Source organism: Deferrisoma camini S3R1, from assembly GCF_000526155.1.
In the GTDB taxonomy this organism is placed as follows: domain Bacteria; phylum Desulfobacterota; class Deferrisomatia; order Deferrisomatales; family Deferrisomataceae; genus Deferrisoma; species Deferrisoma camini.
In genome coordinates, this window is the sequence record NZ_JAFN01000001.1 from 55,704 (window position 1) to 517,076 (window position 461,373).

Genomic DNA, 461,373 nt, shown 5'->3' on the forward strand with positions numbered 1-461,373 from the left:
CGTCAGATCGGCATCCTTCCCCCTTCCACGACCCCGTGATGGCTCCCCTGCGAAGACTTCTGGTGATCGCTCCAGACGGGCCCTGGGTCCCGGCCCGGGAGGCCGGGGTGGGGGCGTTTCGTCTCGAGGTCAGCCGCGTGGATTCGCCGGAGCTCGCCCCGCCGGGGCCGTGGGACGTGGTGGCCTTCCGCACCGACGCGTTCGGGAAGGCCGGCCCCGAGGAGATCCTGGCGTGGCTTCGGCGGGCGGCGCCCGAGGCCACGGTCCTGCCGGTGGCCGTGCGGCCCGACCCACGTCAGGCCTTGATCTACCTGAAGAACGGCGCCTACGAGTACCTGGAGGAGCCGCTCGATCCCCCCGAGTTCCTGCGGGCCCTGGCCGAGGCCGTGGAGAACCGGGAGGCGTTCCGCGAGATCCTGGAGATGAACCGGACCCTGGAGGCCCAGGCCAGCCAGCTGCGCCGGGAGAAGGAGGAGCTGGAGCGGCGCAACCGGGAGCTGCAGGCAGTGAGCCGGCTGGCCCAGGACCTGGCCGCCTCGTTGGAGCCCCAAGAGGTGGTGGACCGGTTGGGGGCGCGGCTTCGTGAGGTGTTCGGGGACCGCTCGGTGCGCATCGGCCTGTGGGGCCGGGTCCCTGGCGGGCTGGCCTTGGTGGGCGGAGCCTCGGGCCCCGGCGTGGAGGACGCGCCCGGGCCGTGGGCCACCAGGGTCCTCCGGGGCGAGGAGGTGCGTCAGCCGGCCCGGGACGGGGGGGCGGAGCTGGTGGTCGTGCCGATGAGGGCCCGGGACCGGGTGGTGGGGTTCCTGGCGTTGGAAGGGAACTCGCAGCCGGTGCCCGAACACGAGATGGAGATCCTGCGAATCTTCGCCGACACCGCGGCCATCGCCCTGGAGAACGCCCGGCTGTACCAGGCCATGCGGGACCTGTCGGTGCGCGACGAGCTCACGGGCCTGTTCAACCGGCGGTACTTCCAGGAGCGGCTCCGGGCCGAGTGGAACCACGCCACCCGCCACGAGATCCCCCTGGCCCTCCTGATCATCGACATCGACCACTTCAAGCGGCTGAACGACGGCAACGACCACCTGACCGGTGACGCGGCCCTGCGCAAGCTGGCCGAGCTCCTCACCCGCAACACCCGGGGCATCGATACGGTGGCCCGGTACGGCGGAGAGGAGTTCGTCGTGATCCTGCCCCGCACCGGCCGGGAGGGGGCCCTGGCCGCGGCCGAGAAGCTCCGGCGGGCGGTGGCCCGGACCCGCTTCCCCGGCGAGGACGCGGTGCCGGGGGGCAAGCTGACCGTGAGCATCGGCGCGGCGTGGTACCCGGGGGCGTCCGGTTCGGCGGAGGAGCTGCTGGCCCGGGCCGACCACGCCCTGTACGAGGCCAAGGAGTCGGGCCGAAACCGAACCCGCCTGTGGGGCGCCCCCGACGAGTCCCGGGCCAGCGCCTGATCGGGGCCTTCGGCCCGCTGGGCGGCCGGGCTAAGCAGCTAGGCGCCGGAGCCGTCACCGTCACCGGTCACCCATCACGCTCCTTCCCCTTGCCCGGCCCCCCGGGGGCCGAGGGGACGCTCCGTTCCACGGAGCCGCTCCCCTGCCGCGTAAGGCGGCGCCTGCCTCCCCGACCCATCGTCGTCTCGAACGACCGGCACCAAACAAAACGATGAGGCGGCGCCAATCATGGGACATTCCGGTGTGGGAACGGCGAGCGTGCTCGTGCTCGCGGCGTGGGTGGGGACGGGCGTGGCGGGGGGCGGCGGCGCAGCAGGGGAGACGGTGCGGGTCTACTCGGTGGCGCGGGGCGGGTTCGCGGAGGTCGAGCCGCTGGAACTTACGGACGCCGAGTGGCAGAGGCGGCTCACGCCCGAACAGTACCGGGTGCTTCGGCGGCAGGGCACCGAGCGGGCGTTCTCGGGGGCCCACTGGGACCGCCACGACAAAGGCCTGTACCGGTGCGCCGGGTGCGGCACGGACCTGTTCCTGTCGGAGCACAAGTTCGACTCCGGCACGGGGTGGCCGAGCTTCTGGCGGCCCGTGGCCGAGGCCGTGGACGCCCTGGGCCTGCCGGCCCCGGTGCGGCGGGTGGCCCTCGAGGCCCTGGGGCTGCCTCCTCTGGGCTGAGCCCCGGAGCCCCACGGGCCGACAGAAAAGAAGGGGAGAGGGGGGCCTTGTCATCCTCCGGGGGGCCGGGTAAGTTGATCCGGCAGGGTCCTGGGAGGTGCGGCATGAGCGTGGAAGAAGTGATCAAGAAGGCGATGCAGGAGTGGGTGGTCCCCCAGTTCGAGGCCCTTCAGCGAAGCGTGGCCGAGGTGAAGGGGGCGCTGGATGTCACGAACCAGCGGTTGGGCGACATGCAGGCTCAGCTCACGGACATGAGCCGCCGCATCGACGGCACCAACAAGCGGATCGATGACACCAACAAGCGGATCGACGAGGTCCGTACGGATCTCTCGGCGCGGATCGAGAACGTCCGCGCGGAGCTTACGGAACGGATCGAGAACGTCCGCACGGAGCTTACCGCGCGGATCGAGAACGTGTGTGCGGAACTGTCGGGGCGAATCGAGGGCGTCAGCACGGAGCTCACGGAACGGATCGAGAATGTCCGTACGGAGCTCACGGAACGGATCGAGAACGTGCGTACGGAACTGTCGGGGCGAATCGAGGGCGTCAGCACGGAGCTCACGGAACGGATCGAGAATGTCCGTACGGAGCTCACGGAACGGATCGAGAACGTGCGTACGGAACTGTCGGGGCGAATCGAGGGCGTCGGCACGGAGCTCACGGACAGGATCGAGAACGTCCGTACGGAGCTCACGGACCGGATCGACGAAACAAACCGTCGGATCGACGAGGTCCGAACAGAACTCGCGGAGCGGATCGAAAACGTCCGTTCCGATTTCATCGATCGGTACGACCGGTTGGGGATGCGCATGGACGAACTGGGCCGGGCCATCGTGCGCCGCGACGAGTACGACCGGGTGCTCCGGCAGATGGAGCACCGGATCACCTCCATCGAAGGAAGCGTCGAAGAGCTCAAACGCCGCGTGGCCTGACCCCTTCACCCCTCACCCCGCGTCACGGAAGCCAGCCACAGATTCACACGGATGGGCACAGAATCCACGCTCCCAACAGGGAATCCGTGTCGATCTGTGTTCATCGTGTGACCAAAAAGCCACCCGCCACGGGAATACCGCCGCTGGTCGTTCGTTGTTGGTCGTTGGAAACTTCCGTGAATCGTTGGAATGCTAGCCCGCCTCGCAGGCCGCAGGAAAGCTAGAAAACCGGTCTAGAAAGCCTTCTGGCCTCCTAGCGTTCCGGCCTTCCAGCCGACGCGAAGCGTCAAACCCGTCGCTTGTCACTCGTCACCGGCCACCCCTCACGGAGGTCGCCCCCGCGTCTTTTCACCCATCATGTGAGCGAAAACACATGTTGTCGGACTGGGGCCTTGAGCGTATCATCGTGCGGTCGATACGGTGGGGAGATTCCACCCTCGTGGCCTGGCGTGGAGAGCAGTGGTGGCGGTAGGGGAGGCGGTGAGGCAGGGAGCAGGAATCAACTGGGCAGCAGCGTCCCCCTCCTCCCCCCCATTGGAGGTATGACGTGAACCGAAAGTTTTTGGGAGTGGTGTGGTTTGTTGCGCGGATCGGTCTAGCCCTGACCTGCTGCCTGGTGCCGGTGCCAGGTGGGGCAGGGACGCACGGTGCCTATGACGTGAGGCCGAGATCCCCGTTGCTTGATGCTTCGGCCTCGGGGGCGCTTGGTGAGGTGGCGCGGCTTTTGGGGGAGGGGATTTCCGCAGACACGCGGGGGTGGAACGGTGAAACGCCCTTAATGCTCGCGTCGCGATCGGGGGCAATCGACGTGGTTCGGGTTTTGTTGGCCGCCGGTGCGGACCCCAATGCCAGAGATTCCGGCGGACGGACTCCACTCATGTATGCGGCCTTCGCGGGGCACGAAGGCGCAGCCGCCCTGTTGCTCGATGCGGGCGCTGACGTGGACGTCACCGACTCCCTGGGAATGACCGCCTTGATGAAGGCTGCGTTCGGTGGGCACCCTGCGGTTGTCCAGTTGCTACTTAAAAAGGGGGCTGATGCGAACGCCAGAGACGACGACGGATTGAGTGCTCGCGAGCATGCGGCGCTCTCGCCCGATCGGGCGGCTGGGAAGGAGGTGATCCGGGTGTTGGACGCGCTGGCCGGGCCATGAGTGTAATGCCGCTGCGCTGAGGCAAAGCACACACCTTCCGGCGCGATGGCGGTCGTGCCGGTGGGAGGTCGCGTGGCATTGTGGGCAGAGGCACAACGGGTTTCGGGAGGCGAGGCAAAGGAGACGAGATGATGGCACAGTTTCTGCAGAAACCACCGTGTGGGGGCCTGGGGCGTGTGGCGGCCTGCTGGCGTCGGGGGGTGACGGACAGTGTGATGCGGGGTGAGAGGCCAATGACGGGAGGAAGCAAAGGCATGCTGAGAAGATTTTTTTTGGGGTTCGGTGTGTTTCTTTTGGCGATGTCGGTTGCGTGGGCAGGGTTGCCGGCACCGACTTTGATGCCGGGATTCCCGATGGTGGTCGGCCCCAACGTTATGGTGATGTGGCAGCCGGTGCCAGGAGCCGTGAAGTACAACGTGTACGTCAATGGCAAGAAGGTCGGTGAGACCCCGGCGGTGAACCACATGATCCCGGCGCCTCAGGACGGCGGCACCTACACGATCGAGGTGGAGCCGGTTGACGCCACCGGGGCTGCAGGAGAGAGGGCATCGGGCAAGGTGGTGATCGTGAAACTGGAGCCACCGGAGGGGTTGGTGGCACGCCCGACAACGACCCGGGTGACCCTGCGTTGGGACGTGGCAAAGGGAGCCATACTCTACAACGTGTATCGGGCCGACTCCCCGGATGCCCCCCCAAACCTGCTCGGGTCGGTGCAGAATACGAAGTATGTGGACGGCAAGGTGGAGCCTGGCAAGACGTACTACTATCGGGTGACAGCCCGCGATGCGTCGGGAGTGGAGTCGAAGCCAGGGGACGTTGTGGAAGTGAAGGTGCCCGAGAAGCAGGCCGAGGGCCTTGCGGGGGAGGTCGAAGAAATTTTCCTGCCCGTGTCCGAGTACAAGTGCAACGACCAGGGCTTCGGGTTTCCGGGCGACATGGCTCTTAGCCCCGACGGCGATACGCTCTACGTCGTGGACGAACGGATGGCCAAGGTACATCTGATCGATCCGGACACGCTGGAGGTCCGCGCCACGTGGCCGCCCGAGGGCGCGCCGTACCGGCTGAACGGCGTGCTGGGCTTGGGCGTGGATCCGTCGGGAGACCCGATCTACCTGAGTGCGGGGAACCGGTTGCTGGCAGTGAGCCCCTCGGGGGCCCTGGTGTGGGAGCGCGACCTCCTGCCGATGGCGGACGCCGCGGCCAAAGCGGGCATCCTGCCGCGTCCGATGAAGGCCGGCGCCTCCGACATCGCCGTGGACCCCGAAACCGGGGAGCTCTATCTCGCCAACTCGGCCGCGAAGATGATCGTAATCACCTCCCCTGACGCCACGGAGGTGCTGCGCGGGATCGACCTGTCCGACCGCATGGGCGTGGTGGCGTCGGTGTCGTTCACCCCGAAGGGCACGCTGGTGTGCACCGATTCCCTGGCGGCGAAGGTCTTCGAGTTGGACAAGAAAGGCAACACGGTGGCCTCGTTCGGAAAGTTCGGGGTGATTCCTGGCAGCATCGGCCGGGCCAATGGGGTGGTGATGTACGCGCCGGACAAGGTCGTCGTGACCGACACCATGGCGACCAAACTCCACGTTTTTCAGATGGACGGCACCTACCTGGGCAACTTCGCCAAAGACGGCAAGCCCGTGCCGAACATCTCGTCGTATTACGTGGCATTCGATCCGTCGGGGCAAAGATTCTTCTGGTCCGGCAAGCTGCAGCATGAGGTGTGCGTGGTCCGGGTGGAAACTCTCCCCTGAGATGTGCGGGCGCGCGAAAGGAGGTGAGGAAACGTAGGTAGGCGCCCCGCTCGGGCTGACCGGCCGGGCCGGCACACCGAGCCCAACCACAAACTTTCGTGGAGAAGCTTCACCGTGAGAGGAGGAAAGCCATGAGAGGCAGGATCGTAATGGCCCTTGCGGCCTCGCTGGCCTTCGCGGCCGGCGCCTGGGCCGGCGTAACCGGGTCCAAGCACGACATGGACGCCCTCGGTCTGTCGCCCGCTGGCGTCACGGGCCGGGGGGTGTGCTCCTATTGCCACGTGCCCCACGGGGCGAAAGGCGATCGGCTGTGGGCCGGGGCGCCCTCGAGCGGGTACGGCGTGGTCGCGAACCTGTGCGGCACGTGCCACCTGGACTCGACCCTCATGCAGGGTCGAAACTCGGGGACCAAGATGTTCAACCAGGTCGGTCTCGATGACAACCTTGCCGACACCACCCACATGTACACCGAGAGCTCGCTCGACACGGGCCGGTTTGCGGACGGGAACAACCTGAGCGGTAGTGGCATGGACTACGCGGGGGACGGCGGCGACATCGAGTGCACGTCGTGCCACAACCCCCACAACAACGCCGACGGAGAGCGGCCGTTTCTGGCCTCGGGCAACACGATTTTTACCCTCTGCAGCAAGTGCCACAGCGGCCGGGTGAACCAGAGCCTGAGCGGGAGCGGCACCGGCCTCATGTGGGACAACTCGAACGGGGATGGTGGCTCGACCCACCCCGTGAACATCGCGGCGGACTCCGGGAGCGCGGATCGCCCGGTCACGTTGCCGGCGGTGCTCAGCTTCGTGTACGACGACACCGCGACGAACTCGGGGTCGTTGGCTACCGCTCCTTCCTGGGTGCTTGGTGGGCACGTGGACGGTTCGAACAACATCAGCTGCGTCACCTGCCACGTGGTGCACGGCTGGGATCCGGATGCGAACCAGATCACGCCGACCGGACTGGCGGATTCCGTTCCCGCGACCGACGCCCTCGCCGACGAGGTGATCGACACCGACAACGCCGGGCTTTTGGGAGTGACGGGGGCGGTTGACCTTTGCACCGCGTGTCATTCCATGAACCCCGGGGGCACCGACCCGAGCCACCCGGTGTACACCGACGCCACCTATCGGGGCAGCGTCACCGGCAACGATCTCGAGATCGACTCGGCCAGCTGGCTGAACAACGAAACCACCGGGACGACGTCCGCGGTGTACGGTGCCGGCGCGAGCGGGAACGTTGTGGGATGTGCGTCCTGCCACGACACCCACTACGGCCAAGAGGGAACCCCGATCCTGGCCCAGACCGACGCGGCCAATGCGGGGATGGACTCCGGGTTCTGCCAGGGCTGCCACACCGGCACCATCCTTACGAACCGGGTCCACCACCCGGCGGATCCCACGAGCACGAACGCCAATAACTACGACACGACCTCGTGGTCTAACTACGCCACGGCCACGGACAACATGCCCACCGCCATCCAGTGCTACACCTGCCACAAGGCGCACAACGCGGTAGACCAGGGGATCACCCTCCTGGACGGCGCCGTGGACACGACGGGTGGCGGCTCGCCCTACGACTTCATCCTGCGGGCCTTGAACTGGGATAGCGCGAACGCGAACGAGCCCACGTCCGGCATGTGCGTGGCGTGCCACAGCGCCAACCCGGCGTCGTACAAGTTCGCTCTCGCGAGCGACACCGGCCTCGGTTCCCACTGGGTGAGCCAGGCGGCGAGCTTGGCCTCCCCCAGCACGGACGCGACGGTGGATCTTGCCAACATGGACACCACGTCCGTGCCCGGGATCCAGACGAACGGGCCCGGAACGAACGGCGTGCCGATCCGAGCCGCTGAATGGCCCACGGACACCGGTGATTATGCGGGGTCGAATCGTATCGAGTCGTTCTCGAAGGTGGGCGGCCAGGTGTTCGAGTTCGCGAACGGGCCGGCCAGCACCGACGGCGGCGTGCTCTGCGAAAGCTGCCACTCCGTCACGAACCCCCGCGACGAGGACTATCTGCTCCTGGGCGAGTTCGACGATACCATGGCGCGGGTGCAGACCGACCGCGGGACCGCTGACACCACCAGCACCTCGGACCCGAACGACTACGTGGCTGGAAGCTCTACCACGGCTGCCGGGGGTGACGGCCTGTGCCTCGGCTGCCACGGCATCCCGGTGGGTACCCACCCGACCACCGGGGCGACGGTGTCGCGTACGGGCGCGGCGCTCGACACGGACACCTCGGCATACGCCGTTGCTGATCCCGGGACGGTGGCCGGTACGAAGACAGAAGCCGTGTATCAGGGTACGGACGACATGACCTGCGGCGCCTGCCACGACGTCCATTCCGGGAACACAGGCGCGTCGATCTACATTCTGAAGGACGGCTTCAACGCCGACCAGATGGGAACCGCGTCGGGCGTCGGTGGGGCCGTCAGCCAGTACACCGGCTGGGCGTCGGGCAGCCCGGGAACGGGCGACCCGAGCATCAACTTCACGGACCTCTGCGCGGCTTGTCACACACAGTACCGGTAGCCCGCAGGTCGGAGGGAGTGCGTGGCCCCTCACACGGGGCCACGCTGCCCCTTGTCGGGGGGGGCGAGACGGATGTCCGTTTTGTGTAGCATAAAGGAGCGTTTCGATGATCAAACGGATTGGAACGATTTTGCTCGTTGGGGTGCTGGGGGCCGGGATCGCGGTTGGCGCGGCGTCGGCTGCTGAGGAGACTCAGGCCCAGAAGCCTGCTCCGAAGCCGGCGAAGGTGGAGAACGTCGGCGATCCGGTCGTGGACGTGTCGCTTCCCGCGCACGACGGGAAGAGCGCACGCCTTGCTCAGTTGGTCGGGAAAAAGGGAAAGTCCGTCGTGATCTGGGCCCAGTCGGCGTGCGGCTCCTGCCGGAACGAGCTGGGTCGGCTGAGGGAACTCAAGAAGAAGTTCCCCGACGTGAACTTCGTGGTGGTGATGGTGGACGTGGGCGGGCGCGAGATCGCCGGAAAGCTCATTAAGAAGTATGGGATCACCGACATTGCGACGGTACTCTACGACACCGAGTTCAAAACCTCGGAACTGTTCAACGTGTTCGTGACCCCGGCCGTTTTGATTTTCAAGGACGGGAAGCTGGCCGTGCGGCTCGTGAATCTGAACCCGCGGAAGGATTTCGTGGGGAACGCGCTGGCGACACTGTAGGGGGGCTGCCGCGTTTTCGCTAGGGCCAGTCCCGAAAACAAGGCCGTCAGCAGGGTCCCCGGTGGGACGGGAAGTCCTTCCGGGGACCCTTTTTTGCGGCATCGAGGGACGGGGCCTCGCTTGGAGCAGGCCTCCGGTTTTTTTTGGGCTGAGGTGCCCCTGGGGGCGTCGGAGAGGGGCGGATGATGGCGGTAGCCGGGCAGTTGTGGCCGGTGCGGTCGGTGAAGGGCCGCGTGGGCGAGAGACTCGCCCGTGCGGACCGGAAAATTGTCGAGTCGTCGCGACCCCGTCCGGTGGGGTGACAGTCCGAGCGGCGCGCCGGGCGTGTCAATCTCGAGGGATGCGCACTCGTCGCGGGTGCCGAAAGGCTGGTGCTATTTGGCGTGGCACTGCTGACAGACGCCCGTGAAGTTGCCGAGGCGGTCCCGCGGGGTCACGTGCGTGCCCGGTGACCCGTCGGCCTGCAGGTACGCCGTGCTGCCCGCACGCAGTTCGGCCAGCACGGCGGGGTAGAGCCCCCCGGTTTCGACGCCGGGGCCCTTCCACTCGCCTCCGTCGAGGAAGTCCGGGACGTCGAGACAGTATGTGTAGGAGTTGGGGTTCGCGTCGTGGGGCTGGTGGCACGAGTCGCAGGAGAGCGCGTTGCGGGCCCGGTCGAGGGTGGCGTGGCCTAGGATCTCCCGGCGAAGCCAGGGGGCCGAGGCGTTCAAGGGCTCGTCCGTGCGGGACACGATCATCCCGGTCATGGGGTGGGTGCCCTCGGGGATGCCGTGGCAGGCCTCGCACAAAATGTCGTGCCCGTCCGAGTCCCCCGCGTACTCGTCCATCCCGTTTCGCCCCTCCTCGTAAGGCGCGAGCAGCAGGTGCTTGAAGCCGCCGTTTTTGTCCGGTTCGAGCTCGTGGCAGCTCTCGCACACGAGCACCCGTGAGCCGTCCCGGTCCTCGCCACCGAATCGCGACCACCCCGGCGCGAGCCCCGCGGTGTACGAACCATCGGGGCTCTGGTCTTTCCAGGTGCGGGCGGTGTCCAGCATGTCGATCAAGGGATCTTTCTGCCAGTCGCCCCCCTCGTGGATGAGCCCGATGTAGTGGGTGCCCATGCTGCGGTCGGGGGTCTGGTAGTGGACGTACTCCTCGTCAGCCGGGTCGATCACGGTCTGCTGGGAACCCAGGGTGGGGCTTACGCTGGCGCCGTCGCCGTCCATGAAGTAGTGGCAGTCCATGCACGTTTTGGACATATCGGGGTCGTACATGTCGTCGGCCTGATCGGTCGAGCGGCCGTTGTCGAAGGGGAGCCAGTTGGGGTCGAGGCCGGCCCAGCCCGGCTGGGTCCAGTCGTGGGCCGAGGTGTGGCACACCGAGCAGGTGAGCATGTCCCCCTGGCCGGCGGTGGCGTTCTGGAGGTAGGGAACGCCGCGGCTGTCGAAGGCTTTCTGTACGGGGTGGTGGTCCGGCACGGTCCGGGTGTGGCACAGGTCGCACAGTGGTTCGCCCTGGTCCAGGGTGCGGGCGGCCCGGAGGAGGTACGGGCCCGCTCCGGGCTTCACGTCGCCCCGCCCCGCGTCGGCCGCCGCGGCCGGGTGGGGGGCGTGGCAGGTTTCGCAGATGGGCACGGGCCCCACGTTGGCCCCCGCGAGTGCGGGGTCGCCGGCGGGCCAACCCTCGGGGAACCGTTCCACGCCCGCGTCGGTGCCCGAAGGGAACGTATCAACCGGGTGGCCGTAACGTCCGGCCGGGCCGGGGTTCACGTTGTGCCCCCCGTCGGACCAGGGGCCGCCAGCGGGGCCGCGGCTGGGGTTGTTGCCCACGCCGTGGCAGGCCTCGCACAGTGCGCTGGTTTCGCCGTTGCCGTTCGGAACCGGGCGCTTCGATCCGGGTACCTTGGCCTCGGCCTGGGCTTTCACCAGCATGCTGGCCGCGGGGGGCACCACCTCGCCGGACACGGTCACGTCGTCGGGGTCCGGTGCCGTGCCGTGCACGGCGTGGCAGGTGAGGCAGGTGACCCCACCCTGGCCTCCTCGGCTTAAATGCCCCCCCAGGGACCATTGCCCCGGTGCGGGAGAGAAAGGGGTGCGAAAGATCCGGGGAATCTGGACGACGGGCCCGTCGGACCGGGGCACCACGTCATCCCCCACCGGGTGGGAGCCGGGGTTGCGGTCGCCCCGGTATGAGCCCCACAGCCCCTCCTGGGCCCCCATGCCGCTTCGCTCGGCGCCGGAGACGTAGTGGCGCAGCCGGTGGCACCGGGCGCACAGGGCGTTGGGCGTGTCGCGCAGGAACGGGCGGTAGGTGTCGTCGTGCACGCTGTGGCAGGTGGTGCACTCGAAGTAGCCGTGCTCGGTGTCGATGTCGGGCAGGCCGGACGCCGAGACGTCCGTGGCCGGCGGAGGGTCGGCCAGGAACATCTTTTGGCCGTGGCTCCCCGGGGCGTATACGGTGTCGTCGGCGTGGGCCCGGGTCATCAGGGCTCCGTAACCCTCGCCGGAGTGATGGCACGAGGCGCACAGCGCGCTCATGGTGCCCACCTTGCCCTCGTACACCGGTTGCTGGGCCCAGAACTTCTCCCCGGCTGCCTGATGGGGAATGTGGCAGGCAGCGCACGGGCCGCCCTCGCCGCCCAGTTCGGTCTCGTGGGCCGTGCCCTCGATGCCTGCCCGGGCGGCTGCGGCCGTGAGCAGGAGCACGAGCGTGAAACCGAATCGCCGTCTGATCATGGGGACCCCCTTCGTTTGGTCTTTGCGGCCGGCCGTCGTGTGAGTCCGGGGTTGGGGTTCTCACGCCACGATCGCAACGTGATCGAGACAGTGACGAGTGATCCGTGACGGGTGACGGGGGCCGCGCGACGAACGACCAACGACCCGCGACTTACGACCTACGCGCCCCTCTACTCGCTCCCCAGGGCCGGGGTTACCGGCCCCGCCTGTTCCAGGCACACCAGCGTACGGGTGGCCGCATCGTACACCCAGAATCGCCCCCTGCCGTTGGTGACGGCCATGTTCGGCTTGCGGATCGGCAAGTCGGCCCGTTCCCGGTACTGCGGGTCCGGCCGGGGTTCCTCGCCGGATACATGGTATAGGTAGTTGCCGGTGGACACGTCGAAGACCTGAAGCGTGCCCACGGCCGGATCGGTGAACAGGATCCGGTGGTCCCCGAAGGGCTGGACCCCGTGGATGCCGACGAACCCCCCGATGTATCCCTTAACGCCGGTGCCGAACTCGGCCACCACGTTCCCCTCCGGGTCGAGAACGGCCGCGTAGTGGGACAAGGGGAACGTCAACACAACGTTGCCCCCACCCAGGGCGGCCACCTCGCCCACTGCCGGAAGACGAAAGGTCTCTTTGCCCCGCTTCGCATGGGCGAGGTACCCCAGCAGATCTCCGTTGGGCGCGAAGCGATACAAGAGCTGGAACCTTTGATCGGTCACCCATATCTCGTCCCCCACCACCGCGACGGACGACGGGGTGGGAGGGAGGCTCTTCACCCGGTCTGGAAAATCCTCCCAAACCTCTTCGTCCTGGGGGGGCGGAGTGATGAGCCCCCGGGCCCACGTCATCTCCCCTTCGGGCGTGAGCCTGGCGAGAACGCCGTTCCAGGCATCGGTCACGTAGAGTCCCCCGCCTGGGGCGAAAGCGAGCTTGTGGGGGCGCAGGATGAAGCCGGTGCGGTCCGAGGTGAACGGGCCGAAGACGCGTTCTTCGTTTCCCGCCGGGTCCAGGCGGTGGATCCGGCCCGTCCGAGGAGTCACCACCCACACGCCGCCCTCCGGGTCGAGGCCCAGGAACGACACCTCGGTTAGGGGATCATCTCCGACACGATCGAGGCGATAGAGCTCGCGTGTGGGCAGCGCTCGGAATACCTTGGGTTTCTTGCCCCGTTTGGGGGGGCGCCGGGCTTCGGCTTCGGCTACGGGGCTGGGGTCGCTCTCGGTGCCGGTGGCGTCGCGGGCGGTGACGCGGTAGCGGTACCGGGTGCCGGGGCGTACCTCCCCGTCCACGTAGGTCACATCCTGCACGCTGGCCAGCAGCTCAAACGGTTCTCCCGCGGCAGAGCGGTACACGTTATAGATGACCGCACCCTCCACCTGGTCCCAAAGCAGCCCGAGGGTGCCTGTGGCAGGATCGGGCCGCACCACGACCCGCTTGGGAGCCTCCAGATGGCGGACCTTGACGAGCCCTGGCTCGCTCCGCTCGCCTTCGACCCCCTCGGGCCCGACCGCGGCGATTTGGTAGCGGTATTCACCCGAGCGCTTCGGCACCGGCTCCAGATGCTGGTTCGTCGTAACCCGGGCGACGGCCTTACCGTTGCGATAAACGATGTATCCCGTTGCCCCGGGCACCGGGTTCCACATCATGAGCACCTGGTTGCCCACGAGCATGGGCTGGCCAGGAAGAAACCGGGGAGCGGGCAGACCCCCAAAGGCCCAAGAGGCCAAGCCGACGAAAAGCAAAAGAGGTGGAAGGAAACGGCACCGAAGCATGAAGACCCCTTTTCCCTGTTCCAGATCGTTTCGGCACGAGCGTAACTTTACCTTCTTGTGACGGTGTACACAATGAGCGCGAGCGTGTGTTCCACGCCGACGGGCCCCACGCCACGCGGTTTGTGGCCGTTTGTCGTGTGTAACCCCGGGCCGGCCACGGTCCATGACGAACGACCAACGACCGGCGACCTGTGACGAACGACCTACGGAAGTCAAGCGTCGTCGCGCGAGCCCGAAGTTTCCGCCATGGCCGGAGGGGGCGTCAGGGATGGGGGGTTCACGCCACGCTCGCAACGCCCGCCACGGGTTTTGCGCTCCGTTGCGTCGTTGCGTGAGACGGAAGTTTGCGTCTAGTGTTCTTTCTGATAGCCTGCTGCCGGGGGAATGGGGGTAGCGGGTGGCTGGGGCGGTGGTATGGACGAGGCGGTCCGGTACTGGGTGGACCTCGCAGAGTACGACCTGGGCACAGCGGATGCGATGCTGCGCACGGGGCGTTACCTCTACGTGGGGTTCATGTGTCATCAGACGGTGGAGAAGGACCTCAAGGCGTGGTACCAAGCGGCCCGGGGGGAACTCCCCCCGCGAACGCACAATTTGCGACTCCTGCTGCAAGCCATCGGAGCGGAGAAGGAGGTTCGCGCGGAAGACCGGAGGCTGATCGCGGAGTTGGAGCCGCTGAACGTGGAGACGCGGTATCCGGAGAACCGTGCCCGCCTCGAGAAGGCCTTGACCCGGCGCAAATGCGATGAGCTGGTGAGACGCACCGCGGGGTTCCATACATGGATCAAGAGCAAGCTGTAAGGGTGGCTCAGGAGTTTGCGCTCAGGGCCAGGCGTCGCCTTTGGTTCGAGCGTGCCGTTTTGTTCGGGTCGTATGCTCAGGGGAGAGCGCACGAAACGAGCGATGTCGACGTGGGGTTGATCCTCGAACGCCTGGATGCCCGAGTGGATTACCTGAACCTCCTCACCGATCTCTACGAGATCGCGGGTGCTGTGGACCCGCGGATCGAGCCCCACCTGTTGGTCCGCTCGGAAGACCGGTCCGGGTTCGGCGCGTGGGTGGAAAGGACGGGGATCCCCCTTTCAACGGGGCCGTAGGCCGTTGCGCGAGCCCGAAGTTTCCGCCATGGCTGGAGGGGGCGTCAGGGATGGGGGGTTCACGCCACGCTCGCAACGCCCGCCACGGGTTTTGCTCTCTGTTGCGCCGTGGCGTCGTTGCGTGAAACCTGAAGTTTTGGCCGCAGTGTGGAACGTCGTCAGGGATGGGGGACTCGCGCCACGCTCGCTACGGCCCAACGGATCATCCCTCTCCCTTTGTGTCGTTGCGCCGTCGCGTGAGCCCGTCGTCGGCGTGGGGGTGGTGGGGCTCCACGGCGGGCTCCAGGCCGAAGGCGAACCGGAGCAGCACGGGGGTGGCCAGGAGGCTCAGGGCCATGTTGAGAAGCGCCACGCCGGTCATGAGGTCGGCGTGGGGCCCCGCGAAGATGCCCTGGCGCACCGCCACGGCCACCACCACCAGCGACACCTCCATCCGCGGCAGCATGCCGATGCCCACCTGAAGGGCCCGCACGGGCCGGAGCCGCCCCGCCAAGGCGCCCGCAGCCGATCCCAGGAACTTGCCCACGAAGCTGGCGGCCAGGAGCACCGGGCCCACCCGGCCGAGCCCTCTGAGGCCGCCCAGGTCGAGGTCGGCCCCGAGCCCCACGAAGAACAGGGGGATGAACACCCCGTAGGCCACGGCGTGCACCCGGTCCATGAGCTTCTCCTCGCCCATGGTCTCGCGCACGGCCAGCCCCGCCACGAAGGCGCCCGTGATGCCGGCGAGGCCGGCGGTCTCGGCCAGGGCGGCCAGCCCCAGGGCCACGATCACCACGAAGGTCAGGGGGGCCTCGGGCAGGTGGATCCGTCGGAACGACCGGTACACCAGGGGCAGGGCCTTCCACACGAAGGCACCGGTCAGGGCGAAGTACACGACCGCGCCGAACAGGACCCGCTGGGGGCTGCCGGTGCCGAGCACCACGGCCAGCAGGGACAGGGCGATCACGTCGTCGAGGATGGCGGCCCCCACCAGGGTGGCTCCCACCTGGGTCCGGATCCGACCGGCCTCCAGCAGGGTGACCGCGGTGATACCGATGCTGGTGGGGGTGAACAGCGCTCCCGTGGCCAGGGCCTGGGCCAGGTCGAACCCGGCCCATCGGGCCGCGACCAGCCCCAGGAAGAACGGGACCGTCACCCCGCCCAGGGCCACCAGGACCGAGGGGCCGCCGGCACGGCGGATGTCCCGGAGGCTCGACTCGGTGCCGGTGATCAGAAGGAGGAAGATGAGCCCCAGGTCGCTCAGCGCTCCGAACCCCTCGCTGTGGAGGACCGGCCGCATGAAGCCGGGCAAGGACGCGAGGAGCACCCCGGCCAGGATCTGGCCGAGGATGGGGGGGAGCTTGAGCCGGTCGAAGGCCTGGCCGAGCACCTTTGCCGCGGCCAGGGCCAGGGCGAGGGTGCCGAGGAACGCGGCCGGGTTCACCGGCCCGCCCCCGAGCGGAGCCGGTGCAGGGCCCGGATCACCTGGAGCGAGCCGATCTCACCCACCAGCTCGTCCCCTTCGATCACCGGCAGCCACAGGGCGCCCTTGGACTCCATGAGGTGCACCACGTCCCGGCAGGGGGTGTCGGGCCCCACCCGATGGAGAACCCGGCCCTCGACGAGGCAGCAGGTGCAGTCGGCCGCTCCGTGGGCCAGGCTGCGGAACCGCAGGCGCAGGAACTTGGAGTAGGACTCGTGGGTGGGTTCCATGGCCCGGAGCAGGTCCCTCCGGAGCAGGATGCTCTGCACGCCGAACCGGCGGGCCGGGTCGGGCACGATCCAGGCGTGGTCCACCGACTGGAACACCTCCACGGCGTCCAGAACCGGCATGTGGGGCGGCAGAAAGGCCGCGGCCCGGAACGTCGGGTCCATGACGTCCCGGGCCGGCAGGGCGTAGAACGCCTCGAACAGGCGGCGGATGTCTTCGGGATCGTGTGAGGGCATGGCGGCCTAAAAGCTGTACCGCACCCGGGCATAGACGTTGGTGTTGTCCTCGAACTGGCCGAAGAACGTGTCGTCGTGGGCGCCCAGGAACACGTTGCCCCCGAGGGTCACGAGGACCTCGTCCGACACCTTGTAGCTCGCCTTGGGCCGCAGGTAGGCGTCGTCCTCGGTGGGCGAGTAGAAGGCGAAGAGCGACAGGGTCAGGTTCTGCTGGAGGAACAGCCCCGTGTACCGGGCCGTGAGCCACCATCGGTTCTGGTCGGTGAATCCCACGTCCGGGAACTGCACCGCCCTCTCCAGGTAGGCCTGAAGACCCAGGGTCTGGTCCCGGGCGATCTCGTGGGAGAAGCTGCCGAGCCACCGCAGTTGCGAGTTGGGGATCGTGGGGTCGTTTCCGCCCTTGTCGTCCAGGCTCCGGTACCAGGCGAACTCGGTCGCAGCGATCCCGCCCAGCACGGCGCCCCGGGCGCTCGCGCCCCACGCCTCGAGCCGGGGGAAGTAGGCCCGGTTGGCCGCTGGGTCGAACCCCTTGGGCTGGCCCCAGTGGCCGCGGTAGGCGTACAGGGCGGTCTCCCACCCGCCGAGCGTGCCGTAGAGCCGGGCCGCCACCGACCCGTTCCCCAGGCTCCGGTCCGGCTCGTCCGGATCGATCGTGGGGTCGTCCGGGCCGAACCGGCGGTCGGCCAGGGGGTTCCAGTAGCTGATCCGCTCGCCCGAGATGAACCCGTCGGCCTCGAACACCGGCATCCAGGCCACGTCCAGGTTCAACACCTCGCCGTACCACGAGGCCCGCACCGCGTCCGAGGGCTTTTTCAGGTACTCGTCGTCCCGGCCGATGAAGAAGCTCTGCCAGTCCTTGGGAAACAGGTCGTTCAGGAAGATCAGGTCGCCGGTGCCCCAGGTGAGCACCTGGCGGCCGATCTTGAGGTCCAGGCTCTCGAGGGGGGTCAGCACGATGTTGGCCTCGCGCACGTCCAACTGGCTCTCTCCGGCCACCCCGTCGTGGAGGAAGTCGGCCCGGAACTCCATGGTTGCCGCATCCACCTCGTGGATCAGATCCACCTGGAACCGGGCCTCCTCCAAGAGCATGTCGTCGGCCGTGGTGTCGTCGTTCGCCACCCGGGAGGCGGCGGCCGCCTCCACGAACCCATGGAACGGCAGATCCTGGGCCGCGGTCGGCCCGGCGGCCAGGGCTGCCAGCAGTGCGATCCAGATCCCCTTGCGCATGGAACGGCTCCTGTGGTCGGTCGTTGGGAACGGCCGTAAATCGTAAGTCGTAGGTCGTGAATCGTAAATCGTGAGTCGTGAGTCGTTGGTCGTGGCGGCTGGGCGGCGAGCCTCCCAGCCGCCTAACGTCCCAGCGTCCTAACGTCCCCGCCTCCCCGCCTACCTCCTCCGGATGTACCTCCGGGGCGGTTTGCGCAGGTAGCGCTCGGTGAAGATGCTGTCGGGGATGCCCTTGTTGTACTCGATCTTCTTGAAGGTCATCTCGGTGTACCCGCCCGTGTTGAGGTCGCTCATTTTGGCTTTGGTCACCGTGGGAATGCCCTGGATCTCCTTGACCTCCAGCACCTCCATCCGACGGTACACCTTGCCCTGGCCGTCGTAGTACTCGGCCTTCATGGGCAGGAAGGTGGTCTTGTCGATCCACACCAGGTAGTGGGCGAACTCCACGGTGGAGGGGTCTTTGGGCACGTTGTCCAGCACGTAGTACCGGTCGGTCTCCTCCTTGAGGGTGTGGGTGTCGTCGGCCGGGCTGCGGCCCGACACGTCCTCGTAGAAGAAGTGGGACCCCACGAAGCTGGTGCGCTTGTCCGAGGCGGCGATCCGCTTCACCAGATCGAGCGCCGGCAGATAGAGCCACCGGTCGTCGTCCCGATCCAGGTACTTGTGCACCAGGAACACGGTCTTGCGCACGTCGCCCGGCCGGTGGAAGTACACGTAGTAGAACTGCTCGCCCCCGTCCTCCTTGTCCTTGCGCAGGATCGTGAACTCCCGCTCCCGGGTCCGGCCCTGCTTGTCGTAGATGATCATCTCGGCCCGGGCCATGCCGTCGTCGCCCGCGTAGTAGCTGGCCAGGTTGGCCTTCTGGACGATCTCGTCCACGGAAAGGGCCTGGGCCCCGATCGCGGGGAACACGAGCAGGCTGAGCGCGGCTGCCACTGCGAAACGCTTCATGATGAACCTCCTTTTTATGTCGGTCTTGTTATATCGGTCTCCGGTCGTCGGTCGCGTTCACGCCGCGGTCTTCTGCTCGAGCTCCCGCCGTTCCTTGCGGAACAGGGGGCCCCGCAGCACCTGGATCATGGCGGGCAGGATCACCAGGGTGGCCACGCCCGACACGCCCATGATGGTGGCCAGGAAAAAGCCCACGGTCTTGTAGGGCACCAGGGGCGCCAGGAGGAGCGGCAGGAAGCCTACCGCGATCACGATGGCGTTGCGGGTGATGGCCCGCGCCGGCGCCATGGACATGAGCGCGGCGGTCTTGGCCCAGGACCCGGTCTCGCGGAACAGCTCCCGAGCCCGCTCGATGAAGTGGATGGCGAAGTCCACGCTCATGCCCAGGGTCAGGCTGGAGAGCACCGCCACCGGCATGTCGTAGTCCTTGCCCACGAGGCCGATCAGGCCGTAGATGAGCGCGATCGTGACCGACAGGGGGATCATCGACAGCAGCCCCCACAGCACCGACCGGAACAGGAACACCATCATCACGAACACGATGGCGAAGCTTCCCAGCAGGCTCGAAAGCATGCCCTTGACCATCTTGTCCTGCCACACCACGTTCAGGTAGGTGAGCCCGGCCCAGGCGTGGGAGAGCTCCACCGGCGGCGGGTTCTCCTGGAAGTACCGCTCCACCTCTCGGACCACCGCCTCCATGTCCTTGTTGTCGCCGCTCTTGAGCTGGAACCAGATGTTGAGCTTCCGGAAGTCCGGGGTCACCAGGTGCCACACGTCCTCGGGGTCGTGGCTCCCCTGGAACGACAGGATGGTCTGGGCCACGGCCTGGGGCGTGTCCGGGATGCGCAGGGCCTCGGGCTTGCCCCCCAGCAGCTCCATGTAGACCTTCTTGACCACGTCGGTGAGCGCGTTGGTCTTGCCCACGATCTGGTGGCTGGACAGGTACTTCTGGAACCCCTCCACCCACCGGAGCACTTCGGGGCTCTTGAAGGTGTGCAGGGCCGTGCGCTGGTCCTCAAGCCCATCGGCCAGGGTGTCGAGGGTGTCGAGCACGGCGGCCTGGTCCTCGGGCACGGTGTCGTAGAGCCGGTTCAGCTCGTTGGCCAGGGCCTCGACCACCCGCACGGGGTTCGGCTCGTCGGCCTGGGCCTCCTTGGCCTCGAGCTCGGCCAGCTTCGCCTGGAGCTCGCCCACCACCTGACGCACCTGGGGCTCCGCGGCTGCGTCGGCCTCCTTGGACAGAAACGTGCGCACGGGCTCCAGGGCGGCCCGCAGGGCCTCGGGCGAGGCCGGGGGCTGGAGCACCAGGTAGGCCTCGTAGGTGCCGCCGAAGTGGGCGTTGAGCACCCGGTCGGCCACCCGGATGGGGTGGTTCTTGGTGAACCATTTCACCGGGTTGTCGTTAATCTGGATCCGGGTGATGCCGTAGGCCGAGATGGCGAGCACCACGCCCGTGAGCCCCAGCCACAGCTTGGCATGCTCCCGGGTGATGCGGCCGCCCCACACCAGGATCCGGGCCAGGGGAGAGTGGCCCTCGTCCTCCTCGCCGTGGGCCGTGGCCCCGAAGTTCTCGAGCTTGCGCTCCGGGATGAACAGCAGGATGTAGGCCGGCACCACGGTCACGGTGAAGATCCAGGCGATGCCCACTCCCAGCGCCACGAACAGCCCGAACACCTGCACCGGCGGGATGGGGGTGAGGGCCAAGCTCGCGAACCCGGCCGCCGTGGTGAGGCTGGTGTAGAGCATGGGCATGAACAGCTCACCCATCACCACGTGCAGGGTCTTCTTCCGGTTCTTGTACTGCTGATATCGGTCGAAGAACACGGACAGGATGTGAACCGAGTCCACCACCGAGATCGGCATCAGGAAGATCGGGATCATGGAGCTCATGATGTGTACGGTGTGGCCGGTGCTGATCAGCGCGCCCATGGTGAAGATCACCGTGAGCATGGCCACCACCATGGGCGAGATCACCAGGGTGAGCTTCCGGAAGAAGAAGAGCATGAGCAGGAAGATGATCAGCCCCGCCAGCGGCGCCGAGATGGCCATCTGCTTGAACATCTCGACCCCGAAGGTGTCCTCGGCCACGGGCAGACCGGTGATGTGGTACTGCTCGGAGCCCGGAGGCTCGGCCGCGATCAGCTCCCGGATCTGCTGGCTCACCCGGTGGGCGATGCTCTTCTTCTCGATGGGCACGTAGATCGCCAGGGCCTTGCCGTCCTCGCTCACCAACGTGCCCTTGAGGAGGGGGTTGGCCATGGCCCGGTCCCGGATGTGCAACGCCTCGGCGCGGTCCTTGGGCGGCCGCTCCATTAGGTACTGGAACCGTACCGAGCCCAGCCCGGCCTGGAGGATGTCGTCCACCGTGCTCGGGGCCATGAGGTCCGCCGTGACCACGCCCTGGATCTTCTTGATGCCGTCGGTGATCCGGTAGATCTTGCCCAGGGTCTCGGGGTTGAACACCCCGTCCGGGTCCTTCTCGTTCACCACGCCCAGCACGATCATGTCCGACAGGGCGAACTCGCGCTTGGTCTGGTTGTGGAACACCCTCACCGCTTCCTGCTCGCTCAGCATGTTCTCGGGGTCGGTGTCCACCCGGATCGTGTGAACCCGCACCAGCGAGATCGCGGTCACGAGCACTGCCAGGAAAACGACCCATTTGGGGTGGTTCACGGCAAACTGGGTGATCTTGCGGCCCATGGGACCTCCTCCCTGTGCGATGTCGATCGGTCTGCCCTTGCCTGCGCCGGGTTGGATGCTCGCCCGGCCGAAAGGATACAGACCGGGAATGTAGGGCAGATCGGAAAAAGCGCAAGGCCCGGTCGACCGCTCAAGTCCGGGGTCCGTCCGGTCGATCCGCACAAGGGTCGGGTTGGGTGGAACGCAGGGGAGGGGTCGCATGGAGGCGGGAAGGGTGGCGAGGATTCTCTGGGTTTCGCGGGAGGCCCGGCCGGGTGCGTTCCCGGCGGGGGCGTACCGGGTGGACACCGAGGCGCGGCCCCGCGCCGCCCTGGACCGGATCGAGGTGGCCCGGGCCGAGGACGACCCCTACGCGGTGTGTTTTGCGGCCTGGGGCCACGGATGGGGCCGGGACGAGGTGGACGACCTGTTCCGCACCGCCCCGGACCTGTTCCTGGTGCTGGAGGGCCCGGCCGACACCCTGCCGGGCCACGACGACCTCGGGGCATGGGCCCGCCCCGACCACTGCCTCACCCTGCCGCTTCCCGCTACCGGCGCCCTCCGCCGTTCCCTGGCCGAGCACCTGTCGGCCCGCTGGCTCCAGGAGGAAGCCGACCGCCGTCGGGTGGCGCTGCTGGAGGCCGAGGCCCGCAAGGACCGGGCCCAGCGTCGAAGCCACGAGAGACGCCTCCAGATTCTCTACGGCATCGTGGAGAAGCTCCACGGCTCCGAGAGCTTGGAGCAGGCCCTCCACGTGGCCCTGGGCGAGATGAGCCGGTTCCTGGGGGCCACCACCGGGTCGCTCCTGCTCCTGGACGGGCCGGACCGGCTGCGGGTGGTGGAGGCCGTGGGCCCGCGACGCGAGCGGATCCGGGGGCTCGAGTTCCCCCTGGAGGACAGCCGGGTGGCCCGGCACGCCCTGGCCGAGCGGCGGCCGATCTTGGTGTCCGACATCCAGGAGAACGGCCGGTTCGCGGAGGCGGAAGAGGTGGTGCGGTACCGGCCCCGGTCGATCCTGAGCGTGCCGCTGTTCGGCCAGGACGAGCCCCTGGGGGTGCTGAACTTCGGGGGGGACGACCCGGCCGGTCGGTTCGGGCCCCACGACGAACGGCTCGTGGTCACCCTGGGCCGGCAGGTGGCGGTGGCGCTGGAGAAGGCCGGGCTTCTGGAGGGGCTGCGGCGCACGGTCAACGAGTCGATCCGGGCCTTGGCGGGGGCGATCGAGGCCAAGGACCCCTACACCCGGGGCCATTCGGATCGGGTGACCCACTACAGCCGGCTGATCGCCCAGGCCCTCGGCCTTCCGCCGGCCGAGGTGGACGTGGTGGTGCGGGCCGCCGTGCTCCACGACGTGGGAAAGATCGGGGTGCCCAGCGCCGTGCTGAACAAGCCCGCCCGCCTGGACGACCACGAGTTCCGCCTGATCCAGCGGCACCCCGAGGTGGGCACCGAGATCGTGCGGGAGATCCGGGCCATGGGGGAGACCCTGGCCATCATCCGGCACCACCACGAACGGATCGACGGCCGGGGCTACCCCGACGGGCTCAGGGGCGACTCCCTGCCCCTGGGGGCCCGGATCCTGGCCGTGGCCGACACCTTCGACGCCATGACCTCGGATCGGCCCTACCGCCAGGGGTTGCCCAACGAGGTGGCCTACGAGGAGATCGAGCGGTGCGCGGGCACCCAGTTCGACCCCGAGGTGGCCCGGGTGTTCCTGGACAACGCCCCCCGCTGGCCCGACCTGGAGCCCGAGGCGCCCGAGGCCCGGGCCGCCAGCGGCTGAAGGGGGAGCGCGCCCGGCCGGAGGCAGGTCCCTCGCCCCCCCCAGGAAGCGCGCCTGCCTTGTCACCGGGTCAAGAAGCTCTCCGCAACACTACGGCAGCCCACTCCCCCTCCACCTCCCGGGTCTCGGGCCGGAGCCCGAGCGCCCCGTACACCGTTTCGGCCGATGCCGCCTCCTGGGTGAGGAGCCCCGACAGGATCAGGGTGCCGCCCGGCTCGACCCGGGCGGAGAGCTCGGGCGCGAGCCCCAGGAGCACCTGGTACAGGATGTTGGCCACCACGAGGGGGTAGGTCCCGCCCACGGCCCGTAGGTCCCCGGCCACCACCCGCAGGCGGTCGGCCACGCCGTTGCGGCGGGCGTTCTCCCGGGCCGCCTGGGCCGCCAGGGGGTCGATGTCGAGGGCGACGGCCCTGCCGGCGCCCAGCAGGAGGGCGCCGATCGACAGGATGCCCGAGCCGCACCCCACGTCCAGGACCTGGGCGTCGGGCCGGGCCGAGAGCGCCCGGTCCAGGAGCCCCAGGCACAGCCGGGTGGTCTCGTGGGTGCCGGTGCCGAAGGCCCGGCCCGGGTCGAGCCGGATCACCCGCACCCTCGGATCCTTCCCGGGCCACTCCTCCCAGGTGGGGCAGACCCCGAGGCGCTCCGAGACCCGGGCGGGGCGGTAGAACGCCTTCCACCGGTCCCGCCAACCGTCCTCGGGTTCGTCGTCCCACCGCCACCCCACGGGCGCCCCCAGGTCCAGGGCGTAGCGCTCCAGCCGGGCCTGGACCCCCGGCCGGTCGGCCGGGCGGAACCAGGCGGACAGGGCCCCGGTTTCCTCGGCCGTGCCGGCCGCACCCCAGTCCACCAGCAGGGCGGCCAGGGCCTCGCGCACCTCAGGGGGGGCCGATACGGTCAGCCTCTGCCAGGTCGTCGGTTCCATCTGGGTCCCTCGCGATGCGTTCCCACGCCCACCGGCCCAGGAGCACGGCCTCGGCCGCGTCGGGCCGCAGCGGGGTGGCCCGGGGCGCGCCCGATGCCCTCACGACCCGCTCGGCCAGCGAAAGGGCCGAGCGCTTCGCGCCGGCTCCGGTTCGCTGCTCCCGGGGCAACAGCACGTCCCTGCGCCACACCTCGGCCTGGGTGATCCGAACCCGCAAACCCCGGCGCCGGGCCTCGCGGTGCCACAGCTCGGCCAGCGGCCCCCCGCCCTCCAGGACCACCCACCGAAGGTCGGGCAGCCGGGCCAGCAGCCCCCGGATCGCCCGGCGGAGCCTCGTGCGGTCCGGCAGATGCCGGGTCCGGCACCACAGCAGCCGGCCGTCTCGGGAGAACAGGGCGAGCCCGGTTCGGAGCCCCACGTCCACGGCCAGCAGCCAGCCGGTCGGTTCGGGGCTCACGCCGGCACCGGCAGCCCCTCGAAACCGGCCACGGCCGTGCGCAGGGCATCGGGCACCCGCCGTACCGACCGGGAGGCATAGTGGAACACCACGAGCGGGGTCTCCCCCTCGGCCGCGACCTCTCCCTCCCGCTCGATCCGATACTCCATGGTCAGGCTCGAGCGTCGGATCTCCCGCACCCGCACCCCGATCTCCAGGGGGTCGCCCAGGAACATCTCGGCCCGGTACCGCACGTGCACCTCGGGGATGATGAGGGCGCACCCCTCGCCCACGTCGGTCTCGGAGAACGGACCGAGCCGGGCCAGGTACGCGATCCGGGCGTCCTGGAAGTAGTACAGCACCGCCGCATACGACACGTGCCCGCCGTAGTTGATGTCCTGGATTCGGGGCGAGTAGGGCAGGGTGAAGCGGAATCCGTCCATGTGACTTCGGTCGTTGGTCGTTGGTCGTTGGTCGTCGGTCGTCGGTCGGGGGCCTTCGGCCCGCTGGGCGGCCAGGCGACTCCTGAGCGCCGACGCCAAGACCTCGGGGGGCATGGGGTCTGCTGGAGAGCCGCGTGCGGCCCAAAATCTAGTTTCTAGTCTCTAGCCCGCAGGGGCCTGACGAGGCTTCCCCGCACTCACGCGGCTGCCGGCGCCTCGTTCCGGCCCCGCAGGATCTGGGAGGTCACGGCCGCGGCCAGCAGCAGGTACCCCACCGCGTCGGTCCACAGCGACGGCCAGAAGCAGGCGAGCGCCGCACCGGCCAGCAGGGCCGTCTCGACCCAGGTGGCCGCCCGCAACAGGTACCGGTCCAGCGCCGCGGCGAACGCGGCCAGCCCGGCGGCGGTGGCCACCATGGTGGCGGCCACCTCCATAGGGGGGCCGTTCATGAGCAGGGGCCGGTAGGCCATGACGATGGGGATGATGTAGAGCCCCTTGGCCAGCTTCCACGACACGAACGCGGTCTGCATGGGCGGCGCGCCCGCGATGCCCGCGCCGGCAAAGCTGGCCAGGCTGACGGGGGGGGTCACGTTGGCGTCCTGGGAGTACCAGAACACGATCATGTGGGCCACCATGAGCGGCACCCCCAGCTCCACCAGGGCCGGGCCGGCCAGGATCACCAGCACGATGTACGACGCCGTGACCGGAAGCCCCATGCCGAGCACCAGGGATGCCAGCCCGATCAGAAGGATGGCCAGGATCTCGTGACCGAACGAGAACTCCAGCACGAGCCCGCTGAACTTCAGCCCGATGCCCGTCAGGGACACCATGCCCACGATGATGCCGGCCGCCGCACACGCCACCGACACCACCACCGCGCCCCGGGCGCCCTTCTCCAGGGCCTCCAGGAGCTTCCGGGGCCCCATGCGGCTCTTCGACCGGATCAGGCTCGCCGCCCACACGCTCACCACGGCCAGGAACCCGGCCTTCATGGGCGAGACGTGGGCAAGCAGCGCGGCCACCAGCACGGCCACCGGGATCAGGAAGTGAAGGTTCTCGGCCAACACCTTCGAGGCCCTGGGCAGGTTCTCCTTGGCCTGGCCGTGGAGGCCGGTCTTCTTGGCCTCGAAGTGCACGAACAGCAGCACGGTGAAGTAGTACAGCAGGGCCGGTACGAACGCGACCTTGATGATCTCGAGGTAGCTGGTGTTCGTGAACTCGGCCATCAGGAACGCGCCCGCCCCCATGATGGGCGGCATGAGCTGGCCGCCGGTGCTGGCGGCCGCCTCGATGGCTCCGGCCACGTGGGGTTTGAAGCCCACCCGCTTCATCATGGGGATCGTGAACGAGCCGGTGGCCACCACGTTGCCCACGGCCGACCCGGACACCGAGCCCATGAACCCGCTGGCGATCACGGCGGTCTTGGCCGGGCCTCCGCTGAACCGCCCCGTGAGGGCGTGGGCCAGGTCGATGAAGAAGTTCCCCCCGCCGCTCACCTCGAGGAACGCCCCGAACAGGACGAAAATGAACACGAAGGTGGCGGCCACCCCGATGGGAATGCCGAAGATGCCCTCGGTGGTGAGCCACAGGGTGGTGGCCATGCGCTCCACGCTGTAGCCCTTGTGGATGATCACGTCGGGCATGTAGGGCCCGAAGTACGCGTAGAGGAGCGACAGGGCGCAGATTCCGGCCATGACCCACCCGATCACCCGGCGGCAGGCCTCGAGCACCAGGAGCGTCCCGATCACCCCCACCCACACGTCCTGGGGCAGCCAGTCGCCCTGGCGCTCGAAGATCGCGAGCAGGTTGAAGTCCAGGTACAGCACGCAGTACAGGGTGAGCCCGATCAGGCCGAGGTCGAGGACCCACCAGAGGTTGAGCCGGTCCTTGCGCACCCTCCGGAACGGGGGGTAGATGAGGAACACCAGGCACAGGATGGCGCCCAGGTGCACCGACCGCTGGATCAGCGCCGTGAGCGCCGTGAGCCCGGCCGTGTAGAGCTGGAACAGGCTCAGGGCCACCGCCAGCACGGTGACCACCCGGCCGACGGTACGGGAAAACGGCGTGGCTTGGTCCATCTCAGGCATCCTTCCGTGTAACTTCGGTCTACGGTCCACGGTCGTCGGTCTGGGGCCTTCGGCCCGCTGGGCGGCTAGGCAGCTAAGACATTCGTGATTCCAGCTTGGTAGCGCGCACCAACCCCTGGAAGAGGCCCCCGATGGCACCGCCGTCGGCCCGCGGGCGTGGGGCCTGCTAGGGCGCCGGGGCCAGCCCCCTCCCTATCTTGTCGCCGGGTTGGCAACAAGGGGGTCGGCCGCGGGCCGCAGCAGGGTTCGGACCCAACGGGTGAGGCGCGGCACCGGCCGGGTGGTGAACCGGACCGGCTGCCCCGGCACCCGCTCCGAGAGGTTCACCGCGGTGCCCCTCCACTCGATGGTGTGGTCCACGCCGGGGCTCCCCACCCGCAGCACGAACTCGCCCACGGGGTAGTGCATGCCCTCGATCGCCTGCAGCCCCCCCGACCCGGTCCACCGCCCCCGGCCGGGCAGGTCGCCCATGCCGGCGCCCACCATCACGAACCGCTCGTCCTCCACGTAGATGCGGCCCGCCGCGTCCACCGAGTGGACCTCCCAGATCGGCTCCCGGTCCACCGAGTGCACATAGTGGAGCGTGAACCGCTCCCCCGGGTCAAGCAGGCCCACCCACAGGGGCGGCCCCCCCCGCACCGGGACCACGGCCAGCTCGACCCCGCCCGGGCCGGCGGACCAGACCCACAGGATCACAGCAAACAGCCCGGCCAGCGCGGTGAGCGCCGGCCGGGCCAGGGGGCGTCTCATCCCTCGTGCCGGGTCAGGGCCGCAGCTTGGCGGGCACCTTGATCCCCTTCTCCTCGATCGCCCGGATGGCGCCGGGGTGGAAGGGGATGGGGGACTTGCCCACCGCGTTCTCGGGGGTGGTGTACTTGGCGAACGGGTGGATCTGCTCCAGGTAGTCCGTGTGCTCGAACAGGGTCTTGGTCAGCTGGTACACTAGGTCCTCGGGTAGATCCCTCTGACAGATGATAACGTTCCACACGCTCAGGGTGGGCACGGGCTGGTCCACGCCCCGGTACACCCCTCCCTCCAGGGTCCAGGCCGAGTAGTAGTCGTAGGCCTGCTCGACCTTCTTCTGCTGCTCGGGGGTGAAGCCCACGATCTCGATGTCGTGGGTGGTGGCCAGGTCCATGATGGAGCTGGTGCCCGGCGCCACGACCCAGAACCCGGCGTCGATGGTGCCGTCCCGCAGGGCGTTGGCGGTCTCGTTGAACGACAGCCGGAAGACGTTAAAGCTATCCAGGGGCACGCCCAGGGTCTTCAGGACCAGTTCCGCCATGAACGCCGTGCCGCTGCCGGGTGCGCCGATGCTCACCCGCTTGCCCTTGAAGTCGGTCACGTTCTGGATCCCCGACCCCTTCAGCGTCACGATCTGGAGCACGTTGGGGTACATGCAAGCCATGGCCAGGATCTTCTGGGGCTTGCCCTGGAACTTGCCGATGCCCCGGTATGCCTGGTATGCCACGTCGCCCATGACCTCGCCGATCACGGTCTCGCCCTTGTGGGCCAGCTTCACGTTCTCCACGCTGGCGCCCGTGACCTCGGCCACGGCCTTCACGCCGGGCACGTACTTGGACCAGATCTCGGCCAGGCCGCCCCCGTAAGGGTAGTACACCCCGCCGGTGCCGCCGGTGCCGATCGAGATGAACGTGGTCCGGGCCGCGGCCGGGCCGGCCAGGGCCACCGCCGCGCACAACGCCCACAACGCCGCCTTCTTCCGCATGGGAGTTCCTCCTTTTTTGTCCGGATCGTGGCGATCAGTCGCCCAGGGTCTTCACGAGCACGGTGAGGCTGGCCGGGGGCCGGGTGAGGCCCTTGACCGGGTAGGTGAAACTGGCCTCCTCGCCGGGTTTCACCACCGGCGGCTTGCCTTTCCGTGGAATCAGACCGCCCACCGCCTTGCCGTCGTCCAGGAACAGGTTCACCCGGTACCGGTGGGGTTGGGACGACACGTTCTTGATCCTCACCTTGAAGTGGAGCGACGGGGTCTTCTTGTAGTCCTTGATGAAGCAGGTGAGCTCCTCCAAGCTCACCTCGGGCGCGATCTGCTTCTCGATCTTGCCCTCGGGCGCGCAGGGCACCGGTCCTTCCTTCACCACCTGCTGCCCGGCGCACCCGGTCGTCCAGAGAAGCCCTGCTCCGGCGGCCAGCGCGACTGCGGTCGTTCCCCACCTTCTCATCGCGATCCTCCTTTCCCCTTGGGTGGACGTTCCGTAAGGTCTTGCCACACCAAATGCCGTTTTGAACAGGAGAAACGCGGTCAGAGTGCCATTCGTTGCAGGGGGTGTCAACCCTTCCCAGTCACTTCGGTCGACGGTCTGCGGTCAACGGTCGTCGGTCTGGGGCCTTCGGCCCGCTTCCATGTAACGTCCGTTAGGACGCTGGGAGGCTAGGACGCTAGGACGCATGAAAACCTACATGAGTTCAGAGCGTTTCAAGTGTGACCCCGGCTCTTTGGCGCCACCTCACGGTCTCGGGGGCATGGGGTCTGCTGGAGAGCCGTGCGCGGCTCCTTGGCTCGCCGCGCAGTGCTTCCAACGCCCGCACCGTGAGTTCGTTCGTGCCCCGCCGAACGGTTATGAAGCCACCGCCGGTGCCCCGTGCCTGCGCGGCGAATCTCAGTGCCCGGCTTCGCGCGCGGCCGGAAGCAGGCCCCATGCCCGCCGCCAGCCACGGCCCCGGACCAACGCACGTGACCCTTCTCCGTTGTAGGGTCCCGCAGCGGCCGAAGGGGGCTTCCAGGTCACTTCGGTCGTCGGGCTTGGGCCCTCGGCCGATCGGAAGGCTAGAGGAGCTAAAGGGCGGGAGGGTGTGGACTCCTGCTACCCTCCGGCCTCAAGGCCCGACTCCCTTGGGCCGATGAGCAGCACGCGGGTGAAAAAGCGCGGGAGGACGCCATGCCGAGACTCGACGCCTATTTCCGGGCCATGGTCCAGCAGGGGGCCTCGGACCTGCACCTGGTCGCGGGCAACCTGCCGGCCATGCGGATCCACGGGGAGCTCAAAAAACTGAAGGCCGAGCCCCTGACCGACCAGGGGCTCCGGGAGTTGCTCAGGGAGATCGCCCCGGACGAGGTGTGGGCCCGGTTCGAGGAGACCGGCGACGTGGATTTCGCCTACGAGCTGGAGGGGGTGGCCCGGTTCCGGGCCAACTACTTCGTGCAGAAGTTCGGGGCGGCGGCGGTGTTCCGTACCATTCCCTCCCAGGTCCTCACCTGCGAGGACCTCGGGCTGCCCGACGCGGTGCGCCGGCTGGCCTACCTTCGGAAGGGCCTGGTGCTGGTCACCGGCCCCACGGGCTCGGGCAAGTCCACCACGCTCGCGGCCATCATCGACGAGGCCAACCGGAACCGGCGGGACAACATCATCACCATCGAAGACCCGATCGAGTTCGTACACCAGAGCCAGGGGTGCCTGGTGAGCCACCGGGAGGTGGGCACCCACACCCGCAGCTTCGCCGTGGCCCTCCGGGCCGCCCTGCGGGAGGACCCGGACATCATCCTGGTGGGCGAGATGCGCGACAAGGAGACCATCGCGCTCGCCATCGAGGCGGCGGCCACCGGCCACCTGGTGTTCGGGACCCTGCACACTCAGAACGCGGCCAAGACCGTGGACCGGGTGATCGAGGTGTTCAGCGCGGAGGAGCAGCCCCAGATCCGCTCCACCCTGGCCGACAGCCTCAAGGCCGTGGTGGCCCAGAACCTGTTTCGTCGGGTGGACAAGCCCGGCCGGGTCGCGGCCCTCGAGGTGCTCGTCGTCACCCCGGCGATCTCGAACCTGATCCGGGAGGGCAAGACCTACCAGATCCCCTCGGCGATCCAGACCGGCAAGAAGCACGGCATGCAGTCGCTGGAGACCGCGATCCTGGCCCTGCTCGAGCAGAAGATCATCGCGCCGCGGGAGGCCTACGAGAAAGCCGTGGTGAAGGAGCCGTTCGTCCGGTTCCTCTCGGAGGAGGAGCGGGAGGGGCTCACATGAGCCGGCTGCGGGTGGAGAAGACCCCCCTGCGGGTCCGGCTGTACCTGGCGGACGGCACCCGGGCCGAGGGGGACCTGTTCGTGTCGCCCGTGTCTCCGGCCGGCGCCGGCCCCCAGCCCGTGTGGCAGCTGCTGGAGGAGGCCGGCCCGGTGGTGCCGTTCCGGGACGTCGAGGGCCGGTTCTGCCTGGTGGGAACCGGCCAGGTGGCCGCGGTGGAGATCCGGGACCCCGGCTCCCAGCCGGCTCCTTGGGCTCGGGCCGTGCCCGTGGAGGTGCGCCTGGCCGGGGGGCACGAGCTCGCCGGCGATCTGCTCCTGGAGGCCCAGGGCCGGCCGGTCGACGCCCTGCGTACCCCGGGCGAGTGGGTGTTCGTGCGCCGCTCGGATCACGGGGTATGGGTGCGTAAGGCCCTCCTGGTCGTTCTGAAGTTAGGGGAGTGAGGCCGGCCGCGAGCGCAGCATCCGATCGCCGCGCCTTCGTGTGCCGTTGTCTGATACCAAGTTGCCATCCGTCGGATACGCATCCGGGGGCGGGGCAATCCAAGGAGCGGCGTCCAGCGCTCCACCAGGCCCCAGGCCCCCGAGCTTCGGCGCGGCTGTTCGAGAGCCGCCCGGCCGCTTAGCTGCCCAGCGGCCCGAAGTTTCCGGAAGGATCCGCCCCACCCTCTGGCCCCATAGCGCAGGCCCCCCTCGACTGTCGACTACTCCCCACCCTGCAGGACTCTGTGCACCTCCGGGCCGGGAGGGCCCCGGCCGCCGGCGCCCGCTCCCCGGAACGGTGCTTGCTTCTTGGAGAGGGGCGAGTACTCTAGCCGCATCATTCGAGGAGCCTTCTGCCGCAACCGCCGCTTCCCCGCCCTCTCGTGGCGTGCTCGCGCCTCGGGGCTCGACGTGTCGACGGTACGCCCGCGCTCCGGGTGCGCTCGTGCTTGCCCCGATCTGACGCGCGCTCCACGGTTTCGCGACGAACGCTCATGAACAATGCGGGCTAAGGCCCAACGGTGCTGCCCCGGCCCGAGCGGGCCGGCGTGCCGCCCTGGCGGGAGGGTGCCCCGCCCAGGCCCGCGGGAGTGATAATGATGCCCAACGACACGATCTACGACGCCATCGTGGTCGGGCTCGGCCCCGGTGGATCCTCCACGGCGAGGGCGCTGGCCGCGAAGGGCCTGCGTGTCCTGGGACTGGACCGCGCCCGGTTCCCCCGCTACAAACCCTGCGGCGGCTGCCTGTCCCCCAAGGTGGAAGAGTTGCTGGGCGGCGAGCTTCCGCCCCTGGTGGAACGCGAGATCCATGGCGCCACCCTTTGTTTTCGGGGCGGCGAGGCCGCCCACGCCCGGAGCCCCCGGCCCGTGGCCTACATGGTCTCCCGGCTTCGTTTCGACGCCCGCCTCCTGGCCCTGGCCCGGGAGGCCGGTGCCGAGATCCGGGAGGGCGAGGCGTTCCTGTCCCTCGCCCAGGAGGGGGATGGGGTGACCGTGACCACGGACCGGAGCCGGTACCGGGCCCGGGTCGTGGTGGGGGCGGACGGGGTCAACAGCGCGGTGGCCCGCGCGGTGGGACTGCGCCACCGGGGCTGGAAGGCCGTTCTGATCGAGGCCGAGGTGGGCGTGGACGCCGGGGCGCTGGGAGATCTGGCCGACGAGGTGATCCTGGAGTTCGGCACGGTTCCCTTCGGGTACGGATGGATCTTCCCCAAGGCAGACCACCTGTCCATCGGGGTGGGGGGCATGGTGGGGAAGGTCGGTGACCTGAACGGCCTCTACCGGGACTTCCTGTCCCGGCACCGAATCCTGGGAGGGATCCGGTCCGAGGCCCGCCACGGGTACACCCTGCCCGTCTACACCCAGCGGCGGCCCCTGGTCCGGGGCCGTGTCCTGCTGGTGGGGGATGCCGCGGGGCTGGTGGACCCGTTCATCGGCGAGGGCATCTACTACGCGATCCGCTGCGGCGGGATCGCGGCCGAGGTGATCGAGGCCGCCCTGGCCGGCGGCACGGCGGACCTCTCGCCCTACGAGCACGCCGTCGACCGGGAGATGGGGCGCGAGTTTCGCACGGCCCACCGGTTGGCCCGGTTCGTGTACACCTTTCCTGATGCGTTCAACCGGATCGCGGCCGGCGCGCCGAGCGTGCTCGAGGGATACTTCGACGTGCTCCGGGGCGAGCGAAGCCACGCGTGGTTCCTGGGGGAGATCGGGAAGAAGGTCCTCTCGGACCTGTTCGCCTACACCGCCCTCCTTCGCCCCCGGCCGGTGGCGGACGCGCGGCACGCCTACGACCGCGTGGCGCCCCGTTACGACGCGTACGAGCGGGTGTGGCGGTCGGTCTCCACCGCGGTGCGGGAGGAGCTCCAGGCCCAGGTCGCGGAGCTGCTGCCCCCGAACGCCCTGGTCCTGGACGCCGGCGGAGGCACGGGGGCGACCACCGCCCTGCTCCTGTCCAGCGACCGGGTCCGTAGGGCGGACCTGCTCGACCTCTCCCCTGGCATGATCCGGGTGGCAGGCCGAAAGCTCCGGGACCCGAGGGTTCGCCTGATCCGGGGGGACATGGCGCGGCTCCCCTACCCGGACCGCACGTTCGACCTGGTGGTGTCCACATGGGCCATCGAGACCACCCCGGACCCGAAGAAGGCGGTCACCGAGTTCCTGAGGGTCATCAAGGACGACGGCGTCGTGATCTACACCTTCTGCAGCCTTCCGGAGGGGGGGATCGGCCGGCTCGGCGCCCGCCTGGTGGAGGCGGCCATGGGACGCAGGTTCGCCTTCCGGTTCCTCCCCCGCCGGGAGCGCCCCTACCACTCCTGCTCCCGGTCGCGTCTGGTGACCTTTTTCGGGGGCCTCATGACCCTGGTGGTTCTGCGCAAGTGCTGCACCGTAACCGACGAGGCCGCCCCGTGCGCCCTGCCGGCGTCGTGGGAGGCGCTCCTCGCCCAGGCCCCGGTGCCCCCGGCTGCCCCGCCGTGGTCGGGCCGGCCCGCTCAGGAGCGAGGAGAAACCCGATGACGACCGGTCCACCGATCGGAGGAACCTGGGGGCTCACCGCGGTCATGGTCGTGATCGTCTCGTGGGTCCTGTACCGCTACCTGGCGCCGGCGAGCTGGAAGGAGTGGAGCCGGGCCGGGCTGATCCAGGCGTTCATCATCGCGCTCTACGCCGAGATGTACGGCTTCCCCCTCACCATCTACCTGCTTACCGGGTGGCTCGGTATCAAAGTGCCGTGGCTCCATCAGAGCGGGCACCTGTGGGCCACGCTGTTCGGGTGGGGCGATGCAGGGGCCATGATCGAGATGCTCGTGGGGTACACCGTGGTGTTCCTGGGCATCTCGCTCCTGGTGGAGGGGTGGCGCGAGGTGTACCGGGCCACCCAGAAGGGCGAGCTGGCCACCAAGGGGCTCTATGCCATCGTGCGCCACCCCCAGTACACGGGGATCTTCCTGGCCATCTTCGGGCAGCTCATCCACTGGCCCACCATTCCGACCCTGGTGCTGTTCCCGGTCATCGTGTGGGCCTACTACCGGCTCGCCCGGAAGGAGGAGCGGGCCATGCTCGAGAAGCACGGGACCGCCTACGCCGAGTACCGCCGCACCGTGCCCATGTTCCTCCCCAAGTGGGGCGACTGGAAGCGTCTGCTCACCCCTGGGTCGGCCGAGGACCGCGACGCCTGACCCCTCCCCGACGGGCCGTGCGGCCCGACCCGCACGGCAGGAGACGAGATCATGAGAGAGTTCCTGACGACCAACTGGCTGTGGATCGCACTGATCGTGGGCGTTCTGTTCTGGATGCGAAGTTCGCGCCGAAGGCGATCCGGACACGGGGGGATGCACCGGACAGGGGGCGGAGGGGGCGGATGCGGCGGCGGGAGCCGTCGGGAGCCCGAGGGCGGGGAGCCCAAGATCGAGGAACCCAAGATCGAGGAACCCAAGGAGGCCCCGGCCGGAAAGCGCCGCCGAGGGTGCTGATCTCTCGCCCGGCCGGGGCCAGGCCCCCTCCCGGCACCACGGCCGCCCCTCCCTCCCTCGGCCCTCCATTAGGAGAAGCGCCATGCTCAACATCCGCGTCGTGACCTGGTCCCTCAGCTCGTTCACCCTGTTCAGCTACCTCGTCTGCATCCTCTACGGGCTGATCGTGCCCGAGAGCCTGCACATGACGACGTTCCTCGAGTCCGTCCTGCCCGGGTTTCGATGGCTCACCCCGGTGGGGTTTGCGATCGGGTTCGTCGAGAGCTTTCTGTGGGGCGCCTACATCGGGCTCGTGTTCACCCCGCTCTACAACTTCTTCCAGCGCAGGCTGGGCCCGTGAGGGCAGGAGGAAGGGGGGCCGCCCTCCGGGAAAACCGAGCCTATCTTGTCTGATTCGCCGGATCTGCGGGTTGGCGCAGGAATGCGTCGAGGCACTCCCGCGAGCAGAAGTAGAACCGTCGGCCGTCGCGGACGGTGGTGAGGGGGTTCCCCTCGGCGTGGACCGCCATGCCGCACACCGGGTCCACCCACTCGGCTCCCCGGGGGGCGACGACGCCCGGCCCCGGGGGGCTCCCCGGCCGGCCCAGCAGCTCGAGCACCTCGTCGGGCGTCTCGGCTTGGAGGCACTGCCGGGCCAGCCGGCGGCAGTCCCGCGGCCGCAGGGTGGCCAGGCGCGCCCTGACCGCCTGTGCCCGGTTGACGGGGACGCTCAGGTCCGTGATGCCCAGCCCGATCAGGGCGGGCAGCAGGGCGAGGTCGCTGCCGGCCTTCCCGCAGATCGACAGGGGCTTGCCGGCCTCTTTCGCGTCCCGGGCCAGCGCAGCCAGCACCTGGAGCACCACGGGGTGCTCCGGCCCGTAGGTTCGCAGCACGTTGGGGTTGGAGCGGTCCACCGCGAACAGGTACTGGATCAGGTCGTTGGTGCCGATGCTCGCGAAGTCCGCCGCCTCGAGCAGGCGCCGGAACGACCACGCGGCCGACGGGGTCTCCACCAGCACCCCTCGCTCGAACCTCTCCTGGAACGCGGTCCCCTCGGCCGCCAACGAGTCCACGGCCTGGTCCACCAGGCCCTGGACGAACCGCCACTCCTCGACGCACTCGATCATGGGGAACAGCAGGCGCAACCCGGGAAACCCGGCCGCGGCCCGGAGGATCGCCCGGACCTGGGTGAGCAGGATCTCCGGGTGAAAGCGGTAGATCCGGTGGGCCCGGAGCCCCAGGGCGGGGTTGTCCTGGGGGCCGAGGGAGAAGTAGGGGAGGGCCTTGTCTCCGCCGATGTCCAGCGTGCGCACGGTGGCCCGGCCCGGGGCGCACCGCTCGAACAGGCGTCGGTACGCCTCGGTCTGCTCCTCCTCGCCGGGCATTCCTCCACGTCGGCCCAGGAACAGCATCTCGGTGCGGTAGAGCCCCACGCCTTCGACCCCTGTCCAGTCCACCCCCACGAGCTGCCCGGGATCCATGACGTTGAGCCACACCCGGGCCAGGGACGAAGGCGCGGGGCCGGGCACCGGCACGGGGGGGGCCTCGGCAAGGCGCGGCTCCAGGTCCGCGGCCGCCGGCTCCACCAGGAGCTCCCCGCGGTCGGCGTCCAGGAGGACCCGGGAACCGTCCAGGGACCACAGGGCCTCTAGCCGAGGCACCCTCAGCACCGGCAGATCGAACGACTGGGCGAGGATCGCCCCGTGGGACAGGGGAGTCCCCCTGTCCACCACGAAGCCCCGCACCCCACGGGCGTGGGCCTCCAACACCAGGGAAGGCAGCAGCTCCCTGGTGGCCAGGATGCACTCCGACGGGTCCTGGGGAAGCCCCGCGAGGAGCGACGCCTGCTGGCCGGCCAGCCGCTGGCGGAGCTGGATGGCCAGGTCCCGCAGATCGGGCGCCCGCTCGACCAGGACCGGGTTGCCCGACCCCTCGAACACGCGGACGATCTCCTCGATGGCGTGCTCGACCGCCGCCTCGGCCGCAAGGTTGGTGCTTCGGATCGTCTCCTCGATCCGGGAGCGCAACGAGGAGCCCTCCAGCAAAAGGATGTGGCTGCGCAGGATGTCCGCCCCGGGCGAGGCAGAGTCCTCCCCCAGCCGGGCGACCATCTCGCGAAGGTCTTCGATCAACGAGCCCACGTGCTGGGCGAACCGTTCGATCTCCGTCTCGGGTTCTCCCGGGACCACGGGGTCCCGCCGCGCCTGTGGCGCGGGCACAAAAAAGCGCAGGATCCCCTGCGCGACCCCGGGCGCAATGCCCGAGCCGGTCACCATGCGGTCCTCCTGTTCTCTCGTCTCGGTCGTCATGTCTCCACCTGGGCTCCGGGGTCACTCCCCGTCCAGGAGCCGGCGCTCGCCCTCCAGGGTTCGGATGTCGGTCACGTCCTGGCTCACCTCCAGGGTGCCCTGGTAGCGGCCCGCCGCGTCGCGGACGGCGAAGTAGCGGATGTGGATGAACCGCCCTCCCAACTGGAGCCAGAACTCCGCACTGTCGCGCTCGCCGGCCTTGAAGGCGTCGAGGATCATGTTGACCCGGTGCACGCTCTTGGGCGGATGGCAGTTGCGCACCTCACGGCCGATGATGCCGGGGCTCCGGGGGAAGATCCGGTGGGGCCCCTCGGAATAGTAGGCCACCCGGTCGTCCGCGTCCACGAAGGTGACGTCCACGGGCAGGTGGGTGAGGAGCAGGTTGATCTGCTCGGGGGTGAGCCGGCCGGTGTCGAGACGGACCGCGGCCCCGGTGAGGTCCTCCGGGGGTGCGGCGGGCCCGGGACCGGGGGGAGCCTCCGAAGGGGACGGGGCCTCCGCATCGGGCCAGCCCGGGGCGGGCTCGACCCAGGCGAACCCGATCTCGGCCTCGCCCCGGGCCATGCGGGCCCACTCGTCGCGGGAGAGCAGGTCGAGGCTCGCGGGGAACAGGATGTGCTCCTCCTTGTAGATCATGTCGCGGATGGCCTTGAGGGCGTCGAGCAGGTTCGTGCGGAACGCCTGGGGGTCCAGTCGGTCCAGGGCTTGGCGGGCCGCCTTGATCATGCCCCGGATGTCGTCGTGGATGGACCACATGACCTGGGTGGGGCCGGTGAAGTGGTGGGCCTCGAGGGCCGGGAAGAGCTGGTTCTCCTTGCGGGTGTAGTGCACGTCCACCCGGGCCAGGCGGTCCAGCAGGGCCCCGAACTCCGGCGCGGCCGCCCGCAGCGCCTCGGCCGCGCCGGGCTCCCCGGGCCGGGGCAGCCGGCCCAGGGCCAGGCTCAGCCGGGAGACGATCTCCTCCAGGGCCCGGTTCTCCTTCATGTAGGTGTGCACCGGGTGCCCGGGCGGAACCTCGGGCCGGTCCCGCTCCTCCAGGGCCTCCTTGAAGAGCTCCACGTGCACGTCGCACAGGCGCCGGATCTCCTCGGCCGGCAGCCCCTCGTCGATCAAGGCCTGCTCCACGGCCGCGATCTCGGAGGCGTCCACCCCGCCCAGCACCCGGCGGAACCGCTCCTTCACCTCTTCCACGGGAGCGCCGTCGTGTAGTTCGCGCAGGATCTCCTTGAGGGCCTCCTTGCGGTCCTCCGGCCCCTGGGGCGGGCCGGACACCGCCTGCCGCAGGGTGCGCACCAGGTCGTCCACCGGGATGCCGGCGATGGCGGCCGCGTTCTCCAAGGTGGCCACCTTGCCCATGGTCTTCCGCAGCAGCGGGTTCCGCAGCTTGGCGAACGCGGGGGACCGGGCCACCAGCACCTCGAGCAGGTGGGGGTGCTCCCGAAGCAGGTCGTGGATCCGGGTCTTGGGGCCGATCTCGACGGGCATGATCACCTCCTGGCCGTGGGGTTGGATCTCGCCGCAGTGTACCTCGGCGGGCGGATCGCTCAAGGGGACTTCCGGGCACCGCCACGGGCCGGGACGCATCCGTGAACCCGGGGGCAAGGTATGGTAGATTCGGCGCTCCAGCAGATCCCATGCCCCGCTGAGCAGGGGGCGCTAGCGTCTGTTTGTCCGCCGGGTTAACAAAAGACTCAGTGATCGAAGAGGTTCTCAGGCTTTCTGGCTTCCCAGCCTTCCAGCTTTCCAGCGGAAAGTCCCCGAGGTTTCCCATGACCGACTGCGTGTGGATCTACATGACCGTGCCGTCCCGGGAGGAGGGGCTGCGGATCGGCCGGGCCCTGGTGGAGGAGCGTCTGGCCGCCTGCGCCAACGTGCTCGGCGGGCTCACGTCGGTGTACTGGTGGGACGGGGCGGTCCAGGAGGACTCCGAGGCCGCCCTGGTCCTGAAGTCCCGGGCGGATCGGGTGGACCGGATCACCGCCCGGGTCAAGGAGCTCCACTCCTACTCGTGCCCCTGCGTGGTGGCGCTGCCCATCGCGGGCGGCAACCCCGAGTTCCTCGACTGGATCCGGACCGAGACCCGCTGATACCAAGTTGCGTTCAAAGCTGTTGCCCCCCTGAACAGAGGGGCAAGGGACCTGCCGGAGAGCCGGGTGCGGCTCCTTCGCTCGCCGCGCAGCGCCTGTGACGTTCGGACTGTGAAATGGTACGTATTCCACTGACTTGCAAGGAAGTCAGCTCTCCTGTCCTGTGCCTGCGCGGCGAACCTCAATGCTCGGCTTCGCGCCCGGCCGGAGGCAGGTCCCTTGCCCCGCCCCCCGAGGGATCCGGGCTTGGACGCAGCTCAGCATGAGCCATCGCCCCATGGAGTTTCTGGCCGACCTGCACATCCACTCCCGGTTCTCCCGGGCCACCAGCCGGAGCCTGAATCTGCCGGAGCTCCACGCCTGGGCCCAGCGCAAGGGGCTGTTCCTGTTGGGCACGGGGGACGTGACCCACCCGGCCTGGTACGCCGAGCTCGCCGACCAGCTCGTGGAGGCCGAGCCGGGGCTCTACCGGCTGCGGGACGACCTGGCCCGGGAGGCCGACGCCGCCGTGCCGGCCGCCTGCCGGGGGCCGGTGCGGTTCGTGCTGCAGGGGGAGGTGAGCTGCATCTACAAGCACGACGGCGCGGTGCGCAAGGTGCACCACGTGGTGTTCCTGCCCCACCTCGAGGCCGCGGGCCGGTTCCTCTCGGCCCTGGACCGGCTCGGGAACGTGCGCTCGGACGGACGGCCGATCCTGGGCCTCACCAGCCGCCAGGTGCTGGAGATCCTCCTCGATACCGCGCCGGGGGCGTTCCTGGTGCCGGCCCATGTGTGGACCCCCTGGTTCTCCATCCTCGGCTCCCGCTCGGGGTACGACTCGGTGGAGGCGTGCTTCGGCGACCTGGCCGGGGAGATCTTCGCCCTGGAGACCGGCCTGTCGTCGGACCCGGCCATGAACTGGCGGGTATCGGCCCTGGACCGGTTCGCCCTGATCTCCTGCTCCGACGCCCACTCGGCCGCGAACCTGGGCCGGGAGGCCTGCCGGTTCGACCTGGCCGACCCCTCCTTCGAGGCTCTGCGCCGCAGCCTGGAGGACCCCGGCCGGCCGGGTCTGTGGGGCACCCTGGAGTTCTTCCCGGAGGAGGGGAAGTACCATCTGGACGGCCACCGCAAGTGCGGGGTGCGGCTCACCCCGGCCGAGACCCGGGAGACGGGGGGCCGCTGCCCCGAGTGCGGCGGCAAGGTCACGGTGGGGGTGCTGCACCGGGTGGAGGAGCTGGCCGACCGGCCGCCGGGGGAGCGGCCCGAGGGTGCCCGGCCGTACCAGACCCTGGTGCCCCTGGCCGAGGTGGTGGCCGAGGCCCTGGGGGTGGGGCCGCGCACCAAGCGGGTGGCCGGGGTGCTGGACCGGCTGGCCCGGAAGGTGGGGCCCGAGCTGACCGTGCTGCTCCGGGCCGACCCCTCCGAGGTGGACCGGTGCGCCGGGCCGGTGGTGGCCGAGGCCGTGGTGCGGGTGCGGGAAGGAAGGGTGCACGTCGAAGGGGGGTACGACGGCGAGTTCGGGGTGGTGCGGATCTTCGAGCCGGACGAGCGCCGGGAGATCGAGCGCCAGGGGAGCCTGTTCACCGGGCTCGCCGAGCTCCCTCGCACCGGTCGGCGGAGGAAACGGGCCGCCCCGCCCCGGCCCGAACCCGAGCCGGAAGCCCGGCCGGACACCCCTGCGGGGGGGCTGGACCCGGACCAGGCCCGGGCCGTGGAGGCCCCGGCCGGCCCCGTGCGGATCGTGGCCGGGCCCGGCACGGGCAAGACCCGTACCTTGGTGGCCCGGATCGCCCACCGCATCCGGAGCACCGGGGTGTCCCCGCACCAGGTGCTGGCCGTCACCTTCACCAACCGGGCCGCGGCCGAGCTGGCCGAGCGTCTCGGCCGGGAGTTGGCGGAGGGGGCGCAGGGGGTCACGGTGGGCACGCTCCACCGGCTCGGGCTCGAGATCCTCCGCCGGGAGCACCGGGCCGCCGGCCTGCCCGAGGGGTTCTCCGTGGTGGACCGGGACGAGGCCGTCTCGCTGGTGGCCAAGATCGCCGGGGTGAGTGGGCGGGAGGCCCGGGCCCTGGCCGAGGAGATCTCCCGGGCCCGAAGGGTCGGCCTGGACGGCGCCCCCGAGGTGGTCCGGCGCTACGAGGAGGCCCTGCTCGCGAGGGGGGCCGTGGACCTGGACGGGCTCGTGTGCCGGGCCGCCCAGCTTCTGGAGGATCTGCCCGCGGTGCGGCAGGAGTGGCAGCGCCGGTGGGCGTTCGTGGCCGTGGACGAGTTCCAGGACCTGGACCCGGCCCAGTATCAGCTGCTGCGGCTGCTGGCGCCCCCCGGCGGGGATCTCACGGTGATCGGCGACCCGGACCAGTCCATCTACGGGTTCCGGGGAGCCGACCCAGGCCTGTTCGACCGGTTCGGCCGGGAGGAGCCGGCCCTCCACACCGTGCGCCTGGGTCGCACCTACCGGTGCGTGGAGCCGGTGGTCCGGGCCGCCCGGGCCGTGCTGGGACCCGGCGCGCCCGACCTGGCCGCCGTGCGGGGCCCGGGGCCGGAGGTGCGGTTGGTGGAGGCGGCCACGGACCGGGACGAGGCCGAGTGGATCGCGCGGGAGGTCGAGCGGCTGGTGGGGGGGACGTCGCACCGGGCGGGGGACGGCGCCCTCCGGCGGGTCGGGGGCTACGGGTTCGGGGAGGTGGCCGTGCTGGTGCGCACCCGGGCCCAGGCGCCCCTGATCGCCGAGGCGTTGGGCCGGGCGGGGTTCCCGGTGCAACGGGCCCTGGGCGACGGGTTCCTGGCCGGGCCGGGCCGCCGCCTGCGGGAGCGGCTCCGCAGGGCGGCCCCGGCCGCGGATCCCCTCGAGGCGTTGAGCGCGGCCCTGGAGGCAGAGGCCCTGGAGCCGGAGGACCCGGCGGCCGCGGCCTGGACCGCGGCTGCCGCAGGCGCCGGAACCGTGGCCGAGCTCCTGGACCGGGTGGCACTGGCCGAGGCGGGGGACGAGTACCGGCCCGGGGAGCGGGTGACGGTGCTCACCCTGCACGCGGCCAAGGGGCTTGAGTTCCCGGTGGTGTTCGTGGCGGGGTGCGAGGACGGGCTCCTACCCTACCGGGCGCCGGGCCGGGGGTCCGACCCGGGCGAGGAGCGGCGGCTCCTGTACGTGGGCATGACCCGGGCCCGGGACGTGCTCGTGCTCACCCGGGCCCGCCGGCGCAGGCTCTACGGCGAGACCCGTCGGCCCGGGGAGAGCCCCTTCCTGGCCGGCGTGGACCTGGAGCGCACCACCCTCCAGCCGTTCACGGCCCCGACCCGGCAGTTGACGCTGTTTTAGGCTGGGACGTTGGGACGTTAGGACGTTGGGACGCGCTGTGGCTTCCTTGGCTTCCCAGCCTTCCAGCCTTCTAGCTTTCTACCCTTCCCCGGGTTCGAGCTCCACGGGGTGGGGTTCGCCGTCCGCGGGCATCACACCCCGGGCCGAGGCGCCCGGGCCGGCGTGGCGCCACCACACCTTGGGGTCCTGGCCGGTGGCGGCCTTGCCGCCGGCCCGGTGGCCGAACCCGTCAGGAAGCACCACGGCCCGGGGGTGCAGCCCCCGGAGCACGCGCACCGGGAACCGGGCGTGACGTTCCCCGGAGCGCACCACGGCGGTGTCGCCGGTGCGCAGGCCCAGCCGTTCCGCCGCTCCGGCCGCCACCTGCACCTCGCCCACGGGCACGATCTCCCGGTTGCGGCGGGTGTTGGCGTAGGTGCGGGGAAGCACGTTGGGCGCGGTCACCCGGCCGAGCAGCCCCTCCTCCGCGGCCGGCGCCTCCAGCCGCCGCCCCAGGCTCGGGGGCTGGACGGGGTTGGGGGCCTTGGGCTCCTCGGCCACCCAGATCCCCCGCCGCCTCAGGGCTTGGAAGCTGCCGGGTCCCCAGGACTTGCGGAGCCGCTCGTCGAGAACGGCGGGCACGGTGGGCGGCAGGCCCCGCTCCCCCGCGCGCCGGGCGAGCTCCAGGATCAGGTCCGGGATGCCCCGGGCCTCGCCCAGTGGCCGGGGCCAGGGCTCGAACAGGGCCAGGTGCTCGGTGGTGGGGTCCCGGAGCTTGTCGGGCTCCGACGCGGGGCGGGTCACCGGCTGCTGCAGCGCCAGGTAGGGCCGGCCGTCCGGCAGCGCCCCCTCCACCAGGTCCCAGCACTCGTAGGCCGTGGCCAGGGGCAGGACCAGGTCCGCCATCGAGGCCGTCTCGGTGAGGTGGGTGTCCACGGCCACCACGAGCTTCACCCGTTCCGGGTCGGCCAGGGCCCGGGACACCGCGTTCGGGTCCGGGCCGTCGTAGGCCGGGTTGGCCTCCGCGGCCAGGTACAGGTCCAGGGGGGCGTCAGCGCCCTCCAGGAAGGACCGCCACCATTCCTCCGGGGTGCGGGTGGGCCGGGCCGGGGTGGAGAAGTAGGGTCCCCGGGCGGTCTGGATGCCCCCGGGCCGGTTCACATTGCCCACCAGATGGTTCAGGACCGCGGCGGCCGCGGCCTCGGGGGTGCCCGGCTGGGCCACGGCCACCGACGGCCGGCGGCCGGCAAAGGTCATCGCGAGTCGCCGGAGCCGCTCGGGCGTGATGCCGGTTCGCTCGGCCACCCGTCCGGCGTCGTAAGGGGCGAGCGCCTCGTCCAGGGCGTCGGCCACGGTCGGGGCCGATTTCCGCAACGCCTCCCGGTCCACTCCGCCCTCGTCCCACAGCAGCTTGGCCATGCCGAGAGCCGCCCAGGCGGACGCCCCCGGCGGCACCGGCACCCACTCGCACACCGAACCGGTCGCCCCCACGGCCTCGGCCAGCAGCACCACCCGGGCGCCCCGAGCCCGGGCCTCCACCAGGCTGCGCACCTCGGGCACCCGGAACCGGCCGTCCATGAGCGGGGCGCCCACCAGGTAGATGGTCTCGGCCCGGCGCAGGTCGGGGCCGAGCACGGGCGCGCCGTAGAGGTCGGCGTCGGACCGGGGCCCGGGGCGGCCGGGCAGGTCCCGGTCCAGCAGCACGTCGGTCCAGCCCAGCGTCTCCTGTAGGTCGCCCACCAGGAACCGGTCCATGGAGAGGTGGAGCACCGACCGCCCTCCCACGGCCTGGGCGATTCGACCCAGGGCCTCGTCCCACGACACCGGCTCCCACCGACCCGACCCCCTGGGTCCGACCCGGCGCAGGGGCCGGAGCACCCGCTCCGGGTCGTACAGCCGCTCCAGCTCGGCAAAGGCCCGGGCGCACAGCCCGCCCTCGTTGGTGGGCGAGCCGGGGTTGCCCTCGATCTGCACCACCCGGTCCCCGTCGCGGAACGCGATGAGGCCGCACCGGGCGGGGCACATGCCGCAGAGCGACGGTTTGGGGTTGCGGAACTTGCGCAGAGTGCGGTGAGGGGCCTCGACCGGCCGCAGGCCGGCCCCGGCCGGTAGAGCCGCGCCGGCCGCGCCGGCAACGCCCAGCTTCAGAAACGACCTTCGGTCCCAGCGGTTCACGGGGCCCTCCTCGGTGGGAAGCGTCGCAGGAGATATCCGGTCGAGCTTGTGGAATTTGGCACGTAGGGTACGGGCGATCGGCGGGGCGTGTCAATCTCGGCCCGGGCGGGCCTTCAGGATTCGAGGGGCAGGAAGAACGAGAAGGTGCTGCCGGTGCCCGGCCGGCTGCGCACCCAGATGCGGCCGCCGTGGAGCTCCACCAGGTTCTTGGCGATGGTAAGCCCCAGGCCCGAGCCTGCCTCGGTCTTGCGGGTGGGCGGCTCGGCCTGGTGAAACTTCTGGAACACCCGCTCCATGTCCTCGGCCCGGATCCCCCGGCCCTGGTCGGCCACTTCCACCACCGCCGCGGTGATCGTCGCGGTGCCTGGGCCGGGTTCGGCCTGGGGGTTTTCCGGGTCCAGCTGGGCCGTGCGGGTGCGCACCCGGATCGCGCCGCGATCGCTGAACTTCACGGCGTTGTCCAGGAGGTTGTAGAGGATGCGGAGCAGGAGGGTGGGGTCGGCCGTCACCGGCGGCACATCCATGGGCTCGAACGCCAGATCCAGGCCCTTCTCGACCGCCCGGGGCCGCACCGACCGCACCGCCGATGAGACCAGCTCGTTCAGGTCCACGGCCTGGCGCTCGGGCTCCAGGCTGCCGGCCTCGATGTCCTTGAGGCAGAAGATGTTCTCCAGGATGGACTGGAGGTGCTTGCCGTTGGACTCGATCAGCTGCAGGTCGGTGCGGTGCTCGTCGTCGAGCCGTGGCCCCAGTTCCTGGAGGAGCAGCCCGGCGTACCCGATGATCGCGTTGAGCGGGGTCTTCAGCTCGTGGTTGACGTTGTTGAGGAACTCGTCCTTGACCCGGTTGGCCTCCTCGAGCCGCAGGTTCTGGACCTGCAGCTCTTCGAGGGCGGCCTGGAGCTCCCGGGTTCGTTCCTCCACCCGGTCGTGGAGCACCTCGTTCTGGGCCTCCAGCTCCCTTCGGGCCCGACTGAGCTCCCGGTTGAGCTGCTCCAGGCGGCGGGTGCGCTCGCGCACCTGCACCTCGAGTCGGCGGTTGGCCTCGCGAACCCGGTCGAACAGCAGGGCGTGGGACACGGCCACGCCGAGGTGGCTGGCCAGGATCGCCCATGCCTTCGCGTTGTGGAGATCGAGCCCCCCTGCGTCGGGGTGGCTCAGGTTCAGCACGCCCACGCAGCGGCCCTGGACCACCAGGGGGAAGCACGCCAGGGATCCCACCGCCACCCCGTCGGACCGCGGCGCGAACCGCGGATCCTCGGCCGCCCGGTCCAGCAGGGCCGGCTGCCCGGCCGCGGCGCACCAGCCGGCCACCCCCTCGCCCACGGTGAACATGGCTCGGGGATATCCCCGGAACCCGTAGTAGGCCGGGGCCCGATCCGTGCGGGACCCGGCCACGGCCAGCACCAGCTCCCCCTCGGCCTCGGACAGGAGCAGCACCGAGGCGTTCTGGGCCTTGGACAGCCGGAACACCAGGGTCAGCGCGTAGGAGATCAGGCGCTCCAAATCGGCCGAGCGCTCGAACAGGGCCCCGAGGTCCCGGAGCACGGCCAGCTCTTCGATCCGGGCCTCCAGTTCCCGGGTGGTGGACCGGAGGGCCCGCGCGTAGAGCTCCTGCTTGCGTTCGGCCGAGGGCATGGCGTCGGACATGGGCGGATCTCCCGGTGTTTCAGACGAGGGCGTCCACGAACGCCTCGGCAGCGCCCCGCCGCGCTTCCAGGTGGTCGGCCAGGTCCTCCATCAGGGCCTGGGGGACCTCGGTGTCGGCCGGGGTGCCGCCGGCCGCAGCGTTGGCCGCTGCCAACAGGGCTTGGGCCTGCCGCAGGTCGGCGCGCAGGGTCGGGCCGTGATGGAACCCGACCAGGGCCGTCGTGGAAGGAGGAAACCCCCAGGCCGAAAGCAGGGTCTCGCCGGCCGTGCCGTGGTGCTCCCCGAACCGTCCCGCCTCCTCCCCCCGGAGCTCGGGGCCCTTGGCGCGGGCCAGCAGCTCGGAGTACTCCTCCGGGACCTGGGCCAGGAACCAGATCTTTCCCACGTCATGGAGGAGCCCGGCCAGGAACAGGGCGTCGGGGTGGAGCCCGACGTCGTCGGGCCGGCGCCGGGCCAGGTATCGGGAGCCTTCGGCGGTGAGGTACGCGTGGATCCACAGGCCCCGCACCGACTCGGGAGGGGCGTCGCGCCACAGGTCCAGCACGCCGGTGGCCAGGGCCAGGGCCTGCACCGTGACCCCTCCCAGCAGCACCACCGCCTGCTCCAGCCGGTCCACCCGGCGGGCGAACCCGTAGTAGGCCGAGTTGGCGAGCTTGAGAACGCGCGAAGTGACCGGAGGGTCGTGTTCCAGGGCCTGGACCACGTCCGCGATGCGGTAGTCGGGCGAGGCGAACAGGGTGACGATGCGGGCCGCCACCGCGGGCAGGGTGGGCAGGGACGAGGGGGGCTCGGCGAGGCGGCGGGCCGTCCCCATCAGGCGCAGGCCCCTTCTCGGGCGGGCGGAAAGTGGAGCCGGAAGGTGGTGCCTTGGCCGAGCAGGGTGCGCACCTCCACCCGCCCGCCCAGGTCGTCCACGATCTGTTTCACGATGTAGAGCCCGAGCCCGGTGCCCTGGCCCTTGGGCTTGGTGGTGAAGAACGGCGTGAACAGCCGGTCCCGGAACTCCGGCGGGATCCCGATGCCGGTGTCGGTGACCGACACCACGATCCGGTCCCCCTCGAGGGCCACCTTCACCAGGACCTGGGCCTCGGCGTCGGGGTCGCGCGCCAGCTTGGCCCGCACGGCCTGGGCCGCGTTGCGAAGCAGGTTCACCAGGGCGTGCTGCAGGTGGTCGGGGCTCGCCTCCAAGGGGGGCAGGCCGGGCTGGATCTCCACCACCAACGAGATGTGGCTTTTGCGGAACTCGTGCTGGGTGACCAGCACCGCCTCCTCCACCGCCTCCTTCACCGACAGGATCACCCGGTCGCCGTCCGAGGGTCGGGCGAACGAGGTCAGGCCCGAGGCCAGGCGCTGGAGCCGGGCCGCGTTCCGGTAGATGATCTCCAGGTGCCGGCGCAGGGGGCTGTCCTCCGGGGTCCGGGCCAGCAGGAGCTCCACCGACGCCGAGATGCTGGCCAGGGGGTTGTTCAGCTCGTGGGCGAACCCGGCCGCCATCTCGCCGATCGTGGCCAGCTTGTCGCCGTGGCGCATCCGCTCGTGGGTGACCTGCAGCTCGGTCAGGCTCGACTCCAGCCGGTCCACCAGCCGGCGGGCGTGCTCCCGCAGGTACACCCGCTCGTCGGCCGGCTGGATCCGGTCCCTTCGGCCGCGGATGTACGAGCGGATCTGGTCGGGGAAGTTCTCGGGGGAGATGGGCTTGGGGATGTAGCCGTCGCACCCGGCGGCGAGGGACCGCTTCCGGTCGTGGGCCATGGAGTTGACCGTGACGGCCACCACGGGGATGCGGTCGAAGCCGGGCAGCGCCTTGAGCTTGGTGGCGGTCTCGTACCCGTCCATCCCCGGAAGGTTGATGTCGAGCAGGATCAGATCGAGGCGCTCCCGCTCCTCCATGGCCCGCCGCACCCCCTCGAAGCCGTCGCGGGCGTGGAGCACCTCGTATCCTTGATCCCGCAGCATCCGTTCCACGAGCCTGTAGTTTGCGGGGTTGTCTTCCACGTACAGGATACGGTGAGCAACGGACACGTTCTCTCTCCGCGGTGACCCCCCGCGGTGAACGGAACGGCCGCATTGTAACGGCGGCTCAAAGAACTGTAAAGAAAGAATGTGGCCTACGTGCAGCCGGACGAAAAAAGCCCCGCCCACCGGCCGTTCGCGCGAAGGAACGGCGTCGCGGGCGGGGGCGCCGACGTTCCGAAACCCCGCGGCATGTTTCGCGTTTTCAAAGAAACTTTACCTTTGACTCCGACCCCGGCGGCGTGTACAAGTACGGGCTTTCCCATGACGATCACGGACCAAACGGAGGACACATGGCAGAGCGGAAGTACGACATCGCGGTGATTCCGGGGGACGGCACGGGACCCGAGGTGATCGCCCAGGCCCTGCGGGCCCTGGACGCGTGCGCGAAGCGGTTCGGGTTCGCCTACGAGACGGTCACCTATCCGTTCGGCGGGGACCACTACTTGAAGACCGGCGAGACGCTCCCCGACGGCGCCATCGACGAACTGCGCCGGGCCGACGCGATCCTGCTGGGCGCGATCGGACACCCGGACGTGAAGCCCGGCATCCTGGAGCAGGGCATCCTGCTCAAGCTCCGGTTCGCCCTGGACCAGTACGTGAACCTGCGTCCCGTCAAGCTCTACCCCGGGGTGTACACCCCCATCAAGGACAAGGGGCCCGACGACATCGACTTCGTGGTGGTCCGGGAGAACACCGAGGGCCTGTACGTGGGGGCGGGCGGGTTCCTCAGGAAGGGCACTCCCGACGAGGTGGCGATTCAGGAGTCGATCAACACCCGCAAGGGCGTGGAACGGTGCATCCGGTTCGCGTTCGAGTACTGCCGCCGCCGGAACCGCCGGAAAAAGCTGACCCTGGTGGGCAAGACCAACGTGCTCACCTACGCCTTCGACCTGTGGGAGCGAACCTTCAACGAGGTGGGCGCCGAGTACCCGGACGTGGAGCGCGACTACGCCCATGTGGACGCCGCCTGCATGTGGATGGTAAAGAACCCGGAGTGGTTCGACGTGGTGGTGACCGACAACATGTTCGGCGACATCATCACGGATCTGGGCGCCATGGTGCAGGGCGGAATGGGCATCGCGGCCGGCGGGAACATCAACCCGGAGGGGGTGAGCATGTTCGAGCCCATCGGAGGGTCCGCGCCCAAGTACACGGGCAAGAACGTGATCAACCCCCTGGCGGCCGTGTGCGCGGCCGGCATGATGCTCGACACCCTGGGCGAGGTCGAGGCCGCCCGGGCGGTGGAGGAGGCCGTCCAGTGGGTCACCTCCACCAAGCTCGAGAGCCTGGCGGCCGGCCGGATGGGATACACCACGACCGAGGTGGGCGATCTGGTGGTGGGACGGATCCTGGGTGGCGGGAACGAATAGGACGACGACTCCGTATCCGAGCCGGAAAGCGCGACCGGTGCCGCCGTGGGCGGGGCCGGCCGTGGCGCTGTTGATCCTCGGGGCGGCGGGGTGCACGGGACGGTCGATCCGGCCGACCGACGCGGACCCGCCCCTCCGGCGGGTGACCGCCAGGGTGGTGCGGCCGGCGCCGGTGGACCTGTACGACCGGCGGCTGGAGACCGTGGCCGTGGTGGCCTTCGAGGGGCCGGGGGGGCGGGATCTGGCGCGGGACCTGGCCCGGAGGCTGGCCCGGACCGGGGCCTTCCAGGTGGTGGTGCCGGACGACATGGAGGAGCGTCTGATGCGCGCCGGGTTGACCGTCCGGTGGGACGAGTCTCCCTCGGCCCTGCGGTGGGTCCACGAGCGCACCGGCGTGGACGCGGTCGTGGGCGGCCGGGTCGTGGAGTTCCGGGTGGAGGGGTTCGAGCAGGAGAAGCAGACCCTGGCTCCGGAGCCCACCGGCGAGTTCGTGTTCGTGCGGACCGAGGAGGGGAAGCTGGCCTACCGGGAGAAGCTGGCCTACCGGCCGGTGCCGCTGTTCTGCCGGACCGACACCGGCACGGTGGGTGCCCGGTACCGGGTCTGGGATCTGCGCCGGGGCGAGGTGGTGGCCACGTTGCCCCGGAAGCTCACGACCCAGGTGCCGTCGTTTTGCTACCGGGGCGACGTGTCGGCCGACCTGATCCGCGAGGCCCAGGGCCGGCTGCTCAAGCGGCTGTTCGGCCAATTGAACCGGCAGGTGCTCGAGTCGCTGGTGCCGGAGCACGAGCGCCGGGACCTGTTCTTCGAGGTGGTGGGCCCGGGGGTGAAGACCTCCCTGGTCCACGCCAACGAGCTGGGAATCCTCCACGCGAGCCAGGGCCGCTGGCGCCAGGCCATCGAGACGTGGGAGGAGTGCGTGCGCCTCGCCCCTGACGCGGCGTGGGCCCGGTACAACCTGGGAGTGGCCCTGGCCGCGGTGGGGCGGCGGACCGAGGCCCGCAAGCAGTTCCAGGAGGCCTGGATCCGAAAGCGGCGGCCGGTGTACCGCCGGACGGCCCGGGAGCTGGGGAGGGGAAGCCTGGAGACCAGTAACCCGGCGACAAATTAGGCGCGTCACCTCGGAGGGCGGGGCAAGGGACCTGCCTCCGGCCGGGCGCGAAGCCGGGCATGAGATTCGCCGCGCAGGCACGGGACTGAAGAGCTGGTTTCATGGCAACTATGTGGGATCCGAACCATTTCGCGGTCCAAGCGTCAGAGGCACTGCGCGGCGAGCTAAGGGGCCGCGCCCGGCTCTCCGACAGGTCCCTTGCCCCTCCGACCAGGGAGCGATAGCGCCTGTTTATCCGCCGGGTTAATAACATTCCAGCCTTCAAGCCTTTGAGCCTTCCAGCGGGCCGGGGGCCCAAAGTTGATGAGGAGTCATGCCATGAAGCGATCGTACAACGTGGCGGTGGTGGGAGCGACCGGGGCGGTGGGCACGGAGATGATCCGGGTGCTGGAGGAGCGGGAGTTCCCGGTGGCGGAGCTGCGGCCCCTGGCCTCGGCCCGGAGCGCCGGCACCGAGGTGCGGTTCCGGGGGGACGAGGTCCGGGTCCAAGAGCTCACCGACCAGAGCTTCGAGGGGATCGACATCGCCCTGTTCTCGGCCGGGGGCTCGGTGAGCGCCCGGTTCGCCCCGGCGGCCGCCGCGGCCGGCGCGGTGGTGGTGGACAACACGAGCCACTTCCGGATGGAGCCGGATGTGCCGCTGGTGGTGCCCGAGGTCAACCCCCACGCCATCGCCGGCTACAAGGCCCGGGGGATCATCGCCAACCCCAACTGCTCCACCATCCAGATGGTGGTAGCGCTCAAGCCCCTGCACGACCGGGCCCGGATCCGGCGGGTGGTGGTCAGCACCTACCAGGCCGTGTCGGGCACGGGCAAACGGGCCATCGAGGAGCTGGAGCGCCAGAGCCGGGAGCTGCTGAACTTCCGCGAGCCCACCCGCCAGGTGTACCCGCACCAGATCGCGTTCAACTGCTTGCCCCACATCGACGTCTTCCTGCCCAACGGGTACACCAAGGAAGAGATGAAGATGGTCAACGAGACCAGGAAGATCTTCGAGGACGACTCGGTGCGGGTGACCGCCACCACCGTGCGGGTGCCGGTGTTCTACGGGCACTCCGAAGCGGTGAACGTGGAGTTCGAGAAGAGGATCACGGCCCAGGAGGCCCGGGAGCTTCTGGAGGCCGCCCCCGGGGTGGTGGTGGTGGACGACCCGGCCGAGAACCTCTACCCCCTGGCCGTGGACGCGGCCGGCAAGGATCCGGTGTACGTGGGCCGGATCCGCGAGGACGAGAGCGTGGAGAACGGCCTGAACCTGTGGGTGGTGGCGGACAACGTGCGCAAGGGGGCGGCCCTGAACGCCGTGCAGATCGCCGAGATCCTGATCCGGGAGTATCTGTGAGGTTGGGAGGCTAGGAGGCTAGGAAGCGGCAAGTAACCCGGCGGCAAAATAGACTCGCTCTTTCTGGGGGGGAGGCATGGGTTTCAGGAACCAGATTTCAGCGGACAGAAGACAGGAAATCCCGAGAAGCAGATCGGTGTCCCGGGGGATTCTCTCGACGCACCGAAGAGCCTTCTCCCTGTCCACCGACTCCTGAATTCTGTCCCCTGATACGGCCGCGCGCGGCTCTCCAGCAGACCCCATGCCCCCCGAGCTTTGGCGCGGTTCGAGAGCCGCCTAGCAGGCCGAAGGCCCCAAACGGTCAGAAACGGAACTTGGCCCGGGTCTTGGCCCGGTGCCGGGACGAGGCGTACAGGTACCCCAGGATCCATCCCCCCAGCAGCACCAGGGCCCCCGAGAAGAACCAGTAGAACCGCTCCCGGGTTTCGAGCCGTGCCGCATAGGTCCGCAGGCGGTCCAGCTCCTGCCGGGCCGCCGCGTTCTCCTGCTCGAGCGCGTCGGCCCGGGCCTTGAGCTGGGCCGCGTTCTTGTGGGCCTCCTTCCACTCGGCGAATTCCTTCTGGACCGCTTCGAGCTTGCGCTCCAGGCTCTGGGCCTGGGAGCCCGAGCGCTCGGCCTTTTGCTTCCACTCGGCCGCCCGTGCCTTCAGGTCTGCCAGCTCCTTGCGCAGACTTCGCAGCTCGGCCTCGGCCGCCTCGAGGCGTGGCCCCTTGGGGGGATCGCCGGAGAGGTACCGGGCCACCACCCAGCCCTCCTGGCCGTCGGGGGTGCGCACCTGGGCCCAGCCCTCCTGCTCGCCCAGCTTTTCCAGCGCCGTGCCCGTGGTCAGCATGGCGAGGATCTTGTACCCCAGGCCCGGGCCCGACCGCAGGGTGATCTCCAGCTGGTCGGTGACATAGAAGGTCTGACCGGCCGAGGCCACGGCCGCGGTGAGCAGCAGGGTCAAGAGCAAAAAAAAGCGTAAGTGGCGCATGGAAGCCCCCTTCGGCCCCTGCGGGGCGGTCTAGAGACGAGTGTGTCGTTTCCGAAATTTCGTGGTTTTCCAAGGGTGGGGCTGGGGGCCCCGCCTCCGCTGAACGGCCTCGCAGGGGCCGCCTCGGTGCGGTCCGCTGCGGCGCGTGAGAGCACGCGCCGCGGCCGCACCGCTCGCGCCGGGCGGCCCGGGCTGCTCGGCCGTCGCGCTTCGCCGGAGCCCCCAGCCCCACCCACGCAATCCGCATACGTTTTTGCGAAACGGAACACTAGAACGTGCTGGAATCGGGGAGGCTTTCAAATTTCTAGCCTCCTAGCCTTTCAGCTTTCTAGCCCTTGAGCCGCCCAGCAGGCCAAAGGCCCCCGACCGAAGACCGTCGGCCGTCGACCGACGACCGAAGTCACATGGATGCGCTTCCTCGGGTCGGGGGCGGCCAGCGGGAACCCCGGTGATTAGCACCCGCGTCGTTTCCCGTCAACACCTCCCGGGGGCGGTGCCGGGCAGCCCAGTCCTTTCCTTGGCGGCCGGGGTTTTGTTACCTTGAGGCGTTTCAGACGGCTGCGGGGAGGGCGGCGGCGACCCCAACGGTTTCGGAGGACGAACGATGGCTGGCCACAGCAAATGGGCGAACATCAAGCACAAGAAGGCCCGCGAGGACGCGAAGCGCGGCAAGATCTTCTCGAAGCTGGCCAAGGAGATCACCGTGGCGGCCAAGCTGGGCGGCGGGGACCCCGAGGGCAACCCCCGGCTCCGGCACGCGATCGACAAGGCCCGTTCCTTCAACATGCCCAAAGACAACATCGAGCGGGCGATCAAGAAGGGGACCGGCGAGTCCGGTGGGGCGGACTACGAGCAGGTGACCTACGAGGGGTACGGTCCCGGAGGGGTGGCCGTGCTGGTGGAGGTGCTCACCGACAACCGCAACCGCACCGTGGGCGAGATCCGGCACGCCTTCAGCAAGAACAAGGGCAACCTGGGCGAGAACGGGTGCGTGGCCTGGCTGTTCGAGTCCAAGGGGTACCTGACCGTGCCCAAGTCGGCCGTGTCGGAGGAGCAGCTCCTGGAGCTCGCCCTGGAGGCCGGGGCCGAGGACGTGCGCGACGGGGAAGGGGTGTGGGAAGTGCTGACCGAACCCGACCAGTACGACGCGGTGCGCTCCGGTTTGGAGCAGGCCGGGGTGCCCATCGAGTCGGCCGAGGTCACCATGCTGCCCAAGAACACCGTGAAGCTCCAGGGCGCCGATGCGGAGCGGATGCTCCGGCTGATGGAGATGCTCGAGGACAACGACGACGTGCAGAACGTGTACGCCAACTTCGACATCGAAGACGCCGAGATGGAGCGGATCGCCGGTTCATGAGGCTGCGGGCCGCGGGCATCGATCCCGGCACGGGGCGCACCGGGTACGGGGTGGTGGAGATCGAGGGAAACCGGCTGCGCCACGTGGCCCACGGGGTCATCGTGACCCGGGCGGCGGACGGCCTGCCGGAACGCCTGGGCCGGATCTACGCGGGCCTGCTGGAGGTGTTCGAGGCGTACGCCCCGGCCGAGGTGGGGGTGGAGGGCATCTTCCACGCCCGCAACGCCCGGTCGGCTCTGACTCTGGGACACGCCCGGGGGGCCGCGCTGCTGGCGGCCCACCAGGCGGGGCTGCGGGTGGTGGAGTACTCGCCCATGCAGGTGAAGCTGGCCGTGGTGGGGTACGGCGCGGCGGACAAGCGCCAGGTGCAGGAGATGGTGCGGCGGCTCCTGGGCCTCGGCCGGGCCGCCCCTGTGGACGCCTCCGACGCCCTGGCCGTGGCGATCTGCCACCTGCAGACGGCCCGGACCCAGCGCGCCTTGGGAGGGCGGGGGTAGAGGTGCGAGGGGCAACGCGGGCGCGCCTTTCCAGCGCCTGTGGCGTGGGGCCCGCGATTCAGGAGTCAGAAGACAGAATTCAGCTCCAGTAGACCGCGAGGCGACCTGTTTGCGAAGAAATAACTCGAACCGATCCCCGCACAGTTTCGGCGGCGGGGCATGGGGTCCGCTTCCGGCCGCGCGCGAAGCCGGGTATTGAGATTCGCCGCGCAGGCACGGGGCACCAACGGTGGTTTCATGGCAGTCCGGCCGGGGATCGAACGGTTTCGCGGTGCGAGCGTTGGAGGCGCTGCGCGGCGAGCTAAGGAGCCGCACGCGGCTCTCCAGCAGACCCCATGCCCCCCGAGACCGTGAGGTGGCGCCAAAGAGGCGGGGCCATGCTTGGAACACTCTGGAATCAAGCAGGTTTTCATGCGTCCTAGCATCCTAGCCTCCCAGCGTCCTAACATCCTAGCTGGCCGAAGGCCAACGACCAACGACCGAAGTTACACGAAAGGCCTCGCATGATCGCTCGGTTGGCGGGTAAGGTGGAGCTGGTGGCCCCGGGGGAGGTGGTGGTCGAGACCGGAGGGGTGGGCTACCGGGTGTGGGTCCCCTTGGGAACCTACCAGGCCCTGTCGCGCCGGCCCGAGGGGTGCCGGCTGCGGGTGGTCACCCTGATCCGGGACGAGGAGATCCACCTCTACGGGTTCCGGACCGCCGAGGAGGAGGAGCTGTTTCGGGCCCTGCAGGGGGTCACGGGCGTGGGGCCGAAGCTGGCGCTGCGGATCCTGTCGGGGTTGGTGGCCGCCGACCTTCGCTCGGCCCTGGCCCGGGCCGACCACGCAGCCCTGACCGCGATCCCCGGGGTGGGTAAGAAGCTGGCCCAGCGCCTGGTTCTGGAGCTGAAGGACAAAATGGTCCCCTCCGAGCCGATTCCTGCGGGAGCGAGCCCGGCCGGCCGGCCCGATCCCTCGTCCGAGGCGGCGGCCGCGTTGGAGGCGCTGGGCTACCCGGCCCGCACGGCGTCCGATGCCGTGCGCCGGGCCCGGGACGAGGGGGCCGAGGGGGTGGAGGAAACCGTGAAGGCGGCGCTGCGCATGCTGGCGGCCCGCCGGTGAGGAGCCCAGGTCCATGACCGAGCCGGACCGGATCTTGACCCCCGAGCCGCTGGCCGAGGACGCGCCCGCCGCGCCCAGCCTGCGGCCCTCGCGCCTGGAGGAGTACATCGGCCAGGAGCGGCTCCGGGCGAACCTCCGGGTGTTCATCGAGGCGGCCCGCCGCAGGGGCGAACCCCTGGACCACGTGCTGTTCGCCGGCCCCCCGGGGCTGGGCAAGACCACCCTGGCCCACATCATCGCCCAGGAGATGGGGGTGGGCATCGAGTGCACCGCCGGGCCGATCCTGGAGCGCGCCGGCGACCTCGCCGCGATCCTCACCAACCTGAAAGAGGGCGACGTCCTGTTCATCGACGAGATCCATCGCCTGAGCCCGGTGGTGGAGGAGATCCTGTACCCCGCGATGGAGGACTTCCAGCTCGACATCCTGATCGGCCAGGGCCCCAGCGCCCGGTCCATCAAGATCGACCTGCCCCGGTTCACCCTGGTGGGGGCGACCACCCGGTCGGGCCTGCTCACGGCGCCCCTGCGGGACCGGTTCGGGGTGGTGGGACGGATGGAGTTCTACACCCCGGAGGAGCTGTGCCGGATCGTCACCCGGTCGGCCGGGGTGCTGGGCATCCCCATTACCGAGGACGGGGCCTGGGAGATCGCCCGGCGTAGCCGGGGCGCGCCCCGGATCGCCAACCGGCTGCTCCGGAGGGTGCGGGACTTCGCCGAGATCCACCACAGCGGCACCGTGACCCGGGAGGTGGCGGACCACGCCCTGGCCGCGTTGGAGGTGGACGCGGCCGGGCTCGACCGGATGGACCGGCGGCTCCTGGCCGCGGTGATCGACCGGTTCAAGGGGGGGCCCGTGGGCATCGACAGCCTGGCGGCCGCGGTGGGCGAGCAGAAGGACACCCTGGAGGACGTGTACGAGCCGTACCTGATCCAGCAGGGGTACCTGGCCCGCACCGCCCGGGGCCGGGTGGCCCTCGAGAAGGCCTACGAGCACCTGGGCCGGCCGCTCCCCGCCCAGGGGAGGCTGTTCTGATGGGCCGCCGTTGGGGGTGGGGGCTGGCGGCGGTGTGGATCGCGGCCGCGGCCGCCTGGGCGGCCCCGCCCCCGGACCACAAGCAGCTCTTCTCGGGCACCTGGTTCCACGCCCCGGTGGCCGACGACGACTGCACGGTGTGTCACACCATCCACCGGGACCCGGTGGGGCCCAACCTCCAGGCGCCGGTGCCGGACCTGTGCTACGGCTGCCACGAAAACATGGCGGCCCGGGACGAGGTGCACGAGCCGGTGGGGGAGGGCCGGTGTACCGACTGCCACCGGGTGCACACGAGCGACCAGCGAAAGCTCCTGGTCAAGCGGGTGCCGGACCTGTGCTACCGCTGCCACCCGGTGGACAAGGAGCACGTGGCCCGCAACACCCTGTGCACCTCGTGCCACGAGGTGCACTCCTCCGACACCGCCCGGTTCCTCAAGGGCGAGCGCACCCGCAACTGCGGCCGGTGTCACGCCGACAAGCGCCGGGGGGAGACCGTGCACCGCCCGGCCCGGGAGGGGAAGTGCCTGATGTGTCACTTCACCCACCCCGACCCCAGGTTCCAGAACCGGGGGCTGCGGGCCGGGTTCCCGCGCACGGCGTACGCGCGGTACGAGAAGGGGGCCTACGCCCTGTGCGACCGGTGCCACCCTCCGGAGCTCCACGCCGACCCCGGCTTTCTGGGCACCCGGTTCCGGACCCGCACCGACAACCTCCACGCCCGCCACGTGCAGGGCGAGCGCGGGGTGACCTGCTCCGAGTGCCACGACGTGCACGCCTCGGACCGGCCCGCCTTGGTGGTGCCGTGGGTTCGGCTGCCCGAAAAGGAACCGGTGCCCATGGGGTTCATCCGGTTCAGCACGGGGGGCACCTGCGGCCCGTCGTGCCACGACACGGCCACCTATGTCCGGGAGGCCCCGGAGGAGGAGCTGCGGTGAGGCGGGCGGCGGTCTGGGCGATCTGGGCGATCCTGGCCGGCGCCCTTGCGGCCGGCGCGGCCGACCGGGTGGACTCGGGACCGGTGTTCCGGTACCTGGGGGCCAAGTGGTGCAAGCCCTGCCACAACCGCAACAGCCCCAACCCCAAGCTGCGGGTGTTCCACGGGTGGGAGGGCTCGGCCCACGCCAAGGCCTGGGAGGTGCTGCCGGACGAGGACAAGGACAACCCCGTGTGCCTGCGGTGCCACACCACGGGGTACGGTCTGCCCCGCCGGGCCGACACCCGCCCCGAGGACCTGCGGGGCGTGCAGTGCGAGGCCTGCCACGGCCCGGGGAGCCACTACTTCCCCTGGCGGATCATGAAGGACCCCGTGGTCTCCCGGGAGCGGGGCCTGGTGATCCCGGACCGGGACGTGTGCATGCGGTGCCACTGGTGAGGAGGCCATGATAGAGCCCAACGGGCCTGGCCCGACAGCCCCTCTCCGGCCTCCCCGGCGGCCCACCCGGCCGGTGCGGGTCGGCCCGGTGACGGTGGGGGGCGGTGCGCCCGTGTCGGTGCAGTCCATGACCAACACCGACACCCGGGACGTGGACGCCACCGTGGCCCAGATCGAGCGGCTGCGTGCGGCCGGGTGCGAGATCGTCCGGTGCGCCGTGCCCGACCAGGAGGCGGCCCGGGCGCTGGGGGAGATCCGTCGGCGGGTGCAGGTTCCGCTCATCGCGGACATCCACTTCGATCACCGGCTGGCCCTGGCCGCCCTGGAGGCCGGGGTGGACGGGCTCCGGCTCAACCCGGGCAACATCGGTGCCCGGTGGAAGGTCGAGGAGGTGGTGCGGGCGGCCCGGGAGCGGGCGGTGCCGATCCGGATCGGCGTGAACGCGGGCAGCCTGTCCAAGGAGTTGCTGGCCCGCCACGGAGGCCCCACCCCCCAGGCCCTGGTGGAGAGCGCGCTGGGGCACGTCCGGATCCTGGAGGACCTGGGGTATCGGGAGATCAAGGTGAGCCTCAAGGGCTCCCGGGTGCCCCACACGGTGGCGGCGTACCGGCTCCTGGCCGACCGGTGCGACTACCCGTTCCACGTGGGCATCACCGAGGCGGGCACGCCGCTGCGCGGAGCGGTCAAGAGCGGCGCGGGCCTGGGGATCCTGTTCTGGCTGGGCCTCGGCGACACCGTGCGGGTGAGCCTCACCGGGGACCCGGTGGAGGAGGTGCGGGTCGCCTGGTGGATCCTGGGCGCGCTGGAGCTGCGGCAGCGGGGCATCAACCTGATCTCGTGCCCCACCTGCGGCCGCACCCGGGTGGCCCTGGTCCGGCTCGCCACCGAGGTGGAGCGCCGGCTGGCCCACGTGCAGGCCCCCCTCACCGTGGCCGTGATGGGCTGCGAGGTGAACGGTCCCGGCGAGGCCCGGGAGGCCGACGTGGGGGTGGCCTGCGGCAAGGGAGTGGGGCTGCTGTTCCGCCGGGGCGAGGTGGTGAGGAAGGTCCCCGAGGCCGAGATCGTGGACGCCCTCGTGGCCCTGGTAGAGGAGGATGCAGGGCGGCGCGGTGGTTAGAGGCGGCCAAGTCTCTTCCGTCCCTGAGGGCTCTTTCGTCCCTACAGCCCCAACGACGAGCGACCAAAGACTGACGACCAACAACCGAAGTTACACGGAGTGCACCCATGGACCGGTATTCGACGTTGTTCTTGCCGACGCTTCGGGAGGACCCGGCCGAGGCCGAGGTGGTGAGCCACCGGCTAATGTTCCGGGCCGGCATGATCCGAAAGCTGGCGGCCGGCATCTACTCCTACCTTCCCATGGGCCTGCGGGTGCTGAGGAAGGTGGAGCGGATCGTCCGTGAGGAGATGAACCGCGCCGGGGCCCAGGAGGTGCTGCTGCCCGCGGTGCAGCCGGCCGACCTGTGGAAGGAGTCGGGCCGGTGGAGCTACTACGGGCCGGAGCTCCTGCGGTTCGAGGACCGTAACGGCCGGGAGTGCTGCCTGGGGCCCACCCACGAGGAGGTGATCACCGACCTGGTGCGGGGACAGATCCAGTCCTACCGCCAGCTCCCCGTGAACCTGTACCAGATCCAGACCAAGTTCCGGGACGAGATCCGGCCCCGGTTCGGCGTGATGCGGGCCCGGGAGTTCATCATGAAGGACGCCTACTCCTTCGACGCCGACGACGCCGGCGCCGAGGAGAGCTACCGGAAGATGTACGAGGCCTACCGCCGCATCTTCGCCCGGTGCGGCCTGGAGTTCGTGGCCGTGGAGGCCGACACCGGCGCGATCGGCGGCAGCTTCTCCCACGAGTTCATGGTGCTGGCCGACTCCGGCGAGGACTCGGTGGCCGCCTGCCGGGCCTGCGGGTACGGCGCCAACGTGGAGAAGGCCGAGGTGAGGCCGCCGGAGCGGCCCGGGGCCGGCTCCGAGCCCGGCGCCATGGAGCTGGTGGAGACCCCCGGGTGCCGCACCATCGAGGAGGTGTGCGCGTTCCTCGGGGTGGAGCCCCGGCACACGATCAAGACCCTGCTGTTCGACACCGACAAGGGCACGGTGGCCGTGTGCGTGCGGGGGGACCACCAGGTCAACCCGATCAAGGTGAAGAACCTGGTCGACGCGAACACGGCCGAGCTGGCCTCGGAGGAGGTGGTCCAGCGGGTCACGGGCGCGGCCGTGGGGTACGCGGGGCCGGTGGGGCTGTCGGTGCCGGTGTACCTGGACCACGCCCTCCAGGAGGGGGTTGGGTACGTGGTGGGCGCCAACCGCTCCGACCACCACTACCGCAACGCGGTGGCCGGCCGGGACTTTCGGGTGGCCGGCTGGGCCGACCTGCGGGAGATCGAGGAGGGCGACCCCTGCCCCCGGTGCGGCGAGCCGGTCACGGTGCGCCGCGGCATCGAGGTGGGCCACATCTTCAAGCTGGGCACCAAGTACTCCGAGACCATGGGCGCCACGTTCCTGGACCGGGAGGGCAGGGAGCGGCCGTTCGTGATGGGGTGCTACGGCATCGGTGTGGGGCGCACCGTGGCCGCGGCCATCGAGCAGAACCACGACGAGAACGGCATCGTGTGGCCGGTGCCCATCGCGCCCTGGGAGGTGCTGATCCTGCCGATCCGGCCCGGGGACGAGGCCACCGCCCGGGCGGTGGACCAGATCGCCGCCGGCCTGGAGGAGCGGGGGGTGGAGGTTTTGGTGGACGACCGGGACGAGCGGCCCGGCGTGCGGTTCAAGGACGCGGACCTGATCGGCGTGCCCCTGCGCATCACCCTGGGGCCCCGCGGCCTCAAGGAAGGGGTGGCCGAGGTCAAGGAGCGGGCCACGGGCGCCGAGCACCGGGTGCCGCTGGCCGAGGTGGCGGCCTGGGCTGCCGAGTGGGTCGAGGCCCGGAGGACCCCGGCGTGACCGCCCGGGACCGGATCTGGTTCGCCCTTGACACCCCCACGGCCGACGAGGCCCGGCACTGGGCTCGGCGGCTGCGGGGCGAGGTGGGCGGCCTCAAGGTGGGGCTGGAGCTGTTCGTGGCGGCCGGCCCCGGGCTGGTGCAGGACCTGGTGGCGGACGGCTGGCCGGTGTTCCTGGACCTCAAGTTCCACGACATCCCCAACACCATGGCCGGCGCGGCCCGGGCGGCGGGCCGCCTGGGGGTGCGGCTGGTGAACGTGCACGCCCTGGCGGGTCGGGCGGGGATGGCCCGGGCGGCCGAGGCCGCCCGGGAGGGGGCCCGGGAGGCCGGCGTGCCCGCGCCGCGGGTCCTGGCCGTCACCGTCTTGACCAGCCACGGCCCGGACGACCTGGAGGCCGTGGGCCTGGAGGGCCCTCCGGAGGAGGCCGTGCTGCGGCTGGCCGGGCTGGCCCGGCTGGCCGGGTGTGACGGGGTGGTGGCCTCGGCCCGGGAGGCCCCGGCGATCCGGGCGTCGTGGAGCGAGGCGGTCATCGTGACCCCGGGCATCCGACCCGCCGGGGCCCGACGGGGCGACCAGGCCCGGGTGACCACCCCGGCCGGGGCGATGGCGGCCGGGGCCGATCACATCGTGGTGGGCCGGCCCATCCGGGAGGCGGCCGACCCCGTGGCAGCGGCCCGGGCCCTGGTGGCCGAGGTGGCCGAGGCCCTGGGGCGGGGGGCATGAGCGACTGGGTGCTCGGACGGCGGGGGGTGCGCGAGCACCTCGTCCACGCCCCCGACACGGCCCGGGCCCTGTGGGTGGCCCGGGGGAGCCGGGTGCCCCGGAACGTGATCGCGGCCGCCGAGGGGCTGGGGCTGCCGGTGCGGCAGTGCGCCCGCCACGAGCTCACCGCCCGGGTGGGGTCCGAGCGCCATCAGGGCGTGGCCCTGGAGGTGGGGGGGTGGTCGTACGCCGACCCGGAAGACCTCTTGGCCCGGGTGGGGCAGGCTCCGGTGCCCCTGGTGGTGGCCCTGGACTGCGTCCAGGACCCCAGGAACCTGGGGGCGGTGCTCCGGGTCGTGGACGGGGTCGGAGCGGCCGGGGTGGTGATCCCCAAGGACCGGGCGGCCGGCCTGGGGCCGCTGGCGGCGCGGGCCGCGGCCGGTGCGGTGGCCACGGTGCCCGTGGCCCGGGTGGTCAACCTGGCCCGCACCCTGGACCGGTTTCGGGACGAGGGGCTCTGGGTGTACGGCGCGGCGGCCGAGGGCGACGACGTGTACTCCGTGGACCTGGACACCCCGGCGGTGTTGGTGCTGGGGGGCGAGCACGAGGGCATCCGGCCCAACGTACGCCGCCGGTGCGACCGCATGGTGTCGCTGCCCATGGGGGGAAAGGTGAGCTCCCTCAACGTGGCCGTGGCCTGCGGCGTGCTCTGCTACGAGTTCCTCCGTCGGCGGCGCAGGCGGGACTGATACCGAGTTGCGTTCGAACAGAGATCCCTCTGGGGGGCTGGCTAGAGACTCGTGTCGCGTTTCCGAAATCTCGTGGTTTTCCCAGGGGGTGGGGCTGGGGGCCCCGCCTTCGCTGAACGGCCTCGCAGGGGCCGCCTCGGCGCGGTCCGCTGCGGCGCGTCAGCGCTCGCGCCGCGGCCGCTCCCCTGGCGCCGGGCGGCCCGGGCTGCTCGGCCGTCGCGCTTCGTCGGAGCCCCCAGCCCCACCCACGCAATCCGCAAGCGTTTTTGCGGAACGGAACACTAGAGACTAGACCATGCTTCCCGGGCCGTGAGGTGAAGGCGAAGAGGTGTGGTGGTTCCTAGAACGTGTGGGAATCCGGGAGGTTTTCAAGCCTTCTAGCCTTCCAGCCTCCCAGCCTTCTAGCGGAAGTCACATGGAGGCGGAGGTCGAGTGGGCGCACGCCGTAGGGTCTGGACCATCGCTCTGGTGCTCGTGGGGGTGGGGCTGTTCGCCGCAGGGTGCGGGGGCGGGGAACGCCGGCCCCGCCCCGGCCAGGCCCCGGGGTTTGCGATTTCCACCCTCGACGGAGACACGGTGCGGCTGGCCGACTACCCGGGCGCGGTGGTGCTCCTGGACTTCTGGGCCACCTACTGTGCACCGTGCAAACGGGTGCTGCGCCACGAGGTGGAGCTCCAGAAGAGGTACGGGCCGAAAGGGCTCCAGGTGATCTCGGTGGCCCTCGATCGCGACCCCGAGGCGGTGCGGGCCTACCTCCAGGAGAACCCCGTGAACTTCCCCGTGGCGCTCGCCAACGCGGAGATCCGGAAGGCCTACGGCGGGATCACCACCATCCCTTATATCGTGTTCATCGACCGGACCGGCCGCATCCGCTACCGGAAGATCGGGTTCGTGCCCGGCGACGAGGCGGAGATCGAGCGGTGGGTGGCCCGGCTGGTGGACGAGGGCACCGCACCTCTCGTGGGGCCGTGACCGGCGCTTTTCGATGGGCCGGCGGGCCCGGATCGGAATCTCCGATTTGACCCGATCGGCCGAACAGGCGCAGAACGTCCAACAGATCCCGAGGTTGGAGAAAGGAGGTGGAGAAATGGGTGATCGGTTGGACCGCGCAGCGCCCTTGGACCTCGGCCCGACTCCGGAAGAGTCTGGAACCACGCCGGCGTTCCTCGTCCTCTCCGACGCGATCGGCGCCGAGCCCGAGCTGGGGCCGATCCTCATGCGCTCGTTCCTGTCTGCCGTGGCCCAGGCCGAGGCGAAGCCCGCACGGATCCTGTTCCTGAACCGGGGCGTGCACCTCACCACCGAGGGGTCGCCGGTGCTGGACGTGCTCTCCGAGATCGAGCGGGCCGGGGTGGAACTGCTGTCCTGCGGGACCTGCTTGAAGTTCTTCGGCAAGCAGGAGGCCCTCCGGGTGGGTCGGGTCGGTACCATGCACGACACGGTGGAGACCCTGACCGGGCCCTACCGGGTCACCACCGTGACCTGACCCGGCATCTCGCGAGCCGCCCGCCAAGGAAGAGGTCTTTATGCCCGAGCAGCTCAAGATCGGTCTGGCGCTGGGGAGCGGGTCGGCCCGGGGATGGGCGCACCTGGGGGTGATCCGCGAGCTGGAGCGCCGGGGCATCCGGCCCCAGGTGGTGGCCGGCACCTCCATCGGGGCCCTGGTGGGGGCGGCCTACGCCCTGGGCAAGACCCGGGACCTGGAGGCCTGGGTCCGGCGTCTGACCCGGTGGGACGTGATCCGGTTCCTGGACATCCGGCTGACGGGCGGCGGGCTGATCGAGGGGGAGCGGCTTCGGGATTTCTTCTTGCAGCACGTGGCCGACGCGCCGATCGAGTCGCTGCCCGTGGCGTTCGCGGCCGTGGCCACCGACCTGCGCACCGGACGGGAGGTGTGGTTCCGCACCGGGTCGGTGGTGGAGGCGGTGCGGGCCTCGGTGGCCGTGCCCGGGCTGTTCACCCCGGCCCACGTGGACGGGGCGTGGTACGTGGACGGGGGCCTCACCAACCCGGTGCCGGTGGCCGTGTGCCGAGCCCTGGGCGCCGACGCGGTGATCGCGGTGGACCTGAACGCCGACATCGTGAGCCGCCACGTCCGCCCCGACCGGGAGGAGGGGCTGCTGAGCCGGGGGCCGGTCACGGAGTGGGTGCGGCAGGCGGCCGCCCGGCTGCCCGAGGGCTTTCGGGACCGGGCGGGCCAGGTGCTCACCTCGGTTCTGGGCCCCAAGGATCGGCCCGGGATCGTGGAGACCGTGGTGGCCTCGGTGAACATCATGCAGGCCCGGATCACCCGAAGCCGCATGGCCGGGGACCCCCCCGAGGTGCTGATCACCCCCCGGCTGGCCCACATCGGGCTCATGGAGTTCGAGCGGGGGGGCGAGGCGGTCAAGGAGGGCCGCGCGGCCGTCATCCGCGCGGCCGAGGCCCTGGAGGCCCTCATGGGGTGACGCCGCCGAGGCGGGCTGCCGCCCAGGCGCACTGGCCGTACGAGATGGCCCCGTCGTTGGGGGGGAGGAGCCGGGGGAGGCGGGGGGCGAGTCCCCGGCGCTCCAGTTCTCCGCACAAGAGCTCGAGGAACACCGCGTTCTGGAGGCAGCCCCCGGCCAGGAACACCTCCCCGACCTCCTCGGTCCCGGCGGCGGCCTCGGCCCCCCGGGCGAACAGGCGGGCGAGGGCCCGGTGGAACCCCAGGGCGGCCCGGGGCACGTCGCCCCCCGCGGCGGCCTCGTCGGCCAGGGCCCGCACGAGGGGCGCCGGGTCCAGGACCCAGGCCTCCCCCTCTCTCCGGACCTCCCCGTCGGGGTAGGCCGGGGCCGGGCCGGCGGCCCGGGCCGCTAAGGCCTCGAGCTCCATGGGGGCCTGGGCCGAGTAGCTCATGGCGCCCCGGAACCCCAGGATGGCGGCGGCCGCGTCGAACAGCCGGCCGCACGAGGAGGTGGCCGGTGCGTTCACCCCCCGTTCCATCATGCGTTCGAGCCCGTCGCGAAGCACCGGCGAGAGGTCTGCGAAGCAGGGAAGGTCCAGGCGGACCCAGGCAGCCCCCATCGCCCGTCGCAGGTGGCTCGCCGCCATCCGCCAGGGCTCACGGGCCGCCCGGTCCCCCCCCGGCTGGGGCACCCGGGCCAGGTGGCCCACCCTGCGGTAGGCCCCGGGCCGGCCCGCAAGGATCTCTCCCCCCCACAGGGTCCCGTCGGTGCCGTAGCCGAGCCCGTCCAGGGTGAGCACCAGGGCGTCCCGGTCCCAGGCGGCGTGCTCGGCCATCACGGCCGCGGCGTGGGCCTCGTGGTGCTGTACCTCCACCACGGCCGCCCCCCGGGCCGCCCAGGTCTGAGCGTATCGGCTCGATCGGTACCCCGGGTGGAGGTCCCGCGCCACCACCTGCGGCTCCACCCGTAGGAGGTCCAGCAGGTGCCGGATCCCCCGGCGGTACCCCTGCTCCACCTCGATGTTCTTGAGGTCCCCCACGTGGGGCCCCGGGTAGGCGAAGTCGCCCCGCACCACGCAGAAGGTGTTGGCCAGTTCCGCGCCCAGGCCCAGGAGGACCCGGCCCGATGGGTTGGCCAGGGGGATCGGGGCAGGGGCGTAGCCCCGGGCACGGCGGATCAGGATCGGGCCCCGGGCCGTGGTCTTGGTCACGCTGTCGTCCACCCGGTGAAGGATCGGGCGGTCGTGGACCAGGTGCCGGTCCGCCACCCCGGCCAGCCGGTCCCTGGCCTCGTCCCACGAGGCCAGGATCGGCTCGTCGCTGCGGTTGCCGCTGGTCATCACCAGGGCCCGGAACCCTCCTCGCCGGAACAGCAGGTGGTGCAGGGGGGTGTAGGGCAGGAACAGGCCGACCCGGTCTTGACCCGGCGCCACCGACGGAGCCAAACCCGCCTCCGGCCGCGCAGGCACGAGAACGATGGGAGCCTCGGGCCCGGTGAGCAGGGCCTCGGCCTCCGGGGGCACCCGGGCCAGATCCCGTGCCGCGGCCAGGTCCGGCACCATCAGGGCGAACGGCTTCGCGGGCCGGTGCTTGCGCCGCCGCAGCTCGGCCACCGCGGCCTCGCAGAAGGGGTCGCACACCAGATGGAACCCTCCCAGCCCCAGCACGGCCAGGACTCCCGCCCGGCGGATCGTCTCCACGGCTCCGTCCAGGGGGTCGCCTGCCAGGACCGAACCCTGGTCGTCCAGGAGCGACAGGCTCGGCCCGCACTCGGGGCAGGCGTTGGGCTGGGCGTGGAACCGGCGTGAGTCGGGGTCCTCGTACTCGGCCCGGCACCGGTCGCACATGGCGAACCCGGCCATGGAGGTGCGGGTTCGGTCATAGGGCAGCGCCGCGATGATCGTGTACCGCGGGCCGCAGTCCGTGCAGTTCAGGAAGGGGTAGCCGTGCCGGCGGTCGGCCGGATCGAACAGCTCTTGCAGACAGGCGGGGCAGGTGGCGATGTCGGGGGGTACCACGGCCGCGGCCACGGGGTCCTCCCGGCTGGCCCGGATCTCGAAGCCCGCCTCGGGGCGAGCCGGGCGAGGCTCCTCGTGCACGGCCAGGATCCGGGCCATGGGCGGGGGGCGCTCCAGGAGCGTCCGGCGGAACGCCTCGACCTGCCGGGCCGAACCCTGGACCTCCACCTCCACGCCCCGGGTCGTGTTCTCCACGTGGCCGACGAGGCCCAGGCCCCGGGCGGTGCGGGCCACGAAGGGCCGAAACCCCACCCCCTGGACGATCCCCTGAACCCGGAAGAACCGGCGGACGACGTCGTGCTCGCTCATGGGCCCGAACGAAAAAGCCGGGGTCACAGGGGACCCCGGCTCTTTCTCCGGCGACGGGGATCGGGCTTAGGCCTCGTCCTCGGGCACCGGGGCGTCCACCGGGCAGACCTCGGCGCAGGTGCCGCAGTCCACGCACACGTCGGGGTCGATCACGTACTTGTCCTCGCCCTCGGTGATCGCCTCGACCGGGCACTCGTCCACGCAGTCGCCGCACTTTTCGCACTTGTCCAGAATCACATACGCCATTTTTGTCCTCCTTCCGCTTTGGTTTCTGGGCCTGGGGCCCGGACACGGGCGGCAGGATGGCGCACCGGTCCCGGGTCTGTCAAGCCCCTTCTCGGTGTTCCGAGGGGCCCTCGGGCTTCTTCCGCCTCTGGTCGTGGCGCAGCATCTCCTCGGTGCGGGCGCGGGCCTCGGCCTCGCGGGCGGCCAGGGCCTGCTTGGCCTGGAGGAACGCCTGAAACGCGGCCGTGGCCCGCTCGAACAGCTCCGGGTCGCGCTCCTGCACCGTGTAGAGGCGGTTGGTGTCGAACACCCGGTCCTCGCCCCGATACTCGGAGAACAGGGTCTTGAACAGCTCGCGGACCTCGGGCTGGGACTCGGGAACCTGATCCAGCAGCAGCCTCAGGTCCTCGCGCCGGGCCTTGCGGGCTTCGGACAGCTCGATGGCCTTCACGGCGTCGGGGCCCACGCACGAGGCGGCCGAGGGGCACCACTTGGCGCAGCCCAGGTCCATGCGGTCGTTGAACACCACCTCGCCGCAGCTCTTGCACCGGCGCCGGACCTCGTCCTTGAAGAACTCGATCAGGTTGTGGCACTTGGGGCACTCCACGTCGAAGATGGCGTCGTGGCCCCACATCTGGGTGTCTTGGCCGGGGCACTTGCTCATGGCGATCTCCTTGGGGGCTGTCGGCCCGGCCCGGGGGCCGGTGCCGCGTTCTCGCCTCCCATTGTACCCCGTGTTCCGGCTCCTGCTTTGATCCGGGTCAACGAAGGCCGTTTTCCCCGCCCTCGGCCACCGCCTCCAGGGCCCCCCGGTCCAGGATCTTCACGAACCGGCCCCGGACCTCGATCCACCCGGCCTCCCGGAACTTCCTCAGGGTGCGCGACAGGGTCTCGCCCGCGGTGCCCAGCTGGCTGGCCAGCTCGGCCTTGGTGATGTCCAGGTCCCAGAAGTCGCGGCCCTTCTCCCTCGAGGTCGAGAGGAACCACCGGGCCAGGCGCGCGGGCACGTCCTTGAGGGACAGATCCTCGATCCGGTCCACGAACTGGCGCAGGTAGCGGCTGAGGGCCGCGATCATGGCCAGGCTGATGGCGGGGTCGTCGCGCAGCAACCCCATGAACGCCGCCTTCGGCAGCAGCAGCGCCCGGGACTTCTCCAGGGCCTCGGCGAACGCGGGGTAGCCGCCGGGCATGAACACGGCCGCCTCGGCAAAGGTCTGACCCGGCCGGACCACGTGGAGGATGTGCTCCCGGCCGTCCGCGCCGAGCCGGTAGAGCTTCACCCGGCCCCGGAGCAGGATGAAGATCCCCTCCACCGGGTCCCCCTCCCGGAAGATCACGTCCCGGCGCTTGGCCTCCACCACCCGGGCGATCGCCCGCACCCGCTCGAGCTGGGCCCCGTCGAGGCCTGCAAAAAGGGGGATTCCGCGCAGTTCCTCAGGGGTGACCTCCATCGGCGCCTCCCAGTGGTCTTGGTCGACGGTCGCCCGTCGACGGTCATCGGTCGAGAATTCGTGGACCATCGGCACTTCCGGGCCGTTGTCGGGCTGCCCGGCAGGCTCCATGGCCCCCCGGGGTCTCGGCGCCGGGCCGGGATCTCCGGGGTTCATCGGTTTCGACCGGCGACCAGGTTGCCGGAAAACCTGACCGAAGTAGACGTTGTTCCCCATAACCCCCTCCCGTGTCAAGGGCGTCCGGCTTTCCCCCCGGGGGAAAACGATTTATGATTTCGGTCGTCGGTGGGAGCCGTACCGGAGCGTTCCACCCGCGGAGCCTGGGGGAGGGAAGGCCCTCGAACCCACCCCGGCAGGCCGGACCCATGACGGGCGATCAAGAACCAGCGACCGACGACCGGAGACCCAACAAACCCATGTCCTCCCTTTGGATTCCCGAGACCCTGGACTACGTGGGGCCGATCTACCGGCCGCCGAGCGAGGCCCGCTCGATCATCCTGCAGGCCACGGTGGGGTGCGCCCACAATCGGTGCACCTTCTGCGTGAGCTACAAGACCAAGGGCCGGTTCCGGATCAAGGACCGCGCCGTGATCGAGGCCGACCTGGACAAGGCGGCCCGCCTGTACCCGGGGGTGAAGCGGCTGTTCGTGGCCGACGGCGACGCCCTGATCATGCCCATGCGGGAGTGGCGGTGGCTGCTGCCGGCGATCCGCGAGAATCTGCCCTGGGTGGAGCGGGTGGGCGCCTACACCACGGCCCGGGCCGTGCGGAAGAAGACCGACGAGGACCTGCGCTGGCTCCGGGAGAACGGCCTGGGCATCCTGTACCTGGGCCTGGAGAGCGGGGACGACGAGACCCTGCGGTACGTCAAGAAGGACTCCGACTCGGCCCAGATGATCGAGGCGGCCCGCCGGATCCGGCGGGCCGGCATCCTCTTGTCGGTCACGGTGCTCCTGGGGATCGCGCCGCCGGGCCGGAGCCTGGAGCACGCCCGGGAGACCGGACGGGTGCTCACCGCCATGGACCCGGAGTACGTGGGCGCGCTGTCGGTGATCGTGTGCGAGGGCACCGAGCTGGCCGGGCAGGTGGCCCGGGGCGAGCACCACGTGCCCTCGCCCCCCGAGCTCCTCGAGGAGCTAAGGGAGATGCTGGCCGCCACCCACATGACCCACGGGCTGTTCATGGCCAACCACGCCTCCAACTACCTGCCCTTGAAGGTGCGCATGCCCGGCGAGAAGGAAGAGGCCCTGGCGCTGCTGGATGCCGCCCGGTCCGGCCTGGTGCCCCTGCGGCCCGAGGAGCACCGGGCCCTGTGATCCGTTTGGGCCCCGCCGGCCCTCCTTCCCCTGATCCCTGGAGAGATCGATGAGCGAACCCGCCTACCAACCCTTGTCCGACGCCGAGTTCCGGCGGTTCCGGGGCACCGACGGCTACGTGGCCTCCCGGGCCCTGCAGGACGCCGTGAACGTGGCCCTGGCCCTGGAGCGGCCGCTGCTGCTCAAGGGCGAGCCCGGAACGGGCAAGACCCTGCTGGCCCACCACATCGCCCGGGCCCTGGGGCTCGAGCTGATCGTGTGGAACGTGAAGTCCACCACCAAGGCCCGAGACGGCCTGTACGTGTACGACACCGTCCAGCGCCTCAACGACGCCCGGTTCGGCGACGGCGACGTGCGCGACATCCGCCGCTACATCAAGCTGGGCCCCCTGGGCCGGGCGTTCGCGAGCCCCCAGAGGGTGGTGCTGCTGATCGACGAGATCGACAAGGCCGACATCGAGTTCCCCAACGACCTGCTCCAGGAGCTCGACGAGATGCGCTTCGTCGTGCTGGAGACCGGCGACGAGGTGAAGGCCCGGGAGCGGCCCGTGGTGGTGGTGACCTCCAACGCGGAGAAGGAGCTGCCCGACGCGTTCCTGCGGCGGTGCGTGTTCCACTACATCGACTTCCCCGACGAGGCCCAGATGCGGGCCATCGTGGACGTGCACTTCCCCGGGCTTCCCGAGGCGCTGCTGGCCCGAGCCCTGCAGGTCTTCTTCGCCCTGCGCGAGGTCCCGGGCCTGCGGAAGCGGCCCTCCACCTCGGAGCTCCTGGACTGGATCCGGGTGCTCCTGGCCAGCGGCGCCCGCCTGCCCGACGAGGCCACCGTGGCCCCGGACCGGGTGCCGTTCCTGGGCACCTTGATCAAGCTCCAGGAGGACGTGGACACCCTGGCCCGCCGGTCGTCCCGGCCGGCGGACGTGCGCACGGCCGGCCGGCGCTACTTCCGGTGAGGCCGCGGGCGCCGGCCATGTTCCTGCCCCTCTTCTACACCCTCAAGGCCCTGGGGGTGCCGGTGAGCCCCACCGAGTGGCTCGCCCTGACCGAGGCCCTGGCCAAGGGGCTGCACCGGGACAGCCTGACCGACTTCTACTACCTGGCCCGCAGCCTCCTGGTGAAGGACGTGGCCCACTACGACGCCTTCGACCAGGCGTTCGCCCACTGCTTCCGGGGGGGCGGCCTGCCCGACGACCTGGCCACCAAGGAGCAGATCCTGGAGTGGCTGTCCGATCCCCGGTCGCCCCTGCGGCTCCCGCCCGAGGAGCTGGAGCGGATGCGGCGCCTCAGCCTGGAGGAGCTGCTGCGGGAGCTGGAGGACCGGCTCCGCACCCAGAAGGAGGCCCACCACGGGGGCCACCACTGGATCGGCACGGGCGGCACCAGCCCGTTCGGCAGCCGGGGCAGCCACCCCAGCGGCATCTCGTTCGACCCGGAGGGCGGGGGAGGGGGGGGCGCCGTGCTCCAGGCGTTCCAGCGCAGGTACCGAAACCTGCGCAACGACCTCACGCTCGACGTGCGCCAGATCGGGGTGGCCCTGAAGAAGCTCCGGGACCTCCGGCACACGGGCAGCGAGGAGGTCTTGGACGTGGAGGCCACCATCGACCGCACCTGCCGCAACGCCGGCGAGATCGAGCTGGTGTTCACCCGCGAGAGGGAGAATCAAGTGCGGCTGCTCCTGGCCATGGACACGGGCGGGTCCATGGAGCCGTACCGGGAGCTGTCGGAGCGGCTGTTCTCCGCGGCCCACGGCATCAACCACTTCAAGGACTTCCGAGCCTTCTACTTCCACAACTGCATCTACGAGAACCTGTACGTGGACCTGGAGGCCGACGAGTTCGTGCCCACCGACGATGTGATCCGGGAGTACGGCCGGCGCTACCGGCTGATCATCGTGGGCGATGCGGCCATGGCCCCCTATGAACTGCTGATCCCCAACGGTACGCTGGAGCGGATGCGTCGCTCCAACGTCAAGGGCATCGACCGCCTGCGGGCCCTGGCCGAGGCGTTCCCCAAGCGGGCCTGGCTCAACCCGATCCCGGAGGACTCGTGGGGGTACTACGACACCATCGCCACGGTGGCGGGCCTGTTCCCCATGTTCCCCCTGACCCTGGAGGGGTTGGACCGGGCGGTGAAAGCCCTCCTGTAGGGGGGCCGAGGCCCCGGGATCTTTTCGCAACATGCCCAAGCGTCTGTTCCTGAAAGTCGGCGACCTGGTGTACCACCGCGACTGCCGCGCCTGGGGGGTGGGCCGGGTGGTGGAGGTGCGCACCTCCACCCTCGACGGGGGGCCGTCCCTGGTGCGCATCCGGTTCCAGGACGGCCAGGAGCGCACCTTCTTCAACGACCTGTCCGAGCCCAACTGCTGCTACTACCGGGGGATCCGGTTCTACCGGGGGTGAGCGGCGGTGGCACCGCCGCCGGGGGGCTCAATCCACGCCCTGGGCGGGTGGTAGGTGGGCCGTTCTCAAGCGGACCCGGGCTCCGGCAGGATCTGGTTTTGGAACTCGGCCACCACCTGCTCGCCGCGCCGCAGGAACGCCGCGGGGCATCCCCACACGTTGCACAGGGCCAGAACGTCGCTCCATCGGGGCGACGGCGTCAGGAACAGGGCCACGTACGACGCACCGGCACGGCAGTCGTGGGGGGCGAGCACCGGAAGCTCGGCCCGACACTCCGGGCAGCAGATCCCGAGCACCGCTCCGGACCGAAACGGCGCCTCCACGACCTTCCGCTTGTCCCCGCCGAAGGGGCTGAGGAACACCCGGCCCTCGGTCCGGCCGTCCCGGCACAGCAGGCCGATGCCCGGCCGGCCCCGGAACCTGGGGTGGTCGGGGCGGATCAAAGGGTGGCCGGCGGGGCAGTAGGCCCGCGTCACGAGGAGCTCCGGGCTGGCGTACGAAGCGTCCGAGGACGGGGAAGGGAGCGGTTCCGGAAACCGGAGTCGACCGGCTGTGTCGTAGATCCACATGGGACACCAAACGCGGGTTGGAGGAGTGGTGGGGGTGGGGCCCTTTCTTTTCGGCTACTCCAGCCTATCACAAAGGCACAAAAAAGGAAGTGTTTGTGTCACATGGGCACATGCAAATACTGTTTGGTATGGTTTTCGCCCAAAAAACGACCCCGGCCGCAGCCGGGGTCGTTCCGTATGCTCCGAAGAGGATCAGGCCGCCTGCTGGGTTTTCAGGGCCTGGACCTGCCGGGTCAGCCGCGAGATGTGGCGTGCGGCCTTGTTCCGATGGATCACACCCTTGATCACGGCCCGGTGGAGATAGGGCGCGGCCTTCTGGAGAGCGGCCTCGGCCTGCTCCACGTCACCGGCGGCCACGGCCATGCGCACCGCCTTGATCAGGTTTCGGTAGCGGGTGCGAACCGCCTTGTTGCGGAGGCGGCGCTTCTCGTCCTGTTTGATCTTCTTGAGGGCAGACTTGTGATTCGCCACGGGGTCCTCCTCCCGTTTCTGTGCTGGTTTTCCAGGTCTTCGGGAAAACGGACTTCTACCACCCGGGGCCCGCACGAGTCAAGGGAGAAAGGGCGCAAAAGGGGTGGAGCAGGGGGGGCCGGGGGCGAACCAGAACCCTGCGAGCCGGCGATCCGGGGCCAGGTGGATCACGCTGGCCGAGGAGGTGCCGAACCGGGAGCCCGGCTCGGGGTGGATGCACAGGGGGGTGGCTTCGGGGCTGTCCCGGTCGTGATCCGCGAGGAACCGGAACATTCGGTCCGGACCGGGGTCGCCCTCCCGGGCCACCTCCTCCATCCGCCGCAGGCACCGCCGGGCCTTGGGATCGTCGGGGACCCGGAACCGGGCGTTGGTGATCACGTGACAGCCGGGGAGCAGCCGGTAGGTCTGGGTGCTCCCCGGCGCGTGGTCCACCACGTAGGCCCGCTCCGGGTCGGCGATGAGCAAGGTGTAGGCCTTGCACGCCGGGGCCACCCATTCGGCGAACCGCCGGGCCTCGTCCGCCGAGGCGTGGCGAAGGGTCTCCAGCACGACGGTGCCCCGGCTGCAGGCGCTGGGCCCCTTGGCCAGGGTGCCCTCGTGGTTGGCCAGGGTGACCAGCAGGCCCGCGTCCTGGTTCACCCCCAGCCAGGTGCCGCCGGCCACGCGGTCCCGGGGGCCCAGGATGCGGGGCGTGTCCACCAGCCGGGTAGGCGGGTCCCATGCCCGGTCCAGGTTCTCGTCGCGGTTTCCCGCGAACACCACCGGTTTGCCGTGAAACACCTGGTACCAAAGGTGAAGGGTGCACATGAAGCGACTCCGTGAAGGTTCGGTTGCTCGGGCTCCCCCCGCTTCAGCCGCTGCGAGCCGCCGGCGCGAGCCGGAGCCCCGAGCGCGAGAGCACCATTCCGGCCAAGAGCGTCACGCCGGCCGACACCCCGGCCGTGGCCCAGATGCCTCCCCAGGCCCAGACGGGCGCGCCGATCAGGGCCCCCACCATGCGGCCGAGCCCGAGCACCGCGAAGTACAGGCTCAGGAACGTCGCCCGGGCCCCCGGCGCCACCTCGGTGCAGACCGAGAACGAGGTGACCACCGTGAACTCGAAGCACACGAACACGCCGTACAGGGCCCCCAGGGCCAGCGGCAGGGCCCGGACCGAGAGGGGGAGGGCCAGGTAGGCCGCGGCCGTGAGCGCGGTGCCCCAGCCCAGGGCCCGGGTGAGCCCGATGCGGTCCGACACGGCCGCGGTCAGCCCCTCGCCCGAGAGCTCGGCCAGCCCCACCACGGCCGTGGACGCGCCCAGCGCCGCCAACCCCAGGCCGAACCGGCTCTCCAGCAGGGCACCGTACACCACGAACAGGTTGTCGTTGGCCAGGCTCACGAGAAAGCCGAAGGCCAGGGCCGCCCGGGCACGGGGTTCACGCAGAACTCCCGCGGGGTTCCCCCGGCGGCCCGCACGGGAGGGGTCGGCGGCCGGCGGGAACGCCCAGGCGACCCCTGCGATGCCCAGCACCCCCAGCCCGGCCAGGAACCCGAACGCCTCGGGCCAGCCGGCCCGGTCCGCCACCCAGCCCACGACCGGGATCCCCACCAGGGTGCTGCCGGCCCAGGCCGTCTCCACCAGCCCCACGGCCCGGCCCCTCGCCGGCAATGCCACCCGGGCCCCCACGTGGGCCTGCACGGCCGGGTCGAACACCGCCTTGCCCACGGACGCCATCAACACCCCCGCGAACACGGCCGTGTAGGTGTCGAGGACCCCCGCTGCCATGCCGGCCGCGGTCAACGCCATGCCCGCCAGGAGCAGCACCCGCGGGCCCCTGCGGTCTGCCAACGGTCCGGCAACCGGCCCCAGCAGGGCCGCGAGCTGGGACGCCGCGATCATGGCGGTGATCCCGGCCAGGGGCACGCCCAGGTGCCGGGCCAGGTCCGGGGCGAACGGGTAGGGCAGCCGCCGGGCCGTGTTGATCACGGTGCGGGCGGCCACGGCCGTGGCCAGCGATAGGACGAGGGAAGGGGGGCGCCGCTCGGTCTCCATGGCGCCGCATTCTGCCTGGATCGCGAGGCCGACGCCAGGGGGCAGGGGCAGGGCCGTGGGCCGTCACGGGGCCCAGCGGGTGAACACGAAGTCGTGGCCTTGGACGTTCGACTGGTGGCAGGGGAAGCAGGTGACGTAGAGCTTCATGTCGTTCACCGGCGTGCCGTCGGGGCGGAACCGGGCGAACCCCCAACCGCCGGTGTCGGCGAAGCGCTTCGAGTCCTTCTCCATGATCTCGATGCTCACCGGCCCCCCGGGCACGGTGGCGCCCTCCCACTCGACGCTCTGGACCGCCTTGTACACGAGCTTCACAATCTTCGAGCCGTCGGGAAAGGGGAGGGTACCGCTGCCGTACGCCTCAAGCATCACAGGGTTGGCGAGCATCATCCGGATGTGGCCCTTGTCCGTGCGCAGGCTGGGGGCCACCGCCGTCCAGGTGCGGTAGTCCGGAGGCAGGCTCACTCCGGTCACGGCGGTGGGGGTGCCGGTGTCGGAGCCCCGAACGACATCCGGCCCCACGACCAACGACACAATCAGAGCGACGGTCCGGATCCATCCCATGGTTTTGTCTCCTGAAAACGCGACCGGGGGCGACCGCCCGCAGTCCCGTGTTGTGGAGAGGGCAACGCAGGAAACGCTATGGCCGTGAGCGTACTCGCGGAAGACGCCGCGTCAATGGTGAGCCACGGCGACTCTCCCCCGGCCTTCTTCGGTCCGGGGAGGGGGATCGGGCCCCTTCACGCCTTTGGCTGTTCCAATCGGGAGGCGTTGGCAAGCGGCATCCCGTGGTTCCTCTGCCGGGGAGAAAAGGGGCTTGATCCCGCCGGGCCATACGCCGTTGGAGATCGTCCGGGCCTTCGGGGGGCGTGGGAGGTCACATGTTGCACAGCTCTTTTGCGTAGACGTCTCCATCCAGCACGATTTCGGTGATCTCGCCCGTGGGTTGCTGCACGTAGACCTGTGCCGTGCCCTGGTACCCGTCCGAGGTCTGGTAGTAGATCGTTTGGCCTTGCACGGAGTAGGTGCCCGAGTCCTGGGCCCCTCCGCCGTAAAACGTGCCGGCGGACCCGGACGAGTACGTCTCCCCGCCCAGGCTCCACCGGCCCTGGCCGTCGAAAGAGATGGACGTCATCTGGCCATACGTGCCCCCGATGCTCGATCCGGAAAAGTGGCAGAACGTGCCGTAGAGGAGGGCCGTGTCCGCTCCGCCAGGTTGCACACCGGTACCCCCCGAGGATTGCCCGGACCCGCCTTCGTTCCGCTGACACGAAAAGGTCGATCCGTCCGAATAACGGAACACGAGGGTGGTGTCCGTAAGGGTGTCCACCTGGTACGTGCCTTGCCCACCGCTGCCGCTCACGACCAACTGCCCGCCCCCGGTCAACTGATAGTTCCACGTGCCCTGCGCGGTCTGGAACAGCCCGTCCGCCGTGAAGGTGAGGCTCCCCTGCCCGGCAGGCGTTCCGTCGTAGGCGGTCATCTGGCACGTCCACGTGCCCACGATGGAGGCCGGGCCGCCGCCCCCTCCCCCTGACGTCCCGCCGCTTCCGGTTTCGGTGCTTCCCCCATCCCCCCCGGATTGATCGCCCGAGGCCAGCGCCCCGCCGGAACCGCTTCCGCCGGTGTCCCCCGCGCCGCCCCCCCCACCCCCTCCACCGCCGCAGGCTGCGCCCCCCAGGACCAGCAGCCCGCCCACAGCACAGATCGTCAGAAGAGAGATCAGCCTCCCGTTCATCTCGCACCTCCTCTTGTTGATCATCGTGGGGTGAAGCGGAACATGAGATCTCCCTTGCTCTGTTGGAGAATGCCGTAGAGCGGCCCCAGGGCCCGGGTGATGGAGACGAAGTTGCCCGCGCCGTCCGAGATGCCCGAACCGCGGTCCTCGATGCCGGTTCCGTCAAGGCGGACGTAGATGAACGCGATGGTTCCATCGGGGTAGAGGCGGGCACCGAACGTGTTGAAGTCGCTGTCCGCTCCCTCCTGGGCCTTGGTCTCCACGTCCACCCACCACACCGCCACGTAGGCGTTCGAGCCTTCCTGGTGCACGCGCACCTCCCCGGCGTTGTACGCGGAGAAGTCCCCGTTCTCCACCGCGATGGCCGGCCCGGTGCTTTCGAGGTCGAACCCCGGCCCCGGCGGGCTGCTCCGGTCGCCGAGCCAGATGTTCCCGTTGTCGTCCACGGTGATCCGGGTGTACCCCGTTCCGAAGAACGGAAACGTCCAGGGCAGATCGTAGGTCACGGTGCATTCGTCGCAGGACGAAAGGCTCTCAACCACGGGAGCGGACTCGTCCCCCGCAGGGGCGGTGCTGCCGGTCACCGAGTAGGCCGGTTGGGCCGAGTCGTCCATGGCGGTGCCGGCCATGGTCTCTTCCCAGTCCCCCACTCCGTCCCGGTCGGTGTCGTCCCGGTAGGAGTTGGTGCCCGTGTCCCCATGGTGCCGGTACGCTCCCGTGCCGGTCTCGCGGAGGTCTGCCAATCCGTCTCCGTCGTAATCCGTGTCGTGGTCCGGGTAGATCCACAGGCCCGAGCGGCTGGATCCGGCCTCGGGCCCCACCACGGCGAGTTCGCCCCCGGCGCCGGGCAGGACGTGGCGGGGGGTGAGGCCCGTGCCGAGCCCGGACCAGGTCTGGCCCGAGTCGGTGCTCGTGAACACGTCGGACCCGCCGGCCAGGTAGAGATCCCCGGACTCGGTCACGGCCAAGTCGTGTACGTACTCCTCGGCCGAAACGTCGGTCCACGTGCCCCCGCCGTCCTCGGTGTAGAACACCTGCCAGCACCCGCTCGCATACACCCGGTCCGCGTCCAGGCCCACCACGTGGAAGGTGGACGTCTGGGCGCACGAATCCCTTCCGGGCGGGCTCACGTCCTGCCACGTGTCGCCGCCGTCGGCGCTCTTGAGGACTTTCCAGTTGCCCCCACCCGCCTCGATGGCGTAGACCGCGGACCCGGATCCCCACAGGTCGTAGATCCGGGTGCTGGTGCTCCCCTGGTAGACCACCGCCCAGGTCTGGCCGCCGTCGGCGCTCCGGGCGATCATGGCGGGGTAGTACCACGAGTACCAGTTATAACGCCCCCCCACGAACACCGTGGTTCCGTCGGGGGTCCACACGCACTCGAGCAGCCCGTTGTTCACCGAAACCGGAAGCTGGGCCCAACTTGCGCCCCCGTCCGTGGTTTTCTCGACCTGCCCCGCGTAAACGGCCACGTACACGGTCTGGCCCGCGCCCCACACGTCCATGGCGTGGCCGTCGATCTCGTGGGCGCTCCACGTCATCCCCCGGTCGGTGGTGTGGAGCGCGGCCGTGGGCCAATCGTACGTGGCCGGGCCCCACCCGCCGACCAGGTAGAGGTCGTCCAGGCCGGTGCCCCACACGGCCCAAGCCTTGTGGCCGGGCGACAGCGGTCGGTACCCGAAGCCGGGGCTTGGCGGCGAGACGGCGATCGGGACGGCCACCTGCACCGTGGAATCGGCGTTGCTCGTGGCGACGAGATTCACGACGCAGTCCTGCCCCGGGCTGCCGGCCGTGTACGTGCCCGTGGCCTCGTCGAACGCCCCGATCTCTCCCCCGCAGTCGCCGTCCGCGTCGGTCAACTCCCAGGTGACCGAGGTGTCCAAGGTCCCGGCAACCTCGGCGGTGAACACCTGCTCGGTGCCTCCCGGCCGGGCGGCCGCATCCGGAGTGATGGAAACCCTCACGGGAACGTCGATCAGGATCGTAACGCTCCTCGAAACGGTGGGGTCGGCGTTGCTCGTGGCGGTGAGCACCACGTCGCAGTCTAAGTCGGGCTCCCCGGCCGTATACGCGCCCGTGGCCTCGTCGAACGCCCCGATCTCCCCCCCGCAGTCGCCGTCCGCGTCGGTCAACTCCCAGGTCACCGAACGGTCCAACGCGTTCCACACCGTGGCGGAAAACGCCCGTTGCTCACCGGGAGAGAGGGTGAGCGGGGTAGCACCGGGGATCAGCCGCATGGAAACGGGCAGTCCCGCGCGCTCCAAGGCCGCGGCCCGCACCTCTTCGTCCCCCCGGTCCGCCCCGAACACGTACGGGCCGAGCACGGCCAGGCCGTCGCCGTCGTTGGAACCCAGGCTCGCCGCGGCGGTCCATTCGGCGGTGTCCGGATCCAGCAGGAACACCTCCTGGCCGGTGGCGGCCGCGATCTTTCCGGATGCGGCATCCCAGCCGAGGCCTCCGAACGAGGGGTCGTACGCGGCATAGTCCAGGGTCTGGGTCACCTGCCCCGTCTGGGGATCGATCCGGAAGATCGCGTCCTGCCCCGGGTCGGAGACCCACACGTGGCTTCCGTCCCAGGCCAGGCCGTCGGCCCACTGCACCCCCTGGGCCGTCAGGTCCAGCGCTTCCAACTGCTGGCCCGTTGTGGTCAGGCGGTACAACCATCCGGATGCCGTTCCCACCCACAGGTAGGGGCCGCCCGCGGTGTCCGGGTCGTACGCCAACCCCCTCGGTATCCCGTCCAGCCCGCTCAGCCGGAAGCACTCCTGCACGTTGCCGTGCACGTCCACCCGGAACACGGTGCCGTCGTCGTCCAGAATCCACAGATCGGACACACCATCGCTGGCCATGCCCACGGGGTCACGCGCGTCCGCGTCGGTGCACAGGTCCGGGTTCGAGACCGAGGGAAAGTTGTTCGTGTCGAACCACCCGTCGAACAGCACGATCTGGGCCGTGGCGGACACGGACGGGTCGGTTGCCAGGCGCGCAGTCAGGCTGGCCTGGTCTCCGTCCCACGGGACGCTGTCCGGCGCCGTGTACAGGCCGGATCCGTCCACCGCGCCCGGATCCCCTTCGCCCAGGAGCCACTCCACCGCGCCCGAAGGGTCTCCCTGAACGGTTGCCGAAAACTGCCTGGACGTGCCCTCGAGCACCACTGCCAGCTCCGGCTCCACCGTGATCCCGGCGGGAACGTCCACCGTCACCACGGCCTCGGCCCAGGCCGCCCCGTCCGCCTGGCTCGTGGCCCGCACCTCCACGTCGCAGTCCTCCGCCGGGTTGCCCGCCGTGTACGCGCCGTCGGCCGACACCGTCCCGGTCTCCCCCCCGCAGTCGCCGTCCGCGTCCAACACGCTCCAGCTCACCGCCCGGTTCTCGTCCCCCGTGACCGCGGCCTCAAACGCCTGGGTGCCTCCGGCCGGCACGGTGGCCTGGGCAGGCGTTACGCTCACCTGCACCGGGGCGGCAGCCCCGGAGGGCTGCACCGTGACCACCGCTTCCCCCCGCACGGACGGGTCGACCGCGCTTGTCGCAACGACCCGCACCTGGCACTCCTCTGAAGGGTTTCCGGGGGTGTAGGTTCCGTCCGCCGACACCGATCCCGCCTCCGGCCCGCAGCTCACGTCCTCCAGGGCCCAGGTCACCGCGGAGTCCGGCAGGGCCTCCACCTCGGCCGTGAACGAAGCCGTGCCCCCGGCCTCCACGGTGGGCACCGGGGGGGCCACCGTGACCGAGGCCAGATCCTCCAGGGGAATGCGCACCGAGACCCTGGAACCTGCATACAGGTACTCCACCACCGTTGTCCCCCGCATCCGGAGGATCTCACCGGCGAACACCTCGGCCGAGAAGGTCCGGTCCGGTCCGGCCTGGACCGTGAGCACCACCGGCGTGCCGTCCAGGGGCACCTCGGCCGACACGGGGTCCATCCCTTCGGCCGCGCAGGTCACGGTGATCCGGGTGATGCCCGCCGGGAGCCCGGCAACCGCCCCGGCGGCCCGCGGTGCGCTGCGGGCGTGCAGGGAAACCACCACCCGCGCGGTGCCGTCGCCCGGGCCTGCGCCGCACCCGGCCAGGCCCAGCAACCCCGCTGCTGCGGCTGCGAGTCGGCGCCAGCGCCTCATGGTCCACCTCCGGAACTCGTCACTGGATGGGGTTTTTCTTCCCGCCTCCCGGCCCGGGGACCGGCAGCGGTCCGGGAGGCGCCCCGGTCGCGCCGGGAGGCAGCGGTTCGACCGACGGGCCCGTCGCCGGCAACCGGAGACCGGTGCCGGTTTCCATGGTCTCGCCTTCCCGGGAACGCCCCGGCGAAGGGAGTCTCTCGATCCTCCCCACCCACACCGGCCCCGCGCGCGCCGGCCCCACCACGAACGAGAACCAGGCCCCGTCCACCGGGTCGGCGCCCGGGATCTCGGGAAACCGGAACCGGATCCGCCCGTCGGAGTGCTCCTCGAATTCGGTCACCTCGAACTCCCGGCCGTCCTCCAACTCCACCTGCACCCGCCCCGCGCACCCAAACCCCTCTCCCTCCAGCACGATCCGCTCCCCGCCGCGGAACCCTTGGGCCAAGCCTATCGGGTCTGTTGCGCGAATCTCGGGGTTGGCCCGGTCCACCTGGAGGAAGGACACCACCCGGCCCTGCTCCACCGTGACGTCCCAATAGGCCGGGACGTACCCGGCCGGCGATCCGCACGGCGCGATCCGCCAAGCCCCTTCGGGCAGGACCACCCGGTACCGGCCCGCCTTGTCGGCCTGAACCTCGCGGTACCCGCCCCCGCCGGCCGGCCGGCCCGGGCGCCAGACCCGCACGGTGACCCCGGCGGCAGGGCTACCGTCCGCCTGCCGAACCGTGCCCGAAACCCACACCCCGCTCTCCTGTGCGCCGCCCGATCCGTTCCCCCCGATCCCGATGGCCCGTAGCCCCGGAACCGCGGCCTGGGCGCTCCAGACCGCTAACACGAACATTCCCGTCAGCACCGAACCGCACCGGCGGATCATGGCTTTCCTCCATCGGGCCGGGGGGACCAGGCCACCGGCCCGGAGGGGTCGGACAGGATCCCCCTCCGGTACAGCGCCCTCACCCGGTACCAGCACGTCCCCGTCGGGGGTGCTTGCCGATCCTCGAAACGGGGCTCTTCCAGCACTCCCGAGATCTTCACGAACCCCCCGTCCCGGGACCATGCCCGGTACACCACGTATCCCCTGAGGTCCGGGGAGTCCACGGCGCGCCACGTGAGCGCGGGCCCCTCCGTTCCCTTCCGAACCGAAAGCCCCTGGGGAGGTCTGGGCTCGACGCGGGCCCAGGCCCGGGCCGAGCGGGGCCGGGAACGGGCGCTCTCGTTCCCCGACCGGTCCACCGCGCTCACGGCGTACCGGTACAGGCGGCCGCCCAGGACCGAGGTGTCGTCGTAGGCCCGCGCCCGCAGGGGCTGCCCGGTGAGCCGGGCGAACTCTTCCGACGGGCTTTCCGCCCGGTACACGTGGAAGCCGGCCACGTCCGGGTCGGCCGGGGGGCTCCACTGAACCCGGATCCGCCCCTCCAGCACAGAGAGCCCGGTGATCACCGGCCGGGCCGGCGGCCGGTGATCCGGGGGTTCGTACCCCACGGGCTTCGAAAGGGCGCCCGCGGCGCCCCCCGGCCCCAGGGCCGCCACCCAGTAGCGGTACGTGTACCCCGCGGCCAATGGCACCCGGTCCACGTACCGCTGCCGGGCCCGGTCCGAAGGGGGAACCCGGGCCACCAGGGCCGGCGGGTTTCCGGCCACGGCCCGGTACACCCGGTACTCCAGCACCGGCCCGGCCACCGACTGCCAGGTCACAGACACCCGGCCGTCGTCGAGCCGCTCCACCCGGAGGTCCTCAGGGGGAGCCGGTTTGGGTTCTGCCCCCCAGACGGTGGCCGCCCACACGGCCGCAACCAGCACGGTCCACCGAACCATGGGTCACTCCATCTGGATGCCGCAGGTGAGATCCTGCCGGCACAGTTCGCCAAAGGGGTCCTCCTCGGCCCAGCCTCCCCACTCGCCCACCTCTGCAACCTCGACGCCCCCAATGGTACCGTCTTCTCGGAACCACAGTTTGGTGGCCGGATCTCCGGGGAGGGGGTACGGAGGCGGCTCCTCCTGGCCGGGGGACGGGGTCAGCACGCCTATGTACACCTCGCGGGGCGCAAAGTAGACCCAGAACGTGTTCTGAACGACCGGCGCGTCTACAAGATACCGGGCCTTGATCCCCGGCCCTCCTGGCCCGTTGTACACCTGGACGCCGGCCAGCATGTCGTTGCGGACGGTGAGATCCCCGAATGTGCCCTCCACGTAAGGCCGGGCGCACATTCCCCCCGACCGGCTCGAGAGGGCTGCGCCCAGGGTGGCACCGATGTTCATCTCGATCCGGACCGGCCACTCCACGGCAATGGGCACCACCTGGGCGTTGACCGCGAGCCCGAAGCCCATGTTGCTCCCCCACCGCCACAGCCGGCCCTCGCCGCCGATGTTGACTCCTCCGGGGAAGGGCAGCAGACCGGCTCCCGGCGGGAAGAAGGGCACTCCCGCCGTGAGCGCGGAGCACAGTTCCCCGTTCAGGTACTCTCCGCTGTCCTCGTTCAGGTTCACCCGGCCCCGGAGCACGAACTTCCCCAACTCGAAGCCGAAGTACTTCGTCAGGCTGGTGAGCAGGAACTCGTTGTCCTGGGGGCCGAGCTTGGCGTCCACGCGGCTTGCGTGCCGGAAGACCTGGGCCCCTGCGTTCACCCACCACTCGCCGGTGTCGCCGAAGTAGCGGCTGAGGGTTTCGGTTTCGGGCACGCCGGAGCCCATGCGGATGGTCAGGTAGGTGTCCGACGGCTCGAACGGGCTGTCCGGCCAGAAGGTGTCCGCCTTGTACAGGATCTGGGCCGCAGTCGCGCCCAGCACGGGAAACTCCAGGTTCCCCACCAGACTCAGGTAGTTGTCCAGGCTTCCGTCCGGGCGCAGCGCGCCGACCCAGCCGCCCGCCACCCCGCTGAACCCGGTACCGCCCAGGGACCGGTCGCCCAGGGGGCTTTGGGTCAGGACCGTCTCCCCGGGGTTCTCGAACTCCGGCACGCTCTCGGCCAGGGCGGCCAGCCGGCCGGTCACCCACCGGGCCACGTCGATCCCGGCCACGATCTGCCGGAAGTAACCTTTCGGGACCGAGATCCAGTCGGTCCGCTCCATCTTTTCCCGATCGAACACGAGCCACCCGCCCTCGGCCTCTTCGAACGGCGCGGTCTGGAGCCAGCCCCATTCCCACTCGGGGTTCGCGGCGTTTTCGATATGGTTGCTGCGGGACTCCTGGAAGTCCTGCCGCTCGCCGGCCGCCACCTCGGCCGCGAACACCGCTCCGATGCGCAGTTCCTCCAGCACCGCCAGGATCACGTTGGTCAACCCGTCCCAGCAGCGGTCCGGAGCGAGCACCAGGAGCCCGCCGGGCCCGGCCGGGGTGCCCGGCGGGCAGGCCCCGGCCAGCAGGTCCAAAAGGCGGGAAAGAAACGGATCGTTCAGCGCCTCCACCTTGCGCACCACGGCGTCGAACACGGCCTTGGCCGTGCGGGGCGCGGTCATGCCCACCTCCAGGAGATCGGCATCCCCCCGGATGAGGTGCTTGAGACCGGTGTTCCCCGCACGAACCGGCCCGTTGCCGTAGTCCACGGTCTCCGGGCCCTCCCACACAACCTCGAGGGCGTTGGCCAGGTCCGGCTCCTGGCCGGCCAACTCCTCGGCCGCCCGAACCGCGTTCACCAGCATCTGGGCCGCGAACTCCAGATCGCTTTGCATCTCCTGCACATTCCCGAGGCCGCGCACGAACGCCCCCACGGCCGTGTCATCCTCCGGAAGGCCCTCGGGTTCGGGGCACGAGGCGGTCAATGCCCCCGAAAAGATCACGTTGAACAGGCCTGCGGCCACGTTCAGCCCGGCCTGGGGCAGGGTCTCCTGGCTCTCGAGCAAGTCCGGAGCACGGGCCAGCTCGATCCCGGCCGCCAGGGGCAGGAGCGAAAGCCCCGGCGGGACGTCCCCGCCGGCATGCCGGTTCAGTATGCAGGTGAGCTCGGGTGCCCCCTCGGCCCGGGCGAGCTGTTCCAGCAGGGGGAGGGCCGCCTCCGCACCGGCGCCCTGCCCGGCACCGGATGCGGTCTCGACCAGGGCCGGGGCCTGGGCCACGGCCCATCGGTAGAGGTCTCCCTCCAGGGTGCCCTCCTCGAACACCGTGGCCCCCAGGCCGGCGAGGATCACGGCCCAGGCCGGCGCATCGGGCTGGCTCGATGCCATCGCCTGTCCCAAGGCGACGGCCAATTCGTCGCTCCACCGGGCCAGCCAGCCCATGACCCTGCCCGCCTCTTCCGGAACCCCGGCCCGGTTGCGAAGCTCCTCCAGCGCGTCACCGAGGAGCCGGGCCAACTCCGCCACGAGCGCGGCGGTTTCGGGTTGGCTCGCCTGCTCGTACAGCACCGCGGCCACCACCAGGGCGGCCTGCGCTGCCTTCTGAGCCGCCCGGGCCGCGGGGGTGTCGGGCTCGCCCAGGGCCTCGAGGATCTCGCCCAGCGCCCGGGCCGCCTCTGCCGGGGTCATGGGCTCCCCGCGCAGGTCCCCCCGCAGGAACGCCCGCACCGCAGCCCGGACCCGCTCCCGCTCGGGCTCCTCCAGCCGCTTGCCCGTGAAGGCGTAGGAGGCCGAACTGGCCGCCTGGGCCACGAGTCCGGGCAGGTGGGTCCGGGCCGCGCCCACCGGGTCGGCCAGGACCTGCAGGGCACCCCGCACCGCCTCCCGGACCGGCTCGCCGGCCCGGTCGCCCCACTCCTCCGTCAGGGCCTGGGCCACGTTCCCGGCGGCGGCCAGGCCCAGCTCGTGGCGTTGGGCGTTCACCACCCCCTCCGGCGGAACCTTCAGCACCGCCTCGGCCACCAGCTCGAGGCCCCGGGGGCGGGACGGGCCCGTCCCGCCCAGGGCCTGGCGGACCCTCAGGAGCGCCATCGCCACCAGGTCGGCCGGGCTCGCGTGCGGGGCCTCGCCGGCCAGTTCCTCGGCCAGGAACCGCTGCCACTGGCGCGATTGCGAGAGCGATCCGGCCTCCCCGGCCAGCGCGAACCGCCGATCCAGTTCCTCGGCGCCGGAGGCGGGCTCGCGCACCAGGGCTCCCACCCCTGAGGCTGCGGCCCGCCGGAGCCGTTCGGCCACGTCCGGCGCCTCCAGCCGTTCGGCCAGGTCCGCCAGGGCCACGGCCTCGCGCACGGTGTCGTAGTCCGGATCATCCCCGAGCCGGCCGGCCAGAAGATCCGCGGCCCGGGCCAGGAACCGCTTGCGCGGCTCGCGAGCGATGCGGCCGAGCAGGACATCGTGCTCCAGAAGGACCCATCCGCGCTCGCCCCGGCCGGGCTCGCCCCGGCGGTTCATGCGGTCGGACTCGGACAGCATGTCCAGGGCCAGTCCGATAAACGCGTCGAAGCTCTGGCCATCCACCTCATGACCCGGGGCGAGCACGGCCCGCGCCTGGGGATTGGCCGGGGCGAGCTCGGCCACCACATCCAGTGCCCAGCCCAGCTCACGGGGGGTTGCCTGGCCCGGCAGGGACGGATCGTCCACGGACACGGCCACCCGGCCGGCCATGAGGTCGAAGTTGGAGGCCGCATTCTGGAAGTCGGGGTCCTGCCAGGCCAGAAATCCCATGGTGCGGTGATAGGCCCGGGCCGCCCGGAGCACCGCCACCAGGTTGGCGAGGGTGTTATGCTGCGTCAGGTCGTTGATCCGGTTGAGGAGCACCCGGCTCAGGGCCGCCTGGCGCGCCGTCAACTCGCCCGTACCGAACGCCTCGGGAACCTCCATGCCGGCGCTGCGGAGCTGCTCCACCACCTGGGCGAACTCCTCCACCAGCGACTGGATCTCCTCGTCCTCGGGCGCGCCGGCCAGGTCCTGGAGCAGGGCCTGCCACAGGTGCTCCAGCAAGTCCCGGGCCTCGTCCGGCGAGATCACCTCGCCCACAGGCCGGCCCGTGCGGGCGGCGAACCGGAGGAGCCGCAGCAGCTCCCGGGCCTGCTGCCGGCTGAGGCCGCCCCCGCCGCTGTGGCAGGTCAGGCACCCGGGCGCGGGCCCGGTGGTCTGGGCTGCGGACCGCATGGCATCGCCCACGGCCTGGGCCGGGGAGCGCCCTCCCACGCCCGCGGCGGCCAGCTTTTCGTGCACGTCGGAGAGGGCCCGGAACCAGACCGTGGTTTCCCGGTCCCCACCGCGCACCGCCTCCACCAGGGCGTCCACCTCCTCGTCCAGGCAGTCCCTGAAATTCGCGAGCCCAGCATCGATCGCCCCCCCGCTCACGCCCGCCACCTCCAGGTTGCGCAGGGTGTCTCTCACCCGCAGGGCCTCCTCGAGCGCGGCGAGCAGGCTGCGGCGAGTCCCGGGGTTCCCCAGGGCCTCCCGGCCCAACTTCGCACACTCCAGGGGTTGGAGAACCCTTTGTTGTGCAAGGTTGGCCGCATCCAAGACGATCCCGAGCCATTCCTCCTGGCTCGGGCCCCCTTGGATCTGCCGGCGGGAGTTGTCGGCCGCTTGCTGGGCCACCCTGAGGAGGGTGCGCAGGGACAAAGGATGGTCCGGATTCTCCCCGGCCCAGTCCTTTGCTTTGACAATGCGGTCGTACAGGCGCTTGGCCTCCTCGGCGGTCTCCGGCTGGACCGCGGGAACCCAGTACCCGACGAGCGAGGCGTCGGCGAACTCGGCAAGGTCGTCCTGTTGCTCGCGGAACAACTCGATCGCTTGCTCCGCCGCCAACTGGCACCCGGTGTCCTCCCCCCCCCAGGTGCGCCAACCCATGAGCTCGATGCGCTCGCAGTACTTGAGCAGCGACCCCAGTGTCTCCTTGCGCTGCTCGTGCGTCATGGTTTGCGCTTGACCCTGGTAGCGCTCCACCATCCGCCGCACCAACAGGTCCTGGCGATGAAGCAAGGCCCGGAGCCGCGCCGAGGCGTCTCGGGAAAGCCTTCCGTAGAGCAGCGAGCCGCCCTCCCCGAACTCAGGCAGGCGCTCCCGAGCTTCGTCCATGGCCACGGCCCAGCGCAGCCACTCGGGCTCCCGTTCCTGGATGCACCTCCACTGATCCTCGATGGTGCCCGAGTCCAGGCACGCTTCGGCCGTCTCGAGCCACCTGCGGGTCGCCTCGGCCCCGGCTTCATCGAGGGTGCGCTTTATCTCCCACTTTTGGCGCTCCGTTAATTTTTTCCCTTCTGCCACCTCCTGTTCCACCAAGTCGCCCACGAAGGGCATCACCCTTTTCTCGATGACATCCCCGAAGTCCTGGGGGGTGAGCGCCTCGCGGATCTGGCGGCGCAGTTCCTGCGCCCGACGCATCGTGTCGGCCTCGGTCGCCTGCGCCGGGTCGCCGTCGGCCACCGGCTCGGGCGCCGGAGGCGGCGGATCGTACACCGGCTTCTGCTCGTCGTACTCGACGTCCAATCTCTGGCCCGTATCGGGGTGCTGCACCTGAACCCGGGTGCGGCCCGAGGGCGTCCGCCTCACGGTGCCGGTGGGGGTGATCTCCTCCACGGTTCCGTCCGCCTCTCTGCGGGTCTGGAACTCGGGCTCCGGTTCCCCGGCCCGCGAGATTTGGGGTGCGGGGCCTGGGGGAAGAAGCAGGGGGCCGGCCCGCTCCTCGAACCCGTAGGCGCGCACGCGCACATCCCACCGGTCGGAGTCGGGGTCGGGCCGCCACGCCTCGAACCGGTACTCTCCCCCCTTCCACCGGACTTGCAGCATCCGGCCCTTGGGCGGGGAGTCCTGTTGCACGGCCAGGACCTCGGCCGCCCCCACCCGCGCGGAGCGGCGTACCCCCTGGACGAGGATCTGCCCGTCCCCGGCCTCGAGCAGCCAACGCCCCTGCTCCTGTTCGCGGGCCTGCCCGCCCTCCCACCGGCCGTCCTGCGGGTACCACGTGAGCTCTGGGGTCGGATCGGACACGATCCCGCGCCCCAGGAATTCGGCCGGCCGCACCTCGAACCGGCCCGGGTACAGCCGCACGCTCACGCCGGCGTCCCGGTGGGCCGCCAGGGCGTAGCCGCCCGCGTCGGTTTCCAGGTCGAACACCAGGTCGCCGGGCGTCCACTCGGCCCGGGCCAGGTCCCCGTCGGGCTGCACCTCCACCGGGTCCCCCGCCTCGTAGATCCGCGTCCACCCGTCGCCCTTCACCTTGACGTACCCCGTGCCCTCGTAGGCAAGCCAGACGGTCTCGCCCCGGAACGGCACGCGCACCCTGGCACCGGAGAGCGCCCCGGTGATGTCGATGGCACCGGTATCGGGATCGCGGAGCGGGTCTTTGGGCTCGCGCCGGATCCACTGGCCCCGGGGGCCGTGGAGCCACACGAATCCCCGCTCGTACCGAACCGTCCAGCCCTGCAGGTCCGCGCCGGGCGGGCCGGGCGGTTTCGGCTCCTCTGCCTCCACCACCTCCTGCCCCGGATCGGGCCTGGGCGGTTCGTTGGGCCGATCGGGCTCCCGGCCCAGGCGTTTTTTCAGGTAGTCCCAGAAGCCCGTGGCCGCATCCCACGCGGCCTCGCCAGCCTTCCACACGAGGATCCCCGGCGCGGCCAGGGGGGCCAGCACATACTCCCACCGCACGAGACCCGTGAGCTTGTCCCAGGTGAGCACCCCGGTCACGTCTTCCAGGTCGACGGGGATCTCCACCCGGAACAGCTTCTCCGGCTCGGGCCGGTCCGGATCGGCCCCGGGCGCGGTGTAGCGCTCGAACGCCTCCGGATCCACGTTCTCGTACTCCTCCACCCGGCCGTCGGGCCGTTCGATCCGGTACCGCCTGGTGCTGGCGTTGTACGTGTAGATCGTGCCGTCCTCGGCCAGCCGGCGGGCCGCCTTCACGTTCCCCTGCTCGTCCCTCAGTTCGTAGGGGGCCTTGGGATCGTCCAGCACCCGCTCCAGGTACCGAACGGCCGCCTCCAGGTGCTCCCGGGCCGGTTCGGGCAGCCCTTCGTCCCCCAGGGCCCGCTCCAACACGTCCACGGCCGGCCCGGCCTGAAGGGCGAACCCCGCGAGATAGGGGTCGGTGGCGATCCGGGACACCGCCACCACCGAGCCCTCCACCAGGCCCGCCGCGGTGCCGGCCTCGCCCAGCAGGGGAGCCAGGTCCTGGAGCAGGCCCCGGGCCGCCGCCAGCACAGCGTCGGGATCGGAGGGGTCCGCCAGGAGCAGGGCGGTCCCCATGCGGCGGGCCACGTACAGGGCCACCCGAACGGCCCGCCGGGCGTTCTCGTCGCGGGCCATGTCCTCCAGGGTCTCCAGGGCCTCCTCCGCGAACCGCAGGACCCGGCGACCGTCGGGCGGGGCCGGGCCCTGCCACACGTTCATCTCGGCCGCGAGTTCCATCGTCCGCGCCAGGAGCGTGAGGCCCAGGCGGACGTCCCGGTCCAGGGGCATCTGGGCGGCTGCGCCGGCGATGCGGGCCGCCCCCCGGAGCACCGGGCCCGGCTCGGGCGGTTCGGACGCCTCGGCCGCCCGGGCCAGGAGTATGGCCTCGGCCAGCACGGCCCGGACCAACTCCACCGTCTGGGGGGTGTAGTCCAGTTGGGAAAGGTCGGGGTCCTGGCCCACCTCGTACACGGCCTTGTCGGCGGCCCGCAGGAGCTTCACCGAGGCGGGGTCCTCGCTTTCGGCGGTCACCACCTCCCAGGCCCGTTCCAGGGCGTCGAACAGGGTGAAGGCCAGCCCGGGGATCGGCGGATCCCGGCCCGCCGCCTCGGCCACGGTGTTCACGGCCCGGGCTATGGTCCGCTGGGTCTCCACGACCCAGAAGAACCGCTGCCTGGCCCGATCGGCCGGGTCCTCGATGGCCTCCACCTCGGCCACCCGGAGCACCTGGGCCAGCACGTTCAGCACGGCGATGACCTGGGCGTCGTAGGGATCGTAACCGGGCCGGGCCACGCAAAACTCGGGCCTGTCCGCGTTGGCCCGCCTGAGGTCGTCGACCAGGGGGATCACGAGCTCGCGCACCACCCGGCCCGCGTCCGGCGAGTCGCCCGAAAGGGCGGGGTGCTCCACCCATCCCAGCACTCTCCGGGAAAGGGCCAGCCCGTTTCGGATGTCCCGCTCCCCGACCCCGGTGGTTTGACTGATCGCCGTCACGATGGCATCGGCTGCGTCGGGGTTCTGATCGGCCAGGGCGCACGCCGCGTCCGGGATCGATGCGATCACCTCGAGCACCTGGTTCAGGTCGACCTGGGGCGGAGCACCCGGTCGGGGGTTCCGGAGATCCTCGATTACGTCCAGCATCAGCTCCGCCAGCCGGACCATGAGGGGAAGCAGGGGCTGCTCGCTCTTCACCGGCTCCATCTCGGCAAGACTCCGCGCGAACTCGGCCGCCTCCCTCAGGGTTCTCCACACGTCCTCCGCATCGAGCCCGCCCTGCTCCAAGAACTTCCGGGCCGGCAGCACCGGCAGGTGGACGCCCAGGGTCACGGTCCGGGCCGGATCGCTCTCGTCGTCCAGGCTCAGGAGGATGCCGGTGAGCAGGTTGTCCAGGGTGCGGACCACGGCGAGCGCCAGTTCCTCGGGGGGAATCTTCTCCAGGTTGACCAGGTTGCCTACGTCCCGCACCAGATCCTTGATCATGTCGGGCCCGAATTCCTTCCACTTCTCGGCGTCGTCCGGAAGCTCGATCTCGATGTCCAGGCCTGCCTCTTCGGCCAGTTTGGCAAGGAGGATCTCGATCACCTCCGCGGCGCTCACCAGAAGGTTGGCGCCGTCGGTCACGAGCATCCGGTTGAACTCCTCCATCAGGGGCGCGCACGCGGCCGCGAGCCCAGCGGCGGCGCCTCCTGTGGCGCCGGTCGCTGCCGCACCGGCCTCGGCGCACACGTCGGCCGTCAACGCCAGGGCGAGGGTCGTGCTGAACGCCACGGTGTCCCCCACGAACCGACCGAAGGACTCGGCCTCCTCTGGCATGTCCAGCAGCGCCTCGGCGGAGGCGGTTCCCAGCTTGGCCCCGGTGCGGCCGATGTTCATGCCGGCCAGGAGCGCGCGGAAGGTGTGCACCCCCGCGCCCAGGGACACCCGCTCCACCAGGGTGCCGTCGTCGGTGCGCACCACATCCGCAACACCCACCAGTTTGAGCACCCCCAGCACCGAGAACTCCCCCTGGCCAAGGAAGCCCTTGAACTCCTCGGCCTGTACCGACTCGCCTTCTTCGTCCGGGAACCACACGCCCGAAGCCGTGGAGGCGATGCTCTCGGCCACCGCGTCCCTGCCGAAGGCGTTCACGTACCGCAGGTTGACCCGGCCCACCACGTACCCGCGGGAGTCGCCGCAGATGGTGTTGCGCGAGGCATCTTCGGGCCTCTCCCCGATCCGCTTCACCAGATCGTCCGCCGCCTGTTGTAACTCCGGAAAGCCCCAGGGGATCTCGTCGACGCCGTTTTCCTTCAGCAGATCCGCGCAGCTTTGCTCCGGGCCCGAAAGGAACGGAACCCGGGCGCCTGATGCCGTGTGCTGGATCCGCACCCTGCGGCTGCCGAAGAACGGAAAGTGCAGGGTCCCCTCGAACGTGACCAGGGGAACCGCGGCCGCCACGGCCGCGCGAGCCTCGCGGTCGGTCCGCAGGCCCAGGGCCGACGAGGGCGCGGCCTCGGTCTGAGGCTGGCTTCCGCCGGCGCGAGCAGCGGCAGTGGGCGCGTACCGGGCGAACCGGATCTCGCCCGAAGGGGTGAAGGGGATGCCCAGGAACCCCACGGAGCCCACGGGTTCCACCCGGGGGCTGGCACGCGGGTCGCCGTCGTAGCCGATGTTGCCGTCCGGAAAAATGTCCAGGGTGATCTTGAAATCGCCGGTGCCCGACGCTCCCCCCGGGGGGATCTGCCACCGGGACCCCCCGGCGCCGGTGGCCGCGCCGAGCACCTCGGCCCGCGGGCTCGCCACGCCGAACTCCGGGCCGCCCAGTTCGGGGGGCACGTCAAAGGTGATGCCGGCGTCCCGGATCTCGATGCGGTCGGTGTCGAACACCACCCCCCGGGCCGGGCCGTAGTCTGCCGTGCGGGCCGGGTCGGGCCGGTCCATGTACAGCCAGAACCCCCTGAGTCCCCCCTCTTCCAGCGGTCCGTCGATCACGAACGCGCCGTCCGACAGGACGCCCCAGCGCCACGGCTGCCCCTCCATTGGCACGTAGTCCATGGGCGAAACCGAGCCCCCGCGCTCGGCCTCGGTTACGGCCGCGTCCTTCATCTCGGCCTGATAGCCCGGGCCCCTAGGGGGGGCGGGTTCCGCGTCGGCAGTCGGCCCGGCCATGTCCACCCCGTATCCCGCCGTGCCCCGTTCACCGGGTCGGTCGCCCGGGCCGGCCATGTCCACCCCATATCCCGCCGTTCCGGAGGCTCCGCCCCTGCGGGCCCAGTCGCCCGGGGGGGGTGCCAGCCGGGCACCCTGCCCGATGGCCTGGCCCCCGCCTCCGGGATCCCGCGCCCACCCGGACGGCCCCGTTCCCCAGCCTCCGGACCCGGCGCCCTGGCCCACGTCCTCGTCCGCGTCCACGATGTTGCCCAGGGGGCGTGCCACGTCCGGGTCCACGGCCTCGTCGCCCCCGGTCCGGTCCGTGCGGCCGCCCGAGCCGGGGCGGGCCCCAGAACCCGGTCTCCGGCCAGGGGGACCCGTGGGATTGCCCAGGGGGTCGCGGGGGACTTCGACCTCCAGGTCGCCGGTCTCTACCCAGTGCCCGGGACGGGGCGTGGAGAGGACGGGTCCTTTGCCGCCCTCACGGGCAGGGGATGGGAAGGGCCCTGGCACGCCTTTCGTCCCCCCTGGGCGGGGCAGGGGGCCCTGCGGCGGCACGTAGTACCGGCCCGGGTACAGGGTGACGCGCCAGTAGGCCAAGGGCCATCCCCCCTCGGCCGGAGGGGCCAGCAGGCCGTCTTCGGGCACCAGGATCGAGCCGTCCGCAGCCACCGAACCCTCGAAGGCCAGGGTCAGGCCCGCAGGAGGCGGCACGCGGATCACGCCCCGCGCCCGGTTCTCCACCAGGGCGCTCTCCTCCACCCGGAGCAACAGGTTCTCCACCCGGCCGTCGAACGCTCCCACCTTGCGGCTCCACGCACCGGCGCCCACGAACGAGCCGCCTTCCAGGTGGAGCCCCGGCCCCCGGGCGTAGGCATCCCTCAGGAGCTCGGTTTGCTCCCGGAACGCCTCCTCGTCGGTCGGCCAGGTGAACAGGGACGGGTTCTGGGACTCGGCCACCGCGGTTCGGGTGGTGGCCGCCCCCCCGGCCAGCACCAGCCGGGCCCGGTCCGGCCGGTACGTGAACCCGTCGATGGTCACGGCCGGAAGATCGCGGGTCATGACCTCGGTGTGGAAGCCCCGAAGCGTCGTGCCCTCCGGGTCGCCCCGGCGCAGGTGGCGGAACGCGAGGGTTCCCCCGCCCAGGTCCTGGGGCAGCCGGATCCAGCCGGCCAGGTCCAGGCCCCCGACCCCGCCGTCCACCAGGTCGAACGTTCCGCCCGAGAACCCGATGCGGAACCCCGAGGGGGACAAGGGCTCCATCTCGCCCCTGGGATCGCCCTTCAGAACGTCCGGGGGCACCTCCGAGGCGCGGACCACTTCCACCCCCTCGGCCGACACGGAGCCGGCGGGTGAGATCCGAAGGAACGGGGCCCGCCCGTAGAGCCAGGCCGGCTCCCTCGTGTCGAAAACCCCCAGGAGGGCTTCGTCAAAGCTGGTGAAGGAAACGTCGTCCAGCGCTCGCACCGGCACGCGCACCAGGGCCGAGACCAGGGCCAGCCCGGTCCACTCCGGGTCGTCGGCCGCGGCGCCGTAGCCCAGGTGGGGCGAAAAGTCCATCAGCAGGCGGCTCCCCCCGGCGAACACGTCCACCGGCAGATAGGTGCTCTCCACCCCGGGGGGCGGGACGTTCCCCGGAAGCACGGTGCCCGGCGGCACCGCGGCCTCGGCCACGAACTCCCCGCCGTTCAGGACCGGCACGTCCCGGGCCCCCACCCACACCGGCGCCCGGGGGGACCAGGGTGTGGTGGCCGTGATCACCACGGCCACGTCCGCCCGGGCCCGCTCCGGCTCCAGCCTCAGGGCCTGGATCCGAACCGTGTGGCCGAAGAGCTGCAGCGTGACCGGATCGCCCGCCAGTTCCGCGAGCCCCCGCGTGGCCCTCCACGCCAGCGGTTCGCCCGATGGATCACCCCTCACCCCCTCGAACGCCACCTCCACCGGCGTGCGGTTCCCGTCGCCCCTCCACCGCACCACGCCGCGGCCGTAAAGGCCCCAGCGGGTGGAGCTGCTGGCATCGTACTCGGTCACCTCGATCCGGAAGCCCGCCATGTCCAGGTACGAGGGAAGCCCGCCCGGAAACCGCCCCTCCACCGGCTTGCGCGCCACGGGCACGTACTCGGAAAAATCAAAGGCGCCGGCCCCCTGGGCGGGCACGGCCCGCCAGACGAGCCGCGCCGTGTCCAGGACCACGGCCCCCTCCTTGAGGCGGAAGACCAGCTCACCCTGCTCCCGGGTCAGGGGGACGTCCCAAGCCACGGGCAGCTCGGCAAAGCTCCCCCGGCATTCCAGGCGGGCCCGGGCCCGGTCCACGCCCTCCTGGAATGCCTGGGGCGACTCGACCAGGGTGAGGTATCCGGACTGCTCCACCCATGGATTCCCAGCCCCTGAGGCCACCGGCGAGCCGCAAGCGGGAAGCGGGGGAAGCCCCGTTACGGACACGAGCCCCGAGGCGACCTCGTGGACCTCGATCTGGAGGGCCTGTCTTTCCTGGAACGAGCTGTTCTCCACCCGAACGCGCAAGGTCACCCGGCGGCCGGCCTCCACCTCGGCCCGCTCCAGCCGGTTCAGGCTCTGGAGCAGCCGCTCCAGCGGAGGCTGCACCTCGCCTGTGCGCTCCTCCACCGAGGCCGGGGCCACCTCCACGGACCGGAAGAACACCCCCCCGGGGGGTGGCGGCCGGGCGAGGCGGAACGAACCCTCCTCGCTGCGCACCGGGGGGCTTCCGTCGGCCGGGAAACCGATCACCCGCCAGCGGTACCCCCCGGCGCCCAGGGCCACCACCCGCCCCAGGTCGGGTATCCACCAGGGCTTCCGAACCTCGGCCGCGAGCACCGGTCCGGTTTTGCCCTCCGCACGCCCCTTTCCGGACGCCCCCTTGGGCGAGACGGGCGCCTCACGGTTCATCTCCACGCGGAACCGGTCGAAGAACCCCGGGGGCGCGTCCACGGGCCGCCAGGCGAAGGACAGGAGCCGGGGGGCCAACCGCTGGCCCTCGGCCGGCGCGGTCAGCCGGATTCCGGGCCGCCGCGAGGGGGGGACCCGTTCGGCCACGAAGTAGGTGATCTCGGGCACCGCCAGGGCCGAGGGCTGCCCCGAGCCGTTGTCAAAGGTGAGGGTCACGGTGTGGGGGCCCGGCTCGAACGTGGGCAGGGCCACCCCGGTCTTGTCGGACCGGGTCACCAGGTCGGTCCCGAAGGTAAGGGTCTCCACGGTCTCCACCAGGATCCGGCCGTCCACGATCCACTGGATCCGCAGCGTTCCGTTCCCCTGGTAGCGGAACAACGCCTCGGCGTAGAACCCGGGCTCGTCCTTGGCCACGGTCTGGCGGCCCGTGCCGTTGGGGAACCGCAGCTCCACGTGCTCCACCACGACCACCGGCGACGCCGTGGAGGCCCCCACTCCCTCGACCGCGATCTCCAGTTCCGCGGCCCTAACCCCCCCCGGGGCCTTCGCCAGGAGGAACGCAATGCCGGCGAGCGACCCGAACCGAAGCACCCGTCGGACCATACCGCCTCTCCTTCGGTTGGCCTCACTCCATCGCCACGAGGTACCGCACCACCGGCGGATCGAACCCGGGCCTCGGCTCGCGAATCCTCAACGTCACGGTGTGGGGCCCGGGCTCGAAGGTGGGAAGCGCGCCCGCCGGGGTGGTCAGCTCGAAGGTCCTTCCGTAGGTCACGGTGCGCGTGACCGTCTCCACCACCCGGCCGTCCACCACCCAGTCGGCCCGGAACGCCCCGTTGCCCGAGCACCGGATCACCGCCCGGGCCACGAGCCGGGCCCCCTTGGGCACGGTGATCGAGCCGAACCCGTTGGGAAAGGTGATCTCCAGCCGCTCGATCCGGAGGGGGCCGGTGGTGGCCCCGCCCTGGACCGGCGGAAGCGTGGGCGGGCCGGGCGGGGCTTGGAGTGCGCCCGCACACCCAGCGAGCAGCACGGCCAGGGCCCCGGCCAGGATCGTGCGCACCCGATGTCCCGCGCACATGTCACCACTCTGTCTCCGCCCGGAACCGGTACGGCACTCCCAGGTTGAACGTCAGGAACACCACGGACTCCCTCCGGTCGCGGGAAGGGTCGTTGTGGTCGTCGTGGCGGTTGTAGTCGGCCGACACCGCCAACTGCACGTTGGCCCAGCCCAGGCCGACCCGCTTGAGCAGGGCCTGCACGTTCCACGACAGCCGCACGCTCCCGTTCAGGGTGGCCGTGTTGACCGAGCCGTCCGACGTGTCGGCCCTCTGGTAGGAGCCCTGGCCCGAGAGATCCACGACCTCGGGCCACAGGGGCAGGGTCAGGCTCAGGGTGGCCAAGCGCGTGCGGTACACCGGGCCGTCCGAGTCGGACTCGTTGTACGAAAGGCTGGGGGTGATGGAGAGCCGCTCGCCGTTCCACCCTCCGGAAAGGGTGATGCTGCGGGTGCGCGCGTCCGACCCGCCCGAAAGGCGGTTCTGGAGGAACCCCATGCTGGCGCTGAGGCCGGCGTTCCAGTGGTCCCGGCCGTATGAAAGCCCCGCTTTCACGGTGTGGTTCACGTTGTCCACGGCCTGGCCGCCCGGGGGCTCGGAGCGGCTCTTCTGACGGGATACGCCGTAGCCCAGATTGAGCGCGGGCCAGCCCGGCACCGCCACCCCCACCGAGGCGTTCCCCGCCAGGCTCGACACGATGGGCCGGTCGTCGTCCCGGTCCACATTGTCCTCGCTGTAAGCGCCTGAAAGATTGAGAGAGATGGGGCCGAGCCCGGAGGAGAAGCCCGCTTGCACGGCCTGGCGGTCGCCCGTGAAGTTGGGGTTGGCGATGGTGGCGTAGTCCGATCCGTAGCGCAGCAGCCCCAGCGAGAGCGAGCCCACGCCCAGATCTCGGCTGGCGTTGACCTGCCACGCGGTGTCGGCCTGCATGCCCGGGCCCTGGGTGGTGTCCGGATCGAACCGGCTCCACGCGAACTCGCCGCCCAGGTTCGTTCCGAACAGGGTGCCCCGGAACCCCAGGCCCACGGTCCGGCCCCGGGAGGGGCCCAGGCTCGTTCCCGTGTTGAACCCGGCCCGGCTCTCGTTGCGGCCCGTGACCGCGCTCAGGTGGATGGAGAACCGGTCGTCCGGGAGCAGGGGGGCCTCCACGGCCAGGCCGTACACCTGGCTTCCCGGGTCGTCCAGCGACACCCCCGCCTCGAACCCCTCCACCGTGTCGGCCCGCACGTTGTAAAGGCGTGCCTTGATCCCGCGAACCTCCAGGTTCAGCCGGGCCCCCCGGCGGGCGAACCCCGAGGCGGTGAGCGGGGTCTCGTCGATGGACAGGTCTCCGAACTCGAACGACTGGGTGCCGTAGGCCAGGGTGAGCAGGTACCCCGAGGAGATCGTGAACTCGTCGGGGGCGTCCTTGACGTACTGGAGGTTCACACCGGAGAACCGGGCCGCGAACTCGCCCTTCTGGGCCGAGAACTCCAGGTTCAGGTTGCCCGAGACCCGGTCGGACGAGGCGGTGTCTCGGCTGCTGACGTTGCGGCCGTAATTGAACGACACGCTTCCGTCCACGGCCAGTACGCCCTTGGGCCCGCCGACCGGGCCTTCCGCCACGAACGGCACCTCGACTCGGTGGCCCCCCGGGACCTCCGCGACCAGCACGTGCCGGCCGGGCTCCAGCGGGGCCGGGGGCACGTAGCGGACCTGGGACCCGTGCCTCTCCACCGCGGACGTGACATCCGCCCCGTCCAGGAAGAAGCGGACCCCGGCTGAGGCCCCGTCCAGACCCATCACCAGGGGGCCCTGGGCCGGAACGCGGCCGTTCGGGGCCCCCACCAGGGCCGCCCCCCGGAGCCCGGTGGCCGCCACCTCGATCCGGTAGGGGTGGTAGGTCGGGTAGACCGCCGGATCGGTGACCACCCGGCCGTCGGCCGTGGTCACCTCCAGGTAGTACTCCACGCCCGGCGGCACCACGGCGGAAGCGGGAATCTCCACCGAGACCCGTCCGTCCCGGACCGGAAGCTCCGCCCGCTGGTACGGCCGGGTGCCCGCCACCCGGTAGTAGAGCACGGCCCGGACGGGCTGGACGTCCACCGTGCGGGAGAAGACCGCAGCCTCCCCCGCCGAGTAGCGCGGCGGAACGGCCGCCACCGACCGGGCCGAGCCAGGCCACACCGCCGCGGCGGCGAGCAAGGCCAGGAACCGCAGGTGAGGTTTACTGCGACATCCGGGGGCATCGGCTCGGCGTTCCATGCATACCCCTCCACTGTGGTGGGATGCGGCATCGAGGAACGCAGATGGGTTTGATCGGGAAAAGTACCGCGGCGGGGATTCAGCCAGGTAACGACTTTGGTAACTAAAAAGAAAAAAAGAGAGAAGAATCGCTTCAGCCGATCAGTCGCTGCCGCCTTTCGCTTTGTTCGCGAGCAGTCGGAGGGCCGGGCCGGGAGGTATGCCGAGGGTGTCGCGGAAGAACGCCTCCGCCTGCCGGAAGGTCCGGAGAGCCTCCACCGGGTACCCCCGGCGGATGAGCTCCTTCATTTTCAGCGCATACAGCCGCTCGGACATCGGGTTGACAGCCACGGCTTGGGAGAGGAGGTCATTGAGGTCTCCCCGGAACCCGTCTCGGTCGGCCCGATCCGCCACCCCTTCCACCAGGCGCACGTGGAGGTGCCGGAGGGCTTCCCTCCGGCTCTCGATCACGCCGTGGGAGCCGTCCCCCGACAGGAAGTCTCCTTGGTACAGCTCCAGGGCCCGGACCATCTCCCGGGCGGAGCGGTTGCGAAGTGCGGCACGGGCGGCCGTTTCGAACACGAGGCAGTCGGCGAACACGACGGAGCGGGAGAGGGAGAGCCGGCCGTGCTTCCAGTGGAGCCACCTCAAGGCCTCGGCTCCGGGGGGCAGGCCCACGACCCGTAGCCGGGCCAGAGCGGTTTTGAGGTTCGCGCGGGCCTGGTCGCCGAGGGCATCGGGCCACAGGAGCTCGGTCAGCCGGTCCACGGGCACCTTCTCTCCCCCCAGGGCGAGCAGGAGCTTCAGCAGTTGCTGGGTCCGGGAGGAGCGCCATCTCCGGTCGTACACGGTGTGGCCGAGTATGGTCAGGGAGAAGCCGCCCAGGCTGCGGATCTGCACCGGACGGTCCGGGTCGGGGATCGTCCACCTCGCCCCCGCCGGCCCGGTGCGGATCTCCAATCGGTCCAGCAGGCGCTGCGTGAACTCCGGAGGCCGGAAGGCCGACAGGAGGGGGCGCCCCCGAGGCAGTAGCTTTCGGACCCCATCCAGCAGTTTCCGGGCCTCATCCGTCTCGCCGCGGTCGGCCAGGATGGCCGCCCGGTCCAGAGCCGCCCCCTCGGCGAACAACACCCATCCCTGATCCTGGCAGGTCGCCATCGCCTCGTCCAATCGGGCCGCTGCTTCCTCCTTCTCGTTGAGGTCGGCCAAGGCCAGGGCCTGGAGCACCCGGATCATGGTTTGGGTCGGCAGGCTTTCGGCCCGGGCCGCCGCCCGCTCCCCCCGCTCGGCATGGACCAAGGCCCGGTACGGCCGGCCCGCCCCCAGGTAGAACAGGCCCACCGAAAACTGCATGAGTGCGGCGAAGAAGTGGACCTGTTCGCCCACCGCAAGCTGCCGGACGCTGGCCTCGAGCAGGGGGACCTCGTCCTCGTGGCGGGCCAGGGAAGCGGCCAGTAGCCGGGCCCCCTGGAGCAGGAGCCGGACGGAGACCCGCCAGTCCTCGGGGGCCAGATCCACCCCGACGTTCCGAAGAGTCTCGCACGCCTTCCCCGGCCGGCCAGCCGTGCTCAACACGATCCCGAGCATGATCCTGTGGTACAGGCGGGCGTACGAGGTGCGTGGCGCCCGGTCCAGGAAAGGGGCGGTTTCCTCCAGAACGACCCCTGCGCGCTCCGTACGGCCCTGGTATGCCAGGGCCAGCGCCTGGAGGGTGGCGCCGTACAGGGTCATGGCGGCCGAGCGGGCCTCCTCCGCGGCCTGGCGCTGGAGTTCCAAGGCGGCCAGCGTCTGGTCCAGGTTCCCCTGGTGGAACAGGAGCATGAGCGCCCGGAAGGCGAGCGCGGAAGAGCGGGCCAGGGGGGAGAGATCCTTCCGCTCGGCGAGCCGGTCGATCCGATCGGCCCACGGGCGGGATCGGGACCAGTCCACCCCGAAGTCCCACAGGGCCGCTATCGCCAGCCCGCAGGCCGCGGCCGCCCCCTCGGCGTCCCGGTTCACCCGGAACATCCGGTACAGCAGGGTGACGTCCCGCAGCACCTGCCGCAGGTCGCGGTCTGCGGGTAGGGGAGACGCGGCTCCTTCCAGGAGCAGGAGCCGCGGGGACAGGCCCGGGCTGCGCCGGGGACGAAGAGCAGCCATGTGCCGACGGATGGCGGGCACGTCCATCTCGAACCACCATACCAGCCCTCGCCGGGCGAGTTGGGCCGCGAACTCGTCCCACCTCTCCTCTTGGGCCAGGTCCCCAAACTCGGGGAGGAGATCCCGAGCTTCCAACTCCAGCCTCCTGAGAACTTCCGGAAAACAAACTTTATTTTACATCGAAGCGGATCGGCGGCAAGTATGAGGGGCGTCTGGGCCTGGGCGAAAAAGAGCCCCGGGGGGAGGAGGAGCCCGCCCGGGGCGTAGGGGGAACGTGACCCTGGGGTCAGGGTCGGGACAGGGTCTGGAGGAAGCAGCCGGTGGAGCCGCTGGTGTCCCCGCTTTCCGGGGTGGGGGCCGGCTCCTCCGCGGTCACGGGCTCCTCCCCGGGCTCCACCGGGGTCAGGCCGGCCAGCTTGGCGAACGCCCGGGCAGCCTCCTCGGTGTGCTCCAGGATCTCGGCCTGGGTGGCGCCGATCAGGTCGGCCGGGGTCACCATGCCGGTGGTCTCCACCGTGGAGAAGTCGGGCGCCACGTCGTCGGTGTCGCCGTCGCGGTTCACGTCCACGGGGTGGATGTAGCCCACCTCGGGCTCGACCCAGATCTTGCCCTTGGCCACGAGCCCTTCGAAGTTCTCGATGGTCCAGGGCAGGAAGGTAACCGTGCGGTTCGACAGCCGGGCGTTCAGGACCACGTCCGGGTCGCCGCCGTAGACCGGCTCGGTGCCCTGGGCGTGGCAGTCCACGCACTGGCGGGTTGTGCCGGCCTCCACCACCCCCGGCGGGGGGACCATTTTCCCGGTGGTCGGGTCCACCCCGCCCAGCTTGTCGTAGTCCTTGGCCGCGCCCAACGCCTGAGATGCGGGAAGCACGTTGTGGGTTACGGTGAAATAGTGGGCCACGATGGCGAGCCGCAGGTTCGCGTCGTAGTTGGGTGAGGGCCGGCCGGCGTACTGGTCCTCCTTCTCCAGCACCGTCTTCAGGGCCGCCTTCACCAGGTCCAGCTCGGTCTCGTTGGAGATCTCGGGCCGCAGGTCGAAGTTGTCGTCCCACACGATCGTGGCCGGGTCGTACGCGGTGATCGCGCCGGACTCGTCCCGGGTGACGGAGCTCGAGATCAGCACCATGCCGATCTGGTGGCGGCCGGGCATGACCTCCCGGGACACCGCGCCGGCCAGGATCGAGTTGAGCTCCCGGGGGGCCAGCACCCGCATGCTGGCCGGATCGTCGGGGTCGTAGACCACCCAGGTCACGGCCGCCACGGGGTTGCCCGGGTAGATCTTGATCTTCCCGTCCCGGTCGGGCTTCTTGTAGAGCACCGGCGTGAACTCGAAGTAGCTCTTCCCGTTGGCCGTGCGGAAGAACTCCGCCATGTCCGCCGGGTCGAAGTTCCCCTCGTCGTCGGGCACGGGGATCGTGGCCGAGCCGTCCGGGTCGGTCATCATGGTGTAGAACATGGCGTAGGGGTCCAGGGCCCGGTCCGAGCCGAACCCGGGCTCCTTGTCCTCCAAGCGCAGCTTCTGGGCCACCAGCGGGTCGGGCCCGTTGGGGTCGAAGTAGGCGATGGAGGTCACCACGTCCATCCCGAAGATCGGGTTCGACTGGCCGACCCACTGGAGCCCCCCGATCCCGTAGAACGGGGCCGCCGCGTAGTAGCCCGGCTGGGGGTCCTGGATGCCGAACGCGGCGAAGAACGAGAACGGCACCATCTGGGAGATGTCTCCCGGGTCGGCCGGGTTGGGCATGAACCGGGAGTCGAAGTTGTAGGAGAACCCCATGGAGTAGTCGAAGGCCCGGAACGGCCAGTACCTCTTGTAGGGGATGTGGCAGGTCTCGCAGGCCACGTTCTCGAAGTGGTCCGCCACGATCTCCTCGGACCCGAAGTTGTCCCGGTGGGCCAGGGTCATCTGGTCCAGGTTGTGGCAGTCGGTGCACACCTTGACCTTCTGGAAGTCCAGGTCGTTTCGCACCGTGCCGCCGGTGTCGATGCCCTTGCCGAAGTTGTGGTCGGGCGCGGTCGGCCCCTGGTCCTTGGACGCGTGGCAGTCCACGCACTCCACGCCCCGGGCCGCATGCACGTCGTAGCCGGCCAGGTCTCCCCGGCTCTTCCTCCCGGCCTCCACCTCCTCCAGGGCCTTGTCGTAGTTCTCCTCGCCGTCGTACTCCATCTTCCAGAAGGTGCCCCGCTTGGGGATGTCGGCCTTCATGCCCATCACGTCGGGCCGGATGTACAGCCCCTGGTTCACGGGGTCGCGGAAGCCCACGTGGCACCGGCCGCAGATCAGGTCCCACTTGTGGCCGCCCGTGTCGTCGCTGGCGAGCAGGGGGGCTTTGGTGCCGGACTGGGCGGCGAAGAGCTCGAGATCGTCCGGGTCGTAGTAGGTCTGCACCGTGAAGTAGTTCTGCACCTCGTCCGGGACCTGGGAGAGGCTCACCCCGTCCTTCTTCACCAGCTTCACGTAGGCCAGGGGCACCCCGTCCCCGTCCAGGTCGAGCCCCATGAGCCCGCCCGTGGCCGCGTACTTGAAGTAGTAGCCCAGGAACTTGCGGCTGCCCCACACCTTGTCGCCGTTCGCGGCGGTCACGGCGTTCACGGCCGGGCTGTAGGCGTTGTGCATCTTGAACCCGCTCGTGCCGCCGGCCTCGTCGGGCTTGCCGCCCTCGACCATGGGGATCTTGACCGAGTCCCGGGTGCTCGCCACGGGCGAGTTGGGCGCCGCGTAGAACCGGCCGGGCTCGAAGGTGCCAGAGAGGGGGCTCGAGTACCGGTCGATCGAGAACACCTCGTACCCTTCGGGGATCTCGCCCGGGGTCGGGTACCGGCCCACCGAGATGGCCCAGATGTCGGCGTAGTCGTCCCGGGCCTCGTTCATCCTGGCGATCAGGAAGATCTTGAGCCGGGGCGCGTAGTTCTGGGCGTCCACCCCGTTGGCGGTGTGGAGGCGGTTCGCGTAGGGATCGAGGTGGCAGGTCAGGCACTCGGCCTCCAGCACCCCGCTCTCGCCCCAGTCGTGCAGGTGGGGGGCCGACAGGGCCGGGGAGGGCCCGCCGCCCATGAGGTCCCGGGCCATGTAGAACGGCGCCGCTCCGATGTCCTCCACGTCGTACCGGTAGTAGTCCCCGTTCCAGGCGCCGAACTCACCGGCCTCGATCCGGTCGCGGTTGGCCTGGAAGAACTCGTCGTACCGGTTGCCGAACCGGTCCACCTCGTAGGGGCCGCCGCCCATGTGGCACGAGGTGCAGGTGGCGATCTCGTCGGCCGTGCCGATGTCGAACCGGGTGGGGTCCGGATTGTTCTGTGCCGCCAACTGGCGGTACGAGGGCGGTCACCAGGCCCCGAACTGGCCGGGCGCCGTGATGTTGTACAGCGTGGGCAGGGTGGCCAGGAGCCCGTCCGGCCCGGCCAGCACCTTGCCCAGGTCGTCGGCGAAGCCGTCACCGTCCGAGTCCACCCGCTCGTCCAGCCCGAGCTGGAAGTGGTAGGCCGAGGTGATCTTCTCGTACGAGTGGCACAGCCCGCAGGTCTGCTTGGGGCTCATCGGCGGGCCGGAGACGAGGGCCCCTTCCTGGCCGTTGGCGGCCAGGGTGTCGCTTGCGTCCAGGTTGGTCCGCACCGGATCGCCCACGCCGTCGTGGTCGGCGTCCGAAAAGGTGCGGATCTCGATGGCCGGATGGGCCAGCGCCGGCGCGGCCGAGGCCAGCAGGCCGGGCAGCGCCAACGAGGTGAGGAGGGTCGGGATCTTTCTCATGGTTCCTCTCCGTGGGATTGGGTTTTGCAAGGCCCGGTTTCAATACCCTTGGGGGTGGCACGCCAGGCACGAGGGGTCGGTGCGCCCGTGGCAGACCCGGCACGACTCCGTGTCCGCGGCCCCCTGGATCCGATGCCCCGAGGCGAGCCAGCCGTTCCGGGGGGCGTGGCTGCGGGGGGCCTCCCGGTGGCAGTCGGAGCAGAACGTGGCCGTGTGGCAGGCGCGGCAGGTGTCGCGGTCGTGGCGGGCCTCGAGGCCGTGGCTGCGGTCCTTCCAGCCCACGGTGTGGCTCCGGGGCTTCTCCGTTCGGTGGCAGGTGCGGCACGCGTCCGGCCCGGGGTGGCAGGTCCGGCACACGGCCTCGGGCAGGTCCGTGCGCCGGCCGTGGCGCTGCTCCCACAGCCCGTCGTGGGAGGGGGGGCGTTCGCCCCGGCGGATGCGGGCGTGGCAGGTGGAGCAGTCGGTCGGCGCCTCGTCCCCGTCGTGGCACCCCAGGCACGTCTCCATCGTGGGAAACTCCACCGAGGCCAGGTTCTCGGCCCGCGGGGTGGGTCCGTGGCACCGGACGCAGTCCACGTCGGCGTGGGGCTCGTGGGCGAACGTCACGTCGGCGTAGGTGCGGCCCCGTGGGGCCTTGGACACGGTGTAGTCCTCGTCGCCGGAGCGGGTGTGGCACGTGAGGCACGCCTCGGAGGGGTTCGCCTCGTCGATGTCGTGGCACTCCTTGCAGGGCTCCATGCCGGTTCGAAGCCCCTCGTCACCCCCGTGGCAGTCGGTGCATGCTGCCTCCTCCGCATGGAGGGCGTGGGAGAACCGAAGGCCGGTCTCCTCCCGGCACCCGGCCAGCAGCGCTAGCGCCGCGCCAGCCGCCAACACTGCGATGCGAGCCCGTCTTATTCCCCCAGCGCCGAAACCGGCGAGCCAGGGGGCCGCGCCCGGCTCTCCGCCAGGTCCCTTGCCCCCCCGCTCGGGGAGGTGAGTGCGCCCATTCGATTGCCGGCTGAGTAGCTTCATGGTCATCCCCTAGAAACGGACCGTGACGCGGGTCTCCACCGCGTGGATCTCCTCGACCCCGTAGAGCTCCTCGATCAGGTCGTCGGTGTCCCGGCGGTAGGTCAGATCCGCCGACCACCGCGAGCCGGGCCGGTAGGCGAGCCCCAGCTCCAGGCTTTGGGCCACCAGGTTCTCCAGGTCGTTGTTGATGTCCTCGTCCTTGCGGTAGTACGCGGCCGAGGCCACGAACCCGCGGGGCAGCCGCTGCTCGGCGTCCAGCGAGTAGGAGAGGCTTCGGGCCTCGGGGCCGTCCAGCCGGTCCTCGAGCCACCACGACAGGCCGGCCCGGAGAGAGAACCCCGGAATGCCCGGATCGAACACCCCGAAGCCCGCCTGCACCACGTCGAAGCTGGTGTTCGAGGCGCTCTCGTAGTGGTCCTCGTCGATCAGATCCCGCTTGGTGTAGGCGCCGCTCAGGGTCAGGTGGTCCCCCAGCCGCTGCTCCACGGCCAGCCGGTACTGGTTGTAGGGGGCCTGGCGCTCCAGGCTGAGGCGCTCCAGTCGGTACCGGCCGGGGTCGGCGTCCGCGGTGAAGTCCAGGAGGAAGTCGTCGTCCTCCTCGTTGCCCACCTTTTTGTACACGCTGGCCGTGATCTCGGTGCTGGTGGGGTCCCACCAGAGGGTGGCCGACACCAGGGCCTCGCGCAGGTCGCCGTTCACCCACTCGGCGCTGGCTTTGGCCCAGGCGAGGTCGCGGAGCGTCTGCCGTACGGTCAGCCGCAGCAGGTCGTCGAAGTAGTCCAGGTAGTCGGCCCGAAGCCGGCCGCCCCAGGGAAGCCGGGCCTCGGCCGCCCCGCCCCAGGCGGCGTCCCGCTCCAGATCCTCGTAGTACTGCACCAAGCGGCCGCCGAAGGCCTCCACCGACGCCTCCACCGGCAGGGGCAGGCGCACGCGGGCCCCGGCCCCGTCCAGGTGCACGGGCTCGGCGCTCTCCCACGAGAACCGGCCGGCGGTGAGCTCCACCGCGCGCAGGGGCCGGGACACGAGCCCCAGGTCGTACACGAACAGGTGACTGCCGCCGGGAAACCGGTCCACCGAGCTGTAGAACACCGAGTCCGGCTCCTCCTGGCCCAGGTCCCACCGGAACGCGCCCGAGAAGAAGGCCCGGCTGTTCACGGGCAGGCCTTGCGCCTCCAGGACCAAGAGCTGGGAGCCGTACGCCCCCCGGTCGTCCTGGTCGGGGGCGGCGTCGGCCCACGACGCCCGCAGGGTGGTGCGGGACGTGCCGGAGAGGGTCCACGCTCCGGCTCCGCCGGCGCCCAGGCAGGCGGTCAGCCCAATGCCCAACGCGATCACGACTGGTTTCATGGCGTCCTCAGGACCGGAAAATGTGAGAAAAGGAACATGCCGGTTCCGCATACTTGCATGGCTCGTGCCACAGGGAACGGCACGGGGAGGATATCGAAAATACACACGGATATAAACGGCTTGCGACCAAGATCCGTCGCCGCCCCGGCTTGGGGAGGCGCGGTTTTGTTTCAAAGGTTTCGGGTGTTTGAAACAAGGTGAAACACTGCCGTGAAAAATGACCGGGCGGCCCCCATGCCTCCAGCCGGGGTGTTGGGACGCAGGTCTACCTGAAATTCAGGTTCCCGGCGTCTCAGCTTCCGATCGTCCTATCGGAAATCCCCCATCGGCCCTGGGGGGCCCTGCAACGGGGAGAGTAACTTTCCCTGAACCGGGTAGCTGCGGCGGGGCATGGGTTTCAGGAACCGGAATTCAGCGGACAGGATACAGGGAAGGAACGACAGGCTTGATCCGGCGTCCGACGGCGTGCGGTCACAACCTGTCCACTGGAATCTGTCTTCTGCCCCCTGATTCGCAGGCCCCATGCCCCCCCGAGACCGTGAGGTAGTGTCAAAGAGGCGGGCCATACTTGGAACACTCTGAAATCAAGTAGGTTTTCATGCGTCCTAGCGTCCCAGCCTCCCAGCGTCCTAGCGGAAGTTACATAGAATCCCCCCTTCGGCCCTGGAGGCCTCTACGATGGAGAAGGGGAACGTGCGTTGGTCCGGCGCCGTTTCCGGCGGCAGGGCAAGGCCGGCCGGCGCCCGGGCTAAAGCCGCGGGGGGGCCACGCCGATCCGTAGCCCGAGTGTACAGAGCCGTTTGCGCGCGAGGATGGTCATGCCGTTGGAAGGCACACTGAGCTACCGGGACCTGGCGCATCTCCTCCAGGTGGTCGGCGCCTCGAGGAAGTCGGGCGTGCTGGAGATCCGGTACGAGGACCGGCTCGCCCGCCTGGTGTTCCGGGACGGCCGGCTGATCCGGGCCGAGTCGAACCAGCGGCATCCGGAGCTGGGGGAGCTCCTGGTGCAGGCCGGCGCCCTGACGAGCCGGGATCTCCAGCGGGCGCTGGGACGCCAGAGCGCGGAGGGGGAGGAGCGCCGGATCGGGACCCTCCTGTGCGAGGAGTTCGGGGTGGCACCGGAGACGATCCAGGAGGTGCTTTCCCGCCAGTTCCGGGACATCGTGTTCGAGGTGCTCCGGTGGCCGGGCGGGACGTTCCGGTTCGAGTTCGGCGAGCCCGACGAGGTGATGGACCGGTTCTCCCTAAACCCCTCGGCCTTCATCCTGGACGTCGGGATCCAGGCGGGGTTCCTGGCGGAGGAGGGGCTGGCCCGGGAGGACGCCACCCTCGACTCTCCGCGGGTCGTGGTGGAGCTCGGCGATCCCCGGTTGCGGGACGCGTGCGCCCAGATGTGGAGGCGCAAGCGCAAGAAGGTGGTGGTCGTCCCGGACCCCGGCCGGCTCGCCACCGTGTTGGGGGACTGGCCCACCGAGGCCCCGTCCCCCTGGGTGATCACCGGCATCGGCCCGGAGCCGGGTGAGGAGGCCTGGAGCCGGATCGAGGCGATCCGCGCCCTGCAGCCCGCCTGCGTGCTGGTGGTGGTGGGGGCCTGTCGGGACGCCGGGGTGCGGGTGCGGGCCGCCGACGCGGGGGCCGACGCCTACGTGCCGGCCCCGTGTCCGGCCGATCTGGACGGCCCCCATGCCGAGGCCCACCTGGACGTGTTCCTGCTGCAGCTGCAGCGGGCGGTGGAGCACGCAGCCGGGGTCGAGGAGCCTCGGGCCGGAGAGGCCGGGGCATGAACTGCGTGCCGGACGAGAACGTCCAGGAGTTCCTGGCCGAGGCCGAGGAGATCCTGGACCGGCTCGCCGACGACCTGGCCGAGCTGGAGCAGACCCCCGAGGGAGACGAACCCGACCCCGAGGTGGTCAACAGCATCTTCCGGGCCGCCCACAGCCTGAAGGGCATCTCGGCCATGTGCGGCTTCGGCCAGATCACCGAGGTGGCCCACAAGACCGAGACCCTGTTGGACGGTGTGCGCATGGGCCGGGTCGGGTGCACCCGGCCGGTGATGGACCTGCTCTACGAGAGCCTCGACCTCCTTCGGAATCTGTGCTCCCGCCTGGCCCAGGGCCAGGCCCCGGAGGACCCCGGAGTGCCGGCGTTTGTGGAGCGGCTGATCCGGGCGGCCGAGGGGGGGGCGGGGAGCGACGAGGACGGCCTGGCCGCTTTGGGGCTCGGAGACGAGGTCCTGGCCGTGCTCACCGAGTACGAGCGCCACCGCCTCGAGGCCACCCTGAAGAACCCCAACCGGACCCTGGTCCGGGTGAAGGTTGGGTTCCCCTTCGAGACCTTCGACACGGACCTGGAGGCCCTGAACGCCACGCTGAAGGGCCTGGGGGAGATCATCTCCACCCTGCCGGGCACCGGCGAGGGCGCCCCGGATCGCATGGAGTTCGAGCTCCTGGTGGGCCTCAAGGCCGATCTGGAGGAGGCGCGGGCCGCGGTGGCCGCGCACGGGGCCCAGGTGGAGGAGCTGGCGCCGCCGGCGCGGCCGACTCCCCCCCCGGCCCCACCCCCTGCCTCGTGCCCGGCCGAGCCGCCCTGCACCGGGGCCCCGGCCGCACCCGAGGCGTGCCGGCCCCCGGCAGAGGGGGTGCGGAGCTTCAGCCAGTCGATCCGGGTGGACCTGACCAAGCTCGATGCGCTGATGAACCTGGTGGGCGAGCTGGTCGTGGCCCGCAGCCACATCCACCTGGTGATCGACCGGCTGCGGCGGGAGCAGGGGCTCACCGGAGCGGTGATCGAGCTGGCCAAGGCCCAAAAGGACCTGGACCGGCGGCTCACCGATCTTCGGGAGGCGGTGATGGACGTGCGCATGGTGCCCCTGGGCCAGCTGTTCTCCAAGCTCCAGCGCACCCTTCACAAGATCCTGCGCACCACCGGCAAGGAGGTGGACCTGGAGATCCGGGGGGCCGACACCGAGATCGACAAGCTGATCGCCGAGGAGCTGGGCGACCCCCTGATCCACGTGATCCGAAACGCGGTGGACCACGGCATCGAGCCCCCGGACGAACGGGAGGCGAAGGGCAAGCCCCGGCGGGGCCGGATCGACCTGGTGGCCCACCAGCGGGGGAACCACGTGGTGATCGAGGTGGCGGACGACGGGGCGGGCATCTCGCGGGAGCGGGTGCTCCGGAAGGCCGTGGACCGGGGAATGGTGGACCCGGACGCCCACCTCACCGACAAGGAGGTGCTCGACCTGGTGTTCGAGCCCGGTTTCTCCACCAAGGACCAGGCCACGGAGATCTCCGGCCGGGGGGTGGGCATGGACGTCCTGCGGAAGAACATCGCCCGGCTGTCGGGCATGATCGAGCTCAGCAGCGAGGAGGGCCGGGGGACGCGGGTGACCATCGTGCTGCCGATCACCATGGCCATCATTCAGGCCCTGCTCGTCCGAGCGGGCACCATGCGGCTGGCCGTGCCGCTGAACAGCGTGCTCGAGACCCTGTCCCTGGCGGAGCAGGAGGTCGACCGGATCGAGGGCCGTCCGGTGCTGCGGCTCCGGTCCGACACGATCCCCCTGGTGCGGCTGGACCGGGCCCTGGGGGTGGATCCGGGCTCGGAGAACGGGGCGGGCTACGCCGTGGTGGTGGGGGTGGCGGAGAAGCGGCTGGCCCTGATGGTGGACGAGCTGCTCATCCAGCAGGACGTGGTCATCAAGAGCCTGGGGTCCCGGCTCAAGGGGGTACCGGGCATCGCCGGCGCCACGGACCTGGGGGACCAGCGCCCGATCCTGGTGGTGGACGTGGCGTCGTTGGTCAAGGAGGCGGAGGCCCATGCCTGACCGGACCGAGGCCTTGGCCGCGTGGCGGGCCCGGCTCCGGCAGGTGCTGGACGCCGAGGCCCTGGTCGAGCCCGAAGAGGAGGCCCCCGAAACGCCCGCGGTTCGGACGGAGCTGCTGGAGGTCGAGGTTTCGGGCGAGCGCTACGGGTTGCCGGTGGAGTGCGTCGCCGAGATCCTCCGGCCCCGGCCGATCACCCCCGTGCCCCGCACCCCCCCCTGGGTGCTCGGCATCGCCGGGCTTCGGGGCGTGGTCCTGCCGGTGGTGGACCTGGCCCTGCGCCTGGGGCTGGAGCCGGGCCCGGAGTCGCGCCACCAGAGGATCGTGGTGGTGCGGGACGGCGAGGAGCTCCTGGGGTTCCGGGTGGACCGGGTGGTGGGGGTGGTTCGGCTCGGTCCGTCCGAGGCGGCCGAGGAGGGGACGAACCGATTCCTGCGGGGGATGGGCAGAGATCGGGAGGGCCGCACGCTGGGGCTGCTGGATCCGGAGGCTCTGTGCGAGTTCCGGGTGGGTCAGGAGTGGAACGCCGCATGAGCGAGGGGAGGCTGGAGTTCCTGTGCTTCGACGTGGGGCGGCGGCGTTTCGCCGTCGACATCCGGGTCGTGCGCGAAATCCTCCGGCCCCGGCCGCTGACCCGGGTGCCGGGGGCCCCGCCCACGCTCCGGGGGGTGTTCAACCTGCGGGGCGAGCTGATCCCGGTGGCCGACGTCCACCGGATCCTGGGCGAGGTCCCGCCGCCCAGGGCGGGCGAGGAGGCCAAGCTGCTCGTGGTGCACCCCGGCGGACGGCCGTTCGGGATCGAGGTGGACCGGCTGGCGGAGGTGGAGTCGGTTCCCCTGGATGCCCTGGCCCCGGTGCCCGGGTCGGAGGAGCCGGGCGCCAGCCTGGTGGTGGCCATGTTCCGACGCACCGACGCGGCCGAGGACGTGGTGCTGGTCCTCCGGGCCGGCGCGCTCCTTCCGGAACCGGTGGTCAAGGAGGTGACCCATGAAGGGGTCTGACGTTCGGTGGTGGGCCGCGGGGGGCGTGTTGGGGGCGGTGTGCGCCGGGGCCGGGGCCGTGGTCGGGCCGTGGGCCGCCGTGGGGGCGCTGGTGGTGGGGGCCGGGATGGCCGCGCGGTGGAACCGTATCACCCGCGACGCGGTGGAGGAACGGGAGCGGGAGCTGGCCCGGGCCGCGGCCGATCCGGCGGCGGAGCGGCCGGCGTGGCTGGAGGACCTGGTGACCGAGCTGAACCGGACCCGGCAGGAGAAGGTCCGGGTCGAGACCGTGGCCGCGGCAGCCCAGGCCGAGGCGGCCGCGGCCCGCGAGGCGGGTGCGGCCGAGGCGGCCCGGCTCCGCAAGGCCGTGGCCGAGGTGCTCGGGCAGTTGGAGGAGTCCCTGGGCAACGGCGGGGAGGAGAACCCCTGCCACGCGCTCGACCCCATCCTGTCGGACCTGACGGCCCACGCGGAGGAGCAGCGGGCCAACGTGGAGCGGTCCGTGCAGACCCTGCAGGAGGTGCTGGCCGGCCTGGGGGACGCGGCCCGGCAGTGGGCCGACACGGCCCGGGCCCTGGAGACCTTTGCCTCGTGGTACCGGGAGGCGGGCCACGCCTTGCCCACCCTCGCCGCGGTGGCCGAGGTGCCGGCCGAGGCGCCCGCCCTGGAGGAGCTGGCCGAGTCCGTGGGGCCGGCCGTGGCGGGGCTGGAGGCCTGCGTGCAGCGGTTCGACCGGCTGCGGCAGAGGTGGGACGAGGCCCTGGCCGCGATCGGCGCCCTGGGGGAGCAGGTCCAGTCCGTCGGGTCGATCCTGAACGTGATCGAGGACGTGACGGAACAGACCAACCTCCTGGCCCTGAACGCGGCGATCCTGGCGGCCCAGGCCGGGGAGCATGGCCGCGGGTTCGCGGTGGTGGCCGACGAGATCCGAGACCTGGCCGAGCGCACGGCCGAGTCCACCAAGGAGATCGGAAGCCTGATCGAGGCCATCCAGACCGGCTCGGCCCGGGCCGTGGCCCTGCTCGACGACGAGCGGGGAGCCCTCCACGAGGGGGTGGGGGCCCTGGAACGGGCGGTCGCCAGGACCCAAGGGTGGGCCGAGGCCGCGGCCGCGGCCCGGGACGAGGTTCGGGGGCTGTTGGAAAAGGCCCGGGCGCCCCTGGAGCGGGCGAAGGAGGCGGTGCGTGCCTGGGGTGAGGCGCCGCCCCTGCCCCGGCCGCCGGCGGTGCCCGAGGTGCCCCGGGACGAGGAGGGAACGGGGCTCAACCGGGTCCAAGAGCTGTGTGAGGAGGGGGCGTTCCTGGTGGGACAGCTGCGGGACTCGGTGGCCGAGGCGGCCGACGAGATGGGCCGCCGGCTGGGCGGGGCGGCCCGGGCCGCGGCCGCCCTGCGGGCGCTGGCGGACCAGGGGGAGGCGCAGGGATGAGGAGCCTCCGGGTACGCATAACCGCGGCCGTGGCCGCCGTTCTCCTGCTGGGCAGCGGCACGGCCTTCGTGTGGTACGCCGTCCACCGATATCAGGGGGTGGAGGCCGAGTCGGTCCACTACGGCCGGTCCCTGGCCGACGGGCTGGCCGGCGCGGTGGAGGCGAGCCTGCTTCGGATGGACACGGACCGGTTGGAGGAGACGCTGTCCGCCATGGCCCAGACCGGGCTGTACGACGCCGCGGCCGTGGTGGGCCGGACCGGCCGGATCCTGGCGGCCTTCCCGCCGCTTCCCGACCGGGTGGATCCCATGGCCGAGCCCCGCTGCGCGGGATGCCACGGCCGCCGGCCCCCCCTGCCCTACGAGGAGCTGGACCGGTCGGTGGCCGACCGGCCGGTGGTGCGGGTGTTCCGCGCCATCGCCAACGGTCCCGCGTGCCAGGGCTGCCACCCCGCGTCGGACCGGGTCCTGGGGTATCTGTTCCTGGACGCATCGGTGGCGAGCCCGTACTCCCGGCTGCTCCGGGAGGCCTGGACCGTGCTGGCGGCCGGTGCCGGGACCATCGCGGTGGTGGTGCTGGGGGTGTACGGGGTGTTGCGCTTCCTCCTCACCAAGAGGATGGAGCGGCTCGAGGAGATGGTGGACCGGTTCGAGGCCGGCCTGCCGTTGGAGGACCCGGAGGAGGAGCCCTCGGACGAGCTCGGCCGCATCGGTGCGGCCCTTTGCCGGGCCGCCCAGCGCAGGCGGGCGGTCCTGGCCGAGGTCTCGTCCCTGGCGGCCACCCTGCGGGAGCGGGGGGTGGAGGTTCAGCTGGCCCTGAGCCGTCTGCGCGAGGGGGTGGAGCGGGGCAAAGGGGTGGCCGGGGCGGTGCTCGCCGCGGTTCAGGGCCTGGACGAGGCGCTGGAGGAGACCCGCTCCCACCTGGACGCGATCGCCTCGTCCACCAGCGACAACTCCACGAGCCTGGTGGAGATGTCCGCCAGCATCGACGAGGTGGCCGGCAGCGCCGACGAGCTGGCCCAGCAGGTCTCGGCAACGGCCGCGAGCGTGCTCCAGATGGTCCAGTCCATCGGCGAGGTGGCCGAGAACGTGGAGGGCCTGGCCCGGGAGACCGAGGCCACGGTCTCGTCGATGAGCCAGATCGAGGCCTCCACCCGCCAGATCGAACGCAGCGCCCGGGACGCGGCAGGGTTGGGGGTGCGGGTGTCCGAGGCGGCCGAGGAAGGGGTGCGGGCCGTGGAGGCCACCCTCGAGGGGATCCACGACTCCTACCAGGTCATCCAGGACACGGCCCGGATCACCGGGGACCTGGCCGAGGCCAGCCGGAGCATCCAGAGGGTGGTGAAGATCATCAACGAGATCAACGACAAGACCAAGCTCCTGGCCCTGAACGCCGCCATCATCGCCGCCCAGGCCGGGGAGCACGGCCGCAGCTTCGCCGTGGTGGCCCACGAGATCCAGGGGCTGTCCGACCGCACGGCCGCGAGCACCGGCGAGATCTTCCGGATCGTGCGGGGCATCCAGGAGCAGGCCGAGGCGGCCAACGAGGCCGTGGCCCGAGGCCAGTCCGCCACCGCCCGCAGCGTGGAGCTGGCCGAGAGGGCCGGCCAGGCCCTCCGGCACATCCTGGACACGGCCCGCACCGCGAGCCGGATGAACCAGCAGATCCTCGAGGCCACCGAGGAGCAGGCCCGGGGCAGCCAGAACGTGGTGGGCTCGATGCAGCAGGTGGCGGCCATGGTGGAGCACATCCGCCAGGCCGCACGGGAGCACCGAGAGAGCGGGGACCTGGTGGGCCAGTCCACCGAGATCATGCGCAACCTCACCGAGCAGGTGAAGCTGGCCACGGCCGAGCAGGCCGAGGTGAGCCGGTACATCTCGGACGCCATCTCCGCCATCGACCGGAACCTGCAGGACCTGCTGGGGGCCGTGGCCAGGGAGCGGGAGGAGACCGAGCGGATCCTCGGCCACATGCATGAGCTGCGGGCCCGCAGCGGGGAACAGGAGTCCGGGGTGGAGGAGGTGGAGACGGTCATCCGCGAGCTCCAGACCCAAATCGACGGCCTGGAGCGCAGGGCCCAGGCCCTCCTGGGCGGACGGGGGGCGACGGCGTGAGGAAGGCCCGGATCCTGGTGGTGGACGACAGCCCCTACGTGCGGCGGTTCTTGCGGGAAGCGCTGGAGCCCGAGCCGTGGGTGGCGGCAGTCGAGGGAGCCACCAACGGCCAGACCGCCCTGGCCAAGGCCCTGCACGCGCCCCCGGACCTGGTGACCCTCGACCTCCACATGCCGGTCATGGATGGATTCACCTTCCTGCGGCTGTTCCGGGCCCGGTTTCGGGCGCCGGTGCTGGTGGTCAGCTCCCACGCCGACCTGGAGAACGTGGAGCGGGCCATGGAGCTGGGAGCCAACGGCTTCATCTCGAAGCCCGAGGATCCCTACCGGAACCTGGACGCCATCGTCGAGGAGGTGAGGGCCAAGGCCCGCAACGCCTTGGAGCTGCGGGTCCCCCGGGCCGAGGACGGGGGGGCGGGCCGAGGCCGGCACCCGCCCCCCCGGGACTTCCCGGTGATCGCGATCGGCGCCTCGTCCGGGGGCCCCCCGGGGCTCCAGTACCTGCTCTCGGCGCTGCCCCCCACCCCCCTTGCCGCGGTGCTGATCGCCCAGCACATGCCCGCGGGGTTCACCGAGGCGTTCGCCAAGCGGCTGGACCGGGTGCTGCCGTTTCCGGTGCGGGAGGGCAGGGAAGGGGCGGCGGTGGGCCCCGGAGAGGTGTGGATCGCGCCGGGGGGGCGGCACCTGACCGTGGACCCCGGGGGGCGGCTGCGGCTGGAGGACGGGGCCCAGAGCCTGTACAGCCCCAGCGTGGACCGGCTGTTCGAGACCGCGGCCGCGGCGTTCGGGGCCCGCCTCACCGCGGTGGTGCTCACGGGAATGGGCCGGGACGGGGCGGCCGGGGTGGAGGCGGTGAAGGCGGCGGGGGGGGCGGTGATCGCCGAGTCGGAGAACACCGCGGTGATCCACGGTATGCCCCGTCAGGCCGCCGCCACGGGGTGTGTGGACGAGGTGCTGTCCCTGCCCGAGATCTCGTTGCGGCTGCTGGAGCTCGCCCGGGGGGAACCCCTCACCGGATCCACAGCCCTCGGGTGAACCGGGGGTCGGGAACCTCGTCCGGGGCCAGGTGGCCGAACTCCTCCTCCAGCAGCCCGAAGCACTCCAACACGAACTCCCGCAGGAACATCCGGTCGGTCCCCGACAGGGGCAGCAGCAGCTCCACCCACTCCACCGAGGCGTCGGCCAGGCTGGGCTTCACCCGGCGGGGCGGCCGGTCCTCCTCCCACACCTTTGCCAGACCCTCCCGGGCCCGTCGGCGGGGAATCGGGGCGAACCGGAACCCCCGGTCGAGGGCCGCGTTCACGAGCGAGGTGAGGAACACGGTCGAGGTCTTCAGGTGCTCCGGCTCCAGGTCCCGCAGGGCCTCCTTGCAGTCGTCGAGCCGCAGATCCACCACCGACAGCAGGAACCGCCCCAGGAACTCCGCCTTGTCCACGGCCCGGCTCGCCCGGTCCACCTCCGACACGGCGCGAAACTCGCGGTAGACCGGGGCGGCCTCGTCCCCGGCGTACCACAGGGGGTGGGGCCGCAGCAGGCCGTCCAGGATCTCGCCCAGGGGCGGGTCGAGGAACAGCAGCCGCTCCTTGTGCCCCTCGGGCCAGCCCCGGCGGAACACGTGGCGGGCCCGGTTCCGGGCGGCCGCGATCCGGGTCCAACCCACCCGGAACAGGTGCTGGAGCCAGTGGCGCTCCAGCAGCCGGGCCGCGGCCTCCTCGTCGGGGCCGGCCAGGGCCTCGAGCCCGATCGCCAGGTACCCCGCCACCTTGGCCAGGGCCCGGCCGTAGCTCTCCATCCTGTCCAGGTCCAGGCGGTCCGCCACCATCACCCGGTTCGTCAAGGTGGCCAGCTCCAGCTGGATCGACTCGGCCGCGGCCGGGTCCCGCACCCGGCCCAGGGCCCTCACCACCAGGTCGGGCGCCACCGAAGGGGCCGCGATGGGATAGCGGGGGGCGGCCTCGGGCTCGCCGTCGGGGTCCGGCGTGGGCGGCCCCCCCCGCACCGGCAGCTCCCGGGCGGAGGTCACCTCCATGGGCACGTACACCTCCATGGCCTCGTCCCACTCCGGAAACCCCCGCATGGCCAGCCGCCGCACCCGCTCCTGGTACACGTGCTCCTCGAGCTCCGAGTCCACCTCGCCCAGCAGGGCCTCCATGAGTCGGAGGTACCGGTCCGGATCGGCCTGCCGGAGCACCCCGAGGACGGTCTTGACCAGGTCCTCGTGCTCGGCCGCGCAACGCACGTAGTAGAACCCGTCCACCGTGATCGGGGCCCGGCCGGGCAGATCCTGGAACGGATCCTCGTCCGGTTCGTGGGGCCGGACCACCCGCACCACCCGGCCCAGGTAGAGGGTGAGGTCCGCCAGGTCCAGCTGCCGGAGCCACCGGGCCAGGGGGGCCTCGCCGCACGAGGCCAGGAGCCGGAGCCAGGGCACGACCCGGCCCGGCCGCACCCGGTCGCCCTTCCACAGCTCCAGGTCCAGGAAGAACTCCACCTGGTCGGCCCGAGCGTGGGCCAGCACCAGGGGCACGTTGTCCGGGTCCATCTCCTTGAGCGTGAAGTACAGCTCCTCCGGGGGCAGCAGGGCCACCACGGCCGCCAGCCGCGGGGTGGCCAGCAGACGCTCCTCGCGGGCCTCGCCCCGGAGGCTCAAGATCTCGTCGATCTCCCGGCGAAGCGGGGTGGCGATCACCTGCCCCCGCCGGGCAGGGGTCTGGACTTCCGACATGCAATCCTCTTGACGGCAGGGCGGCGGAAGGGGGCCGCCGCCCGGTTCGTGTTCTTGGGGCCGGGCGGAAGCGTAACACGGGGCCGCAACGGCCGACCAGAGCCGGTTGCCGGCCCGCGGCGAACCCGGTACGATCGCGGCCCCAAACCTTCACCGGCCCGGGACGAGACCGGGCCCAGGAGGGCGTGCGACGTGATGGGAACGGCGAGGAGATTGCGGACTCTTTCGTTGCCCCGGCGGGCCGCGTGGGCCCTGGCGATCTGCCTGGTGGCCGCCGCCACGGCCGCGGCCAACCCCGGGGGCTCCCTCGAGGGCCGGGTGCAGGAGCACCGCCTGGCGAACGGGCTCACCGTGCTGGCCCTGCGGCGGGGGGTGGCACCGGTGGTGAGCCTGCAGATGACCTTCCGGGTCGGCGGGGTGGACGAGCCGTCGGGCTACACCGGCATGGCCCACCTGCTGGAGCACCTCCTGTTCAAGGGAACCCGGACCCTGGGAACCCGGGACTGGCAGAGGGAGGAGCCCCTGCTGCGGCAGATCGAGCGGGTGGGGCGGGCCCTGGACCGGGAACGGCGCAAGGGGGACCGGGCCGACCCCCAGGAGGTCGAGCGCCTGCGGGCGGAGCTCCGGCGGCTGCAGGAGGAGCACCGGTCGCTGGTGCTCAAGGACGAGATCGACGCCATCTACACCCGCAACGGGGCCGTGGGGTTCAACGCGTTCACCAGCTCGGACCTCACCAGCTACATCGTGAGCCTGCCTTCGAACCGGCTGGAGCTGTGGGCCCGGATCGAGTCGGAGCGGATGCGCGACCCGGTGCTGCGGGAGTACTACGTGGAGCGCGACGTGGTGGTGGAGGAGCGGCGCCAGCGCTACGGGTCGGACCCGGACGGCCGGCTCTACGAGACCCTGCTGTCCACGGCGTTCCGGGCCCACCCCTACCGGGACCCCGTGATCGGCTGGCCGGCCGACCTGGAGACCCTGGACCTGGAGGCCACCCGGCGGTTCTTCCGGGACTACTACGGGCCCGACAACGCCGTGATCGTGGCGGTGGGCGACGTGGACCCCCCCGCCTTCTTCCGGTTGGTGGAGCGGTACTTCGGCGACCTGCCGGCCCGGGGGGTGTCGCGCCGGCCGATCACCCGGGAGCCCCCCCAGCAGGGGCCCCGGCGGGCCGAGGTGTGGTTCGACGCCGAGCCCCGGCTGGTGGTGGCGTTCCATAAGCCCACCCTGCCCCACCGGGACGACTACGTGTTCGACGTGATCGAGGCCGTGCTGACCGACGGCCGAAGCTCGCGGCTGGTGCGCGAGCTGGTGGACCGGCAGCGGGTGGCCGCCTCGGTGAGCGCGGCCAACGGGCTGCCGGGCGCCCGGTACCCCAATCTGTTCGCGGTGTTCCTGACCCCGCTGCAGGGGGTGGGCGTGGACGAGGCCGAGCGGGCGCTCCTGGCCGAGCTGGACCGGCTGGGCCGGGAGCCGCCCACCCCCGAGGAGCTGGAGCGGGTGCTTCGCCGGCTCGAGGCCTCGCGGGTGCGTAGCCTGCTGTCCAACTCGGGGCTGGCACGGCGGCTCGCCTACTTCCAGGCTCTGACCGGCGACTGGCGCTACATCGAGGAGCACCCCCGGGTCCTCCGGACCATCACCCCCGACGAGGTGGCCGCGGTGGCCCGCCGGTACCTGACCCCCCAGAACCGCACCGTGGTGGTGCTGCGGCCCCGCCCGGAGGAGGACCGATGAGCACGAAGGGGTGTTTCCGGAAAGCCGTCCTCGTCCTCGCCGCGCTCGGGCTCGCGGCCTGTGCCGGCCGGCGGCCCCTGGATCCCCGGACCGCCGAGTTCCCCCCGCCCCGGCTGCCCGAGATCCGGGTGGGCCAGGGCTCGTTGGGGCAGGGGCCGGCGTGGTTCTGGGTGGAGGACCACGACGTGCCCCTGGTGCGGCTGTACCTGGCCGTGCGGGCCGGCGAGGTGTACGACCCCCCCGACAAGGCCGGCCTGGCCCGGGTGGCGAGCCTGGCCTGGCGCACCGGCGGTGCCGGGGACCTCTCCCCCGAGGCCTTCGACCAGGCCCTGGAGAGCCGGGGCATGGAGCTCGAGCTCCGGTTGGGCCGGGACAAGGGCTGGATCTCCCTGACCGTGCTGCCCGACGACCTGGACCGGGGCCTGGATCTCCTGGCCCGGCTCCTGTGGGACCCGGCGTTCCGGCCCGACCGGGTGGACTGGGCCAGGGCCCAGGTGGCCGAGGGGCTCCGGCGGGAGGAGGACGACCCCCAGAGCCTGGCGTTCCGGGAGATGCGGCGGGCGCTGTTTCGGGGCCATCCCCGTGGCCAGACCCCCACCGAGGGGTCGGTGGCTCGGATCTCCCGGGAGGACGTGGTGGCCCTGCACCGGCGGCTCGTGGGCGCCGGCGCCTGGACCGTGGGTGCGGTGGGGGACTTCGACCCCGACCGGTTGGGCCGCCGGCTGGCCGAGCTGCTGGGCGGTCTGCCCCGGGACGGCGGCGCATTCCCCCGGCTTCCCCCGCCCGAGGAGCCTGCCCCCGTCGCGGTGGTGGTTCCCCGGCCCCTGCCCCAGGCTACGGTGGTGTGGGCCTGGCTCGGGCCGGAACGCACCGCCCCGGACTTCGGGCCCATGGAGGTGTGCGATCATCTGCTCGGAGCCGGAGGGTTCGGATCCCGGCTGGTGCGGGAGATCCGGTCCAACCGGGGGCTCGCGTACAGCGTGGGGAGCTTCTACCAGGCCCTGCCGTCCTTCGGGGTGCTGGGCGCCTACGGCCTGACCAAGACCGAGACCGTGGGCCAGGTGGTGGAGCTGATGGCGGCCGAGGTGCGGCGCCTGGCCGACACCCTGAGCCCGGCCGAGGTGGCCCAGGCGCGCCGGAGCCTCGTGACCCGGTACGTGTTCCGGTACGACGATCCGGCCAACCTGGTGCGCGACCGCATGGGGAACCTGCTGGACGGCCTGCCCCTGGACCTGGGGGATCGGTACCCCGAGGCCGTGGCCGCCGTGACCGTGGAGTCGGCCCGCCGCGCGGCCCGGACCCACCTGGACCCGAGCCGGGGCGTGTGGGTGCTGGTGGGCGATCTGGACCCGGCCGACCCTCGGTGGACCCGCCTGGGCACGGTGGAGGTGGTGCGGGTGGAGAAATGACTGCCAACCGGAGGACGACGATGCCGGAACCCGACCTCTCGGTCGAGAAACGCCTGCAGGGGCTGGAGGAGCACGAGCTTCAGATCCTGGAGCTGATCGCCGTGGTGCCGGCGCCCAAGGGACTGGGGGAGTTGGTCGACGTGGCGTCCCTGGCGGAGATCTGCTCGTCGAAACGGGCCCGGGCAGCCCTCAACCGCCTGGCCGCGGACGGCCTGATCCAAAAGAAAGGCCGACGGTTCTCCTGCGCCCCCGAGCTGGAGCACCACCTCGTCCGCAGGCTGGTGCGGCAGGGGCACTACGAGATCGCCCAGATCGCCGCAGTGGCGTTTGAGCCGCGGGGCTTTCCCCTGCACTCCTGGCTCTGGGACCGGGATCAGTTGGAGCGCGAACTGCGAGTCGCCCTTCTGGGGGGCGTGCTGTCCGAGGCCAGCGAGCTTGCCCAGGCGGCGATGGACCGGTTCCCCAAGGACGCGGCCCGGCTCCACCCCTACCGCTGGGTGCTGGATCGTCTGTTCGACCCGGAGGATCTGCTCCGACTTCCGGACCAGCTCCTCCACGAGGTGCTCTCGGAGGTGGTTTGGGACGGGTTCTGCCGGTTCCGGAACGAGGCCGAGTACCTGGGCGTGATGGAGGAGATGCTCCGCCAAGGAAGGGCTTCCCCCTGGATGGCCTGCTTCCTCGCCACCCACTACCTGTGGATCGGCCTTCCGGAACTGGCAGAGGAGGTGATCTCCGCCCTGGAACCGAGCTTGGACACCCTGAGCATCCTCGGGATGGTGGCCTGTATGAGGGGCCGGCCGGCCGAGGCCTTGGAGCGGTTCGCCGAGGCGGAGCGGTTGCTGGAGAAGGGCGCAAGGGGGAGGAAAAAACCGGCCCTGCGCGAGATCCCGGGCCTGTTCCAGGTGGCAGCCCTGCTTAGCACCGGACGCCGGGAGGATGCGGAAGCGGCGGAGGAGCGGCTACTCCTGCTCAAGCAAGGAAAGGGGGCTTTCCGGCCGACGCTCCAGCGGCTCCATCGCATTGTTCTCCAACGGCTGGGTCGGCGGGGCGAGGCCGAGGCCGTCGATGTGGACGCCGGGGGCGTGGCGGGGGACCATCCCTACGACCTGTTCGAGTGCATCGCACGCCGTTGGGACCGCGGCAAGGGGGAGCGGTTCCCGTGGAAGGCGCTCGAACGGATCCGGACCCGGGCGGCCGAAGGGGGGTTGCTGTGGATCGCGGCCGAGGCGTCGTACCTGCAGAGCCTGCGAACGAACGCCCCTCCGGAGGTGGGCAAGGCGGCGGAGGAGTTCTTCCGGGAGGCCGGACTCCGGCCCCTGGCGGAGCTGCTTCAGCCCACCGAGCCGTGGGAGACCGCGCTGGAGGCCCTGGGCGGGGTGGCCGATGCCACGGACTCCGGCCGCCCCGAAGCCGCGCCGGACACCCGGGTCGTGTGGTGCCTGGAACTGGTCGGATCCGGGGTGCGCCTGGAGGTGCGGGAGCAGAAGCGGACCCGCCGGGGCAAGGGATGGACGAAGGGGCGGAGGATCGATCCGTACCGGCACCTCGACCGTCTGGTGTGCGCCGAGGCCCTGCCCCCCGAGGACGAGAGGGTTCTGTTCGCCCTGCTGCGCAAGGGACGCCGGTACGGCGATCCCCTGAGCTACTGGAGCGGTGCGGATGCCGGCCTGCTCCTCAAGGCCCTGGTGGGCCATCCGAGGGTCGTATGGGCCCACGATCCCCACACCCCCATCGAGGTGGTGGTGGAGGAGCCGGTGCTCGAGGTGACCCGGACGCGGGGCGGGTACCGGGTGCGGCTCGTGCCCCACATTCCCCACCTCATGGGCTCGGTGGTGGAAGCGGACGGCCCCCGTCGGATCCGGCTGGTGGAGGCCGGGCCGGTGCACCGCCGGATCGCGGCCGTGATCGGATCGGGGCTCACGGTGCCGACATCGGGGCTGGAGCGCCTCCGTGAGGCGATCGGCGGGGTGGCGCCGTTCCTCACGGTCCGTTCCGAGGTGGAGGGCGTGGGAACCGGCGTGGAGGTGGAGGAGGCGGACGACCGGGTGCGGCTGCGCCTGAGGCCCCAAGGGAAGGGGCTGACGGTCGAGGCCGGGTTCCGGCCGTTCGGGACGGAGGGCCCGTTCGTTCGGCCGGGGGAGGGCGATGCCACCCTGGTGGCCGCCGTGGCCGGCAGACGGCGGGCGGTCCGCCGGGATCTGGCGGCCGAGAAGCGCCGGGTGGCCGAGGTGCTGAGCGGCTGCCCCGGGCTCGGCGATCTGAGGGGCGACCGGTGGGACTGGGAGGTCCCCACGACCCACGAGGCCCTCGACCTGCTCCTGTTCCTCCACGACCTGGGCGACCGGATCGGGGTCGAGTGGCCCGAGGGCGAGGAGATCCGGGTGTCGAAGCCGCTCACCCCCGACGCCCTGCGGGTCTCGGTTCGGGGCGGGGAGCACTGGTTCGCGGTGTCGGGGGAGATCGATGTCGACGAGGACCAGGTGGTGGCCATGCGGGAGGTCCTGGAACACCTGCGGGAGGCTCCGGGCCGGTTCGTGCCCCTGGGGGAGGGGCGGTTCCTGGCGCTGACCGAGGCGTTTCGCCGGAGGCTGGAGGACCTCGACGCGCTCCTGGAGCGGCACGGCCGGGGGTTGCGGATGCCGTCGCTGGCCGCGCCCATGCTCGAAGAGGTGGCCGGGGAGGCGGGAGGGTTCCGTACCGACCGGACGTGGAAGGAGCACCTGCAGCGCATCCGGGAGGCCGCCCGGCTGGAGCCGGAGCTCCCCGACGGGTTCCGGGGTGAGCTCCGGCCGTACCAGCTCGAGGCGTTTCGCTGGCTGTGCCGGTTGGCCCACTGGGGGGCCGGCGCCTGCCTGGCCGACGACATGGGGTTGGGCAAGACCGTGGAGGCCCTGGCCGTGATCGCCCGCAGGGCTTCGAACGGCCCGACCCTGGTGGTGGCCCCGACCTCGGTGGGGCCCAACTGGGCCGAGGAGGCCCGCCGGTTCACCCCGGAGCTGCGGGTTCACGTGTTCTCCGAGGCGGACGACCGGCAGCGGCTCCTGGAAGGCCTGGGGCCCCACGATCTGGTGATCGTGAGCTACGGCCTCCTACGGCGGGAGGCGGACGCACTGGCCGGGGTGGAGTGGGAGACCGTGGTCCTGGACGAAGCCCAGGCCATCAAGAACCCGGCGGCGCTCCAGACCCGGGCGGCCCTGCGGCTGCAAGGCCGGTTCCGGATGGTCCTGACCGGCACGCCCATCGAGAACCATCTGGGCGACCTCTGGTCCCTGTTCCGGTTCCTGAACCCGGGGCTCCTCGGCTCCCAGAAACGCTTCCGGGAGCGGTTCGTGCTGCCCATCGAACGCAGCGGCGACGACCGGGCGCGGGAGCGGCTGCGAAGGCTCGTGGGGCCGTTCCTGCTTCGCCGGACCAAGGACCAGGTTCTGAAGGAGTTGCCGCCCCGCACCGAGACGGTGCTGCGGGTGGACCTGACCGAGAAGGAAAAGGCCCTGTACGAGGCCCTTCGGATCCGGGCCCTGGAGCACCTGGAGCGCGCGGACGACGGCCCCGAGGCCCAGAAGCGCGTGGCCGTGCTGGCCGAGCTGATGCGCCTGCGCCGGGCCTGCTGCCACCACAGGCTGGTGGTCCCCGACGCGGACCTGGCCGGATCGAAGCTGGAGGCGTTCGGGGAACTGGTGGAGGAGCTGCGGGAGAACCGCCACCGGGCCCTGGTGTTCAGCCAGTTCGTGGATCACCTCACGGTGGTCCGGGAGTACCTGGACGCCCGGGGCGTTCCCTACCAGTACCTGGACGGCTCCACCCCCTCGCGCCAGCGCCAGCGGTGGATCGACGCGTTCCAGGCGGGGGAGGGGGATCTGTTCCTGATCAGCCTCAAGGCTGGGGGCACCGGCATCAATCTGACCGCCGCCGACTACGTGATCCACCTGGATCCGTGGTGGAACCCCGCGGTGGAGAACCAGGCCTCGGACCGGGCCCACCGCATCGGCCAGACCAAACCGGTCACCATTTACCGGCTGGTGGCCCGGGGGACCATCGAGGACAAAATCGTGGATCTCCATGCCCGCAAGAAGGAGCTGGCCGAGGGGATCCTCGCGGGCTCCGACTCCCCCCGGTTCTCCTTGGAGGAGCTCATGGAGCTGCTGCGTGGAGGGTAGGGGGCTGACGGGTCAGACCAAGTTGCGTTCAAACCAAGATCTATCCGGAGGGGCCGGGACAAGGGGCCGCGCTCGGCTCTCCACAGGCCCCTCGCCCCGAGACCGTGAGGTGACGCCAAGGAGGCGTGATCACTCTTGGAATGCTGGGAGATCGCGGCGGGTTTCGAGCTTTCCAGCCGTTCCAGCCTTACATCGGGCCGCAGGCCCATCACGGATCGCTTGCAACGGGGCGGCGAACATGGCACTTTTGTGGCATGAATGAAAATTATTCAAAATCAGAATGGAAATACAAAAAACGCTGGCTGGGCGGCCCGATCCGGGACGCGGTGGCGGCGTTCCCCGTGGTGGTGCTCACCGGCGCTCGGCAGGTGGGCAAGAGCACGCTGCTTCGCCACGAGTTCGGCGAGTTCGCCTACCGCTCCCTGGACGACCCAGCCATCCGGGTCCAGGCGCGGGAGGACCCCGCCTCGATCTGGAAGGGGCTCGACCGGGTCGTGATCGACGAGGCCCAGTTGGAGCCGGCGGTATTCTCGGCGGTCAAGTTGGCGGTGGACACTTCGGAGCGGGCGCGGCGGTTCATTCTGTCGGGTTCCTCCAACATCCTGCTGATGGAGAAGGTCAGCGAGTCGCTGGCGGGCCGTGCCGCCTATTTCGAGCTCGGACCGATGACGTGGTCCGAGGAGGCCGAGGCCGGGCCGCCGGAGCGTTGGGAGGGGCTCTGGGACCCCGATCTGGAGCTTCGGGAACAGGATGCCGGAACATTGGACTCGACACCGTTTCTGCTCCGGGGGCTCATGCCGCCGGTCATGGCCTTCGAGAGGACCGACCAGGCGGTTCGCTGGTGGGACGGATATGTTCGGACCTACCTGGAAAGGGATCTCCGGGCGCTTTCCCAAATAGAGTCCCTGGTGGATTTCCGGCGCATGATGGAGGCGTTGGCCCTGCGGAGCGCAAACGTCCTGAACCAGACGGAGCTGGCAAGGGCGTGCGGCATGAGCCAGCCGACGGTCCACCGATACGTCAAGCTGCTCGAGGTCACCCACGTCGTCACCCGGGTGCGGCCGTTTCTGTCGAGCCGGCTCAAGCGGGTGACGAAGTCTCCAAAGGTCTTTTTCCTCGACCCGGCACTGAGCGCGTTTCTCGCCGGGTATCACGATGCGAGTTCGATCCTGGCCGCGAGGGAACGGGGTGCTTTTTTGGAGGGGCTGGTGTACCTCCACCTGAAGGCGGCGGCCGGACTTTCGGTGCCCCCTGCCCGGGTCCTGTTCTGGAGAACGAGCACCGGTGCAGAAGTGGATTTTGTGGTGGAGAGGGGAAGAAGGGCGCTGGCGGTCGAGGTGAAGGCGACTACAAACCCCACCCTTCGGGACGCGAAGGGGTTGCTCCGCCTCCAAGAGGCGGAACCCTCGGTCTTTCGGGGGGTCCTTCTGCACGGAGGCAGCCAGGTGCGATGGCTCCATTCCAAAGTGGTCGCGGTGCCTTGGTGGTGGCCGTGGGTTGGATCGTCGTGGCAGCCGAGGGGAACCTCCCCTTTCCTGTAGGAGCGAGCTCCAGTTCGCGATCCGGGCCGACCATCGGCCCCGCCCCTACCCCCCCTCCATCGGCCGGCCAAGAGCCCGGGGGGCGGCGCCGCGGAAGGCCCGCACCAGGCGCCGGGCCCACGGCCGGCCCGCCGCCCACCGCTCCACCGACTCCCGTTGGCTCAGCCCCATGAACAGCAGGGTGAAGATCATCAAGGGGAACGGGGCCACCTGGAACACCTGGGCCGGCACCGATGGAAACGCCTCCTGGAGGGGGATGCCCGCCACCTGGAGCAGGGCGAACAGCACGGCTCCCAGGGCCACCTTGACGGGGTGCCAGCCCCCGAAGATCACGAGCGCCAGGGCGATCCAGCCGATGCCCTCGGCGCCCTGGGGCCGGCCCCACCCCGGTTTCAGGGCCAGGGAGTAGGCCGCGCCCGCCAGGCCCACCAAGGCCCCGCCAACCACCGCGCACACCATCTGCACCCGCCGCGGCGCGATGCCCCGGGCGTAGGCCGCCTCGGGGTGCTCGCCCACCGCCCGGACCTCCAGGCCCCACTTGGTGCGGTACAGGACCCACCACAGGGCCGGGATCAGGACCAGGCTCAGGTACACCACGGCGTTGTGGCGGAACAGGACCGGCCCCAGCACCGGCAGGTCCGCGAGGCCCGGCACCGGCAGGGGCGGCACCTGGGGTCCCTGGATCCGGGAGTAGGGGTTGCCCAGGAAGTACGCCAGATCCCGGCACATCAGGGTGAGCACGAACCCCACGGCCACCTGAGACACCCCCAGGACCACGCCGGCGAACCCCACCAGGGCGGCCACGGCCCCACCCACGGCCGCGGCAGCGGCAAACCCGAGGGCCACGCTCCCCGTGTCGTGGGCCACCGCAAAAGCGGCCATGGCCGCCAGCAGGATCGTGCCGTCCAGGGAGAGGTTGATCAGCCCGGCGCGCTCGGTGAGGGTCTCCCCCAGGGATGCGAGCAGGATCGGGGCGGCCGTGGCCACCACGCTGGCGGCCAGGAGCACGAGGGAGAACTCGTTCATGCCTGCCTCCGCGCCCGGTGGACGCCCCACCCCTGGGCGAGCAGCACTGCCAGCACCGAGGCCCCTTGGATCACGCCGCTCAGGGACGAGTCGAGCTGCAGGGCCATGGGCAGCTGGACGCTGCCCACGTTCAGGCCGGCGAAAAACAGGGCGATCGGCGCCACCGGCCCCAGCCGGAACCCGGCCAGCATGGTCACCAGGAGGGCCAGGTAGCCGTAGTTGCTGGAGATGGCCGGGATCAGCCGGTGGTAGACCGCCGTCACCTGGATCACCCCGGCCAGCCCCGCCATGCCCCCGGCCAGGGCCATGGCCAGCAGCAGGTACCGCTCGGGGGGCAGCCCCAGCAGATGGGCGGCCCGGGGGTTGCCCCCCACGGCTCGCAGGAACAGCCCCACCCGGGTGCGGCCCAGGAGCCAAGCCGTGAGGACGAGGGCGCCGACCGCGCAGCCCAGGGCCACGGGCGAGAGGCGCCCCCAGGAGAAGTTGGGCAGCCACAGCTCGGGGGGGAACGGCACGGTGCCGCTCATGGAGGCCACCCCGGGCCGCTTCCACGGGCCGAAGATGAGCCACAGCACGATGCCCTGGGCCACGAAGTTCAGCCCCAGCCCGGCGAAGATCTCGTTGACGCCTCCGCGGGTGCGCAGCACCCCGGCGGCCAGGGACCACCCGGCTCCCAGGAGCACCCCGGCCGCCATGGCCAGGGCCAGGAGCACCCCCGGCGGCACGTGGCCGGCTCCGGCACGCAGGGCCCAGGTGGCGCCCACCGCCCCCAGGATCACCTGGCCTTCGACCCCGATGTTCCACAGGCCGATCCGGAACGTGTAGATGAGCCCGCAGGCGCACAGGGTCAGCGGCACCCACACGGTGAGGACCCGGGCGAGCTTCGACACCGACCCGAAGGATCCCCGGACGAGAAGGGCGAACGCCTCCAGGGGCGGGGCGCCGGTGAGCAGCAGCACGCCGGTGGTGAAGGCGAGGACCAGCCCGGCCGCCGCCAGGATCTCGAAGGCCCGGGTCCTCATGGGGCCTCGACCGTGGCGGAGGGGGCGGCCGGCCGGGCAGGGGAGGGCGCGGTCTTCCCGGCGATGGCGCTTCCCAGCTCGGCCACCGAGGTCTCGGCGGCGGCCACGTCCGCCACCAGGAGGCCGTCGTGGAACACCAGCACGCGCTCGGCCACCATGAGGATCTCGTCCAGCTCGGGCGAGCTGAACACGATCGTGGCCCCCCGGGCCTTGTGGGCCAGGAGCTGCTCCCACACCCAGTGGGCCGACTCCAGGTCCAGGCCCCGGGTGGGGCTCTCCAGCAGGAGCAGGCGGGGCCGTTCGGGCAGAAGGGCCAGCAGCACCCGCTGCTGGTTTCCACCGGACAGGGCCTCCACCGGCGTGCCCGGCTCCCCCCGGATCCGGTACCGGCGGATGGCCCCCTCGGCCCGCTCCTCCGCGCCCCGCCAGGGGGCCAGGAAGGGAATGCGGGGGCGGCCGAGGGCGAAGTGGTCCAGCACGGTGAGCCCCTGGACGAGCCCCTCCTCGAGCCGGCCCGACGGCAGGAACGCCACACCGCGCTCCCGGAGCCGGCGGTACCCGCCCGGCGGGGCCCCGCACACCTCCACGGCGCCCCGGTACGGCCGGCTCAGTCCGGCGGCCAGGCGCAGGAACACGTTCTGCCCCGCGCCCTCCACCCCGGCGAGGCCCACCACCTCGCCCTCACGGATCGTGACCGAGCAGCGCCGGAGGCCCGACCGGCCGCCGGTGGCCCACGCGTCCCGGAACGACACGATCGGCGCACCGGGGGCGCCCGCCACCTTTCGGGGAACGGCCGGCGGCTCGCCGAACATCATCTCCAACAGCTCCCGGGTGCGGAACGGCCGCTCGGCCCGGCCGGCCACGGCGCCCTGGCGGAGCACCGTGATCTCGTCGCACAGGGCCTCCACGTCCTCAAGCTTGTGGGACACCAGGAGCACGCTGCGGCCCTCGTCCGCCAGGCGCCGGAGCGCCGAGAACAGGATCTCGCGCTGGACCCCCGAGATGCCGGTGGTGGGCTCGTCCAGGATCAAGACCCCCACGCCCAGGCTGAGCAGCCGCAGCAGCTCCAGCTGCTGGCGCTCGCCCACGGTCAGGCGCTCGAGCGGCATGTCGGGGTGCACGGAGAAACCGAGCTCGGCGGCCCGGGCCTCCAGGTCCCTGCGGAGCTCCCGCGCGGGCACCCACGGCCGGCCCAGGGCGTAGTTCTCCAGGGCGGTCATGGCCAGGAAGTCCATGGGGTCCTGGTACAGCATGCCCACGCCCCGGGCCACGGCCTCGGCCGGGGTGCGCCACCGGACCTCGTCGCCTTCGAGCAGGATCCGGCCCGAGGTGGGACGGGTGTACCCCGCCAGGATCCGCATCAGGGTGCTCTTGCCCGCGCCGTTCTCCCCCAGCACGCCGTGGATGGTGCCGGCGCGCACCTCGAGGCTCACGCCCCGGTTGGCGTGCACCCGGCCGTACCGCTTGTGGATGTCGTCCAGAACGATGTGCATGCTTTGTGGCTACTAAAACCTTCAAACGTATTGCCAGGGTGCGGGGTGGGGGCCTGGTTCCGGCCGGGCGCGAGGGCGGCATCCGATCGCCGCGCCTTCTCATGCCGCCGCTTGCGCGTCGATCCGGGCCACCATAGCGGAACCCTTGGGATCCGGCGGCGGTCCGGACCTTCGGAGGGCGCGGCGAGCTGAGGGGCCGCACCCGGCGCTCCACCAGACCCCCACCCCGCACTCCCCAAGGGGAAGGGGGCACGAGCCTAGCAATACTTTCGTTGGAATCAGAAAAAGGCTAGAAAGCTAGAAGGCTGGGAAGCCGGGAGGCGAAAACCGTCGGCCACCGGGCCGAGCCTCCCAAGATCCAGCCTCTAGTCTCTCGCTATTTGGCGCTGCTCTGGCCCTCCATGCCCTGGAGGAGCTGCTTCATGTACCAGATCTGCTTGTCCGTGGCGGCCTGGCCAGCGGCCAGGAACGGGGAGCCGTCCTGGTAGTTGAGCGGTCCCTGGAACAGGTTGACCTTACCGGCCCCCAGGTCCCGGACGAACGCGTCGAGCTGGGCGCGTACGTCGGCCGACAGGGCCGGGCCCGGCAGGAACCCCACCGAGCTGGTCTCCTGGTCGTTGATGTCCTTCCAGTCGGGCCCCAGCCACAGCCACTGGGACTTCCACTTGCCGGCCATGGCCTGCTGAATCAGCATCTTGTACCCCGGGAACCAGTTGAAGTAGGGCACCCCCAGGCACACGTCACCCGCGCCCTCGCACGCCCCGGCGTAGTCGTAGGGAACCGCCCAGACCTCCTTGCCCTCCTTGCGTTTCTGCTGGGCCACCACCACGGCCTCGGTGGTGTCGATGCCCGACACGAGCACGTCGTAGCCCGAGTTGAAGAAGTTCTGGGCCACCTGGGTGGGGTCGGCGGTCACGCCCGGGATGTTGAACCAGAACCCGATCCAGTTCACCCGGAACTTCAGCTCCGAGGCGGGGCGCTTGCGCACGTGCTCCCAGGCGTAGCGGGCCCCCAGGTAGGAGGACACGGCCAGCCGCCGGGTCTCGTCGTTGATGAGGGGGCCGAGGTAGCCGATCTTGCCCGTGCGGGTGGTCAGCGCCGCCACGAACCCCGCCATCATCTTGGCGTATTCCATCCTGCCCATGAGGTTGCTCAGGTTCTTGGGCGCGTTGCCCGCCAGCACGTGGTCGCCCGACACGTGCACGAAGTACACGTCCGGGTGCTCCAGGGCCGCCTCCACGATGCCGTCCTTCATGTCGTCGGAGTTGGCGATGATCAGGCGGCACCCCTTCTCCACCATGTCGTCCACGAGCTGGGGGATGGTGACGCCGGGGCGATCGGCCGGGTTCACCTTGTCGATGTAGATCATCTCGGTGCCCGGGAGCTCCTTCTCGATCCGTCGGCCGGCCTCGTAGTGGGCCTGGCTCCAGCCCCGATCGTTGTAGGGGCCCACCAGGAGCAGGCCGAACCGGAAGGTGCCCGCGCCGGCGCCGGTCGGCAGGAACACCGCTGCCGCCGCGATGAGCGCGATGATCTTGGTCAGCGTGCGCATGGTCCTTTCCTCCTGTGTGAAGGGAGCGCCGTGGGAAAGCTAGAAGGCCAAAGGGCCTTCGCTAGTGTTCCGTTCCCCAAAAAAGTATATCCGTTCCGGGGGTGGGGCTGGGGGCTCCGACGAAGCGCGACGGCCGAGCAGCTCGGGCCGCCCGGCGCGAGCGGTGCGGCCGCGGCGCGTGCTCTCACGCGCCGCAGCGGACCGCGCCGAGGCGGCCCCTGCAAGGCCGTTCAGCGAAGGAGGGGCCCCCAGCCCCACCCCCTCGGGAATGCACGAACTTGCGAACCATGACACTAGGCAGCGTGGCGGCCAGGCGGCTCTCGAACCGCGCCAAATCTCGGTGGGCGTGGGGTCTGCTGGAGAGCCGCGTGCGGCTCCTTGGCTCGCCGCGCAGCGCCTCCAACGCTCGCACCGTGAATTCGTTCAGGCCCCACCAAACTGTCATGACCCCCCCGCCTGTGTCCCGTGCCTGCGCGGCGAATCTCATGCCCGGCTTCGCGCGCGGCCGGAAGCAGACCCCACGCCCCCGCCAAGGCCCCAGGATCACTGAACGTTACCCTTCCCCGTTGCCGAGCCCCGCGGGGCCTGACGATTCTTCCAAGCCGCGATCTCCACCCTAGTCTCTAGTTTCTAGTCTCTAGTCTCTACCAAGGCCATCGTCCGGTCGGCCAGGTCCTGGAGCACGCGGCCGGCTTTGCCCTCCAGGAACACGTCGGTCACGGACTCGGTCAGGTGGGTGGGGGCCAGGTTCACCTCGATCACGGCCGCGCCGGCCTGCTTGGCCACCCAGGGCATCTGGTTGGCCGGGGCCACCTCGGCCGAGGTCCCCACCACCAGCATCACCCGGCACGAGGCCGCCACCCGGTAGGCCTCGCGCAGGGCTCCCTCCGGGATCGGCTCGCCAAAGAACACCACGTCGGGCTTGAGCAGGGCCCCGCACCCGCAGGCCGGCGGATGCCCGCGCTGCCGGGCCTCGTTCCGGGAGATGCGTGCCCCGCACGCCAGACACGAGAGCGTCCGATGACTGCCGTGGAACTCCACCACCTTCCGGCTGCCCGCGGCCTGGTGCAGGCCGTCGATGTTCTGGGTGATCACCCCCGTGACCACCCCGGCCTGCTCCAGCCGGGCCAGGGCCTCGTGGGCCGGGTTGGGGCGGGCCGCGTCCAGCACGGCCTCCATCTCGGCCAGCATCTTCCAGACCTTGGCCGGGTCGGCCCGGAACGCCTGGATGGTGGCGTACTCGGCCGGGTCGAACCGCTCCCACAGGCCGCCGCGGCTGCGGAAGTCGGGGATCCCGCTCTCCACGCTGATGCCCGCGCCGGTGAGCACCGCCACCCGCCGGCGCACGGCCATGAGCCTGGCCGCCTCGCTCAGGCGCTCTTCCACGGCTGCCCTCCCTCTTGGAACTCCTCGATGCGTGTGCGGATCTCCCGGATGCGGGCCTTGAACCGGGGCCCCGAGGGCAGGATCCGGTCCGAGAAGTGATGCTGCATCGACCGGTCGCTCCACCGCGGCTCGGCGCCCGGGGCCGGCACGAACCGCCTCCCGCCGTTCCGGTCCTCCCACGTGCCCGGCAGGTCGCACAGCAGGCAGTGGGCCGTGCCGTCGGGCCGGGTGGTCACCAGGTCCAGGTGGCACACCGGGCAGGGGCCCGGGTCTCCCCGGTACGCGGTCTCGCCCCGGCCCAGAGCCCGGCCGGCCTCCAGGGCCCGGTCGCAGGCGGCCGGGTCGTCGAAGATCTCGCCGGGACCCTGGGCGTGGCCGATGAACTGGTCCACCACCGGCATGCCCAGGAACAGGAAGAACAGGCTCACCTGGGCGAGTGCCAGGGGCTCCCACCCCGGCACGCCGGCTGCCACCAGGGCGAGGCCCGGCTTCCCGACGAACTCCCGGCGGATCCCGAACCGGATCATCCGGTCGTGCAGGTTCTTGATCTGGGCCGTGGCGCCGAGCACGTAGCACGGCGAGCCCAGCACCACCGCGTCGGCCCACCGCATGGCCTCGAGGAACTCGGGGAGCCGGTCCTTGCGCACGCAGTCCCGATCCTTGAACACGCAGGCCATGCACCCCACGCAGGGCCCCAGCTCCAGGTCGGGGATCCGCAGGAACCGGGTCTCGGCCCCCTCTTCGGCCGCGCCCCGCAGGGCGGTGTGCACGAGGATGTCGGTGTTGCCCCACCGGCGGCAACTGGCACTCAGACCGAGGACGTTCATCGGATTCCCTCCGTGAATCTGGCTGGGAGGCTAGAAAGCTGGGAGGCTCAAAAACCTCACGGATTTCCACACGTTCTAGTCTCTAGTTTCTAGTCTCCAGCTCGCCCCGGATCAACGCACGTTACCCTTCTCCCGTTGTAGGGTCGCGCAGCGGCCGAAGGGGGCTACCCTCCCAGATACGCCCGCTTCACCTCCTCGTTGGACAGGAGGTGGTCGGTGGGGCCCTCGGCCACGATGCGGCCGGTGTCGAGCACGTAGCCCCGGTGGGCGAACTTGAGCGCGAGGGCCGCGTTCTGCTCCACCAGGAGGATGGTGACCCCCTCCTGGTTCAGCCGTTTCAGGGCCCGGAACATCTCGTACTTCAGCACCGGAGCCAGGCCCATGGAGGGCTCGTCCAGCAGCAAGACCCGGCATCCGGTCATGAGGGCTCGGCCCACGGCCAGCATCTGCTGCTCGCCCCCGCTCAGCGACTCGCTGCGCTGCCGACGGCGCTCCCGGAGCCGGGGGAACAGCTGGAACACGCGCTCCAGGTCCTTGACCACGCCCGGGTCTCCCCGGCGGGCATAGGTGGCCAGCTCCAGGTTCTCCTCCACCGTCAGGTTCCCGAAGATGCGCCGGCCCTCGGGGACCAGGGCCATCTTGAGCGCCCGGACCACGTCGTGGGGCTCCACGCCCAGGATGCTCCGGCCCCCGAACCGGATGTCGCCCTCGGCCACCCGGGGAGCCTCGGGCGGGGGCAGCCGGCAGATGCTCAGGAGGGTGGTGGTCTTGCCCGCGCCGTTGGCCCCGATCAGGGTGACCACCTCGCCCTCGTCCACGGTGAAGCTGATGCCGTGGAGGGCCTCGATGCTGCCGTAGCGGACCACCAGGTTTTCGATCTCGAGAAGCATCAGATCTCGTCGTCTCCCAGATAGGCCTGGATCACGGCCGGGTTCGTGCGGATCTCCTCCGGGGTGCCCGAGGCGATGGTCTGGCCGAAGTCGATCACGGTGATGTGGGAGCACAGCTCCATGACCACGTCCATGTGGTGCTCGATCATCCAGATGGTCACGTCGAACCGGTCCCGGATCCACCGGATGTGACGGATCAGCTCCTCCACGTCGGTCGTGTTGAGCCCGGCGGCCGGCTCATCGAGCAGCAGGAGCTTGGGCTCCACCGACAGGGCCCGGGCCAGCTCGACCTTGCGCTGGAGGCCGTAGGGCAGGTTCTTGGGCAGCTCGCCGGCCACGTGGCCCAGCTCCAGCACCTCCAGCAGCTCCCGGGCGTAGGCGTCGATCTCGGCCTCCCTGCGCCGGAACCGGCGGGTGCGAAGCACCGCGTCCGCGAACCCGTAGCCCAGGCGGTGGTGCTGGGCGATCCGGATGTTGTCGAGCACGGTGAGGTCCTTCCACAGCCGGATGTTCTGGAAGGTGCGCGCCACCCCCAGGGCCGTGACCTGGTGGGGCTTCAGGCCCGCAATGTTGCGGCCTGCGAACCGGATCTCTCCCCGGCTGGGCCGGTAGAACCCGCTCACCAGGTTGAACACCGTGGTCTTGCCGGCGCCGTTGGGGCCGATGAGCCCGGTGAGGGTGCCCGGCTCCAGGGTGATATCCAGGTGGGAGAGGGCGCACAGCCCCCCGAAGTAGTGGGTCAGGTCCCGGATCTCCAGCACCGCCATGGCTCCCCTCACTTGAACCGGAAGAACCGCCGGAGGCGGGGGAACACGTCCGCCAGTTCCCGGTTGCCCAGGATGCCCTCGGGCCGGAACTGCATGAGGAGGATCAGGAGGAGCGGGATCACGATCCACTTGATGATCTGGAGCGGCCGGAGGGCCTCCAGGAGCAGGGTGAACAGCACGGCGGACAGAACCGAGCCCGACAGGCTGCCCATGCCCCCCAGGTACACCATGACCAGGGCCTCGGTGGACTTGAGGATGCCGAACGAGCCGGGGTTCACGTACCCCACGATGTGGGCGAACAGGCCCCCGGCCACGCCCGCCAGGCCCGAGCTCAGCATGAACGCGGCCACCTTCATGCGGTTCGTGTTCACGCTCATGATCTCGGCCGCCACCTCGTCCTGGCAGATGGCCATCACGCCCTTGCCGTAGGTGGAGTACACGAACCGCCGCAGGATCCACAGGGTGAACACGGCGAACCCGAACGACCACAGAAGCATCCAGGGCAGGTCCCAGGCTCGGCCCATGGCCTTGACGACCCGCTTCATGCCCATGAACCCCCGGGACCCGCCGATCACGTCCAGGTTCTCCACCGCGCTGATCACGATGTAGTTGGCCGCGATGGTGATGATGGCCAGGTAGTCGCCCCGGGTGCGAAACGACGGGATCGCCACCAGCAGCCCCGCCAGGGCCGCGGCCACCCCCCCCACCAGCACGATCAGCGGAAACCCCACCAGGGCCCACTCGGGGGGCAGCAAGGGCGGGCCGAACACCCGATCCTTGGCGAACAGGAGCACCCCCAGCACGGACGACACGTAGGCACCCACCGCCATGAACCCGCCATGGCCGCAGGAGAACTCGCCCATGTATCCGTTCACCAGGTTCAGGCTGGCCGACACGATCACGTTGACGGCCATGAACATGATCACGGTCTGGGTGTACTTGGTCAGGGCCCCGCTCTGGCCGACCCAGAGGAGCACGGCCAGGCCGGCGAGCGTGAGGGCCGGCACGCTCCAACGCTGGAACGCGGTGGATCGTGCGGCCGCCCCGTCGGGCCGCACCGCAACGCTAGAGGGTTGTGAGGTCATGGTTCCTTAAGGTCGGTCTTCGGTCTTCGGTCGTCAGTCTGCGGTCGTCGGTCGTTGGGAACTGCCGTGAATCGGGAAGGCCGTAAATCGTAAATCGTGAATCGTGAATCATTGGGACCTTCCAGCCTCCCAGCCTTCTAGCCTTCTAGCTTTCCAGCTTTCTAGCCTCCTAGCTTCCCAGCCTAAATTTTCGTCGTCTTCGCCACCCCGAACAGCCCGGTGGGCTTGAGCGAGAGGATCACCAGGAGCACGGTGAACGCGATCAGGTCCCGGAACGTGCTCGGGAAGAACGCCACCACCAGGATCTCCACGGCCCCCAGCAGGAACCCCCCCACGAACGCCCCACGGATGTCGCCGATGCCGCCCACCACCGCCGCGATGAACGCCTTCCACCCGATCAGGGCCCCCATATAGGGCTCGAGCACGGGGTAGGACATGGCGAACAGCACCCCGGCCAGCCCGGCCATGGACGAGCCCAGTATGAACGTGAACACGATCACGGTGTCGATGGGGATGCCCATCAGGGGCACGGCGAACTTGTCGTAGGAGATGGCCCGCATGGCCATGCCGATCTTGGTGCGGGTCACGATGAAGTGCAGCAGCACGAACACGACGAGCGCCGCCAGGATCACGGCGATCTTGAGGTTGGTGAAGCTGACCCCGCCCACCGTGTACACCACCTCGTTGATCAGCTCGGGGAACTTCTTGCGGCTCGCGCCGAGCAGGGCCAGGTTGCCGTGCTCCAGGATCAGGCCGGCCATGAGGGCGGTGATCACCACGTACAGTCGGTTCGCTCCCTTGCGACGCAGGGGGCGGTACGCCACCCGCTCCAGCGTCACCCCCACCACCGCGGTGAGCGCCATGGTGGCCGGGATGGTCACGGCCAGCACCACCCAGCCGGGCAGCCCGGCCGCCTGGGTCAGCAGGAAGGTGGCCACGAAGAACCCGATGTACGCGCCCACCATGAACACGTCGCCGTGGGCGAAGTTGATGAGCAGGAGCACCCCGTACACCAGGGAGTACCCCAGAGCGATCAGGGCGTAGAAGCTGCCCCACTGCAGGGCGTTCAGTAGGTTCTGCACGATGGTGGAGAGCACGGTCCGCCTCGCTCGGAGAGGAAGCAAACCGGGGGCGGCGGGCCGCCGCCCCCGGGGGCTCACAACGGGGCTACGGGCACACCGACTCGGTGAACACGAACTCGCCCTGGTCGCTGATCTTCACGACCACGGCGCACTTGATCGGGTCGCCCTGCTCGTCGAACCGCATCTTGCCGGTGATGCCGTCGAACTCCTTGATGCCGGCCATGGCGTCGCGGACGGCCTTGCGGTCCTTGTCCAGGTCGCCGGTGAGGCCGCCGGTGTCCTGGATGGCCTGGAGCACGATCCGGGTGGCGTCCCAGGTCAGGGCGGCCACGTCGTCAGGGGTGTAGCCGTACTTGGCCTGGTAGCGCTCGATGAACTCCTTGGTGGCGCCGGTGGCCCCGGCCGCGGCGTAGTGGGTGGAGAAGTAGTGCCCCTTGCAGTCGTCGCCGCACAGCTCCATCAGCTCGGCCGAGCCCCAGGCGTCCGACCCCATGAACGGCCCGGTCCAGCCCAGGTTGTGGGCCTGCTTCACGATCAGGGCCACCTGATTGTAGTTGTCGGGCACGAAGATGAAGTCCGGCTTGGCCGCGATGATCTTGGTGAGCTGGGCGCTGAAGTCCTGGTCCTTGGTGCCGTGGCTCTCGAACGCCACCACCGAGCCGGCCCCGTGCTTCTTCTCGAAGTCGGCCTTGAAGATCTCGGCCAGGCCCTTGGAGTAGTCGTTCGAGAGGTCGTAGATCACGGCGGCCGTCTTGGCCTGGAAGGTCTTGGTGGCGAAGTCCACGGCCACCGGCCCCTGGAACGGGTCGAGGAACGCGGCCCGGAACACCCACGGCCGGTCCTTGGTGGTGTCGGGGTTGGTGGACCAGGGCGAGATCATCGGGGTCTCGTTGTCGTCGCACACCTGGCCGGCGGGCACGGCCTGCTTGGAGGAGTTGGGCCCCACGATGGCCAGCACCTCGTCCTGCTCGATCAGCTTCAAGGCCGTGGTCACCGCCGACTCGGCCTTGGACTCGTTGTCCTCGTAGATGAACTCGAGCTTGTAGGTCTTGTCCCCCACCTTGAGGCCGCCCTTGGAGTTGACGTCCTCCCGGAGCATCTCGGCCGCGTACTTGGACGACTCACCCACTTTGGGGATGTCGCCGGTCATGGGGATGTTGAACCCGATCTTGATGGTGTCGGCCGCCCAGGCCGGCACGGCCAGGGCCAACCCCAGGGTTGCCGCCAGGATCCAGGACCTTCGCATGGACGCCTCCTTTCGGTGGATGAAGGAATCGGAAAGGGGGTGCGGATCATAGAGGAAAAAGCCCCCAAGACGCAAAGGAAAACCGGGGTGGACCCTCGGTCCACCCCGGTCGGTGGGCTTGGCCGTTCGTCCGGCCCTACCTTTTCTCGCCCAGGATCCCTTTCTCCTTGTCGTACACGATGCCCTGGTGGGGCACGGGGCCGGCCTGGAGGAAGTTGCTGCGGAGCCGGCGGTTCAGGGTCTGCTCGGCCTTCCGGCCCAGCTCGAGGAGCTTGTCCATGTCGAGCCCGGTGCGCACCCCCATCTCCTCGAACATGCCCACCAGGTCCTCGGTGCAGGTGTTGCCCGCGTAGCCCCGGTGGTACTCGGCCGCGCCGGTCTTGGGCTGGCCGCCGATGGCGCCCAGGGAGGTGTCGAAGTACCGGAACCCGAAGGTCAGCGCCACCAGCGAGCACGCCACGCCCCAGCCCCGGGTGTCGTGGAAGTGCACCACCACCTCGTCGGTGGTGAACCCCTCGGCCAGCATGTACTCGTAGAACTCGCTCACCTGCCGGGGGTTGGCCACGCCGGTGGTGTCGCCGAATCCGATGAAGGTGGCGCCGATGTCCTTCCACCACTTGCCCATCTTCGCCACGTGGTCCAGGGGCACGTCCCCGTTGATGGGGCATCCGAAGCTGGTGAGCACCCACCCGAACACGGTGTGGCCCGTGTCGATGGCCCGCCGGGTCATCTGCTCGAGCAGCTTCTTGTTCTCGTCGTGGGTCATGTTCACGTTGGCCAGGTTGTGGGCCTCGCTGGCCGAGATCACCATGGCGATCTCATCGACCCCGTACCCCTCGTCCTTCGACTTCACGGCCCGCTCGATGCCCTTCAGGGTGGTGCATATGGCCCGGTAGTCCACCCCCTCCTTCCGGGGGATCTGCCGCAGCACCTCCTCGGCGTCGGCGAACTGCTGCAGGTACTTGGGGTGGGCGAAGTTGGTGGCCTCGATCTTCCGGAACCCCGCCTCGACCATGCCCGTGATCATCTCCACCTTCTTTCGGGTGGGCACGATCAGGGGCTCGTTCTGGAGCCCGTCCCGGGCCCAGCACTCGCCGATGATCACCTCGTCGGGAAGGTTCATCCGGTGAAGCCTCATGGTGTCGCACATGGGAGTCCTCCTTTTGTTCGGCTAAGCGGCTGGGAGGCTAGGAGGCCAGGAGGCGTCCCAACGTCCCAGCGTCCTAACGTCTCAACGTCTTACCGTCCCCGATACTCCGGCTTCCTCTTCTCACGAAACGCCCTGAGCCCCTCCAGGCGGTCCTCGGTGGGGATCAGGGTCTCGTAGCAGGTGCTCTCGAACACCAGGGCGTCGGTCAGATCCATCTCCATGCCCCGGTCGATGGCCCGCTTGGCCGCCCGGACGGCCAAGGGGCCGTTGCGACAGATGGCCTCGGCCAGCTCCCGGGCGGTGTCCAGGAGCCGATCGGGCGGGCACACCCGGTTCACCAGGCCGATCTCCAGGGCCTCGGCCGCGGTGATCCGCTTGGCCGTGAAGATGAGCTCCTTGGCCTTGGCCTTGCCCACGATCCGGGGGAGCCGCTGGGTCCCGCCGGCGCCCGGGATGATGGCCAGGCTCGTCTCGGTGAGGCCCAGGGTGGCGGTCTCGCTGGCCACCCGCAGGTCCGAGGCCAGGGCCAGCTCGGTTCCGCCGCCCAGGGCCACCCCGTTCACCGCGGCGATCACCGGCATGGGAAGGTTCTCCACCTCGGTGAAGGTGGCCCGGATCGTGTGGATGTAACGTCGGACCTGGTCCTCGCTCATGCCGGCCCGCTCCTTGAGGTCCGCGCCGGCGCAGAACGCCCGGTCCCCGGCACCGGTGATGATCACGCACCGCACCGAGGGGTCGAACCGGATCTCGTCCAGGGCCTCGTTGAGCTCCCGGAGCATCTGGAACGAGATCGAGTTCATCACCCGGGGCCGGTTCAGGGTGAGCAGGCAGAGGCTGCCATCCTTTTCGACGAGAACGGTGGGCTCGCTCATGGCTCGGTCTCCTTGTGAAGGGCTGGAAAGCTAGAAGGCTGGGAAGCTGGGAGGCCGTCCGCCGCGGGGCGTTGGTCGTTCGTGGTTCGAGCTTCCCCAACGACTCACGATTCACGATTTACGATTTACGACCAACGTCCTACCGTTCCAACGTCTCCGCCCGGGCGAGGCGCGCCCGGTTCGCCCGGGCCGCTTCGGCCAGGCGGTCCCCGTCCACACCCGTATCCACCCCCAGGGTCCGGAACAGCGCCGCGAGCTCCTCCAGGTCCTGGTTTCCCTCCGGCTCGTCCAGGGCGGGGCAGCCCCCGAGCCCGCCCAGGGACCCGTCGAACCGCCGGACCCCGGCCAGCCAGGCGGCGAACGCGGCTGCGCCGGCCGTGCCCACCGGGTCGTGGAGGTGGACCCCCAGGCTCTCCAAAGGAACCACCTCGGCCACGGCCCGGACCCTCGCGGCCACCTCCACGGGGGAGGCCCCCCCTAAGGTGTCGCACAGGGTCAGCTCCGAGAACCCCAGGTCCCGGGCGGCCCGGCACAGCGCCACCACCCGTTCCTCCGGCACCGGCCCCTCCACGGGGTCGGCCCAGGCCATGGAGAGCGCCAAGCGCATGCGGACCCCGGCTCCGGCCGCCGCCTCGGCCATGGGCCCGAGCTCCCGTAGCACCTCCTCGATCGGTCGGCCCAGGTTGGCCCGGCTGTGGGCCTGGGTGGCCGAGAGCAGGCACACCACGTTGCGGGCGCCGGCGGCGAGTGCGTCCTCCAGGCCCCGGCGGTTGGGGACCAGCACCCACGCCCGTTCCGCGTGGGTACCGAGCTCCCGCACCACCTCGGCCGTGCCCGCCATCTGGGGCACCCGGCGCGGGTGCACGAAGCTTCCCACCTCGGCCTCGGGCACCCCCGCATCGAGCACCTCGGCCACCCAGCGGGCCCGCTCGGCCGGTGGGAGCACGGCCGGCACCGACTGGAGCCCGTCCCGGGCGGACACGTCCACCAGGGTCACCGTGCGCGGTGCGGCGTTTGCCAGTTCACGTAAAGTGCAAGACACAACCGATCCTCCTCCCGGAGAGGGCTGTATACATGGAGCCTTTGTCGCTCGTCAACACTGTATTGCACGGAGCGCCGACGGCGGGTGGGGGGTGTGGCCGGGGTTCGCCGCCCGCCTCCGCGGACGGCCGGCGAGAGACCGGCGGCGGAGGCGGCGGGGGCGGCCTGGAGAGATTGTGTTGCAATGTCGGCGGGTTGCCGGTGCTGGCGGCGGTGCGGCGGGGAAGCGGAGCGCGTCCGCACTTGACGTTAGGTGCGTGTCGGGTTGACCGGAGAAAGCGAACGGTGTTATACCACTCCGGCCGCGATACCGACCGTAGGGTGGATAAGGAGGCGACATGGACGAACGGCCTGTCCAGCTCCAGGTGGACGACATCCATCTGAGCTTCGGCGGAGTCAACGCCCTGATGGGCGTGGGGTTCCAGGTGTACCAGGGCGAGATCTTCTCGATCATCGGTCCCAACGGCGCCGGCAAGACGAGCATGCTCAACTGCATCAGCGGCCGGTACCACCCCCAGCGGGGTCGGATCGTGTTCGAGGGGCGGGAGATCACGAACCAGCCCCCGGCCACCCGCGCCGAGATCGGGATCTCGCGGACCTTCCAGAACATCGCCCTGTTCAAGGGCATGACCGTGCTCGACAACCTGCTGATCGGCCGCCACATCCACCTGAAGACCGGGTTCCTGAAGGGCGGCATCTATCTCGGCCCCTGCCAGCGCGAAGAGATCGAGCACCGGAGGTTCGTGGAGGACATCATCGATTTCCTCGAGATCGAGCACATCCGCAAGAAGATCGTGGGCACCCTGGCCTACGGGCTGCAGAAGCGGGTGGAGCTGGCCCGGGCCCTGGCCCTGGACCCCAAGCTGATCCTCCTGGACGAGCCCATGGCCGGCATGAACCTGGAAGAGACCGAGGACATGGTGCGCTACATCCTCGACATCAACCAGGAGCGGGGGATCACGGTGATCCTGGTGGAGCACGACATGGGGGTGGTCATGGACATCTCGGACCGCATCGTGGTCCTCGACTTCGGCCAGAAGATCGGGGAGGGCACGCCCGACGAGGTGCAGAAGAACCCGGACGTGGTCCGGGCGTACCTCGGGGCCGAAGACGAAACCTTCTTGGGCCGGTAGGAAGGGAGGAAAGAGCTTATGGTCGACCTTCCCCTCGACACCTTTCCCAAGCTCCTTCGCCACAACGCCCGCAAGTGGGGCGACGACCGGGTGGCCATGCGGGAGAAGGAGTTCGGGATCTGGCAGCCGTACACCTGGAAGGACTACTACGAGCACGTGAAGTACTTCAGCCTGGGCCTGGTGGCCATGGGGCTCAAGAAGGGCGACACGATCTCGATCATCGGCGACAACCGGCCCGAGTGGCTCTGGGCCGAGCTGGCCGCCCAGTCCGCCGGGGCGATCGGCATCGGCATCTACCAGGACTCGATCCTGAAGGAGGTGTCGTACATCATCAACCACGCCGCCTCCCGGTTCGTGGTCGCCGAGGACCAGGAGCAGGTGGACAAGGTGCTCGACATGGGCGACGAGATCCCCACGGTGGAGCACATCATCTACACCGACCCTCGGGGCATGCGCAAATACGACGACCCCCGGCTCATCTACTTCCCCGAGGTGGAGGAGCGGGGCCGGGAGCTCGAGAAGAAGAACCCCGGCATCTTCGACCAGATGGTCGACGCCACCGATCCGGAGGCCTGCGCCCAGATCTGCACCACCTCGGGCACCACGGGCAACCCCAAGCTGGCCATGCTGAGCCACCGGAACATGCTGAGCATGGCCGCGAACCTGGGCAAGGTGGACCCCAAGTACGAGTCGGACGAGTTCGTGAGCTTCCTGCCCCTGCCTTGGATCGGCGAGCAGATGATGTGCGTGGCGAGCGCCCTGCTGTTCGGGTTCACCGTGAACTTCCCCGAGGAGCCCGAGACCGCCACCGAGAACATCCGGGAGATCGGGCCCCACGTGATCTTCAGCCCCCCGCGGGTGTGGGAGAACCTGGCCGCCACGGTGCAGGTGAAGATCATGGACGCCTCGCCGTTCAAGCGGTTCCTGTTCCACAAGTGCCTGCCCGTGGGGTACATGTGGGCCGACCTCAAGTTCCAGAAGCAGCAGCCCACCTTCTGGCAGAAGGTCCAGTACGGGCTGGCCTACCTGATCATGTTCCGGGCCCTGAAGGACCGGCTGGGGTTCACGAACATCCGCTCGGCCTCCACCGGCGGCGCGGCCCTCGGGCCCGACACCTTCCGGTTCTTCCACGCCCTGGGCGTGAACCTGAAGCAGATCTACGGCCAGACCGAGATCTCGGGGATCTCGTGCATCCACCACGACGGCGACATCAAGTTCGACACCGTGGGCAAGCCGATCCCCGAGACCGAGATCCGCATCCACAACCCCGACCCCAAGGGCGTGGGCGAGGTGATCTCCCGAAGCCCCGCGCTGTTCATGGGCTACTACAAGAACGAGGAGGCCACCCGCGAGACCATCGTGGACGGGTGGCTGTACTCGGGCGACGCGGGGTACTTCGACGAGGACGGGCACCTGGTCATCATCGACCGGATGAAGGACATCATGACCCTGAAGGGGGGCGAGCGGTTCAGCCCCCAGTTCATCGAGAACAAGCTCAAGTTCAGCCCCTACATCAAGGAAGCCGTGTGCATCGGCCACGAGCGCGAGTACATCATCGCCATGATCTGCATCGACTACGGCATCGTGGGCAAGTGGGCCGAGGACCGGCGGATCAACTACACCACCTACACCGACCTGGCGTCCAAGCCCGAGGTGTACGGGCTGATCGAGGGCGAGGTCCGCAGGGTCAACGAGAGCCTGACCGAGCACCAGCGGATCCGCAAGTTCGTGCTGCTGTACAAGGAGCTCGACGCCGACGACGACGAGCTGACCCGTACCCGGAAGGTGCGCCGCCGGTTCATCGACCAGAAGTACGCGGACATCATCGAGGCGATCTACGCGAACCAGCCCGAGATCCACATCGACACGGTGATCCGGTACCAGGACGGCAAGACCTCCCAGCTCAAGACCACCCTGGTCGTGCGCACCCTGGAATAGGACCCCTGCAACCCGGTTGCCGGTTTCGGAGGCATCATGGAATTCTACGTTCAGCTCTTGATCAGCGGGCTCGTGCTGGGCTCGATCTACGCCCTGGTGGCCCTGGGGTTCGCCATCATCTACAAGTCCACCAGCGTGGTGAACTTCGCCCAGGGCGAGTTCCTCATGGTGGGCGCCTACTTCTGCTTCTCGATGGTGGTCCAGTACCAGGTGCCGTGGCTGTGGGCCTTCTTGATCACCATGGTGTTCTCGGTGGTGCTGGCCCTGCTGGTGGAGCGGCTGGTGCTGCGGCCCATGATCGGCGAGCCGGTGATCTCGATCATCATGGTGACGATCGGGCTGTCGTCGGTGCTTCGCTCGGTGGTGACCGCGGTGTGGGGCACCCAGATCAAGACCTACGACCCGCCCCTGTTCCCGGACACGCCGATCAACCTGGCGGGCATCCCGATCAGCCAGGTGTACCTGTGGAGCTTCGGGCTCTCGGTCGTGCTGCTGGTGCTGTTCGGCCTGTTCTTCAAGTACACCAAGGCCGGGATCGCCATGCGGGCCACGGCGTTCTCGAACCAGGTGGCCCTTTCGATGGGCATCAGCGTGAAGCGCATCTTCGCCCTGGCGTGGTGCATCTCGCTGGTGGTGTCGTCGATCGGCGGCATCCTCATCGGCAACATCAACGGCATCAACATCTCCCTGGGCCACTTCGGGCTCAAGGTCTTCCCGGCCGTGATCCTGGGCGGGCTCGACTCGATCCTGGGCGCGGCCGTGGGCGGCATCATCATCGGGGTGCTCGAGAACTTCTCGGACGGCCTCCTGAAGACCTGGTTCGGGCTCCAAGGGATCAAAGAGGTGGCGCCGTTCGTGTTCCTGGTGATCATCCTGATGGTGAAGCCCTACGGCCTGTTCGGCACCGAGGAGATCGAGCGGGTCTAGCAGGGGCGGGTTGCGGACAGCGGGGTGACGGATCCACACGCGGCGGCCCGGCCGCCCATGCCTGAAAGCAGGAAACCGACATGAGCGTGAATCACTGCGGTGATTTCAAACAGACCTACAAGGACGACATGCGGGTGCTCCAGACCCGGTTCATCCGGTTCTGGGTGTACGGGTTCGTGGTGTTCCTGTACGTGTTCCCGCTGATCGCCTCGACCTACGTGGTGAGCCTCACCAACATGATCGGGATCGCCGTGATCGGCGCCCTGGGCATCAACATCGTCACGGGGTTCACCGGCCAGATCTCCCTGGGGCAGGGGGCGTTCCTGGGGGTGGGGGCGTTCTCCTGCGCGTTCTTCATGAACGAGTGGGGGATCCCGTTCTGGCTCGCCATGCCCATGGCGGGGCTCGTGACCGCGGCCGTGGGCATGATCTTCGGCATCCCGAGCCTGCGCTTGAAGGGCCTGTACCTGGCCATCGCCACCCTGGCCGCCCAGTTCATCCTGGAGTACCTGTTCCTGCACCTCGAGGGGATCACGGGCGGCTCCAACGGGGTGATGTTCCCCTCGCCCCAGGTGGGGGAGTTCGTGTTCGACACGGACCAGAGCATCTACTACGTGATCATCACGGTGGCGGTGCTCACCACCATCTACACCACGAACCTGTTCCGGTCCAAGGACGGCCGGGCCTTCGTGGCGGTGCGCGACCACTACCTGTCGGCCGAGATCATGGGGATCCACCTGTTCAAGTACCGGCTGCTGTCGTTTGCGATCAGCTCGTTCATCGTGGGCATCGCCGGCAGCCTGTGGGGCGCCTACACCCAGTACATCACCCCCGAGCACTTCACCATCGCCGAGTCGATCAACTACCTGGCCATGATCATCATCGGCGGCATGGGCAGCGTGCTGGGCTCGATCTACGGCGCCATCTTCATGACCCTGGTGCCGAACCTCTTGAGCTACGGCACCTCGGTGCTGGCCAACGTCTGGGCGGGCGCGGGCGATCTGATCATGAGCCTGAAGGAGGGCATCTTCGGGCTGATCGTGGTACTGTTCTTGATCTTTGAGCCGGACGGGCTGGCCCACCGGTGGAAGCTGATCAAGGCGTACTGGAAGCTGTATCCGTTCAGCTACTGATCGGGAAAGGAGGTGAGCCGGGAGCGGAAAACCCAAAGAACGTCGCTGGTGCACGTCGAGGGAGGGATTTTCGGTTTCGGTTTCGGAAAACGTGGCCCTGTGCCAACCCATGGGAAGAGGAGGATGGACATGAAACGCTGGATCCGTGCCCTTTCGGTCGCCGCGGCCGTCGGTTTCGCCGCGAGCGCCACGGCCGCCGACACCATCGTGATCGGCCACATCGCCGACCTGACCGGCCCCACCTCGGCGGTGGGCAAGCCCTACGCCGACGGCGTGCAGGCCTACGCCGACTGGCTGAACTCCCACGGCGGGGTGAACGGCAAGAAGGTGAAGCTGCTGCGCTCGGACTACGCCTACAAGATCCCCGAGGCCCTGAACCTGTACAAGAAGTTCAAGACCGTGGACCGGGTCCTGGCGATCCAGGGCTGGGGCACCGGCGACACCGAGGCCCTGACGAAGATGGTGGGCAAGGACAAGATCCCCTACTTCTCGGCCTCGTACTCGGCCCACCTGACCGACCCCAAGAAGGCCCCCTACAACTTCTTCATCGCGGCCGACTACTCCACCCAGCTTCGGGCCGGCCTCAAGTACCTCAAGGACAACTGGAACGAGAGCCGCAAGCCGAAGATCGCCTTCATCTATCCCGACCACCCCTATGGCAAGGCTCCGATCCCGGCCGGGAAGAAGTACGCCGAGGAGCTGGGCTTCGAGATCGTGGGTGAGGAGAACGTGGGGCTGCGGGCCATCGAGGCCACCACCCAGCTGCTGAACCTCAAGAAGAACGAGCCTGACTTCGCCTGGATCGGCGGCACCACCCCGTCGGCGGCCGTGATCCTGAAGGACGCCAAGAAGCTGGGCCTCAAGACCAAGTTCCTCATCAACATCTGGGGCAACGACGAGAACCTGTTCAAGCTGGCCGGCGACGCGGCCAACGGCGCCCTGGGGCTGCAGGCCGCGGCCGTGTACGGCGACGACGTGCCGGGTATGAAGACCATCGTGGAGGTCACCAAGGGCGAGCACCAGATGACCCACTTCATCCGGGGCTGGGTGTCGATGATGGTCATGGCCGAGGGCCTGAAGCGGGCCGACGCGGCCGGCGACCTGACCGGCCCAGGCCTCAAGAAGGCCCTGGAGACCCTCAAGGACTTCGACACCGGCGGGCTCACCGCGCCCATCACCTACACGGCCGACGACCATCGGCCGAACCTCTCGGCCAAGATCTACGAGTACCAGGGCGGGAAGATGGTCTACAAGGCCACGGTGGAGCTGCCGCGCCGGGCCGACTGGCTGGGCTTCTAAGCCGGAGATCCCGGAGGGGAGGCCCCTTGGGGCCTCCCCCCTTTCGGGGAGCCGCCGGCAAAGGCCGGCGGCTCCCCGAAAGGGAAACACCCGTCTCACGGAGCAGACTCCCATGCTGAAGGTCAACAACATCGAGGTCGTCTACAACGACGTGATCCTGGTCCTCAAGGGGCTCTCCCTGGAGTGCGAGGAGGGCAAGATTACCACCCTGCTGGGGGCCAACGGGGCCGGCAAGTCCACCACCCTCAAGGCCATCTCGGGGCTCCTCAGGAGCGAGGAGGGGGAGGTCACCGAGGGCACCATCGAGTTCAACGGCGAGAAGATCAACGGGAAGGACCCCGAGGAGATCGTGCGGATGGGGATCTTCCAGTGCATGGAGGGCCGCCGGGTGTTCGAGGACCTGACCACCCACGAGAACCTCCTGTGCGGGGCGTACACCCGCAAGGACAAGGCCGGGGTCCGGCGGGACCTGGACCTGGTGTACGACTTCTTCCCGCGGCTCAAGGAGCGGCGCAACCAGCTCGCCGGGTACCTGTCGGGCGGCGAGCAGCAGATGCTCGCGATCGGCCGGGCGCTCATGGCCCGGCCCAAACTGATGTTGCTGGACGAGCCGAGCCTCGGGCTGGCCCCGCTGCTGGTGAAGGAGATCTTCTCGATCATCCAGAAGATCAACGAGGAGGAGAAGACCACGATCCTCCTGGTGGAGCAGAACGCCAACCTGGCGCTGAAGGTGGCCACCTACGGCTACATCATGGAGAACGGCAAGGTGGTCTTGGACGGGCCCAGCGAGAAGCTCCGGGAGAACGAGGACGTGAAGGAGTTCTACCTGGGGGTGGGCGAGAGCGGTCACAAGCGCTCGTTCAAGAACGCCAAGCATTACAAGCGCCGGAAACGGTGGCTGTCGTAGGAAGGCTGGAAAGCTAGAAGGCTGGGAGGCTGGGAGGCCACAGATCGGCACAGATTTGCACGGATCTTGGGAGGGACGAGGGCTTCCTGCCGTGGAGGGGTAGCCGGCGGATCCGGCTGCTGGTGGGGTTGAGACCTCCGCTTTTCCTCCATCTGTGTTCATCTGTGTAAATCTGTGGCCGATGGGTTGCGAAAACGCTGGAAGGCCGTTCGTCGCGGAGTGGCCGCCTAGCCGCCTAGCCGCCAAGCTGCCCGGCGGACGCGAAGCGCCCCAACGACTAACGATTGACAACCGCACTTCCGGAGGGCATCCAGACATGGACCGGACGACCGGGTTTCTGAACGAAGAGCTCGAGACCCAGAGCTGGGAGGCGCAGCAAGAGGCGCTGTCGCGCCGGTTGCGCGAAACGGTGGCCCACGCCTACGAGCACGCCCCCTACTGGCGGCGGGTCATGGACGAGGTCGGGGTGTCGCCCGCGGACATCCAGGGGGTGGACGACCTGCCCAAGCTCCCCGTGACCCCCAAGGCCAAGCTCGTGGAGATCCAGGGCGCCGAGCCGCCGTTCGGGGGACTGCTGGGTATGGCCGTGGAGCGGATGCAGCGGGTGTTCCGGTCGCCCGGCCCGATCTACGACCCCCAGGGCCCCGGCGAGGGATGGGGCTGGGAGGAGGCCCTGTTCGCCGCGGGGTTCCGACCGGGGGACATCTCCATCAACACGTTCAGCTACCACATGACCCCGGCCGGCATGATGTTCGACGACGCCCTCCGGAGCCTGGGGTGCCCCGTGGTGCCCACCGGGGTGGGGGAGCGGGAGACCCAGGTGGAGATCATGCAGCGCCTGGGGGTCAAGGGGTTCGTGGGCATGGCCTCGTTTCTCCTGCAGATCGGCGAGAAGGCTAAGGCGTTGGGCGTGGATCCCCGCCGGGCCCTAGGCCTGGAGGTGGCGTTCGTCACGGCCGAGCCCCTTCCGGACAGCCTGCGTTCCTCGGTGGAGGAGATGTTCGGGCTGATCCTCCGGCAGGGCTACGGCACGGCCGACTGCGGGTGTATCGCGTACGAGTGCTTCCACAAGGGCGGCATGCACGTGGTGAACCGGGCCGTGGTGGAGATCGTGGACCCCACCACCGGCCGCCCGGTGCCCGAGGGGGAGACCGGCGAGGTGGTGGTCACCCTGTTCCACAAGGCCTACCCGCTGCTTCGGTTCGGCACGGGCGACCTCTCCGCCTTCCTGCCGGGTGGGTGCGAGTGCGGGCGGGCCACGCCCAAGCTCAAGGGGTGGCTGGGCCGCGCGGACCAGCTCGTGAAGGTGAAGGGCATGTTCGTGCACCCGGGCCAGCTCCAGGCCGTGTTCCGGGAGTTTCCCGAGGTGGAGGGGTTCCGGGCGGTGGTGAGCCGCGAGAACAACCGCGACCGCCTGACCCTGCGGGTGGTGAGCCGGGAGCGCTCCGAGGGCTTGGCCCAGAAGATCGCCGGCCGGCTGCGGGACGTGCTGCGGATCGGGGCCGAGGTGGAGTGGGTGGACGGGCTGCCCGACGACGGAAAGGTCATCGAAGACACCCGCACCTGGGACTGAGGCATGGGTCAACCGGCGCGAAACGGCGGCCCCCCGCCCCTCAAGATCGGGGAGTTGGCCCGGAGGGTGGGGCTTACACCCCGCACCATCCGCTACTACGAGGACATCGGGCTCCTGAACAGCGTGCGCCGGGTGGAGGGGGGGCGCCGGATCTACACGGACGACGACGTCCGGCGGCTCAAGTTCATCAAGCGGCTCAAGCTGCTGGGACTGAGCCTGGAGGAGATGAAGGAGCTGGAGGAGCTCTACCGTACCCACCGGAGCAACGAGAAGGTGCTGCCCCGGCTCCTGGAGCTGCTGGATCACCACCTGGAGGAGATCGAGCACCGAATCGACCAGCTCCGGATGCTCCAGCGCGACATCGAGGCCTACCGCGAGCACATCCGTTCGAAGCTGTAGGGGCGGTTGTTGGCGCCGGGCCGCGGGCCCCTGGTCCGGGCGGCCGACGCGCCGAATCAAAGGAGTCTATTCCATGGCACTGTCGTTCGATCTGACCGCAGAGCAGAACATCCTTCGCCAGAGCGTGCGCGAGTTCGCCGAGAAGGAGATCCGGCCGGTGGCCCGCGAGCTCGACGCGAAGGAGGAGTTCAGCTACGAGCTCACCCGGAAGATGGGTGAGATGGGGCTGTTCGGCATCTTCGTGAGCCCGGAGTACGGGGGCAGCGGGCTGGACTACGTATCGTACATCATCGCGGTGGAGGAGATCGCCCGGGTGGACGGGTCCCAGGCGGCCACCGTGGCCGCCGGGAACTCCCTGGGGATCGGCCCGATCTACTACTTCGGGAGCGAGGAGCAGAAGAAGCGTTGGCTCCCCAAGCTGTGCACCGGCGAGATGCTGGCCGGGTTCGGGCTCACCGAGCCCCTGGCCGGCTCGGACGCGGGCAGCTCCCGCACCAAGGCCGTGCTCGACGGCAACGAGTGGGTCATCAACGGTAGCAAGATCTTCATCACCAACGCGGCCACCGACATCACCGGCGTGATCGTGGTGCAGGCGGTCACGGGCAAGAAGAGCGACGGCCGAAACGAGCTCTCGTGCTTCCTGGTGCCGGCGGACGCCCCGGGGCTGACCCGAAAGGCCATGCACGGCAAGATGATGTGGCGCTCGTCCAACACGGCCGAGCTGTACTTCGACGACGTGCGGCTCCCCAAGGACGCCATCCTCGGGAAGAAGGGGGACGGGTTCCGCCAGATGCTCTCGACCCTGGACGGGGGCCGGCTGTCCATCGGGGCCATGGGGTTGGGGGGAGCCCAGGGCGCGTTCGATCTGGCCCTGCGCTACGCCCAGGAGCGCCGCCAGTTCGGCCAGCCGATCTTCGACTTCCAGGCCATCCAGTTCAAGCTGGCCGACATGGCCATGGAGATCGAGGCGGCCCGGAACCTGCTGTACAAGGCGTGCTGGCTAAAGGACAACGGCCGACCGTTCGGCAAGTACGCGGCCATGGCCAAGCTGTACTGCTCCGAGGTCATGGGCCGGGTGGTGGACGCCGCGGTCCAGATCCACGGCGGCTACGGCCTGATGCAGGACTACGATGTCGAGCGGTTCTACCGCGACCAGAAGCTCCTGACCATCGGCGAGGGCACGAGCGAGATCCAACGCCTCGTGATCGCCCGCCACCTCAAAGACTGATCCGCCGCCCCTGCCGCGGCACAACCTCCTCGGGGCCCAAGCCACGCCCGCAGCGCTCGCAACGGGTTCTGGGGTTGGGGGTTCACGTAGCTGTCCGTGGCGCCGTTGCGTGACCCCCGAAGTTCCCGCCGTGGCTTGGAGCACTACAACTTCATGTCTCGCGCCACGCTCGCAACGACGCAACGGGTTTTGGGGTTGGGGGTTTCCGGGGCGAGCTTGGCGGCGTTGCGTGAATCCCGCAGTTCACGCCAAGGTCTGGGGAACGTCAACTTCTTGGTCTCACGCCACGCCCGCAACGGCGCAACGGAAGGCCGTGGGCAGTCACGCGTGAGGAGTGACGGGGCCGGGGGCGTGTGGCGGTTTCCACGACGAACGACCTGCGACAGGCGGACCAACGTGGCGTCCGTTGCGTGAGCCCCTCTCCCCCCGAGCTCGGTTTCCCATGGATACGCATTGACGGATGATTTGCAGAGGGGTAGGGTGGTAGCCACTTTCCGCAGAATAGGGCTACTTGTTTCGCGGAGACTTCCATGCGAACCGTTGGGGTCAAGGAGTTGAAAGACCATTTGAGCCGGTACCTACAGCTGGTGAAGTCGGGCGAGAACATCCTGGTGACCGAGCGAGGACGCGTGGTGGCCCGGATTCTTCCCGACGGGCAGGCGATCGGTACGGAGCTTCAGGACCTGCTGGAGATGGCGGCCCGTGGGCTGGTAAGGCTCCCGGGGCCTGGGAGAGACGTTCAGGAGTTCGAACCGGTCGAGATCCGGGGCCAACCCCTTTCGTCCACAGTACTCGAGGATCGGCGGTGATCCTGTATTGCGACACCAGCGCCCTGGTGAAGCGCTACGTCCGAGAGGCCCACACGGAAGCCGTCTTGGCGGCTTGGCGCGACGCGGTCCAGGTGGCCTCCTCGGAAGTGGCCTGTGCGGAGTGTCTGGCCGCCCTGGCCAGACGCCGGAGGGCTGGGGATTTGGGCGAAAGGGATCACGAGAGGGTCCGCAGCCGATTCCTCGACGATTTTCGGGCCATGGTGCGAGTGCCCGTGGGCGACGCAGTCAATCGCCTGGTGGCCCGGCTCGTGCTGGAGCATCCTCTACGGGGGTTCGACGCCATCCACCTGGCGTCTGCCTTGCTCATCAAGGAACACGTTCGGGGCAAAGTGGTTTTCGCGTGCTACGACCAGGTACTCGCCCAGAGTGCCAGGGCGGTCGGACTTCGGGTCTTGGAGTAACGCCGTGACATCCCGGCGCCAAAGTCCGGCACACCAAGCCGCATCCCCTGTTCCCGAGGGAGCGCGGTTGTCTCGCCCCGATCGCAGCGCAGGCCTCGGCCGAGGCCCGTTGGGGCGCTGAGACGGAGAGGCTGCCGACCCTCGTCACGGATCACGCGTCACTCGTCACTGCAGTCCCCGGAGAACTTCAACTTCTTGTCTCACGCCACGCTCGCAACGGCGCAACGGAAGGTTGTGGGCAGTCACGCGTGAGGAGTGACGGGGCCGGGGGCGTGTGGCGGTTTCCACGACGAACGACCGCCGACCTGCGACCGGCGGACCAACGTGGCGTCCGTGGCGTGAGCCGCCGTTGCCCCCCAGATCTCGGTTTACGGAAGGAGTTTGATCAGCGTGACGATCACGCCGGCCTGGGCGATGAGGAGGCCGGTGACCCAACGGAGGGTGGAGGCATGGGTGCGGACGACCTCCGCCCGTACCCGCTCGATCTCCAGACGGTTCTGCTCGATGCGAGCGGAGAGGTCTGCCCGTACCTCCTCGATCCGCTCGGACAGACCCGCTCGGACGTGCTCAGTGCGCTCGGACAGGTCTGCCCGGACCTTTTCGATCTCCAGGCGGTTCTGTTCCATGCGGGCGGACAGGTCCGCCCGGATCTGCTCGATGCGTTCGGACAGGCCTGCTTGGACGTGCTCGATGCGCTCGGACAGGTCTGCCCGGACCTTTTCGATCTCCAGGCGGTTCTGTTCCATACGGGCGGACAGGTTCGCCCGGATCTGCTCGATGCGTTCGGACAGGTCTGCTTGGACGTGCTCGATTCGCTCTGACAGATCCGCCCGCACCTCCTCGCCCTGGAGGCGTAGACGCTCGATCTCGGTGCGCAGTTCCTGGATATCCCTCTTGAGCTCGAGTTTCACCGCCTCGAGCTGGTCTTGGGTGGCCACGTCGGCCGGAATCCGCTGCTCCAGGCGGTCGAAGGCCTCGGCCAGGGCCCGGGCCTTGGGCTCATCGTCCTTGAACGCCTGGTAGATGTCGAGGGCGATGGACATGGGTGCCTCTCGGAATATCCAGAAACTGTTTCACAATGTTAGCGGGGAGCCGGAAACCGCGCAAGGGGAATGGGAAACGGTAGAGGCTCGTCTCGTCTCGCGCCACGACCGCAACGGCGCAAAGGGTTTGGCTTTGGGCAGTCGGGGCGCGGGGGCTCAACTTGGAGCCGCCCTTGGCCGATTCGGATCGGGAAGAGCGGTTTTTGATGAGCGGAAACTTCAAAACTTTTCAACGTTATCCCTCCGGAGGCCGGGGGAGCAGTGGTGGCGGGAGGTGAGTTGGGGGAGGGCCGGAATCAACTGGGCAGCAGCGTCCCCTCCCCTCGATAACGGTGAGGTTGCAGATCCGCCGAGGCAGAGACGTCGCCGACGTGATCCGATCGGGGGTGGGGTGTGCCCGAAAACCATGGGTTCGCTCAACCGCTTGTTATCACAGCATAAATTTTTTGCTTGACGGAGGGGCTATAGAATGTCCCCTCCCCTGGCCTTGGCCGATCCGGATGGGGAAGTGCGGTTCTTGGCGAGCGGAAACTTCGAAATTTTGCAGCGTTCCTTCGAACGATAGTTTCGTTTTAGACCAGCGTCCCCTACTTCCCTCCCAACGGAAGACAACTCCTTCCCTTAAGTGGAACTCCTTTTCCCACCCCGCCGCCGCAAGCGGCGAGAAAGCCGCTATCGCCCGCACCAGGCCCCATTAGGATCCTCAACGCTTTCGGCACATTCATTGCATGCTGGTATAGAGCGTGGAGTTAGCTGGAAGGGCTCGATACCTCGGAAACGCCAACACCGGATCTGGTCTACGAAAAGGAGGGAGCCGAAGCGAACAAGAGCAACGTAAGTCGTAATGCCAGCGTCTGCATCGACCACCAAACCTAAGCCACAATTGAGGAGGGAAAACCATGCGGAAAAGATTCCTTGCATTTGCCTTAGCTAGTATATGCGGCGTGTGGGCAAGCACGGCGATGGCGGTGCCACTCTTCTATAGCCCCACGGACCAACCAGGGACATTGTTTGAGGACAATGATCTTGACTTTTTCGTGGACAACGACGATAATGGCGTAATTTCTGAGGGCGACTACCTTTATTCGGCCGTCGAGTTCTCCTTCGCGAAAGATCAAACGAACGACGTGAAGTATTCTTTAAATGAAGAAGGCGACGAACTGGTCGCGTGGACCGCGATCAAGGTGGAAAAAATCGTCACGGATTTCTCTGACCCCGAGTTCGGTGCTTGGTTTGGCACGATCGACGACGCCACGCCCATGGTCTCAGTGTACACCGGGGGCCCGATCAATCTTGACACGATCGCGGGTGACCCCACCATGGCCGCAGCCGAGGCGGCCGTCAAAGATGGAACCTTTCTGTGGGCTTTTTCGGTCACGGACGACCCGGATACGATGTGGCAGTTCATACCGACAAGTCTCTCTGCTTATGACCCGACGGAAGTTGCAAAAGCGGGCAGTTCGAGCCCGGTAGGGACCATGCGGTTTGCCTTGGAACAGGTTAACGGTGACCCGATCTTCCTGCCGATCACGCTGGATACGACCTTCTTCACCTTCGGCGACAGCTTTGGAGACGACCTCGTGCACCTGCGGGGCAGCGGCGACATCCTTGGTGGACAGGGTTTGACCTACGCGTTTGCACGCAGCGACGTGGACGTCGAGGTCAACCCAGTTCCGGAGCCGGGTACCATGATCCTTCTCGGCTCGGGGCTTTTGGGCGTGGCTGGCGTGAGCCGCCGCCGGAAAAAGAAGGCCTAAACGTCCACCCAGGCATCCACGGCACATACACGAAGAGGGCCCCACCGGGGGCCCTCTTTCTTGGTACGCCCGGCATGGGCACTGGCTTGGAGGTGGAAGTCCTCCCCTGAGTAGGTCACAACGAGGGAAGGGAAGCGCAAGGGCGTGAGGGCGACCGAGACGGAATCCGGGACGTTGGTCTAAAACGAAAATATATTGCCCTCCGTGGGCGAGCGCTGTAGGTTGACCCCATGCCAAGGACCGCAAGGCTCGATGTACTCGGTGTCCTCCAGCACGTGATGGCCCGGGGGATCGACGGGTACGCGATCTTTCGGGACGAACGGGACCGGGAGGCGTTCTTGGAGCGCTTGGCCGGGGTGGTGGAGAGGGCTCGCGCGGACCTGCTGGCGTGGTGCCTGATGTCCAACCACTTCCACCTGCTGGTCCGCCCCCGCGAGGTGCTGCTGGCGCCGATGATGCGACGGCTGATGACGGGGTACGCTGGTCCACGGGACGCTGGTCCAAAACGAATATGGGGAATTCGGGACGCTGGTCCTCGGGAATTCGGGACGCTGGTCCTCGGGAATTCGGGACGCTGGTCCAAAACGAATATATCTTGCCATTCGATGGCGACCACGGTAGGTTGACCGCATGCCAAGGACCGCAAGGCTCGATGTACTCGGTGTCCTCCAGCACGTGATGGCCCGGGGGATCGACGGGTACGCGATCTTTCAGGACGAACGGGACCGGAAGGCGTTCTTGGAGCGCCTGGCCGGGGTGGTGGAGTGGGCTCGCGCGGACCTGCTGGCGTGGTGTCTGATGTCCAACCACTTCCATCTGCTGGTCCGCCCCCGCGAGGTGCTGCTGGCGCCGATGATGCGGCGGCTGATGACGGGGTATGCCGTGTGGCACAACCGCCGGCATGGCCGGCGTGGCCACGTTTTCCAGAACCGGTACAAGAGCATCGTGGTGGAGGAGGAGCCGTACTTCCTGGAGCTGGTGCGCTACATCCACCTGAACCCGGTGCGGGCCGGCTTGGTGGCCTCGATGGAAGCCCTGGACGAATACCCTTACACCGGGCACGCGGTGCTCCTGAGGAGCCGGGAGCTCGCGTGCCAGAACGTGGACGAAGTGCTCCGGATGTTCGGCCGGCGCATGGGGGAGGCGCGGAAGGGGTACCGGGCGTTCGTGGAAGCCGGATTCAGCCAGGGGAGGCGCGAGGAGCTTCGGGGCGGTGGGCTGGTTCGGAGTGCCGGGGGGTGGAAGAATCTGCTGCGGAGGAAGAGGGAGGAGCGGGAGCCGGGCGACGAGCGGATCCTCGGGGGCGGGGAGTTCGTGAGGGAGCTGTTGGAGCGGGCGGGCGCGCCGGTGCGGCGATCGGAGAGGGACGTGCTGCACGTGCTGGAAGAGGTGTGCCGAGAGCATGGGATCGGGAGGGAGCTGGTGCTGGGGCGGACCCGCCGCCGGGGGGTGGTGCGGGCCCGGGAGGCATTCTTTCTGAGGGCTCACGAGGAGGCGGGGGAGAGTTTTGCGTCGCTGGGGCGGCTGTGCGGCATGTCCCACACGGCGGTGCGCGCGGCGATCAGGCGGGCCCGGCAGAAGAGGGAAGCAGGGACGCCTCCGCCTCCAGGGCGATCCGGGGCAGGCGGGAACGCCGAGTGACGAGTTCAGGAAACCAGAAGATGCCGCCACCCCCGTTTCGTTGGTTAGAGAGAGCCGTATCCGGAGCCCCTTCGGGATTCAACCGCCAGCCGTGGCGCGTGGCGTGGACCCGCGATGGCCTTCGGGTCACCCGCAGGCCCGATTTGCCCGGGTGCTGGTTTGACACGGGCTTCCGGTACACGTGGATCGACTTTGGCGCATTGGGGGAGTGCTTGCGGCACGCCGGGGCCCGGGCGGGGTGGCGAGTGGGGGGCATGGGGGTCCGGGCCCGAGCCGACGGGCCGGCCCTGTGGTTGCCGCTGGAGCGTGAGGCCGGCGCGGGCACCCAGGAGGAGCGGCCGGGAGCATCCGTACTCCGGGACCGCCGGACGCATCGCGAACGGTTCGCACCGGTCGAGGCCCTCCCAATAGCGCTGAAAACGGTTCCGGTCCCCGGAGTGAGAGCCCAGTTGTTGGCTGGAGATCGGGGGCGGAACGCACGGGCCGTGTGGTTGGCCCGTTTCGAGGCGCTCTCTCTCCGGTGCGCCGAGGTGCGCCGGGAGCTGCTGGGGGGGCTCGCCGGGGACGGGGGGCGGGGAACGGGAATACCCGCGGAGTGCCTTGCCCTGCCAACGGCGGTGGGCCCGGTGTTTCGCTGCCTGCTGCGTCACCCGGCGTGGGATGCGGTGTGGCGCGTTGCCGCGCCGGTGTATGGGCGCGTCGCCCTGGCGCGCATCCGTTCGGCCTCGGCCCTGGTGTCGTTTGCGCTGGAGGGGCCGGAGACGCCGGAGGGCCTGGTGGGCTTGGGGGCGGCGTTTACTCGTTATTGGCTTGGCCTCACGGCCGAGGGACTGGCGGCCCAGCCCTATTCTTCTTTCGTGTACCCGCGGCTTTGCGGCCGGCGCTGCGGGCTGAAACGGTGCTTGGTGGCTCCGGAAAGTTGGCAGGAGCACTTTTCTGCGAAGCCGGAAATCGTTTTTCGGGTGGGGCGGCCCACCCGACGGGTGCCGCCCCGCCCGCATCGGCCCCTGGAGGACGTGCTGGCGGTGGAGGAGTAGTGCCGGTGGCTACACGTGGCCCAGGGCGTCCACGATGGGTTTGCGGGCGGCCCGGCGGGCGGGGAGGGCTGCGGACAGAACGGACAGGGCCACGAACACGGCGAAGCCCACGGCGAGCACGGCTGGGACCAGATCGACCTCCACCTGCACGAGCTCGGCCACGCCCGGGGGCTTGTAGCGGATGTCGGCGGCGGTCACCAGGACGCGGCCTGCGGCCGTGAGCCCCAGGCCCGCCACCGCCCCCAGGGTGCCGAGAACCGCGCCCTCGAATGCGAAGAGCCGGATCACGTCCCAGGGCTTGAAGCCGATGGCCCGCAGGGTGCCGATCTCCCGGAACCGCTCGTACACCGACATGGACATGGTGTTCACGGTGCCCATGACGACGATCAGGGATGTAATGGAGAACAGGAACAGGAACACCACGTCCAGGAAGTTCTTTGCCTTGCCGTAGTACTGGCTGATCTGTTCCCACGTGCGCACGTCCACCGGGATGCCGAGGTCCGCGGCAACCCGTTCCACCCGGGCCTTGACCTCGGGCACGATCGAGACGTCGTCGCAAAGGATGCTCAAGCGGTCGCACCCGTCCGTGTCGTACAGGCTCTGGGCCATGGCCAGGGGCATTTTCACGTACTTGTCGTTCATCTCGTCGGAGAACGTGGCGTAGGTGCCGGCCACGGTGGCGTCCACCGCGTTCATCTGGCCGTACTGAGTGGTGGCCATGAGGACCACGTTGCTCCCGGGCTGGAGCCGGAGCAGGGTGAGGAGATCCGGTCCCACCAGGATGGCGTCCGGGCGGTCACGCGGGAGGGTCTTCCGGCTCATCCAGCGGCGGTAGCGGTAGTGGCTCCACAGGTCGGCCTCCTTGGCCGGGTCGATCGCGTCGGATAGGAAGATGGTGGACACGTCGCCGTTCGAAAGGAGGCCGGTGAGCTCCATTCTTCGGGCCACCCAGGCCACGCCCGGGATCTTTCGGATGGTCTCTGCAAGCCTCGAGCTTTCTTCGCCGGTGAAAAGGTAGTCCTCCGGGCGGAGGCGTCCTTCCTCCAGAAAACCCTTCTTGTACACCACCAGATGCCCCGGAACCTCCACGAAGATCGCCGCCAGGGCCATCTTTTCGTACGCCTGGTGCGTGTACCCCTTGAACATCGCAACCGCCATGTACCCGAACGCGATGGCCAGCACGGTGATCAGGCTGCGGCGGCGGTTCTTGAGGACGTTGCGGAAGGCGATCTTCAGAAGGGTCATGGGGCGCGTCTCCCCCTGGTTCGGTCACGGATTTGAAAGGGACACCGCGCATTGTGGCGTACGGGGAATGGATCGGCAATAGGGCCGTGAATCGTGAGTGGGGCGGTGATGGGTGACGGGTGATGGGTGATGTCACGGATCGCCCTAATGGAGCCACCCATGATCGGCCTAATGGAGCCAGTTTGGGGGTGCCATGATCGGGCTAATGGAGCCGGGTCATGATCGCCGTAATGGAGCCACTCGGACCGACCTACCTCAGAGGGTCCCGGCGGTGTTGACCCTACCCCTTTCGACGCGTCGAGGCAACGACCTCCTGGGGGGCGTCGTCCGGCAGGGGTCGGGGTGATCGGTAGCTCTGGCCCTCCAGGACGATCCGGTAGGCGCCGTGGCGGATCCGGTCGATGGTGGCGGCCCCCAGCAGGCGGTTGGGGAAGGCCTGGCCCCACTCGCCCAAATCGAGGTTGCTGGTGAGGATGGTGGAGGCGCGCTCGTAGCGTTCGTTCATGAGGTCGTGGAAGTCCTCGTCCTGGGGAGGGCGCAGGGGTTTGAGGCCGAAGTCGTCGATGATGAGCAGATCGACCCGTGCCAGGGCGGCGAAGCGGCGTTCGTAGGTATCGGTGGCCCGGGCGGCATGGAGCGAGCCCAGGAGCTTGGAGGCGGAGGTAAACAGCACATCGTGGCCCTGGCGGATGGCGCAGTGGCCGATGGCCTGGGCGAGATGGCTTTTGCCGGTGCCGGTGGGGCCGACGATGAGGACACAGACCTTTTCGTGGAGGAAGCGGCAGGTGGCGACATCGAGGATGAGGGCCTTGTTGACGCCGGGGTTGAAGGCGAAGTCGAAGTTCTCGATGGTTTTTTCGCCGCGGAAGCCGGCGCGCCGGAACCTGAGGGCGAGCTTTTTGTGCTCGCGGCGGGCGATCTCGTCCTGGATGAGCAGGGAGAGGAACTCGGTGTAGGAGAGCTGATGCTCCACGGCCTGACGGTTTCGGGCCTCGAGGGAGTCGAGGATACCAGAGAGGCGAAGCTGCTTGAGCAAGGGGGCGAGCTGGGGCATGGGGTTCATGGTCTGGTCTCCGTTGCGTGAAGGGGTGGAAGGCACAGGCTCGGCAGCGCGGCGGGAACTCAGAGGGTTTCGCCGGGGCCCCGCCGCTGGGGGGCCGGGGGCGGATCCCACAGGAGCAGTTGGGCGGCATCGCGGCAGAAGCGGCCCTTGCCGGTGTAGGCCTCGGCGAGGGCGGAGGGCTCGGCCGGTTCGGGCTCCTGATCGAGGCCCTTTTGGAGGATGGTCTTCACGGTGCGGTAGCGGGGATCATCGAAGCGAAGGGCCCGGCGGCACGCGGCCTCCAGGCGCTCGTGCCCGAAGCGCTGGGCCAGGCGGATCACCCCCTGGGCGGCACGGAGGTTGTCGAGGACGCGGTGGGCGAAGAGGCGCTCGACGAGCTCATGGGTGGAGGGCCCGAGGGCTCGGGCCTTCTTGAGGCACCACTGGGGGTCTTGCATCTGGTAGGCCACCGCCTCCGGGGGGAGGTGGTCTTGGACGGTGGAGCGCTCGCCGGGGCGAGCCAGGCGGGGGTGGGAGGCGACGAGCTCGTGGTCGAGGTAGAGCTCCACGGTCGAGGGGGTGGCGCGCAGCCACAGATGCTGGCGCACGAGGCGAAAGGGGGCGGAGTAGTAGGCCTTCTCGAAGGTGACGTGGCAGTTGCCGTGGAGCTTCACGCGGGTCCACACGCCGAGGATGGGGGGCACGTCGGGCAGGGGCCTGAGCACGTGGCGCTCCACCTCGACGAACCGGGTGAGGGGTCGCTCGTGGGTGGTGCCGTGAAGGCGGTTGCCGGCGGTGGAGCGGATCCACTCGTGGAGCTGGCGGTTGGCGTCGACCCGGTCTCGGAACTCGCGAAGGGGCAGAAACGAGCGCTTGATGTACTTCACCCCGGACTCCACCCGGCCCTTCTTCTTGGGGTCCCGGACGGGACAAGGGGCGATGCGGAACCCGTAGCCCTCGGCCAGCTCGGCATAGGAGCGCTGGACCTCGGGATCGTGGTAGCAGGCGCGGACAATGGCGCACTTGGCGTTGTCGATGATGATCCGGGCAGGAACGCCGCCAAACCACTCGAAGGCCCGGCGGTGGCAGGCGATCCATGTGGAGACCTTCTGGTCGGGGACGATCTCGGCGTACTGATGGCGGCTCCAGGCAAGCGTCATCACGAAGACCCAGGTGAGTTGGGGCTCGCCGGTGAGGGGATGGGGGATCGTGGGGCCCTTGCCGAAGTCGACCTGGGCGGCCTCGCCGGGGGCGAACTCCAGCATGACGGTGGCCTGGGGGTTGGCCTTCCGGATGCCTTGGAGGAATCGCCGTACCGAAGAGTAGTGGCCGGTGTAGCCGTGCTTTCGGCACAGGGCCTCGTGGATGGTGGTGCCCTGGATGCCGAGCTCGACCCAGCGGGTGATCTCGTCGCGGTAGCGCTCGAGGGAGGAACCGGCCCGCGGGGTGGCCCGTGCAGGGGAGGAGCCGAGGGCCTGGGCGATGGCGGCCTCGTCGGGCACGGGGGAGTCGGGGTCGAGCCAGCCGTTGTGGGCGGCGAGCTCACGGAAGGCAGAGGCCTTGCGGCGGCCCATGAGGCCGGCTTTGGCGATCTGGCGGTTGGAGTCTCCAAGCCGCATGCGAACGAGGACGTGTCGGTACTGGTGCATCTCGAACCTCCGGTTGGCCATGGGGATCTCCTCTCGGCTCCTGGGAAAGGGGAGCGGGGAGGATACCCCGGTGGATGGAAGTCCGAGACCCTCGGGCAGGCAGATCAGGTGGCTCGATTACCCCGATCCTGGGGTGGCTCCATTAGGTGATCATCGGGTGGCCCCATTAGGCGATCATGAGGTGGCTCCATTACGGCGATCCTCGAATGGCTCCATATTGGCGATCAGCAACAGGTGATGGGGGCGTAGGACCGTGGGGACGTTAGGACGGGAGGACGTGCGGGGAGTGGCTCACCGAACGACCTGCGACCCAAAATGCCGTGAATCGTGATTTGTGAATGGTTCGCGCGCTTCGCGTGCCGTTGGGATGTTGGAACGGGGTACGAACGACGAACGACCTGCGACCGGCGGCAGTTTGGGGGGCGTGGCGTGAATCAGGTCTCTTGGACCCGGTACACTCTGTGATGGGCCTCGGTGTCGGCCCGGTGGGCGGCGAGGTCGGCGGCCAGGGCGTCGATCTTGGCCTCGAGGCGGGCCTCGGCCTCGTTCACCCGGCGGGTCAGGGCCTCGAACTTGAGGTCCACGAGGTCAAACCGCCGGTTCACATCCTCCGCCAACGCGTCCATCTTCCGGTCGAGCGCGGCGTGCCCCTCGATGACGAGGTCGAACTTGCTTCGGATGTCTTCGAGCAGGATCTCCAAATGGTCCTTTTCCATGATGGCCCCTCCGGGAGGAGTGGTGTGCGGGCGGAGCCGCGGGGAGGGAGCAGGGCCTGCCAAGCCTTCCGGAACCGTTCCGCCGCGTCAACCCCCCCGCCGGGAGAAATCACGTCACGCTCACAACGGCTGAGGGCCGTGAATGGTGAAGTCGGGAATCGTGAATGGTTTTGGCGCTTCGCGCGCGGTTGGGACGTTGGAACGGTGTACGACCAACGACGAACGACCCGCGACCAACGGTAGTTCACACGACGAACGACCCGCGACCGGCGGCAGTTTTGGCGGGCGTTGCGTGAGCCCCGAATTTCACGCCAAGGTCTGTGGAACGTCAACTTCAGCTCACGCCAAGCTCGCAACGAGCGCAACGGGTTTTGGGGTTGGGGGTTCGCATGGCGTCCGTGGCGGCGTTGCGTGAGCCCGAAGTTTACGCTACTCCTCCAAGTTGTTGACCACCCGAGTGATCCCGTCTTTTAGCAGCGCTTCTCCGAAGTTGATCAGAAGACCGAGCCGACAACCGCTCAGCTTCAGGTGGGTCAGAAGCTGCTTCTTGTGGACGGGTTGGACGGTTTCGACCGACTTCAGTTCCACGATGACTCGGTCCTCCACGATCAAATCCGCACGAAACCCTTGGTCGAAGGTCAGCCCGTCGTACTCGATCGGGACGGGTACCTGCCGGGCGACTCGAAGCTCCCGCTTTTGGAGTTCGTGCGCCAGAGCCAGCTCGTACACGGATTCTAGCAACCCGGGCCCGAGCGCTCGGTGGACCCGGAAGGCACTGTCCAAGATGACCTTTGCAATCTCATTTTCCACCGGCATTTGACGCCCCCTCTGGCAAAGGACGAACCGGCCGGATCTCACGCGACGAGCGCAAAGAACTTCTTGGGGTTTCCGTGGCGGACTTGGCGGCGTTGCGTGAGTCCCGCGGTTCACGCCAAGGTCCGTGGAACGTCAACTTCTTGGTCTCACGCCACGCTCACGACGAGCGCAAAGAACTTCTTGGGGGTTCCGTGGCGAGCTTGGCGGCGTTGCGAGAGTCCCGCGGTTCACGCCGAGGTGCGTGGAACGTCAACTTCTTGGTCTCACGCCACGCCCGCGACGAGCGCAAAGAACTTCTTGGGGGTTCCGTGGCGAGCTTGGCGGCGTTGCGAGAGTCCCGCGGTTCACGCCGAGGTGCGTGGAACGTCAACTTCTTGGTCTCACGCCACGCCCGCAACGGTCGCAAAGAACTTCTTGGGGTTTCCGTGGCGGACTTGGCGGCGTTGCGAGAGTCCCGCGGTTCACGCCGAGGTGCGTGGAACGTCAACTTCTTGGTCTCACGCCACGCTCACGACGAGCGCAAAGAACTTCTTGGGGGTTCCGTGGCTGACTTGGCGGCGTTGCGTGAGTCCCGCGGTTCACGCCAAGGTCCGTGGAACGTCAACTTCTTGGTCTCACGCCACGCTCACGACGGTCGCAAAGAACTTCTTGGGGTTTCCGTGGCGGACTTGGCGGCGTTGCGTGAGTCCCGCAGCTCACGCCAAGGTCCGTGGAACGTCAACTTCTTGGTCTCACGCCACGCCCGCAACGAGCGCAAAGAACTTCTTGGGGGTTCCGTGGCGAGCTTGGCGGCGTTGCGAGAGTCCCGCGGTTCACGCCGAGGTGCGTGGAACGTCAGCTTCTTGGTCTCACGCCACGCCCGCAACGGTCGCAAAGAACTTCTTGGGGGTTCCGCGGCGAGCTTGGCGGCGTTGCGAGAGCCCCGCGGTTCACGCCAAGGTCCGTGGAACGTCAACTTCTTGGTCTCACGCCACGCCCGCGACGGTCGCAAAGAACTTCTTGGGGGTTCCGTGGCGAGCTTGGCGGCGTTGCGAGAGTCCCGAAGTTCACGCCGAGGTCCGTGGAACGTCAACTTCTTGGTCTCACGCCACGCCCGCGACGAGCGCAAAGAACTTCTTGGGGGTTCCGCGGCGAGCTTGGCGGCGTTGCGTGAGTCCCGCGGTTCACGCCGAGGTGCGTGGAACGTCAACTTCTTGGTCTCACGCCACGCTCACGACGAGCGCAAAGAACTTCTTGGGGGTTCCGTGGCGAGCTTGGCGGCGTTGCGTGAGCCCCGAAGTTCACGCCAAGTTCTACGACGAACCACGTACGACCCGCGACCAACGACCGGTGAACGAACGTGGCGTTCGTTGCGTAAGCCCGGTTGGAAAACTGTACACCCCTCACGCGCAAAGGACCTGTTCCGGGGCGAGGCGTAGGCTCGTTCCCGGGATGGGAAGGGTCGGGTCGCCGGGGTGCAGGGTCTGGGCGGTCCGGTAGGCGGTTTCTCCGGGGTCTCGGTACACCTCGATAACGCCCCCCGGGAGGTCCACGAGCCACACCTCGGGAATGCCGGCCTTGGCATAGAGGGGCAGCTTGACCTCCCGGTCCGCTGCCGCCGAGGTGTCGGCCACCTCTATGATCAGAACCACGTCCCGGGGCCTGGGGTGGGCCGAGGCGTAGTAGTCGGGCCGGGGCTTCAAAAGGGCGATGTCGGGCTGGAGCTCGGTGCGAGGGTCCAGGGCGATGGGGTCTTGCACGCTCAAAAGCCATGGATTGCCGCTGTGCGGCGCCAGCGTGTGAAGGATACGTTTGACACAGGCGGCGTGCCGGCTTCCGATGGGCGTCATCTCGATCAGTTCCCCCTCGATCAACTCGACCCGGTCGTCCTCGCCGAGAATGCCGGCCTCGGCCATGCGGTGGAACTCGTCGACGGTGAACAGCCGCCGGGCAGGCTCGGGTGTCATGGGGCGGACCTCCGTGGTTCTGCTGCGGGTTCACGAACAGCTCCAGCGTAGCAAGGGGGTATGGGAACTTCAACGGTCCATCCCGCGCCACGCTCGCAACGACGCAACGGGTTTTGGGGTTGGGGGTTTCCGTGGCGAGCTTGGCGGCGTTGCGTGAGTCCCGCAGTTCACGCCAAGGTCTGGGGAACGTCAACTTCTTGGTCTCACGCCACGCTCGCAATGGCGCAACGGAAGGCCGTGGGCAGTCACGCGTGAGGAGTGACGGGGCCGGGGGCGTGTGGCGGTTTCCACGACGAACGACCTGCGACCGGCGGACCACCGTGGCGTTCGTTGCGCGCGAGAAGTTCATGCCAGGTCCCCAAAAGACGTCGGGGAGGCCCGAGGGCCTCCCCGACGGTAGGGGCTACTTCTTCGCGGGGGGCTTGATGCCCAGGCGTTTCGCCGTGTGGTCCCGGCCCAGGTAGAAGTTCAGCCACGACGAGGTGAACCGCAGGTCGTAGTTCACGGGCGGAATCATGTAGGCGCCCAAGGTGTCCTCGGCGCCGTGGCTCTTGAGCCTCGGGTAGGCGCGCACGTAGATGCACTGCTTCTTGTTGGGGTACACCTCGCACCATCCCTCGAACGATCCGCCGCAGGGGCCGTTGCGCTGGCCCTTGGGGCACTGGCTCATGGGGCACAGGTACGCGATGTCGAACAGGGCGCAGTCCCCGCAGTGCATGCACTCGTTGGTCATCACCTTCATGAAGTGCTCGACCCGGGTGAAGAAGTGCTCCATGCTGGTGCCGTCCACGGCCTTGGCCAGGGACCGCATGGGCTTGAACAGGAAGCCCTTGGTCTCGAACATGGCGTTGTGGAGCACCCGGAACATCTTGTAGCCCACCGGAGCCGCGGGCCGGTCCTTGGACCGGTCGGCCGGCTCCTCCTTGTTGAGGCCGGTCTCGGGGTCCTTCTCGAAGTAGTACCAGCCGCCGGGCTGGGGGAAGTCGAACTCCCGCACCAGGTCCTGCCAGTTGGGCGCGAGCTCCTCACCCTTCTCGATGATGAACTCCACGTCCTCGAACTTCATGCCGTGGCCGCCGATGTGCACGCCGGCGAACCCCATGCCCTTCATGAAGGCGTACATCTTGGCGGCCCGCAGCAGCCGCTCGGTCTTGCCCTTGTCCTTGGACCGCTCCACCTCGGCCGCGATCTCCTTGACCAGCTTGTCGGTCACCACGCACCCTGGGATGCCGTTGCGGTTCATCAGCCGGGCCGCGCCCAGGGGCAGCACGTACACGTTGCCGATCACCGGGATGTTGCCGTAGCCCAGGTGCCGGACCATCAGCAGGGCCTCGTGGAACTTGCGGGCGTCGTACCCCAGCTGGGTCACGATGAACTGGGCCCCGGACTCCAGCTTCTTCTTGAGCTTGTAGTACTGGCCCATCTGCTCGGACTCGAGCTTCTTGAAGGGGCTCACGGCCGCGCCGGCGAAGAAGTGGGTGGGCTTCAGGGTGGTGGAGCCCTTGAAGGTGGGGACCTCCAGGCCCTGGTTCAGGTCCGAGATGAGCCCCAGGAGCTGGGCTGGGTCCAGGTCGAATACGGGCTTGGCCCGGCCGCCAAACCCGCTGACCGGGTAGTCGCCGGTCATGATCAGCAGGTTGCGGACGTTCTCCCGCTCCAGGCCGTAGAGGAGCCCCTCGAGCTGGTTTCGGTTCTTGTCCTTGCAGGTGAAGTGGACCAGGGGCTCGATGCCGAGCTTGTTGATCTCGGCCCCGAGCATCTCGGCCGAGATCGCGGGGTTGCCGCCCGGGTTGTCCGTGATGGTGAGGGCGTGGACCTTGCCGCTCTTCGCGGCCTGCTCCGCGGACGCCATCACCACCTCCTGGGCCTTTTCGAAGGCCCCGCGGCCGGGAACGAGCTCCCAGGTCACGCTGAAGGTGTTTTGATCGAGGAGGGACTCCTGAAATCTGCTCACGAACTCGGCCACCGGTCTACCTCCTCCCCCTCCCAGGGGAAATGGGGATCGAAACAGGGAAATCGAGCGGCGCGGATTATAGGGGACCGATTTCGGGGAAGTCAACGAAGAGGCGGGAAAACCTGGGAAAATGAAACCCGGTTATCGGACGGCTGGGGTGGAGGGCGGATCGTGTTGGGTCACTCGCGGGCGAGGCGGGCCAGATCCTTGGCCACGGACCCCACGAGCCTGGCCACGACCCGATCGGCCGCGGTCTGGAACCCCTGGAGCGTGGCCGGGTCCACCGGAACCTCCCACTGCCCCGACCGGAACGATTCGAGCTCCCCGTCGGGGCCGATCAGGCTCCAGGTGGCGCCGAGGACCACCACCCCCCGGGACCGGTCCCAGTACAGGGCGTCCACCACCCCGGTGCACCTGAGATCCGGCGAAACCGGGGCCGGGGCCGCGAACGCCGCCTTGGCCGCACCGGAGCCTATGAGCCCCCGCCGCAGTGCGTCGGCCACCAGGGGCCCGGGCTCGGCGGCCCACCGCACCCGGGTGAGGAACCGGTATCCGGAGCCGCCCTCGGCCACGGCCACCCGGTCGGTGCGAAACGCCGGCGCCGTGGCGAAGGCGGCGATCTCCACCACTGTGTCCGTGGAGGCCGGGGATCCCGCAGCGACGTCGGGCGAGATCCCCAGGCGGACCACCGGCACGGCCGGCCGCCGCCACCCGGCGCAGCCGGACGAGAGGAATGTGAGGGCCAGGGCCAAGGCGAACAGGGCTCTCACGGCAGGTCCTCCTCGAGGGGGGTCTCCCATACGATGCGGGACGGGCTCTCCCCCAGGTCCCGGGCCACGGTCTCCAGCCGGCCGGCCGCGGCCTCGATCCGGGCCAGGGACCGGAGGGCGGCCGCGGCGGTGCGGCCGGCGTCGCCCTCGGCCGTCCGGGCCGCCGAGGCGACCTGGTCCGCGGCCCTGCCCAACCGGTCCGTCGCCCCGGCCAGGCCCGCCTCCAGCCGATCGAGGCGGGCCTTCAGGTCCAACGCTGCCACCTGCTCCTGCAGGGCCTGGGCGGCGAGCCGCACCTGCCGGGCCGACCCGGACAGGTCCGCCAGGGTCTGGGATAGGGCCGGGTCGGCCAGCAGGTCGTCCACCCGGCCGGCCGCCCGTTTCCAGGTGCCCACGGTCTGCTCCGCGCCGGCCAGGATCCGGTCGATCCTCGGGCCGGCCATCACCGCCTCCAGCCGGTCGGCCGCCCGCGCCAGGGCCTCGGCGGCCGCGGCCGCCTGCCGCGCGGCCTCGGGGATGCCCGAGCCGTTCACCAGGCGCCGCAGGTCGGCGATCAGCCCCGGCAGGTCTGCCGATCGGAGGTCCGCCACCAGGCCGGCCACGTCCGAGGCCAGGTGGGTCAGAAACGACGGGGCCGAGGGGATGTAGTCCGGCGGGGGGGGAAAGGGAAGGCTCGGTTCCGGCGACTCCAGGAGCTCCAGGTCCACGAACGCCGCGCCGGTGATGCCCACGGTGCCCAGCCGGGCCCGCATGCCCGGTCGAACCCGGAAGGTGGGGTCGATCTCGAGCCGCACCTCCACGTGCTCCCCGTCCGGGGCGACCCGGATCGCGCTCACCCGGCCCAGGGGGACCCCCCGGAACTTCACCGGCGAGCCCACGTCGAGCCCCTGCACGCTCTCGGCGAAATAGGTCACGTAGGTGCGGTACTCCTTCCACACCCGGCTGGCGCCCAGCCACAGCAGGGCGCCGGCCAGCAGCAGAAACCCCACGATCAGGAACAGCCCCACCTTGAACCGGGTGGACTCACTCGCCACGGGGGCCTCCTTTCTTCAACCCGTCGGGCCGGGGCGGCTCCCGCCGGAAAAAGGCGCGCACCGCCGGGTCCGGATGCTCGTCGCGCAGCCGGGCGGGAACCCCCTCGGCCCGGATGCCGGCCACCTCACGGTCGATCAGGACGCACCGGTCGGCCACCGCGAAGGTGCTGGCCAGGTCGTGGGTGACCAGGAGCACGGTGATGCCCAGATCCCGCCGCAGGCCCAGCACCAGTTCGTCCAGCTCCGCCGCGGTGACCGGGTCGAGGCCGGAAGAGGGCTCGTCCAAGACCAGGATCGGCGGGTCCAGGGCCATGGCCCGGGCCACACCGGCCCGCTTGCGCATGCCCCCCGAGATCTCGTTGGGAAACCGGGACTCCGCCTCGGCCAGCCCCACCTGGGAGAGCTTGAGGCACGCCAGGATCCGGGCCGTGGACTCGGGCAGGTCCGTCTGGGCCCGGATGGGCAGCATCACGTTCTCGGCCAGGGTCAGGTCGGCCAGCAGGGCCCCGGTCTGGAACAGGACCCCCAGGCGCCGGGACACCTGGGCCCACCGGTCCGGAGAGCTGCGGGTCATCGACACCCCTGCGATCTCCAGGTCTCCGGCCAGGGGCGGCAGGATGCCGATCAGGGTCTTCAGGATCGTGGTCTTGCCGGAGCCGCTTCCGCCCAGGATCGCAAAGATCTCCCGGGGCCGCACCTCGAAGCTGAGGTTCCGCAGGACGGGCTGGCCGTCGTAGCCCACGCTCAGGTTCGTCGCCTTGAGGACCGGGGCCGGCTTCATGGTCAGAACGGGAGGTACGCCAGGATCACGGCGAACAGGGAGTCCAGAAGGATCACCAGGAAGATGCCGGTGACCACGGCCGAGGTGGCGGCCCGGCCCACGGCGTTGGCACCCCCGCGCACGCCGAGCCCCTTGAAGCAGCCCACGGCCGCGGCCACGGTGCCGAACACGCATCCCTTGGCCACCCCCACGATCAGGTGCTGCAGGGTCAGCACGGCCCGCGTCTCCTCCAGGTACTGGGCCGCCGTGAGGTCCATGGCGAACACCCCCACCGCGAGCCCGCCGAGCACCCCGGCCAGGTCGGAGATCAGGATCAGCACCGGCATCGACACCGCCACGGCCGCCACCCGGGGCACCGCCAGGAATTCCACCGGGTCGAACCCCATGGTGGTGAGGGCGTCCACCTCCTCGTCCACCACCATGGCCCCCAGCTCGGCCGCATACCCGCTGCCGGAGCGGCCGGCCACCAGGATCGAGGTGATCACCGGGCCCAGCTCCCGCACGATGGCCAGGGCCACCATGTCGGCCACCAGCAGCTGGGCTCCGTAGGGCTTGAGCTGGAGTGAGCCCAGGAACCCCAGGATCAGCCCCAGCAGGGCCGCGCTCAGGGCCACGATGGGCACGGCGTCCACCCCGGCCCGGTCCACGAATCGCAGCATCTCCGCGAGCCGAAGCCGTGACCGCAGCAGGCACGAGAACGAGCACAGGAACAGCCCACCGGCGAAGGAGAACAGCCGGCGCATCTCGGTCAGCAGGTACAGGGCGTTCGTGCCCACCTGGAGCACCAGCCCGGGCTGGGGAGGGCGGCCGGGCAGCCTGCGGCAGGCCAAGTCCTCCCAGTCCACGGCCGAGAGCATGGCGGCCACGGAGCCCTGGGCGCCGGTGATCCGGAGCCGCCGTCCCCGGGGCCGGAGCTCCCGGTCGAGCTCCACCAGCACGGCCAGCGCCGCGGTGCCGAGGTGGGTCACGGTCGACAGGTCGAGCACCAGATCTTCGGAGCCCGTGCGGGCGTGCCGCCGGAGCGCCGTGCGCAGCTCGGCAGCCCGGTCGGCCGACAGCCGGCCTTCGATCGCCAGGGGGGCGGCGTCACGCTGCCCGGACGGGGAAACTCCGAGTCGGCCCATGGGTTGCCTCCGCGGTCGGCGTGCCAGTCTATCACATCCGCGGGCGCCGGCCCCCTGGCGGCGGAAACTCCCCGGCTCGGATCGCGGTTCCCCGCACGAGGGGTGCCAGCACCCGGCACAGGTCCGCGAAGGAATAGGGCTTGGAGACCGCCGCGTCGAACCCGTACTCCTGGGGATTGGCGATCGCCGGGGCCTCGGCGTACCCGCTGGCCGCCACGATCGGAACGGTCGGGTCCAGCTCGCGGATCCGCCGGCCGGCCTCCAGGCCACCCATGCCGCCGCGCACCGTGAGGTCCAGGACGATCGCCCGGTAGGGGCGGCCCTCTTCTTGGGCGCTCCGGAACGCGGCGACCGCCTGCTCCCCGTCCTCCACCACACGGGGGCGGGCTCCGCACGACTCCAGGTTCTCCTGGAGGATCTCCCGGAGCAGCGGATCGTCGTCCATCGCCAGGATCCGAAGGCCGGACACCACCTTCTCGGGCGACATGCCCTGGGCCGCCCCCTGCTCCGGCCGGGCCGAAGGGGCCGCCGGAAGGTAGACGGAGAAGGTGGCCCCGGCGCCTTCCCGGGACTCCACCTGGATCGTGCCGCCGTGGCGCCGGACTACCGAGTAGGAGGTGGCCAGCCCCAGGCCGGTGCCGTCTTGCTTGGTGGTGAAGTAGGGGTCGAAGATCCGGCGCAGGTGCTCCGGGGGAATGCCGCAGCCCTCGTCGGCCACGGTGATCCGCACGTAGCCCGCGGGGCTACGCCGGGGTTCCACAACGCCGGGGGCGGTCTCCACGTTCTCGGCTCGCACCCGCAGCCGCCCCCCCTCGGGCATGGCCTGCCGGGCGTTCACCACCAGGTTGGTGACGACCTGGTGGATCTGCTCCACGTCGGCGTCCACCGGCTTGAGGTCGGGGGCCAACCAGATCTCTGCCGTGACCGCGGAGCCTGCCAAGGGGAACCGCACCCAGTCCTCGAGCAGGGGCCCCAGTTGGACCCTCTCCCGCACCGGCTCACCGCCCCGGGCAAAGGTGAGGAGCTGGCGTGCCACGCCGGAGGCCCTGCGGCAGGCGTCCTGGGCCCGCCGTAGGGGTCCCAGGGCCCGCTCGGGAGACGTGGGGAGCCGGCGCTCCGCCAGCTCGAGGTTTCCGGAGATGCCCATGAGCAGGTTGTTGAAGTCGTGGGCGAGCCCCCCGGCGAACACCCCCAGGGCCTCCACGTGCTCGGACCGGACTCGCTCGCGCTCCAGGGCCCTGGCGTCGGTCACGTCGCGCATCACGATCACGGCCCCGGTGGCCGAAGGGGGGTCGGGCCGGAGGGCAAGGACCCGGGCGTCCACCTCGCGCCGGCCCCCGCCCCGGGGTTCCACGCAGCCCTCCCCGGCCCAGGGTTTCCCGCCGGCGAGCACGGCTTGCACCGCCTCGGCGAGCGAAAACCCCTCGCAAGGGGGAACCACCTCCTCGAGGGGCCGGCCCCTGGCGCGCTCTGCGGACCATCCGGTGACCCGCTCGGCCGCCGCGTTGAGGAAGGTGACGCAGGCCTCGCCGTCCACCGCGATCACGGCGTCGGACATGGTGCCGAGCAGGGTGTTCAGGTTCGCCCTTTCCCGGGCGAGCCGCTCCTCCGCCCGTTTCTGCCGGGTGATGTCCCGGGCCACGTACACCCAGCCCCGGTCCGACTCCCGCGTCCCCAGGGACACCGGCGTGGCCGACACGAGGAACACGCCCCCCAGCCGGGAGCTTCGCCACTCGCCCTCACCCCTGCCCGAGGCCGTCCGTTCCATCTCGGCCAGGCCCGCTTCCTCCATGCCCAGGCCGACCACCTCGGCGGGGGAGCGGCCGAGCCGCCGCGCCAGGGGCCGGTTCACCCGCCGGATCCTCCGGTCCGGCCCCACGACCGCAACGAGGTCGGGCACGGCGTCGAACGTGGCCTCCCACTCGGCCTTGGCCCGGGCCAGCGAAGCGAGCAGTTGGGCCCGCTCGGTGATGTCCCGGCCGACGGTCACGGCTCCGAGCGTCTGGCCGGCAGGGTCCTTGAGGGGCGCCACGAGGACCTCCAGGGTCGTGACCCCTCCCCCCGGGTCGGGCAGGTCCCTCACCACCCGGACCGTCGCGCCGGTCTCCATGGCGTCGGCCACCGGGCAGGCCCGCTCGCCCGCCCGGCACGGGACCCCGATGTTCTCGTGGAGCTCGCGGCAGCTCACGGCTCCTTCCGGACCGTTCACGTCGAATCCTGCCGCCCGGTTCCCCTGGATCACCCGGAGTTGCGGGTCCACCACCAGCACCCGGTCGGGCACCGTATCGAGCACGGTCCGCAAGAACCTTCGGGCCTGCTCGGCCCGGTGGTGCTCCCTCTCCAGGTACGCGATCAACAGCCCGACGGCCGTGACCAGGCTGAACGCCGCCCCCAGGGTGTACCCCCAGGGCGCCGCAGCCGGCAGGCGGGCCAGGAACGGGTAGTCCCACTTGTGCAGGCCCCAGAGCACGAACACGGCTCCGGTGAACCGCACGGCCGAGCCTGCCCGTGGGAACTGCTTCCCGCTCGCCAGGAGCACCCGGCCGGCCTCCAGGTTGGCGAACCCCAGGAACAGGAAGGTGGGGGCGGTGTACACCATGAACGGCGCCTTCCAGAGCGGCCCGGCGGCGACCCATGCGGACAGGGCCGCCGCCGTCAGGGCCCATCCCCCGGCCAGGCACCTGTCGGCGAACACCCGGGCCCCGCCGAGCAGGAGGTAGCCGCTCCACAGGGCGCAGAGCTGGTTCGCCACCTGCCACGGGGCGCGGGGGGCGCCCAGGGCGATGGGGACCATCGCCGCGAACCTCGCCGTGTACAACAGCCAGCCCCAGGTCCAGAGCCGGAGAAACGCCTCGCGGTACGCGCGGGTGAGGTATCCGTAGACCCCCACGAGGATCAGGGATCCCAGCAAGGGGGGGATGATCCAGAACAGCGACACCCGAAAACCTCCTGCGTTCGACCTCCCCCCCGAGGCCCCTCTTTCTCCCCCTTCCTTTTCGGGTTTGGATCGGCCGAACCCGGCGCAACCTTGACGGGGGCGGGGGGGAGGCGCCCCCAAACTTCCCACGCTCCCCTCCTGGGAGCGCGGGGCCGAAACCGTGTACAATGACCGCACCGAGTACGCACAAGCGGCGAAGTTCGCACCAAGATCCGACGACCAGCAACCAACCCCCGGAGTCCCCATGTTCGCCCGGCTCGTTCTTTTGTTCACCCTGGTCCCGGCCCTGGAGATCTACCTGCTGATCAAGGTGGGCGCCGGGATCGGGGCCATGAACACGATCCTCCTGATCATCGCCACCGGGGTGGTGGGGGCCCACTACGCCCGGCTCCAGGGGTTCTACGTGCTGCGGCGGCTGGAGGCCAGCCTGGCCGAGGGCCGGTTGCCCGCCGGAGAGATCCTGGAGGGGGCCATGCTGCTCGTGGGCGGGGCCCTGCTGATCACCCCCGGGTTCCTCACCGACCTCGTGGGCTTCAGCCTGGTGTTCCCCCTGACCCGGGAGTGGTGGCGCCGCCGCCTGGTGGAGTGGCTCCGCCGCAGGCTGGAGCGCGGCGAGATCGTGATCGTGCGCCGTCGGGGTCCGTGGGACGGGGGCCCGTAGCGAGCCGCGACAGAATAGGCACGCTTCATCGGGGGTCGGGGCAAGGGGCCTGGTTCCGGCCGTGCGTGAGTGCAGCATCCGACTTGCGCTGCATCCGGCACTCAGCCCGAAATGCCCCGGGAGCGGTGGTGGGACAGGTTCTGGAAACGCAATCTAGGCCCATCGACAAGGCGGGCATCGGCTGAGTGCCGGATGCAGCGACTGTAGGAGCCATGCACGGCTCTCCACCAGGCCCCTTGCCCCGACCGGCAATGCTCGCCCCGTCCCATACGCGAAGTCTGCGTTCTGCAAGCAGGCCTCGGCGGAGCCTACCGGAGCTGAATTTTGCACCCTATAGCACAAACCCATGCGCCCCAGCTTTTGTGATCGAGTGTTCGTGTACGGCACCCTGAAGCAGGGGGGGATCTACCACTCCCTCATCGCTCCCCACCTGCTCGAGGTGCAGGAGGGGTGGGTGCCCGGCGTTCTCGTGGACCTGGGGACGTACCCGGGCTGGGTCCCAGGGCCGGGCCGGGTGTGGGGGGAGGTGGTGCGGGTCGCACCGGTGGTCGAGGCCCTGGCCAAGTTGGACGAGTTGGAGGACTACCACGGCCCGGGCCGGCCCGAGAACCTGTACGAGCGGGTCTTGGTGAAAGTGGAAACGGCGACAGCCCCGGTGGAGGCATGGGCCTACCGCTACCTGGGCCCCACCGAGGGCCGCCCGGCGGTGCCCGGGGGGCGGTGGCCGGTGGGGTGACGAGGCCGTTCCACCCCTTGGGCTCTTGGTTGTCCGGGGGCATCGGTTCCCGTATCATCGTGAACCGCCGTTCAGAGAGGGGTGGGAACCGACGGCGGCCGCGGGGGGGATCGGAACCGTAACGGCCACCCAAGGCGCCCTCGGGCGCGGGGTGGCCGTTTTCCTCCAGGAGCCTCTCCTTGTGAACCCCATCACCGGAGAACGCGGGTGAGCGAAGCCGAAGTCCCGAACCACAACCACAGGAGCCGGGTGGCGAGCGTGGTCTCGTGGGCCGTGACCCTGTTCCTGGTGGGGTTGGTGGTGCTGGTGGTGGTGTACGGGGTGACCCGGCCCAAGCCGCCCGCGCCCCAGCCCGTGGCCCACGTGGCCAACGTGGAGGTGCGCACCGTGCGGCCGCGGCCCTACGAGGAGCGGCTGGACCTGCCGGCCCGCCTGGTGGCCCAACGGGAGGCCGGCGTGGCGCCGGAGTTCGGCGGCCGGCTCCGGCGGTGGCTGGTGGCCGAGGGGGCGGCCGTGGCCCAGGGCCAGGTGGTGGCCGAGCTGGACACCGAGGCCCTGGAGGCCCAGCAGGCCGAGCTGGAGGCCCGGCGCGCCACGGCCGAGGCCACCGTGGCCCGGGCCGCCTCGGCCGTGGAGGCCGCCCGGGTGGCCCGGGACCAGGCCGAGCGCCAGGCGGCCCAGGCCGAGCTCGCGGTGGAGGCGGCCCGCTCGGCGGCAGGCCTGGCCGAGAAGGAGTGGGCCCGGGCCGACCAGCTGGTCCGGGCCGGGGTGCTGGACCGGGCCCGGCTCGACCAGGCGGAGAACGCCCGCACCCAGGCCCGGGTGGCGGTGGACCAGGCCGAGCAGGGGTTCGAGGCGGCCCGCCTCGGCGTGGCCCGGGCCGAGGCCGCGATCGCCGAGGCCCAGAAGGCCCTGGAGGCGGCCCGGGCCGGCGTGGTGGAGGTGGACCGGGCGCTGGACTCGGTCCGTGTGCGGCTCGACAAGGCCCGGATCCGGGCCCCGATCCCGGGCCGGCTCGACGCCCACCTGGCCGAGCCGGGCGAGGTGATCGCCCCCGGCCAGGAGATCGCCCGGATCTACGACCTGTCGTCGCTGAAGGCCGTGGTGGACGTGCCCGAGCGGTACGTGGCGTTCCTGGACCCGGCCAACCCGGCCCTGGCCGCCTACGCCTCGGCGGCCCGGCCCGGAGCGGTGGTGGGGGCCCGGGCCCGGGTGGTGGTGCCGGGGCTTCCCAAGCTCACCGGTGGGGAGGAGGAGGGGCTCGCCCTGGCCGCCGAGATCGTGCGGGTGGGCCAGGCGGCCGATCCGGAGAGCAACACGTTTCCGGTGGAGCTGCGGGTGCCCAACCCCTCGGACACCCTGCGGCAGGGCCTGATCGCCCGGGCCGAGATCGAGTACCTGAGCTATCCGGAGGCGATCGTCATCCCCTCGTCCGCGATCCAGGTCACCGACCAGGGCCCCCGGGTGCTGGTGGTGGAGGAGGAGGAAGGGGGTCGGCCCGTGGCCCGGGTGCGCGACATCGTGCCGGCCTCGATCCGGGGCGACGAGGTGCTGGTGCTCTCGGGCCTCGCGCCGGGGGACCGGCTGATCGTGGCCGGCTGGAAGGGGCTGGTCTCCGGCCAGGCCGTGCGGATCGTGGTGGAGGACGGCGCGGTGGTGGCGTCGGACGGCGGAGGGAAGGCGGAGTGATCGTCACCCGGTTCTCGGTCCGCCACTTCATGGCGGTGTTGGTGGCGTGCGTGGGCATCGTGGTGCTGGGCACGGCGGCGTACTTCTCGATGCCCCGCGAGGCGTTCCCCGACGTCAAGGTGCCCGTGATCACGGTGACCACCGTGCTCGACGGGGCCAACCCCACCGACATCGAGACCTCGGTCACGGTGCCCCTGGAGACCGAGCTCGACGGCGTGGAGGGCGTGAAGGAGATCCGCAGCACCTCCATGACCGATCTGTCGGTCATCTCCATCGAGTTCGACCCCGAGGTGGACACCCAGGTGGCCCTGTCGCGCGTGCGCGACGCGGTGGACAAGGCCAAGGGCGAGCTGCCCCCCGAGGCCGACGACCCGATCGTGAAGGAGTTCTCGTTCTCGGGCGACGTGCCGGTGATGGTGGTGAACCTGGTGGGGCCGGCGAGCATGGCCCTGTCGGAGCTCAAGGACCTGGCCGACCGGGTGGAGGACGAGATCCAGCGGATCCCCGGGGTGCTCGACGTGAAGATCCGGGGCGGCCGGGAGCGCCAGGTGCGCATCGAGGTGGATCCGGTGCGGCTCAGGTACTACGGCCTGGTGCCGGCCCAGGTGGAGGCCGCGGTGCGCGGCGCCAACCACAACGTGTCGGCCGGGGTGGCCGACGGCCCGCTGACCCGGGTGATCTACCGGGTGCCCGGCGAGTTCCGGAGCCCGGCCGAGATCTACGACCTGGTGGTGGGCCGGTCGGCCGACGGGGTCCCCGTGTACCTCAAGGACGTGGCCACCGTGACCTACGCCTTCGCCGACGAGACCGCCCGGGCCCGGCTCTACGACTTCCGGGCCGAGGACGGCGAGCGGTCCGTGGGCCGGTACGTGGAGCCCCAGAAGACGGTGTCGCTGGAGATCATGAAGAAGAGCGGCGAGAACATCATTGCCGTGACCGACGCCGTGAAGGGGCTGCTGGCCGAGCTGGGGCTGCCCCCCCAGGTCAAGGCCGTGGTGGCGCTCGACACCTCCCGGGACGTGCGGCGGATGGTGAGCGACCTGGAGAACGGCATCCTCACCTCCCTGGTGCTGGTGCTGGGGGTGATCCTGATCGGCCTGGGGGCCCGCAACGCGTTCCTGGTGGCCTGGGCGATCCCGTTCTCCATGCTGCTGTCGATCCTGGTGCTGCGGCTCCTGGACTACACCTTGAACATGATGGTGCTGTTCTCCCTGCTCCTGGCGCTCGGCATGCTGGTGGACAACGCCATCGTGATCGTGGAGAACATCTACCGCCACCACAGCCTGGGGCTGTCGCGGCCCCGGGCCGCGATCCAGGGCACGGCCGAGGTGGCCTGGCCGGTGATCACCTCCACCTCCACCACCGTGGCCGCGTTCCTGCCCATGGTGTTCTGGCCGGGCATCATGGGCGAGTTCATGGCCTACCTGCCGGTCACGGTGATCGTGGTGCTCACCAGCTCCCTGTTCGTGGCCCTGGTGATCAACCCGACCCTGTGCGCCCTCGTGATGAAGCGCAAGCGGGGCGCCGAGGCCACCGTGGACCCCGAGACCACCCGCCCCACCTACCGGGCCGTGGTATGGTACGGCCGGTTCCTGGAGTTCCTGCTCGACCGGCCCGTGTGGACCCTGACCACGGGGTTCGGCGTGCTGCTGCTGGTGTTCGCGGTGTACGGGGTGTTCGGCCACGGGGTGGAGTTCTTCCCGACCATCGACCCCAACCTGGTCATGGTCAGCGTGACCCCGCCCGAGGGCACCAGCCTCGACGCCTCGGACCGGCTGAGCCGCCTGGCCGAGGACCGGATCTTCGGCCGGCCCGGCTCCGGGTACGACCGGCCGGTGGAGAACCTAAAGCACGCCACGGTCACGGTGGGGTTGGAGGCCCGGGGCGGGTTCGGCGAGGAGGGGCTGGGGCCGGTGGTGACCCGGATCCAGTTCGTAGAGCGGCCGTTGCGCACCGAGCCCACCTCCGAGACCCTGGCCGAGATCCGACGCCGGCTCGAGGGGTTGGACCCCTCGGGCCGGCGGGTGGCCCCTCCGCTGTACGGTGCCGAGTTCAACGTGGTGAAGCCCCAGGAGGGGCCGCCCACCGGCAAGCCGGTGTCCATCCAGATCTTCGGGGACGACCTGGCCCGGATGGCTGCCGTGGCCGAGGACATGAAGGCCCTGATGGCCGCCGTGCCCGGGGTGGCCAAGCCCACGGACGACGCGGCCACGGCCCAGCCCACCCTGGAGTGGACCGTGGACCGGGCCCGGGCCGGCATGTTGGGGCTGGATCAGGCCTCGGTGGCCGGGGCGCTCCAAATGATCGTGGGCGGCCGCCGGGCCGGCACCTTCGGCCACGGCGACGACGAGCAGGACATCTGGTTCCGGCTGCCCCGGCCCTACCGCCTCGACACCGACCGGGTGCTCGCGGTGCCCATTCCCACCCCCCTGGGCGGGGCCGTGGCGGTGGCCTCGGTGGCCCGGCCGGAGCTGGTGCCCGGCCCGATCCAGGTCAAGCACCTGGACCGGAAGCGGGTGCTCACGGTGGGGGCCGACGTGGAGCCCTGGGTGCGGGCCGATGCCGACGTGCGCGCCGCGTTCCAGGCCCGGGCCCGGGAGTACCCGTTCCCGCCCGGCATCACTTACCGGTTCGCCGGCGCGGCCGAGGAGCAGGAGGAGTCCACCCGGTTCCTCACTGAGGCCTTCGTGGTGGCCCTGTTCCTGATCGCGCTGGTGCTGGTGCTCCAGTTCAACTCGATCCTGGTGCCGGCCATCGTGATGACCTCGGTGGTGCTGAGCTTCATCGGGGTGTTCCTGGGGCTCCTGGCGTTCCGGATGCCGTTCGGCATCATCATGAGCGGGATCGGGGTGATCTCCCTGGCCGGGGTGGTGGTGAACAACGCCATCGTGCTGCTGGACGCGGTGCGTCAGTTCCAGCGCCGGGGCCAGAGCGTGCGCGAGGCCGTGGTGAGCGCGGGCATGGTCCGGTTCCGGCCGGTGCTCCTCACGGCCGTCACCACGATCCTGGGGCTGGTGCCCATGGCCCTCAAGATCAACATCGACTTCCTGCACCTGACCTACCAGTACAACACCGAGTCCTCCCAGTGGTGGCAGTCCATGGCCGTGGCCATCATCTTCGGCCTGGCCGTGGCCACCGTGCTCACCCTGGGGGTGGTGCCCACCCTGTACCTGCTCTACGCCCGGTTCCGGCTGTGGCTGTTCCGCAGGCTGGGCTGGAGGCTCGACCGCGAGATGGACATCATGGGCCTGGCCGAGGAGCTGGAGCAGGCCTCGGGGTAGGTTCTGCCGAGGCTCACACGGCGGGCCGGCGGTCCCGGAGGCCCCCGGCGCTGCGGAGGAACGTGGGCCCTGCGCCGGTGCGGGGGGCGTCGAGGATGCGGGCCAGGGTGGCCCGGACCGTGGCCGGGTCGTCGTCGAAGTCCCCGTGGTGGCGGGCGCGGGAGGCGCCGGCCGAGCCCACGGGCTCGGTGTTGGGGGCGAGGACCCAGCTCTCGCCCCGGACGAGCACCCGCCCCAGGTCCGGGTCGTCGGCCACGAACCGCTCCATGCCCAGGATCGGTTCCCCGTCCCGGACCCCGGGAATGCGCGGCCGGGCCTCGAAGGCGTTCGACACCAGGTACAGCAGGGACTTGTGATAGATGTTGGCGCAGTGGTCGTCCTGCTCGGCCTCGTCGGTCAGGGTGAACAAGGTGAACCGGCCGATGCCCCCGTCCCGCACGGCCGGGAGGTAGCAGGCCTTGAACAGTTCCACGGTGCACGCCGGCGCCCACAGGGTGCACGAGGCCACCGGCAGCCCCAGCCCCATGCGGCCCGCCATGGGCCCCGAGGGGATCCTCCCCCGGGCGGTGAGCCACTGGACCAGCGGGGCCAGGAAGATGCTCCCGGCGCTGTGGCCGGCCAGATGGATCTCCAGGTCCGGGTCGGCCCGGGCCAGGTCGGCCACGAGCTCCCCCACCCACCGGGCCGCGCCGTCCCGGCGCGTGGTGGAGCGCAGCGCGTTCTCCTTCATCTCGTCCCACACCGCCTTGCCGCCCAGGCCCCGGGCCAGGGGCTCCAGGGCGTCGTCCAGCCGGTCCAGCAGGAAGTCCTTGGCCTTGTCCCAGAACCCCTCGGGCCGCCGCCGGCCCAGGGCGTCGTCCAGGATGTTCCGGACCGTGGTCCAGAAATCCGTCTTCCACACGAAGGCCAGGGGGTAGACCTCGGCCCCGAGCAGGGCCGCCCGGTACTCGGCCACCCGCTGGATCGCGGTCTTCTCGTCCACCAGCCCCCCGTGGGCGTAGAGGAGCACGCGTTTCCGGCCCCACCCGGCCACGGCCCGAGGGATCTCGGTGCGCACGATCTCGGCCACCTCGGCCCGGGAGGTGCCGTAGGTGCCGCCCTGGCGCAGCCGGCCGTCGTTGCCCACGCTCACCAGGTGGGGCCGCAGGTCGGCGTAGGCGTAGCCGCCGGCCAGGTTGCCCCGGGCCGACAGCCCGGCGGCCACGGTCTGGCGGGCCAGCGCCACCGGCGCCCCGAGCCGGGTCACCCACACGTCCATGGCGTTCTCGAACCAGTCGTCGTAGGTGACCAGCGCGAGCCCCCGCTGCCCCCACCCCGGCCCCCAGGAGTTCTGGATCCAGAACCCCCTCTCGTCGTAGGCCACGATGGCGAAGGCATGGCCGCCCACCCGGTCGGGCCGGTGGGGGATCACCCCGTCGGCCTCGGACTCATACCACCCCGTGTGGATCCAGGAGGTGGCGAACAGCACCCCCACCTCGGCCAGGGCCGTGTGGAGCGCGGCCAGGTCGTGGTGGTTCACCCGGTAGTAGGCGCCCAGGGGCCGGCGGCCGGCGTCCCGGGCGATCGCGGCCGTGAGTCGGCCCCGGTTCCGGCGCCGGGGCCAGAGCCGTGCCGCGCACACCCCGTGCTTGTGCCAGCCCTTCACCGCGCCCCGGGCGCTGGAGCCCTCGTAGCCCTCGCCGGGCCACTCGTCGTACCGCCGGGCCAGATCGTAGAGCATCCAGGGGCTCACCCGGGTTCGGTCGGGCTCCACGCTGCGGGTGCGCAGCAGGAAGTGGACCACCGTGGCCAGCCCGAACCCGGTGCATGCGCCGTCCGGCCCCTGGTCCAGCACCGGCACCCGGGCCCGCCGGAACCGCTCCACCGGCAGCCGGGGGGGCACCTCGATCAGGGTGGGCTCGAACAAGCGGTCGCGGAAGTCGGCCGTGTCGGGCCGGGCGTCGAAGCGGTAGGTCTCGAAGGGGACCGGGGACATGGAAGCGCTCCTTTCCCTACGGAGAAGAGGGCGGTTGGGACGGGGCGTCCGGCCCGGGCCGGCGCATCGAGCCGAACAGGTAGCCCACGATGGCGCCCAGGATGCCCATGGCCGCGGTGAGCTGCTGCTCGGCATCGGCCAACACCACGATGAACACGGTGGCGAACACCACGAGAACGAGCCCGCTTGCGTTGAGGACCTGGGCGGTCGAGTGGGGGGATCGCCACAGCAGAACCCCGAGCACCGAGGCCAGGCTCACCACCAGGGTGATGCTCAGCAGCACGCACTCGATCACCCGGTTGGCCTCCTGCTTCATCCGGTACTCGTGCAGGAGCTTCAGATAGAGCTGGTAGTCGGTGCTCGTCGCCGTGAGGTCCGAGGGCGGCACACCGGCGAGGTCGGTGGCATCCACCAGTTTCATCAGCGCGTCCACCCGGTTCGGGGCGGGGGTGTCGCCGGGCGCCCCACCCGGCACGAGGACGAGGAAGGCGGCGAGGACGGCCACCGGCAGCGGGCCCCGACCGATCACGGCTGTTCCTCCAGGATCCGCAGGAACCGGTAGTACCGGTACGCGGCCTCCTCGTTTCCCTGCTCCTTTGCCTGCTTCAGCCGCTCCGCGAGCCGTGCCGCCAGGTCCCGGCGTTCCTCTGGGGTGAGCCGGGCCGCCTGCTGCCGAAACTCCCGGAACGGGTCGGGCCGGGGCGCGGGCTGCTGAGCCGGGGGCGGAGGGGCGAAGGGGCGCAACTCGCCGCCCCACCCCGGTTGGGCGCCGAGCCAGAGCGGAACGCCGAGGCCGAGCAGCAGAGGTTTCCAACGCATCAGGGCCGCCCCTTTCGGGCCGCGACGATCGGCCCAACGTTCTCGGGAAGCACCGGAACCCCCTCGATCTCGTCCGGGAGGGGAGGGTCCACGGAACATGCCGGCCGCTCCGTGCCGACCCGGATGCAGGCCGCCCCGTCGGGCCCGAGCCCCACCCAGACCCCCACCACCCCGGTTCTCGAAAGAAGGGCGGCCCGATGCCGGGCCAGCACGTCTTGGGCCTGATCCACGGTGGCCATCGCGTCTCCTGGAGGAACGAAAGAACAACCTGCCGCAGGTTCGGGCGGTGTCAACGAACCGCCCCGGTGTGCCCGTTGCCGCGGCACGGTGCCAAGGTCCACCCCCGGGTGGGGGCTGCGGTCGACCAACTCGGGGAAGCTCAGAAGAAGTCGAACCGCACGTAGGGCACGAACACCGAGTCGGGGTGTCGAAAGCTCACCCGGGACGTGGACCCCCCGCCCGACGTGTAGGCATGGACCCGCAGCTGTACCTCGGCGATCTGCACCTCGCGCACCGCCTGTTCCACCCCTTCGGTTGCCATGACCACCTCCCGGGCCTCGCCCGCTTGTGGGAACCCCCGTCGAGGGGCACCCAACCCGATCCAGATCACCGGGGAGTCACCGGGGAGTCACCGGAACGTCACCGGGCAGAAAAATATCCGTTTGGTGCGAGAAAGAACCGAAAGGACGGGAGCGCGGGGGGCTATTTGAGGAGCCGTTCGAGCCGGTCGATACAGCGATCGAGGCGGTCCAGGGCCGCGGCGAGGCGGGGATCAGGGGATTCGAGGGGCGGCCGAGGCGGTCCAGGGAGCCGCGCCTGTTCGGCCAAGCGAAGGGTCTCGGGGTCGGGGGTGGCGTCCAGTTGATCGCGCAGCGCAGCCCGGCATCGCTCGAACTGGCGGAGGGCGAGCCCCCGGCGGCCGGCCTCCAGGTGGATCTGCATGACGTGGCGGTGCACGTCTTCGCGCAGCGAATCCTCGTCCAGCAGGCGCAAGGCCGCAGCCAGGGCCTGTTCGTACATGCCGTAGTACGCGTAGAAGCGGGTCAGGGTCTCGAGCGCGGCATGGCGCCTGCGGCGGACGCTCTCCCGTTCCAGATCGATCCACGGGGCGTCCCACCCGGAGAGGAGATCCCCGGTGTGGAGGGCGAGCCCGGCCTCGGCCTGGGTCGCCCGATCAAACGAAAGGGAGTGGAAGGGGTGGGTCGCCGCCGGCTCGGTGAGTCGGAGAAACTCGTCGAGGTCGAACCAGTGCCCATCGAGGTCGATCGCCACCTCCGCACGGTTCGCGACGAGGCACCGTCCGCCGCCGAGTGCCCCGTTGAGCCTCCACAGGGCGGTGCTGAGGCAACGCCGGGCGCGCGCGTCGGGCAGGCCGGCCCAGAGGGTTCCCGCGAGGGTGTCCCGGGGCACTCTGCGTCCGGCGCACAGGAGATAGGCAAGCACGGCGGCCGCGCTGGCCGGCAGGGAAACCGCCTGGCCGCTCGGTACACACTCCACCCGCAGTTCGCCCAGCACGAAGAACCGAAGCCCGCCCATCGCAGTGTCTCCGGAGTCCGGAGCAGCGGCCCCGCCCGCTGGTCCGTTGTTCAAGGGAGAGCGAGTGTACCGGAAAGGGGGCCCAGCACAAGAAAGAAGGAGGGGCCGGTGAGACCCCTCCCTTGTGCGGTGCGCAGTTCGTGGGAGACGGCGGGTGGGGCCGGGGCTACACCCGGGGTTGGCCCTCGTCCCCGAGCCAGTCCTGGTAGAAGCTCATGTACTTGAACGCCCCGTCGGGCACGATGGCCACGCCCACGCCGCCTTCGGTGCGGGCCTTCTCCCGGGCCGCCCACAGAACCGCCCCCGACGAGGGGCCCACGAGCAGGCTCTCGGTCCGCGCCACCTCGATGGCGGTGCGGTAGGCGGGCTCGTCGGGCACGGTGATCGTCTCGTCCACCACCGACGGATCCAGGATCTCTGGCTGCTTCGACTCCTCGAAGTTCTTGAGCCCGGGCAGGCGGTGGCCCCGCTGGGGCTGGATCGCCACGATCCGGACGTCCGGATTCTGCTCCTTGAGGTACCGTCCCACACCCGTGATCGTGCCGCAGGTGCCGTACCCGGCGAAGAAGTGGGTGATCCGGCCCTCGGTCTGCTCCCAGATCTCGGGGCCGGTGGTCTCGTAGTGGGCGCGGACGTTGTCCGGGTTCTCGTACTGGTTGGGCATCACGTACTCGTCCCGGGTCCTCGGCCCCTCGGCGATGCTCTTGGCGAGCGCGATGGCCCCGTCCTTGGGGTGGTTGATGGGGCACAGGTCGTCCGGGGTGGGCCACACCTCCGCGCCCAGAAGCCGGAGCACGGTGAGCTTCTCCTCGGGCAGGGCGCTGGGCACGGTGATGGTCGCCTTCACCCCCAGAAGGTTCGCCAGCGCCACCAGCGCGATGCCGGTGTTCCCCGAGGTGGGCTCCACGATCTTCTTGCCCTGGGGCAGCTCCCCCCGCTCCCGAAGGCCCTTTAGCAGGTAGGCCGCGGTGCGGTCCTTGACCGAGCCGAACGGGTTGAAGCACTCGAGCTTGCCGTACAGCTCCATGGGCCCCTCGGGGGCGAACCGGCCCAGGCGCACAAGGGGGGTGGGATTGTCCGGGTTGGCCACCAGGTCCGCGATGCTGTCGTACACACGGCGGGAAGCGGGCATGACGATCTCCTGTCGTCGGGTGGAAAATGGTTTGGTTAGGCTGATTATTTCACAGCTATAAAGTAGGGTCAAGAGAATCCGATAATTTATCCGAATGGTGTGCTTTCGGTCGGACCGCTTCGTGCCGTCTGCCGGAAACCGCTCGGATTCATTGGTGACTTCTCCGGGCCCTCTTGACACGGCGGCCGGTCCCACTACACTGCGCGGGGCCGGTAAGGAGGGCCGCACCCGAGGGCCCCGATGATCCACTGTTCCGTTTCGCAGAAACGTATGCGGATTGCGGCGGTGGGGCTGGAGGCCCCTCCTTCGCTGAACGGCCTCGCAGGGGCCGCCTCGGCGCGGTCCGCTGCGGCGCGTGAGAGCACGCGCCGCGGCCGCTCCCCTGGCGCCGGGCGGCCCGGGCTGCTCGGCCGTCGCGCTTCGTCGGGGCCTCCAGCCCCACCGCGTGGGAACAGCACGGAATTTCCGAAACACGACACTACGGAGGGAACGTGGACGATTTCGTACGGGCGGCGCAGGAGGATGGGCCGTGATCCGGGTGGAGATCCCCGGGGCCGGGACTTTGGAGGTCCGCACCGTGCTCGCGGACTTCAACGGAACCCTGGCGGTGGACGGCCGGGTGGAGCCGGAGGTGAGGGAGCGGCTGGCCGCCCTGGCGGCCCGGGTCCGGGTGGTGGTGGCCACGGCCGACACCTTCGGCACGGTGGGCGAGGAGATCTCCGTGCCAGGGGTGGAGGTGCGGCGTTTGACCCCGGGGTTCCAGTCGGCCCAGAAGGAGAAGATCCTCGAGCGGCTGGGGCCGGAGACCGCCGCGGCCGTGGGCAACGGGGTCAACGATCACCGGATGGTCGCCCGGGCTGCCCTGGGCATCGTGGTGATGGGGCCGGAGGGGGCGGCGTGGGAGACGCTGAGGAGGGCCCGGATCGTGGTGCCCAGGCCGCAGGACGCCCTGGACCTCCTGCTCCATCCCAAGCGCCTGGTGGCCACGCTGCGGGACTGACGGCTCCCTGACCTCCGGGCTGTGGTAATTCTGACAGCTGGTATGGCCGCACGCGGCTCTCCACCAGGCCCCCGAACTTTGGTGCGGTTCGAGACCTGTCCAGCCGCCTAGCAGCCTAGCCACTCAGCGGGCCGAAGGCCCCAAACCGACGACCGTTGACCGTAGACCGACGACCGAAGTTATTGGGAATGCTTGGAGACCAACAAAGGGGGTCCAGCCTTCCGGCCTTCAAGCTTTCCAGCCTTCTAACCTCTGAGCCTTCAAGCGGGCCGAAGGCCCCGACCAACGACCGACGACCAACGACCAACGACCGAACTTATGGACACCGTGCGACCTGCAGAGCTGTGGGAGACCGTGGAGGGGGCACGCGAGCCGGACACGGTTCGGTGCCGGCTGTGCCACCACCGGTGCCGGATCGCCCCGGCGCGCAGGGGCCTGTGCGGGGTCCGGGAGAACCGGGACGGCAGCCTGGTCACCCTGGTATACGGCCGGCTGGTCGCCCGAAACGCGGACCCCATCGAGAAGAAGCCCCTGTTCCACGTGGCGCCGGGAAGCATGTCGTATTCCATCGCCACGGCGGGGTGCAACTTCCGGTGCGGCCACTGCCAGAACTACCAGATCAGCCAGGCGGTGACCGAGCTCGGAATGCTGCCGGGGCGGTTCGTGCCCGCCCGGGCCGTGGTGGAGGACGCCGTGGCCGCGGGCTGCCGGTCGGTGGCGTACACCTACACCGAGCCCACGGTGTTCTTCGAGTACGCCCGCGACTGCATGACCCTGGCCCACGAGGCCGGCCTCCTGAACGTGTTCGTGACCAACGGGTACATGAGCCCCGAGTGCCTGGATGCGCTGGAAGGGCTCCTGGACGCGGCCAACGTGGACCTGAAGGCCATGACCGACGGGTTCTACCGGTCGGTGTGCGGGGCCCGCCTCCAGCCGGTGCTCGACACCATCGCGGAGCTGGTGCGCAGGGGGGTGTGGGTGGAGGTCACCACCCTGCTGATCCCGGGGCGGAACGACTCGGACGACGAGCTTCGGGAGGCGGCCCGGTTCCTGAGGGGGCTGAGCCCCGACATCCCCTGGCACGTGACGGGGTTTTTCCCCACCTACCGCCTCACCGACGCCCCCCCCACCCCGGCCGCCACCCTGATCCGGGCCTGGGAGATCGGCTTGGAGGAGGGGCTGCGGTTCGTGTACACCGGGAACCGGCCGGGCCACGGGGGGGAGGACACCGTGTGCCCGTCGTGCGGCGCCGTCGTGCTGGGCCGGCTCGGGTACGCGGTGACCGCTCGCAACCTCGACCCGGAGGGCCGGTGCCGGCGCTGCGGCGCCGCGGTCCCCGGCCTGGAGATGGGAGAACGGCCATGAGATACAAGCGCATCGTGGTGCCTCTGGACGGAAGCGAGCTCGCGGAGAGGGCGTTGGACGAGGCGATCCCCCTGGCGCGGGAGGCGGGGGGGGAGGTGGTGCTCGTGGGGGTGCTCGACCTCACTGCCGGCATGTACGATGTGTACGCCGAGGCGTTCAACCCGGCGGACCTGCGAGCCCAGCTCGAGCGGTTCCTCGAGGCGGCCCTCGACCGGGCCAAGGAGCGGGTGGAGGCAGCAGAGGTGCCGGCGCGCCGGTTCCTGCGGGTGGGGGTGCCCCACGAGGAGATCGCCGCCCTGGCCCGGGAGGAGAACGCGGACCTGCTGGTGATGACGACCCACGGCCGCAAGGGGATCAGCCACCTGCTGTTGGGGAGCGTCACGGAACGGGTGATCCGCACCGCCCCGTGCCCCGTGCTGGTGGTCCGGCCGGCCGAGGAACCGAAGGAAGCCCCTTGATGTCCCGGGCCCGGAGGGCCGTAAACCGTTCACGATTTACGATTCACGATTCACGGCCCCCCCACCTATCTGTAGGAGCCACCTCCCGGTGGCGATCCGGCCCGGAGGACCGTCAGGGCCCCGGACTGACGCCGGGGGTCGCCTGCGGGAGCAGGCTCCCAGGGGGGCGGGCCCTGGCCGTCGAGGTTGGATTTGAGCCGTAGAGCCTCCCAGCGGGCCGAAGGCCCGAAGAGGGGCTTGACACCGTCGTATTGATGCAGTAAAAGACGATAAAGGTCATCAATATGATCATCACGAGAGCGACCGAGTACTCGATCCGCGCGGCCCTGTACCTGGCCGAGAGGTACCCGGCTCCGGTGGTCTCGAAGCAGGAGATCTGCGAGGCCGAGGGGATCACCCCCGCGTTCCTGACAAAGATCCTCCAGCCCCTGATCCACGCGGGGATCGTTCGTTCCAAACGGGGCGTGTCCGGGGGGTTCGCCCTGGCCCGCGACCCGGCTCGGCTGACCCTCCTGGACATCATGGAGGCGGCCGAGGAGCCCATGCTCCTGAACGTCTGCCTGCTGGAGAACCATCCGTGCGAGCGGGAGTGCACCTGCCCGGTGCACGAGCTTTGGGCCGAGGCCCGGGATCGGTTGGCCGAGATCTTTTCGCGCAAGTCCTTGACCGAGCTGGTCGAGGAGAGACGCCGCCTCCGGACGAGGTCGTGTCGGAAGGGGTCGTGATCCGACGGACCCACCGGTCCGGAGGCGCCGAGGGAGCCGGTCCGACGCATCCCCTGGGGCCCCGGGATGCGCCCGCGGCCGGTTCACGACCACGATCCATCACCGACACCCGTCCTGAGGAGGAGATCCATGCGAAAGGTGGGGTATGTCTCGACCGTGCTCGCCGCGGTGGCGTTTGCGGCCGCGGCCTACGCAGGGGACCCGACCGAGTCCCATCCGTTCTTCCCGAGCCTGTTGAACACGGCCACGGGCAAGCCGGTGAAGTCCACGGCGTTCTACCCTCCGTCCAAGTGCAAGGGCTGTCACGCCGAGATCTTTGACCAGTGGAAGGGCTCGATGCACTCCAACGCCTACCGGGACCCGGTGTTCCAGGCCCTGTGGAAGCTGGCGAACAAGGAGACCAACGGCCTGACCGACAAGCTGTGTGCCGGGTGCCACACGGCCGTGGGCACGGTGAGCGAAGAGGTGCGCATGGGCGAGGACGGCGAGTTCCACGTGAGCGAGATCGCCGAGGAGGGGGTCCAGTGCCACCTGTGCCACAGCGTGGTGGGCACCCGCATGCTGGAGACCCCGACCACCATGCCCCAGAACGCGAGCATCGTGGTGGACCCCAGCCTGGTCATGCGGGGGCCCTACGACGACGCCAAGCCCATGTGGCACAAGGCCGCGTACTCCGAGCTGCACACCAAGGCCGAGTTCTGCGGCAACTGCCACAACGTGTTCCATCCGCTCAACAACTTCCACATCGAGAACACCTACAACGAGTGGAAGTTCTCGGTGTACGCCCAGAAGGGGATCGTGTGTCAGGACTGCCACATGATGCCGGTGGAGAAGGCCATCGAGGTGGCCCGCACCCTCCAGAAGCCCAAGAACCCCGGCAAGGCCTCGCCCATGGGCCCCGACCGGGACAACGTGTTCACCCACGAGTTCGTGGGCGGCAACTTCACGGTGACCGCGCTCCTTGGGGCGGACAAACACGCCGAGATCGCCCGGAAGCGCCTGAAGAGCGCGGCCGAGTTGGAGCTGTTGCTCCCCGAGGAGGCCGACGACGGCGACATCGCCCGATTCACGGTGCGGGTCCACAACGTGGGCGCCGGCCACAACCTGCCCACCAGCCTCACCGAGGTGCGGCAGATGTGGCTCGACGTGCGGGTGACCGACGCGAGCGGCCGCGAGCTGTACCGGTCGGGCGCCCTGGACGAGGACCACAACCTCCAGGAGGGCACGGTGCTGTTCCGGGCCGAGTCCGTGGACGCCCAGGGACGCCACACCATCAAGCCCTGGGAGATCGTGCGGTTCGCCTACAACACCACGATTCCGCCCAAGGGGTACGCGGACCGGGAGTTCGCCTTCCTGGTGCCCGACGACGCCAAGGGTCCGGTGAGGGTGGAGGTGAAGCTGCGCTACCGGTCCTATCCCCAGGCCGTGGCGAACCTGCTGCTGGGCGACGAGGCCCCGGTCCTGCCGATCGTGGACATGGCCGAGGCCGAGGGCACGATCCCGGTGGACTGATCCGGCCCGGACGGGCCGGAGGAACCCGCGGGGCGGACGGGCAACAGGCGGCCCGTCCGCCCCGTTTTCTGTTGCGCGCCTTCAAGCACTCCTCCGTTTCTGCTACTCTGCGGCCGCCATGCCCGAGCGAAACCCCGAAGCCGAACGCCTGGATCGTATCCTGCAGACCCTGAAACGGGTGCACCCGGACGTGGCGCCCAGCCTGAACCACCGTTCGCCGTGGGAGCTGCTGGTGGCCACGATCCTGTCGGCCCAGTGCTCCGACGTTCAGGTGAACCGGGTGACGCCGAAGCTGTTCCGGCGGTTCCCCACCCCGGAAGCGCTGGCCGAGGCCGAGCCCGACGAGGTGGAGCCGCTGATCCGATCGATCGGGCTGTTCCGGGGGAAGGCCCGCAACCTGGTGGCCGCCGCCCGCATCGTGGCCGGGCGGCACGGGGGGCGGGTGCCGGCCGATCGGGAGGCCCTGGAGGCGCTCCCCGGCGTCGGCCGAAAGACCGCCTCGGTGGTGCTGGGCCAGGCGTTCGGCATCCCGGCGTTTCCGGTGGACACCCACGTGGCCCGGGTGTCCCACCGCCTGGGGTTCTCGCCCCGGCCCGAGCCTCGGGAGGTGGAGCGGAGGATGACCCGGCTCATGGCGCCCGAGCGGTGGAACCTGGCCCATCTGCTCCTGATTCGTCACGGCCGCGCGGCGTGCCACGCCCGCCGGCCCGCCTGTGCCCGTTGCCCTGTGGAAAGGTCGTGCCCATGGCCGCACAAGCCCACAGCCTGACCCCGATGGACCGCCGGGTCCAGCTGCGGCTCGAGGCGATCCGCCGGCTCATGCGCAAAGGGGCGGTGGTGAACCTGCGCCGGATCGTGGAGAAGACCCACCCGGCCGACCTGGCGGCCATCTTCCAGGAGCTCAACGATCTCGAGCAGGGCCGGCTGTTCCAGATCCTGGTCCAGGCCGGCCTGGCCGGGGACGTGCTCAGCGAGCTCGACCCCGACGTGCTCCAGGGCCTGGTCGAGAGCCTGAGCGACGAGGAGCTGGCCGAGATCCTCTCCGGAATGGACGCGGACGACGCCGCCGACCTGCTGGCGCTGCTGCCCGAGGACCGCCGCTCGGGGATCCTCGCGGCCATGAACCTGGAGGACAGCGAGGACATCGGCAAGCTCCTGGGCTATCCCGAGGACTCGGCCGGCGGCATCATGACCTCGTCGTTCTTCGCCCTGGGTGAGGGGGTCACGGTCGAGGAGGCGATCCGGGCGATCCAGGGGGCCGAGGAGGCCGAGACGGTCTTCTACGTGTACGTGGTGGACGACGAGGGCCGGCTGGTGGGGGTGGTGAGCCTGCGCCAGCTGATCACCTCGCCCCCCACGGCCACGTTGCGGCAGATCATGGCCACCGACGTGATCAAGGTGGACGTGCACACCGACCAGGAGCAGGTGGCCCGGGTGGTGGCCAAGTACGACCTGCTGGCCATCCCGGTGGTGGACGAGGCCGAGCACCTGGTCGGGATCATCACGGTGGACGACGTGATCGACGTGCTCCGCGAGGAGGCCACGGAGGACGTGTTCAAGATGGCCGGCACGAGCCAGGAGGAGCTCGTGTACGGCAACCGAGTGCTTCCGATCGTGCGGATCCGGATGCCCTGGCTGGTGATCAACCTGTTCGGCGGCATCCTCACCGGCACGATCCTGTGGTGGTTCCGGGCGACGGTGGAGGAGATCATCGCGCTGGTGTCCTTCGTGCCGGTCATCACGGCCATGGGCGGCAACGTGGGCACCCAGAGCTCGTCCATCCTGGTTCGGGCCTTCGCCACCGGGCGGGTGGACTTCCAGAACCTGCGGGCCCACCTGTGGAAGGAGGTGCGGGTGGGGCTCCTGCTGGGTCTGGTGTGTGGGGTGCTGGTGGGAGGGGTGGCCCTGGTGTGGCACGGCAACGTGTTCCTGGGGATCGTGGTCGCGGTGTCGATGGTGGCCGCCATGACCGTGGCGGCCACCATGGGCACCCTGGCCCCGGCCCTGTTTCGGAAGCTGGAGATCGACCCGGCCGTGGCCTCGGGCCCGTTCGTGACCACCGCCAACGACATCACGGGCATCCTGATCTACCTGGGCACGGCCACGGCCCTCCTGCGTTTTCTCCCCCACGCGCGATGACCCCCCGCCGGACCGACGCGTTCGTGCTGCGGGTGCGGGCGTTCGGTGAGGCCGATCGGGTGGCCGACCTGCTCACGCCCGACCTGGGCCGGGTGCCGGCCCTGGCCCGGAGCGCCCGGCGGTCCCGCCGGCGGTTCGGGGGGGTGCTGGACTACTTCGTCCGGGTGCGGGCCGCCCTGCGGCCGGGCCGGGGCGAGCTGTGGCGGCTGGACGACGTGGAGCTGGTCCGGGACTACGGGGCCGTGGCCCGGGACCTGGACACCCATGCCGCGGCCGCCCACGTGCTCGAGGTGGCCTGGATGGGATCCCGCGAGGGGGCGCCGGGACGGGACCTGTTCGACCTGGTGGACGCGGCCCTGGCCGCCCTGGCCGCCGGCGCCGATCCCAAGAGCCTGCGCCGGGTGTTCCAGGCCCGGGTCCTGCGGGTGCTGGGGGTGGCGGGTGGGTTCGACCGGTGCCCGCAGTGCGGGGCCGGACTGGAGGGGGGGGCGGCCGTGGCCGCGGGGGCGGTGGTGTGCCCGGCCTGCGCCGGGCCGGCCGATCCCCGGATGCCGGCCGGCGCCGTGCGCACCCTGGCGGCGAGCGTGGGGGTCCCCCTGGACAAGCTCAAGTCGGTCCGGGTGACCCGGGCGGCCGAGGAGCACATCGGCCCGTTCCTGTGCCAGGCCCTGTGCCAAACCCTGGGCCGGAAGCCCCGCACCATCGATTGACCGGATTTCGCCCGGTCTGCTAACGTAATGCCCCCTTTTCCGCCAAAGAAAACAGAGGTTTTCCCCGTCAAACCAAAGAGCCGCATCGTCGGCAAGACCCTTGAGGAGGCGTTTCGCGTGAGCGACACTGGTCTGAACGGAAGTTGGGCCCTCATCCTGGGGGCTTCGAGCGGGTTCGGGGCGGCCACGGCCCGGGCCCTGGCCCGCAAGGGAGTGAACATCTTCGGCGTGCACCTGGACCGGAAGGCCACCCTGCCCCAGGTGGAGGCCCTGGTGGAGGAGCTCCGGGGCACCGGGGTTCGGGTTCGCTACTTCAACGTCAACGCGGCCGACGAGGCCAAACGCCGCGAGGTGCTCGACGCCGTGGCCGCCGAGTGCGGGGAAGGGCCCAAGGTGCGGGTGCTGATGCACAGCCTGGCCTTCGGGGCCCTGCGGTCGTTCGTGGGGGACCCGGCCGAGACCCTGACCAAGGCCCAGATGGAGATGACCCTGGACGTCATGGCCCACAGCCTGGTGTACTGGACCCAGGACCTGGTGGCCCGGGACCTGTTCGACCGCAACGGCCGGGTGTTCGCCATGACCAGCTCCGGGGGGCAGCGGGTGTGGGCCTACTACGGCGCGGTGTCCGCGGCCAAGGCGGCCCTGGAGAGCCACATCCGGCAGCTGGCCCTGGAGCTGGCGCCCCGGGGCATCACGGCCAACGCCATCCGGGCCGGGGTCACCGACACCCCGGCGCTCCGGAAGATCCCGGGTCACGAGCAGATGGTCGAGGTGGCCCGTTCCCGCAACCCCATGGGCCGCCTGACCACCCCCGAGGACGTGGCCGAGGCCATCGCGCTCCTCTCAGAGCCCGCCAGCCACTGGATCACCGGCAACGTGATCGGGGTGGACGGCGGAGAGGACATTACGGGCTAGAAGGCTGGGAGGCTGGAAGGCCGGAAGGGCTAGCCGCCCGGCAGACAAAAGGAGCTCTCTCCATGACGTTTCAGGAGGTCATCCTCAGGCTCGAGCGGTACTGGGCGTCCCAGGGGTGTCTGATCGCCCAGCCCTGCGACATCGAGGTGGGCGCGGGCACCATGAACCCCCACACCTTCCTGCGCTGCCTCGGGCCGGAGCCGTGGTTCGTGGCGTACGTGGAGCCGAGCCGCCGGCCCACCGACGGCCGCTACGGCGAGAACCCCAACCGGCTCCAGCACTACTACCAGTATCAGGTCATCCTCAAGCCCTCTCCCCACGACGTGCTCGAGCGCTACATCGGCAGCCTCAAGGCCCTGGGTATCGACCCCCTGGAGCACGACATCCGGTTCGTGGAGGACGACTGGGAGAGCCCCACCCTGGGGGCCTGGGGCCTGGGGTGGGAGGTGTGGCTCGACGGCATGGAGATCACCCAGTTCACCTACTTCCAGCAGGCCGGAGGGATCGACTGCCGGCCGGTGTCGGCCGAGATCACCTACGGCCTGGAGCGGATCGCCATGTACCTGCAGGGGGTGGACAGCGTGTTCGATCTGGTGTGGGTCGACGGGGTGACCTACGGCGACGTCCACCACCGGGGCGAGGTGGAGGGGAGCGTGTACAACTTCGAGGAGGCCGACGTGGCCATGCTGTTCGATCTGTTCGACCGGTGCGAGGCCGAGGCGAAGCGGGTGATCGAGAAGGGGCTCGTGCTGCCGGCCTACGACTACACGCTCAAGTGCTCCCACACCTTCAACCTGCTGGACGCCCGGGGGGCCATCAGCGTGACCGAGCGCACCCGGTTCATCGGCCGGGTCCGGGACCTGGCCCGGCGGGTGGCCGAGGCCTACACCGCCCAGCGCGAGGCCCTGGGCTGGCCCCTGCGGGGCAAGTTCGACCTGCGGCCGGCCGGGGAGGTGATGCCATGAGCCGCGGCCTGGAGCTGCTGCTGGAGGTGGGCACCGAGGAGATCCCGGCGGGGTTCCTGCCGCCGGCCCGGGCCCAGTTGGCCGAGGCCGCCCGAAAGGGCCTGGAGGCCCAGCGGATCGGGTTCGAGGCCGTGCAGGCCCTGGGGACCCCGCGGCGGCTGGTGCTCCACGTGACCGGCGTGGCCGACCGGCAGGCCGACGCGGTGGAGGAGAAGATCGGGCCGCCGGTGTCCGCCGCGTTCGACGCCGAGGGCCGGCCGACCCGGGCCGCGGAGGGGTTCGCCCGGTCGAACGGCGTGGCCGTGGAGGACCTGCTTCGGGTGGAGACCGAGCGGGGCCTGTACGTGGCGGTGCGCCGGGAGCTCGCGGGCCGGCCCACGGCCGACGTGCTGGCCGAGGCGATCCCCCAGTGGCTGTCGGCGCTTCGGTTCCCCAAGGTCATGCGGTGGGGCGAGGGGGAGTTCGCGTTCGCCCGGCCGGTGCACTGGGTGGTGGCGCTGCTGGGCGACGAGGTGATCCCGTTCTCCTTCGGGGGGGTGGAGTCGGGCCGCCAGAGCCGGGGGCACCGGTTCCACCACCCCGGCGCCGTGGACGTCATGGACCCGCCCGACTACTTCCGGAAGATGAAGGAGGCGTGGGTGGTCGTCGATCCCGAAGAGCGCCGGGCTCTGATCCGCGAGGGGGTGGAGGCGGCCGCCCGCAAGGTGGGGGGCGAGCCCCTGGCCGACGAGGACCTGCTCACCACCGTGGTGGACCTGGTGGAGTACCCGGTGCCCGTGGCCGGGAGCTTCGAGGAGCGCTACCTGGAGCTGCCCCGGGAGCTCCTGATCCTCACGATGAAGCACCACCAGAAGTACTTCGCCGTGGTGGACGGCCGGGGCCGGCTGCTCAACCACTTCGTGGCCGTGTCCAACACCCGGGCCCGGGACCTCACCGTGGTGGCCCGGGGCAACGAGAGGGTGCTCCGGGCCCGGCTGGCGGATGCGCGGTTCTTCTTCGACGAGGACCAGAAGCGCTCCCTCGAGGAGCACCTCGAGGGGCTGAAGGACGTGGTGTTCCAGTCGAAGCTGGGCACCAGCTACGAGAAGGTGGAGCGGTTCCGGGCCCTGGCGGCCGAGATCGCCGAGCGGGTCTGCCCGGACCGGAAGGCCGTGGTGGACCGGATCGCGCGGCTCGCCAAGGCCGATCTGGTGACCCAGATGGTCTACGAGTTCCCCGAGCTCCAGGGCGTCATGGGCCGGGAGTACGCCCTGCGGGCGGGCGAGGATCCGGTGGTGGCCCGGGGGATCGAGGAGCACTACTGGCCGGCCCAGGCCGGCGGGCCGGTGCCGTCCACGGACGAGGCGGCCTGCGTGAGCCTGGCCGACAAGATCGACACGATCGTGGGGTGCTTCGGGGTGGGGCTGATCCCCACCGGCGCGGCCGACCCCTACGCCCTCCGGCGGCAGACCCTGGGCATCCTGCGGATCCTGCTGGAGCGGGGGCTCCGGCTGCCCCTGGGCTGGCTGGTGGACCGGGCCCTGGCCGGCCTGGCCGACAAGCTGACCCGGCCGGCGGGCGAGGTGCGCTCGGACGTGCTCCAGTTCTTCCGGGGCCGGCTCGAGGGATTGCTGGCCCAGCAGAACCTGGACGCCGACCTGGTGGCCGGGGTGCTGGACCGGGGGTTCGACGACGTGCTCGACGCGGCCGGCCGGGCCCGGGCGCTTCAGAGGGCCCGCTCCGACGGCCGGCTCGACCCCCTGGCCGAGACCTTCAAGCGGGTGGGGAACATCCTGAAGGGGAAGGAACCCGGCGAGGTCCGGCCGGAACGGCTCGGAGCCCAGGCCGAGCAGGCCCTGTGGGACGCCTACCGGTCGGTGGCCGAGACCATGGAGGAGGCGGCCGGCCGGGGGGACTACGACGCGTTCCTGGACGCGGCGAGGCCCCTGAAGGCGGCCGTGGACCGGTTCTTCGACGAGGTGCTGGTGATGGACCAGGACCCCGAGGTCCGGGCCAACCGCCTGGCGTTGCTGGGCGCGGTGGCCCGGCTGCTGGGCCGGGTGGCGGAGTTCTCGAGAATCGGCTAAAAGGCTAGGAGGCTGGGACGTTAGGACGTTAGGACGTTCCGTTCGCACCTCCGCACGTCCACGCGTCCGCACGGTGAAACGACCAACGACCGGCGACGAACGGCCTTCAACGATTCCCGATTTACGGTTCCCATATTCCCTTCACACCAGGAGGACGCCATGGCCAAGTACGTGTACACGTTCGGGGCGGCTCGGGCCGAGGGCCGGGCCGGCATGAAGGACCTGTTGGGCGGCAAGGGCGCCAACCTGGCGGAGATGTGCCATCTGGGCATCCCGGTTCCGGCGGGGTTCACCATCACGACCGAGGTGTGCACCTACTACTATGAACACGGGGGCACGTATCCCCAGGGCCTGCGGGAGGACGTGGAGAAGGCCCTGGCGTTCATGGCCGAGGTGATGGAGGCCCGGTTCGGCGACCCGGACAACCCGCTCCTGGTCAGCGTGCGCAGCGGCGCCCGCCAGTCCATGCCGGGCATGATGGAGACCGTGCTCAACGTGGGTCTGTGCTCCTCCACGATCCCGGGCATGGTGCGCCGGACCGGCAACGAGCGGTTCGTGTACGACTCGTACCGCCGGCTCATCATGATGTACGCCGACGTGGTCATGGAGAAAGCCGCGGGGATCGAGCCGGCCGAGGGCGAGGCGATCCGGGTGCAGCTCGAGCACCTCATGGACGCCCGCAAGAAGGAGAAGGGGGTCACCGCCGACACCGACCTCACGGCCGACGACCTCAAGGCTTTGTGCGACGCCTTCCGCCGCCGGGTGGAGGAGGTGCTGGGCAAGCCGTTCCCCGACGACCCCATGGACCAGCTGTGGGGGGCGATCGGGGCGGTGTTCCAGAGCTGGAACGGCAAGCGTGCGGTCCAGTACCGGCGCATCGAGGGCATCCCGGACGAGTGGGGCACGGCCGTGAACGTGCAGGCCATGGTGTTCGGGAACATGGGCGAGCGCAGCGCCACCGGCGTGGGGTTCACCCGGAACCCGGCCACCGGCGAGAACTCCTTCTACGGCGAGTGGCTCCCCAACGCCCAGGGCGAGGACGTGGTGGCGGGCATCCGCACCCCGTACGCCATCAACGAGGCGAGCAAGAACGACGCGAACCGCCACCTGCCCACCCTCGAGGAGGCCATGCCCGAGGCCTACCAGGAGCTCCTGGAGGTCCGGAACCGGCTGGAGCGCCACTACCGCGACATGCAGGACATCGAGTTCACCGTGCAGGAGGGCCGGGTGTGGCTGCTGCAGACCCGCACGGGCAAGCGCAACGGCCCGGCCGCGGTGCGCATGGCCGTGGACATGGTGGACGAGGGCCTGATCGACAAGGCCGAGGCCGTCATACGGGTGAAGCCCAACCAGCTCGACGAGCTGCTCCACCCCATGGTGGACCCGGCGGCCGAGAGGTCGGCCCGGCCCCTGGCCCGGGGGCTGCCGGCCGGGCCGGGCGGGGCCACCGGCCGCATCGTGCTGACCCCGGAACGGGCCGAGGAGCGGGCGGCGGCCGGTGAGACCGTGATCCTGGTGCGGATCGAGACGAGCCCCGAGGACGTGCACGGCATGCACGTGGCCGAGGCCATCGTCACGGCCAAGGGCGGCATGACCTCCCACGCCGCCCTGGTGGCGCGGGGGTGGGGAAAGACCTGCGTCGTGGGGTGCGGCGCCCTCGAGATCGACGTGGCGGCCGGCACCGTGACCGTGGGCGACACCGTGCTGCGCGAGGGCGACGTGATCACGGTGAACGGCACCAAGGGGGTGCTCTACGCCGGGGAGCTGCCGCTGATCGTGCTGGACCCCGAGCGCCACGAGCACCTGGCCCGGTTCCTGGGGTTCTGCGACGAGCTGCGGCGGCTGGGGGTGCGCACCAACGCCGACCGGCCCGAGGACGCGGCCCAGGCCCGCCGGTTCGGGGCGGAGGGCATCGGGCTGTGCCGCACCGAGCACATGTTCTTCGGGGGGGAGCGCATCCGGGCCATGCGCGAGATGATCCTGGCCGAGACCCCGGAGGAGCGGGCCCGGGCCCTGGAGAAGCTGCTCCCGTACCAGAAGGAGGACTTCAAGGGGATCTTCCGGGCCATGGAGGGCCTGCCCGTGACCGTGCGGCTGCTGGACCCCCCGCTCCACGAGTTCGTGCCCCACGAGGACGCCCAGATCCGGGAGCTGGCCGAGACCATGGGCAAGGACCCCGAGGCCGTGCGCACCCGGGTGGCGCAGCTCAGGGAGATGAACCCCATGCTGGGCCACCGGGGGTGCCGCCTGGGGATCAGCTACCCCGAGATCACCCGGATGCAGGCCCGGGCCGTGCTGGAGGCCGCGGCCGAGCTGCGCAAGGAGGGCGTGGACGCCCGGCCCGAGATCATGGTGCCGCTGGTGGGGCACGTGGCCGAGCTGCAGGACCAGAAACGGCTCATCCTGGAGGTGGCCGAGGAGGTGAAGCGGGCCACCGGCGTGGACGATCTTCCGTTCCTGGTGGGCACCATGGTGGAGGTGCCCCGGGCTGCCCTGACCGCCGGCGAGATCGCGTCCGAGGCCGAGTTCTTCAGCTTCGGCACCAACGACCTGACCCAGATGACCTGCGGGTTCAGCCGGGACGACGCGGGGTCGTTCCTTCCCGTGTACGTGGAGAGGGGGATCTACCCCAAGGACCCCTTCCAGAGCATCGACCAGGAGGGGGTGGGGCAGCTCGTGGCCCTGGGCACCGAGCGGGGCCGGGCGGCGCGGCCCGACCTCAAGGTGGGGGTGTGCGGCGAGCACGGGGGCGACCCCGACTCCATCGCGTTCTTCCACCGGGTCGGCCTGGACTACGTGTCGTGCAGCCCGTTCCGGGTGCCGATCGCCCGGCTGGCCGCGGCCCAGGCGGCGGTGTCGGAGACGGCGTGAACCCCAGGGGGCTGTGCGCGGCGGTCGTTGCCGCGGCCCTGGCCTGGGCCGCGGCCGCCGGGGCCACGCCGGGTGGGGTGGCCCACGTGACCCTGGCCTCGGGCCTGGCCCAGAGCCGGTCGCGCACCTGCGGAACCTGCCACAACCCCGAGTTCTCCCTGTGGATCCGCCACCCCCACAGCCACTTCCTCATCGACCCGGACCGGGACCCGAGGCTGGTCAAGGCCCGGTGGGGCAAGCGGGTCGAGGGGTGGGCGGAGCACGTGGAGGGCCGGTTCGAGCGCGACCAGGTGGCCCTGGCCTACGGCATCATCCAGATCCAGGTGTACTTCCGGCGGGACCCGGACGGGTACCGGCTCCTCCCGGCCCAGTGGAACCTGGCCCGACGTCGGTGGGAGCCCCTGCCGGCCAGCCTCGAGGCGGTGCTCCGCAAGGGCCTCACCTGGGAGGACGGGTGCGCCGGGTGCCACACCACGGGGTATGACCCGACCACCCGCACGTTTCCCGAGGCGAACGCCGGATGCTCGGCCTGCCACGGCGACGGCCAGGCCCACGCCGACTCCGGGGGGCGGGAGCCGATCCTCCGTCCCACCACCCTCACCCCCCTGACCCGGGCCGCCCTGTGCGGGGCGTGCCACAGCCGGGGCCGGAGCCTCGACGGCAAGCACCCCTATCCCGTGGGGTTCCGGCCGGGGGACCGGCTCGAGGCCCGGTTCGAGCTCATCCGGCCCGACCCCGAGCGGACCACCTCCCATTTCTGGCGGGGGGGTGCCGAGCGGCTCCCGTTCATGGAGTACCAGGGGTTCGTGGAGAGCCGGCACGCCGGAGTGGGGCTGTCGTGCACCACCTGCCACCTTCCCCACGGGTCCGAATACCCCCACAGCCTGCGGCGCCGCAGCGAGGAGATCTGCTCGGGGTGCCACGAGGAGTCCGAGCTGGCCCTGGTGCCCGCCCACCAGCGCCACCCCGAGGACGAGGCCGGGTGTATCGACTGCCACATGGCGGTCACCAACCCGGACCGGGGGGCCTACCGGGTGCGGACCCACTCGCTTCGGGTGTGGGTGGCGGAGGATCCGGAGGGTGGTAGGGTGTACTCGGCATGCACCAGCGTGTGCCACACGGACCGGGACGGAACGTGGGCACGAAAGCGGATGGAGGTCTGGAGGGTCCGATGAGCCGAGCGGGGGGCGCAACGATCTTGGTGGTGGACGACGACCCGGCCGTGTTACCCCTGCTCGAGGCGGCCCTGGACGAGGAGGCCGTCTCGTTCCGCGGGGCGGCGGACGGGGCCGAGGCCCTGGCACTGCTGGACCGGGGCCTGGAACCGGACCTGGTCGTGCTCGACTGGGTGATGCCGGGCATGGACGGGCTGGGGTTCCTGGCCCGGTTTCGGGACCGGCCGGGGGCCGAGAGGGTGCCGGTGCTCCTGCTCACCGGCCGCGGGGACGCGGACCACGTGGCCGAGGGGCTCGAAGCCGGGGCGAACGACTACCTGGTGAAGCCCTTCGATCTCATGGAGCTGAGGGCGCGGCTGCGGGCCGCCCTGCGCCTGCGGCGGGTGTTCCGGGAGCTCGATGAGGCCCGGGCGGCTCAGCTCGAGCGGGAACGGCTGCGGGTGGTGCTGGAGACGGCCGGGGCCGTGGCCCACGCCCTCAATCAGCCGCTGACCGCGGTGGGCCTGAAGACGGAGACCCTGCTGGAGCGGCTCGGGCCCGACAGCCCCTGGTGGGACGACCTGGAGTTCGTCCACCGGGGGATCCGCCGGATCGCCCAGGCCGTGGCGAAGATCCGCCGTTTGGCGGTGTACCGCACGGCCCGGTACCTGGAGGGGCTCGACATCGTCGACTTGGGGGAGGACGAGGGAGAAGGGGAGTGAGCCGAACGGACGCGGCTCCGGTCTCGTGGGACGAACTTCTCGACCGGCTGAGCCACGAGTTCAAGACCCCCCTGGTGTCCATCAAGGGCCATGCGGAGCTCCTGCTCGACCGGGCCCCGGCGGGGCTGGACCCCACCGCCAGGGAGTGGGTGCGCCGGATCGCGGCGGCCGCCAACCGCCTGAACGCCGTGCTGCGGAAGGTCACGGCCGAGGCCCACACCCGGGAGGCCTGGACCTACCTGGCCCGGCCCGTGGACCCCGAACGGTGGGTGGAGGGGTGCCTGGCCGAGGCCCGCACCCTCGGGGCGGGCCGGCGGCTTTCGTGGGAGTGCCAGCTGCCCGAGGGTCTGCCCCCCGTGGCCGTGGACCCCGAGGCCGGCCGGGACGCGCTGCTGGAGCTGCTGCAGAACGCCGCCCGGGCCACGCCGGACGGCGGGACGGTGCGGGTGGAGGCGGGGGCGCTCGAACGGGCCGGGAGGCCAGGCGTGCGCATCACGGTGGAGGACACCGGCATCGGGCTGCCGGAGGGCGGCGAGGCCGAGCGGTGCTTCGAGCGGTTCGTCACCTTGACCCCCCTCCACGCCCACCACAGCGGGGACTTCGAGTTCGGGGCGGTGGGGCTGGGGCTCGGCCTTCCCATGGTTCGGGGCATCGCCCGGGCCCACGGCGGCGAGGCGTGGGCCGAGGGAAGGGGGCGGGATCCCGAGGGGCTGCCGGGGGCCCGGGTCCACCTGTGGCTGCCGGCGGCCTCGGCCGGGGAGAGGCAGGCGGCCGGGGCCGGCGGGCGGGTGCTCCTGGTCGAGCCCGACCCCCAGGCCCGCCAGGTGTTGGCCAAGGGACTGGGGGCCCGGTTCGAGGTGGTGGCGCCCGACGACCCCGACGAGGCCCTGAAGCTGTGGGCCTGGTCGGGGCCGTGGGCCGGGGTCGTGGTGGAGCCCCGGGGAGTCGGGGGGGCGGGGTTCGTGGCGCGTCTCAGCTCGGTGGACGGACGGGCTCCCGTCATCGTGTACACGGCCGGCCCCGCCTCGGACGCCGCGTTCTGGCGGCGGCTGGGGGTCGACGCCTGGGTGCCCAAACCGGCGCGCGCCCGGACGCTGCGCCAGCACCTGGAACGCCTGGTAGAGGGGTGACGTCGGTCGTCGGTCGCCGGTCGTCGGTCGTTGGCCGTCGGTCGTCGGTCGTCGGTCGTCGGTCGTCGGTCGCCGGTCGCCGGTCGCCGGTCGCCCGCCACCCGCCACCCGCCACCCGCCACCCGTCACCCGTCACCCGTCACCCGTCACCCGTCACCGATCCCCGACATGGAGACGTTGCCCATGCGTTTTGCCAAGACCGACCGCGACGCCGTGATCGTGAGCGCCGTGCGCACCCCCATCGGAAAGTTCGGGGGAAGCCTGAAGGGGCTGAGGGCCCACCGGCTGGCCGCCGTGGTGATGGACGAGGCCCTACGCCGGGCGGGCCTGGCCGGGGCCGACCTGGACGAGGTGATCGCCGGCGAGTGCATCCAGTGCCCTGACGAGGCCAACACGGCCCGCACCGCTGCGCTGGCCGCGGGCATCCCGGTGGAGGTGCCGGCCTTCACGGTGCAGAAGCAGTGCTCCTCGTCCATGCAGGCCCTGGGTTCGGCCCGGCTCCTGGTCAACGCGGGCGAGGCCGGGGCCGTGCTGGTGGTGGGGGTGGAGAGCATGTCCAACGCCCCCTACGTGCTCAAGACCGCCCGGTGGGGCCAGCGCTTGACCCATGGGGAGATGACCGACAGCCTGTGGGAGCTCCTGAACTCCGGGAGCCGGATCCTCGGCAACGAGATGATCATGGGGCTCACGGCCGAGAACCTGGCCGAGCGCCACGGCATCTCCCGGGCCGACCAGGACGAGGTGGCCCTGCGGAGCCACCGCAACGCCGAGGCCGCGATCCGGGCCGGCCGGTTCGACGACGAGATCGTGCCGGTGCGGGTACCGGGCCGGAAGGGGGAGACCGTGGTCGAGACGGACGAGCACCCCCGGTTCGGCCTCACCCTGGAGGACCTGGCGAAGCTTCCGCCCGCCTTCAAGGAGGGGGGCACGGTCACGGCCGGAAACAGCTCGGGCCTCAACGACGGGGCGGCCGCGGTCGTGATCACCAGCCGGCACCGCGCCCGGTCGCTGGGGCTGCCCATTCTCGGCCGGGTGGTGGCCCAGACCAGCGCGGGGGTTCCCCCCGAGATCATGGGCTACGGCCCCGTGCCCTCCACCCGGAAGCTGCTGGAGCGCACCGGCATCGGTTTGGGGGACATCGGGCTGGTGGAGCTGAACGAGGCGTTCGCGGCCCAGTACCTGGCCTGCGAGCGGGACCTGGGGCTCGACCGGGAACGGGTCAACGTGAACGGAAGCGGCATCGGCCTGGGGCACCCGGTGGGGGCCACGGGTCTCAGGCTGGTCGTGAGCCTGGTCTACGAGATGCGGCGGCGGGGCGTGGGGCTGGGCCTCGCCACCCTGTGCGTGGGCGGCGGCATGGGCATGGCCACCCTCGTGGAAGCGGAGGGCTGAGGCGCCCCTTCTCCCGGCGCTACCCCCTCCGGTCCGCGAACCGGGGGGTGGGGTCGGTGGGGCCCCGGTAGCCCCGGAGCCCCTGCTGACCCCGCTGCAGGGCTCGGACCCGGTCACGCAGCTCATCCCGGGCCCGCTCGGCAGCCCTGCGGGCCTCGGCGTCGGCGTGGCGGATGCGCACGGTCAGGTCCGTGAGCGCGGCCAGGAGCTCGGCCAGGAGGGGAGGAGGGGCGAAGGCCTGGCCGCGCAGGTCCTCGGCCTCGGCCTCGAGCCCGGCCAGCTCTTTCAATGCCCGGCCCCGGCGCTCCATGGCCGCCTCGATGCCCGGAATGTCCAGCTCGTCGGCCGCCTCGGCCGCGGCCCGGGTCGCATCGAGGATCTCCCGGCAGATCCCCACCTGGGCCACCAGGATGGCCTTGAGCGTCTGGGTCCGGGTGTCTCCGGTGTCGAGCTCGGCACGTGCCATGGAATCTCCTTGAATCAGTGACGGGTGACGGGTGATCTGTGACATCGGATCAGTGACGCGTGGCAAGTGACCCGTGATGCGTCACCCGTCCCCGCCGTTTCCCCGTCACCCGTCACCGCCCTTGTGGCGACCCGGCCCGAAGGGCCGCAAACCATTCACCATTCACGATTTACGATTCACGGCTCTCTAGCCCGTCACGCTCAACCGCGCGCCATCCTCGGCCGCGGGCACCCGCCGGTCCAGGGCCTTCACGGTCTCGTCGGCCTCGTCGAGCTTGAGCTCGGCCCACGCGTCCCGCAGCTCCCGGATGGCGGGCAGGATGCCCCGCACCGGCTCGGGGTCGTTGGTGAGGTTCGACTCGGTGATCTTCTGCATGAAGAACACGTACAGGTTCCACAGGTTCCGGGCGATCTCGCCCCCTTCCTCCATGTTCAGGGTGCTCGCCAGTTCCTGGATCACGGCCCGGGCCTTGGTGAGCTTCTCGTGCTTGGCCTCGATCTCTTTCTTCTCCATGTGGTCGAGGGCCTGGTTCAGGAACCTCAGGATGCCGTCGTAGGCCATCACAATCAGCTTCTGCTGGCTCGCCGTGGTGGCCACCTGGGTCTGTGTGTAGGCGGCAGCGCCCGGTCCGTACGTCATGAACTCCACCTCCTTGTGGGTCCTGTCAACTGCCGTGAATCGTGAATGGTGAATCGTGAATCGTGAATCGTGAATCGTGGGGCGCTTCGCGCCCCGTGACGAGTGATTCGTCACCCGTCACCGCCCTGTCCCCGTCACCCATCACCTGTCACCCGTCACCGCCCTTGTGGCGACCCGGCCCGAAGGGCCGCAAACCATTCACAATTTACGATTCACGATTTACGGCCCCTAACCGTTCCACTTCCAGTTCGCATTGAGCCCGGAGAGCGCGTTCATCAGGTAGTTGCCTTGGCTGTTGAACTCGTTGACCGCCTTCTCCATGCGGTAGAACTGCTCCAGCAGGCTCTCGCGCCGCTGATCCAGCCGGTCCTCCAGCTCCTTGATGTACTCGGCCATGGAGTCGATGGAGTTCTCCAGGGCCGTCTCCTTCATGCCGATCGTGCCGATCAGCGGCTGGGTCAGCCCCTGCAGGTACTCGTCGAACTTGTTGCCCACGCCCTTGGCAAAGTGGAGGGTCGTGGTGACCGAGCCGCCGGCATCCACCAGATCCTGGGCGGTGAGCTCCACCTTCAGCGTCACCCCGTCGGTGTTGGGGTTCCCGTCGTCGCCGGTCAGGGTCTGGCCCACGCCGGTGGCGCTCTCGCCGTTGATCGTGCCGGCCACGTCCACCCCGGAGTCCTGGTCGCCCGCCGTGAACCCGAGGTTCGAGAGGGCGTTTCCGCTGATGATCTGGACCTTGGAAGCCGATCCGTACTTCTGAGAGGTGATCGTAAGGGTCCCCCCGCTTTCGGACACGCTCACTTCTCCCGCAGGCGCGGCCGCGTTCACCTTGGCCTGGATCTCCGCGGCCAGGTCCGCGGCCGACGCATAGGTCTTCTGCTCCAGGGTCACCGTGAACGAGGTCCCACCGTCCAGGGCCAGGGTGAGGGTGTCGTTCGTGGAGTCGATGGTGAGGGACCCCACGGCCGAGGCCCCGGTGACGGCCGCGCGCTCCGCCGCCCGGGTGATCACCACCTGGTACCCAGAGGACGATGGCTCCACCGCGTCCTTGCCGGCGTACACGAACGAGACCTTGGCGTGCTCGGTGCGGCCCGCGGTCCGAAACAGGTTCTTCACTGCGCCCGGGTCCTGGGCCACGGCCTCCTGGAACTTTGCCGTGTCGAACGACAGCACCCCGTCGTCGTCCAGCTTGAGCCCGATGGACCGGAGCGAGGTGATGTCGCCGCCGGTGGCCACGGGGCTCGCGATCATCGACTGGATCCGGGTCTGGATCGTCAGAAGCGTGCGGTCCCCCATCAGGATGCCGCCGGTGTTCGTCTGGGGGTCGAACTTGAACTGCTCCCCGATGAACTCCATGGCGGTGTTGTAGGCGTCCACGAACGCCTGGATCTTCTCCTCTACTCCCGAGGTGTCCCGGCTCATCGAGACCGTGACCTGGGTGCCCGGGCTCGCGTTCACCAGGTTCAGGGTCACCCCGGGGATCACGTCCTCGATCTGGTTCGACGACGAGGTGATCGTGATCGCACCGGTGCCCGACCCGAAGTTGATGGAGGCGTCCTGGGCGTCCTGCACCGTGGTGGTCGTCAAGGTAAACCCCGTGGCCGTCAGGCTCACGGTGTTGGCCGTGCCGGTCTGGTCCGAGGTCACCAGCAGCCGGTACTGGGAGCCGTCGTAGATCACCGAGGCCGTGGCGCCCACGTCGGCCTGGTTGATGGCGTCGGCCAGGCCCCGCAGGGTGTTGTTCGACGAGTCCACCGTGATGTCCACGGACTTCGCGCCCACGGTCACGGTGAGGGTGCCGGTGCCCACGGTGTCCAGGTCCGAGGAGTACCCTCCCGTGGAGATTTGGTGGGCCTGGGCGAGCTGGGTGACCTCGATCGTGTAGGTGCCCGGCTGGGCATCGGACGAGGCCGTTGCCGTGAGGATGTTTTCGTTGGAGCTGGTGGCCGAGAGGGTGGTCCAGGTGGATGCCTTCCAGATCTCCTGGGCCTGGGTCCTGAGGTCCAGGAGCTTGGAGTTCACCTCCTGCCACGCCGAGAGCTGGTTCTCCAGCCGGGCCTTCTCGGCTTCCTTGAGAATCTTGGGCCGGCTCTCGACCTCGATCAGCTTGTCCACCGTCTCGGTGGTGTTGATCCCGGTCGCCAGCCCGTCGAAACTGATCGTTCCCGGCATGGCTCGAACCTCCGTGATCAGTGACGAGTGATCCGTAACATGGAATCAGTGACGCGTGACGAGTGATCGTCACCGCTGTCCCCCATCACCCGTCACGTGTCACTCGTCACTGTGTCACCGCAGTTCCCCACCCGTCACCGCCCTTGTGGCGACCGGCCCGAAGGGCCGCAAACCATTTACGATTTACGATTCACGATTTACGGCCCCTCAGCCCTTCCTGTCCAACAACGCCCCCACCATCTCCCCGATCTTGGCCGCCAGGTCCAGCAACTCCTTGGGCGGGAAGGTCTTGATGACCTCCTGGGTGCGGTTGTCCACCACCTCCACCATGAGCTGCTTCAGCTTGTCGTGGAGGGCGAACTGGATGTGGCTGTTATTGGCCTTCAAGAACCCGTTCATGGCCTCCACGGCCTGGGCCACCTCCTCGGGGGAGGGTTCGCGTTCCTCCCGCGCCTCCTCCACCCGCTGGGCCACGGCCTCCTGGGCCCTATGAATCGCCTCGTTCTGGGCGCCCCCGCTCTGGGGCGACCCGCGGATCGAAACCTCTGTGATCGCTTGCAAATTCATGGTCAACGCCTCCATGCGTTAAGTGCCGTGAATCGTAAATGGTGAATCGTGAATCGTCGGGCGCTTCGCGCCCCGTGACGGGTGATCGGTGACGCGTGACCAGTGGCCCGCCGCCCGCCACCGCCATGTAGGAGCCACCTCCCGGTGGCGACCCGGCCCGAAGGGCCGTTCGTCGCAGGTCGCCGGTCGTTCGTCGTTTGGGCGGCCCGCAGGGCCGCAAACCATTTACGATTTACGATTCACGATTTACGGCCTTTCCCCCCCGCGAGGCGAAACGGGGGGCCCGAAGGCCCCCCGTTCGCCGAGCTACTACCTCAAGAGCTGGAGGATGTTGTTCGGGATCTGGTTCGCCTGCGCCAGCATCGCCGTGCCGGCCTGCATCATGATCTGGTACTTCGTGAACTGGGCCATCTCCAGCGTCATGTCGGTGTCGCGGATGGTGGACTCAGAGGCCTGCAGGTTCTCGTAGGCGATCCGGATGCGGTCAAGCTGCACCTGGAGGTTGTCGGCCTGAACCGCTCCCAGCTTGCCACGCAGGTCCGACACCTGGTCGATCGCCTTGTCGATGATCTTGAGCGCGTCTTCAATGTTGTCGGAGGAGCCGTTCTTGAGCACCGAGTTTGTCTGGAGGTCGGAAAGCGAGGTATATCCCGAGTCGTTCGTGACGCCTGTGCCTAGTTTCGAGGCCTTCACGCTACCGATCGTGATGCTCACGAACTGGGTCGCGTTTGCGCCTACTTGGAACCGGACATTGTTGGCCTCGAGGTTCCCCGCTACCGAAATGGTGTCGCCGCTATTTGAAGCGTACGTGGCCCAGCTGCCGAACGTGATCACGTTCCCATTGCCGTCCGAAACCGTAAGGCCATCGTTGTAGGAGGTGTTCGAGAAGGCCAGCGTGCTACCGTTGGCGAACGACACGGTAGCCTTCGCGTCCTGACCGGTATCCGTAGCGCTTACGTTGGCAGTGTCGAGTTCACCGGAGGCTGCGAGGAGGGTGATCGTAGCGTCATCGCCGTACGCCGTGGTTTTCAGAATGAGTTTCCCACTCGACACAGTCGCAGATACGCCTGTGGAAGCCTTGTAAGCATTGATGACGGACGCGATGTTTTTCCCCGCTGATCCCGTGATCGTCACACCGTTCAAGGTGAAAGTCGCGTTCGCCAAAAGGCCGCCCGATGTGCTAACACTGGCGAGGTCGGTCGAAATCGTGAATGACTTCACAGCTTGCTGGGCGATCTGGTCCAGCTTCACGGCGAACGTTCCGTCCATGCTCGCCACCACGTTGCTGCCACCGAAAGTGACGCTATCGATCTTGTCAGTGGCGTACACGGTGGTAGTGTTTCCGAGGCTACCGTCCAGCAGTTTCTTGGTCCCGAACTGGGTGTAGCTGGCAATCCGGGTTACCGACTGGATCGCCTCGTCCAGTTCGTCCTGGTTCGCTTTGCGCATGGCGTCGTCGTTCACGCCCAAGTTCAGGGTGTCAACCGTGAGTTGACGCATTTTGTCCAGGAGTTTCTGCACCTGGTCGAGCGCCGCTTCGGCCGTCTGCACCATGTTGATGGCCTTCTCCGCGTTCTTGGCCGCGGCATCCAAACCCACGAGCTGGGCGCGCATCTTCTCGCTGATCACCAGCCCGGCCGGGTCGTCGGCGGCGCGGTTGATCCGAAGACCGCTGGAGAGCTTCTCCATGGTCTTTGACATGCGAAAGTCGGTCTGCTTGAGGTTTCGCCAGGCGTTCAGAGAGGTGATGTTGTTGTTGATGCTGAGGCTCATGACTTTCCTCCATGAAAGTTGGGGTTGGTTTCCGGCGTCCGTGCCGTTGCCCAGCCGCCTTCAGGGGGGCGACGTTCCCCTGGGAGTCCCTCGGCCCCTCCCGCGGGCCGTCTGCTTCGTTCTTTCCCTCGTTTTTGTCCTCTGGGTTGCCTCCTTTCCCCCTTGCGGGGTGCGGGGCCGGGCCCTCCGTTGCCCGGCGGAGTTTTTCTTCCGTCTGCCCGGTCGAATCGGCAGGTTACGCCCTCATCTTTAGCCCTCCGGAAAATTTTTCGCGTTTTCCTCCAGGCGGCGCAACCCCTCACTGGCTCGGGCGTTCCCAGGTGCGAGCCCGAGGGCCTGCACGAAAGCGTCACGGGCCCCACCGGTTTCGCCGAGTGCTTCCTGGGCCTCGCCGGCGAGGCACCAAAGGAGCGGATCGCGGGGTGTCCGTTCCAAAAGGTCCACGAGGGCTTTGAGGGCGAGGCCCGGGTGTCCGGCCCGGATCATCGTGGTGGCGAGCTCCGGCGCATCGGGGCCGCCCTCGGTGCACAGCGGGTACAAAAGTTCCGCGGCTTCCCTAGTTGCTCCACGGGCCAGTAGGAGTTTCGCCAGGCGCCGCTTGGCCTCTCGTCGAACCGGGACGTACTCGGTGGCGGAGGCTTGTTGGTAGTAGGAAACCGCAGCGTCACCATCTTCCCGGAGTTCCGCTTCGAGCCCGGCGGCGAGGGTGTCGATCGCGGCCGCCTCGACTTCGGGGCGTTGGCTGAGCGCCTCTCGGACCCGTTTCAGGGCCGCCGCGTTGCGATGGCGAAAGGCGTCCTGGGCCCGGCCCAGGGCCTCCCCGGCGTCGAAGTTCCCCTGGGGACTCACCTCTCGATCGCAGAGGGCCTCACGGCACGCCTCTTCCAGTTTGCTCCGCAGGGGTTCCCCCAGTTCCCCTAGCACCCGCTGGCGGGTGGACGGATCGACGCAGTGCAACCGTAAAGGTTCTTTGCGCTCGAGCCATCCACGCACGAGCCGCTCGGGACAGGCCCGAGGGTCGAGCTCGAGGAGGCGGTGTTGTGCCTTGTCGCGGGCGATCCTGAGCATCCGCTCCAGATGAGGCACGGTGGCCATGTAAGCTTGGAGCAGTTGTTTGTCGTGTCGGATTTTCCCCTTGAGGTCGTCCGCCACCTTCTTGGTGTCGAAATAGGCGTAGAACAGATCGGGGAACAGCCGTTGGAGGCTGTCCAGGATGGGGCCGTGCCTTTTTTGGAGCTTCGTGCACAGCCCCCCGAACTCCTTTGCGACCTTGCCTCGTTTGGCGGCGGACGCCCCGGCGTACTCGCGGATCGTCCTCTCCCCCCGATGGGCCATGCGCCGGATGTTGCGGCACTGCTCGATGAGTTCTTCGAGTTCCGCCACCAATGTTTGGAGTTGATTCTTGCGTTGTCCCGGTGTGGGGGGAGGAAGGGCGGTGGCAACCCGTTCCGCCGCGGGTGCGCCACCTTGGGGAAGTTGGGCCTTTTCGGGGGGCACGAACGAAACCCCCGGGACTTTCGCGGCTCGGGCGGCCAGGTTCGCAACCTCGCTCCCCGCTTCGCGGGCGACCGTGGCAAGTTTCTCCAGCGAAGCAATCCCGGCCAGAAACGCGTAGTCGGTCTCCGCCTCCTCCCCGCCATAGGTCTGTACGGTTTTCACGTCTCTGCGGGTGGCGGAAACCTCGGCCTTTCCCGAACTTGCCGACTCATGAACCTTCCCCGCGGGGCCGTAGCAGAGGTCGACGCCTGCCAAATAGATCCGGCGGAATCCCATGCGGATGGCTGCCCAAAGGGCCAGATGAGCCACCGTGGGGCCGTAGTTGAGGTCTTTCCGCGGTTCCCATGGTAGTCGCGGTCCCGCGAAAAATTTTCGCCCCCGCCACTGAGATATAAGCCTCGGGTAGGCGTGGGTTTCGTAGATGAGAACGCGGTCCTCCGGGTAAACAAGCATCTCCTTACTGATGTCGTAACTTGCCGGTTTGGGATCGATGGTGGCCACGATGTCGGGGAGGATCCCCTCATCCCCCAGTCGCTTTGCGATCCTCGAAACCGCGAACAAGGTGAAGCGCGGCCTGTTTTCCTGCACCCAGGGAAGAAGTTCGTCGAGGCTTGGCCCCGCCCCCAAAATAACGGCCGTTTCGCCCTCGAAAAGCCCGTCGAGTCGGTCCAAGGGAAGTTCGTGATCGGCAAGATTGCCCAACCGGGCCAGGATAAATGGCGCGTGGGCCGACGTGAGCAAAATGTTGAACCGCGCCATATCCAGGTGCTCGCGGAGTTTTTGCAACAACAGAGCGTGCGCGGTGTTCTCGCGTGTGGCGCAGACGGAGGGCACGAGGAAGACCGCGTTCCGGTAAAAGTGGTGCCGCACGTCGACGCGCTTCAACGTCTCCGGTAACTCCGAAAGCGTGCACAGGGCCAGGTTCTCTGCGCTTTCCGCGTGTTGTTCGAAGGGCACGAAGGGGGCGAGTTCGTCGGTCTCGACGAAAACGTAGAAAGAATCGTTGTCGGCGAAGTTCCGGGCGATATGGCGAATCAAGAGCCCTGAATCGGTGCCGCAGAGTACGAAAATGGCATTTTTCTGAGACAACAGCCGGTCATATTGGCGTTTGTATATCTCACTGGCTGGCTCGTCTTTAAAATCCGGCCCGTTGATATGGGTGAAATATTCATCTCCCCAGGTGTTTCTGGTTGAGTGGAAGAGAGGTTGCTCGGAGTTCCCGTTCATCTTTCACCGCCGTTGGAGTTCCATCTGGGGGTGTGGTTGGAAATGGTGCGTCACGGAAGCGCTCGGATGTTCATTCTTTCTACCCGATTTTCGCGCGCTTCGATCAATGTATCGCAGACATCCCGCACGGCGCCCGCCCCCCCGGGGAATGTCGAAACGTAGTCCACCGTCGCACGGACGTCAGAAACGGCGTCGGCAGGGCAGGCGCCGAATCCAACCCGTTCCAAACAGGGCAGGTCGTTCAGGTCGTCTCCGATGTACGCAACTTCTTCCAGCGATAGGCCGAGTTCCGCCGCTAGTGATTCTAACACCGGGAGCTTCTCCCGTATGCCCAAGTGGCATCGCGTGATACCCAGTTTCCGTGCCCTCGCAGCCACAATAGGGCTCTTTTCCGAGGTGATAATGGCTACTTCGATTCCGCTTCGGCGAACGCGCTCGAGCCCCATGGCATCTCTCGTGTTGAACTTTTTCAGCGTGTCCCCCTGGGCGCTCCAATACATGCCGGCGTCGGTGAGCGTACCGTCCACGTCGACGACCAGTAGGCCCACGCGGCCGATGCGCGCCGGAAGTATCTTCCGCCGGAGTAGGCTTTCCACTTTGGCCCAATCCTCTGGTTCGTCCAACTCCACGGCAGTTTCCGGCGGCATTTCGAAAACGAGGATCTTGCCGCCCAAGCGGCAACGTTCCGAAAGGAGCAACTCCCGTCGGGTATAATAGAAAGCCCCGTTTTCCATGACCGTGCCCCGAAATTGTTGCCGCATGGGGCGGTTTGCGGGGTTGTAGTTCAGCGGGGTGCCATCCGAAGTCCAGAAAAACCGCCTCACTCGGACGCCCGTCACAACGGAATCATAGTTTCCGTCCACCATCCGGCGAAATGCGTTGGCCAGATCCTTGCCTGTCGTAAGCGGGCTCGTCGCCTGGATCGTTGCAAGGTGGCTGAATTCGAAATGGTCGGCTGCATGGAGCATAACGGCCTCCGTGCTGGCCGTGTCAGTGGCCAACTCGGCAGGGCGCCGCAGAATACGGGTGTCCGGCGAGTGTTGGGCCACGACGGAGGCGATTTCCTCCGAATCCGTCGAGACGACCACCTCGGCAAAGATCCCGGCCGCATGGGCGGCTTCGAGTACCCACGCACAGAGCGGCCGACCCGCGATCGGTTTGATGTTCTTGCCGGGGATCCCCTTCGAACCTCCTCGGAGTGGAACTAGGGCGATCGCTCTCGGCACCTGGGAACCCAAGGGAGGTTGCAAACTCATAGGTTCACCGCCTCCGGTTCGGCTTGTGCTGCGGCTTCGTCCAAGAGTTCTCGTGTTTTGAGCTTTCTCCGCTGGACCCACTCGACGGGTAGAATCTCTTCTCTCTTGTACGCCAGGGCCTTGGACACATTTCTGAGGTCTCGAGCGAGCCGACGTAACCCGTCAGGTTCCAGACTAGCCGCATGGTCGGTGCCTTTCCAGGTTCTGTTCAATGTAAAGTGGCGCTCGAAGAACTCGGCTCCCACTGCCAGACCCGCGACGTCTGCGGCAATCCCAAGGTGGTGACCAGAGAAGCCGATCGCATGTACCGAAGATCCATAGGTGTCTTTTAGTCTTTTGATTTCCAGTAGGCAAACGTCTTCAAAATCGACTGGATATCCTGAAGTGCAGGCGTAGAGCACAACATCTTTCAGCCTCCCTGCCTTGTCAAATAGATTTACAATAAACTCCTCCTCTTTTCTGGTAGTCATACCTAAAGAGATATGGATTTGTCCGTCAAAATTGTCAATAAGCCAGCTCAGCATGCGGAAATCCGTATTTGATGCGGATGGGATCTTTATCCACTTTGGTTTCAAGCCGGCAATTTCCTTTGCCGAGGTCAATTCCCATGCAGAGCACGAGTATTCGATGCCCTCGGCTAGGCAAGTCTCATAGAGTTCCATGTGTTGATCAATATTGAATTCCAGAAACTCCCGGTGCTCCCCGTAAGTTTTTCCGTATGAGTTGTGTGGCACCGGATGCGGAGCCATGTATTGTTGAGCTGTCAATAGTTCCTTCACGCATCGTTTCTGGAATTTTACGGCATCCGCTTCACAAAAATTCGCAGCGGTCTTGATCATCTTTTTTGCTATCTCGATGTCGCCCATGTGGTTGCAACCCACTTCAGCTATAATGATTGGTTTGATCATTTTTGACCTCCTATTCCTTTATGCGTGTAGGTCATGAGTTCGTCGCCGTGGCAATAAGAGAGTCGGTCTTGTCAAGTCGTGCAAGCAAGTTTGCATACGCAGAATCTAACATCGTGTCTCGCATAAAATGCCAAGTGGCGTGTCCCCCCGGCCCCCCCTTTGCGAGCCAGTGCAAGTGGTTTGCTAATGGGTAGCGTTGATGACCCTCTATTACTATGGAGGAAAAACCGGCCGCCTCAATGAATCTATAAAGACTGGTGCGTGTGTGCAATATCAGGTGCTCGCTCCAGAAGGTAAATTTTTTGAAGTCCTCCAAATCAAAAAAAGATATAAGGATATCGTTGGCGTGTGGAACCTCAATGATTAAGTGTCCTCCAGTGTTCATGTGTTTTTTTATGTTTTTAAGGAAGTGTATCGGGTTGTTGATGTGTTCGAAGACGTGGAAAAGGGTGACCACGTCGAATCGTTTCTGTGCTGGGATTTCGCTTAAAGATGAGTAGACTTCGTACCCTGCGGCTCGTAATGCTGTCATTGCAGGGCGTTGAGGTTCGATGGCGACGGTTTCTGAGGCCAAAGGAGAAAATCGGTCTAAAACCCCTCCGGCACCAGCCCCAATATCCAACCAGGTTTTCCCAGAAATGATGCTTCGGAATTTATGGAATCTGGTTTCCGTGTCCTCGTATGTCGCCGAGACTGCGAGTCGCCTGCTGTTTGTGCCCCAATATTCAAAATCGTTTTTGTTTAAATAATGGACTTCGTTGATATGATCTGCCCTAGATAGTACTATTGCCCCAGATTGTATGCACTTCTGTACGGAAATGTCATCTCTGTCACGCACGGTGGGGAAGAGATCCCGAAAGCTGTCCTTGCCGCTGATGCCGAGTTCTATTAATAGCCTTTTGATGGGGTGCGAGTTCATGGCATTCCCTCAGACTAACTTGGAAAGAAGAGTCGCAGGCAAACGGGTATATTCGCCGTTTGTTCCCGCCGCCATGTCCATCGTACTGGCCCCAGGTGCTCCAACCAATCTGCCCCAATGGGTTTCCTTGGGGGGCAAGTTCCCCTGGGCCGGTGCTCGCACGGTCCAAGGCTGAGTTCGTTTCTCAACGGGGACAAACGGCGAATGCGCCCCTCGTCCCTGTGGGTAGTCTATTCTGGGAGGTGGCCGTCCTGCCATATTTTGATCGGTATATGTAGAAAAAGACTTTACCTCTGCCTCCATGCAACCGCGTGGATGACTCAGTCGACTTGGGTGGAAATCAAGATCCGTGCCAGGGGGCGCGTAGCGGGGGGAGGGCACAGGGATGGGGAAAGAAGGGAAAGCCCTCTCCCGGGGGCTCGTACTTGGGGGGTATATCTGCACCTCCCCCGGGGCCGAAATCTCCCCAGGGGGTAAAGAGGGGGGGGGCCCAAGAGGGACCCGGCTTCGGCATGGGTGACCGGTGCCGGCTGATCCGTGAGGTTTGACGCCCATCACCCGTCACGGGTCACTCGTCACCGAAGTTGCCACCCGTCACGGCATTTTACGGCAGCAGCTTGATGAGGCTTACGATGACGGCGGCCTGGGCCACGAGAAGCCCCGTGACCCAACGGATGGTGGACCAGCGAACGTTCTCGATGCGCTCGCTCAGGTCCGTGCGGACCCTTTCGATCTCCACGCGGTTTCGTTCGATCTTCTCAACCAGCTCGGCCCGGACCTTCTGGATCTCGAGGCGGTTTTGATCGATTTTCTCGGAGAGTTCTGCACGGATGTGCTCGATCCTTTCGGAGAGCTCGGCCCGAACCTTTTGGATCTCGAGGCGGTTTCGCTCGATCTTCTCGGAGAATTCAGCACGGTTCTGCTCGATCTTCTCTGAGAGTTCGGCCCGGATGTGCTCGATTCTCTCGGAGAGGTCGGCGCGCAGTTGTTCAACGCGTTCCGTGTGCTCGATGCGGGCGTGCTCGATCCTCTCGGTCAGATCCGCCCGGAGTTGTTCGATCTCCTTCTGGAGCGCGAGTTTGGTGGTCTCCAGTTGGTCCGAGGTGGCCACGTTGCCGGGGATCCGGCGCTCCAAACGGTCGAAGGCCTCGGCCAATACCCTGGCCTTGTGCTCGCCGTCGTCCTTGAAGGCCTGATAGACGTCGAGGGCGATGGACATCGGATCCTCACGGGATATCCAGGAGTCGTTTCGACATGTTAGCGGGGAGCAGGAAGATGCGCAAGCGGGAGGAGGACCGGAAGGGTTGAGCCCTGGGAAGACAGGACGATAGCATGGCGCTATCGTTCGGACGGCATCGCGAGCGGGGGAGATTCCCGTGGATCAGCTCGATTTGTTCCGAGACGCTCCCAGGTACTACATCACGGCGGTGGAGCGGCTGGGCCGCCTGGATTGGGAAGGGGTGGAGCAGGCTCTGGACGCCCATGCCCGGGTCTTTCCGAGGGGGCCGGACCCCGAGCCGGTCAGACGGGCGGCCCGGTGGCTGCGGGATGCGGTGCCGCCTTTGGAGGTGCCCCGGCGCGGCGCGGATGCCCTGCAGGTGTGCAGAACGCTTCTCGAGGGACGCGTGCCGGATGCGTTCCTCCGGGAGAAACCGGATCTGCGTCGTCGTGTGGCGCGCACCGTGGCTTCTCTCTTTCTGCGGTCGGCACGAGCGGCCGGAATCCCGTTGTCGGAGCCCCTCGGCCAGGGGCTTCCGTGGGGGGTGTTCGGCCTTTGGACCGGGAGGGTGGACGAGGCTCGGGTGGCGTTGGAAGGGGCGGTTCGCGGCGACCCAGGGGCGGGTCTCGCCTGGCTGGCCCTGGGGGATGCGCTGACCCTTCAGGGCAGCGCGCCGGCCGCCCGGGCCGCCTATCGGGAGGGGTTCGGTCTGTTGCCCTGCGAGGACGGATGGCCCCTGGCAGATCCCCTTGTCGTCCGGGCCCGGGACGAGCTGCGGACCGAGGCGGTGTGGAGCGGTTCCTGGTGGGCCGTGGGTGCCTACGAGGAAGGGGTGTTTCCTCGGTATGCCCGCCTCACGCCCCAGGAGATCCAGGCCCGCGGCGAGCGTTTTTTCCGCCTGTGCCGGGAGGGTCGGCACCCTGAGGCGTTTTTTCAGGGGCTCGCGATCTCGGAGCGGAGTGCGTCCGTGGGCGTGGATTTGTGCGCGACGGTGCGCCGGAAAATGAGAAGCATGAACCCGCAGGTATTTTCCCTGCATATGGAACGGATCCGGCGGGGGGATGCGTCCTGACCGCACCGGGGTCGCCTGCGGACGGGGGCGTGCCTGCTTCGTCGCCGCCTCAGCGGTCGGGAGGGACCCCGGGCCCTTCCAGCCGGATGCACCGGGCCAGGCACACGCTGCCGGCGCAGGCCGGCTCAAGGCCCGCGTCCAGCCGGTGGTGGCACAGGTTGCACTTGACGGCCACGTTCCGGTGGGGGTCGAAGTCCACCGCCTCGTAGGGGCAGGCCTCCTCGCAGGCCCGACACCCGGTGCAGCGCTCCTCGTCCAGGACCACGACCCCGTCGGACCGCTGCGCGATCGCGCCCTCCGGGCAGGCCGCCGCGCACGCCGGGTCGTCGCAGTGGAGGCAGCGCGCCACCGTGAACCGGAACTCCCACCGGTCGCCGACCCGACGGGGGCCCTCCTCGAGCACCCGGATTCGCTTCACCCCGAACGGGGCCGGGTTCTCCTGTTTGCACGCGGCCTCGCACGCCTTGCAGCCCCAGCATCGCTCCTGGTCCACCGCCAGCCGAAACCGGTTCACGGCCGCCCTCCTTCCTCCGCCCGGGCCGGGGCGATGCGGCACAGCAGGGTGCGCACGGGCGTGGCCCCCATGGCGGGGTCGCAGGCCTCGTAGTCGTTGTCGGTGAGCCGGTTCACGTTGGCCTCGGCCCACCCGTGGTCGGGCTCGGGCCGCTCCGGGAACCACCACCCGTGCTGGGCCGCCACCACGTCCGGGGGCACCGCCTCGGTGAGCTTGGCCCGCTGCCGGCACCGGCCCCGGGGGGACTCGATCACCACCCAGTCCCCCTCCCGGATCCCCTCCCTGGCGGCGGTGTCGGGGTGGATCTCCACCTGGGGGTGAGGGTGAAGTTCCCTCATGCCGGGCAGTTGCCGGTTCTCGGTGTGGAAGAACCCCGGCAGCCGGGCCCCGGTGATCAGCACGTAGGGGTACTCCCGGGCCCGGTCCGGCGCGCTCACCGGGCTCTCTGGCGGCTCCCGGTACCGGGGCAGGGGGTCGTAGCCCCACTTCTCGAGCAGGGTGGAGTAGAGCTCGAACTTCCGGGTGGGGGTGGAGAACCCGCCGCTCCGGTACTTGCGGTAGCGCACCTCCCCGCGAACGTGCCCCATGCGCAGGAACTCCTGGAACGTCACGCCCATGGGCTCCAGGATGTGGTCCAAGGCCTGCTCGAACGAGCCCCACCAGTGCTCCCCCAGCCCCACCCGGTGGGCCAGGTCGTTGAGCATCTCGTGGTCCGAGCGGCACTCGCCCACCTGGATGGCCTTGCGCCGGGCCACCAGGTACCCGTGGCGCTTCCAGTAGTCGCCGATGTAGTCCATCTCGAGCCAGGTGGCCGCCGGCAGCACGATGTCGGCCAACTCGGCCGTGGGGGTGAGGAAGAAGTCGGCCACGGCCATGAACTCCACCGCCTCCAGGGCCCGGCGCACCTCGTCGGCGTTGGCCCGGGTCAGGAGGGGGTTGGAGCTGATGAAGAACAGCATCTTCACGGGGTAGGGCCGTTCGGTGAGCACGGCGTCCCACACCGCCTTGGGGTTGATGATGGCGAAGTGGTGGGCCAGCCGGAACCGGTCGCCGCCCAGGCGCTTGGCCCTCTGCTCGGGGGGCAGCATCCGGTGGGCCGAGAACTCGCTCACCGGCCGCACGGGCGGCGGACGGAACAGCACCTGCCCTCCGGGCACGTCGATGTTGCCGGTGATGGCCATCAGGGCCATGAGGGCCCGGTTGTTGTCGGCGCAGGTGTTCTGCTGCTCGATCGCCACCCCCCACTGGATGGCCGCGGGCTTGGTGGTGGCGAACAGGCGGGCCGCCTCCGCGATCTGCTCCCGGGGCACCCCGGTGATCCGCTCCACCCGGTCCACCGGGTACTCGCGCAGCCGCTCCACGAACGGCTTCCACCCGTGCACGTGGTTCTCCACGAACTCCCGATCGTACAGCGCCTCGTCCACGATCACCCGGGCCATGCCCAGGGCCAGGGCGGCGTCCGTGCCCGGCCGCAGCCGCAGCCACAGGTCGGCCCGGGCCGCGGCCCGGGTGAGGCGGGGGTCCACCACGATCAGCCGGGCTCCCGCGTCCAGGGCCCGGGAGAACGACTCGCCCTTGTACTCGTCGGGGTTCGAGATGACGATGTTGTTGCCCCAGAGCACCAGGCACCGGGGCCGGTTCTCGTAGTCCACCACGGGCACCCCGCCGCAGGTGATCAACCCCGTGGCGATGCGCGGTCCGTAGCAGAAGTGGCCGGCCGTGAGCACGTTGGGGGTGCCGAAGGTGTTGGCGAACCGGTAGATCACCGCCTCGTTCTCCCGGCCCGTGCCGTAGCCCAGCACCACCGACTCGGCGCCGTGGCGCTCCTTGTGCCGGAGCATCCGCTCGGCGATGGTGTCGAGCGCCTCGTCCCAGGAGATCCGCTCCCACCGGCCGCCGCCCTTGGGCCCCACCCGCCGCACCGGGTGGGTGAGCCGGTCCGGATGGTAGGCGAGCTGGATCGAGGCGATCCCCTTGCTGCAGACGGCGCCCCGGCTGATGGGGCAGTCCGGATCGCCCACGATCTTCTCGGCCCGTTCCCCCTTGCAGTAGACCAGGACCCCGCACCCGCCGTGGCACATGCGGCAGTGGGTGCGCACCACCCGGTCGTACCCGTACACCTCCATCTCCCGTTGCACCGAATGGGGCTCCGACCCACGCATGGCGTACCTCCTAGTCGCTGGAAGGCTCAAAGGCTAGAAAGCTGGAACGCTAGAAGGCTGGAAAGCGAAAGACCGACCGACCCACAGAACCCCCAACCCCCAGTCTCTAGTTTCTAGTTTCTAGTCTCTAGTCTCTGCCCCGCCCCATACACCCGCTCCAGGGTGGGGCCCAGCACCCGGCTCACCTCCCGGGCGGTCTCGGCCACGCGGGGGCCGTGGGCCTCGGCGCTCTCGGGTGGAAACGTGCCCACCACGATCACGCACCCGATCGGGGTCTCACCCGCCCCGAATACCGGGGCCGCCACGGCCGAGACCCCGGGATGCACCCGCCCTGGATCCACCGCGAAGCCCTTGCGGCAGCACTCGTCGAGCTCCGCCTCCAGCGCCGGCCGGTCCACCTCGTCCCGGGCCTGGGCGCCGTGGAAGTGGAGCACGGGGAGCTCGAGGATCCGCGAGCGCTCCTCGGGCGGCGCGAACGCCGTCAGCACCTTGCCGTGGGCGCCCCAGGTCAGGGGGTACCCGTGGCCCACCCGGATCGTCACCCCGATGCCGGCGGGCGCCTCGGCCTTGGCCACCACGAACACCCGCTCGGCCGCCCGCAGCCCCAGGAACGCCGACCCCCCGGTGGCCCGGGCCAGCGGCTCCAGGTACGGGCCGGCCACCGCGCGCAGCTCGGAGTGGTCGAGCACGCTTCGCGACAGGGGCAACAGACCCGGGCCCAGGGTGTAGGTCTTGGACGAGTCGTTCCGGAGAACCAGGCCGTGGGCCGCCAGCGTGTTCAGGATGGCCAATCCCTTGCTCTTGTGGATGCCCACCCGCTTGCACAGCTCGGTCAGGGGCAGGCCGGGGTGCTGGGCCAGGCAGAGCATCACGCGGACCGCCTGGTCCACGGCGGGCACGCGGCGCGTGTAGGAGGAGGAAGGAGGGCCCATGGCATGTTCTGTATAGAAAACAAGGTTATGGATATAGAACGAACCCAAAAATGCCCGAGCACGGCTCCGGAGTCAAGGGCCTGGTTGCCAGGGGGCTGGACCGCGGGTAGCATCCGGGAAGCCCCATCAGGCCCTTGCAGGGCCGGGCAACGGGGAGGGACGTGACGAGTGACGGGTGACGAGTGACCGACGACCGACGACCGTCGACCGGAAGACCGAAGTTACCGAGGAGCCCGTGCCCGAGCCGGCGTGGAACCGCACCGAAGGCTTCTACCGGGGAGAGGCCCCGAGCCTGTTCTGGGAGCTCACCGTGTGCCAGAGCCTGGCCGATCCGGCCGGCCCCTACGCGGCCGCCCTGGAGGAGCGGCAGCCCTACGGCGCCCTGGTGGCCCGGTACCTGCGGCAGGTCCTGGGGCCGGAACCGCCCGGCCACGTGGTGGAGGTGGGAGGCGGGTACGGCACCCTGATGGTCGGCCTGCGGAAGGCCTGGCCCCCCGGGCGGATCACCATGGTGGACCTGAGCCCCCGGTTCCTGGCCGAGCAGCGCCGGCGGCTGGGGGACGCGGTGCGGCTCGTGGAGGCCGACGCCTTGTCGTTTTTCCGGAAGGTCCGGGGGCCGGTGGATCTGGTCGTGGCCAACGAGATCGTGGGCGATCTGCCCACGGTGACCGACCTGCGCAGGGACGAGGTGCGGGTCGCCGCCCGGGGGGGAGAGGCCGATCCCCTCACCCGCCGGGTGGCAGACCGGGTGGCCCGGTACGGCATCGATCTATCGGACGCCCCCGAGGTGTTCGCGTTCAACCTGGGCGCGGTGGAGCTCCTGGAGGCCCTCGCGGGCAAGGCCCGGGCCGTGTTCCTGACCGAGCACAGCTCCGACGTGCGCCTGCCCGAGCGGTACCGGTTCCTGCCCCTGGACGCGGGAGACGGGTACCCCCGACGAGTCCCCCTCAAGGACCACGACGAGTACACGATCCGGTTCGACCACCTGGAGGCCGCGGCCCGGGCTCTGGGGTTCCGGGTGCGCCGGTTCCACCTGGCCGAGGTGGTGGGGCTTCGCGCCGACGAGGGGATCCGGTTCATGGCCCGCACCGGCGTGACGCTGTCCGAAACCGCGGAGGCGGTCTGCGAGTTCTGCCACCACATCGCCGAGTACCAGGGGCTGGTGCTCACCGAAGGGGAGCGGTGTGAGGCCCACAACCCCGAATCCAGGAGTTGACCCATGTACGCCGTGTTCGAACCCGTTTCGATCGGGCCCCTGAAGGCCCGGAACCGCGTCGTCCGCTCGGCCACCTGGCTGGGGCTGGCCGACCCAGGGGGCAGGGTCACCGACGAGCAGGTGGAGCGGTACCGAGAGCTCGGTCAAGGGGGCGCCGGGGTGGTGATCACCGGGTATGCCGCGGTGAGCCCCGAGGGACGCCAGGCCCCCCGGATGCTGGGCGCCTGGGACGACGGCCACGTGGAGGGGCTGGCCCGGCTCGCCCGGGCGATCCGGGAGGGCGGCGCCCTGGCCGGGGTGCAGCTCGTACACGCCGGGGGCCAGACCCGGTCCGCCTGGACCGGGGGGCTCGCTCCCGTCGCGCCCTCGTTCGTGGACCATCCCCAGTTCCCCGAGATGCCCCGGGAGATGTCGGCCGAGCAGATCGCCCGGGTGGTGGCCGACTTCGGCCGGGCCGCCCGCCGGATGCGCGAGGCCGGGTTCGACTTCGTCCAGCTCCACGCGGCCCACGGGTACCTGATCAACCAGTTCCTGTCGCCGGGCACCAACCAGCGCGCCGACGCCTACGGGGGCACGCTGCGGAACCGGTTCCGGTTCCTGGCCGAGGTGATGGCCGCGGTGCAGGCCACGGCCGGGCCGGACTTCCCCGTGGCCGTCAAGCTGAACGGATGCGACTTCGTACCCCAGGGTCTGGAGGAGGACGAGGCCGTGCAGGTGGCCGAGTGGCTGGCCCAGCGGGGCGTGGCGTTCGTCGAGGTGAGCGGCGGCACCCCCGCCTCGGGCGACCGGGGTCCGGCCCGGGCCGGCGTCAGGCCGGGGGAGGGCGAGGCGTACCTGCGCCACCTGGCCGCCGCGGTGAAACGGAGGGTGGGGTGTGCCGTGGCCACCGTGGGCGGGCTGCGGCGCATCGAGACCCTGGAGGACATCCTGATCGAGGGCACGGCCGACCTGTTCAGCCTGTCCCGGCCCCTGATCTGGGAGCCGGACCTGCCCGCCCGCTGGGCCTCGGGCGACCGGGCGCCGGCTCGGTGCGTGAGCTGCAACGGGTGCTTTGGGCCGGGGTGGAAGGGCGAGGGGGTGCGATGCGTCGTGAAGGAGGAGGAAGAAAAGGGGGGGTGAACCCATCCTGCAGCCTGGGACCCCGGGACGGGTTGGTCAAGGGTCATCGATCCGGCGGCGAAACAAGCGCGTCTTGTCGGTGCGGGAGGCAGGGGCCCTGGACCGGGGGAACGAGTGCCTTTGGCTCTCCGCCCTTTCAGCAAGCAGCGGTGTGGCCCCCCGGCCGGGATCGAAAGGGTACGTACAAGACGGAGCCGTCGGATGCCCGCTCCGCCCGCAGGAGCTCCATGTGCCGGAGGGTGGCGAAGGCCCGGTCCACCTCCCGCTCCCCGGCCCCCAAAAGCTTCGGTGCATCGTCCTTCTGCACCGCACCGCGCTCCTGCACCAGATCGTAGAGCCTCTTCTCGAGCCCCCGGAGGGCCCGGACCGCCTCGGCCCCGGATCCCATCGAACTCCGGGCATGGCGCACGGCCCAGGGGTCGCAGGCCTTGGCTGGCCTCATCTCGTCCATCAGGCAGTCCTCGCACAGCACCCGGGAGCCCTGCCGCACCGCATCCTCCGGGCTCACCTCCCGCCCGCATCGCGCACAGATCACCATCACGCCCTCCTTTCCCGCCTCCCCGCCGAGGGGGTCGGCCCGGCAGCAGGGAAGCGCACGTCTTCACCCCACGGGAACGTGCCGATTGCTCCAGCGGGTCTCAAGAGCTGGTCGTGGAAAGGATCCGACCAGCCTTGTTTTTTGATGGATCCGGAGCCCGGCGCTGTCAAGCCCGATCCCGGGCTAGTCCAGACCCCGGCAGCACTTCTGGGCGGGATCAGCCGGAGGGGTTTTTCTTGCGGAACAGGGCGTCGAGCTGGGCCTTCACCTTGGCCTTTGCGTCCTCTTCCCCTGGGGTGGGATCGGTGGCCGGCTCGAACCAGTCGCAAAAGTTGGCCCGGTCCTTGTCCAGGACCCGCTCGGCCCGGGGTTCCCGGCAGTCGTTGTAGAGCCCGGGGGCGTAGAACCGACACTGGACGCAGGCGTGCAGGTCGGCCCCGCACCGGGGGCAGGCGTCCCTGCGGCCGGGGCGGTCGAGGCCGGTGGGGGCGTTGCAGGCCCGGCAGATCATCGGGGAGCTCCGAAGGGGATCACCTTGGGGACCTTCCGCTCCTGGTGGGCCCGAAATCGTTCGGGAAACTCCGGCCGGAACAGGTAGGGCAGCAGGTTCCGGCGGCACCGCTCCACCATCTGCCCCACGGCCCGGTCCGCCTCGTCCTCGGTGACCCCCAGCCGGCTCAGCTCGTATCGGAAGGGGGCGGATGCCCCGGGCACCCTGGCCAGCAGGGTCACCCGCAGCTCCAGCAGGTTCTCGAACCCATAGGGCCGGCGGGCCGCCCGGATCTCAGCCACCACCCCGTTGGGCCCCTGGATCGTCTCGACGGGCCTTTCGGTCATCCCTCTTCCGGAATGATCTCGGTCCACCCGTAGGGGTCCTCGGCCTCCCCCCACTGGATGGCCGTGAGCCGCTTGTAGAGCTCGGTGGTCACCGGGCCGGCCTCGCCCCGCTTGCCGTACACGTACTCCGTGCCCCGGTAGGTGATGGACTCCACCGGCGTGATCACCGCGGCGGTGCCCAGGCATCCCGCCTCCTCGAAGGTGCCGAGCTCGTCCACCGATACCGGCCGCTGCTCCACCGCAAGCCCCATGTCCCGGGCGAGCTGGCGCACGCTCATGTTGGTGATGCTGGGCAGGATGGAGGGGCTGGAGGGGGTGATGTACGTGTTGTCGCGGACGGCGTAGAAGTTGGAAGAGCCCGACTCGTCGATGTACTTCTTCTCCCGGGCGTCCAGGTACAGCACCTCGGAGTACCCCTTGTCCTTGGCGCCCACGGTGGCCCGCAGGCCGGCGGCGTAGTTCCCGCCGCACTTCACGTCGCCCACCCCGCCGGGGGCGGCCCGGTCGATCTCCTCCTCCACCACCAGCCGCACCGGCTCGAACCCGGCCTTGTAGTAGGGCCCCACCGGGGTCACGAACACCAGGAACAGGTACTCCCGGCTCGGTTTCACGCCCACCTCGGCGCTGGCCCCCAGGAGCAGGGGGCGCACGTACAGGCTCGCCCCGCTCCCGTAGGGCGGCACGAACCGCCGGTTGGCCCGGACCACCCGGTGCACGGCCTCCCGGAACAGATCCTCGGGCACCGGCTCCATCAGCAGCTTGCGGGCCGACCGCTGGAACCGTTTCGCGTTCTCGCCGAGCCGGAAGGTCTGGATCCGGCCGTCGGGCCGCTCGAACACCTTCAGGCCCTCGAAGATCTCCTGCCCGTAGTGCAGACAGGTGGAGGCCATGTGGAGGGTGATGGTCTCGTCCGAGGTGAGTTCCCCTTCGGTCCACGCGCCGTCCCGGAACCAGTAGCGGATGTTGGCGTCGGTCGTGCGGTAGGCAAAGGGAAGGTGGGCGAAATCCAGGTCGGCTCGTTCCATGATCACCTCGTTCGTGTTTGGTCGAGTGAAAACGAGTTTGACGCCGAATCATAGCCCCGGACAGGGCCTCGGGGCAAGACGGGGCCGGCCCCCGCAAAAGCCTTTTGTCACCCCCCTCCGCCGGCGCCGTCGGCCGGCAGCTTCTTCAGCAGGGGCAGGGTCCGGCGCATCTCGTCGAAAATGAGGGCCGAGCTCATGGTGGCCTTGGACACGGCGTCCACCTTGGGATCGAACGGCAGGGAGGCCATGTTCCGGCCTTTGACCCGTTTTTCGAAGAACCGCCAGTCGCGCTCGTCCCACTCCTCGTTGCCGTACTTGGTCACGTGAATCGGCTCGAACCCCAGGATCCGGCCGTCGCGGTCGAACGCGAACAGGAAGTGGACCGCTTCGCACACCTCGCACACGGGCCGGCGGCTCGCCACCTTGGCGAACACGGGCAGGCGGCGGCCCTTGGACACGGCCTGATACACGGAGGTTCCGTCTCCCAGCTTCACCACGGCCACGTCCGCGGACGGGTCGCCCGTGGCCCGCTGGATCAGGGTCCGGGCCTTCGCCCGCACCCCGGCCGCATCGAGCGGCAGCACCAGCGGCGTGGGATCCACCGGCAGCCCGGTGGCGTTGGCCAGGGCTTCCTCGGGTTTGGCCAGCAGGGTGAGGGCGTGGCCCAGGAGCTCCTGCTTCCACTGCACCCCGAAGGAGTACCGGGCCAGGCGCCAGGTGCCGTCCCGCCGCACCAGGAACAGGGTGAAGGGGGTGCGGCCGGGGTCGCCGATGCGGCGCCACTGGTCGAACTGGGGGTCGGCCGTGATCGGGTAGGTGAGCTTCCTGCGCTTCCGGTACCTGCCCAGGTACTTGGGATTGTTGCCGGCTGCGATGGCGAGCAGCCGAATCCGCTCCAGCAGGCCCCGCCGCCCCAACTCCTGGTAGAACGCCTCCACCTCCCGCACCTGCCGCTGACACGGCACGCACGACTTGTTGAAGAACTCCAGAACCAGCACGTCCCCGGGGATCTCGGACAGCCGCACCGGGCCCTCCGAACGGTCCAGCCCCAGCTTGGCGTAGTCGGTGGGGGCCAGAAGGCCGTAGAACTCCAGGTCGGGAAACGCATCGGCCGGGGCCAGGTAGACCGAGCTGGCCGGCGGGGTCCCGGCCGCCACCGGCCCGGCCAGGAGGATCGCGAGGAGGAGTGGGAGGATGCGTCGAGTCATTGGGATTCCGCAAAGCCCGTGGGCCGATTCTCCGTGAAAGTCCGGCTAAACTACCTTTCGGTCGGTTGGCAAGTCAAACCGAGCGGGGCATCCCGGCCGGTGTGCGCCGGTTGATCGGCCGGCGGCCCTCCGGTACACTCCGCCCGATTGCCCCACGCGGAGACGAAACCCCATGGCTGTGTTGGAAATCCTGACGTTCCCCCATCCGGTGTTGCGGCAGCGGGCCCGGAAGGTGGAGCGGATCGACGAGACGATCCACCGCTTGGTGGAGGACATGACCGAGACCATGTACCGGGCCCCGGGCATCGGTCTGGCCGCGAATCAGGTGGGCGTTCCCCAGCGGGTCATCGTGGTGGACCTGTCGGCCGGCGAACGGCCGGACGAGCGGCTGGTGGTGATCAACCCCGAGATCGTGTGCCGGGAGGGCCGGCTGCGCATGGAGGAGGGCTGCCTGTCGGTGCCCGATCTGCGCGACCAGGTCACCCGGTGCAGCCGGGTGGTGGTGCGGGGGCTCGATCTGGGGGGCCGCGAGGTGGAGATCGAGGCCGAGGATCTGCTGGCCGTGGCGTTTCAGCACGAGATCGACCACCTGGACGGCATCCTGTTCATCGATCACCTGAGCCAGCTCAAACGAAGCCGCTACGTGGCGCGGCGGAAGAAGATGCTCCAGGAGGCCCGGGCCGGAGGGGGGGCGTGAGCGGCTCGCGGGGCCCCGTGGTGTTCCTGGGTACCTCGGCGTTCGCCCTGCCGTGCCTCGAGGCCCTGGTGGCGGCGGGGGAGCGGGTGGACCTGGTGGTGACCCAGCCCGACCGGCCCCGGGGCCGGGGTCGGCGGCTGGAGCCCCCCCCGGTCAAGCGCCTGGCCTTGGAGCGGGCCCTTGAGGTGGCCCAGCCCGAACGGGTGAACGATCCCGAGGTTCTGGAGCGGATCCGGGGCCTGGGCCCGGAGTTCCTGGTGGTGGTGGCCTACGGGCAGATCCTGGGCCGGCCGCTCTTGGACCTGCCGGCCCGGGGTGCGGTGAACGTGCACCCGAGCCTGCTGCCCCGGCATCGGGGGCCTTCGCCGGTGGTGTGGACGATCCTGGAGGGGGACGACCGGGCCGGGGTGTCCACCATGTTGGTGGACGAGCGCATGGACGCCGGGCCGGTGCTCCTGCAGCGGTCGTTTCCCCTGCTTCCCTCGACGACGTGTGGGGAGCTGGAGGAGCATCTGGCCCGGGCCGGGGCGGACCTGCTGGTGAAGACCCTGGAGGGGCTCCGGGACGGCCGGGTCCGGCCCGAGCCCCAGGACGAGACCCGGGCCACCTACAGCCGCCGGATCGACCGGGAGCTCCGGGAGATTCGGTGGGACGAGCCGGCCCGCCGGGTCCGGGCCCGGATCCACGCCCTGTCGCCCCGGCCGGGGGCGGTGACCTCCCGGGCCGGGGTGGGCGTCAAGGTCCTGCGGGTCGTGGAGAGGGACGACGAGGGTCCGCCGGGCACCGTGGTGCGGCTGGACCGGGACGGGCCGGTGGTGGCGTGCGGCCGGGGCGCCGTGGTGCTGCTGGAGGTGCAGCCCGAGGGCCGCCGGGCCATGGGGGGGGCCGACTGGGCCCGGGGCGGCGGCCCGCGGGAGGGAGAGGTCCTGGGAGGGACGCGAGAGTGACCCGGGGCGAGGGAAAGCGGCTGTTCCTGGGGTTGCTGCTGGCCCTGGCCCTGGTGCTGGGGCTCTTGGGCGTCGGCGTGTGGCTGGGGCCCAGGTGGTTCTCGGGGGCCGAGACCGTTTTCCTGACCGCGTTCGGGGTGCTGTTCGGCACGGTGGCCCTGGTGGCCCTGGCCGGGATCGCGGTGCTGGCGTTCGCGATCGTGTTCGAGCGCGACCTGCCCGGCACCCGGCGGCTGCGGGGGCTCGTGGTGAAGGGGGCGTTCCCGGTGCTCATCGTGCTGGGCCGCCTGGTGGGGGTCTCGAAGGAGCGGCTGGAGCGGTCGTTCATCGCGGTGAACAACCAGCTGGTGATCCGGTCCGGCCGCCGGGCCCGGCCCGGGCGCCTGCTGATCCTGCTGCCCCACTGCCTCCAGGTGGACACCTGCGGGCTCCGGATCACCAGCGACATCCACAACTGCAAGGGCTGCGGCCGCTGCCCGATCGCGGGTCTGGTGGAGATCGGCGAGCGCCACGGCGTCAGCCTGAGCGTCGCCACCGGGGGCACCATCGCCCGGAGAACCATCGTGGAGAAACGGCCCGACCTGATCGTGGCCGTGGCGTGCGAGCGGGACCTGGCCAGCGGCATCCAGGACGCCTATCCCTTGCCGGTGTACGGCATTTTGAACCGACGGCCCGAGGGGCCGTGCCGGAACACGCTCGTGGACCTGGCGGAGGTGGAGCGGGCCGTGGAGTTCCTGCTTGCCTCCGGTTCGGCCGGCCAGGACCGCGCCGCGGCCGGCGCCGGATGAAGGGGCCAGACTTCAGCCCCCCCGAGGCCTTCTAGCCTTCTAGCTTCCTAGCCTTCTAGCTTTTTATCTTCCCAGCCTTCCAACGGGAAGTCGTCGGGATGGAGGACACAGCGGAATGACCAGACCTGCCGCGCAGACCGAGGACTCCGCCGCTCCGGGCCAGACCATGGACATGGCGGCCGTGGTGCGGATGATGGAGGCCGAACTGGCCGCCGTGGAGCGCCAGTTCGAGCGAAATCTGGACTCTCGGGTGCCCCTGATCCAGACCGTGGGCCGGTACGTGCTCACGAGCGGCGGCAAACGGATCCGGCCGCTCCTGCTCCTGCTGTCCGCGCGGCTGTGCGGGTACCGGGGAGACCGGGCCGTGCCGCTGGCCTCGATCGTGGAGTTCATCCACACGGCCACCCTGCTCCACGACGACGTGGTGGACGACGCGGATCTTCGGCGCGGCCAGAAGTCGGCCAACACCGTGTGGGGCAACGAGGCCACCGTGCTGGTGGGCGACTTCCTGTTCAGCAAGTCGTTCTCCCTGATGGTGGGCGACGGCGACCTGCGGGTGCTCCGGGCCATGGCCGACGCCACCACGGCCCTGGCCGAGGGCGAGATCCTCGAGCTGCTGAAGACCTGCGACCTGGACGTGACGGTGGAGGAGTACCTCGACGTGATCCGCAACAAGACCGCGGTGCTGATCGCCGCCGCCTGCGAGGTGGGGGCCCTGCTGGGCGTCGCGGACGAGGGGCGGGTGGCGGCCCTGAAGGGATACGGCATGGACGTGGGCATCGCGTTCCAGCTGGTGGACGACTGCCTGGACTTCGTGGGGGACCGGGAGCGGTTCGGCAAGCCGGTGGGCGCGGACCTGGAGGAGGGCAAGATCACCCTGCCCGTGATCCACGCCCTCGGCGCTGCAACGGACGAGGAACGGGACCGGGTGGCCCGGCTGGTGGAGCAGGACGCGTTCTCCGACGACGACCGGGCCTGGGTCCGTGAGTTCGTGGTCCGGCGGGGGGGGGTCGACGCGGCCCTGGGCATGGCCCGGGACCGGGTGGAGCAGGCCAAGGCCCGCCTCGCGGCGTTCCCGGCCTGCCCCGAGCGGGAGGCCCTGGGGGTGGTGGCCGACTACGTGGTGGCCCGGGACCGATAGGGGGGAGATCCGGATCCCGGGAGGGCCTTACTGTAACCCGGCGACGATAGAGGCGTGTCACCTCGGAGGGTGGGGCAAGGGACCTGCCTCCGGCCGGGCACGAAGCCGGGCATGAGATTCGCCGCGCAGGCACGGGACCGAAGAGCAGGTTTCATGACAACTCGGTGGAATCCGAACCATTTCGCGATCCGATCGTCGGAGGCGCTGCGCGGCGAGCTAAGGGGCCGCGCCCGGCTCTCCGGCAGGTCCCTTGCCCCTCCGAGCAGGGAGCGATAGCGTCTGTTTATCCGCCGGGTCAATAACCCGGCGACGATAGAGGCGCGCAGGTGGTCGCAGGGGCCTGGGATTTAGGAGCCAGAGGTCAGAAGACAGGAGTTCGGGCAGATTCTCTCCTGTCCACTGCCCTCTGAATTCTGGTCCCTGAAACCCATGTCCCCCGAGCTTTGGCGCGGTTCGAGAGCCGCCTCGCTGCCCAGCCGCCCGGCGGGCCGAAGGCCCCAGACCGGCGGCCGTTGACCGTGGGCCGACGACCGAAGTTACCGGAAAGAACATCCTTGCCACGGGGGGAGGGCTTCGGGTATAAGTCGCGGTTCGCGCCGGCGGCAGGGAGCCGCCGGGCTCACCCTCCTTGCCCCCGCTTCCGGGGGATAGACAGCCGAAAGGAGAGACCATGGCCGAGTTGTGGAACCGTTACGAGAGCCTGATCCTCTTCGACCCCGACCTCGGGGAGGAGGCCCGCACCGAGCTGATCGGGCGGGTCAAGGAGTACATCACCAACGCATCGGGTCGGATCCTCAAGACCGACCACTGGGGCCTGCGTGACCTGGCCTTCGTGATGAAGGGCCGGTCCAAGGCCTACTACCTGCTCGTGGAGTTCGCCGGCCCAGCGCCGGTGTCCACCGAGCTGGCCCGCCGCCTGAACCTCCTCGACACGGTCCTGAAGTTCCAGACCATCAAGCTCGAAGACCGGGTGGACCCCGCCGAGCTTCCGGAGTCCGAGGAGGAGTCCGGGGTGCCCGCCGCCGAGGAGAAACCGGCCGAGGAGGCGCCGGCCGAAGAGGCCGCGGCGGCCCAGGCAGGAGACGCCGGCGAAGCCGAGAAGACCGAAGAGTAAAAGGAGCGAACGATGGCTCATCCGTACCGACGCCGCGGCCGCCGCAAGGTGTGCCGGTTCTGTGTGGACCCCAGTCTTCCCCTGAACTACAAGCACCCCGAGGTACTCCGGCAGTTCCTGTCGGAGCGGGCCAAGATCGTGCCCCGCCGGATCTCGGGGAACTGCTCGTACCACCAACGGCTCCTGACCCGGGAGATCAAGCGGGCCCGCAACGTGGCCCTGTTGCCGTTTACGGAGCTGCCCTGAGGCCGCCGTGACCCGCAAGACGGCCGGCCGCCCCCCTGTGGTGGAGAACGCCGCGGCCGGGGTCGCGTCGGCGGCGTTGTTCCTGCTGTCCCTCTGGGCCCCGGCCGTGGGGTTCGGCCTGGCCCTGATGAGTCCGCTGCCGTTGGCGTGGGCGGCCTGGAAGCGGGGGCCCACGGCCGGGCTCGTGGCCCTGGCCGTGGCCGGGGGCGCCGCCGTGCTGGTGGCGGGCCCGGCCGCCACGGCCCTGTACGTGGCCCAGTTCGGCGGCCCCGGCGTGGCCTTGGGGTTCTTCGAGGGGGCCCGCCGGCCCGCCCACCAGGTGGTGGGGGTGTACGTGTTCCTGGCCGCCACCGGCAGTGCGGTGGCCGTGACCGGGTTGGCGTGGGCCGGCGGCACCACGCCGGCCGCCTGGTTGACGGCCACGGTGGCCGAGACCCGGGAGACCCTGGCCCGCTTGCTGGAGGGGTCGGCCACCGACCCGGCCGCGGCCGCGGCCCTGGCCGAGGGTCTCGACCGGACCGCGGAGCTTCTGCGCCGGCTGTTCCCGGGGCTGTTCGTGATGGTCTCGGTGCTCACCGGCTGGATGAACGGGGTGGCCCTGCGGAGGATGGCCAAGGACCCCTCGGCCGCGTCCTGGATCGAGTGGCGGGCGCCGGCTGGCTGGATCTGGGGGTTGCTGGCCGCCGGGTTTGCCGCCGTGCTGGGCACGGGTCCGGTCCGGACGGTGGGCTGGAACGTGTTCCTGGTGCTCGGGGCCGTGTACTTCCTGCAGGGGATCGCGGTGGTGCAGCACCTGTTCGTGACCCGCGGGTTTCCCGTGTTCGTGCGGGCGCTCGCTTACGTGATCGTGTTCGTACAGTTTCCGGTGATGGTCCTCGTGGCCGGGATCGGGGCGTTCGACCTGTGGTTCGACTTCCGGGCCCGGTGGGCCCGCACGCCCCAGGCCTGAAGCCCCGGCCGGCCCGACGGAAGGAGGCTACCGATGAAGGTGATCCTGAAGGAGACGGTCCCCAACCTGGGCACCGTCGGCGACGTGGTGACCGTGCGGGACGGCTACGCCCGGAACTACCTCATCCCCAAGGGTTTGGCCGCCCTGGCCGATCCCCGCAACGTGAAGGCGATCGAGCACCAGAGGCGGGCCCTGGAGAAGAAGCGCCTGCGCGAGATCGCCAAGGCCGAGGAGCTGGCCAAGGCCCTGGACGGGCAGCGGCTGGTGTTCCGGCGCAAGGCCTCGGACCAGCAGCACCTGTTCGGGTCGGTCACGACCATCGACATCGAGCGGGCGCTGCAGGAGAAGGGGTTCTCCATCACCCGCAAGCAGGTCCTGCTGGACCAGCCCCTGAAGTCGGTGGGCGAGTTCCCGGTGGGGATCAAGCTCCACGGCGGGGTTCGCACCCAGGTGGTCGCGGTGGTCGAGGCCGAGGCGGCCGAGGCCTAGCCCGGCGACCGGGGCATCCGCCCCTGCCGAGCCGATCGACCCGTACCCGGCCCCGCCCCCGACCGCGAAGGGGTGCGGGGCCGGTCTTGTTTTTCCCCCCGACCGCCCCGACGAGTGCGTTCCATGCCCGTGTCCCAGCCGACGGCGCTGCCTTCCAAGGTTCCCCCCCACAGCCTCGAGGCCGAGGTGGGGGTGTTGGGCGCGGTGCTGCTGCAGAACGACGTGCTGGCCCAGGTGGCCGAACTGATCGACCGGGACGACTTCTACCGCACGGGCCACCGGCTGATCTTCGAGGCCATGCTCGACCTGTCGGAGCGGGGCGCCCCGATCGACCTGGTCACGATCACCGAGGAGCTGCGCAAGAAGGGGGTGCTCGAAAAGGCGGGGGGCGCGGCCTACATCGGCGGCCTCACCGACCAGGTGCCCTCGGCCAGCAACGCCGAGCACTACGCCCGCATCGTGCGCGAGCGGGCCATCCAGCGAAAGCTGATCTGGGTGGCCACCGAGATCGCCAGCGAGGGGTACGACCCCGACGCGGACGTGGAGGAGTACCTGGACCGGGCCGAGCAGGAGATCTTCAAGATCACCCAGCGGAAGATCTCGCCGTCGTTCGTGCGGCTGCGCGACGTGCTCAAGGACGCGTTCGCCAAGATCGAGGAGCTCTACGAGCGCAAGGAGCTGGTGACCGGGGTGCCCACGGGGTTCCACGAGCTCGACCAGCTCACCGCTGGGCTGCAGCCCTCGGACCTGATCATCGTGGCGGGCCGGCCGGGCATGGGCAAGACCTCGTTCGTGCTGAACATCGCCCACTACGCCTCGGTGCACGAGGGGCTGCCGGTGGGGTTCTTCAGCCTCGAGATGAGCCGCGAGCAGCTCGCGGTGCGGCTGCTGTGCGCCGAGGCCCGCATCGACTCCCACCGGCTCCGGCGGGGCATGCTCAAGGACTCGGACTTCCCCAAGCTGAGCCGTGCCGCGGGCGTGCTGGCGGAGGCCCCGTTCTTCATCGACGACACCCCGGGCATCTCCACCCTGGAGCTGCGGGCCAAGGCCCGGCGGCTCAAGGCCGAGGCCGGCCTCGAGCTGGTGATCGTGGACTACCTGCAGCTCATGCGGGCCCGGGGCAGCTACGACGTGCGCGAGCAGGAAATCAGCGAGATCTCCCGGTCCCTCAAGGCCCTGGCCAAGGAGCTGCACCTGCCGGTGATCGCCCTGTCCCAGCTCAACCGGGGGGTGGAGAGCCGAAGCGACAAGCGGCCGCTGCTGTCGGACCTGCGGGAGTCCGGGGCCATCGAGCAGGACGCGGACGTGATCATGTTCATTTACCGGGACGAGGTGTACAACAGCGACTCCCCCGACAAGGGCGTGGCCGAGATCATCGTGGGCAAGCAGCGCCAGGGCCCCACCGGCACCGTGAAGCTCGCGTTCCTGAACGAGTACACCGCGTTCGAGAACCTGGCCCGGGGGTATGGAGAGTAGCGCCGAGTGGATGTGGGAATCGTGCTTCGCAGATCCAGAAGCTCGAGTAGGCCACGGAAACCACGCCCGGCGCTCCACCAGGCCCCATGCACCCGGAGAGTTGGGCGATCACTCGGAAGCCGCCCGGCCGCCTGGCTGCCCAGCCGCCCAGCGGGCCGAAGGCCCCAGACCGGCGACCGTTGACCGTAGACCGACGACCGAAGTTACATGGAAGCCCCCATCGGCCGCTGCGCGACCCTACAACGGAGAAGGGAAACTTGCGTTGGTCCGGGGCCATTGCTGGCGGAGGGCATGGGGCCTGCTTCCGGCCGCGCGCGAAGCCGGGCATCGGGATTCGCCGCGCAGGCACGGGGCACCGGCGGTGGCTTCGTGACAGAGCGGCCGACACGAACGATTTCACGGTGCGCGCGGTGGAGGCGCTGCGCGGCGAGCCAAGGAGCCGCGCGCGGCTCTCCAGCAGACCCCATGCCCCCGAGCTTTGGCGCGGTTCGAGAGCCGCCCAGCGGGCCGAAGGCCCCAGACCGGCGACCGATGACCGGAGACCGAAGTTACGCGGAAGTCCGGTAGTGTCCAGACCCCGGCCGTGGTAGAGTACCGCCCCGGCGCGGTCCGGTGAGAACGACGAAAACCCCTTGCGATCGGAGGAATGGCCCATGTTCGGAATGCCCGGGGGCTCGGAGTGGCTGATCATCCTGCTCATCGTGCTGGTGATCTTCGGGGGCAAGAAGATCCCGGAGCTCATGGGGGGGCTGGGCAAGGGGATCAAGAGCTTCAAGAAGGCCATGAACGAGCCCGACGCCATCGACGTGACGCCTGAGAAGAAGGAGGAGATCCCCCACGAGGCGGCCAAGGAGGACGAGGGGGAGAAGAAGACTCAGGCCTGATCGCCTTCCCTTCTCCAGGCCAGGATCCGAAGGGCTCCGTCCCGCACCGCGGGGTGGAGCCCTTTGTCTTGGGCCACCTCCTCCAGCAGGGGGCGGGGCTGGCCGAGCAGAAGGGGCCGAACGAGCCGGGGCGGGGCAAAGGGGTTGCGGACCACGGCCCGCTGCACGGCCGGCCGGACGATCCATGCCTCGGCCCGGGCGAGGTGGCCGAACACGGCCTGCCGGGCCGGCCGGCGGCTGGCCAGGGCCACCACCTCGGCCTCGCGCAGCCTGGGGTTGCGCAGGAGCTCCCGCACCACCCGGGGGTCGGGGTCGGTGAGGAGCCGCTCGAGCAGAGGGGTCCGAAGCCCCCGGGCGGCCGCCTTGCGAAGGCCCAGGGTGTGGGCCTCCACGGCCGGGTCGGGCGGCAGGCCCAGCTCCCCGGAACGGACCGGCCTCCCGGGAAACTCCAGCAGGAACATCGCGCCGTCCAGGTCGAGGCGGCGGGCGGCGTCCAGGACCTGGGCGAGGCGGCCGGGCCCGGCCCGTCGGGAGAGGTCGTCCAGGTCGAGCAGGGCCAGCACGGCCGCAAGCCCGGCCGGCTCCCGCCGGGCGGCCGCTCGCACGGCCGCGTCCAGGTTTCGGGCCGTTTCGGGGGGCGACTCCGAGCGGATCGCCTCGGCCCACAGGGCCCGGCGGACCTCCAGGCCCGCCAGGGCCGCGATCCGGCGGTAACAGGGTCCCGGGCTCATCCGGCCTCGGCCTCCGCCTCCCTCGTCACCCGCTCGAGCTCCTCCGCCGCCAGCTCCCACCGAGCGGTCAGGGTCTCCACCTCTTGGGCCAGCTCCGCCCGTTCCCGGGCCAGGCCGGCGGCCCGGTCCGGGTCGGAGTAGGTATCGGGCCGGGCGAGCTCGGCCTCCACCTCGGCCAGCCGGGCCTCGGCCCGGGTGATCGCGTCCTCCAGCTCCTCCACCCGTCGGCGCAGGGGCGCGGTGCGCTCCCGGAGCGCCAGGCGGCGCTCGGCCTCGCGGCGCCGGAGGTCCTTGCGGCTCGGCCGGCCGGCCCCCGGGGCCGGAGCCGGTCCGGCCGGGGCCGGTTCGTCAGCGGCCCGCACCCGCACGAAGTCGTCGTAGTTGCCGGGGTGGGAGTCCACGCGGCCGTCCTCCACGTACAGCACCCGGCTGGCCACCCGGTTGATCAGGTCCCGGTCGTGGGTGATGAGGCACACGGTGCCGGTGAAGGACGCCATGGCCTCCTTGAGCACGGCGCAGGCCTGGATGTCCAGGTGGTTGGTGGGCTCGTCCAGGAGGAGGAAGTTCCCGGGCGCCGCCAGCAGGCGGGCCAGCACGAGCCGGCTCTTCTCGCCCCCGGAGAGCACCTCCACGCGCTTGTCCACGGCGTCGTCCGAGAAGAGGAACCCGCCGAGCAGGGTGCGCGCCTCGAGCTCGCCCGCCACGGTGGGTAGGCGCAGGATCTCCTCCAGCACGGTGCGGCCGGGCTCCAGCTGGTCCAGGTGGTGCTGGGCGAAGTACCCCACGGTCACGTTGTGTCCGTAGCGGATGCGGCCCCGGGTGGGGGGCAGCACCCCGGCCAGGAGCTTGAGCAGGGTGGACTTGCCCGCGCCGTTGGGGCCGATGAGGGCCACCTTCTCGCCCCGGTCGATCCTCAGGTCGAGGCCCCGGTACACGGGCCGGCCGCCGTAGCCGGCCTCCACGCCCTCCAGCTCCACCACGGTGCGGCCGCTGCGCAGGGGCTGGGGAAACCGGAACGTGAGCCCGGCCGAGCGGGGCGGAGGCGGGGGGGGAGGCGGCTCCTTCTCCAATTGCTTGAGCCGCGACTGGACCTGGCGGGCCTTGGTGGCCTTGGCCCGAAACCGCTCCACGAACCGTTCGGTCTGGGCCCGGCGCCGCAGGTAGCTCTCGTAGGCGGCCCGGGCCGCCGCCTCCCGCTGGGCCCGCTCGTGTTCGTACCGGGTGTAGTCGCCCCGGCACACCACGGCCCCTCCGCCCTCCAGGGCGATCACCCCCCGGACGACCCGGTCGAGGAACGCCACGTCGTGGCTGACCAGAAGGAACGCGCTGGGGCTCTCGGCCAGGAACCCCTCCAGCCACTCCAGGGACACGATGTCCAGGTGGTTGGTGGGCTCGTCCAGCAGGATCAGGTCGGGCTCACGCAGCAGGATCCGGGCCATGGCGGCCCGCATGCGCCACCCGCCGGAGAACGTGGGCAGGGGCCGGTCCAGGTCGTCGGCCGAGAACCCCAGGCCGTGGAGGATCCGCTCGGCCCGGGCCCGCAGCCGGTACCCGCCCAGGTGCTCGAACCGGGTCTGGAGCCAGCCGTACCGGTCCAGGAGCTCCGGATCGTCCCCGCCCCGTGCCAGCCGGGCTTCGGCCTCCCGGAGCTCGGACTCCACGGCCCGCAGGTCTTCGGCCACGTCCTCGACGTAGGCGAGCAGCGAGGCCTCCGGGGGGGCCGGGATCTCCTGGGGCAGGTACCCGACGGCCAGCCCCCTGCGGCGCAGCAGCCGGCCGCCGTCGGGGGGCTCGCGGCCGGCCAGGATGCGCAGGATGGTGGTCTTGCCCGAGCCGTTGGGCCCAACCAGGGCCCAGCGCTCCCCCTCGGCGATCCGGAACGACACCCCGGCCAGGACCTCGCGGCCGCCGTAGACCTTGCGGACGCCCCGGGCCTCGACCAGCACGGGTCAGCTCCCGCCCGCGCCGGCCCACACCTCGTCGACGGACCGGTACAGCAGCCCGAGGCCGGTCGGGTCGGACAGGCGGTGGTCGCCCCCCTTCACCAGGATCACCCGTGCGTCCGGGGTGGCCAGGGCTTCGGCCAGGCGCACCGAGAGCGTCCAGGGCACCTGGTCGTCGGCCAGGCCGTGCAGGAGCCGGGCGGGGCCGTCGAGGGGGATCGGGCCGTCCAGGACCCGCCGGGCCCGGCCGTCGTCCAGGAGCTGCCGGGTGATGACGGTGGGCTCGGGGCCGTAGGGGTTGGGGACGAGAATCCGGCCCGCGCGACGGAGCCGCTCCCGGGCATCGGGATCGAGATGGGGCTCCACCAGCTCGGCCGTGAAGTCGGGCGCGGCCGCCACCGTGACCAGGCCCCGCACGCGGTCCGGCCGCTCCCGGATCACCAGGGAGGCGACCCATCCCCCCATGCTGGATCCCACCAGCACCACGGGGCCTCGGGCCACCCGGTCGAGCACGGCCAGGGCGTCCCGGGTCCACGAGCCCACGGTCTGGTCCTCGAACCGCCCCCCCGAGGCGCCGTGGCCGGCGTAGTCGAACCGCACGTACGCCGTGCCCCGCCGCCGGCAGTGGGCCTCCAGCGCGGTGGCCTTGGTGCCGTCCATGGTCGAGGTGAACCCCCCGCAGAACACCACCCACGGGAGCCGGCCGGCCACGGCCCGATAGGCCAGGGGCGGCCGGCCGGGGCGCTCGAGGACGCCGGGGTGCTCAGAGCTCATAGAGGGTGTCGTCCACTTCGGGCGGGAGCAGGCGGCGCTTCAGGGCCTTCCACCGGGGGCCGGCGCCGGCCGCCCCGGTGAACGGGTCCTCCTCCTCGAGCACGTCGCCCATCTCCTCCTCGATCCGGTCGGGGTCCTCGCCCGCCTCCATCCGGCGGATCGCCTCCTCCATGCCGGGGCCCAGGTTCATGCCGGTGGCGTCGTAGAGCTTGCGCATCAGCCGGGCCACCTGGCGCGGGTCGTCCTCGTCGATGGAGTCGGCCTCGGCCGCCAGGCTCTCCATGGCCTGCTCCAAGCGGGTCTCGTCGATGTCGGGCAGGTCGTCCTCGCCGCCGCCGTCGTCCTTGCGGCCCTTGGAGATGGCGAACAGCGAGACCCGGCGCTCGAGGTCCTCGCGGCCGCACCGGGGGCAGTCCGGCCGACGGTCGGCGCCGGGCCGGCGGGCCAGGAAGTTGAAGATCACGTGGCAGTCGGGGCAGTAGAACTCGTACACCGGCATGATCGACTCCTCCTGCCGTGGGGTTCCGGAACGCCGAATAATGGGCCCGGCCGGCCGAAAGGTCAACCGCTGCGCTTCCTGCCTCCCCATCCCAGGGGGCCGGCTGCGGCCGCCACGAGGTAGGCGGCCGCAGCCAGGCCGAGCACGGCCCGCCGGCCCTGCTCGGCCGTGAGGAACCCGGCCAGGGCCGCTCCCCACACCGACGCAAACCCGTTGACCCCCCAGGCCCAGGGGACCCGCTCGGGGTCGTGGCGGGCCACGGCCGAGAGCCCGGAGGGAAACGGCCGGCCCAGGGCCCAGCCCGTCGCGGCCACCACGGCGGCCGCGGCCGCGAACCGAAGCGCGCCTCCCGTCCCCTCGACGGCCAGGCGAAGGGGGCCCAGGCCGAGCCCCAGGCCGGCGGCCGCGGCCGCGCAGGCGAGGGCGCTTTGGCGGGGAGACGCGCCGCGGCTGCGTGCCGCCCCAGCCCCGGCGGCCGCCAGGAGCCCGGCCAGGGCCAGGCCCGCCCCGGCCGTGGGATCGCCGAGCACCCGGCCCAGGGTCTCCACCAAAGCCACCTCGCAGCCCATGAACCCCACCCCGATTCCGCCGAAGTACCAGCCGGAGCGTCCGGCTCCCCGGAGCCCCTGGCGGGCCAGGGGGACGAGGATCGTCAGGCCGCCGAACACGACCGCGAGCCCGATTGCGGCGGCCTGGACCAAGGGCTCGCCCTCCACCAACCCGGCCCCGCCCATCCGCCGGGCCCCCAGCCATTCGGAAAGCCGGCCCCATCGCAGGGTACGCCCCAGGCCGGGGCGGTCGTCGGTGACCGCCCCGATGCGGAAGGGGTACCGGCTCTCGAACCCCTGCCGGTCCCCCTTCAGGATCTCCCGGGCGGCTTCGAAGAACCACGGCCGGTCGAGGCGGTGCCAGCGGTTGGCCCAGGCCGGGTCCATGCCCGGGACCCACACCAGGTCGAACCCGGCCCGGTCGCACAGGGCCCGGACGCGGCCGATGTCGCGGTCGGTGAAGCCGTCCGGGGCCGCCAAGATCTGGACCGCCCCCCACGACCGCACGAAGACCACGCACCGAGCGGGGGGCGCCCGGCCGACCCGTTCCAGGGCCGCGGCCAAGGTGGACAGCACCTGCAGGCACGTCCTGGGCGGGACCTCGGCCCCGGCCGAAACCGACAGGAGGCCCCCCTCGGTCAGCCGCCCCAGGGCAAGGGTCGTCCCCTCGACCGTGATCAGGTCCGCAGGGGGGCCGGCCCGGCGGAACGGGCCGGGCGCCGCCACGTCGATCACGTCGAACCGGTCCCGGGTTCGGGCCAGGAACCCCCGGGGATCCGCCCACACCCACCGGATCGCTCCCCCGGTTCGGGGCACGCCGGCCGGGAGCCGGACGGGTTCCACCGCGGCCACCTTTGCCGCGCCCAGCCAGAGGGCGGCCCCGGGCCGGAACCCGAGCCCTGCCTCGAGCACCAGGGCCGAGGCTCCGGGCCTCAGGCGGTAGGCCAAGGCCCAGGGCAGGCAGGCCGCGGCCGCCCATCGGCGTTCGGGAAACGGCACGGCATCCAGGAACTCGCCGCCGAGGAACGCGGCCGCGGACGGCGGCGGGTCGTCGGGGCAGGTCAGGCTGAGCCCCGGCGCGTGGCGCAGGGGCACCCGGTCCGATGCCACGACGGTCATCCGGCCCCACGCGGTCCAGCGGTCGGCCAGGGCCCGCGCGCCCTGGCCCGCCAGGGCCTGGGACACGGGCTTGTACGGAGAGATCGCAGGCTCCAGCATCCGGGCCGGCCACAGGCCGGCCGTAAGGACTCCCATCGCCACCAGCACCCCGGCCGGCCGCCGGGCCGGGGCCGCCAGGGCGGCCGCTGCGAACCCCAGGGCCATCACCCCCCGGAGCCCCGCGCCCGGAGGGGCCACGTGCACGAACCCCACCGCCAGGGCCGCCCCCAGGGCCGCGCCGGCCAGATCCCACCCGTACACGCGGCCGGCTCGGCGGCCGTGAAGCCGGTACACCAGGCCCAGCCCGAACGCGGCCAGAAAGAACGGCACGGCCAGCACCAGGTAGACGCCGGTGAGGCCGATCCACGGTTCCAGGGACCAGGGTAGCTCCAGGGGGTTGACCGGAACGGCCTCGGCCACGGCAAAGGCCGCGGGGGCGGCGAGCCCGAACCCGCAGGCCGCGCCCGGGTAGAGCCGGCCGAACCGGGGCACGGCCCGGCGCTGCACCAGCGCCAGGGTCGTGCCGGCCGCGCCGTAGCCCAGCAGGGCCAGGCTGATCACCGCGCCGGTGACCGGCGCCCACAGCTTGAGGGGAAGCAGCCGCAGGAGAAGGAGCTCGTATCCCAGCACCGCGGCCGACAGCGCCGCCACCGATGCGAGCAGGGGGAGGGGGATCCGCTGCCGCTCCATGGCGGCGCGGTCACAGCCGGCCGCCGCCGGTGAGGGGCACGAACCGCACGGGAAGGACCTCCCGGCTCGAGACCCGTCCGTCCGCGGCCTTCTCGACCACCGTGAGGGTCTGCACCCGGAACGCCCCGCCCACCGGGATCACCATTCGGCCGCCGGGTCTGAGCTGGCGGACCAGGGGCGGGGGCACGTGGTCGGCCGCGGCCGTGACCAGGATGGCGTCGAACGGCGCGTGCTCGGGCCACCCGTAGTAGCCGTCGCCCAGGCGCACCCGCACCCGGTCGTAGCCCAAACGGCGGAGCCGCCGGCGGGCCGCCTCGGCCAGGGCCGGGATGATCTCCACCGTGAACACCCGGCACCCCAGGGCCGCCAGCACGGCGGCCTGGTACCCCGACCCCGTGCCCACCTCGAGCACCCGGTCCCCCGGCCCGACCCCGGCCAGGTCGGTCATGAGGGCCACGATGTAGGGCTGGGAGATGGTCTGGCCGTACCCGATGGGCAGCGGGCGGTTCTCGTAGGCCCGGTCCTTCCACTCGGGCGGCACGAACTCGTGGCGCGGCACCCGGGCCAGGGCCTCCATCACCGCCGGGGCGAGCCGGTCCCGGCCGATCCGGGCCCGGGTGGCCGCCACGTCCGCCTCCACGGCCCGGATCATTCTCGCCCGCGCCCGGGCGTAGGGGTCGCCGGCCCGGGCGGTCCCCGCCGCGACCAGGAGCACTAAGGCGCCCCCCAGGAGGCGTCTCATGCCGCCCCCCTCCTTCGCCAGGCACATGCGTACACCACCAGGCTCACCCCCACCACCGCCAGATAGCCCACCAGAACCCACGACCGGGGCAGGGGGGCGTACACCACCTGCTCGGCCAGGCGACCGAAAAAGGTTTCAGCGGGCCGCGCCGGGCCCCCTGGATTCCTCAAGGAGTGCTCGAGGAGGGTCAGGGGGCACAGCCGGCCTCCCAGGACGATCCAGGCGGCGAACGCGAGCCCCGCCAGGTGGGCCCACCGGACCCACGGCCACCGCCACCCCGGGATCGCTCCGAGCACCAGGAACCCCACCCATCCCAGGTGGACCCAGGTCACCGCGTCGGCGAGCCATGCAGCCATCGGAGCCCTCCGCGCCCGGTTGGGAATACGCGCCGGGCCGCCGACACGAAGGAGGCCCAGGCGCCTCCGTCCAGTCTACCGTGCCGCAGCTCCCTGGGAAGCCCCATCAGGCCCCTGCGGGGCCGTATGGAGACTAGAGACTAGAAACTAGAGACTGGAGACTAGAAAAACCCCCGCGGTGATGCCAAAGAGGCGTGGCCGTGCTTGTAACGCTGGGAGATCACGGATGTTTTTTTGGCTTCCTAGCCTTCTAGCCTCCAAAGCCTTCCAGCTTCCTCTCAACGCCGTCGTAGGCGGCGGCGGATGTGGTCGCGCTGCCGGGGGGTGAGGTCGCGCCACCGCCGCAGCATGTCGAGGGTGCGGCGTCGCTCCGCCGGGGGCATCCGCATCAGGCGGTCGAGCCGACGGCGGTACTCCCGCCGTTTCTCCGGGGGTAGGCTCTGCCACCGTCGGAGCCGGCGGGCCAGGGCCCGGCGCTCCTCCGGCGACATGGCCCGGATCTTGTCGAGGTTGCGCCGGATGAAGGCCCGCTGCTCCGGGCTCAGGGCCTTCCACCTCTTGTACCGGCGACGGATGCGCTTGCGTTCCTCGGGGCTGAGGCTCTTCCACCGGCGGTAGTTCCGAAGGGCCCGGGCCTTCTGCTCCGGGGTCAGGGCGTCCCACCGGGCCTTGAGGGGGGGCTCGGCCCCTGGCGCGGGCCGGGGCCGGACCAGCACCAGTCCGCCCAGGGCCGCCAGCCGGGCCAGGGCCTCCCGCCGCCCGATCCGTTCAGTCGCCATCGGTCTCCTCCGCGTCGTCGGCCGCCTCCAGGGGCACGGCCTCGGCCTCGTCCATGGCCAGAAAGAAGTCCAGGTCCTTGAGGATCTCCTCGAGTTCCTCCGGCGTGGGCTCGGGGGAAGGGGTCGGGCTATCCGGCATCGTCCAGGGCCTCCAGGGCGTCGAGGACCTCGAGCAGGTCCAGGTTCTCGGCGAGGTCCAGGTTCTCCAGCACCTCCAGGTCCACCTCCGCGAAGTCGATCCCGGAGTCCTCGGGAAGGGCGGGTGGGGTTGGCCGCCGGAGCACCAGGAACGCCGCCCCTGCCGCGGCCACGGCACCCCCGGCCCAGGCCCAGGCCGCCCGTCGGGCCGGGATCCGACGGGTGGTCCGGGCGAACACCTCCTCGGCCAGCCCCCTGCGGGCGCGGTCCGGAACGGGTTCCGCCATCGCGGCGACCCGTCGGGAGAACGCCCGCGCCCCCTCCCACGCCTCCCGGCACCGGGGGCATTGCGCGAGATGCGCCTTCCACCCGGGATCCTCCCGGTCGCCCCACACCGCCTCGGTCAGGGCGTCCACATACTCGGGGCACGGTTGTGGTCGGCTCATCGGAACCCCTCGCTCCACTCGGCCAGTTGCTTCTGCAGGGCCTGGGTGGCCCGGAACAGGTGCGCCTTGACGGCCCCGGCGCTGATGCCTAGGGCCGCGGCTGTCTCCGCCACCGAGAGGCCGGCCAGGGCCCGCAGCCGGAACACCTCCTGCTGCCGGGCCGGCAGGGTCTTCAGCGCCCGAAGCAGGGCCCGGCGGAACGCTCCCTGCTGGGCCTCGTGCTCGGGCGAGGGGTCCGGTGCGGGCGCCTGGAGTTCGGGCGGTTCGTCCGGGTCCCCCTCGTCTTCCCGGCCGCGCCAGGGCAGCAGGAACGAGCGCACCTTGCGCCGCCGGAGCCGGTCCCGGCAGTGGTTCGTCAGGATGGGGTAGAACCACGTGGCCGGGTCCGCCTCGCCCCGGAAGGTGTGTCTGCGGCGGTACGCCTTGACCAGGGCCTCCTGCACGGCGTCCCGGGCCTCGTCCCAGTCGCCGAGGAACCCGTGGGCGAGCCGCAGGGCCTTGTCCTGCACCTCCAGGACCAATCGTTCGAACCGGGCGTCGTCCATGCGTCGTCCGTGATGCACCGGGAAGGGGCGGGCTTCCGGCCCATGCTATCCCTTGAGACGGACTTGGACCAGGAGGGGTTTACGTGTGCGGGGGTCAGAACTCAGTGGACAGCAGCCAGCCCCGGGTAGTCCGCGAGACAGCTTCAAGGTCCATCGGCGATGGGAGCATCGGCTGAGACCGAGTTGCATTCAAATTGGCCCCCTGCCCGGAGGGGCAAGGGGCCTGTCGGAGAGCCGGGCGCGGCCGTATCAGGGGCCAGAGTTCAGAAGGCGGTAAACAGGAGAACTGCAGGAGCGGTTCCCCCTGTCTTCTGTCCACCGACTCCTGATTCCTGAAAGGCAGATCCCTTGCCCCGCCCCCGGATCCGTATACGTATGGATGGCAACTTGGTATGAGTGCCGGATGCGGCGACTGTCGGAGCCACGCCCGGCGCTCCACCAGCCCCCATGCCCCGCCGAGGGTTGGGCGACAACTCGGAAGCCGCCCAACGGGCCGAAGGCCCCAAAACCAACGACCAGCGACCAACGACCGAAGTTCAGAACAGGGTGGTCTGACGGGCGGACTTGGGGGAAGGCGCGGTCGGCCCGGCCTCGGCCTCCTCGGTGGGCTCGTCCTGGTCGTTCGATGCCCGGAGCATCTGTTGCTCGATCTCCTGCATCGACGGTACCGCCGGGGGCTGGGTCTCGAAGGCTGGGGTCCGTTGGAGCTGGGTTTCCCCGCCCCGCCAGAACCCGGTCCACTGACCGGGCGCGACCCCCTCCTGATCGATCCAGGACAGGGCGCCGCCCACCCGCGCATCCAGCAGGTCGAGGTGGTGGAGAACCAGGGCCTCCAGGGTCTGGGGCTTCACCGGCGAGCCCCAGTCCGCCCGCTCGTGGTGGGCCAGCACAAGGTGCATGAGGTGGAGCCTCAGATCCTCGGGAAACCCCGGGATCTCCCGGGTGCGTCGGTCGATCTCGGCCACGCCAAGGCCGATGTGACCCACCAGCCGGCCCGCGTCCGTGTACTCGCCGCTCACGTCCTCGAACTCGTGGATCTTGGCCACGTCGTGGAGAAACGCACCGGCCACCAGCAGGTCGCGGTTCAGCCCGGCGCCGTACACCCCGGCCACCGCCCGGACCAGATCGAGCACGGTGGCCGTGTGCTCCAGGAGCCCCCCGGCGTACGCGTGATGCATGGACTTGGCGGCGCGCGACTCCTCGAACACCCTGCGGAACGCCGGGTCATCCAGATAGGCCCGGACCAGCTGCCGCAGGGCCGGGTGGCCGATCTCGGCCACGGCCGCCTCCACCCGCTTCCAGCAGGCTGCCACGGTGTCGCGGTCCAGACCGGGCCGGAGGTCGGCCATGTCCACCTGCGCCCGCTCGTCCTCGTCCAGGCGCCGGAGCCACGTGACGTGGAGCTGGGGCCGGCCCCGATGGGTCCGGAGCCGGGCGCTCACCTCCACCACGTCTCCGGGGGTGGCCGCCTTCTCGTAGAGCTCCACGTCCTGCCACACGAACCCCTCGATGGCGCCGGTGCGGTCCTCGAGGGTGAGGCGCAGGTACCGGTCGCCCCGCGAGCTCACCGCGCTCGACAGGGCTCCCAGCCGGAACAGGTCCACGAACTCCACCTCCGAGTCCCGGTGCTGGCGGAGGCTCTTCACGGTGCGGTTCTTCTGGGGCAACGGATCTCCTCCTCGGCAGGCTGCCGCCCCCCTCACACACGGCCGAGGGGCCAAGCGTAGCAGGGGAGCCGGGCCCGATGCCAGGCCCCCGCGACAGCCGGCAGCGGCAAAGAAAAAAGGAGGGCCGAAGCCCTCCTTTGGGGTGCCATGCTTTCCGGTCGGGCCGGGTCTACTTTTTCTTGGACGGGGCCTTGGCGAAGGCGCCCTTGTCCACCTTGTCGCCGTGGCAGATGGCGCAGAACTTGCCCAGCTCGCTGCCCTTGGCCACGGTGCCCCTCAGGTACTTGTAGTTGGGGTTCGAGGGGTGGGGGTTGTGGCAGCTGGTGCACCCCAGGGTGCCGTCCTTGCGGAGGAGATCGGCCGGCACCTTCACCTTCTTGGGCTTCATGCCCACGGGGTGGGTCTGGGCCAGGTGGATCGGGATGATACCCTCGTCCTCGTTGTGGCAGCCGAGGCACAGGGCGGCGTCGTCCGCGGCGTTCTTGCCGGTGGCAGGGTTCTTCTCCGCCGTATTGGGGGCCACGGCCAGGATCGCCCGGCCCTTGGCGTAGTGGATGGAGTGGCACTCCACGCAGTTCGGGTCGTGGGGACCGTAGGCCCAGGCAGCCGGAGCGGCCAGAACCACGGCGACAGCGGCGACGAGCAGCTTTCTCATGGCTTCTCCTCCTTTTGTGGGGATCGCGGCAGGCCCCATGGAAACGAACCACACGGAACACGCCCCCCAGGGCGGCCGGTACGCTACCCGATCGATTCCCGAGGTGTCAAGCGAGAAAAGGCCTCCACCGAGGCGTCCTACGAAAACGCAGGCCCGAGGCTTCGGCCGCCTCGTCCCCAAGCCGCCCGTGCGATTGCCGACCCGCGTGACCACCCAGGTCCGGCCCCCTCCCGAAATCCGGCCGCCGCCTTTCGAGCAGGTGATGGAGCGGGCCTCTCTGTTTTCCTGTGGGCTTTCATGGACTTCGACTTGTCCGTCGCTATGAAAAAAGACACGTTTTCATAAAAAAGTATCGTCTGCAATGAGGTTTTTTGTGTAATATCGCTTGACAGTTGCTGTTTGGGTGCTAGTATGTACGGCAGCATAGAGCCGATAACGGGGAGACCTCGGGGAGCGTTGGTTCAGCGTCTCCCTTTTTTTGTGGCTGCACGAAGGGCGGCAGGCCGGCCTTTGCAGTCTTTGTTTTCTTGTTTGTTTCTGTCAACGACCACCCCGCCAGGAGGCGACCAAATGGATTGGAAGGAAAACGAACGAACTGATTGGAAGGGAAAGGCAAAGCTTTGTTTGTGGGGCGCCGTGGGTGGGGCGATCGCCGTGTCGATCATCGGCTTCGGGGTCGGTGGTTGGGTAAGGGGTGCAACCGCGGAGAAGATGGCCAGGGACATGGCCGACACCGCTGTTGCCGACAGCCTGGCGCCCATCTGCGTCGCCCAGTTCCTCCAGGACCCGGACAAGGACGAGCGCCTCGAGGACATGAAGAAGTTGGAGCTGTGGGGAAGGGCCGAGTTCGTGAAGAATCAGGGGTGGGCCACCATGCCCGGTTCGGACGAGTCGTCCTACACCGTCGCGGACAAGTGCGCGAGGCTGCTCGCTCAGCTCTGAGATCCTCCCCCCTTCCGCCAGCGCGGCCTCGCAGACGGGCGGCGGAGGTTCCCGGGCGAAAGAGAGGGCCCCGAAAGGGGCCCTCGTTGTGCCTGGAGTGTCTGCTGCACAGCGATCACGCCCCTTCGAGCTCGTCCCAGGTGGTGTGAACGGTGAAGTCCGTGGCCCCGTCTCCATCTTTGTCCACGAGCAGGTCCACGAGCTTCCTACGCCCCCAGGTCGTCCAGTAGGGGCGGGAAGCCCACGAGCCGCTGGTGCTCCTCGTCCCAGAGCTTGAGCCGGGGAGTGCGGAGGCTGTCGCGGAGGGTCAGGGGTTTCTTGGAGCGCAGTTCCGGCACGGCCTCGTAGCAGGCCTTCAGGCGGTAGTTGGGGATGCGGGGCCGCAGGTGGTGGATGAAGTGGTAGCCGATGTTCCCGGAGAACCATCGGAGCACGGGCGGCAGGTCGTAGAACGAGCTCCCGTCGAACGCGGCCCGCAGGGGGTTCCAGTCGCGCCGCCGGGCCCAGTACACGCCCTCGAACTGGTGCTGCACGTAGAACAGCCACACCCCGCCCACCCCGGCGAGCCAAAGCACCGGCACCTGGATGAGCAGGTAGGTCCGAAGCCCGATCGTGGCCGCGGCCGCGGCCGCGATGCCGGCGATGAGGGCGTTGGTGATCCACACGCTGCGCCGGGCCCTGCGGCTCACGGCCCGGCTCGGCCAGCGCTGACGGACCAGGAAGTGGAACAGCGGTCCCACCCCGAACAGGATCAGGGGGTTGCGGTAGAGCCGGTACCGGAGCCGCGCGGCCCGGGGGGCGCTCCGATACTCCTCAAGGGTCAAGGTGGTGATGTCGCCCACGCCCCGGGCGTCGAGGTTGGCGTAGGTGCCGTGGTGCTTGAGGTGGGTGAACCGCCAGTCCTCCAGCGGGGTGAACGCCAGGGCGCCGCACACGTAGCCCAGCACCGTGTTGGCCGCCTTGGAGCCGAAGAACGAGTCGTGCGCGCAGTCGTGGAACAGGATGAACAGCCGCACCAGGAGCCCGGCCGTCGGCACGGCCAGCAGCAGGGTCACGACATAGGAGTAGCCCCCCTGGACGGAGCGGATCATCAGAGCCCACAGGGCCAGGTAGGGGATCAAGGTGTTGGCCACCTGCCACGTCGCGACCCAGGGGTCGGGCCGCTCGAACCGCTTGAGGGCGCGGTACCAGGGGGGCCACCGAAACGGGCCCGTGGAAGAAGGGGGCAGGGGCGTGGCTTGGTTCCGACCGCTCATGCCGCATGCTCCTTCTTGCGTCCCAACGTGCCAGCCGTCCACTTCGATAGCGCCGGGCCGGAGCGTTGTCAACGGGAAGGCGCCGGGGGAGATCCTTTCCCCCTTGCTACCGGCCGGGGGTTTGGTTATCGTCAAACTTCGTTTACCATGATCCGATCCTTCGGACCCTGATCCCTGCCCCCGAACAGGAGGAACCCCGCCATGGCAAAGCTGTTGTGGACCCCGTCTCCCGAGCGGATCGAGCAGGCCAACCTCACCCGGTTCATGCGGTGGGTGAACGAGCAGCACGGGCTGGACTGCAAGACCTACGACGACCTGTACGCGTGGTCCGTCCGCGATATCCCGGCGTTTTGGGAGAGCGTGTGGAAGTTCGTGGGCATCCGCCACTCCACCCCCTACGAGGCCGTGCTCGAAAACCCGGTGATGCCCGGGGCCAAGTGGTTCCGGGGCGCCCGGCTCAACTTCGCCGAGAACCTGCTGCGCCACCGGGACGACCGGCCCGCCCTGGTGTTCGTGCGCGAGGGGGGCGAGGAGCACTCCCGCGTCACCTACGCCGAGCTGTACGGGATGGTGGCCCGCATGGCCCGGTTCCTGAGGGAGGCCGGGGTGCGGGAGGGGGACCGGGTGGCCGGGTTCATGCCGAACCGGATCGAGACCGTGGTGGCCATGCTGGCGGCCACCAGCATGGGCGCGATCTGGTCCTCGTGCAGCCCGGACTTCGGGTTCAAGGGAGTGATGGACCGGTTCGGCCAGATCGAGCCCAAGGTGCTGGTGACCTGCGACGGGTACTTCTACAACGGCAAGGCCTTCGACTCCCTGGCCCGGGTGGCCGAGGTGGCCCGGGAGATCCCGGCGGTGGAGAGGATCGTGGTGGTGCCGTTCGTGTCCGACAGTCCCGACCTCTCGGTTCTGGGCGGCAAGGGGGTGCTGTGGGCCGACGCGCTCGCCAACGACGCCGCCGACGTGGAGTTCGCCCAGCTTCCGTTCGACCACCCCCTCTACATCATGTACTCCTCGGGCACCACGGGCGTGCCCAAGTGCATCGTGCACGGCGCGGGCGGCACCCTGCTCCAGCACGCCAAGGAGCATATCCTCCACACCGATCTCAAGCCCGGAGACGCCATCTTCTACTTCACCACCTGCGGGTGGATGATGTGGAACTGGTTGGTGAGCGCCCTGTTCGTGGGGGCCAAGGTCGTGCTCTACGACGGCAGCCCGGCCCACCCCGACATGAACGTGTTGTGGAAGATGGCCGAGGAGCAGGGGCTCTCGGTGTTCGGCACCAGCGCCAAGTACATCAGCCTGTGTCAGAAGTCCGACGTGCACCCGGGCCGGGATTTCGACCTGTCCGCCCTGCGCACGGTGTGCTCCACGGGCTCGCCCCTGTCCGAGGACGGGTTCGAGTGGGTGTACGACGAGGTCAAGAAGGACCTCCAGCTCGCCTCGATCAGCGGCGGCACCGACATCATCTCGTGCTTCATGCTGGGCTCCCCCATCGACCCGGTGTACGCGGGCGAGATCCAGAAGCGGGGCCTGGGCATGAAGGTGGAGGCCTGGACCGACGAGGGCAAGCCGGTGGTGGGCGAGAAGGCCGAGCTGGTGTGCACGGCGCCGTTCCCCTCGATGCCGATCTACTTCTGGAACGACCCGGGCAACGAGAAGTACCTGGACGCCTACTTCCGGTACTTCCCCGGGGTGTGGCGCCACGGCGACTACATCGAGATCACGCCCCGGGGCGGGGTGATCGTGTACGGCCGCTCCGACGCCACCCTGAACCCGGGCGGGGTCCGGATCGGCACCGCCGAGATCTACCGCCAGGTGGAGGCCCTAGACGAGGTGGTGGACTCCCTGGTCATCGGCCAGAACTGGGAGGACGACGTCCGGGTGATCCTGTTCGTGGTGCTCCGGCCCGGGCTCACCCTGGACGAGGCCCTGGTCAAGAAGATCAAGACCCAGATCCGCACCAACTGCACCCCGCGCCACGTGCCGGCCAAGGTGATCCAGGTGCCCGACATCCCCCGGACCCTGAACGGCAAGAAGGTGGAGATCGCGGTCACCAAGATCGTGCACGGCGAGGAGGTGAAGAACCGCGACGCCCTGGCCAACCCCGAGGCCCTGGACTACTTCAAGGACCTGCCGGAGCTGCGCACGTGAGCGGGGAAGGCCCCTGCGGGGCCGGCTAGAGACTAGAAACTGGAAACTAGTTCTGCTTTGTCAGATTTTCATAACGCTTGGCTTTGATTGGCTTTTCTGGTGTGCGATGCCATCGCGGATGCCCTTCGCCGGTGACGTCGGGCCATCTGCGCCAAGGCGTCTTCCAGTGTCGCGTTCGCGCGCGGCAGCAAAACGCTGAGCACTTCCCGCACGTCGCGCGCGCTCAACAAGGGGAACGCACCACGATGCTTTCGGCGTGCCTCCAACAAGAACAACAACGCCATCAGCACCATCGCCATGTGGTGATGCCACCCCTGCCACAACCGCACCTGATACTCGGCCATGCCCACTTCGCTCTTGGCCTCCTGCAGGCTTCGCTCCACCCAATAGCGCTGCCCCTGCATGTACGCCAATCGCCGCACCGACGTCTGCTCCGGCGCGTTGCTCAGCGTGTACTTGATCTCCCCCGGGTTGCGCACCGAGCGCCGCACAATCAGGTGCCAGCAGTGGGCCTTGGACTCCCGCCCGTCCCACACCCACACTCTGCGGTGAAGCACCTCCACCCACAGTGGGCCCTTCGTGGAGTCCCGATACGACAAACGCCGCCAGGCCTCCCCCGGTTGGTTGCGCACCCACGCATCCACCCGGATCGGTTCCGGCCCCTGCGCCCGAGGCCGTTGGGGCGCTCTCCCACGCGCACTGCGCCGCGGGGGTACCTGGGGCCGAGGATCCTCCAGGTAGATCCGCTGGGACGCCTTCACATCCACCACGAACACTTCCCCGTCGGCGTCCAACCCCCGCAGGAACTTCGGGTCGGCCCCGTAGAACGAATCTGCCCCCACCCAGGCGAACTCCACCCCCAGGCGCCGGGCGTGCCGAACCATCTCCAAGGCCAGTTCCGGTTTGGTGCGATACCCCCGCTCGGCTTCCGGAACCTTCGCCCGCTTGCACCGGGCCGAATCCTCGGCCCACGCCTTCGGCAGGTACAGCCGTGCATCGGTGAGCGTCACCTCCCCGTCGCGGGCCAGGGCGGCAAACACGCCCACCTGGCAGTTCTCCACCTTGCCCAGGCGCCCACACCACTGGCGCGCAACGCCAACCGATCGGTCGCCCTTCTTGGGGAACCCACTTTCGTCCACGATCAGACACGTGTTGGGGGAGCCTCCCAACAACCGGTCGGCGTCACGGGCCACATGGTCGATCACCTCGCGGTGATCCCACGGGGAGTACGACACAAAATGCTGCAGGCGTTGGTCGTCGGCGTCCGGAACGACTTCTGCGATGCGCTCCATGTTTCGCTTCCGGGCTTGCGCCAAGCCGGCAAAATACGCCTCGGCGGCCTTCACGCACGAGCGGGTACGAGAGGTGAAATGCGATCGGTAGCGTGCTGTGAACCGATCCAGGTCGTGCTCCAACTCCGCGAGGGGGTGAGGGGAGCTGGCTAGATTAGAAGAATTATTACCTAGTCAGTTCCGATTTAGTAATCATTCTAATCCTCCTTTTATTTCAAAGTGTTACGATGAATCCCAGAGCTACTATACTTCCGGACCCGCTCTTTGCCAAGGCCTCGGCGAATCTGACAAAGTAGAACTAGCTTTCTAGCTTTTTCCAGCGGGCCGAAGGCCCTGACCGATGACCGACGACCGAAGTTACCCCTGGGTGCCCGTGGTCGCGGCCGTCCTTCGCCGGGGCGACGGGCACGTACTTCTGGCCCGCCGCCCCTCGGGCGCCCACCAGGGGCTCTGGGAATTCCCGGGAGGCAAGGTGGAGCCCGGGGAGGCGCCCGAGGCGGCCTTGGCCCGGGAGCTCCACGAGGAGCTGGGGATCAAGGTCGAGGTGGGCGAGGCTCTGCTCACGGTGAAGCACCGCTACCCCCACATCGCCGTCCGCATGACCGCCTACGCCTGCCGCCTGGTCTCGGGGGAGCCCCGGGGTCTCCACGGCCAGCAGGTGCTTTGGGCCCGCCCGGACGAGCTCCTTTCGTTCCCCATGCCCGAGGCGGACGTGCCCATCGCCCGGAGGGTGCAACGGGACCGGGGGTAATGCCACGTTGCGCTGAAGGCCCTCGGACCCCTGAACCGATGGGGCCTGCCGGAGAGCCGGGCGCAGCCCCTTATACCAAGTTGCGTTCAAAGCAAGATCCATCCGGGGGGGCGGGGCAAGGGGCCTGGTTCCGGCCGTGCGTGAGTGCAGCATCCGACTTACGCCGCACCCGGCACTCAGCCCTATGCTCCTTGGGCGCTGGAAAAACGAACGTTGACAAGGCATGTTCGGGCTTGTCGCGAGGCAAACATCGGCTGAGTGCCGGGTGCAGCGACTGTAGGAGCCACGCCCGGCGCTCCACCAGGCCCCTTGCCCCGCCGGTTCAGGGGTCTGATGGCTTTGACCGCAACTCGGTATGAGTCGGGGGCTCCTGGACGTTGCGGCCGCTTTCCGGTACAAATCTCCATTGGTCTCCCACCCCCCCCACCCCGGCCGGATCCCCATGGACCTTTGGAGCACCACCGTTCTCGGAAACACCGTCAAAGACTACCTGGTCTCCGCCGGCCTGGTGATCGCAGCGGTCGTGGTGGGCCGCGTGGGCCGGTTCGTGCTCGAGCGCTACTTTGGCCGGTGGGCCGAGAAGAGCCGCACCCGGCTCGACGACCTGCTGGTGGGCCGGGTGCTCGCGCCGGCCGTGCACCTGGCGCTCCTGGGGGGGCTGTGGCTGGCCAAGTCGAACCTGGCCGTGGCCGAGCCGTTCTCCGGATGGATCGACCGGGGCCTGCTGGTGGTGGCCCTGGTGCTCTTCTTCGCGATCGCGATCCGGTTCGTGCAGGGCCTGGTGGAGCTGGGGGGGCGGGCCTACGTGGAACGGCTCGAGGCCCAGGCCGTGGACGACCTGGAGGAACGGCGTCGCACCGTGGTCCGGGTGGAGAAGCAAGTCCGCGAGATCTCCACCATGGTCCTGTGGATCCTGGGTCTGCTCACGGTGCTCTCGAATCTGGGGGTGGACCTGAAGGCGATCTGGGCCAGCCTAGGCATCGGCGGCATCGCGCTGGTGGTGGCGGTCAAGGAGCCCCTGGCGAACCTGGTGGGGCGGCTGTACATCTATGGGACCGGCATCTTCGACGAGGGCCACTTCATCGCCTTCGGCCCGTGGTCGGGCACGGTGACGAAGATCGGGCTGTTCCGGACCTACCTGGAGCTCTTCTCCGACATGACCACCGTGTCCCTTCCCAACGCCGACTTCGTCAAGGGCGCGGTCAAGAACTACTTCGGCCGGACCAAGTTCATGTACAAGTGGGACCTGGACGTGCCCTACGACGTGGATCCGGAACGCCTCCAGGACCTGGTGGAGCGGCTGCGGGCCCACGTGCTGGGGCTGCCCGAGGTGAACCCCCAGATGTGCTGGATCTACCTGGATCGCCTGGACCGGTACTCCAAGGTGATCCGGGTGTGGTTCCAGGCCCACCTGCCCGACTGGGCCGCCTCGCTCCGGTACGGCAACCAGGTGCTCCACGGCATCCAGCGGGTGTTCGCCGAGGCCGGGGTGGAGTTCGCGTTTCCCACCCAGACGGTGTATCTGGCCACCGAGGAAAGGAGGGGCGCCGATGGGACGCGGGGTTCTGCTGGCGTGGGCGGTGTGGGTGTGGATGGCGGTCCCGGCTTGGGGCCAACCCCTGCGGGGTCTTGAACCGCCCGGCGTGACCGCGGCCGAGGTTCCCGCTGCGCTGGCCCGACGGGGCCTCACGGAGGAGGCGTTGGCCCGGGCCGTGCGCGAGGAGATGGAGGCCGCCGGCATCCGGACCGGCACGGGTGCCGGGCCCGGGCTGGTGGCGCGGGTGTGGGCCACGGAGCTCAGGGGCGCAGGCATGTTCGCGTGCGCGGTGGAGCTGGCCCTGGAGGAGGAGGTGGGGTTGGCCCGGGGCGGCGCGTCGCGGGCCGCGACCTGGCGGCGCACGGCGGTGCTCGCCCAGATGAGCGGCCGGGCCCCCGACGCCGTGCTCCGGACGGTCCGGGACCTGGCCCGGGCCTTCGCCAACGAGTACCGGGCCGCAAACCCGGAAAGGTGAACCGGAGCCGCACGCGGCTCTCCGGCAGACCCCATGCCCGCCGGACCTTTGCCGGCGGCGGGGCATGGGTTTCAGGGGCCAGAATTCAGGGGACAGGAGCCAGAAGAAGGGCAAAGACACTGTGGCCAAAGCGGTGTCGTGGGACCACGACCCGTCCACTGACATCTGTCCTCTGACGCCTGCTCCTCATGCCCCCGAGCTTTGGCGCGGTCCGAGGGCCGCCTGGCCGCCCTGCTGCCCAGCCGCCCAGCGGGCCGAAGGCCCCAGACCGACGACCGTTGACCGTAGACCGACGACCGAAGTTACTGGAAGGGACCATGAGTGCAGCGTACGACGCCATCGTGATCGGGGGAGGGCCGGGCGGGCTGACCGCCGGCATGTACCTGGCCCGGGCGGGCCGCAAGACCCTGCTGTTGGAGCAAGCGCTCCTGGGGGGCCAGATCGCCCAGACCTCCCACGTGGAGAACTACCCGGGGTTTCCCGACGGCCTGAGCGGCCGGGACCTGATCGACCGCATGGAGCAGCAGGCCCGGAAGTTCGGGCTGGAGATCCAGTTCGGCCGGGTCGAGGCGCTTCGGGTGGACCGCGACGGGGCCAAGGAGGTGGTGGTGTCCGGGTTCCCGTTCCAGGCCCGGGTCGTGGTGGTGGCCACCGGGCTGGTCCAGCGCCTGGGCATCCCGGGCGAGGAGGAGTACCTGGGCCGGGGCGTGTCCTACTGCGCCACCTGCGACGGCGCCCTGTACCGGGGCCGGCCCGTGGCCCTGGTGGGCGCGAGCGACTGGGCCATGGAGGAGGCCCATTTCCTGAGCCGGTTCGCAGAGCCCCTGTACCTGGTGATCCCCGGCGCCGAGCTGAAGCCCACCAGCGACCTGCGTCGGGAGCTGCTGGCGCACCCCCACGTGGAGGTGGTGACCCGGGCCCGGCCCGTGGAGGTGCTGGCCGACGAGCAAGGGGTCACGGGCCTTCGGATCGAGGATCGCTCGAGCGGCCGGATGCGCGACCTCGCGGTGGACGGGGTGTTCATCTTCTCGGGCCGCAAGCGGCCGGGCACGGACTTCCTGCAGGGGGTGGTGGACCTGGACGACCAGGGTTACGTGGTGGTGGGGGAGGACTGCGAGACCAGCGTGCCCGGGGTGTACGCGGTGGGCGACGTGCGGCGCCGCCGGTTCCACCAGGTGGCCACGGCCGTGGGGGACGGGGCGGTGGCCGGCATGGACGCCCTGCGGCATCTGAAGGGGGAGCCTGGGTGAGGATCGCGGTCCTGGCGGACCTCCACGGCGACCTCGGGGCCCTCGATGCGATCCTGGACGATGCGGCCCGCCGGGGCGCCGAGGCCGTGTTCCTGCTGGGCGACGCCCTGGGCGGCCCCGACGACGCGGCCCTCGTCGCCCGCCTGGGCGAGGCCGGTGTGGTGGCCGTGCGGGGAGAGGCCGACGAGCCCTTGGCCGACGCCCCGGCCGAGGTCCGTTCCTACGCGGAGAAACTTCCGGCGTGGATCCAGGTACAAGACGGGGACACGCGCCTGGCGTTCTGCCACGCCGACCCCCGGAGCCCTGCCTGGCAACCCCTGGACGGGGCGACGCCGGAGGAGCAGCTGCAGGCGGCGTTCGAGGTTGTGGAGGCCGACGTGCTCCTGGTGGGGCACACCCACGAACCCCTGGCCCGCCGGATCGGGGACCGGGCGCTTCTGAACCCGGGCCGTGCGGGGGGCGGGGATGCGGCCCGATATCTGTTGGTGGACACCGAAGGGGGCCTGACGGCGGCCCATGTACGCGTTGGGGTGGGGAGGGACGCGCGCAGAGCTTGAAACGGAAGGGACGTTGTGGTTAGAATCCGCCTTCCGGCGTTCGCCGGAGACGACGGTGAGCGGAAGCGTCGGGACGTGGCGCAGTCTGGTAGCGCGTCTGCTTCGGGAGCAGAAGGTCGCTGGTTCGAATCCAGTCGTCCCGACCATTCTTCCCTCGCCGATTCTTGTTTCGGGACCCGAGGCCAGGGGCGACGGCGGACGTTCCCTCCCGTGAGGAACCGCGCCGGATGAGAACGCTCCTGGCCGTCGTGTGTCTGGCTGTCGCCTGCTGGTCGCCCGCCCGGGCCGGGCCGGTGTCGTACCGCCTGGTGGAGCCCTCCGATCCGGCCCACGACCTGCTGCCCAAGACCTGCCGGGTGTGCCACAAGGACGAGAACTTCCGGTTCTTCGTGGTGGTGTCGCCCGACGACGAGGGGTTGGAGGCGGCGCGCTCCCGGCTGGAGGCCGGCGCCCCCGCCGCCGTGGCCGAGCGGCCCAAGAACCCCCACACCGGTATCGCCTGCCTGTTCTGCCACCTCCAGGACCCCAACCAAACCCCGCCCGAGGCCATGACCTTCCGCACGCTGGACGGCGGCGCGGTGGGCCGCGGCGAGGTTGCGTCGGCCTGCGGCCTGTGCCACCCGGAGGCTGCCGTGCGCCACCCCACCGTGCTGGCCGAGGCCGCGGACGCGACGGCGGACTTCGAATCCGCCGGCCTGCCCTTGGTGGACGGGGAGGCCACCTGCGCCACCTGCCACGACATGCACGAACAGGACGTGGGGCCGGCCGTGGTGCGGAAGGCCTACCTCGTCTTCGCCGCCAAGAGCCGGGCGAGCTTCGTCCACGGCAACCGGGCCGGCTGCCGGGCCTGCCACCCGGGCGAGCCCGAGCCCGAAACGGAGGTGGTGTTCCTGGACCCCGACGCCACGGCCCGGTGCGTGCGGTGCCACACCGGCGGCCACGAGGAGATCCACCCCGTGGGGGTGGCGTCGTCCGAGCGCACCTTTCCCATGGACTTCCAGGACTTCCCGCTGGACGACAAGGGGCGGCTGACCTGCTCCACGTGCCACGACGAAGTGTGCGGCGGGGACATCGACCCCAAGAACCCCCGGTTCCTCCGGGGCGGCCCCTACGTGACCCCCACCGACTTCTGCTACCGGTGCCATCCCCGGGCCGGGGAGGGGGCCCTGAACCCCCACGACCAGGTCACCGACGACGGCCGGCTGGTGAGCACGAGCTGCGTGTTCTGCCACCGCCGCCGCCCCGGCGAGGAGGGGCCGGGAACCCTCGAGTTCCTGCACTCGCCGGTGGAGCTGTGCATGGGGTGCCACGACCCCGGCTCCCACCCCACCGTCAACCACCTGGTGGAGATGCCCGAGCCCATGCTCAAGAAGCTGCGGGCGTACGAGGAGCGTCACCGGGTGCGGCTGCCCCTCCATGAGGACCAGGTGGTGTGCACCACCTGCCACAATCCCCACGAGAAGGGGGCGGTGAAGGGCGAGGCCGCCCTGGGGGCCGGGGAGGAGAAGGGGTGGCGGGTGCCCAGCTTCGCCGAGCTGTGTACCCCGTGCCACGCACGGTACGACTGAAAGAGGCTAGGCGGCTAGGCGGCTAGGCGGCTGGGCGGCTGGGCGGGGACACCTGCGAGGGTAAGCCCCCCGGGGCTGGGGCCTGCGGGAGCGGCGTGCCCGCCGCGATCCGGGCCGGAGGCCCGCCAGGAGAGGTGTCGCGGCCTGGAGGCCGCTCCCACAGGCTGGCCCGGACGGTGACGCTGGAATCCCGAAGATTTTCAGCCGCCTCGCTGCCAAGCCGCCCAGCCGTCTCGAGAGGAGAGATCCTTACATGTGGGAACTGTTCCAAAAAGGCGGACCGACCATGTGGGTGCTCGTCGCCCTGTCGGTGGCGGGGCTCGCCGTGATCGTGGAGCGGCTGCTCGTGCTGTACCGGGCCCGGACCGACACCGAGGCGTTCACGGCGCGGATCGCGGCGGCGCTGGAGGCGCAGCGGTACGAGGAGGCCCTCGAGATGGCCCGGCGGGGCACGGGGGCCATGGCCCGGATCCTGGCCGCGGGCCTCGAGCGGATCCGGCGGGGCCGGACCGAGGTGGAGAAGGCGATCGAGGCCCGGGGGAACCTGGAGGTGTCCAAGCTGGAGCGGGGGCTGGTGTTCCTTCAGGCCGTGGCCAAGACGGCTCCGCTGGTGGGGTTCTTCGGAACGGTCTCCGGCATGATCAAGGCGTTCGAGGCCATGGGCCGGGCCGGGCTGGGCAACCCCGCCAACGTGGCCCTGGGCATCTCCGAGGCCCTGATCACCACGGCCGCCGGCCTGGCGGTGGCGATCCCGGCCTTCTTCTGTCACGCCCTGTTCGTGGGCAAGGTGAACCGGTTCGTGATGGAGCTGGAGGAAGGGTCGATCCGGTTCCTCGAGGCGCTGGAGGAGGCCGAGGAGCGGCAGGCCAAGAGCCTGGCCCGCTACGAGATCGGAGGGGAGTACCTTGAGATTTAAGCGCCGTCTCCCCCCGGACGACGAGGGCGTCCCCATGGCCTCCATGGCCGACATCGCGTTCCTGCTGATCATCTTCTTCATGCTGACCACGGTGTTCAGCGTGGACCGGGGGCTCCTCATCGAGCTGCCCGAGACCGAGGTGGGGGAGCCGGTGGAGGTGCGGGAGATGGTGATCACGATCCCGGCCGAGGGGCCGGTGCACCTGGACGGCGAGCCGGTGGAGCTCCAGGACCTGGGGCCGCGGGTCAAGGAGGCCCGCCGCCGGAACCCCCGACGACCCGTGGTGGTCCGGAGCGACCGGCGGGTACCCTACGGCCGGGTGGCGGACGTGATGGACGAGCTGATCCAGGCCGGCGTCACCGACGTGGCGCTGCCCACGGTGCCCGAGAAGGGGGACGGTGGGTGAGGCACGGGTCGGGCGCCGATCCCCGGGACGCCCGGCTGCACCGGTTCGGGATCGCCCTGGGGCTGGTGCTGGCGCTGGGGGTGCACGCCCTGCTGCTGTGGGGGCCCGATGTGTCGTACCGGCCCGTGCTCGAGAGGGCTCGGATCCGCCGGGTCATGCGGGTCCGGCCCTACGTGCCGCCTCCGCCCCGGCCCGAGCCCCCGCCCAGGCCGGGCACGGGGGCGGCCAAGCCCGCACCGGCCCCGCGGCCCGCGCCGACGCCGGCGCGGGCCGCCCCGGCGCCCGCGGCGTCCCTGCCGGCGCCCGCCCCTGGGCCGCCGGCAGGGGTGCAGCCCCGGCCGGGCCTTCCCGAGCCCCAGGTCCGACGGCCCGGGGCTCCGGTGGCCGAGAGCCGGGCCGAGCCCCGGCCCCCGGCTCCGCCGCGGCCGGCGCAGGTGGCGCCCGAGCCCCAGCCGGACGAGTGGTCCGCCGTGCTGGCCGAGCTGGAGGCCCGGCGCAGGGCCCTGGGCGCGGACCAGGGGGCGGCATCCGGGGAGCAGGAGGCCGTGGGAGCGGGCCCGGGCGGTGCCGGGGCCGGCCCGGGGGAGGAGGGATACCTGGATCCCCGCATCCGGGTCACCGTGGTCTCGTATCCGCCCACCTCCATCGAGGAGCTTCACCCCCCCATCTCGTACCCGGACCTGCGGTTCCACCGCCGGGAGCTGCAGAAGGGGATCTGCCGGGTGTGGTACCGGGTGTGGACCGACCGGACGGGACGGATCGTGAAGACCCAGCTCAAGGCGCCGGCCAGCCGGGAGGAACAGGAACTCTATGCCCCGTTCGTGGACGCGGTGGTGAAGAGTGTGGAGTCGTGGCCGTTCGAACGCCGTGAGGCGGAGATCCATGTGGACGTTCTGTTCGAGATCGAGTAGGGCGTGGCGGCTTGGGGGCCTGGTGGGGATCGCGCTGGCGGCGTGGGCCGTGGCCGCGGTCGCCGCAGGGCCCGACCCGTGCCTCGAGTGCCACGGCGTGCCCGGGTTCGGCACGGCCGGCCGGCCCCGGTGGGTCCTTCCCGAGGCCTACCGGGCCGGGGTCCACGGCCGCCTGGCCTGCGGCGACTGCCACAAGGGGGCCGAGGTGTTCCCCCACCCGGAGCCCAAGGTGCGCTGTGACCTGCCGTGTCACGTGCCCGACGCGAGCCACGCCGAGCTGGCGGCCTCCGAGGCCTCGGGTGCCCACGCACGGATCGCCGATCCCCCCTGCCTGGCGTGCCACGGCGGGGCGGCCAGGCCCGAGAACCCGGACGATCCCTGCCTGGGGTGCCATGCAGAGGTGGAGGCCCCGGTGGTCAGATACCCCGACACGCCGGGCGCCTTCGGCGCCCGGGCCCACCGGGAGGCCGGGTCCCGGGCGCCGGGGTGCACGGACTGCCACGGGGTGCACGGGGTGGCCGCCGGCGAGGAGGCCCGGGCCGCCTGTGCCGCGGCGGCCTGCCACCCCGGCGCGCCCCCCGGGTTCTCGGCCCTGTTCGACCACCGCCGCGACCCGGCGGCGCCGGTGTGGGGAGGGGCGCGGCCCGCCCTGGCGTGGGCGGGGCTGGCCGTGGGTCTGGTGCTCGTCCTGCACGCCCTGGGAGGGAGAAGGCCGTGACCCCCCGCCCCCGCACCGTGGAGGTTCTCGACCCGGTGGACCGGTGGCTCCACCTGGGCGCCATCGCCGGCATGGCCGGGGCGCTGGCCACCGGCCCCGCCCTGGAGACCCCGGCCTTGGCGAAGATGCTCGGGCCCCTGGACCCCAGTTTGGTCCACGGCGCCTCGGCCGCGGTGCTGGTGCTCGTGGCCGCCCTCCATGGGGTGCGGGTGTGCCTGGGGTGGCTCGAGGGAAGAAACCCCTGGGGGCTGCTGCCCCGGCCGGGGGACCTGGCGAGCCTGCTCCGGGCGCTCGCTCCGTTCGGGCCGCCGGAGCGGCGGGGCCGGTACTCCCACCGGGAGCGGTTGGCGTACCTGGGGTTCGCGGTGGTCGTGCCGGCGTTGCTGGTGACCGGCTGGGCCGAGGCCCACCCGACCTGGGCGGTCCGGTGGCTCGGCCCCGGCGGGCTGGTGGCGGCGGCGCGGGTCCACTCCGCCCTGGGGCTGGCCGCTCTCATCCCCCTGGGGTGGCACCTGTTCTTCGCGCTGCTGGCCCCGGAGAAGCTCCCCTGGAACCCCGCGTGGTTGACCGGCCGGGTACCCCTGACGCTTGCCGAACGGGCGTGGCCGGCCTGGGTCGAGGAGGCCGAAGCTCCGGAAGCCGTCGCAGAGGCGGCACCTCCCTCGGTGGAGGACCTCCTCGAGGCCGGAAACGCCGCGGCCCGGGCCCAGGACTGGGACGCGGCCGTGGCCGCCTACCGGGAGGCCCTGAGCCTGTACCCGGGGTACTCCCAGGCCCTGTTCAACCTGGGCCTCGTGTGCTGGAAGGCCGGCCGCAAGGAGGAGTGCCGCGGGGCCCTGGGGCGGTTCCTGGAGCAGGACCCGTTCAGCCCGGTGGCGCCGCGGGCCCGGGAGATCCTGGCCCGGCTGGAGGACGACCGTGGCTAGCGGGTGGGTCCGACGGCTCGGTTCGGTGGTGGCCGTGGGGCTCCTGGCCGCCGCGGGGTGGGGATACGCGCGGCTTCCCGGGTCGGCCGGGCCGGCGGGGCCGCCTCCGAGGGCCGAGGTGCCGCGGCCCGAGCCGTTCCACGCGTACGACCGCGGCCGCCTGGCGGAGCCCGGTGGGTACTGCACCTCCTGCCACCCGGCCGCCGCCCATCTGCGGGATCCGGTCCTTCGCGCGTTCCGGAACCTGCACTGGGTGGGGCTGGACTGCGGGGTCTGCCACCTGGCCGGGCCCCGGCTCACGGTGCGGCGGTTCCCGGACCGGGGAAACCGGCTGTTTGCCGCACGAAGGACCCCGGAGGGGTGGCAGGCCGTGGACCGGCCGGGCGCGGGCGCCCGGTTCCGAGCCCAGGGGCTCGCCTGCCGGCAGTGCCACCGCAGGGGCAGCCCGTGGCTGAACGGGCCCGGGCTGTTCGACGCCTACCGTCGCCGGCTCCTGGAGGACCTCGCGGTGCTGCGGCGGCTGGAGGGGGTGCGGTGAGGGGCTCCGGAGGGGTGGGCAACGGTACGGGGGGATGGGGCGGGGCCGCGGTCCTGGTCCTCCTCCTGTGGGCCTGGGGGGCGTGGGCCGGGGGCCCCCGGCCGTTTCGGGTGCCCCTGCCCGCCATGAACCAGCCCCGGTCGTTCGCGGTGGACCGCGACGGGAGGGTGTGGTGGGTGGAGGACCTGTCGGGCCGGGTTCTGCGCGGCCGGCCGGGGGGGCGGGCGGCCGAGGTGCCGGGGGTGCCCCGGCCGGCCGCGGTGGCCGCGGCGCCGGAGGGCGCCGTGCTGGTCCTCCATTCCGGCGCCGGGGGGTTCCGGCTCGCCCTGTGGGCCGGGGGGGAGCGCCGGAGCGTTCCCCTGATCGCGGAGCCGCCCCTCGGCGATCCGGCGGGCATGGCCGCCCGGGACGGGATCGTCTGGGTGGTGGACCGTCGCCCCAGGCGGGTGGTGCTGTTCGCCTACGACGGCTCGGCCCTGGCGTGGACCGACCTGTCCGAGCGGGCCCGGGCCCCGTTCTCGGTGGCCCTGGGGCCGGCAGGCGAAGGATACGTGACCGACCCGGCCGGGCCGGCCGTGCTGGCGTTCAACCCGTCGGGCGCGTATCTGGGCACCCTCGACGTCGGCGGCACGGGCCTGACCCGCCCCACCGGCGTGACGGTGGACGGGAAGGGCCGGGTCTGGGTGTCGGACGGGGTGACGGGCGTGCTGGTGCTTCTGGACCCGGCGAGGGGCGGCACGACGGTGCGGGCGAACGGACGGGCGATCCGCTTCGCCGATCCGTTGCGCCTGCGGTGGCGGAAAAGAGTCTGGGTGCTCGACGCAGCACCGGGCCGGATGTGGACCGTGGAGGAACCGCCGTGAGCCGAAAATGGGAGTACGGGCAGATCTTCGTGCCCAACCCCGAGCCGTTCGGGGGGTTGCCCAAGGAGGCCCTCGACCTGGGTCGGGTCAAGCGGGCCGGGGAGGAGGGGTGGGAGCTGGTGACCACCATCCCCTACACCACCCCCCAGGGGGAGGTCCGCGGGGCCTTCTTCATCTTCAAGCGGGAGGCCCCGGCCGACGAATGATCTGGCTCGTGCTGCTCGGCCTCCTCCTGTGGTGCCCGCCGGCGCGGGCCGCGGCCGTGGACGACTGGCCCTGCGTGACCTGCCACCCCTCGCGGGACCGGGCCGCCTTCGACCTGCTGCGGGAGGACCGCACCGTGATCCTGGGGGACGAGGCGGCCCAGGAGCGGGTGTGCCGGTCCTGCCACAACGGGTCGGTGGTGGACAGCCGGCGCATCCTGGCCCGGGGCTCCCAGCACCCGTCCGGCGTGGCCGCGGCCCGGCCGCCCCCCGAGCCGTTCGCCCTGTACGGGGGCCGGATCGAGTGCGGCACCTGCCACTCCCCCCACGCCGGGGGCGAAGCCGGCCGGCGCTGGCTCCGGGTGCTGCCCCGGGGAAACGAGCCCTGCGCGTCGTGTCACCCGGGCCGAGCCGACCGGCACCTGGGCATGGAGTTGAGCCCGGAGGCGCGCGAGAGGATCTCGGCCCTGGGCGGCCGGACCGAGGGGGACACGGTGGTGTGCGCCACCTGCCACCGCCTCCACGGCGCCTCGGGCCGGGCCTTGCTGGTGGCGCCGTACGGGGACCGGGAGGACGGGCTGTGCCGGGTGTGCCACGCCCGGCTCCCGGCACCGCCCTCCCACCAGAAGGCGGGGTGCGGGTCGTGCCACCGGCCCCACCGGTCCGAGCCCCTCTTGGCCGAGGGGCGGCCGTGCCTGACGTGCCATCCCGACACCCAGACCCCGAGCGATCACCCGGCTGCGAGCCCCGTCTGCACCGACTGCCACGCCGTCCACAACCCGGTCCGACCCGAGGGAAGCCCCAAGGGCCTGCTCCGGATGCCCACCGACCGGAACCTGCTGTGCGGATCGTGCCACGCGGCCGAAGGAGCCGGGCCCCACGGCCGGGCCGTGCCGGTGGCCGCGGATCCGAAGAGCCTGGCCAGGCGGGGCATGGGGCTTGATGCGGGGGGCAACCTGGTGTGCACCACGTGTCACCGGGCCCACGGGGCGGCGGTTGCCCCCCTGCTGGTGGGCAGCCCGGGGGTCCGGTGCCTGTACTGCCATCCCGGCCAGAACCCGTTCGTGCCCGCCAACACTGGGGCCCACCCCGTGGCCGTGCCCCTGCCCGGGGGCCGGGTGCTCGGATGCTCCACCTGCCACGCGGCCCATCGGGCGAAGGCCGGTCCTGCGGACTGTCAGGGCTGCCACCCGATGGCCGAGGGGGGCCGCGGCCACGGCGGTCGGCCCGGGTGCGGCGCCTGCCACGACATCCACGGCACCGGTGCGCCCGCGGCCCGGTGCGCCGGGTGCCACGACGAGGGCCAGGTCCACCTGGGCGTCGCGTCGGAGGCCCGGCCGGGGCTGCCGGTGTTCGGGGGGACCGGCCGCCCGGCCCCCGAGGGGGAGGTGGGGTGCCCCACCTGCCACGACCCCCACCGGCCGGGGGCCCCGGTCCGCGGGGGGCAGAGGGCGTGCCTCGGGTGCCATCCGGACAAGCGCGAGGCGACCCGGGCCCCCCACGGGGGGGTATCGGGGTGTTTCTCGTGCCACCCGGGCCACGGGGACGAGGAGTCCCGGCCGGCAGAGGACCGGTGCCGGGCGTGCCACGGCCCGGACACGGTGAGCCTGGCGGCCCACACCCCGAAGGGAGCGCCGGCCTGGAAGGGCCTGGGGGAGCGGCTTCCCCTGTTCGACCGGGCCGGCCGGCGCAACCCCTTCGGGTTCATGACCTGCCCCACCTGCCACGACGTGCACCGGCCCGACGGGTTCCGGATGGAACCCCGCGATCCCCCCCGGCTGTGTCTGACCTGCCACGGCGACAAGGCGTCGCTGCTGGGTAGCCCACACGACCCCCGCTCGGGCGGGGCGGGGGCGGCCTGCGATGTGTGCCATCCCCAGCACTGCCGTGAGGGGGAGCCCCCCCTCTGGAGCCTGCGAGCCGAGGCCACCGGCACCTGGAACGACCGGAAGTGCACCGGCTGCCACGGCCCTTCTTCGGGCGGGCCGTGGCCCCACACCGGCCCCCGGTCCCACCCCGTGGACGTGGTGGTGCCCGAGTCCATGGAGGCCGGCGACCTGCCCCTGTACGACCCCCTCGGCGGGCGGGTGGGGCGCGTGCTGGCCTGCACCACCTGCCACGACCTCCACGGCGCGTGGAACCGGGAAGGCGAGCGGATCCCCTGGTTCCTGCGGATGCCGCCGGCCGACGGGGCCCTCTGCCAGCAGTGCCACCCCGCCGAGGCGGCGGTGCGGGGCACGGCCCACGACGTGCGCACGGACCCGCCCGACCCCCTGGGCCCCTGCGGACCCTGCCACCGCACCCACGGCGCGGTGGACCGGGCCCTGTGGGCCCTGGAGCCCGCGGCCGGGGACTACGCGCCGAACCGGCTGTGCCGGTCGTGCCACGGGCAGGAGGGGCCCCTGCCCGGGGAGCGGCCCCTCCTGCAGCACCACATGAAGGACGCCGAGCCCCTCCGGACGCCGCGGGGCACGATCTACCTCCAGCGGCCCATGCTCCTCACCGACACCTGGGCCCTCAAGACCGGGGAGGAGCCGCTGATTCCCTTGTACGACCGGCAGGGCAACGCCGGGCCCTCGGGGAACCTCCAGTGCGTCAGTTGCCACGACCCCCATCGGTGGAGCCCGTTCGGCAGCTTCGTGAAGCCGGGGTTCGGGGCCCTGGGGCCCAACGTGGTCACCCGGTTCCTGCGGCTGCGGGACCCCCAGCAGGCGGCTCGCAGCGTGTGTGCGGTGTGCCACCCAAAGGATGCGCCGGAGCGCTACCTCAAGTACCATCGGGCATGGACCGATGTGGGCGCGGAGTTTCGGTAGGAAAGGATCGGGATGGGCTGGATCGGATGGATCGTGTGGGTGGTGCTCGCGGCCACGGCCGCGGGGGCCGGGGACCTGGCCTCCCTCAAGGCCGACCTCACCGGGCCGGACGGAAACGCCCGCCGGAAGGCGGCGGAGGCCCTGGGCGAGATGGGGGGGGCGGAGGCGGTGGACCTGCTGGCCGCCGCCTACCGGGCGGAGGCCGAGGACGCCTTCGGGGTCAAGGCGGCCTGCGCTGTGGCCCTGGGCCGCACGGGCCGGCCCGAGGCCGCCGGGCCCCTGGCCGAGATGCTCGGGGACCGGGACTACTGGGTGCGCCGCAAGGCGGTCGAGGCCCTGGAATCGATCCCCGGCCCGGAGGCGGAACGCGCCTTGGCCCGGGCCGTGGGCGACGACGACCCCCGGGTGCGGGCCGCGGCGCTGGAGGCGCTGGGCCGCCGGGGCGGAGCGACCGACCTCCTGCGCGCGGGGTTGGACGACGACGACCCCCGGGTGCGGGCCGCGGCGCTCTCGGCCCTGGTGCAGGCCGGGGTGCCCGACTCGGACCGGCTGCTGGCCGAGGCGCTGGGGGAGGAGTCGTGGAGGGTTCGGCTGCGGGCCGCCGCGCTGCTCGCGGCCCGGGGCGACGCCCGGGGCCGCGAGGTGTTGGCCGGGGCGGTGCGCCAGGGGCGCCACGCCGGCACCGCGGTGCGCGAGTGGAGCTGCCTGGGCGCCGAGGCGGTGCCCGACCTGGCCGCCCTGTGGGCCGACCCCGAGGTGGCCCCACCCGAGAAGGGCCGGATCCTGGAGGTGCTGGAGCGCCTCGACTGCCGCGCCTCGACCCGCTTCTTCCTGTCGTTGGCCACCGACCCGGGGGCAGCGGCCGGGGACCGGGTCCGGGCCGTGATGGTGCTGTTCGACCGCAGGGGCCGGCTGGGGGCTGGGGACGTCCGGGCCGTGGCGGGGCTCCTGGACGAACCCGACCCGAACCTCAAGGCCGTGGCGCTACAGATCCTGCTGGACCGGGGGGGGCCGGAGTTCCTGGCCCAGATCGCCCCCCTGGCCGAGCACCCCAACCCGGTGGTGCGCCACTTCGCCCTGCAGAACCTGGCGGCCCACGGCGGCCCCGAGCACGAGGCGGTGTTCGTGCGGGCCCTGCAGGACCCCAAGGCCACCAACGTGCGCCTGGCCATGGAGACGCTGGGCCGCATCGGATCCCCGGCCGCCATCCGCGCGCTGGAGCCGTTCCTCGGTCAGCGCAAGTACCGCCGCTACGCCCAGGCCGCCATCGACGCGATTCGGGAGCGGTCCCCATAGGGGCCCGGCCCCTGGCTCGTTCGCTGTCGGGCGGGGGGCGCCCCCGGCTGGGCCGGGGGCGTGCCCCGCGCTAGCCCGCGGCCTCCCTCACCTTGGCCCGGCCCATCAGGAGCGAGCCCATCACCGGCACGATGCCCAGGGTCACCAGGGTGCTCACCAGCAAGCCCCCGATCACGGCGATGCCCAGGGGGTTCCACATCTCGTGCCCGGTCTGGCGCGACAGGGCCATGGGCAGCATGCCGAACGCGGTGGTGAGCGTGGTCATGAGCACGGGCCGGAGCCGGGTGCGGCCCGCCCTCAGCAGGGCCTCCTTGAGCTCCAGGCCCCTGGCCCGGAGCTGGATGGCGTAGTCCACGAGCACGATCGCGTTGTTCACCACGATGCCCACCAGCATGATGATGCCGATGAAGCTCATGAGCGACAGCGGCGTGCCCGTGGCCGCCAGGCCCAGGAACGCGCCGGTCAGGGCGAACGGCACCGAGAAGAAGATCACGAACGGGACCACCAGGCTCTCGAACTGGGCCGCCATCACCATGAACACGAGGACCATGCCGAGGGCCAGGAGCTGAAGCAGGTCGCGGAAGGCATCGGCCTTCTCCTTGACGTCGCCGCCGAACCGCACCGTGATCCCCTCGGGCAGGTCCATGCCGGCCAGGACCTTCTCCAGATCGGCCGTGACCTCCCCCAGGCTCCGGCCCACCACGTCGGCCGACACCGAGATCATGCGCTGCTGGTTCTTGCGGTCGATCTGCAGCGGGATCTCCCCCTCGGTGATCCGGGCCACGTCCTTCAGACGCACCATCCGGCCCGTGAGGGTCTTGAGCCGCAGGTCCTCCAGTTCGGCCCGGCCGGCCCGGTCCTGGGGCCGCAACCGTACGGTGATGTCGTAGTCGTCGCCGGCGTCCCGGAACTGGGTGTAGTCGGTGCCGAACACGGCCGTGCGCACGTCCCGGGCCAGCACGGCCAGGGGCAGGCCTAGCCGGCCCGCCTTCTCCCGGTCCACCTCCACCAGCCACTCGGTCTTCACGGGCTTGAGCGACCAGGAGGCGTCGCGCACCCCGGGCACCCGGCGCATCTTCTCCAGGATCGTGCCGGCCGTGGACCGCAGCCGCTCCCAGTCGTTGCCCAGCACCTCCACCACCAGGGGCTTGGCCCCGGCCCCGAAGAAGATCTTCTGGGCCGCCCCCACCGTGCGCACGCTGAGCTTCTCGATGTCGGGCACCTGGCGGTAGCGCCGCCGCAGGGCCTCGGCGATCTCGGTCACCGACCTCTGGCGCTCGGACCGGTCCACCAGCTTGGCCCCGATCCGCACCACCTGGTTGCCCTCCTCGAACCCCACGGCCGTGGCGATGCCCTGGCGGCTCTGGCCGGTCAGGGCGTACAGGGCCCGGACCTCGGGCACCTCTTCGTAGAAGATCTTCATGAGCCGCTCCACCACCCGGGTGGCCTCCTCGATGCGCACGTCCACGGGCAGCTCGGCGTTGACCTCGATCTCGCCGGTGTCGGTCTGGGGCATGAACTCCGAGCCGGTGCGCCGGGCGGCGCCGACCCCCAGGGCCAGGACCCCGGCGGCCACCACCAGGGTCGCGGCCCGGTGCCGGAGCATCCAGCCGAGCAGCCCGGCATAGGCGCGCTCGAGGCCGTCGAGCACGGCCTCGGTGGCCCGGAACAGCGCGCCGGTGAGGCCCCGGCGGCCGGCCTGGGGCTTGAGCAGCTTGCTCGCGGCCATGGGGGTGAGGGTCAGGCTCACCAGCAGGCTCGCCAGCAGGGTCAGGGTCACCAGGAACCCGAGCTGCTTGAACAGGATGCCCGCGATGCCCCCCAGGAACACCAGGGGCAGGAACACCGCGATGGTGGTCAGGGTGGAGGCCGACACGGCCAGGCCCACCTCGGAGGCTCCGTCCACGGCCGCCCGGGCCGGGGAGGCCTCGCCCTCCTCCAGGTGGCGGGTGATGTTCTCCAGCACCACGATGGCGTTGTCCACCACCATGCCGATGGCGATGGTCAGGCTCATGATGCTGATCAGGTTCAGGGTGAACCCGAACAGGTACATGGCGAAGAAGGTCACGATCATCGAGAACGGGATCGTGAGCGCCACCACCAGGCTCGGCCGCAGCCGCCGCAGGAACACGAAGGTGACCACCACCACCAGGAGCCCGCCCAGGTACAGGCTGGACTTCAGGTTGTTCACCATGTTCTCGATGTCCTCGGCCGAGTCCATGATGGTGCCCAGCTTCACGTCGGCCGGGAGGTTGCGCTCGATCTCGGGCAGCCGCCGCCGGATCTCGCGCACCACGTTCACGGTGTTGGCCCCGGACTGCTTCTGGATCATCAGCAGGATGCCGGTGCGGCCGTTGGTGAAGATCTCCTCGTACTTGTCCTTGAACGCGTCGTCCACCCGGGCCACGTCCCCCAGCCGCACTACCCGGCCCCGGCGCACGGCCACCGGCACGGCGGCCAGCTCCCGGGGCGACCGGAACCGGCCCGGCACCCGCACCGGCACGGCCCGCTTGCCGATCTTCACCTCGCCGGCCGGCATGTCCAGGTTCTCGCGCTTCAGGGCCTGCCCCAGGTCGTCCAGCGACAGCCCGTAGGCGGCGAGCCGGTCGTTGTCCACCTCGACCCGGATCTCCCGCTCGAGCCCGCCCCGGATGATCACCGCGCCCACGCCGGGGATGCGCTTCAGAACCGTTGCGATCTGCTTGTCCACGATCTGGTACAGGGCCCGGTACGACTCGGTGGCCTCCACCGACAGGAACAGGATCGGGAAGTTGGCCGACGAGAACTTGAACAGCAGGGGGTTCTCGATGTCCTTGGGCAGGTAGAACTTCGCGATGTCGAGCTTCTCGCGCACGTCGTTGGCGGCCTCGCCCAGGTCCGAGCCCCACTTGAACGTGCAGGTCACCACCGAGAGGCTGTCCTTGGAGATCGAGGTGATCCGGTCCAGGTTCGACACGATGCTGAGCCGGTCCTCGATCACCTTGGTGACGTTCGACTCCACGTCCCGGGCGTTGGCCCCCGGGTAGTAGGTGATGACCGAGATGGCCGGCGGGTCGATCCGGGGCAGCAGGTCGATGTCGAGCCGGGGCAGGCTCCACAGGCCGAACAGCAGCAGGGCCAGCAGGCCCATGAGCACGGCCACGGGCCGCCGGACGGAAAGGGATGGCAGGTTCATGGCCGCCTCACTCGCCCACGCGCTCGGTCACCCGCACCGCCGCGCCGGTGCGCACCACGCCCTCGCCCCGCACCACCACGTCCTCGCCCGCCTCGACCCCGGAGAGGATCTCCACCCGGTCCCCCAGGGCCACGCCGGGCTCCACGTCCCGGCGCTCGGCCCGCCTTTGGGGCGTGACCACGTACACGAACCACACCCCGCTGCCGGGCACCTTGCGCAGCGCGTCCCGGGGCACGGTCACCCCCTGGTGGGCGCCCACCTCGATCCGAACCCGGGCGAACATGCCGGGCCTGAGCGGCGTGCCCTTGGCCGGGAGAAGGATCTCCACTTCGCCGGTGTGGGTCACCGGGTCGAGCCGGGGCAGCACCCGGGCCACCCGGGCGTCGAACCACCGGTCGCCCAGGGCGTCCACGGCCACCCGGGCCCTCTGGCCCCGCCGCACCCGGGGAACGTCGGCCTCGGCCACCTGGGCCCGGAGCTTGAGCCGGTCGAGCCGGGCCAGGGTGAGCACGGGCCGGCCCCCGGCAGTGTCGCCCGGGTCCACCCGGCGGGCCGTGACCGTGCCGTTCCAGGGGGCCGTGACCACGTGGTAGGTGCGCCGCAGGTCGAGCTCCTCCAGGGTCTTCTCCAGGGCGGTGCGCTCGGCGTCCAGGGCGACGCGCTCGGCTCGGGCCACCTTGAGTTGGGCCTCCACGTGGTCGAGCTGCTGGCGGGGGCTCACCCCCTGCTCGAACAGGCTGCGGAACCGCCCGGTGTCGGCCTCCAACATGCCGATCCGGGCGTCCAAGGCCCGGGCCTTGGCGTCCAGCGCCTCCAGCCGGGCCCTCACGCCCTCGATCTGGGTGCGCACCAGCTCGTCGTCGAGCCGCACGAGCACCTGGCCCTTGCGCACCCGGTCGCCCTCGTCCACCGCCACCTCGGTCACGTCGACCCCCACCACCCGGGGCACCAGGTCGGCGGTCTCAAACGGCTCCAGGGTTCCCGTGCCCTCGGCCGTCTCCACGATCCGCTCGGCCCGGGCTCGGGCCACGGCCACGGGCACCTGGACCGGCGCGGCGTCCTCGGCCCGGCCGGCGGCCGGCACCGCCACCGCCAGGAGCACGAGGCCCCACAACAAGGCTCGGGATGCGCGGCTCACGGCGACACCCCCTTCCACACGCACCGGGCCACCAGCGCCGGCCGACCGGCCAGCCGGTCGAGGCGATCGTGGTTCAGGTCGTGCTCCACAAAGGTCCACAGGGTGCCCAGGAAGAACACGGCCGCGTCCTCGGGCCCCAGCCCCGGCGCCAGCTCGGCCCCGCGCCGGGCCAGGAACTGGGCCACCCGGGCCCGGTGGGCCTCGATCCGGTCCCAGATCTCGGCCCCGATCACCTGCCGGAACGCCACCCGGCTGCCCAGGGTCTCCTGGGCCACGGCCCGGCACACCAAGGGGTCGGCCTCAACCCGCTGCACCGCGGTGCGCGCGTAAGCCTCCAGGGCCTCGGGCAGGCTGGCCGGGGGGGCGTCGAGCACCTGCTCCGTGGCCTCGAACAGCCCGGTCAGGAACCGGTCCACCATGGCCCGGAACAGGGCCTCCTTGCTGGGGAAGTGCTTGTACAGGGTGCCCACCCCCATGCCCGCCTCCCGGGCGATCTCGGCCATCTGAGCGCCGTTGAACCCTCCGTGGGCGAACTTGCGGGCGGCCACCGCCAAAATCGTCTCTCGGGCGTTGTCCAGGGAACCCATGGGTCGTCCTCCCGGTTCGAATTGTGATTCGAACCGGGATTCTGGACCCGCCCGCAGCGATTGTCAACCCCTGCGGCCCGTTGCTGAGCGAAGAATCTCCCGTCAGGCCCCCGCGGCGCCGGCAACGGCTCTCCACCCGGCCCTTTGCCCCTGAGCAGGGGGCGATCGCTCCTATTCAACCGCTGGGTGGCGAGGCTTAAGTATTGCCAGACTGGTGCGCTTTCCCCTCGGGGAGTGCGGGGTGGGGGCCTGGTGGAGCGCCGGGTGCGGCCCCTTCGCTCGCCGCGCCCCCCGAATGTCCGGATCGCCTCCGGATCCCAAGGTTTCCGCTATCGTGGCTTGGATGGGCGGGTAAGCGGCGGCATGAGAAGGCGCGGCGATCGGATGCCGCACTCGCGCCCGGCCGGAACCAGGCCCCCACCCCGCACCCTGGCGATACGTTTGGGGGTCTTGTTGACCCGGCGGCAAGATAGGCGCGTCACCTCGGAGGGCGGGGCAAGGGACCTGCCTCCGGGTCCAACGAAAAAGGCCCCGCGGATGCGGGGCCTCGGGGGCGGGGCGAAGGCGGCCGGCGGGTCAGGCGTTGCCGTCGATGATGCGGAGCTGGGGGGCGGTCGGGTCGTCGCCGGTCCACACGGTCTCCTCCCCCTGGTCCGGGCCCACGAACCGGGCCACCTCCCGGATGCGCACGTCGCCCAGGTCGAGCTCCTCCCGCAGGTACCGCAGCAGGTCGGCGGGGTTGGTCTCGCCGCAGGTGAACACGTCCAGGGCCACCAGTCCGTCGTCCGCGTAGCTGTGGGCCGACACGTGGCTCTCGTCCAGGAGCACCATGGCCGTGAACCCGGGGGGGGAGTTGTGCCCGAAGTGGTACCTCACCTGCGAGATCACGTTGGCGCCGGCGCGGGTGGCGGCCCGGGCCATGGCCTCGAGGAACCGCTTGTCGTCCAGGCACACCTCCCGGTCCACGTTCCAGCAGTCCACAAGAAGATGGCGGCCCTTGCTGTTCATGGCGATCCCCTCCGTGCTCGGAGCCCCTAGTACGGTGCAAAGCCGCGTCATTATAGGGACCGGCCGCCGGAAGTAAAGAAAAAAATGGTCCGCGGCCCCCACCCGGACGCCGCCGTTGTCGCCCGGCAGACCCTGTGTTAGGTTTCGGCAGTCCGGGAGTCAGAGGACAGCTCGGGTGGGCCGCCGGGCGGCCTGTTTACGGGGTACAGACTTTGTGTGCGTCTCGGTCCGAGCGCTGCGTGCGGGGCATGGGTTTCAGGGACCAGATTTCAGTGGACAGAGGACAGCAACATCCCGAAAAACGGGCTGGTTTCTCGGAGACATCCTAATAATAAGGTCATCCGATAGCCTTCCCCTGTCCTCCGTCTACTGAATTCTGTCCACTGACACGGCCGCGCCCGGCTCTCCGACAGGTCCCTTGCCCTCCGAGATGGTGAGGTGAGGCCAAAGAGGCGTGATCACGCTTGGAATGCTGGGAGATCACGGAGGGTTTCAAGCCTTCTAGCCTTCCCGTTTCCTAGCCTCCCAGCGGGCCGAAGGCCCCAGACCGACGACCGTTGACGGTAGACCGACGACCGAAGTCGAGGAGGAGAATCCGTGCGTTGGTTGGTGCTCGTGGTGTTCGCCTACCTGTTGGGTTCCGTGCCCACCGGGCTGGTGCTGGCCAAGGCGTTCGGTCTCGGGGATCCCCGCCGGGGAGGCTCCGGCAACATCGGGGCCACCAACGTGGGCCGCACCCTGGGCAAGAAGTGGGGGGCGGTGACCCTGCTCGGCGACGCCTTGAAGGGATTCATTCCCACGGCGCTGGCGCTGGGGGCGTTCTCGTCGCCGTGGGCCGTGGTGAGCGTGGGGTTCGCGGCGTATCTGGGCCACCTGTTTCCCCTGTACCTGCGGTTCAAGGGCGGCAAAGGGGTGGCCACGGGCCTGGGGGTGTTCCTGGCCCTGGCGCCGGGCAGCGTATTCTGGGCCGCGGTGGTGTTTGCCGTGCTGGTGTGGCGGTTCCGCTGGGTGAGCCTGGGCAGCCTGGGGGCGGCCGCTGCCCTGCCCCTGATCCTGGCCTTTTTCGGCCACCCGCTCGCCGTGGTGGTGCTGGGCCTGGCGGTCGGGGGATTCACCTTCTGGACCCATCGGGCCAACATCGAGCGGCTCCTGGACGGCGCCGAGCACCGCGTGGGGCAACCGGGATGAGCGCAGCCGAGGCCCTCAGGCGGCTGCCCGCGGTGGATCGGGTGCTCCAGCACCCCGAGGTGCGCGCGGCCGTGGAGCGGGGCGACCTGCCCCGGCCCGCCGTGGTCGAGGCCGCCCGGGAGGTGCTCGAGCGGATCCGGAGCCGGGTGCGGGAGGGCGGGGGGGACGTGCCCGGCCTCGACGAGGTGGCCCGCCAGACCCTGGCCCGGGCCGGCCGGCGGGTGGCGCCCCGGCTGGGTCGGGTGATCAACGCCACGGGCGTGGTGCTCCACACGAACCTGGGGCGGGCCCCGTTGGCCGAGGAGGCGCGCGAGGCCCTGCTGCGTGCGGCTGGGTACTGCAACGTGGAGTTCCGGCTGGCCACTGGCGAGCGCGGCCACCGCCACGAGGTGGTGGAGGAGGTGCTCCGGGAGCTCACCGGCGCGGAGGCGGCCTGCGTGGTGAACAACAACGCCGCGGCCGTGCTGTTGGGGCTCTCGGCCCTGGCCCGGGACCGGGAGGTGGTGGTGAGCCGGGGCGAGCTCGTGGAGATCGGAGGGTCGTTTCGGGTGCCCGACGTCATGGCCCAGAGCGGGGCCGTGCTCCGGGAGGTGGGCACCACCAACAAGACCCATCTCGATGATTACGAGCGGGCGATCGGGCCGGACACGGCCCTGCTGCTCAAGGTGCACACCTCCAACTACCGGATCCTCGGGTTCACCGCGTCCGTGCCGGCGGCCGACCTGGTGCGACTGGCCCGGGCTCACGGGCTGGCCGTGATGGAGGACCTGGGGAGCGGGTGCTTCGTGGACCTGGCCGGGGTCGGGGTCGAGCCCGAGCCGACGGTGGCCGAGGCCGTGGCGGCGGGGGTGGACCTGGTCACCTTCTCGGGCGACAAGCTGCTGGGCGGACCCCAGGCCGGCATCCTGGTGGGCCGCCGGGCCGCGGTGGATGCGTGCGCCCGCCACCCCCTGATGCGGGCCCTCCGGCCCGACAAGTTGACCCTGGCCGCCCTGGAGGCCACCCTGGGGCTGTACCGGGACCCGACGCGGGTGCTCGAGCGGGTGCCGGCGCTTCGGATGCTGTCCGCGTCCCTGGGGGAGCTGGAGGCCCGGGCCCGGGGCCTGGCAAGGGAGCTCGCCGAGCGGGTGGGCTCCCGGGCCGAGGTGGGGATGGCCCGGGACGTGTCCCGGGTGGGCGGCGGGGCCCTGCCCCTGGCGGAGCTCCCCACCTGGGTGGTGGAGATCCGGCCGGCGGGGGGCGGGGTGTCCGAGCTGGAGGCCCGGCTCCGGCGGCGCCGGCCGCCGGTGGTGGGCCGGGTACGCGAGGGGGTTTTGGTTCTCGACCCGCGCACGGTGGAGACCGAGGAGGAAGCGGATCTGGTCGAAGCCGTGGCCCGGGCTCTGGATTCGACGGAGGAGCAGAGATGAAGAAGGGATGGATCGCGCTGGGCGCCGTGGTTCTGGCGGTGCTCTTGGCCTACGGGTGGGTCAAGGGGACCTACAACGGGCTGGTGGCGGCCGAGGAGCAGGTGGCCAAGGCCTGGGCCGACGTGGAGAGCTCCTACCAGCGGCGGGCCGACCTGATCCCCAACCTGGTGGAGACGGTCAAGGGGTATGCGGCCCACGAGAAGGACGTGCTGACCCAGGTCACCGAGGCGCGCAGCCGGGTGGGCCAGATCCGGGTGGACGCCCGGGGGCTCACCCCCGGGGCCCTCGAACAGTTCCGCAAGGCCCAGCAGGGGCTGTCCGGGGCGCTGTCGCGCCTGCTGGCCGTGGCCGAGCGCTACCCCGACCTGAAGGCGAACCAGAACTTCCTGGACCTGCAGACCCAGCTCGAGGGCACCGAGAACCGGATCAACGTGGCCCGCACCCGGTACAACGAGGCGGCCCGGGCCTACAACACCCGGATCCGGTCGTTTCCGGCCAACCTGTTCGCCCGGGCGTTCGGGTTCGAGCCCAAGCCCTACTTCCAGGCAGAGGAGGGCGCCCAGACGGTGCCCAAGGTGAGGTTCTGACGTGGTCGTCGGTCTACGGTCGTCGGTCATCGGTCGGTGGGGAGCGCGTCTTGGAATCTTGGGGGTGGTGTGGCTCGCCTTTGCGGCGGCTGCCGCCGGCCTGGAGGTGCCGCCCCGGCCCCTCGGGCGGGTGAGCGACTTCGCCGGACTCCTGAAACCCCAGGAACGCGCCCGGATCGAGGCCCGACTCGCGGAGATCGAGCGCACCACCTCGAACCAGTTCGCGGTGGCGATCTTCCCGAGCCTGGAGGGCGAGGACCTGGAGGACTTCTCGATCCGGCTCGCCGAGGCCTGGAAGATCGGGCAGAAGGGGCGGGACAACGGGCTGATCCTGCTGGTGTTCCCGAAGGAGCGTAAGGTCCGGATCGAGGTGGGGTACGGCCTGGAGGGGGCGATCCCCGACGTCCTGGCCGGCCGGGTGATCCGGGACGTGCTGGCTCCCCGGTTCCGCAAGGGGGACTATGCCGGGGGCATCCTGGCCGCGGTGGACGCCCTGGATAAGGCCAGCCGGGGGGAGTTCGAGGCCACGCCCCAGGCGAAGAACAAGGGCGTGCCCCCCCAGGTCCTGGGCATCTTTCCCTTCATCCTGTTCGTGCTGCTGTTCCTGGCGGCCGCGTCCCGGTCGCGCTCGGCCCACATCGGCGGCCGCGGGGTGCGCCGCGGCGGGTTCTGGTGGTTCGGCCCGGGCGGGGGCTTCGGGGGCAGAGGTGGGTTCGGCGGGGGCGGCTTCGGGGGCGGTGGCGGGGGATTCGGCGGCGGCGGCGCCAGCGGAGGGTGGTGAACCATGTCCGATCGGAAGACGAGGCCCACGGCGTTCCTCACCCCGGAGGAGAAGCGCCGGGTGGAAACCGCGATCGCCGAGGCCGAGCGACGCACCAGCGCCGAGATCCGGGTGGTGATCTCCCGACGGGCCCGAGGGGATCCCCTCGAGGCGGCCCGCCGGGCCTTCGCCCGGCTGGGCATGCACGAGACCCGGGAGCGCAACGGCGTGATCATCTACCTGGCCACCGCAGAGCGCCGGTTCGCCATCTTCGGCGACGAAGGGGTGCACCGGTTCGTGGGGCAGGCCGGGTGGGAGAGCATCCGCGACGGCATGGCCGAGCGGTTCGCCCGGGGCGCCTTTGGCGAGGGCCTGGTCTATGCCGTGGAGCAGGTGGGCAAGGTCCTGGCCGAGCACTTCCCGTGGCGCGAGGACGACGTGAACGAGCTGCCCGACGAGGTGGTGGAGGAGTGAACGCCCGCTCCTCCCGGCCGGGCCGGAGATGGAGTATGCTGGAGCGGATTCCCTTGGCCGCGATCTTGGCGGGGGGCAAGGGGCGCCGCATGGGCGGCCGGGACAAGGCGCGCATGGAGTTCTTGGGCGTCCCTTTGATCGAGCGGGTGCGTGCGGCCGTGGAGCCGCTGGCCGGTGCGGTGATCGTGGTGGGGGGGAAGGAGTACCTGGCCCACCGGGGGATCCCCACCGTCCCGGACCGGTTCCCCGGGGCCAGCGCCCTGGGGGGGATCGCCACGGCCCTCGCCTGGGCACGGGAGAACCTGGGCCCAGGCGTTTGGGTTCTCTGCCTCGCCTGTGACATGCCCCTGATCCGGCGAGGGGTCCTCTCCCTGATCTGGTCCCGCCGGGACGAGGCCCAGGTGGTCGTGCCCCGGGTGGAGGCCGGGTATGAGCCCCTGTGCGCCCTCTACCGGGAGGACGCCCTGGAGGTGTTGCTGGAACGGATCTCCGCCGGAGATCTGGGCATCTTGCGGGCGTTCTCCCGGTTACGAACCGTGGAGGTTGGGGAGGAGGAGGTGCGGCGGGTGGATCCTGATCTGCGGACGTTTCTGAACCTGAACCGCCCCGAGGACGTGGAACGGGCTTTGTCTAGAGCCGGCGGCGCCGGTGCCAGTGCTCCAGATAGTTCTCCCCCTGGCGCCGCCAGTCGTCGAGGCGTCGGGTGAGGAACCGCACGATCCGTTGCAGGGGAAACAGTTTCAACCACATGCTCCGTGTCATGAAAAGCAGCTTTCTTGAGGCCTCCGGTAAGGTGGCGGCTGATTTGTAGTTTATGCAGAAACTGTGCCTTAGTCCAGGAGGCGGAGCAGGGGGAGAGAGGGTAACCGGGTTCCACCAAAGGGAAGTTTGGCGACCCTTCCGCTGTTTCCCCCGATTCCCTCGGTGTTGACCGCCGGGGAGGGGTGACTCGAGCCGCCGCCAAACCACGTCGTTTGGGCTCCCATGGGTTGACAGCGAGTCCGCGGGTTCACTATAGTCCGCTTTTCGCTCGAAACAGGGGCCCTCGGCGGGGCCATAGGTTTGGAGGAAGAAACCGATGTACGCAGTGATCCGCACCGGAGGCAAGCAGTACCTGGTGGGCCAGGGGGACTTCGTGAAGGTGGAGAAGCTCCCGGGAGACGTGGGTCAGGAGGTGGTGTTCGAGGAGGTGCTCCTGGTGAACGACGGGAGCGAGCTCAAGCTGGGCAAGCCCGTGGTGGAGGGCGTCCGGGTCCGCGGCACCATCGTGGAGCAGGGCCGCGACAAGAAGATCATCGTGTTCAAGATGAAGCGCCGCAAGGGGTACCGCCGGAAGCAGGGGCACCGGCAGCACTACACCGGCGTGAAGGTCGAGGCCATCGAGACGGCCTGATCCGAGGAGGGATGGGAAATGGCTCATAAGAAGGCAGGCGGAAGCTCCCGGAACGGCCGCGACAGTATCGGCAAGCGAAGGGGCGTGAAGCGGTTTGGCGGACAGGCGGTGCGCGCCGGAAACATTCTGGTGCGGCAGTTGGGCACCAAGTTCAAGCCCGGCCAGAACGTGGGCGTGGGCCGGGACCACACCCTGTTCGCCCTGGTGGACGGCGTGGTGAAGTTCGAGACGAAGGGCAGGGAGCGCCGGGTGTACGTGAACGTGGTCCCGGCCGAGGAGGCGGCTTCTTAGGGGCCCCTCCCCGGACCCGACGTCTTACGCAGCCCTTGCGAGGCCCGGACAGGGGAACCCCGTCCGGGCCTTCGTTCGTGGGGCCGGGCCCATTGCCGGTGGCGGGCATGGGGCCTGCGATTCAGGTGTCAGGGGCCAGAGGGCAGAAGGCAGAAGTTCGGGTAGAGTCCAAAAGCCGTGGGGGAGTTTTGCAAAACGTGAAAGGTTTTTCTTGTCCACTGTCCTCTGAATTCTGTCCCCTGATACGGCCGCACGCGGCTCTCCAGCAGGCCTCATGCCCCCCGGACTCTAATGCCGCGTTGCGTTCAAACCCAGAGCCCCCGGGGGGCGGGGCAAGGGACCTGCCTCCGGCCGGGCGCGAAGCCGGGCATGAGATTCGCCGCGCAGGCACGGGACCGAAGAGCTGGTTTCCATGACGACTCGGTGGAATCCGAACCCTTTCGCGGTCCGAGCGTCAGAGGCGCTGCGCAGCGAGCCAAGGGGCCGCGCCCGGCTCTCCGACAGGTCCCTTGCCCCACCGAGCAGGGAGCGGTAGCGCTTGTTTTTCCGCCTGGCCGGATAACCGGTCGGGTCGATATGATGACGCCAAGGAGGCGTGGCCACACTTGGAACGCTGGGAGATCACGGAGGTTTTCAAGCCTTCAAGCCTCCCAGCCTCCTAGCATCCTAGCCTCTTAGCGGAAATGGGAAACCCCTAGATGAAATTCGTGGACGAGGTGGAGCTGACCCTGGCGTCGGGAAACGGCGGCCGGGGGTGCGTGTCGTTCCGTAGGGAGAAGTTCGTTCCCCTGGGCGGCCCCGACGGCGGGGACGGCGGAGACGGCGGGGACGTCGTGCTGGTGGCCGACCCCCAGTTGACCACCCTGTTGGACTTCCGCCACCGCCGGGTCATGCGGGCCGAGAACGGCCGGCCCGGCATGGGGTCCGACCGGACCGGCCGCCGGGGGAGGAGCCTGGAGCTCCGGCTGCCCGTGGGCACCGTGGTGCGCGACGCCGAGACCGGGGAGGTGCTGGCCGACCTGACGGAGCCGGGCCAGAGGGTGAGGCTACTCCGGGGGGGCAAGGGGGGAAAGGGCAACGCCCGGTTCGCCAACCCCCGCAACCGCGCCCCCCGCTACGCCCAGCCGGGCACGCCGGGCGAGGAACGCCGGGTGCGGCTCGAGCTCAAGCTGATCGCCGACGTGGGCCTGGTGGGGCTGCCCAACGCGGGCAAGTCCACGTTGATCTCGCGGATCTCAGCGGCCCGGCCCAAGATCGCCGACTACCCGTTCACCACCCTGGTGCCCAACCTGGGGGTGGTGCGCTGGAACGAGGAACGGTCGTTCGTGGTGGCCGACATCCCGGGCCTGATCGAGGGCGCCCACGAGGGGGCCGGGTTGGGCATCCGGTTCCTAAAGCACGTGGAACGCACCCGGCTGCTGCTGCACCTGGTGGACCCCACCCAGGGGGAGCCCCTGGCCCTGTACGACGCGATCCGGGGGGAGCTGGAGGCGTTCAGCCGGGACCTCGCGTCCAAGCCCGAGCGGGTGGTGGTGACCAAGCTGGACCTGACCGAGGTGCGCGAGGCCCTGCCCGCCATCCGCGACGCGTTCGCCCGGCGGGGCATCGAGGTGTGGGCCGTGTCGGCCGTGACCGGCGAAGGGGTCGACCAGTTGGTCCGGCGCACCGGCCGGCTGTTGTTCGCAGGAGAGGAGGAGACGTGAGCCGCGAACCGGTGACGAGGGCCCGCCGGGTGGTGGTGAAGCTGGGCAGTCAGGTGCTGACCGGGCCGGACGGGCGGCTCGAGCGGCGGGTGTTCGAGGACCTGGCCGCCGACGTGGCCCAGGCTCGGGCCCGGGGGGTCGAGGTGGTGGTGGTGAGCTCCGGGGCGGTGGCTGCAGGCATGGGGCGGGTGGGGCTATCCCGCCGGCCCGAGGCCATCCCCGAGATCCAGGCCCTGGCCGCCGTGGGCCAGATCCACCTGGTGGGCGTGTACGAAGACGCGTTCCGGCCCCACGGCATCCCGGTGGGCCAGGTGCTCCTGACCCGCGACGACCTGGAGAGCCGGCGCCGGTACCAGAACGCCAAGACGGCCATCGGGGCCCTGCTGCGGCTCGGGGCCGTGCCGGTGATCAACGAGAACGACACCGTGGTGGTGGAGGAGCTCAAGTTCGGTGACAACGACAACCTCTCTGCCCTGGTGTCGAACCTGGTGGAGGCGGACGCTCTGGTGGTGCTGAGCCACATCGAGGGTTTGTACGATCGCGATCCCAAGGGCTACGCCGACGCCCGGCTGGTGGAGCGGGTGGAGCGGGTGGACGAGGCGGTCCAGCGGTTCGTGGGGACGTCCCGGTCCCGCTTGGGCACCGGCGGCATGGCCACGAAGCTCGAGGCGGCCCGAAAGGCGACCCACGGGGGTGCGGCCGTGGTCATCGCCTCGGGCAAGGAGCCCCACGCCCTGGCCCGGATCCTGGCGGGCGAGCCGTTGGGAACCTTTTTCGCGCCCCAGAGCGATCGGCTCCGACGGCGGAAGCACTGGATCGCCTACACCGTCCAGCCGGCGGGCCGGATCCGGGTGGACGCCGGCGCCGTGCGGGCGTTGCTGGAGGGGGGCAAGAGCCTCCTGCCCAAGGGGGTGGTGGCCGTGGAGGGGGAGTTCGACCGGGGTGACGCGGTGGTGATCGAAGGGCCCCGGGGGGAGGTGGTGGCCCGGGGGCTCACGGCCTACGGCTCGGGGGAACTCCGTAAGATCGCCGGGTTGGCATCGTGGGAGATCGTTGATAGACTCGGCTACACCTTCGGGGACGAGGTCATCCACCGGGATGACCTCGTCGTGTTCAGGGCAGGGAGGTGAGGGAGCGAGGAGGGCCGGATGTCGATTCGGGACGAACTGGTGGAGATGGGGCGCAAGGCCCGGCAGGCGAGCCGGGCGCTGGCGAGGCTCTCGAGCCGGGTGAAGGACGACGCCCTCAGGGCCATGGCGGACGGGCTCGAGGAGGCCCGGGCCGAGCTCCAGGCCGCCAACCGTAGGGATCTGGAGGCGGCGGAGCGGGCGGGGCTGTCGAAGGCGATGATCGACCGGCTGACCCTGTCGGACGGGGTGATCGCCTCCATGGCCCAGGGCCTGCGCGAGGTGGCGGCCCAGAACGACCCGGTGGGCGAGGTGGTGCGCATGTGGAAGCGGCCCAACGGCCTGCTGGTGGGCAAGCAGCGCATCCCCCTCGGGGTGATCGGCATCATCTACGAGTCCCGGCCCAACGTCACCGCCGACGCCGCTGGGCTGTGCCTGAAGGCGGGCAACGCGGTGGTGCTGCGGGGCGGGAGCGAGGCGATCCACTCCAACCGGGCCATCGCGGCCGTGCTCGAGCGGGCCGCGGCCGCAGCCGGCGTGCCGGAAGGCGCGATCCAGGTGGTGGGCGTGACCGACCGGCAGGCCGTGCTGGAGATGCTCCAGCTCGACGAGTACATCGACCTCATCATCCCCCGGGGGGGGGAGGGCCTGATCCGGTTCGTCACCGACAACAGCCGGATCCCCGTGATCAAGCACTTCAAGGGCGTGTGCCACGTGTTCGTGGACGCCTCGGCCGACCTGGACACGGCCGAGCGGATCGTGCTCAACGCCAAGTGCCAGCGGCCCGGGGTGTGCAACGCCCTGGAGACCCTGCTGGTCCACCGGGACGTGGCCGAGGCGTTCCTGCCCCGGGTCGGCGCATCCCTGGGGGAGGCGGGGGTCGAGATCCGGGGGTGTCCCCAGACCCGTCGGTGGATCCCCGAGGCCCGGGAGGCCACCGAGGACGACTGGCACGCCGAGTACCTGGATCTGATCCTGGCCGTGCGGGTGGTGGACGGCCTCGACGCAGCCATCGATCACATCGACCGGTACTCCAGCCTCCACACCGAGGCCATCGTGACCCGCGACTACGCCAACGCCCAGCGGTTTGTGCGCGAGGTGAACTCGTCGGTGGTGGCGGTGAACGCCTCGACCCGGTTCAGCGACGGCCAGCAGCTCGGGCTCGGGGCCGAGATCGGCATCTCCACCACCAAGCTCCACGCCTTCGGACCCATGGGGGTCGTGGACCTGACCACCACGAAGTTCGTGATCTTCGGCGAAGGGCAGGTGCGTGAGGGCTGAGCCGTCCGCCGAGACACCGCCCCCGGGGGGCGTGGGGGTGTTCGGCGGCACCTTCAACCCCGTCCACCTGGGCCACCTGCGGGCCGCCGAGGAGGTGGCTGACGCCCTAGGGTTGGAACGGGTCTGGTTCGTGCCGGCCCGGGTTCCGCCCCACAAGGGCGCCGAGTCCCTGGCCCCGGCCGAGGCCCGCTGGGGGTGGCTGCGGGAGTCCGTCGCGGGGAACCCCCGGTTCGGGGTGTCGGACCGGGAGCTGCGGCGGGCCGGCCCGAGCTACACCGTGGACACCCTGGCCGAGTTCCGGCGCGAGATGGGCCGGGACCAGAGGCTGTGGTTTCTCATGGGGGCCGATGCGTTCCGGGAGATCCACACCTGGCATCGGTACCCCGAGCTGTTCGCCCTGGCCGACCTGGCCGTGATGCGTCGGCCCCCCGACGAGGGCCCCCTGCTGCCCCCCCCGGCCCTGCGGGAGGAGTTCGAGCCCACCGCCCACGGATACCGGCACGCGTCGGGCCGCGAGGTTCGGGTCGTGCGGGTCACGCCCCTGGAGATCTCGTCGTCCACCATCCGGGCCCTGCTGGCCCAGGGGCGCTCGGTGCGGTACCTGGTGGCGGAGCCGGTGCGGGCCTCGCTGGAGCGGGCCGCCAGCCAGCATCCGGAATGGTTTCGAGGGAGCGCGAGATGACCGACGAACAGATCCTGGAGCGGATGATGGTCTGCGTGCGCGCGGCGGCCGACAAGCGGGCCACCGATCCGGCCGTGCTCGACGTGCGCGAGGTGGCCGGGTTCACCGACTACTTCGTGATCGTGAGCGGGTCGAGCGACCGCCGGGTGCAGACCATCGCCGAGGCCGTGCTGGAGGTCATGAAGAAGCAGGGGGTGCGGCCCATCGGCACCGAGGGGATCCGGGAGGGGCGGTGGGCCCTGCTGGACTTCGGGGACTGGGTGGTCCACGTGTTCTACGAGGCGGTGCGCGAGGAGTTCGGGCTGGAGGAGCTGTGGTTCGACGCGCCCCGGATTCCGATCCCCTCGGAGGTGCTCGAGCCCCGGCGGGAGACGACCCCGTGAGCGCGGAGAAGGTCGCGGTGGTGGGGGCCGGGGCGTGGGGCACGGCCCTGGCCACGGTCTTGGGCCGCAAGGGCGTGGCCGTGGACCTGTGGGTGTACGAGCCGGACCTGGCCGAGCGCATGGCCGAGACGCGGGAGAACGACCTCTACCTGCCCGGGCGCCGGATCCCGGACCCGGTGCGGCCCACCCACGACCTGGAGGAGGCCGTGGCCGGGGCCTGGGTGGTGGTGAGCGTGACCCCCTCCCAGGTGGTCCGGCAGGTCATGACCCGGGCCGCCGGGGCGATCGAGGCCGACGCCTGGGTGGTCACCGCGTCCAAGGGCATCGAGATGGGTAGCCTCCGGCTCATGCACGAGGTGCTCACCGAGGCGCTTCCGCCGGGGTTCGAGGGGCGGATCGCGGCCCTGTCGGGGCCCTCGTTCGCGGCCGAGGTGGCCCAGGGCATGCCGACCGCCGTGAGCCTGGCCTGCCGCGACCCCCGGGCGGGCCGCCGGCTCCAGGAGCTGTTCAGCGACAGCCGGTTCCGGGTCTACACCCTGGACGACATCGTGGGGGTGGAGACCGGCGGGGCCCTGAAGAACGTGGTGGCGCTGGCCGCCGGCATCTCCGACGGCCTGGGGTTCGGCCACAACAGCCGCGCCGCCCTGATCACCCGGGGGCTGGCCGAGATCAGCCGCCTGGGCGTGGCCCTGGGGGCCGACCCCCTGACCTTCCTGGGGTTGGCCGGCATGGGGGACCTGGTGCTCACCTGCACCGGCGGCCTGTCCCGGAACCGCACCGTGGGGCTGCGGCTCGGCCAGGGGGAGCCCCTGGAGGAGATCCTCGGCTCGATGCGGGCCGTGGCCGAGGGGGTGAAGACCGCGGGCGCGGCCGTGGAGCTGGCCCGCAAGCAGGGGGTGGAGATGCCCATCGCCGAGACCGTGTGGGACGTGCTGGAGGGGCGGCTGGACCCGCGCCAGGGGGTGGAGCGGCTCATGGGCCGGCCGGCCAAGCGGGAGTTCTGGGACCTGGAGACCCCGCCCGCATGAGTGGAGTGTTCGTGACCCTGGAGGGCGGCGAGGGCACGGGCAAGACCACCCAGGCCCAAAGGCTGGCCGAGCACCTGGAGCGGCTGGGCCACCGGGTGCGCCTGACCCGGGAGCCCGGGGGCACCGCCCTGGGCCGGGACCTGCGGCGGATGCTCCTCGAGGTCCGGGAGGACCCCCCGTGCCCCCGGGCGGAGCTGCTCCTGTACGGCGCGGATCGGGCCCAGCACGTGGAGCGGCTGATCCGGCCGGCCCTCGAGGCGGGGGAGGTGGTGGTGTGTGACCGGTTCACCGACGCCACCGAGGCCTACCAGGGCTGGGGCCGGGGAATGCCGGCCGAGGCGGTCCGGGCCGTGAACCGCATGGCCGCGGCCGGGGTGGTGCCGGACCGCACCGTGGTGCTCGATCTGGACCCCGAGGAGGGGGTGGCCCGGTCGCTGGGCCGCCACGGCCCGCAGGGGGCGGAGGTGCGGTTCGAGAGGGAGGACCTGGCGTTCCACCGCAGGGTCCGGCAGGGCTACCGGGCCATTGCCGAGCGCGAGCCCGGACGGGTGCGGCTGGTGGACGCCTCGGGCTCGGAGGACGAGGTGTTCGAGCGGGTGTGGGCCGCGGTGGCCGACCTGTTTCGCGGGGGGGATTAGGCCGTGGCCGCGGAAAGGGTGGTCGGCCACGATCGCCCCCTGCGGGTGCTCCGCCGCAGCCTGGGCTCGGGACGGGTGCCCCACGCGTACCTGTTCTGGGGGCCGGACGGCATCGGCAAGACCCGGGTGGCCCGGGAGGTGGCCCGGGCCCTGCTGTGCGGCGAGGCAGGGGCCCTGGCCCGGGGCGAGGGGTGCGGGGCGTGCCGGTCGTGCCGGCGGCTCGACTCGGGCAACCACCCGGACCTGCACGTGCTCGTGCCCCGTGGGGCGCGGGTGGGGGTGGAGGAGGTTCGGGCGCTCCAGGAAAGCCTTTCGTTTCGGCCCTTTGAGGGAGGCCGCCGGGTTGCTATAATCCCCGACGCCTTCCGGCTGACCCGGGAGGCGTCCAACGCGCTCCTGAAGACGCTGGAGGAGCCTCCCGCAGGCACCCACCTGGTGCTCACCGCCCATCACCGAGACCAGCTCCTGCCCACCGTGGTCTCCCGGTGCCAGTGCGTTCGGTTCGACCCCCTGCCGGACGGGGCCGTGGAGCAGGTCCTCGTGTCGGAGGGGATGGAGCCCGAGCAGGCCCGGGCCCTGGCCCGGGTGTGCGGCGGCCGACCCGGCCGGGTGCTCGGCCGGGAGCCGGGGGAGTTTCTGGAGTGGGTCCGGCAGGCCGAGGATCTGGTGGACCGGTGGGACGGGCTGACCGCGGGGGAGCGGCTGCGGCTGGGGGCCGAATGGGCGCGGGTTCCGGACCTGCGGGATCGGCTGGAGACCCTGCAGTGGGTGGTGCGCCGGCGCATACGTCGCCTGGACGGGGCCGTCCCTGCGTGGCTCGACCGTCAGGCCGGGCTGGCGCGGGTGTTGGAGTGGATGGATCGCAACGTGAACACGGAACTGGCCCTGGACGCCCTGTTTCTCGGGCTGGCGGGGCAGGATTGGGAGGACCGTTGGCTCGGGTCGTAGGGGTTCGTTTCAAGCGCGCCAGCCGCGTATACCATTTCGACGCCGGGCCGCTGGAGTGCGGGCCCGGCGATTGGGTGGTGGTGGAGACCGAGCGGGGCATGGCCCTCGGGCAGGTGGCGGCGGCCCCCCGGGAGATGGAGCCGCCGTCCGGCCAGGTGCTCAAAAAGGTGCTGCGCCGGGCGGGCGAGCGCGACATCCTCCGATACGAGCAGAACTGCGAGCTCGAAGGGTACGCGTTCCAGGTGTGCCTGGAGAAGATCCGCGAGAAGGGTCTTCCCATGAAGCTCGTGGACGTGGAGTATCTGTTCGACGGATCCAAGGCGATCTTCTACTTCACGGCCGAGCAACGGGTGGACTTCCGGGAGCTGGTGCGGGAGCTGGCCCGGGAGTTCCATACCCGCATCGAGATGCGCCAGATCGGGGTGCGCGACGAGGCCAAGCTCGTGGGAGGGGTGGGCCCCTGCGGCCGGGAGCTGTGCTGCGCCACCTGGCTCACCCAGTTCTCGCCGGTGAGCGTGCGCATGGCCAAGGAGCAGGACGTGGCCCTGAACCCCACCAAGATCTCGGGGGTGTGCGGCCGCCTGATGTGCTGCCTGGGCTACGAGCACGAGGAGTACAAGCGCGAGGCCAAGCGGTTTCCCCGGCTGGGCAAGACCGTGGAGACCCCCCGGGGAACCGGCAAGGTGGTCCGGCGCAACGTGCTCGAGGGCACCTTCGTCATCCAGACCCGCGAGGGCGAGGTGGCGGTGTCGGTGGCCGAGTGGAGCGTCCCCTCCCGCCCCGCCCCGGCGAAGGGGGAGAAGCCCCGGCAGGAGCCCCGGAGGACGTCCGGCGGCCCCGGGCGGGAGAAGCGCCCCGGCGGAAGAGGCCGCAAGCCCGCCGGACCCAAGCCCGACAAACCCAAGCCGCCGTCCCAGGAGACGTCGGCCCCATCGGCGGCGGAGCAGCCGGCCGGCCAGGGGCGCAAACGCAGGAGCCGGCGTCGGCCGAGACGCAAAAAGGGATGACCATGTCGAAGACCTTCTACGTGACCACACCGATCTACTACGTCAACGACGTGCCCCACATCGGCCACGCCTACACCACCGTGGCCTGCGACGCCCTGGCCCGGTACAAGCGCGCCGCCGGCTACGACGTGCTGTTTCTGACGGGCACCGACGAGCACGGCCAGAAGGTTCAGAAAGCGGCGGCGGAGCGGGGCGAGCAGCCCATCGACCTGGCCAACCGGGTGGTGACCCGGTTCCAGGACCTGTGGAAGGCCCTCGACGTCTCCAACGACCGCTTCATCCGCACCACCGATCCGGCCCACCACCGGTCCGTCGAAGAGCTGTTCCGTCGGGTGCAGGCCAACGGCGACATCTACCTGGGTGAGTACGAGGACTGGTACTGCACGCCCTGCGAGACCTTCTGGACGGAAAACCAGCTCATGGAGGGCAACTGCCCGGACTGCCACCGGCCCACCGACCGGCTCAAGGAGCCCAGCTACTTCTTCCGGATGTCCCGGTACCAGGAGCCCCTGCTCCGGCACATCGAGGAGAACCCGGACTTCATCCAGCCCGTGAGCCGGCGAAACGAGATCCTGTCGTTCGTGCGGGAGGGGCTGCGGGACCTGTCCATCTCGCGCACCAGCTTCTCGTGGGGCATCCCGGTCCCGGGCGACCCGGCCCACGTGATCTACGTGTGGTTCGACGCCCTCACCAACTACATCACGGGCGCGGGCTTCCCGGACGAGGAGGACCGGTTCTCCCGGTACTGGCCGGCCGACGTGCACGTGATCGGCAAGGACATCCTGCGGTTCCACGCGGTGTACTGGCCCACCTTCCTGATGAGCGCGGGGCTGCCGCTGCCCAAGAAGGTGTTCGCCCATGGCTGGTGGACCGTGGAGGGCAAGAAGATGTCCAAGAGCCTGGGCAACGTGGTGGACCCGGGAGCCATCGCGGCCGAGTACGGGGTGGATGCGTTTCGCTACTTCCTGCTGCGGGAGGTGCCGTTCGGCCTGGACGGCGATTTCAGCCGAGAGGCCCTGGTCCACCGGATCAACTCGGACCTGGCCAACGACCTGGGCAACCTGGTGTCGCGGGTGCTGGCCATGGTGGGCAAGTACCGCGACGGCGTGGTGCCCCGCGTGCTCTCGTTCGGCACCGAAGGGGTGGACGAGGGGCTGCGCGACGCCCTGACGGCGTGCCTGGAGCAGGTGGACGCGGCCATGGACGACCTGGCGTTCCACAAGGCCCTGACCTCGGTGTGGGAGTTCGTGGGCGTGGTCAACAAGTACGTGGACACCACCGCGCCCTGGGCCCTGGCCAAGGCCCCGGAGAAGGCCCCGCGCCTGGACCAGGTGCTCTACAACGCCTGCGAGGCCCTGCGGGCCGTGGGCCTTCTGGTGTTCCCGTTCCTGCCCGGCACGGGGCGGGAGATCTGGCGTCGGCTGGGGCTGCCCCGGCCGGTGGACGAGGGCCGTTTGGAGGAGCTCCGCACCTGGGGCGGCCTTCCGGCCGGCGTGCGCACGGAGCGGGGGAAGAGCCTGTTCCCCCGGATCGAGGTCCGGTGATCGTCGACACCCACGCCCACCTCACCCTGGAGGGGCTGCGGGAGGACGTGGAAGGGGTCCTCTCCCGCGCCCGCCGGGCCGGGGTGGGCGCCGTGATCACGGTGGGCATCGACCCGGAGGACAGCCGCGAGGCCGTGGCCGTGGCCGAGGCCCGGTCCGGGGTGTGGGCCACGGTGGGGGTGCATCCCCACGAGGCGGCCCGGGTCACGGACGCCCATCTGGACGACCTGGCCGACCTGGCCCGGTCGTCGGATCGCGTGGTGGCCTGGGGGGAGATCGGGCTCGACTACTTCCGGGACCGCTCTCCGCGGGAGGCCCAGCAGCAGCGGTTCCGGGACCAGCTTCGGAGGGCCCGGGAGCTGGGCCTGCCCGTGGTGATCCACGACCGGGAGGCCCACGAGGACACCCTGCGGATCCTGAAGGACGAGGCCGGGGAGGGCCTGCGGGGGGTGTTCCACTGCTTCTCGGGCGACCTGGCCCTGGCCCGGGAGGTGCTGACCCTGGGGTTCTACCTGTCGGTGCCTGGCACGGTGACCTACCCCCGCAACGACCGGTTGCGCGAGGTGGTGGCCCACGTGCCCCTGGAGCGGGTGCTCCTGGAGACCGACTGCCCGTTCCTGGCGCCCCAGCCGAAGCGGGGCCGGACCAACGAGCCGGCGTACGTCGTGCACACCGCGGCCGAGGTGGCCCGGGTGCGCGGGCTCGAGGTGGAGGACGTGGCCCGCATCACCACCCGGGCGTGCCGGGATCTGTTCGGGATCGGGGAGGTCCGGGCCACCCCCATCGCTTATCCGATCCGTCGGAGCCTGTACCTGAACGTGACCGACCGGTGCACCAACCGGTGCGCCTTCTGCCCCAAACACCGGGCCCCGGTGGTGAAGGGCCACGACCTGGCCCTGGACCGCGAGCCCACGGCCGACGAGGTGCTGGCGGCGGTGGAGGCCCAGGGCGGCCCCGATGCGTGGGACGAGGTGGTGTTCTGCGGGTTCGGGGAGCCCCTGCTTCGGCTCGACCTGGTCAAGCAGGTGGCCCGGGAGCTGCGGGCCCGGGGCGCCCGGCGGATCCGGGTCAACACCGACGGGCTCGCCAGCGCGGTGCACCGCCGCGACGTGCCGGCCGAGCTCGCGGGCCTGGTGGACGCCGTGTCGGTCAGCCTGAACGCGCCCGATGCCGAGACGTACGAGCGGCTGTGTCGTCCGGGCATTCCGGACGCCTACCGGGCCGTGCTGGGGTTTCTGGTCCAGGCCCGGGAGCACATCCCCGAGGTCACGGCCTCGGTGGTGGCCGTGCCGGGGCTGGACGTGGAGGCGTGCCGCCGCCGGGCCGAGGAGCTGGGGGTGCGGTTCCGGGTTCGGCCGTACAACGAGGTGGGGTAGGGGAGACCCGACGCGGCGCCCGATGTGCCGGCCGCCCGCGGGGCGGCCTTTTTGTTAGCGCCGGATCCTACGGGGGATCCGGCGACAAAACGGGCCCGTTTTTTCCGGAGGGCGAGCCAAGGAGCCGCACGCGGCTCTCCAACAGATCCCATGCCCCCCGGACTGTGAGGTGCTGGCGCAGACCTAGGAGATAGAGGAGGCTTTCAGCCTCCCAGCTTTCTAGCTTTCCAGCGGGCCGAAGGCCCCAACGATTCGAGGAGGAAGTTCCGATGAGCCGGATGCCGATCACGAGGCAGGGATACTCGAGGCTTCGCGAGGAGCTGGAACGGTTGAAAAAGGTGGACCGGGTCGAGATCGTCAAGGAGATCCAGGCCGCCCGGGCCCACGGCGACATCTCGGAGAACGCCGAGTACCACGCCGCCCGGGAGAAGCAGGGGTGGATCGAGGCGAAGATCCGGGACCTGGAGACCAAGCTGGCCGAGTCGGACATCGTGGACCCGCCCCGCGGGCCCCAGGAGCGGGTGCGGTTCGGGGTGCGGGTGCGGCTCGAGGACCTGGACACCGGCGAGGAGAAGGTCTACGAGATCGTGGGCCCCCACGAGTCCGACGTGAACGAGGGCCGGATCTCCATCACCTCCCCCCTGGCCCGGGCGCTCCTGAACAAGGAGGTGGGCGACGACGTGGAGGTGGACGCCCCCCGGGGCGTCAAAGAGTACGAGATCCTGGAGATCGAGGGGTTGGGAAGCTAGCCCGGCAGATCCCACCCTCGCCCTCCCTCTCCCGCGGGGGGGGCGGCGGGGCGAGGAACCCCTGCCCGCCCTTCCATCCCAACGTCCGAACGTCCCACCGTTCCTGGAGGATCTTCCATGACCCAGACCGTGTACGAGACGAACCTGGAGGGGCTTCGGCTGGTGAGCCGGGGCAAGGTGCGCGACATCTACGATCTCGGGGAGCACCTCCTGATCGTGACCACCGACCGGCTGAGCGCCTACGACGTGATCCTGCCCACCCCGATCCCCGGCAAGGGCGAGGTGCTGACCCGGCTGTCGGTTCACTGGTTCGGCCGCACCCAAGACCTGGTGCCCAACCACCTGGTTTCGGCCGATCCGGCCGAGTTCCCCGAACCGGCCCGGCGCCACGCCGAGGTTTTGGCGGGCCGGAGCATGCTGGTCAAGAAGGCGAAGCCCCTGCCGGTGGAGTGCATCGTCCGGGGCTACCTGAGCGGCTCCGGGTGGAAGGACTACCAGAGGACCGGGGCGGTGTGCGGGATTCCCCTTCCGGAGGGGCTCCGGGAGTCCGAACGGCTCCCCGAGCCGATCTTCACCCCCTCCACCAAGGCCGAGGTGGGCGACCACGACGAGAACATCCCGTTCTCCCGGGTCGAGGAGCTGATCGGTCCGGACCTGGCCCGGCGGGTGCGCGACCTGGCCCTGGCCGTGTACCAGAGGGGGGCGGACGAGGCGGCCGACAAGGGGATCCTGATCGCCGACACCAAGATGGAGTTCGGGCTGCTCGGGGACGAGCTGATCCTGATCGACGAGCTGCTCACCCCGGACTCGTCCCGGTTCTGGCGGGCCGCCGACTACCGGGTGGGGGTGCCGCAGGAGAGTCTGGACAAGCAGTACGTGCGCGACTACCTGTCGGGTCTCGACTGGGACAAGACCCCGCCGGGCCCGGAGCTGCCCCCGGAGGTGGTGACCGAGACCTCCCGCCGATACCGGGAGATCCTCGGCATCCTCACCGGACAGCTCCCGTAGGCTTGGCACGGTGCCGTCGGTGGGCATGGGGTTCAGGAACCGTCCGACTGCCCATCTACCCAGCCGCCTGGCGGGCCGAAGGCCCAAAGCTGCCGGGCAGCGGATCGGGTGCACCGGATGAGGAGGGTGGGCACCATGGGATGGAGGCGCACCGCCGGAATCGTCGCCGCCGCCCTGGCCTCACCGGTGTTCGGTCTGTGGGCCCGGTGGGGCGGGTGGCGCCGGGCGATGCCGGCGTGGGCCCGGTTCTGCGCCGCGGCGCTGGCCCTCCGGGTCGACCGGAGGGGGCCGGCGCCGCCGCCGGCCGGGCTGGTGGCCGCGAACCACGTGGGCTACCTGGACATCCTGTGCCTGGCGGCGACGGTGCCGGGCCGGTTCGTGGCCAAGGACGAGATCCATGGGTGGGCCCTGTTCGGAGCCCTGGCCCGGTGCGGGGGGACGGTGTTCCTCGACCGGGACCGGCCCCGGGACTGCCTGCCCTGGGTGGACGAGCTGACCCGGCTGTTGGCCGGGGGGGAGCGGGTCGTCCTGTTCCCCGAGGCCGGGGTCTCGGCCGACGGGAAGACCCTGGGAACGTTTCGGCCCATGCTGTTCGAGGCGGCCATGCGCACGGGTGCGCCCGTGATCCCGGTGGCGGTGCGCTACCTGGAGCCCCCCGACCCGCGGGTGTGGGCGTGGATCGACGAGCCGGACCTGTGGCGGCACATGCGGACCCGACTGGTCCCCGCGGGCCCGATCCGGGCCGAGGTGCGGGTGGCTCCGCCCCTGGACCCGGCCCGGTTCCCCGACCGAAAGGCCCTGGCCGCGGCCGCCCGGCAGACGGTGGCGGAGATGTGGCGGGGCGAGACGGCTGGGCCGAAGGCCCCAGACCGACCACCGACGACCGAAGGACCCCCATGACCGACGCCCGCTTTCCTGACGAACTGGCCGGGGCGGCCACCCTTCAGCAGGTGCTGGACGAGCGGGTCCGGCGCCAGGGCGGTGAGGTGTGGTTGACCTTGTATGCCAAGGACCGGGTGGGTTGTCGCCTCACCTACGCCGACCTTCGGGAGGGGGCCGGCCGGTGGGCGGCCCTCCTGGCCCGGGAGGGGGTGGGGCCGGGGAGCGCCGTGCTCCTGATCCTTCCCACGGAGCGGGCGTTCTACGAGGCCTACTGGGGCATCCTCCTGGCGGGGGGGGTGCCGGTGCCGGCCTACCCGCCGGTGCGCATGGGGCGTCTGGAGGAGTACCTGGACGGCCTGGCCCGGGTGGCCTCGACCGCAGGGGTTCGGCACCTGGTGACCAACGGTCTGATCCGGCCCCTGGTCCGACCCGTGGAGGACCGCATCGGCGAGAAGGTGCGGTTCCTGACCCCGGGCGACGCGTCCGCCGCGGGCGACGGACCCCGGTTGGCGGTCCGGCCCGACGACCTGGCCCTGCTCCAGTTCACCTCGGGGTCCACGGGGGCCCAGAAGGGCGTGATGCTGACCCACGCCAACCTCTTGGCCAACCTCCGGGCCATCGCCCACGGAATCCGGCCCGGGCCGGGCGACGTGGCGGTGTCGTGGCTGCCGCTCTACCACGACATGGGGTTGATCGGGCTCATGCTGGGCTCCCTGTACTTCGGCATCCCCTTGGTGGCGTGCTCGCCCATCGACTTCCTGCGGCGGCCGGTGCGGTGGCTGCGCATGTTGTCCGACCACGGGGGCACCCTCACGGCCGGGCCGAACTTCGCCTACAGCCTGGTGGCCCGCAAGGTCCGGGACGCGGATCTCGCCGGCCTGGACCTGTCGGCGCTAAGGGTGGCCCTGTGCGGGGCCGAGCCGATCCACCCCTCCACCGTGGAGGCGTTCACCCGCCGGTTCCAGGCCGTGGGGCTTCGGCCGGAGGCGTTCTTCCCGGCCTACGGCCTGGCGGAGAACACCCTGGCGGTGTCCTTCTCCGACCTGGGCCGTCCCCCACGGCTGCAGGCGGTGCGTGCCGACCGGCTCGAGGCCGAGGGCCGGGCCGAGCCGTGCCCGCGGGGGGACGGTGCCAGGGTGCTGGTGAGCGTGGGGCGGCCGCTGCCCACGGTGGATGTGGCGGTGGTGGACGAGGCCGACCGCCCCGTGCCCGAGGGCGTGCGGGGCGAGATCGTGGTGCGGGGCCCGTCCGTCATGAAGGGGTATTACGGAAACCCCGAGGCCACGGCAGACACCCTCCGGGGCGGGTGGCTCCACACCGGTGACTTGGGGTTCTTCCTGGACGGGCACCTCTATGTGTCGGGCCGGAAGAAGGACCTGGTGATCAAGGCCGGCCGGAACTACTTCGCCGAGGACCTGGAGGCCGCCGCCGCCCGGATCGAGGGGGTGAAGCCCGGCGGGGTGTGCGCCTTCTCCGTGGAGCGGGAGGACCGGGGCACCGAGGAGGTGGTCCTGGTGGTGGAGACCCGGGACCCCCACCCGCGGGAGGGTCTGGCCGACGAGGTGCGGGCGGCCGTGGCCTCCGCCACGGGGTGCCGCCCCGACCGGGTGGTCGTGGTGCCCGCCCGGACCCTGCCCAAGACCTCGTCGGGCAAGCTCCAGCGCTTCCGGGCCCGTGCATGGTACCTGGACGGCACCCTGACCCGCCGGGGCGGAGAGCGCCGCACCACGGGTCTGGGGGCGTACCTGCTGGCGTGGGGCCGGGACGTGGTGCAGCGGCTTCGGCGTTGACACGGCGCAGGGCCGCAAAGTAGATTCCAGCGTTCCGTGCCTGCGCCGGGCCGGGGTTTCCTTTCCCCCCGGTCGGCGTCCCGGTCCGCCGCCGCGGCCGGCCGGGCCCGGTGGCCCGGGGGACGCCGCGGGGCGGTCCGTCGGATCAGCCGCTTGTCGGTGTTCATTGGCGAGAGGGGTTCCCAATGGGTGAGATCCGTGTGGCCATCGTGGGGGTGGGCAACTGCGCGGCGGCCCTCCTCCAGGGGATCGAGTACTACCGCCGGAACCCGGCCGAGTCGATGGGGCTCATGCACCCTGTGGTGGGGGGGTACCGGCCGTGGGACATCCGGGTGGTGGCGGCCTTCGACGTGGACGAACGCAAGGTGGGGCGGCCGGTGGAGCGGGCCATCCTGGCCCCGCCCAACTGCATCCGGCCCATCTGCCCCGACCTGCCGCCGACCGGGGTGACGGTCCAGATGGGGCCCGTGCTCGACGGGGTGGCCCCCCACATGGCCGACCATCCGGCCGACCGGGCGTTCCGGATCGCCCGGGCCGAGCCCGTGGACGTGGCCCGGGTGCTCCGGGAGACCGGGGCGGAGATCCTGGTGAACTACCTGCCGGTGGGCAGCGAGGAGGCGGCCCGGCACTACGCCCGGTGCTGCCTCGAGGCCGGGGTGTCGTTCGTGAACTGCATGCCCGTGTTCATCGTGTCGGACCCCGAGTGGGGGGAGCGGTTCCGGCAGGAGGGCATCCCGTGCGTGGGGGACGACGTCAAGAGCCAGGTGGGGGCCACGGTGGTCCACCGGGTGCTCGCCCGGCTCATGGCGGAGCGGGGCGCCGTGCTGGAACGCACCTACCAGCTCAACACCGGCGGCAACACGGACTTCCTGAACATGCTGGAGCGGGACCGGCTCCGGTCGAAGAAGATCTCCAAGACCGAGGCGGTCCAGTCGGTGCTGCCCGAGCCGCTGCCCAGCGAGAACATCCACATCGGCCCCTCGGACTACGTGGCCTGGCAGAACGACAACAAGGTGTGCTTCCTGCGGATGGAGGCCCGGGGGTTCGGCGGCGCGCCCATCGAGATCGAGGCCCGGCTGTCCGTGCAGGACTCCCCCAACTCCGGGGGCGTGGCCGTGGACGCGATCCGGGTGTGCAAAGTGGCCCGGGACCGGGGCGACGCGGGTCCGCTGCTCGCCATCTCGGCGTACACGATGAAGCACCCCCCCCAGCAGATGCCCGAGCCCGAGGCCCGCGCCCGGATCGAGGCATACCTGGCCCAGGGCCGGTGATGCTGGCCGGAGGCCCGGCGGAGCGGGCGTTCCGGGGCGTGCTCCAGGCCCTGGTCGTGGGGCCCCTGACGCGTCGGGGCGTGTCCCCGGACACGCTGACCGGGGCCGGGCTGGTCCTGTCGGCCGTGGCTGGGGGGCTCGCCTGGGCCTGGCCCGTGGCGGCCGGGGTCACGGTGTTGGTGGGGGGCGTGATGGACGCCCTGGACGGTTCCCTGGCCCGGGCCGCCGGCAAGGCGACCCGGGCCGGCGCATTTCTGGACTCCACCCTGGATCGATACGGCGAGTTCCTGGTGCTTGCGGGTCTGTGGCTGCGCGCCTCGGCCACGGATCACCCCCTGGCGGCCGGCGCGTTCGCCCTGGCCGCGGTCCAGGGGGCGCTGATGGTCAGCTATGCCCGGGCCCGGGCCGAGGGGCTGGGGCATCCGCTGCGGGGGGGATGGTTCGAGCGGCCGGAGCGGGTGCTCCTGATGGCCCTGGGGCTCCTGGCGAGCCCGTGGGAGGGGGCGTTGGGGCTGGGGCGGGGCGGGGCGGCCCTGGCCACCCTGGCCGTGCTGGCCGCGGGGGCCAACGCCACGGCCCTGGACCGGATCCGGCGGGGCCGCCGGGCCCTGCGGGCGGGGGAGGGGTAGCGTGGAGTTCTGCGCCCTCGCCAGCGGCAGCCGTGGCAACGCGGTGTACGTGGGGGCCGGCGGCCGGGGCGTGCTGGTGGACGCCGGCCTCCCGGGCCGGGAGATCGAGCGGCGCCTCGCCGCGGCCGGCCTGGAGGACCGGCGGATCGAGGCCGTGGTGGTCACCCACGAGCACCGGGATCACCTGGCGGGGGTGGGGGTGTGGTGCCGCCGGTTCCGGGTGCCCGCCTGGATGACCCCGGCCTGCCGAGAGGCTGCGGAGGCGGTGCTCGGGCCGGGGGCCCTGCGGGGGGTGGAGGTCCGGGAGTTCGCCCCGGGCGAGTCGTTCGAGGTGGCGGGGCTGGAGGTGCTGGCCGTGCCGGGGTGCCACGACGCGGCCGACCCCGTGGCCCTGCGGGTCTCGGACGGCGCCTCGGCCCTGGGGCTCGCCACGGACCTGGGGTTCGTGCCCCAGGCGGTGCGCCACGCCCTGGAGGGGTGCGACGGCCTGTACCTGGAGTCGAACCACGACGAGGAGCGGCTGTTCAACGGCCCCTACCCGTGGTTCCTGAAGCAGCGCATCCGGTCGCGCCACGGCCACCTGAGCAACGGCGACTGCGCCCGCCTGGTGGACGAGGTGCTCCACCCCGGCCTGCGGGCCGTGGTGCTGGGCCACCTGTCCGAGACGAACAACGAACCGCACCTGGCCTACGGATGCACCCGCGAGGTGCTGGCCACCCGCGGGGCCCGGGACGACGTGCTGCTGCTGGTGGCCCGCCAGGACCGCCCCGGCCGGGTGGTGGACCTCGGCCGGCGGGGAAGAGGCTAGAGACTAGAGACTAGAAACTAGAAACTGGGGTTTTGGGGGCTTGCCTCCCAGCCTCCTAGCTTTCCAGCGGGCCGAAGGCCCCAGACCGACGACCGTAGACCGACGACCGTGGACCGTAGACCGTAGACCGGAGTTCCCCCCATGATCCCTCGCTACACCCGGCCCGAGATGGCCGCCGTATGGTCCGACGAGAACCGGTTCCGCAAGTGGCTCGACGTGGAGATCTACGCCTGCGAGGCGTGGAACCGCCTGGGCCGGATCCCGGACGAGGATCTGCGGCAGATCCGGGAGAAGGCCGCGTTCGAGGTGGACCGGATCGCCGAGATCGAGGCCGAGGTCAAGCACGACGTGATCGCGTTCCTGACCAACGTGGCCGAGCACGTGGGTCCCCCGTCCCGCTACATCCACATGGGCATGACCTCGTCCGACGTGCTCGACACGGCCCTGGCGATGCTGTGCGTCGAGGCCACCGACCGGATCCTGGCCCAGGCCGAGCGGCTGTGCCGGGTGCTCCGGCGCCGGGCCCACGAGTTCAAACGGGTGCCCCAGATGGGCCGGTCCCACGGCATCCACGCCGAGCCGATCACCTTCGGGCTGAAGCTCGCTCTTTGGTACGACGAGATGACCCGCAACCTGGATCGGCTCCGCCGCGCCCGCGAGATCATCGCCGTGGGCAAGATCTCGGGGGCCGTGGGCACCTTTGCCAACGTGGACCCGTTCGTGGAGGAGTACGTGTGCGAGCGGGCGGGCCTGCGGCCGGCGCGGGGCTCGACCCAGGTGGTCAGCCGGGACCACCACGCCGAGTTCTTCAGCATGCTGGCCCTGGTGGGCGCCAGCATCGAGAAGTTCAGCGTGGAGATCCGGCACCTGCAGCGCACCGAGGTGCTGGAGGCCGAGGAGTACTTCTCGGCGGGCCAGAAGGGCTCGTCGGCCATGCCCCACAAGCGCAATCCCATCGCCACCGAGAACCTCACCGGCTGCGCCCGGCTCCTGCGCTCGTACGCCCAGGCCGCCCTGGAAAACGTGGCCCTGTGGCACGAGCGCGACATCTCCCACTCCAGCGTCGAGCGGGTCATCGCGCCCGACGCCACCACCCTGCTCCACTACATGCTGCACCGGTTCACAAACGTGATCGAGAACCTCGTCGTGTACCCCGAGAGGATGGAGCGGAACCTGAACCTCACCGGCGGGCTCATCTACAGCCAGCGGGTGCTCCTGAAGCTGGTGGAGAAGGGGGTCCGCCGAGAGGACGCCTACCGCATGGTCCAGCGCAACGCCATGAGGGTGTGGGAGGAGGGCGCCGACTACAAGGCGCTGCTGCGCCAGGACCCGGACGTGGGCCGGCTTTTGTCGGCCGAGGAGATCGACGAGGCGTTCGACATCGGCTACCATCTCAAGCACGTGGACACGATCTTCCAGCGGATCTTCGGGGAGGACGATTCGTAGCTTTCCGGGGGGGCCGAAGGCCCCAGACCGACGACCGGAGACCGATTCAATGGCGCATCGAGTGGAGGTGGGGATCCGGCCCGAGTTCCGGGATCCCCGGGGAGAGGGGGTGGCGCGGGAGGTGCGGGAGTTCCTGCACCTGCCCGTGGAAGAGGTCCGCACCCTGGACGTGTACACCCTGGACCTGGGGCTGGGAGACGACGACCTCGCCGCCGTGGGCGACGCCCTGGTGGACCCCGTGATCCAGGAGTGGACCCTGGGCGAGCCCTACGGCCCCCGGGGGTTCCCGGGGTTCCACTGGGCCGTGGAGGTGGGGTTCCTGCCGGGCGTCACCGACAACGTGGGCCGCACGGCCAAGGAGGCGGTGGAGATGCGCCTCGGCCGCGGGTTCTCCCACGACCGTCAGGTGTACACCGCGGTCCAGTACCTGATCCGGGGCGAGGCGCTGACCCGCGACCAGGTGGAGCGGCTGGCCCGCGATCTCCTGGCCAACGAGCTGATCCACCGGTGGCGGGTGCTCTCGGCGGCGGAGTTCGCACGGGCCGGCGGGTTCCCCGCCGAGGTGCCGCGGGTGCGGGGCGGCGGCGGGGGCCGGGTCGGGGCCGTGGATCTGGAGATCCCGGACGAGGCGCTGCTGGCCCTGTCCCGGCAGCGGCTGCTGGCCCTGTCCCTGGACGAGATGCGGGCGATCCGCGACCACTACCGCGACCCGGCGGTCCGCCGCCTCCGGAAGGACCTGGGGTTGCCGGCCGGGCCCACCGACGTGGAGCTGGAGTGTTTGGCCCAGACCTGGTCGGAGCACTGCAAGCACAAGATCTTCAACGCCACCATCGAGTACCACGACGAGACCGGCACCCGCCGGACCATCCGGAGCCTGTTCAAGACCTACATCGTGGGGGCCACGGAGCGGGTGCGCCGGGGCAAGGGGGACCGGGACTTCTGCCTGTCGGTGTTCAAGGACAACGCCGGGGTGATCGCGTTCAACCAGGACTGGAGCCTGTGCTTCAAGGTGGAGACCCACAACTCGCCCTCGGCCCTCGATCCTTACGGCGGGGCGCTCACCGGCATCGTGGGGGTGAACCGTGACCCCATGGGCACCGGCATGGGGGCCCGGCTCATCTTCAACGTGGACACCTTCTGTTTCGCCGACCCGTTCCTCGAGGGCGAGCTGCCCCCTCGGCTCCTGCACCCCCGGCGCATTTACGAGGGCGTGGTGCGAGGGGTGGAGCACGGCGGCAACAAGAGCGGGATCCCCACCGTAAACGGGTGCGTGGTGTTCGACGACCGGTACCTGGGCAAGCCCCTGGTGTACTGCGGCACCGCCGGCCTGATCCCCCGGGAGGTGGCCGGCCGGCCCGGCCACGAGAAGGCCGCCCGGCCGGGGGACCGCATCGTGATGGTGGGGGGCCGCATCGGCAAGGACGGCATCCACGGCGCCACGTTCTCGTCCGAGGAGCTCCACGAGGGGAGCCCGGCCACCGCCGTGCAGCTAGGCGACCCGATCACCCAGAAGCGGCTCTACGACTTCCTGCAGATCGCCCGAGACCGGGGCCTGTACAGCTCGATCACCGACAACGGGGCCGGGGGGCTGTCCTCCAGCGTGGGGGAGATGGCCGAGCAGTCGGGCGGCGCCCGACTGGACCTGGGGCGGGCCCCCCTGAAGTACCCCGGCCTGGACCCCTGGGAGATCCTGGTGTCCGAGTCCCAGGAACGGATGACCCTGGCCGTGCCCCCCGAGAACGTGGAGGCGTTCCTGGGCCTGGCCCGGGAGATGCGGGTGGAGGCCACGGACCTGGGGGAGTTCACCGACGAGGGCGCGTTCCACGTGCTCCACGACGGCCGCACCGTGGCGTACCTGCCCCTCGGGTTCCTGCACGAAGGCCTGCCCGAGATGCGGCTTCGGGCCCGCTGGGAGAAGCCGGTGCACCCCGAGCCCACGTTCCCTTGCCCCGGCGACCTGACCGACGAGCTCACGGGGTTGCTGGGTCGGCTGAACGTCTGCTCCAAGGAGTCGATCGTCCGCAAGTACGACCACGAGGTCCAGGGCGGCAGCGTGGTGAAGCCGTTCGTGGGGGTGGTGAACGACGGCCCTTCGGACGCCGCCGTCGTCCGTCCGGTGCTCGAGAGCTTCGAGGGGGTGGTCACGGCCAACGGGATCGTGCCCCGGTACAGCGACATCGACACCTACGCCATGGCCGCGGCCGCGGTGGACGAGGCCGTGCGAAACGCCTTGTGCGTGGGGGCGAGCCTGGACCACCTGGCGGCGCTGGACAACTTCTGCTGGTGCGACCCGGTGGCGAGCGAGAAGAACCCCGACGGGGAGTACAAGCTGGCCCAGCTGGTCCGGGCCAACGAGGCCCTGTACGACCTCACGGTGGCCTACGGCATCCCGCTCATCTCGGGCAAGGACTCCATGAAGAACGACTACGTGCACGGGGACCTCAAGATCTCCATCCCCCCGACCCTGCTCGTGAGCGTGATCGGCCGAATCGAGGACGTGCGCCGCTGCGTCACCATGGACGCCAAGCGGCCCGGCGACCGGGTGTACGTGCTGGGGATCACCCGGCCTGAGCTGGGGGGGTCGGAGTACTGGGCCGCCCACGGCTTCGTGGGGAACCGGGTGCCCCGGGTCCGGCCCGAGGAGACCCTGCCCCTGTACCGAGGCCTGGAGAACGCCATCCGCCGGGGCTGGGTGGCGTCGTGCCACGACTGCTCGGACGGCGGGCTGGCCGTGGCCCTGGCGGAGACGGCGTTCTCCGGGGGGCTCGGGATCGAGGCCGACCTGTCCGGCGTGCCCATGGACCGGGTGGAGCGGGACGACGAGCTGCTGTTCAGCGAGTCGCCCGGCCGGTTTGTGGTTACGGTGCGGCCCGAGCACGCCGGGGCGTTCGAGGAGGCGCTGGCCGGCACCGCGTTCGCTCCGGTGGGCACGGTGACGGCCGACCCGGTGCTGGTGCTGCGTGGGATCGACGGCCGGCCGGTGGTGAACGCCCGGATCGACGAGCTCAAGCGGGCCTGGCAGGCCCCCCTGGCCGCCCTGGGATGACTTCCGCTTGAAGGCTAGGAGGCTAGGAGGCTAGGAGGCTTGAAAACCTCCCGGATTCCCATACGTTCTAGGAATCACCGGGCCTCTTTGCCTCCACCCCACGGTCCGGGGGGTATGGTCTAGTCTCTAGTTTCTAGTCTCTAGTCTCTAGACGGCCCCGCAGGGGCCCGACGATGCTTCCCTCCCCGAGGTTTGACGCGATGCCCAAGGTGAAGGCCCTGGTGCTGACCGGAAACGGCACCAACTGCGAACGCGAGATGGCCCATGCGTGCCGGCTGGCCGGTGCCGAGGCCACCGTGGTGCACACGGCCGAGGTGTTCGCCGGCCGGGTGCGGCTGGCGGACTACGACTTCCTGAACCTCCCCGGCGGGTTCCTGGACGGCGACGACCTGGGCGCGGCCAAGGCCGGGGCGGTTCGGTTCCGGTACGGCCGGGTGCGGGACAACGGGACCCACCGGTTCTTCGACGACCTCATGGCCTTCGTGGCGGCCGGCAAGCTGGTGCTGGGCGTGTGCAACGGGTTCCAGCTCCTGGTGAAGCTCGGTCTCCTTCCGGCCTTGGGCGAGAGGTACGGCGAGCCCACCGCGAGCCTCACCCACAACGATTCGGGTCGGTTCGAGGACCGGTGGGTCTACCTGCGGGTCGATCCGGCGACCCCGTGCGTGTTCACCCGGGGCCTGGACAGGCTGTACTACCCGGTGCGCCACGGCGAGGGAAAGTTCGTGACCGGATCGCCCCGGGTCCTGGCCGAGATGGAGTCGGCAGGGCTCGTGGCGCTCCGGTACACCGACCCCCAGGGCAATCCCACCCAGGCCTACCCCTGGAACCCCAACGGCAGCCCCGCCGCCGTGGCCGGGGTGTGCGACCCGACCGGCCGGGTGTTCGGGCTGATGCCCCACCCCGAGGCGTTCCTCCACCGGACCAACCACCCCCGGTGGACCCGGGAGGACCTGCCCGAGGAGGGCCAGGGCCTGGCGCTGTTCCGCAACGCCGTGGAGTACTTGAGAGGCTAGAGTCGTGTTCCGGAAATTTCGCGGTTATCCCAGCAGGGGGTGGGGCTGGGGGCCCCTCCTTCGCTGAACGGCCTCGCAGGTGCCGCCTCGGCGCGGTCCGCTGCGGCGCGTGAGGGCACGCGCCGCAGCCGCACCGCTCGCGCCGGGCGGCCCTAGCTGCTCGGCCGTCGCGCTTCGTCGGAGCCCCCAGCCCCACCCAACAACCAACAACCGAGGACCAACGACCGATCCCATGGACAAACACTGGCACGACCACTGCGGGGTGTTCGGCATCTACAACCACCCCGAGGCTGCGAACCTCACCTACCTGGGGCTCCACGCCCTCCAGCACCGGGGCCAGGAGAGCGCCGGCATCGCCGTGGCCGAGGGCGACGGCATGCGGTTCCACCTGGGCATGGGGCTGGTGCACGATATCTTCGACGAGCCCACCCTCGAACGGCTCCGGGGCGTGCACGCCATCGGGCATGTGCGCTACTCCACCGCCGGGTCGAGCGAGCTCAAGAACGCCCAGCCGTTCGTGGTGGAAACGGTCCACGGCTCGATCGCGTTCGCCCACAACGGCAACCTGGTCAACGCCGAGGCCCTCAGGCTCCGGCTGGAGGAGGAGGGCAGCATCTTCCGGGGCAGCTCCGACACGGAGGTGATCGCCCACCTCTACGCCCGCAGTCGCAAGGAGAAGCTGGTGGACCGGCTGGTGGACGCCCTGGGCCAGGTGGAAGGGGCGTACAGCCTGCTCGTGCTGATCGAGAAGCGGCTCATCGCGGTGCGCGACCCCCACGGGTTCCGGCCGCTGATCCTGGGCAAGGTCAAGGACTCGTACGTGGTGGCTTCGGAGACCTGCGCCCTGGACCTGATCGGCGGCGAGTACCTGCGCGAGGTGGAGCCGGGGGAGCTGGTGATGATCAGCGCCAAGGGTCTGGAGAGCCTCCGGCCGTTCGACCCCGTGCCGCCCCGGCGGTGCGTGTTCGAGCACATCTACTTCGCCCGGCCCGACTCGGTGGTGTTCGGCCAGTCGGTCTACCGGGTGCGTACCGCCCTGGGCCGGGAGCTGGCCCGGGAGCACCCGGTGGAGGCGGACGTGGTGATCCCGGTGCCCGACTCGGGCATCGTGGCCGCCCTGGGCTACAGCGAGGCCTCGGGGATCCCGTTCGGCATGGGGCTGATCCGGAACCACTACGTGGGCCGGACCTTCATCGAGCCGGAGCAGTCGATCCGGCACTTCGGGGTGCGTCTCAAGCTCAATGCGGTGCGGGGCGTGCTCCAGGGCAAGCGGGTGGTGGTGGTGGACGACTCGATCGTGCGGGGCACCACGAGCCAGAAGATCGTGAAGATGATCCGGGAGGCTGGTGCCCGGGAGGTGCACATGCGGATCTCCTCGCCGCCCACCACCTACCCCTGCTACTTCGGCATCGACACGCCCACCCGCACCGAGCTCATCGCGGCCAACCACACGGTGGACGAGATCAACCGGTTCCTGACCTCGGACTCCCTGGGGTACCTGAGCCACGAGGGGCTGCGGCGGGCCACCAAAGGAGACGGGTACGAGTTCTGCGACGCCTGCTTCACCGGCGCCTACCCGGTGGGCAGTTGCTGCGACGAATGCTAGAAACTGAAGACTAGAGACTAGAGACTGGGGCCTCGGCCCAAAGAAAAGGACCCGGAATGACCGAAGACATGCAAGCCCTGTGGCAGGAGCTGCTCTCCCTGGTGCGCGACAAGAGCTACGAGCGCCGCCGGGTGGTGCTGGCCTCGGGTCGTGAGAGCGACTTCTACGTGGACGGCAAGCAGACCGCACTCCACCCCCGGGGGGCGTACCTGATCGGCCGCCTGTTCTTCGACCGCCTCCGGGGGTTCGGCGAGGTGGAGGGGGTGGGGGGCATGACCTTGGGGGCCGACCCCCTGGCCACCGCCACCAGTCTGGTCTCCCAGCTCCAGGGGCGGCCCGTGCCGGCGTTCATCGTTCGCAAGGAGCCCAAGGGCCACGGCACCCGGCGGTGGATCGAGGGGGGCAAGAACCTGCGGCCCGGGGCGCGGGTGGTGGTGCTGGAGGACGTGGTGACCACCGGCGGGTCGAGCCTTCGGGCGATCGAACGGATCGAGGAGGAAGGGTATGCCGTGCTCGGCGTTCTGGCCCTGGTGGATCGCGAGGAGGGGGGAAGGCAGGCCATCGAGTCCCGGGGGTACCGGTTCGAGGCCCTGTTCACCAAGGCCGACGTGGTGGGCTGAGGTTTCGTTGGTACCCCGGCGGATAAACGGGTTCCATCGCTCCCTGCTCGGAGGGGCAAGGGACCTGTCGGAGAGCCGGGCGCGGCCCCTTGGCTCGCCGCGCAGCGCCTCTGACGCTCGGACCGCGAAACGGTTCGGATTGCACCGAGTTGTCGGGAAATCAGCTCTTCGGTCCTGTGCCTGCGCGGCGAATCGCAATGCCCGGCTTCGCGCCCGGCCGGAGGCGGGCCCCTTGCCCCGCCCCGCGAGATTGCGTGCCCGTTTGGGCACAGTGCTTGCGGCGCTGGTGGTCCTGGCCGCCTGCGCGCCGGCCCGGCGGGGGGTGTTCCTGACCCGGGACTTCGCAGACCCGGCCACGGCCTATGGCCGGGCACTCCGGGAGCATACCCGGAGCGCGGAGCTGTACAGCGGGTTCGACACCGTGGCCAAGGCCTGGGCCACCTGGCGCTCGCCCGCCCTGCGGGAGGCCCTGGTGGCCACCACGGCCGCGCGCTACCGTCTGGGGCCCGGCGAGGCCGAGCGGATGCGGGCCGAGGAGCTTCGGGCCGCGCGGTTGGCGTGGGAGTTCCACGTGGCGATCTACACCCCCTCTCCGGACACCAACGACCTGGAGAAGCCCGACACCCTGTGGCGGGCCGTGCTCGAGCTGCCCGACGGATCCCGGGGGGAGCCCGTGCAGGTGGTGGCCCTGCCCAAGAACGACAAGAGCCGGGTCGAGTACCCCTACGTGAGCCCCTGGACCCGGGAGTACACCCTGATCTTCCCCAAGACCGTCGAGCCGGGGCCCGATGCCCGCCCCGTGCTGTGGCTCACCGGGCCCTACGGCACCCTGCGGTTCGACTTCGGGCCTTCGGACCGGTAGGCCGTTTGTCGGGCGTCGTAAGTCGTTCGTCGCCCCGGTTCCCCGGGCAGCCCCTATCCCCCGCGGACCGTGGGGTGACACCAGCAGAGGCGAGGTGATGCTTAGAAGCTCCATCAGGCCGCTGCGGGGCCCTGCAACGGGGAAGGTAACGTTGCCTGATCCGGGGGGCAGAGCCGGCGGCGGGGCATGGGGTTCAGGAGCCAGAATGAAACCCATGCCCCCCGAGACCATGAGGTGACCCCAAAGAGGCGCGGTCATGCTTGGAACGGCTGGAAAGCAGTGAGGTTTTCAAGCCTCCGTCCCAGCCTCCCAGCTTTCTAGCCCTCGAGAGAGAGGAGGTGTTCCCGTGGCTGAGTGCATCTTCTGCAAGATCGTGTCGGGGGAGATCCCGGCCGACAAGGTGTGGGAGGACGACCACGCGGTGGCGTTTCGGGACATCCGTCCCATCGCGCCGGTGCACGTGCTCATCGTGCCCCGGGCCCACCGGGAGAGCTTCGCCGACCTGACCGCCGAGGACGCCCCGTTCCTGGCGAGCCTGGCCCGGGCGATCGGGGAGATCGCCGAGAAGGAGGGGGTGGCCCGGAGCGGCTACCGGCTGATCAGCAACACCGGGCCCGATGCCGGACAGGAGGTGTTCCATCTCCACGTGCACCTGCTGGGCGGCCGTCCCCTGGGCCCCATGTTGAAGAAGGCCTGACCGGGGAGCCGGGCGGGCGCTCGGCCGCATGCTATTCGCATTTGACACCGAGCCCGCTCTCGCCGATAATTCACGGTTTCCGAAGGGCCCATAGCTCAGTTGGTCAGAGCAGCCGGCTCATAACCGGCCGGTCCCTGGTTCGAATCCAGGTGGGCCCACCACTCGCGGGACAACCCATGGGGAGTTCGTTGGAACCGACGGCGATGCCGGGGGGAGGACGCGCGTGTCGCTGACCGTCTCCGAGATCGCCAGGGCGATGGAATCGGTGGCGCCCCTGTCCCTGGCCGAACCCTGGGATCGGCCGGGTCTGCAGCTGGGTGACCCCCGCGCCCGGGTCCGGACCGTGCTGGTGGCCCTCGACCCCTCCCCTGCGGCCGTGGCCGCGGCCCTGAGCCAAAAGGCCGAGCTCCTCCTCACCCACCACCCCCTCTTCCTCGAACCCCTTGCCTGCATCGACCTCTCGACCCCCCTGGGCCGGAAGATCCACGACCTGCTGACGGCAGGGGTGGCGGTGTACTGCGCCCACACCAACCTGGACCGAGCCGTGGGCGGGGTGAACGACCGGTTGGCCGCGAAGTTGGGGCTGGTGGAGGTGGAGCCGCTGCCCGAGCCCGGCAAGGACGGGCCGAGCCTGGGGCGGGTAGGGCGGTTGCCGGATCCGATGCCCCTGGCGGAGTTCGCCCGGGAGGCGGCAGGCCGCCTCTCGGCCCCCACCGCCCGGGTGGTGGGCGACCCGTTGCGCCGGGTGGCGCGGGTGGCGGTGTGCGGGGGCAGTGGGGCGTCGCTGTGGCGGGCCGCCCAGGCGGCCGGGGCCCAGGTGCTGGTCACGGGCGACGTGCGTCACCACGCCGCCCTCGACGCCCGGGAGGCGGGGATGGCCCTGGTGGACGTGGGCCACGCCGTGGGCGAGCGAAGCGCCGTGGAGGCGCTGGCCGAGGCGGTGCAAGCCGTTCCGCAAGGGGAACAAGGGGGGGTGAAGGTGGTGGTGCTGGAGGAAGACGAACCCTGGAGCCCGGTCCGAACCTGAAGAAGGGGACCGGGCTCCGGTTTCTCTGCGGTTTTCTCCGAGGGCCCGGCAGGCAGCCGGGCCGCAGTCCCAAAGAACCAGAAGGAGGCGACGTTGGAGACCGGACAGCAGGACGTGTTGACGCTATTGGAACGGCTGCAGCAGGTGGCGGACGAGATCGACCGGCTGACCGCCCGCCGCAAGGAGGCGGAGGAGGCCCGGGCCCGGGCCGAGGAGGACCTGCGGGAGACCCAGCAGAACCTCGACGCCTACCGCGAGCGGGCCCACGCCCTCGACATCGAGCGCCGCAAGCGGGAGCTGGCGATCAAGGACGGCAAGGAGCGGATCCAGCGGATCAAGTCGCGGATGGGCGATGTCAAGACGAGCCGCGAGTACCAGGCGGTGCTGGCCGAGATGAGCTCCGCGAAGCAGACCGTGGCCCAGGAAGAGCAGGCCCTGGAGCGGGACGTGGAGGAGCTCGAGGCCGTGCGGGTGGACATGGAGCGGATCGAGACCCGGGTGCGGGATCTCGAAGGCGCCCTGGCGGAGGCGGAGCAGCGTCTCAACTCGGTGATGGAGGAGACCGAGCAGGCCATGGCCGGGCACCGGGCCGAGGAGCAGAGGATCCTCGGCGACCTGCCCCAGGACGTGGTGGACCGGTACCGCCTCATCCGCTCGCGGCGGGGGGGGCTCGCGGTGGTCGAGGCCCGTGACGAGGCGTGCACGGCCTGCTACATGCGGATTCCTCCCCAGATGTACATCGAGATCATCCGGCGCACGCGGGTGCTCCAATGCCCCAACTGCCACCGGATCCTGGTGCCCCCGCGGGAAACGCCCGAGGCGGGGTGAGGCTTCGGTAACCGCGGAACCGAAGCTCGGGTATCTATTACCTCGGCGACGAACATGGGGGCATTCTCGGGGTCCGAACGCCGGAGGCGCTGCGCGGCGATCCAAGGGGCCGCGCCCGGCTCTCCGGCAGGTCCCTTGCCCCTCCGATCGGGGGAAGAGGGCGCCCAACGAACCGCCGGGTCAACATTCAAGTCCGTTCGATTTCCCGCCGAAAGAAGACGGGTGCGGCAGCGAGAGGGCGGGCGGCCGCCCCGGGGCACGGCCCCCGGGGAGGAAAGTCCGGGCTCCACAGGGCAGGGTGCTGGATAACGTCCAGTCGGGGCAACCCGAAGGAAAGTGCCACAGAGAACAGACCGCCCGGCCCTCAGCCGTGCTGGGGACCGGGTAAGGGTGAAACGGTGAGGTAAGAGCTCACCAGCGGTCCGGGCAACCGGGCCGGCTCGGTAAACCCCACCCGGAGCAAGGCCAAATAGGGGAGCGCAACGAGGGTGGCCCGCCCCAAGCTCCCGGGTAGGCCGCTGGAGGCCCGGGGAGACCCGGGTCCCAGAGGAATGGTCGCCGCCCCGAAAGGGGTACAGAACCCGGCTTACAGCCCTCCCGCCCGCACCCGTTTCCATGTAACTCCGGTCGTTGGTCGTTGGTCGTTGGTCGTTGGTCGGCGGTCTGCGGTCAACGGTCGTCGGTCTGGGGCCTTCGGCCAGCTAGGCGGCCGGGCGGCTCTCGAACCGCGCCAAAGCTAGGGGGGCATGGGAATCAGGGGTCAGAGGACAGACGTCAGTGGACGGGCCGTGGGTCCCGCGACGTCGCCTTGGCCACAGTGCCTTTGCCCTTTTTCTGGCTTCTGTCCCCTGAACTCTGGCTCCTGAACCGCAGGTCCCTTGCCCCGCCCTCGGCTGGGTATCCTTTGGTATGAGGGGGGCTTCCAAGTTTCCCCCGACGCGTACCTCGTTGACGGGGGCTGAGGGGGACCCCTACAATTCGTGCGCTTCGTCACTTTTCCGGAAAGGGGAGTTGCCAATGAGGCAGGTGCGCAGATGGGCCTGGGTCGTGGTGGGACTGGTGCTCTTCGCGGCGGCGGCCGTCCAGGCGGGCGAGGAGGCGGACGAGTGGGTGGGCAAGCCGGCCCCCGCCTTCGACCTGTCCGACCTGGACGGCAATCCGTACCGGCTGGCCGACCTGAGGGGCAAGGTGGTGTGGCTCAACTTCTGGGGGTTGCGGTGCGGGCCGTGCATCCGGGAGCTGCCCGAGCTCCAGAAGCTCTGGCAGAAGTACCGGGGCCAGGGGCTGGTGCTTCTGGCCGTGAACGCCGACGGGGTGGACGCCTCGTTCATCCGGCGACAGCTGGAGAGCCGTGAGGACCTCAAGGCCGCCGGGATCACCTTTCCGGTGACGCCGGATCCGGAGTTCGGCGTGATCGATGCCTACGGCCTGATGGGCGCCCCCCTGAACGTGATGATCGACAAGAAGGGGGTGATCCGGTTCCGGCACGAAGGGTACGAGGCCGGGGACGAGGCCACCTACGAAAAGACCCTCCGGGCCCTGCTGGCGGAGTAGCCGTCCATGGCGGCGGGGCTCCGGATCGCTGCGGTGGCGCCGCTCCTCCTGCTCCTTCTGGGGGCTGGATGCGCCGGGATGGGGGTGGAGGGTCCGGCGGTGCAGGTACCGGCCCCCCCACCCCCGGCCGACGGACACGTGGCCGTGGGCAAGGGGTACATCGACTTCGTGGGGCGGGACCTCGGGGGCAAGGAGGTCCGGCTCTCGGACCTGGTGGGCCGGAAGGTGGTGATCCTCCAGTTCTGGGGCATCCGGTGCAGCCCGTGCCTCGAGGAGATGCCGTTCCTGGCGGGGCTCCAGGAGCGCTACGGCCCCGAGGGCCTCCAGGTGCTCGGGGTCAATACCGACCGCACCGCGGCGGAGGCCCTGTCCCGCGCCATGGCGGAACGGAACCTGGCCCCCCCGTACCCGATCCTGGTGGATCCCGACCTGGCGATCTCCCAACACTACACGAAGTGGTTGATTCCGGTGACCGTGGTGATCGACCGGCGCGGCGTGGTGCGGGCGGTGCACACCGGGTTCAAGCGTGCGATGGCCCCGCGGTTCGAGGAAGAGGTGCGGGCGATCTTGAGGGAGAGCGGATGAGGCGTCTCGTTTGGGGGTTGATGTTCCTGCTGGTCGCCGGGCCGGCGGGTGCGGTGGATCTCGCGGGGTACGTGGGCAGCGCCCGGTGCGGGGAGTGCCACGCCGACAAGTACGAGGGGTGGAAGGAGACGTTCCACGCCACGGTGGTCCAGGACGCCCGGAAGAACCCCGACGTGATCCTGGGCGACTTCTCGGTGCCCAACCTGGGGTTCACCAAGGACGACGTGGACTACGTGATCGGCGGTCACTGGGACCAGCGGTACATGAAGAAGATCGGGGACGACTACTTCGTGCTGCCCAAGCTCTGGAGCATCCAGTCCCAGCAGTGGCGCCCCTACAACGTGTGGTCGTGGCGGAAGAAGCCCTACGGGAAGTTCTGCAAGGGCTGCCACGTGACCGGGTTCGACCCGGCCACCGGGGCCGTGGCCGAGCACCGGATCGGGTGCGAGGCCTGCCATGGGCCGGGCCGGGCCCACGCCGAGGCCGGGGGCGAGGGGCCGATCGTGCACCCGGGCAAGCTGCCCGAGGACCGGAGTGAGATGGTCTGCGCGGCGTGCCACGTGCGCGGCCGCGACCCGTCCGGAACCTACTACTTCCCGGTGGGGTTCCGGCCGGGCGAGGACCTGGGCCGGTACTACGTGCCCCTCGACAAACAGCCCGACGAGACGAACTCCCAGGCCATCCTGCGCAACTTCGCCAAGTGGAAGGAGGAGCGCAGCGGGAAGAACAAGGTGCGCTGCGACGTGTGCGGCATCTACGGCGCCGACAAGAAGCCCCGGAAGGAGGTGGAGGGGGCCATGTCGTTTTGCTTCGGCTGCCACGAGTTCAAGGACCGCTACGCCGAGCACACCCACCACCCCGACACGGCGAAGCTGGTGTGCTTCGACTGCCACGTCCAGCAGACCAAGGACCTGATGGCCCAGGAACAGGCGAAGCGGGACGTGCACTCCTACGGGTACTTTCTTGTGCACCCCGACAACTGCTATGATCGCCGGATCGAGCGGACCTGCCCCAAGTGCCACGGCGACCGGGGCCAGGAGTGGGCTCGCCGCACCGTGGAGCGGTGGCGGCGGCCCCTGGAGCTCGACCACTGACGCGGTCGGTAGAAAGACGAAAGCCCGGCACCGGAGGGAGGAACGAGATGTCGTTTTCGGCGGGGAAGAAAGCGATCATGGTGGGGGCGGCTCTGGTCGTGGCCTGGGCCGGCTTGGCCCGCGCCCAGGAAACCGCCATGCGGCTCCAGATCGGCGACAAGGCCCCCAACTTCACCCTGGAGGACTTCGCGACCGGAAAGCCGGTCTCCCTGGACCAGTTTCTGGGCCGCAAGGTGATCATGTTGGAGTTCTGGGCCACGTGGTGCGACATCTGCAAGGGCGAGATGCCCCGCCTGGAGCAGGAGTACCGCCAATACAAAGACAAGGGCTACCAGCTCCTGGCCATCACCCTGAGCCGCGGGGACAAGAAGGATCGGCAGAAGATCCGCACCCTGCGCGAGAAGTACAAGCTGACCTACCCCATGCTCATGGACACGGAGTTCGAGGTGGCCACCAAGATCTACGGGTTGTCCGGGCCGATCCCCCTCAAGGTGATCATCGACTGCCAGGGGGTGATCCGGTACGCCCACGTGGGGGACTACGCCGACGGCATCAGCGAGGTGCCGTTCGTGCTCGACGAGCTGTTGACCGATCCCGCCTGCAAACCCTAGCCGCAGCCCGAGAGGGGGGCAGGGGAGTCGGTTCCATGGGGTGGAGGTTCGTCTGCCGAGGCCCGGGGCGAAAGTGGTTTGCCCTGGGCCTCGTCTTGTGTACGGCGTGGAGCGCCGGCGCCGCCATGCGCACCCTGCCCCGGGGCCGCACCCAGGGGTCCGAGGCCGTCCGCCGGGCCGTGGCCGCGCCCACCGAGGACGGCCGCCTCGAGGCGTTGATCGGGGTGCTCGAGGGCGAGGACATCCCGGCCGCGCTCGAGGCCATGGAGCTGCTGTACCAGATGGGCCCCCGGGCCGTGCCCCGGCTGGTGTCGGAGATGCGGCGCACCCGCAACAACTGGCTCATCGGGGCCACCCTGGTCCGGATGGGGGCCGAGGCCGTGACGCCCCTGATCGAGATCCTCGAGGAGGCGGACGAGCCCACCACCATCGACTGCATCTACCTCCTCGGAGAGATCCAGGATCGCCGCGCCGTGCCCACCCTGATCCGGTACCTGGACGACCCCCGGGACGACGTGCGGCGGTACGCGGTCACCGCGCTGCTGCAGATCGGGGGCCCCCGGGCGGTGGAGGCCGTCCTGGGCCGGCTGGTCCGGGAGGACAAGGGGCTCTCCGGCATGATCGTGGAGGCCCTGCTCCGGTACGGCCGGGACAACGCCGAGCCCGTGATCCAGGCCCTCCAGAGCCCCGACCCCCGGGTGCGGGAGGAAGCGGCCTACCTGCTCGGCGGCCTGGGGGATCTGAGGGCCGTGGACCCCCTGGTGGGGGCCTTGGCCGACGAGGACCCGCGGGTCCGCAAGAACGCGGCGTTCTCCCTGGGCAAGCTGGCGGAGAACCTGGACGACGCCGCGTGGGTGGCGGACGCCCTCGCGGACAGGCTGGGCGACGACGACGAGCAGGTCGCCGAAACGGCCCGGGCGGCGCTGGTGCGGTTCGGGAAGACCGCGGTGGAGCGCCTGGTGGAGCTGTGCCGCACCGGGCCGCCCGCCGTCAAGGTGCGGGCGCTCAACGTCCTGCGCGACATCGGCGACCCCCGCGCCGAGAAGGTGATGATCGAGCTGCTCGACCATCCCGTGCGGGCCGTGCGGATCGCGGCCGTGGCGGGGCTGGTGGCCGTGGGCACGGCCCGGGCCGTGGAACCCCTGCTCCAGGCCCTGCGCGACGAGGACCTGAGGTGGTTCGCCGGCCTGGCCCTGGAGCGGGTGGGGGCGGAGAAGCCCGAGCTGTTCTTCTCCGCGAGCCCCAACGACCCCACCATGAGCCTTCGGTTCCAGATCCTCCAGCGCCTGGGCACGGCGGTGGTTCCGTTCCTGGAGGAGGAGCTGCGTGCCGACAACCCGGGCCGCAAGGCTGCCGCGTGCTGGGTGCTCGGCGAGATCGGGGACCCGGCGGCCGCGCCGGACCTGGCCGGGGTCCTCGACGACCCCCGGGTGGGGTGGCTCGCGGCGCGGGCCCTGGCCAAGCTGGGGGAGGCGGGCTGCAAGGCGCTGTTGGATGCCCTGGAGGCGGGCCGGGGCGAGCGGGCCGCCCTCCATGCGGTCGAGGGCCTGGCCCTGTGCGACACCGACGAGGCCTGGGACGCGGTGGAGGGGGCCGTGTCGGCCGGCCTCCCCCGGCAGGCCCGGGTGCGGGCCGCGGTGCTCGTGTCGCGCTACGGAGACCCGGTCCGGGTGGACCGGGTCCGCGAGTACCTGAACACCGAGGGCCAGGACCTGTGGCCGGAGGTCGAGGCGGCCCTCCGGGCCGAGAAACAGGTGAGGTAGGCTAGGAAGGCCGGGAGGCTGCTGTCAAAGCTTGGATGGGCGAGGGGCCGCCCCGCGTAGGAGCGACCTCCTGGTCACGTTCCCCGGCCGGAAGGCCTCGTGTCATGTCGTTTCCACCGGCGACCAACGACTAACGACCGCAGTTACGGAAAGGAACTTCTATGTCGCACGACTTTTCGACGATTCCGGAGCGGCTGCGGGCCGGCGATGCAACGCTGGCCGTGGTGGGGCTGGGGTACGTGGGGCTCCCCCTGGCCGTGGCGTTCGGGCGCAAGGTGCCGGTGGTGGGGTTCGACGTGAGCCAGTCCAAGGTGGAGTCGCTGCGAAACGGCGCAGACCCCACCGGCGAGCTGGGGCCGGACGAGCTGGCATCGACCCGGATCGACTACACCACCAACCCGGGGGACCTCCGGAGGGCGTCGTTCATCGTGGTGGCCGTGCCCACGCCCATCGACCGGCACAAGAAGCCGGACCTGGGGCCGATCGTGGCGGCCAGCCGGGCCATCGGCCAGAACCTCACGCCCGGTGCGGTGGTGGTGTACGAGTCCACCGTGTATCCCGGGGTCACCGAGGAGGTGTGCGTGCCGGTGCTCGAGCGCGAGTCGGGGCTGAGGTGCGGCACGGACTTCCGGGTGGGGTACTCGCCCGAGCGGATCAACCCGGGGGACAAGGAGCACACCCTGGAGCGGATCGTCAAGGTGGTGGCCGGGCAGGACGCCGACACCCTGGAGGTGGTCGCCCGGGTGTACGAGCTGGTGGTGGAGGCCGGGGTCCACCGGGCGCCCACCATCCGGACGGCCGAGGCGGCCAAGGTCATCGAGAACACCCAGCGCGACCTGAACATCGCGCTCATGAACGAGCTGTCGGTGATCTTCAACCGCATGGGCATCGACACCCGGGCCGTGCTGGAGGCGGCCGGCACCAAGTGGAACTTCCTCCGGTTCACGCCGGGGCTGGTGGGGGGGCACTGCATCGGCGTGGATCCGTACTACCTCACGTACAAGGCCGAGGAGCTGGGGTACAAGCCCCAGGTGATCCTGGCGGGCCGGGCCATCAACGACGGCATGGGCAAGTACGTGGCCGAGAACACGGTGAAGGGCCTGATCCGGTGCGGAAAGGTGGTGCAAGGTAGCCGGGTCCTGGTGCTGGGGCTCACGTTCAAGGAGAACGTGTCCGACCTGCGCAACTCCCGGGTGAAGGACGTGATCCGCGAGCTCCAGGAGTACGGCGTCGAGGTGGTGGCCCACGACCCCCTGGCCGATCCGGCCGAGGCCGAGCGGGAGTTCGGACTGCGGCCGGTGGGCCTGGACGAGGCCGGCCCGGTGGACGGCATCGTGGCCGCGGTGGGCCACGACGCCTACCGGGACCTCACCCTGGAGCGCCTCAAGGGGTTCTACCGGGAGAACGGCCGCGGCGTGCTGGCCGACGTGAAGATGCGCTACGATCGGATCGAGGCCGAGGCCGTGGGGCTGTACTACTGGTCGCTGTAGCGGGTGGGCCCGCGCGCCCCTTCCGTCTCTTTTGTCCCTGATGTCCCTTTCGGCTGCTTCCGGCAGCACAGAAACCGAGGAGATCCCATGGCAACGTTTCTGGTCACCGGCGTGGCCGGCTTCATCGGGTCGAACCTGGCCGAGGCCCTGCTCGCCCAAGGCCACCGGGTGCGGGGGCTCGACAACTTCCTGACCGGGAAGCCGGAGAACCTTCGGGGCCTGGACGGCCTGGAGTTCGTCGAGGGCGACGTGCGGGACCCCACGGCCTGCCGGAGGGCCTGCGAGGGGGTGGAGTTCGTGCTCCACGAGGCGGCCCTGGGCTCGGTGCCCCGCAGCATCGAGGACCCGGGCCTGTCCAACGAGTGCAACGTGACCGGCACCCTGAACCTCCTGGTGGCGGCCCGGGAGGCCGGCGTGCGCCGGTTCGTGTTCGCGGCGAGCTCGTCGGCTTACGGCGACACCCCCACCCTCCCCAAGGTGGAGGACATGGTGCCCCAGCCCTTGAGCCCCTACGCGCTGACCAAGCTGGCGGGCGAGGAGTACTGCCGGCTGTTCTTCGAGCTCTACGGGCTCGAGACCGTGAGCCTGCGGTACTTCAACGTGTTCGGCAAGCGCCAGGACCCGTTCAGCACCTACGCCGCCGTGATTCCCAAGTTCGTGTCGGCGCTGCTCAAGGGGGAGCCGCCCGAGATCTACGGCGACGGCGAGCAGACCCGCGATTTCACCTACATCGCCGACGTGGTCCAGGCCAACCTGCGGGCCTGCGAGGCGTCGCGGGAGGCCTGCGGAAAGGTGTACAACGTGGCCTACGGCGAGAGGATCAGCCTCAACGATCTGTACCGGGAGATCGCGGGGCTGCTGGGCTGTGACCTCGAGCCGCGATACGGGCCGCCGAGGCCGGGGGACGTGAAGCACAGCCTGGCCGACATCTCCCGGGCTCGGGAGCTTCTGGGGTACGAGCCTGCCTACGACGTGCGGCGGGGCCTCGCGGAGGCGATCGCCTGGTACCGGGAGAACCTGGGGTAGGGGGCTACCCCGTCGACGCTCAACTCTCCGGGGCGGCCTGCCGATACCTTTCACCATAAATGCCGTGCGGTAGGAGGGGGAAACGCTCCGATGAACCCGACCCGCATCCTCGTGTGGGGGCTCGAGCCCCGAGCCCGCAGGGCAGCCGACGAGCTGGGGCGGTCCGATCCGGACCTGGTGGTCGGAGCGTGCGGAGCGGACGCCCGGCCGGGCGCGGACTTCGACCCCAAAGCCTGGGACGCGGTGCTGCTGGTGGCCCCGGACAACGACTGCCGGTCGGTGGAGCGGTTCGTCCTGGCCCTGCAGGACGTCACCCCGGACCTGCCGATCTTTCTCCTCTGCCCCAAGGCCTTCGACTCGGCCTGCGAGGTCCACCGGGCCCAGGCGGACTTCGTGGCCCCCTGCGCCCACGTGGTGTGCATCGACCGGGTGGCCGGCGCGGCCCGCCGGGCCTTGTCGGCCCGGGCGGACCGGGTGGGCCGGGTGCGGGCCGAGCAGCGGTACCAGGAGCTTTTCGAGCGGGTCCCGATCGGCCTGTTCCAACGCCGGCCCGACGGCACCTTCCTGGACCTGAACCCGGCCATGGCCGAGATCCTGGGGTGCTTCAGCCGCGAGGAGCTCCTCGGAAGGCGGGTGGACGACTTCTACCTGGACCCGTCCGATCGGGAGCGGTTCGAGGCCGAGCTCGAGGCCCGAGACGAGGTGCGCGACTGGACGGTGCGGATCCGGCGGGCCGACGGCCGGCCGAGCTGGGTGTCGGTGAACGCCCGGGCCGTGCGGGACGAGAAGGGCCGGCTGCTCTACATCGAGGGCGCGACCCGGTGCATCGACGAGCGGGTTTCCGCGCGCCAGAGCCTGGAGCGCAGCGAGGCCCGGTACCGCAGCCTGGCCGACGCGGCCCGCGAAGCCATCTTCGTGCACGACGGTCAACGGATCCTCGATGCGAATAGGGCGGCGGAGGAGGCACTCGGATACAGCCGGGAGGAGCTCCTGGCCCTCAACCCCCTGGACCTGATCGCCCCGGAGGACCGGGACATGGTCCGAGGCCGGATCCAGGCCGGGTTCGTGGGCGAGTACGAGGCACGGGGGCTCCGCAAGGACGGCAGCGTGTTCTGGGGGAGCCTGCGGGTGGGGCCGTTCGACTGGATGGGGAAGAGGGTCCGGATTGCGGTGGTCCAGGATATCACGGCCTACAAGGAGGCCGTGGAGGCGGCCGAGGCGGCCCACCGCCGGCTGCAGAACCTGATGGACGCCGTGCCCGTGGGCCTGGTGCTGGCCACGGGCCCCGGCCGGGTGCTGACCTCGAACCGGGCCGGCCGCGAGGCCCTCGAGGCCCTGGGCGCCGACCCGCACGGTGAGGTCCGGCAGGTGGGGGGGCGGCTGTTGGCCGAGCTCCTGACCCCGGACGGGTCCGAGGTGGAGCTGCGCTCCCCCGACCACAGCCGGTGGTACGTGCTGAGCACCCACCCGATCGAGACCGGTTCCCAGGGGGTGCTGTGGGCCCTGGTGCTCCGCGACGTGACCGAGGAACGCCGGCTCCGGGAGCAGGCCGCCCACCAGAACCGCCTGGCCGCGGTGGGGCAGCTGGCCGCCGGCATCGCCCACGACTTCAACAACCTATTGCTGGCCATCACCGGGTACGCCGAGCTGGCCTCCCAGGAGAAGGGATTGTCCGAGAAGGCCCGGGCCCGGCTCGACGACCTGGTGCGGGTGGGGTTCCGGGCCGCCGACCTGGTGCGGCAGGTGCTCGACTTCAGCCGGGGTACCGGCTCGGAGAAGGTGCCCCTGAACCTGGTTCCCCTGGTCAAAGAGACGGCCAAGATGCTGGAGCGCACCCTGCCCGACGAGATCCGGGTGGTCACCCGCCTGGACGGCACCGACGTGAGGGTGGTGGGGTCGGCGGTGGAGATCCAGCAGGTGCTCATGAACCTGGCGCTGAACGCCCGCGACGCCATGCCCCGGGGCGGCACCCTCACCCTGAGCCTGCGCACGCTTTCCTCCGGCCGGGGGCCGGGCTGGGCCGAGATCGCGGTGAGCGACACGGGCGCCGGCATCCCCCCCGAGGTCCGGGAGCGGGTGTTCGAGCCGTTCTTCACCACCAAGGAGACGGGGCGGGGAACCGGGCTGGGCCTCGCGCAGGTGGCCGGCATCGTGAACCAGCACGGCGGCCGTGTGGATTTGGAGAGCGAGCCGGGCCGTGGCACCACGGTGCGTGTGTTTCTGCCGCTGCGGACTGCCCGCCCGTCTACCCTCAAGAGCGAAGCCGAGGTGGTCCCACGGGGCAGGGGCGAGCGGGTGCTGGTGGTGGACGACGATCCGGCCGTGTGCGAGATCACGGCGGCCCTCGTCGAGAGCCTGGGGTACCGGGTGGAGACCGCGGCCGACGGCCGAGAGGCGATCGAACGGGTGGAGGCGGGGGGGATCGACCTGGTGCTCAGCGACGTCTCCATGCCTCACATGGGGGGATTAGAGCTGTTACGGGCCCTTCGGGACCGAAACCGTACCCTTCCGGTGGTGTTGTTGAGCGGGTTTGCCGAGCCCGAGGACCTCGGGCCCGAGGTGCCGTTCCTGCGCAAGCCCCCCACCCGCCGGGCCCTGGGCCAGCTGCTGGCCCGGGAGGTGAGGCGGGGCGGAAACCACGGGTGAGAAGCGAGTTCGGGGCGCAAGGACCCATTCATCCACAAGGAGCCAAACCATGCCGAGGGTTCTGATCGTGGACGACTCCGCCTGGGCCCGGGCCCTGGCCCGCCAGGTGGTGGAGGGGATCGGGGTCCCGGCCCTGGAGGTCCGCGAGGCCGCAGACGGGGTGGGGGCCCTGGAGGCGATGACCGTGGACCCGCCGGACCTGGTGGTGCTCGATCTGGTCCTGCCCGGCATGCACGGCGACGAGGTGCTTCGCCAGGCCCGGGAGGCCGGGTTCCGCGGCAAGGTGGTGGTGCTCACGGCCGACGTGCAGGACGCCACCCGCGCGGCCATGGACGAGCTGGGGGTGGATGGGTTCGTGACCAAGCCTTTGGTGGGCGACGCGGCCGAGGCCCTGGCGGACCACCTGCGGCGCCATCTCGAGGCGCGGGGAGCCCAGGGCCATGGTTGAGTTCTCGGCGCGCCAGAAGGACGTCCTGACCGAGGTGGTGAACCTGGGTATGGGCCGGGCCGCGGCGAGCCTGTCCCGGCTCACCGGCGACCGGATCCTGCTGGAGGTGCCCCGGGTCGAGGTCCTGTCCCTGGCCCAGCTCGACGAGCACCTAGGTGAGGTGGCGGACCAGGAGGTGTGCAGCGTGCTCCAGGTGTTCGAGGGGGAGGTGGCGGGCGACGCCATCCTGTTCCTGCCCTTGCCGAGCGCCCGCAACCTCCTGGAACTGCTGGTGGGCCGGCCCATGGCCCTGGCGCGGTTCTCCGAGCTGGAGCAGGCAGCGCTGATGGAGGTGGGAAACATCGTGATCAACGCCTGCCTTGGTAGCCTGGCGAACCTCCTGAAGACCCGGTTCTCGTTCCTCGTGCCCCACGTGGCCGTGCAGAGCCTCCGGCCCATGCTTCGGGGGGACGGCCGCGGCGACGACCCGGACCGGATCTGCCTGTTGGTGGAGAGCCGGTTCCGGGTGAAGAGCCGGGCCGTGGACGGGTACCTGGCCATCGTGGTGGGGGTGGACTCGGCCCGGGCGCTGGCCTCGGCCGTGGACCGGCTGCTGACCGCCACCGTGGGGAGCTGGGCGACATGAGGGGCCGGGCCGAACTGTGGGAGCAGGTGGTGGAGCACCTGGACGCCGGCATCGTGCTCGTGGACCCGGCACTGACGGTGACCTACTGGAACCCCTGGATGGCCCGCACCACGGGGCTTCCGGCCGAGGCGGTGGAAGGGCGGTTTCTCGGGGAGAGGTTCCCCCATTTGTCGGAGGGCGGCACGCTGGACCGGCTGCGGAGCGTGGTGGAGCAGGGGGTGCCGGCCACGTTCAGCCACGCGTTCCACCGGGCGTTGTTCCGCCCCCAGGGGCCCCTGGCCGACGACGACGCCCCTCGGTACCAGGAGGTCAAGAGCCTGCCCCTGCGAACGGGGAGCGAGATCGAGGGCGCCGCGCTCCTGGTGTACGACGTCACGGCCCTGGCCCTGCGGGAGTTCGCCCTGTCCGAGGCGGCCCGGCAGCTGCGGGTGCTGCGGGAGGAGATGGCGTCCATGCGGGAGGAGATGAGCCTGCGGGCCCCCTCGATCGACAAGATCCTTGCCCTGCTGGAGGGCACGCCGTGAGACCCGACCCCACCGGTGAGCACACCGCGCGCCTGATCGTGGAGGGCGCCGGGGTGGGCCTGGTGCTCCTGGACTCCGAGCTTCGGGTCCGGGCGTGGAACGCGTGGATCGCCCGGGCCTCGGGCATCGAGACCGGGGCCGCGCTGGGCCGGCCCCTCGCCGAGGTGGTGCCGACCTTCTTCGAGGGCCACGAGCCCGAGCTCGAGGAGGTGGCGGGAACGGGCGGATACCGGTTCCTGTCGGCCCTGCTCCACCCGGAGCTCCTGCCGCTGCGCGAGCCGGACGGCTCGTACCTGGTCCACGACGTGCTCCTGAGCCCCGTGGAGGCCTCCGGCGAGCGGCGATGGGTGCTCCTGACCGTGCGCTCGGTGGCCGAGCACGTGCGGGCCTACCGGGACCTGGAGCGGCTGTTCACCCAGGTGGCCGAGGGCAAGCGCGTGTGGGAGGCCACCTTCGATGCGGTGGGGGAGCTGATCTGGGTGGTGGATCCCGCAGGACTCGTGCTGCGGGCCAACCGGGCCGTGGCCCGGAGGGCCGGCCGGCCGTTCTCAGAGATCGTGGGCCGGCCGTGCGGGGAGGTGTTCGGGGTGCCCGACTGCGACGCGTGCCTGGCCGCCACCCCGGACGGGGGGGAGGGGATCGCGCGGTGCCTGGGCCCGGACCATCGGTTCGCGGTGTACCCCGTGGGCGACGGAAACCGGGTGTGCGTGGCTGTGGACCTCTCGCCGATCCGGCGGGCCTGGGCCCAGGCGGCCCGGGCCGAGAAGACCTTCTCCCTGGTGCGGCTGGTGGCCGGTGCGGCCCACGAGCTCAACAACCCCCTCTCGGCCATCGCGGGCGCGGCCGAGGTGGCGTTGTTGACCTGTGAGGACCCCGGGCTGCGCCGGAAGCTCGAGATCATCAACGAGCAGGCCCACCGGGCCGCGGGGATCCTGCGGCGGCTGCAGGAGTTCGCCCGGCTCCGGCCCGGGGGGAGGGAGCCGGTGGACCTGGGGGGGGTGTGCGCCCGGGTGCTCTCGGGGGTGAGCGTTCCCGAGGGCGTGCGGGTGGTGCGGGACTGCCCCCCGGGGGGGCTGCCCCGGGTGATGGGGCAGGCCGACCGGCTGGAGTCGCTGCTCGCCGCCCTGCTGGACAACGCCCTGCGGGCCGTGGGCAAGTGCGGGGAGGTCTGGATCCGCGGCCGGCACGACTCCGAGTCCGACCATGTGGAGGTGCGGGTCGAGGACACGGGCCCGGGGTTCCCGCCCGAGGCGCTCCCTCGGGTGTTTGACCCCTTCTTCACCACCCGGGAGGTAGGCCAGGGCGCGGGCCTGGGGTTGTCGGAGTGCCAGGGCATCGTGGCCGACCACGGCGGGACCATCGAGGCGGCGAACCGTCCCGAGGGCGGGGCCCGGATCACGGTGCGCCTGCCCGTGCGCGGCTCCCGGCCGGGCGACCTGATTCCCCCGGTGGGGACCCAAGACCGGATGCCCGCTGGCCTTCCCACCTCCCACTGATACCGAGTTGCGTCCAAACCGAGAGTTCTCGTGGGGCGGCGCAAGGGACCTGAGGACCCGAGGGACGGAAAGGGGAGCCGGGAGCGAGCGTTCCAGCTTCCCAGCCTCCCAGCCTCCTAGCCTCCCAGCCTCTTAACCTCCCGGCCTATTTCATGCACCCACACCCCGTGGCTCGCCCCCTGCCACCCGATCTCCACCAGGTGTAGCTCCCTCCGGAACCCCTCCCGCTCCAGACGTTCCACCGTGCCCTCGGCGATCTTCCGGCCCGGCTCGGCCACGAAGGCGAGGCCCCCCGGGGCGAGCACCGCCTTCAGGGTCTGGAGAAACGGGTCCAGGAACCGGTGCTCGTAGAGCACGTCGGCCGCGAGCACGAGCGGCGCGGTGAGGTCCTCGGGGGGCTCGCGCCAGTCCACGGTCCGGACCTCGCCCGGTCTGCCCAGGTTCAGGGCGTGGTTGGCCCGGGCGAACCCCAGGGCGTCGGGGTCGTAGTCGGTGAACACCACCCGGGCCCCGGCCAGGGCCGCGGCCGTGCCCACGAGCCCCAGGCCGCAGCCGAGCTCCACCGCCCCCACCCCGGGCTTCACCCGGTTGGTGGCCAGCAGGAACTCGGCCAGGGCCACCCCCGAGGCCCACAGCTCGGCCCAGTACGGGAACCGCTCGTCCTCCTCGAACGCCCGGGGGCCCACCCGGTCGGCCAGGGCGTTGGGATCGGCCGGCTGGAACAGGCGGATCGTGCGGCCGGCCACCGGCACGCGGCGGACCGCCGCCTCATATCCGCCGGGCAGGAGTCGCGCCGCGCGTCCGAAATCCGTATAAAGGGGGTCTTCGATCGCCCCGGGAGGAGTGCGCATGCGGATCTGGGCCATCGCGGACCTACACCTTTCGTTCGGAAAGCCGAAGCCCATGGACGTGTTCGGCGACCACTGGCGGGACCATCCCGGCCGGATCGCCCGCGCCTGGCGCGAACGGGTGGCCTCCGAAGACGTGGTGTGCCTGCCCGGGGACCTGTCGTGGGCCCTGAAGCCCGCCCAGGCCGAGCCCGACCTGGCCTGGCTGGGGGAGCTGCCCGGCCGCAAGATCTTGGTCAAGGGCAACCACGACTACTGGTGGACCTCCACGTCCCGGGTGCGCCGGATGCTGCCCGAGGGGGCGTTCGCGATCCAGGGGGAGGGTCTGGTCCTGGACGGAGTGGGGTTCGCCGGCGCCCGGGGCTGGGTGGACCCGGAGCTCGACTTCTCGCCCCTGATGGGCCACCTGCCCGGCGAGGACGCCCGGCTCCACGGCATCCGGGGCGAGGAGGAGGACCGGCGCATCTACCAGCGGGAGCTGGGCCGTCTGGAGCGCAGCCTCCGGTCGTTGCCCGACCACGCGGAGCTCCGGGTGGCCCTGCTCCACTTCCCCCCCACCTCTCCCCGGCTTGAGGACACCCCGGTCACGCGAATGCTGGAGCGGCACCGGGTGGACCTGTGCGTGTTCGGCCACCTCCACGGCCCCGGCTGGGACCGGTTCGAGAACCCCTACGGCGAGAAGAACGGCGTCCGCTACTACCTGGCGAGCGCGGACTTCGTGCGGTTCGCGCCGGTGGAGCTGCTCATTCCACCAGCCTCGACACGAACACGGGCCTGCGGGACTTCCGGAGCACCCGTTCGGCCACGGTGCCCAGGAACACGTGCCGCAGCCGGCCCTTGCCGTGGCTCCCCATCACAATGAGGTCGGCGTCCACGTCCTCGGCCGCCTCCAGGATCTGGGCCGCGGGGTCGCCGTGGGCCACCCGGATCCCGGCCACCCGGTCCCGGTCCTCCGGATGGTCGGGCAGTTCTTCCTCGGCGAACCTGGCGAGCCTGCGCTCGATCTCCTCGACCACCTCGCGCTTGTGCTCCACCTCGAACGCGCCCAGGCGGCCCTCCCCCATCACGGTGGACACGTAGTTGACGACCGCCGAGTCCACGTCGGGCAGCACGTGGAGGATGTGGATCCTCCCGTCGTAGTGACGGGCTAGGCTCACCGCGTGCCGGAACGCCTGGGCCGCGTTGGGGGAGAGATCGGTGGCGTACAGGATGGTCTTGTACTCGGGAATCACGGGGCACCTCCGTTAGCCCGCATGATTCATGAGCGTTCGTCGCGAAACCGTCGAGTGTGCGTCAGATCGGGGCAAGCGCAGCAACGAGGGGCGCAGGCGTACTGGGCGGTACGTCGAGCCCCGAGGCGCGAGCACGCCCCGAGATGGCGTGCAATCGGCGGTTGCAGCAGAAGGCTTCATGAATCATGCGGGTTAGGCCGGGCTCGGGGCGGTCCGGGCCACCCGGGGTTTTTGGAGCAGGTACACCAGGCCCCACACGGCCAGCCCCACCAGGTACATCCAGTACCGCTCCTCGTGGGGAAGGCCCACCAGGCTGCTGGTCCAGTCGGGCCGCATCATGATCAGGGTCACCAGGAGGAGCAGGGGCACCTCGTACCACCGGTTCCAGGTGATGAACCACCCCTGGGTGGCCGAGGCGAAGGCGAACGCCCCGATGCAGGTGGCCGCGAAGATCATGAGCCCCTGAGGCCAGCTGTTGATCCCCCACAGGATCAGGTCGTGGTTCAGGATGAACATGAACGGCAGGATGGCCGTACGGATGTCGTACATGAACCCCTGGAGCCCGGTGGGGATCGGCGGGCTCTTGGCGATGGCCGCGGCCGCGTACGCGGCTAGGCCCACCGGCGGGGTGTCGTCGGCCAGGATCCCGAAGTAGAAGCAGAACAGGTGGGCCGCGATGATCGGCACGAACAGCCCGTTCCACTCGGCGATCTGCACGATGGCCGGCGCGGTCAACGCCGCCATCACGATGTAGGTGGCCGTGGTCGGGAGCCCCATGCCCATGATCAGGCTGGCGAACGCCGTGATCGCGAGCATCAGGTAGATGTTGCCCCGGCTCAGGGTGTCGATCACGTCGGTGATGAGGCCCCCGAGCCCCATGGTCACCACGCCCACGATGATGCCAGCGGCAGCCGTGGCCACTGCCACGCTGACCATGTTGCGGGCCCCCGAGATCAGCCCGTCCAGGATCTCGGTGCCGGAGCGCCGAAGGGCCGCGGCCATGTCCCCGCCGGTCCGCCAGGCCCGTACCGGGTGCTGCAGCAGCATCACCCCGGCGAGCACCAGGATGGCGCGGAACGCAGCCAGGTCCGGGGAGTGGCGGGGGATGATCAGCTCGTAGAGGAGGACGAGCAGGGGAATCAGGTAGTGGAGGCCCGAGACCAGGGTCTGCCGGAACCTGGGCAGGTCCGCCTTGGGAAGCCCCTTGAGCCCCAGCTTCGACGCCTCGATGTGGGTCAGGTAGAACAGGGTGGCGTACGAGGCAAAGGCTGGGATGGCCGCGGCCTTGACCACCTCCAGGTACGACACGTTCACGTACTCCGCGATGATGAACGCGGCCGCCCCCATGATCGGCGGCATGATCTGGCCGTCGGTGCTGGCTGCCACCTCGATGGCCGCGGCCTTGGTGGGGGGGTACCCCACCTTCTTCATGAGGGGGATCGTGAAGGTGCCGGTGGTCACCACGTTGGCGATGGACGACCCGGACACCAGGCCGGTGAGGCCGCTCGACATCACCGCGGCCTTGGCCGGCCCGCCCTTGTACCGGCCCAGCAGGCTCATGGCCAGGTCGATGAAGAACCGGCCCGCCCCGGCCTTCTCGAGCATGGACCCGAACAGCACGAACAGGAACACGATGGTGGCCGACACGTCCAGGGGGATGCCGTAGATCCCCTCGGTGCTCATGGAGATCTGGCTCACGTACCGGTCGAGGCTCACTCCCTTGAACGCGATCACGTCCGGCATGTACGGCCCGAAAAAGGCGTACAGGGTGAACGTGCCGGCGATGATCGGCATGGCAGGGCCGAGCACCCGGCGGGCCGCCTCGAGCAGGAACACCACGAGCACGATCCCGAACACGATGTCCCGGGCGTTGGGGATACCGATGCGGGCCGACACGCCCTCGTAGTCCCAGGCGATGTACACGGCCGCCACCACGGCGGCCCCGGCCAGGGCCATATCGATCCAGGGGATCCTGCGCTTCTCGCCGAGCCACCTCAGCCCCGGGATGCGCACCGTGCGCCGCAGCGTGGGGTACGACAGGAACACGATGGCAAAGGCGAAGGCCAGGTGGATCGCCCGAATGTACGTGGAGTCGAGGAGGAGCCAGCTGGCCAGGGAGAGCTGGAACGCACTCCAGGTCAGGGCGATGGCGGGCACGAGCCCGCGTTGCCAGCCCTGGGGCCGGCGCAGCCCCAGCTCCTCTTCCTCCTTGAGGCGCTGGGCCAGGTTCTGGTCGGCGGTATCCAGGTCAGCGGGGGGCACGGACATGACGGTCTCCCTGCCGGACGGTCGGGTTGGAAAGCGTGGGTCAGGAGATTGAGCCCGGGCCAGGAAACGCGGGGGAGGGCTCCGGACCCTCCCCCGCGGGGCAGGACGTCTACTTCAGCAGACCGACCTCCCGGAAGTACTTCTCCGCGCCGGGGTGCAGGGGAGCGCTCAGGCCCTCGAGCATGCTCTCCTTGGTGAGCACCTTGTAGGCCGGGTGGAGCTTCTTGAACTCGTCGAAGTTCTCGAACACCTCCTTGGTGATCGCGTACACGATGTCCTCGGGCACGTCGATCGAGGTGCAGAAGGTGGCCTTCACGCCGAAGGTCGGCACGTCTTCCTTGTTCTCGGCACCGGGGTAGAACTCCACCGGGATCTTCGAGGCGGCGTAGTAGGGGTACTTGTCGGTGAGCTTCTTCACCACCTCGGCCGGGATCTCCACGAACCGCACCTTGCGGGCGCCGGCCGTGGCCTCCTTGATGGCGCCGCTGGGATGGCCCACGGTGTAGAAGAACGCGTCGATCCGGCCGTCTTGGAGCATCCCGGGAGCCTCGGCCGCCTTCAACCCCTCGGCCCGGATGTCCTTCTTCCAGTCGATGCCGGCCGCGGCCAGGGCGTCGATGGAGTTCTGGCGCTGCCCCGACCCGGGGTTGCCGATGTTGACGGTCTTGCCCTTGAGGTCGTAGATGGTCTTGATGCCGGCGTCCACCGCGGCCACCAGGGTGACCGACTCGGGGTGGATGGAGAACACGGCCCGCAGCTTCTTCTGGGGCTTGCCCTCCCACTCGGCCAGCCCGTTCCACGCCTGGTACTGGCGGTCGGACTGGACGATCCCGAACTCCAGGTCCCCGTTCATGATGGCGTTCACGTTGAACACCGACCCGGCCGTGGACTCCACGGTGACCCGCAGGTTGTACTCCTTGCGCTTCTTGTTGACCATCTTGCTGATGGCTCCACCGGTGGGGTAGTACACCCCGGTCACGCCCCCGGTGCCGATGGTGACGTAACGCATCCGGGCGGAGGCGTCAGTGGTGAGCCCTAGGGCCGACACGCCCAGGGCCAGGGCCAACACGGCGAGCTTCCTCATGGCCTTCCCTCCTTACCGTTGTGGGCCAGGGGCCCGTGACGAAAACGATTTGATGCAGCCAAACGGGGCGGTTCATGTACCGGAACCGGCTCCCCGTGTCAAGATCGCTCCGGCTCCCCGACCCGGATTCCGTGCGGCGGACGGGGGGCAGCGGCCGGCCCTGCCCGGCCGGAACAGTAAAAACCCGTTTGGCCCTCGAATCAAGGGGTTTCGCCACCGGTGACCCGATCCACCGCCTCGGTCAGAATCGTCACCAGCAGGTCGATCTCGGTCTCGCGGATCACGAAGGGGGGGCACAAGAGGATGTGGTCGCCCCGGGTCCCGTCCACCGAGCCGCTGCCGGGGTAGGTCACGAGCCCCAGCCGGAACGCCTCGGCCCCGACCCGCTCGGCCACCCGGGCCTCGGCCGGGAACGGCTCGCGGGTCTCCCGGTCGGACACCAGCTCCACGCCGGCGAACAGGCCCAGGCCCCGGATGTCGCCCACGTGGGGGTGGTGCCCCAGCTCCTGGCGCAGCCGGGCCAGGAGCACCCGACCCATGGCGTCGGACCGGGCCACCAGGTCGTGCTCCTCCATGTACCTCAGCACGGCCGCGCCCACGGCCATGCTGACCGGGTGCTGGCCGTAGGTGTGGCCGTGCACGAACCGGCCCGAGCCGTCCCGGATGGCGTCGTGGACCTTGCGGTGAACCAGCACCGCGCCGATGGGCGCGTACCCCGACGACAGCCCCTTGGCCAACACGACCAGGTCGGCGTGCACGCCCCACCGCTCCAGGGCCAGGGGGCGGCCGGTGCGGCCCACCCCGGTCATCACCTCGTCGGCCACCAGGAGGATGCCGTACCGGTCGCAGATCTCCCGGATCCGGGGCCAGTAGCCCTCCGGGGGCACCAGGGCCCCTGCCGTGGCCCCCACCACCGGTTCGGCGATGAACGCCGCGATGGAGTCCGGACCCTCGTACCGCACCGCCCGCTCCAGGGCCTCGGCGCACTCCAGCTCGCAGGTGGCCGGGCTGCGGTGGAACGGACACCGGTAGCAGTAGCACGGCTCGATGTGGGGGGTGTGGAGGATCAGGGGCATGTAGGGGGCCCGACGGCTCGTGTGACCGCCCAGGGCCAGCGCTCCGGCGGTGTTGCCGTGGTAGGCGGTCCATCGGCTGATCACCTTGTAGCGCTCGGGCATGCCCCGCTCCCGCCAGTACTGGCGGGCCATCTTCACCGCGGTCTCCACCGCCTCGGACCCGCCGGAGACGAAGTACACCTTGTCCAGGTCCGGGTGGGACGACAGCGCCGCGACCCGGGCGGCCATCTCCTGACACGCCTCGGTGGTGAACTGGGAGCCGTGGGCGAAGGCGATGCGGTCGAACTGGGCCAGGGCCGCCTCCCGGATCTCGGGAACCCCGTGGCCGATGGCCACCACGCAGGCCCCGGACGACCCGTCGAGGTAGCGCCGGCCGTTCTCGTCCCAGATCCACACCCCTTCGGCCCGCACGGCCTTGGGGTAGCGTTTGCCCGGGCTGCGGTAGAACACGTGATCCGCCCCGGCCGGCTCCACGAGCCGGTCCGGAGGGGGGGAGTCGGGGGTCTTGGGTTGGGTCGCCAGCGCAACAGCCATGGTGCCCCTCCGTCAGGGGTTGGGCCGCGGGCCGGCCTCGGCCCGGGGAAGCGAGAGAATGCGGCGGGCCTCGTCCGGGGTGGCCACGGGCCGGCCGATCTCCTGGGCCAGCCGCACCACCCGCTCCACCAGTTGGGCGTTGGACCGGGCGAGCACGCCGCGTTGATAGTAGATGTTGTCCTCGAGCCCTACCCGCACGTGCCCTCCCAGGGCGAGGGTGGTGAGCATGATCGGCAGATGGCCCCTGCCGATGCCGATGGAGCTCCAGGTGGACCCCGGGGGGATCGACTCCACCATGTGCACCAGGGCCTTGGAGGTGGCCGGGGCCCCGCCGGGAGCGCCCAGCACGAACTGGAAGTGGAGCGGGGGCTCCAGCAGGCCCTCGTCCCGGAGCCGCAGGCAGTTGCCGATCATCCCCGTGTCGAAGATCTCCAGCTCCGGCTTGGTCCCGACCTGGGCCATCCGGCGGGCCAGGTCCCTCAGGAACTCCGGCGGGTTCAGGAACACCCCGTCTCCCACGTTCAGGCTGCCGGCGTCGAAGCTGGCCAGCTCGGGCCGGAACCGCAGGGGGATGAACCGGGCCTCGTAGGCCAGGTTGCGGCCGGGAATGCCGCTGGTGGTCAGGCAGATCACCGGGTCCACCCCGGCCGCGGCGATCCGGTCCAGGACGCGGCGGTAGAGACCCTCGTCCTGGGTGCCCACGCCGGTCTCGGGGTCGCGCACGTGGATGTGAACCACGGCCGCGCCGGCCCTCACGGCCTCCACGGCCGCGTCGGCGATCTCCTCGGGCAGGATCGGGATGTGGGGGCACTTCTCGCGGGGGGTTCGGCTTCCGGTGACCGCGGCGGTGATGATGAGCGGTTCCAACGCTTGCATCCTCCGGTGGCTGCGGGGTGCCGGAAGCCCAGGGAAGGGGCCGGCTACCCCTCTTCTTCAGGGTTCCAGTAGACGCTCTGCCGTTCCCAGATCTGTTCCCGGGCCTCGAGGGCCTTGAGCCCGTCCTCGCCCCGCACCTCGCCCACCGCCAGCAGCAGGGCCTGGGCCAGGCTGATCGAGGCGGTGAAGCTCTCCACGTACCCGTCGATGCCGTAGGCCGCCGGCAGCAGCACGTGGGCGTGGGGGGCCAGGGGGGAGTCGGGGCCGTCGGTGATGGCCACCACCGTGCCCCCCTGCCGCCGGGCCAGGGCCGCGCCCTCCACGGCGATGCGGGTGTACCGGGGGAAGCTGATGGCCACCACCACGTCGCCGGGCGCCACCCGGGCGAACTGGTCCCACACGTCGGCCGTGCGGGGGGCCAGGAGCCTTGCGTTCACGCCGAGGAACGACAGCCCCAGCTCCAGCACCACGGCCGTGGCGTGGGACATGCGCAGCCCGAACACCCACACCCTCTGGGCGCCGGCCAGCAGGTGGGCGGCCTTCCAGAACTCGCCCTTGGGCATATCGGTCCAGGTCTCTCTGAGATTCTCGATGTCGCGGGAGAAGGACCGGGAGAGGGGGTCCCCGTGGATCGTGAACCGCTCCACGGTGGTGCGCCGGCCCACCAGGTTCTGGCGGAGCCGCCGTTGGAACTCGGGGTAGCCGGAGAACCCGGAGGCCTGGACCGCCCGGATCACGGTGGACTCGCTGATCCCCAGGCGCTCGCCCAGCTCCCTGGCGGTGAGGTAGCTGGCCTCTTCGGGGTGGGCCTGGGCAAAGGCGAGCACGCGGTCCCGGGGGCGCGAACGGCTGGGCAAGGCAGGAGCTCCTGCGCAAGGTTTGAGTTGCAGGAAATCCTGCACACGCCCGGGAGCGGTGTCAAGGGAAAAAACGGCGGTTCGCGGTGGGAGCCGGCCGGTTCAGCGCTTCTCCGCCAGACGGGCCTCCAGCTCGGCGATGCGGGCCTTGAGGGCCTCGATCTCCTGGGTGGGGGAAGGTGGGGGGGCCCACGGCCCCATCCAGGTCCGCCACACGCTCTCCATCTGCTGCTGGGCGTTTCGGTAGGCGGCCATGCCGGCCGAGAACACGCTCTCCAGGAACTGCTCGTAGGCCGACTCGCCGTACTGGATGAGCTGGTGGAGGAACCCCACCGGAAGGAGATCCCTGCGGTCCTTCTCCTCCTCCAGGATGATCTGGGTGAGGATCACCTTGGTGAGGTCCTCTCCGGTGGTGGCGTCCACCACCTCGACGGTGTGCCCGTCCTTCACCAGTTCCGCGATCTGCCGAAGGTTCACGTACCGGCTGTTGCGGGTGTCGTAGAGCCGGCGGTTGGCGTACTTCTTGATCAGAATCCGTTCGGAGTCGTCCGGCTTGGTCATGGAATCGTCCTCTCTTCGGGATCCGCCTCTTCACGCCCACAGGGAGCCCCGGAGCCTGCGGGTGAACTCATAAAGGTATCCATACCGCGTTGCAACATCGGGGGGAAGGGCCCCGCGCTTGAGTTTTTGCGGCGCACGGCCGTTCAGAAAACCTGGGTTCCCCGAACACGAGGCGTGGGATGAAGGACGTCGGACCGTACCGGATCGTGGGCAAGCTGGGCCAGGGGGGCATGGCCACGGTGTACAAGGGGGTCCAGACCTCCCTGGACCGGCCCGTGGCCGTGAAGGTGATCGCCCAGAGCCTGGCCGACGACCCCGAGCTGCGCGAGCGGTTCCGCCGGGAGTCGCTCATCATCGCCCGCCTGACCCACCCGAACATCATCCACGTGATCGACAGGGGGATCACCCGGGACGGACGGCCGTACTTCGTCATGGAGTACGTGGAGGGCACGGACCTGGCCCGCCTCATCCGGGAAGGCGGGCTCGACACGAACCGAAAGCTGGACCTGATGACCCAGGTCTGCAAGGCCCTGGCCTACGCCCACAAGAACGGGGTGATCCACCGGGACATCAAGCCGGGCAACATCCTGGTGGACCTGGACGGCAACGCCCGGGTGCTCGATTTCGGGATCGCCCAGTTCGCGGACGAGTCCCGGGTGTCGGACTCGACCCAGGCCGGGGTCGTGATGGGAACCCTGGCTTACATGTCCCCCGAGCAGAAGGTGGACAGCCGGGCCGTGACCCCGGCTAGCGACATCTACTCCCTGGGCGCGGTGATGTACGAGCTATTCACCGGCGGGAAGCCAGGCTCCCCGCCGAAACCGCCCTCGGCCCTGCGTCGGGACCTGCCGGAGGCCCTGGACGAGCTGATCCTCCGGTGCCTCGACCCCGACCCGGCCCGTCGGCCCCTCTCGGCCGACGTGGTGCGGGACCGGCTGCTGCAGATCCTGCGCGGCGCCCACATCGCGGGGGACCAGCGCCGGCGGGCCGGCCAGGGCATGGCCCGGATCGGGGAGAAGTTCGCCCTGCTCGACGTGCTCAAGGAGGACCGGTACGGCGCCGTGTACCTCTACGAGAACCGCGAGGACCACTCCCTGCTGGTCATCAAGCGCAAGCCCGCCGGCAGCCAGGGGTACACCGAGGCCCGCATGCTCACGGCGCTCCGGCACCCCAACATCGCCAGCGTGCTCGGCACCTCCCAGAACGATCAGTTCTACATCGTCGTGATGGAGTACCTGAGCGGCGGGTCGCTGCGCGACCGCCTGGTGCGGCCGCTGCCCTGGCCCGAGGCCGCCCGGATCGCCCGGGGCATCCTGCAGGGCCTGGCCTTCGCCCACCGAAACCGGATCGTCCACGGCAACCTGAGGCCCTCGAACGTCCTGTTCGGGGAGCGGGGGGACGTCAAGCTCACGGACTTCGGCCTGGACGAGCACTACGCCGACCCCTCCGGCCCCCCCAACTGGTACGGCATCCGGGGCGAGGAGCGGTCGGTGCGCGCCGACCTGTTTGCCGTGGGGGTGATGCTCTTCGAGATGCTCGCCGGGCAGCGCCCCCGGTGGGACGGGGGCACGCTGGTCGAGACCGAGGGGTTCCAGGCCGCACCGCAGGCCCTGGCGGACCTGGTGCGCAGGCTGCTGGCGTTGGCCCCGGACGGCCGCCCGGCCACGGCCGATGCGGCCCTGGAGGTGCTGGAGCGCCTGGAGGAGGGCCCCGGCGAGGACACCGGGGCCCCCACCGTGGTGCTCGGGGCCGGGGAGGGCCCGGCCGCGGCCCAAGGGGCTGGCGCGGCCCGCGGGCCGGCGGCCTGGGGCCGCCGGGTGGGCATGGTCGCCGCCCTTGCCGGAGCCGCAGTCGCCGGGTACTGGGCCCACGCCCTGGTCTCGCGCTCGGCCCCCCCCGCCGTCCAGGCCCTGTACGACCAGGTGGCCGCCTGGGTGAAGGGGTGGCTGCCCGGGTGAGGCCAAGTCGAGTTCAAACCGAGAGTTCTCGTGGGGCGGGGCAAGGGGTCCAATGGCTTTGAACGCAACTTGGTATGACGCCCCGACCCCACGATGAACGGCCAACGACCAACGACGAACGGCCCTACAAGGAGTTCCCCATGGACCGGTGGCGCGTGTTGCTGGGTGACCGAGAGGTGGCTCGGTTCGATCTGCCCGAGGGCGGGGCGGTGGTGCTGGGCCGGGGCGCCGACGCCGACGTGCGTATCGACAACCCCGCCGTGTCCCGGAGCCACTGTCGGTTGGTCCGACAGGGGGGACGCGTGCGGGTCGAGGACCTGGGAAGCCGCAACGGCACGTTCGTCAACGGCGTTCGGGTCGAGGGAAGCGCCCCGGTCGGCCCGGAGGACCGGGTCACTTTGGCCAAGTTCACGGTGCAGGCCGCGGCCGAGTCGGCCGACCCCGGAACCGATCTAGACGCCACCGTGGTGTTGGGGCGCGGGCCCGGGCCCGGGCGCTCCGCACCGCCCCGCCGCCTGGTGTGCCTGTCCGGCCGGGCCGAGCCGGAGGTGGTGGACCTGTCGGGGCGGGGGGTGGTGCGGGTGGGTAGGGGTTCGGAGTGCGAGGCGCGGGTGGGTGGGTTCGCACTCGGCCGGGTCCAGTTCACGGTGCTGGCCTCGGCCGACGGCCACGTGGTGGCCCACCGGGGCAGGTGGCGGGCGACCCGGGTGGCGGGCCGGAAGCTCGGCGGCGAGCCGGTGCGGCTCTCGCCGGGCGACGAGATCGCCGCGGGCCCGGTGCGGTTCCGGTACGAGTGACCCGTGCGGACCTGGTTCCGGAACCGACCCCCGGGGGGCTGGCGGGCCGCCGGCCTGACCCACCCGGGCCGGGTGCGGCCCCACAACGAGGATGCGTTCGGGCTGCTGGAGCGCCCCCCCATGTGGGTGGTGGCCGACGGCATGGGGGGGCACGCAGCTGGCGACCGGGCGGCTCGGATCGCGGTGGCGGCGGTGGTGGGGGCGGTGTCCGCCGTCCGGCGGCCGGGGCCCGAGGCTCTGGTGGCCGCGGTGGAGAAGGCCCACCGGGCCGTGGCCCGGGACGCCGGGGCCGACCCGGTCCGGGCCGGAATGGGATGCACCCTGGTGGCCGCCCTGGCGGCCGGGCCCCGGCTCCACGTGGTCCACGCGGGGGACTCCCGGTGCTACCTGCTCCGGGGCGGCGGCCTTCGGGTGCTCACCCGCGACCACTCGGCCGTGGCCGAGCTCGGGGACCGGTCGTCGGGGCTGCGCCACGTGGTGACCCGGGCCGTGGGGGTGGCTCTGGAGGCGGGCCCGGAGTACACGTGGGAGGGGGTGGAGCGGGGAGACCGGGTGCTGCTGTGCTCCGACGGGCTGTGGGGGCCCGTGCCGGCCGGTCGGATCGAAGGGCTCCTTCGCGAGAGCTCAGATCCCCTGTCGGCTTGCGAAGCCCTGATCGAAGCGGCCCTCGAGCGAGGCGGGCCGGACAACGTCACCGCGGTGGTGGCGTTCCGGGAGCGCTAGCCCATCATCTCCACCCGGATCCGCAGCCGGGTGTTCCCGATCCGCACCTCGTCGGTCTCGCCCACGAACTCGGCCGTGGCGGTGCGCTCGTTCACGAACGTGCCGTTGGTGCTGCCCAGGTCCTTCACGATCACCCGGTCGCGAACGCGCTCGATCTCCAGGTGGAGGCGGCTGACGAGGGGGTCGTCCACCCGGATCCCGGCGTCGCCGCGGCCCACGGTGACCCGGGGCTCGTCGAAGCTCAGGGTTCGAGCGGTGCCCTCCCGGGACACGATCTCCACGACCAGGCGGTAGGTCGCGCCGGCCATGCCCATGCGGGCCAGGTCGCTCACGTGGTGGTACACCGTGCCGTCGGGCACCGGGGGCGGGCCGGCGGGGCGTGGCTTGGGGGAGGAGGGCCGGTCGTGGAGGTGCTCCTGGACCACCGATACGGTATCGCAGCGCTTGCACCGGTAGCGGGCGGGTCGGGGCGGGAGCTTCGCCGGGTCCACCCGCAGGGCGGTTTGGCACGAAGGGCAGACAAAGTAGCACGCCATGGGGTTCCTCCCCCGGCCCGAAGAGGTCAGCTACACCGCCCCCGGGGAAGCGAGCCTGTGTCTTCGACTGCGGGTCATACCGAGTGGCACTCGAACAGAGAGCCCTTGCCCCGCCGGTTCAGGGGCCCGATCGCTTTGATGAACGCAACCTGGTATCAGCCGGCCGCCCTGGCCCGGGCCATCTCCAGGGCCCGCTCGATCCGCTCCAGGGCCCACTCCCGCCCCACCAGCACCAGGGTCTCGAAGATCCCCGGGCTCACCGTGGTTCCGGTCACGGCCACCCGGAGGGGCTGGGCGGCCTTGCCGATCTTGAGGGCGTGCTTGCCCTCCACCACGTCGAGGAACGCCCGCTCCAGGGACGCCACGTCCCACCGCTCCACGGCCCGGAACGCCTCGAGCAGGTCGGCCAGCACCGGCGCGATCGCGGCCTTCAGGTGTTTCTTCGCCGCGGCCGGGTCCACCTCGATCTCCCGCACGAAGTAGGGGGTGGCCTTCTCGGCAAACTCGGCCAGCGTCTTGCAGCGGGGCCGAAACGCCTCCACCAGCACCGCCAGCTTGCCGCGGTCGGCGGTGTCGTACCCCTTGCGCTCCAGAAAGGGTCTCACCAGGTCCACCAGCCGGTCCTGGGGGCACTCCTTGATGTAGTGGGCGTTGAGCCACAGGAGCTTGTCCTCGTTGAACACGCTCGCCGACCGGCCCACCCCGTCCAGGTCGAACAGATCGATCAGCTCCTGCAGGGAGAAGATCTCCTGGTCACCGTGGGACCATCCCAGCCGGGCCAGGAAGTTCACGAGGGCCTCGGGCAGGAACCCTGCGTCCCGGTAGGCCTCCACGCTCGTGGCACCGTGGCGCTTGGACAGCCGCTTCTTGTCGGGTCCCAGGATCATGGGCACGTGGGCAAACCGGGGCAGGGGGTAGCCCAAGGCCTGGTACAGCTGGATCTGGCGGGGGGTGTTGTTCAGATGGTCGTCGCCCCGGATCACATGGGTGATGCCCATGAGGGCGTCGTCCACCACCACCACGAAGTTGTAGGTGGGGGAGCCGTCGGTGCGTAAGATCACCAGGTCGTCGAGCTCCTCGTTGTCGTAGACCACCTCCCCCTTCAGGAGGTCGGGAACCACGGTGGTGCCGGTCTGGGGGGCCTTGAACCGGACCACATGGGGCTTCGAGGGATCCACGTCGGTGCGGGCCCGGCAGGTGCCGTCGTACTTGGGCTTGCGGCCCTCGATCAGCGCCTTCTGCCGTTTGGCCTCCACCACCTCCGGCGGGCAGTCGCAGCGGTAGGCCTTGCCCTCCTTCAGCAGCCGTTCCACGTGCTCCAGGTACAGGCCGGTGCGTTGGCTCTGGAAGTAGGGGCCCTCGTCCCAATCGAGCCCGAGCCACCTCATGGACTCCAGGATGGCCCGGGTGCTCTCGTCGGTGGAGCGCTCCCGGTCGGTGTCCTCGATGCGCAGCACGAACGTGCCGCCGTGGTGGCGGGCATAGAGAAAGTTGAACAGGGCGGTCCGGGCCCCGCCGACGTGCAGATGGCCGGTGGGGCTCGGGGCGAAGCGGGTCCGTACACCCGACATGGGGAACTCCTCCGATGTCAACGAGAAAAGAAATGGCGGCCGGGGGACGAAACGAGAGCGGGCCTGCCCGGAAGAGCAGGCCCGGCCGGGTCAGGCCACCACGATGCCGGCGTACCCCACGACCTGGCGGCGGTCGCCGCTGACGTCGCCCGAGGTGGCATACCGGACCAGCCTTGCGCCGGCAGCCCCAAGATCCCGGGCGGCCACGAGCATCACCGCCGTGGGTACCACGCCGCACATTGTAATCCCATGGCGTTTCGTAGTGTCAAGCAGGCCCCGGGGGTCCAGCGCCAGCACGCAGTCGATCGCCATCCGGTCCTTGGATCGGGCCGCGTCCTCGGGCTCGTAGTGGCTCATGTCGCTCGAAGCCACCAGGAGCACCGGGTCGGGCCAGGACTCCACCACCCGGGCCACGGCCCGCCCCACCTCGGCGATGTCCCCGTAGGACCGCAGCATGAACGAGATCGGGACGATGCGCACGGCCGGGTTCTTCACCTGCAGAAACGGCAGCTGGACCTCCAGGGAGTGCTCGTGCACGTGGGCCAGGGTGTCCTCCTGGAGGATCGGGCAGGCGGCCAGGAGGGCCTCGGCCAGGTCCTCGGCCACGGGCACCGTGCCCAGGGGGGTGGCCCACCCCCCCCGCACCCACACCCCCGCCTCGGTGCCCAGCCCGGTATGATTGGGGCCGAGCAGGATCACGGTGTCGGGCACCCGCACGGCGCCGAAGGTGTGACCGGCCACCGCGCCCGAGTACACGTACCCGGCGTGGGGCGAGACCACCCCGATGGCAGGCTCCTCCGGCCCGGGCCCCAGGACCCGGGTGACCAGTTTCTCCAGGCGTGTGGGGTTTCCGGGATAGAACTGTCCGGCAACGGCGGGCTTGCGGATCATCGGGTTCCCTCCAGGCTCTGTGGCGGGGCCCCTTCCCAGTAACTTCGGTCTACGGTCGTCGGTCGAAGGTCTTCGGTCTCTTGGCCCCCAGGGCAAGTGCCTCTCGTCAACCCGGGGGGGGCTGTTGGGGCGTCCGCCCGCCTCACGGGCTGAGGCCCCTAAAAGATTTCTCTAGTCTCTAGTTTCTGGTCTCTAGCTCGTCCCGGACCAACGATAGTTACCCTTCCCGGTCGAGGCGCTCCAGGGCCGCGAAGAACCGCTCCAGATCCTCGGCGGTGTTGTAGAAGTGGGGCGACACCCGCACCCCCGGCCCCCGGGCCGCCACGAACACCCCTTCGGCGTGAAGCCCGGCGGCCAGGTCCGCCGGAGCCGTCCGGCGGGGCACGAAGGTCAGGATACCGCTTCGTTCCCGGGGCGCCAGGGGGGAGGCGATGGAGTAGCTCCGCTCCCGCAGCCCCTCGGCCAGCTCGCCCCATAGCTCCTGGACCCGGGCCCACACTCGGTCGATGCCCACCTCGAGCAGGAGGCGCGCGGCCTCGCCGAGGCCGTGGATCGCCACGGTGCTGGGGCTTCCGGCCTCGAACCGTGCCGCGTCCGGCCGCAGCTCGAACCGGATCCGGTCGAAGGCCATGGGGTCCCGGACCGAGTTCCACCCCACCTCGACCGGATGGAGCCGCTCCAGGGCTTCGGAGGAGAGGTACAGGATCCCGATCCCCTCCGGTCCGCACAGCCATTTGTGCCCGTCGGCCGCCAGGGCGTGGATGCCGAGCCGTTCGGGGGTGAGGGGGAGGCATCCCAGGGCCTGGATCGCGTCCACGAAGAGGAACACGCCCCGCTCCCGGCACATCTCACCCAGGGCCTCGAGATCGTTTCGAAACCCCGTGCCGTACTCCACGGCCGATACCGCGAGCATCCGCACCCCGGCCTGGGCGAGGGCCCGGCGGTAATCGTCCAGGTCGAGCCGGCCCCCGCGCTCAGGCACCCGGATCACCCGGACCCCCCGCCGGGCCAGGTTCATCCATGGGTACACGTTGGACGGGAACTCGCCCTCGGGCACCACCACCGCGTCGCCCGGGTTCCAGGGGAACCCCTCGGCCACGAACGACACGCCCTCTGAGGTGTTCTTGACGAACGCCACGTGATCGGGATGGGTGCCCAGGAGGGCCGCCGCGGCCTGCCGGGCCCGGCGGATGCCCTCGAGGAGCCGCCCGTACCGGAACGCCCCCCACTCGGCGCACTCCCGCACGGCCGCCTCCATGGCTGCGGCCGCCCGGGTGGACAGGGGGGCCACCCCCGCATGGTTGAGGTAGGTGATCCGGCTCGAGACCGGGAACCATTTACGCCAGGTGTCGTTCATGGAGAACTCCGGAAGGTCTCTTTCTCCCGAGCAAGGTGGGGAGTGCATCTGCCTTGTTGGCGGTTTCGCCCCAAAATAAACGGCCCCGGCCTCGAAGGCCAGGGCCTGCTCGTCCCGGTTTCCGGTCCGTGCCGATCCGTGAAGATCTGTGGCTAACCCCCTCCCTCGGGCTCCTGCTTCAGACGCTCGATGGCCTCCTGGATCAGGCGCTCGGCCAGCTGGGGCACCACCTCCCACACCACCTTCTCCACCGTGGCCTGGACCAGGGGGGTCAGCGCCTCGGGCGAGAGGCTCCGCTCCAAGGCCTGCCGCACCGTGGTCTCGACCATCGGCTCCAGGGAGGCCGCGGTGGGCTCCCCACCGGGAGCCTCCCGGTCCCAGTCCGTCCGATGGGGCGGGGTGGGGCCGGGCTCCTCCCAGCCGGTGGGGGCCTCCTCGTACGCCTCGGGGGTCTCGGGAAACAGCGTCCCCTCTTCGGTCGGGGCGGCCTCGGCCCCCTCCGTTTTCGGCTCTTCGGCCTCGCCGGTGGGCGTCGGTTCCGCCCCCTCGAACGCTGGGGTCGAAGGCTCTGCTGGAGCCGGCGCGATGGGAATCTCGGGTCCGCTCTCGTCCTCGGCCGGCTCCAGGCCCTGCTCCGGGGCCAGGGACTCCAGCAGGTCGCCGATCTCGTCCGCGCCATCGGCCTCCGCCAGCGGGAACGCCGCCTCGGCCCCCTCGTCGGCCGGCAGGGAGGCCAGCAGGTCCCCGATCTCACCGGGTTCCGTTTCGGTCGCGCTTGCAGGGGTGGAGCCCCCGCCCCCGGCGTCCAGGTCCAGGGGCTTCGCATCGGTTCCGTCCGGTTCCCCCTCATCCCCCAGGCTGAGGAGGTCGTCCAGCCCGAAGGCGGGCTCCTCCTCCAGAGGGGAGGGGGGCACCTCGATGGGCTCCAGGTCCTCCAGCAGCTCGAACTCGGAGAGGTCCTCCTCGTCAGACAGGTCGATGATCTCCACCTCTTCCTCGGCCGCCGGCGGCACCGAGGGACCCTTCCGCGTTTCCGCCACGGGTTCGGTGGTCTCGAGCTCGAGATCGTCCATGCCGAAGCTCTGCATCTCGACGGCCTCCTGCAGCGCCCCGAGGAGTTCCTCGGAGGAGAAGGGTTTCGTCAGGGTGGCGGTGGCGCCGGCTGCCTCGGCCGCCGCCGGCGTGACCCGGGCCCCCATGAGCACCACGGGGGCCGCGCGGCTGGGGGAGACCTCGCGGATGCGGCGGCACACCCCGAACCCGTCCTCGTCTCCCAGGTCCACGTCGCACAGCACCACGTCGAACCGGCCGGATTGGAGCTTGTCCTCGGCCTCCTCGCCGGATGCGGCGCTCACCGCCTCCCAGGGTTCGCCGGCCAGGGCGTGCCGGACCGCCTCCTGGATCGTGGAGCTGTCGTCCACCACGAGAACCATTCGGGGCATGGGGTCTCCCTTGGTCCTGGGGCCGGCGAGCGGCCCCTTCCGGTACGTTTCGGCGTTTCCGCGGAAAACCTGAAGCCTGGGGCTAGAGGACCCTCCAGGGCTGGGGCATGAAGATCCGTTCGTACAGGAGCAGCGCGTAGCGGTCGGTCATGCCGGCGATGAAGTCGGCGGCCAGGTCCTCCACCTTCTCCCCGGGGATCGGCTGGGCCAGGTTCTCGAGAAACCAGTCCGGCCGGGCCACGAAGTGGCCGTAGAGCTCCTCCAGGATCTTCTTGGCCTTGATGAAGTCCTCGTGGACCTCGGGGTTGTCGTACACCCGCTCGTAGAGGAACTCCCTCAGCTCCAGGGCGGCCGCGTGGACCTCCTCGCCCATGGCGATGGTCTCCCAGTCCCGCCGCATGGTCTCGACAACCGTGTCCCGTACCATGGTGTCGATGCGCTGCCCATGGGTCTCCCCGAGGACCCGCGTCACCGCCGCCGGAATCTCGCTTCGCCCGATCACCCCCGCCCGCAGGGCGTCGTCCACGTCGTGGTTGAGGTAGGCGATCAGGTCGGCCACCCGCACGGCCTGGGCCTCGAGGCTCGCGCCGGAGGCCAGAATCTCGCCCCGGCCCTTGGAGTGGTGCAGGATCCCCTCACGAACCTCGTGGGTAAGGTTGAGCCCCCGCCCGCCCCGCTCCAGCCGGTCCACCACCCGGAGGCTTTGCACCGCGTGATGGAACCCCCCGGGCCGCAGTTGCCGCAGTACCGTCTCCCCCGCGTGTCCGAACGGGGTGTGGCCCAGGTCGTGCCCGAGGGCGATCGCCTCCACCAGGCTCTCGTTGAGCCGCAGGGCCCGGGCGATGGTGCGGGCGATCTGGCTGACCTCCAGGGTATGGGTCAGTCGGGTCCGGTAGTGGTCCCCGGCCGGGGCCAGGAACACCTGGGTCTTGTGCTTGAGCCGGCGAAACGCCTTCGAGTGTAGGATCCGGTCCCGGTCGTGCTGGAAGCAGGTCCGCAGGTCGCAGGGATCCTCGGGCCGCACCCGCCCCCGCGACCGTGCCGACCGCGCGGCCCGCGGATGGAGCTCCCGCTCCTCGGTCCGCTCGAGCATCTCTCTCACGCGAAGGTCCAACGTTTTCCTCCAAGGATGCGCAGAGTATCGCACCGGCCCTTTGAGGGCCAAGGGCCTTCTTCGGCCCCGGACCCCGAAAAATTTTTTGGAAGCCTCTAAAGGGATCTCTCCCATAGGACGATGAAAAAAATTGTCGTCCCGTGGGGCAAAGGCGGACAAGGAGATTTCACCATGCGTTCAGATCGTGACCCGAACCGGGACACGTGGACGATACGCGGTTCTGGGGTCGGTTCTCAGCCCCCCGCTCCCAGAGGGAACGGGGGGCTCGGTTTTTCTGTGAATGAGCATTCAGGTCCTCGTTCAGCCACTGCTAACCCACCCACAAGGAGGTGCACCATGAGAGAACGAGGGAGACATTCAGCGTGGATCGTCCTGCTGACGGTCTTGTTTTCGGCGGGGCTGTTCCTGTCCGCCTGTGGTGGCGGGGGGGGCGGCGGGGGCGGCGGCACGACCGTGGCCGACACCGGAGGGACCTCCGGTGGAGACTCGGGCGGCACGACCGGGGGCGACACCGGGAGCACCGCCGGCGACACAGGCGACACCGGAGGCTCTACAGGGGGAGATACGGACACGGGAGACCAGGGGACGACAAACCCCTACTCGGGGCTGGCCAAGCTGACCGGCGACGTGTCTCTGTCCGGTCTGAGCAGCGCCGATGCCAACAGCCTCAGCCGGGCGGCTGCGCGAGCCCGGGGAGGTCGGCGCGCAGCCCGGAGCCTGTACGCCGCCCAAACGGATCTCACCACGGATGCCATCGTTAAGCTGTACGTGATGGACGAGAAGGGAGACCTCCAGGACACGGGCATCCAGGGGCAACTGGTAACCGACCCGGAGACGGGCAAGGTCCAGTTCGAGTTCGACGGCGTGAAGGACGGCGTGGATTACATTGTCCGATACATGAAGGTCGTGGAGCGGACCGGTGAGAAGGCCCGGCTCCTGGAGATGAAGGCCCTGGCGAGCGTTCCCGAAGGGGTCACCGAGGCTCCTCCGGTGGAGGTCTCTCCGAAGGCGAGCGTGGTGACCGAGGCGCTCGTAGACGCGATCCTCCAGGCGACCGACGGCACCGGCATCGACAGTGAGATCATCGATCGGATCGTCACGGCCGTGAAAGACGCGATCGAGACCATGGTGGAGCAGGGCGTGATCCAGATCCCGTCCATGGTCGTGGAGACCCCGCCCGAGGTGGCCGAGGTGGTCGAGCAGGCCGCCAACGGAGACGACACCGGGCAGGAGCCGGTGGACACCTCCTCGCTGGACGAGGTGGAGAACGACAACATGGACGACGTCACCGGCGTGCTCCTGTCGGACGAGTCGGTGGACAACGAGGTCTCGGCAGTGAAGACCGAGAAGAAGGCCGAGGAGTTCCAGCGCCTGGACACCTCCACCGAGGAGGGCAAGCGTGAGCTCATTCGCCGGGTGTTCGCGGAGCTGGTGGGCGACGACGACGTACCGGCGTTCATGGTCCAGTTCATGGCGGATCAGTACGTGGGCGGATGGAAGACGACCGTCCAGGACCTCCTGCCTGCCGTGATGAACGGCATCGAGTTCCGCGAGCAGGTCGACACCAGCGGGGTCACCGTGCCCTCCGTGCTCGAGCATTTCAGCACCAAAATGTCGGCCGTGTACGACCTGGTGGCCAAGCGGGAGGCCGGAACCGACCTGACCGAGGACGAGAAGAAGCAGCTCGCGGAGATCCCGCCGATCCTGCTGGGGCTGTTTCCGCCCGAGGAGAGCTCGGTCTGGACCGACCTCCAAAAGGACACGGAGCTCCAGATGCCCCAGGGGATCGCGTTCACGGTCTACCTGGTGGACGAGTTCCTGCCCGAGGTGCTGAACCTCGAGGCCACCTTCAGCGCCGAGGCGGACGAGAACGGGGTGGTCACGGCTGAGCGCGAGGACCCGTTCGACTTCAACCCCATGGCTCCCGGCTCCATCATGGAGCTGATGGGTTTCTTCTCGGAGGATCCGGAGAACCCGGGCCAGCAGATGTGGCAGCGCTACGATGTCGGGTACGACATCCACGAGATGTGGCTCTACCCGGGCCGCATGTGGGTGGATGACACCGGCCCCAACGGCGAGCCGATGGGATACGAGATCGACATCCTGAATGCGGGCACTTGTGTGAGCAACCTCTCGTACATGATCGAGATGATGCAGTCCGGCGGGCCCGCCGGCCCCGAGCCCGCAGGGCCTGGCGAGGACCTTCCCTCGATGGACGTGACCGTGATGCTCACCTACCCCAAAAGCGACGGAACCACCGGCCAGATCGAGCTGCTTCCGGAGCCCTGGGGAGACCCGTGGGGCCAGTGCTTCCGGCTGGATCCGTGGGCGGAGATGGACTTCCAGGCCCAGCCGGATCCGAACAATCCCCCGGAGCCAGACCCGGAGAGGATTGTGTCGGACTTCGCGTCGGGTGAGTACGTCGTAACGGTGGTGGACAACGCCACAGGCCAGGAGTACACGAAGATCTTCGATCGGAAGGTCATCACGGGGATGACGGACGCGTATCCTCGCATCACCACGCCTCTGGGGATGCCTCCGCCGCTTCCGGCTAACGCGAGCCCGGAGGAGATGGAGGAGAACAACCAGCTCTGGCAGGAGTACAACCAGCAGGGCGCCACCCGATTCGCGGCCAACGTGGACACCGACGGGGACGGCACGGACGACGCGGCCCGGATCACCGTGAAGTGGGAGGCCCCGGACGTGGACCTGCCCGAGGGCGTGAAGATCGGCTACCACCTCAACGTGGGCCGGAGCGCTTGCGCCACAGCCGTGGACGCGGACGACGACGGCTTTAGCAACTACGAAGAGATGCAGCTGGGAACCGATCCGTGGAACCCGGAGAGCACGCCGGCCGAGCACCTGGCGGACAGCGACGGCGATGGGGTGGCCGACAGCATCGAGCAGGTGGCAGGGACCGACCCCGACGACGAGACGAGCTCGCCCGGCGAGGACTTCTGCCCCTGGTGGGACTGGGATCCGATCTACAGCACGTGGGACCGAAACAAGATCCTGTTCACCCGTGCCTTTACGATCCCCTATGACTTCCCGAAGCAGGACGTGACAGACCTGGATGCGTACCAGCTCGACGTGGCGGTGGTGTTCATCGATGCAGAGACGGGTAAAGAGCTGGGCCAAGGCGGCAATGCCCATGCAGAGTTCTTCGTGGCCGATCCCATCGACACGAACGCCGAGTTCGCGATCGAGGGTACGGTGAGCGTGCCCGACGACGGGTACCCGTACCGTGTGGCTTTGCTCAAGGAGGTCAACGAGTACAACCCGGACGCCTTGTTCGAGTGGGACAAGTGGAAGTACTCCCGGGAGGTGCTGGCATCGGCGACCGTGAGCCCGACGGACACCCAGTACACTCTCGTCGCCACCATCGGTGACCTCCTGAACCGGGAGGGAGACGCCTGGTTCAACATCGTCCTGTTCCGCGACGTCAACGACGATGGGGTGATCGGTGACCCCGACAGCGGCGACACCTGCTTTGACGACGGCGCCGGCAATATGGTGTGTGAGGACCTGTGGTACCCCGCGCCCGGCAAAGAGGTCTGGTTCAACGCGTGGGGCGGTATGCTCACGGTGGAGTGGGACGAGTGTGGCGATCCTTCCGAGCCGTGCATGCACCAGTCCATGGTGATCACCGGAGCGCCCGACGACCCGAACGATCCCAACTCCTTGCAGACAGCTCCGGGCCCGGCCCTGGGCGTGGACTCGGACTGGGACGGCCTATTTGACGGCGAAGAGGCCGAGATCGGGACGGATGAAACGTTGTGGGACACGGACAACGACGGCTGCTCGGACGGAGACGAGGTGAGGGAGGACTCCGATCCCCTAGACGCCTCGTCTGCCATGGACTGGTGCTCGTGGAACGCGGGAGCCATGCCTCCGCCCCCTGGTGAGGGTGAGTTCGTGGACGGCGCGGCCCTTTACGAGGTCAACTGCCAGCCCTGTCACCTGGGCATCGACAACACCACGGTGCAGGATCCGTCCCCAGAGGCCATTCGTGACGCTTTGAACCAAGAGCAAAGCATGTACGAGCTGGGGTGGTTGACGGACGAGGACCTGCAGGCCATCTCCGCCGCGCTGAGCGGAGAGCCGATGGGCGAGCCCGGTGACACGGACGGGGACGGCATTTTGGACGAGCAGGACAACTGCCCGATGGTGCCGAACCCGGACCAGGCCGACGTCGACATGGACGGCGTGGGCGACGCGTGCCAGGGTCAGCAGGGCACGGTTGGCGAGCCCGGCGACACGGACGGGGACGGCATTTTGGACGAGCAGGACAACTGCCCGATGGTGCCGAACCCGGACCAGGCTGACGTCGACATGGACGGTGTGGGCGATGCGTGCCAGGATCAGAGCACCGTTGGCGAGCCCGGCGACATGGACGGGGACGGCATTTTGGACGAGCAGGACAACTGCCCGAACGCGTACAACCCCGGCCAGGAGGACATCGACCTGAACGGCGTGGGGGATGCCTGCGAGGCGCCGCCCGAGTCCGGAACACCGGGCACCCTGGACGGCGCGGCCCTATACGACAGCAACTGCGCCAGCTGCCACGGGGCGTTGGATCAGACGACCATCACGGACGCCAACCCGTTGGCTTTGGAGTTTGCCATCGCCAATAACATGGGCGGCATGGGTACCCTGGCCGATTTGACGGAAGACTACTTTGCCGCCATCCTCGACGTGATCGACGGCGACCACGACGGGCTCCCGAACCGGGTGGAGACCGTGGACACCGGCACGGCGTTCGACGACCCCGATACCGACAGCGACGGCGTTGGTGATGGTCTGGAGGTGGGGTTGGGCTTCGACCCGACGGACGCGGCCAGCCCCGGGGCCGCCCCGCCGTCCTCGGAGTCCGACCTGGTGGGCACTTGGGAAAACCTCGATCCGAGCGGGACCATCGTGTTCGAGACCGCCGTCTTCAACAGCGACAACACGTACCAGGTGAGCGGTACGGACCCGTCCGACGGTTCCACGTGGTCCGAGACGGGCACCTGGAGCCTGTCCACCGATGGCACCACATTGACCACGGTGGTCAGCACCTCCACGGATCCGAGCTCCACGGCCGGGGAGACCGAGACGTTCTCCGTGGTCCTCCTCCCCGACGGGAGGGTGGTGTTGGACCTGTGGATGTTGTGGACTCCGGCGGGGCCGTAAGAGGACCCGCCCAAATCGACCGGGGAGGCCTGCGGGCCTCCCCGGTTTTTCGCGAGGATAAGGGGAAATGACGCAAAAGCGGTGGCGGTCTCTGATCGTTGGGATGTGTCTGGTGCTTCCGGCCGTCGTCCCTGCGGCCTCCTGGGGAGGCCGCTGCGCAACGGGGCTGAGGGGTGACAGACCGGGGCGTTTCGAGGCCGCCCGGCCGCTTCCCCGCCGTTCGGCCTTTCGGGGGGTGGCGCCGGTCCCCACGAGGAACGCCACGGCCTTCGTCACAGAACACTTTCGGCTTCTGTGGGGCAACGAGTACGACCGGTCCGACCCGGACTGGGCCGACGCCGACGGCAACGGTCGGCCCGACTGGGTGGACGAGACGGCCACGGCTTTGGAGACTGCCTATGACGAGATGATCGCGCTGGGGTTCCCGTCACCCTACGGCGCCGACACCTACTTCCTGGACGTGTACTTCGTCGACACGGGTCTGGAGGTGTGCAGCAGAGAAAACTATGACCCCGATTCCACCCCGTCGGATAAGGTGTGCATGACCGAGCTCGGTCCCGGTGCCTGGGTGGAGGTGTCGTTTGGGAAGGACGACTCCTCGTACTACGCCTACACCGAGATCGACAACGACTACGGCGTGGCGTACTTCGTGTTCAACGACGACTTCTCCCTGCACGCCGACGACGAGCGATCGGTCCTCCGGGCCACGGCCGCCCACGAGCTGTTCCACGCGGTGCAGCGCTCTCTCGGCTATCCCTGGGATGACGAAGTAGCCGTTCCGGATTCGCGCTGGCGAGACGAAGGATGGTGGTTCGAGGCTACGGCCACCTGGATGGAGGAGGTGGTAACCCCCGAGGTGGACGACTACGTGACCTACGTCCGCGAGTTCCTGGCGCACCCGGAGGACCCCTTGAACAGCCAAGACGGCCTGCACGAGTACGGCGCCGCCATCTTCCCGGGGTTTTTGTGGCTGCGATACGACGGCCCGGATTTTTGGATCGAGGTGTTCTCGCGGGCTTATGACGAAGGGCTGGAAGTCGTCCTGGACGATGCCCTTCTGGCGCGGGCCGGGGTTCCTTTGGGGGATGCCATAGCCACGTTCTGGACTCTTGCGGCCCACCCGGAGGATTTCTGGCCGGACGGAGAACGGTTTCGGGCCCCGGCGGTTCCAAGCCTGGCGCGGACCGCCTCGACCCTTCCCCTTACCTATGCCTCGTCCTCGTCTTCTGCTCCGGGGCGGTACGGCGCGAACCTGTTCCGAGCCGAGTCGGCCCCCTCGGGGCTGGAAGTGTCCTTTTCTTCCCCCAATCCGGTCACGGCACGACTGGCGTTCTCCCGGGGGGGCGGGGCCTTCCGTCAGGTCGTCGAGGTGTCGGAAGGGGACACGCGGGTGGATATTCCGGGGTCCGGGCCTTTGTACGTGGCCGTGATGAACGAGGACTCCTCAGACTTGGAGTATTCCTTGGGTATAGTGCCCCAGACCTCGTCTTCGGCGTCGCAGCCCTCCTCAGACACCACGCCGGAGGCTGCGTCTGCCGGGGCGTCGGGAGGGTGTTTCTTGACGGTTCTGTCGCACCCATGAGCTCGATCGCCGCTTCCTCGCTTCCCATTTCCCCCCTGCTCGGACCTTGTGCTGTGGGACCGGATTTCCGTCCCTAGTCCCTTGACAAACCCCGTATCATTTCTCTAGTCTCATGCCCCGGAGCCGCTACGTTGGATTCGTTGGCGGAGGGGAGGAATGGGGTGTGGCTGGGTGGGGTCCATAGTGAAAAGCGGATGCCTGGTCGGGAAACCGGCCAGGCATTTTTATTGATTCTAAGATAGCAAAAAACATTCTATCAAAGGAGGGGATCATGAGCGGGCGAGCGACGAGGATGGGGGTGCGTTGGCTTGTTGCCGTGGCGGCGGCCGTGGGGCTGACCGGTATCGTCTCGTGTGGAGGAGGCGGTGGAGGAGGCGGCGCGGGCGAGTCACAGACCGTCTCCTTCGAGGTCTCCGGCCAGGCGTTCGACGGGCCGCTGGCCGGCGCGACGGTGGTGGTGCGGAAGCCCGACGGGACGGAGTTGGCTACCGCCACCACGGGGCAGGACGGCACCTACTCGATCGAGGTGAAGGGTTATGAAGGGCCGTTCCTCGTGGAGGTTTCCGGTGGAACGGATTTGGGTCCGGACGGGACGGGCGGTACAGCCGACGACACCGCGAACACCGCCAGGTTCGAGGACATCGGCTATGGAACCAACGGAGCCACGGTGCTCGTGGCGCCCAACCCGGTGTTCACCATGGCCCGGGGATTCCTGGCGAACGGACTTGCCGGCGCCGGTCGAGACGCCGTCGCCCAGGCCCGTCAGCAGGCGGCCCAGGTGTGCGGGCTCGAAGCCGGTGACCTCCGGTCCTTCCCGTCGGAAGAGGTGGCGCGCCGTCGCATCCGTGCCCTGGCCTCTCTCGCAAAGATGGCAAGAACGCGGGGCAAATCGGAATCGGTCCCGAGCTTCTTGCAGGAGCTGGCTGCCAAAGCGGGGAACCTCTCGTTGTTCTCCGAAAACTCGGCCGAGTGGTCGGAAACGTTTCGCTCCCAGGTTCTGGGCGCGGTCGGACTCTCCGAGACGCTGGCGCAGCAGGCCGCGAACGCGGAGGCCCGCCAGGCTTCCCGGGAAACGGGCATGCTCGTGTCAGGGGCGGTGAGGAGCCTGGCGACCGGCGCGGGAGTGGCTGGCGCCACGGTGACCGTGGAAGGGCTCGGGGTCAGCACCGTTACGGACGGCAACGGCGCCTTCGCCCTTTCCGTGCCTGTGGACGAGGGAGGCGAGCAGATCAAACTCACGGTGCGTGCAAACGGTTACGCGGAGAACCAGAAGGTGTTCTCGGCGGTGTCGGACGGCGGGGCCAACCTCGTGGTGGTGTTGAAGCCGGTCACGGTGATGACCGGGGTGAGTCTGTCGGGGCTGACGGCGGGTCGTCGTGGCGCGCGCATGGCCGGCGACTCGCTGGTGCTCGAGTCTCCGGACGGCTCGGTGCGGGTGAACATCCCGTTCCGCTCGCTTCGTCGCAGCATGGCCCGGCATCTAGCGAGTCGTGGGCTCGGAGACCAGGCGGCGGAGTTCACCGCCGAGGTTACCTATGGAGACCCACTCCGGGAGAAGGAGATCTTCCCGGGCTCGTTCCGGGCGAAGGACTCCGAGGCCCGCGCCCGGTTGGCGGCCCGGGCGCCGCGAAGCGCGTTCCAGGGAGCGGAGGACGAGGTGAGCCTGGAGTCCGTGGCGTTCGTGAACATCCGCCTCAAGGACGAGCAGGGAAACGAGATTCCCGAACTGGACGAGCCCATGACCGTGCGCCTGCGCATTCCGGACGGCCTCCAGGCTCGGTACCTCGACCTCTACAACCGCGGTCAGACCGTGATCCCGTGGTACTCCTATGACGAGGAGCAGGGGATCTGGGTGCGCGAGGGTGAGGCGACGCTGGTGAAAGTGGCGGAGCAGGGCCAAGAGGTTATGTACGCCCAGGCCCAGGCCGAGCACTTCTCATGGTGGAACGTGGACTGGCCCATCATCACCCATGCGTGCATCGACGGTACGGTGCAAGACGCCGACGGAAACGTGCTGGCAGGCGCGTGGATCACGGCCGAAGGCGTGAACTACCAGGGCGCGAGCGACGCGATCACCGACGCCGAGGGGAACTTTCTCGTCCGGGTGCGCCGTGACGCGATCGTCCGGGTGTTCGTGACCGAGCAGGAGAATACAGCGGTGGAGGTGGACACGGGCGCGGGCACCCAGGACAGCTGCGGTGAAGGCGTGCCCCTGTACCACGCGGGCATTCTGACTTTGCAGCGGGCACGGATCACGGGCCGGGTCGTGTGGGCCGGCAGCGACCCAGCCGAGCCGATCCAGTACGTGACCGTGCGGGCGTCCAGCGGGGCGGCGGCCGTGACCGGAAGCGACGGGACGTTCGAGGTTCCGGCCCCATCCGGTGAGGACGTCACGCTGGTGTTCGAGTACTGGGACCCGGATGCCTGGCAGTCGGTGCGCGCCACCCGAACCGTGGAAGGTGCCAACGGCGAAGTCGACTTGGGCGACGTGGCCCTGGAGCAGCCCACCGAGTGGGTCACCCTCGAGGGCACGGCCTACGTCCGTACCGGTGCCGGTACGGACGACGAGACCACCGAGCCCGCCCGCTGGGCCTACCTCAACGTGGCCGGGTACGAGACCTGGACCGACGGAAACGGGCGGTACTCGGTGATGGTGCCCAGAGCACAGGACGGCGTCTATGAGGTCTCCGGATGGGTGCGCTGGAGGTTCGATTTGACCACCCAGACCCAGGTCACGAAAGACGAGCCGGATGTGTACTTCGATGTCCATCAGGTCACCTTGCTCGGCACAGTGCTCGTGGACGACGGCGCGGGCCCCGAACCGGCGGCGGGTGCAGAGGTCTGGACCGACACGGGGGCGTACACGACCACCGATGAGAACGGCGGGTACGAGGTCCAGGTGGTCGCCGGGGTGGCGGCAGAGGTGACGGTGGCCTACTACGACGGCGTGTCCGGCCAGTGGATCCAGGACAGCCAGGAGGTTGTGCCGGGCACCGAGGACACCCAGGAGGGCCCCTCCTTCGTGCTGCAGGTGGTGCGACCCGTGCGTGTCACGGGCCGGGTAACCTTTGGAGCGGGGTGCCCGGCGGCATGGGCCGGTCTTCTGACCTACGAGCAGGGGTGGACGAGCACCGACGGGGAGGGCCGGTACGAGGTGTACCTGCCCGCGGAGACGGATCAGAAGATCTTCGTGGTGTACGGTGACGACGAGGTGTGGACGGAAACCCTGAACCTGTTCGGCCGAACCGGCACGGTCGCGCACGACATCCAGATCGAGGGCGTGCAGGTCCCGCCCTCTGTGGAGGTGCAGGAGTACGCCGCGTCCGTGGTGGCCGGGGGAACGTGGCGAGCGACGCTCGTGGTACGCCGGTGCGGAACCGATCCGTTCACCTACCGGATGTCGGCCGATGGCGTGTTGGAGAGTCCCGCGACAGGCGATCTCGTTTTCACCGACGGAGAGGCCACGGTCGACCTGGAGATCGCCGTGCCCGAGTCGGCCGCCTCCGGCTGGCACGAGTTTCGTTTCGAGGTGCTCGACGCGGATGACAATGCGGTGGCGCAGAACTCGTTCTGGGTGCAGATCCGGGCAGCCGACGTGAACGAACCGCCTAGGGTCGAGGAGCTCATGGTGGCACCGTCCACGGTCATGCGGGGCCAGGAGGTCGAGGCGTGGGTCTATGCCTGGGACCCGGACTGGGACGGGTTGACGTTTGCGTGGACCTTGGAGCGCCGGAACCAGGACGGCGAGTTCGAATCGGTCGATGTGGAGCTGGGGGGTGACGCGTACGTTTCGGTCGACACCGGCGGACGGGAAGCCGGCGTGTATCGGCTCACCGTGGCGGTCTCGGACGGCGCGCAGACGGTGAGCCGGTCGGCCGAGTTCGAGGTGGTCGAGCCCACCCCGGTCGTCTGGTCCGTGGTGGCGGACCGAAGTCAGGCTACGGAAGGCGATGAGGTGTGCTTCGTGGCCTACGGGCGGAACCTGAGCTCCGTCTCGTGGACGGTCAATGCCGGCGATGTCGTAGAAGACGGCAATCAGTACTGCCACACGGTAACCTCCGGCGAGGTGGAAGCCGGCGAGCTCGTGGTGGAGGCGACCGCAGGAGGCTCGAGCGCGAGCGCCCGGATCTCTCTGTACCGGGATGCCGACGGAGACGGGCTGTCGGCCGCCAGGGAGTCGGAACTGGGAACCAGCGATACCGACCCCGACTCGGACGACGACGGCCTAACCGACAGCGCCGAGGTGGAGCGGGGCACCAACCCGCTGGCTGCCGACTCGGACGGTGATGGACTGTCGGACGGTACCGAAGTGGCCCAGGGCACCGATCCCCTGAACGACGACACAGATTACGACGGCATCAAGGACGGGGAGGACGAGTACCCCCGTACGCCCATGTCGTCCTCGTTCGGCGAGGCCAAGGCCTATCTCGAGGCCGGTGACGTGGCCGCGGCCCACGCGGTGCTCGCCCAGATGGACGAGGGAGGCACCCTTACCGACCCGGCGCGGGTTCTCTATGCCCTGACCACCGTCATGACGGTGGCCGAGGAGGCAAAGGACTCGGCCTCGCCGTTCTACGCCCTGCTCGATGCGCTGGGTCTCCAGGTGGTGGGGGACACGCTGCAAACCTATGACTTCTTGGACATGGGAGCAGGCTTGGGCGGCGCTTCGGGCATGGGACGGTCGGCACGCCTGGCTGCGGCGACAACCGCGGAGCAGTACCGGGCGGCGGCCGAGGAAGCGCTCGACAGGGTCGTGGCGGCTGGGGCCCTTCTGGACGCCGTGACCGGCCCGGTTTCTTTCACCGTCACGATCGAGGGGGCCGAGTACGAGGTGGACGACGCGGACGTGGAGTTGCTGGGCGCGGCTCTGGACTGGTGCGAGTTCCTGCTGCAGTTCGCGCTGGCCTACGACTATACGCACGACGAGACCCGGGGGCCGGTGTTCTCGTTGCTGAACCTCCAAGACCTGGTGTTGCGGAGCGATGCGGCCGACCGAATGGCTGCGGCCAAGCAGGCGTTCGTGGATGCGATCGACGGGCTGGAAGCGGCCCACGACGCCATGGCGGCGGAGACCGACGACCAGTCCGACGATCTCCTGACCCTCGTTCCCGAACTGGAGGGGTACTGGCCGTATCTCACCCAGACGCTGGATGCCCTGGTGGCCTCGGCCGAAGCGGCCGGGTTCACCCCGGTGCCGTTCTGGCAGCCCGGTGAGGAGGAGTTCACCAGTTTCAGGGACGACCCCGACACAGGGGAGACGATCGGAACGGCCCGGATCCCGCTGTATCTCCAGTACTTGAGCATCGACCTCTCCGCCCTTTTCGACGAGCCGTTCGACGGGGCCGGGTTGGCCGACGACGTGGCCGCCGGTCTGGTCAGCGTGACCTTCACGCCGTGGACCGGCTGGGACGGCAGCGTGTACTACGACCAAGACACCCGCATCGACGGAGATTCCTATCTCGCCGGCTTCATTGCCTCCGTGGTGGAGGACGTGGAGTTCCCGGGTGGCGGAGTGGAAGCCTACCTCTGGGCGGGCCCGAGCGGGCCGCGGCTGACGGACTCGTGGGAGGGCGGCCCGGCGACGGCGCTCGAACTTGTCGAGATGGGGCGGCCTGACCTCGTCACCCGCGCGGGCTACACGGCGGAACGGGTGGTTCTGCGCCCGGTGGCGAAGCTCGAGGGGGCGGCCATCTCGGTGGACGGGGACGACAGCGACTGGACCGGCGTCGTAGCTACGCCGCTCGGGGCGTTCGGTGAGGTGGCCCAGGTCGAAGCGAGCGACGGCATCTATCTGCTGATTCGGTCCCCGTACCTTTACGCCGGGTCGTGGGTGTCGCTGTCGTTCGGTCGGGCCGGCACCGCGGGGGTGGACAGATGGGTCTGGGGCATCGAGGTGTGGTCTGGCGGCGCCTACGTGTGGGGCCTCCCCGAAGAGGGCGTGGAGTCCGCCGTTGGCGATGGGGTAGTCGAGCTCTTCATCCCCTCGTGTGCCCTTGCCCTTGCGGCAGGCGACGGTCGCGTTTTTGTCCACGAAGCCTCCGCATGGGGCGAGCAGTGGGACGCCTCGGACGTAACCGGGTGGCCACCCGAGTGGATCCTCGGGTACTCCCTGGCCGTGCCCCCGTGCAGCGCGGCGGGTGCCGACACGGACGGCGACGGGTTGACCGACGACCAGGAGTCCTGGATCGGTTCCGACCCGAACGCCGCCGATACGGACGGCGACGGCCTTTCGGACTACGACGAGGTGATGACGTACGGGACGAGCCCAAGCAGCGTCGATTCGGACTGGGACGGGTACAGCGACAACGAAGAGGTGGCCGCGGGGGCGGATCCCAACGACTGGGAGAGCACGCCGGAGAACACGGGGCTTCGGTTCGGGTTCACCTATCTGCAGTACCGGAACCACGAGGATCCGTCGGACACGTATTCCCCGGACATGTTTCGGGCCTGGGCGGATCTGAGGCTGGACGGCTCTCCCGTGTCCGAGTCGGACATCGCCGAGGTCGAGGTGCTCGACTCGGCCGACAACCCGGTCACGATGAACCCCTGGCAGTTCTGGGGCGACAGCGGGCACAGCTACTACAGCAGCGGGGGTGGGTGGAGGCTCTCCGACCCTTGGATCAACACCGGTGTGTACTTCAGCCTGCCGGATCTCCCCAGGGGAACCTACACTCTTCGGGTGACGACGACCGACGGCCGAGTGGGTACCTACACGATCAACTTCCCTGGGCAAGTCGTTCTCCCCTATGTGCGGGATGTGGGCTATGAGTGGACCTCAAGGGGCCTCCGCGTCACCTGGACGAATCCGACGGCAGACCCCAACTGGGGCCAGGTGGACCGGATCATGGTGGTTCTCCTGGACCCCGACTGGGGGGACGTGCTGTACATCCCGGTGGACCCGACGCAGGAATCGTTCCTGATCCCGGCCAACGTGCTCGAGACCGTGGCCGAGTACGAGCAATTCCCGGCGCTCAAGCTGCAGATCCAGACCCGGGCCTATGACGAAGACAACGGCAACTTGAACTACGCCCGGGGCTACGCCAAGGCGGTCGACATCCCCTGGGCCTGGAACGATCCGATCGTGAGCTGGGCGTACATGCAGTACCGCAACTATCCGGACGATGCGAAGGACGGGGTGCGGGCCTGGATCGAGTTCGAAAAGGCCGGTGATCCGCTGGGCCCGGAGGATTTTCGTTCGCTTCAGGTCGAGCAACCGTCGGGTAGTCCGGTTCCGGGGGGCGCCTGGGGCGATGCGGGCTTGGATGCGGGGGATTACTTGTGGCTCTCCTGCAGCGGAGGCGAGTGTTACTGGGATGGGACTCTGCGCACGTACGCCGGCTTCTTCTGGACGCTGGGCTCATCGCTCGAGGGGGGGCTCGATTACACCTTCACAGGTCAGTACGCAGGTGGCGGTTCGCTCGACTACTCGTTGAACTATCCCGGGGACGTCGTTCTTCCTCTGGTGACAAACCTTTCGTCCGAGCGGCAGGCCGACGGCGGGGTCCTTCTGACCTGGTCCAACCCGGTGTCGGAGCCCAACTGGGGCGAGGTGGACCAGTTGCGGATCGTGGTGCTGGACATGGCGAACCCCGATGACCCGGCCGACATCGTTTACGCATGGGTTCCGCCGGACCAGGAGTACGCCGTGCTCCCCCCCGAGGTGGTGACCCAGATCCAGGCGATGGGAACGGGGCCGTTCCAGTGGATCGTGCAGACCCGGGCGTACGACGACGATGGGCACAACTACGCCCGCGGCTACTCGGAGCAGGCCGACCTGAACCTCACGTACACCGAGGGTTCCGTGCCCACCGACACCGACGGCGACGGACTGTCGGACTACGAGGAGATCACGGAGTGGTGGACGGTGCCGACCAATCCCGACTCGGACGGGGACGGACTCACGGATGGGGACGAGGTGAACGTGTACGGCACCCAACCGACGGTGGCGGATACCGACGGAGACGGGGTGACGGACGGCGAGGAGGTCAACGCGGGCACGGACCCGATGGCCTGGGGCGAACGCCCGAGTCAGCGCCTGTCATCGGACTTCGCTTACGTGCAGTACCGCAACTACGAGGACTCGTCCCGGAACGGGTTCCGTGCGTGGATCTCGCTGATGGACGGCGGGGTGTTCCCCCAGACGGGGGAGTCGATCTCGTACGCCCGATTGGAGGACTCCTCGGGCGCGTTCGTTAGCGACGCCTGCCAGTTCGTGGGTGCGGACTACGTGGTGTTCGACCCAACCGAGCAAACGACGGATGAGGGGCGTTGGGCCGGTTGCTGGTTCGACCTCACGGGGATGGACTTGGTCCCGGGAAGCTACCGGTTCAAGGTTACCGACCCCGATGGCGGAACGCTGGTGAGGGAGACCACCATGCCGGAGGTCCGGTCGATGAACTTTGTGTCTTCCGCCAGCATGACCTACGAGTGGCAGCCCGACGGCAGTTTGACGCTGTCCTGGACGGAGCCGGAGGCTCCCAACTACGACGAGTTGCGCTTGGTGTTCCGCCGACCCGCTCCGTCGTGGGTGGACTTCTTCTACGTGCTTCATCTGGAAGGCACAAATTCGGTGACGATACCTGCGGATGTTGTGGAACTCCTGGATTCCTACTCCCCGGTTTCGGAAGGTTGGCTTTGGGAGATGCAGGGCCGAGCCTGGACGGACGACGGGGACAACTACGCGAGGAGTTACAGTAACCCCGTGATGATCACGACGGAAGATCAGGACGGAGACGGGATCAGCGACGACGAGGAGATGAGTCTCGGCACAGACCCTGTCAATCCGGACACGGACGGGGATAAGGTGGGGGACGGCTTGGAGTTGACCCTGGGAACGGATCCTCTCGACGACACCGACCCGGGTGGGTGGATTCCCACCGAGAACACGGAATTGGTGGGGATCTGGGAGCTTAGGGACGAGTTCGGAACGCTCAAGGTGAGCGTCGAGTTCAACCAGGATGGATCTTTCGTCATCGACCACGAAGAGTATGGCCCCTCAGAGGCGTGGTACCACGAGGAGGGCTCGTGGAGTCTTGCGGCGGAGGGCATCGAGATGACCTGGTCAAGCTCGACCGATCCCGACATCTCCGCGGGATCTTCCAGAATCCTTCCGGCAGTCCTTCTCCCCGACGGAAGACTGGTATTGGATTTGTGGATTCTTTTGTCTCCTTCGTCTCCTTGATGCCGCAGAGTCGTTTGCCCTTGCTCGGGTTGTTACGCATGATGGTGATGCGGGGAGGCCGTTGGGCCTCCCCGGTCTCGTGGTTGGGCGGCGCATGAATCGGTTCGCCTCGCGCTCCGGCCGCTTGTGCCTCCTGGGGGGCGCGCTCGTGGCCGCGGCCGTGTGGGGATCCGCCATTTTTTGGGGCGGCGGGCGGACCGAATCCCCGGTCCGGCCTTTTTCCGGCATCCGCCAAGAGGTGACCGGCGTCCAGTACGTGGAAGAGGATCCGGCGCGGGGCACACGGCTGGTGGTGGAGGCGGCGCGGTCGGTGACCCGGGACGGGCGGGTGGGGAAGCTCTTTCGCACGCCCCTGAAGCCCGAGGTGACCCTTGAAGGGGTGCGGGTGGAGTTGTCGGACCGGCAGGGGCGCACGCTCCGGGCGCGGGCCGCGCGGGGGCGGCTCGATCCCAGGGTCTGGAGAGTGGAGTTGAAAGCCCCTCGCGAGGTGTCACTCGGCCGGACCCCGCTTCGGGCAGGGGTTGTTACGGTGGCGCGGGACGGCCGGGTTGGGTTTCCGCAAGGCCTGGGCCTGGAAACCGGGCCTCTGGCCCGCCGGTTCGAGGGCACGCTGGCCGAGTTGGAAGCGCTCGTGACCCAGGGGCCCCGGAGGGTGGCGGCCCCCCCGGCGAAATCGCGGCCGGAGCGGTTGACCCCCCAGGGACGCCCTGGTAGACTCCGGCGCCAACCGGAGACCGGGGGCCCGTAGGAGCATCGATGTCGGATCCGTTTCACCCCGCAACCCGAGACGAAACCTTCTCCGCCCAGGCGAGAAGGTTTTTTTTTGAGTTCGGGCGAGGCCGGTCCCCCCTCCAGCTTCCTAGCCTTCCAGCCTTCTAGCCAAAGGGTCCTCCCATGGCCGAGACCTACCGCAGGGTGCTCCTGAACGCTGATGCCGTGCGCCGGAGCCTGGCGCGCATGGCTCTGGAGATCCTTGAGCGCAACCGGGGCACCCAGGGCCTGGCCCTGGTGGGGATCGTGCGCCGGGGCGACCGGCTGGCCCGCCGGATCGCCGATCACATCCGCAAGGCCGAGGGGGTCGAGGTGCCGGTGGGCCGGCTCGACATCACCCTGTACCGGGACGACCTGGGCCGCAAGGGGGCCCCGCCGCCCCTGGGGCCCACGGACATCCCGTTCTCCCTGGACGACCGGGTGGTGGTGCTGGTGGACGACGTGCTCTACACCGGCCGCACGGTGCGGGCCGCGTTGGACGCCCTGGTGGACCTGGGCCGGCCCCGGGCCATCCAGCTCGCCGTGCTGGTGGACCGGGGACACCGGGAGTTGCCGATCCAGCCCGACTACGTGGGCCATGCCGAGCCCACCCGGCCGGAGGAGGAGATCGAGGTCCGGGTGGGCGACGACCCGTCCGACGACGCCGTGTTCCTGGTGGAACCGGGCTGGGACGAAGGGGAGGTCTGATCCGGTGGAGTTCCAGCGCAAGGACCTGGTGGCCATCGAGCCCCTGGCGCCCGAGGAGATCGTGCACATCCTCGACACGGCCGAGGGGTTCCTGGAGGTGTCGCGCCGGGAGGTGAAGAAGGTGCCGGCGCTGCGGGGCAAGACCGTGGTGAACGGGTTCTTCGAGCCGTCCACCCGCACGCGGCTCTCGTTCGAGATCGCGGAGAAGCGGCTCTCGGCCGACACCGTGAACTTCTCGGCCTCCACCAGCTCGGTGAAGAAGGGCGAGACCCTGCTGGACACCGTGAGGAACATCGAGGCCATGGTGCCCGACGCGGTGGTGATCCGCCACGGCGCGGCCGGCGCGGCCGAGTTCGTGGCCCGGCGGCTCGGGTGCTCGGTGATCAACGCGGGCGACGGCCGGCACGAGCATCCGACCCAGGCCCTGCTGGACCTGTTTACGATCCGTCGGCGCAAGGGCCGGATCGAGGGGCTCACGGTCACGATCGTGGGCGACATCGCCAACAGCCGGGTGGCCCGGTCCAACATCCACGCCCTCACCAAGCTGGGTGCCCGGGTGCGGGTGTGCGGCCCGCCGACCATGCTGCCGCCCCAGGTGGAGCGGATGGGGGTGGAGGCCTACACCCGGGTGGCCGAGGCCGTGGCCGGAGCCGACGTGGTCATGGCCCTGCGCATCCAGAAGGAGCGCTTGGGCCGAGCCGTGTTCCCGTCGGACCGGGAGTACGCCCGGGTGTTCGGCCTGAACTCGCGGGTGCTCGAGGGGGCGGCGGCCGACGCGATCGTCATGCACCCGGGGCCCATGAACCGGGGGGTGGAGATCACCTCCGAGCTGGCCGACGGCCCCCGGTCGGTGATCCTCGAACAGGTGGAGCACGGGGTGGCGGTGCGCATGGCCGTGCTGTACCTGCTGTTGGGCGGCGGGAGGTCGGAATGGACTTCGTGATCCGCGGCGGCCACGTGATCGACCCGGCCTCGGGCCTGGATGCCCCCCGGGACGTGGCCGTGGCCGAAGGAAAGATCCTGGCGGTGGAGCCCTCGATCGACCCGGGTTCCGCACCCGTGGTGGACGCCTCGGGCCTGTGGGTGCTGCCGGGGCTGATCGACATCCACGTGCACCTCAGGGAGCCGGGCCAGGAGTACAAGGAGGACGTGGCCTCGGGCACCCGCGCCGCCGCGGCCGGCGGGTTCACGGCGGTGGCGGCCATGCCCAACACCCGGCCGGTGAACGACAACGCGGAGGTGACCCGGTACGTCTTGGAGAAGGCCCGCCGGCGGGGCGTGTGCCGGGTGTACCCGGTGGGGGCGATCTCCAAGGGCCTGCGGGGCGAGGACCTGGCCGAGATCGGGGAGCTGGCCGAGGCCGGGTGCGTGGCCGTGACGGACGACGGCCACCCGGTGTCGTCGAGCCTGCTGATGCGCCGGGCCCTGGAGTACGCCTCGGCCTTCGGCGTGGTGGTGGTGAGCCACTGCGAGGACCTGGACCTGGCCCGGGGAGGGGCCATGAACGAGGGCCTGGCCTCGGCCTACCTGGGCCTGCCGGCCGTGCCGGCCGAGGCCGAGGAGATCCAGGTGGCCCGGGATCTGCTGCTGGCGCGCCGCACCGGCGGCCGGCTCCACCTGGCCCACCTGTCCACCCGGGGGTCCATGAAGCTGCTGCGCTACGCCAAGCGCATGGGCCTGCCGGTGACCGGCGAGACCGCGCCCCACTACTTCACCCTGACCGAGGACGCGGTGCGGTCCTTCGACACCCACGCCAAGATGAACCCGCCCCTGAGGGAGATCGCCGACGTGGAGGCCGTGCAGAAGGCCCTGCGCCGGGGCGTGGTGGACGCGGTGGCCACGGATCACGCCCCCCACGCCCCGGACGAGAAGGAGGTGGAGTTCGAGGCCGCGCCCAACGGGGTGATCGGGCTGGAGACCAGCCTGGGGGTCACGCTGCGGCTGGTGCACCACGGCCTGCTGGATCGGGTGCGGGCCGTGGCCGCCCTGACGTGGGGGCCGGCCCGGGCCCTGGGCCTTCCCGGCGGCACCCTTGCCCCGGGCGGGCCGGCCGACATCACCTTGGTGGATCCCGAGGTTCGGTGGACCGTGGACCCGGCGGCGTTCTTCTCGAAGTCGCGCAACTGCCCGTTCGCGGGCATGGACCTGCGGGGCCGGGCCGTGGGCACGATCGTGGGCGGGCGCACCGTGTATTGGAACGGCCGGATCCTGGCCGAGAATCTCGAGACCGCAGAGAGGCTTCCGACATGAAGAAGGCGCTTTTGGCCCTGGCCGACGGCACCGTGTTCCCGGGCTGGTCCTTCGGGGCCGAGGGGACCACCGTGGGCGAGGTGGTGTTCAACACGAGCATGACCGGGTACCAGGAGGTGCTGAGCGACCCCTCCTACAAGGGCCAGATCGTGGCCATGACCTACCCGGAGATCGGCAACTACGGCATCAACGAGGAGGACTACGAGTCCTACCGGATCCACGTGGAGGGGTTCATCGTCAAGGAGGCCTGGGAGGTGCCGTCCAACTGGCGGGCACGGAAGGGCCTGGGCGAGTTCCTGGCCGAGGAGGGGGTGGTGGGCATCCAGGGGGTGGACACTCGGGCCGTGACCAAGCGGCTCCGGGAACGGGGCTCCATGATGGGCGCGATCTCCACCGAGGTTTTGGACGCCGGCGAGCTCGTGGAGCGGGCCCGCTCGGCCCCGCCCATCGAGGGCCGAGACCTGGTGCGCGAGGTGACCTGCTCCGAGCCCTACCGCTGGGACCAGGGGGACTGGACCGTGGAGGAAGGGTACCGCAAACCCCGCGCCCCGGGCCGGTTCCGGGTGGTGGCCTTCGACTTCGGGATCAAGTACAACATCCTTCGGCTCCTGACCGAGGTGGGGTGCGACGTGACCGTGGTGCCCGCCTCGACCTCGGCCGAAGAGGTGCTGGCCCGCAGCCCCGACGGGGTGTTCCTCTCCAACGGCCCCGGCGACCCCCAGGGGGTGCCCTACGCAGTGGAGGCGGTGCGGGGCCTCCTGGGCAAGGTGCCGCTGTTCGGCATCTGCCTGGGCAACCAGATCCTCGGCCTGGCGCTGGGGGGCACCACCCACAAGCTCAAGTTCGGCCACCACGGCGCGAACCAGCCCGTCAAGGACCTGGCCACCGAGAAGGTGGAGATCACCAGCCAGAACCACAACTTCGTGGTCGACATGGAGAGCCTGCGGCGCTCCCCCCACGCGGACGCCATCGAGGTGACCCACGTGAACCTCAACGACCGCACGGTCGAGGGGATCCGCCACCGGGAGTTCCCGGTGTTCAGCGTGCAGTACCACCCCGAGGCGAGCCCCGGCCCCCACGACGCCAAGTACCTGTTCCGCCGGTTCGTGGAGCTGATGGAGAAGGGGTAAGTTCGGTGACGGGTGACGGGTGACGGGTGACGCGCGTCCCCACGCTCCGGCCCCCGGCCCGCGGACCCCCGGCACCGACACGAGACCCTCGTCCCCCAATTCCTGTCTTCTGCATTCTGATTCCTGGATTCTGACATGCCCAAACGCACCGACATCGAGACCATTCTGATCATCGGCGCCGGGCCGATCGTGATCGGCCAGGCCTGCGAGTTCGACTACTCCGGCAGCCAGGCCTGCAAGGCCCTGCGGGAGGAGGGGTACCGGGTGGTGCTCCTCAACTCCAACCCCGCCACCATCATGACCGACCCCGAGATGGCCCACCGCACCTATGTGGAGCCGGTGACGGTCGAGGCGGTGGAGCGGATCCTGGAGGCCGAGCGGCCCCAGGCCCTCCTGCCCACCCTGGGGGGGCAGACGGCGCTCAACGTGGCGGTGGAGTGCGCCAAGATGGGCATCCTCGACCGGTACGGGGTCGAGATGATCGGCGCCAAGCTCCCGGCCATCGAGAAGGCCGAGGATCGGGCCCGGTTCAAGGAGGCCATGGAGCGCATCGGCCTGGACCTGCCCCGGTCCGGATACGCCCACAGCCTGGCCGAGGCCCAGCGCATCGTGGACGAGATCGGGTTCCCCGCGATCCTGCGGCCCTCGTTCACCCTGGGCGGCGCCGGCGGGGGCATCGCCTACAACCGGGAGGAGTTCGAGGAGATGATCAAGTGGGGCCTCGAGCAGAGCCCGGTCAACGAGGTGCTGATCGAGGAGTCGGTGCTGGGCTGGAAGGAGTACGAGCTCGAGGTGATGCGCGACGGCAAGGACAACGTCGTGATCATCTGCTCCATCGAGAACCTGGACCCCATGGGCGTCCACACCGGCGACTCGATCACCGTGGCCCCGGCCCAGACCCTCTCGGACAAGGAGTATCAGGTGATGCGCGACGCGGCCATCGCCGTGATCCGGGAGATCGGGGTGGACACCGGGGGGTCGAACATCCAGTTCGCCGTGGATCCCCGCACGGGCCGGATGGTGGTGATCGAGATGAACCCCCGGGTGAGCCGATCGTCGGCCCTGGCCTCGAAGGCCACCGGGTTCCCCATCGCCAAGATCGCGGCCAAGCTCGCCGTGGGGTACACCCTGGACGAGATCCCCAACGACATCACCCGGGAGACCCCGGCCTCGTTCGAGCCCACCATCGACTACGTGGTCACCAAGATCCCCCGGTTCGACTTCGAGAAGTTTCCCCGGGCCGACGCCACGCTGACCACCCAGATGAAGAGCGTGGGCGAGGTGATGAGCATCGGCCGCACGTTCAAGGAGAGCCTGCAGAAGGCCGTGGCGAGCCTGGAGAAGGACATCCACGGCCTGCGCTCCCCCATCAAGGACGCCGGGTCGCTCACGGACGAGGAGATCCGGGAGCGGATCGCGGACCGGCTGCGGGTGCCCAACTGGGAGCGGCTGTGGTACCTGGCCGAGGCGTACCGCCGGGGCATGGACGCCCACGAGATCCACCGGCTCACCCAGATCGACCCGTGGTTCCTGGAGAACCTCAGGCAGATCGTGGAGTTCGAGGAGGAGCTGGCCACCTTCCGCAAGTCGGCCGGCCGGGGCCGGCTGCCCGACGAGGTGCTCCGCGAGGCCAAGGAGTGGGGGTTCACGGACCGGCGCCTGGGGGATCTGCTGGAGGTGAGCGAGGCGGAGGTGCGCCGCTGGCGGGAAGAGGCGGGCATCCGGGCCGTGTTCAAGCGGGTGGACACCTGCGCGGCCGAGTTCGAGGCCCACACCCCCTACCTGTACTCCACCTACGAGAGCGAGTGCGAGGCCGCGCCCACCGACCGCCGGAAGATCATGATCCTGGGCGGGGGCCCCAACCGGATCGGCCAGGGCATCGAGTTCGACTACTGCTGCGTGCACGGGGTCCTGGCGCTCCGGGAGGACGGGTACGAGACCATCATGGTCAACTGCAACCCGGAGACCGTGTCCACCGACTACGACACGGCCGATCGGCTCTACTTCGAACCCCTCACCCTGGAGCACGTGCTGAACATCGTGCGCACCGAGCGGCCCGAGGGGGTGATCGTGCAGTTCGGGGGCCAGACCCCGCTCAAGCTCGCCCGGGCCCTCGAGGCCGAGGGCGTGCCGATCATCGGCACCAGCCCGGACAAGATCGACCTGGCCGAGGACCGGGAGCGGTTCCAGCGGCTCCTGCACGACCTGGGGCTCAAGCAGCCCGAGAACGGCATCGCCCGCAGCCCCGAGGAGGCCGAGGCCGTGGCGGCGGCCATCGGGTACCCCGTGGTCGTGCGGCCGTCGTACGTGCTGGGCGGCCGGGCCATGGAGATCGTGTACGACGAGAGGAGCCTGCGCCAGTACATGACCGAGGCCGTGGAGGCGAGCCCCGAGCACCCGGTCCTGATCGACAAGTTCCTCAACGACGCGATCGAGATCGACGTGGACGCGGTGGCCGACGGCCGGCGGGTGGTGGTGGCCGGCATCATGGAGCACATCGAGGAGGCCGGCGTGCACTCGGGCGACTCGGCCTGCTCCCTGCCCCCGTACAGCCTGGCCCCCGACCTGGTCGAGGAGATCCGGCGGCAGACCGAGGCCCTGGCCCTGGCCCTGGAGGTCCGGGGGCTCATGAACGTGCAGTTCGCCGTGCAGGACGGAACGATCTACGTGCTCGAGGTGAACCCCCGGGCGAGCCGCACGGTGCCGTTCGTGTCCAAGGCCACGGGCGTGCCCCTGGCGAAGATCGCGGCCCGGGTCATGGCCGGCCGGACCCTGGACGAGCTGGGCGTGACCCAGGTGCCTGTGCCGCGGCACGTGAGCGTGAAGGAGGCGGTGTTCCCCTTCGTCAAGTTCCCGGGGGTGGATACGATCCTCTCGCCCGAGATGAAGAGCACGGGCGAGGTCATGGGCATCGACACGGACTTCGGCATGGCCTTCGCGAAGGCCCAGCTGGCCGCGGGCAACCCCCTGCCCCTGGCCGGGACCGTGTTCGTGTCGGTCAAGGACGACGACAAGCCCGCCGCCGCCCAGGTGGCCCGCCGCCTCGTGGAGGAGGGGTTCCGGCTGATCGCCACCCGGGGCACGGCAGCGTTCCTCCAGGCCGAGGGGCTGCCGGTCGAGGTGGTGAAGAAGGTGCAGGAGGGCCGGCCCCACGTGGTGGACGTGATCGTGAACGGCGAGGCCGACCTGCTGATCAACACGACCCAGGGGGCCAAGGCCATCGCGGACTCGTTTCACATCCGGCGGGCCGCCCTGGAGTACAACGTGCCCTACTTCACCACGGTGGCGGGCGCCCGGGCCGCGGTATCGGCCATCCGAAGCCTGCGGCGCGCCGAGTTCCGCGTGAAGCCGCTGCAGGAGTACTATGGCTGGAAGGCGGGAAGGCTAGAAGGCTAGAAGGCTGGGAGGCATCGTCAGTCAGACCCTGCGGGACCCTACACCGGGGAAGGTAACGTTCGGTGGTGCGGGCACATTGCCGGCGGCGGGGCATGGGTTTCAGAAGCCAGATTTCAGCGGACAGAGGACAGGAAAATCCCGAAAAACAGCCTGGTTTTCTCGGGGACTTCTTCTAGGGTCATCCGACGCCTTCCTCCTGTCCACTGTCCTTCTGAATTCTGACCCCTGACACGGCCGAAGGCCCCCGACCGACGACCAACGACCGAAGTTACATGGGAGTCAACACGTGGCGCTGGATCTGACGAGTCTGCGCAAGGCGGTGAGGGCCCTGGGGGATGTGCTCGACCGGTGCGAAGACGAGGCCGTGACCTCAGGGCTCGATCCCGTTACGAGAAACGCCCTGCGGGCGGGAGCGATCCAGCACTTCGAGTTCACCTTTGAGCTCTGCTGGAAGTTCATGCAGCGGTGGTTGCGGCAGAACGCCGAGAGCGAGGAGGCCGCCCGGCCCCGAACCCGCAAGGACCTCTTTCGCATGGCGGCCAGGTGGGGCCTGATCGACGACCCGATACCGTGGTTCCGGTACGCCGAGGCCCGGAATCTCACATCCCACACCTACAACGAGGACGAGGCGGCCCGGGTGTACGCGGTGGCCCGGTCGTTCCTGGGGGACGCCCGGGCGCTCCTGGCCCGGTTGGAGCAGGCCAATGATTGACCTGCCCGCCGCAGAGATCGAGGAGGTGCGGCGGCTGGTGGCCCGCCACCTGCCCGGACGGGAGGTGCGGGTGTTCGGGTCGCGGGCGGAGGGCTCTGCCCGGAGGTTCTCGGACCTCGATCTCGCGGTGGTGGGGCCTGCTCCCGACGAGGAGCTCGAAGCCCTGCGGGACGCCTTTTCCGAGTCGGATCTCCCGATCCAGGTGGACGTGGTGCGGTGGGAGGACCTCCCCGAGGGGATCCGCGAGGGCATCGGGAACCGGTTCGTGGTGCTCCAGGAGGCCGAGGGGCGGTGACGAGAGGGGATTGGATCGGGCGGTTCCTGGGGCCCCCGGCGTTCGGGGGGGTGGTGGCTTCGCCCGGCCGCAGCAAGCACGGCGACAAGGTCCTCCGGTGTTGTCTCCAGGCCGCCCGCACGCTCGGGAGGGTCGCGCTCATCGCGGGCCTGGTCGTTTGGGCGTGGGGTGGCGCGTTCGCCGGCTCCCGCGAGCACCTGGAGGTGGGGCTCAAGGCCTATCGGGACGGGTTCCACGACCTGGCCGCCAAGGAGCTTCGAGCCTACCTGGAGGCCGAGCCATCGAGCCCCGACCGGGCCGAGATCCTGGATCTCTTGTTCCGGGCGGAGCTGGCCCGGGGGAACCCCGAGGGGGCCCGGGCCGCGCTGGAGGAGCTCGCCCGGCTGGGCCGGCCCGAGGCCGAGTACTGGCTGGGGTGGCTCGCCGTCCGCGAGGGCCGGGACGAGGAGGCCCTGACCCACCTCGCCCGGTATCTGAAGGCGGGTGGGGACCGTGTGGCCGACGCCCGGCTCCTGGCGGCCCGATCCTCGGCCGCACTGGGCCGGTGGAAGGAGGCCCAGGCCCACTACCGGGCGTTCCTGTCCGCAGCCCCCCGGGACGACTCCCGGCGCGCCGCTGCGTGGCTCGGTCTGGTGAAGGCCGCGCGGGAGGCGGGGGACCCGAAGGCGGTGGAGACCTTCGCCCGGGAGGCCCTTGGGGACCCCGCCCTTGCCGGCGCTCGGGAGGCCCTCCGGGGCCTCGCCCGGACCGGCGCGGCCGCGGCGTCTACGCCCGAGGACCGGGCCTTCTTCTGGGGCCGGCTGGCAGCGTCGGCCGAGGACCCGGCCGACCGCGCCGAGGCCCTGTACGAGCAGGGCCGGGCCCTGGCCGAGGCCGGAGAGCCCGAGGCGGCGGCCGGGGCCTTGGAGCGGTTCCTCGCGCTGGAGCCCCGGGGAGATCGGGCGGTCGAGGCCCGGCTGGTGCTCGCGGACGTGGCCCGGGCGCGGGGGGACCTGGGTGCTGCCCTCACGCACCTGGAGGGCGCGATCGCGGCCGGGGCGGCCGGCCGGCGCGCTCTCGATCTACATCGGGCCGCGTTCGCCCTGGCGTCGAAGCTGGGGGACGAGGGCCGGGCCGAGGCCCACGCCCGGGCGCTTCTGGGGGCGGCCGACGCCGTGTCCCGCCAGGAGGCGGACCGGGCCCGGTGGTTCCTGGCCGGCCGGGCGGCGGCCGCGGGCCGGGCCGAGGAAGCGGTGGGGCTGTGGGACGCGATCGATCCGGCCGGCCCCCTGGGGCCGGCGGCCCGGCTCTCTGCGGCCCGGACCCTTCTGGACCGGGGGGATGCCGGGGGAGCCCTGAAGAGGGTCGAACCCCTGCTGGCCACGGCAACGGACCTGGAGCCGTGGCTGTTGGCCGTGGCCGCCGCCGAGGCGGCCGGGGACGAGGGGCGGGCCGGCCGGTTTTCCGCGGAGGTGGCGGCCCGGGTCCCGGCGGACCAGGCACCCGGCTGGCTCGAACGGGCCGTCGCCCACTTCGAGAAGGCCGGGGACCGGGCGCAGGCCCGGGCCCTGCGCGAGCGGCTGGCCACGGAGCACCCAGCCACGGCCGAGGGCGACCGGGCGGCCCTGGCCCTCCAGGTGGAGGCGTTCCGGGCCGAGGACTGGGCCGGGGTGCTGAGGTGGTCGGCCGCGGCCCGCAGGGCCGACCCTTCCGGCGCGGCCGAGCTGCGGGAGGCTGAGGCCCTCGTACGCACAGGGAAGAACGCCCGGGCCGCGGAGGTGTTGGAGGCCGTGGCCGGCCGACCCGGGCCCCACCGGGCCAGGGCCCTGCTGCGGCTCGGCACCCTGGCCGACGAGGCCGGCGACTTCGACCGGGCCCGGCAGCGGTACGAGGCGGCACTTGCCGCCGGGTTGCCGGACCCGGCCGGCCGGTGGGTGCGGAGGCGGTTGGCCGAGCTTCGGGAGGCCGGCCGTGGCCGATGAGGAGCCGGTCCGGATCGTGGAGGTGCCCCCCGCCCGGTGGATGGAGGTGCTCCGGGTGGAGTCGGCGAGCTTTGCCCACCCCTGGGACCCCGGCACGGTGCACGAGGTGCTCCACAGCCGGTTCTGCCGGGCCCTGGGCGCCGAGGCGCCGGACGGCTCCCTGGTGGGGCACGTGCTGTACGCGGTGCAGGGGGGGCTGTGCCACGTGCTCGATCTGGCCGTGCTGCCCGGGTGGCGGCGCCGGGGCATCGGGACCCGGCTGGCCCGGGCGATGCTCGAGCGGCTGAAGGCCGAGGGGGTGGAGTTCTCGTTCCTGGAGGTCCGCGCCTCCAACGCCGGCGCCGAGGCGTTCTACCGGTCCCTTGGGTTCGAGCCGGTGGGCCGGCGCCCCCGATACTATCCGGACACCGGCGAGGACGCGGTGGTGATGGTGCGCCTTCTAGCCTCCTAGGGTATCGTTTCCGAAATCCCGTGGTTTTCCTAGGGAGTGGGGCTGGGGGCCCCTCCTTCGCTGAACGGCCTCGCAGGGGCCGCCTCGGCGCGGTTCGCTGCGGCGCGTGAGAGCACGCGCCGCGGCCGCACCGCTCGCGCCGGGCGGCCCGGGCTGCTCGGCCGTCGCGTTTCGTCGGAGCCCCCAGCCCCACCCACGCAATCCGCATACGTTTTTGCGAAACGGAAGCCCGCATTATTCATGAGCGTTCGTCGCGAAACCGTCGAGTGTGCGTCAGATCGGGGCAAGCGCAGCGCCGAGGGGCGCAGGCGTACTGGACGGTACGTCGAGCCCCGAGGCGCGAGCACGCCCCGAGATGGCGTGCAATCGGCGGTTGCAGCAGAAGGCTTCATGAATAACGCGGGCTAGCCTTCCAGCTTTCCAGGAGGTTCCGGATGGACGACCGGGCGTGGGTGGTGTACCGGGAAGCCCTCGGTGGGGAGTACTACCGGTTGCGGCTTCGGCCGGCCGAGCCGTTCGGGGCCGAGCCCGGGCAGTTCGTGATGCTCCAGGTGGGGGAGGGCATCGACCCCCTGTTGCGACGGCCGTTCAGCATCCATCGGATGGACCCCCTGACCGGAGGGGAGTTCGAGGTGCTGTTCCGGGTCGCGGGCCGGGGCACCTCCCTGCTGGCCCGCCGCCACGTGGGGGACCGGGTGGACGTGCTGGGACCCCTGGGCCGGGGGTTCACGTTGGATGCCGAAGCCCCGGTCCTTGTGGGCGGGGGTGTGGGGGTGGCCCCTCTCCTGTTCCTGGCCGAGGCGTTCCTGGACCGCGGGGTGCGGCCCCGGCTCGTCCTGGGCGCCCGGTCCGACCGGGACCTGCTGTGCCACGGGGACTTCGCGTGCCTCTCGGTACCCTGCGAGCTGGTCACCGAGGATGGGAGCCTCGGCCGAACGGGCCTGGTGACCACCCCGCTGGAGCACGCCTTGCGGGAGGCGGGGGGGGCGGCCCGGGTGTACGCCTGCGGCCCCATGCCCATGCTCCGGGCGGTGGCGGATCTGTGTGCGCGGCACGGGGTGGGCTGCGAGGTCTCCCTGGAGGCCCACATGGCCTGCGGGGTGGGGGCGTGCCTGGGATGCGTGGTGCCCGCGGCCGGGGGGGGGTACCTGAGGGTGTGCAAGGACGGGCCGGTGTTTCGAGGGGAGCAGATCGCTTGGAACGCCGAAGTGGGGTGAGGGCCTCGGCCGAGAAAATGCTTCCGGGACGAATTTTTTTCTAAAGCCGGGAAGGGAAGCGGCCGATCTTGGAACCCAGGGCCGGTGGCTAGCGCCCAGCCTCCTCTCTTCCTCCTCCTTTCGGAAACCGGGCCGTCCCCTTTGGGACGGCCCGGTTTCTTATTACGGCAGTTGCTTGCGGATCGCCTCGATCTCGGCCCGGATCTTCCCTGCCATCTCGGCCGGGGGCTTGCGCTCGAGGTAGCGCTGCCACGCCTTCATGGCGCCCTCGAGGTCGTTGAGGTCGTACCGGAGCACCACCCCCAGGTTCAGCAGGCTGTTCAGGTGGGACGGGTCCAGATCGGCGGCCCGGCGAAACTCCTCCACCGCCTTCTGGAAGTCGCCGATCCGTCGGTACATGATGCCCCGATCGGTGATCACGTCGGGGTCGTTGGGGTCGAGTTCCAGGGCCTTGGTGTAGGCGTCGATCGCCTCCATGTACTGGTCGGTGTCGAAGTAGAGGTTCCCCAGCCGCACCCAGGCGGTGCGGTTGGTGGGGTCGTTCTTCAGGATGTTCTTGAGCTCCCGGATCTCCACGGTCAGGCTCCCCAAGGTGGACGAGGGGGGGGCCACGGCGGGGGCGGGCTGGGTCACCGGAGCGGGTCTAGGCCCTGGGGTGTGAGCCACGAAGTACCCCGACACGATGCCCACCACGAAACCCACCACCAGGCATCCAACGGCCCAGATGACGGCCTGATCCAGGTTCACCTTCTTGGGCTGCGACATCCGTACTCCTCCCTGAACGTGTTGCCGGGTCCAACGCCCGGCAGGGGCCGAGCGGGCCGCGAGCCGGGTTCCCGCGCGGGAAAGGGCTTGATACCCGCCCTTCCGGCAGGGTGTCAAGTCGCGCCTCAAGGCTCGGCGGGCCGTGCCGATCCGTAAGGGAGGTTTGGGACGAGCGGCGTTCGAGGGGTCGACGATGATCAAGAAGATCGCGGTGGAAGACCTGGAAGTGGGCATGTTCATCGAGGACTTCAACGTCCCCTGGATGGACCACCCCTTCATGAGCAACAAGAAGAAGATCCGCAGCGCCAAGGAGATCGACCTCATCCGGGAGCACGGGATCCAGGAGGTGTACATCAACACGGCCAAGGGGAAGGACAGCTCCCGGGCCGTGTCGGTGGAGGAGGCGGACGCAGAGGTCCGGCAGCGGATGGAGCAGGAGGTGGCCGCCAAGGGGGCGGAGGGCCCCCCGGTCCAGCTCTCCAAGGAACAGGCGGCCTTCGAGGAGGAGGTCCGGCGGGCCAAGGTGGTGTACGCCGAGGCCAAGGCGCTGGTGAAGGACCTGCTCCACGACGCCCGCATGGGCAGGAGCATCGACGGCGAGCGGGCCGCCCAGACCGTGGACAAGATGGTGGACTCGATCTTCCGCAACCCCGACGCCATCACCAGCCTGTCACGGCTCAAGAGCTTCGACGACTACACGTTTCAGCACTCGGTGAACGTGAGCGTGCTGGCCCTGGCCCTGGGCCGGCACCTGGGGATCGTGAAGGAGGAGCTGCGGCGCCTGGGGGTCGGGGCGATCCTGCACGACGTGGGCAAGATGCGGGTGCCCGAGCAGATCCTGAACAAACCGGGCCGGCTGACCGACGAGGAGTTCGCCGTGATGAAGACCCACACGCTCCACGGCGCCAAGATCCTGATGGACACCCGCAACGTGCCCAACGAGAGCGCGGCCGTGGCCCTGAACCACCACGAGCGGTTCAACGGCCGGGGCTACCCCCGAGGAGTGGAGGGCATGGCCATCGGCAAGTTCGGCCTGATCGCGGCCATCGTGGACGTGTACGACGCCATCACCTCGGACCGCGTCTACCACAAGGGCATGCCGAGCCACCAGGCCCTGCAGAAGATCTACGAGTGGTCCAAAACCGACTTCTACCCGGTGTTCGTGCAGAAGTTCATCCAGTGCGTGGGCATCTACCCGATCGGATCGGTGGTGCGTCTGGACACGGGGGAGGTGGGGGTGGTGTGCCGCCAGAACCACGCCGAGCTGATCCGGCCCTGGGTTCGGCTGGTGCGAAAGGCGTCGGGGGAGCCGTTCACCCCGCCTGTGGACGCGGACCTCACCCAGCCGGATCCCGAAGGGGAGAAGCCGTTCGCCCGGACCATCGCCACGACCCTGGAGGCCGCTCAGGCCGGGATCGACGTGGAAGCGGTGCTGGGGGTGGGGGGCGAGGACCGGGCCGCGGCTTGACCCCCGCTGAGGGGCGACCGGATTCATACCGCAAACCGAGAGTCCTCGGGGCGCGGGGCAAGGGATCTGCCTCCGGCCGGGCGCGAAGCCGGGCATTGAGATCCGCCGCGCAGGCACGGGACGGGGGAGTTGGTTTCATTCCAACTCCGGAGAATGCGAGCCATCTCGTGGCTCGAACGCCGGCGGCTCTGCGCGGCGAGCTAAGGAGCCGCACCCGGCTCTCCGACAGGTCCCCCCCTGGGCTCAGGGGGCCAATGGCTTTGAACGCGACTTGGTATCAGCCGCCGGTCCCCGCCAGGAACTCGTAGCCGGCGAAAAAGGCCTCGACCTCCTCGTCCGCCTCCCGGGGCCGCTCGGCCCGGAGCGCCAGCACCAGCTGGTCCCGGTCCACCACGTTGGACACGGCGGCCAGGGCGCCGGCCATCACGGCCCCCACGTAGGCCGGGGAGCCGTGGCGGCGGGCGAGCTCCAGGGCCGGGATCCAGAGCACCCGCTGTCCGCAGAACGCGGTCTCCACGGTTTCCCGGTCCGGGTACGCCTCGGGGCGAAACCGGGCCTCGTAGGGCCGGACCGCCTCGTCCGACAGCAGGGCGGTGCCGCCCGGTCGGAGGTAGGGGACCAGCTTCAGGGCCTCCATCCGTTCGAGGCCGATGACCACGTGGGCCGCGCCCAGCGGGACCTTGGGGCTGGGGCCGGCCGGGGTCCCGATCCGCAGGTGCACCATGACCGGGGCCCCCACCTGGCTGAGGCCCGACTGGCCCAGCACGCGCACGTCGTACCCCTCGCGCAGGGCCGCCCCCCCCACCACCCGCCCCAGGGTCACCACGCCCTGCCCCCCCACTCCGCAGGCCACCACGTCCAGGTTCACGGGACCCGCCTCCTCGACCGGATGCGCCGGCGGATCGCCCGGTGGGGGCACGCCTCGGCGCACAGCCCGCACCCCAGGCACCGGTCGGCGTCGATGCGGACCCCGGCCGAGCCGTCGCCGAGCTCCAGGGCCGGGCAGTTGACCGCCTCGAGGCACGAGGGCCGGCACCGGTCCGGGCCCACGCACCGGTCGGACCGCACCTGATACGGAATCACCACCCGGGCCGTGGACCGGCGCACGCACGGCGCCTCGGCCACCACCACCTGCACCCCGGGGGATCGCAGGGCCGTGGCGAGCACCCGCGACAGCCGGCGGGTGAAGTAGGGCAACGTCTTGCGCACCCTTCGCACCCGGGCGGCCCGGGCGAGCTCCTCGATGCTCAGGGGCTGGGCAGGGGCTCCGGGGGTGGGGCGGTGTTGGGTGGGGGAGGGCTGGAACCCGGTCATGGCCGCGTGGTGGTTGTCGAGCACCAGCACGGTGAGCCGCACGTTCTTGCTGGCCGCGTTGAGCAGCGGCGGGATCCCCGCGTGGAAGAACGTGCTGTCCCCGATCACGGCCACCACCGGCGCGTCGACGCCGGCCCGCACGAACCCTTCGGCCACCGCGATGCTCGAGCCCATGGCCACCTCGGTCCGACACAGGTTGTGGGGCGGGTTCATGCCCAGGATGGTGCAGCCGATGTCGCCGGTGACGATCACGTCGTCCTTCCGGTACCCGGCCCGGGCGATGGCCCTCTCCAGCGCCACGTAGGCCGAGCGGTGGGGGCAGCCCGGGCAGAAGGTGAGAAGCCGGGGCGGCAGATCCGGCGGGGGGTCCACCGGCCGGGGGGGGGCGCGGCGCTGGGGCTCCCGGTCCAGCAGGTGGTCCAGGGCGGCCGACACAACGTCCGGGTCCAGGTCGCCCACCTCGGGCGTGAGCCCTTGGCGCTTTCCGAGAATCCGGGGGGGGCGCGGCAACTCGGCCGCCAAGGACCGGACCCGCTCCTCGATCAGGGGATCGAGCTCCTCCACCACCAGCACCCGCCGGCACCGGCTCAGAAGACCCAGGATCCGCTCCTCGGGCAGGGGGTGCACCACGGCGATCCGCAGCAGGTGGGGCCGCTCGGCCTCGGGCAGCCTCTCCACGGCCTCGGCCACGTAGCCCCACACCGAGGCCGGCGCGATCACGCCCACGTCCCGACGGCCCGGGACCTCCTGGTTCCACGGGTCCAGGAGCCTGGCGGCCTCGGCCATCCGGGCCAGGGCCTGCCGGTGCTGACGCCGGCACCGGGCCGCGCCGGCCTTCGTGTACCGGTCGATGTCGAACGGGACCCGGGGGGTGCGGCGGCCCCGTTCCGGGGGCTCGAGGGTCACCGGGCCCCAGGTGTAGGCCGTGGTGGTGGTGCCCCGGATCAGAACCGGGGTGCCGGCCGTCTCGGAGACCTCGAACGCGTGGCGGGCCATGCGGCGGGCCTCGTCGGGGTCTCCCGGCTCCAACATGGGCAGGAACGCCAACCGGGCGTAGAGCCGGCTGTCCTGCTCCACCATGCCGTAGTAGGCCCCGGGATCGTCGCCCACGTACACGACCAGACCCCCCACGGTGCCGGACGTGGCGACCGAGAGCAGGGTGTCGGAGGCCACGTTGAGCCCCGACATCTTCATGGCCACGAAGCTGCGAAGACCGGCCCAGCTGTGGCCGGCCGCCACCTCCAGGGCCACCTTCTCGTTGACCGCCCACTCCACCGTCAGCTGTTCCGTGGCCTGGGCCAGCAGGTACTCGATGGCCGGGGTGGCGGGGGTGCCGGGGTAGCCGGTGGCCAGTCGGGCGCCGGCTTCGAGCACGCCCCGGGCGCACGCCTCCACGCCGAGCAGGGCCGACGGCGCCGGGGAAGAACCGGGGTCAAGGGACAAGGAGCCTCACCTCCGATGGGTAGGCTGGCGAAAGGCGCCCTTAGGTAGCACAGCGGGGTTTTCCGGGTCAAACGCCGGCCGCCAGGCGCCGCACGTGGAACAGGGCTTGGTGGCAGGCCCGCTGGGCGTCGAAGGCGTCGCCCCGGAGGACCGGCAGCGACCGAACCCGCGCCCCAGGGGGGGCGGTCACCCCGATCCAGACCCGGTCGGCGGCCGCGGCCGGGACGAGCTCGTCCTCCCGGGCCACGCACACCCCCACGTCGGCCCGGAACCACCGGGCGGCCCGCCGGGCCACGGCGAGACAGCGCGCCTCGGGGGTCGGGCCGGCGGCCCGGATCCGGCCGGGCCCGAGCACCATGCCGCCCCGGAAGGCTGGGGCGCCGGTTCCGCGGAGCCACGACGCCAGGGTGCCGGCCGAGAACCCCTCGGCCACGGCCAGGGTCCATCCGGCGGCCTGCGCGGCCCGCAGGGCCACGACCGGGTGGGTCTCGTCGTCCGCGCCGAACACGAACTTGGCCAACCGGGCTCGGACCTCGGTCTCCACCCGGGCCAGGCGCTCCGCTGCCTCGTGCTCGGTCGCCCCCCGGGCGGTCAGCACCACCCGCACCTCCCCCGGCGAGGAGAGCAGCGCGACCTGGGCGGGCGACGAGCCGGCCATGAGGTCCCGGAGACGCTCGCCCACGGCGCTCTCCCCCAGCCCCGACAGCCGAAGCACCCGCGTGGTGGCCGCGCCCAGGCCCAGGCGCTCCCGCAGCCGGGGAAGGACCCAGGACCGGAACAGGTTCTTGAGCTCCCTGGGCACCCCCGGCAGGGCCACGACCCAGGCCCCGCGGAGCACCAAGGCGAATCCCGGCGCCGTGCCCCATGGGTTGGGGATCGGCTCGGCCCCTGCCGGGATCTCGGCTTGGACCCGGTTGGAAGGGGGCATCTCGCTACCCAGCCGCTCGAAGACCCGGCGGACCTCCTCCAGCAGCTCGGGCCGCAGCTCCAGGGGCACGCCGGCGGCCCGGGCCACCCCGGCCCGGGTGCGGTCGTCCTCGGTGGGGCCGAGCCCCCCGCTCAAAAGGACCAGGTCGCCGGCGTCGGCGGCCCGGACCACGGCCTCGGCAATGGCTGCCTCGTCGTCGTCCACCACCCATTTGCGGGCCACCCTCACCCCCAGGGGGGCCAGGGCGCGGGCGAGCCAGGGGCCGTTGGTGTCGACCCAGCGGCCCAGGAGGAGTTCCGAACCGATACAGACGAGTTCCGCGCGGGGCATGGGTTTCGCGGGTCCTCCGAAGGGGGGCGGCTCCCGGCTGCGGGCGGAAGCCGCCTGGCGATGTGCCCGACAGCATGCTAGCATGGGTTGCGACCCCCGGGCGAACGCCGCCCGGGCGACCCCCCCCGGCTCCCGGGGAACGGAACGGCGACATGGCGGGCAAGGTGGTGTACGTGGACTTTCGCAAGCGGGGGCAGCCCCGATCCGGGTTCGGGGGCGGACCCCGGTTCGTGTTCGCCGTGTTCCTGGTGGTCCTCCTGCTCGAGTTGCTCGTCGTGGCCGCCTGGCATCCGGCCAGCATCGGGTCGGCGTTCTTCGGGCCGACCGTCATCGCCGTGGCCGTGGTGGTCACGGTGGGGGTGCGCCGGCTCACCGCCCGGTACCAGGTGCGGCGGTTGTACCGTTCCACCCTGGGCCGCGCCGCCCCCCGCCGGGGGAGCTCGGACCGCACCCTCCATTGACCACTCCCCGACCGCATCCCCGGAAAACCATGCCGCAACCCCTTCGCTTCTCTCGGACCAACGGGCCGGTGGACGACGCCATCGACCGTCTGATCGACCTGGTGGGCCCCGTGCATCACCCGGACCTCGTGAGGGAGATGATCCTGGCCGCCCTGAAGGCGGGGCAGGAGACCTCGGACCGGGGAGATCTGCGCCTCATGAACATCAGTCTCAAGGAGATGCGGTTCACCTCGAAGGTGTTCGGCCCGTACCGGGGGGTGCGCAAGGTGACGGTGTTCGGGTCGGCCCGCACGAGGCCCCAGGAGCCCATCTACGCGATGGCGCGTGAGTTCGGCCGGGCCTTGGCCCGGGCGGGCTACATGGTGATCACGGGCGGTGGGCCGGGAATCATGCAGGCGGCCCACGAGGGGGCCGGACCGGAGATGTCGTTCGGCGTGAACATCCGGCTTCCGTTCGAGCAGCGGCCGAACCCGGTCATCGAGAAGACCCCCCGCCTGATCACCTACCACTACTTCTTCAACCGGAAGGTGGCGTTCCTCAAGGAGGCCCATGCGGTCGCCCTGTTCCCCGGAGGGTTCGGCACCCTGGACGAGGCCATGGAGACCCTCACCCTGGTGCAGACCGGCAAACAGCCGCCCATCCCCCTGGTCCTGATCGACGAGCCGGGGGGTACCTACTGGGACCGCTGGATCCGGTTCTTCGAGCGGGAGCTCCTGGGCGACGGGTACATCAGCCCCAGCGACCTCCTTCTGTTCCAGCGGGCGGGATCCGTGGAGGACGCCCTGGGGATCATCCAGAGGTTCTATCGCCGGTACCACAGCCTTCGGTACGTGAACGGCCGGCTGGTGCTGCGGCTGACCGAGCCGCTGCCGGCCGGAGCGGTGGAGCGGCTGACCCGGGAGTTCGCCGAGATTCTGACGCCGGGTGGCACGATCACCCCCTCGGGGGCCCTGCCCCAGGAGGCGGACGAGCCCGAGATCCACCACCTTCCCCGCCTGGTCGTGGATTTCGTGAAGCGGGACTTCGGCCTGCTCCGGAAGATGATCGACCGGATCAACGGGTTCTGAGATGGACTGGTGGTCCGATCTGGAGCGGCACGCCCGCCAGCGTCGCCGCCGCAAGCGTAGGTGGGCGGCCGCGGCGTTCGCGGGGATCGTGCTGGCCGGCCTGGGGGGGATGTGGCTGGCCCCGCGCTTCGAGACCCCCGGCCCGAGCCCCCGGCCCGAGCCGCCTCCGGTGGTCTCGACGTGCCGCGACGTGCTGTGCCGGATCTCCTGGCCCTCCCCCCGCTGGGACGAGGGCGAGGGGGTGTACGAGCAGTGGGTGGCCGGCCACCGGGTGGTGTACACCCTGGAACGGGAGCTCCAGGAGGAGGCCCTGGCCGTGTTCCAGAGGTACCGGGTGCCCTACGGCGCGTTCGTGGCCGTGGACCCCGCAACCGGCCGCATCCTGGCCCTGGCCGAGTACTCCCGCCAGGAGCCCGGTCTCAACGACTTTTGCCGCCGGGCCACGTACCCGGCGGCGAGCCTGATCAAGGTGATCACCGCCTGCGCGGCCCTGGAGACCGGAAAGGTCTCGCCGACGACCCGGGTCCGGTTCGAGGGGAGCCCGTACCGGCTCTATCCGCGCAAGATCTCGCCCTCCAACCGGTGGAGGGAGAACAACGTGCACACCCTGGCCGAGGCCCTGGCCCTGTCGAACAACGTGGTGTTCGGAAAGGTGGGCGCCGACGTGGTGGGGAGCCGGCGGCTCCAGAAGGCCCTGGAGGCGTTCGGCTTCAACCGGGAGATCCCCTTCGACTTTCCGCTCCAGCCCAGCCGCGCCACGGTGCCCGAGGATCGCTACCCCCTGGCCCGAACCGCGGCGGGGTTCGGCGAGGTCTACCTGAGCCCGGTGCACGCGGCCCTGATCGCGGCCGCCGTGGGCAACGGGGGGGTGATGATGCGGCCGTACGTGGTGGACCGGATCGAGGACGCCGGGGGCGAGGTGGTGTACCGGGCCTCGCCGGCGCCCTGGCGCCGGGCGGCGCCCCAGGCGGTGGCCCGCGAGGTGGCCCGGATGATGCGTCGGACCGTGACCCGGGGCACCTCGGCCAAGGTGTTCTACCGCTACGCCCGGCGGCTCCGCAGGGAGGTGGGCGTGGCGGGCAAGACCGGCAGCCTCACCGGCGACGACCCCCCGGGCAAGTACGAGTGGTTCATCGGGTTCGCCCCGGTCGACCGGCCGCAGATCGCGGTGGCGAGCCTGGTGGTGAACCAGGAGCTCTGGCACATCAAGGGGACCTACGTGGCCCAGGCCGTGATGAAAGAGTTCTTCGGGATGTGAGCCATGGCAAAGGCTGAGGGGAGGGAGCCGAGGCCCTCCATCGAGATCCGGGAGATGGAGATCGACGACCTGGCCGCCGTGTACCACCTGGGGGAGAGGGTGTTCACGGCCGAGGTGCCGAACCTCTACCGCACCTGGGACGAGTACGAGGTCACCGGGCTGTTCCACACCGAGTCCGACCTGTGTCTCGTGGCCGAGGACCGCAGGACCGGGACGATGGCCGGGTTCGCCATGGGCACCACGGTGTCGAAGCCCCGGTCGGCCTGGACGTACGGGTACCTGGTCTGGATGGCGGTGGACCCCAGCTACCAGAAGGGCAGGGTGGGGGAGAGGCTGGTGCAGCGGTTGGCCGAGCGCATGGCCGACCACGGGGTGCGGATCCTCATGGTCGACACCGACGCCAACAACGACGCAGCGCTGCGGTTCTTCGAGTCGCTGGGGTTTGAGCAGCCCCGGCCGCACGTGTTCCTGAGCATGAACCTCGACGAGCTGCGGGAGCAGCGCAAAAGGCGAAGGAGCCATGGAATCCGGTGAGATCCGGGAGGAGCGGCTGCGGGAGCTGTTCTGGTCGTTGGTGGAGATCTACAGCCCCTCCGGAAAGGAGGAGGCGGCCCTGGCGTACCTCGAGGAGTTCCTGTCCGAGCAGGGCTGCCCCTACGGGGTGCAGCCGGTGGACGAGGACCGGTACAACCTGCTCCTGGGCGATCCGGAAGCCGCCGTGGTGCTGGTGGGGCACGTGGACACGGTGGACGCGTGGGACCTGGAGGACTACGGCCCCCGGGATCTCGGCGGGGGCTGGATCGGCGGGCTGGGCACGGCCGACATGAAGGGGGGGTGCGCCGCCATCCTGGAGGCGTACCTGTGCCTGCGTGCCCAGGGCCAGGGCCGGAAGGTGGGTGTGGCCCTGGTGGTGGGCGAGGAGGAGGACGGAGACGGCGCCGCTGCGTTCCTGGGCGAGTTCCGGCCGGGTCGGGCGGTGGTGGGGGAGCCCACCGATCTGGCCCTTTGCACCGGACACTACGGGTACCTGGAGGTGGAAATCTCGGCCGAGGGCCGACGGGCCCACGCCAGCGTGCCCGAGCGGGGCCGCAACGCGGCCGAACGGCTTCTGACCGGCTTGACCGCCCTCATGGGGGCCTCCGAGTTCTCGGGGGCCGGGGCCGACGCTCCCGTCCTGAACATCCGGCATCTCGAAACGGCCAACCCGGGATTCGCCGTGCCGGCCCGGGCGGTGGCGTGGGCCGACATCCACGTGCCGCCCGGCGTGGACCTGGGGCGGGTGCGGGCCGCCGTGCTGCGGGCCCTGGCCGGCACGGACGGCCTGCGGGTGGATTTCGAGACCGAGGACCCCGGCTACTCCCTGCCGGCAGACGACCCCTTGGTGGGGGTGTTTCGCCGGGTGGGGGGCGAGGCGGTGGGGGTGTTCCGGAGCCACAGCGACGCCAACCGGTTCCACCGGTGCGGGGTGCCCACGTTCGTCCTGGGGCCCGGCAGCCTGGAGTTCGCCCACGCCGAGGAGGAGCGGGTCCGGTGGGGCCAGGTCGTGGAGGCGGCCCGGTTCTATCGGGACCTGTGCCGCGGGGTGCTGGAATCTTGCGCGTAGTCGGGGGGCTGGTAGGCTGGAGATCGATGTCGTCCCGCGGGTCATCGCCTTTCGACCAGCGACCGACGACCAACGACCGAAGACCGACGACCGAAGTACTATCCGTACCCCACCGGTGGAATGTGGGCCGGGGAGCCGGCCGGAAGGACGTGAGATGACCGAGGAAGTGATGCTCTACGACGTGGAGGAGGCCGCCCGGGAGGTCGCCGAGCGAACCGGTCTGGCAGTGGAGGCGGTGGAGGAGATCCTGGAGGCCGACTTCCTGTTCCACTGCGCCCTGGGGGTGTACGAGATCCCGGACGACGACGAGGGCCAGGAGTTCATGGACGAGGTGCGAAAGCTGCAGCAGGCCCACGCGGACCTGGTGCCCCCGGCGGGCAGCGACCTGGACGGCATCGAGGACCTGGAGGACCGGTTGGTCACCTTCGCCGCCCGGTTGACCGGCGCCGAGCCCGCCACCATCGAGGAGGTGCTCGACGAGCACATCCTCTATCTGGAGGAGAAGGGGTTCATCGAGCCCGAGGAGGACTGACCCCCCGAGGCCGAAGGAAAGGGGGGGGCGGGCCGACCCTCAGCCCGCCCCCGCGCTGCAGGCCTTGCCGCTCGCCTGCGGGTGGTGGCCGATCCGCAGCTCCAGCAGCTCGGGGTCGGCCAGCGGTCCTTCCACCGCGAGGGTGTCCACCTGCTCCCCCCTCTGGGCCCTGATGGTCCCGCGGTCCCGGTGGGCGTAACGCAGGAGGATCCGTCCCACGGTCTGGAGATCCTCCGGGGTGGGGGCCTCCCGAAGCAAAGCGTACGGCCCCTTGAAGTCGTCGCCGCGCACGAGCACGTCTTCGTCCCGCGCCCCCCGTTCCAGCCCCTCGTTCTCCCCCTGGTTCCGGCCCACCACCACCTTGAGCCCCGGCCGGATCCGGAAGTGCCGACCGGTGCGCAGGAGCCGCACGTCGGCCAGGTCGTAGTCGGGCTTGTGCTCGAACAGGTCCTTGAGCTTGGCGGCGAAGTCCGGGTCGGTGAGCAGGCACCCCCCTGCCGGGCACGGGTAGTCCGTCACGCCCAGATCGGCCGCCAGGCGGATCTGCTCCTTGCGGGACCGGCCCCGGATGGCCAGGAGCTTCTCCCGGTCGACCCAACCCTCCTTCTCGGGGATCGTGGGCTCGAAATGGTGTGCCGAAAGGGGGCGCAGCACCAGGCCCTCGGTGCCGCTCTCGCGCTCGATCAGCTTCAGGATCGGGCGGCGCTGGCTCATGGGGCGCTGCCCCAACACCTCGCCGGTCACGAGGAACCGCGCCCCCTCCTCCTCCATGAGCTCCCGGGCTTCCCGGTGCATGAAGATCCGGCAGTCGATGCAGGGGTTCAGTCCCCGCCCGTACCCGTGCTTGGGGTTCTCCACGATCTTCAGGTACTCCATGCCCTTGTACCGCACCCGGATCGGGATCCCGAACTCCCGGGCCACCCGCAGGGCCTCGTGCTTACACGAGCTCGTCTTGGCCGTGCAGTTGCAGAAGGGGGTCATGAAGTTGAGGGCTACGACCTCGATGCCCTGGTCCAGCATCATCTTCACGGCCAGGGTCGAGTCGAGCCCGCCCGAGAGCAGAGCGATCGCTTTCACCGACATGGGTCGCCTCCGAAAGAAAGCGTCCCCGGCTCGCTGGGACGCCCGCGTGGTCCGTTCGGCGTCCCCTCCCCGTCCGGGGAGGGTTGCCGAGTGGGTGGATCGATTACAGGGTAGACGAAGGCAACCGTTCGTGTAAAGAAATCACCCGGGTTCAGGGGGAGACCGGGATCTCCACTGGGCCGGCCGGGCACCCGGCCCAGTCCCCCCTCACGACCAGCGTGCCCGGGGTCGCCGGGGTCACCTGGGCTCCGACGACCTGGGCCGCCCCGTCCGGGGTCACCGACCAGGTGAATCGGTCGGTCCAGTCCTGACCGGCCGGCCCCGTGGCCGACACGGTGAACGCGACGCCCACCCGGGCCGAGGGGGACGAGGCGGCCGTGGCCACCTCGGGGCAACGGGGGGTGAGCACGGCCGGGCCCGCGGTGCACGGTGCCGCGCCCATGCGGGCCTCCACGGTGCGGGGCCCGGGGCGGTCGAGCACCAACTCCCGTCCGGCCAGGTCGGAGCCGTCTACCGAGAAGTCGTAGCGGGCCGTGAGGTCGTCGCCGGCGTCGAGCACCGAGAGCTCGACCCGGTCTCCCACGGCCGGGTCGGTCGGGGTGAACACGATCCCGGCCGCGGGGCAGCTCACCGCCAGATCCAGGCCGGCCGCGCACCCGTTGGTGTCCTGGGCCTCGACCCGGGCCGCCCCCGGGGTCAGGGCCTCCAGCTCCACCGTGGGGCCCAGGTTCGCGGCGACGGTCACCACCGACGGCGTGTCCACGGTCCACAGCGGGGTGCCGTGGAGCCCCACGGCCGACACCACGGCCCGGTCCCCGGGCCGGAGCCCCGCCGGAGGGCTCATCTCCAGGCGCAGCCCGCAGGAGACGACCACCTCGGACTCGGCCACGCATCCGGCACCGTCCGTGGCCCGAACCGCGGCCGTGCCCTCGGCCCGCGCCTCCACGGCCCCGGTTGGGTCCACCAGGGCGACCGAGGGGTCCAGGCTCTGCCACACCGGCGTGCCGTCGGCCCCTGTGGCGGCCAACGTGCCCAGGTCGCCGGGCGCCAGGGACAGGGCTGGGGGATCCACCCGCAGGCCGCAGCAGCGGGTGCACAGCTCGGGCCTCGAACCGTTCCACGTGGGGTCGTACCAGATCACCGCGCCCCCCTGGTTGTCCAGGCCCTTCTCCGCCGTGATCACTCCGTACCAACGCCAGGCGCCCGCGAACCGGACCACCCCTTCGACGTACAGGGCGGCCCGGGCGTGGACGCCGAGGTCGCCGGCCGGCGACGGCGTGGAGCCGGGCGGCACCCCCAGGGGGAGCTCGTCGCGTGTCGGGGGAGCGGTGGCCTCGTCGTACCGGGCGTCCGCAGGGGCGGGCACGGCCGCGGGCACCGCCCGGGTCGGCCCGGGGGTCTGGAACGCGACGTTGCCGGCCACGTACACGAGCCCCTCGGTGAAATAGTCGCCGGTGACCTGGTAGGTGGGGAGGTCCGAGGCGCCGGCAGCATCGAGTAGGGCGCCGGACCGAAGGCCGGCGGGCGCGTCGATGAACACGAACCGGCCGTCGTAGAGGGGGGTCGCCCCGCCCGGGCCGGGCAACCCGGTGAGCTCCTGGAACCCAGCCACGGCGCCGGTGCGGGGGTTGCGCAGGAGCCCCCCCCCGACGGGCTCCCAGTACACGCCCCGCGCCCGGGCGAGGAGCTTGAGCCGGTCGTAGTCGAGGCGCGAGGCGAGCCCGGCGGCGCCGGGCACGTTCTGGAACACGTTGGGGTGGGCCGTGCTCACGGAAGCACCCGACCCGCCCGGCACGAACGGCTGGTCCATTTCACCGGTCGGGGTCAGTGCGGCGCCGCCCACGAAGACGCCGCCTCCCACGTATACGTTGAGGAACCGGTCGGTCCGGGAGGTTCCCAGGAGGGGGGCGGCCGGATCCTTGGCGACGAGGACCGGCGCCGGGGGGAGCCTCCAGTCCCCGCCCACGACCGCGTCGCCGCCGTGGACGGTCACGGGGCCGGTCCAGTCCCCAAAGGTGGCGGCCGGCAGGACCAGGCACAGGGGCAGGGGCGGCACCAGCAGGGCCTCGGCCACGCAGTTGCGGTCGGTCGGGTCGTCCGGGTCGAAGTAGGTCGCCCGCACCGTGACCACCCGGTCCGACGGGGCGTACAGACGCCCGCTGCCGGCGGTGTCGGTGGGGTCCTGGGTCACCACGAGGCTCCCCTGGAAGTAGGGGCTGTCCGTGGCCGGGGTGCCGTGGACGTCCACCTCGAAGAGGTCCGGCCCCTCCTCGTCCAGCACGGTTCCGTCGGTGTCGAGCACCTGTACCACCAGCCCCCGGGTGGAACCCACGGTGCGCTGGATGTCGTCGGCCGCGTAGTCCCGGCGGTTCTGATCGCAGTCCTTCACCCGGAAGAACACGGTGTTGCCGTCTGCCGCGCACAGAGGGGTGTCCTCGGCCCGGGGTCGGTTCGGCACGGCACCCGGGTTGTCGGCGACCGGGCTGATGAGGATCTCCGAGCAGGTGGTGTCCACCGAGACCGGCTCCGAGGCGCAGCTCACCCCCCCCTTCGCGGAGGAGGTGGCCTGGTCGGGGACGTAGGCCTCGATCCGAAACCCGTCGCCGGTCTGGGCCGAGCCCAGGTACAGCGGGAGCCGGGCCGTCTGGCCCGCGCCGGCCGCGGAAAAGGTGACCCGCGCCCGCTGGACCGGGCGGTTGCGGTCGAAGCTGGGCAGCCCCAGGCTGCCGGCGCGGGGGACGACCACGAGCTCCACGGTGGTGCCGGCCGGCACGCACTGGGTCACGAGGACGTCCATCTGGCCTTCGCAGGCCCGGTTCCAGCTGGTCACGGCCGTGCCGGACGCGTCGAGCACCCGCACGCCGCAGCCGGTGCACGGCGCGACGTGCACCGGCAGGATCGAGGGGCCCGACGGGGACCAGGTGGGCGTGAGCCGGAGCGTCGGGGCATAGGGGATGCCCCCCACCGAACAGGTGGGGGGGAGATAGGCCACGCTGAAGGTGCCGGGGGTCACGGCGCCCGGGTCGGGCCGGACCACGTCCACGGGATCGGGGCTCAGGGTGGCCCGGTTTCCCGGCGAAGAGATCGCGCCTTGATCCGTGGCCGGGCCGGTCTGGGGAACCAGCTCGGCCCGCACCGACTCGCCGGTGCCCGTCAGGGTCCAGAGGGCGTTGCCGCAGGCGTCCTCCACGCCGAAGGTGTCCACCACGGGAACCGTCGGATCGGGGCAGTCCGTGAACGCGGTGGACGGGATGTGGGCGGTGGGGCCCAGGAGCCGGTGGGGCGGCAGGATCACCTCCACGTCCACCCGGCCGCTCAGGGTGTCGGTCTGGATCCACGCCGGAAACCGGTTGGGGTCGGCCGGGGAGCGGGGCACGGCGTACCGGCTGTAGTCGTCCGAGCGCGAGCGGTACACCAGCACCCCCGACGGCTGGTCCAGGGTGCGGGGCTCCAGGGTCCCGAACTCCGGGTCGGGCCTGATCTCCAGCTGGGCGGGGTGGGCGGCGGCGTCGGCCGGGTCCACCATCCGGTCGCAGGCGTCCAGGATCCGGAACCCGGTCTGCCCCTCGCCCCCGCAGCTGGGCACCTCCAGCAGCGCCAGGTCGAACGCGACCCGCTGGGGCAGCCCCGGCCCCACGGTGGCGGTCACCGTGACCTGGCGCGGGGTGCACGCCCCGAAGGGGGTCAGGAGGGTGGGCGGCTCGGCCGTGCGCGCGGTCACGGTGTACGTTCCCTCGGGCAGATCGGCGCAGCCGGGAGGCCACACCTCCTGGGCCTGCACGTATCCGTCCGCGTCCGTCACGGCTTGGGACGAGGCCAGCGCGACACCGTGCCCGCTGGGGCCGGCCAGGGTGAACCGCACCGTGCGGCCCTCCTCCGGCGCGGAGCCCCGGAGCACCCGGAACCGTACCGGGGTGGTGGTCCCCCGCAGGTCCGGAGCCCGGAACGGGCCCAGGGTCGAGGCCGGCACGACCCTGGGGCAGTCCCAGAGGTTCCGGGGGGCCACCGACGTGACCAGCCGGGTCTGGCGCGCCCCACCGGGCCCTGGGAACCGGGGATCCGGCCTGGGCGGTTCGGTCACCACCCGTATCTCGATGCGTCGGATCAGGGCCTCCAGGGGTTCTCCTGCGGCCAGACGGGGGCTGGTGGTTCGGTCCACCCGATCGAGCCACTCCTCGGTGCCGTTGCCGTCGAAGTCTCCCCAGTACCGAAACAGGGGGCCGGCTCGGTCGGGGTCGGCGATCAGGAGGGCCACCGCCTGGTCCGGCCCACCGTTGATCTCGCGCATCAAGGTGAAGAAGTCCTCCCCCGACCGGCGCACCAGGCGGTACCGGTAGGTCTCGGCCGGGGAGCCGGCGTAGGTGCCGGGGGGGAACGTGCCGTAGGGGTCCCTCGGGCCGGCCCCGGGGACGGTGGCGCCCGGGGCCTGGGCGTCGTGGTCGGCCGACAGGTCGGCCGTGAACGTGATCTCGTTCTCGTGGGCCACCAGAAACCGGGGTTGCCCGCCCTCCACGTCGGCCCCGGCGCCGAGGCTCATGAGGGCCCGCGAGAGCTCATCCACGGCGACCCTGGCGTTCTGGCGCGCGTCCGCCACGTCCTCCTGCACCCGGTAGGAGCGTTCCTGCACGAGAAACGCCTGGTACAGCAAGGAGAGGAAGATCCCGGCCACGGCCAGGGCGACCAGGAGTTCCACGAGGGTGAACCCGCTCCGCGCGCCGCGTCCCGGCCGGGGGGCCCTGCCACCCCCGGGGAACCGTCGCCGGCGGGAGTCCGCGAATCCACGCAACGCGATCCTAGTCCTCATGGCCGACCCTCCAGCTCGTCACGGCCTGCTCGGGGAGCCCGGTCCGCCGCACGACCATCTGGGCCAACCCCCGGCTGCGTCCCACCAGGCTGGGGCTCACCACCCGGTACTCGCCGGGACCGCCGGCCTCGGCCCGCACCGAGGCGCGCCCCGTGCCCCCCGACACCGGAAAGTCGCGGTCCCAGGTGTCGGCGGAGCTCGAGTCCGCGTCCCCGGGGGGCGCGGTGCCCGCGGCGAGCGACGCGATCCAGGGGTGGCGCCCCATGCGGTAGGGCCCGGAGCCGGGGGCGGCGTCGAGTCGGAGGATCACCGTGCCGGCCACCGAGTTCCGGTCGGAGGTCACGACCCGGTAGGCCCGGTCGTCTGCGTCCCAGACGACCCACCCGTCCCAGGTTCCGGGGGGAGAGACCACCGCCCAAGCCGGGTCGGTCACCTCCAGGTCGGTGCCCGACACCGTTGCGGCCGGGATCTCCCGTACCAGGAAGAAACGGCCCGCCGCCGGCGTTCCGGCCGCGGCGGCGAGCCGGAACCGGGCCGCCCCCCGGGGGCCGGAGCAGTCCTGCACCGCGTAGGCCGTGGCCGAGGCGTCGTAGAGGGTGAACCCGGTGTACAGGCACGAGACGGAGTCCCAGGGCACGGCGGGAAGGATCGGGGTCAACGCGGGCACCTCGACGGCGCCGGGGGCGGCAGCCGTGGCCGCCCCCAGTTTGCCCCAGCCCCGGGCCACGTAGTACCGGGCCTCCTCCAGGCCGGCCTCGGCCACGTAGGCGGCCGTTCGGGCGTCCCGGTCCCGGGCGCTGATCTGCACCTCGAGGGTGGTGGACTGGATCGCGGCCGCCCCGAGCATGCTCAGGATGGCCAAGAGCATCATGGTGGTCGCCAGGGCGAAGCCCTCGCGGGACGAGGGGGGGGACGAACGGCTCCGGTGGCGGGCGAAAGGATCCATGGGCCTCCCCGGTGCCCCCGAAGTCTCCGCGTCGTGCGGCAAAGGGGAGGGCCGTCCGTGCCGGTCGGTCGTGGGATCGTCCCACCCTACCACGGGGGGGCGGGCGTGCAACCCCCGGTGGTTTCGATCGAGCCGTCGGTTTCGTGCTATTAGTATTTGGATTCCTAGCCCCCCAGCCTCCCGGCGGAAAAAAGGAGAGAAGCCGTGGCGACCGACCTTTGGGAGAGGGTGTGCGATCTGTTGGAGCAGGGGCGGAGCGCCTGCCTCGCCACCGTGGTGGCCTCGGAGGACGAGGGGCGGGTGGGCCGGCGTCTGCTGGTGCTTCCGGGCGGCCAGGTGGAGGGGACCACGGGGCTGCCGGAGTTGGACCGGCAGATCGCCCGGGCGGCAAGCGATGCGCTCGCGGATCTTCGGCGGGGGTGGGTGGAGATCCCCGAGGGACACCGGGTGTTCCTGGACGTCCTGGCCCCGGAGGCCTCGGTGCTCGTGTGCGGGGCCGGTCACATCGCGGTGCCGTTGGCCGAGTTCGCGCGGACGGTCGGCTTCCGGGTGACGGTTCTGGACGACCGGCCCGACTTCGCCCATCCCGACCGGTTCCCCGGCTGCCACGTGATCGCCCGGGATTTCCGGGAGGCCCTGGCCGAGATGCCCTTGGGCCCCCACTGGTACGTGGTGGTGATCACCCGGGGTCACGAGCACGACGCCGAGTGCCTGGAGGCGGTGCTCCGCCGGCCCACGGCTTACGTGGGGTTGATCGGGAGCCGGCGGCGGGTGGGGTTCGTGCTGGAGATGCTGGGCCGCCAGGGGATCCCCCAGAGCCGACTCCGGGATGTGTTCACCCCGATCGGCCTGCCCATCGGGGGGGAGAGCCCGGCCGAGATCGCCCTGTCGATCGTGTCGGAGCTGGTGTGCGTGCGGCGGAAGGGACCGGGGCAGGCGCGGGTGCTCCGTCGGGCCGTGGAGGAAGGGTCATGACCGACCGGGAGATCTTCGAGAAGGTGGTGGAGCTGCGCAGCGCCGGGGTGGAGGCGTGCCTGGCCACCGTGGTGGGGGCCGGTGGGTCCACCCCCCGGGAGGTGGGGGCGAAGATGATCGTGTGCGCCGACGGCACCACCTACGGCTCGGTGGGGGGAGGGTGCGGCGAGAGCCAGGTGAAGAGCGCGGCCCTCCGGGCGCTGCTGGTCACGGGGCGGCCCGAGCTCGTGGAGGTGGACCTCACCGACGACCTGGGCACCCGGGGGGGCGACGTCTGCGGCGGGCGCATGTGGATCTTCGTGGAGCCCCTGCAAAAGAAAGGGTGACCCCGCGGGCGCGGAGAGGCACCCCCCTGCCCCGCCGTCAGTCGGTACGGTTCTTCCTCGGCCCCGGAAACGCGATCACCTTGGGCTTTGCCGGCGGGGAATCGGGCCGCTCCTCCGACACCGCCTCCTGGGGCTCCCCTCGGAACGCGGCCGGCTCGGGGAGCCGCTCGATCCGGATCGGAGTGCCGCCCATGGTGAAGGGGTCGCCGTCGATCTGAGACGGCTCCAGGATCCATGTCATCTCCTGGAGCGGCACGGTGAGCACCGTGAACCGGATGCGTCGCCATCCCACCTTCACGTCCGGGAGGATCTCCTCCACCCGGCCGAAAAAGGCGGGTCTGTCTTCCACGTGCACGAGAATCACGTCGCCCGGCTGGACGCGGGTATCCATGGCTCGTCACTCCTTCGGTTCGGGGGGCGGCGGGGGGATCCGGCCGGTGCGGGCCAGGGCGGCGTTCTGGAACCGGGGATGATCCGTGACCTCCTGACCCACCCACGGAGGCAGTTCGGGGGTCTCGTCGGGGGTCCGAAGCTCCACCTCGGCCGTGACGAGGCCCCGGAACGGCTCGGCGAACACGTCCACCTCCCACACGTGGCCGCCGTGCAGAACCAGGTGGCGGGTCTTCCGGATGACGGTGGTGCCTTCGACCCGCAGCTCGATGAGCGCCCGGGCCGCCTCGGCGGGGATGCTGAGGTTCACCTCCCGTCGGGCCCGAAGCCCGGGGCCCTTCACCGTGAGGACCCCCCGCTCTCCCTCCAGCCGCACCCGGACCACCGGCTCGAACCCCAGATAGGCCTGTTCGATGCGGACCCCCCGGGGCAGGGCCGGAAGCGCCGCCGGGTTGACGAGGAACTTGCGTTCGTACTCCCATTGGATCTTCACCCCAACGCCTCCTGGGTAGGGTCGTGGGCCCGGTGCCGGGCCAAGGCCCGGTCCCTGGCGTGGGTCGCGTAGCAGTACAAGCAGCCGTGCACGCACGTGTCGTAGGCCCCGATGTCCACGGACGGGGCGCACCGGCAGGCCGTGCGCTGCCCGGGGTCTTTGGGCGCGGCCGCCTCCACGCCCCACAGGCGCCGGAGCCACCGCCCGTCGATGCAGGCGCCCGGGGGGATGCCGGCGTCCTCCAGGTCCTCACAGCAGGTGCGCATCGGGATGCCGTGGCGGGCGGCGATGCCCGCGAGGTCCCGGGTGAGCTCGGCCCCGCCTTCGGTGTGCACGCGCAGACCCGCGCGCCGGAACCGCCCCTCCGGGGCCCGGTAGGGGTCGTACAGGCTCAGGATGCACCGGTCCACCCGGCCGGAGAGCCGGCCGGCCAGGCGCTCGAAGTTGCGGCGGTGCCACGCCGGGTCGATGCCCAGCTCGGGCACGAACAGCACCGGATCGTAGCGCCAGGCCACCCGCCGGGCCCCCAGTTGCCGCGACAGCTCCTCCAGGCCGGCGAGCGCGGCCCGCAGAGGGGGGGCGTGGGGTTCGAGCTCCGGGGGGTACCCGGTGACCGTGACCAGCCAGACCGACCGGATCCCCCTGCGCTCCCACTCCCGGAGGTCCCCGAGCAGCGGGCCGGGGGTGCGGGTCCACAGAACCAGGGCGTCCATCGTGCCGGCGGGCGGGGGCCGCAGGTCCACCGTGCGAACCAGGGAAGGCCGGAACGGGTGGACCACCCGGGCGCGGCCCTGGGCCAGCCGCTGCCGGAGCCAGCCAGGGTACAGGGCCGGGACGTCGGTGCGGCGGCTGGCCGACACGATCACGGCCGCCTCCACGAAAGGAGGAGGAGCCCCACGGCGTTGACCACGAAGTGGGCCACCATGGGGGCCAGGAGCCCTCCCGTGGCCAGCGCGGCCTGGCCCAGCACCAGACCGGCCACGAACGCCCACACCCCCCAGGGCCACAGCCCGTCCCGGGGGACCCAGTGGGCGAGGCCGAACAGGGCCGACGACCCCCACAGCCCCAGATAGGGGAGGAGAATGCCCCGAAACACAAGCTCCTCGGCGAAGGCGCTCAGACCGGCCAGCAGAACGGCGTCCACAGGGTGCAGGCCCCTCACCAACCGGGCCAACAGGGCGTCGAGCCTTCGGCCCCACCGGGTGAACCGGGTGGCCGCCTGCCCGGCCGCGGTGAGCAGGGCGCCCAAGGCGAGACCCCAACCGGCCCCGGTCGACGGGGCCGACCCGAGCAGGAGGGCGCCGTGGTGGGGCTGCCCGTAGCGCACGAGCGGGGCGTGCAGGTGGGGCAGGATCAGGAGCGCCACCACCGATGCCGTGGCATAGGCAAACGCCGCCGGAGTCAAGGGGGATCTGGGGGCCACGGTGTCCAATGGATCCGCTCGGGTTCGTCCGGGTTCAAGGGAGTCGGAGAAGCGACCGAATGTACCGTTGAGCCCTGCGGGGAGCAAGCCCCTGCCCCCGCCGGAAGGAGACGCCACCCCGGGGAGCGGAGGTGCCGGGTGTTCAGATGGGTTCGGAGACGGCGGGCGGTGCGGCGACGGCGGGGAAGGGGCGCGTCGGGGTGCAGGGGGTGCGGCATCTGCTGCGACCTCTACGGCCACCAGCTTCGGGCCACCCGCGCGGACCTGGAGCGGTGGAACCGGGAGGGCCGCGCCGACCTTCTGGCCCGGGTGGGGGAGGACCAGCGAATATGGTGCGATCCCCTCACCGGGGAGCCCCTGCCGGACTGCCCCTTTCTGGAACGCACGGGCCCGGAAGAGGCCCGGTGCCGCATCCACGCGACCAAGCCCGAGGTGTGCCGCCGGTACCCGACCCCGGCCCACGGGGGCAGGTGCGTGCGCGGGGTGAAGATCGATCCGGAGCCCGGGGGCCCGACCCGTGGACCGGGCAGGCCCGAGTGAACGGCCAGCGAACGAAAGGAGGAGCCCATGGACGAGACGACATGGTTGGAGGAGACGGTTCGGGATCTGGGAGCCGACCGGGTGGGCGTGGCGGACCTGGATGCGGCCCGGGGGCTCGAGGCCCAGCCCCGGGACCTGCTGCAGCCCTATCCACGGGCGGTGGTCTACGCCGTCCGGCTCCCCGGCGCGGCCGTGGAGACCTGTCTGGAGGGACCGACGCCCGAGTACGCCCACTGCTATCGGGTGGCCAACGAGGAGTTGGACCGGATCGGGTTCGCCGTGGCCCGGGCCCTGGAGCGCAGGGGGCACCGGGCGCTCCCCCTGCCGGCCTCGCAGCTGCTGGACCGGGAGCGGCTCACGGGCCACGTGTCCTACAAGGCCCTGGCACGGCTCGCGGGGCTGGGGTGGCAGGGGAAAAGCCTGCTGCTCGTGACCCCCGAGTTCGGCCCGCGGGTGCGGCTGGGCGTGGTGCTCACCGACGCCCCGCTTCCGGCGGGGCGGCCCGTGCCCAACCGCTGCGGCTCGTGCACCGCCTGCGTCGACGCCTGCCCGGTGGGGGCGATCCGGGGCGTGGGGACCGAGGACCACTACCGGAGCCGGGAGGAGGCCGTGGAGTTGTCCCGGTGTGCGGAAGCCTGCTTCGGGTTCGCCGCGCGGCCCCACATCGAGAAGCCCATCTGCGGGGTGTGCGTGAGGGCCTGCCCCTGGGGGGCGTGAGTTCGCCCGGAGGGCTGGGAGGCTATTGACCCGGCGACAAAATGGGCCCGTTTCCTTGGAGGCGGGGCAACGGACCTGCCTCCGGCCGGGCGCGAGTGCGGCATCCGATCGCCGCGCCGTCTTATGCCGCCGCTTACCCGTCGATCCAGGCCACGATAGCGGAAACCTCGGGATCCGGCGGCGATCCGGGCGTTCGGAGGGCGCGGCGAGCTAAGGGGCCGCACCCGGCGCTCCACCAGGCCCCCACCCCGTACTCACCAAGGGGAAGGGGGCACGGGCCTGGCCATACTTTCGTTGGAATTAGTAAAAATGCGGGCTAGCGGGGCGAAAAAAATGGCCGAGGCACGGGAAAGGAGGGAAACCGTGCCCCGGCTAGAGGGGTTCGCGTCGGGTTGGGTCAGCCAGTCAGGCTCCGACGCTGTGGGTTTCGGTTCGGCCGAGGGGGGACGAAACTTTAGGCCGAAACCGAACTTTTTTTCGGAGAGGGCGGGCGCCGGGGGTCGGGATGGCATCGGCGTTGCAGAGCAGTCCCCCGAGACCCCGACCCGGTGGAGAAGAGCCCGTGTGGCCCGGCGTGGACGGCTGCGCCATCCCCCGGCGTGTTTTCACTGGGTTACCCCTGCTTGACCCCTTTTGACACACGGTTATAGAGTGCTCGGGCGGGGTTTTGGCGCAAGTCGTGGAAACGAGGCAAAAACGCCACATGAGGGAATCCTCCCTTCCCAAAATCGGGAAAATCCTTCCTCCATCCGAATGGAACCGGTTCGCGCAGACCTTCGGCAAGGTGACAGGGTTGCGGTTGTCCCTGGCGGCCGCGCCAGGGGGGATCGTGGCCGGCAGCCTGGAGGAGTTGGGGCTGCCGGGGGCCGAGGCACCGGAGGACCCGGCCCAGTGGCCGCCGTTCCTCCGGAAGATCGTGAAGCAGGCCCACGCGGGGGACGAGACCGTCCTGTTCCGGGATCCCTCCGGTCGGCTGGTGTTTGCCGGGCCGGTGACCAAGTCCTCGCGCCTGCCGGTTCTCACCCTCCTGGGAAGCCCGGCCGACGACAAGGAGACCGAGCCTCGCCGGTTGCAGGAGTGGGGAACCCTGGCCCGGCTGTGCCTGGCGGGCCTGGTGCGCGGGCATGCGGAGCGCATCGAGGCCGAGCGGGATCGCGTTCGGGCGGTCACCCTGTTCGACCTCCTGCCCGACCTGGTCCAGGCGGGGAGCGTGCTCGAGGTGTGGGGGCTCGCCCTCAGTACCTTGGGGGTCCTGTTCGAGGTGGAGAATGCGGCCGTGCTGGTGCGGGACCCCGGCGCGGAGCGCCTGCGGGTGCAAACGGCCACCGGCCCGCTGGAAAAGGCCCTGCTCACGTGGTCCGCGCCCGTGGAGGGGCCGGCCGGGTCCGAATGGATGGGGCGGCGGCCGGTTCGGATCGACGATCCCCATGAGCTCACCCGCTTGGGGTTGCCCGAGGCCGTGGAGCGCCTGGCCCTGTTCCCGGTGGGAACCGAAGACCGGCCCGCCGTGGCCCTGGCGGTGGTGAACCGGGAGCTGGACGGGGAGGAGTGGGCGCTCCTGCGGGGGTTCGGGGTGCAGCTGGGAATCGTGTTGGAGAACCGGCGTCTGCGCGAGGACGCCCAGCGCCGGCACGAGCAGGTGGCGGCCGTACGGAGCCTGTCCCAGCGGTTTCTCGGAAGCCTGGACCCCGGGGAGCTGTTCCGGGTGATCCTGGACGAGGCCCGCAAGCTCACCGGCGCGCGCAAGGGCAGCCTGATGGTTCCCGAGGAGGACGACGGGGCGCTGCGGGTGCGGGCCGCGGTGGGCATGGCGGAAAAGGTGGCCGGCCGGCTCAAGGTGAGGCCGGGGGAGGGCATCGCGGGCCGCGTGTTCGCGACGGGGGAGCCGATCATCGTGCACGACATCGAGCTGGACCCGAGGTTTCGGCGCAAGAACCGGCCCCGGTTCGACACCCGCAGTTTCTTGAGCCTCCCCATCCGCCGGAACGGCAGCACCGTGGGCGTGCTGAACCTGGCGGACAAGGCCACGGGCGAGCCGTTCTCCCCCCAGGACCTGGACGTTCTCGAGACCGTGATGGCCCAGGCCACCCTGGCCATCGAGCGCTCCACTTACTGGGCCCAGTCCCGGGAGCTGCGCCGGATCTCCATCACCGACGGCCTGACCGGGCTGTTGAACCGCCGGTACTTCCAGGAGCGCCTGGCCCAGGAGCTGGATCGGGCCTCCCGCCACAGCCACCCCTTGGCCCTGATCATGATCGATATCGATCACTTCAAGCCCTACAACGACACCAACGGTCATCCCGCCGGGGACAAGGCCTTGGTGCTGCTGGGCCGGATCCTCCGGGCCGGCGTCCGGGCCATCGACGTGGTGAGCCGGTTCGGGGGGGAGGAGTTCGCCATCATCCTGCCCGAGACCCGCAGGGCCGAGGCCCTGGAGATCGGCGAGCGGATCCGGCGGGAGGTGGAGGCGTTCTACTTCCCGGGGGAGGAGCGCCAGCCCCTGGGCCGGCTCACCGTGTCCATGGGGGTGGCCGCCTTCCCCGAGGACGCCCGGGACCTGCGGGGCCTGATCCAGCGGGCCGACCGGGCCCTGTACCTGGCGAAGGCCCGGGGCCGCAACCGCATCGAGGCCTACGCCCCCTCTCCCCCCCAACCCCAGCCCGACGCGCCGGAGCCCGCCGCGGAGAACGGCGGCTGGACCCGCGTGTTGTGAGGGGCCGTCGGCCCCCTGGCAGCGGCCACGTCGAGGCGCATCCGGCCGACGGCCGTTGCCCGTTTCGTACGTGATCCTTGCCCGCCTCCCATCCCGTCTCCCCCGCCTTTCCCCCGTCCAGCGGTTGCGCCCGACGGTCCGATTCTAGGAAGATGCGGGTCTTAGGAAGCTCCCCCAGGCCCCGCGTTCACCGAGGCCTCGGGGCGGCTCGGGAGCGCCCGGGCCGCCCGGCTGCCCGGCGGGCCGAGGGCCCGAAGACGGGGCAGGGCGAACCGCGCTGCGGCCGGGGGGTACGGCGCGGCAATCGACTCGAGGAGGACAGATGCCCCCCTACGGTCGGATCTTCCAGGAGATCGTGCTGCCGGTGGTGGTGCTCTTCGCCGTGGAGCGGTTTCTCGTGTACCGCTACATCCGCACGCCGGCGCAAAGGGCGTTCGTACGCCGCACCCGGTGGCTGCGGCCCAACAACATCAGCCGGCTGCGCTACCCCATGGGGTTCGTCACGGTGGCGCTGCTGGAGGCAGGGTGGCCCCGCGCCGCGTTCTTGTTCTTCGCGTTCTGGATGATCACCGACCTGACCGACGGGGACATCGCCCGCCGCACCGGCTTGTCGAGCGCCCGGGGGGCCACCATAGACCCCCTGTCGGACAAGCTGATGTACGCCCCCCTGCTGGTGTACTTCGCCTGGAAGGGGGTGTACTCGCCGTGGCTGGTGGCCGCGCTGCTGGGGTTCGACGCCCTGGGACAGTTCTCCCGCCGGTTTCTCGAGGAGAAGTCCGCGAATCTGTTCGGGAAGGCCAAGACCTTCCTGATCGTGGTCCTCCTGGCCGTGACCGGCGTCGAGTGGATCTACGGCCCGCTCCCCCTGCACCGGACGATCCGGCCCCTGCTCGTCATCTGCACCGGCCTGGCCTTCTGCTCCTGGGCGTTCAAGGTGGTGCCCAACTACTGGTACGCCAACATCCTGAGCCTGCTCAACCTGGTGTGCGGGCTCGGGGGGATCTGGGTGATCGTGACGGGCCGCGACCCGGTGTACGCCTTCGGGTTGGTGTTCCTGGGCCAGTTCCTCGACCTGTTCGACGGCAGAGCCGCGGAGAAGTGGGGGTCGACCCCCCGCGGAGAGATCTTCGACGACGTGGCGGACGGCACGAGCTTCGGGGTGACCGTGGGCTTGATCGTGGCCACCGCGTTCGACCGGGTGTGGCTGGGGGTGGGCTTGGGGTTCGTGCACCTGGCGGCCACGGTGTACCGCCTGATCCGGTTCGTGGTGGAGAAGCGCAAGGAGGGGGTGGCCGGGGGGGTGCACGAGTTCAGCGGGCTGCCCTCGCCGGGCGGGGCGCTGTTGGTGGGGAGCGGCTGCCTCTTGTTGCCCTCGGACGGCTGGAAGGCGGCGGTGGTCCTCGCCTCGGCCGCCCTGATGGTGTCGCGGGTGTCCTACGCCCATTTCGGCCGGGCGGTGCTCCCCCGCACGCCCAAGCTCCTGCGGGTGGGTTTTCTGGCCCTTTTCCTCCTGCTCCTGGCCCAGGGGGTGCGCACGGACGAGTACGGAGCGCCCCTGGCGATCTCGTTCGCCGCGGCCGTGATCTACGTGGCATCGCCGGTGTTTCGGCGGATCGGAGGGCGGCCGGCCCGCGAATCCCGCGGGGCGCCTTGACGGGGTTCGGCCCCACTCGGTAGGCTCGGTGTCCAACCCCTCGTGAACACAACCCGTTTCCCCGCGGACCGACATTCCAGGAGGGATCATGGCGCGCACCCGGGCGGTACCGGCCGGTCTGGACCTTGCGGTCGTCTTGGGAGCCACGGCGGTGCTCTACGCCGCGGTGATCCCCTCGATGGTCCAGGACTGGTACCTGGACGAGAACTACTCCCACGGGTTTCTCGTGCCGTTGGTGTCGTTGTACCTGCTCTGGGATCGCCGCCGGGAGGTGGCCGAGGCGGCCCGGCGGGCCCGTGGATCCTGGGCGGGGTTGGTGCTGTGCCTGGTGAGCCTGGCCCTGTTCGTGTTGGGCCGGGCCGGTGCCGAGCTGTTCCTCCAGCGCTCCAGCCTGGTGTTCCTGCTGATGGGCGCGGTGCTGTGGCTGTGGGGCTGGAGGGTGTTCGCCAAGGTTTTGTTCCCTCTGGCCTTTTTGCTGTTCATGGTTCCGCTTCCGTACCTGGTGTACGATTCCGTGGCGTTCCCCCTGAAGCTCCTCGCCGCGCGGGTGGCCACCGACAGCCTGTTTTGGCTGGGGGTGCCGGTGTTCCGCGAGGGGAACATCATCCACCTGGCCTCCCAGACCCTGGAGGTGGCGGACGCCTGCAGCGGGATCCGCAGCCTGATGAGCCTGTTGGCCCTGGGGGTCGTGTACGCGTACTTCATGAGCCGCGGTTGGTGGCGGCGGGTGCTGGTGGTGGCGGCCACTGTGCCGATCGCCATTGCGGCCAACGCTTTGCGAATCACGGGCACGGGGCTGCTCACCCACTACGTGAGCCCCGAGGCGGCCGCGGGGTTCTTCCACACCTTCTCGGGGTGGGTCGTGTTCGTGGCGGCCTTCGTCATGTTGTTCGTGGTGGGGTGGGTCCTGAACCGGATCGGTCCCCGCCGGTCCCGGCTCTGAGGCTCCCGGAGGCTTTCATGCACCGCCGAACGATCGTGTTGGTCCTGTTGGTGCTCGCCACGGCCGGCTACACCCGGTTCCTGAGCGACGTGCACGCGGTTCCCCTGCGCAAGCCGTTGACCAGCGTCCCCCTGCGGATCGGGGAGTGGACGGGGATCCCCAGCAAGCTCGAGGAACGGATCGTGCAGGTGGTGGGGGTGGAGGACTACCTCCTGCGCACGTACCGGGCGCCGGACGGGTTCTCGGTGTCGGTGTACGTGGGGTATTACGAACGACAGGGAGAGGGCGACCAGATCCACTCGCCCCGCCACTGCCTGCCCGGCGCGGGGTGGCGGCCGGTGGCCTCGCGGGTGCGGGAGTTCGAGACCCCCGGCCTGAACGGCGGTCTCACCCGGGCGAACCAGGTGATGATCCGGAAGGGGGAGGAGCGGCAGCTCGTTCTGTACTGGTACCAGAGCCGCGGCCGGAACATCACCAACGAGTACTGGGCCAAGGTATGGCTCGTGGTGGACTCGATCTTCCGGAAGCGCAACGACGGCGCCCTGTTGCGGTTCATCGCCAACGTGCCCCCGGGCACGGATCCGGAGCGGGTGGCCCAGAGGGCCGAGGGGTTCGTCCGGGAGTTCCTGCCCTTCTTGGAGGAGGCGTTCCCCACCTGAAGGCTCCGATTCTTCGGACCCGTTCCGGGGCCGGACGGCGCAATAGGCTTTTTCGCCTTCTAGCTTTCCAGCCTTCAAGGGGGCCGAAGGCCCGAGACCGACGACCAACGACTGACGACCCTCGACCGAAGTTGCTGGAGGTTGCGGATGTCGGAGGAACGCGGATTCACGGTGCGCGATCGGCGGCGCATGAGGCCGGACGCGGGGGCGTCCGAGGCCCCCGGCACGCAGACCCCGAAGGGGGCGGACAGGCCCAAGACCTCCCTGCCGCCGGTGGATTTCACCGGGTTCGTGGTGGGGCTGGCCCAGATGGCGCTCGTTCACCTGGGAGAGGTGGCAGACCCGGCCACGGGCGAGGTGAGGCCGGACCTGGAGCAAGCCCGCCACACCATCGACATCCTGGACATGCTCCAGGAGAAGACCCGCGGCAACCTGACCCCGGACGAGGCAACGCTCCTGCGTACGGTGAGCGCGGATCTCAAGCTCAAGTTCGTGCGGGCCTCCCGTGGACGCGACTAGGAACCCGGCGGCAAGACGGGTGCGTTTTCGCAGCCGGGCCGGGGAGCCGAAGCCCGGCGGGAAAGGGGGGTGGCCATCCGGCGGGTAGCGCTGGCCCTGGTCGTGCTCGCCGTGGCCGCGGGGGCTGCGGCGGCCATGCCGCCGGGATGGCGGGAGGCGGCCCGATCCGACCGGGCCCGGGAGGCGGTGCGGGCGTGGATGGCCCGGGAAAAGGTGGAGAGTCTGGCCCCGGACCTGGTGCCGGTGGCCCTGCGTTTTCTGCGCGAGGCCCGGTCGGCATCGGTCCCGGAAGAGGCCCGGGTGTGGGCGGAGCTGGCCGCCGAGGCCGCCCCCGACGACCCCCGGCCCCGGTGGGCCCTGGCCCGGCAGGCGGGCGTTCCCTGGCCGGACCGGGTCCGGCACGCGGCCGAGGCGGCGTGGGCGGTGATCCTCGATCCCTGGGTCCAGGGCCAGGGGATCGCCCGCCTGGCGCTGGCGGCGGCAGGGGCGGGGTGGGCGGTGCTGCTGGCCTTCGGGGCCTGGGCCCTGGCGGCCCGGGGGCGGCTCCTGGCCCACGACTACACGGACGCTTTCCCCTGGAGGTTCCGAACCTGGACGCCGGTGGGGTTCCTGGTGCTCCTGGCCGGTGCGGCGTGGTCCGCGGGGTTCGGCCCGGCGGCGGTTCTGGGAGCCCTCACCGCAACCCTGGTCCCCTACCTGCCCCGCCGCGGGAGGATGTGGGGAGGCCTGGCCCTGGCCGTGGGGTTCGGGCTGCCGGCGATCCTGGGGCTGGGGGCGTACCGGCCCGCGGCCTGCCAGGAGGCGTGGGTCCAGTACCTGGTGCGCAACGGCGCGGGGCCCCGGGCGTTGGCCGAGGCCCTGGGCGGGATCGGGGCCGACGACTCCCCCCGGCGGCTGCTGGCCCTCCACGTCAGGGCCCGGCGCGCCGGGGCCTGGGCCGAGGCGGTACGCCTGGGCGAACGGGCCCTGGCCTCCGGCGGGGATCCAGGGTTCTGGCAGCTCGAGCTGGGCAACCTGGCGTTCCTCCGGGGCGATCTGGAGCAGGCCGAGCGGCGGTTCCGGGCCGCCGCCCAGGCCCGACCGGACGACCCCCTGCCCTGGTACAATCTCCACCTGGTGTATCTGGCCAATCTGGAGCTGACCGCGGCCGATGAGGCCCTGGCCCAGGCGCGCAGCCTGGGAGCCGAGGCGGTCGAGCGGTTCGAGGCCCAGGGATCCGCCGGCCAGGGAAAGGCCCTGCCCGGGTCGGCCCCCCTTCCCCGTTCCTGGGTGGTCTCCCCCTTGCTCCGCCCCGGCCCCCCTGCGGCATGGGCCGGGGCGACCTCGGATCTGCTGTTCTGGCCGTGGCGGGGGATTCCCGCCTGGCCCCTGGGCCTCGTCGGCCTGGCCATCGCCCTAGGGGCCGGCCGGCTGGCCGGGGAGCGACGCAGCCGGGTGTGCCCCGGATGCGGCGTGGTGGTGTGCCCCCGGTGCGGGTACCGGGTGAAGGGAACGCCCCTTTGCGCCGCGTGCTGGGCCTTGGACCGCGACGAGTCGGTGGACCCCACCGAGCGGCAACGGGTCCGGGAGCGCAAGGCCTGGTGGGCCCGCCGGTCGGCCGCTTGGGCCCGGGCGGGCGAGGCCCTGCTGCCCGGGTGGGGACGTTTTCTGGTCCAGGGCGGTTGGGGCGCCGCGGTCACGGGCGCCGTGTGGGCGGGGGTGGCGGGGCTGTGTCTGGCGGCGGCCGCGCCCGTGCCCCTGTTTCCCTGGGGCGCGGGGCGGGGGCTGCTCTGGACGGGGGTGACGGGGCTGGGCCTGCTGCACCTCGGGGCGTTGGTGCGGGCGCTTCGGGGGAGGAGAGGGGGATGAGCCTCCAGGGGACCCTTGACTCGTTCAACCTGTCGGAGCTGCTCCAGCTCATCGCCCACCAGGGCAAGACCGGCACCCTGGAGATCGAGGTGGACCGGTCCGTGGCCCGATTGAGGTTCCGGGACGGGCGGCTGGTGGAGGCGTGGCCCGATCGCCGCAGTCCGGCAGAGCTGATCGGAGCACGGCTGGTCCGGGCGGGGCTGATCACCCCGGCCCAGCTGGGCATGGCCCTGGAACGCCAGCGTCAGAGCCTGCGCAGGCTCGGGGACATCCTGGTGTCCATGGGGGTGCTGCGGCTGGGTGAGTTTCGGGAGGTGCTGACCCTCCAGCACCGGGAGACGGTGTACCGCCTGCTGGGCCTCAACCGGGGCTCGTTCCGGTTCCGCGACGAGCCGGTGGAGCTGGAGGAGGGGGTGTCGGTGCCCCTGGACGTGGGCGAGCTCCTGATGGAGGGGTTCCGTCAGATCGACGAATGGCCCCGGCTGCAGGAGAAGATCCCCTCGGACCGGATGGTCCTCGTCCGACGCGCCGGGGGCGGGCTGCCCGAGGATCTGGACCCGGTGGCCGTCAAGGTGTTGTCCCTCGTGGACGGGGTCGCGAGCGTGCGCGAGATCGTGGACCGGGCCCGGGTGGGGGAGTTCCGGGGGATGGAGGCCCTGGCCGAGCTGATGGACCGGGGCCTGGTGCAGCCGGCCGGGGTGTCTCGGTCCGTGCGGGCCAAGAAGCCCCGCCTCCGGCGCCGGCCGCCGTGGGACCTGGCGGGCGGCCTCGTGCTGGCCGCGGCCGGCCTGTGGCTGCTATGGAGCGCCGGTCCCCACCGGCTCTCCGAGGTCGGCCGGGGGTGGGAGCGGCGCCAAGAGGTTCGCTCCGTGTGGGCGGAGCGCGTGGCCCGGTGGAACCGGGAGCCGTCCGAGCCGCCGCCGAAGGGCCGGTGAGCGCTCCGAGGGGACCGGTTTTCCCGACGCTGCGAGCATCCGAGACATCCTGCCATGGTGATCATCGCCGAGAACCTGACCGTGACGCATGCGGGCGTGGCCCGCGCCCTGGCCGAGCGCGATCCCGGCCCCCTGCGCGCCCTGGCCCGGGCCGCGGGGGAGGCCGGGGCCTCCTGGCTGGACCTGAACCTGGGCCGCTCCGCCGGCCGGGAGGAGGTGCGGTTCGTGCTGGACGCCATCGCCGGGGTGTGGTCCGGCGGTGTCCTGGTGGACGCGACCCGCCCCGAACCCATGGCCTGGGCGGCCGAGGCGTGGTCGGGTCCCCTTGCCCTCAACGGCTACTCGGGCGACCCGGGGCGCGAGGGCATCCTAGACCTGGCCGCGCAGCTGGGGGTGGACCTGGTGGTCTTCTGCATGGCCTCCGGCGTCCCGCGCGAGGCGGACGAGCGGTTGGCGTTGGCGGCCGAGCTGGTGGGGCGGTGCGAGGCCGCCGGGGTGCCGCTGGAGCGGATCTGGATCGACCCGGTCCTGGTCCCCCTGGGCTGGCAGGAGGGGCAGGCGTACAACGCCGCCCTGATCGAAGTGCTTCGGCGGCTTCCCGAGGTGTTCGGGGCGCCGGTGAACACGGTGGTGGGGTTGTCGAACCTGACCACAGGGGCCGCCGGCGGCCGCGGGACCGGCTGGCTGCAGGGGGTGTTCCTGGCCGCGGCCGCCGGAGCGGGCCTGACCCACGTCATGCTCGACGCAACCCGGCCCGATCTGGTGCGCACCGTGGCCGCCCTCGAGGTGCTCCAGAACCGGCGCCTGTACGCCCCCGAGGAGTTTCGGGTTCCACCGGGCACCCCCTGACCCCCGAGACGGTTCCCCGGGGGCGGCCCCTCCGGCGGTGCCGGTACCCGGAGCCCGTCCACCGGGGGGCTTCCCGCGGGTGGACCGTCGGGTGCAAAATGTTCATCCCTTCGTCCGAGAAAGGAACGCCGATGAGCGAGTCGTCCGTCCAGACGGTGACCCTCCACTACGCCAACGCGCTCGCCGACCGGGTGGGCCCGGCCGGGCTCACCCCGGCCGACCTGGAGGCCCAGGCCGGGGCCGTGGCCCGCGTGCACCGCGACATCAACGAGCGCCGAACCGCCGGGGATCTGGGGTTCTACGAGTTGCCCCACCGCACCGACGGCCTGGAGGCGAGCCAGGCCATGGCCCGGCAGGTCGGGGAGAGTTGCGAGAACCTGCTCGTCCTGGGAATCGGGGGGAGCGCCCTGGGCACCCTGGCGGTCCACCGGGCCCTGTGCCCGGCCCTGCACAACCTGTGGCCCCGGCGCCGGCGCGGGGGCATGCGGCTGTTCGTGTGCGACAACGTGGACCCCGAGACGATCGCCGAGTTGCTGGAGTGGCTCGACCCCAACGAAACCGCGGTGAACGTGATCTCCAAGTCCGGCGGCACGGCCGAGACCCTGGCCCAGTTCCTGCGGGTGTACGGGTGGCTCCGGGACGCCCTGGGCCCCGATGCGGCCCGGCGGCGGGTGGTGGTGACCACCGATCCGGACAAGGGGTTCCTGCGGCGCCTGGCCCGGCAGGAGGGCCTGCCGGCCCTGGACGTGCCCCCCAACGTGGGGGGGCGGTTCTCGGTGCTCACCCCGGTGGGGCTGTTCCCCCTGGCCTGCGCGGGGGTCGACGTGGAGGGCCTGCTGGCGGGGGCCGCGCACATGGAATCCCACGTGTCCCGGCCCGACCTGTGGGAGAACCCCGCCTACCTGTTCGGGCTGATCCACGTGCTGTTCTACCGCCGGGGGCGCAACGTGAACGTGATGATGCCCTACAGCGACGCCCTTCGGGACGTGGCCGACTGGTTCCGTCAGCTCTGGGCCGAGAGCCTGGGCAAGCGTTACGCCCTCGACGGGGGGGAGGTGTTCGTGGGGCCGACCCCGGTCAAGGCGCTGGGAACCACCGACCAGCACAGCCAGGTGCAGCTGTACATGGAGGGCCCTCCGGACAAGGTCATCACGTTCCTCGAGGTGGCACACCCCCGCCGGGAGGTCCGCTGCCCGCCGCTGTTCCCCGAGGCCGAGGAAGCGGCGTACCTGGGGGGGAAGACCCTGGGGGAGCTGCTGGGGGCCGAAAAACGCGCCACCGAGGCGGCCCTGACCGAGAACGGACGGCCCAACCTGACCCTGGCCCTCGACCGGGTCGACGCCCACCAGGTGGGCCAGGTGCTGTTCCTGCTGGAGGCGGCCACCGTGTTCGCCGGGGGCCTCCTGGGGATCAACCCCCTGGACCAGCCGGGAGTGGAGCTCGGCAAACGCCTGACCTTCGCCCTCATGGGCCGGCCAGGGTACGGGGACCTGGCCGGACGGGTGGGGGAGCTGTCGGATCCGGATCCCCGGTGGAGGTGCCCCCGGCCGTGACCCTGTGGGCCTCGGCAGACCTGGGCTCCAACACCTTCCGCCTCCTGGTGGCCGAGGAGGTGCGACCCGGGGTGGTGCGGCCGGCCGAGCTGCGGCAGCGGGTGGTGCGGCTGGCCGAGGGCCTTCGGCCGGGGGGCGCGATCCAGCCGAGGGCCCGGGCCCGGGCCGAGGCCCTGCTCGGTGAGTTCCGGCGGCACCTGGACGCCCGGGGGGTGGAGCACCGGGTGGGGTTCCTGGCGGCCGCCGGCCGCAACGCCGTGGACGGGCAGGAGTTTGCGGCCCGGGCCGGGGAGATCCTGGGGGGCCCGGTCCGGATCGTCTCGGGCGGCGAGGAGGCCCGCCTGTCGCTGCGGGGGGCCCTGGGGCTGCTCGCCCGGCCCGCGTCACGGGTGCTGTTCCTGGACATCGGGGGCGGGTCCACCGAGGTGGCGGCCTGGGAGGGGGACGCCCCGACCGGAGGGGTGAGCCTCCCGGTGGGGGTGGTGGGGCTCTGGGAGGCCCGGACCTGGGCCGACCCCCCCGGCCCGGGGGACCTCGGGGCCGCCCGGGCCGCCTGCCGGGCCGCCTGGGAGCGGCTCGGGCCGGCGTTCGATCCCTGCCGGTGGGCGGACGACCTGGGGAGCGGTCGGGCCGAGGTGGTGGCCACGGCCGGCACCCCCCTGACCGTGGCGGCCCAGGTCACCGGCCGGCCGGTGAGCCAGACCCGCGGGCTCTCGGGGGTGTGGGTGGAGCGGCGCGGGTTCGACGAGGTGTTCCGGGCGTTCCGTACCTGCCGCCGGGCGGATCGGGCGCGGCTCCCGAGCGTGGAGCCGGGCCGGGAGGACGTGATCCTGCCCGGCCTGGTGCTGTTGGAGACGTTTTTGGACCGGTTCTCGGCCCCGGGCTTTCGGGTGAGCGACGGCGGCCTGCTGGAGGGGGGCCTTCTCCACGCCGTGGAGCAGGCCCGGGGAGCGGCCCGCCTGGAGCCGTACGCGGCCCTCCAGCAGACCCCGTGTCCCCCGGAGCTTTGGCGTGGATCGTGAGCCCCCGGCCGCCTAGCGGGCCGAAGGCCCCAGACCGACGACCGTTGACCGTAGACCGACGACCGAAGTTGCGAAGTTACATGGAAGGAACGAAGGACATGATGGGTTGGAAGCGTGGGGGAGTTCCCGTGGTGTGGGCGGCGGCCCTCGTGGTGGTGGGCGTGCTCGTGTCCGGAGCCCTGTGGGCCCGGCCGCCCGAGGTCCCCCCGGAGGAGCGCGACGAGCTGTACCAGCGGCTCAAGATCCTCGCCGAGGCCATGGACGTGGTGCAGCGGAACTACGTGGAGCCCGTGAGCCCCAAGGACCTGGTGTACGGCGCGGTGGAGGGCATCGTGGCCCGGCTCGACCCCCACTCGTCCTTCCTGACCCCTGAGATGTTCCAGGAGATGCAGGTGGAGACCGAGGGGACGTTCGGGGGCCTGGGCATCGAGATCACGGTGCGCGACGGCCGGCTGACCGTGGTGAGCCCCATCGAGGACACCCCGGCCGCCCGGGCGGGGATCCAGGCCGGCGACGTGATCGTGAAGATCGAGGACGAGCCCACCCAGGACATGGACCTCATGGAGGCCGTCCGGCGGATGCGGGGGCCCAAGGGGACCCGCATCACCATCTACATCCTGCGCAAAGGATGGGACAAGCCCAAGGCCTTCACCCTGACCCGGGACGTGATCCGGATCAAGAGCGTCAGGGCCCGGAGGGTGGGCGACGTGGGCGTCATCCGGCTCGCCCAGTTCCAGCAGGCCACCCACCGGGAGGTGGCCGACGCCCTGGACCGGTTCCGGAAGGAGGGAGGGCTGGCAGGGCTGGTGCTCGATCTGCGCAACAACCCGGGGGGGCTCCTGGACCAGGCGGTGAAGGTGGCCGACCTGTTCCTCCGGAAGGGCACTGTGGTCTCCACCAAGGGCCGCGACCCCGAGCAGGAGGTGGTGTACACGGCCCGGGACGACGGCACCGAGCCGGACCTGCCCCTGGTGGTACTGGTGAACGGGGGCACGGCCTCGGCCTCCGAGATCGTGGCCGGAGCCCTGCAGGACCACCACCGCGCCCTGATCCTGGGAGAGCGGACCTTTGGGAAGGGCAGCGTCCAGACGATCCTGCCCCTCTCGGACGGCTCGGGGCTTCGGATCACCACGGCCCTGTACTACACCCCCTCGGGCCGAACCATCCAGGCCCGGGGCATCGAGCCCGACGTGCGGGTGGCCGCCGGGCCGGGGGATCCGGAGCAGCCGCCGCCCGAACGGGCCCACGCCCAGGTGCGTGAGGAGGACCTGAAGGGCCACTTCGAGCCCCACGAAGGCGAGGCGGCCGAGCCCGCCGCCAAGCCCGAGGGCGAGAAGCCCGCCGAGGAGGAGGCGGATCTGACCCAGGACCGGCAGCTGCAGCGGGCGGTCCAGATCCTCCACGCCCTGAAGGTGTTCGGTCTGGGGCAGACCGCCGGGGCCGAGTCCCAGGCCGACGACGACGTCTCCCATGCCCCGTAGGGCCGAACGGAAGGCGCCCCGAACCCGCAGGTGGGTATGGGTGGGGGCGTGGCTCGCGTGCATCGCCCTGGTGGCGCTGGCCTACCTGCTGGGCCGCCGGGCGGCCCAGCAGCCCCCCTCGCCCCCGCCGCCGGCCCTCACCGCGCTCCAGGACCTCCTCGGCCCCCTCGAGGGCCCGTCGGCCGAGATCCGGGTGGCCGACGCGGCCGCGGCCGCAGCGTTCGTGGACGAGCTTCGCCAGGCCGCCCGGCGCGACGGGGTGCCCGTGGCCGGGGAGTCCCGCGGCCCCTCCCGCATCCGGGTGCGCCTCGACCTGCCCGGCGGCCCCTACCCGGTGGTGGTGCGATGGGCCCGTCCGCCTGCCGAGGCCCCGCGGCTCGCCGTGGTGATCGACGATATGGGCCGGAACCTCGAACGGGCCCGGGCGTTCCTAGACCTGCCGATCCCGGTGACCCCCTCGGTGCTGCCGTACCTCAAGCACAGCGCGGACGTGGCCCGCCTGGCCACGGCCCGGGGCCGGGTGGTGCTGCTGCACCTACCCATGGAGCCGCGCGGCTACCCCCGGCGGGCCGATCCCGGCCCCCACGCCCTCATGGTGGGCCTGCCGGAGGCCGAGGTGCGCGCCCGGGTTCGGCAGGCCCTGGAGTCGGTGCCCGGGGTGAGAGGGGTGAACAACCACATGGGCAGCCGGTTCACCGAGCAGTCGGAGCCCCTGGCATGGGTGATGGACGAGCTGGCCAGCCGGGGGCTCTTCTTCCTGGACAGCCTCACCACGGCGCGCAGCGTGGCGTTCGAGGCGGCCCGGCGGGCCGGGGTTCCGGCCCTGCGGCGGGACGTGTTCATCGATAACGAGCGCACCTCCGAGGCCATCGGCCGGCAGCTCGAGCGGGCCGTGGCCCGGGCCCTGCGCACCGGCCGGGCCGTGGCCATCGGACACCCCTACCCGGTCACCCTGAAGACCCTGCGGGCCTGGGCCCCCCGGTTCGGCGAGGCCGGGGTGCGGGTGGTGCCCCTCGAGGCGCTCCTGCCCTAGCCCCCTTCCTCCCCGAACACCTCGGCCTCGAACACGTAGATCTCGGCGCCGGAGCGCCAGGCCTTCTGTGGAAGGCCGGCCTTGAGGCAGGTGTGGTCCAGGAACGTCTCCCGGTCCCACCCCTGCTCCACGGCCACCTGGGGCAGCAGCACCCCCCGGTGGGGGCCGTGGACGATGTACACCCCGTGCCGGCCCACCTCCACCTCCTGGGGCGATTCCACCCGCCTCATCGGGGTGAGCACGCTGATCTCCAGGTCGATCCGGTCGAACTCGTCGGGCCGCAGGGGCGGGAACCGGGGGTCTTCGAACGCGGCGGCCCGGGCCATCTCGACCACGTTTCGGTACAGGGGGCGGTCCGCCTGAAACGTGCCGATGCAACCCCGCAGGGCCCCGGCCTCGTGCAGGGTCACGAACGCCCCGGCCGGCTCCCGTAGGGAGGGCCGACGCGGCACCGGCGGGACGTACCGCCGGCCCCGGAGCCCCTCGCGGATCGACTGCCTCGCGATGGTGAGCAGCTCGTTTCGAGCCTCGTCGTCGAGCCGTGCCATGGGATTCCCCTCCTGGCAAAGGAACGGTCGGGCTTCACTGTGGGCCGGATCGGGCCGATGTCAAGGCCGTGCGTTGACGCCCCTCAGAGGGGCTCCCTATAATCCGACCCCCACGGCCGGTGGGCCGGTCCCCTGGATCCCGTCTCGAAGGAGCCGCTCCCATGCTTTCGATTCGCACCCTGCGTGAGCAGACCGACCGGGTACGGAAAGCCCTGGCCGACCGGGGCGCCGAAGTGGACCTGGACCGGATCCTCAGGCTGGACGAACGCCGTCGGGAGATCTTGCGGGAACTCGAGGCCCTGCGCAACCGGCGCAACGAGGCCTCGAAGGAGGTGGGCCGGATCAAGCGGCAGGGCGGGGACGCCTCGGCCATCATGGCCGAGATGCGGGAGGTGGGGACGAGGATCAAGGCCCTGGAGGCCGAGCAGCGGGAGGTGGAGCCCCAGCTCCAGGACCTGCTGCTTCGGGTGCCCAACGTGCCCCACGAGTCCGTGCCCGTGGGCCAGACCGAGGACGACAACCCGGTCGTGCGCACCTGGGGCGAGCCCCCGTCGTTCGACTTCGAGCCCCTCCCCCACTGGGAGCTGGGGGAGCGGCTGGGCATCCTGGACTTCGAGCGGGCCGCCAAGATCGCCGGGGCCCGGTTCGTGGTGCTCAAGGGGCTGGGGTCGCGGCTGGAGCGGGCGCTGATCCAGTTCATGCTCGACCTCCACACCGAAGAGCACGGCTACACCGAGGTGTGGCCGCCGTTCATGGTGAACTCGACCGCCATGACCGGCACGGGGCAGCTGCCCAAGTTCGAGGAGGACCTGTTTCACCTCACCGGCACCGACTACTACCTCGTGCCCACCGCCGAGGTGCCGGTCACCAACCTCCACGCCGGCGAGATCCTGAACGAAGGATCCCTGCCCACCTCCTACACCGCCTACACCCCCTGCTTCCGGGCCGAGGCCGGGGCCTACGGCAAGGACACCCGGGGGATGATCCGCCAGCACCAGTTCGACAAGGTGGAGCTGGTGAAGTTCGCCCATCCCGACCGCTCCTACGACGAGCTGGAGGCCCTCACCCGCAACGCCGAGGAGGTGCTCCGGCGGCTGGGGCTGCCGTACCGGGTGGTCACCCTGTGCACCGGCGATCTGGGGTTCTCGGCGGCCAAGACCTACGACCTCGAGGTGTGGCTGCCGGGCCAGGGTCGGTACCGGGAGATCAGCTCCTGCTCCAACTTCGAGGACTTCCAAGCCCGACGGGCGAACATCCGGTTCCGGCCCAAGGGCGGAAGGGGCACCCGGCTCGTGCACACCCTGAACGGCTCGGGCCTGGCCGTGGGCCGCACCCTGGTGGCCATCCTCGAAAACTACCAACAACCCGACGGCTCCGTGGTCGTTCCCGAGGCCCTTCGCCCCTACGTAAAGGCCGACCGGATCGAAGCGGCCGTCTGAAATCCCCCGGAGGGGTGGCCGAGCGGTTTAAGGCAGCGGTCTTGAAAACCGCCGGGGTGCAAGCCCCCGTGGGTTCGAATCCCACCCCCTCCGCCACGAGAACGGACCGGCCCTGGGCGGGCCGGATGGAGCGGGCAGCCGGCGTTGGGGCCGGCTGTTTTCGTAAGGGGAGGGGGTGGGTGAGAACCCACGGCTGGGTTCGACGGATCCGCAGGAGAGCGGATCCGGACGCTCCGAAGGAGCGCCCGAAGGGCGAGGCCCAGGGAGGGGCCGAGTCCATCCCACCCCCTCCGCCACGAGAACGGACCGGCCCTGGGCGGGCCGGACGAAGAAAGGGCTTGCGGCCGAAACCGCAAGCCCTCGATTTTTGGGGTGAGTGATGGGATTTGAACCCACAACCACCGGATCCACAGTCCGGTGCTCTACCATTGAGCTACACTCACCACGCTCTCAGGTTGTGAATCGTCGAGTGGCACGCCCGGAGGGACTCGAACCCCCGACCCGCGGCTTAGAAGGCCGCTGCTCTATCCAGCTGAGCTACAGGCGCATCGGCGTTGGTGGCTGCTTGGTCGGGGCGAGAAGATTCGAACTTCCGACCCCCTGCGCCCAAGGCAGGTGCGCTACCAGACTGCGCCACGCCCCGACAAGGGGCGAGATGCTACCACAGCCTCCGGCCCCGGCTCAACGCCAAAAGAGCGTCCTTTTTCGGCCCCCGCCCCCGTCCGTGCCACCCGGCCGGATTCCCCTGCTGCGGCGCCCGAAAAATCGCTGCCCGTCGTCCGGCGAGGCCCCGGGAAAGAGGTGCAGGCAAACTGCGTTTGTTGGGCGTTGACTTGGGAAGGCTTTTTCTCTAAGGTCTCATGGAGCGACGATTTGTCGCCGGGGTGTCAGTGCTCTGTGCTTAGAACGCATTTTTGTTCGATCCTGACTCGGAACGGGAGGAGGGGTTGGCCGAGATCCTGCGGGTGGAGAACGTGTCCCTGGCGTTCGGCGGGCTCCAGGTGCTTGACGACGTGGGGTTCTCCGTGGAGGAGGGCAGGATCACCTCCGTGGTGGGGCCCAACGGCGCCGGCAAGACGAGCCTGTTCAACGTGATCGGGGGGTTCTACCGGCCGGACCGGGGACGGGTGTGGTTCGACGGCCGCGACATCACCCGTTTGCCCCCCCACCGCCGCGCCGCCCTGGGGCTGGGCCGCACGTTCCAGAACATCGCCCTGTACCGGGGCCTGAGCGCCCTCGATAACATCAAGCTCGGCGCCCATCCCCACGTGCGCTCGGGCATCCTGGCCTGCGGGTTCCGGCTGCCCCGGGCCCGGCAGGAGGAGCTGGAGCTGCGCGAGCGGGTGGAGCGGGAGGTGATCGACTTCCTGGAGATCGAGCACGTGCGGGGTGTGCCCGTGGCCTCGCTGCCGTACGGCCTGCAGAAGAGGGTGGAGCTGGCCCGGGCCCTGGCCCTTCGGCCCCGGCTGCTCCTCCTTGACGAGCCCGTGGCCGGCATGAACCGGGAGGAGACCGAGGACATGGCCCGGTTCGTGCTCGACCTGGTGGAGGAGCGGGGCATCACCGTGCTCCTGGTGGAGCACGACATGGGGGTGGTGATGGACCTGTCGGACCACGTGGTGGTCCTGAACTTCGGACGGGTGATCGCCCAGGGCCGGCCGGCGGAGGTGGCCGAGCACCCCGAGGTGATCCGGGCCTACCTGGGGACCCGCCGGGAGGGAGATCCATCAGGCCCCCCGCTCCCGGGTTCGGCAGAGCCACTTGCCCGGGGGCCAGGAGACCGAAGACCGTAGACCGACGACCGGAGACCGAAGTTACATGGAAGGGGCTGGGACGTGGACTTCCTGATCCAGCTTCTCGTGAGCGGGGTGGCCGTGGGGGGGGTGTACGCCCTGGTGGGGCTGGGGTTCGTGGCCATCTTCAAGGCCACGGGCATCCTCAACTTCGCCACGGGCGAGTTCATGATGATCGGCGCCTACTTCGGGTACACGGCCCTGGTGGGCCTGCACCTGCCGTTCTGGGCCGCCCTGCTCGTGGCCCTGGCCGGGGCGGCGGCCGTGGCCCTGGTGGTGGAGCGAGCCCTGCTCCGGCCCCTGTTCGGCCAACCCACCATCACCGTGGTCATGGTGACCCTGGGCCTCTCGAGCATCCTCAAGGGGCTCGCGCAGATCATCTGGACCGCCGAGTTCCGCAGCTTTCCCCGCATCTTCCCCCGAAAGCCCGTGTTCCTGGGGCCGGCCGTGGTGCCGAGCCGGCTGTTCTACGGGTTCCTGATCGCCCTGGCCGCGGTGGCCGTGCTGGCCGCGTTCTTCCGGTACGCCCGGGCGGGGGTGGCCATGCGGGCCACGGCCTCGGACCAGGGCGCGGCCTACTCCCTGGGGGTGGACATCCGGCGCATGTTCGGCCTGGCCTGGGGCATCGGGGCGGCCGCGGCGGCCCTGGGGGGGGTGGTGGTGGGGGCGATCGGCGGCATCAGCCCCCAGTTGGGGGCCTTGGGGCTCAAGGTGTTCCCGGTGGTGATCCTGGGGGGGCTCGACAGCGTGGCCGGGGCGATCGTGGGGGGGATCCTGATCGGGGTCCTCGAGAACCTGGCCGGGGGATACCTGGACCCCTACGTGCCCGGGGGGTCGGTGAAGGAGGTGGTCCCGTTCCTGGTGCTGCTGCTGATCCTGCTGGTGCGGCCCTACGGCCTGTTCGGCACCCGCGAGATCGAACGAGTCTAAAGGCAGTGACGAGTGATCGGTGACGGGTGACGGCCCGGCCACCCCCCCTACGATTCACGATTTACGATTCACGGCCGTTCAGATTCACGGCCGTCCAACGGTGACGGGCGACGAGGCCGAGACGGGAGACGAACCCGGTGAGACGCTTTCCAGCCTTCCAGCCTTCTGGCCTTCCAGCTTTCTAGCCGGGTCCCATGCGCATCGGCGACTTCAAGGAGACCTACGCGGCCGACGAGGCCCTGCTGCGGACCCCGCCCGTGCGGTTCTGGATGGCGGTGTTCGGGGTGGCGCTCGTGGTGTTCCCGTGGGTGGCGGGCGACTATCCCGTGTACCTGGCCGACCTGGTGGGCATCACCGTGATCTCGGCCCTGGGGCTCAACCTGCTCACGGGGTTCACCGGCCAGATCAGCCTGGGCCACGCGGCGTTCATGGGGGTGGGGGCGTACACGGCGGCGGCGCTGTCGTCGCGCTGGGGCCTGGGGCTGTGGGCCACCCTGCCGGCGGCCGGCGGCGTGGCCGCGGCGTTCGGCCTGGTGGTGGGCGCGCCGAGCCTGCGGATCAAGGGCCTGTACCTGGCCATGGCCACGCTCGCGGCCCAGGTGATCGCGGAGTTCGGGTTCGTGCACCTGGAGTCGATCACCGGCGGGATCCGGGGCATCAACGTGCCCCCGGCCCGGCTGGGGCCCCTGGAGTTCGGCACCGACCGGGCCCTGTACGCCGTGATCGTGGCCGTGGCCGCCCTGGCCACCTGGTTCGCCGCCAACCTCAAGCGCTCGGCGCCGGGCCGGGCCTTCGTGGCGGTGCGCGACCGGGACATCGCGGCCGAGATCATGGGCGTGCCCCTGTTCGGGACCAAGCTCCGGGCCTTCGCCCTGGGCGCGTTCTACGCGGGCGTGGCCGGCGCCCTGTGGGCCTACTTCATGAAGGTCGTCACGCCCGAGCACTTCCCCCTGAGCCTGTCCATCCACTACCTGGCCGTGATCATCGTAGGCGGGCTCGGCACGGTGATCGGGTCGGTGTTCGGGGCCGTGTTCATGACGCTGGTGCCCGAGATCCTGCGGGGGCTCGCCAGCCTGGCCCGGCCCCACTACCCGGAGGCGATGGTGCTGCTCTCGCCCATGACCGACGTGGTGTTCGGGGGCTTGATCGTGGGGTTCCTGCTATTCGAGCCCCACGGCCTGGCCGAGATCTGGCAGCGCACGAAGCGGTTCTTCCGGCTGTGGCCGTTCGTCCACTAGGGGCCGGCCCGCGACGGGCCGGGAAAGGAGGAAGGGAGATGCTGCGTAAAGGTTTGGCGATGGCGGTGGGGATCCTCATGGCGGTGCCGGCGTTCGGGGCCGACACGATCAAGGTGGGGGCGTCGCAGCCCCTGACCGGCCGGTTCGCGTTCGCCGGGGTCCAGCTCAACCAGGGCCTGGCGGACGTGTTCGCCTGGATCAACGAGAACGGCGGCATCAAGGGCCGCAAGATCGAGTACATCTTCGAGGACTCGGGCTACCAGGTGGACCGGGCCGTGGCCGTGTTCAAGAAGATCATGGCCGAGCACAAGCCGCCCATGTTCTACGGGGAGAGCACCGGGCAGGGCAAGGCGCTGGCGCCCGAGATCACCAAGACCTACAAGATCCTCTACGGGTCCACCTCGTTCAGCTCGGAGCTGGCGAACCCCGAGAAGTACCCCTACACCTTCGTGTCCGGGCCCACCTACTCAGACATGTTCGGCGTGCTCCTGGAGTACATCGCCAAGAACCCCAAGGGGGGCAAGCCCACGGTGGCGTTTTTCTACAGCGACACCGAGTTCGGCAAGGACCCGATCCCCTACGCCCGCAAGAAGGCCAAGGAGCTTGGGGTGGACGTGGTGGCCGAGATCGTGACCAAGGTCGGCGCGGTGGACGTCACCAGCGAGGTCCTGGAGCTCGTGAAGAAGAAGCCCCAGTACGTGATCATCCACGGGTTCGTGCTCTCGCCGATCCCCCAGGTGATCCGGGGCTCCAAGGACTACGGCCTCGACATCTCGTTCATGGGCACGTTCTGGTCCATGAGCCAGATGATCATCGACAAGCTGGGCGAGGACGCCGACGGGTACATGGGCATCAACCCCTACGCCTACTACTACGAGACCGACGTGCCCATGATCCAGAAGATCCGGGCGTTCAACCAGAAGGCCCACCCGGACGTGAAGCACCGGCCCAACAGCTACCTGCAGGGGTGGTTCACGGGCATGGTGTTCGCCAAGTGCGCCGAGATCTGCCTGGAGAACGGCTGGGAGATCACCGGCGACAACCTGGTGAAGGCCCTGGAGTCAATCCGCGACTGGGACGTGGGCGGGCTCATGCCGCCGGTGACCTTCGTGAACCACAAGGTGCCGGTGGGTCGGGTGTACCGGGCCGACGCGGCCAAGAAGCGGTTCGTGCCGGTGTCGGACTGGATCCGGCTGCAGTAGCGCCGCGCGGGGCACCAGGGGGGCCGGGGCTCGCCCCGCCCCCTCGGGCCGGACGTCCCAACGTCCCAACGTCCCAGCGTCCCGACATCCGAACGTCCCAGCGTCCTAACGTTCAACCGTCCCAACGGACCCCCATGAACGCACTGCTCGAGCTCAACAATGTGGAGGTGGTGTACAACCACGCCGTGCTGGTCCTGAAGGGCCTGTCGCTGCGGGTGCCCGAGGGCGAGATCGTGGCGCTGCTGGGCACCAACGGCGCGGGCAAGTCCACCACCATGAAGGCCATCTCGGGGCTCCTGCCCCTGGAGGACGGGGAGGTCACCGACGGCGACATCCGGTACCAGGGCGCCTCGATCCGGGGGCGGCTGCCCCACGAGATCGCCCGGCTGGGGCTGGTGCAGGTGCTGGAGGGCCGGCGGATCTTCGAGGACCTCACGGTGGAGGAGAACCTGGCCGTGGCCCGGTACGCCCGCAGGGGCCGGCCCGGCGCGGGGCTCGAGCCCGAGGCGGTGTACGCCTACTTCCCCCGGCTCAAGGAGCGCCGCCGCCAGACGGCCGGGTACCTCTCGGGGGGCGAGCAGCAGATGCTCGCCATCGGCCGGGCCCTGGTGGCCGGCCCCCGGCTGCTCCTGCTGGACGAGCCCAGCCTGGGCCTGGCCCCGCTCCTGGTGGACGAGATCTTCGAGATCCTGGTGCGGATCAACCGGGAGGAGGGGGTGACCATGCTGCTGGTGGAGCAGAACGCGGCCATGGCGCTCCAGATCGCCTCGTTCGGCTACATCATGGAGGGCGGCCGGGTGGTGCTCGAAGGTGCCCGGGACGTGCTGGTGCGGGACCGGGACGTGCAGGAGTTCTACCTGGGCGTGCGGGGCGGCCACGGCGCGGTGAACTACCGCGAGGTCAAGCACTACAAGAGGCGCAAGCGGTGGCTGTCGTGACGGCCGACACCCTGGTGGGCCTGCTGCGGGAGCGGGCCGGGGCCCACCCGGATCGGGTGGCCCTGCGGGAGAAGGAGTTCGGGATCTGGCAGCGGGTCACCTGGGCCGACTACCTGGGTCACGTGCGGCGCACGGCCCTGGGGCTGCGGCGGCTGGGGCTCGAGCCCGGCGACAACGTGGCCATCCTGAGCGAGAACCGCCGCGAGTGGCTCTACGCCGAGCTGGGCGCCATCGCGGCCGGGGGGCGGGCCGTGGGCGTGTACCCCACCAGCCCCGCGCCCGAGGTCCGGTACGTGGTGGACCACAGCCTCGCCCCCATCGTTGTGTGCGAGGACCAGGAGCAGACCGACAAGATCCTGGAGGAGTCGGACCGGCTGCCCCGGGTGCGCCACATCGTGGTGATGGACCCCAAGGGGCTCCGGAACTACACCGACCCCCGTATCCTCACCTTCGACGACCTGGAGCGCCTGGGCGCCGAGGAGGAGGCCCGGGACCCCGGCCGGTTCGAGGCCCTGGCCTCGGCCGTGCAGCCCGACGACGTGGCCATCATCATCTACACCTCGGGCACCACCGGCCATCCCAAGGGCGCCATGATCACCCACCGGAACATCCTGGCCATGACCCGGGCCATGGTGGAGGCCTGCGAGATCGTAGCCTCCGACTCGGTGGTGAGCTACCTGCCCCTGTGCCACGTGGCCGAGCAGATCTTCAGCGTGTTCCTGAGCGTGTACCTGGGCGTCACGGTGAACTTCGCCGAGTCGATCCGCACCATCCAGGCCGACCTGCGGGAGATCGCCCCCACGGTGTTCCTGGGCGTGCCCCGCATCTGGGAGAAGCTCCAGTCCTCCATCGTCATCGGCGTGCGCGACGCGCCCCGGTGGCGCCAGAGGCTGTTCCGGGCGTGCCTGGCCCGGGGGTACCGGCTGGCGGACAAGCGCCTGGCCCGCGAGCCCTGGTCCGCGCTCGACCGGCTCACCTGGTGGGCCTGCTACGGCCTCATGTTCCGGGCGCTCCAGAACTACGTGGGGCTCCGGAAGGCCCGGTTCTGCTTCTCGGCCGCCTCGGCCATCTCGCCCGAGGTGCTGCGGTTCTTCCACGCCATCGGCATCCGGGTCAAAGAGGGCTACGGCATGACCGAGTCCTCGGGCCTGTCGTTCATCCACATGGGCGACGACATCCGGCTCGGCACCGTGGGCCGGGTGGTGCCGGGGCTGGAGTTCCGCATCGCCCCGGACGGCGAGCTCCTGAAGCGCGGCGAGCAGATCTTCGCCGGCTACTTCCGCGACCCCGAGGCCACCCGGCAGACCGTGGACGAGGACGGCTGGCTCCACACCGGCGACATCGCCGAGCTGGACGAGCACGGGCACCTCCGGATCGTGGACCGGAAGAAGGCCATCCTGATCACCGCGGGCGGGAAGAACATCGCGCCGAGCGAGATCGAGAACGCCCTCAAGGTGAGCCCCTACATCAAGGAGGCCGTGGTGCTCGGCGAGGGCGAGCGGTTCATCGCGGCCCTGATCCAGATCGACTACGACACCGTGGGCAAATGGGCCACCGAGCGCAAGGTGCCGTACACCAACTTCAAGAGCCTGGCCCGCCGGCCCGAGGTGCGCGAGCTGATCGCGGCCGAGGTGGACCGGGCCAACCAGGGGCTGGCCCGGGTCAAGCAGGTGCGGGAGTTCCGCCTGCTGGAGAAGGAGCTGGACCACGACGACGACGAGGTCACGGCCACCATGAAGGTGCGCCGCCGCACCATCTACGAGAAGTACGCCGATCTCATTCAAGAGATCTATGGGGGGAAAGGGTAGAAGGCTGGAAAGCTGGAAAGCTGGAAAGCTGGAAGGCGAGGACGTTGGGACGTTAGGACGTCGGGACGGTGGGACGTTCCGCCCGCACCTCCGCGCGTCCGCACGGTGAAACGACGAACGACCAACGACTCCCGGTGGTCCTGAGCCGCCCAGCTGCCTAGCCGCCTAGCGGCCTAGCCGACAGAGGAGTCATCAGAGCCATGGGCGTGGATCGCGTGTTCGTGACCCGGAGGATCCCGGACGAGGGGCTCGATCTTCTGCGGCCGGTCTGCGCCGTGGACCTGTGGGACGACGACCTGCCCCCTCCGGCCGACGTGCTCCGGGAGCGGGTCCGGGGTGCCGCAGGGCTCCTGTGCCTCCTGACCGACCCCGTGGACGAGGCGCTCCTCGATGCCGCCGGCCCGGGTCTGCGGGTGGTGAGCCAGATGGCCGTGGGCGTGGACAACATTGAGCTTGCGGCCTGCACCCGCCGGGGCATCCCCGTCGGGCACACCCCGGGCGTGCTCACCGAGACCACGGCCGACCTGGCCGTGGCGCTCCTCCTGGCCGCGGCCCGCAGGCTTCCCGAGGCCCAGGCCGCGGTGAGGGCAGGGGAGTGGACCACCTGGAAGCCCCTGTGGCTCGCGGGCCGCGACGTGCACGGCTCCACCGTGGGCATCGTGGGCCTGGGCCGCATCGGCCGGGCCGTGGCCCGCAGGCTCCGGGGGTTCGGGTGCCGCATCCTCTACACCGGCCCGCGCCCGGTTCCGGAGGCCGACGAGGTGGGGGCCCGGTTCGTGGAGCTGGAGGAGCTGCTGCGCCGGAGCGACTTCGTGACCCTCCACTGCCCGCTGACCCCCCAGACCCGGCACCTGATCGACGAGCGCGCCCTGGCCCTCATGAAGCCCACGGCCATCCTGGTCAACACGAGCCGGGGCGCCGTGGTGGACCCGGACGCCCTCCACCGGGCCCTGGCCTCGGGCCGGATCGCGGCCGCGGCCCTGGACGTGACCGATCCCGAGCCCCTGCCGCCCGACCACCCCCTTCTGGCCCTGCCCAACTGCCTGGTCGTCCCCCACATCGGCAGCGCCTCGGTCGCCACCCGCACCCGCATGGCGGTCATGGCCGCCGAAAACCTCCTGGCCGGCCTGAGGGGCGAACCCCTCCGCCACTGCGCCAACCCCGAGGTGTACAGGCCGCCGAAGCACCCCCCGCGTTGACGGCGGCGACCTCTGAGCCGAACCCCGGCCGGCGTTGACACTCGGCCCAGTGAAGTGGTATCCGAAACCTGGTTTTGGGGAGACATCACGCTACAGGGGGGCGCTAATGTCCGGGCACTTGCATCCCCTTCCCGAAAAAACAACGGCCGCGCCCTGTCCTCACCTGGTGGACGGTCGCGGCCGTTTCTGTTTCATCCCCAGCATGTGCGAAATGGAGCCGCCCCTCACCCTCGGATCGTTCACGCCCCAAACGCCTCACCCGGGGCGTTCGGGAGACGAAATCTACAACATGTTCGGCGAGCTTTTTTACATAACGACTGAGTGACAGGAGACGATGATGGATCTTTACGTGTTCAGTTCAGTGAATGTGACCAACGTATGGGCTGGGATTGGCGCTCGGCGATGGGCAATATCATCTAGACAGGCGCAGAACCCGAAAACACCGACTAAGGCTAGATCATTTAAAGTTGGATCGCTCGGCATCATTTACTGTAAAGAGACGAAGTCGTTTATGGTTCCATTTATAGTTTCTTCTCCTCCTGAGTTGGATACGTCTGTTCGCGATATTTGGCCAGAGGAGTGGTGGTTTCCGTTCTCTATTTATCCTCTCGGGTCTCCAGCAAAGCAAATGAGCACTTCGGAGGTATCAGAACTGCCCGGTCTTCGAACTTCTGGAAAAACGTGAAATCATGTTCTCTTTGTGCAACCTGATTTTGTTTTTCAGCCGTCCAAGATTAGTGATGAAGACTGGGCGATAATCTTCCAGAGGTTGTCGTGTTAGGCGGAGGTTCGTTCGGAGGTTCGTCGGAGGTTCGTCGGAGGTTCGTCGGAGGTTCGGAGGTTCGGACGGGAGGTTCGGGAGGTTCGGGAGGTTCGGGACGCTGGTCGAAAATGAAGCTTGATGGCAAGGTCAGGCCGATGGTGAAAGGACGGTGCCATGCCGAGGAGCGCAACGGGAGGTTCGGGACGCTGGTCGAAAATGAAGCTTGATGGCAAGGTCAGGCCGATGGTGAAAGGACGGTGCCATGCCGAGGAGCGCAAGGTTGGATGTGCCCGGGGTGCTTCAGCACGTGATGGCTCGGGGGATCGACGGGTACGACATCTTCCAGGATGAAAAGGACCGGGAGACGTTCCTGGAGCGCCTGGCGGCAGTGGTGGAGTGGGCCCGGGCAGATCTTTTGGCGTGGTGCCTGATGTCGAACCACTTCCACCTGCTGATCCGTCCGCATGAGGTGCTGCTTGCACCGATCATGCGCCGGCTGATGACCGGCTATGCCGTGTGGCACAACCGGCGGCACCAGCGGCGGGGCCATCTGTTTCAGAATCGCTACAAGAGCATTGTTGTGGAGGAGGACCCGTACTTTCTGGAGCTGGTGCGCTACATACACCTGAACCCGGTGCGTGCCGGACTGGTGGAAACGATGGAGGTGCTGAACCGGTACCCGTATACCGGCCATGCGGTGATCCTGGGTCGCCGGAAGTACCCGTGCCAGAACGTGGACGAGGTTCTTGGGATGTTCGGCCGACGGGTGCGGGAGGCCCGGGTGCGGTACCGGGAGTTCGTGGCGGCGGGGTTCGGGCAGGGGGTGCGGGGGGAGCTTCGGGGTGGGGGGCTGGTCCGGAGCGCCGGGGGGTGGGCGAACCTACTGCGGCGAAAGCGGGAGGAGTGGGAGCTCGGGGACGAGCGGGTTTTGGGGGGCGGGGAGTTCGTGCGGGAGGTGCTAGGCCAGGTAGAGGAGGAGGTGCCGCGGCGTCCGGCAAGGGAGGTGCGGGAGATCCTGGGGGAGGTGTGCCGGGAGCATGGTGTGGGGGAGGAGTTGGTGCTGGGGCGAACGCGCCGCCAGGGGGTGGTGCGGGCCCGGGAGGAGTTTCTGCTGCGGGCGCACGAGGAGGCGGGGGAGAGCTATGCGGCGTTGGGTCGGCTGTGCAAGATGTCGCACACGTCGGTCCGGGCGGCCGTCGAGCGGGCGCGGAGTCGCCGAGCGGAGAAGGCCAAGGCCGTGTGAGGAAACCTTCGTTATCGACCAGCGTCCCGGATCTACGTTGAGAAGGCCAAGGCCGTGTGAGGAAACCTTCGTTATCGACCAGCGTCCCGGATCTACGACGGATCTACGTTCGGATCTACGCGGATCTAACCGATCGAAGGCCGAAAGGAGTGCTTGTCGGGTTCGCCAGGCGGTACGCTCGGGAGCACAACATCTCGTCGCAGGTCGCCGGTCGTAGGTCGTGAGTCGCCGGTCGCCTCGAACTCCCCTGCCATGAGTTCCCGCCGCTTCCCCGGCTCGCTACGCTCACCGGGGAAGCGGACCCAAACCCCACTTCACACGACAACCACCCCGACACAGGGGGGATGCGGACCTGGGGGCCGTTCAGTAGAACAACCGCATCTTCCTGAGCTGTCGCTGAGACATCCGTATCGTACCGAAGAATTGGAACCCGCCCTCGCATTTGGCGGATCCTCCCCCGCCCTCACACTCACTCCAGCGTTCGACCTCCCCGAGGGCTGCCATGTGGATATAGATGCGGTAGCGGTGTCCCTTTTTCAGGCGGATCCTGTGCCGGATCGGATCGTCGTAGCTTCGCCTCAGGTCATCTCCGTGAACCTCTTTCAGAACGTCAAAGCCCGGGGAGATCTCCTCGACCGTCTTCCCTTCGGTCATGTCGTACAGATACATCCTCGAGACGGTTTTCGCCGTCGTATCCGACCTTATGGCGATGTCTGTATCGACGTGATAATCACGGTCGAATCGAGTATCCAGGACAAAGGTGTGATCCGACTCGCCTTCGTAGACGAATTCTTTGTAGATGCTCAGCTTGTCGTTGAAGAAATGGTTCGGTTTATCATTATAGTTGTTTTGACGATACGAAGCGTAGGGATTTCCGAATGCGTCCGTCCCGGCCGGATCGAACCTCATGGAGATCTCTAGAGGGTAGTCCAGGCGTTTGGACGTGACGAAGGAGTAGCTGGCGTCTGGGTACGTTGTATGAGTCACTTCAGTGGTGCCCGCGCGGGTGGTCCTTAGGGTCGTGTAGCGAGCCTTGATACCCCGATAACGGGAGCTCGTCCGCCAGGGCAGTTTCTCCAGTTGGGCGCTGTGGCGTGAGGACACGATGCCGAAACCGTAACGGAAGGCCCCTTCGGGATCGCTTTGCAACCTGTCGTCGTAGCGTTCCACGGAGACGTAGTCCCGTACCGTTTCCCCTGCTTCGTCTTCCAGTTGGTACTCGCCTTCCGGGACGTCGCACTCGTACAGGGTGATCCGGTAGACGTCGCTGTAGCTCAGCACATTGCCGTCCCAGAGATCGTAGGGCTCCCCTTTTCGCTCGAATCTCTGCACGCTGCATTCGTACACGCTCCCGTCCTCCAGCGACCTGGCATAGAGCGGGCCCGGCGCGCTTTGGGCGGTCCGGATGTCGTAGAAGATCAGTCCTATCTCCATCTGGTCGGTCAGGGCCCTCCGGAAGAACTCCGCGCGCTTCAATACGTCTTCGGTCCCCTCCGGCAGAAACGATCGATCGTGGTCTGGGTGGGCGTAGTACGGGTCCGTATAGGTAATGACCAGTTTCCACACGTTGTTGATGAAGCTGTATTCGGCCTCGTAATTGTTTAGGTCTTCTTCTATGTACTCCTTGAGCCACTCGTATTTTGTTCTTGCGATGCCGGTCTCGTCGTAGTCCTTGACGCCTGCCATATGTGCTTCTATTACCAGGTTTGTTCCTCTGGTCATTGTGTTGACCCAGTAGTAGGTGTAGTGCTCCAGGGAGTTGTAGGCGTTGATCAGGTCTTGGTTGTTGAGTTCGAGGAGGTCCCCGATGTTGTCTATCAGGTAGTTCGTATGAGTGGACAAGATGGGCGCGCCGGGAAGGGTTATCTTGTCCTGGATGTTGTTCACCTTCTCCCACGTCCCGTAGGTGTCCATGATGAGATCGTAGAGGTCCTTCATCGCCTGGCCATCGGCTTCGTCCGGGCCGAAGCCGGCGGTTCGGGCGATGAACTCCTGCTCGGCAGTACGGATGGTGCTGCGCGCGTCGTAGGGGGAGGCGATCAGATTCAGGAGCTCGTCGTGGTTCTTCTTCATCTGGCCTACGATCGTGTCGAGTTCGGTGCGGATCTCGTCGAGGTTTCCGACGATGTCGTCCAGGGTGCCCCGCATCGCCCGGAGCATCTCGGTCTGCTCCTCCTGGCCCTGGATCAGATACCCCTGCGGGTTGATCACCCGCATGATGAGCCCGCTGTCGACCTCGCCGTCGTTCTGGTACACCGCGTATCCCAGGCCACCGATCGTGGTCACGGCTGAGAGGATGCTGGAGTAGGGGACCGAGGTCTCCGATGGCCCCTCCGGCGAAGCGCCCAGCGCGGGGGCCGGGCTCTCCAGTATGGGGGGAGGGGATGCGTCCCCCTCGGGGTCAGAGTCCGAGTCCGAACCGCAACCGACCACCAGCCCGACGCAGGCCAGGACGAGGAACAGCCAGCGCATCTTTCCGAACATGTCTTCTCCTTTCGTCTCACGACCTGGTCCGATCCTCGTTCCGGGCCGTTCGGGTGGAAGGAAGGGGGTGGGAGAAGGGGAGGGGAAAGCGGTGCCCTTGCGCACCCGGCCGCCTGAGCCCTTGGAGCGCCATCCGAGCCCGTCAATACCCGCCTTGTTTCGGGTCATCCTTCTTATCGGCCCCCACCGCCAAAGATTGAAACGCGTTCCCTGGTACGGCGCGGGTGCTCGGTCGACCAGTGGCTAACCGTTGGTGGGTAGGCGGACCGCCTCCACCCGGCATGGGTCGGGTTTCGAGACGCTGATCGGGGATCGGGTTTGTTGGTCAAAAACCACAAGTCAGACCGAAGACGAAAGGTCGGTGCCGTGCCAAGGAGCGCGAGGTTGGGCGTGCCCGACGTGCTTCAGCACGTGGTGGCTCGGAGGACCGACGGGTACGACATCTTCCAGGATGAAAAGGACGGGAGACGTTCCTGGCCTGGAGCGCTCGGCGGCAGTGGTGGGATGGGGCGGCGCGGATCTTCTGTGGTGTGTGCCGATGCTTTGGAGGGATGTCTCACACGTCGGTGCTGTCGGCCGTGGAACGGGCGCTGCTGCCGCCTGGGACGGGGGATCTGGCGAAACCTTCGTGACCGACCCGCGTCCTGAAGCCCCGCCCTTTTCCCCCGCGAGGGCCCGTGTTTTCGTACACCACGCACCTGGACTAACCGCCCCGGGCGCAGGGCCCCTCTGAGGAGATTCCGTCCGTTCCCATTCCCTTGACAAACCGGCGGTAGCCTGTTTCGTTGGGCGGACAAGGCAGCTCTCCGGCACCCCTCCCGTGCCCTTCCCCGGACCCGGAGGCCCTCCCATGTGTGCCGCTTCCCTGTCCAGCCGGCTTATCCCCTTGGTCCTCGTGGCGGCCTTCGCCCTGGGCCCCTGGGCCTGCGGCTCGCGGCCCCCGGAAACCGCGGGCCGGGCGCTCGCCCGCCCCGCGGTCCAGACCTCTGCGGATCCCAGGGTCGAACTCCTGGATCACCAGGTCTGGGGTCGCGACGGCGAGCAGTGGGCCGCGATCCGGCTGGTGGACGGCTCGGGCGGCTTCGTGACGGGGCGGACGATCTCGGACTTCCGGGTCACCGAGACCCGACACCTTTCCGATGGCACCACCGAGGGCCCGGAGGAGATCGCCTTCGACGACCCCGGGTCCCAGTTCAACGGGCCGGGGTTCTGGGAACGCACCGTCACGGGCGAGAAGGTGGACCTTGCGGTCATCCTGGACCATTCCCTCGGGGAGCAGGCATCCGCGGTCAAAGGCGAACTGCACGAACTCGTGGACCGGCTGGCCGCGTCCCGGCTCGACTTTCGCCTGGCGCTGTTGGAGCAGGAGGCGTGCATCACGATCCATTGCGGCTCGGTGTTTCCCTTCCACGGCCCCATGGAGATCCAGGAACTGCATGAGGCCGTGAACACGCTGAATCTGGAAGGCACGGACTTTTCTCCCGCCGCCACGTACGACGGCGTCCTCTGGGCGGCCACCGACCTGCTGTGGCGCGACGACCCCGGCGTGACCCGCATGGTCGTGGTGGTCACGAACGACATCCCCCAGTCGGTGTACGGCAACATCTGGGCTCTCGATTCCCACGGGACGGCGACGAACCGGGAGGCGGCGCGGCTGGCCCTGGAGGAGGCGGGCCTCACGCTGTACTACGCCCAGCCGGCCGATCCCGACGGGCTGGGGTACACGGAGAACTACGCCGACCCCGACCGGAACCCCCGGGCCGGGTGCTCCGCCGGGGAGGACGGCTGGGACTGCGGGTTCGGGGGCCTGGGCGTCCGCCTCGGCTGGCCCTTCGATCAGGACGAGATCCCCCTTCCGGATTCCGGACCCGTGGCCGACTCCCGGTACTACTTCGCCTGGCTGAGCCCGTTCGGGCCGATCGAAGACCCGGATGAGCGCCGCGTGGTGGAGATCCGCACCGCCGACCCGGACGACTCCTCGGCCGAGATCGCGCTCACCTTTGAGTACGGGTATCCGGGTGAAGAGGGGGCCCTGCGCCTCGTGCTCACCGACGAGGCCGGCGCCCCCCTGCCCGCGTCGCTGGACGAGTGCGCGAGCGTGTACCGGGCCATGGGGGACCGGGCCGTGAAGCTCAAGGAGGTCTGCCCCGGGGACGCGGGGGAAGACGGCGTGGCGGTGGCCGACCTGCTGATGCCCGGCCCGGTGGTCCTGGAGATCGGGTACGAGTTCGCGACCGCCGGCTGGACCAACTCCTACTACTCGGACCTCGGCTTCCAGTCCGCCCGGTTCGACGTGGAGGTCCCGGCCGGGGACACGTTGGAGGTCCCCTGGCAGGTGGAGGTGGCCAACCGGCGCGCGGACCTCTGGCGGATCCGCGGGCTTCTCAGGGACCTGAGGGGCTGGGGGCTCGGGAGCCGGCCGTTCGCCGGGGCGGCCGACCGGATCACGGCCTGGGTCGAGGGGCTCGAGGCCGGCCCCATGACGCTGGACGACAAGGACCGGCTCGTCCGGTTCACCCACGCCCTCGGGGGCTACCTTTACGCGGCGGGCTACGCCGAGACCCAGACCCGGAAGGTGGAGGCCGGCCTCATCGACGTGATCCGTCGGCTCCGGGCGATCATCCAGAAGCTTCGGGACCTCGCCGACGAGGTGGACACCACGGCCTCGCTCACCGACGCCGAGGCCTCGGCCCGGCTGGCCGCGACCCTGGGGCTCGATGTCGAGGCCATCGAGGCGATCGGGGAGGCGGAGAGCCTGCGGGCCCTGGCCCGGGCACTCCTGGAGTACGTAGAGGATGAGCTGGTGCCCGAGGTGATCGGGAAGATCCTGGACCAGATCCCCCTGGGCCCTGCGGGCCCGTACGTGGAGCAGTTCCTCCTCGGCGTGGTCCTGGACGACTGGGACTCCACGGACAGCCTCTGGGACACCCTGGCCGAGCTCTCCCTGGACGGGGTGCTGGACGCGGCGCTGGCCGAGGCGCCGGACCTCCTGGGCGCGGTCCAGGACGAGGTGTTGGTCCGGATGCCCCAGGAGGCGGCCGACGCGTACCACCTCCTGTCCTCCCTGGTGGAGGCCCTGGCCCAAGACGGCACCGACGGCCTCGCCGAGGCGGTCCGGTCGGCCGCCCAGGACCTCCTCAACCGCTACGCGACCCCCGAGGCCGCCTTGGCCCGGGTGCGCGACGCCGTGTCCGGCCTCACCGACGCCCTCTCACCCGGGCCGGTGCGCGACGCCCTGGTTCCCTTGCTGGACCTCATGCTGCGCGTCGCCCTGGAAGAGGGGGACTTCGACAACGACGCCGCGATCGGGGTGCTCGCCACGCTGTTCGCGCGCTACGCCATCCTGGACCCGCAGTTCAACCGCCCCGTGGCGGGGCAGATCGGTGGGCTTCTCGACGCGGCGCTCGCGTTCCAACCCACCCCGGCCGGGCCGGACTTCAGCGAGTACGACCGGGAGGTGGCGATCGACGATGCCATCGGGTACCTGCGCGACGCCTACTGGCTCGACGATGAACCGCCGGCGGAGGGCTGGAAGGGGTTTCACGAGATCGGTACCGAGGCCTGGGACGTCCTCGCCGCCCTGGAGCCCCTGGACGACATGGCCGACGCCCTTTCGACCGTGAAGCAGATCACCGAGGTGGCCATGTACCCCGTGGTCCTCGGCTTGTGCGCCCGGGGCTACCCCACCTGCTCCCTTGCGGACGACCTGCCGAACTTCACCCTGGCCCTCGACGCGGTGGGCCTGTTCACCCGGGCCGTGGAGCTGGCCCTCCGGCTCGACGACCTGCTGGAGATGCCAGACGAGATCGGGCCGGCAGCCGACGCAATATTCTTCTAGGGGAGCGGGATCATGCGGGCGCTTCGGTGGTTCGGATGGGCCGTTGTCTGGGCGGCGATCGGGGCCGGCCCGGCCGGGGCCACGGTGTGGCAGATCGAGGACGTGGAGGAGGCCGGGTTCCGGGACCTCTCGCCCAAGGCGCTGGTGGCCGCGGGAAGCGAGGTGTACCTGGCGTACGGGCGGTCGCACCTGGTGACCCGGCGGTTCGAGGGGGGCGGGTGGAGCGACGCCACCGTGGTGGACCCCGACCCGGGCACGGGCTCGTTCGCCGCGGCCGCGGCCGACGGCCAGGGCGCCGTGCACATCGTGTACTACGACCGGGCGAACGGCGACCTCCGGTACGCCACGAACGCCGGGGGCGACTGGGCCGTGGAAGTGGTGGACCGCACCGGCGACGTGGGCCGGTACCCGAGCGTGGCGGTGGGGACCGACGGCCGGGTGCACGCGGCCTACTACGACGCCACCCAGGCCCGGGTCCGATACGCCGTGCGAAGCGGCGGGGTGTGGTCGTTCGAAACCCCCGACCCGGCGGACCGCCGGGGCCGGTGGACCGCCCTGGTGCTCGGGGAAAGCGGTGAGCCCGTGGTCTTCTATTACGACGCCGAAAACGGCGCGCTGGTCGCCGCCTGGCGGGCCGCCGACGGGACGTGGACCGTGGAGACCGTGGACGACGACGGCGACGCCGGCCGGGAGGCCGTGGCCGGGGTGTACGGCGGAACGATCTGCGTGGCGTACACGGCCTGGGCGGATCCGGGCGGCGGAACCATCCGCACCGAGGTGCGCCTGGCCTCGGACACCCCCGGCGGGTGGACCGTCGAAGCGGTGGACACCGCGGCCACGGCCGAACGGGGCGGCCCGGCCTACCCGGCCCTGAGCGTGGCGTCCGACGGCACCGTGGAAATCGCCTACCGGGCCTGGTGGACCGAGACCTGGACGGATGACGAGGGCACGGAGCGCGCCGCCTACCACGTGGAGCTTCGCCACGCGATCGGCGGGCCGGGATCGTGGTCCATCGAGACCCGCGCCGAGGAGACGGAGAAGCCCGACCTGGGGCGCGGCATCTCCCTCGTGCACCGCGCGGGCCCGCACGGGGAGGAGCGGGTGCTCGCGTACGCGGGCCCGGAGGGGGAGCTCACGAGCCGCGGGTACACGTTCGATGCCCTGCCGGCGCCTTCTGCGGCCTGGCGCGGGCCCTGGCCCGTGGACCAGCCGGCCCTGCCGGGCCGGGCTGCGGCGCTCGCCCTGGATGCCGACGGCATCCCCCGCGCCGTGTACGTGGACGAGGTGCGCCGGAAACTCCGGCACGCCGTGCGAACGGCCGGGGGGTGGTCGGCCGAGGACGTGGCCGACGCCCACCCCGGGGCCGAGCAGACCGGCCTTGCGGTGCTCGACGACGGGAGTCTATTCGCGGCGTACCAGGGCAAAGACGAGAAGCTTCGGATCGCCTGGAAAAGCGGCTCGGCCGGGTGGCAGAGCCAGGAGGTCGGCGGGGCTCGGACCGGGCGGTTCGCCGATGCCGTGGCCGCGGCGGACGGCACCGTCCATGTGTTCTTCTCGGACGAGGACGCGAGCGCCCCAGGGCACGGCACCGCGACGGTTCCCGCGAACGCGGGGGGTTCCCCGTCCTGGTCCTCGGAGACGTTCACGTGGTCCCCGGACTACAGCGGATGGTGGCCCTCGGCCGCGGTGGACGCGGACGGGAACCTCCACCTGGTCCACGCGTCCCGCGACCTGGGCCACAGCGCCGACACCATCTCGTTTCGGCTCTTCTACGACACGAACGCGGGCGGCTCGTGGGCCGAGGAGACCGTGGACGAGGGGCCCCGGGTGGAGTACGCCTCGCTTGCGCTCGCGCCCGACGGCACCCCGCACGTGGCGTTCTTCGACGGCGTGTCGGGCGCGTTGAAGGTGGCCTCCCGAACCGGCGGCGCCTGGTCGGTCCAGACCGTGGACGACGAAGGGTACGTGGGGCTTTATGCCGATCTGGCCGCAGACGCCGAGGGGAACCTCCACGCGGTGTACATGGGGTGGGGCGCCGACCTCACCCGCTCGTTCGTGCGGTACGCCAACAACACGAGCGGCGCCTGGCACGCCGAGACCGTGGCCGAGGGGGCGGACGTCGGCGCGTTCGCCCGGCTGGCCGTGGCCGACGACGGCACCGTGCACCTCGTGTTCCAGGACCGGGACATCGGCACCCTGCGCTACGCCCGGTCCACGAGCCACGAGGTGAGCGTGGCGCCCGCCAGCGCCGACCTCGGCCCGGTGGAGGTGGGGGACTCGGCCGAAGCCGAGGTCACCCTGACGAACCTCGGACCCACGGCCCGCCGGGTGGCGTCGATGACCCTCACCGGCTCGGACGCGTTCACCCTGGTCACCGGCCTCACCGACCGCTACTGCGGTTCGACCACCCCCTGGCTCCACCCGGGCCGCCCCGCGTGCACCGTGGCCGTGCGGTTTGCGCCCTCCCAGGCCGGGGCCGCAACCGCGACCCTCACGATCGCCTTCGAGGACCCGGACCTCCCTCCGGCCGCGGTGAGCCTCGCCGCCGAAGCCACCGACACCGGCGGCGACACCGGATCCGAAGGTGGAGGCGCGGGCGGAGACGAAGGGGATACCGGCGGAGACTCCGAGGGTGAAACCGGAGGAGGCGGGGATACCGGTGGAGGCGGTGGCGACGTGGACTCTGGCGGCGACACCGGCTCTGGAGGCGCGGACGCGGGCGGAGGAGGGGGGTGTTTTCTCCAGGCACTGGGGGGGTGAGCCCCAGGGTCCCAACCCCTGCGGCCGCCAAATAGAGCAGCGCGGGCGAGCCCAGTCCCCCGGTCCTCACCACCATCACCCGCGCGGCCTTCAGCCGTTCCTGGCCCTTGCCGCCCACCTGAGGCAGGATGATCTGGCGGGAGTAACGGAGGACCTCGGCCGGGTGCATTCGCCGCTTGTCTCACGACTCCTCGACCCGAGAGAGCCCTCACCTTCGCCCTTTTGCTACTTGTAATCAACAGTTGGCCAGGCCTGCCGGACGGCCGGCGTAATCGTTCCGTGAACCCGAGATGTATGAGGGGGGATCAGGGTGTAGAAAAAAAGGATTTGACCGCTTTGCCTTACTCGAATAGTCTTTGCGGTAAGGAGATCGTTGACGATGTTGCTCAAGATTACATCGAAACGGCAAGTGACCTTCCCGGCTCGGGTGCTAGAAGCGCTGGGCGTGAAACCGGGAGACCGACTCGAGCTGCAGGAGAGCCCCGAGGGGTACATCCTTCGGCCGAGGCGCATTGATCCTTCCCGGCTGGCTCCCTTGCGGGACAAGCTGCGGCGAGGCAAGGGAACCTTTGACCTCGAGGCGTTCCGGAACGAACCCTATGACCCCTCGCTTCGGGATTGACACCTCGATCCTGGTGCGGCTCCTCACGGGGGATCCGGAAGAGGTCTTTCGGGCCTGTGTGGAAGCGCTGACTTCGCTCGTCGAGGGGGAGGGGGCCGAAGTGTTCGCTTCGAACATGGTCGTCGGAGAGGCGTACATCGCGGTGCAGCACCACTACGGGGTAACCAAGGCCGAGGCTCGTGCCGGCCTTGCGAGCGTGCTCCAGAGCGGACTGGTCGCCCCCCTTAACGGGAACGGGGTGATCGCCGCCCTGGAGGGTCCTTCCGGATGTGGGCTGGTCGACCGCCTCATTGCCGACGACTACCGTCGCGCCGGGCTCGTCACCCTGACCCTGGACCGGAAAATGGCCGCGCTTTGTGACGTTCGCCGGCTGTAGGACACGAGCGATCCCGAGGAAGGACCCCCTTTACCCCTCCTCCCGTCCTTCCTGGATCGCGAGCGGCTCCCCCCATAACGCGACCGCGTGCTCCACGGCGTTTTGGGCGAGGGGCACGCGGGGGAGCTCTTCCTCGGTGTAGCAGAACAGGTCCACGCCGAGTCCCACTTCCGCGAAGAACGGGAGGTACTCCAGGGGCCGGTCCAGGAACCGAACCTCCGAGCGGTCCACGATCACGATCACGTCCGCATCCGAGCCCGGCACCGCCGTTCCCCGCGCCAGCGACCCGAAAAGCCCCACGAACCGCACCTCGGGCCGCGTTCTCCCCAGGTGTCCGGCAGCCTCCCTCAACCGGCGGACGGCCTCCTCACGATCGAGCCAGAAGACCGTCACAGAACCGTAGGACTCTTTCCGCACAACCGATCGCATGGTCCGCGTCTTCTCGGGTGAACATGTCCTTGGGCGCTCCCTCGGCCCAGCCGTTGGGGTAGCGGGCCGGAATGTAGTACCGGTCGAGGTCCCTCGCGTCGGTCCAGAGCTCCGGTTCCACCGGCGTCCTCTGGGAGAGCCCTTCCAGGAGCCCCAGGACCGAGTGCCCCCAGGCGTCGCCGCCGAGGGCCTGATACACCGCCTTCAACGCCTTCTCCGCGGCCTGTTGGGCCGCGAAGCAGGCCCACTCGTGGAATCCGCCGGACCGGCTGTGCCGGGCCTGATCCAGATCCCTCCATGCCTGGGCCATCCAATCTCGTGTGCGCGCCGCCATGCCCTGCCTCCTCGCCCCGACGACTCGCCCCACCTTAGCATCCGGTGCCCCCCTCCACAACGCCGCTCCCCATGGCACAGGGGTGAGGGTGCCCGGGGGCGCAGGGACAGGGAAATGGGGCGGTGCAGCGGCTCCGCGAGCGGTTCGCGGGCGTGGAGACCATCGGGCTGTGGGTCGGCGACGACCGGCGGGTGCGGGAGATCCCGGCAGGGGAGGGGCGGTGACCGGCCCTCAGTGGAAGTCCCGGCTGGGTGCGGTCTCGGGATGGGCGGGCAGGGGCGGGCGCCACAGCCGATCGGCCACCAGGTGCACCACGCCTTCCCGCGACTCCACCCGGCCGCTCACCCCCAGGACCGGCGCTGCCGCCACGAGCGCGGCGTGGCGCTCGATCACCCGCTTCCACACCACCACGTTCACGAACCCGGTCTCGTCCTCCAGGGTGAGGAACACGGTGCCGCCCGCGGTCCCGGGCCGCTGCCGGCAGATCACGACGCCGGCGTAGGACGCCCGGGTCCCGTGGGGGAGCCGGGCCAGGGTGCGGGCGTCGGGCAGGCCCCGTTCCCGGAGCCACGGCCGCAGGGGCTCCAGGGGATGGGCCCGGGGGCTCAGGCCCGAGGCCCGGTAGTCCCAGGCCACCGCCTCCGAGGAGCTGAGGGCCGCGAGGGGCGGGGCGGGCTCCGGGCCGAGGGGGAGCGCGGGGCGGCGGCTCGATCCGGCGCCTTTCGCGGCCCACAGGGCCCGACGCCGGCCCCGGCACAGGCCTTCGAGGGCCCCGGCCTCGGCGAGCCGGCGCAGCGCGTTCCGGCCGAGGCCGGTGCGCCGCGCCAGGTCCTCCACCGAGGCGAAGGGCTGTTCGCGCCGGGCCCGCTCGATGCGGGGCCAGTCCCGGGTGGGGGACAGCCCCTTCACGTACCGCAGACCCAGCCGCACGGCGTAGCAGGTCCTAGTGGAGAGGTGCCGGGCTGGCCCGGCGCGGACTCCAGAGCCCATGTCTCCTGTCTTCTGTCCTCTGGCTTCTGACTTCTGAAGTGTGCAGTCCCAGTCGCTGAACCGCACGTCCACGGGAAGGATCTCCAGGCCGTGGCGTTTGGCGTCGTCCACGATGGTGGCCGGCGAGTAGAACCCCAGGGGCTGGGCGTTCAGCAGGGCGCAGGTGAACACGTCGGGGTGGTGGCACCGGAGCCAGGCCGTGGCGTAGGCGATCAGGGCGAAGCTCGCCGCGTGGCTCTCGGGGAACCCGTACTCCCCGAACCCCCGGATCTGCTCGAACACCTGTTCGGCGAACCGCCGCTCGATCCCCTTGGCGGTCATGCGCGCGATCAGCCGCTCGCGGTGGCGCTCGATCCGGCCGTGCCGGCGCCAGGCGGCCATGTCGCGCCGGAGCTGGTCGGCCTCGCCCGGGGTGTAGTCGGCCGCCACCACGGCGAGCCGCATCACCTGCTCCTGGAACAGGGGCACCCCCAGGGTCTTGGCCAGCACGGGCTCCAGGCACGGGTGGGGGTAGGTCACGGGCTCCTCGCCCCGCCGCCGCCGGAGGTAGGGGTGGACCATGCCGCCGGTGATCGGCCCGGGCCGCACGATGCTCACCTGGATCACCAGGTCGTAGTACGACCGGGGCCGGAGCCGCGGCAGCATGGACATCTGGGCCCGGCTCTCGATCTGGAACACCCCCACGGTGTCGGCCCGGCCGATCATGTCGAAGGTGGCCGGGTCGTCCGGGGGGATGCGGTCCAGGGAGAGCTCCACCCCGCGGTGCTCCCGCAGCAGCCGGAAGCACCGGTCCAGAAGGGTCAGGGCCCCCAGGCCCAGGAGATCCACCTTGAACAGACCCAGGTCCTCCAGGTCCTCCTTGTCCCACTGGATCACGGTGCGGCCCGGCCGGGCCGCGTTCTCCACGGGCACCAGGTCGCGGACCGGCTCGTGGCCCAGGAGGAACCCGCCGGGGTGGATGGAGAGGTGGCGGGGAAACCCCTGGATCTCCCCCACCAGCCGCCGGAGGAGGGCGTGCAGGGGATTCCCGGGGTCGAGCCCGGGGCCCTGCCACGGGTCCCCGTCCCCGCCGCGGGACGGCACGAGCCGGGCGAGCCGGTCCACCGCCGTGGCGGGCAGGCCCAGGGCCCGGCCCACGTCCCGCACGGCCGACCGGGCCCGGTACCGGATCACGTTGGCCACCATGGCGGCCCGATCCCGGCCGTAGCGCTTGTACACGTGGCGGATCACCTCCTCCCGGCGCTCGTGCATGATGTCCAGGTCGATGTCCGGGGGCTCGGCCCGCTCCCGGGAGAGGAACCGCTCGAACAGGAGCTCCACCCGGGTGGGGTCCACGGCCGTGATGCCCAGGCAGTAGCACACCGCCGAGTTGGCGGCCGAGCCCCGGCCCTGGCACAGGATTCCCCGCTCCCGGCAGAACCGCACGATCTCCCACATGGTGAGGAAGTAGCCCGGGTAGTCGAGCTCCTCAATCAGGGCGAGCTCCCGCTCGATCTGGTCGCGCACCCGGGCCGGCACCCGACCGCCGAACCGCTGCCGGGCCCCCTCCCAGGTGAGCCGCCCCAGGAGGTCGGCCGAGGTGGTGCCGTCGGGAAGCCGCTCGGCAGGGTAGCGGTAGCGGATCTCCGCAAGGGAGAAGGCGCACCGCTCGGCCACCTCCAGGGTGCGGGCCACCGCGGCCGGGTCGTCGGCGAACCGCTCGCGGAAGGACGGCGGGGCCTTGAGGTCGTGCCCGGCGTTGGGCTTGAGGCGGGTGCCGGCGGCCTGCACGGCGAGGCCGTGGCGGATGGCGGTGAGCACGTCCTGGAGCGGCCGGCGGTCCGGGGTGGGGTAGAGCACCTCCACCGCGGCGACCACCGGCAGGCCCAGCCGGCGGGCCCGCTCCCGGAGCCGGGCCTCCTGGGCCGGCTCGTCGGCCCGGCGGTGGCGGGCCACCAGGGCGTAGAGCCGGTCGCCGAAGGCCTCTTGCAGCAGGTCGGGCATGGGGCCGGGGTCCGCCTCCCGCACCAGCAGGCTCCGGTCACCGCCCCACAGGGCCACCAGGCCCGGGGCGTGCTCGCACACCTCGGCCCAGGTGACCCGGCTCGTCCCCTTCGGGCTCCGGAGCCGGCCCCGGGTGAGGAGCCGGCAGAGGTGAGCGTACCCGGCCCGGTCGGCGGCCAGGAGCACCAGGGTGGAGTCCGGCTCGCCGGGCCCCGGCCCGGCCACCGTGACCTCGGCCCCCACCAGGAGCTTCACCCCCAACTCCCGGGCCCGCACGTGGGCCCGGACGACCCCGTACACCCCGTCCCGGTCGGTGACCGCCACCGCCGGGAGCCCCAGGCCGTGGGCCCGCTCCACCAGCTCCTCGGGGTGGGCCGCCCCCTCCAGGAACGAGTAGTTGCTCTTGCACCACAGGGGAACGTACATGGGGGGCCTACCCTCCCGGCGGCCAGCCGACCTCACTCCACCGTGCCCTGCCGGAACCACCGGCCCCGGGCCCGGTCGTGGAACGCCCACAGGATCTCGCCGCCGGCCAGACGGACGAAGCGGTACTCCCGGTGCGTCCCCCGGCCCCACCAGCCCCCGCTCACCCCGTAGCCGCCCCGCGTCTGGCCGGCCGGCTCCGCCAGGGGCGCGGGCCGGTCCAGGATCCGGCGGACCAGGGGGCGGAGCGCCACCTGCCGGGGCCGGGCCGGGGGGAGGTCCTCCAGGGGCTCCCAGGCGAACCGGGCCTCGGGAAGGTGCCGGTCTGCCAGCCGGGCCCGCACCACGGCCCCCTCTCCCAGTTCGGCCCGGACCCGGGCCAGGGCCTGCAGGGCCGCCTTCGGGTCCCGCCGGGGGGCGGCCTGGAACAGGCCGGCCTGGGTCGGCCGGGCCGGCACGGCCCGGCCGGAGAGGACCACCTCCTCCACCCCGGCGGGGACGCCTGCCCCGGCCAGGCGAAGGTGCACCAGGTTCATGAGCTGGCGAGCGTCCCGGGTGGGCGCGGCGGGCCGGAGCCGCTCGGTTCGCACCGCGCCCCCCTCCAGCCGCAGGTGGATTCCCAGCTCCGCCAGCAGCATCCCCCGGCCCCCCATCCGGCCCAGCAGGTCGTCCAGGAGGCCCTTGATCCGGAACACCAGCCGGTGCAGGTCGGCCTCGGGCGGCTCGATCACCGCGCCCACCCGCAGGGGCTCGGGCGGGGCGATGGGCTGGAGGGGAAGCTCCCCCCGGCCCGAGACGAACCGGTGGAGCGCCGAGGCCGCCGGGCCGAACCGCTCCGCGAGCGAGGCCGCCGGAAGGGCCAGGAGGTCCCCGGCGGTGCGCACCCCCAGGGCCCCCAGCTCCGCCGCCAGGCCCGAGTCTGCGCCGAGCCGCGCAAGGGGCGCCCCCCGCACCGCGGCCGCCTCCTCGCCGGGGCTCCGGAGTACCCGGATCCGGGCCCTTCCGGAGCGCACGGCCGCCAGGGCGCCGCACCGGGTGAACCCCACGGCCACCCGGCCGGCCAGGCCCAGCCCGGCCAGCTCCCGCCGGATCCCGGCCGCCCACCGGGCCGGCTCGGGATGGAGCCGGCCCAGGCCGGAGGCGTCGAGCCAGAACACGCCGGGGTCCCGGTCCCAGGGCTCCACGCCGGGGGTGAACCGCAGGAGCCGCCGCAGGATCCGGTCCCTCCAGCGGGCCACCTCGGCCGGGGGCACCGCGGCCGCCCGCAGCCCCGGCGCCGCGGCCAGGGCGGTCACGTAGCGCATGCCCGGCGCCACCCCCTGGTGCCGGGCCCGGGCGTTGGCCCACAGGACCCGGCCGTGGGGGTGGTCCCGGTCCACCACGGCCACGGGCCCCGTGGCCCAGCCCGGCCGCCGGAGCACGAGGACCTGGAGCGGCAGGGCCGGCACCTCAACGCAGGCCGTCCGGTCCACGGCACACCTCCCCGTGGCCCCAGCCCGGGAGCCGTCGCTTGTCCCGTAGCACCCGCACCCGGCACCGGAACCGGCCGGGCCCCAGCGGCTCCCGCACCGCCTCGGCCCGCACCGCCACCAGCGAGCCCAGCGAGGGCGCGCCGGCGGGCTTGCGGGTCAGGAACAGCACGAGCATCCGGTGCTCTCCGGCGAGCCCGGCCAGCCGCCCCTGGGCCGCCGCCGGCACCCGGGGCTCCTCCCCCAGGTCCACCACCACGAGCCCGAACCCCCCGGACCGGGCCAGCAGCTCCGCCGCCCGCAGGGCCTGGCGGGCGTCCCGGGCCCGCACCACGGCCAGGGCCTCCAGGTCCACGCCCCCCTCGGCCGCGTCGGGCGGGTAGAAGGAGCTCCCGGCCGGGGTGATCCAGGCCGCGGGCTCGCCCCGGCGCTGGGCGTCGAGCACCAGGGAGAAGGCCAGGGTGAGGGCGGCCGAGGCCCCCCGGGCCGAGAGCTCGGCCAGCCGGCCGGCCAGGGTCGGGAGCTCCCACCGGGCCGGGGGAAGCTTCTCCTCCAGCCGGGCCGCGGGCACCACGGGGATGCGGGCCAGGGCGCCGGCGGGCCTCGGGCTCACTCCAGCCTCCTGCGCACCTCGACCACCTTGCCCAGGATCTCCACCTCGCCCGGGGCGGGCACGATGGGGGCGAAGGCCGGGTTCTCGGGCAGGAGCTCGACCCGGCCGGACCGGGTGCGCAGGCGCTTCACCGTGGCCTCGTCCCCCACCCGGGCCACCACGATGTCGCCGTCCCGGGCCTCGGGCTGGCGCCGCACGACCACCAGGTCCCCCGGCAGGATGCCCGCGCCGGTCATGCTCTCGCCCCGGACCCGCAGGGCGAACAGGTCCTCGCCCCGGCCGCGGGTCTCCACGGGCAGGTAGCCCTCGGCCTCCTCCACCGCCGTGTCCAGGGGCCCGGCCGGCACCCGGCCCAGCAGGGGCACGAGCACGGTGGAGCCCGGGTGCCCGGGCAGGCGGTACCCCCGGGCCCGGCCCCGCTCCACCACCAGCCTGCCCTCGGCCACCAGCCGCTCCAGGTGGGCCCGGGCCGTCTGGACCGCCCGGAACCCCAGGGCCTCCTGCACCTCCCGTACCGTGGGGGGCCGGCCGGCGAGGATCCGGTCCCGCACGAACTCGAACACCTTCTGCCGGGTCTCCCCCGGCCGCGTGCGCGGCATGGTCGACCTCCTGGAGAGGGATGGGTCCTCTGTATAGCAGACAAATGTATGCTTGGCAACCGCCCCCCATTCCGCCGTGACGGCGGGCCGCCGAGCAGAGGTGTCGAGTGCCCCCGGGGAGATCCGGGGCTCCGGGATGGGCCGAGATCCGGTCCTTTGCGGGCCGAACCCGCCGGTTGGTACCATGGCCCGCCCCGCCCCCCACCGAATCCACCGGAGACGGCATGCCCAAGGCCAAGTTCCGAGACCCAGCCGACCGGGAGGCGTTTCTGCGCTCGGTGGTGAACTACCTGGACATCCTGGAGTCGTTCGACGAGGGGGTGATCCTGACCGACCGGGACGGCCGGATCGCCTTCTACAACGCCACCCAGGCCCGCATCGACCAGACCGACCGCGACGAGGTGATCGGGCTCAAGACCACCGAGCTGTATCAGCTCACCGACGAGACCAGCCTGATCATGCGCTGCCTGCTCAGCCGGCGGCCGGTCGTGAACCAGCACCTCGTGTACCGCACCCGGTACGGCCGCATCGCCAACACGATCTGCAGCGTGTTCCCGCTGTTCGACGCCCGGGGGGAGCTGGTGGGATCCGCGTGCTTCGTGCGCGACTACCACCTCGTGGAGCAGACCGTGACGTCGATCTGCAGCCACACCCTCGAGCACCCGGGGAGCGAGGCCCGGCCCGGCCGCCGGTTCACCTTCGACGACCTCATCGGAGAGCACCCTTCCTTCCGTCGGATCGTCCAGACCGCCAAGACCGCAGCCCTCACGCCCTCGGCCGTGATGCTCCACGGCGAGACCGGCACCGGCAAGGAGCTCTTCGCCCAGGCGATCCATGGATTCGGACCCTGGAAGGGCGCGCCCTACGTCGCGATCAACTGCGCGGCGATCCCCGAGAACCTCTTGGAGGGGCTCCTCTTCGGCACGGTTCGGGGCGCGTTCACCGGCGCGGTGGACCGGCCCGGCCTGTTCGAGAAGGCGAACGGCGGGGTCCTGTTCCTCGACGAGGTGAACTCGATGCCCCTCGGGCTCCAGGCCAAGCTCTTGCGGGTCCTCCAGGAGAAGAGGGTCCGCAGGGTGGGGTCGCTCGAGGAGCGGCCGATCGCCGTGAAGCTTCTCAGTTCGGTGAACGAGGACCCCCACGCCGCCGTGGAGGCCGGCCGGATGCGCGTCGACCTCTTCTACCGCCTGGGGGTGGTGTTCCTCCGGATCCCGCCCCTCCGGGAGCGCCGCAGCGACATCCCGGTGCTGGCCCGGTTCTTCGTGGCCCGGTCCAACCGGGAGCTGGGCCGGCACGTGGAGGCGGTGGCGGACGAGGTGATGGACCTCTTCCTCGAGTACCCCTGGCCCGGCAACGTCCGCGAGCTCGAGCACGTGATCGAGGGGGCCATGAACGTGGTGGGCGAGCGGGACCGGCTGGAGATGGGGGACCTGCCGCCGTACCTGCTGAGGGCCCGGCCGCCGGCGCGCGCCGCGCCTCCCGAGCCGGAAGCGGAAAGGGGAGGGACCTTCGACCTGAAGGAGGCGCAGCGGGCCGCCGAGCGCGGGGCCATCCGTCGGGCCCTCGAGGCCGAGGAGGGGAACCTCACCCGTGCGGCCGAGCGGCTCGGCATCTCCCGCCAGCTGCTGAGCTACAAGCTGAAGCGCCACGGCATCCGCCGGGAGGAGTTCCGTACCCGGAACCGGCGGCCCGGCTGACCCGGCTCGTCACACGGCGACCCTCACCCACACGCCGGCCCCGGCACCAGGGGATCACACGGATCGGACGGGGCCCGCCGCGAGGGGCAGGAGCCCCTGGCGCAGAGCCGGCAGGGAACGATGGCGATTCCGGCGGGGAAAAAGGGCCCCGGGCCGGCGGAGGCCGGCCCGGGCGGAGGGAATGCGGGTCATACCAAGTTGCCATCCATCGGATCCGAAGCCGGGGGCGGGGCAAGGGACCTGGCTGCGGCCGGGCGCGAAGCCAGGCATTGAGATTCGCCGCGTAGGCACAGGGCGGGCGAGCCGGCTCCATGGCAACCCACTGGAACCCGCACCATCTCGCAGTCCAGACGCCGGAGGCGCTGCGCGGCGAGCCAAGGGGCCGCACCCGGCTCTCCGCCAGGCCCCTTGCCCCTCTGGCCAGGGGGCCACCAGTTCTAAAGGCGACTTGGTATCAGAGGTCTGCGAAGCGTTTCGCCCGAAAGGCCTTGAGGTAGTTCATGCAGTAGCCGTCGCGGCCGGCCAGGGTCTCGGCCGCCACGATCTGGGCCATCATCCGCCGGTCCAGGGGGTTCACGATCGCCCCGTCCAGCCCCTTGGCGATGGCCATGACCATGAAGGTCTGGTTGAGGAGCTTCCGTTCCGGAAGCCCGTAGCTGATGTTGGAAAGCCCGCACATCGTGTGGATGCCCGGGAACCGGCCCCGGATCGCCTCCACCGCGTTCAGGAACTCCACCCCGAAGTCGCTGCGGGTCGAAAGGGGCTGGACCAGGGGATCCACGAAGATGTTCCCCACGCCCACCCCGGCTTGGACGAGCCCGTTCACGAGCCGGTCGGCGATCGCCAGCCGCTGGTCCGTGGTCTCGGGCATGCCCTCGTCGCTCATGCACAGGGCCACCACCTTCAGCTCGGTGCCGGCAATGAGGGGCAGCAGGGCCTCGTAGCGGTCCTTCTCCAGGCTGATCGAGTTGATCATGGCGGGCTCGGGGCCCCGGTGGACGGCGAGGGCCGCCTCGATGGCCCTGGGGTCGGGGCTGTCGAGGCAGCAGGGGGTGTCCACCTCGGACTGCACGGTCTCCACGAGCCAGCGCAGGTAGTCGGCCTCCTGGCCCACGAAGATGCCGGCGTTCACGTCGATGTAGTCGGCCCCGGCGTCGTGCTGGTCCCGGGCCACCTGGGCGATGGCCCGGGCGTCGCGGGCCTCGATGGCCGGTGCGATCGCCTTGCGGCTGGCGTTGATGAGCTCTCCGACGATGATCATGGGACTCCTCCGTCCGGGCTAGTGTCATGCTCTGCAAGTTCGTGCATTTCCCGAGGCGGTGGGGCCGGGGGCCCCTCTTTCGCTGAACGGCCTCGCAGGGGCCGCCTCGGCTCGGTCCGCTGCGGCGCGTGAGAGCACGCGCCGCGGCCGCTCCCCTGCACCGGGCGGCCCGGGCTGCTCGGCCGTCGCGCTTCGTCGGAGCCCCCGGCCCCACCGCTGCAATCCGTAAACCTTTTTGCGGAACGGGACACTAGGCCGCGATCAGGCGGCGGGCCAGTTCCACGGCGCCGGGGGCGTCCTCGCTGTAGCCGTCGGCCCCGATCTTCCGGGCGAAGGCCTCCGTGACCGGAGCGCCTCCGACCATGGTCCGAATGGCCAGCCCGTTGTCCCGGATGGCCTTCACCGTGGCCTCCATGGCCGGCATGGTGGTGGTGAGCAGCGCCGACATGCACACGATCTGGGCCTGGTGCTCTGCGGCCGCGGCGAGGAACCTGTCGGTGTCCACGTCGACCCCAAGGTCGATCACCTGGAACCCGGCGCCCTCGAGCATCATGGCCACGAGGTTCTTGCCGATGTCGTGGAGGTCGCCCTTCACGGTGCCGATCACCAGGGTCCCCTTGGGCTGGGCGTCGTCCGCGCCCAGCCGGGGCCGGAGCACCTCGAGCCCTGCCTTCATGGCCTGGGCGGCCATGAGCATCTCGGGCACGAACAGCTCGCCTTCGCTGAACTTCTGGCCCACCTCGTCCATGGCTGCGATGAGCCCTTGGTTGAGCACCGAGTGCACGTCGGAGCCGGCGTCCAGCTCGGCCCGCACCAGCTCGGCCACGCGATCCTCGTCAAACTCCAGCACGGCATCGTAGATGTCTTGGACGGCCATTGGTCTCTCCTTCGGTCAAGGGTTGGGTGGGGAGGTACGGATCTCCTCCCACATGTCTCGGACGGTGGCTGCGAGGAGCAGCACCATTACGGCGAGAAACGGCAGGGAGCCCACGATCGAGGCGGTCTGGAGCGCGTTGAGCCCCCCGGCGTACACGAGAACGGCGGCCACGGCCCCCAGGGTCGCCCCCCAGAACACGATGAGCCGGCGGCTTGCCCGCTCGGCGCCGCCCGTGGAGAAGGTGCTCACCACGTAGGTGGCCGAGTCGGCCGAGGTGATGAAGAACGAGGCGATCAGGAGGTTCGCCAGGGCGGTTAGGAGCCCGTAATGGGGCAGCTGGCGGAGGGTCCCGAACAGGGCGCTCTCCACGGCGGTCTGCACCATCCTCGCGATGGCCCCGCCCTGGGCCAGGTCGATGTGCACGGCGGTGCCGCCCAGGGCCGACGCAAAGGCGAACGAGAACAGGGACGGCAGCACCATGACCCCGATCACGAACTCGCGCACGGTTCGGCCCCGGGAGATGCGGGCGATGAACGCGCCGACGAACGGCGCCCAGGCGACCCACCAGGCCCAGTAGAACACGGTCCACGCGCGGGTCCACTCGGGGTTCCCGAACAGGGTCGTGCTCGTGGACAGCGGCACGATGTCCCGCAGGTAGTCTGCCAGGGCCCGGCCGAAGGTCGCGGCGAGGGCCCGGGTGGGCCCGTAGGCCAGGAAGAACCCCAGGAGCGTGAGCATCAGGAGCACGTTCAGGTTCGACAGCAGCTTGATGCCCCGGTTCACCCCGCTCACGGCCGATGCGATGAACAAGAGCGTGATCACGCCGATCACGGCGAGCGTGGTGCCCGCCCCGCCGGGCAGGCCAGCGCTCAGGTGGAGCCCGCTCGTGATCTGGAGGGCGCCGAGCCCCAGCGAGGTCACGACCCCCATCACCGTGGCCCAGATCGCGAGCACGTCCACCACCACCCCGGGCCATCCCTCGGCCCGGCGCCGGCCGATCAGCGGAGCCAGGCATCGGGAGACGAGGGCGGGCTCGCCCTTGCGGAAGTGGAAGTAGGCGATGGCCAGCCCCACCACCACGTAGGTGCCCCAGGCGTGCACGCCCCAGTGGAAGAAGAAGATCTTGAAGGCGAGCCGGGCCGCCTCGGGGGTGCCGGACGGCCCCGTGGGGGGCGAGGTGAAGTGGGTCATGGGCTCGGCGACCGACCAGAACACCAGCCCGATGCCCATGCCGGCGGAGAAGAGCATGGCGAACCAGCTCGTCCGGCTGAACTCGGGAGGCTCGTCGTCCCGGCCCAGGCGGATTCGGCCGAGGGGCGAGAGGGCCAGGACCAGCCCGGCCCCCACGAACAGGCTCACGAGCCCCAGGTAGAGCCCCCCGAGGTGTGTCGTGACGGCCTGGAGGACCCCGTTGGCCGCCCCACCGGTGGCCTCGGGCGCCAGGGCACCGGCCAGGAGGAACGGCAGCACCAGCAGGGCCGCGCCCCAGAACACCCTGCGGTCGATCCGGGAGTCGAGCCAACGCATCCGGGTCTCCTCACGTCCCGCGCTTGCGGGTCTCCACGTAGGCGGCCAGGTCCCGCTCCACGGCCGGGTCGATGTCGGGCTTCCGGTACCGGGCCAGGCGCTCCTCCACCGCCCGGGCGGCGCGGCGGGCCGCGTCCAGGCCGCCGGCCTGCTTCCAGCCCTCGTGGCTGGCCCGGTTCGCCAGCTTGGGCAGGAAGAACTCGGTGCGGCACAGTTTGAACGTCTTGGGCTGGGTCAGGTACTGGCCGCCGATCCCGACCTGCTGGATGGTGGGCAGGTCGATCGCTTCATCGGTCACGGCCACGGGCGAGGTGATCTTGCGGACCATGCCGCACAGCTCCTCGTCCAGCAGGAACTTCTCGAAGCTCATCGCAATGTACGACCCCAGGATGCCGGCGGAGTGGAGCACGAAGTTCACGCCGTTTCGCACCGTGGTCAGAAGGGAGAGGGCCGACTCCATGCCCGCCTGGGCGTCGGGCACGTGGCTGTCGGTCAGGGCGCCGCCGCTTCGGCAGGGCAGCCCGTAGAACCGGGCCATCTGTGCCGCGGCCGACACGAACATCGGGTACTCCGGGGCGCCGATCGAGAGGCCGCCGCTGCGCATGTCCATGGCCGACGAGGTGGAGCCGTACACGACCGGGGTGCCGGGGTTCACCAGCTGGGCCAGGGTGATGCCGGCCAGGATCTCGGCGTTCTGGAGCGCGAGCACCCCGGCCTGGGTCACCGGCCCCGACGACCCGGCCATGATCAGGGCGGCCACGACGCAGGGCTGCCCGTACCGGGCCAGCTCGATGAGGCTCGCGGCCATCTCCTCGGAGAACTGCAGGGGGGAGAGGGAGTTGATCAGCGAGATCGTCACCGGTTTGTTCCGGATCGCCTCGGTGCCGCCCCAGATCCGGCCGGCCATCTCCAGGGTGTCCCGCGCGCCCTGCCGGGACACCGGGGCCCCCATGAACGCCTTGTCGCACAGGACGATGCTCGAAAAGAGCATGTCCAGGTGGGCGGTGTCGCTCGGCACGTCCGACGGCTCCACCATCATGAACCCGTTCATGTCCAGGTACGGGGAGGTCTGGATGAGCTTGCAGAACCGGTTGTAGTCCTCAAGAGTCGCCTCCCGCTGGACCCCTTCGGCCGTCGCCACGAACGGAGCGCCGTAGCCGGGGGCCAGGACGAAGTCGTCCCCGCCCACGGCCACGTCGTGCTCGGGGTTGCGGGCGTGGATCACGAACCGGCCGGGCGCGGTCTCCAGGGCGGCGCGGACATCGGCCTCGGTGAGCCGGACAACCTTGCCGTCCACGCTCTTGCCGTGCTTCTCGAAGATCTCCAGGGCCTCGGGCTCGTTGAACGCCACCCCCGTGCTGGCCAGAAGCTCCATGGAGGCGTCGTGGAGCCGTAGAAGCTCCTCGGGTGTGAACTCGTGCATGCGGTCGTGCATGGATCGGATCTCCTCTTCGTGACGTCGCGGCCGCCTCAGGCAGCCCTTTGGGTGACGGTGTCGGTCGTCATCTCCCGGCGGTAGCGCGAAAGCCCCCGGAACGTGCCGTAGATCACGGCCAGCAGCAGGAACATCAGGGGGAACGCCGTGGCGATCGAGGCGGTCTGGATCGCCTTGAGGCTTCCGGTGCCGGCCAGCACCGCGGCCACCCCGCCCAGGGCGATGCCCCAGAAGGCCCTCAGGTTCCGGCTCGGGGTCTCGTGGCCCGACACGAACATGGCCAGGGCCATGGCGGCCGAGTTGGCGCTGGTCAGCACGAACACGCCCACGAGCACCACGAGGCCTACGGTGAGCACCTGGGTGAGGGGCAGGTGCCGGGCGATGGCGAAGATCGCGCTCTCCACGCCGTGGTCCGCGATGGTCTGGGTCACGTCCCAGTGGATGCCGGCCCCGCCGATCACGGCGTACCACAGGAAGTCGGCCAGGGTGGGCAGGATCAGGGTGGCGGCCACGGTCTGCCGGATGGTGCGGCCCTTGGAGATCCGGGCGATGAACATGGCCACGAACGGGGCCCAGCTCATCCACCAGGCCCAGTAGAACACGGTCCAGGCGCCGATCCACTTCTCGGCCGCCCCGGGCTCGGTGTAGAGGCTCAGACCCAGGAAGTTCTGAAGGTACTGGCCCAGGCTGTTGGTGAACAGGTCCATGAAGTACCGGGTGGGCCCCACCAGGAACACGAACAGCCACACCGCGATCGTGGCGTACATGCGCCAATCGGCCAGCAGCTTCACGCCCTTTTCGAGGCCCGTGTACACGGCCAGGGTGAACACGGCCGTCAGAACGCCGATGATCGCGTAGGTGCCCACGGTGCCCACGTCGAACCCGTATGCGAACTGGATGCCGCTCTTCATCTGCAGGGCCACCAGCCCGGTGGTGGTGGCCAGGCCCCCCAGGGTGGCGAACACGGCGAAGATGTCCAGTACCTTGCCCCAGACCCCGAAGATCCGGTCGCCCAGCACGTAGTAGAAGGCGCTCGAGAACCGGAACGGCAGGTCCTTGGTGTAGCAGGCGTGGGCCAGGGGGACCGTGAGCATGAGGTAGATGGCCCAGGCCGACAGCCCCCAGTGGAAGAACGACTGGGTCATGGCGTTGGCCGCGGCCTCGGGGGTCTTGGCCGCCCCCCCGAAGTACGGCGGCGGGGTCATGTAGTGGTAGGCCGGCTCGGCCGGCCCCCAGAAGATGATGCCGGCCGCGATGGCCGCCCCGAACAGCATGGCGAACCAGGAGAAGTTGGAGAACTCGGGCCGGTCGTCGGGTCTTCCGAGGCGCATCTTCCCCAGATCGGTGACCAGGAGCAGGAACGACGCGACCACGAGCAGGAAGGCGGTCAGGAGGTAGAGCCAACCCCACTGGGTGGTGGTCCAGGAGAACACGGCGTTGATGGTGTCGGAGAACGATGTGGGCGCCACCACGGCCCACAGGACGAAGGCGGCGGTGACCGCGGCCGACACCCCAAAGGTGATCGGGTCGAAGGGGCGGGCGGACGAACCACGGGGCTCCGGCATGGCGAACCTCCTCGAGATCGGGGAAACGGTCGGCCCTGCCGGGGAGCAAGCCCCGTGCCTCCCAAGGGCGTTGGGGTGGGGAGTCGCGCGAACCGGCCGGGAACAGCGCAAAAAAACAGGTTTTGGGACCCCCCAGGCCGGCCGGGCGGAGGGCGTGGAGTGCCGAAAAGATTTTTTCGTCTTCCCGGGGAACGGAAAAAGAGTTTGCGGCAAAAGTTTTTGCGGCGAGGCCCAAAGCCCCAGCCCGCCGGCCGCCCGGCCGCCCAGGGGCCGAAGGCCCCAGACCGGCGACCGTTGACCGTAGACCGACGACCGAAGTTCCATGGAAGCCCCCTTCGGCCCCGGGGGCCCTTACAACGGGGAAGGGTAACCTTAGTTGGTCCGGGGCCATTGCCGGCGGCGGGCATGGGGCCTGCTTCCGGCCGCGCGCGGCTCTCCAGCAGACCCCATGCCCCCCGAGGGCCCTCGGTTTGAACGCAACCCGATGTGACGAGGTATGGGATGACGACCTTCCGAATCGAACCGGGCGGCCGGACCGTGACGGCGCGGCCCGGAGAGACCCTGTGGCAGGCACTGCAGAGGGCGGGGCTCGCCCCGGACGCCCCGTGCGGGGGCAACGGCGTGTGCGGCGGGTGCCGGGTGAGGGTGCGCGGCTCCCGGCCCGCTCCGCCGACCCCCCACCGGAACCTGACCCCTGCGGATGGGGCGTCGGGGATCCGGCTCGCGTGCCGGCTGGTGCCGCAGGAAGGGTGGGTGGTGGAGCTCGTCGGGCCCGACGCCGCCGTGAAGATCGTCGAGGCCGGGGGCTGGGAGGGGCCTCCCGGGGAGCCGTGGGCCCGGGTGGAGGGGGCTTCCGGCGCCTGGGCCGTCCGGTTCGGCAGGGCCCGGCCGGTTCCCCTGCGGGTGTGGCACGAGGGATGGCGACCCCGGGGGGTCGCCATCGACCTCGGCACGACCACGCTCGTCGTGTCCCTGGTGGACCTCGGGTCCGGTCGGCGGCTCGCGTCTCGCAGCGGGCTGAACCCCCAGACGCGGTTCGGCCACGACGTGGTGAGCCGGATCTTGGCCGGTTCCCGGCCGGAGGGGCTCCGCACCCTTCGGGACCAGGTCCGGGCCGCGGTGCGCGGCCTCGTGGCCGGGTGCTGCCGGGACGCCGGCGTGGCCCCCGATGAGGTGCTGGAAGCGGTGGTGGGCGGCAACACCACCATGCTCCACCTGGCCCTCGGAAAGGATCCCGCCCCGCTCGGCCGGTTCCCGTTTCGGCACGGGCTGCGAACCGGTTGCACCCGCTCCCTTCGGCCCTGGCGGCTCGGGGTCAACCCGGCGGCCCGGCTCTACGTGCCGCCCGTGGCCCACGCCTTCGTGGGGAGCGACGTCACCGTGGGGCTCTGGGCCACGGGGTTCTTCCGGGCCGAACGGCCCGAGCTGTTCTTGGACGTGGGAACCAACGGCGAGGTGGCGCTGACGGCCGGCGGCCGGCGCCTGGTCACCTCGGCCGCGGCCGGGCCGGCGTTCGAGGGAATGGGGATCCGGTTCGGCATGCGGGCCGCGGCCGGTGCGATCGAGGGGGTGGGGTGGAACGGCCGCGACCTGGTGGTGCGCACCGTGGGCGGCGGGCCCGCCCGGGGGATCTGCGGAAGCGGGCTCGCCGACGCGGTGGCCGTCCTTCTGGACCTCGGCGTGATCGACCCGACGGGCAGGGTGCTCCGAAGGGAGGAGTTCGGGGGGGCGGCGGCGCTGCGGGAGCGGCTCCGGCTCCTGGAGGGCAAGCCGGCGGTACACCTGGCGAAGGGGGTGTACCTGACCCAGGCGGACGTGCGACAGGTTCAGCTGGCCAAGGCCGCGATTCGGGCGGCCGTGGACTGCCTGCTGGACGTTGCAGGGGTGGGGCCAGAGGCCCTGGGGCGGGTGGTCCTGGCCGGCGGGTTCGGCCGCCACCTGCGGCCCGAGGGCCTGGAGCGGATCGGCCTTCTTCCGCCGGGCCTCGTCTCGCGGGTGGTCTCCGCCGGGAACACCAGCCAGGCCGGGTGCGAGGCCCTGCTCCGGGACGCTCGGGCCCGCTCCCGTTTGAAGCGGGCGGTGCGGTCGCTGGAGCACGTGGGCCTGGCGGGGTCTCCGGGGTTCCAGGACCGCTTCCTGGCCGCGATGCGGTTCCCAACGATGTCAAAGCCCTGGATACTTTAGCCGGGCTTTTCGTCCGTAAGGGGCGATGGTCCCTACTCGTTCGCTCGGGGCTGGGTCTGATCCAGCCGGAAGGCCTGCCCCTCTGGGCAGGCCTTGCTAAAGATGAGGAGAACCTCGCAGCGCGTACTTCTCAATCTTTGCGTACAGGGTCTTTCGGTCCACACCCAGAATCTCCGCCGCTCGGCTCTTGTTCCAGTTGGTCGACTCTAGCACGGCTCGGATATGGTCCCGTTCTATCACCCACAGTGGCGACAGCCCGTGACGTCCGGAGGGGGACAGGGGCCGCGGGCCCGTTCCAAAGGGGAGTAGATCGGGAGTGAGCAGGGGACGCTCGGCAAGGATGCACGCCCGACGCACCACGTTCTTGAGCTCGCGGACGTTGCCCGGCCAGTGGTAGGCCTCCATGGCCCGAAGCGTCTCCGGGGCGACCACCCACTCCCCTCCTTTCCTGGGAGGGATCGAACGGAGAAAGTGATGGGTGAGGGGCTCGATGTCTGGGAGGCGTTCCCGCAACGGCGGCAGCCTCACGGCGAAAAGATTGATTCGATAATAGAGGTCTTCTCGAAACAGCCCCGACCGGACCCGCTCTTCCAGATTCCGGTTCGAAGCGAACATGAGCCGGACACTGACCCGGATGTCCCGGTTTCCCCCGAGACGTCGAAAGGTTTGGGTCTCGAGGACCCGCAACAGCTTCACCTGGACGTCCAGGGGCATCTCCGAGACTTCGTCCAGGAACAGGGTGCCCCCGTCTGCCAGTTCGAAGGCACCCACCCGGTTTTTCGTCGCGCCGGTGAATGCTCCTGCCGTGTGGCCAAACAGCTCGCTCTCCGCCGTGTGGACGTCCAGTCGGCCGCAGTTCACGGCCACGAAAGGGCGGTTGGCCCGGGAACTGCCGGCGTGGAGCGCCCGGGCCACCATCTCCTTGCCGGTCCCGCTCTCCCCCAGGATCAAGACCGGCTCCATGGTGTTCGCTACCCGCTCCACCAACTCTATCGTTTTCAGGAACGCCGGGCTCCTGCCGACCAAGAGATGTCCGGTAGATCGTTCCGCCTCGATTCGTAGGTTTATGTTCTGAAGGCGAAGTCGGTTTTTTTCGTGAGCCTTGTTTACGACCAGCTCGAGCTCGGCCAGCTTGATGGGTTTGGTCAGGTAGTCGTATGCCCCTAACTTGATGCATTCGACGGCCGATTCGATGGTCCCATGGCCGGTCAGTATGACGATCTCCGGGATGGTGGTTTCCCTTCTCATTTCCTTCAGCGTCTGAACCCCATCCAGACCGGGCATCCGGATATCGAGCAGGACCACGTTGAAGATCTCTTCGCGGTACCGGGCGAGCCCCTCTTCACCGTTCCGGGCGGTCTCCACCAGATGTCCGGACCGGCTGAACTCCTTGCTGAGAAGCCGGCGTAGGGGTTCCTCGTCGTCTACCACGAGGATTTTGGCACGGTCCATTACGGTGCCCCTCCCGCCGCCGGTAACACGACGGTGAATGTCGTCCCTCCGCCCACCTCGCTGTGGACTGAGATCTCGCCGCGGTGGCGTCGGACGATGTTGTAGCTCACCGAAAGGCCAAGCCCCAGTCCTTCCCCCACTCCTTTCGTGGTGAAAAAGGGATCCCAGATCCGCTCCAGCAGATCCTCAGGGATGCCCGGGCCGTTGTCCTCTACCTCGAACACCACCGAATACTCTTGCGGAAAGGCCCTGAGCTCGACCTTGCCTCCGCGTCCAACGGCTTGAAGGGCGTTTGTGGCCAGGTTCAGGATCACCTGGCGCAGGGCTGCCGGGTCTCCCTGCACACACGGAACCGCTGGGGCTGCCTCCACGTGAAGCTCCACGTCATGGTACCGGGCCATGTGGCCCAGGAGCTGGACCGCCTCGTCCATCAGCTGCCGAAGGTCCACCGGTCCTGAGCTGTGCTCGGACTTCCGGCTGAAACTCAGGAGGCTGTCAATGATCCCCTTGCACCGGTACACCTCGCGGACGATGACCTCCAGGTATTCGGGGAAGTCCTCCAGGCGAGGATCGGCCGCAAGCTCGGATTGATCCCGAAGCCGGCGTTGCAATGCCTCAGCGTACCCGGCTACCGAACTCAACGGGTTGTTGATCTCGTGGGCCACGCCGGCGGCAAGCACCCCCAGGCTCGTGAGCTTTTCCGCTTGGAGGAGTTGGAGCTCCCTCACCCTCTTTTCCGTCACGTCCCGCAAGAAGACCAGAGCCCGGGCGAATCGTCCGTCCGCATCCGCAATGGGGGTGGCCGTGGTCTCCAGGTACCTGGCGCCCTTAGGCCCTTCGATGGTGAGGGAGTCGTCCCGAACCTCGCCCCGCAGAGCGCCGGCCACCGGGCAGCCCGGGGCACCGCACTCCCTTGCCGGATGGAAAAACCGTCGGCAGGTGGCGGGCTCGGAGACCGCGTCGGGAAAGATCTCTGCCCACACGTGATTGGAGTACTGGAGGCGGCCGGCCGCGTCGAACACGGCGACCCCATCCTTGATGGCTCCGAAAACGGCCTGCAGCTCGTTGGTCCGGACGCGGAGATCCCGGTTGATGGCCTCGAGTTCACGGATCTTCTGCTTGACGTCCGCGTAGAATCCGATCTTCGAGCTCTCGAGCCCGAGCAGATGCTCCAGTTGGTTCTCATCGATTGGACGGTTCATCGTGTCCCGTCAAAATGCACGGACTAGGATCTCCTGCAGCTCCTCGGGGCCGGCCTCCCGAGGCGCGGTGAGAATGCACGTGTCCTCCACGGCCCGTTGGGCCACCAGGCTCAGATCCTCCTCACGGACGCCAAGTCGTCGCAGGGATCGAGGGGCTCCGGAGCGGTCGATGAGCAGGTCCACCTGTTCCTGGACGATCTCCGAGGCCCGGAACGCGTCCCCTTCGGAGCGGTGCCCCAAGCCCCAGGCGAGTTCCGGCAGTTTCTCCGTGACCGCGGAAAGATTGTATCGAATGACCTGGGGCAGCAGCACGGCGTTGATGCTTCCGTGTCCCACCCCGTAAAGGCCTCCGATCGGGTGAGCCAAGGCGTGGACGATCCCCAAAAGGGCGTTGGAAAACGCCATGCCCGCGTGGAGGCTGGCCCGCGCGAGATTTTCCAGATCTCCGTCCTTGCGTTCTCGAACCGCCGGCACGAGGCTCGCCGACAGAAGCCGGACGGCCCTGATCGCGTGTACGTCAGTGAGGCTGGTGGCCGCCACCGAAAAAAAGGCTTCCACAGCGTGGCTCAAGGCGTCGAACGCAGTGCTGCAGACGTACTCTTCTGGAAGCGTGCGGAGCGTGTCGGGATCGGTGAGGCTGATGTCAGGGGCCACGGTACGGCTCATGATGGTCATTTTGCAGCGCCGTTCGGTGTCGTTGATGATCGCAAACTGGGACACGTCCGATCCCGTGCCGCACGTCGTGGGGCACAACACGATGGGGGGCAGCGGTCTGTGTATGCGATCGGACCCCTCGTAGTCCTGGATCCTCCCTCCGTTCGCCGCCAGAATGGCGATGCCTTTGGCGGCGTCCATCGGGCTTCCGCCCCCCAACCCCACGATCACGTCGGCTCCCTGCCTCCGATACTCCTCGGCGCCTCGGGCCACCTCCACGTCCTTCGGGTTTTCGGTCACGTCGTCGAAGCAGACCACCTCTAGATCCGCTCTCTTGAGGCTCCGAATCGCCACGTCCGCCCACCCGGCCCGGCGTACGCCGGGGTCGGTCACGAGCAGGACCTTCCGTCCCCCAAGCCGGCGCGCGCAGAGCCCAACCCTCGAAAGGAGCCCGCGACCAAACACGATTTCTGGAACCTCGAACTTGTAGTGCGAGAGATAGGTCTTTCCCGCTTCCACGGTCGTTCCTCCCATTTCACTGTTGGGGGTCAAGGGTAGGAGACGAGAGGGTGACGTGCAAGTGGGGTGCCTGGGGTCGGGCCGGGTTCGGTTCATATCCTCCTGTTTTTACGAAAATATGCCTTCCATCGAGGGCCGAGCCTCCCCGTCTCTGTGGAGATGTTCCACACTGTCGAGAACCTCCCCATCGAGAGAACCCAATCCCCTCGGCTGATGCGAAACGGGGGTGTCCGGTTTCTCCACAGGCCCCATCCCCGAGGCCGAGGGCTCGGACATGGAAAGCCCGTGATCACGGGAAAAGAAGACCACGTTTGGTGCGGCACGCTACTTGCTCACCAGTGAGATGCAGCTCGCCCGGGGGCTCTTGCCCTCGCCGTCCACCCCACCAGTCCGTGGAGGTACGCCCATGCCAAAGTTTCTCATCGAGCGGGACATCCCAGGTGCCGGAAACCTTTCGCCTGCCGAACTTGCGGCGATCTCCAAGAAGTCTTGCGGGGTGCTGGCGGAGTTGGGGCCCAGGATCCAATGGGTCCACAGCTATGTCACGGATGACAAGGTCTACTGTGTGTACATCGCAGACAGCGAGGACACCGTTCGCCGCCACGCCGAACAGGGTGGGTTTCCCGCCGACCGTGTCTCGGTGGTGCGAGGGATCATCGATCCGACCACCGCGGAGTGAGCGGCAAGTGAGGGCCAACATCACGAAGGCGTTGCCCAGAACGTCGCGCGAGGCGAGAGCCGGCCGAGTCCGGGAGAGAAAGGAGGGTTGCTCACCCCCGAAGATCCGGAACACACCGGCGGGAAAGGGATCTTCGGGCGTTCCAGCCGGCCCCGAGTCCCGTGAACCCCGCCGCCCTTCCTATGAAGACGAGGCGTAAAAGGAGTCTGCGATGAGCGAACCGAAGTGCGAGCCAACGAAGTGGCATGAGCTCTCGGCGCCCGTGGAGGGTGACCGGGAGAACTACCAGAAGAAGAGCTGGAACCCCGTCAAGCACACCTGGGGGCCCTACACCCAGAAGGGCCCCGCTCCCGTCTGGTTCGCGGATGCCAACGCCACGAACTGGACCGAGTCCATGATCGCCAAGACCAAGGACCTCTTCTA

General features: G+C 70.3%; 376 protein-coding genes, 6 tRNA genes, 1 other RNA gene and 1 pseudogene (2 of these 384 running past the window's edge). 225 read left to right on the top strand and 159 right to left on the bottom strand.

Annotated features, from left to right (window positions below):
* The 8 genes from DEFCA_RS0100280 to DEFCA_RS20030 form a co-directional block, all read left to right on the top strand.
* A protein-coding gene (locus tag DEFCA_RS0100280; protein ID WP_025321048.1) for a hypothetical protein crosses the window boundary here: on the top strand, positions 1 to 39 show its end. The gene continues 195 nt to the left of window position 1, outside the view; 39 of the gene's 234 nt are visible here — the last part of the coding sequence; its start codon lies off the left edge, out of view; the stop codon is at positions 37 to 39.
* Positions 40 to 62: 23 nt separating this feature from the next.
* Positions 63 to 1,451: a GGDEF domain-containing response regulator gene (locus DEFCA_RS20015; RefSeq protein WP_169709384.1), complete on the top strand. Its 1,389-nt coding sequence runs from the start codon at positions 63 to 65 to the stop codon at positions 1,449 to 1,451.
* A gap of 228 nt (positions 1,452 to 1,679) precedes the next feature.
* The gene (msrB, locus tag DEFCA_RS23890; RefSeq protein WP_084318542.1) at positions 1,680 to 2,120 is read left to right on the top strand and encodes a peptide-methionine (R)-S-oxide reductase; all 441 of its coding nucleotides are present in this window, start codon (positions 1,680 to 1,682) and stop codon (positions 2,118 to 2,120) included.
* Positions 2,121 to 2,224: 104 nt separating this feature from the next.
* Positions 2,225 to 3,052 carry a hypothetical protein gene (locus DEFCA_RS0100295; protein WP_025321051.1) on the top strand — a complete coding sequence of 276 codons (828 nt, stop codon included), beginning with the start codon at positions 2,225 to 2,227 and terminating at the stop codon, positions 3,050 to 3,052.
* Positions 3,053 to 3,599: 547 nt separating this feature from the next.
* Complete coding sequence (locus DEFCA_RS21170; protein WP_084318545.1) at positions 3,600 to 4,205, top strand: ankyrin repeat domain-containing protein; 606 nt, start codon at positions 3,600 to 3,602, stop codon at positions 4,203 to 4,205.
* Between the two features lie 254 nt (positions 4,206 to 4,459).
* Positions 4,460 to 5,956: a hypothetical protein gene (locus DEFCA_RS0100305; protein ID WP_169709385.1), complete on the top strand. Its 1,497-nt coding sequence runs from the start codon at positions 4,460 to 4,462 to the stop codon at positions 5,954 to 5,956.
* A 131-nt stretch (positions 5,957 to 6,087) separates the two neighbouring features.
* Positions 6,088 to 8,493, top strand: a complete 2,406-nt coding sequence (locus DEFCA_RS0100310; protein ID WP_025321054.1) for a cytochrome c3 family protein — start codon at positions 6,088 to 6,090, stop codon at positions 8,491 to 8,493.
* A gap of 106 nt (positions 8,494 to 8,599) precedes the next feature.
* Positions 8,600 to 9,145, top strand: a complete 546-nt coding sequence (locus DEFCA_RS20030) for a TlpA family protein disulfide reductase (RefSeq protein ID WP_025321055.1) — start codon at positions 8,600 to 8,602, stop codon at positions 9,143 to 9,145.
* A 374-nt stretch (positions 9,146 to 9,519) separates the two neighbouring features.
* Here the strand turns inward: DEFCA_RS20030 and DEFCA_RS0100320 are convergent, their stop codons facing one another.
* Both DEFCA_RS0100320 and DEFCA_RS18885 read right to left on the bottom strand, forming a co-directional pair.
* On the bottom strand, positions 9,520 to 11,859 hold the full coding sequence (locus DEFCA_RS0100320) for a cytochrome c3 family protein (RefSeq protein ID WP_025321056.1): 2,340 nt from the start codon (positions 11,857 to 11,859) through the stop codon (positions 9,520 to 9,522).
* A 170-nt stretch (positions 11,860 to 12,029) separates the two neighbouring features.
* Entirely contained in the window at positions 12,030 to 13,520 is a 1,491-nt protein-coding gene (locus tag DEFCA_RS18885; protein ID WP_025321057.1) for a hypothetical protein, read from the bottom strand.
* A gap of 516 nt (positions 13,521 to 14,036) precedes the next feature.
* On the opposite strand from DEFCA_RS18885, the gene DEFCA_RS0100330 reads away from it, so the two are divergent.
* Together DEFCA_RS0100330 and DEFCA_RS18890 are read left to right on the top strand one after the other, a co-directional pair.
* On the top strand, positions 14,037 to 14,423 hold the full coding sequence (locus DEFCA_RS0100330; protein WP_025321058.1) for a HEPN domain-containing protein: 387 nt from the start codon (positions 14,037 to 14,039) through the stop codon (positions 14,421 to 14,423).
* Complete coding sequence (locus tag DEFCA_RS18890; protein ID WP_084318548.1) at positions 14,402 to 14,719, top strand: nucleotidyltransferase family protein; 318 nt, start codon at positions 14,402 to 14,404, stop codon at positions 14,717 to 14,719. Before DEFCA_RS0100330 ends, DEFCA_RS18890 begins: the two co-directional genes overlap by 22 nt.
* 202 nt (positions 14,720 to 14,921) lie before the next feature.
* Here DEFCA_RS18890 and DEFCA_RS0100340 read toward each other — a convergent pair whose 3' ends face one another.
* The 5 genes from DEFCA_RS0100340 to DEFCA_RS0100360 all read right to left on the bottom strand — a co-directional run bounded on the left by DEFCA_RS0100340 (position 14,922) and on the right by DEFCA_RS0100360 (position 21,523).
* Positions 14,922 to 16,142: a cation:proton antiporter gene (locus DEFCA_RS0100340; RefSeq protein WP_025321060.1), complete on the bottom strand. Its 1,221-nt coding sequence runs from the start codon at positions 16,140 to 16,142 to the stop codon at positions 14,922 to 14,924.
* Positions 16,139 to 16,645, bottom strand: a complete 507-nt coding sequence (locus tag DEFCA_RS0100345) for a CBS domain-containing protein (protein ID WP_025321061.1) — start codon at positions 16,643 to 16,645, stop codon at positions 16,139 to 16,141. The genes DEFCA_RS0100340 and DEFCA_RS0100345 overlap by 4 nt, the downstream gene beginning before the upstream one ends.
* 6 nt (positions 16,646 to 16,651) lie before the next feature.
* Complete coding sequence (locus DEFCA_RS0100350; RefSeq protein WP_025321062.1) at positions 16,652 to 17,872, bottom strand: DUF1302 family protein; 1,221 nt, start codon at positions 17,870 to 17,872, stop codon at positions 16,652 to 16,654.
* A 159-nt stretch (positions 17,873 to 18,031) separates the two neighbouring features.
* Entirely contained in the window at positions 18,032 to 18,823 is a 792-nt protein-coding gene (locus DEFCA_RS0100355; protein ID WP_025321063.1) for an outer membrane lipoprotein-sorting protein, read from the bottom strand.
* Between the two features lie 57 nt (positions 18,824 to 18,880).
* Positions 18,881 to 21,523 (bottom strand): efflux RND transporter permease subunit, encoded by a 2,643-nt coding sequence (locus DEFCA_RS0100360; RefSeq protein ID WP_025321064.1) that lies wholly within the window; start codon positions 21,521 to 21,523, stop codon positions 18,881 to 18,883.
* Between the two features lie 199 nt (positions 21,524 to 21,722).
* On the opposite strand from DEFCA_RS0100360, the gene DEFCA_RS23895 reads away from it, so the two are divergent.
* A complete protein-coding gene (locus DEFCA_RS23895) occupies positions 21,723 to 23,285 on the top strand; it encodes an HD-GYP domain-containing protein (RefSeq protein WP_025321065.1) in 1,563 nt (520 codons plus the stop codon).
* A 70-nt stretch (positions 23,286 to 23,355) separates the two neighbouring features.
* Here the strand turns inward: DEFCA_RS23895 and prmA are convergent, their stop codons facing one another.
* From prmA to DEFCA_RS0100400, 7 genes are all read right to left on the bottom strand, one after another.
* Positions 23,356 to 24,207, bottom strand: coding sequence for a 50S ribosomal protein L11 methyltransferase (prmA, locus tag DEFCA_RS0100370; RefSeq protein WP_025321066.1), 852 nt, complete (start codon positions 24,205 to 24,207; stop codon positions 23,356 to 23,358).
* The gene (locus DEFCA_RS0100375; RefSeq protein ID WP_025321067.1) at positions 24,161 to 24,664 is read right to left on the bottom strand and encodes a hypothetical protein; all 504 of its coding nucleotides are present in this window, start codon (positions 24,662 to 24,664) and stop codon (positions 24,161 to 24,163) included. Before DEFCA_RS0100375 ends, prmA begins: the two co-directional genes overlap by 47 nt.
* Positions 24,661 to 25,086 carry an acyl-CoA thioesterase gene (locus DEFCA_RS0100380; RefSeq protein WP_025321068.1) on the bottom strand — a complete coding sequence of 142 codons (426 nt, stop codon included), beginning with the start codon at positions 25,084 to 25,086 and terminating at the stop codon, positions 24,661 to 24,663. The genes DEFCA_RS0100375 and DEFCA_RS0100380 overlap by 4 nt, the downstream gene beginning before the upstream one ends.
* Before the next feature lie 197 nt (positions 25,087 to 25,283).
* The gene (locus DEFCA_RS0100385) at positions 25,284 to 27,164 is read right to left on the bottom strand and encodes a TRAP transporter permease (protein WP_245693400.1); all 1,881 of its coding nucleotides are present in this window, start codon (positions 27,162 to 27,164) and stop codon (positions 25,284 to 25,286) included.
* Between the two features lie 201 nt (positions 27,165 to 27,365).
* Entirely contained in the window at positions 27,366 to 27,923 is a 558-nt protein-coding gene (locus DEFCA_RS18895; protein WP_025321069.1) for a DUF1850 domain-containing protein, read from the bottom strand.
* A gap of 13 nt (positions 27,924 to 27,936) precedes the next feature.
* Positions 27,937 to 28,902, bottom strand: a complete 966-nt coding sequence (locus DEFCA_RS0100395) for a TAXI family TRAP transporter solute-binding subunit (RefSeq protein WP_025321070.1) — start codon at positions 28,900 to 28,902, stop codon at positions 27,937 to 27,939.
* 34 nt (positions 28,903 to 28,936) lie between these two features.
* Positions 28,937 to 29,359, bottom strand: coding sequence for a hypothetical protein (locus DEFCA_RS0100400; protein WP_169709386.1), 423 nt, complete (start codon positions 29,357 to 29,359; stop codon positions 28,937 to 28,939).
* A gap of 717 nt (positions 29,360 to 30,076) precedes the next feature.
* Here DEFCA_RS0100400 and DEFCA_RS0100405 point away from each other — a divergent pair.
* From DEFCA_RS0100405 to DEFCA_RS0100430, 6 genes are all read left to right on the top strand, one after another.
* Positions 30,077 to 31,156, top strand: coding sequence for a type IV pilus twitching motility protein PilT (locus DEFCA_RS0100405; RefSeq protein ID WP_025321072.1), 1,080 nt, complete (start codon positions 30,077 to 30,079; stop codon positions 31,154 to 31,156).
* Positions 31,153 to 31,596: a hypothetical protein gene (locus tag DEFCA_RS0100410; protein ID WP_025321073.1), complete on the top strand. Its 444-nt coding sequence runs from the start codon at positions 31,153 to 31,155 to the stop codon at positions 31,594 to 31,596. The genes DEFCA_RS0100405 and DEFCA_RS0100410 overlap by 4 nt, the downstream gene beginning before the upstream one ends.
* Positions 31,597 to 32,234: 638 nt before the next feature.
* Positions 32,235 to 34,154 (top strand): geranylgeranyl reductase family protein, encoded by a 1,920-nt coding sequence (locus DEFCA_RS20040; protein WP_169709387.1) that lies wholly within the window; start codon positions 32,235 to 32,237, stop codon positions 34,152 to 34,154.
* Positions 34,151 to 34,816, top strand: coding sequence for a methyltransferase family protein (locus DEFCA_RS0100420; protein ID WP_025321075.1), 666 nt, complete (start codon positions 34,151 to 34,153; stop codon positions 34,814 to 34,816). Before DEFCA_RS20040 ends, DEFCA_RS0100420 begins: the two co-directional genes overlap by 4 nt.
* A 51-nt stretch (positions 34,817 to 34,867) precedes the next feature.
* Positions 34,868 to 35,110: a hypothetical protein gene (locus tag DEFCA_RS0100425; protein ID WP_025321076.1), complete on the top strand. Its 243-nt coding sequence runs from the start codon at positions 34,868 to 34,870 to the stop codon at positions 35,108 to 35,110.
* Between the two features lie 82 nt (positions 35,111 to 35,192).
* The gene (locus tag DEFCA_RS0100430) at positions 35,193 to 35,450 is read left to right on the top strand and encodes a DUF5676 family membrane protein (protein WP_025321077.1); all 258 of its coding nucleotides are present in this window, start codon (positions 35,193 to 35,195) and stop codon (positions 35,448 to 35,450) included.
* A 40-nt stretch (positions 35,451 to 35,490) separates the two neighbouring features.
* Here DEFCA_RS0100430 and DEFCA_RS0100435 read toward each other — a convergent pair whose 3' ends face one another.
* Positions 35,491 to 37,398 carry a putative PEP-binding protein gene (locus DEFCA_RS0100435; RefSeq protein WP_084318555.1) on the bottom strand — a complete coding sequence of 636 codons (1,908 nt, stop codon included), beginning with the start codon at positions 37,396 to 37,398 and terminating at the stop codon, positions 35,491 to 35,493.
* Between the two features lie 21 nt (positions 37,399 to 37,419).
* On the bottom strand, positions 37,420 to 38,946 hold the full coding sequence (locus tag DEFCA_RS0100440; RefSeq protein ID WP_245693402.1) for a DUF438 domain-containing protein: 1,527 nt from the start codon (positions 38,944 to 38,946) through the stop codon (positions 37,420 to 37,422).
* A 221-nt stretch (positions 38,947 to 39,167) separates the two neighbouring features.
* On the opposite strand from DEFCA_RS0100440, the gene cutA reads away from it, so the two are divergent.
* Both cutA and DEFCA_RS23900 read left to right on the top strand, forming a co-directional pair.
* On the top strand, positions 39,168 to 39,485 hold the full coding sequence (cutA, locus tag DEFCA_RS0100445; protein ID WP_025321080.1) for a divalent-cation tolerance protein CutA: 318 nt from the start codon (positions 39,168 to 39,170) through the stop codon (positions 39,483 to 39,485).
* A 262-nt stretch (positions 39,486 to 39,747) separates the two neighbouring features.
* Positions 39,748 to 42,783 carry a UvrD-helicase domain-containing protein gene (locus DEFCA_RS23900; protein WP_169709388.1) on the top strand — a complete coding sequence of 1,012 codons (3,036 nt, stop codon included), beginning with the start codon at positions 39,748 to 39,750 and terminating at the stop codon, positions 42,781 to 42,783.
* A 78-nt stretch (positions 42,784 to 42,861) separates the two neighbouring features.
* On the opposite strand, the gene DEFCA_RS0100455 is transcribed toward DEFCA_RS23900, so the two are convergent.
* The 4 genes from DEFCA_RS0100455 to DEFCA_RS0100470 all read right to left on the bottom strand — a co-directional run bounded on the left by DEFCA_RS0100455 (position 42,862) and on the right by DEFCA_RS0100470 (position 48,608).
* Entirely contained in the window at positions 42,862 to 44,937 is a 2,076-nt protein-coding gene (locus tag DEFCA_RS0100455) for a molybdopterin-containing oxidoreductase family protein (protein WP_025321082.1), read from the bottom strand.
* Positions 44,938 to 45,050: 113 nt separating this feature from the next.
* A complete protein-coding gene (locus DEFCA_RS20045; RefSeq protein WP_025321083.1) occupies positions 45,051 to 46,586 on the bottom strand; it encodes a sensor histidine kinase in 1,536 nt (511 codons plus the stop codon).
* Between the two features lie 19 nt (positions 46,587 to 46,605).
* Positions 46,606 to 47,400, bottom strand: a complete 795-nt coding sequence (locus DEFCA_RS20050; protein WP_025321084.1) for an HDOD domain-containing protein — start codon at positions 47,398 to 47,400, stop codon at positions 46,606 to 46,608.
* Entirely contained in the window at positions 47,400 to 48,608 is a 1,209-nt protein-coding gene (locus DEFCA_RS0100470) for a hybrid sensor histidine kinase/response regulator (protein ID WP_025321085.1), read from the bottom strand. The genes DEFCA_RS20050 and DEFCA_RS0100470 overlap by 1 nt, the downstream gene beginning before the upstream one ends.
* Before the next feature lie 284 nt (positions 48,609 to 48,892).
* On the opposite strand from DEFCA_RS0100470, the gene DEFCA_RS0100475 reads away from it, so the two are divergent.
* The 3 genes from DEFCA_RS0100475 (at position 48,893) to DEFCA_RS0100485 (ending at position 52,421) form a co-directional block, all read left to right on the top strand.
* A complete protein-coding gene (locus tag DEFCA_RS0100475; protein ID WP_025321086.1) occupies positions 48,893 to 49,972 on the top strand; it encodes a 3-isopropylmalate dehydrogenase in 1,080 nt (359 codons plus the stop codon).
* A 37-nt stretch (positions 49,973 to 50,009) separates the two neighbouring features.
* Positions 50,010 to 51,083, top strand: a complete 1,074-nt coding sequence (locus DEFCA_RS0100480; RefSeq protein WP_025321087.1) for a tetratricopeptide repeat protein — start codon at positions 50,010 to 50,012, stop codon at positions 51,081 to 51,083.
* A gap of 318 nt (positions 51,084 to 51,401) precedes the next feature.
* Positions 51,402 to 52,421, top strand: coding sequence for an aspartate-semialdehyde dehydrogenase (locus DEFCA_RS0100485; protein WP_025321088.1), 1,020 nt, complete (start codon positions 51,402 to 51,404; stop codon positions 52,419 to 52,421).
* 301 nt (positions 52,422 to 52,722) lie between these two features.
* Here DEFCA_RS0100485 and DEFCA_RS20055 read toward each other — a convergent pair whose 3' ends face one another.
* Positions 52,723 to 53,394, bottom strand: a complete 672-nt coding sequence (locus tag DEFCA_RS20055; protein WP_025321089.1) for a TIGR04211 family SH3 domain-containing protein — start codon at positions 53,392 to 53,394, stop codon at positions 52,723 to 52,725.
* 604 nt (positions 53,395 to 53,998) lie between these two features.
* On the opposite strand from DEFCA_RS20055, the gene DEFCA_RS0100495 reads away from it, so the two are divergent.
* The 13 genes from DEFCA_RS0100495 (at position 53,999) to rssA (ending at position 65,599) form a co-directional block, all read left to right on the top strand.
* Positions 53,999 to 54,751: a YebC/PmpR family DNA-binding transcriptional regulator gene (locus DEFCA_RS0100495; RefSeq protein WP_025321090.1), complete on the top strand. Its 753-nt coding sequence runs from the start codon at positions 53,999 to 54,001 to the stop codon at positions 54,749 to 54,751.
* Positions 54,748 to 55,248, top strand: coding sequence for a crossover junction endodeoxyribonuclease RuvC (ruvC, locus tag DEFCA_RS0100500; RefSeq protein WP_029733317.1), 501 nt, complete (start codon positions 54,748 to 54,750; stop codon positions 55,246 to 55,248). Before DEFCA_RS0100495 ends, ruvC begins: the two co-directional genes overlap by 4 nt.
* Positions 55,249 to 55,751: 503 nt before the next feature.
* Positions 55,752 to 56,348, top strand: coding sequence for a Holliday junction branch migration protein RuvA (gene ruvA, locus DEFCA_RS0100505; protein WP_025321092.1), 597 nt, complete (start codon positions 55,752 to 55,754; stop codon positions 56,346 to 56,348).
* A gap of 13 nt (positions 56,349 to 56,361) precedes the next feature.
* On the top strand, positions 56,362 to 57,381 hold the full coding sequence (gene ruvB / locus DEFCA_RS0100510; protein ID WP_025321093.1) for a Holliday junction branch migration DNA helicase RuvB: 1,020 nt from the start codon (positions 56,362 to 56,364) through the stop codon (positions 57,379 to 57,381).
* Positions 57,381 to 58,316 carry a cytochrome c3 family protein gene (locus DEFCA_RS0100515; RefSeq protein ID WP_025321094.1) on the top strand — a complete coding sequence of 312 codons (936 nt, stop codon included), beginning with the start codon at positions 57,381 to 57,383 and terminating at the stop codon, positions 58,314 to 58,316. The genes ruvB and DEFCA_RS0100515 overlap by 1 nt, the downstream gene beginning before the upstream one ends.
* Positions 58,313 to 58,753, top strand: a complete 441-nt coding sequence (locus DEFCA_RS21855) for a multiheme c-type cytochrome (RefSeq protein WP_025321095.1) — start codon at positions 58,313 to 58,315, stop codon at positions 58,751 to 58,753. The genes DEFCA_RS0100515 and DEFCA_RS21855 overlap by 4 nt, the downstream gene beginning before the upstream one ends.
* A gap of 7 nt (positions 58,754 to 58,760) precedes the next feature.
* Positions 58,761 to 59,870, top strand: a complete 1,110-nt coding sequence (ispG, locus tag DEFCA_RS0100525; RefSeq protein ID WP_025321096.1) for a flavodoxin-dependent (E)-4-hydroxy-3-methylbut-2-enyl-diphosphate synthase — start codon at positions 58,761 to 58,763, stop codon at positions 59,868 to 59,870.
* A gap of 107 nt (positions 59,871 to 59,977) precedes the next feature.
* Positions 59,978 to 61,699, top strand: coding sequence for a proline--tRNA ligase (locus DEFCA_RS0100530; protein WP_025321097.1), 1,722 nt, complete (start codon positions 59,978 to 59,980; stop codon positions 61,697 to 61,699).
* Entirely contained in the window at positions 61,696 to 62,424 is a 729-nt protein-coding gene (pyrF, locus tag DEFCA_RS0100535; protein ID WP_025321098.1) for an orotidine-5'-phosphate decarboxylase, read from the top strand. The genes DEFCA_RS0100530 and pyrF overlap by 4 nt, the downstream gene beginning before the upstream one ends.
* Positions 62,421 to 63,152: a 23S rRNA (guanosine(2251)-2'-O)-methyltransferase RlmB gene (gene rlmB, locus DEFCA_RS0100540; RefSeq protein WP_025321099.1), complete on the top strand. Its 732-nt coding sequence runs from the start codon at positions 62,421 to 62,423 to the stop codon at positions 63,150 to 63,152. Before pyrF ends, rlmB begins: the two co-directional genes overlap by 4 nt.
* Before the next feature lie 432 nt (positions 63,153 to 63,584).
* Positions 63,585 to 64,124, top strand: a complete 540-nt coding sequence (locus DEFCA_RS0100545; RefSeq protein WP_025321100.1) for a TlpA family protein disulfide reductase — start codon at positions 63,585 to 63,587, stop codon at positions 64,122 to 64,124.
* Between the two features lie 115 nt (positions 64,125 to 64,239).
* The gene (gene yedF / locus DEFCA_RS0100550) at positions 64,240 to 64,638 is read left to right on the top strand and encodes a sulfurtransferase-like selenium metabolism protein YedF (protein WP_025321101.1); all 399 of its coding nucleotides are present in this window, start codon (positions 64,240 to 64,242) and stop codon (positions 64,636 to 64,638) included.
* A gap of 40 nt (positions 64,639 to 64,678) precedes the next feature.
* Entirely contained in the window at positions 64,679 to 65,599 is a 921-nt protein-coding gene (rssA, locus tag DEFCA_RS0100555) for a patatin-like phospholipase RssA (protein WP_025321102.1), read from the top strand.
* On the opposite strand, the gene hypF is transcribed toward rssA, so the two are convergent.
* The 4 genes from hypF to DEFCA_RS0100575 all read right to left on the bottom strand — a co-directional run bounded on the left by hypF (position 65,589) and on the right by DEFCA_RS0100575 (position 69,580).
* Positions 65,589 to 67,904, bottom strand: a complete 2,316-nt coding sequence (gene hypF, locus DEFCA_RS0100560; protein WP_025321103.1) for a carbamoyltransferase HypF — start codon at positions 67,902 to 67,904, stop codon at positions 65,589 to 65,591. The genes rssA and hypF overlap by 11 nt on opposite strands.
* A gap of 66 nt (positions 67,905 to 67,970) precedes the next feature.
* Positions 67,971 to 68,150, bottom strand: coding sequence for a DUF362 domain-containing protein (locus DEFCA_RS0100565; protein WP_025321104.1), 180 nt, complete (start codon positions 68,148 to 68,150; stop codon positions 67,971 to 67,973).
* A gap of 79 nt (positions 68,151 to 68,229) precedes the next feature.
* Entirely contained in the window at positions 68,230 to 68,793 is a 564-nt protein-coding gene (locus tag DEFCA_RS20065) for a hypothetical protein (RefSeq protein ID WP_025321105.1), read from the bottom strand.
* 97 nt (positions 68,794 to 68,890) lie between these two features.
* Positions 68,891 to 69,580, bottom strand: a complete 690-nt coding sequence (locus DEFCA_RS0100575) for a Crp/Fnr family transcriptional regulator (RefSeq protein WP_025321106.1) — start codon at positions 69,578 to 69,580, stop codon at positions 68,891 to 68,893.
* Positions 69,581 to 69,996: 416 nt separating this feature from the next.
* Between DEFCA_RS0100575 and DEFCA_RS0100580 the strand changes: the two genes are divergently transcribed.
* The 4 genes from DEFCA_RS0100580 to DEFCA_RS0100595 are packed head-to-tail and all read left to right on the top strand — an operon-like array spanning position 69,997 to position 73,294.
* A complete protein-coding gene (locus DEFCA_RS0100580; protein ID WP_245693404.1) occupies positions 69,997 to 70,896 on the top strand; it encodes a radical SAM protein in 900 nt (299 codons plus the stop codon).
* Positions 70,897 to 70,945: 49 nt separating this feature from the next.
* A complete protein-coding gene (locus DEFCA_RS0100585) occupies positions 70,946 to 71,848 on the top strand; it encodes an AAA family ATPase (protein ID WP_051463167.1) in 903 nt (300 codons plus the stop codon).
* A gap of 17 nt (positions 71,849 to 71,865) precedes the next feature.
* Positions 71,866 to 73,041 (top strand): vWA domain-containing protein, encoded by a 1,176-nt coding sequence (locus DEFCA_RS0100590; RefSeq protein WP_025321109.1) that lies wholly within the window; start codon positions 71,866 to 71,868, stop codon positions 73,039 to 73,041.
* A 31-nt stretch (positions 73,042 to 73,072) separates the two neighbouring features.
* Positions 73,073 to 73,294: a hypothetical protein gene (locus tag DEFCA_RS0100595; RefSeq protein WP_025321110.1), complete on the top strand. Its 222-nt coding sequence runs from the start codon at positions 73,073 to 73,075 to the stop codon at positions 73,292 to 73,294.
* A gap of 65 nt (positions 73,295 to 73,359) precedes the next feature.
* Here DEFCA_RS0100595 and DEFCA_RS0100600 read toward each other — a convergent pair whose 3' ends face one another.
* The 17 genes from DEFCA_RS0100600 to DEFCA_RS0100680 form a co-directional block, all read right to left on the bottom strand.
* Entirely contained in the window at positions 73,360 to 73,770 is a 411-nt protein-coding gene (locus DEFCA_RS0100600) for a hypothetical protein (RefSeq protein ID WP_025321111.1), read from the bottom strand.
* Between the two features lie 285 nt (positions 73,771 to 74,055).
* Entirely contained in the window at positions 74,056 to 74,334 is a 279-nt protein-coding gene (gene rpsT / locus DEFCA_RS0100605; RefSeq protein WP_025321112.1) for a 30S ribosomal protein S20, read from the bottom strand.
* Positions 74,335 to 74,412: 78 nt separating this feature from the next.
* Entirely contained in the window at positions 74,413 to 75,141 is a 729-nt protein-coding gene (locus DEFCA_RS0100610) for an NRDE family protein (protein ID WP_025321113.1), read from the bottom strand.
* Positions 75,142 to 75,184: 43 nt separating this feature from the next.
* Complete coding sequence (locus tag DEFCA_RS0100615; RefSeq protein ID WP_025321114.1) at positions 75,185 to 76,366, bottom strand: MFS transporter; 1,182 nt, start codon at positions 76,364 to 76,366, stop codon at positions 75,185 to 75,187.
* A gap of 63 nt (positions 76,367 to 76,429) precedes the next feature.
* On the bottom strand, positions 76,430 to 76,927 hold the full coding sequence (locus tag DEFCA_RS0100620; RefSeq protein ID WP_025321115.1) for a cytochrome P460 family protein: 498 nt from the start codon (positions 76,925 to 76,927) through the stop codon (positions 76,430 to 76,432).
* Positions 76,928 to 77,240: 313 nt separating this feature from the next.
* A complete protein-coding gene (locus tag DEFCA_RS18915) occupies positions 77,241 to 78,101 on the bottom strand; it encodes a hypothetical protein (protein WP_025321116.1) in 861 nt (286 codons plus the stop codon).
* Between the two features lie 20 nt (positions 78,102 to 78,121).
* Positions 78,122 to 82,219 carry a hypothetical protein gene (locus DEFCA_RS21860; protein WP_169709389.1) on the bottom strand — a complete coding sequence of 1,366 codons (4,098 nt, stop codon included), beginning with the start codon at positions 82,217 to 82,219 and terminating at the stop codon, positions 78,122 to 78,124.
* 19 nt (positions 82,220 to 82,238) lie between these two features.
* Positions 82,239 to 83,093, bottom strand: coding sequence for a carboxypeptidase-like regulatory domain-containing protein (locus DEFCA_RS0100635; protein ID WP_025321118.1), 855 nt, complete (start codon positions 83,091 to 83,093; stop codon positions 82,239 to 82,241).
* Complete coding sequence (locus DEFCA_RS0100640) at positions 83,090 to 84,034, bottom strand: fibronectin type III domain-containing protein (RefSeq protein WP_025321119.1); 945 nt, start codon at positions 84,032 to 84,034, stop codon at positions 83,090 to 83,092. Before DEFCA_RS0100640 ends, DEFCA_RS0100635 begins: the two co-directional genes overlap by 4 nt.
* A gap of 3 nt (positions 84,035 to 84,037) precedes the next feature.
* Positions 84,038 to 97,873 carry a proline-rich domain-containing protein gene (locus tag DEFCA_RS18925; protein ID WP_025321120.1) on the bottom strand — a complete coding sequence of 4,612 codons (13,836 nt, stop codon included), beginning with the start codon at positions 97,871 to 97,873 and terminating at the stop codon, positions 84,038 to 84,040.
* Positions 97,874 to 97,895: 22 nt separating this feature from the next.
* Positions 97,896 to 98,351 carry a hypothetical protein gene (locus tag DEFCA_RS0100650; RefSeq protein WP_025321121.1) on the bottom strand — a complete coding sequence of 152 codons (456 nt, stop codon included), beginning with the start codon at positions 98,349 to 98,351 and terminating at the stop codon, positions 97,896 to 97,898.
* Position 98,352: 1 nt separating this feature from the next.
* A complete protein-coding gene (locus DEFCA_RS0100655; protein WP_025321122.1) occupies positions 98,353 to 100,572 on the bottom strand; it encodes a hypothetical protein in 2,220 nt (739 codons plus the stop codon).
* Between the two features lie 141 nt (positions 100,573 to 100,713).
* On the bottom strand, positions 100,714 to 102,825 hold the full coding sequence (locus DEFCA_RS0100660; protein ID WP_025321123.1) for a BTAD domain-containing protein: 2,112 nt from the start codon (positions 102,823 to 102,825) through the stop codon (positions 100,714 to 100,716).
* 151 nt (positions 102,826 to 102,976) lie between these two features.
* Positions 102,977 to 105,997 (bottom strand): cytochrome c3 family protein, encoded by a 3,021-nt coding sequence (locus tag DEFCA_RS0100665; protein WP_025321124.1) that lies wholly within the window; start codon positions 105,995 to 105,997, stop codon positions 102,977 to 102,979.
* 18 nt (positions 105,998 to 106,015) lie between these two features.
* Positions 106,016 to 106,438 carry a hypothetical protein gene (locus tag DEFCA_RS0100670; protein ID WP_025321125.1) on the bottom strand — a complete coding sequence of 141 codons (423 nt, stop codon included), beginning with the start codon at positions 106,436 to 106,438 and terminating at the stop codon, positions 106,016 to 106,018.
* 39 nt (positions 106,439 to 106,477) lie between these two features.
* Positions 106,478 to 107,314, bottom strand: coding sequence for a cytochrome c3 family protein (locus tag DEFCA_RS20075; protein ID WP_025321126.1), 837 nt, complete (start codon positions 107,312 to 107,314; stop codon positions 106,478 to 106,480).
* 147 nt (positions 107,315 to 107,461) lie between these two features.
* Positions 107,462 to 108,799, bottom strand: a complete 1,338-nt coding sequence (locus DEFCA_RS0100680) for a TonB-dependent receptor (RefSeq protein ID WP_025321127.1) — start codon at positions 108,797 to 108,799, stop codon at positions 107,462 to 107,464.
* A gap of 818 nt (positions 108,800 to 109,617) precedes the next feature.
* Here DEFCA_RS0100680 and DEFCA_RS0100685 point away from each other — a divergent pair.
* From DEFCA_RS0100685 to DEFCA_RS0100715, 7 genes are read left to right on the top strand one after another with little or no spacing between them, the layout of a single operon-like run.
* Entirely contained in the window at positions 109,618 to 110,583 is a 966-nt protein-coding gene (locus DEFCA_RS0100685) for a DUF4388 domain-containing protein (RefSeq protein WP_025321128.1), read from the top strand.
* Complete coding sequence (locus DEFCA_RS0100690) at positions 110,580 to 112,628, top strand: chemotaxis protein CheA (protein ID WP_025321129.1); 2,049 nt, start codon at positions 110,580 to 110,582, stop codon at positions 112,626 to 112,628. Before DEFCA_RS0100685 ends, DEFCA_RS0100690 begins: the two co-directional genes overlap by 4 nt.
* Positions 112,621 to 113,160: a chemotaxis protein CheW gene (locus tag DEFCA_RS0100695; RefSeq protein ID WP_025321130.1), complete on the top strand. Its 540-nt coding sequence runs from the start codon at positions 112,621 to 112,623 to the stop codon at positions 113,158 to 113,160. The genes DEFCA_RS0100690 and DEFCA_RS0100695 overlap by 8 nt, the downstream gene beginning before the upstream one ends.
* Complete coding sequence (locus tag DEFCA_RS0100700; protein ID WP_025321131.1) at positions 113,157 to 113,627, top strand: chemotaxis protein CheW; 471 nt, start codon at positions 113,157 to 113,159, stop codon at positions 113,625 to 113,627. Before DEFCA_RS0100695 ends, DEFCA_RS0100700 begins: the two co-directional genes overlap by 4 nt.
* The gene (locus tag DEFCA_RS23905) at positions 113,614 to 115,032 is read left to right on the top strand and encodes a methyl-accepting chemotaxis protein (protein WP_025321132.1); all 1,419 of its coding nucleotides are present in this window, start codon (positions 113,614 to 113,616) and stop codon (positions 115,030 to 115,032) included. Before DEFCA_RS0100700 ends, DEFCA_RS23905 begins: the two co-directional genes overlap by 14 nt.
* The gene (locus DEFCA_RS0100710; protein WP_084318570.1) at positions 115,029 to 117,146 is read left to right on the top strand and encodes a methyl-accepting chemotaxis protein; all 2,118 of its coding nucleotides are present in this window, start codon (positions 115,029 to 115,031) and stop codon (positions 117,144 to 117,146) included. The genes DEFCA_RS23905 and DEFCA_RS0100710 overlap by 4 nt, the downstream gene beginning before the upstream one ends.
* Positions 117,143 to 118,180, top strand: a complete 1,038-nt coding sequence (locus DEFCA_RS0100715) for a chemotaxis protein CheB (protein WP_025321134.1) — start codon at positions 117,143 to 117,145, stop codon at positions 118,178 to 118,180. The genes DEFCA_RS0100710 and DEFCA_RS0100715 overlap by 4 nt, the downstream gene beginning before the upstream one ends.
* Here the strand turns inward: DEFCA_RS0100715 and DEFCA_RS0100720 are convergent.
* On the bottom strand, positions 118,155 to 119,870 hold the full coding sequence (locus DEFCA_RS0100720) for a DUF6178 family protein (protein ID WP_025321135.1): 1,716 nt from the start codon (positions 119,868 to 119,870) through the stop codon (positions 118,155 to 118,157). The two genes, DEFCA_RS0100715 and DEFCA_RS0100720, sit on opposite strands and share 26 nt — an antisense overlap.
* 228 nt (positions 119,871 to 120,098) lie before the next feature.
* Between DEFCA_RS0100720 and DEFCA_RS0100725 the strand changes: the two genes are divergently transcribed.
* From DEFCA_RS0100725 to DEFCA_RS0100740, 4 genes are all read left to right on the top strand, one after another.
* Positions 120,099 to 121,601, top strand: coding sequence for a M16 family metallopeptidase (locus tag DEFCA_RS0100725; RefSeq protein WP_245693406.1), 1,503 nt, complete (start codon positions 120,099 to 120,101; stop codon positions 121,599 to 121,601).
* Positions 121,598 to 123,010 (top strand): M16 family metallopeptidase, encoded by a 1,413-nt coding sequence (locus DEFCA_RS0100730; RefSeq protein ID WP_025321137.1) that lies wholly within the window; start codon positions 121,598 to 121,600, stop codon positions 123,008 to 123,010. The genes DEFCA_RS0100725 and DEFCA_RS0100730 overlap by 4 nt, the downstream gene beginning before the upstream one ends.
* 20 nt (positions 123,011 to 123,030) lie before the next feature.
* Complete coding sequence (locus DEFCA_RS0100735; protein WP_025321138.1) at positions 123,031 to 127,167, top strand: DEAD/DEAH box helicase; 4,137 nt, start codon at positions 123,031 to 123,033, stop codon at positions 127,165 to 127,167.
* A gap of 326 nt (positions 127,168 to 127,493) precedes the next feature.
* Entirely contained in the window at positions 127,494 to 128,708 is a 1,215-nt protein-coding gene (locus DEFCA_RS0100740) for an ATP-binding protein (protein WP_025321139.1), read from the top strand.
* 45 nt (positions 128,709 to 128,753) lie between these two features.
* Here DEFCA_RS0100740 and DEFCA_RS0100750 read toward each other — a convergent pair whose 3' ends face one another.
* The 14 genes from DEFCA_RS0100750 to DEFCA_RS0100815 form a co-directional block, all read right to left on the bottom strand.
* Positions 128,754 to 129,734, bottom strand: a complete 981-nt coding sequence (locus tag DEFCA_RS0100750; RefSeq protein ID WP_025321140.1) for an ABC transporter permease — start codon at positions 129,732 to 129,734, stop codon at positions 128,754 to 128,756.
* Entirely contained in the window at positions 129,731 to 130,756 is a 1,026-nt protein-coding gene (locus DEFCA_RS0100755; protein ID WP_025321141.1) for an ABC transporter permease, read from the bottom strand. Before DEFCA_RS0100755 ends, DEFCA_RS0100750 begins: the two co-directional genes overlap by 4 nt.
* On the bottom strand, positions 130,753 to 132,249 hold the full coding sequence (locus DEFCA_RS0100760) for an ATP-binding cassette domain-containing protein (RefSeq protein ID WP_025321142.1): 1,497 nt from the start codon (positions 132,247 to 132,249) through the stop codon (positions 130,753 to 130,755). Before DEFCA_RS0100760 ends, DEFCA_RS0100755 begins: the two co-directional genes overlap by 4 nt.
* 376 nt (positions 132,250 to 132,625) lie before the next feature.
* Entirely contained in the window at positions 132,626 to 133,801 is a 1,176-nt protein-coding gene (locus DEFCA_RS0100765; RefSeq protein ID WP_025321143.1) for a BMP family lipoprotein, read from the bottom strand.
* Between the two features lie 630 nt (positions 133,802 to 134,431).
* Positions 134,432 to 135,187, bottom strand: a complete 756-nt coding sequence (locus DEFCA_RS0100770; protein ID WP_025321144.1) for an SIR2 family NAD-dependent protein deacylase — start codon at positions 135,185 to 135,187, stop codon at positions 134,432 to 134,434.
* Positions 135,172 to 136,014 carry a flavodoxin family protein gene (locus tag DEFCA_RS20085; protein ID WP_025321145.1) on the bottom strand — a complete coding sequence of 281 codons (843 nt, stop codon included), beginning with the start codon at positions 136,012 to 136,014 and terminating at the stop codon, positions 135,172 to 135,174. The genes DEFCA_RS0100770 and DEFCA_RS20085 overlap by 16 nt, the downstream gene beginning before the upstream one ends.
* 164 nt (positions 136,015 to 136,178) lie before the next feature.
* On the bottom strand, positions 136,179 to 136,904 hold the full coding sequence (locus DEFCA_RS0100780) for an ABC transporter ATP-binding protein (RefSeq protein ID WP_025321146.1): 726 nt from the start codon (positions 136,902 to 136,904) through the stop codon (positions 136,179 to 136,181).
* Positions 136,904 to 137,671 (bottom strand): ABC transporter ATP-binding protein, encoded by a 768-nt coding sequence (locus tag DEFCA_RS0100785; protein WP_025321147.1) that lies wholly within the window; start codon positions 137,669 to 137,671, stop codon positions 136,904 to 136,906. The genes DEFCA_RS0100780 and DEFCA_RS0100785 overlap by 1 nt, the downstream gene beginning before the upstream one ends.
* 8 nt (positions 137,672 to 137,679) lie before the next feature.
* On the bottom strand, positions 137,680 to 138,756 hold the full coding sequence (locus DEFCA_RS0100790) for a branched-chain amino acid ABC transporter permease (protein ID WP_084318573.1): 1,077 nt from the start codon (positions 138,754 to 138,756) through the stop codon (positions 137,680 to 137,682).
* Positions 138,757 to 138,938: 182 nt separating this feature from the next.
* Positions 138,939 to 139,853, bottom strand: coding sequence for a branched-chain amino acid ABC transporter permease (locus DEFCA_RS0100795; RefSeq protein ID WP_025321149.1), 915 nt, complete (start codon positions 139,851 to 139,853; stop codon positions 138,939 to 138,941).
* Between the two features lie 70 nt (positions 139,854 to 139,923).
* Positions 139,924 to 141,084, bottom strand: a complete 1,161-nt coding sequence (locus DEFCA_RS0100800) for an ABC transporter substrate-binding protein (protein WP_025321150.1) — start codon at positions 141,082 to 141,084, stop codon at positions 139,924 to 139,926.
* A 136-nt stretch (positions 141,085 to 141,220) separates the two neighbouring features.
* Positions 141,221 to 142,234 (bottom strand): hydroxymethylglutaryl-CoA lyase, encoded by a 1,014-nt coding sequence (locus DEFCA_RS0100805; protein ID WP_025321151.1) that lies wholly within the window; start codon positions 142,232 to 142,234, stop codon positions 141,221 to 141,223.
* A gap of 89 nt (positions 142,235 to 142,323) precedes the next feature.
* A complete protein-coding gene (locus DEFCA_RS0100810) occupies positions 142,324 to 143,106 on the bottom strand; it encodes an enoyl-CoA hydratase (protein WP_025321152.1) in 783 nt (260 codons plus the stop codon).
* Positions 143,107 to 143,245: 139 nt separating this feature from the next.
* A complete protein-coding gene (locus DEFCA_RS0100815) occupies positions 143,246 to 144,148 on the bottom strand; it encodes a beta/alpha barrel domain-containing protein (protein ID WP_169709390.1) in 903 nt (300 codons plus the stop codon).
* A 337-nt stretch (positions 144,149 to 144,485) separates the two neighbouring features.
* On the opposite strand from DEFCA_RS0100815, the gene DEFCA_RS0100820 reads away from it, so the two are divergent.
* The 11 genes from DEFCA_RS0100820 (at position 144,486) to DEFCA_RS0100870 (ending at position 155,915) form a co-directional block, all read left to right on the top strand.
* A complete protein-coding gene (locus tag DEFCA_RS0100820) occupies positions 144,486 to 145,280 on the top strand; it encodes an ABC transporter ATP-binding protein (RefSeq protein WP_025321154.1) in 795 nt (264 codons plus the stop codon).
* An 18-nt stretch (positions 145,281 to 145,298) separates the two neighbouring features.
* Positions 145,299 to 147,218, top strand: coding sequence for a long-chain fatty acid--CoA ligase (locus tag DEFCA_RS0100825; protein WP_025321155.1), 1,920 nt, complete (start codon positions 145,299 to 145,301; stop codon positions 147,216 to 147,218).
* Between the two features lie 36 nt (positions 147,219 to 147,254).
* A complete protein-coding gene (locus tag DEFCA_RS0100830) occupies positions 147,255 to 148,145 on the top strand; it encodes a branched-chain amino acid ABC transporter permease (protein WP_025321156.1) in 891 nt (296 codons plus the stop codon).
* A gap of 80 nt (positions 148,146 to 148,225) precedes the next feature.
* Entirely contained in the window at positions 148,226 to 149,278 is a 1,053-nt protein-coding gene (locus DEFCA_RS0100835) for a branched-chain amino acid ABC transporter permease (RefSeq protein WP_025321157.1), read from the top strand.
* A 129-nt stretch (positions 149,279 to 149,407) separates the two neighbouring features.
* Entirely contained in the window at positions 149,408 to 150,577 is a 1,170-nt protein-coding gene (locus tag DEFCA_RS0100840; RefSeq protein ID WP_025321158.1) for an ABC transporter substrate-binding protein, read from the top strand.
* 112 nt (positions 150,578 to 150,689) lie between these two features.
* Entirely contained in the window at positions 150,690 to 151,484 is a 795-nt protein-coding gene (locus tag DEFCA_RS0100845) for an ABC transporter ATP-binding protein (protein WP_025321159.1), read from the top strand.
* A 316-nt stretch (positions 151,485 to 151,800) separates the two neighbouring features.
* The gene (locus DEFCA_RS0100850; RefSeq protein ID WP_025321160.1) at positions 151,801 to 153,057 is read left to right on the top strand and encodes a phenylacetate--CoA ligase family protein; all 1,257 of its coding nucleotides are present in this window, start codon (positions 151,801 to 151,803) and stop codon (positions 153,055 to 153,057) included.
* A 3-nt stretch (positions 153,058 to 153,060) separates the two neighbouring features.
* The gene (locus tag DEFCA_RS0100855; protein ID WP_025321161.1) at positions 153,061 to 153,456 is read left to right on the top strand and encodes a MerR family transcriptional regulator; all 396 of its coding nucleotides are present in this window, start codon (positions 153,061 to 153,063) and stop codon (positions 153,454 to 153,456) included.
* A gap of 79 nt (positions 153,457 to 153,535) precedes the next feature.
* Entirely contained in the window at positions 153,536 to 154,684 is a 1,149-nt protein-coding gene (locus DEFCA_RS0100860; protein ID WP_025321162.1) for an acyl-CoA dehydrogenase family protein, read from the top strand.
* A gap of 530 nt (positions 154,685 to 155,214) precedes the next feature.
* Positions 155,215 to 155,493 (top strand): type II toxin-antitoxin system Phd/YefM family antitoxin, encoded by a 279-nt coding sequence (locus DEFCA_RS0100865; protein ID WP_025321163.1) that lies wholly within the window; start codon positions 155,215 to 155,217, stop codon positions 155,491 to 155,493.
* Positions 155,490 to 155,915 (top strand): type II toxin-antitoxin system VapC family toxin, encoded by a 426-nt coding sequence (locus DEFCA_RS0100870; protein ID WP_025321164.1) that lies wholly within the window; start codon positions 155,490 to 155,492, stop codon positions 155,913 to 155,915. Before DEFCA_RS0100865 ends, DEFCA_RS0100870 begins: the two co-directional genes overlap by 4 nt.
* A 368-nt stretch (positions 155,916 to 156,283) precedes the next feature.
* On the opposite strand, the gene DEFCA_RS20090 is transcribed toward DEFCA_RS0100870, so the two are convergent.
* Entirely contained in the window at positions 156,284 to 156,958 is a 675-nt protein-coding gene (locus DEFCA_RS20090; RefSeq protein WP_025321165.1) for a hypothetical protein, read from the bottom strand.
* 899 nt (positions 156,959 to 157,857) lie between these two features.
* Here DEFCA_RS20090 and DEFCA_RS0100885 point away from each other — a divergent pair.
* The 4 genes from DEFCA_RS0100885 to DEFCA_RS21870 all read left to right on the top strand — a co-directional run bounded on the left by DEFCA_RS0100885 (position 157,858) and on the right by DEFCA_RS21870 (position 161,393).
* Entirely contained in the window at positions 157,858 to 158,715 is an 858-nt protein-coding gene (locus tag DEFCA_RS0100885) for a PEP-CTERM sorting domain-containing protein (protein WP_025321166.1), read from the top strand.
* Positions 158,716 to 158,993: 278 nt separating this feature from the next.
* Positions 158,994 to 159,341 carry a transposase gene (locus tag DEFCA_RS24615; RefSeq protein ID WP_169709391.1) on the top strand — a complete coding sequence of 116 codons (348 nt, stop codon included), beginning with the start codon at positions 158,994 to 158,996 and terminating at the stop codon, positions 159,339 to 159,341.
* A gap of 4 nt (positions 159,342 to 159,345) precedes the next feature.
* Positions 159,346 to 160,356, top strand: a complete 1,011-nt coding sequence (locus tag DEFCA_RS0100895) for a transposase (RefSeq protein ID WP_025321168.1) — start codon at positions 159,346 to 159,348, stop codon at positions 160,354 to 160,356.
* 485 nt (positions 160,357 to 160,841) lie between these two features.
* On the top strand, positions 160,842 to 161,393 hold the full coding sequence (locus tag DEFCA_RS21870) for a hypothetical protein (protein ID WP_169709392.1): 552 nt from the start codon (positions 160,842 to 160,844) through the stop codon (positions 161,391 to 161,393).
* Positions 161,394 to 161,402: 9 nt separating this feature from the next.
* Here DEFCA_RS21870 and DEFCA_RS0100905 read toward each other — a convergent pair whose 3' ends face one another.
* The 12 genes from DEFCA_RS0100905 to DEFCA_RS20095 form a co-directional block, all read right to left on the bottom strand.
* Positions 161,403 to 162,638 (bottom strand): ABC transporter permease, encoded by a 1,236-nt coding sequence (locus DEFCA_RS0100905; RefSeq protein WP_025321170.1) that lies wholly within the window; start codon positions 162,636 to 162,638, stop codon positions 161,403 to 161,405.
* A gap of 280 nt (positions 162,639 to 162,918) precedes the next feature.
* Positions 162,919 to 163,701 (bottom strand): IS21-like element helper ATPase IstB, encoded by a 783-nt coding sequence (istB, locus tag DEFCA_RS0100910; protein ID WP_025321171.1) that lies wholly within the window; start codon positions 163,699 to 163,701, stop codon positions 162,919 to 162,921.
* A 59-nt stretch (positions 163,702 to 163,760) separates the two neighbouring features.
* The gene (gene istA, locus DEFCA_RS0100915; RefSeq protein WP_084319498.1) at positions 163,761 to 165,329 is read right to left on the bottom strand and encodes an IS21 family transposase; all 1,569 of its coding nucleotides are present in this window, start codon (positions 165,327 to 165,329) and stop codon (positions 163,761 to 163,763) included.
* Positions 165,330 to 165,763: 434 nt separating this feature from the next.
* Positions 165,764 to 166,045, bottom strand: coding sequence for a hypothetical protein (locus DEFCA_RS0100920; RefSeq protein ID WP_025321173.1), 282 nt, complete (start codon positions 166,043 to 166,045; stop codon positions 165,764 to 165,766).
* A 429-nt stretch (positions 166,046 to 166,474) separates the two neighbouring features.
* Positions 166,475 to 166,861 (bottom strand): GxxExxY protein, encoded by a 387-nt coding sequence (locus DEFCA_RS0100925; protein WP_025321174.1) that lies wholly within the window; start codon positions 166,859 to 166,861, stop codon positions 166,475 to 166,477.
* Positions 166,862 to 168,243: 1,382 nt separating this feature from the next.
* Positions 168,244 to 168,807 (bottom strand): Uma2 family endonuclease, encoded by a 564-nt coding sequence (locus DEFCA_RS0100930; protein WP_025321175.1) that lies wholly within the window; start codon positions 168,805 to 168,807, stop codon positions 168,244 to 168,246.
* Positions 168,808 to 169,210: 403 nt separating this feature from the next.
* A complete protein-coding gene (locus DEFCA_RS0100935; RefSeq protein WP_025321176.1) occupies positions 169,211 to 170,773 on the bottom strand; it encodes a methylenetetrahydrofolate reductase C-terminal domain-containing protein in 1,563 nt (520 codons plus the stop codon).
* A gap of 167 nt (positions 170,774 to 170,940) precedes the next feature.
* Positions 170,941 to 171,531, bottom strand: a complete 591-nt coding sequence (locus DEFCA_RS0100940; RefSeq protein ID WP_025321177.1) for an ABC-type transport auxiliary lipoprotein family protein — start codon at positions 171,529 to 171,531, stop codon at positions 170,941 to 170,943.
* Positions 171,528 to 172,565, bottom strand: coding sequence for an MlaD family protein (locus DEFCA_RS18940; RefSeq protein ID WP_025321178.1), 1,038 nt, complete (start codon positions 172,563 to 172,565; stop codon positions 171,528 to 171,530). Before DEFCA_RS18940 ends, DEFCA_RS0100940 begins: the two co-directional genes overlap by 4 nt.
* On the bottom strand, positions 172,555 to 173,346 hold the full coding sequence (locus tag DEFCA_RS23910) for an ABC transporter ATP-binding protein (protein WP_029733337.1): 792 nt from the start codon (positions 173,344 to 173,346) through the stop codon (positions 172,555 to 172,557). Before DEFCA_RS23910 ends, DEFCA_RS18940 begins: the two co-directional genes overlap by 11 nt.
* A gap of 2 nt (positions 173,347 to 173,348) precedes the next feature.
* Complete coding sequence (locus tag DEFCA_RS0100955; RefSeq protein ID WP_025321180.1) at positions 173,349 to 174,470, bottom strand: ABC transporter permease; 1,122 nt, start codon at positions 174,468 to 174,470, stop codon at positions 173,349 to 173,351.
* A gap of 31 nt (positions 174,471 to 174,501) precedes the next feature.
* Positions 174,502 to 177,408: a PAS domain-containing protein gene (locus DEFCA_RS20095; protein WP_025321181.1), complete on the bottom strand. Its 2,907-nt coding sequence runs from the start codon at positions 177,406 to 177,408 to the stop codon at positions 174,502 to 174,504.
* Positions 177,409 to 177,652: 244 nt separating this feature from the next.
* Here DEFCA_RS20095 and DEFCA_RS0100965 point away from each other — a divergent pair, with 244 nt between their 5' ends.
* The 4 genes from DEFCA_RS0100965 to DEFCA_RS0100980 all read left to right on the top strand — a co-directional run bounded on the left by DEFCA_RS0100965 (position 177,653) and on the right by DEFCA_RS0100980 (position 183,775).
* Positions 177,653 to 178,069: an FxsA family protein gene (locus DEFCA_RS0100965; RefSeq protein WP_025321182.1), complete on the top strand. Its 417-nt coding sequence runs from the start codon at positions 177,653 to 177,655 to the stop codon at positions 178,067 to 178,069.
* Between the two features lie 346 nt (positions 178,070 to 178,415).
* Positions 178,416 to 178,805: a gamma-glutamylcyclotransferase family protein gene (locus DEFCA_RS0100970; protein ID WP_025321183.1), complete on the top strand. Its 390-nt coding sequence runs from the start codon at positions 178,416 to 178,418 to the stop codon at positions 178,803 to 178,805.
* Between the two features lie 207 nt (positions 178,806 to 179,012).
* Complete coding sequence (locus tag DEFCA_RS0100975; RefSeq protein WP_035802864.1) at positions 179,013 to 180,494, top strand: efflux RND transporter periplasmic adaptor subunit; 1,482 nt, start codon at positions 179,013 to 179,015, stop codon at positions 180,492 to 180,494.
* Positions 180,491 to 183,775, top strand: a complete 3,285-nt coding sequence (locus tag DEFCA_RS0100980; RefSeq protein WP_025321185.1) for an efflux RND transporter permease subunit — start codon at positions 180,491 to 180,493, stop codon at positions 183,773 to 183,775. Before DEFCA_RS0100975 ends, DEFCA_RS0100980 begins: the two co-directional genes overlap by 4 nt.
* A gap of 13 nt (positions 183,776 to 183,788) precedes the next feature.
* Here DEFCA_RS0100980 and DEFCA_RS0100985 read toward each other — a convergent pair whose 3' ends face one another.
* The 7 genes from DEFCA_RS0100985 to DEFCA_RS18945 form a co-directional block, all read right to left on the bottom strand.
* Positions 183,789 to 185,750, bottom strand: coding sequence for a C1 family peptidase (locus DEFCA_RS0100985; protein WP_025321186.1), 1,962 nt, complete (start codon positions 185,748 to 185,750; stop codon positions 183,789 to 183,791).
* A gap of 16 nt (positions 185,751 to 185,766) precedes the next feature.
* Positions 185,767 to 186,279, bottom strand: coding sequence for a hypothetical protein (locus tag DEFCA_RS0100990; protein WP_025321187.1), 513 nt, complete (start codon positions 186,277 to 186,279; stop codon positions 185,767 to 185,769).
* Positions 186,276 to 186,569 carry a hypothetical protein gene (locus tag DEFCA_RS0100995; protein ID WP_025321188.1) on the bottom strand — a complete coding sequence of 98 codons (294 nt, stop codon included), beginning with the start codon at positions 186,567 to 186,569 and terminating at the stop codon, positions 186,276 to 186,278. The genes DEFCA_RS0100990 and DEFCA_RS0100995 overlap by 4 nt, the downstream gene beginning before the upstream one ends.
* Positions 186,569 to 186,808, bottom strand: a complete 240-nt coding sequence (locus DEFCA_RS0101000) for a hypothetical protein (RefSeq protein WP_025321189.1) — start codon at positions 186,806 to 186,808, stop codon at positions 186,569 to 186,571. Before DEFCA_RS0101000 ends, DEFCA_RS0100995 begins: the two co-directional genes overlap by 1 nt.
* Before the next feature lie 140 nt (positions 186,809 to 186,948).
* Complete coding sequence (locus DEFCA_RS21875) at positions 186,949 to 187,110, bottom strand: hypothetical protein (protein WP_169709393.1); 162 nt, start codon at positions 187,108 to 187,110, stop codon at positions 186,949 to 186,951.
* 161 nt (positions 187,111 to 187,271) lie between these two features.
* The gene (locus tag DEFCA_RS0101010) at positions 187,272 to 188,105 is read right to left on the bottom strand and encodes an AfsR/SARP family transcriptional regulator (protein WP_025321190.1); all 834 of its coding nucleotides are present in this window, start codon (positions 188,103 to 188,105) and stop codon (positions 187,272 to 187,274) included.
* A gap of 166 nt (positions 188,106 to 188,271) precedes the next feature.
* Positions 188,272 to 189,237, bottom strand: a complete 966-nt coding sequence (locus DEFCA_RS18945) for a PLP-dependent cysteine synthase family protein (RefSeq protein ID WP_025321191.1) — start codon at positions 189,235 to 189,237, stop codon at positions 188,272 to 188,274.
* Positions 189,238 to 189,766: 529 nt separating this feature from the next.
* Here DEFCA_RS18945 and DEFCA_RS0101020 point away from each other — a divergent pair.
* From DEFCA_RS0101020 to DEFCA_RS0101095, 16 genes are all read left to right on the top strand, one after another.
* Entirely contained in the window at positions 189,767 to 190,237 is a 471-nt protein-coding gene (locus tag DEFCA_RS0101020) for an HAD family hydrolase (RefSeq protein WP_025321192.1), read from the top strand.
* A 327-nt stretch (positions 190,238 to 190,564) separates the two neighbouring features.
* Entirely contained in the window at positions 190,565 to 191,602 is a 1,038-nt protein-coding gene (gene amrS, locus DEFCA_RS0101025) for an AmmeMemoRadiSam system radical SAM enzyme (RefSeq protein ID WP_025321193.1), read from the top strand.
* Positions 191,599 to 192,060, top strand: a complete 462-nt coding sequence (locus tag DEFCA_RS0101030) for a universal stress protein (RefSeq protein WP_025321194.1) — start codon at positions 191,599 to 191,601, stop codon at positions 192,058 to 192,060. Before amrS ends, DEFCA_RS0101030 begins: the two co-directional genes overlap by 4 nt.
* 284 nt (positions 192,061 to 192,344) lie before the next feature.
* Positions 192,345 to 192,785, top strand: a complete 441-nt coding sequence (locus DEFCA_RS0101035) for an RrF2 family transcriptional regulator (protein ID WP_025321195.1) — start codon at positions 192,345 to 192,347, stop codon at positions 192,783 to 192,785.
* Positions 192,786 to 192,914: 129 nt separating this feature from the next.
* Positions 192,915 to 194,297, top strand: a complete 1,383-nt coding sequence (locus tag DEFCA_RS0101040) for a multiheme c-type cytochrome (RefSeq protein ID WP_025321196.1) — start codon at positions 192,915 to 192,917, stop codon at positions 194,295 to 194,297.
* A gap of 118 nt (positions 194,298 to 194,415) precedes the next feature.
* Positions 194,416 to 195,066, top strand: coding sequence for an endonuclease III (nth, locus tag DEFCA_RS0101045; protein WP_025321197.1), 651 nt, complete (start codon positions 194,416 to 194,418; stop codon positions 195,064 to 195,066).
* Entirely contained in the window at positions 195,042 to 196,436 is a 1,395-nt protein-coding gene (gene mgtE / locus DEFCA_RS0101050; protein WP_245693409.1) for a magnesium transporter, read from the top strand. Before nth ends, mgtE begins: the two co-directional genes overlap by 25 nt.
* On the top strand, positions 196,433 to 197,146 hold the full coding sequence (gene recO / locus DEFCA_RS20100) for a DNA repair protein RecO (protein WP_025321198.1): 714 nt from the start codon (positions 196,433 to 196,435) through the stop codon (positions 197,144 to 197,146). The genes mgtE and recO overlap by 4 nt, the downstream gene beginning before the upstream one ends.
* 117 nt (positions 197,147 to 197,263) lie before the next feature.
* Positions 197,264 to 198,061, top strand: a complete 798-nt coding sequence (locus DEFCA_RS0101060; protein WP_025321199.1) for an enoyl-ACP reductase FabI — start codon at positions 197,264 to 197,266, stop codon at positions 198,059 to 198,061.
* Between the two features lie 62 nt (positions 198,062 to 198,123).
* Positions 198,124 to 199,026, top strand: a complete 903-nt coding sequence (gene glyQ / locus DEFCA_RS0101065) for a glycine--tRNA ligase subunit alpha (protein WP_025321200.1) — start codon at positions 198,124 to 198,126, stop codon at positions 199,024 to 199,026.
* Positions 199,023 to 201,092 carry a glycine--tRNA ligase subunit beta gene (glyS, locus tag DEFCA_RS0101070; RefSeq protein WP_025321201.1) on the top strand — a complete coding sequence of 690 codons (2,070 nt, stop codon included), beginning with the start codon at positions 199,023 to 199,025 and terminating at the stop codon, positions 201,090 to 201,092. The genes glyQ and glyS overlap by 4 nt, the downstream gene beginning before the upstream one ends.
* Before the next feature lie 159 nt (positions 201,093 to 201,251).
* Positions 201,252 to 203,963 carry a pyruvate, phosphate dikinase gene (ppdK, locus tag DEFCA_RS0101075; RefSeq protein ID WP_025321202.1) on the top strand — a complete coding sequence of 904 codons (2,712 nt, stop codon included), beginning with the start codon at positions 201,252 to 201,254 and terminating at the stop codon, positions 203,961 to 203,963.
* Entirely contained in the window at positions 203,960 to 205,138 is a 1,179-nt protein-coding gene (locus DEFCA_RS0101080; protein WP_025321203.1) for a cytochrome c3 family protein, read from the top strand. Before ppdK ends, DEFCA_RS0101080 begins: the two co-directional genes overlap by 4 nt.
* Entirely contained in the window at positions 205,135 to 205,839 is a 705-nt protein-coding gene (locus tag DEFCA_RS18950; protein ID WP_025321204.1) for a response regulator, read from the top strand. The genes DEFCA_RS0101080 and DEFCA_RS18950 overlap by 4 nt, the downstream gene beginning before the upstream one ends.
* Positions 205,836 to 206,969: an ATP-binding response regulator gene (locus tag DEFCA_RS0101090; RefSeq protein ID WP_025321205.1), complete on the top strand. Its 1,134-nt coding sequence runs from the start codon at positions 205,836 to 205,838 to the stop codon at positions 206,967 to 206,969. The genes DEFCA_RS18950 and DEFCA_RS0101090 overlap by 4 nt, the downstream gene beginning before the upstream one ends.
* 183 nt (positions 206,970 to 207,152) lie before the next feature.
* A complete protein-coding gene (locus DEFCA_RS0101095) occupies positions 207,153 to 208,361 on the top strand; it encodes a thiolase family protein (RefSeq protein WP_025321206.1) in 1,209 nt (402 codons plus the stop codon).
* Positions 208,362 to 208,380: 19 nt separating this feature from the next.
* On the opposite strand, the gene DEFCA_RS0101100 is transcribed toward DEFCA_RS0101095, so the two are convergent.
* The 10 genes from DEFCA_RS0101100 to DEFCA_RS20105 form a co-directional block, all read right to left on the bottom strand.
* A complete protein-coding gene (locus DEFCA_RS0101100) occupies positions 208,381 to 208,827 on the bottom strand; it encodes a hypothetical protein (protein WP_025321207.1) in 447 nt (148 codons plus the stop codon).
* A gap of 186 nt (positions 208,828 to 209,013) precedes the next feature.
* Positions 209,014 to 209,466, bottom strand: a complete 453-nt coding sequence (gene fliS, locus DEFCA_RS0101105; RefSeq protein WP_025321208.1) for a flagellar export chaperone FliS — start codon at positions 209,464 to 209,466, stop codon at positions 209,014 to 209,016.
* Positions 209,467 to 209,694: 228 nt separating this feature from the next.
* On the bottom strand, positions 209,695 to 211,638 hold the full coding sequence (fliD, locus tag DEFCA_RS0101110) for a flagellar filament capping protein FliD (protein ID WP_025321209.1): 1,944 nt from the start codon (positions 211,636 to 211,638) through the stop codon (positions 209,695 to 209,697).
* A gap of 207 nt (positions 211,639 to 211,845) precedes the next feature.
* On the bottom strand, positions 211,846 to 212,205 hold the full coding sequence (locus tag DEFCA_RS0101115) for a flagellar protein FlaG (RefSeq protein WP_025321210.1): 360 nt from the start codon (positions 212,203 to 212,205) through the stop codon (positions 211,846 to 211,848).
* Positions 212,206 to 212,514: 309 nt separating this feature from the next.
* On the bottom strand, positions 212,515 to 213,978 hold the full coding sequence (locus tag DEFCA_RS0101120; RefSeq protein ID WP_025321211.1) for a flagellin N-terminal helical domain-containing protein: 1,464 nt from the start codon (positions 213,976 to 213,978) through the stop codon (positions 212,515 to 212,517).
* A gap of 249 nt (positions 213,979 to 214,227) precedes the next feature.
* Positions 214,228 to 216,702, bottom strand: a complete 2,475-nt coding sequence (locus tag DEFCA_RS0101125) for a motility associated factor glycosyltransferase family protein (RefSeq protein ID WP_084318594.1) — start codon at positions 216,700 to 216,702, stop codon at positions 214,228 to 214,230.
* Between the two features lie 50 nt (positions 216,703 to 216,752).
* Entirely contained in the window at positions 216,753 to 217,958 is a 1,206-nt protein-coding gene (locus DEFCA_RS0101130; protein WP_084318597.1) for an N-acylneuraminate cytidylyltransferase, read from the bottom strand.
* Positions 217,955 to 218,866 carry an N-acetylneuraminate synthase family protein gene (locus tag DEFCA_RS21185; RefSeq protein ID WP_084318599.1) on the bottom strand — a complete coding sequence of 304 codons (912 nt, stop codon included), beginning with the start codon at positions 218,864 to 218,866 and terminating at the stop codon, positions 217,955 to 217,957. The genes DEFCA_RS0101130 and DEFCA_RS21185 overlap by 4 nt, the downstream gene beginning before the upstream one ends.
* Before the next feature lie 31 nt (positions 218,867 to 218,897).
* Entirely contained in the window at positions 218,898 to 219,785 is an 888-nt protein-coding gene (locus DEFCA_RS21190) for a class I SAM-dependent methyltransferase (protein ID WP_084318601.1), read from the bottom strand.
* A gap of 604 nt (positions 219,786 to 220,389) precedes the next feature.
* Positions 220,390 to 221,004 carry a coiled-coil domain-containing protein gene (locus tag DEFCA_RS20105; RefSeq protein WP_025321214.1) on the bottom strand — a complete coding sequence of 205 codons (615 nt, stop codon included), beginning with the start codon at positions 221,002 to 221,004 and terminating at the stop codon, positions 220,390 to 220,392.
* Positions 221,005 to 221,161: 157 nt separating this feature from the next.
* Between DEFCA_RS20105 and DEFCA_RS0101140 the strand changes: the two genes are divergently transcribed.
* Entirely contained in the window at positions 221,162 to 222,076 is a 915-nt protein-coding gene (locus DEFCA_RS0101140; protein WP_025321215.1) for a tetratricopeptide repeat protein, read from the top strand.
* A 49-nt stretch (positions 222,077 to 222,125) separates the two neighbouring features.
* On the opposite strand, the gene DEFCA_RS0101145 is transcribed toward DEFCA_RS0101140, so the two are convergent.
* The 3 genes from DEFCA_RS0101145 to DEFCA_RS0101155 form a co-directional block, all read right to left on the bottom strand.
* Positions 222,126 to 222,590, bottom strand: coding sequence for a 4Fe-4S dicluster domain-containing protein (locus DEFCA_RS0101145; RefSeq protein ID WP_025321216.1), 465 nt, complete (start codon positions 222,588 to 222,590; stop codon positions 222,126 to 222,128).
* On the bottom strand, positions 222,587 to 224,752 hold the full coding sequence (locus DEFCA_RS0101150) for a molybdopterin-containing oxidoreductase family protein (RefSeq protein WP_025321217.1): 2,166 nt from the start codon (positions 224,750 to 224,752) through the stop codon (positions 222,587 to 222,589). The genes DEFCA_RS0101145 and DEFCA_RS0101150 overlap by 4 nt, the downstream gene beginning before the upstream one ends.
* Before the next feature lie 113 nt (positions 224,753 to 224,865).
* Positions 224,866 to 225,684: an IclR family transcriptional regulator gene (locus DEFCA_RS0101155; protein ID WP_025321218.1), complete on the bottom strand. Its 819-nt coding sequence runs from the start codon at positions 225,682 to 225,684 to the stop codon at positions 224,866 to 224,868.
* A 175-nt stretch (positions 225,685 to 225,859) separates the two neighbouring features.
* Between DEFCA_RS0101155 and DEFCA_RS0101160 the strand changes: the two genes are divergently transcribed.
* Both DEFCA_RS0101160 and DEFCA_RS0101165 read left to right on the top strand, forming a co-directional pair.
* Positions 225,860 to 226,900 (top strand): methyltransferase, encoded by a 1,041-nt coding sequence (locus DEFCA_RS0101160; RefSeq protein ID WP_169709395.1) that lies wholly within the window; start codon positions 225,860 to 225,862, stop codon positions 226,898 to 226,900.
* A 3-nt stretch (positions 226,901 to 226,903) separates the two neighbouring features.
* Positions 226,904 to 228,019 carry an oxidoreductase gene (locus DEFCA_RS0101165; protein ID WP_025321220.1) on the top strand — a complete coding sequence of 372 codons (1,116 nt, stop codon included), beginning with the start codon at positions 226,904 to 226,906 and terminating at the stop codon, positions 228,017 to 228,019.
* 136 nt (positions 228,020 to 228,155) lie between these two features.
* Here DEFCA_RS0101165 and DEFCA_RS0101170 read toward each other — a convergent pair whose 3' ends face one another.
* From DEFCA_RS0101170 to DEFCA_RS0101190, 5 genes are all read right to left on the bottom strand, one after another.
* A complete protein-coding gene (locus DEFCA_RS0101170) occupies positions 228,156 to 228,557 on the bottom strand; it encodes a hypothetical protein (RefSeq protein ID WP_025321221.1) in 402 nt (133 codons plus the stop codon).
* Positions 228,558 to 228,774: 217 nt separating this feature from the next.
* Complete coding sequence (locus tag DEFCA_RS0101175) at positions 228,775 to 229,068, bottom strand: hypothetical protein (RefSeq protein WP_025321222.1); 294 nt, start codon at positions 229,066 to 229,068, stop codon at positions 228,775 to 228,777.
* Entirely contained in the window at positions 229,065 to 229,394 is a 330-nt protein-coding gene (locus DEFCA_RS0101180) for a hypothetical protein (RefSeq protein ID WP_025321223.1), read from the bottom strand. Before DEFCA_RS0101180 ends, DEFCA_RS0101175 begins: the two co-directional genes overlap by 4 nt.
* Positions 229,391 to 230,425, bottom strand: coding sequence for a branched-chain amino acid aminotransferase (locus DEFCA_RS0101185; RefSeq protein ID WP_281173724.1), 1,035 nt, complete (start codon positions 230,423 to 230,425; stop codon positions 229,391 to 229,393). Before DEFCA_RS0101185 ends, DEFCA_RS0101180 begins: the two co-directional genes overlap by 4 nt.
* 101 nt (positions 230,426 to 230,526) lie before the next feature.
* Positions 230,527 to 231,627, bottom strand: coding sequence for a TlpA family protein disulfide reductase (locus DEFCA_RS0101190; RefSeq protein WP_025321225.1), 1,101 nt, complete (start codon positions 231,625 to 231,627; stop codon positions 230,527 to 230,529).
* Positions 231,628 to 231,799: 172 nt separating this feature from the next.
* On the opposite strand from DEFCA_RS0101190, the gene def reads away from it, so the two are divergent.
* The 10 genes from def (at position 231,800) to tatA (ending at position 240,358) form a co-directional block, all read left to right on the top strand.
* Positions 231,800 to 232,324, top strand: a complete 525-nt coding sequence (gene def, locus DEFCA_RS0101195) for a peptide deformylase (RefSeq protein WP_025321226.1) — start codon at positions 231,800 to 231,802, stop codon at positions 232,322 to 232,324.
* A complete protein-coding gene (gene fmt / locus DEFCA_RS0101200; protein ID WP_025321227.1) occupies positions 232,321 to 233,271 on the top strand; it encodes a methionyl-tRNA formyltransferase in 951 nt (316 codons plus the stop codon). The genes def and fmt overlap by 4 nt, the downstream gene beginning before the upstream one ends.
* Positions 233,268 to 234,059: a DUF116 domain-containing protein gene (locus tag DEFCA_RS0101205; RefSeq protein WP_025321228.1), complete on the top strand. Its 792-nt coding sequence runs from the start codon at positions 233,268 to 233,270 to the stop codon at positions 234,057 to 234,059. Before fmt ends, DEFCA_RS0101205 begins: the two co-directional genes overlap by 4 nt.
* 172 nt (positions 234,060 to 234,231) lie before the next feature.
* Complete coding sequence (locus tag DEFCA_RS0101210; RefSeq protein WP_025321229.1) at positions 234,232 to 235,200, top strand: polyprenyl synthetase family protein; 969 nt, start codon at positions 234,232 to 234,234, stop codon at positions 235,198 to 235,200.
* A 670-nt stretch (positions 235,201 to 235,870) separates the two neighbouring features.
* A complete protein-coding gene (gene rpsF, locus DEFCA_RS0101215; RefSeq protein WP_025321230.1) occupies positions 235,871 to 236,314 on the top strand; it encodes a 30S ribosomal protein S6 in 444 nt (147 codons plus the stop codon).
* Positions 236,315 to 236,326: 12 nt separating this feature from the next.
* On the top strand, positions 236,327 to 236,560 hold the full coding sequence (gene rpsR / locus DEFCA_RS0101220) for a 30S ribosomal protein S18 (RefSeq protein ID WP_025321231.1): 234 nt from the start codon (positions 236,327 to 236,329) through the stop codon (positions 236,558 to 236,560).
* A gap of 7 nt (positions 236,561 to 236,567) precedes the next feature.
* The gene (locus tag DEFCA_RS0101225) at positions 236,568 to 237,509 is read left to right on the top strand and encodes a DUF2232 domain-containing protein (RefSeq protein ID WP_025321232.1); all 942 of its coding nucleotides are present in this window, start codon (positions 236,568 to 236,570) and stop codon (positions 237,507 to 237,509) included.
* A 33-nt stretch (positions 237,510 to 237,542) separates the two neighbouring features.
* The gene (gene rplI, locus DEFCA_RS0101230; protein ID WP_025321233.1) at positions 237,543 to 237,998 is read left to right on the top strand and encodes a 50S ribosomal protein L9; all 456 of its coding nucleotides are present in this window, start codon (positions 237,543 to 237,545) and stop codon (positions 237,996 to 237,998) included.
* A gap of 123 nt (positions 237,999 to 238,121) precedes the next feature.
* A complete protein-coding gene (gene dnaB, locus DEFCA_RS0101235) occupies positions 238,122 to 239,474 on the top strand; it encodes a replicative DNA helicase (protein ID WP_025321234.1) in 1,353 nt (450 codons plus the stop codon).
* 653 nt (positions 239,475 to 240,127) lie between these two features.
* Entirely contained in the window at positions 240,128 to 240,358 is a 231-nt protein-coding gene (tatA, locus tag DEFCA_RS0101240; RefSeq protein WP_025321235.1) for a twin-arginine translocase TatA/TatE family subunit, read from the top strand.
* Here the strand turns inward: tatA and DEFCA_RS20110 are convergent.
* The 13 genes from DEFCA_RS20110 to DEFCA_RS0101305 form a co-directional block, all read right to left on the bottom strand.
* Positions 240,349 to 241,089 carry a hypothetical protein gene (locus DEFCA_RS20110; protein WP_025321236.1) on the bottom strand — a complete coding sequence of 247 codons (741 nt, stop codon included), beginning with the start codon at positions 241,087 to 241,089 and terminating at the stop codon, positions 240,349 to 240,351. The two genes, tatA and DEFCA_RS20110, sit on opposite strands and share 10 nt — an antisense overlap.
* Positions 241,086 to 243,035, bottom strand: coding sequence for an ABC-F family ATP-binding cassette domain-containing protein (locus tag DEFCA_RS0101250; protein ID WP_025321237.1), 1,950 nt, complete (start codon positions 243,033 to 243,035; stop codon positions 241,086 to 241,088). The genes DEFCA_RS20110 and DEFCA_RS0101250 overlap by 4 nt, the downstream gene beginning before the upstream one ends.
* A gap of 3 nt (positions 243,036 to 243,038) precedes the next feature.
* A complete protein-coding gene (locus DEFCA_RS0101255) occupies positions 243,039 to 243,806 on the bottom strand; it encodes an alpha/beta fold hydrolase (RefSeq protein ID WP_025321238.1) in 768 nt (255 codons plus the stop codon).
* Entirely contained in the window at positions 243,796 to 244,305 is a 510-nt protein-coding gene (locus tag DEFCA_RS0101260) for an FmdB family zinc ribbon protein (protein ID WP_025321239.1), read from the bottom strand. Before DEFCA_RS0101260 ends, DEFCA_RS0101255 begins: the two co-directional genes overlap by 11 nt.
* A 62-nt stretch (positions 244,306 to 244,367) precedes the next feature.
* Complete coding sequence (locus tag DEFCA_RS0101265; RefSeq protein WP_025321240.1) at positions 244,368 to 246,701, bottom strand: hypothetical protein; 2,334 nt, start codon at positions 246,699 to 246,701, stop codon at positions 244,368 to 244,370.
* A gap of 10 nt (positions 246,702 to 246,711) precedes the next feature.
* A complete protein-coding gene (locus DEFCA_RS0101270) occupies positions 246,712 to 247,443 on the bottom strand; it encodes a protein-L-isoaspartate(D-aspartate) O-methyltransferase (protein ID WP_025321241.1) in 732 nt (243 codons plus the stop codon).
* Positions 247,440 to 247,799, bottom strand: coding sequence for a DUF2784 domain-containing protein (locus DEFCA_RS0101275; protein WP_025321242.1), 360 nt, complete (start codon positions 247,797 to 247,799; stop codon positions 247,440 to 247,442). Before DEFCA_RS0101275 ends, DEFCA_RS0101270 begins: the two co-directional genes overlap by 4 nt.
* 278 nt (positions 247,800 to 248,077) lie before the next feature.
* Entirely contained in the window at positions 248,078 to 248,578 is a 501-nt protein-coding gene (locus DEFCA_RS0101280; RefSeq protein ID WP_025321243.1) for a DUF3106 domain-containing protein, read from the bottom strand.
* On the bottom strand, positions 248,568 to 248,717 hold the full coding sequence (locus tag DEFCA_RS21880) for a hypothetical protein (RefSeq protein WP_169709396.1): 150 nt from the start codon (positions 248,715 to 248,717) through the stop codon (positions 248,568 to 248,570). The genes DEFCA_RS0101280 and DEFCA_RS21880 overlap by 11 nt, the downstream gene beginning before the upstream one ends.
* Positions 248,707 to 249,162 (bottom strand): hypothetical protein, encoded by a 456-nt coding sequence (locus tag DEFCA_RS0101290; protein ID WP_169709397.1) that lies wholly within the window; start codon positions 249,160 to 249,162, stop codon positions 248,707 to 248,709. The genes DEFCA_RS21880 and DEFCA_RS0101290 overlap by 11 nt, the downstream gene beginning before the upstream one ends.
* Positions 249,159 to 249,707, bottom strand: a complete 549-nt coding sequence (locus DEFCA_RS0101295; RefSeq protein WP_025321245.1) for an RNA polymerase sigma factor — start codon at positions 249,705 to 249,707, stop codon at positions 249,159 to 249,161. Before DEFCA_RS0101295 ends, DEFCA_RS0101290 begins: the two co-directional genes overlap by 4 nt.
* 536 nt (positions 249,708 to 250,243) lie before the next feature.
* Positions 250,244 to 251,374 carry a 3'-5' exoribonuclease YhaM family protein gene (locus DEFCA_RS0101300; RefSeq protein ID WP_025321246.1) on the bottom strand — a complete coding sequence of 377 codons (1,131 nt, stop codon included), beginning with the start codon at positions 251,372 to 251,374 and terminating at the stop codon, positions 250,244 to 250,246.
* 169 nt (positions 251,375 to 251,543) lie between these two features.
* Positions 251,544 to 252,029 (bottom strand): cytochrome c3 family protein, encoded by a 486-nt coding sequence (locus DEFCA_RS0101305; protein WP_025321247.1) that lies wholly within the window; start codon positions 252,027 to 252,029, stop codon positions 251,544 to 251,546.
* Between the two features lie 711 nt (positions 252,030 to 252,740).
* On the opposite strand from DEFCA_RS0101305, the gene DEFCA_RS22730 reads away from it, so the two are divergent.
* Entirely contained in the window at positions 252,741 to 252,971 is a 231-nt protein-coding gene (locus tag DEFCA_RS22730; RefSeq protein ID WP_245693410.1) for a hypothetical protein, read from the top strand.
* A 206-nt stretch (positions 252,972 to 253,177) separates the two neighbouring features.
* Here DEFCA_RS22730 and DEFCA_RS0101320 read toward each other — a convergent pair whose 3' ends face one another.
* On the bottom strand, positions 253,178 to 254,227 hold the full coding sequence (locus tag DEFCA_RS0101320) for a fatty acid desaturase (protein WP_025321249.1): 1,050 nt from the start codon (positions 254,225 to 254,227) through the stop codon (positions 253,178 to 253,180).
* 201 nt (positions 254,228 to 254,428) lie between these two features.
* Between DEFCA_RS0101320 and DEFCA_RS0101325 the strand changes: the two genes are divergently transcribed.
* Positions 254,429 to 256,381, top strand: coding sequence for an acetoacetate--CoA ligase (locus tag DEFCA_RS0101325; protein WP_025321250.1), 1,953 nt, complete (start codon positions 254,429 to 254,431; stop codon positions 256,379 to 256,381).
* Between the two features lie 68 nt (positions 256,382 to 256,449).
* Here DEFCA_RS0101325 and DEFCA_RS0101330 read toward each other — a convergent pair whose 3' ends face one another.
* Entirely contained in the window at positions 256,450 to 257,796 is a 1,347-nt protein-coding gene (locus DEFCA_RS0101330; RefSeq protein WP_084318607.1) for an IS701 family transposase, read from the bottom strand.
* A 217-nt stretch (positions 257,797 to 258,013) separates the two neighbouring features.
* On the opposite strand from DEFCA_RS0101330, the gene DEFCA_RS0101335 reads away from it, so the two are divergent.
* From DEFCA_RS0101335 to DEFCA_RS23920, 17 genes are all read left to right on the top strand, one after another.
* Positions 258,014 to 258,424: a (deoxy)nucleoside triphosphate pyrophosphohydrolase gene (locus tag DEFCA_RS0101335; protein WP_025321252.1), complete on the top strand. Its 411-nt coding sequence runs from the start codon at positions 258,014 to 258,016 to the stop codon at positions 258,422 to 258,424.
* Between the two features lie 442 nt (positions 258,425 to 258,866).
* Positions 258,867 to 260,057, top strand: coding sequence for a mechanosensitive ion channel family protein (locus tag DEFCA_RS0101340; RefSeq protein WP_025321253.1), 1,191 nt, complete (start codon positions 258,867 to 258,869; stop codon positions 260,055 to 260,057).
* Positions 259,975 to 260,436 carry a hypothetical protein gene (locus tag DEFCA_RS0101345; RefSeq protein ID WP_025321254.1) on the top strand — a complete coding sequence of 154 codons (462 nt, stop codon included), beginning with the start codon at positions 259,975 to 259,977 and terminating at the stop codon, positions 260,434 to 260,436. The genes DEFCA_RS0101340 and DEFCA_RS0101345 overlap by 83 nt, the downstream gene beginning before the upstream one ends.
* 317 nt (positions 260,437 to 260,753) lie before the next feature.
* Complete coding sequence (locus DEFCA_RS0101350) at positions 260,754 to 261,686, top strand: NAD(P)/FAD-dependent oxidoreductase (RefSeq protein ID WP_025321255.1); 933 nt, start codon at positions 260,754 to 260,756, stop codon at positions 261,684 to 261,686.
* Positions 261,683 to 262,243 (top strand): metallophosphoesterase family protein, encoded by a 561-nt coding sequence (locus DEFCA_RS0101355; RefSeq protein WP_025321256.1) that lies wholly within the window; start codon positions 261,683 to 261,685, stop codon positions 262,241 to 262,243. Before DEFCA_RS0101350 ends, DEFCA_RS0101355 begins: the two co-directional genes overlap by 4 nt.
* Positions 262,244 to 262,312: 69 nt before the next feature.
* A tRNA-Pro gene (locus DEFCA_RS0101360) sits at positions 262,313 to 262,389 on the top strand.
* A gap of 81 nt (positions 262,390 to 262,470) precedes the next feature.
* Positions 262,471 to 263,811 carry a cytochrome c3 family protein gene (locus tag DEFCA_RS0101365; RefSeq protein WP_025321257.1) on the top strand — a complete coding sequence of 447 codons (1,341 nt, stop codon included), beginning with the start codon at positions 262,471 to 262,473 and terminating at the stop codon, positions 263,809 to 263,811.
* A gap of 253 nt (positions 263,812 to 264,064) precedes the next feature.
* Complete coding sequence (locus DEFCA_RS0101370) at positions 264,065 to 264,727, top strand: MotA/TolQ/ExbB proton channel family protein (RefSeq protein WP_025321258.1); 663 nt, start codon at positions 264,065 to 264,067, stop codon at positions 264,725 to 264,727.
* Complete coding sequence (locus DEFCA_RS0101375; protein WP_169709399.1) at positions 264,717 to 265,133, top strand: ExbD/TolR family protein; 417 nt, start codon at positions 264,717 to 264,719, stop codon at positions 265,131 to 265,133. Before DEFCA_RS0101370 ends, DEFCA_RS0101375 begins: the two co-directional genes overlap by 11 nt.
* The gene (locus tag DEFCA_RS20115; protein ID WP_025321260.1) at positions 265,130 to 266,044 is read left to right on the top strand and encodes a hypothetical protein; all 915 of its coding nucleotides are present in this window, start codon (positions 265,130 to 265,132) and stop codon (positions 266,042 to 266,044) included. The genes DEFCA_RS0101375 and DEFCA_RS20115 overlap by 4 nt, the downstream gene beginning before the upstream one ends.
* A 22-nt stretch (positions 266,045 to 266,066) precedes the next feature.
* Positions 266,067 to 266,762 carry a hypothetical protein gene (locus tag DEFCA_RS0101385; protein WP_025321261.1) on the top strand — a complete coding sequence of 232 codons (696 nt, stop codon included), beginning with the start codon at positions 266,067 to 266,069 and terminating at the stop codon, positions 266,760 to 266,762.
* Entirely contained in the window at positions 266,759 to 267,688 is a 930-nt protein-coding gene (locus tag DEFCA_RS0101390; protein WP_025321262.1) for a tetratricopeptide repeat protein, read from the top strand. The genes DEFCA_RS0101385 and DEFCA_RS0101390 overlap by 4 nt, the downstream gene beginning before the upstream one ends.
* The gene (locus DEFCA_RS0101395; RefSeq protein WP_025321263.1) at positions 267,681 to 268,226 is read left to right on the top strand and encodes a hypothetical protein; all 546 of its coding nucleotides are present in this window, start codon (positions 267,681 to 267,683) and stop codon (positions 268,224 to 268,226) included. The genes DEFCA_RS0101390 and DEFCA_RS0101395 overlap by 8 nt, the downstream gene beginning before the upstream one ends.
* Entirely contained in the window at positions 268,223 to 269,089 is an 867-nt protein-coding gene (locus DEFCA_RS0101400; protein ID WP_025321264.1) for an NHL repeat-containing protein, read from the top strand. The genes DEFCA_RS0101395 and DEFCA_RS0101400 overlap by 4 nt, the downstream gene beginning before the upstream one ends.
* Positions 269,086 to 269,295 (top strand): hypothetical protein, encoded by a 210-nt coding sequence (locus tag DEFCA_RS0101405; protein ID WP_025321265.1) that lies wholly within the window; start codon positions 269,086 to 269,088, stop codon positions 269,293 to 269,295. Before DEFCA_RS0101400 ends, DEFCA_RS0101405 begins: the two co-directional genes overlap by 4 nt.
* Positions 269,292 to 272,105 (top strand): cytochrome c3 family protein, encoded by a 2,814-nt coding sequence (locus DEFCA_RS23915; protein WP_025321266.1) that lies wholly within the window; start codon positions 269,292 to 269,294, stop codon positions 272,103 to 272,105. Before DEFCA_RS0101405 ends, DEFCA_RS23915 begins: the two co-directional genes overlap by 4 nt.
* Positions 272,106 to 272,117: 12 nt before the next feature.
* On the top strand, positions 272,118 to 273,401 hold the full coding sequence (locus DEFCA_RS23920; RefSeq protein WP_025321267.1) for a HEAT repeat domain-containing protein: 1,284 nt from the start codon (positions 272,118 to 272,120) through the stop codon (positions 273,399 to 273,401).
* Positions 273,402 to 273,471: 70 nt separating this feature from the next.
* On the opposite strand, the gene DEFCA_RS0101420 is transcribed toward DEFCA_RS23920, so the two are convergent.
* The 4 genes from DEFCA_RS0101420 to speD form a co-directional block, all read right to left on the bottom strand.
* Complete coding sequence (locus DEFCA_RS0101420; protein WP_025321268.1) at positions 273,472 to 276,576, bottom strand: efflux RND transporter permease subunit; 3,105 nt, start codon at positions 276,574 to 276,576, stop codon at positions 273,472 to 273,474.
* A 7-nt stretch (positions 276,577 to 276,583) separates the two neighbouring features.
* A complete protein-coding gene (locus DEFCA_RS0101425) occupies positions 276,584 to 277,714 on the bottom strand; it encodes an efflux RND transporter periplasmic adaptor subunit (RefSeq protein WP_169709400.1) in 1,131 nt (376 codons plus the stop codon).
* Positions 277,711 to 278,301 (bottom strand): TetR/AcrR family transcriptional regulator, encoded by a 591-nt coding sequence (locus tag DEFCA_RS20120; protein WP_025321270.1) that lies wholly within the window; start codon positions 278,299 to 278,301, stop codon positions 277,711 to 277,713. Before DEFCA_RS20120 ends, DEFCA_RS0101425 begins: the two co-directional genes overlap by 4 nt.
* A gap of 576 nt (positions 278,302 to 278,877) precedes the next feature.
* Complete coding sequence (speD, locus tag DEFCA_RS0101435; protein WP_025321271.1) at positions 278,878 to 279,309, bottom strand: adenosylmethionine decarboxylase; 432 nt, start codon at positions 279,307 to 279,309, stop codon at positions 278,878 to 278,880.
* A gap of 597 nt (positions 279,310 to 279,906) precedes the next feature.
* Here speD and plsY point away from each other — a divergent pair.
* The 49 genes from plsY to DEFCA_RS23930 all read left to right on the top strand — a co-directional run bounded on the left by plsY (position 279,907) and on the right by DEFCA_RS23930 (position 329,272).
* Positions 279,907 to 280,497, top strand: coding sequence for a glycerol-3-phosphate 1-O-acyltransferase PlsY (gene plsY / locus DEFCA_RS0101440; RefSeq protein ID WP_025321272.1), 591 nt, complete (start codon positions 279,907 to 279,909; stop codon positions 280,495 to 280,497).
* The gene (gene selA / locus DEFCA_RS0101445; protein WP_025321273.1) at positions 280,494 to 281,906 is read left to right on the top strand and encodes an L-seryl-tRNA(Sec) selenium transferase; all 1,413 of its coding nucleotides are present in this window, start codon (positions 280,494 to 280,496) and stop codon (positions 281,904 to 281,906) included. Before plsY ends, selA begins: the two co-directional genes overlap by 4 nt.
* A complete protein-coding gene (locus DEFCA_RS0101450; protein WP_025321274.1) occupies positions 281,903 to 282,493 on the top strand; it encodes a LemA family protein in 591 nt (196 codons plus the stop codon). Before selA ends, DEFCA_RS0101450 begins: the two co-directional genes overlap by 4 nt.
* Positions 282,494 to 282,557: 64 nt before the next feature.
* Positions 282,558 to 283,274, top strand: a complete 717-nt coding sequence (locus DEFCA_RS23925) for a TPM domain-containing protein (RefSeq protein WP_025321275.1) — start codon at positions 282,558 to 282,560, stop codon at positions 283,272 to 283,274.
* Positions 283,275 to 283,277: 3 nt separating this feature from the next.
* Positions 283,278 to 283,727 carry a TPM domain-containing protein gene (locus DEFCA_RS0101460; RefSeq protein ID WP_025321276.1) on the top strand — a complete coding sequence of 150 codons (450 nt, stop codon included), beginning with the start codon at positions 283,278 to 283,280 and terminating at the stop codon, positions 283,725 to 283,727.
* Between the two features lie 35 nt (positions 283,728 to 283,762).
* Positions 283,763 to 284,434, top strand: a complete 672-nt coding sequence (gene mobA / locus DEFCA_RS0101465; RefSeq protein WP_025321277.1) for a molybdenum cofactor guanylyltransferase — start codon at positions 283,763 to 283,765, stop codon at positions 284,432 to 284,434.
* Between the two features lie 371 nt (positions 284,435 to 284,805).
* Complete coding sequence (rplU, locus tag DEFCA_RS0101470) at positions 284,806 to 285,120, top strand: 50S ribosomal protein L21 (RefSeq protein ID WP_025321278.1); 315 nt, start codon at positions 284,806 to 284,808, stop codon at positions 285,118 to 285,120.
* 18 nt (positions 285,121 to 285,138) lie between these two features.
* Complete coding sequence (rpmA, locus tag DEFCA_RS0101475) at positions 285,139 to 285,411, top strand: 50S ribosomal protein L27 (RefSeq protein WP_025321279.1); 273 nt, start codon at positions 285,139 to 285,141, stop codon at positions 285,409 to 285,411.
* A 698-nt stretch (positions 285,412 to 286,109) separates the two neighbouring features.
* The gene (gene obgE / locus DEFCA_RS0101480; RefSeq protein WP_025321280.1) at positions 286,110 to 287,114 is read left to right on the top strand and encodes a GTPase ObgE; all 1,005 of its coding nucleotides are present in this window, start codon (positions 286,110 to 286,112) and stop codon (positions 287,112 to 287,114) included.
* Positions 287,111 to 288,244 carry a glutamate 5-kinase gene (gene proB, locus DEFCA_RS0101485; protein ID WP_025321281.1) on the top strand — a complete coding sequence of 378 codons (1,134 nt, stop codon included), beginning with the start codon at positions 287,111 to 287,113 and terminating at the stop codon, positions 288,242 to 288,244. Before obgE ends, proB begins: the two co-directional genes overlap by 4 nt.
* An 18-nt stretch (positions 288,245 to 288,262) precedes the next feature.
* Entirely contained in the window at positions 288,263 to 289,522 is a 1,260-nt protein-coding gene (locus DEFCA_RS0101490; RefSeq protein ID WP_025321282.1) for a glutamate-5-semialdehyde dehydrogenase, read from the top strand.
* Positions 289,512 to 290,204 (top strand): nicotinate-nucleotide adenylyltransferase, encoded by a 693-nt coding sequence (gene nadD, locus DEFCA_RS0101495; RefSeq protein ID WP_084318616.1) that lies wholly within the window; start codon positions 289,512 to 289,514, stop codon positions 290,202 to 290,204. Before DEFCA_RS0101490 ends, nadD begins: the two co-directional genes overlap by 11 nt.
* Entirely contained in the window at positions 290,201 to 290,587 is a 387-nt protein-coding gene (gene rsfS, locus DEFCA_RS0101500) for a ribosome silencing factor (protein WP_051463172.1), read from the top strand. The genes nadD and rsfS overlap by 4 nt, the downstream gene beginning before the upstream one ends.
* Positions 290,584 to 291,615, top strand: a complete 1,032-nt coding sequence (locus tag DEFCA_RS0101505; protein WP_025321285.1) for an NAD(P)H-dependent glycerol-3-phosphate dehydrogenase — start codon at positions 290,584 to 290,586, stop codon at positions 291,613 to 291,615. Before rsfS ends, DEFCA_RS0101505 begins: the two co-directional genes overlap by 4 nt.
* Complete coding sequence (gene tmk / locus DEFCA_RS0101510) at positions 291,612 to 292,253, top strand: dTMP kinase (RefSeq protein WP_281173727.1); 642 nt, start codon at positions 291,612 to 291,614, stop codon at positions 292,251 to 292,253. The genes DEFCA_RS0101505 and tmk overlap by 4 nt, the downstream gene beginning before the upstream one ends.
* Positions 292,254 to 292,256: 3 nt before the next feature.
* On the top strand, positions 292,257 to 293,201 hold the full coding sequence (holB, locus tag DEFCA_RS22775; protein WP_025321287.1) for a DNA polymerase III subunit delta': 945 nt from the start codon (positions 292,257 to 292,259) through the stop codon (positions 293,199 to 293,201).
* The gene (locus DEFCA_RS18960; RefSeq protein WP_025321288.1) at positions 293,186 to 294,208 is read left to right on the top strand and encodes a PSP1 domain-containing protein; all 1,023 of its coding nucleotides are present in this window, start codon (positions 293,186 to 293,188) and stop codon (positions 294,206 to 294,208) included. The genes holB and DEFCA_RS18960 overlap by 16 nt, the downstream gene beginning before the upstream one ends.
* Before the next feature lie 2 nt (positions 294,209 to 294,210).
* Entirely contained in the window at positions 294,211 to 295,752 is a 1,542-nt protein-coding gene (gene metG / locus DEFCA_RS0101525) for a methionine--tRNA ligase (protein WP_025321289.1), read from the top strand.
* Entirely contained in the window at positions 295,749 to 297,128 is a 1,380-nt protein-coding gene (locus tag DEFCA_RS0101530; RefSeq protein ID WP_025321290.1) for a TatD family hydrolase, read from the top strand. The genes metG and DEFCA_RS0101530 overlap by 4 nt, the downstream gene beginning before the upstream one ends.
* A 269-nt stretch (positions 297,129 to 297,397) precedes the next feature.
* On the top strand, positions 297,398 to 297,877 hold the full coding sequence (gene greA / locus DEFCA_RS0101540) for a transcription elongation factor GreA (RefSeq protein ID WP_025321291.1): 480 nt from the start codon (positions 297,398 to 297,400) through the stop codon (positions 297,875 to 297,877).
* Between the two features lie 117 nt (positions 297,878 to 297,994).
* The gene (locus DEFCA_RS0101545; protein WP_025321292.1) at positions 297,995 to 298,885 is read left to right on the top strand and encodes a phosphoribosylaminoimidazolesuccinocarboxamide synthase; all 891 of its coding nucleotides are present in this window, start codon (positions 297,995 to 297,997) and stop codon (positions 298,883 to 298,885) included.
* A 135-nt stretch (positions 298,886 to 299,020) separates the two neighbouring features.
* The gene (locus DEFCA_RS0101550; protein WP_025321293.1) at positions 299,021 to 299,785 is read left to right on the top strand and encodes a lysophospholipid acyltransferase family protein; all 765 of its coding nucleotides are present in this window, start codon (positions 299,021 to 299,023) and stop codon (positions 299,783 to 299,785) included.
* Positions 299,782 to 301,557 carry a fatty acyl-AMP ligase gene (locus DEFCA_RS0101555; protein ID WP_025321294.1) on the top strand — a complete coding sequence of 592 codons (1,776 nt, stop codon included), beginning with the start codon at positions 299,782 to 299,784 and terminating at the stop codon, positions 301,555 to 301,557. Before DEFCA_RS0101550 ends, DEFCA_RS0101555 begins: the two co-directional genes overlap by 4 nt.
* Before the next feature lie 185 nt (positions 301,558 to 301,742).
* A complete protein-coding gene (locus DEFCA_RS0101560) occupies positions 301,743 to 302,828 on the top strand; it encodes an inositol-3-phosphate synthase (RefSeq protein WP_025321295.1) in 1,086 nt (361 codons plus the stop codon).
* The gene (locus DEFCA_RS18965; RefSeq protein WP_025321296.1) at positions 302,828 to 303,457 is read left to right on the top strand and encodes a CDP-alcohol phosphatidyltransferase family protein; all 630 of its coding nucleotides are present in this window, start codon (positions 302,828 to 302,830) and stop codon (positions 303,455 to 303,457) included. The genes DEFCA_RS0101560 and DEFCA_RS18965 overlap by 1 nt, the downstream gene beginning before the upstream one ends.
* 1 nt (position 303,458) lies before the next feature.
* The gene (locus DEFCA_RS0101570; protein WP_025321297.1) at positions 303,459 to 304,265 is read left to right on the top strand and encodes an MBL fold metallo-hydrolase; all 807 of its coding nucleotides are present in this window, start codon (positions 303,459 to 303,461) and stop codon (positions 304,263 to 304,265) included.
* Positions 304,266 to 304,406: 141 nt separating this feature from the next.
* On the top strand, positions 304,407 to 305,711 hold the full coding sequence (gene purB / locus DEFCA_RS0101575; protein ID WP_025321298.1) for an adenylosuccinate lyase: 1,305 nt from the start codon (positions 304,407 to 304,409) through the stop codon (positions 305,709 to 305,711).
* A 49-nt stretch (positions 305,712 to 305,760) separates the two neighbouring features.
* Positions 305,761 to 308,757 carry an AIR synthase-related protein gene (locus DEFCA_RS0101580; RefSeq protein WP_025321299.1) on the top strand — a complete coding sequence of 999 codons (2,997 nt, stop codon included), beginning with the start codon at positions 305,761 to 305,763 and terminating at the stop codon, positions 308,755 to 308,757.
* Between the two features lie 200 nt (positions 308,758 to 308,957).
* The gene (locus DEFCA_RS0101585; protein ID WP_025321300.1) at positions 308,958 to 309,770 is read left to right on the top strand and encodes a phosphoribosylformylglycinamidine synthase subunit PurQ; all 813 of its coding nucleotides are present in this window, start codon (positions 308,958 to 308,960) and stop codon (positions 309,768 to 309,770) included.
* 232 nt (positions 309,771 to 310,002) lie between these two features.
* Positions 310,003 to 311,376, top strand: a complete 1,374-nt coding sequence (gene purF, locus DEFCA_RS0101590; RefSeq protein ID WP_025321301.1) for an amidophosphoribosyltransferase — start codon at positions 310,003 to 310,005, stop codon at positions 311,374 to 311,376.
* Positions 311,377 to 311,432: 56 nt separating this feature from the next.
* On the top strand, positions 311,433 to 311,996 hold the full coding sequence (gene pyrE, locus DEFCA_RS0101595) for an orotate phosphoribosyltransferase (RefSeq protein ID WP_025321302.1): 564 nt from the start codon (positions 311,433 to 311,435) through the stop codon (positions 311,994 to 311,996).
* A 262-nt stretch (positions 311,997 to 312,258) separates the two neighbouring features.
* Positions 312,259 to 312,858, top strand: a complete 600-nt coding sequence (locus DEFCA_RS0101600; RefSeq protein WP_169709402.1) for a hypothetical protein — start codon at positions 312,259 to 312,261, stop codon at positions 312,856 to 312,858.
* 346 nt (positions 312,859 to 313,204) lie between these two features.
* Positions 313,205 to 313,555, top strand: coding sequence for a histidine triad nucleotide-binding protein (locus tag DEFCA_RS0101605; protein ID WP_025321304.1), 351 nt, complete (start codon positions 313,205 to 313,207; stop codon positions 313,553 to 313,555).
* Between the two features lie 84 nt (positions 313,556 to 313,639).
* Positions 313,640 to 313,716 (top strand) — tRNA-Ile (locus DEFCA_RS0101610).
* Positions 313,717 to 313,778: 62 nt separating this feature from the next.
* Entirely contained in the window at positions 313,779 to 314,582 is an 804-nt protein-coding gene (locus DEFCA_RS0101615; protein ID WP_025321305.1) for a Nif3-like dinuclear metal center hexameric protein, read from the top strand.
* Between the two features lie 93 nt (positions 314,583 to 314,675).
* Entirely contained in the window at positions 314,676 to 315,410 is a 735-nt protein-coding gene (locus DEFCA_RS0101620; protein ID WP_025321306.1) for a zinc ribbon domain-containing protein, read from the top strand.
* Positions 315,411 to 315,640: 230 nt separating this feature from the next.
* An RNA gene (gene rnpB, locus DEFCA_RS21165) (RNase P RNA component class A) lies at positions 315,641 to 316,015 on the top strand.
* 412 nt (positions 316,016 to 316,427) lie between these two features.
* A complete protein-coding gene (locus tag DEFCA_RS0101625) occupies positions 316,428 to 316,964 on the top strand; it encodes a peroxiredoxin family protein (protein ID WP_025321307.1) in 537 nt (178 codons plus the stop codon).
* 6 nt (positions 316,965 to 316,970) lie between these two features.
* On the top strand, positions 316,971 to 317,549 hold the full coding sequence (locus tag DEFCA_RS0101630; protein WP_025321308.1) for a TlpA disulfide reductase family protein: 579 nt from the start codon (positions 316,971 to 316,973) through the stop codon (positions 317,547 to 317,549).
* On the top strand, positions 317,546 to 318,643 hold the full coding sequence (locus DEFCA_RS20130; protein WP_169709403.1) for a multiheme c-type cytochrome: 1,098 nt from the start codon (positions 317,546 to 317,548) through the stop codon (positions 318,641 to 318,643). The genes DEFCA_RS0101630 and DEFCA_RS20130 overlap by 4 nt, the downstream gene beginning before the upstream one ends.
* A gap of 47 nt (positions 318,644 to 318,690) precedes the next feature.
* Positions 318,691 to 319,254: a peroxiredoxin family protein gene (locus DEFCA_RS0101645; RefSeq protein WP_025321309.1), complete on the top strand. Its 564-nt coding sequence runs from the start codon at positions 318,691 to 318,693 to the stop codon at positions 319,252 to 319,254.
* Between the two features lie 35 nt (positions 319,255 to 319,289).
* Positions 319,290 to 321,017 (top strand): HEAT repeat domain-containing protein, encoded by a 1,728-nt coding sequence (locus tag DEFCA_RS0101650; protein WP_084318623.1) that lies wholly within the window; start codon positions 319,290 to 319,292, stop codon positions 321,015 to 321,017.
* 161 nt (positions 321,018 to 321,178) lie between these two features.
* Positions 321,179 to 322,507 (top strand): nucleotide sugar dehydrogenase, encoded by a 1,329-nt coding sequence (locus DEFCA_RS0101655; protein WP_025321311.1) that lies wholly within the window; start codon positions 321,179 to 321,181, stop codon positions 322,505 to 322,507.
* An 87-nt stretch (positions 322,508 to 322,594) separates the two neighbouring features.
* Positions 322,595 to 323,533 (top strand): SDR family oxidoreductase, encoded by a 939-nt coding sequence (locus tag DEFCA_RS0101660; RefSeq protein WP_025321312.1) that lies wholly within the window; start codon positions 322,595 to 322,597, stop codon positions 323,531 to 323,533.
* A 90-nt stretch (positions 323,534 to 323,623) separates the two neighbouring features.
* Positions 323,624 to 326,179, top strand: a complete 2,556-nt coding sequence (locus DEFCA_RS20135) for a PAS domain-containing hybrid sensor histidine kinase/response regulator (protein ID WP_025321313.1) — start codon at positions 323,624 to 323,626, stop codon at positions 326,177 to 326,179.
* A 49-nt stretch (positions 326,180 to 326,228) separates the two neighbouring features.
* Positions 326,229 to 326,627, top strand: a complete 399-nt coding sequence (locus DEFCA_RS0101670; protein ID WP_025321314.1) for a response regulator — start codon at positions 326,229 to 326,231, stop codon at positions 326,625 to 326,627.
* Positions 326,620 to 327,252, top strand: coding sequence for a chemotaxis protein CheC (locus tag DEFCA_RS0101675; RefSeq protein WP_025321315.1), 633 nt, complete (start codon positions 326,620 to 326,622; stop codon positions 327,250 to 327,252). Before DEFCA_RS0101670 ends, DEFCA_RS0101675 begins: the two co-directional genes overlap by 8 nt.
* A complete protein-coding gene (locus DEFCA_RS0101680; RefSeq protein ID WP_025321316.1) occupies positions 327,249 to 327,776 on the top strand; it encodes a PAS domain-containing protein in 528 nt (175 codons plus the stop codon). Before DEFCA_RS0101675 ends, DEFCA_RS0101680 begins: the two co-directional genes overlap by 4 nt.
* Entirely contained in the window at positions 327,773 to 329,272 is a 1,500-nt protein-coding gene (locus DEFCA_RS23930) for a PAS domain-containing sensor histidine kinase (RefSeq protein ID WP_025321317.1), read from the top strand. Before DEFCA_RS0101680 ends, DEFCA_RS23930 begins: the two co-directional genes overlap by 4 nt.
* A 116-nt stretch (positions 329,273 to 329,388) precedes the next feature.
* Here the strand turns inward: DEFCA_RS23930 and DEFCA_RS0101690 are convergent, their stop codons facing one another.
* The gene (locus tag DEFCA_RS0101690; RefSeq protein WP_025321318.1) at positions 329,389 to 330,138 is read right to left on the bottom strand and encodes a class I SAM-dependent methyltransferase; all 750 of its coding nucleotides are present in this window, start codon (positions 330,136 to 330,138) and stop codon (positions 329,389 to 329,391) included.
* On the opposite strand from DEFCA_RS0101690, the gene DEFCA_RS0101695 reads away from it, so the two are divergent.
* Positions 330,122 to 330,982, top strand: a complete 861-nt coding sequence (locus tag DEFCA_RS0101695; protein WP_025321319.1) for a metallophosphoesterase — start codon at positions 330,122 to 330,124, stop codon at positions 330,980 to 330,982. The two genes, DEFCA_RS0101690 and DEFCA_RS0101695, sit on opposite strands and share 17 nt — an antisense overlap.
* On the opposite strand, the gene DEFCA_RS21195 is transcribed toward DEFCA_RS0101695, so the two are convergent.
* The 7 genes from DEFCA_RS21195 to DEFCA_RS0101730 all read right to left on the bottom strand — a co-directional run bounded on the left by DEFCA_RS21195 (position 330,864) and on the right by DEFCA_RS0101730 (position 338,608).
* Entirely contained in the window at positions 330,864 to 331,352 is a 489-nt protein-coding gene (locus DEFCA_RS21195) for a universal stress protein (RefSeq protein WP_084318628.1), read from the bottom strand. The genes DEFCA_RS0101695 and DEFCA_RS21195 overlap by 119 nt on opposite strands.
* Positions 331,353 to 331,544: 192 nt before the next feature.
* Positions 331,545 to 333,620, bottom strand: a complete 2,076-nt coding sequence (locus DEFCA_RS0101705) for a TRAP transporter permease (RefSeq protein ID WP_051463175.1) — start codon at positions 333,618 to 333,620, stop codon at positions 331,545 to 331,547.
* A 109-nt stretch (positions 333,621 to 333,729) separates the two neighbouring features.
* Complete coding sequence (locus DEFCA_RS0101710) at positions 333,730 to 334,704, bottom strand: TAXI family TRAP transporter solute-binding subunit (RefSeq protein WP_025321322.1); 975 nt, start codon at positions 334,702 to 334,704, stop codon at positions 333,730 to 333,732.
* A gap of 200 nt (positions 334,705 to 334,904) precedes the next feature.
* Positions 334,905 to 336,314, bottom strand: coding sequence for an aspartate aminotransferase family protein (locus DEFCA_RS0101715; protein ID WP_025321323.1), 1,410 nt, complete (start codon positions 336,312 to 336,314; stop codon positions 334,905 to 334,907).
* A gap of 12 nt (positions 336,315 to 336,326) precedes the next feature.
* The gene (locus DEFCA_RS0101720) at positions 336,327 to 337,181 is read right to left on the bottom strand and encodes a BKACE family enzyme (RefSeq protein WP_025321324.1); all 855 of its coding nucleotides are present in this window, start codon (positions 337,179 to 337,181) and stop codon (positions 336,327 to 336,329) included.
* Between the two features lie 53 nt (positions 337,182 to 337,234).
* On the bottom strand, positions 337,235 to 338,047 hold the full coding sequence (locus tag DEFCA_RS0101725; RefSeq protein ID WP_025321325.1) for a MurR/RpiR family transcriptional regulator: 813 nt from the start codon (positions 338,045 to 338,047) through the stop codon (positions 337,235 to 337,237).
* A 102-nt stretch (positions 338,048 to 338,149) separates the two neighbouring features.
* On the bottom strand, positions 338,150 to 338,608 hold the full coding sequence (locus DEFCA_RS0101730) for a polyhydroxyalkanoate synthesis regulator DNA-binding domain-containing protein (protein ID WP_025321326.1): 459 nt from the start codon (positions 338,606 to 338,608) through the stop codon (positions 338,150 to 338,152).
* Between the two features lie 179 nt (positions 338,609 to 338,787).
* Between DEFCA_RS0101730 and DEFCA_RS0101735 the strand changes: the two genes are divergently transcribed.
* The 3 genes from DEFCA_RS0101735 to DEFCA_RS0101745 all read left to right on the top strand — a co-directional run bounded on the left by DEFCA_RS0101735 (position 338,788) and on the right by DEFCA_RS0101745 (position 342,086).
* A complete protein-coding gene (locus DEFCA_RS0101735; protein ID WP_025321327.1) occupies positions 338,788 to 340,566 on the top strand; it encodes a protein kinase domain-containing protein in 1,779 nt (592 codons plus the stop codon).
* A gap of 140 nt (positions 340,567 to 340,706) precedes the next feature.
* Positions 340,707 to 341,363 carry an FHA domain-containing protein gene (locus DEFCA_RS0101740; RefSeq protein WP_025321328.1) on the top strand — a complete coding sequence of 219 codons (657 nt, stop codon included), beginning with the start codon at positions 340,707 to 340,709 and terminating at the stop codon, positions 341,361 to 341,363.
* Between the two features lie 3 nt (positions 341,364 to 341,366).
* Positions 341,367 to 342,086 carry a PP2C family protein-serine/threonine phosphatase gene (locus DEFCA_RS0101745; protein ID WP_025321329.1) on the top strand — a complete coding sequence of 240 codons (720 nt, stop codon included), beginning with the start codon at positions 341,367 to 341,369 and terminating at the stop codon, positions 342,084 to 342,086.
* Here DEFCA_RS0101745 and DEFCA_RS20140 read toward each other — a convergent pair.
* The 6 genes from DEFCA_RS20140 to DEFCA_RS0101775 form a co-directional block, all read right to left on the bottom strand.
* Positions 342,083 to 342,622 (bottom strand): FHA domain-containing protein, encoded by a 540-nt coding sequence (locus DEFCA_RS20140; protein WP_025321330.1) that lies wholly within the window; start codon positions 342,620 to 342,622, stop codon positions 342,083 to 342,085. The two genes, DEFCA_RS0101745 and DEFCA_RS20140, sit on opposite strands and share 4 nt — an antisense overlap.
* 155 nt (positions 342,623 to 342,777) lie before the next feature.
* The gene (gene gltX, locus DEFCA_RS0101755) at positions 342,778 to 344,193 is read right to left on the bottom strand and encodes a glutamate--tRNA ligase (RefSeq protein WP_025321331.1); all 1,416 of its coding nucleotides are present in this window, start codon (positions 344,191 to 344,193) and stop codon (positions 342,778 to 342,780) included.
* A gap of 90 nt (positions 344,194 to 344,283) precedes the next feature.
* Positions 344,284 to 345,084, bottom strand: a complete 801-nt coding sequence (gene amrB, locus DEFCA_RS0101760; RefSeq protein WP_025321332.1) for an AmmeMemoRadiSam system protein B — start codon at positions 345,082 to 345,084, stop codon at positions 344,284 to 344,286.
* 217 nt (positions 345,085 to 345,301) lie between these two features.
* Positions 345,302 to 346,441 (bottom strand): aminotransferase class V-fold PLP-dependent enzyme, encoded by a 1,140-nt coding sequence (locus DEFCA_RS0101765; protein ID WP_025321333.1) that lies wholly within the window; start codon positions 346,439 to 346,441, stop codon positions 345,302 to 345,304.
* Between the two features lie 152 nt (positions 346,442 to 346,593).
* A complete protein-coding gene (locus DEFCA_RS23935) occupies positions 346,594 to 347,883 on the bottom strand; it encodes a response regulator (protein WP_025321334.1) in 1,290 nt (429 codons plus the stop codon).
* Between the two features lie 82 nt (positions 347,884 to 347,965).
* Positions 347,966 to 348,976, bottom strand: coding sequence for a deoxyguanosinetriphosphate triphosphohydrolase (locus DEFCA_RS0101775; protein WP_029733388.1), 1,011 nt, complete (start codon positions 348,974 to 348,976; stop codon positions 347,966 to 347,968).
* A 357-nt stretch (positions 348,977 to 349,333) separates the two neighbouring features.
* Here DEFCA_RS0101775 and DEFCA_RS22800 point away from each other — a divergent pair, with 357 nt between their 5' ends.
* From DEFCA_RS22800 to DEFCA_RS0101845, 14 genes are all read left to right on the top strand, one after another.
* Complete coding sequence (locus DEFCA_RS22800) at positions 349,334 to 354,169, top strand: thrombospondin type 3 repeat-containing protein (RefSeq protein ID WP_245693411.1); 4,836 nt, start codon at positions 349,334 to 349,336, stop codon at positions 354,167 to 354,169.
* 235 nt (positions 354,170 to 354,404) lie between these two features.
* The gene (locus tag DEFCA_RS0101785) at positions 354,405 to 355,751 is read left to right on the top strand and encodes a hypothetical protein (protein WP_169709404.1); all 1,347 of its coding nucleotides are present in this window, start codon (positions 354,405 to 354,407) and stop codon (positions 355,749 to 355,751) included.
* Positions 355,752 to 356,022: 271 nt separating this feature from the next.
* Positions 356,023 to 364,932 carry a carboxypeptidase regulatory-like domain-containing protein gene (locus DEFCA_RS20150; protein ID WP_025321338.1) on the top strand — a complete coding sequence of 2,970 codons (8,910 nt, stop codon included), beginning with the start codon at positions 356,023 to 356,025 and terminating at the stop codon, positions 364,930 to 364,932.
* Between the two features lie 94 nt (positions 364,933 to 365,026).
* The gene (locus DEFCA_RS0101795; protein ID WP_169709405.1) at positions 365,027 to 365,680 is read left to right on the top strand and encodes a hypothetical protein; all 654 of its coding nucleotides are present in this window, start codon (positions 365,027 to 365,029) and stop codon (positions 365,678 to 365,680) included.
* A 146-nt stretch (positions 365,681 to 365,826) separates the two neighbouring features.
* Positions 365,827 to 366,390 (top strand): bifunctional pyr operon transcriptional regulator/uracil phosphoribosyltransferase PyrR, encoded by a 564-nt coding sequence (gene pyrR / locus DEFCA_RS0101800; protein ID WP_025321340.1) that lies wholly within the window; start codon positions 365,827 to 365,829, stop codon positions 366,388 to 366,390.
* Positions 366,391 to 366,394: 4 nt separating this feature from the next.
* Positions 366,395 to 367,333, top strand: a complete 939-nt coding sequence (locus tag DEFCA_RS0101805; protein WP_025321341.1) for an aspartate carbamoyltransferase catalytic subunit — start codon at positions 366,395 to 366,397, stop codon at positions 367,331 to 367,333.
* Complete coding sequence (locus tag DEFCA_RS0101810; protein ID WP_025321342.1) at positions 367,321 to 368,640, top strand: dihydroorotase; 1,320 nt, start codon at positions 367,321 to 367,323, stop codon at positions 368,638 to 368,640. Before DEFCA_RS0101805 ends, DEFCA_RS0101810 begins: the two co-directional genes overlap by 13 nt.
* Complete coding sequence (gene carA / locus DEFCA_RS0101815; protein WP_025321343.1) at positions 368,637 to 369,770, top strand: glutamine-hydrolyzing carbamoyl-phosphate synthase small subunit; 1,134 nt, start codon at positions 368,637 to 368,639, stop codon at positions 369,768 to 369,770. The genes DEFCA_RS0101810 and carA overlap by 4 nt, the downstream gene beginning before the upstream one ends.
* A gap of 135 nt (positions 369,771 to 369,905) precedes the next feature.
* Positions 369,906 to 373,166, top strand: coding sequence for a carbamoyl-phosphate synthase large subunit (gene carB, locus DEFCA_RS0101820; protein ID WP_025321344.1), 3,261 nt, complete (start codon positions 369,906 to 369,908; stop codon positions 373,164 to 373,166).
* A 286-nt stretch (positions 373,167 to 373,452) separates the two neighbouring features.
* Positions 373,453 to 373,878 (top strand): nucleotidyltransferase substrate binding protein, encoded by a 426-nt coding sequence (locus DEFCA_RS0101825; protein WP_025321345.1) that lies wholly within the window; start codon positions 373,453 to 373,455, stop codon positions 373,876 to 373,878.
* Positions 373,871 to 374,173, top strand: a complete 303-nt coding sequence (locus tag DEFCA_RS0101830) for a nucleotidyltransferase family protein (RefSeq protein WP_025321346.1) — start codon at positions 373,871 to 373,873, stop codon at positions 374,171 to 374,173. The genes DEFCA_RS0101825 and DEFCA_RS0101830 overlap by 8 nt, the downstream gene beginning before the upstream one ends.
* Positions 374,170 to 376,134 carry a tetratricopeptide repeat protein gene (locus DEFCA_RS0101835; RefSeq protein WP_025321347.1) on the top strand — a complete coding sequence of 655 codons (1,965 nt, stop codon included), beginning with the start codon at positions 374,170 to 374,172 and terminating at the stop codon, positions 376,132 to 376,134. The genes DEFCA_RS0101830 and DEFCA_RS0101835 overlap by 4 nt, the downstream gene beginning before the upstream one ends.
* On the top strand, positions 376,124 to 376,585 hold the full coding sequence (gene rimI / locus DEFCA_RS0101840) for a ribosomal protein S18-alanine N-acetyltransferase (protein WP_025321348.1): 462 nt from the start codon (positions 376,124 to 376,126) through the stop codon (positions 376,583 to 376,585). Before DEFCA_RS0101835 ends, rimI begins: the two co-directional genes overlap by 11 nt.
* A gap of 434 nt (positions 376,586 to 377,019) precedes the next feature.
* The gene (locus DEFCA_RS0101845) at positions 377,020 to 377,802 is read left to right on the top strand and encodes a dihydroorotate dehydrogenase electron transfer subunit (protein ID WP_025321349.1); all 783 of its coding nucleotides are present in this window, start codon (positions 377,020 to 377,022) and stop codon (positions 377,800 to 377,802) included.
* Between the two features lie 162 nt (positions 377,803 to 377,964).
* Here DEFCA_RS0101845 and DEFCA_RS0101850 read toward each other — a convergent pair whose 3' ends face one another.
* On the bottom strand, positions 377,965 to 378,567 hold the full coding sequence (locus DEFCA_RS0101850) for a tetratricopeptide repeat protein (RefSeq protein WP_051463176.1): 603 nt from the start codon (positions 378,565 to 378,567) through the stop codon (positions 377,965 to 377,967).
* Positions 378,568 to 378,760: 193 nt separating this feature from the next.
* On the opposite strand from DEFCA_RS0101850, the gene DEFCA_RS0101855 reads away from it, so the two are divergent.
* A complete protein-coding gene (locus tag DEFCA_RS0101855; protein ID WP_025321351.1) occupies positions 378,761 to 380,035 on the top strand; it encodes an HD-GYP domain-containing protein in 1,275 nt (424 codons plus the stop codon).
* 277 nt (positions 380,036 to 380,312) lie between these two features.
* On the opposite strand, the gene DEFCA_RS0101860 is transcribed toward DEFCA_RS0101855, so the two are convergent.
* The 3 genes from DEFCA_RS0101860 to DEFCA_RS0101870 form a co-directional block, all read right to left on the bottom strand.
* Entirely contained in the window at positions 380,313 to 380,903 is a 591-nt protein-coding gene (locus DEFCA_RS0101860; protein WP_025321352.1) for a 2-oxoacid:acceptor oxidoreductase family protein, read from the bottom strand.
* The gene (locus tag DEFCA_RS0101865) at positions 380,900 to 382,792 is read right to left on the bottom strand and encodes a thiamine pyrophosphate-dependent enzyme (RefSeq protein ID WP_025321353.1); all 1,893 of its coding nucleotides are present in this window, start codon (positions 382,790 to 382,792) and stop codon (positions 380,900 to 380,902) included. The genes DEFCA_RS0101860 and DEFCA_RS0101865 overlap by 4 nt, the downstream gene beginning before the upstream one ends.
* 67 nt (positions 382,793 to 382,859) lie before the next feature.
* Positions 382,860 to 384,050, bottom strand: coding sequence for a competence/damage-inducible protein A (locus DEFCA_RS0101870; protein WP_025321354.1), 1,191 nt, complete (start codon positions 384,048 to 384,050; stop codon positions 382,860 to 382,862).
* Positions 384,051 to 384,202: 152 nt separating this feature from the next.
* On the opposite strand from DEFCA_RS0101870, the gene DEFCA_RS0101875 reads away from it, so the two are divergent.
* The 6 genes from DEFCA_RS0101875 (at position 384,203) to DEFCA_RS0101900 (ending at position 388,971) form a co-directional block, all read left to right on the top strand.
* Positions 384,203 to 384,511 carry a hypothetical protein gene (locus tag DEFCA_RS0101875; protein WP_025321355.1) on the top strand — a complete coding sequence of 103 codons (309 nt, stop codon included), beginning with the start codon at positions 384,203 to 384,205 and terminating at the stop codon, positions 384,509 to 384,511.
* Between the two features lie 29 nt (positions 384,512 to 384,540).
* Positions 384,541 to 385,578, top strand: a complete 1,038-nt coding sequence (locus tag DEFCA_RS0101880; RefSeq protein WP_025321356.1) for an LOG family protein — start codon at positions 384,541 to 384,543, stop codon at positions 385,576 to 385,578.
* Position 385,579: 1 nt separating this feature from the next.
* Positions 385,580 to 386,836 carry a penicillin-binding transpeptidase domain-containing protein gene (locus DEFCA_RS0101885; RefSeq protein ID WP_025321357.1) on the top strand — a complete coding sequence of 419 codons (1,257 nt, stop codon included), beginning with the start codon at positions 385,580 to 385,582 and terminating at the stop codon, positions 386,834 to 386,836.
* 3 nt (positions 386,837 to 386,839) lie between these two features.
* Positions 386,840 to 387,370 carry a GNAT family N-acetyltransferase gene (locus DEFCA_RS0101890; protein WP_025321358.1) on the top strand — a complete coding sequence of 177 codons (531 nt, stop codon included), beginning with the start codon at positions 386,840 to 386,842 and terminating at the stop codon, positions 387,368 to 387,370.
* Complete coding sequence (locus DEFCA_RS0101895; protein ID WP_025321359.1) at positions 387,357 to 388,439, top strand: M20 family metallopeptidase; 1,083 nt, start codon at positions 387,357 to 387,359, stop codon at positions 388,437 to 388,439. Before DEFCA_RS0101890 ends, DEFCA_RS0101895 begins: the two co-directional genes overlap by 14 nt.
* Before the next feature lie 154 nt (positions 388,440 to 388,593).
* Positions 388,594 to 388,971 carry a hypothetical protein gene (locus tag DEFCA_RS0101900; RefSeq protein WP_025321360.1) on the top strand — a complete coding sequence of 126 codons (378 nt, stop codon included), beginning with the start codon at positions 388,594 to 388,596 and terminating at the stop codon, positions 388,969 to 388,971.
* Between the two features lie 39 nt (positions 388,972 to 389,010).
* Here DEFCA_RS0101900 and DEFCA_RS0101905 read toward each other — a convergent pair whose 3' ends face one another.
* From DEFCA_RS0101905 to DEFCA_RS0101915, 3 genes are all read right to left on the bottom strand, one after another.
* Complete coding sequence (locus DEFCA_RS0101905; protein ID WP_025321361.1) at positions 389,011 to 390,054, bottom strand: hypothetical protein; 1,044 nt, start codon at positions 390,052 to 390,054, stop codon at positions 389,011 to 389,013.
* 151 nt (positions 390,055 to 390,205) lie between these two features.
* Positions 390,206 to 394,858, bottom strand: a complete 4,653-nt coding sequence (locus tag DEFCA_RS0101910; RefSeq protein WP_084318644.1) for a prepilin-type N-terminal cleavage/methylation domain-containing protein — start codon at positions 394,856 to 394,858, stop codon at positions 390,206 to 390,208.
* The gene (locus tag DEFCA_RS0101915) at positions 394,848 to 395,804 is read right to left on the bottom strand and encodes a pilus assembly PilX N-terminal domain-containing protein (protein ID WP_025321363.1); all 957 of its coding nucleotides are present in this window, start codon (positions 395,802 to 395,804) and stop codon (positions 394,848 to 394,850) included. The genes DEFCA_RS0101910 and DEFCA_RS0101915 overlap by 11 nt, the downstream gene beginning before the upstream one ends.
* A gap of 204 nt (positions 395,805 to 396,008) precedes the next feature.
* Between DEFCA_RS0101915 and DEFCA_RS0101920 the strand changes: the two genes are divergently transcribed.
* Together DEFCA_RS0101920 and DEFCA_RS0101925 are read left to right on the top strand one after the other, a co-directional pair.
* Entirely contained in the window at positions 396,009 to 396,779 is a 771-nt protein-coding gene (locus DEFCA_RS0101920; protein ID WP_025321364.1) for an XdhC family protein, read from the top strand.
* A complete protein-coding gene (locus tag DEFCA_RS0101925) occupies positions 396,776 to 397,105 on the top strand; it encodes an XdhC family protein (protein WP_025321365.1) in 330 nt (109 codons plus the stop codon). Before DEFCA_RS0101920 ends, DEFCA_RS0101925 begins: the two co-directional genes overlap by 4 nt.
* A 37-nt stretch (positions 397,106 to 397,142) precedes the next feature.
* Here the strand turns inward: DEFCA_RS0101925 and DEFCA_RS0101930 are convergent, their stop codons facing one another.
* From DEFCA_RS0101930 to DEFCA_RS0101945, 4 genes are read right to left on the bottom strand one after another with little or no spacing between them, the layout of a single operon-like run.
* Complete coding sequence (locus DEFCA_RS0101930; protein ID WP_025321366.1) at positions 397,143 to 397,496, bottom strand: hypothetical protein; 354 nt, start codon at positions 397,494 to 397,496, stop codon at positions 397,143 to 397,145.
* A 6-nt stretch (positions 397,497 to 397,502) separates the two neighbouring features.
* A complete protein-coding gene (locus DEFCA_RS0101935; RefSeq protein WP_051463177.1) occupies positions 397,503 to 397,988 on the bottom strand; it encodes a CYTH domain-containing protein in 486 nt (161 codons plus the stop codon).
* Positions 397,985 to 398,854, bottom strand: a complete 870-nt coding sequence (locus tag DEFCA_RS0101940) for a DUF1848 domain-containing protein (RefSeq protein ID WP_025321368.1) — start codon at positions 398,852 to 398,854, stop codon at positions 397,985 to 397,987. The genes DEFCA_RS0101935 and DEFCA_RS0101940 overlap by 4 nt, the downstream gene beginning before the upstream one ends.
* The gene (locus DEFCA_RS0101945; protein ID WP_169709406.1) at positions 398,851 to 399,411 is read right to left on the bottom strand and encodes a CPBP family intramembrane glutamic endopeptidase; all 561 of its coding nucleotides are present in this window, start codon (positions 399,409 to 399,411) and stop codon (positions 398,851 to 398,853) included. Before DEFCA_RS0101945 ends, DEFCA_RS0101940 begins: the two co-directional genes overlap by 4 nt.
* A 138-nt stretch (positions 399,412 to 399,549) precedes the next feature.
* On the opposite strand from DEFCA_RS0101945, the gene DEFCA_RS20155 reads away from it, so the two are divergent.
* The 14 genes from DEFCA_RS20155 (at position 399,550) to DEFCA_RS0102015 (ending at position 415,877) form a co-directional block, all read left to right on the top strand.
* Positions 399,550 to 399,951, top strand: coding sequence for a YkgJ family cysteine cluster protein (locus DEFCA_RS20155; protein ID WP_025321370.1), 402 nt, complete (start codon positions 399,550 to 399,552; stop codon positions 399,949 to 399,951).
* A 27-nt stretch (positions 399,952 to 399,978) separates the two neighbouring features.
* Positions 399,979 to 400,668: a 4Fe-4S double cluster binding domain-containing protein gene (locus DEFCA_RS0101955; RefSeq protein ID WP_029733398.1), complete on the top strand. Its 690-nt coding sequence runs from the start codon at positions 399,979 to 399,981 to the stop codon at positions 400,666 to 400,668.
* A gap of 793 nt (positions 400,669 to 401,461) precedes the next feature.
* Positions 401,462 to 403,381 (top strand): GGDEF domain-containing protein, encoded by a 1,920-nt coding sequence (locus tag DEFCA_RS20160; RefSeq protein ID WP_025321371.1) that lies wholly within the window; start codon positions 401,462 to 401,464, stop codon positions 403,379 to 403,381.
* Between the two features lie 322 nt (positions 403,382 to 403,703).
* Entirely contained in the window at positions 403,704 to 405,035 is a 1,332-nt protein-coding gene (locus DEFCA_RS0101965) for a CDP-alcohol phosphatidyltransferase family protein (protein WP_025321372.1), read from the top strand.
* Positions 405,036 to 405,123: 88 nt separating this feature from the next.
* Complete coding sequence (xrtA, locus tag DEFCA_RS0101970; protein ID WP_025321373.1) at positions 405,124 to 405,978, top strand: exosortase A; 855 nt, start codon at positions 405,124 to 405,126, stop codon at positions 405,976 to 405,978.
* A gap of 17 nt (positions 405,979 to 405,995) precedes the next feature.
* Entirely contained in the window at positions 405,996 to 406,637 is a 642-nt protein-coding gene (locus DEFCA_RS0101975) for an exosortase C-terminal domain/associated protein EpsI (protein WP_025321374.1), read from the top strand.
* A gap of 147 nt (positions 406,638 to 406,784) precedes the next feature.
* Positions 406,785 to 407,156 (top strand): DUF1844 domain-containing protein, encoded by a 372-nt coding sequence (locus tag DEFCA_RS0101980; protein WP_025321375.1) that lies wholly within the window; start codon positions 406,785 to 406,787, stop codon positions 407,154 to 407,156.
* Positions 407,157 to 407,225: 69 nt separating this feature from the next.
* Positions 407,226 to 409,004: a hypothetical protein gene (locus tag DEFCA_RS21885; RefSeq protein WP_025321376.1), complete on the top strand. Its 1,779-nt coding sequence runs from the start codon at positions 407,226 to 407,228 to the stop codon at positions 409,002 to 409,004.
* Positions 409,001 to 409,939: a DUF4388 domain-containing protein gene (locus DEFCA_RS21890; RefSeq protein ID WP_025321377.1), complete on the top strand. Its 939-nt coding sequence runs from the start codon at positions 409,001 to 409,003 to the stop codon at positions 409,937 to 409,939. Before DEFCA_RS21885 ends, DEFCA_RS21890 begins: the two co-directional genes overlap by 4 nt.
* A gap of 54 nt (positions 409,940 to 409,993) precedes the next feature.
* The gene (locus DEFCA_RS0101995) at positions 409,994 to 410,788 is read left to right on the top strand and encodes a dihydropteroate synthase (RefSeq protein ID WP_025321378.1); all 795 of its coding nucleotides are present in this window, start codon (positions 409,994 to 409,996) and stop codon (positions 410,786 to 410,788) included.
* Positions 410,789 to 410,919: 131 nt separating this feature from the next.
* Positions 410,920 to 412,341, top strand: coding sequence for a glucose-6-phosphate isomerase (locus DEFCA_RS0102000; RefSeq protein WP_025321379.1), 1,422 nt, complete (start codon positions 410,920 to 410,922; stop codon positions 412,339 to 412,341).
* Complete coding sequence (locus tag DEFCA_RS0102005; RefSeq protein WP_025321380.1) at positions 412,320 to 413,363, top strand: Ppx/GppA phosphatase family protein; 1,044 nt, start codon at positions 412,320 to 412,322, stop codon at positions 413,361 to 413,363. Before DEFCA_RS0102000 ends, DEFCA_RS0102005 begins: the two co-directional genes overlap by 22 nt.
* 98 nt (positions 413,364 to 413,461) lie before the next feature.
* Entirely contained in the window at positions 413,462 to 414,844 is a 1,383-nt protein-coding gene (locus DEFCA_RS0102010) for a S41 family peptidase (protein WP_025321381.1), read from the top strand.
* On the top strand, positions 414,834 to 415,877 hold the full coding sequence (locus DEFCA_RS0102015; protein ID WP_169709407.1) for a divergent polysaccharide deacetylase family protein: 1,044 nt from the start codon (positions 414,834 to 414,836) through the stop codon (positions 415,875 to 415,877). The genes DEFCA_RS0102010 and DEFCA_RS0102015 overlap by 11 nt, the downstream gene beginning before the upstream one ends.
* Here DEFCA_RS0102015 and amrA read toward each other — a convergent pair.
* Positions 415,874 to 416,425 (bottom strand): AmmeMemoRadiSam system protein A, encoded by a 552-nt coding sequence (amrA, locus tag DEFCA_RS0102020; protein ID WP_025321383.1) that lies wholly within the window; start codon positions 416,423 to 416,425, stop codon positions 415,874 to 415,876. The two genes, DEFCA_RS0102015 and amrA, sit on opposite strands and share 4 nt — an antisense overlap.
* Before the next feature lie 161 nt (positions 416,426 to 416,586).
* On the opposite strand from amrA, the gene serS reads away from it, so the two are divergent.
* Both serS and DEFCA_RS0102030 read left to right on the top strand, forming a co-directional pair.
* Positions 416,587 to 417,864: a serine--tRNA ligase gene (serS, locus tag DEFCA_RS0102025; RefSeq protein WP_025321384.1), complete on the top strand. Its 1,278-nt coding sequence runs from the start codon at positions 416,587 to 416,589 to the stop codon at positions 417,862 to 417,864.
* Between the two features lie 8 nt (positions 417,865 to 417,872).
* Positions 417,873 to 417,960, top strand: a tRNA-Ser gene (locus DEFCA_RS0102030).
* Between the two features lie 272 nt (positions 417,961 to 418,232).
* Here DEFCA_RS0102030 and DEFCA_RS0102035 read toward each other — a convergent pair.
* From DEFCA_RS0102035 to DEFCA_RS0102045, 3 genes are all read right to left on the bottom strand, one after another.
* Positions 418,233 to 418,307 (bottom strand) — tRNA-His (locus tag DEFCA_RS0102035).
* A gap of 27 nt (positions 418,308 to 418,334) precedes the next feature.
* Positions 418,335 to 418,411, bottom strand: a tRNA-Arg gene (locus DEFCA_RS0102040).
* A gap of 19 nt (positions 418,412 to 418,430) precedes the next feature.
* Positions 418,431 to 418,507: transfer RNA gene (locus DEFCA_RS0102045), tRNA-Pro, on the bottom strand.
* 313 nt (positions 418,508 to 418,820) lie between these two features.
* On the opposite strand from DEFCA_RS0102045, the gene DEFCA_RS0102050 reads away from it, so the two are divergent.
* The 8 genes from DEFCA_RS0102050 to DEFCA_RS0102085 all read left to right on the top strand — a co-directional run bounded on the left by DEFCA_RS0102050 (position 418,821) and on the right by DEFCA_RS0102085 (position 428,978).
* Complete coding sequence (locus DEFCA_RS0102050) at positions 418,821 to 419,657, top strand: ATP-binding cassette domain-containing protein (RefSeq protein ID WP_025321385.1); 837 nt, start codon at positions 418,821 to 418,823, stop codon at positions 419,655 to 419,657.
* A gap of 42 nt (positions 419,658 to 419,699) precedes the next feature.
* The gene (locus DEFCA_RS0102055) at positions 419,700 to 420,587 is read left to right on the top strand and encodes a branched-chain amino acid ABC transporter permease (RefSeq protein WP_025321386.1); all 888 of its coding nucleotides are present in this window, start codon (positions 419,700 to 419,702) and stop codon (positions 420,585 to 420,587) included.
* 194 nt (positions 420,588 to 420,781) lie between these two features.
* Complete coding sequence (locus tag DEFCA_RS0102060; protein ID WP_025321387.1) at positions 420,782 to 421,825, top strand: branched-chain amino acid ABC transporter permease; 1,044 nt, start codon at positions 420,782 to 420,784, stop codon at positions 421,823 to 421,825.
* Positions 421,826 to 421,863: 38 nt separating this feature from the next.
* Positions 421,864 to 423,027, top strand: coding sequence for an ABC transporter substrate-binding protein (locus DEFCA_RS0102065; protein ID WP_029733407.1), 1,164 nt, complete (start codon positions 421,864 to 421,866; stop codon positions 423,025 to 423,027).
* Between the two features lie 134 nt (positions 423,028 to 423,161).
* Complete coding sequence (locus DEFCA_RS0102070; RefSeq protein WP_029733408.1) at positions 423,162 to 423,965, top strand: ABC transporter ATP-binding protein; 804 nt, start codon at positions 423,162 to 423,164, stop codon at positions 423,963 to 423,965.
* The gene (locus tag DEFCA_RS0102075; protein ID WP_025321390.1) at positions 423,953 to 425,773 is read left to right on the top strand and encodes an AMP-dependent synthetase/ligase; all 1,821 of its coding nucleotides are present in this window, start codon (positions 423,953 to 423,955) and stop codon (positions 425,771 to 425,773) included. The genes DEFCA_RS0102070 and DEFCA_RS0102075 overlap by 13 nt, the downstream gene beginning before the upstream one ends.
* Before the next feature lie 200 nt (positions 425,774 to 425,973).
* A complete protein-coding gene (locus DEFCA_RS0102080; protein WP_025321391.1) occupies positions 425,974 to 426,972 on the top strand; it encodes a 2-hydroxyacid dehydrogenase in 999 nt (332 codons plus the stop codon).
* Between the two features lie 1,025 nt (positions 426,973 to 427,997).
* Positions 427,998 to 428,978 carry a transposase gene (locus tag DEFCA_RS0102085; protein ID WP_025321392.1) on the top strand — a complete coding sequence of 327 codons (981 nt, stop codon included), beginning with the start codon at positions 427,998 to 428,000 and terminating at the stop codon, positions 428,976 to 428,978.
* A gap of 363 nt (positions 428,979 to 429,341) precedes the next feature.
* Here the strand turns inward: DEFCA_RS0102085 and DEFCA_RS0102090 are convergent, their stop codons facing one another.
* Entirely contained in the window at positions 429,342 to 431,462 is a 2,121-nt protein-coding gene (locus tag DEFCA_RS0102090; protein ID WP_025321393.1) for a hypothetical protein, read from the bottom strand.
* Between the two features lie 850 nt (positions 431,463 to 432,312).
* On the opposite strand from DEFCA_RS0102090, the gene DEFCA_RS0102095 reads away from it, so the two are divergent.
* Positions 432,313 to 435,300 carry a hypothetical protein gene (locus DEFCA_RS0102095; protein ID WP_025321394.1) on the top strand — a complete coding sequence of 996 codons (2,988 nt, stop codon included), beginning with the start codon at positions 432,313 to 432,315 and terminating at the stop codon, positions 435,298 to 435,300.
* Between the two features lie 2,022 nt (positions 435,301 to 437,322).
* Positions 437,323 to 438,060, top strand: coding sequence for a choice-of-anchor D domain-containing protein (locus DEFCA_RS24490; protein WP_245693520.1), 738 nt, complete (start codon positions 437,323 to 437,325; stop codon positions 438,058 to 438,060).
* On the opposite strand, the pseudogene DEFCA_RS24495 reads toward DEFCA_RS24490, so the two are convergent.
* A pseudogene (locus DEFCA_RS24495) lies at positions 438,059 to 438,229 on the bottom strand (HesA/MoeB/ThiF family protein); the annotation flags it as partial. The gene DEFCA_RS24490 and the pseudogene DEFCA_RS24495 sit on opposite strands and share 2 nt — an antisense overlap.
* A gap of 210 nt (positions 438,230 to 438,439) precedes the next feature.
* Between DEFCA_RS24495 and DEFCA_RS24620 the strand changes: the two are divergent.
* Together DEFCA_RS24620 and DEFCA_RS0102105 are read left to right on the top strand one after the other, a co-directional pair.
* Positions 438,440 to 438,682, top strand: coding sequence for an AbrB/MazE/SpoVT family DNA-binding domain-containing protein (locus tag DEFCA_RS24620; protein WP_084318652.1), 243 nt, complete (start codon positions 438,440 to 438,442; stop codon positions 438,680 to 438,682).
* A complete protein-coding gene (locus DEFCA_RS0102105; protein ID WP_025321396.1) occupies positions 438,660 to 439,058 on the top strand; it encodes a PIN domain-containing protein in 399 nt (132 codons plus the stop codon). The genes DEFCA_RS24620 and DEFCA_RS0102105 overlap by 23 nt, the downstream gene beginning before the upstream one ends.
* A gap of 30 nt (positions 439,059 to 439,088) precedes the next feature.
* Here DEFCA_RS0102105 and DEFCA_RS0102110 read toward each other — a convergent pair whose 3' ends face one another.
* The 6 genes from DEFCA_RS0102110 to lexA all read right to left on the bottom strand — a co-directional run bounded on the left by DEFCA_RS0102110 (position 439,089) and on the right by lexA (position 445,898).
* On the bottom strand, positions 439,089 to 439,409 hold the full coding sequence (locus tag DEFCA_RS0102110) for a nucleotidyltransferase domain-containing protein (protein ID WP_245693412.1): 321 nt from the start codon (positions 439,407 to 439,409) through the stop codon (positions 439,089 to 439,091).
* A 16-nt stretch (positions 439,410 to 439,425) separates the two neighbouring features.
* Positions 439,426 to 439,797 carry a HEPN domain-containing protein gene (locus DEFCA_RS0102115; RefSeq protein ID WP_245693413.1) on the bottom strand — a complete coding sequence of 124 codons (372 nt, stop codon included), beginning with the start codon at positions 439,795 to 439,797 and terminating at the stop codon, positions 439,426 to 439,428.
* A 255-nt stretch (positions 439,798 to 440,052) separates the two neighbouring features.
* Positions 440,053 to 443,220: an error-prone DNA polymerase gene (locus tag DEFCA_RS0102125; RefSeq protein ID WP_025321399.1), complete on the bottom strand. Its 3,168-nt coding sequence runs from the start codon at positions 443,218 to 443,220 to the stop codon at positions 440,053 to 440,055.
* Positions 443,221 to 443,252: 32 nt separating this feature from the next.
* Positions 443,253 to 444,689, bottom strand: coding sequence for a Y-family DNA polymerase (locus tag DEFCA_RS0102130; protein WP_025321400.1), 1,437 nt, complete (start codon positions 444,687 to 444,689; stop codon positions 443,253 to 443,255).
* Positions 444,667 to 445,299, bottom strand: coding sequence for a P-loop NTPase family protein (locus tag DEFCA_RS0102135; protein ID WP_025321401.1), 633 nt, complete (start codon positions 445,297 to 445,299; stop codon positions 444,667 to 444,669). The genes DEFCA_RS0102130 and DEFCA_RS0102135 overlap by 23 nt, the downstream gene beginning before the upstream one ends.
* Positions 445,296 to 445,898: a transcriptional repressor LexA gene (gene lexA, locus DEFCA_RS0102140; protein WP_025321402.1), complete on the bottom strand. Its 603-nt coding sequence runs from the start codon at positions 445,896 to 445,898 to the stop codon at positions 445,296 to 445,298. The genes DEFCA_RS0102135 and lexA overlap by 4 nt, the downstream gene beginning before the upstream one ends.
* A 224-nt stretch (positions 445,899 to 446,122) precedes the next feature.
* Here lexA and DEFCA_RS0102145 point away from each other — a divergent pair, with 224 nt between their 5' ends.
* Positions 446,123 to 447,595 carry a sigma-54 interaction domain-containing protein gene (locus tag DEFCA_RS0102145; protein ID WP_025321403.1) on the top strand — a complete coding sequence of 491 codons (1,473 nt, stop codon included), beginning with the start codon at positions 446,123 to 446,125 and terminating at the stop codon, positions 447,593 to 447,595.
* 454 nt (positions 447,596 to 448,049) lie between these two features.
* Here DEFCA_RS0102145 and DEFCA_RS0102150 read toward each other — a convergent pair whose 3' ends face one another.
* The 5 genes from DEFCA_RS0102150 to DEFCA_RS0102170 form a co-directional block, all read right to left on the bottom strand.
* The gene (locus tag DEFCA_RS0102150) at positions 448,050 to 448,856 is read right to left on the bottom strand and encodes a methyltetrahydrofolate cobalamin methyltransferase (protein ID WP_025321404.1); all 807 of its coding nucleotides are present in this window, start codon (positions 448,854 to 448,856) and stop codon (positions 448,050 to 448,052) included.
* Between the two features lie 250 nt (positions 448,857 to 449,106).
* The gene (locus DEFCA_RS0102155; protein ID WP_025321405.1) at positions 449,107 to 449,733 is read right to left on the bottom strand and encodes a corrinoid protein; all 627 of its coding nucleotides are present in this window, start codon (positions 449,731 to 449,733) and stop codon (positions 449,107 to 449,109) included.
* Between the two features lie 15 nt (positions 449,734 to 449,748).
* The gene (locus tag DEFCA_RS0102160; protein ID WP_029733412.1) at positions 449,749 to 451,260 is read right to left on the bottom strand and encodes a BCCT family transporter; all 1,512 of its coding nucleotides are present in this window, start codon (positions 451,258 to 451,260) and stop codon (positions 449,749 to 449,751) included.
* A gap of 10 nt (positions 451,261 to 451,270) precedes the next feature.
* Positions 451,271 to 452,734 carry a trimethylamine methyltransferase family protein gene (locus DEFCA_RS0102165; RefSeq protein WP_281173802.1) on the bottom strand — a complete coding sequence of 488 codons (1,464 nt, stop codon included), beginning with the start codon at positions 452,732 to 452,734 and terminating at the stop codon, positions 451,271 to 451,273.
* Entirely contained in the window at positions 452,731 to 454,260 is a 1,530-nt protein-coding gene (locus tag DEFCA_RS0102170; RefSeq protein ID WP_025321408.1) for a BCCT family transporter, read from the bottom strand. Before DEFCA_RS0102170 ends, DEFCA_RS0102165 begins: the two co-directional genes overlap by 4 nt.
* 501 nt (positions 454,261 to 454,761) lie before the next feature.
* Here DEFCA_RS0102170 and DEFCA_RS0102175 point away from each other — a divergent pair.
* Positions 454,762 to 456,444 carry an ASKHA domain-containing protein gene (locus tag DEFCA_RS0102175; protein ID WP_025321409.1) on the top strand — a complete coding sequence of 561 codons (1,683 nt, stop codon included), beginning with the start codon at positions 454,762 to 454,764 and terminating at the stop codon, positions 456,442 to 456,444.
* A 96-nt stretch (positions 456,445 to 456,540) separates the two neighbouring features.
* Here DEFCA_RS0102175 and DEFCA_RS0102180 read toward each other — a convergent pair whose 3' ends face one another.
* From DEFCA_RS0102180 to DEFCA_RS0102190, 3 genes are read right to left on the bottom strand one after another with little or no spacing between them, the layout of a single operon-like run.
* Entirely contained in the window at positions 456,541 to 457,896 is a 1,356-nt protein-coding gene (locus DEFCA_RS0102180; protein ID WP_025321410.1) for a sigma-54-dependent transcriptional regulator, read from the bottom strand.
* Complete coding sequence (locus DEFCA_RS0102185; RefSeq protein WP_025321411.1) at positions 457,896 to 459,098, bottom strand: two-component system sensor histidine kinase NtrB; 1,203 nt, start codon at positions 459,096 to 459,098, stop codon at positions 457,896 to 457,898. The genes DEFCA_RS0102180 and DEFCA_RS0102185 overlap by 1 nt, the downstream gene beginning before the upstream one ends.
* Before the next feature lie 9 nt (positions 459,099 to 459,107).
* On the bottom strand, positions 459,108 to 460,367 hold the full coding sequence (locus DEFCA_RS0102190; protein WP_245693414.1) for an iron-containing alcohol dehydrogenase: 1,260 nt from the start codon (positions 460,365 to 460,367) through the stop codon (positions 459,108 to 459,110).
* Positions 460,368 to 460,677: 310 nt separating this feature from the next.
* On the opposite strand from DEFCA_RS0102190, the gene DEFCA_RS0102195 reads away from it, so the two are divergent.
* Together DEFCA_RS0102195 and DEFCA_RS0102200 are read left to right on the top strand one after the other, a co-directional pair.
* Positions 460,678 to 460,950: a DUF4242 domain-containing protein gene (locus DEFCA_RS0102195; RefSeq protein ID WP_025321413.1), complete on the top strand. Its 273-nt coding sequence runs from the start codon at positions 460,678 to 460,680 to the stop codon at positions 460,948 to 460,950.
* A 211-nt stretch (positions 460,951 to 461,161) separates the two neighbouring features.
* A protein-coding gene (locus DEFCA_RS0102200; protein WP_025321414.1) for a DUF362 domain-containing protein crosses the window boundary here: on the top strand, positions 461,162 to 461,373 show its beginning. The gene runs 1,285 nt beyond the window's last position; the window shows 212 of its 1,497 coding nt (coding positions 1-212); the start codon lies at positions 461,162 to 461,164; the stop codon falls past the right edge of the window.

What these genes read in the sequence shown, in the direction of transcription:
- msrB (WP_084318542.1), top strand. Translation starts at nt 1,680, where the DNA reads ATGGGACATTCCGGTGTGGGAACGGCGAGCGTGCTCGTGCTCGCGGCG.
- DEFCA_RS0100295 (WP_025321051.1), top strand. Translation starts at nt 2,225, where the DNA reads ATGAGCGTGGAAGAAGTGATCAAGAAGGCGATGCAGGAGTGGGTGGTC.
- DEFCA_RS0100305 (WP_169709385.1), top strand. Translation starts at nt 4,460, where the DNA reads ATGCTGAGAAGATTTTTTTTGGGGTTCGGTGTGTTTCTTTTGGCGATG.
- DEFCA_RS0100310 (WP_025321054.1), top strand. Translation starts at nt 6,088, where the DNA reads ATGAGAGGCAGGATCGTAATGGCCCTTGCGGCCTCGCTGGCCTTCGCG.
- DEFCA_RS20030 (WP_025321055.1), top strand. Translation starts at nt 8,600, where the DNA reads ATGATCAAACGGATTGGAACGATTTTGCTCGTTGGGGTGCTGGGGGCC.
- DEFCA_RS0100320 (WP_025321056.1), bottom strand. Translation starts at nt 11,859, where the DNA reads ATGATCAGACGGCGATTCGGTTTCACGCTCGTGCTCCTGCTCACGGCC.
- DEFCA_RS18885 (WP_025321057.1), bottom strand. Translation starts at nt 13,520, where the DNA reads ATGCTCGTGGGCAACCAGGTGCTCATGATGTGGAACCCGGTGCCCGGG.
- DEFCA_RS0100330 (WP_025321058.1), top strand. Translation starts at nt 14,037, where the DNA reads ATGGACGAGGCGGTCCGGTACTGGGTGGACCTCGCAGAGTACGACCTG.
- DEFCA_RS18890 (WP_084318548.1), top strand. Translation starts at nt 14,402, where the DNA reads ATGGATCAAGAGCAAGCTGTAAGGGTGGCTCAGGAGTTTGCGCTCAGG.
- DEFCA_RS0100345 (WP_025321061.1), bottom strand. Translation starts at nt 16,645, where the DNA reads ATGCCCTCACACGATCCCGAAGACATCCGCCGCCTGTTCGAGGCGTTC.
- DEFCA_RS0100350 (WP_025321062.1), bottom strand. Translation starts at nt 17,872, where the DNA reads ATGCGCAAGGGGATCTGGATCGCACTGCTGGCAGCCCTGGCCGCCGGG.
- DEFCA_RS0100355 (WP_025321063.1), bottom strand. Translation starts at nt 18,823, where the DNA reads ATGAAGCGTTTCGCAGTGGCAGCCGCGCTCAGCCTGCTCGTGTTCCCC.
- DEFCA_RS0100360 (WP_025321064.1), bottom strand. Translation starts at nt 21,523, where the DNA reads ATGGGCCGCAAGATCACCCAGTTTGCCGTGAACCACCCCAAATGGGTC.
- DEFCA_RS23895 (WP_025321065.1), top strand. Translation starts at nt 21,723, where the DNA reads ATGGAGGCGGGAAGGGTGGCGAGGATTCTCTGGGTTTCGCGGGAGGCC.
- prmA (WP_025321066.1), bottom strand. Translation starts at nt 24,207, where the DNA reads ATGGAACCGACGACCTGGCAGAGGCTGACCGTATCGGCCCCCCCTGAG.
- DEFCA_RS0100380 (WP_025321068.1), bottom strand. Translation starts at nt 25,086, where the DNA reads ATGGACGGATTCCGCTTCACCCTGCCCTACTCGCCCCGAATCCAGGAC.
- DEFCA_RS0100385 (WP_245693400.1), bottom strand. Translation starts at nt 27,164, where the DNA reads ATGGACCAAGCCACGCCGTTTTCCCGTACCGTCGGCCGGGTGGTCACC.
- DEFCA_RS18895 (WP_025321069.1), bottom strand. Translation starts at nt 27,923, where the DNA reads ATGAGACGCCCCCTGGCCCGGCCGGCGCTCACCGCGCTGGCCGGGCTG.
- DEFCA_RS0100395 (WP_025321070.1), bottom strand. Translation starts at nt 28,902, where the DNA reads ATGCGGAAGAAGGCGGCGTTGTGGGCGTTGTGCGCGGCGGTGGCCCTG.
- DEFCA_RS0100400 (WP_169709386.1), bottom strand. Translation starts at nt 29,359, where the DNA reads ATGAGAAGGTGGGGAACGACCGCAGTCGCGCTGGCCGCCGGAGCAGGG.
- DEFCA_RS0100405 (WP_025321072.1), top strand. Translation starts at nt 30,077, where the DNA reads ATGCCGAGACTCGACGCCTATTTCCGGGCCATGGTCCAGCAGGGGGCC.
- DEFCA_RS0100410 (WP_025321073.1), top strand. Translation starts at nt 31,153, where the DNA reads ATGAGCCGGCTGCGGGTGGAGAAGACCCCCCTGCGGGTCCGGCTGTAC.
- DEFCA_RS20040 (WP_169709387.1), top strand. Translation starts at nt 32,235, where the DNA reads ATGCCCAACGACACGATCTACGACGCCATCGTGGTCGGGCTCGGCCCC.
- DEFCA_RS0100420 (WP_025321075.1), top strand. Translation starts at nt 34,151, where the DNA reads ATGACGACCGGTCCACCGATCGGAGGAACCTGGGGGCTCACCGCGGTC.
- DEFCA_RS0100425 (WP_025321076.1), top strand. Translation starts at nt 34,868, where the DNA reads ATGAGAGAGTTCCTGACGACCAACTGGCTGTGGATCGCACTGATCGTG.
- DEFCA_RS0100430 (WP_025321077.1), top strand. Translation starts at nt 35,193, where the DNA reads ATGCTCAACATCCGCGTCGTGACCTGGTCCCTCAGCTCGTTCACCCTG.
- DEFCA_RS0100435 (WP_084318555.1), bottom strand. Translation starts at nt 37,398, where the DNA reads ATGACGACCGAGACGAGAGAACAGGAGGACCGCATGGTGACCGGCTCG.
- cutA (WP_025321080.1), top strand. Translation starts at nt 39,168, where the DNA reads ATGACCGACTGCGTGTGGATCTACATGACCGTGCCGTCCCGGGAGGAG.
- DEFCA_RS23900 (WP_169709388.1), top strand. Translation starts at nt 39,748, where the DNA reads ATGAGCCATCGCCCCATGGAGTTTCTGGCCGACCTGCACATCCACTCC.
- DEFCA_RS20045 (WP_025321083.1), bottom strand. Translation starts at nt 46,586, where the DNA reads ATGTCCGACGCCATGCCCTCGGCCGAACGCAAGCAGGAGCTCTACGCG.
- DEFCA_RS20050 (WP_025321084.1), bottom strand. Translation starts at nt 47,400, where the DNA reads ATGGGGACGGCCCGCCGCCTCGCCGAGCCCCCCTCGTCCCTGCCCACC.
- DEFCA_RS0100475 (WP_025321086.1), top strand. Translation starts at nt 48,893, where the DNA reads ATGGCAGAGCGGAAGTACGACATCGCGGTGATTCCGGGGGACGGCACG.
- DEFCA_RS0100485 (WP_025321088.1), top strand. Translation starts at nt 51,402, where the DNA reads ATGAAGCGATCGTACAACGTGGCGGTGGTGGGAGCGACCGGGGCGGTG.
- DEFCA_RS20055 (WP_025321089.1), bottom strand. Translation starts at nt 53,394, where the DNA reads ATGCGCCACTTACGCTTTTTTTTGCTCTTGACCCTGCTGCTCACCGCG.
- DEFCA_RS0100495 (WP_025321090.1), top strand. Translation starts at nt 53,999, where the DNA reads ATGGCTGGCCACAGCAAATGGGCGAACATCAAGCACAAGAAGGCCCGC.
- ruvC (WP_029733317.1), top strand. Translation starts at nt 54,748, where the DNA reads ATGAGGCTGCGGGCCGCGGGCATCGATCCCGGCACGGGGCGCACCGGG.
- ruvA (WP_025321092.1), top strand. Translation starts at nt 55,752, where the DNA reads ATGATCGCTCGGTTGGCGGGTAAGGTGGAGCTGGTGGCCCCGGGGGAG.
- ruvB (WP_025321093.1), top strand. Translation starts at nt 56,362, where the DNA reads ATGACCGAGCCGGACCGGATCTTGACCCCCGAGCCGCTGGCCGAGGAC.
- DEFCA_RS0100515 (WP_025321094.1), top strand. Translation starts at nt 57,381, where the DNA reads ATGGGCCGCCGTTGGGGGTGGGGGCTGGCGGCGGTGTGGATCGCGGCC.
- ispG (WP_025321096.1), top strand. Translation starts at nt 58,761, where the DNA reads ATGATAGAGCCCAACGGGCCTGGCCCGACAGCCCCTCTCCGGCCTCCC.
- DEFCA_RS0100530 (WP_025321097.1), top strand. Translation starts at nt 59,978, where the DNA reads ATGGACCGGTATTCGACGTTGTTCTTGCCGACGCTTCGGGAGGACCCG.
- rlmB (WP_025321099.1), top strand. Translation starts at nt 62,421, where the DNA reads ATGAGCGACTGGGTGCTCGGACGGCGGGGGGTGCGCGAGCACCTCGTC.
- yedF (WP_025321101.1), top strand. Translation starts at nt 64,240, where the DNA reads ATGGGTGATCGGTTGGACCGCGCAGCGCCCTTGGACCTCGGCCCGACT.
- rssA (WP_025321102.1), top strand. Translation starts at nt 64,679, where the DNA reads ATGCCCGAGCAGCTCAAGATCGGTCTGGCGCTGGGGAGCGGGTCGGCC.
- hypF (WP_025321103.1), bottom strand. Translation starts at nt 67,904, where the DNA reads ATGAGCGAGCACGACGTCGTCCGCCGGTTCTTCCGGGTTCAGGGGATC.
- DEFCA_RS0100565 (WP_025321104.1), bottom strand. Translation starts at nt 68,150, where the DNA reads ATGGCGTATGTGATTCTGGACAAGTGCGAAAAGTGCGGCGACTGCGTG.
- DEFCA_RS20065 (WP_025321105.1), bottom strand. Translation starts at nt 68,793, where the DNA reads ATGAGCAAGTGCCCCGGCCAAGACACCCAGATGTGGGGCCACGACGCC.
- DEFCA_RS0100575 (WP_025321106.1), bottom strand. Translation starts at nt 69,580, where the DNA reads ATGGAGGTCACCCCTGAGGAACTGCGCGGAATCCCCCTTTTTGCAGGC.
- DEFCA_RS0100580 (WP_245693404.1), top strand. Translation starts at nt 69,997, where the DNA reads ATGTCCTCCCTTTGGATTCCCGAGACCCTGGACTACGTGGGGCCGATC.
- DEFCA_RS0100585 (WP_051463167.1), top strand. Translation starts at nt 70,946, where the DNA reads ATGAGCGAACCCGCCTACCAACCCTTGTCCGACGCCGAGTTCCGGCGG.
- DEFCA_RS0100590 (WP_025321109.1), top strand. Translation starts at nt 71,866, where the DNA reads ATGTTCCTGCCCCTCTTCTACACCCTCAAGGCCCTGGGGGTGCCGGTG.
- DEFCA_RS0100595 (WP_025321110.1), top strand. Translation starts at nt 73,073, where the DNA reads ATGCCCAAGCGTCTGTTCCTGAAAGTCGGCGACCTGGTGTACCACCGC.
- DEFCA_RS0100610 (WP_025321113.1), bottom strand. Translation starts at nt 75,141, where the DNA reads ATGTGCACCCTTCACCTTTGGTACCAGGTGTTTCACGGCAAACCGGTG.
- DEFCA_RS0100615 (WP_025321114.1), bottom strand. Translation starts at nt 76,366, where the DNA reads ATGGAGACCGAGCGGCGCCCCCCTTCCCTCGTCCTATCGCTGGCCACG.
- DEFCA_RS0100620 (WP_025321115.1), bottom strand. Translation starts at nt 76,927, where the DNA reads ATGGGATGGATCCGGACCGTCGCTCTGATTGTGTCGTTGGTCGTGGGG.
- DEFCA_RS18915 (WP_025321116.1), bottom strand. Translation starts at nt 78,101, where the DNA reads ATGAACGGGAGGCTGATCTCTCTTCTGACGATCTGTGCTGTGGGCGGG.
- DEFCA_RS21860 (WP_169709389.1), bottom strand. Translation starts at nt 82,219, where the DNA reads ATGAGGCGCTGGCGCCGACTCGCAGCCGCAGCAGCGGGGTTGCTGGGC.
- DEFCA_RS0100635 (WP_025321118.1), bottom strand. Translation starts at nt 83,093, where the DNA reads ATGATCCGCCGGTGCGGTTCGGTGCTGACGGGAATGTTCGTGTTAGCG.
- DEFCA_RS0100640 (WP_025321119.1), bottom strand. Translation starts at nt 84,034, where the DNA reads ATGGTTCGGTGGACCGTGCTGGTTGCGGCCGTGTGGGCGGCCACCGTC.
- DEFCA_RS18925 (WP_025321120.1), bottom strand. Translation starts at nt 97,873, where the DNA reads ATGGTCCGACGGGTGCTTCGGTTCGGGTCGCTCGCCGGCATTGCGTTC.
- DEFCA_RS0100650 (WP_025321121.1), bottom strand. Translation starts at nt 98,351, where the DNA reads ATGTGCGCGGGACATCGGGTGCGCACGATCCTGGCCGGGGCCCTGGCC.
- DEFCA_RS0100655 (WP_025321122.1), bottom strand. Translation starts at nt 100,572, where the DNA reads ATGGAACGCCGAGCCGATGCCCCCGGATGTCGCAGTAAACCTCACCTG.
- DEFCA_RS0100670 (WP_025321125.1), bottom strand. Translation starts at nt 106,438, where the DNA reads ATGAGAAAGATCCCGACCCTCCTCACCTCGTTGGCGCTGCCCGGCCTG.
- DEFCA_RS0100680 (WP_025321127.1), bottom strand. Translation starts at nt 108,799, where the DNA reads ATGAAACCAGTCGTGATCGCGTTGGGCATTGGGCTGACCGCCTGCCTG.
- DEFCA_RS0100685 (WP_025321128.1), top strand. Translation starts at nt 109,618, where the DNA reads ATGCCGTTGGAAGGCACACTGAGCTACCGGGACCTGGCGCATCTCCTC.
- DEFCA_RS0100690 (WP_025321129.1), top strand. Translation starts at nt 110,580, where the DNA reads ATGAACTGCGTGCCGGACGAGAACGTCCAGGAGTTCCTGGCCGAGGCC.
- DEFCA_RS0100695 (WP_025321130.1), top strand. Translation starts at nt 112,621, where the DNA reads ATGCCTGACCGGACCGAGGCCTTGGCCGCGTGGCGGGCCCGGCTCCGG.
- DEFCA_RS0100700 (WP_025321131.1), top strand. Translation starts at nt 113,157, where the DNA reads ATGAGCGAGGGGAGGCTGGAGTTCCTGTGCTTCGACGTGGGGCGGCGG.
- DEFCA_RS23905 (WP_025321132.1), top strand. Translation starts at nt 113,614, where the DNA reads ATGAAGGGGTCTGACGTTCGGTGGTGGGCCGCGGGGGGCGTGTTGGGG.
- DEFCA_RS0100710 (WP_084318570.1), top strand. Translation starts at nt 115,029, where the DNA reads ATGAGGAGCCTCCGGGTACGCATAACCGCGGCCGTGGCCGCCGTTCTC.
- DEFCA_RS0100720 (WP_025321135.1), bottom strand. Translation starts at nt 119,870, where the DNA reads ATGTCGGAAGTCCAGACCCCTGCCCGGCGGGGGCAGGTGATCGCCACC.
- DEFCA_RS0100730 (WP_025321137.1), top strand. Translation starts at nt 121,598, where the DNA reads ATGAGCACGAAGGGGTGTTTCCGGAAAGCCGTCCTCGTCCTCGCCGCG.
- DEFCA_RS0100735 (WP_025321138.1), top strand. Translation starts at nt 123,031, where the DNA reads ATGCCGGAACCCGACCTCTCGGTCGAGAAACGCCTGCAGGGGCTGGAG.
- DEFCA_RS0100750 (WP_025321140.1), bottom strand. Translation starts at nt 129,734, where the DNA reads ATGAACGAGTTCTCCCTCGTGCTCCTGGCCGCCAGCGTGGTGGCCACG.
- DEFCA_RS0100755 (WP_025321141.1), bottom strand. Translation starts at nt 130,756, where the DNA reads ATGAGGACCCGGGCCTTCGAGATCCTGGCGGCGGCCGGGCTGGTCCTC.
- DEFCA_RS0100760 (WP_025321142.1), bottom strand. Translation starts at nt 132,249, where the DNA reads ATGCACATCGTTCTGGACGACATCCACAAGCGGTACGGCCGGGTGCAC.
- DEFCA_RS0100765 (WP_025321143.1), bottom strand. Translation starts at nt 133,801, where the DNA reads ATGCGCACGCTGACCAAGATCATCGCGCTCATCGCGGCGGCAGCGGTG.
- DEFCA_RS20085 (WP_025321145.1), bottom strand. Translation starts at nt 136,014, where the DNA reads ATGAACGTCCTCGGTCTGAGTGCCAGTTGCCGCCGGTGGGGCAACACC.
- DEFCA_RS0100780 (WP_025321146.1), bottom strand. Translation starts at nt 136,904, where the DNA reads ATGCTTCTCGAGATCGAAAACCTGGTGGTCCGCTACGGCAGCATCGAG.
- DEFCA_RS0100785 (WP_025321147.1), bottom strand. Translation starts at nt 137,671, where the DNA reads ATGGCGGTGCTGGAGATCCGGGACCTGACCCACTACTTCGGGGGGCTG.
- DEFCA_RS0100790 (WP_084318573.1), bottom strand. Translation starts at nt 138,756, where the DNA reads ATGACCTCACAACCCTCTAGCGTTGCGGTGCGGCCCGACGGGGCGGCC.
- DEFCA_RS0100800 (WP_025321150.1), bottom strand. Translation starts at nt 141,084, where the DNA reads ATGCGAAGGTCCTGGATCCTGGCGGCAACCCTGGGGTTGGCCCTGGCC.
- DEFCA_RS0100805 (WP_025321151.1), bottom strand. Translation starts at nt 142,234, where the DNA reads ATGTGCGACACCATGAGGCTTCACCGGATGAACCTTCCCGACGAGGTG.
- DEFCA_RS0100810 (WP_025321152.1), bottom strand. Translation starts at nt 143,106, where the DNA reads ATGAGCGAGCCCACCGTTCTCGTCGAAAAGGATGGCAGCCTCTGCCTG.
- DEFCA_RS0100820 (WP_025321154.1), top strand. Translation starts at nt 144,486, where the DNA reads ATGGACGAACGGCCTGTCCAGCTCCAGGTGGACGACATCCATCTGAGC.
- DEFCA_RS0100825 (WP_025321155.1), top strand. Translation starts at nt 145,299, where the DNA reads ATGGTCGACCTTCCCCTCGACACCTTTCCCAAGCTCCTTCGCCACAAC.
- DEFCA_RS0100830 (WP_025321156.1), top strand. Translation starts at nt 147,255, where the DNA reads ATGGAATTCTACGTTCAGCTCTTGATCAGCGGGCTCGTGCTGGGCTCG.
- DEFCA_RS0100835 (WP_025321157.1), top strand. Translation starts at nt 148,226, where the DNA reads ATGAGCGTGAATCACTGCGGTGATTTCAAACAGACCTACAAGGACGAC.
- DEFCA_RS0100840 (WP_025321158.1), top strand. Translation starts at nt 149,408, where the DNA reads ATGAAACGCTGGATCCGTGCCCTTTCGGTCGCCGCGGCCGTCGGTTTC.
- DEFCA_RS0100845 (WP_025321159.1), top strand. Translation starts at nt 150,690, where the DNA reads ATGCTGAAGGTCAACAACATCGAGGTCGTCTACAACGACGTGATCCTG.
- DEFCA_RS0100850 (WP_025321160.1), top strand. Translation starts at nt 151,801, where the DNA reads ATGGACCGGACGACCGGGTTTCTGAACGAAGAGCTCGAGACCCAGAGC.
- DEFCA_RS0100855 (WP_025321161.1), top strand. Translation starts at nt 153,061, where the DNA reads ATGGGTCAACCGGCGCGAAACGGCGGCCCCCCGCCCCTCAAGATCGGG.
- DEFCA_RS0100865 (WP_025321163.1), top strand. Translation starts at nt 155,215, where the DNA reads ATGCGAACCGTTGGGGTCAAGGAGTTGAAAGACCATTTGAGCCGGTAC.
- DEFCA_RS20090 (WP_025321165.1), bottom strand. Translation starts at nt 156,958, where the DNA reads ATGTCCATCGCCCTCGACATCTACCAGGCGTTCAAGGACGATGAGCCC.
- DEFCA_RS0100885 (WP_025321166.1), top strand. Translation starts at nt 157,858, where the DNA reads ATGCGGAAAAGATTCCTTGCATTTGCCTTAGCTAGTATATGCGGCGTG.
- DEFCA_RS24615 (WP_169709391.1), top strand. Translation starts at nt 158,994, where the DNA reads ATGGCCCGGGGGATCGACGGGTACGCGATCTTTCGGGACGAACGGGAC.
- DEFCA_RS0100895 (WP_025321168.1), top strand. Translation starts at nt 159,346, where the DNA reads ATGCCAAGGACCGCAAGGCTCGATGTACTCGGTGTCCTCCAGCACGTG.
- DEFCA_RS0100905 (WP_025321170.1), bottom strand. Translation starts at nt 162,638, where the DNA reads ATGACCCTTCTGAAGATCGCCTTCCGCAACGTCCTCAAGAACCGCCGC.
- istB (WP_025321171.1), bottom strand. Translation starts at nt 163,701, where the DNA reads ATGAACCCCATGCCCCAGCTCGCCCCCTTGCTCAAGCAGCTTCGCCTC.
- istA (WP_084319498.1), bottom strand. Translation starts at nt 165,329, where the DNA reads ATGCACCAGTACCGACACGTCCTCGTTCGCATGCGGCTTGGAGACTCC.
- DEFCA_RS0100920 (WP_025321173.1), bottom strand. Translation starts at nt 166,045, where the DNA reads ATGGAAAAGGACCATTTGGAGATCCTGCTCGAAGACATCCGAAGCAAG.
- DEFCA_RS0100925 (WP_025321174.1), bottom strand. Translation starts at nt 166,861, where the DNA reads ATGCCGGTGGAAAATGAGATTGCAAAGGTCATCTTGGACAGTGCCTTC.
- DEFCA_RS0100930 (WP_025321175.1), bottom strand. Translation starts at nt 168,807, where the DNA reads ATGACACCCGAGCCTGCCCGGCGGCTGTTCACCGTCGACGAGTTCCAC.
- DEFCA_RS23910 (WP_029733337.1), bottom strand. Translation starts at nt 173,346, where the DNA reads ATGAAGCCGGCCCCGGTCCTCAAGGCGACGAACCTGAGCGTGGGCTAC.
- DEFCA_RS0100955 (WP_025321180.1), bottom strand. Translation starts at nt 174,470, where the DNA reads ATGGGCCGACTCGGAGTTTCCCCGTCCGGGCAGCGTGACGCCGCCCCC.
- DEFCA_RS0100965 (WP_025321182.1), top strand. Translation starts at nt 177,653, where the DNA reads ATGTTCGCCCGGCTCGTTCTTTTGTTCACCCTGGTCCCGGCCCTGGAG.
- DEFCA_RS0100970 (WP_025321183.1), top strand. Translation starts at nt 178,416, where the DNA reads ATGCGCCCCAGCTTTTGTGATCGAGTGTTCGTGTACGGCACCCTGAAG.
- DEFCA_RS0100985 (WP_025321186.1), bottom strand. Translation starts at nt 185,750, where the DNA reads ATGTCCCCGGTCCCCTTCGAGACCTACCGCTTCGACGCCCGGCCCGAC.
- DEFCA_RS0100995 (WP_025321188.1), bottom strand. Translation starts at nt 186,569, where the DNA reads ATGCGTTGGAAACCTCTGCTGCTCGGCCTCGGCGTTCCGCTCTGGCTC.
- DEFCA_RS0101000 (WP_025321189.1), bottom strand. Translation starts at nt 186,808, where the DNA reads ATGGCCACCGTGGATCAGGCCCAAGACGTGCTGGCCCGGCATCGGGCC.
- DEFCA_RS21875 (WP_169709393.1), bottom strand. Translation starts at nt 187,110, where the DNA reads ATGGCAACCGAAGGGGTGGAACAGGCGGTGCGCGAGGTGCAGATCGCC.
- DEFCA_RS0101010 (WP_025321190.1), bottom strand. Translation starts at nt 188,105, where the DNA reads ATGGGCGGGCTTCGGTTCTTCGTGCTGGGCGAACTGCGGGTGGAGTGT.
- DEFCA_RS18945 (WP_025321191.1), bottom strand. Translation starts at nt 189,237, where the DNA reads ATGCCCGCTTCCCGCCGTGTGTACGACAGCATCGCGGACCTGGTGGCC.
- DEFCA_RS0101030 (WP_025321194.1), top strand. Translation starts at nt 191,599, where the DNA reads ATGAGATACAAGCGCATCGTGGTGCCTCTGGACGGAAGCGAGCTCGCG.
- DEFCA_RS0101035 (WP_025321195.1), top strand. Translation starts at nt 192,345, where the DNA reads ATGATCATCACGAGAGCGACCGAGTACTCGATCCGCGCGGCCCTGTAC.
- DEFCA_RS0101040 (WP_025321196.1), top strand. Translation starts at nt 192,915, where the DNA reads ATGCGAAAGGTGGGGTATGTCTCGACCGTGCTCGCCGCGGTGGCGTTT.
- nth (WP_025321197.1), top strand. Translation starts at nt 194,416, where the DNA reads ATGCCCGAGCGAAACCCCGAAGCCGAACGCCTGGATCGTATCCTGCAG.
- mgtE (WP_245693409.1), top strand. Translation starts at nt 195,042, where the DNA reads ATGGCCGCACAAGCCCACAGCCTGACCCCGATGGACCGCCGGGTCCAG.
- recO (WP_025321198.1), top strand. Translation starts at nt 196,433, where the DNA reads ATGACCCCCCGCCGGACCGACGCGTTCGTGCTGCGGGTGCGGGCGTTC.
- glyQ (WP_025321200.1), top strand. Translation starts at nt 198,124, where the DNA reads ATGACGTTTCAGGAGGTCATCCTCAGGCTCGAGCGGTACTGGGCGTCC.
- glyS (WP_025321201.1), top strand. Translation starts at nt 199,023, where the DNA reads ATGAGCCGCGGCCTGGAGCTGCTGCTGGAGGTGGGCACCGAGGAGATC.
- ppdK (WP_025321202.1), top strand. Translation starts at nt 201,252, where the DNA reads ATGGCCAAGTACGTGTACACGTTCGGGGCGGCTCGGGCCGAGGGCCGG.
- DEFCA_RS18950 (WP_025321204.1), top strand. Translation starts at nt 205,135, where the DNA reads ATGAGCCGAGCGGGGGGCGCAACGATCTTGGTGGTGGACGACGACCCG.
- DEFCA_RS0101095 (WP_025321206.1), top strand. Translation starts at nt 207,153, where the DNA reads ATGCGTTTTGCCAAGACCGACCGCGACGCCGTGATCGTGAGCGCCGTG.
- DEFCA_RS0101100 (WP_025321207.1), bottom strand. Translation starts at nt 208,827, where the DNA reads ATGGCACGTGCCGAGCTCGACACCGGAGACACCCGGACCCAGACGCTC.
- fliS (WP_025321208.1), bottom strand. Translation starts at nt 209,466, where the DNA reads ATGACGTACGGACCGGGCGCTGCCGCCTACACACAGACCCAGGTGGCC.
- fliD (WP_025321209.1), bottom strand. Translation starts at nt 211,638, where the DNA reads ATGCCGGGAACGATCAGTTTCGACGGGCTGGCGACCGGGATCAACACC.
- DEFCA_RS0101115 (WP_025321210.1), bottom strand. Translation starts at nt 212,205, where the DNA reads ATGAATTTGCAAGCGATCACAGAGGTTTCGATCCGCGGGTCGCCCCAG.
- DEFCA_RS0101120 (WP_025321211.1), bottom strand. Translation starts at nt 213,978, where the DNA reads ATGAGCCTCAGCATCAACAACAACATCACCTCTCTGAACGCCTGGCGA.
- DEFCA_RS0101125 (WP_084318594.1), bottom strand. Translation starts at nt 216,702, where the DNA reads ATGAACGGGAACTCCGAGCAACCTCTCTTCCACTCAACCAGAAACACC.
- DEFCA_RS0101130 (WP_084318597.1), bottom strand. Translation starts at nt 217,958, where the DNA reads ATGAGTTTGCAACCTCCCTTGGGTTCCCAGGTGCCGAGAGCGATCGCC.
- DEFCA_RS21185 (WP_084318599.1), bottom strand. Translation starts at nt 218,866, where the DNA reads ATGATCAAACCAATCATTATAGCTGAAGTGGGTTGCAACCACATGGGC.
- DEFCA_RS21190 (WP_084318601.1), bottom strand. Translation starts at nt 219,785, where the DNA reads ATGAACTCGCACCCCATCAAAAGGCTATTAATAGAACTCGGCATCAGC.
- DEFCA_RS20105 (WP_025321214.1), bottom strand. Translation starts at nt 221,004, where the DNA reads ATGTCCATCGCCCTCGACGTCTATCAGGCCTTCAAGGACGACGGCGAG.
- DEFCA_RS0101150 (WP_025321217.1), bottom strand. Translation starts at nt 224,752, where the DNA reads ATGCGTGGGTCGGAGCCCCATTCGGTGCAACGGGAGATGGAGGTGTAC.
- DEFCA_RS0101155 (WP_025321218.1), bottom strand. Translation starts at nt 225,684, where the DNA reads ATGGGCCCTCCTTCCTCCTCCTACACGCGCCGCGTGCCCGCCGTGGAC.
- DEFCA_RS0101165 (WP_025321220.1), top strand. Translation starts at nt 226,904, where the DNA reads ATGTACGCCGTGTTCGAACCCGTTTCGATCGGGCCCCTGAAGGCCCGG.
- DEFCA_RS0101170 (WP_025321221.1), bottom strand. Translation starts at nt 228,557, where the DNA reads ATGGTGATCTGTGCGCGATGCGGGCGGGAGGTGAGCCCGGAGGATGCG.
- DEFCA_RS0101175 (WP_025321222.1), bottom strand. Translation starts at nt 229,068, where the DNA reads ATGATCTGCCGGGCCTGCAACGCCCCCACCGGCCTCGACCGCCCCGGC.
- DEFCA_RS0101180 (WP_025321223.1), bottom strand. Translation starts at nt 229,394, where the DNA reads ATGACCGAAAGGCCCGTCGAGACGATCCAGGGGCCCAACGGGGTGGTG.
- DEFCA_RS0101190 (WP_025321225.1), bottom strand. Translation starts at nt 231,627, where the DNA reads ATGACTCGACGCATCCTCCCACTCCTCCTCGCGATCCTCCTGGCCGGG.
- def (WP_025321226.1), top strand. Translation starts at nt 231,800, where the DNA reads ATGGCTGTGTTGGAAATCCTGACGTTCCCCCATCCGGTGTTGCGGCAG.
- DEFCA_RS0101210 (WP_025321229.1), top strand. Translation starts at nt 234,232, where the DNA reads ATGGCGGCCGTGGTGCGGATGATGGAGGCCGAACTGGCCGCCGTGGAG.
- rpsF (WP_025321230.1), top strand. Translation starts at nt 235,871, where the DNA reads ATGGCCGAGTTGTGGAACCGTTACGAGAGCCTGATCCTCTTCGACCCC.
- rpsR (WP_025321231.1), top strand. Translation starts at nt 236,327, where the DNA reads ATGGCTCATCCGTACCGACGCCGCGGCCGCCGCAAGGTGTGCCGGTTC.
- rplI (WP_025321233.1), top strand. Translation starts at nt 237,543, where the DNA reads ATGAAGGTGATCCTGAAGGAGACGGTCCCCAACCTGGGCACCGTCGGC.
- dnaB (WP_025321234.1), top strand. Translation starts at nt 238,122, where the DNA reads ATGCCCGTGTCCCAGCCGACGGCGCTGCCTTCCAAGGTTCCCCCCCAC.
- tatA (WP_025321235.1), top strand. Translation starts at nt 240,128, where the DNA reads ATGTTCGGAATGCCCGGGGGCTCGGAGTGGCTGATCATCCTGCTCATC.
- DEFCA_RS20110 (WP_025321236.1), bottom strand. Translation starts at nt 241,089, where the DNA reads ATGAGCCCGGGACCCTGTTACCGCCGGATCGCGGCCCTGGCGGGCCTG.
- DEFCA_RS0101255 (WP_025321238.1), bottom strand. Translation starts at nt 243,806, where the DNA reads ATGAGCTCTGAGCACCCCGGCGTCCTCGAGCGCCCCGGCCGGCCGCCC.
- DEFCA_RS0101260 (WP_025321239.1), bottom strand. Translation starts at nt 244,305, where the DNA reads ATGCCGGTGTACGAGTTCTACTGCCCCGACTGCCACGTGATCTTCAAC.
- DEFCA_RS0101265 (WP_025321240.1), bottom strand. Translation starts at nt 246,701, where the DNA reads ATGGAGCGGCAGCGGATCCCCCTCCCCCTGCTCGCATCGGTGGCGGCG.
- DEFCA_RS0101270 (WP_025321241.1), bottom strand. Translation starts at nt 247,443, where the DNA reads ATGAGACGCCTCCTGGGGGGCGCCTTAGTGCTCCTGGTCGCGGCGGGG.
- DEFCA_RS0101275 (WP_025321242.1), bottom strand. Translation starts at nt 247,799, where the DNA reads ATGGCTGCATGGCTCGCCGACGCGGTGACCTGGGTCCACCTGGGATGG.
- DEFCA_RS0101280 (WP_025321243.1), bottom strand. Translation starts at nt 248,578, where the DNA reads ATGGCGACTGAACGGATCGGGCGGCGGGAGGCCCTGGCCCGGCTGGCG.
- DEFCA_RS21880 (WP_169709396.1), bottom strand. Translation starts at nt 248,717, where the DNA reads ATGCCGGATAGCCCGACCCCTTCCCCCGAGCCCACGCCGGAGGAACTC.
- DEFCA_RS0101290 (WP_169709397.1), bottom strand. Translation starts at nt 249,162, where the DNA reads ATGAGCCGACCACAACCGTGCCCCGAGTATGTGGACGCCCTGACCGAG.
- DEFCA_RS0101295 (WP_025321245.1), bottom strand. Translation starts at nt 249,707, where the DNA reads ATGGACGACGCCCGGTTCGAACGATTGGTCCTGGAGGTGCAGGACAAG.
- DEFCA_RS0101305 (WP_025321247.1), bottom strand. Translation starts at nt 252,029, where the DNA reads ATGAGAAAGCTGCTCGTCGCCGCTGTCGCCGTGGTTCTGGCCGCTCCG.
- DEFCA_RS22730 (WP_245693410.1), top strand. Translation starts at nt 252,741, where the DNA reads ATGGCCAGGGACATGGCCGACACCGCTGTTGCCGACAGCCTGGCGCCC.
- DEFCA_RS0101320 (WP_025321249.1), bottom strand. Translation starts at nt 254,227, where the DNA reads ATGAGCGGTCGGAACCAAGCCACGCCCCTGCCCCCTTCTTCCACGGGC.
- DEFCA_RS0101325 (WP_025321250.1), top strand. Translation starts at nt 254,429, where the DNA reads ATGGCAAAGCTGTTGTGGACCCCGTCTCCCGAGCGGATCGAGCAGGCC.
- DEFCA_RS0101335 (WP_025321252.1), top strand. Translation starts at nt 258,014, where the DNA reads ATGACCGACGACCGAAGTTACCCCTGGGTGCCCGTGGTCGCGGCCGTC.
- DEFCA_RS0101340 (WP_025321253.1), top strand. Translation starts at nt 258,867, where the DNA reads ATGGACCTTTGGAGCACCACCGTTCTCGGAAACACCGTCAAAGACTAC.
- DEFCA_RS0101345 (WP_025321254.1), top strand. Translation starts at nt 259,975, where the DNA reads ATGGGACGCGGGGTTCTGCTGGCGTGGGCGGTGTGGGTGTGGATGGCG.
- DEFCA_RS0101350 (WP_025321255.1), top strand. Translation starts at nt 260,754, where the DNA reads ATGAGTGCAGCGTACGACGCCATCGTGATCGGGGGAGGGCCGGGCGGG.
- DEFCA_RS0101365 (WP_025321257.1), top strand. Translation starts at nt 262,471, where the DNA reads ATGAGAACGCTCCTGGCCGTCGTGTGTCTGGCTGTCGCCTGCTGGTCG.
- DEFCA_RS0101370 (WP_025321258.1), top strand. Translation starts at nt 264,065, where the DNA reads ATGTGGGAACTGTTCCAAAAAGGCGGACCGACCATGTGGGTGCTCGTC.
- DEFCA_RS23915 (WP_025321266.1), top strand. Translation starts at nt 269,292, where the DNA reads ATGATCTGGCTCGTGCTGCTCGGCCTCCTCCTGTGGTGCCCGCCGGCG.
- DEFCA_RS23920 (WP_025321267.1), top strand. Translation starts at nt 272,118, where the DNA reads ATGGGCTGGATCGGATGGATCGTGTGGGTGGTGCTCGCGGCCACGGCC.
- DEFCA_RS0101420 (WP_025321268.1), bottom strand. Translation starts at nt 276,576, where the DNA reads ATGAACCTGCCATCCCTTTCCGTCCGGCGGCCCGTGGCCGTGCTCATG.
- DEFCA_RS20120 (WP_025321270.1), bottom strand. Translation starts at nt 278,301, where the DNA reads ATGGGTTCCCTGGACAACGCCCGAGAGACGATTTTGGCGGTGGCCGCC.
- speD (WP_025321271.1), bottom strand. Translation starts at nt 279,309, where the DNA reads ATGAACAGCAAGGGCCGCCATCTTCTTGTGGACTGCTGGAACGTGGAC.
- selA (WP_025321273.1), top strand. Translation starts at nt 280,494, where the DNA reads ATGAGCGCAGCCGAGGCCCTCAGGCGGCTGCCCGCGGTGGATCGGGTG.
- DEFCA_RS0101450 (WP_025321274.1), top strand. Translation starts at nt 281,903, where the DNA reads ATGAAGAAGGGATGGATCGCGCTGGGCGCCGTGGTTCTGGCGGTGCTC.
- DEFCA_RS0101460 (WP_025321276.1), top strand. Translation starts at nt 283,278, where the DNA reads ATGTCCGATCGGAAGACGAGGCCCACGGCGTTCCTCACCCCGGAGGAG.
- mobA (WP_025321277.1), top strand. Translation starts at nt 283,763, where the DNA reads ATGCTGGAGCGGATTCCCTTGGCCGCGATCTTGGCGGGGGGCAAGGGG.
- rplU (WP_025321278.1), top strand. Translation starts at nt 284,806, where the DNA reads ATGTACGCAGTGATCCGCACCGGAGGCAAGCAGTACCTGGTGGGCCAG.
- rpmA (WP_025321279.1), top strand. Translation starts at nt 285,139, where the DNA reads ATGGCTCATAAGAAGGCAGGCGGAAGCTCCCGGAACGGCCGCGACAGT.
- obgE (WP_025321280.1), top strand. Translation starts at nt 286,110, where the DNA reads ATGAAATTCGTGGACGAGGTGGAGCTGACCCTGGCGTCGGGAAACGGC.
- DEFCA_RS0101490 (WP_025321282.1), top strand. Translation starts at nt 288,263, where the DNA reads ATGTCGATTCGGGACGAACTGGTGGAGATGGGGCGCAAGGCCCGGCAG.
- rsfS (WP_051463172.1), top strand. Translation starts at nt 290,201, where the DNA reads ATGACCGACGAACAGATCCTGGAGCGGATGATGGTCTGCGTGCGCGCG.
- tmk (WP_281173727.1), top strand. Translation starts at nt 291,612, where the DNA reads ATGAGTGGAGTGTTCGTGACCCTGGAGGGCGGCGAGGGCACGGGCAAG.
- metG (WP_025321289.1), top strand. Translation starts at nt 294,211, where the DNA reads ATGTCGAAGACCTTCTACGTGACCACACCGATCTACTACGTCAACGAC.
- greA (WP_025321291.1), top strand. Translation starts at nt 297,398, where the DNA reads ATGAGCCGGATGCCGATCACGAGGCAGGGATACTCGAGGCTTCGCGAG.
- DEFCA_RS0101545 (WP_025321292.1), top strand. Translation starts at nt 297,995, where the DNA reads ATGACCCAGACCGTGTACGAGACGAACCTGGAGGGGCTTCGGCTGGTG.
- DEFCA_RS0101550 (WP_025321293.1), top strand. Translation starts at nt 299,021, where the DNA reads ATGGGATGGAGGCGCACCGCCGGAATCGTCGCCGCCGCCCTGGCCTCA.
- DEFCA_RS0101555 (WP_025321294.1), top strand. Translation starts at nt 299,782, where the DNA reads ATGACCGACGCCCGCTTTCCTGACGAACTGGCCGGGGCGGCCACCCTT.
- DEFCA_RS0101560 (WP_025321295.1), top strand. Translation starts at nt 301,743, where the DNA reads ATGGGTGAGATCCGTGTGGCCATCGTGGGGGTGGGCAACTGCGCGGCG.
- DEFCA_RS18965 (WP_025321296.1), top strand. Translation starts at nt 302,828, where the DNA reads ATGCTGGCCGGAGGCCCGGCGGAGCGGGCGTTCCGGGGCGTGCTCCAG.
- purB (WP_025321298.1), top strand. Translation starts at nt 304,407, where the DNA reads ATGATCCCTCGCTACACCCGGCCCGAGATGGCCGCCGTATGGTCCGAC.
- DEFCA_RS0101580 (WP_025321299.1), top strand. Translation starts at nt 305,761, where the DNA reads ATGGCGCATCGAGTGGAGGTGGGGATCCGGCCCGAGTTCCGGGATCCC.
- DEFCA_RS0101585 (WP_025321300.1), top strand. Translation starts at nt 308,958, where the DNA reads ATGCCCAAGGTGAAGGCCCTGGTGCTGACCGGAAACGGCACCAACTGC.
- purF (WP_025321301.1), top strand. Translation starts at nt 310,003, where the DNA reads ATGGACAAACACTGGCACGACCACTGCGGGGTGTTCGGCATCTACAAC.
- pyrE (WP_025321302.1), top strand. Translation starts at nt 311,433, where the DNA reads ATGACCGAAGACATGCAAGCCCTGTGGCAGGAGCTGCTCTCCCTGGTG.
- DEFCA_RS0101625 (WP_025321307.1), top strand. Translation starts at nt 316,428, where the DNA reads ATGAGGCAGGTGCGCAGATGGGCCTGGGTCGTGGTGGGACTGGTGCTC.
- DEFCA_RS0101630 (WP_025321308.1), top strand. Translation starts at nt 316,971, where the DNA reads ATGGCGGCGGGGCTCCGGATCGCTGCGGTGGCGCCGCTCCTCCTGCTC.
- DEFCA_RS20130 (WP_169709403.1), top strand. Translation starts at nt 317,546, where the DNA reads ATGAGGCGTCTCGTTTGGGGGTTGATGTTCCTGCTGGTCGCCGGGCCG.
- DEFCA_RS0101645 (WP_025321309.1), top strand. Translation starts at nt 318,691, where the DNA reads ATGTCGTTTTCGGCGGGGAAGAAAGCGATCATGGTGGGGGCGGCTCTG.
- DEFCA_RS0101650 (WP_084318623.1), top strand. Translation starts at nt 319,290, where the DNA reads ATGGGGTGGAGGTTCGTCTGCCGAGGCCCGGGGCGAAAGTGGTTTGCC.
- DEFCA_RS0101655 (WP_025321311.1), top strand. Translation starts at nt 321,179, where the DNA reads ATGTCGCACGACTTTTCGACGATTCCGGAGCGGCTGCGGGCCGGCGAT.
- DEFCA_RS0101660 (WP_025321312.1), top strand. Translation starts at nt 322,595, where the DNA reads ATGGCAACGTTTCTGGTCACCGGCGTGGCCGGCTTCATCGGGTCGAAC.
- DEFCA_RS20135 (WP_025321313.1), top strand. Translation starts at nt 323,624, where the DNA reads ATGAACCCGACCCGCATCCTCGTGTGGGGGCTCGAGCCCCGAGCCCGC.
- DEFCA_RS0101670 (WP_025321314.1), top strand. Translation starts at nt 326,229, where the DNA reads ATGCCGAGGGTTCTGATCGTGGACGACTCCGCCTGGGCCCGGGCCCTG.
- DEFCA_RS0101675 (WP_025321315.1), top strand. Translation starts at nt 326,620, where the DNA reads ATGGTTGAGTTCTCGGCGCGCCAGAAGGACGTCCTGACCGAGGTGGTG.
- DEFCA_RS0101680 (WP_025321316.1), top strand. Translation starts at nt 327,249, where the DNA reads ATGAGGGGCCGGGCCGAACTGTGGGAGCAGGTGGTGGAGCACCTGGAC.
- DEFCA_RS0101695 (WP_025321319.1), top strand. Translation starts at nt 330,122, where the DNA reads ATGCGGATCTGGGCCATCGCGGACCTACACCTTTCGTTCGGAAAGCCG.
- DEFCA_RS0101690 (WP_025321318.1), bottom strand. Translation starts at nt 330,138, where the DNA reads ATGGCCCAGATCCGCATGCGCACTCCTCCCGGGGCGATCGAAGACCCC.
- DEFCA_RS0101705 (WP_051463175.1), bottom strand. Translation starts at nt 333,620, where the DNA reads ATGTCCGTGCCCCCCGCTGACCTGGATACCGCCGACCAGAACCTGGCC.
- DEFCA_RS0101710 (WP_025321322.1), bottom strand. Translation starts at nt 334,704, where the DNA reads ATGAGGAAGCTCGCCGTGTTGGCCCTGGCCCTGGGCGTGTCGGCCCTA.
- DEFCA_RS0101715 (WP_025321323.1), bottom strand. Translation starts at nt 336,314, where the DNA reads ATGGCTGTTGCGCTGGCGACCCAACCCAAGACCCCCGACTCCCCCCCT.
- DEFCA_RS0101730 (WP_025321326.1), bottom strand. Translation starts at nt 338,608, where the DNA reads ATGACCAAGCCGGACGACTCCGAACGGATTCTGATCAAGAAGTACGCC.
- DEFCA_RS0101735 (WP_025321327.1), top strand. Translation starts at nt 338,788, where the DNA reads ATGAAGGACGTCGGACCGTACCGGATCGTGGGCAAGCTGGGCCAGGGG.
- DEFCA_RS0101740 (WP_025321328.1), top strand. Translation starts at nt 340,707, where the DNA reads ATGGACCGGTGGCGCGTGTTGCTGGGTGACCGAGAGGTGGCTCGGTTC.
- DEFCA_RS20140 (WP_025321330.1), bottom strand. Translation starts at nt 342,622, where the DNA reads ATGGCGTGCTACTTTGTCTGCCCTTCGTGCCAAACCGCCCTGCGGGTG.
- gltX (WP_025321331.1), bottom strand. Translation starts at nt 344,193, where the DNA reads ATGTCGGGTGTACGGACCCGCTTCGCCCCGAGCCCCACCGGCCATCTG.
- amrB (WP_025321332.1), bottom strand. Translation starts at nt 345,084, where the DNA reads ATGATCCGCAAGCCCGCCGTTGCCGGACAGTTCTATCCCGGAAACCCC.
- DEFCA_RS0101765 (WP_025321333.1), bottom strand. Translation starts at nt 346,441, where the DNA reads ATGAACGACACCTGGCGTAAATGGTTCCCGGTCTCGAGCCGGATCACC.
- DEFCA_RS23935 (WP_025321334.1), bottom strand. Translation starts at nt 347,883, where the DNA reads ATGCCCCGAATGGTTCTCGTGGTGGACGACAGCTCCACGATCCAGGAG.
- DEFCA_RS0101775 (WP_029733388.1), bottom strand. Translation starts at nt 348,976, where the DNA reads ATGCTCGAGCGGACCGAGGAGCGGGAGCTCCATCCGCGGGCCGCGCGG.
- DEFCA_RS22800 (WP_245693411.1), top strand. Translation starts at nt 349,334, where the DNA reads ATGAGAGAACGAGGGAGACATTCAGCGTGGATCGTCCTGCTGACGGTC.
- DEFCA_RS20150 (WP_025321338.1), top strand. Translation starts at nt 356,023, where the DNA reads ATGAGCGGGCGAGCGACGAGGATGGGGGTGCGTTGGCTTGTTGCCGTG.
- DEFCA_RS0101795 (WP_169709405.1), top strand. Translation starts at nt 365,027, where the DNA reads ATGAATCGGTTCGCCTCGCGCTCCGGCCGCTTGTGCCTCCTGGGGGGC.
- pyrR (WP_025321340.1), top strand. Translation starts at nt 365,827, where the DNA reads ATGGCCGAGACCTACCGCAGGGTGCTCCTGAACGCTGATGCCGTGCGC.
- DEFCA_RS0101810 (WP_025321342.1), top strand. Translation starts at nt 367,321, where the DNA reads ATGGACTTCGTGATCCGCGGCGGCCACGTGATCGACCCGGCCTCGGGC.
- carA (WP_025321343.1), top strand. Translation starts at nt 368,637, where the DNA reads ATGAAGAAGGCGCTTTTGGCCCTGGCCGACGGCACCGTGTTCCCGGGC.
- carB (WP_025321344.1), top strand. Translation starts at nt 369,906, where the DNA reads ATGCCCAAACGCACCGACATCGAGACCATTCTGATCATCGGCGCCGGG.
- DEFCA_RS0101830 (WP_025321346.1), top strand. Translation starts at nt 373,871, where the DNA reads ATGATTGACCTGCCCGCCGCAGAGATCGAGGAGGTGCGGCGGCTGGTG.
- DEFCA_RS0101845 (WP_025321349.1), top strand. Translation starts at nt 377,020, where the DNA reads ATGGACGACCGGGCGTGGGTGGTGTACCGGGAAGCCCTCGGTGGGGAG.
- DEFCA_RS0101850 (WP_051463176.1), bottom strand. Translation starts at nt 378,567, where the DNA reads ATGTCGCAGCCCAAGAAGGTGAACCTGGATCAGGCCGTCATCTGGGCC.
- DEFCA_RS0101855 (WP_025321351.1), top strand. Translation starts at nt 378,761, where the DNA reads ATGATCAAGAAGATCGCGGTGGAAGACCTGGAAGTGGGCATGTTCATC.
- DEFCA_RS0101870 (WP_025321354.1), bottom strand. Translation starts at nt 384,050, where the DNA reads ATGCCCCGCGCGGAACTCGTCTGTATCGGTTCGGAACTCCTCCTGGGC.
- DEFCA_RS0101875 (WP_025321355.1), top strand. Translation starts at nt 384,203, where the DNA reads ATGGCGGGCAAGGTGGTGTACGTGGACTTTCGCAAGCGGGGGCAGCCC.
- DEFCA_RS0101880 (WP_025321356.1), top strand. Translation starts at nt 384,541, where the DNA reads ATGCCGCAACCCCTTCGCTTCTCTCGGACCAACGGGCCGGTGGACGAC.
- DEFCA_RS0101885 (WP_025321357.1), top strand. Translation starts at nt 385,580, where the DNA reads ATGGACTGGTGGTCCGATCTGGAGCGGCACGCCCGCCAGCGTCGCCGC.
- DEFCA_RS0101890 (WP_025321358.1), top strand. Translation starts at nt 386,840, where the DNA reads ATGGCAAAGGCTGAGGGGAGGGAGCCGAGGCCCTCCATCGAGATCCGG.
- DEFCA_RS0101895 (WP_025321359.1), top strand. Translation starts at nt 387,357, where the DNA reads ATGGAATCCGGTGAGATCCGGGAGGAGCGGCTGCGGGAGCTGTTCTGG.
- DEFCA_RS0101900 (WP_025321360.1), top strand. Translation starts at nt 388,594, where the DNA reads ATGACCGAGGAAGTGATGCTCTACGACGTGGAGGAGGCCGCCCGGGAG.
- DEFCA_RS0101905 (WP_025321361.1), bottom strand. Translation starts at nt 390,054, where the DNA reads ATGTCGGTGAAAGCGATCGCTCTGCTCTCGGGCGGGCTCGACTCGACC.
- DEFCA_RS0101910 (WP_084318644.1), bottom strand. Translation starts at nt 394,858, where the DNA reads ATGAGGACTAGGATCGCGTTGCGTGGATTCGCGGACTCCCGCCGGCGA.
- DEFCA_RS0101915 (WP_025321363.1), bottom strand. Translation starts at nt 395,804, where the DNA reads ATGGATCCTTTCGCCCGCCACCGGAGCCGTTCGTCCCCCCCCTCGTCC.
- DEFCA_RS0101925 (WP_025321365.1), top strand. Translation starts at nt 396,776, where the DNA reads ATGACCGACCGGGAGATCTTCGAGAAGGTGGTGGAGCTGCGCAGCGCC.
- DEFCA_RS0101930 (WP_025321366.1), bottom strand. Translation starts at nt 397,496, where the DNA reads ATGGATACCCGCGTCCAGCCGGGCGACGTGATTCTCGTGCACGTGGAA.
- DEFCA_RS0101955 (WP_029733398.1), top strand. Translation starts at nt 399,979, where the DNA reads ATGGACGAGACGACATGGTTGGAGGAGACGGTTCGGGATCTGGGAGCC.
- DEFCA_RS0101965 (WP_025321372.1), top strand. Translation starts at nt 403,704, where the DNA reads ATGCCCCCCTACGGTCGGATCTTCCAGGAGATCGTGCTGCCGGTGGTG.
- xrtA (WP_025321373.1), top strand. Translation starts at nt 405,124, where the DNA reads ATGGCGCGCACCCGGGCGGTACCGGCCGGTCTGGACCTTGCGGTCGTC.
- DEFCA_RS0101975 (WP_025321374.1), top strand. Translation starts at nt 405,996, where the DNA reads ATGCACCGCCGAACGATCGTGTTGGTCCTGTTGGTGCTCGCCACGGCC.
- DEFCA_RS0101980 (WP_025321375.1), top strand. Translation starts at nt 406,785, where the DNA reads ATGTCGGAGGAACGCGGATTCACGGTGCGCGATCGGCGGCGCATGAGG.
- DEFCA_RS21890 (WP_025321377.1), top strand. Translation starts at nt 409,001, where the DNA reads ATGAGCCTCCAGGGGACCCTTGACTCGTTCAACCTGTCGGAGCTGCTC.
- DEFCA_RS0101995 (WP_025321378.1), top strand. Translation starts at nt 409,994, where the DNA reads ATGGTGATCATCGCCGAGAACCTGACCGTGACGCATGCGGGCGTGGCC.
- DEFCA_RS0102000 (WP_025321379.1), top strand. Translation starts at nt 410,920, where the DNA reads ATGAGCGAGTCGTCCGTCCAGACGGTGACCCTCCACTACGCCAACGCG.
- DEFCA_RS0102010 (WP_025321381.1), top strand. Translation starts at nt 413,462, where the DNA reads ATGATGGGTTGGAAGCGTGGGGGAGTTCCCGTGGTGTGGGCGGCGGCC.
- DEFCA_RS0102015 (WP_169709407.1), top strand. Translation starts at nt 414,834, where the DNA reads ATGCCCCGTAGGGCCGAACGGAAGGCGCCCCGAACCCGCAGGTGGGTA.
- amrA (WP_025321383.1), bottom strand. Translation starts at nt 416,425, where the DNA reads ATGGCACGGCTCGACGACGAGGCTCGAAACGAGCTGCTCACCATCGCG.
- serS (WP_025321384.1), top strand. Translation starts at nt 416,587, where the DNA reads ATGCTTTCGATTCGCACCCTGCGTGAGCAGACCGACCGGGTACGGAAA.
- DEFCA_RS0102060 (WP_025321387.1), top strand. Translation starts at nt 420,782, where the DNA reads ATGCGCATCGGCGACTTCAAGGAGACCTACGCGGCCGACGAGGCCCTG.
- DEFCA_RS0102065 (WP_029733407.1), top strand. Translation starts at nt 421,864, where the DNA reads ATGCTGCGTAAAGGTTTGGCGATGGCGGTGGGGATCCTCATGGCGGTG.
- DEFCA_RS0102070 (WP_029733408.1), top strand. Translation starts at nt 423,162, where the DNA reads ATGAACGCACTGCTCGAGCTCAACAATGTGGAGGTGGTGTACAACCAC.
- DEFCA_RS0102080 (WP_025321391.1), top strand. Translation starts at nt 425,974, where the DNA reads ATGGGCGTGGATCGCGTGTTCGTGACCCGGAGGATCCCGGACGAGGGG.
- DEFCA_RS0102085 (WP_025321392.1), top strand. Translation starts at nt 427,998, where the DNA reads ATGCCGAGGAGCGCAAGGTTGGATGTGCCCGGGGTGCTTCAGCACGTG.
- DEFCA_RS0102090 (WP_025321393.1), bottom strand. Translation starts at nt 431,462, where the DNA reads ATGTTCGGAAAGATGCGCTGGCTGTTCCTCGTCCTGGCCTGCGTCGGG.
- DEFCA_RS0102095 (WP_025321394.1), top strand. Translation starts at nt 432,313, where the DNA reads ATGTGTGCCGCTTCCCTGTCCAGCCGGCTTATCCCCTTGGTCCTCGTG.
- DEFCA_RS24490 (WP_245693520.1), top strand. Translation starts at nt 437,323, where the DNA reads ATGGGGTGGGGCGCCGACCTCACCCGCTCGTTCGTGCGGTACGCCAAC.
- DEFCA_RS24620 (WP_084318652.1), top strand. Translation starts at nt 438,440, where the DNA reads ATGTTGCTCAAGATTACATCGAAACGGCAAGTGACCTTCCCGGCTCGG.
- DEFCA_RS0102105 (WP_025321396.1), top strand. Translation starts at nt 438,660, where the DNA reads ATGACCCCTCGCTTCGGGATTGACACCTCGATCCTGGTGCGGCTCCTC.
- DEFCA_RS0102115 (WP_245693413.1), bottom strand. Translation starts at nt 439,797, where the DNA reads ATGGCCCAGGCATGGAGGGATCTGGATCAGGCCCGGCACAGCCGGTCC.
- DEFCA_RS0102125 (WP_025321399.1), bottom strand. Translation starts at nt 443,220, where the DNA reads ATGTACGTTCCCCTGTGGTGCAAGAGCAACTACTCGTTCCTGGAGGGG.
- lexA (WP_025321402.1), bottom strand. Translation starts at nt 445,898, where the DNA reads ATGCCGCGCACGCGGCCGGGGGAGACCCGGCAGAAGGTGTTCGAGTTC.
- DEFCA_RS0102145 (WP_025321403.1), top strand. Translation starts at nt 446,123, where the DNA reads ATGCCCAAGGCCAAGTTCCGAGACCCAGCCGACCGGGAGGCGTTTCTG.
- DEFCA_RS0102150 (WP_025321404.1), bottom strand. Translation starts at nt 448,856, where the DNA reads ATGATCATCGTCGGAGAGCTCATCAACGCCAGCCGCAAGGCGATCGCA.
- DEFCA_RS0102155 (WP_025321405.1), bottom strand. Translation starts at nt 449,733, where the DNA reads ATGGCCGTCCAAGACATCTACGATGCCGTGCTGGAGTTTGACGAGGAT.
- DEFCA_RS0102160 (WP_029733412.1), bottom strand. Translation starts at nt 451,260, where the DNA reads ATGCGTTGGCTCGACTCCCGGATCGACCGCAGGGTGTTCTGGGGCGCG.
- DEFCA_RS0102170 (WP_025321408.1), bottom strand. Translation starts at nt 454,260, where the DNA reads ATGCCGGAGCCCCGTGGTTCGTCCGCCCGCCCCTTCGACCCGATCACC.
- DEFCA_RS0102175 (WP_025321409.1), top strand. Translation starts at nt 454,762, where the DNA reads ATGACGACCTTCCGAATCGAACCGGGCGGCCGGACCGTGACGGCGCGG.
- DEFCA_RS0102180 (WP_025321410.1), bottom strand. Translation starts at nt 457,896, where the DNA reads ATGGACCGTGCCAAAATCCTCGTGGTAGACGACGAGGAACCCCTACGC.
- DEFCA_RS0102185 (WP_025321411.1), bottom strand. Translation starts at nt 459,098, where the DNA reads ATGAACCGTCCAATCGATGAGAACCAACTGGAGCATCTGCTCGGGCTC.
- DEFCA_RS0102190 (WP_245693414.1), bottom strand. Translation starts at nt 460,367, where the DNA reads ATGAACCGAACCCGGCCCGACCCCAGGCACCCCACTTGCACGTCACCC.
- DEFCA_RS0102195 (WP_025321413.1), top strand. Translation starts at nt 460,678, where the DNA reads ATGCCAAAGTTTCTCATCGAGCGGGACATCCCAGGTGCCGGAAACCTT.